Consider the following 443,927-nt stretch of genomic DNA (forward strand, 5'->3'; position numbering starts at 1 on the left):
GGGTTGCGGATGATCGCGCGCGCGATCGCGATGCGCTGCCGCTGCCCGCCCGACAGCGTATCGCCGCGCTCGCCGACCGGCGTGTCGTAGCGTTGCGGCAGGCTCATGATGTAGCGATGGATCTCGGCCTTCTTCGCGGCGTCCTCGACTTCCGCGTCGGTGGCGCCTTCCTTGCCGAGCCGGATGTTCTCGCGGATCGACATGTTGAACAGCATGTTCTCCTGGAACACCACCGCCATGTTGGCCCGCAGCGACTCGCGCGTCACCCGGCGGATGTCGACGCCGTCGATGGCGACGCGGCCTTCGTCCGGCACGTAGAGCCGCAGGATCAGGTTGATCAGCGTGCTCTTGCCGGAGCCGCTGGGGCCGACGATCGCAATGCTCTTGCCGGCCTTGAGCTTGAGGCTGAGATTGTCGAGCACCGGCGTCTGCGCTCCCTCATACTGGAAGGTGACGCGGTCGAACGAGATGTCGTTGGTGATCCGCGGCAGGTCCGGCGCCCCGGGACGGTCGGCGCCGCGGGTCGGCTCGTCGAGCAGTTCCTGGATGTGCCGCGCCGCCGCCGCCGACGAGATCGAGACCGGGATGAAGTGCATGAGATGGGCGATGTTGTACGACACCTCCCAGAATGCGCTCTCGAAGGTCACGAAGGTGCCGACCGTGATCTGGCCCTTGGTGGCGAGATAGGCGCCGATCGCCAGCACCACGAGGTGCAGCAGCAGCACCGCGATGGTGACCGTGCGCTCCACCATGGTCGACAGGAACATGGCCGAGGCGGCCTTGGCGCGGACGTCGCGGTTGCGCAGCGTGAACCAGCCGAGCGCCCGGCGTTGCAGGTTGAACGCCTTCACCACCGCTTGCGCGGCGACGTTCTCCTGCACGGTGCCGAGCAGCGCGGCTTCGTTCTGCTTCTGCTCGTAATTGGCCTGCACCGCCTTGGGCGTCAGGATCCGCGGCCCGATCAGCGTGATCGGAAACACCAGCAACGCGACCGCCGCGAGCTGCCAGTTCAGGAACAGCATCAGGATGATGCCGGCGATCAGTTCGAGGCCCGGCAGCGCCGCGCTGTTGGCGAAGGTCTTGACCGAGCCCTCGAAGGCAGAAAGGTCGATCGAGAAGCGCGACAGGATCTCGCCGCGCTTGGTGCGCGCGAAATAGGCCGACGGCAGGTTCTGGACGTGCTCGAAGATCCGGGTCCGGACGTCGGCGATGATGCCGGCGGCAAGCCGCGCATCCCAGCGCTCGTACCAGACCGCGATGATCGAGGTGACGATGCCGGCCACCGCAAGCACGCCGAGAATCTTGTAGAGGGCCCCGAAATCCTCCTCGCCCAGCGCATCGTCGATCAGGAATTTCAGGCTGAGCGGCATGATGACGTTGAACAACGTCTCGACCAGCACGCCGAAGGCGACGAAAGCGAACGGCTTCCGGTAATTCGCCAGGATCGGCCTGATGAAGCCGAAGATCGTGGAGAGCGCGCCGGCGGCTTCCTTGGCGGTGTAGACGACGAGATCCTCGTCGTCATCATCGTCATCGAGCTCGAACTCGTCGTCCTCGTCATCGTCGTCGTCGTCGTCAGCCGGAGCCGCGGCCGGCTTCGCGGAGGCCGCCGCCGCGGGCGGACCGGCCACGGCTACGGGCTTCTTCTTCAGCTCGGGATCGTCAGCCGGTCGATTCGGATCGTCCGATGCAGGAGGCCTTGATGCAGGAGGTCTTGGCGCCATGAAACCAACCGATGCTCCACGGCCGGCATGACCGCAAATCGAAACCGCAGGCGGCGAGCGCCGCGGCGCGATCCTATGCGATCAGGATGAATTCGGCAAAGCGTTTGGAACGGCCGCACCGCCCCACGATCGCGAAGACGCGCTGTCGCAGCCTTACAGTTGGTTGACGCAAGGTCGATCGCTTGCGTCAGGGCCGTCGATCGTTGCCGCTAGTCGTCGAGGTCGGACTCGACCTTGTCGAAGAACGAATAGCGCAGGCTGTCGGAGTCGGCGTACCACTGCCCCGGCCCCTTGTTGGCGGCCAGCGTCAGCGTCCACAACGCGTCGGTGCAGTCGCGGCGGTGCATCGACAGGTCGAAGCCGTTGCCGAAGAACAGTTCCGACCACTCCCACCAGGTGCCGAGCTTCTTCACCCCGCGCAACAGGTCGTAGCGATCGATCACCGCCGGCGCCATGTCCGAGGTCACCGACGCAAACACGACGCCGGTCTTGACCACGCGGTTGAGCTCGCGGACGCCGCGCACCACCTGCTTCTCGCCGAGATGGCACAGCGAGGTCTCGAACACGAAGTCGAACTCGTTGTCCTTGAACGGCATGTCGGCGATCGAACCGAGCTTGTTGTACTTCCTCAGCGCCTTCGGCGTCTTGCCGTGGATGTAGCGGTTGTTCTCGATGCCCCAGGCATCGATGCCGCGCTCCCGCAGCGCGCCGATCAGCTCGCCGCTGGCCGAGCCGGCGATCAGCAGCTTGTAGCCCTTCGCCCTGCCCCACACGGTCTTGATCAGGTCGGTCAGATAGGCCGGGTCGGTGAAGTCGCGCCAGACTTCGCTGTAGGGGCCGGCGCCGCGATAGTTCTCGAAATAGCTGCGGTCGATCTTGTCGGACCGCGCGCCCTCGTCCTGCGCGCGGGCGCGGCGCAGCCGCATCATCTCGGTGACGACGATGTCGGTCGCGGCATCGGAAGAATCCAGCAGCCCGTTCAGCGTCGAATCGAACAGATAGTCGCCGACGACCACGATGCCGGGATGCTGTTTCGGCTCGGGGCGATGGTTGGTCATGACGTCGCGCACCGGCAGGCCGCCCGGCAGCGCGTTGACCGAGGACAGCCAGCGATGGATCTTGCCCTCGAGGAAGTGCTCGCGGGCGTCGCCGAGCGAGGCCGGCAGCGACTTCAACGCGGCGTCGATCAGCTCCTGGTCGGAGAGATTGGCGAAAGCCAGCGCGTCGGAGCCCGCGATCAGCCAGTTCAGCACGCCGTGCCTGCCGACGTCGTGGCGCGCGCCCTCGTTGTAGATACAGCAACCGCCGAACGCTTCCGACATGAACCAGGCGCCCGGGATCTTCTCGCCCCAGAACGGCTCATCGAACAGGATCGAGATGCGCAGATAATGCGCCGGCCGGTCGAAATAGGCGACGTGCTTGACCATCGACTTGCGCAGCTCTTCGCCGTCCCAGCGCATGGTCGCGAGCCAGGAGTGCGGCAGGCAGACCAGCACGAGGTCGAAGTCGCGCGTCTCCGGCCCCTTGCCGTTCATCATGTTGAGCTGGTAGCGGCCCTGCTCGGTCTTGCCGACCTTGAGCACGCGATGGTTGAGCTGGATGTCGGCATTGACTTCGGAGCGCAGGCAATCGATCAGCTGCTCGTTGCCGTTCTGGATCGAATACAGGCCGATATAACCGTCGACGTCCATCACGTAGTTCTTCAGCGCGTTGAGGCCGTTGGTGTTGTGGCTCTCGGTCGCGAGGTCGGAGCGCGCCATCACCTTGAAGAACCGCTTGGCGGTCGCGTCCTCGACCTCCTCGTCGAGGACCTGCTCGGCGGTCTTGTAGGCCCACGGATGCTCGTTGTCGTGGGATCCGACGCCTTCGTAATATTCGATCGGCGACACCAGCTCGGTGCAGCGCTTGCGGAACGCCTCGATCGCGGCCGCGGTCTTCGCCCCGTATTTGCGGCGCATGCCGGGAACGTCGGCCAGCAGCTCGCCGTCGAGCTGCACCTGCTCGGCGTCCATCGGGATCGTCTGCAGCCCGAAATGCTGGATCAGCTCGCGCAGTGGGTCCGGACCCGTCATCGAGTAGTCATAGATCTCGGCAACGCCGGCCTCATACATCGCAGGCGCGCTGTCGAATTTGCGCGTGACGATCTTGCCGCCGAGGCGGTTCGACGCCTCGAAGATGGTGATGCGGCAGAGGTCGCCGAGTTTGCGCTTCAAATACCAGGCGCTCATCAGCCCCCCGGGGCCGCCGCCTACAATAGCCAAGTCGAGCATATCGATTCCGTCGTCTCCGGCGCGAGCCAAACGGCCGGTCTAAGTCACCCTAGCAAAGGCACTTTTTTGCCTGAAGGAAAGATGAACAAACTGCGTCCCTGCACCGCAGCAGGGAAAGAAAGCAGCAAAAAGGCCGGCTAAGCGCCGGCCTTCTCGCCATATCCGTAGTCTTGCGGATGCCTATTCCGCGGGCGGCAGCGCCAGCGGCTCGGCTTCCGGAGCCGTCGGCACGATCGCCGCCTGCTGCTTCTCGCGCTCGTCGAGGATCAGCTTGTCGCGCTTGACCGCGACTTCGCGGATCCGCGCCATCGAGGCGCCGGTGCCGGCCGGGATCAGGCGGCCGACAATGACGTTCTCCTTGAGGCCTTCGAGCGGGTCGATCTTGCCGTTGACGGCAGCCTCGGTGAGCACGCGCGTGGTCTCCTGGAACGACGCCGCCGAGAAGAACGAGCGGGTCTGCAAGCTCGCCTTGGTGATGCCGAGCAGAACCGGCGTACCCGTGGCGGGCTTCTTGCCCTCCTCCTTGGCCTTGGTGTTGAGCGCGTCGAACTCGATCTTGTCGACCTGCTCGCCCGAGATCATGTCGGTGTCGCCCTGGTCGGTGACCTCGACCTTCTGCAGCATCTGACGGACAATCACCTCGATGTGCTTGTCGTTGATGAGCACGCCCTGCAACCGGTAGACCTCCTGGATTTCGTTGACCAGATAGGCAGCGAGCTCCTCGATGCCCTTGATCGCCAGGATGTCGTGCGGCGCCGGATTGCCTTCGACGATGAAATCGCCCTTTTCGACGATGTCGCCGTCCTGAAGGTGGATGTGCTTGCCCTTCGGGATCAGGTACTCGCGCGGCTCCTCGGTCTTGTCCATCGGCTCGATCGAGATGCGGCGCTTGTTCTTGTAGTCGCGGCCGAAGCGGATCGTTCCCGCGGTCTCCGCGATGATCGCCGCATCCTTCGGCTTGCGAGCCTCGAACAGTTCCGCCACCCGCGGCAGACCGCCGGTGATGTCACGCGTCTTGGCGCTCTCGGTCGAGATACGCGCCAGGATGTCGCCGGGCATCACCTTGCCGCCGATGTCGACCGACAGAATGGCGTCGACCGACAGCATGTAGCGGGCATCGCCGCCACGCGCGAGCTTCATCACCTTGCCGTCCTTGCCCTTGACCACGATGGCCGGGCGCAGGTCCGAACCGCCGCGCGTCGTGCGCCAGTCGATGACCACGCGCTTGGCGATACCGGTCGATTCGTCGAGCGTTTCCGAGATCGACTGGCCTTCGACCAGATCCTCGAAACCGATCGTGCCCTCGACTTCGCTCAGCACCGGGCGGGTATAGGGATCCCACTCGGCGATGCGCTGGCCACGCTTGACCATGTCGCCTTCGTCGACATGCATCTTCGAACCGTACTGGATACGGTGGGTTGCACGCTCGGTGCCGTCGGCATCGACGATCGCAACGACCATGTTGCGGACCATCGCGACCAGGCTGCCTTCGCTGTTGCGGGCGATGGCCTTGTTCTTGATCACGATCTTGCCGTCGAAGTTCGATTCGACGAACGACTGCTCGTTGAGCTGGGCGGCGCCGCCGATGTGGAACGTGCGCATCGTCAGCTGCGTGCCGGGCTCACCGATCGACTGCGCCGCGATGACGCCGACGGCCTCACCGTGGTTGACCGGGGTGCCGCGGGCCAGGTCGCGGCCGTAGCACTTGGCGCAGATGCCGTTGATCAGCTCGCAAGTCAGTGCCGAACGGATCTTCACTTCCTGGATGCCGGCCTGCTGGATCGCGTCGACGTGGCTCTCCTCCATCAACGTGTCGCGCTTGACGACGACCTCGTTGGTGGCGGGATCGCGCACGTCATCGCAGGCCACGCGGCCCAGGATGCGCGAGCCGAGCGAGGCGACCACGGTGCCGGCGTCGACGATGGCGCGCATCTTGATGCCGAGCGTGGTGCCGCAATCGGTCTGCGTGATGATGCAGTCCTGCGCGACGTCGACCAGACGGCGGGTCAGGTAGCCCGAGTTCGCGGTCTTCAACGCGGTGTCCGCGAGGCCCTTGCGGGCGCCGTGGGTCGAGTTGAAGTACTCGAGCACCGACAGACCTTCCTTGAAGTTGGAAATGATCGGCGTCTCGATGATCTCGCCCGACGGCTTGGCCATCAGGCCGCGCATGCCGGCGAGCTGGCGCATCTGGGCCGGCGAACCACGCGCACCGGAGTGCGCCATCATGTAGATCGAGTTGATGTCGGCATCCGCGCCCGCCGCCGTCTTCTTGGTGGACGAGATCTCCTTCATCATCGCCTTGGCGACCTCTTCACCGGCCTTCGACCAGGCGTCGACGACCTTGTTGTACTTCTCGCCATGGGTGATCAGGCCGTCATTGTACTGCTGCTCGAAATCCTTCGCCAGCGTACGGGTCTGGTCCACGATCTTCCACTTCGACGCCGGCACGACCATGTCGTCCTTGCCGAACGAGATGCCCGCCTTGAAGGCGTTGTAGAAGCCGAGCGCCATGATGCGGTCGCAGAAGATCACAGTCTCCTTCTGACCGCAGTGACGGTAGACCTGGTCGATCACGCCGGAGATCTCGCGCTTGGTCATCAGCTTGTTGATGATGTCGTACGAGATCTTGGTGCTCTTCGGCAGCAGATTGCCGAGCATGACGCGGCCGGCGGTGGTTTCGATCCACCGCTTCGACATCTTGCCTTCCTCGTCCATGCCTTCCCACCGGTACTTGATCTTGGTGTGGAGGTGGATGACCTTCGAATGCAGGGCGTGCTCGAGCTCGGCCATGTCGCCGAAGATCTTGCCCTCGCCGGGCAGGCCTTCGCGCATGATCGAGACGTAGTAGAGGCCGAGCACGATGTCCTGCGACGGCACGATGATCGGCTGGCCGTTCGCCGGATGCAGGATGTTGTTGGTCGACATCATCAGGACGCGCGCTTCCAGCTGCGCTTCGAGCGACAGCGGAACGTGCACGGCCATCTGGTCGCCGTCGAAGTCGGCGTTGAAGGCGGCGCAGACCAGCGGATGCAGCTGGATCGCCTTGCCTTCGATCAGCACCGGCTCGAACGCCTGGATGCCCAGGCGATGCAGCGTCGGCGCGCGGTTGAGCAGCACCGGATGCTCGCGGATCACCTCGTCGAGGATATCCCAGACCTCCGGACGCTCCTTCTCGACCAGCTTCTTGGCCTGCTTCACCGTGGTGGACAGGCCCTTGGCGTCGAGCCGCGAGTAGATGAACGGCTTGAACAGCTCGAGCGCCATCTTCTTCGGCAGGCCGCACTGATGCAGGCGCAGCTCGGGACCGACCACGATCACCGAACGGCCCGAATAGTCGACGCGCTTGCCGAGCAGGTTCTGGCGGAACCGGCCCTGCTTGCCCTTCAGCATGTCGGCGAGCGACTTCAAGGGCCTCTTGTTGGCGCCGGTGATGACGCGGCCGCGGCGGCCGTTGTCGAACAGCGCGTCGACGGCCTCCTGCAGCATGCGCTTTTCGTTGCGGATGATGATGTCGGGCGCGCGCAGCTCCATCAGCCGCTTCAGGCGGTTGTTGCGGTTGATGACGCGGCGATACAGGTCATTGAGGTCCGAGGTCGCGAACCGGCCGCCGTCGAGCGGCACCAGCGGACGCAGGTCCGGCGGAATCACCGGCACCACCGTCATGATCATCCATTCCGGCTTGTTGCCGGAGACGCGGAAGGCCTCGACGATTTTCAGACGCTTGGCGAGCTTCTTGTGCTTGATGTCGGAGTCGGTCTCCGCCATGTCGGCACGCAGCGTCGCCTCGAGCTTCTCGAGCTCGAGACCCTTCAGCAGCTCGCGGATCGCCTCGGCGCCGATCATGGCGGTGAAGCTGTCCTGGCCGTATTCGTCCTGGGCCTTCAGATACTCGTCTTCCGACAGCAGCTGACGGTCCTTCAGCGCGGTCAGACCCGGCTCGAGTACGACGTAGTATTCGAAGTACAGGATCCGCTCGAGATCCTTCAGCGTCATATCGAGCAGAAGGCCGATGCGCGACGGCAACGACTTCAGGAACCAGATGTGGGCAACGGGAGCTGCCAGCTCGATATGGCCCATGCGCTCGCGCCGGACGCGCGACAGCGTCACCTCGACCGAGCACTTCTCGCAGATGATGCCCTTGTACTTCATCCGCTTGTACTTGCCGCACAAGCACTCGTAGTCCTTGATCGGCCCGAAGATGCGCGCGCAGAACAGGCCGTCGCGCTCCGGCTTGAAGGTACGGTAGTTGATGGTCTCCGGCTTCTTGATCTCGCCGTAGGACCAGGACAGAATCTTCTCCGGAGACGCGATCGAAATCCGGATCTGGTCGAAGACCTGGGCCGGCGTCGTCGGATTGAAAAGATTCATAATCTCTTGATTCATGGTCTTCTCCTTGGAGAAACGCGAATAGCGAATGGCGAGTAGCGAATGGTTCGCCGGGCCTCGCCGTCCTCTATTTGCAGTTCACTATTCGCCACTCGCTATTCACTATTCGCTCGAAGCGGCCGTTACTCGGCCGCTTCGGAAGTGGGCGCCGGTCCCACCTTGGAATTGTGCAGGTCGACGTTGAGGCCGAGCGAGCGCATTTCCTTGACCAGCACGTTGAACGATTCCGGAATGCCGGCCTCGAAGGTGTCGTCGCCGCGAACGATTGCCTCGTACACCTTGGTACGGCCCGCGACGTCGTCCGACTTCACAGTCAGCATCTCCTGCAGCGTGTAGGCGGCGCCGTAGGCTTCCAGCGCCCAGACCTCCATTTCGCCGAAGCGCTGGCCGCCGAACTGCGCCTTGCCGCCCAGCGGCTGCTGGGTCACGAGCGAGTACGGACCGATCGAACGCGCGTGGATCTTGTCGTCCACGAGATGGTGCAGCTTGAGCATGTAGATGTAGCCCATCGTCACCTTGCGATCGAACGCATCGCCGGTGCGGCCGTCATAGACGGTCGACTGGCCGGAGGCGTCGAAGCCCGCGAGCTTCAGCATCTCCTCGATGTCGGCTTCCTTGGCGCCGTCGAACACCGGCGTTGCGATCGGCACGCCGTGGCTCAGATTGCGGCCGAGTTCGACCAGCTCGTTGTCGTTCAGCGACTTGATGGTTTCATCCTCGCCGTAGATCTTCTTCAGGGTCTCGCGCAACGGCTTGAGATCCTGCTTCTGATAGTAGGCGTCGATGGTCTGGCCGATGCGCTTGCCGAGGCCGGCGCAGGCCCAACCGAGATGGGTCTCGAGGATCTGACCGACGTTCATGCGCGACGGCACGCCGAGCGGATTGAGCACGATGTCGGCATGGGTGCCGTCCTCGAGGAACGGCATGTCCTCGATCGGCACGATCTTCGACACCACGCCCTTGTTGCCGTGACGGCCGGCCATCTTGTCGCCGGGCTGGATCTTGCGCTTCACCGCGACGAAGACCTTGACCATCTTCATCACGCCGGGCGGCAGCTCGTCGCCACGCTGCAGCTTCTCGACCTTGTCGAGGAAGCGCTGCTCGAGGCCCTTCTTCGACTCGTCGTACTGCTTCCGCATGGCCTCGATCTCGGCCATCAGCTTGTCGTTCGGCGAGGCGAATAGCCACCACTGCGACTTCGGATACTCGTCGAGCACCGCACGGGTGATCTTGGTGTCCTTCTTGAAGCCCTTCGGGCCGGCGATGCCCTGGCGGTTCTCCAGGAGCTCGGCGAGACGGTTGTAGACGTTGCGGTCCAGGATCGCCTGCTCGTCGTCGCGGTCCTTGGCCAGACGCTCGATCTCTTCCCGCTCGATCGCCAGCGCACGCTCGTCCTTGTCGACGCCGTGGCGGTTGAACACGCGGACTTCCACGATGGTGCCCTGCACGCCCGGAGGCACCCGCAGCGAGGTGTCGCGGACGTCGGAGGCCTTCTCGCCGAAGATGGCGCGCAGCAGCTTCTCTTCCGGCGTCATCGGGCTCTCGCCCTTCGGCGTGATCTTGCCGACCAGGATGTCGCCGGCGCGGACCTCCGCACCGATGTAGACGATACCGGCTTCGTCGAGGTTCTTCAGCGCTTCTTCCGAGACGTTCGGAATGTCGCGGGTGATTTCCTCGGGCCCGAGCTTGGTGTCGCGGGCCATCACCTCGAACTCCTCGATATGGATCGAGGTGAAGACGTCGTCCTTCACGATCCGCTCGGAGAGCAGGATCGAATCTTCGAAGTTGTAGCCGTTCCACGGCATGAACGCGACCAGCACGTTGCGGCCGAGCGCGAGTTCGCCGAGATCGGTCGACGGACCGTCAGCGATGATGTCGCCCTTCTTGACGATGTCGCCGACCTTCACCAGCGGACGCTGGTTGATGCAGGTCGACTGGTTGGAGCGCTGGTACTTCATCAGCCGGTAGATATCGACGCCCGACTTGGTCGGATCGAGATCCTCGGTGGCGCGGATCACGACGCGGGTGGCGTCGATCTGGTCGATCACGCCCGAGCGGCGCGCGGCAATCGCCGCGCCGGAGTCACGGGCGACCACGCCTTCCATGCCGGTGCCGACGAACGGCGCCTCGGCGCGAACCAGCGGCACCGCCTGGCGCTGCATGTTCGAGCCCATCAGCGCGCGGTTGGCGTCGTCGTTCTCGAGGAACGGGATCAGCGCCGCGGCGACCGAAACCAGCTGCTTCGGCGACACGTCCATGTAGTCGACCTTGTCCGGCGTCACCGGCAGCACTTCGCCGGCGTGACGGCAGACCACCAGATCGTCGGTGAAGCGGCCCTTGGCGTCGAGCGGCACGTTGGCCTGCGCGACGCGATAGCGGCCCTCTTCCATCGCCGACAGATAGACCACCTCGTCGGTGACCCGGCCGTCCTTGATCTTGCGATAGGGCGTCTCGACGAAGCCGTACTTGTTGACGCGCGCGAACGTCGCCAGCGAGTTGATCAGGCCGATGTTCGGACCTTCCGGCGTCTCGATCGGGCAGATACGGCCGTAATGCGTCGGATGCACGTCGCGGACTTCGAAGCCGGCTCGCTCGCGGGTCAGACCGCCCGGGCCGAGCGCCGACAGGCGCCGCTTGTGGGTGATCTCCGACAGCGGGTTGGTCTGGTCCATGAACTGCGACAGCTGCGAGGAACCGAAGAACTCGCGCACCGCGGCGGCCGCGGGCTTGGCGTTGATCAGGTCCTGCGGCATCACGGTGTCGATATCGACGCTCGACATGCGCTCCTTGATCGCGCGCTCCATGCGGAGCAGGCCGATCCGGTACTGGTTCTCCATCAGCTCGCCGACCGAGCGCACCCGGCGGTTGCCGAGGTGGTCGATGTCGTCGATCTCGCCCTTGCCGTCGCGCAGGTCGACCAGCGTCTTGATCACCGCCAGGATGTCTTCCTTGCGCAGCGTGCGATGCGTGTCGGGCGCATCGAGCTCGAGGCGCATGTTCATCTTGACGCGGCCGACCGCGGAGAGGTCGTAGCGCTCGGCATCGAAGAACAGCGACTGGAACATCGCCTGCGCCGAATCCAGCGTCGGCGGCTCGCCCGGACGCATCACGCGGTAGATGTCGAACAGCGCGTCCTCGCGCGTCATGTTCTTGTCGGCCGACAGCGTGTTGCGGATGTAGGCGCCGACATTGACGTGGTCGATGTCGAGCAGCGGCAGGTCCTTGTAGCCCTGCTCGTTGAGCACCTTCAGCGACTTCTCGGTAATCTCCTCGCCGGCTTCGGCGTAGATCTCGCCGGTCTTCGGGTTGACGAGGTCCTCGGCGAGATAGTTGCCGACGAGTTCCTCGTCCGACATCCGCAGCGCCTTGAGGCCCTTCTCCTGCAACTGGCGCGCCTGGCGCACGGTCAGCTTCTTGCCGGCCTCGAGCACCACCTTGCCGGTGTCGGCGTCGATCAGGTCGTTGACGGTCGAATAGCCGCGGAAGCGGTTGGCATCGAACGGCACGCGCCATCCGTCCTTGGTCCGCTTGTAGGTGATCTTCTTGTAGAAGGTCGACAGGATCTGTTCGCCGTCGAGACCGAGCGCATACATCAGCGAGGTCACGGGGATCTTGCGGCGGCGGTCGATGCGCGCGAACACGATGTCCTTGGCGTCGAACTCGATGTCGAGCCAGGAACCGCGATACGGAATCACGCGCGCGGCAAACAACAGCTTGCCGGACGAATGGGTCTTGCCCTTGTCGTGGTCGAAGAACACGCCGGGCGAACGGTGCATCTGCGAGACGATGACGCGTTCGGTGCCGTTGACGACGAAGGTGCCGTTCATCGTCATGAGCGGGATATCGCCCATGTAGACGTCCTGCTCCTTGATGTCCTTGACCGACTTGGCGCCGGTTTCCTCGTCGATATCGAACACGATGAGGCGCAGCGTCACCTTGAGCGGCGCAGCGAAGGTCATGCCGCGCTGGCGGCACTCGTCGACGTCATATTTCGGCTGCTCGAACTCGTAGCGCACGAATTCCAGCATCGAGGTGCCGGAGAAGTCCGAGATCGGGAACACCGAGCGGAACACCGCCTGCAGGCCCTCATCGAGGCGACCGCCGGCCGGCTCGTCGACCATCAGGAACTGGTCATAGGACGCCTTCTGAACCTCGATGAGGTTCGGCATCTCGGCGACTTCCTTGATGTGACCGAAAAACTTGCGTACGCGTTTGCGACCGGTGAATGTCTGCTGCGCCATCGTGGCCTCTCATTTTCGTCGCCTTTGTGGGGCGAACCTTCCGGGAGCGACTGCCATCGGCCCCGGGTTGAATTTCGAATCGTCCCGAAGGAACGAAGCGCAAAGTCAGGAATTAAATCCCCGGCCCCGCCCCCATTGCCTCCAAAACGCAAAACGACGCGCGGGGCGCATCACTGCACCCGCTCGTCCAAACGCTCCGCTTTACGGACTGAAAAAGCCCGAAATCTGACTGTCTCCCAACGGCTTCCGCCAGGGACCCTGCCGCCCCCGCCGCCTACCGTGTTTTTCCGCTGCCAACCCGATATGGGATGGCAATAAAGGAGATTCGAGGGTTAAGTCCACGGATCCCCACACTTTTTTGTGTCCAACACGCCACGCGACAACCTGTCGCACGGCGTTTGCATGGCCCGGGAGCGCCCAGAGGCGCTCCCGGATCGCGCATTACTTGAGCTCGACCTTGGCGCCAGCCTTCTCGAGCTGGGCCTTGATCTTGTCGGCTTCTTCCTTGTTGACGCCTTCCTTGACGGGCTTCGGAGCGCCTTCGACGAGGTCCTTGGCTTCCTTCAGGCCCAGGCCGGTGATGGCGCGGACTTCCTTGATGACTTCGATCTTCTTGTCGCCGGCCGAGGCCAGGACGACGGTGAAGTCGGTCTTCTCTTCAGCCGGAGCAGCGGCAGCGCCGCCAGCAGCCGGGCCGGCAACCGCGACGGCGGCAGCGGCGGACACGCCCCACTTTTCTTCGAGGAGCTTGGCGAGTTCGGCCGCTTCGAGCACGGTGAGGCTCGAGAGGTCGTCGACGATTTTCTGCAGATCAGCCATTGTTCAGTTCCTTAAACGTTTGGTTCGAACCAGGTTTGAGATTAGCGAAGGGGTCAGGCCGCTTCGCCCTTTGAGGCATGAGCCTGAATGACGCGTGCGAGCTTGGCCGCGGGCGCGTTGGAGAGCTGAGCAAGCTTGGTCGCCGGCGCCACGATGAGGCCAACGATCTTGCCGCGCAGTTCGTCGAGCGACGGCAGTGAGGCAAGCGCCTTCACGCTGTCGACATTCAGGACGGTTTTACCCATCGAGCCGCCGAGGATGACGAACTTCTCGTTCGCCTTGGCGAATTCGATGGCAACCTTTGGCGCCGCAACCGGATCGTTCGAGGTAGCGATCACGGTCGGCCCCTTCAGCAGGGAGCCGATGGCAGCGACGTCAGTGCCTTCAAGAGCAATTTTGGCGAGACGGTTCTTCGAGACCTTCACCGACGCACCCGCCTGCTTCATCTGCATGCGCAGCTTCTGCATCTGGGCCACGGTGAGGCCGGAATAATGAGCAACGATCGCAACCGACGTGGTCTTGAAGACCTCGTTAAGTTGTTCGACCGACTCTTTTTTTGCCGCTCGTTCCACAGCAAGCTCTTTCCGGTTGGCGGCCTTTCCGCAAAGGTCGGGACCGCCGGGTTGCACCCATCGTCCCGCCCTAAACCTGATCCGTTAGGGTACAAGACCCTTCGGACATGCCGGGCAAGACGACATCTAGAAGCCTGCCCTCCCAGAGCCTTGCGGCCATGGGCTGTCGAGGTTCGAACCAAACCAGCTTCCCAGCCGCGACGGGTCGCGACGTGGAGCGCAAAATCCGGTCTTCACCCGTCTATGCAGGCCATGCGATTAAGCCGTTGAAAACACGAAGTTCTCGCGGGCGCCTGCAGTCTTGGACAGGATCGAGGCGCTTCAGCATGCTGAAGGCCCCTGCTCCCATTCCGTTCAGAGGCGACGGGTCTCCTTCCTTTCGAGCATGCGGAAAGGAATGATCTCCTATCATCTCAGGTTTTCGGAATGCGAGCACGGACATGCCAGCAAGTGCCAGCACGCCCGGAAGGCGCTATGTAGCCGGTCCTGCCCGGCTTGCCAAGAGCAAATATTGGACCAAATTCATAGGGCGCCCGGGAACCGGTTCCGAGGCCCCAACCGCCAGCGCTCAGGTGCCGCCCACCTTATACGGCAGCGGCTTGCCGGCAAAGAACGCGTCGAGATTGGCGAGCACGCAGTCCTGCATCGCGACGTGCGATTCCAGGGTGTGGCCGCCGAGATGCGGCGACAGCACGACATTCGGCAGTGCCGTCAGCGCGCCGGGCGGATGCGGCTCCCTGGCGAACACGTCGAGGCCGGCGCCGGCGATCGTCCCGTCGGTCAGTGCCGCGACCAGCGCGGTCTCGTCGATGACGGACCCGCGCGAGATGTTGACGACAAAGCCGTCGCTGCCGAGCCGGCGCAGGATATCTGCGTTGACCGCATGCTCGGTCTCGGCGCCGGCGCGCACGGCGACCATCAATACGCTGCACCAATCGGCGAGCGCCTCCAGCGTCGGCAAGTAGTGATAGGGCACGTCGTGCTTCGAGCGGCTGAAATAGCCGACCTCGGTCTCGAACGCCGCGACGCGGGCGGCGATCTTACGGCCGATCTCCCCCATGCCGTAGACGCCGACGTTGCGGCCGCGCATGCCGGCCTGCGGCCGCATCATCGGCGAGGGCTTTGCCCCGGCCCAATCGCCGCTGCGGACATAATTGTCAGCCACCAAGAGCCGCCGCACCGACGCCAGCATCAAGGTGACCGCCGTGTCGGCGACGGAGGCCGCATTGGCACCCGGACTGTGGCCGACCACGATGCCACGGCGGGCGGCGGCGGCGAGGTCGACGCCATCATAGCCGGTGCCGTAGCAGACGATCGCGCCGAGCTTCGGCAGCATATCCATGGCCTCGCCTCGGAGGGACGTGCCACCCGCGGTGATCATGGCCCTGACGTCGGCGAGCTCGGCCGCCGGGAAAGCTTCGTCCAGCCGCTTGCCGGCTGCGTTCAACAGCTCATAGCGCTCGCCGAAGCGGATCAGTTGGGCCTTGGGAAAGCGCGAATAGACCAGGACCTTATCGGGCATTGTTCTTATTCCCTGCGAGAGGCTTCAGACATTGTCTTGACGCGCATCTTCACGTGAACCGGCAGCTGCTTCGCGCTTTGGCAAAAAACAAAGGGCGGAACCGGTTGCCCGATCCCGCCCCTCTTTATCTCGTCACGCTCGAAGGCCTCAGCCGAGGATGGTGCCTGGCTCGACCTTCACGCCCGGGCCCATGGTGGAGGACACCGCAACGCGCTGGATGTAGGTGCCCTTGGAACCCGCCGGCTTCGCCTTGGAGACCGCGTCGGCCAGCGCCTTGACGTTCTCGACCAGCTTGTCCTCGGAGAACGAGGCCTTGCCGATGCCGGCCTGCACGATGCCGGCCTTCTCGACGCGGAACTCGACCGAGCCGCCCTTGGCGCCCTTCACGGCGTTGGCGACGTCCATGGTCACGGTGCCGATCTTCGGGTTCGGCATCATGCCGCGCGGGCCGAGCACCTTACCGAGGCGGCCGACCAGCGGCATCATGTCGGGGGTGGCGATACAACGATCGAAATCGATCGCACCGCCCTGCACCTTCTCGACCAGGTCTTCGGCACCGACGACATCGGCTCCCGCGGCCTTGGCTTCCTCAGCCTTGGCGCCGCGCGCGAACACGCCGACGCGCAGCGTGCGGCCGGTGCCGTTCGGCAGGTTGACGACGCCGCGGACCATCTGGTCGGCGTGGCGCGGGTCGACGCCGAGATTGATCGCGATCTCGATCGTCTCGTCGAACTTCGACTTGGCACGCTCCTTGACCATCTTGATGGCATCCGCGAGCGGATAGAGCTTCTCGCGATCGACGCCCTCGCGGGCCTTCTTCAAACGCTTTCCGATTGCCATGGCCCGTTACCCCGCAACTTCCAGACCCATCGAGCGGGCAGAGCCCTCGACCATCTTCATGGCCGATTCGATGGTGTCGCAATTCAAGTCCTTCATCTTCTTCTCGGCGATCTCGCGCACCTGCGCCTTGGTCACCTGGCCGGCCTTGTCGCGGCCCGGCGCCTTCGATCCGGACTGGATCTTGGCAGCCTGCTTGAGGAAGTAGGACATCGGAGGGGTCTTCATCTCGAAGGTGAAGGACCGGTCCGCATAGATGGTGATGATCACCGGGATCGGGGTGTTCTTCTCTTCCTTCTGGGTCTGCGCGTTGAACGCCTTGCAGAACTCCATGATGTTCAGACCGCGCTGACCAAGCGCGGGACCGATCGGGGGCGAAGGATTCGCCGCACCGGCCGGGACCTGAAGCTTCAGGTATCCGGTCACTTTCTTTGCCATTTATCACTCCTGTTGTGCCGGACGGGGCCGGCGGTTTCAGGTTCCGTGGTTCGGTTGAAGGGGCCGGCGACCGCCTCCTCCCTCCCACGGCCTCTCACTTGACGCGGGGCATATACCCCACGCCGTCCGGTCAGACCACCTTTTCGACCTGACCGAATTCCAGTTCCACCGGGGTCGCGCGGCCGAAGATCGACACCGCGACCTTCACGCGCGAGCGCGCCTCGTCGATTTCTTCCACCACGCCCGAGAACGAGGCGAACGGGCCGTCGGCCACGCGCACATTCTCGCCGATTTCGAACGACACCGACGCCTTCGGACGCTCCACGCCCTCCTGCACCTGGTGCAGGATCCGCATCGCCTCGGATTCCGAGATCGGCATCGGCTTGTTTTCCGCGCCGAGGAAGCCGGTCACCTTCGGGGTGTTCTTGATCAGATGGAACGCCTCGTCGGTCAGCTTCATCTTCACCAGCACATAGCCCGGGAAGAACTTGCGCTCGGCGTCGATCTTGCGGCCGCGGCGCACCTCGGTGACCTTCTCGGTCGGCACCAGCACCTGCTCGAACAGCTCTTCCAGCCCGCGCTGCTTGGCCTGCTCGCGGATCGATTCCGCGACCTTCTTCTCGAAGTTCGAATAGGCGTGAACGATGTACCAGCGCTTGTCCATCAATTGAGTTCCCATGCTCATCAGTGGATGCCCAGTATCAGGGTGATGAGATAGCGGATGATCTGATCCGCGGCGAAGAAGAAGATCGAGGCCAGCGCCACCATCACGAACACCATGATGGTGGTGATGGTCGTCTCGCGGCGCGTCGGCCAGGTGACCTTGGCGGTCTCCGAGCGCACTTCCTGCAGGAATTTGAACGGGCTGAAAGCCATCGTGAGATCCGCGTCCGTCTCCGGACGATTGCAACGTTTCAAGGAATCCGAACAGCCGACCTTGCGGACCCAGCCCTCGTTTGAAGGTTGAGCCGATAAACGAGCTCGAATGTTCGGGGAATTAGGCCGCGCCGGATATCCGCCATCAAAGCGGGCCGGCTGCGAGTGCCGGGTATCTACTGCGGGATCGGCCAAACGTCAAGGTCGCCGGGGTCGCGCCCGGCCCGGCCGGCTTCCGCTCGGACGGAACGGGCCACCTGAAATCAAGGACTTAGCCAGGGGCGCGCGCGAAGCCCGCCCGGCCTAGGCCAAGACGGGCTTTGGCGGCAGCAGCAGCGAGACCCGCAATCCGCTCGGCTCTCCCGGATTCAGTTCGATGCGGCCCCCGTGGCGCTTGGCGATATCCTGTGCAATCGACAGCCCGAGCCCGAAGCCGCTGCTGTCCTGCCGTGCGCTGTCGGCCTTGAAGAAGGGCTCGAACACCTTGTCGCGCAGCGCCGGCGGAATGCCGGGTCCGTCGTCAACCACCTCGATCTCGATGTGGTCGGATGCCGTGGGCCGCAGCGCCACCATGACCGTGCTGCCGTGCTTGACCGCGTTCTCCACGATATTGGTGACGGCGCGCGACAGCGCGCGGGGCCGGCAGGCATAAGGCAAGCGCGCCGGCCCCGCATAAGATACCGCGTGGCCGGTATCGGCGAACTCCGAACAGATGGTCTGCAGGAAACTCGGCAGGTCGATGCACGAGACCGCCTCCGAGCGCGCATCCTCGCGGAGATACTCCAGCGTCTCATTGATCATGCGCGTCATCTTGGCGACATCGCCCAGCATCGCCGGGCGCAGGGCATCGTCGCCGACGCGCTCGGCGCGCAGCCTGAGTCGGGTCAACGGCGTCCGCAGGTCGTGACTGATTGCGGCCAGCATCCGGGTGCGGTCGTCGAGCAGCGCGCGGATCCGGGTGCGCATCTCGTTCAGGGCGTCGGCGACCAGGGCGATCTCGAGCGGACCACGCCGCCGCAGCACCTCGGGAGCCCGCGGCGAGCGGCCGAACGAGGTCGCGGCGCGCGCGACGTCCGCCAGCGGCGCGATCACCCAGCGCACCGCATAGATCGACAGCAGCAGCATGGAGATCAACACGATGATCGCCCCCGCGGCGACCGGGCGGACCAGAGTGGACCAGAGGCCGCCCTTGACCGCGACGTCGGCCATCAACGCGTTGCCGTCGTCGAGCCTCACGATCACCTGCGACGACGAGCCTACCGGATGGCGCAGGTCTTCCAGCAACTCAATTCCGGGTTCGGCCGCCAGTTGCCGAAACGCTCTCATGGAAAACGGCCGCGTCTCTGCGGCGGTTCGAGGCACGAGTTCGCTCAAGGCGACGCGCCGGACGTCGAGACCGCCGCGCCTGGCTGCGGCGAGCAGGTCATCCGCATCGGCCGGCGTCTTCGAGGACCGCACAAGCTGCGTGAGCTCCGCGACCCGGCCCGCAAGAAACTTCTGCGTGTCGGTGATCGAGGGAGAATCGAACAGAAAAATGACGGTCACCGCAGCGAGCGTGATGCCGACCAGTTCGGAGAGCGCGACGAGGCTCATGAGTTGCGCAGCGACGCTGCGCGGCATAAGCCGCTGCGCCCATCCCATCATATCTGCTCGACCGCCGGCGTGAACTGGTAGCCGCCGAGCCGCACCGTCTTGATCATCGAGCGGTCCTTCGGATCCGGTTCGATCTTCTGCCTGATGCGGCTGATATGAACGTCGATGCTGCGCTCGACCGATGCGATCAGGCCGCCGAAGGCCTGCTCGATCAGTTGCTCGCGTGACAGCACCCGTCCCGGGTTGCGGCAGAACGTCAGCAACAGGTCGAATTCGGCGCCGGTCAGCGTGATCCGGACGCCGGCGGGGTCATGCAGTTCGCGCGTGGTGGGATTGATGCGCCATCCGGCGAAGGTCATGGGACGCGGCCGGGAGCGCGACGCCGAGCCGCTCTCGACACGGCGTAGCAACGCACGGATGCGGGCCACCACCTCGCGCGAGTTGAAGGGCTTGGTGACATAGTCGTCGGCACCGAGCTCGAGGCCGAGGATGCGGTCGATGTCCTCGCTCCGCGCCGTCACCATGATGATCGGTATAGAGGACGAGGTGCGCAGGCGCCGGCAGATGCTCAATCCATCCTCACCCGGCAACATCACGTCGAGCAGGATGAGGTCAAAGCTCTGGCGCTTGAGCAGCCCGTCCATCTCCGCGCCGGAACCAACCAGCACCGGCTCGAAGCCGTTGTCCTCGAGCACCTCGGCCAGCATGCGCGCGATATCGCCGTCGTCCTCGACGCAGAGGATGCGTGCATTGGCGACGGGGAAGGTCACGAGATCGTCTTCCAGGATTTGCATCACGGGATTTTAGAGGCGTCTGCCGCGGCTGCGCAGCGCGCAAATATTGCGTTTTGTTAAGCGTGCGCGGCCAAATGTGGCCCAAATAGGTCGCGGGGTTTCGCGGCCTACATCTGACTTAATATCTCTTAATCCCGACCTCGGCGGCCCTGCTCTATCGTGCCTGCGATCGTTCGTGGGGTGAGCGATCGTTCGAGGGGTGATATGAAAGTGGAGTTTCCGCCGGGCGCTGCGGCTGGTGCGCAGAGCACGGGCCCGGCGCGACGCGATGGCCAGCCCGATCCATCGGTCTCACTTGCCGGTGCGGCGCTTGCGATGATCCTGTTGTCGGGCTGCGCCAGCGCACCGATGACACGGGGCGGATCATTGGCATCCTACGACAATCTTGCGCAGTCCGATGGTTTGCTGGCGAAATCGCTGGTTCGCGTCAACAAGGACGACGTGCTTGCCGCGAAGACCGTGCGGATCGTCCCGACGACGTTCGCGCAGTCAGCTTCGCCGACACTTTCGCCAGAGCAGCGGCACCTGGTCGCCAACGCGATCGACCGGACGCTCTGCGTCGGCCTCAGCGATCGGCTTCAGGTCGTTGGCCCCGATCAGCCCGCCGATCTGACCGCGCACGCGCTGGTCACGCAGGCGGCGCCCACGGACGAGGTCGCGGCGGGCGCCTCCAAGGTGGTGAGCTTCCTGCCGACCGCACTCGGCGCGGGCGTGCCGATACCGGTGCCGCGCTTGCCGGTCGGACTTGGCAGCCTGACGGTCGAGGCCGAAGTGCGCGACCGGGCCAGCCGCCAGCAGGCGGCGATGATCTGGGCCCGCGGCGCCAATTCATTCACCAACTCGCCGATGGTCTCCAGCGCCGGCGACGCCTACGATCTCGCCTCCTCATTCAGCGACGACTTCAGCAAACTCGTCGTCACCGGCGCGACGCCATTCGGCAAGGCGCCGGAGCTGCCGTCGTTCGACAAGCTCGGCGCCTCGCTCGGCGGCAAGCCGAAATACGCGGCCTGCGAGGCGTTCGGCCGCAATCCCGGCCTGGTCGGCATGGCAGCCGGGAAACTTGGCTTGCCGCCGGAATGGTCGGACAAGGCGCCCACGACGGCCGGCCAATAGCAAGGCGTTATCCCGCGAAGCTCTTCTGCACCGCCTGATCCAGCGTGGCACCGCCGACATAGCGCTGCCGCAGCTCGCGCTTCAGCAGCTTGCCGCTCGGATTCTTCGGCAGGCTCTCCACGAAGATGATCCGCTTCGGCACCTTGAAGTGGGCCATCGACGCCGCGCAGTGCGTGATGACGGCCTCGGCATCGAGGTTGTGGCCGGCCTTCACCACGACGATCGCGGTCACCGCCTCGATCCAGCGCGGATCGGGCAGCCCGACCACCGCGACTTCCGACACTCCAGGCAGCCGATAGATCGCCTCCTCGACCTCGCGGCTTGCGACATTCTCGCCGCCGCTCTTGATCATGTCCTTCACGCGATCGACGACCGTGATGTAGCCGCCGGCATCGACGGTTGCGAGATCGCCGGAATGAAACCAGCCGCCGGCGAACGCCGCCGCCGTCTTGGCCGGATCGTTGTAGTAGCCGGACAACAGATGCGGCGAACGGTGCACGATCTCGCCGACCTCCCCGACCGCAACGTCGGTCATGTCTGGCCTGACCACCCGCGTCTCGACATTGATCGCAGGCTTGCCGGCGGAGCCGGCCTTCGGCAGCTGGTCATCGGGCGACAGCACGGTCGCGAGCGGCGCGATCTCGGTCTGGCCGTAGAAATTCCAGAACTTCACCTCGGGCAGCCGGCGCTGCAATTCGAGCAGCACCTCGACAGGCATGATCGAGGCGCCGTAATAGCCCTTGCGCAGCGTCGACAGATCGGTGCGGTCGAAAGCGGGCGAGCGCAGCATCGCGATCCAGATCGTCGGCGGCGCGAAGAACGAGTTGATCTTGTGCGCCGCGATCAGCGCCAGGACATTGTCCGGCACCGGCTTGCCGGTAATGAGACTGGTGGCGCCGAGATAGATCGCGGGCCCCAGGAACACGTCGAGCTGCGCGCAATGATAGAGCGGCAGTGCGTGCAGCACGATGTCGTCGGTCGCCATGCCGCCGTCGATGATGCAACTGACATACTGCCACATCACGGCTTCATGGGTGAGGATCGCGCCCTTCGGCAGCGACTCGGTGCCGCTGGTGTAGATGATCTGCGCGGGATCGCGGCTGTCGACCGAGGCATCCGGCGCCGAGGCGTCGTCGTGCAAGAGGCTGTCGAAGGTCGTGATGCCTTCGGGTGCTGTGGCCGGATCCTCGCCCGGCAACCAGATCAGGGTCTCGACCGCCGAGCCCTTGGCGGCCGCAGCGTGCGCCGTCTCGACGAAATCGGGTCCGACCGCGAGCAGCTTGGCACCGGAATTGGCGAGGATGAAATTGATCTCGTCGGGATTGAGCATGAAGTTGATCGGAACCAGGATGGCGCCGATCCGCGCCACGGCGAAGCGCAGCGCGGCGAAGCCGTGCGAATTGCGCGACAGCACCGCGATGCGATCGCCCTTCGCGACGCCGAGCGCGAGCAAGCCGCGTCCCAGCCGGTTGCAGATCGCATCCATCTCCGCAAAGGTCCAGCTCACCTCGCCGCAGATCAGCGCGGTCTTGTCGGGATAGCGCTTGGCCGACCGGCGCAGCAGATCGCCGATACTGTGCTCGCGGGCGCGCTGGATGGTTGCTGCGATGTTGTCGCTCATTTGTCCCTCCCGAATGTGCTTTTTGTCGTTGTCTCGTTGTCGCCGCGCCGCCGCTACTGCCGCGCCGCGTAGGCGTGTTCCATGTAGGTGTGCTCGACCGAGCGATCGAGCGAGGCGATCTTCTCGAAGCCGCGCCGCCAGTCCTGCAAGTGCCGCCGCGTCCACAGCACGCCGGCCTCCCTGTCGCGCCGCCTGATCGCCTCGAGGATGTGCCGATGCGCCTCGACAAGGCGGGCGCCGCCCTCAGGCACGCCACCGACGATCATCTCGGTGGTCGGGAAGAACAGCTGCGCGGCCGGCTCGCGGGCGAGCTGCAACACGCGATTCTGCGAAGCCTTGGCCATCAGCACATGGAATTCCGCATCGAGCTCGGCGAGACCGGCGGGATTGCCGACCACATCCGCGCTGCGCGCGAGATTGCCGGCGAGCTCGGCGATGTTCTCGTCGGTCGCGCGCTCCACCGCGCCCTCGACGCTTGCGACCTCCAGCGTCATCGAGGTCTCGAACAACTCGCGGAACGTGACCTCGTGCAGGATCAGCGCGCGCGACAATCGCGTGGCGAGCTTGTTGTAGCGCGGCAGGCAGGCCTGCAATCGGCGGCTGGAATCGCGGCGGATCAGCCCGCCCTCCTCGAGCACGCGAATGCCTTCGCGCACCGTCGAGCGGTTGACGCCGAATTGTTCGACCAGCTGCTGCTCGGTGCCGATCGGCTCGCCCGGCTTGATCCGGCCGTTGATGATCTCGCGTTCGATCGCGTCGGCGACCTTTTGATAGGCCGGCGCGACATCGATCCGGCGGAACAGCGGCGTGGCGGCCACTTTGGGCTCCCGATTGTCGTTTGTCGGACAAAGTGTAGGCGGAGGCTGTTCGAGCGTCAAATGGGTCATTTTCGGCCGGACTGTCGCACCACGCTGGTCAGAATTGACACCGGAACCGGGCAAACCTAGCTTTGTCGGACAAACAGATAAGAACATCCGGGGAGGGCCATCGTCATGAGATCCATCGCAACGAGTCTGTCCGCGGCCGGGCTGCTTGCCGCCATGCTGGCGGGGCCCGCGCTCGCGCAGCAACCGTCGCTCAAGATCGGCGTGCTGACCGATTTCCAGTCGGTCTATTCCGACATCGGCGGCGCCGGGAACGTCGAGGCCACCAAGATGGCGATCGAGGAGTTCGGCGGCTCGATGTTCGGCAAGCCGATCGAGCTCGTCACCGCCGATCCCCTCAACAAGGCCGACGTCGCCGCCACCATCACCCGCAAATGGTATGAGGCCGAGGGCGTCGACATGATCATCGACATGCCGACCTCGGCGACCGCGCTCGCCGGCATGGAGATGTCGAAGCAGTTCGAGAAGATCATGATCGTGACGGATGCGGCGAGCTCCGACATCACGGGCAAATCGTGCTCGCCCTACACGCTGCACTGGACTTACGACACCTACGCCAACGCCCACACCGTCGGCAGCGCGATCGTGAAGAACGGCGGCGACACCTGGTTCTTCATCACCGCCGACTATCTGTTCGGCCACTCGATCGAGCGCGACACCGGCGACGTGGTCCGTGCCGCCGGCGGCAAGGTGGTCGGCAGCGCGCGGCATCCGCTCAACACGCCGGATTTTTCGTCTTTCCTGCTGCAGGCACAGGCGTCGAAGGCCAAGATCATCGGCCTCGCCAATGGCGGCGGCGATACCATCAACGCGATCAAGCAGGCCGCCGAATTCGGCGTCGTCGCCGGCGGGCAGAATCTCGCCGGCGTCGTGATGTTCATCTCCGACATCCACAGCCTCGGGCTGAAGCTCGCGCAGGGCCTGATCATCACCGAGGCCTACTACTGGGACCTCAACGACCGCACCCGCGCCTTCGGCAAGCGCTTCTTCGAGCGCATGAAGCGGATGCCGACCATGAACCAGGCCGCGACCTACAGCGCCACCCTGCACTACCTCAATGCGGTGAAGGCCGCCGGCACCAGGGAGACCAAGCCGGTCTTGGCCAAGATGCGCGCGACCCCGGTGCGCGACGCCTTCACCGACAACGGCGTGGTGCGCGAGGATGGCCGCATGGTGCACTCGATGTTCCTGTTCGAGGTCAAGAAGCCCGAGGAATCGAAGGCGCCGTGGGATTACTACAAGGTGCTCGCCGAGGTGCCCGGCGACCAGGCGTTCCGGCCGCTCAAGGACGGCGGCTGCCCGCTGATCAAATAGCTGATAACGATCATGGCCGGGGTCCAAGACCTCGGCCAAGACATTCAAATTATTAGCTAAAAGCTGGCAGGAGTGGCAGGGCTCGAACCTGCGACCCCCGGTTTTGGAGACCGGTGCTCTACCAATTGAGCTACACTCCTGCAGGGAACCGGCGTCGCCGCCGGTTCGCGCCGTTTCAAGCACAGGGCATGGCCGGTTTGCAAGGGCGAAGCGGTGAAGCTTCTGTTCATTGCAAAACTTCTGCGCCAAAGTTCGGCGATCACCCCGCGTCGGCGCCACGCCGCAAGAATCAAGAACCAGGGAGAGACCATGAACGTCCAGACCGCCACCAAGCACGCCGCCAGCCCAACCACCCCGTCCCTTCCCCTCGCCAAGCCCGACTCGATCGGGCTGTCGAGCACGCGGCTGCAGGCGATGTCCGACACCTTCAAGCGCGAGGTCGACAAGGGAACCGCGCCCGGCTTCACCGTGCTGGTGGCCCGCCGCGGCCAGATCGGCTGGTTCGAGGCCATCGGCCGGCAAAGCCCGACCGCCGCGGCACCGATGACCCATGACTCGATCTTCCGCATCTTCTCGATGACCAAGCCGATCGTCTCGGTCGGCATCATGCAGCTCTTGGAGGACGGCCACTTCCTGCTCGACGATCCCGTCGCAAAGTTCATTCCGGAGTTCGCCGAGACCAAGGTCGGCGTCGAGCATAACGGCAAGCTCGAGCTCGTTCCCGTGCAGCGGCAGATGACGATCCAGGACCTGCTGCGCCACACCTCGGGTTTGACCTATGACCACACCGGCAGCGGCCCGGTGCAGGAGCTCTACAAGCAGTCGCGGCTGCGCAGCCGCAAGATCACCAATGCCGAGCACGCCACCATGCTCGCCGCCATGCCGCTGGTCTGCCAGCCTGGCGCCGAGTGGAACTACAGCCGCTCCACCGACATCCTCGGCCGCATCATCGAGGTCGTCAGCGGGAAGACGCTCGGCGCGTTCCTGACTGAGCGCATCCTCGCGCCGCTGCAAATGAACGAGACCGCCTTCCACACCGCCGAAGCCAATGCCGGCCGGCTCGCCGAGGCGTTTGCCAACGATCCCTGGACCAACGAGAAGGTGCAGCTGTTCAACATGCTGGAGAAGCCGGCGATGGAATCCGGCGGCGGCGGGCTGGTGTCGACCACGATGGACTATGCCCGCTTCGCGCAGATGCTGCTCAACGGCGGCACACTCGACGGCACCAGGATCATCGGCCGCAAGACGCTTGCCTTCATGGCCTCCGATCACCTTGGCGCCGGCGTCAAGGTCCAGGGCACCTTGGTGTCGCCCGGCCACAGCTTCGGTCTCGGATTCGCAGTGCGCACCCAGCAGGGCATCGCGCCGTTCTCCGGCTCGGTCGGCCAATATTTCTGGAGCGGCATGGCCGGCACGTTCTTCTGGATCGATCCGAGCGAAGACCTGATCGCGGTCTTCATGATGCAAGGCCCCGGCCAGCGCGAATACACCCGCTCGCTGGTGCGGAACGGGGTGTACGCCGCGGTGGAGTGAGGCGGATACGCCTCGCTCCACGTCCAACATTGTCATGCCCCGCGGATGCGGGGCATCCAGTACGCCGCGGCAGTCGTGATGAACCGAGAGGCCTCGGCGTACTGGATCACCCGCTTTCGCGGGTGATGACGAGTTGAAGGTATGGCGCGCTTTGCGCACCAACACGCGTCAGCTGATCGTCGCGCCACCGTCGATCACGACGGTCTGGCCGGTCATGAAGTCGCCGGCGCGCGAGCCCATGAGCACCGCGGCGCCGGCGATCTCGTCCGGCACGCCGATCCGCAGCAGCGGCGAGCGTGCGGTCGAGGCCTTCAGATTGTCGGGATTGTCCCACAGCGCCTTGGCGAAATCGGTCTTGATCAGGCCGGGCGCGATGCAGTTCACGCGGATGTTGTGCTTGCCGTATTCGCACGCGAGGTTGCGCGCGAGCTGCATGTCGGCGGCCTTGGAGATCGCGTAGGCGCCGAGGATGGTCGAGCCCTTCAATCCACCGATCGAGGAGACAATGATGATGGAGCCGTCCTTGCGCTCGATCATCTGCGGCACCACCATCGAAATCAGCCAGTTGTTGGCGACGATGTTGTTGTCGAGGATTTTCCGGAACTGATCGTCGGAAATGCCGGCGAGCGGGCCATAGTAGGGATTGGATGCCGCGTTGCAGACCAGCACGTCGATCTTGCCGAAGGCGCGGTTGCTCTCATCGACCAGGTTCTGCAGATTTTCCTTCGACGAGATGTTGGCCGCGATCGCAACCGCGGTGCCCTTGCCGTAAGTGTCGTTGATCTCGCTCGCGACCTGCTCGCAGACGTCGGCCTTGCGCGAGGAGATCACCACCTTGGCGCCGTGCTCGGCCATCCGCTCGGCGATCGCACGTCCGATGCCGCGCGTCGAGCCGGTGATGACGGCGACTTTTCCCTTCATGTCGAACAAGGTCATGGTTTTCTCCCTGATGTAAGGTGTTTGAATTCTATTTTGAGCTTAAGCAGCGTTGTCGTGTTGCGATAGCGTCATCACGCGAGCTTGCCCGCCGGCCGCACCTCGGGCCCGGACGGCTGATGCATCGCGGCGTGGCGGGGATCGGCGATCCAGGGCTGCTGGTTGACCATCGGCAGCCGCCAGGTCGACACGTTGGGCGCCGCGATGTGATCGAGCCGCGTCACCGAGACATTGTCGATGTCGAACGACAGGCCACGGTCCGGCTGGCCGCCCAGCGCAAGACCGACCGCGGCCCGGATCACGCCGCCATGGCCGACCGCGATGATGTCCTTGCCGGCCTCCGCAGCGGTGATCCGCACGATGGTGCGGCAGACGCGGGTGTAGAGATCCATGAAACTCTCGCCGCCGGGGGCCGGCTCGTTGACGTCGGCGAACCAGAGATTGCCCGGCGGACGACTGGCGAGGAAGGCGGCGCGGTTCATGCCCTGCCAGCGTCCGAGATGCAGCTCGGCGAAGTCGCGCTCCTGCGTCATGCTGCCGGGCTTCGGATAACCGGCGGCCCAGATCGCATCAGCGGTCTTGTGCGTGCGCTTCAGATTGCTCGAATACCACACGGCATTGCGCGGCAGCATCTTTGCGACCGCCTCGAACACTTCGACGTCACCGGTGTCGCAGTCGATATCCTCCTGCCCGTAGATGTTGCCGCCGTCGCTGCGCACCGGCGCGTGACGAACCCACCACCACCGCGTCACCGTCACGTCAGGCTTCTCTGGATTGGACATCGGATGAGCCCTTCAATAGTGTCCCGTCACGCTGTACGTCACGCCGCACCTCGTCTCAAGTGCATCGGACGTTTGAAATTTTGTTTGAATTCCGTCGCGCGGCAGACGCACGGAGGATCACGTGAACAGGGAGAAACCTATGGGCCGCCTCGAAGGCAAATCCGTCATCATCACCGGCGCCGGCAGCGGCATCGGCCGCGCGGCGTCGCTGCTGTTCACCAGGGAAGGTGCCAAGCTGATCGCGGTCGATCGCAGCGACGGCGTCAACGAAACCGCAAAACTGGTGCGCGACGCCGGCGGCACCATTGAGGCCGTCACCGCCGATGCCGGATCGGAGAGCGACGTGAAGGCCTTCATCGAGAAGGCGGTCTCGACATACGGCAAGCTCGATGCGATCTGGGCCAATGCCGGCGTGAGCGGCGGCCTCGTGCCGCTCGCCGACCAGACGCCGGAACATTGGCAGGAAGTGCTGCGCGTCAATCTGATCGGCCCGTTCCTCGCGATCAAGCATTCGATCCCGCACATGACCAGGCAGGGCCATGGCTCGATCGTCTGCACGGCCTCGGTCGCGGGCCTGAAGTCCGGCGCCAGCGGACATCCCTATGGCGCGAGCAAGGCCGGCGTCATCAGCCTGGTGCAGACCACCGCCTACTCGCTCTCCGGCACCGGCGTGCGCATCAATGCGATCTGCCCCGGCCTGATCGAAACCGGCATGACCAAGCCGGTGTTCGACCGCGCCAAGGAGCGCGGCACCCAGGACAAGATCGGCCAGCTCAATCCGCTGAAGCGCCCCGGCCAGCCGCACGAGCTCGCCGCGATGGGATTGTTCCTGGCAAGCGACGAAGCATCCTACGTCAACGGCCAAGCGATTCCGGTCGACGGCGGCCTCACCGCCTCGATGCCGTATACGGGCAAGCCGATCTAGCAGGGGTGCTCTCCGTTCGCGGTGCCGATTCCGGATCACGCGACAGCGGCGCCTACCACCGTCGTCCCGGCCGAGTGCGCAATTGCGCACGGGGGCCGGGACCCATAACCACCGCATTCCGTTGTGAACGAGATTTGTGGCCCCGGCGTCGCCCAACAATGCGCATTTGGGGTAACGGGTCCCGGTCTTCGCCGGGACGACGATGAAGATCAGTCTCGATTCAATTGCCACGCTTTCGGTGTCATCACCCGGCTTGACCGGGTGATCCAGTATTCCAGAGACGGCGGTGCTTGAGCCGAGAAGCCGCGGCGTACTGGATCGCCCGGTCGAGCCGGGCGATGACAGTAGTGGTGGGGATATAGCTTCGCGTTCTCGCGACATGAATTGCCCGAGCTTTGCATTTCGTTCCGCCCTCTTCTCGAAGAGGGCGCAGGGAAAGCCGGGTGCCGATCGCACCCATGGGCCCCGAGCAATGGGGTAGAAAGCACGGGGGTAGGACCACAGGTGTAACCGGAGCAATCCGGCTTTCCCTGCGCGATGGCTTACGGCTTATACGTGCTCTCCCCGGCGAGACTTGGCTTTGTTGTCACCGTCTTCACAACGCGCATTTGCGCAATCGGAAGAGACACCTACCGCTAGGGCGTCAGGCCTGCACGATTTCGCCGTCCGCCTTGCGTGCTCTCGTCAGGCCACGCGCAGCGTCCACCGCATCTCGACCCGCGTTCGTGACGACCGCGAAGCGCCCCTCGTGTCGGGTGAGACGGGTACACCATACACCGAGTTGTCATTACGATAAACCGAATTATTTTTGCTGGGCAGGATTGACAGGTTTTGCTGAGTTGCCCGTCGTGTCGAATGAGCAACACCGGTCCGGCTTCGCAGGTCTGTCGCTATCGCCGCGCAACGCCCCCGGTCCCGGCCCGGATATTGCTTGGACCCGGCAGGCAAACCAGCTGTTATACTTCGCTGGCAAGATCGCCGTCGCAATTCCCAACACACTCCCGGCAAACGAACAGGCAATGCAAAATCCACGTTCCGACCGTATCCGCAAGCTATTGGCCGACCTCGTCGCCTTCGACACCATCAGTGACCGCAGCAACCTGCCTCTGATCGACTACATCGAGCGCTATCTCGCCGCGCTTGGCGTCGGCAGCCAGCGCATTGTCGACGACACCGGACAGAAGTCCTCGCTGTGGGTGACGATCGGCCCCGATGACAAGGCCGGGCTTGCTCTATCGGGGCATACCGACGTCGTGCCGGTCGCGGGACAGGACTGGAGCCACGACCCGTTCGAACTGGTCGAGCGCGACGGCCGGCTGTACGGCCGCGGCACCACCGACATGAAGGGCTTTGTCGCGGTGTGTCTCGCGATGGTGCCGGAAATGCTCGCGACCGACCTGAAGACGCCGATCAATCTTGCGATCTCCTATGACGAGGAGATCGGCTGCGTCGGCGTGCGGCCGATGCTGCGCGAGGTCGCGCGCAAGCCGATCCGGCCGCTCGGCTGCTTCGTCGGCGAGCCGACCCAGATGCAGGTGATCATCGGGCACAAGGGCAAGCACGGCGTGCGCGCCACCTTCCGCGGGCTCGCGCGACACTCCTCGATCGCGCCCGACGGCGTCAACGCCATCGAGTACGCGGCCGACCTGATCGCCGAGATCCGCCGCCGCGCCGGGCAGCTTGCCGCGAAGCGCGAGCGCGACAGTCTCTACGACGTGCCGCACTCCACGCTGCTGACCAGCGTCGTGCATGGTGGCGCCGCGCTGAACATCGTGCCCGATCACTGCACGGTGGATTTCGAATGCCGCGGCATCGGGATCACCGAGTCGCGCGAGGTCACCGATGCGATCGTCGCCTGGGCGAAGGCCGAGATCGAACCGAAGATGCGCGCGCGGCATCCGGATTGCGGCATCGACTTCGAGGAGATCCTCGATTACCCCGCGCTCGACACCGCGGCCGACGCGCCGATCGTCACTCTCGCCAAGCAGTTTGCCGGCCGCAACGACCACGCCAAGGTCGCCTTCGGCACCGAGGCCAGCCTGTTCGTGAGCATGGCCGACGTGCCGTCGGTGGTGGTCGGCCCCGGCTCGATCGCGCAGGCGCATACGCCGGATGAGTTCGTCGAGATGTCGCAGCTCGAGGCCTGCGGAGATTTCGTCGCCAGGCTGATTGCGCATTGCGCGAAGTGAGGCTGGACGTGTAGGGCGGATTAGTCTTACTGCGTCATAATTCTGCCTCCGCCGTCATTGCGAGGAGCGAAAGCGACGAAGCAATCCATCCAACCGCGTTTGCGGACCGATGGATTGCTTCGCTTCGCTCGCAATGAGGGCTAGATTCGTTCACGGCCTCTCAGAATCGGCCGAAAGCAGCGCATGTGACGCAGTATTCGCCCTACAAATTCCCTACAACCCATCCGGCGGCAGGCCCGGTCCCGTTGCGGCGGGGCGGAGCTTGTCGCGCTTGCGCTCGCGGTAGAAGGCATAGAGGCCGGAGGCCACGATGATCGCGGCGCCGGCTAGCATCGCACCGTCGGGCTTATGGCCGAAGGCGAGATAGCCGGTCAGCATCGCCCATGGCAGCGCGGTGTAACGGAACGGCGCCACCGCCGAGATGTCGCCCGTGCGCAGCGACACGATGATGCACTGATAACCGATCAGGATCAGGACCGCGGCGAGTGTGAGCAGGCCGAGCGCCTGGCCGGACGGCGCCTTCCAGCCGCCGAGCGGCACCAGTACGGCGGCGCCGGCCGTCGTCACCGTCACTGTCGTAAGCAGCGTGATGAACACGGTCGGCAATTGCTTCGGGATGCGGCGGGTGGCGAGATCGCGCACCGCGCAGAAGCCGACCGAGGCCAGCGCCAGCAGCGACGCCTGGCTGAAGCCTTCCGCGCCGGGACGGACGATCACCAGCACGCCGATGAAGCCGGCCGCGATCGCAAGCCAACGCCGCCAGCCGACCGGCTCGCCGAACACCAGCGCCGCGCCGAGCGTGATCACGAGCGGCAGCGCCTGGAAGATCGCCGATGCGTTGGCGAGCGGGATCTGCGCGATCGCCGAGAGATAGGTCAGCGTGCCGCCGATCTCGCCGAGCACGCGCAGGCCGACCGGCCAGATCAGCAGCGCGCTGAAGCTACGCAGCGCATCGCGGTACCAGGCGAGCGCCGCCACCAGCACCATCGCGACCAGGCCGCGGACCAGCAGGATCTCCCCGATATTGAGCTCCGCCGCCACCGCCTTGGTGATGGTGTCGTTGACCGTGAAGCTGGCCATGGCCGCAGCCATGAACAGGCTGCCGCGTAGATTCGAAGAGAGGGGCAAAACGAAAATGTCCGATCAGGACCAGGCGGGAAATATCGATCGGACTGAATTGCCAAAGCGGCGCAGCGAACTCAAGTCACAGATGACTACAGTGTGGAAACATGCCGCAGCCCGCAACAGCGGCGCGCCCCCTGTGGATCGCGCCGCTTTGTCGGATCAGACCGCGCCGGCCTTCTGCGCGTATTCCCATGACGCCTTCGACAGCGGCACGGTGCGCGCGGCCGATTCGAGGGCCTTGGCATTCGCGGCGGTGCCGTCGCGGACGCGGCCCGCGATGCCCTGCGTGATGCCGGCGAGGCGGAACAGATTATAGGAGAAGTACCAGTTGAGATCCGGCACGGCCATGCCGGTGACGTTGCAGTAGATCTGCGCGGCCTCGTCCTGGCTCGGGATGTTCAACGCCTTGAGATCGGCATTGGCGAGGCCCGGCATGGTCCACTGCATCAACAGATAGGTGAAGTCGGCCATGGGATCGCCGAGCGTCGACAATTCCCAGTCCAGCACCGCCTGCACCCGCGGCTCGGTGGCATGGAAGATCATGTTGTCGAGGCGATAATCGCCGTGCACGACCGAGACCCGCTTCTGCTCGGGCACCGTCTTCGGCAGCCACTCGGCGAGCTTCTCGAATTCCGGAATGTGCTGCGTCTCGGACGCGCGGTACTGCTTGGTCCAGCGGTCGACCTGGCGCGCAAAATAATTACCGGGCTTGCCGAAATCGCCGAGGCCGATCTTCTCGGGATCGAGGATGTGCAGCCTGGCCAGCGTCTCGATCTTGCTGGTGAAGATTTGCCGGCGCGCGTCCGGCTGCTGGCTCGGCAGCGTCGGATCCCAGAACACCCGCCCCTCCTCCATCGACATGATGTAGAAGGCCGAACCGATCACCGCATCGTCGGTGCACAGCGCGTAGGCTTTGGCGACCGGGAAATTCTGCTTGCCGAGCGCCGCGATGACGCGGAACTCGCGATCCACCGCATGAGCCGACGGCAACAGTTTACCGAACGGCCGGCGGCGCATCACATAGTTGCGGCCGGCGGTTTCGAGCTTGTAGGTCGGGTTGGACTGGCCACCCTTGAACTGCAGGACCTTGAGCGGACCCTGATAGCCCTCGACGTGCTGCTTCATCCAGGCATCGAGGTTCGCCTCGTTGACGCGATGGCGCTCCTCGACTTCCCGTGTTCCGGAAAATTCCTCGTCTTTCCTGACGCCGTCCGCCACGATGACGCTCCCTCAACTCAGTTTTTATGGAGCGCCCTGCGGCGCTCCCTCGTTTTATGGAGCGCCGTGCGGCGCTCCCGCGATCAGGCTGGCACGCCAGCCTGATTGCTTTTCATTCTGAGCACGATGTGCGCGCGAACGCCATGCGTTCCGCATCATGCTCAATGTGACGTGTTTGCATACTTCCGAACTTCGAGCCTGGCAATGGCGCGATTATGCACCTCGTCCGGACCGTCGGCGAGACGGAGCGTGCGGATGTGGGCATAGGCGCGCGCGAGCCCGGCGTCGTCGGAGACGCCGCCGCCGCCGAACGCCTGGATCGCCTGGTCGATGATCTTCAGCGCCATGTTGGGCGCTGCGACCTTGATCATCGCGATCTCGGCCTGCGCGGTCTTGTTGCCGACCTTGTCCATCATGTCGGCGGCCTTGAGGCAGAGCAGACGGTTCATCTCGATGTCGGTGCGGGCCTCGCCGATGCGCTGCTCCCAGACCGAATGCTCGATGATCTTCTTGCCGAACGCGGTGCGCGAGGCGAGCCGCTTCACCATTTTCTCCAGCGCCTCCTCGGCCTGGCCGATGGTGCGCATGCAGTGATGGATGCGGCCCGGGCCGAGACGGCCCTGCGCGATCTCGAAGCCGCGGCCCTCGCCGAGCAGGATGTTCTCCTTCGGCACGCGGACGTTCTCCAGCAGCACCTGGGCATGGCCGTGCGGCGCGTCGTCGAAGCCGAACACCGGCAGCATCTTCTCGACCTTGATGCCGGGGGTATCGAGCGGCACCAGGATCTGCGACTGCTGCTGATGCTTGGCGGCGTTGAAGTCGGTCTTGCCCATCAGGATCGCGATCTTGCAACGGGGATCGCCGACGCCCGACGACCACCATTTGCGGCCGTTGATGACGTAGTGATCGCCGTCCTTCTCGATCCGGGTCTCGATGTTGGTGGCGTCGGAGGACGCCACCGCCGGCTCGGTCATCAGGAAGGCGGAGCGGATCTCGCCGTCCATCAGCGGGCGCAGCCATTTGCGCTTCTGCTCCTTGGTGCCGTAGCGGATGAACACTTCCATGTTGCCGGTATCGGGTGCCGAGCAGTTGAACACTTCCGAGGCCCAGGAGATGTGGCCCATCTCTTCCGACAGCAGCGCGTATTCGAGATTGGTCAGTCCCGCGCCGTGGAATTCGTCATCCTCATGCGAGGACGGCGGCATGAACATGTTCCAGAGCCCTTCGGCCTTGGCCTTCTTCTTCAGATCCTCGAGGACCGGGATCACCTTCCAGCGCGGGCCCTCGGCGTCCTGCTTCTCATAGATCGGCACCGCCGGGCGGACGTGCGTTTTCATGAAAGCCTGAACGCGCTCCAGCCATTCCTTCTGCTTGGGCGACATCGTGAAATCCATGGGACGCTCCTCGTTTCCTAGACTTGGGCCGTTTGGGTCTTGGCCTTTTGAACAACATTGTCCGCCCCGCCCCCGCGGCTCGCAAGGGCGTTCGCGGACGGATGGCGCTGGTGTGCCGGAATGACGCCCGCGATCAGCGGATTGACATTTCCGGCTCTTCAAACGATAGTTTCATACAAATGTTTGAAATGCAACTCCCTGTCGTCTTCGTCGTTCCGGCGCATCGCGCCGCGGAATAACGGAAAGGCTCTCAGCCATGGCCAGCGATCACACCCGATCCGCCATTCTCGCCGCCGCCGAACGGCTCTATGCCGATCGCGGCTTCGGCGACGTCACGCTGCGCGACATCGTCGCGGAGGCGAACGTCAACCTCGCGGCGGTGAATTATCATTTCGGCTCCAAGGACGAATTGATCGCGGAGCTGTTCGTCACCCGCAGCATCCAGACCAACCGCGAACGCCTCAATGAATTGAAGGCGGCGGAAGAAGCGGGTGGCGGCCGCGCCGCGATCGAGGACATCATGCGCGCGCTGGTCGGCCCCACTCTGCGCGGCTGCCTCGGGCCGGACCGCGAGGGCTCGACCGCAGCACGCTTCATGATCCGCGCCTCGATCGAATCGGTGCCGCCGATCCGCCGCATCAAGAACCGCGAGGTCGATCATTTGCGCAAATTCGCCGCCGCGATGCGCCGCGCGATGCCGGGCCGTGACGATACCGAATTGTATTGGGGCCTGCACTTCGCGCTCGCGATGGCGCACCACACCATCCGCGAGAAGGAACGCCTGCTGCGGCTGTCGGAAGGCAAATGCGATCTCGACGACGTCCGCGCCATCGTCGATCGGGTGGTCACGGTATCGGTGATGGCGCTGACGATGGGCGACGCGCCGAGCAAGCCGGCCGCGCGGCCGGTGCTGGTGCACGGCCGGCTGACGCGGCAGGATCTGTAAGGCTTCGCGCTATACCATCGCGATGCAGTCGATCTCGATGTCGAACGGCCCGGTCCATTCCGGGATGCAGACGAAGATCCGCGCCGGCAGCTCGTCGGCGAAATATCTGCGGTAGATCGCGTTGAAGGTCGCGAAGTGTTTTGCCGAGGTGCAGAAGATATTGCACTTCATCACATTGTCGAACGTGGCGCCGGCCGCCGCAAGGCACTGTTTGAGCTGCTCCATGACGAGCTCGCTCTGCCGCTCGATCGATGCGCCGGCCGCGATCTCGCCGGTTGCCGGATCGAACGGTGGCAGGCCGGAGACGAACACCATGTTGCCGGCGCGGGTGACCGCGGACGCCGGCGCCTTCCAGCGCTCCAGCCAGCTCGAGATCGGTTCGACGCGGATCACTTCCCGTTTCATGATTGGCACCTGCGATGAGGGATCGATGGCGCCAATCTAGCAGGCTGGTGTCAATGATGCTTCGATACAGGTCGAAGTGTGCTGAACCCGATTGCTCTATCACCGTCATCCTGAGGAGGCCGCGCAGCGGCCGTCTCGAAGGATCGACGGCCACCAGCCGGGCCGCGCATCCTTCGAGACGCGCTACGCGCTCCTCAGGATGACAGTCTGAGAAATTGTAGTGAGCGGCCCCCCACGTCATCGTGCTGGCGAAAGCCAGGACGACACTGAATACATTCACACTCTCTCAGGATGACGGGAAAACTGCAGCGCGCGCGGTTTCGAATCCTACTCCTACAAAATCCCCTGCGCCTTCAGGCCTTCGACCTTGGCCTCGTCATAGCCGATGGTCGCCAGCACGTCCTTGGTGTCGGCGCCGAGCAGCGGCGGGGCGCGGTAGTCGGTGATCGGGGTGCCCGAGAAGGTCAGCGCGTTGCGGATCAGCGACAGGTTCGGCTCGAACGGATGGTCGACCTTCACCCGCATGCCGCGCGACTGCACGTGTGGATCGCTGAACACCTGCTCGAAGTTGTTGATCGGGCCGGACGGCACGCCGGCCTCCTCGAGCTTCTCCAGCCAATAGGCCACCGGCTGCTTCAGGAACAGGCCGGCGAAGATCGCCATGATCTCCTTGCCGTGCACGACGCGGTCGTTGTTCTTGACGAAGCGCTTGTCGTTGGCGAGCTCGGGTTCGCCGAGCACCGCGCAGGTGCGCTGGAACTGGCCGTCATTGCCGACCACCAGCATCAGCTCGCCGTCGGTGCAGCGGAACACGCCGGCCGGCATGCCGCCATTGCCCCAGGTGCCGCGGCGCGGCGGCATGTTGCCGTTGACGAGGTAGATCTGGAGCCAGTGCGACAACGAGGCGATCACGGTGTCGAACAGGCAGACGTCGACATGCTGCCCTTCGCCGTTGTTGGCGTCGCGATGGTAGAGCGCCGACAGAATCCCGATCGAGGTGTTCATGCCGGTCATGTAGTCGACGATCGAGGGGCCGACCTTCATCGGGCCCGCGCCGGGCTCGCCGTCGATATGGCCGGTCACGCTCATCAGCCCGCCCATCGCCTGCAGGATCGCGTCATAGCCGGCACGCGTGGCGTACGGCCCGGTCTGGCCGAAGCCGGTGACCGAGCAATAGATGATGCCGGGGTTGATCTGCTTGATGGTGTCGTAGTCGAGGCCGTAGCGCTTGAGGTCGCCGACCTTGTAGTTCTCCATCATCACGTCGACCGACTTGGCGAGCTCGCGGATGATCGCCTGCCCTTCGGGCTTGGCGATGTTGACGGTGACGGACTTCTTGTTGCGGTTGGCGCAGAGGTAGAACGAGTTGTTGTTGTTCGCCTTGCCCTCGGGGTCTTTGAGATAGGGCGGGCCAAAGGCGCGAGCGTCGTCGCCGCCGCCGGGCCGCTCGATCTTGATCACCTCGGCGCCGAGATCCGCCAGCATCTGGGCCGACAGCGGGCCCGCGAGCACCCGCGTCAGGTCGAGAACTTTGATGCCCGAGAGTGGCAGAGCCGACATGAAGCATTCCTCCGATTTCTTGCTCAATCTTGATTGTCCGGCGCCGGACCGGGCCCTGCCCGTGTTCGCGGCCGCCAGCGCTTGCCGATACACCATTTTGCTGTCGCGAGCACTGCATTGTCGGCATGAAGCCATCCCCGGGCGGCCTATGTGCGGCGCACCGGCCGGAACCGGCCCTGCCCCGTCCTGCCGCCACGCGAAATTGTGAAGATCGCCGACACCGATTTGTCTCAGCGCCGGCGCTATCCTGCCGCGACGAGGAGGAGGACGCGATGCGGACGATCATGACGGTTGGACTGCTGACATTGGTTGCGGCCGCGATGCCGCCCGCCGAGGCGCGCGGCGGCCACGGCCATGGCGGCGGCCACAGCCACGGCATGCATGCCGGCGGCGGCAGTCGCGGCGGCGGATTTGCCGACGACAAGCGCCATGGCAACGATGCCTATACCAAGGCAGCCTCCGACGAGGAGGACCGCCTGCTCAACAGCAAGCTGAAGAGCATCTGCCGCGGCTGTTAGCGCATGATCCGGAAAAGTGCGAAGCGGTTTTCCGAAGAGATCATGCTCTCGTGCTTCGTACCGGCAGCGGAAATCAGGACGCGATCGCCTGCCGCGGTTGCGCGGTGGCCCCGATCAGCTTGCCGATCTCGGGCTTGCAGCCACCGCAATTGGTGCCGGCCTTCAGGCAGCGGCCGATCGCCTCGACGCTGGCGGCGCCCTTCTTGATCTCGGCTGTGATCTGGTGCCGCCCGACGCTGAAGCAGGAGCAGACGATCGGGCCGACATCCTCGCCCGCGCCGAACGGCCGTCCCGCCAGCAGCGACATCCGCGCATTGGCCGAGAGCTGCTGTTCGGCAAACAGCCCGGTCAGCCAGGCCCGCGACGGCAGCGCGTGATCGGGCGCGATGAAGACGCAGCCCTCGAGCCGGCCGTCGCGCACTGCCGCGTAACGGAAGCGTCCCGCCGCGGGATCGCGATAGGCGATCCATTCGATCTCGACGCCGTCGAGGCCGAGCTGCGCCCTTGCCCAGTCGCGCCAGCTCTCCGGGCGGGCATCTAGCGCGAGCTCCAGCCGCGTGCCATCGCCGGCCTTGCCGTAGACCCAGTAGCCTGACGCCGGACGCTTGATCGCACCGCGGCTCAGGATGAAGGCGTGCCATTGCGGCGCGTAGGGATCGGCCTTGACCGGCGTGTGCTTGGACTCCGGCTGGCCGGACAAGGGATCGACCGCCGGATTGACCAGCGCATTGACGCGGCCCTCGCCGGCAAACTCCTCGTTCCAGTGCATCGGCACGAACACGCAGCCGCGGCGCTGGTCGGCGCTGACCACGACGCGCGCGATCATCTCGCCCCAGCTGCTGGTCAGCCGCACCAGCCCTTCGTTCTGCAGGCCGGCCTGGCGTGCATCATCGGGATGGAATTCGGCATAGGGCTCGAAGATATGCGACAGCAGCCGTCCGGTTTTCCCGGTCCGGGTCATGGTGTGCCACTGGTCTCTGATACGACCGGTGTTGAGCACCAGCGGAAAGTCGCGGCTGGTGGCGTTGCGCGCCGCGCGCGGCGCGACCGGCACGAACCGCGCCTTGCGGTCGGGCGTGAAGAATTGCTGGCTCTCGAACATCCGCGGCGTGCCGGAAGGATGCTCCGACGTCACCGGCCACTGCACCGGCGCCAGCACGTCATAGCCGTCGTCGTCGAGCCCAGCCAGCGCCGAGATGTCGAAATCGCGCTTGCCGTTGTTCTCGAAGCCCGAGAGTTCGGCGTGCTCGCGGAACACCTCGGCGGCCGACGCGTAGCCGAAGCCGGAATATCCCATGCGTTGCGCAACGTCGCAGATGATGCGCCAGTCGGCGCGCGCCTCGCCCGGCGCCGCCAGGAACGGCCGCTGCCGCGAGATCCGCCGCTCGGAATTGGTGACGGTGCCGTCCTTCTCGCCCCACGCCAGCGCCGGCAACAGCACGTCGGCAAGCCGCGTGGTGTCGGTATCGCGCATGCAATCCGTCACCACGACGAGCTCGCAGGCCTCGAGCGCGGCCCGCGCGCGGTCGGCATCGGGCAGGCTCACCACCGGATTGGTCGAGATGATCCACACCGCCTTGATGCGGCCGTCGGCGATCGCGTCGAACATGTCGACCGCCTTCAGCCCGCCCTTCTCGGCGATCACGGGCGCGCGCCAGAACCGTTGCACCAGCTCGCGATGCGAGGGATTCTCGAGCTCCATATGCGCGGCGAGCTGGTTGGCGAGCCCGCCGACCTCGCGGCCGCCCATCGCATTGGGCTGCCCGGTCAGTGAGAACGGCCCCATGCCGGGACGGCCGATGCGCCCCGTCAGGAGATGGCAGTTGATGATGGCGTTGACCTTGTCGACACCGCTCGATGACTGGTTGATGCCTTGCGAATACAGCGTGACGACGCGCTCGGTCTTGGTGAACCAGTCGAAGAACAATCCGACTGCGCCTTCGGTCAGGCCGCAGGTCGCAGCGGTCTGCGCCAGGCTCTGCCCGCCGACCTGCTTGAGCGCATCGACGATCCCGGTCGTGCAATTGCCGACAAAGGCGCGATCGACCGCATTGCTGCCGGCCAGAAAGGCGAACAGCCCGTTGAACAGCACGGAATCGCTGCCCGAGCGCAGCGGCAGGTGCAGATCGGCGCCCTCGCAGGTCGCGGTGCGGCGCGGATCGATCACCACGATCTTGCACGCCGGGTTCTTCTCCTTGGCCGCCAGCATGCGCTGGTGCAGGATCGGATGGCACCAGGCGGCGTTGGAGCCGACCAGCACCAGAAGCTCGGCCTGTTCGAGATCCTCGTAGCAGCCCGGCACGGTATCGCTGCCGAACGCGCGCTTGTGACCGGCGACGCTGGAGGCCATGCACAGCCGCGAATTGGTGTCGATATTGGCGGTGCCGACAAAACCCTTGGCGAGCTTGTTGATGACGTAATAGTCCTCGGTCAGGAGCTGGCCGGAGACATAGAACGCGACCGCGTCGGGCCCGTGCTCGCGGATGATCCGGCTAAAGCCGCCGGCGACGCGATCGAGCGCGTCGTCCCACGCCGCCGGCGCGCCATCCACCATTGGTTCGAGCAAGCGCCCGTCGAGATCGATGGTCTCGGCGAGCGCCGAGCCCTTGCTGCAGAGCCGGCCGAAATTGGCCGGATGCTCCTTGTCGCCTTCGACCCGGACGTTGCCCGCCGCGTCCTTTGACGCGATGACGCCACAGCCGACACCGCAATAGGGACACGTGGTCTTGACCGGCATTGCCGCTTCGTTCCCTGACCGCTCAGCTCACCGCAGCCGCCTGCCGCACCGCCAGCCAGACCACGCCGTTCTCGACCTTGGCCGGATGGGTATGCGTGCAGCCCTCGTCGGGCGCGACCGCCTGGCCAGTGGCCAGCTCGATGACGAAATTATGCAGCGGACAGGTCACGCGCTTGTTGTGCACGATGCCCTGCGACAGCGGCCCGCCCTTGTGCGGGCAGCGGTCGTCGAGCGCGAACACCTCGTCGCTCTCGGTGCGGAACACCGCGATGTTGCCGCCAGGGGTGCGCACCACGCGCGAGCCGAGCCGCGGAATGTCGTCGAGCGCGCCGATTTCGATCCAGCTGGTCATGCGAGCTCCAATTCGGCGAGAGGCGCGAACTCGTTGCGGTCGACGCCGTGGCTGGCGCGCTCGGCCCACGGATCGGTCTGCGCGAACTGCTGCGAATAAGCGAAACGGGCGAACAGCGCCTTGCGGTTCGCGACGTCGTCGACCACCCGCTTCCGGATCTGCTCGAGACCGACGCGGTCGCACCATTTGTACATGCGCTCGAGATACCAACCCTCCTCGCGATAAAGCTGGGTCAGCGCCACGATCACCTCGAGCGTCTCGTCCTCGGTCTCGACCTTGGTCAGGTACTCGGTGCCCTTGATGTGCAGGCCGGCGGCGCCGGCGAAATGGATCTCGTAGCCGGAATCGACGCAGACCACGCCGACGTCCTTGCAGGTCGCTTCCGCACAGTTGCGCGGGCAGCCGGAGACGCCGAGCTTGACCTTGGCCGGGGTCCAGGAGCCCCACATGAATTTCTCGAGTTTGACGCCGAGACCGGTGGAATCCTGGGTGCCGAAGCGGCACCATTCGGAGCCGACGCAGGTCTTCACCGTGCGCAGGCCCTTGGCGTAGGCGTGGCCCGACACCATGCCGGCGTCGTTGAGATCGGCCCACACCGCCGGCAGGTCCTCCTTCTTGACGCCGAGCAAATCGATGCGCTGGCCGCCGGTGACCTTCACGGTCGGGATGTTGAACTTCTCGGCGACATCGGCGATGGCGCGCAGCTCGCTCGGCGTGGTGACGCCGCCCCACATCCGCGGCACCACCGAATAGGTGCCGTCCTTCTGGATGTTGGCGTGGACGCGCTCGTTGATGAAGCGCGACTGCTGGTCGTCGCGATATTCGCCGGGCCAGGTCGCGAGCAGATAGTAGTTCAGCGCCGGACGGCAGGAATGGCAGCCGTTCAGGGTCTTCCACTCCATGAAGCGCATCACGGCCGGAATAGTCTTAAGCTGCTGCTCGACGATGACGCGGCGGACGTCGTCATGGCTGTGATCGGTGCATTTGCACAGCGGCTTGACCTTCGGCGCCGCCGAATAGTCGCCGCCGAGCGTGAACGCCAGCACCTGCTCGACCAGGCCGGTGCAGGAACCGCAGGATGACGACGCCTTGGTATGGGCGCGGACGTCGTCGAGCGTGAACAGCTTCTTCTCCGAGATCGCCTTGACGATCGCGCCCTTGCAGACGCCGTTGCAGCCGCCAGATCTCGGTCTCGTCGCTCATCGCGGCGACCGAGTTCTGGCCGCTGACGCCGCCGTCGCCGAGATTGGCGGCGCCGAACACCAGGCGCTCGCGCATATGCGAGACGTCGGTGCCGTCGCGCAGATGCTGGAAGTACCAGGGACCGTCGATGGTGTCGCCGTAGAGCACCGCGCCGACGATCTTCTTGTCCTTCAGGATGATGCGCTTGTAGACGCCGCGGTTGGCGTCCTGCAGCACGATCTCCTCCTTGTCCGGCCCCGGCGCGAAGTCGCCGGCCGAGAACAGGTCGATGCCGGTGACCTTCAGCTTGGTCGAGGTGACCGAGCCGTCATAGGTGGCAAAGCCCTTCATCGCGAGATGGTTGGCGCAGACCTTGGCCTGCTCGAACAGCGGCGCCACCAGGCCGTAGACCTGGCGGCGATGCTGCACGCATTCGCCGACCGCGTAGATGCGGCCGTCATAGGTCTGCATGGTGTCGGAGACGACGATGCCGCGCTCGCAGTAGAGCCCGGCCTTCTTGGCGAGCTCGAAATTCGGGCGGATGCCGACCGCCATCACCACGAGATCGGCCGCTAGCTCGGTGCCGTCGCCGAAGCGCACGCCGGTGACGCGCTCCTCGCCCAGGATCGCCTGGGTCTGCGCCGGCATCTTGAACACCATGCCGCGCTCTTCCAGCGACTTGCGCAGGAGGCCGCCGGCGACCGGATCGAGCTGGCGCTCCATCAGGGTGTCGAGCAGATGCACGACCGTGACGTTCATGCCGCGCTTCATCAGCCCATTGGCGGCTTCGAGGCCGAGCAGGCCGCCGCCGATCACGACCGCGTTGCGATAGTCGGTCGAGGCCTTGATCATGCGATCGACATCATAGATGTCGCGGAAGCCGATCACGCCCGGCAGGTCCTTGCCGGGCAGCGGCAGCATGATCGGATTCGAGCCGGTCGCGATCAGCAGCCGGTCATAGGGCACGCGATCGCCGGCGTCGGTGACGACTTCGCAGGTCCGGCGATCGATCATCGAGATCGTCTCGCCCTTGCGCAGCGTGATGTTGTTGTCCTCGTACCAGTCGACGGTATTGAGCATGATGTCGTCGACGGTCTTCTCGCCGGCGAGCACCGGCGACAGCAGGATGCGGTTGTAGTTGCCGTAGGGCTCGGAGCCGAACACGGTGATGTCGTAGAGATCGGGCGCGCGTTCGAGCAGCGCCTCCACCGTGCGGATGCCGGCCATCCCGTTGCCGATCACCACGAGCTTCTGCTTGGTCACTTTGTCGAGCATGGTCTGCCTTTCAATTCCGACGACGGTGCTCAGCGACGCGGCGCGCGTCGTCGATCGACACCGATCAGGTTTGGAGTTGTTAGGAAGCCCAGCCGCGGGCGCAGACCGTCCTCAATGACGATCGATGTTCCGTTATTGACTGATATTCAAAACGCGTGCCAGTTCGCGGCGGACGAATCTCGCCGCAAAATCAATGGGTTTCTGGCGACCTCGAATCTGGCCGGCCGCGCGGCGCGACCGCAGCTGGCCGATTTTTTAGCCACGCCGATGATCTCTTGTGCAGCACAGCATCTGCGGCCGTGGTGACGATCGCGAACCCGCGATCGATGTGCCATCGCGCGCTCATGGCGCATCGCACAAGAAAGCATCAAGGTGCGCGTTTGCGCGGCGGCCCTTGCTGCGAGCCACGCCAATCGCGCGCACCGAACGCGCTCCGCGATCTCTTTGCAACGTCTTGCGACTGCAAGGCAAAGCGACGCGATCGATTCGATGGCACGGTAATTGCTGACCTCTGTTGTTGACGGAGTGCGTCTCAACGACGAGCGCACTCGTGCATTCACCCACATTCGATTTTATCTGCGCCCGGGATGGCCGCTGTTCAGCGGCTGCCTCTGCCGCATCACCGCGAGACGTGTGCGATGAAGCTAGCCGAGTTCAAGAAGGCAGGTCACTGGCCGACCCTGCTCGCTGCGTTCCTGTATTTCGACATCAGTTTCATGGCGTGGGTCGCGCTCGGGCCGCTGATCGTCTACATCGCACGCGACATGAATCTGGCGGTGAACGAGAAGTTCACCTTGGTCGCGATTCCCGTGCTCGCCGGCGCGCTGTTGCGGGTGCCGATGGGCATTCTCGCCGACATCATCGGCGCCAAGCGCACCGGCATCATCGCCCAGCTCATCGTGATCGCAGCGACCGCGTCGGTCTGGCATTTCGGATTGACCAGCAAGCTCGCGATCGAGCTGTTCGGGCTTGCGCTCGGCGTCGGCGGCGCCTCGTTTGCGGTCGCCCTGCCCCAGGCGAGCCGCTGGTATCCGCCGCAATATCAGGGCGTGGTGATGGGGATCGCCGGTGCCGGCAACATGGGCGTCGTGCTCGACACGCTGCTGGCCCCGAGCATCGCCGAACATTGGGGCTGGCAGGCCGTGTTCGGCTGCCTGTTGATTCCGATGCTGATGGTGCTTGCCTATTATGCGGTCGCGGCCAAGGACGCGCCGGGCGAGCGCAAGCCGATCTCGCTGAAGGCCTATGGTGCGCTGCTGAAGGATTCCGACAGCCGCTGGTTCATGTTCTTCTACTTCATCACCTTCGGCGGCTTCGTCGGCCTCGCCAACGCGTTGCCGCTGTATTTCACCGTGCAGTATCACGTCTCGGGCGTGGCGGCCGGCATGCTGGTCGCGCTGATCGTCGCGTTCGGTTCGGGCTTTCGCCCGGTCGGCGGCATGATCGCGGACCGCATCGGCGGCATTCGTTCACTGTCGATCCTGTTCGGCGTCGTGGTCGCCGCCTATCTGGTGATCGCCTTCATGCCGGAGGGCCCGACCGCGCCGACGCAGGCCGGCTGGGCGCTGACCGAGCTGCCGCGGATCGCCTGGGTCTCGGTGCTGTTGTTCTCGATCGGCGTGCTGGCGCTCGGCATGGGCAATGGCGCGGTGTTCCAGCTGATCCCGTTGCGCTTCCGCCACGAGATCGGCCTGATGACCGGGCTGGTCGGCTGCGCCGGCGGCGTCGGCGGCTTCTTCCTGGCGCAGACGCTCGGTTACGCCAAGGGCATGACCGGCGGGTTCGGCGCCGGCTTCCTGTTCTTCGGCGCCCTGGCGTTGCTTGGCTTCATCGGACTTGCCATGGTCAAGGTCCGCTGGCGCACCACCTGGGGCGCGGTGTCGGGAGCGCGCGTCTGATCGCTCGCTCTGGAGAGGACGGGCCCGGACGTGGCATTGCAGCGCGACCTGCAAAGGGATCTCGGCGTTCGCTTCGGCTTTGCCAGCGAGACCGGCAGGCGCGCCGCCAATGAGGATTACGTCGCGGCCTGCCTCGGCCAGCCGGGCACACTGCATCGCGACGTGGTCGCCGCGGTCGCCGACGGCGTCGGCGGCCACAAGGGCGGACGCGAGGCTGCGGAGGTCGCGGTCCGCAGCTTCATCGACGCCTATTATTCGCTGCCGGAGACGCTCGGCGTCCGCCGCCGTGCCGCGCGGGCGCTGGAAGCCGCCAACAGCTGGATCTACGGCCAGGGCCGCGTCGATGCCGCGCGCAGCGGCATGGCCTGCGCGTTCTCCTCGATCATCCTGTCGCGGCGGCAATGCCATGTGATCCATATCGGCGACACCCGCGCCTATCGTCTGAGCGAGGGGCGGCTAGAACGCCTGACCCAGGATCACATCGCCGGCCGCGGCGACCTCGCCCACATGCTGAGCCGCGCCATCGGCTTCGAGGAATTCGCCCGCTTCGACACCACCTCGGTCGGACTTCGGCAACATGACCGTCTCCTGATCTGCAGCGACGGCGTTCATGGCGCGATCGGCGATCCCCGCCTCCAGCAGCTGCTCGAGGAGCGCACGCCGCCGGACGAATCGGCGCGCAGTATCGTCGATGCCGCGCTCGCGGCCGGCAGCAGCGACAACACGACGGCGCTGGTGCTCGACGTCGTCGACCTGCCGCCGGCGGATCGCGACGACCTCACCCACGCGATCGCGACGCTGCCGATCCTCGACCTGCCGGAGAGCGGCGAGGTGATCGACGATTTTGCGCTCGGCGACGTGCTGTCCGACGGGCGCTACAGCCGCCTATTCAAGGCCGTCGACACGCGCGCCGGCCGCGAGGTGGTGCTGAAATTTCCGCATCCGCGGGTCGCAAGCGAAGGCTCCTATCGCCTCGCCTTCGTGCGCGAGGCCTGGGTTGCCGCGCGCGTGCGCAGCCTGTGGATCGGCGAGATCATCGAGGTGCCGGCGGAGCGCCAGACCAGGCTCTATTCGGCGATGCCGCTCTATGAGGGCGAGACGCTGGAGCAGCGGCTCAGCCGCGCGCCGCGGCTGTCGCTGACCGAGGGTATCGCGATCGCAACCAAGCTGGTGCGCGCGGTGACGGCGCTGCACCGCGCCGGCATCATCCATCGCGACATCAAGCCGGACAATGTGATCCTGCTGAAAGACGGCGGGTTGCGCCTGGTCGACCTCGGCGTCGCGCGCGTGCCGCTCTTGGAGGATTTTCCCACCGAGGACATTCCGGGCACCGCAAGCTACATGGCGCCCGAGCTGTTCGGCGGCAAGGCCGGCGACGAGGCGTCGGATCTGTTCGCGCTCGGCGTCACGGTGTATCGCATGTTCACCGCGAACTATCCGTTCGGCGAGATCGAGCCGTTCTCGCGGCCGCGGTTCGGCAAGCCGGCACCGCTGTCACGCTACCGGCCGGACCTGCCGGCCTGGCTCGATGCCGTGATCGGCAAGGCGCTCAGCGTCGAGCCCGCGCAACGCTTCGGCGACGCCATCGAGTTCGCGCATGAGCTGGAAACCGGCGCGACCTGGGCCGGCCCCGCCGTCGCCACCCGCAAATCGCTGCACGACCGCGATCCCGTGACGTTCTGGAAGGTGCTGTGCGCGATCCTGGCGCTGATCGTCGTGGTGCTGCTGGCGCGGCATTAGGCTTCCGTCGTCATTACGATGAGCGATAGCGACGAAGCAATCCATCCAACCGCGTCTGCGGGCAGATGGATTGCTTCGCTTCGCTCGCAATGACGGCTGGATTGGTTCACAGTCCCTCAGGATCAGCGGAAACGCGCTTGTGACGCAGCAAGAATACCTAAGACCCCGCGCGGCGGATCGTGATCCGGGTCTCGTCGGTCATGTCCTTGAGCTCCTTGTTGGGCTCGCGATAGAGATGCCGCTCGATCTCGACGGTCCGGCCGTCGGTGGTCTTGCTGCATGTCTCGTCGACGAAGACTCCGCCGACCTCCTGCTTGTCGGCGCCCGGCTTCGCCTCGACGCAGCTCCAGCCGTCCTCGCCGTAGCGCGACTTGGCTTGCAGGCCGAGCAGGAACGCCTTCTTGCGCAGATAGAGCCGCGCCTTCGGATCGGTCTCGATGGTCAGCGCGGCGATCTTGGCATCCTTGTCGATCATCACCGTCAGGATCGCGGGATGGCCGGCGACCATGGTGCCTTCGCGCGCGGTCTCGCGATCATACTCGAAGCGAATGCCGCGCAGCTGGTCCGGCCCTTCCGGGCAGTTCGACCATTGCGCCCATTCCGCCAGTCGGTGGGTGGTCTTCTCGCCGGCGCAGGTCAGGTTGATGTAGCCCGCGTCGGGCACGCTTGATATCGCCATGCCGACATTGATGTCGCGCAGGTCTCCCGCGGTCGCCATCGCCGGCACCGCAGCCGTGACGGACGCAGCAAAAACCAAACCACGAATTGCCGATCTCTGCTTGCTCATGGCTTTGCCTTCTCGCTTGGGTCGGACGGCGCGGCGGCATGGCCGGCCTCCTTGTAGATGTTGCAGACGCGCGAGCCGTCGCCGAAGAAGGTGATGCATTCGTCGTAGTTCGGCTCGCCCTTGCCCTTGACGTGGGCGAGCACGTAGTCGGCGACCGCCTCGATCTCGTTCGGCCGCAGGAACACGTTCGCCTCCGGCGGCATGCGGTCGGCGACGTCCTGTCGGCTCATCTCGTAGCATTTCGTGGTGTCGTAGGAGCCGCGCACGAAGAACGGCATGCCGGTGCCCGGCCGCCCGCATGTCACGGTCTCGATGATCTGCTCGCGCGTCAGCTCGGTCTTACGCAGCGACAGCGCGTCGCCGCCATAGCCGCCGCCGCCATTGCCGTGCCATTTGTGGCAGCCCATGCAATTGCCGCGCTTGAACACCGCCTTGCCCGCATCGGTCGGATCGCTCGCCGACTGGGCCTGCGCCGTCGCCACGAATCCCATTACCAGCGCGCAGCCGAGCCACGCGCCAACCAGCCAGTTTTGCTTCATGTGTCTTGTTTCTTCTCTCGGCCAAATCGAACGCGGGAGACTCCGTTTCGGAGCCTCCCGCGCTTGCGACGTCAAAGGGCGAACACGTAGAGCATCGAGCCCGGCTGCATCCGCTTCAGCTCGGGCGTGGCATCGATGAACCACTTGTCCCAGGCTCCGCCGAGGCCGACCAGGATCGCGACATACTGCTTGCCGTCCACCGAGAACGTGATCGGGGGCGCGTTGACGCCACCGCCGGTGTTGAACTGCCAGAGCTGCTGCAGCGACTTCGCGTCGTAGGCGATCACCTCGCCGGACGGCTGTCCGGAGAACACCAGGTCAGGCGTCGCCAGGATGCCGCCGAGGTTCGGGAATTGCGTCTCCGCCTTCCCTGCCACCTTGCCGGTGGTGACGTCGATCGCGGTCACGCTGCCGGTGATCTTGACGTTCTGGCTCGGCCCGCCGCCGGTGAAGAACTCGCGCGCCTTCACCTTGTCCGGCGTCATCTCCTCGACCTTGATGTGATTGCAGCTCTCGATCACCGGAATGTACCAGAGCTTCAGGTTCGGATTATACGCGGTCGGCGGCCAGTTCTTGCCGCCCATGTTGCCGGGGCAGATATCCGTTTCCTTGTTGGTGCGGCTCGGCGTGACCGACGCATTGTACTTCTGCACGCCCTGCTTCGGATCGTACTCCACCGGCTTGCCGGACTCGGGATCGAGCCCCTTGGTCCAGGTCACCTTCTTGACGAAGGGCAGACCCCAGACGAACTTGCCGCTGTTGCGATCGACCGCATAGGCAAAGCCGTTGCGGTCGGCCTCGAGCGCGAGCTTCAGCGTCGTGTTGTTCGGACCGGGAACGTCGACCAGCACGTTCTCCGCCACGCTGTCATAGTCGTAGGGATCGTTCGGCGTGTGCTGGTAGTGCCACTTGATCTTGCCGGTGTCGGCGTCGAGACCAAGCGACGAGTCGGTATAGAGGTTATCGCCGGGCCGGTATTCATTATCCCAGTCCGGTCCGGGATTGCCGACGCCCCAGACGATGGTGTTGGTCGAGGGGTCGTAGCTGCCGGTGACCCAGGTCGAGCCGCCGCCGCTCGCTTTGGCGTTCTTGTCGTCCTTCCAGGTCTCCGCCCCCGCCTCGTCCTTGCCCGGGATGGTGTGGGTGCGCCAGACTTCCTTCTGGCTGTTCAGGTCGGTGGCGGCGATCCAGCCGCGAATGCCGTATTCCGCACCGGCCACGCCCGAAATCGCCTTGTCCTTGACGATCAGCGGAGCGCCGGTGATCACCTCGCCCTTGTCGGGATCGGCGACCTGACGCTGCCAGGCGACCTGCCCGGTCTCCTTGTTGGTCGCGATCAGGCGGCCGTCGAGCGTGTGCGAGATGACGAGGTTATTCCACAACGCGACGCCGCGGTTGTCGACGCCGCAGCAGGCCACCGCGCCGGCCCAGTCGTGGTCGGTCTTGGGATCCATCTTCCAGACCAGCACGCCTTTGCCGCCATGCGCATCGATCTTGTAGACCGAGCCCCAGCCGTCGGTGACGTACATGAACCCGTTCTCGACGATCGGCGTTCCCTCCAGGCCGCCATGCGACCAGATTCCACCGCCCTCGACGCCGCCAAGCGCCATGGTCCAGGCGACCTTCAGGTTCTTGACGTTGTCCTTGTTGATGTCGGTCAGCGACGAGAAGCGGGTCGCCGAATAGTTCTTGTGATGGTGCAGCCAGTTGCCTGCTTCCTTGTCAGCATTGAGCAGGCGATCCTGGTTGACGTCGTCGGCGAGCGCGAAAGAGCCCGCCAAGGTCGCTGCGGATGCTACGGCCGCCGCGAGCATATGAGATTTTACCCAATTCAACCTTGTCATGGATGTATTTCCTCCGGATCCAGCATTCTTCATTGATCGATAGCCCGTCACATACGGGCGATCGCGCGAGAAGCCTTGAGTCCCGGCGATTGGCTGTGCCACCCGCCGCATTCCCAGTCACTTGTCTTGAGTTACTTGTCTTGAGTTACTTGTCTTGGGTCACTTCTGGACCGTTACCTCCGTCTCGATGGTTCCTGCTTTCTGAAAAACGATCGCGCATTTGAACGTCTCGCCGGGAGCGAGCACCTGACGCAACTGCAGCAGCATGACGTGATAGCCGTCGCGCTTCAACTCGAGCGTAGCCTTTGCAGGCACCGGAATGTTCGGAATCGAACGCATGGCTGGTGTGCCTTCGCCGCGATCGACGGTGTGACGTTCGGAAAAATTCGCCACCGGACAACGGACACGGAGCAGCGCGTCGGCGCTGTCTGCCTCATTCTTGATCGTCATCGTCAAGGGAAGGTCCCCGCCCGCTTTGTCGACCGCCGGTACGCGCGCATCCACAATTGCCAAGGATTCGTTCGCGACGGCGTTAGGCATCACTCCGAACGTGCCGATCAGGCAGAATAATGGCAACGCGATCCATGAGCTGCACTTAACCGACCGGCACGCAACGACGCCATGCAACTCCCGCTCGAACGACATCAAGTTTTCTCCCATCGTGATTTTTGCGGCATTGTTTCATGCTTCGCCGCGCGCTGCCAGCGATTGAACATCGGGAACTCGGCTTCCTGCGATTCGTGCTACATTTTTGCGCATGAGCGTTCTCGATACGCTAACGCAGGCAGAGCGCGATGCAGCACATACTGCACCGCGTGAGGTGATCGCACGCATGTGCGCAACCAGCTCTGGTGGTTTGACGTCTTCGCATAGGATCACTGCGGCACCGGGTGCAGCCGCGCCAGCTGGTCGAGCGACAATCCGGCCTCGCGATCGCTCAAGGGAAACCGGACAATGATGTCCTGACGCGCCACCTGCCCCCACAGCGCGTCCGACGACCATTTCTGCGGCTCAGGCCCGCGCGGGCCGTCGATCCAGATGAAATACCATTCCGCCATCGTGGCGCGCTCCCTTGCGGAAGATTGACCCTCCGCCGGCCAATCCGCAACGCCCGATTTCACAGCGTGGGAGCCAGCCGCGGTTCAGGATCTGTCGTAAGGCGTCCCGTCCTTGTGCAGGAAGCGGCCGTCGGAGCTCGGGCTCATCATGTCAATATCGGAGCAGGTGATGACATCGGCGCGCGAACGCGAGCCGACTTCGAGATAGGTCGCCGTCATCTGCGACCTGTTGATCATGTGATGCCCGTTGCCGGAGTTTTTCGGAAATGCCGCGCAATCGCCGGCGCGCAGCACCGTCTCGCCGCCGTCCTCCACCAGCACCAGCTCGCCCGCGAGCACATAGACGAACTCGTCCTCGTCCGAATGCCAGTGGCGCTGGCTCGACCAGTTGCCCGGCGGCAGCCGCATCAGATTGATGCCGAAATCGGCGAGCCCGCCGGCATCGCCGAGCCGTTGCCGCACCCGCTCCGCAGACAACGCGGCGAACTCGGCCGGATAGCCGGTCCCCTTGCGTTCCGGCACGTTTGTCAGGTCGATCTTCGGCATGGCAGATCCTTCGCCATCAGGATATCGTCGTAGTAGCGGCCGTCGATCTTCAACGCGCGCTGCTCCAGCCCGTACGCGACGAAACCCATGCTCTCGTAGAGCCGAACCGCCGGCTCGTTGCCCTTCACGACGACGAGCTGCACCAGCTCGACCGTTTCAGCTGCAAGTTCGAGCGCGGCTTCGACCAGAAGCCGGCCGACACCGCCGCGCCGCGCCGCCGGCCGCACATACATGCTGACCAGCGCGCCCTTGTGCCGTTGCTTCGGCCCTTCCGCCGCCACGAAGCCGACGATCCCTGCGATTTCGTCGCCCCGGAACGCGCCGAGGATCACCGCGCCGCGCGTCAGCCGCTCCGCGAACCATTCGACGGGGTGCACGCTCTCCGTCTCATAGGCGCTGCCGAACGCCTCCGGACTCATGCGCAGCGCTTCGAGGCGGATGTCGCGATAGAGCGCCGCATCCGCGGGCAACAGGCGCCGGAGCTCGATGGATTGCATGTTCATTCCGTACCGCTACGCTCAGGCGTTATCGGCCGCAGGCCCATCGACGGGCCTGAGGCGATCATCGATATAGCGTCGCAGCGCCGCTGCGGCGTTCAGCATGTGCGCACGCATCCTGCGTGATGCGGTCTCGCCATCGCCTTCCGCGATCGCCTGCATGATGGCGTCGTGCTCATCCCGCGACTTGCGGATACGGTCGCCCTGCCGCAATTGCGTGCGGCGGAAGGCGCTGAGCCGCGCACGCACGTCCTGCGCCTGCTCCGCCATGAACGAGTTATGCGTCGCGCTGTAGATGCATTCATGGAATTGCCGGTTGAACGCATCATAGGCATCGACGTCATTCGCCTCGACCATCGCCCGCGAGGATTCGTGGAGCTCGATCAGATGGCTGCGCTCGAGCGGGGTCATGCGATAGGTCGCAAGCCTGACGCACATCGCCTCCACCTCGGCGCTGGTCTCGAACATGTCCATGATGCGCTCGGGCGTCATCCGCGCCACGACCAGGCCGCGGCGGCCGCGCACCTCGACCAGGCCGCTGACCACGAGCTGGCGAAGCGCCTCCCGCACCGGCGTGCGCGAGGCACCAAAGCGATCGGCGAGCTGCTGCTCCTCCAGGGCCGAACCGGCAACCAGCGCGCCCGACGCGATCTCGTCGGTCAACGCGTTCCGGATCCGATCGGAGAGCAATCCCCCATCGTCTTCCGGATCGGTCGCGACCTTGAGCAAACCTGCCATCTAGCCTCCTGTGATCGCACGCACCGCGAAGTAAAGGACAGACGGCGCGACCAGGCATCCCAATCCCGTATGGAATGTCGCCGTCAACGCCCCGTATGGCACCAGCCGCCGGTCGGTCGCGGCGAGCCCTCCGGAAACCCCGCTGACCGTCCCCATCAATCCGCCGAACACCATGGCGCTGCGCGGATTGTCGAGGCCGATCATCCTGGCCACGAACGGCGTGCCGATCATCACGATCACCGCCTTGAACACACCGGTCGCAATCGAAAGGGCGATAACCGGCGAGGATGCACCAATGGCCGCCCCGGTGACCGGTCCCACAATGTAGGTGACCGCGCCGGCACCGATCGTCGTCAATGATTCGGCATCAGTGTAGCCAAACGCCGCGGCGACGAGAACGCCGAGAATGAACGGGACCACGGTTCCCAGGCCGAGCGCGACCGCACCGATCACCCCGGCCTTGCGCGCATGCACGACGTCGACCTCGAAGGCGGTGGCGACGATGGCAAAGTCGCGCAGCATCGCGCCGCCCATCAGGCCGATCCCGGCCAGCGCCGGCAGGTCGGCGACGCCCTTCTCGCCGCCGGTGAAGAGGCCACCGAGAAAGGCCAGCGCGAGACCCAGCATGATCGCGATCGCCGAGCCGTGAATGCGCCCGAAGGTGAAATATTTCGAGATCGCTCCGGAGATCCACATCAGGACCCCGACCGCGGCGAACGCAGTGATCAGCGAATTCGCGACGAGCACGTGAGACAGCATGCTCATGCGATCCTCCCGGACTTGAACTGCGGCACCGGCGCGGGAAGCGTCTCGGCCTCGCGCGCCTCGATCTCGTCCATCGTCTCGACCGGGCCGCTGAGCCGGCCGATCAGGGCGACCATCGCGAAGCACACGGCGACGGCACCGGCGCCGGCGATGATGACGATCGGTCCGCCTTTCGCCGCGGCGACGACGTTCTGTTGCGCCGCCATGGCGACCACGATCGGAATGTAGAAGCTGCCCCAGAACTCGACGCCGGTCTTGAGCCCGTAGCTGAGCAGCTTGCGGCGCACCAGCCAGAGCCGGGCCGCAATCAGAAAAATCATCGCAATGCCGACGCCGCCGACATTGGCCTTCACGCCGAGGGCGACGCCGAGCAGGTCGCCCAGGAAGCCTCCCAGCAGGGTGCAGATCGCGAGCAGCGCGACACCGGAAATGGTCACGGGCGCCTCCCCGCGGTGAGCAGGGCGCCGGCAGCAGGACTTGGACGCTTCGTATGCATTCGCATCGTGAATTTCCTCCTGTGTATGCGGATATCCGTCGTTTATTGATTATCGTATACATTAGTTGACAGAACGACGCAATACGCATACATTGATCGGCATCGAAGCCCATCTCGCATGCCGAGGAGCCCGAAATGAGCGATTGGGGTATGCAAAAGGCCGCGCTGCGCGAGCGCCTCGCCGCCGGTCGGCGGCACGCCGACGGAAAGATCGTCCCGATCCCGCGGCTGCCTGCGTTCCTGAACGCAGTGATCCGGTCAGGTGATCGGGTGTGCCTCGAGGGTGACAACCAGAAGCAGGCCGACATCCTCGCCTCGGCGCTCGCAGACCTCGACCCTGCCGAGATCAGCGATCTCCACATGGTGCAGTCGGGCGTGGTGCTGCCGTCCCACCTCGACATCTTCGAGAAGGGCCTCGCGCGGCGGCTCGACTTCTCCTATTCGGGCCCGCAATCGGCGCGCATCGCGCGGATGCTGTTCGGCGGCAAGATCGAGCTCGGCGCCGTCCATACCTATCTCGAGCTGTTCGCGCGCTACTTCATCGATCTGACGCCGAACGTCGCGCTGATCGCAGCCGTCAGCGCCGACAAGGACGGCAACCTCTATACGGGGCCGAACACCGAAGACACGCCGACGGTGGTCGAGGCGACCAGCTACAAGAACGGCCTCGTCGTGGCCCAGGTCACCGAGATCGTCGACAAGGTGCCGCGCGTCGACATCCCCGGCGACCTCGTGCATTTCGTGGTCGAAGCCGGCCGGCCGTTCTATGTCGAGCCCCTGTTCACGCGCGATCCCGCGGCGATCACCGAGACCCAGATCCTGACCGCGATGCTCGCCATCAAGGGCATCTACGCGCCCTATGGCGTGCGCCGGCTCAATCACGGCATCGGCTTCAACACCGCCGCGATCGAATTGCTGCTGCCGACCTATGGCGAGAAGCTCGGCCTCAAGGGCAAGGTCTGCACCCACTTCGCGCTCAATCCGCATCCCACCATGATTCCGGCGATCGAAGCCGGATGGATCGAGCAAATCCATTGCTTCGGATCGGAGGTCGGCATGGAGGATTATGTCGCGGCGCGCCCCGACGTGTTCTTCACCGGACCGGACGGCTCGCTGCGCTCCAATCGCGCGTTCTGCCAGACCGCAGGCCTCTATGCCTGCGACATGTTCATCGGATCGACGCTGCAGATCGACCTCGAAGGCCACAGCTCGACGGTGACGACCAGCCGCATCGCGGGCTTCGGCGGCGCGCCGAACATGGGCTCCGACCCGCGCGGCCGCCGCCACCCGAGCGAACCCTGGCTCAAGGCCGGCGGCGAGGCCGCGCCGGATTCCGACGCCGCGCTGCGCCGCGGCCGCAAGCTGGTGGTGCAGATCGGCGAGACCTTCGGCGAGCGCAACGCGCCGCTGTTCGTCGAGCGGCTCGACGCGTTGGAACTGGCAAGCGCGCTCAAGCTCGATCTCGCGCCCGTCATGGTCTACGCCGACGACGTCACACACATCGTCACCGAGGAAGGCATCGCCAACCTCCTGATGTGCCGCGACAAGGACGAGCGCGAGCAGGCGATCCGCGGTGTTGCCGGCTACACCGACATCGGCCGCGCCCGCGATTCCAGGCTGGTCGAGAAGCTGCGCGCGCGCGGCGTGATCCGGCGCCCGGAAGATCTCGGCATCGATCCGCTCGACGCCGATCGCCGCCTGCTCGCCGCCCGCTCAATCAAGGATCTCATGCTGGCGTCCGGCGGACTCTATCGTCCGCCCAGCCGCTTCCGCAATTGGTGAGGAGTTTTGCATGGAAACGCTCAGCTTCCGACTATCCGCTCCGACGCGTGCCGGCGGCACCCGCAGACAGGCGATCGTCGGCGTCGTCGCCTCCGGCAATCTCGAGGTGCTGCTGGAACGCAGCACCCCGGCCGACGTCTGCATGATCGACATCGCGACCGCAGCTCACGGCTTCGGCGCGGTCTGGGACGCCGTGGTTCGCGATTTCGTCGCCCGCCGCCCTGCCGGCGGCTTGCGCATCTCCATCAATGACGGCGGCGCCCGGCCCGACACGGTCGCGCTGCGCCTCGCCCAGGGCGTCCGCAAGATCGAGGAGCCGGAACGATGACCGCGGCCACCGCCAACACGGATTCGCTGAGCTGGTACGAGGCGAGCGCCCGGCAGCGCGTTGATGCGCTGCTCGATCCCGGCAGCTTTGTCGAATTCATTGGCCCCGAGCAGCGCGAGATGAGCCCGCATCTGTCGATCTTCGACCTGCCTGAGCAGTTCGACGACGGCATCGTGGTCGGGCGCGGCCGCCTCGACGGCTCGCCGGTGCTGGTCGCGGCACAGGAAGGACGCTTCATGGGCGGCGCCTTCGGCGAGGTCCACGGCGCCAAGCTCACCGGGCTGCTGCGCGCCGCGCGCGCGCTTCAGCAGGACGTGCTGATCCTGTTCGACACCGGAGGCGTGCGGCTTCAGGAAGCCAATGCCGGCGAGCTCGCCATCGCGGAGATCATGCGCGCGATCATCGAGGCACGGCGCGCCGGCGTCAACGTGATCGGTGTGATCGGCGGACGCGCCGGATGCTATGGCGGCGGCAGCCTGATCGCCGGCACCTGCTCGCGCCTGATCGTCTCCGAACAGGGCCGGATCAGCGTCAGCGGTCCCGAGGTGATCGAGACCAACAAGGGCATCGAGGAGTTCGACTCGCGCGACCGCGCGCTGGTCTGGCGCACCATGGGCGGCAAGCACCGCTACCTGATCGGCGGCGCCGACATATTCGTCGACGACGAGGCATTGGCGTTTCGCCGGGCTGTGATCGACGCGCTCGAGGTCACACGCGGTTGCGGTGTGGCTGTTCTCGACGCCGAGCAGACACGCCTGGAACGGCGACTGCAACGCTTCGGCGCGGCCAAGGACGCGGTCGAGATCTGGCAGGTGCTCGGCATCGACCAGCCGGCCGAAATCCCCGCGCTTTCGACCGACGCATTTCTTCGCGCGGCGACCAACAGGGAGAACGCCGATGACGCTCGATGACATCCTGGCCGGCCTGTTCCCGAACGGCAGCAACATCGACATCAGCAGCGCGATGATTGCGGGATCGGCGATCCTTCCCGGTGCAGGCCCGGTCCACGTGCTCGGCATGACCCAGGGACAGCCGCTCGGCGTCGACGAGGCGATTGTGCTGGCAAGGCGTGTGCTCGAGATCGTCAAATCAGGCGATCGCGCGCCGATCCTGCTCCTGGTGGATTCGTCGAGCCAACGCATGAGCCGGCGCGACGAACTGCTCGGCCTCAGCGAATATTTGGCGCATCTCGCCAAGGCCTTGATGCTGGCGGAAGCGGAAGGACACCGCACCGTCGCCCTGCTCTACGGCGGCAGCGCAGCCGGCGCGTTCATCGCCACCGCCCTCGCAGCCGGCACGCTGGTCGCGCTGCCCGGCGCGCATCCCGCGGTGATGGATCTGCCGTCGATGGCGCGGGTCACCAAGCTTCCGATCGACGTGCTCAAGGCCAAGGCGGAAGCGACCCCGGTGTTCGCTCCGGGTCTCGAGAACATGGTGCAAACCGGCGGCATTCAGACAGTTCTGGACGAACGCGCGCCATTGGCGCCGCAGCTCGCCGCGATCCTCGAGCGTCCGCAAGGACCGGACCCGCGCGGCCGGCTCGGTGCCGAGCGCGGCGGACGGCGAAAGGCTGCAGAGATCGCCGACCGCGTCGTGACGCTCGCAGCGTCCGCGCCGCAGGAGACGCAACATGGCTGACGCCTTGGATCGCCACACCATGGTGAAGGTCTCGGCCGCGGGATGGAGCGCAGCGATGCGCTGCTATCCCCAACTCGCCGTTGAACCGATCATCGCAGAATGGGCGCGCGCGGATCGTCCGCTCATCGTCCGGCGGCCGGCTTGCAGCGATGGAGCGGGCATGATTCCGCTCGGCCTGCCGCTGCCGCCGAGCCACGGCAAACGACGCCTTGCGCTGGCGCTCGCGCCCGGCGACATCGTCGCGTCCGCCCCGCCGCCCCTGCTCGCCGATGCCGCCGCCACAGCGCCGACGCAGTGGCGCGAGACGATCGGACACCTCGTCCGGCTTGTGCCGGAGACCCGCACCTTCGGCAGCCTGGCGTGGCAGCATCTCACCGGGCTGCCCTATCTGTCGGACAATTCAGACCTCGATCTGCTCTGGCCGCTGGCGTCAGCGCGGCAGGCGCAGAGCCTGCCGTCCGACATCGCTGCGATTGCGGCGCAGGCGCCGATGCGGCTCGACGGAGAGATCGTCGGTCGGGCCGGCGGCGTGCAGTGGCGCGAACTGACCGGCAGCGACGAGGACGAAGTTATTGTGAAGGGACCTGTCGGCGTCACCGGCGTGACGCGCGCAGCGTTTCTGTCGGGGCGGACGTCGTGAACGCCGCGCTGAAATGGCAATCACGGCCGCGACGCGAGGCCGATGCGGAGCAGATCGGTCGGCTTGCCGCGCTGTGCTTGAAGCTCGAGGTCGCGACCTATCCGAAGCCGGGGCTGGTCAGCCATGTCGACAACGGCGCGCACGGGGATATGGACGCCGCGCTGCTGTGCCTGAGCGCCGACACGCTGGCGCCCTTCTTCCGCGATCTGGCGGCCGCCGGCGCCGAGGGTGCCGGCATGAACCGGTTGCGCGCCATCGGAGTTGCCGCGGAACGCGCCATGATGGCTGTGACCTCCGGCGTCAACACGCACCGCGGCGCGATCTTCGGGCTGGGCCTGCTGTGCGCCGCGGCCGGATATCGCGGCGCGCTCGGCATTACCAAGTCGCTGGGCGAACTGGTGTCGCAACGTTGGGGCGATGCCATCCTCTCCGGCCCGGTCTCGCTGCGCAGCCATGGCGCGGTGGCCGCACGCCGCCACGGCGCCGGCGGCGCCAAGGCGGAAGCGGCCGGTGGCTTCCGCTCCGTCTATGACATCGCCCTTCCTGCGCTGCATGCGGCGCGGAGGCTGGCACCGCATGATGAGGAAGCGGTGCGAGTTCAGACCTGCATGACGCTGATCGCCGCTGTCACCGATACCAACCTCCTGCATCGGGGCGGCGCGGAGGGATTGCACTTCGCGCAGGCCAGCGCATCGGCATTTCTTGCCAGCGGAGGCGTCGGATCCTGTGGCTGGCGCGCGCGCGCCACCAACATTCATCGCGCATTCGTGGCGCGTAATCTGAGCCCCGGCGGCTCGGCCGACCTGTTGGCCATGGCGCTGTTCATCGACCGGCTGGAACGCTGATGCTTGCATTGATCTGCGGCGGACAAGGCACCCTCTCCGACACGATCTTCGATCTGGTCGCCGGTGAGCCTGCCGCGGAGCCGGTGTTTGCCGCCGCAACGGCCTGTCTCGGCGAGGACCCGCGGACGCTGGTCAGGGCAGCAAGCGCCGACCAGCTGTCCGCCAATCGCGTCAGCCAGATCCTGACCGTCACATCGGCGCTCGCGATCCATGCCTGCCTCGCCGACCTGCTCGCGCGGGAGACCGCCGTCACCGGCTACAGCGTCGGCGAGATGGCAGCCTGGAGCATTGCCGGAATCTGGACCGCCGACGAGGCCTTGCGGCTGACCGAGATTCGCGCCCGGCTGATGGACAGTGCGGCAGGACCGGACGGCCGCCTCGGCTATGTCCGCGGGCTCGACCGGGCCACCCTCGACCGGCTGCTCGAAAAACACCGCTGCGAGATCGCGATCAAAAATCCGGACCTCCTGTTCGTGGTCGGCGGCGCCGAGCCGGATGTGATCGCGCTCTGCGAAGAGGCCGCAACAGCGGGCGCGCGCAGCGGGCTTCTCGCCGTGAAAATCGCTTCGCACACGTCACGCCTTGAGCAGGCCTGCGGCCCGCTGCGCCAGGCGCTCGACGCCAGCAAGCGCTTTCCCATCTCGGGCCAGCGCATCCTGCTCGCGGGTGGCGATGGTGAGCGCATCTTCACGCCAAGCCGTGCGACAGCGAAGCTCGCACGCCAGGTCGCGCAACCGATCGACTGGGCAACGACGCTGACGGCGCTCTCCGAACTGGGGATCACGCGGGTGCTGGACCTCGGTCCGGGGCATGCGCTCGCCGAGATGGCGCAGGCCTTCCTGCCCTCGATCCGCTGCTACGCGGCCGACGGGTTTCACGGCATCGACGGCTTGCGAAGCTGGACGGCTCTCGACTAGCCGGCGACGCCGCGATCGAGATCAGTGGTTCTCCGAAGCCCTGAGCCCAGCGCGCATCCTGCGCCGATTTTATCCGTGTCCTTACGGTATGGCGCCATACCAGATCACGAGCGCGAAGATCACCAACAAGGCGACGGTGATGATCGCTTCGCTCGTGGGCATGTGCCTTATGGCCGCCTCCGCACGCGGGAGCAGGATGCTGTGATGGGGCGGTGGTTCTCATCAGCACAACGGCGCTCGTTTGAAATATTTGCGGGCGGCGTTGGCTCTAGCCCCAGGAAGGAAATGCAAAATCCCGGTAGCCTTAGCTTGCACAAGACGTGCGGCTGGAACATGCCCCAAAAGGGCTATCACCTTGAAACAATCGGGGGCTTTACATTCCGGAAGATCGGGAGTTCGGCCGCCCCTTCGCTCGCGATGTCGGCCGGCGTCGCGAGATCGCCAAGCGCCATGCCGTAGGCAACGCGGCCCCTAGCGCCACGAGCCGTCCGGCCCAAGCGGCAACGTCGGAGGGTCGCGCTTGTCCTCGTCAGGCTTCACCTTGAAGCCCTGCCGAAACGCGAACCAGATGAAGCCGACCAACCCGACCACGCAGATCGGCGCGAGAAACCAGTCAGGCATGTCGCAATCCTCCAGGAGCCTACCGACGTAAGTCTCGGCGATCCCGCGCTTAGTTCAAAATGCGGGATGCCCCGTCCGAATGAACCGTAGCGCCATTGTCCGGACGAATCCGAGGCGTTGCCGCAAGCGATGTCCGGCCAAGGTCGAACTGAGCCTAAGATGCCGCGAAAAACGCCATCCTAACTAACCTTATGAGTTCAATATCCAGATAAGCCTGTGTCGAAAACACGTCTTTCCCGAGCAAGACTGAATCGCTTGCGGAAGAAGTCTTCGATTGCCTGATTCCGGGTTGGCGGCCGGCCAGCGCAGAACTGGCGGGTGGACCGACTATAGCCAACTGGTCGGTTTTGGATGAAGCCATTGGCCTGGAAGCTGACGCGCCTCGCATCCGGCCCACTTGCCACAACCCGGGACAGCCACCCTCGTCGCGCGAAGAGCGAGAGCTTCCCAAGCAACGGATACCGCACCGGACAAGGCCTAGGAACGTCCCTAGCCGGCGGAGATTACCTCCCGCAATTGCTACCCGAGCCAGGAGGTTTTCCGTGAGGGATTTTGGCAGTGTGCAGGAAAATCTGGGAGACCGCGGCTTTTTCATCGCCCCGCTCGACGATCTCGTGACCTGGGCTCGATCCGGCTCCCTGATGTGGATGACGTTTGGGCTCGCTTGTTGTGCCATCGAGCAAATGCAGGTCTCGATGCCAAGATATGACATTGAACGTTTCGGAGCCGCACCTCGCGCGTCTCCACGACAGTCGGATGTGATGATCGTGTCGGGAACGCTCTGCAACAAGATGGCGCCGGCCCTGCGCAAAGTCTACGATCAGATGCCGGAGCCGCGCTACGTCATCTCGATGGGGTCCTGCGCCAATGGCGGCGGATACTATCACTTTTCCTACTCTGTCGTTCGCGGCTGCGATCGAATCGTACCGGTAGACATCTACGTCCCGGGGTGTCCGCCGACCGCCGAAGCTTTGCTCTACGGCATCCTCCTCTTGCAAAAGAAGATCAGACGAACGGGCTCGATCGAACGTTAGAGCAGTTGTCCAGGGCGACCGCCACGTTCCGGTACAGACGAAACGGCGATCGTCGATCGTCATAGCGATCGCTTGTCGGCTCCGCAGCACGGCATAGCCCTTTTACTTAGGTTAACGCGTGGCGACACAGTGCGCGCTAAAACGTCTACGATCGAAAATGGCGAGATGGACGATGATGGTGAAACGGCGACGCCGATTCAAACAGCCAACGTCGCTGGCTCATCGACTGGCGCAGGAAATGGGACGCCTGCGCGAATTGGCGCGCGGGTTGCCGCCCGGAACGGAGCAAAGCATGCTCCTGCGCAAGGCCCACCAGGCCGAAACGGCGTTGCGCATCGACACATGGCTGGCTTCCCCGGGCACCTCACATCCAGTCGGCAAAATGTCCTTGATGGGCCGCACTCAACCGAAGCGCCGCTGATGCCCCCGCATTGTGGCTCGGCTAGAGACCCGTCGAGCGCAGCGCCGTCTTGACGTCGACCGTGGGAGGCCGGTCGCGCCGATTCACATAAGTGAATGCGGAGCCACGAGGCCGAGCACATCGTGGGTTGCTTGCTCGGTTTCGACCCTTCTGCAGGCGGACGGCCCTGGCACTGGCCCCCACGGCCCCCAATGGTGCCGGGGCCGTTTCCATTTGGCCGCGCAGCAACATGCCGCTTCATCCAACCTGGCCAGACATCGCCATCCGCCTCGCTGTGACAGTTCTGGCTGGCGCGATCATCGGCTTTGACCGCGGTGCCCGTGGACATGCCGCTGGCTTGAGAACCACAATCCTGGTCGGGCTTGCCGCCTCACTGTCGATGATTCAGGCAAACCTCCTGCTCAGTGTCGACGGAAAAGGCTCAACCTCGTTTGTCGAGATGGATCTCATGCGCCTTCCGCTCGGCATCCTGACCGGCGTCGGATTCATCGGCGGCGGCACGATTCTCAAGAAAGGCGACCTTGTCACCGGCGTGACAACGGCAGCAACGCTCTGGCTGATCACCGTCATCGGCCTCTGTCTCGGCGGTGGGCAGCTTGTCCTCGGTTGCGTCGGGACAATCATCGGCGTTGCCACCCTTTCGATCCTCAAATGGGTCGATGTCAGAATTCCCCGGCTCCACCGTGCGAGCCTGACGATCAGCAACGCCGACGTGACCGCGATCGACACGATGCCGAAACTGATCGAGCCGCTGCATTATGCCGCGCGATTCCAGGAACAGCGACGCAACGGAGTGACTGACGCCGACTACACCTTTGAAGTGTCCTGGCGCCGTCCGGAGGACTCCCGGCCGCCACTCGACCTGCTGCGCGTGCTCGAGCAGCATTACGTCATCAAATCTTTCGAACTGACCACCCAGAACGGCAGGTAACTCCAGCCACGTGCGGCGCCGCGACGCACCTGCCGGGCTTGGCGCACTCGCTCGACCGAAGAACAACGCGAGGAACGCGGCTCGAAAAACGTCGTTAGGCGAGTGATGTAACCAGCCATTGGAGAGGCACATCATGAAGGTTTCCGATACGATGACGCCAGACGTTCAGCTGTGCACGCCCAACAGCACGCTTCGCGAGGCAGCGACCGCAATGGGAGCACTCTCCGTCGGGCTACTGCCCGTTGCCGACAATGACCGACTGGTCGGGATGATTTCGGACCGCGACATCGCGGTGCGCGGTGTCGCGGCGGGCTGCGGTCCAGACGCGCGGGTCGGCGACATCATGAGCGCCGAGGTGAAGTACTGCTTCGAGGACAATGACCTGGAGGAGGTCGCGCAAAACATGGGAGCGATCCAGGTGCGCCGCCTGCCTGTGCTCAGTCGCGACAAGCGGCTCGTCGGCATCATCACGCTCGGCGATATCGCACAAGTCCACGACAACGACGGCACCGGCATGGCTTTAAGCCAAATCTCACGGCCGACCGGTCAGCACACGCAGATCTGAACGCGTGCCTGATCGCGCGAACCGCATATCCCCGCTCCTTGCGGAGCGGGGATATCGGCCTGCCAGGGGAAATTCATCCGCTCTTCCCGGCGCTGTCGATGCTCTCGCGATGGATTTCGTGCGCTGCGCCATCGGTCACCGACACGGAATAGCCGCCACCCAGGCATTCCTGTCGTTCCGCGGCGAGATCGATGGCGAGACGTCTTGCGATCGCGATGGCCTGATCCCGATCGGCGACCGGCCGGCCCATTGAATCGATCACGCGCTCACCGTTCACGAGGTGGAAGTAATATCCGGGCATCCAGTATTCTCCGCGGATCAGTGCGTATTTGATTCCTGCCATTTCTCCAGATCAGGCTTATGCTCGCCGGAGCGCTGTTCTTTCTCCGGATGACCCTTCCATGGCGTGTTGGTCTGTGCGTGCGAGCCCCAATCGCTGGAACGACCGGAATCCCGCGTTATCGGTATTCCCCTCATCGGCACCTCCTGACGAGCAAAAACGTCAACGTCTTTCCTGCCACGATGTGTTCAAGGCCCCCCTGCGACCGCGCCCGCGATCACCATCGCGAGCGCGTCCAGATCGATCTCACCGTTCACCGACAATTCCGGAGAGCTCTGCACGCGAAGACGATCCGGCTGGTTCGCGGCCTGCCGTTTCAGTTCGGCGACGATGGAGTCCTTCAGCTTCTCTTCGAGCATCGATGAATGCCTCCCTATGACTGGGCTTCGCCCCGACCATGGACCTGCGCGGGCGGTGCCGTGGCTTCGATCGCGGTGAAGGGCTCGATAATGCGGTAGCTATGCTTCGAGCTTGCAGGGACGAGCCAGGAATCCCCCTTCTGCAAGCGGACGGTCTGCCCCTCGAGCATGAGTTCAGCCACACCGGCCATGACATATCCGACCGTCTCGTAATCCCGTTGCTCGACGGCACTCTGTTGAGGCTGCTCATTGTCCCAAAGCCGCATCGCGACACGCTTGCCGGACGCGAGATAAGTCTGTCCCATCGCGCCTTTCGGAGCGGTGGCTTGGGAGACTTTCTTGATCGTGCTGTCGTTCATGCCGTTCTCCAAATCGATGGTCCGCGGCGACCGGCCCGGTCCGGCGACGGCCGTGTGCACCGTCAGAGTCGGCCGGAGGCCGACACGCGCCATACGGTGTTGCCGACGTCGTCCGCGATCAGCAATGCACCGGACTTGTCGATCGCCAGTCCGACGGGGCGACCGCGGGATTTCTCGTTCTCGTTCAGGAAACCGGTCACGACATCCTGCGCTGGCCCGTTCGGGTGGCCGTCAGCGAACGGCACGAAAACGACCTTGTAGCCGTTGAGCTGCGGCCGGTTCCAGCTGCCGTGCTCGCCGACAAAGGCGCCACCGCGATAGGACGCCGGCAGTCCATCGCCGGTGTAGAATGCGAGCCCCAACGGCGCCACGTGCGAGCTCAGCGCGTAATCCGGAACGACGGCCTTGGCGACCAGGTCGGGCCGTTGCGGCTGCACCCGCGGATCGACATTCTGGCCGAAATAGCTGTAGGGCCAGCCATAGAAAGCTCCATCCTTCACGGACGTCAGGTAATCGGGCACGAGGTTCGGGCCGAGCTCGTCCCGTTCGTTGACGACGGCCCACAGCGCATGGCTTTGCGGCTCGAAGGTCAGGCCGTTCGGGTTGCGCAGGCCGCTCGCGAAAATTCGCCAGCGCCCCGTGGCCCGATCGACTTCGAGAATCGCTGCCCGGTTCTTCTCCGCCTCGATTCCGTTCTCTGTGATGTTGCTGTTGGAGCCGATACCGACATAGAGCAGCGAGCCGTCGGGGCTCGCAACCAGACTTTTGGTCCAGTGATGATCGATCGGCCCGCCGGGCAGCGCCGTCAGCGTCTGCCCCGGCGCCGTGATCTTGGTGTCGCCCTCGTGATACGGATATCGAACGATCGCATCGGTGTTCGCCACGTAGAGGTCGTTGCCGACCAATGCGATGCCGAACGGCGAGTTGAGGTGATCCAGGAACACGCCCTGCACCTCCGGCTTGCCGTCACGGTTGGTGTCACGCAGCAGCGTGATCCGGTTGCTGGCGCCGGTATCACCGCCGGAGGTCGCCCACGACTCCACCCACTTCATGATGAAGTCCTTCGGACGCTTGATCGGCTCGGTCCCCGGTGCCTTGGATTCAACAACCAGAATATCGCCGTTGGGGAGAACGTAGAGCGACCGCGGATGCTGCAAACCCGTGGCAAGCGCGTTGATCTGAAGGGTATCCGGCACTTTCGGCTTTTCACCCTGCTGCCATCCGACCACGGACGCGATATGCATCGGCGGCAGCAGATATTGCTGCTGCGCCGGCAGATCGGGACGGGCACCGACCTGGGTTTTCGGATCGGGCGCCGTCTCCTTGCTACAACCCGCGACGCAGAGCGCCATGCCGAGCGTGACCGCAAGCCCGATATGGCTGCCGTTGATTGGTACGATCCGCATCAGTCGATAACTCCAATCCTGTAGCGATGGACCATCGCCCCGCCGAGCCAGCCCGTGAACAGCATGACGAGGACAGTCAGCGCAGACAGCACAAGCCCGGCCGGAACGACCGACGTCCAGGCATCGCGGCTGTGAACCAACGCGTTGAACAGCGCGAGCAGCATCACCACGACGTTGCCGGCCATGTGATACCAGGAATACGCCAGGCGGCGGATCCGGCGATCGCCCAGGAAGTCGATCAGGCCGGCGATCGCCGCAAGGCCGCCGATGATCAGCCCGACGAACAGCAGCCAGGCCGAAAAGTCGGCCCACATCATCTCGGCCGTGCTCCAATAGGCGATATCGGTGACCAGCGCGCCGGTGAAGCACACGATCGGAAACGGCACCAGCATCGGATGGATCGGATGCATCGCGATCCGGGCTGTCGACACTGGATTGGCTGCACGCATCGTGGTCCCGGCGACCTCTTGCGTCTGTACTTCCTGCTGCATTGCGCGTCTCCGAAAAATCGTCAACGACGCCTGCGAAATCGAGTTCCTAGGGCCGCGAAGCGGCTCAGACGCGCGATTGCGGAACCAAAGTGCGCCACAAGTCTAACGGGCCGGAAGCAGATCGGAACGCGGCGGTATGGAGCTCGGAAACGGCTTGGCCACCATGATGGTCGCACGCTCGTTGGTTTCCAATGCGATCTTCTGGGCAAGCATCACATCGCCCGCCACCAGCGAACCGATGGGCCGAAAACACCATCCCACGGCGACACTGCCTGTGTTGTCTATTTCGTAGACATTGGTCGAGGTCCCATAGCAGATGCGGTACCGCTTGCCGGAGTCGGAGCCGATCACGTCGAAGCGCTTGTATCGTTCGAACTGCGACCGTTGCTCGGACGTGAGCCATCGCGAGAGCAGCGCAATCCCGCGGGCCTCCTTCCTCTCATACGCCTGCCACCGATCTCGTACCGCTCGCAACGTCGCCCATAGCGTTCCGACGTTGCGCCGGAGTGCCGCAAGAACCGCCGCATTGCGCGAACGGACCGTCATGCGATCAGCCGCCCACAAGCCTTGGGTAGAACAAGGTTTCCTTTGCGGCCGGATCCAGCGATCGCACGAGCACGGTCTCCCCGTCCGCTCGCCTTGCCGCCGCCGTGTAGCCTTCCGATATCAGCTCACCGAAGCGCGTCTCGGCCCGGGTCAACTGCTCGCGATCGGCGGGATCAAATTCGTAGCGGGTGTCGCCTGTCTGATCCATGATGAAAAGCTCTGCCATCCGGGTCTCCCTGATTGCCGTCGTGACAATTTTGACGGGATGCCGAAGTTCCTAGTCCAGCGCATCGGCTCGTCGACACAGGTGCACGGCGGCGCGCTTACATGTCAGGTCGCCGTAACGCTGCCGTTTCAGGCTGCAATTCAACAGCAGGAAAAACGACCCCAGCTCAGGGGTGGGAGCTGGGGTCCTTTGCGGCGTTCTGAGTTGAGCCGACGCCGGTTAAGGCGACCGTCAACGAATGTCAGGCTGCACCTTCGCGCCGGTTCCGGCATTAGCCTTTGTAAATGCGCGACGCAAAATCAGCCGTCTTTCCGTGCGCGCTTGCTCGTTGGCGCCATATGCCGGAGCGGCATGAAGCGCATCCCTGGCCACGATCCTCAGCTCTTCGATCGACGGACTGCCTCGACGCACCGCCTCCAGCAGGCTCGAGGCAACGCATGTCCTTGTTGCGCTATCGAATTGAGACAATGCTGCGCAGGTTTCATCGAGCACCGCGCGAAGCACAGCGGCCGTCCGTTCGTCGATCATTCCCGCCTCTCCTGCCGCTCATGCCAGGTTACACGCTAGCCGCAAAGGGCGGTCCTCGACTTCACGTATGTTAAGGCTGTCGTCAAATTTGGGCTCGGCGACGCCGCTCGACCGATGGCACGTTCGTCCAGCCGCGATGAGGGTCCGGGATCGGCGTATGCCGGCCAGGCAAGAAGAGCTGCAGTTACACGACGGTTACGCAAGCAGGAGGCCGATCGGCTGCCTGCGCGATACGCTTAGTCGCGACGCTTGGTATGCAGGTAATCGGACGTGAAGAGAGCCATATCCTGCAAGGCCTTCAGGTCGTTTATCGTAAGTGTCCGGTCCCGCAACACGATCAGCCCCGAACTACGCAGCTCTTGCAGGGTTCGATTGACATGAACCACGGACAGGCCGGTCGCGTCGGCCAAGTCCATTTGCGTCACCGGGAATGCATAGGAATTGTCATCGACCATTCCGACCGGCAGCAGTCGTTCGTGGAGCTCGCACAGGACATGCGCAACCCGTTCCAGCGCAACACGCCGCCCGACATTGACCGTCCATTCGCGTTGGACCGCGCTGTTGACCATGGTTTCGCACCACATGGCCTCGGCGAGCGAACGGTTGCCCGCCAACAACCGCTCGAACGCATCGCGCTTGATCTCGGCATAGCTGACCGGCGTTAGTGTACCGATGGAATGATCCATCACCGACAAAAGGTAGACGCAGGCATCGCAGGTATCGCCCGGCAGGATGAAGCTCACGATCTGGCGGCGGCCGTCCGCGAGCGCCTTGTAGCGGCAGAGCCAGCCCGACAGGATGATCCTGACACCGTCGACGGCATCGCCCTCGCTGATCAGGTCCTCGCCGGCTCCGGCTCGCCGCAGCCCATCCCGGATCGCCTGCTGCAGCAATGCGATTCCCTGCTCCGACATTTGCCGCAAGGCGCTGAGCCGCCGGATCACCGGCTGCGCGAGATTCCCTTCGATGACCGGGGGATGCATCTAGCTCCCCATGTTCGGGGTATGGACGACCCGCGCGCTCATCGGAATGGCGATCGTGGCGTGAAGTCCCGACGAATTGAACGCCAGCGTGGTCTTGCCCTTGAACTCGAACGCCAGCGTGCGCTCCAGCAATTCCGATCCGAATCCCTTGCGACGAGGCGACGAGACCGCGGGCCCCCCTCGCTCGCGCCAATCGAACATGAGCTGTTGCGGATCCGAATCGCCGTCGAAGCGCCATGAAACATCGATGCGGCCCGTCGCCTGGCTCAATGCCCCGTACTTCAATGCATTGGTTGCAAGCTCATGGATCGCCAGCGCAAAGGTCTCGGCCGCCTTGGGTTGCAATCGCACCGGCGGCCCGGACACCTGGAGCTGTTCGCCTTCATGGGCATTGTAGGCGAGCAGTTCCTCGACCACGAGATATTCGAGATCGACGCCACCTTCCGGATCACGAGTCACCAGGGACTGGGTCCGCGCGAAAGCGTTGAGGCGGCCGTCGAGGTGCGATGAATATTCTTCGACGCTCGAGCTGGTCTCGGCCGATCGACGCGCGATCGAACGCACCACGCCGAGCGTGTTGCGGACCCTGTGCTGGAGCTCGGCGAGCAGCAGCCGTTGCCGCTCTTCCGCCCGGGTGATCGCAGTGACGTCGATGAAGGTGATCACGACACCGGCGATGAAGTTATCGATGCTTCGGTACGGCAGGATACGCACGATATAGCGTGTCCCGCTGTCGGGCGCCGTCAGCTCGCGCTCGGCGCTGGCAAGCGTCCGCAGCACGCGCCGCACGTCCTCATAAAGCTCCTCGATCGGAATACGCGCCTTGATATGCGCGATCGGGCGGCCGACGTCGGTTTCGACCAGATGCAGCAACTGGGTGATTGCAGGCGTGAAATTCATCACCTTCAGATCGTTGTCCAGGAAGACGGTTGCGATCTGCGTGCTCTCGAGGAAGTTCTTCAGGTCGCTGGTGGCGCGGGTCAGTTCCTGCACGCGATGCGCCAGTTCGCCGTTGACCGTGGTCAGCTCCTCATTGACCGACTGCAATTCCTCGCGCGAGGTCTCCAGCTCCTCGTTGGCGGATTGCAGCTCTTCATTGAGCGACTGGTATTCCTCGTTGGAGGACTTCAGTTCCTCGTTGGTGCTTTCGAGCTCCTCGATCGTGGCCTGTAGCCGCTCGCGGATGGCACGCAGTTCGCTCTCGAGCCGCTCGACATGCTCGGTCCTGATTTGGACGTTCGGATTATTTTCGGCATGCTCCACGGCCCGGATCGGACCATCCTTGAACAGGACGACGAAATTGCGCTGGCTGGCGGGGCCGTCCTGGATCGGTTCGATCGTGATATCGACCAACACGCGATGCCCGTTGACACCGAGCTGCACATGCTCGGCATGCGCGGTTTCATTGGTTTCGGCTGCACGTCCCAGCGCCGTGCGCAGTTCAAGCCTGAGATCACGATGCACAAGTTGAAGCAAATCAAGCGTCGCGGTACCTGCGGTCGGCTCGATATAGCGGCCGGTCCGTCCGGAAAAGTGCAGGATGTGGAAGCTGTCGTCGGTAATCACATAGGCCGGCGCATAGCGCTCGGCGATGCGTTGGGCGCGGCGCTCAAGGCCGACATCCGGACCCAGGGCGCGTACAGGCGGGATGTCGACGGTGGCCCGCCCGGCGGCCGTCGTGATGGGAAATTCCGGCGGAAGCCGGGTCCCGGTCTCGAGTTTCCTGAAAATGCGCGCGCGACGGTCGACCGGTGCAAACAACTTCGGATGCCGGGTGACATTCTCGGAATTGCCCAAGAACAGGAACCGGTCCGGCAGCAGGGCAAAGTGGAACAGCGGGATCACGCGGTTCTGAAGTTCTGCGTTAAGGTAGATGAGAAGGTTGCGGCACGAAATCAGGTCGAGCTTGGAGAACGGCGCGTCCTTGATCACGTTGTGCTGCGAGAAGATGCACATCTCGCGCAACTCCTTCACGACGCAATAGGTATCGCCCTCCCGCACAAACCAGCGCGCCAGCCGCTCCGGAGACATGTCGTTTTCGATACTGGTGCGATAGCGCCCGACGCGCGCCGCGGCGAGCGCACGTCCGTCGATATCGGTCGCGAAGATCTGGACCTGGGGCACGGAGTCCAGACCGGCCATGTGCTCGCGCAGCAGGATGCCGATCGAATAGGCCTCCTCACCGGTGGCACAACCCAATACCCAGAGGCGCACCTGCTGGCCTGCTCCCTTTCCTTCGAAAATTTTCGGGATGACCTGCGTTTCCAAGACATCGAATTCCTTCTTGTCGCGGAAGAATTCGGTCACGCCGATCAGAAGGTCGTTGAAGAGATGCTGCGCCTCGTCCTTGTCGTTCCGCAGGAAATCGACATAGGTTGAGATTTCGTCGATCTGCACTACCTGCATGCGGCGCTGGACGCGCCGCAGGAAGGTGTTCTGCTTATAGCCGTGGAAGTCGTTGCCGGTCTTGTTGCGGAGAATATCTGCGATCCGCGCGAGCGAGTTTGCCGCGGCCGCGAGGACTTCGTCGAAGCCCTGTTTCTCGTCAAGTCGGCGCAGATGGCGGGCGTAGACCTCGATGTGTTCCGGAATCTCGTCGGCGGGCAACACGAAATCGGCGATTGCCGCGGCCGAGTTGCCTTCCTCGTGCTGGTCGGACGGGGCGTTGGCGATGCGTTCAGCGATCGCCAGGCCGCCGTGGTCTTTCAACGTTGCCACGCCCAGGGTGCCGTCGCCGCCCGTGCCGGCCAGCACAACGCCGATCGATTGCTCGGCGCGCTCTTCCGCCAGCGATACCAGAAAGCTGTCGATGGTCGCCCGCTCGCCGTGGGCCTGCGCCGCCGGCCTCACGACGAAGCGATCGCCGTGAAGTGTCGTGATCATGTCGGCCGGGCAAAGGTGGATCACGCCGCCTTGGGCGACCGTCCCATCCTTGATTTCGGACAGCTCTGCACTTTCCCGCTGCAAAACGGCACGCAACCGTGCGTCTTCCACGGCATCCCTGTACTGCATCACAAGCACGATGGCCTGGTCAGGATTGAGCCTCAGCTTGGAGAAAAACCGCTCGATGCTGTTGAGGGCGGCAGCCGAGGCGCCCACCCCCACGATCAGCGGCGCCTTGGACCGGCGCTCTCCGTCTTCGGTCTGCGTTTGCCCGACATCATCCATGATAGCAGCGGCTTCCGTTCTTCCGTGGGGCCTCGCCCCGCACCTACCTTTGATAGCAGAATTTGGCCCTATCCCAATGAGAATAAGCAGGAATCCATCGCTGGATCCTGGAGCTCCCGCCGGTCGCCGAATGTGGTCCGCGCCGGAAAACGCCGGCTCGACCGACCGGGTGTCGAACAGGCGTCCGAATCCGGAGCACGGCGGCCATTTGCTTCCTCCACCCGGTGCTAAGGCGACGTAACCTTCTCCTCGAGATATGCGACCCGCTGCACGATCAGGGTGCGGTGCCGCTCCCACTCGACCAGGGTTTGCTTGAGCAAAGACACCAGACGCTCGGCCTGCTCGGTGTTATGGCCGGCCATCCGCAGCCAATCCAGAAGATCCTGCTGATTTCGGACACGTGTCCAGCCGTCCTCAATGTCGAGGTCCGCCTTCACCAGGAGCGCTTGCTCGAGCCGCAACATTTCGACCCAGTTCGCGTGATCGGCGATCGCCATCACCGTTCCTTCCGCGTCGGCGGCTTGGGATCGAGCGATTGTAGCACGACCCGGCGGATCATATCGGCATATTCGCGGTATTCGGCGGCGCGGGCGTCATACATTTCGGCCACTGCCAGGCGTCCGCTTTGGCGGCCATCGTCCGCCATCCGCTGTACGAGTTCGGCGCGCTCCCCAATGATCCGCAGCGCGACTCGAAGGGCCTCATCGACCCGGCTTTCCTGCTCCTTGGCGAGCGCATCGGCGGTATAGGCATGGCCGACCTGGCAGCGAAAGCGCAGCGGATGGCCCGCCTTGAGTTCCGAAAGAACACCCCCGCAACCCGGACAGGTCAGCGGCGCGGGATCGGCGACGTTGGCCAGGGTATCGCTGCCGACGCGTTCCCCGGCAGCAATCTGAACCTCCAGCGCGATCTCCGGCGGGATCGGGAGGGATGCGCCCGCCTGCTCCCGAACCAGATCGGAAAGCACATCGCCAAGCCGCGCCCCCGGGACGCAGAGATCAACCGTGGTCGCTTCCAGAGCCCGCAACGGCATTTCGTCGGAAATCGCGTCCTTCGGGTCCTGAACCAGGGCAAGCCCGCCGCAACGCTTGATCACGGACAGTCCGGACGCCCCGTCGGACAGCAGCCCGCTCAGCACCACGCCGATCACGCGCGCTCCATAATGCAACGCCGCAGAGCGAAACAAAGGATCGATCGCGGGCCGTACCAGATTCTCGCGGGGCCCACGCCCAAGCACAATGTGGCCGTCGTGGATCAAGAGATGATGGTCTGGCGCGGCCAGATAGACATGGCCATTTTCGATCACCATGCCGCTTTCCGCCTGCCGGACCGGCAGCTTGCCGGCCGCGCTCGCAACCGTGGAAAGAATGCCGATACCATGCGCAGGTATGTGCAATACGATGAAGATCGCGGCCGGCAAATCAGCCGGCAGCCGGCTGAGAATGTCTCGCAACGGCGCCGTCGCCCCGGCCGAACCACCGATGACGATGATGTCGTGATTGTGCATGGAACCTGACCTTGTCGATCTCATTTGCAACAAGGTGGGCTTTCGCCCTATGTTCCAATTTTGCGGTCATTCCCGACGGATAGTTGGTTGATATGTCGGAATCTGTAGCTCAGTTGCGCGATTTGCCGTTGCTGGCCGGGCGCCGCATCCTCGTCGTCGAGGACGAATATTTCCTCGCCGACGATATCGACCGCGCGTTCCAAGCGCTCGGGGCCGTCGTCGCAGGTCCCGTCGGAGCGATCGATGACGCCAGCCGCCTCCTGCATGTCGGCGGCGTGATCGACGGTGCCGTCCTTGATGTGAACATTCGCGGTGAAATGATCTATCCGGTCGCGCGCGAATTGCTGGCACGATCCGTGCCGTTCGTATTCACATCCGGCTACGACAGGATTGTCGTTGGCAGCGAATTTGCGCACGTGCCGCTATTCGAAAAGCCAATCGATGTCCGCGCCATGGCTGATGGACTGGCCCGTGCGATCCTGCGACGGTGAGTTTGCCCGCGATCGCGCATCCGGACGATGGCGGAGCCAGGACCGGTGACAGTGCGACGCCGCTGCGACGCCGCGCCGGAAAGCGAGAACCGGACCGACCGGACGCCGGTCTATTCTTGCTGCCGGATTCCGGGTTTACGGCTGCTCCTCCTCGGACGGGTCCCTCGCGCCGTCCCGGGGAACAGGACGGCGCTGATCACCGAGAAATGTTCCCGGCTGAGACGTCCTGAGCAGCCTCAGCGACCGCGCTATGATCGCTCTGGTTTGATCGATGATCGCAGCGTCATGCGCGACCATCCTGTCGGACAGGTGGATGAGACGGGTTTGAAAGAGCAGTGTCATCGGCGCCCGCGGGAGGCTGTTATCACGCATCCAATAAAACGGCGGAACCTGCGCCGCGGTTTCTCCGCTTCGCGAAGAAACCCGCAGGCTGTTTGCAAAGGCGACGTTCTACGCGTCCGTTGCCGGCAACCCTACTCGCGTGTCCCGTTCATCTGCGTGCGGAGTGTCTCTATGGCTTCCGCACAATTGTGCGGCTTTGTGACCAGGGGGACATCCGCATACTTCTCCGGCAGTGTGCGCCGATCATACCCGGTGTAGAGCGCGACTGGCTTTCCCATATCGAGGAGTTCGTCGATCAACCTGTAGGTCGACATACCATTGACGTTGATGTCAATCAGTGCCCCCGAAGCCGACGCCGTATGTTGTCGCGCTTCCTCAACCGAGTTGAAGGGGCCCACGACCAGGAAGCCCGCCTTGCGCGCGAGCGACGCACAGTCTTCAGCAATAAAATACTCGTCTTCCACGATCAGAATCGAACGCATGGCACTCGTCCTCGCCGAATGATGTTCGCGGATGATCCGAGTTAACTCCTCATCGGCGCCGGGGTTGCGCGCGCTCTAGGGAACCCTGCTGCTCTGCGGAATATGGCTATTGCCCTTGTAGCCATCACTTTTGATGCTTTGGACATATTCCAGGTGCGGCAGGCACCGGTCCACACCGGATTCAACAGGACCATTTTTAATACGCAAACGTTGACTGTCATTGTTGCACTCAGACGAGGTCCGCATGGCGGGTTACCGGCTCATAGCCCCGACCGCCCCCGACTCCGGTGATTACCGATGCCAAGAAGACGATCATGGAAAGGTAAGGCCCAAGTAGCGAGACAGTCGCAGAATGCGAAGAATGCCTATCAACGCTATCTCGATCTGGCCCGCACCACGGCATTGAGGGGCGACCTTGTGGCGGCTGAAAACTATCTTCAGCACGCCGAGCATTATCTTCGATCGATGCGGGAGCGGCAGTCCGCCGACAGCCCGCACAAGCAATAGGTCGAAGCACGTTGAACGCCCACGCCGCGCTTGGCGGCGCGTAGTGGTGAGCAAGTGATCTCCCGACCTCCGAACTGTCCACGAAGAGCTTGCCTTCTTGGGCGGCCTCTTTTCTTTCCAAGGCAGCTTGAGGCCTCGCTCACATGAGCTTCTTCAGTTGCTTGGCCGCGGCAACCGCCTCGGCTAGGGCGTCGCCGGCGTCAACCTCCTCGCGGCCCGTGAGATAGCCGACGGCGAACGCCTTGCGCGAAGCGGCATTGGCTCGCGCGAAATCATGCGCCCAGGACATATGCACGCGGATGTCATTGAGACTGCCCAGCGCCCCCTGCAACGCCTTGAGGCCGCGATCGATCTTGTGTCGTGCTTTGCGCCGGCGGTCGCCTGGATGGAGGCTTGCAAAGAATTCGTGCCCATAGCGCAGCTTTTTCACCGCGATCCTGAGCTTGTGGCGTTGCATCGCATCCAGCCGCCGGAGCCGTCGCGCCCGCTTGACGACCTTGCGCGTTCTCCTCTCGAGCTCTTGCTCCGCAAACGGTCGGACCGGCCGCTCTCGCAGCATGCGCCCAAGATCATCCTTGTCGTTGCGCCATTCGCCATCGATGAACCATAGCGCACAGTCAAGCAACAGGCGGCGAAACCGATCGCCCTCAACTGCGGCTCGCGCCTGGACGAAACCTGCACTGCGTGCCTTTTCGAGATCGTGTGCCAAGACCTCGAATTCGCCACTGTTCGGGTGGCGTTCGAGATATGGAGCAACCGTCTTGCTGACAAACACGTCCGTGTCGCGGCCCGGTCCGAGTTGCGCGGCCAGCCATTTCAGCTCCTTCTTGATGCCTCTGGTTTCGGCGCCTTGCAGCACGTCCTTGAACAACGAGAGCGCCGCACGCAAGCGGCGCACGCCGACGCGCATCCGGTGGATCCCTTCGCCGTCGCCTTGGCGCACCGCGAGCTCGTTGCCCGCGACCTCGCGAAGACAGGAAAAACCGATGACGGAGAAGGCATCGGCCACCGTCGCCTGCGGAGCAAGCGCGATCGCTTCGTCAAATACCGGAGCATTGACCGTCTCTTCCATCAGCGCGTAGCCCCGCTCGGCCTTGGCACGAGCACCGAAGGTAATAGAAGCCTCTCGTGCAAGCCTTCTCGCCAGCCGCGCGATATCGCGTCGTTCGCCCTGCTTCAGCTCGATCTCGATCTCGGCGATCTCGATACTGTCGTTCACGGTCGCGACGCGTCCCTCGTCGAGCGCGAGTTCGATATCGCTGTGGCCGACCTTCAACGCCATCGCTGTTCGTTCAACGGAGGTCTCGAAGATGGGCTGCAGATGGTGGGCGATCGCACTGGTGAAAATGGGTGCCAGGGCGGTGTCGCGTATCAGTTCAAGCCTTGGCTGGTCGCGATCGATCTCCGCCTCCCACTCCGATCGTGCCATCGGCTCGATCGCGTTCGCTTTGACGGTTTGCAGCCGTCGTTCGCCGATACGGCGAACACGCAAACTGGCGTCGTGCCGACGCAACGCAAGATCGGGCGTATCGAAATAGGTTGAGACGAGTTGTCGCCGCTCGACATTATCGCCCGCCATCTTCTTGAGCCACGGCAGCGCCCGCAGCCTTCGCAGACCCGTCTTCGATGTGGCAAGCTTGAGTTCAACTTCGGTAGCCACGAGTCACCACCAGTCCGAGCAAACGATCCGGACGGCGAATGCCGCCGGTCAGTGCCTCCATCGCGCCGTCCTGCCCTCGGCCGTGTCGACGTCAGCCGAACGGCCTCTCGCGCCATCGTCACGAACCGCCCGGCGGGCGCGAGACTCACTTCTGCGCCAGTCGATCAGGCTACCCGCGATGACGACGTCGATCTGCCTGTCCGTCAGTCCATGACGAACGGCGATCCGACCGTCGATCTCGAGATCGTCGCCGGCCCGAAGCCGGCGCTGCGGCCCATCCACGCCCGTCAATTCGCGATCTCGGCCCGGCTATCGCCAATGTGCCCTGTGGCCTGGACGGCACGCCGTTGGCCGCAATCATCTCACCATCATTCGGCAAGTATCTCGGTGACCTCGTACAGATGAGGATCGATGTCGTCGGCAAGTCGTTCGAACCGGCCCCACGCCTTGCGGAATTCCGGCGATTGGTGCGCGGCCCGCAGCAGGTCGCGGCTTTGCCACTGGACGTAATTCACGATCCGGCGTCCGTCGAGGCTGCGATGCAGGCTGATCGAGATGAAACCTGGCTGACGCTGCATGAAGCGAGCGCGCTCCGTCATCAGTGATAATGCTTCCGCCTGCTTTTCCGGTTCAGATTCGATGATCGTGATTTGCGTGACCGGCTGCTGGTCGAACGCGATCTGCGGCATGGCGATCTCCTTTCGCGCTTATCGATCAATCTCCCCAAAACGATGTCCAGCGAGCCGATGATCGCCGCGACGTCGGCCAGCAAATGGCCGCGGCAGAGCAAGTCCGTTGCCTGCAACTATGCGACGCGCAAGGCTAACAGCGCCTCCCACCCGTTCGAGGCCTGTTGCAAAGCTATCCAGCACGCGCCCATCGGCGTCGAAGCAAGAACAGCAAGATATCGAACGTGGTCCGAACCGCGATCGTTCCTAAGGCTATCCGGCCTCACCAGGCCGCTCGCGAGAGGTTGCACAGTCATCCCATCCCACGGCCAGCCCATGAACATGCGCATTTGCATTCCACGGGGATGAGGACGAAACGCTCAATGCGCATCTGGCCAACAGGACAGCGCATGCCTCGGTTTGGATTTGATCAAGGTGCCCCCCGGGGCTCCTATCAACGTCGCCTCGCGCTGCTTGCGACCATTGGGCGACCTGATCGAGAAAGCTCAAGCCTGAGTCGTTGTACGAGTTCGCAATCGGTCGTTGTACGCGCGTTGTATGATATTCTTCAAAACGACGACCTTTCGCGCGGGCAAGTTCGCGAAACGGCTTTTAAAATAGATACTTAATGGAATGGAGCGGGTGAAGGGAATCGAACCCTCGTATTCAGCTTGGAAGGCTGCTGCTCTACCATTGAGCTACACCCGCATCTCGCGTTCCCCTAACACGGCCGGGCGGCGGCCTCAACTGCCTCGACCTGGGTCCCTGCGCGCCGGTCAACGAGAATATTTCGGCGCAATCCTGCCGGTTCCTGGCGCAGATGGAGCGGACGCAGGCCTTAACAGCGGCGGATTCGCTGCCTATATTGATCGTCCCATTAACAAAGAAAGGAGGTGATCCAGTGTCTTGTCTCAAGCGCTGTCACCTCGCTGGGATCGCCCGCTAGGCGCTGAGTAATCAGCCTGGCATCGGGGCGCTCTCAGCCCTGGACCAGCGAGACATCAATATCGGGGGCGCGGCGGAAGCGATTCCGCCGCGCCTTTTTGCCGGTCGGTTCCGCGCGACCATAGCGGGATGAGATTTGATTGAATCGTCATTGCGCTTTAGCTCCCTCGTTTGGGCATGATCTCCGCGCAAACGCCTTTGGCGTTTGTCGCGAGGGAAAACCGCTTCGCACTTTTCCGGATCATGCCTTAGGCGCCCGCGGGATAGCTTGTCGCAGCACAAAACCATCCGATCGGCGACATATGAATGTCGGCGTGGGTGGCTTTGAGACGTCCTTCGGGCTGCCGCACCACAAATCAGGAGCTCACGCGATGCTTTATGCCATCCTGGCCTACCACGTCGAAGCCGAAGTCCAGGCGTGGAACGCCGAACAGGACGCAGCCGTAATGAGCGGCCTGCGCGAGGTCCACCAACGGCTGAAAGGCCGGCTCGGCCCGGCGGCCCGGCTCGGCGAGACCCGCAAGGCCAGCACGCTGCGCGGGCCCGGCCATGGCGTGGTGATCGACGGACCGTTCGCGGAAACCAAGGAGCAATTGCTCGGCTTCTATGTGATCGACTGCGCCGCCGAGGCGGAGGCGATCGCGGCGGCGCGCGACCTGCGCAGCGTCAACCCGTCGGCGGTCTACGAAATCCGCGCGCTGAAGCTCTTTATCCCGGGCGCGGCGTTTCCCGAGACCGCAGGCCCGAGCGACGCGTAGAGCATGATCCGGAACAGTGCGAAGCGGTTTTCCCTCGCGACAAACGCCAACGGCGTTTGCGCGAAGATCATGCTTAAACAAAGTTGTTTCAGCGGCTGGAGCGTTTCGGCAGCTTCGGCAATTTGCTCGGGTCGAACTTCGGCAGCGGCAAATCCGGCGGCGGCTCCGGCGGCACGTCCTGGCTCGGCATCAGCGTCACCTCGAAAGCGAGATCGGGCACGGCATCGGCCCTGCCGGTGCAGGTCGCGATCGCGCCGCTGAAGACACCCTCGAGCCGCACCACGAGATCGTCGGTGCCGAACACGGTCGCGTGCCCTTCGGAATGCCGCCTTGTGGTGAGAACCGCGGAGAAGCGTTCGCCGTCGACCTCATAGGTGCCGCTGTAAAGCATGATGGCATCGCTGCCCCACAGCCTGCCGTCGGCCACGTGGACGATGCCGGTGCCGTCAGCGAGCGACGTGCGAAACCACGCCGCATAGGTGCCGTTCTTGAGCATGGAGCCTGTCTCCACCTGCTCCGTTTCACCGCACGCGATTCTCGGCACCGTTGCGTTAACAGGGGGTGAAGGAACCTGGAATGAACGCGTTTGCTGCGCTCATTGGCCGTCGATCTGCCGTCCCATGATGGCGATCGCCTTCTGATAGACCCCTGCCGCGTTCCATGCCTCGATCGCCGCGAAATTGGGTTCCCCGGGCTGATAGCCGGCGCCGGCGCGCCAGCCGTTGGCGCGCAGGAAGTTCGCCGTCGAGGCCAGCGCATTGGCGGCGACGTCGAGATTGCCGACCCCATAGGCCAGCACGTTCTTCGGCATGAACTGGGTCTGGCCGATCTCGCCATGCATCGAGCCGCGGGTGCTGCCGGACAGGCTGCCGCGGTCGATCAGCTTCAGCGCGGCATAGAGCTGCTCGGTGAAGAACTCCGGACGGCGGCAGTCATAGGCCAGGGTTGCGATCGACGACAGCATGTTCTGGTTGCCGCGCTGGCTGCCGAAGCCGCTCTCCATGCCCCAGATCGCGATCAGCGGTCCCGGCGGCACGCCGTAGCGCTGCTGGATCGAGGCGAACATCGCCGCCTGCGACTGCTTCAGCGAACGACCGCGCGCCACGATGGTCGCAGATCCGCGCTTGGCCATGAACTGCTCGAGCGAGAGGCCGAAGCTGCGCTGGCCGCGATCCGCGGCGATCGTCGCGCTGGCGTAATGCGCCTGCATCAGCGCGTCGATCGCGGTGGCGCCGACGCCCTTGGCTCTTGCCTCGCCGGCGAATTGCTCCTTCCAGGCTTCGAACCCGCCGGGCCCGTTGCCGCACTGCGCCGCGTTCGCCTCCGTGCCCAGCGTTGCAACCATCACGACGGTGGCGAGCGCCGACGCCGCAATCTGCCAGCCCCTGATCATCCGAAACCTCCTCCGAAAAAATGTGCCGCCGTCCCCGCGGTCGCGGCGCCGACGATGGCCGGATCGACATGACCCGGCGATGAACGATCCGCCTCAGATTCGACCGCGAACCGTCACGATATGTCGGCCGCGGCGGATTGGCCATCCCGGCCAGACCACGCGAACCCGGGCATTTCGGCCTGCACCTGGAAGGCGACCGGCGCGGCCTGGCCGAGCCGCGCGCAACTGCCCTTGGCAACACGGCGCTTGACATTAACGTTAATGACAAGGTGCTAGGCCGGGCTTCGACAGGAGATTGCGATGAGGATTCAGGAAGCGGCCCGTCATCTTGGCGTGAGTGCCCGGGCGCTTCGGCATTATGAAGCGGCGGGGCTCATCGTGCCGCGCCGGACTTCGAACGGCTATCGCAGCTATTCGGCGTCGGAGATCGAACGCGCCGGCTGGGTGCGAGACCTGATCGCCTCGGGCTTCTCGACTCGGGAGCTTCGCAATCTTCTGGCCGCACTTGATGGCGGCGGACGTGCGCGCGTCAGCTGCTCGGCGGTGATGCAGGACAAGCTCGACCAGATCGATCGTGCGATCGCGACGCTGCGCACGCGGCGCCGCGCCTTGTCGCGACGATTGACCGGATCGTGACCGCCGCAACACATGAAGACGCGAGGGGTCGGTAATGAAGGTACTCAACATCCTGGCGAGGCGCTACCTGCCGTTGGAGGAGCTGGATCAGGCCGTTACGTTCCACGAGACCTTGATCGGCCAGACGGCGCGGCTTCGCTTCGACTATCCGGAGTATAACCTGAGGCTCGCGCAGGTCGCCTCGATCCTGTTCATTGCCGGAACCGAACAGAGCCTGAAGCCGTTCACGGCGACGCACCTGACATTCATGGTCGACGACATCGACGCCTTCGCCGCACATCTGCCCGGCGTCGGCGCAAAGATCCTGGACGGGCCCAAGCCGGTACCGACCGGCCGTAACATGCTGGTGGTGCATCCGGACCAGACGCGCGTCGAGTATGTCGAGCATCGCGACAAGCATCCGGCCGATGTGCTGCCGTGAGCCAGCAGCACAGAGGCGGTTATCGAGATGCCCGACCGCCCTGCCCGCTCGCAAGACGCCGCTAAGGCACGTCGCCTCGCCTGATCGGACCAACGGTCTGCGGGCGGTTGAGGAAGAACTCGCGGTTGCCGAGTGCGGCCTCGGCATATTGGTCGATCGCCACGATGATCGCCTGCACGTGGTGAAAGCACCAGCCTTCCCGCGTCGCCATGTGCCGGACCTCGGCCAGCGCCTTGATCCAGGGCGCGTGATCATCGCTGTCGTGGAAATACCGAAGCGGCTCTCTCATCTTTCCTCCGGCAGATCACGTCATCGAGCTCGGCGCGCTTGCGCGACAGCAACAGCTGCGCGGATGCGCTGTCGCGCCCGGCCCGCCTGAGCTGAATCACCGATGAGTCGAGTGCGCGCAGCTCGGCGCGCAGCTGTTGCATCCTGACCGCGTCGTCACGCACGCGCTTCGCCGGCGACCAGCTCTCGCTTCGCCGCGCGAACGAAGATCGGTGCCGCGGCGCGCCGGCGCGCGGCAACGCTTGCATGCACGACGATCGGCTCGCGGTCGCCGAGCCTGCCCCGCTCCTCGACCAGACGGCTCATCACCAGGCGCATCTTCAGCAGGTCGCCGGCGACGAAAGCGCAGTCCTCATCCCGGTCGATCTGCTGGCGCATGATGGCTTCGGCCTCGAGCATGCTGACGCGCAGCGCCCTGATCTGCCTGCGAATTTCGCTGATACGGTTGTCCATGACGACCTCCTATTCACGGTGGAGGGCAATTAGAACAAAACAAGAACATGGAGTCAAGCGGTCAAGTCAAGCGGAGACGTCACCGATCATCGTCATCCGAACGCGAGCAGACCAGTTCCTGCCGCAGGAACCGGTGTGCTGACCAATTCAGCGAGACGCTTCGGACATCGTGCCGGATCATTGTGAGCGCCCCACTGCGAGCAACACCGCGAAGCTGAGCAGGCATCGCGACAGAGCGTCACAGCTGACGGCCTCATTCGTTGGCAACGCGGACAAACAGCCGACACATGGCTGTGGAACGATATGTCAGCGAACTTGTCTAGTCTGGTAGACAAGTTAGAATGGATTCGATTCTGTTTCTATCATTGCGCAGTCCATGACCAAGTCCTCCAAGCTGGTTGCCGCGAAGCGCGGCAAAGTTCTTCTGGTTCGACGCCGATCTGACGGGCTGTGGATGTTCCCCGGCGGCCGCAGGCGCGCGCGCGAGACCGGCAAGGACTGTCTGAAGCGCGAGATCAAGGAAGAGCTGCCGAAGCTCAAACTCGGCCGGCTCAGCCTTTGGAAGGAAGTCACGGCCAAGAACAAGCGCTCCGGCCGCAGGATGAGCGATGCGATCTTCATCGCCAAGAACGCCAAGGGACGGCTGGCGATCGGCGACAAGAAGGAGATCGACCGCGCCGCCTGGCACAAGCCGCGGGGACTTCGCATGACGGCGACCTCGCGCTACATCCGCGATCGGCTGTTTCCACGATAGCAGCACCGGCCGCGATAGCGGCAACTCGCGGCCGAACAGATCATGATGCTTAACATGACGCTCGGGGAAGTGCGGCGACATCAGGCGACCTGATGTACCGCTGCGCGGATCTCAACGCCCGCATGCGATATAGCGCGACTACGATCGTCGGGCACGTCTCGCAGACCGCTGTTCCACCAACGGAACACCGTACTGATCCGGATTTCTGCAGAGACAGGACGGCCGTAATACAAACCCTGCCGGCATTGCCATTCTTTGCAGAGCATTTTTTCACGGCTGAGTTTTACAGATCCATTGCTACCGGCAGAAAAGGGCCGCCCAGGCGACGGCCCTTTTCGATTCAACACTCGCGTTATTCTGGCGGCATCAATGCCGGCGACAACACCCATTCCCTCATCGAGGATACTCGCCCTACTCAACAATAAGGCCGCCAACCAGCGGCCTTATTGTTGATTGGCCCCAGCACCGTTTGGGGGCCTGGGAGGCGGGGTGCTGGGGCCTTCTACCGGCCCGGGTGGCGCGGTCGGGCCAGTTGGGACGTCCATCAAATCAAAAGGGCAACGGCAACCATTGCGATCGGCCAAAGTCCCAATACGACGATGCCCGCTCGGAAAATAATTTCGGACATGACATGCGCCCTTCAATTAGGACGCGTAGGCTATGCCTCCGCGGGAACCACGGAAAGTGCAGTTTGTGCCACTTTTTCCCTGTCCTGCAGTCCTGCGGCTTCATGCCTCAACGCGGGATCACGCCGTCAAGACACGCGCCAGGGCGGAATCGTTCAGATATCAAAAGTCACGCACCAGCTTGCTGAAGGTCGCCGAACAGCACGACCGCTCGGCACGACTTGCTGATTTCTTGAGCTTCGCACACCACCGACGCGTGCTAGGAAGGGCGCGATCAGTCCATACCGGACCACGTCGTCAGCCAGAATATTGTTGGAATGAGCTTTCCCTCCAACCGCCACAGGCGGCTATTCAAAATTGTCTCCGCGCGCTGGCAGCGCCGCGCCATCTTCCTGCTGGGCGGCATCGCGGTCGGTGCGGCGGCGGTCGCGCTCGCGCAGCTCGCCGACCTCGCGCAGGCCGCCTTCTCCGCGCTGGTCTCGCATCTCCGTTATGCCGCGCTGGTGCTGACGCCCGCAGGCTTCGCCCTCTCGGTCTTCCTGACCAACCGCTTCTTTCAGAACGCGCAAGGCAGCGGCATCCCGCAGGCGATCGCCGCGCGCAACCTGACCGACCAGACCGCGCGCGAAAACCTGGTTTCGCTGCGCATTGCGATCGGCAAGATCCTGCTGACCCTGCTCGGCCTGCTCTGCGGCGCCTCGGTCGGACGCGAGGGACCGACGGTGCAGATCGGCGCGTCGATCATGTTCGCGCTCGGCCGCTTCTCGCCCCGCCGCCAGCCCGGCCTGATCCTGGCCGGCGCGGCCGCCGGTGTCGCGGCAGCCTTCAACACGCCGCTCGCCGGCATCGTGTTCGGCATCGAGGAGATGAGCCGCGCCTTCGAGACGCGAACCTCCAGCCTGATCATCGGCGCGGTGATCGCGGCTGGCCTGACCTCGCTCGCGCTGATGGGCAACTACACGTATTTCGGCACCAGCGCGACCATGTTGCGCAACGGCATCGACTGGCTCGCGGTGCCGCTCTGCGGCGTGGCCGGAGGTCTGGCCGGCGGCCTGTTCAGCCGCATCCTGATCGCAATGGCGCGCGGATTCGCCAATCCGGTCGGGCGCGCGATCAAGCGCTACCCGGTCGGCTTTGCCGCGATCTGCGGATTGGCCGCGGCGATTTGCGGGATCGCGTCGGACGGTGCGATCTACGGCACCGGATATCAGCAGGTCAAAGCCGCACTCGAGGCCGGCTCGCAACTGCCGGCGTGCTTCAGCGTGTGGAAATTCCTCGCGACGATCTTTGCCTCGATCAGCGGCATGCCGGGCGGCATCTTCGCGCCCTCGCTCGCGGTCGGCGCCGGAATAGGCTCCAACATCGCGTCGCTGTTTCACGGTGCGCCGCTGCCGGCCATCATGCTGCTCGGCATGGTCTCGTATTTCGCCGGCGTGGTTCAGGCCCCGATTACGGCCTTCGTGATCGTCACCGAGATGACCGACAATCACGCGATGGTCGTCCCTTTGATGGCCGCGGCCCTGATCGCCCATGCGAGTTCGAAGCTGATCTGCAAGGAAGGCGTCTATCACGCCCTCGCCAGGGGGTTCATTGCGCGGGCCACGCCGGCGCAAAACACGACGCCGGCCTGATGTCTCCGTCTCAGCCGTTATAGGCAAACAGCTCGATCGGCTCGCTGAAGCCACGCACCGCATGCTCGCCGACGTGTTCGAGCGCGAAATCATGCTCGACAAGATCGGCGAAGGCGCGCGACAGCAGCACGTTCCTTTTCAACTGCTTGGTCAGGGCTTCCAGACGCGACGCCATGTTGACCGCAGGACCGATGACGGTGAAGTCGAGCCGGCTGCGCGATCCGATATTGCCGTACATGACGTCGCCGACATGGACGCCGATGCCGTAGTTCATCGGCGCCCGGCCCATCATGCTGTTCTTTTCGCTGAGCTCCGCCATCGCCACCCGTGCCTCCGACACCGCGCGCAGCAGGTTGGCGCAGGCGTTGGGGTCGCTGAGCGGGAAGATCGCGAGCAGCCCGTCGCCGATGAATTTCAGGATCTCGCCGCCATGCCGGGCGATCGGCTCCGACATCGCGTCGAAATAGTCGTTCAAGAGATCGATCACGTCGTCGCGCGGCCAGCTATCCGAGATCCGGGTGAAATCCCTGAGGTCGCAGATCATGATCGCGGCGCGCACCGTGGTGCCGCTGCCGCGCCGCGTCGCGCCGGCCAGGATCATCTCGCCGGCATGGGTGCCGACATAGGTCTCGAGCAGCGTCCGCGCCAGGCGGTTCTTCATCCGGATCTCGCTGACCAGCGCCAGCACCGGCAGCACCTGCTTCAGGCGGGCGACGTGGGCATCATCGAAGCCGCCGGGACGGTCCGTCGCAAACGTCACGACATGGCGCTTGCCGAGCGTATGCAGCAGCGGCCACGCCACATAGTCGGTCAGGCCCTGCGCCCGCATCTCGTCGTAGAGCGCGTGCTGCCGGCCGGGCGCCTCGAGCCGCTCGCGGACTTCCGCGGCGCCCTCCTGGATTTCGTAGACGGAGCTGCCGATATATTCCGAGCGCTCCCTGACCTCGTAGTCGACCCGCGAGATCTCGGCCTCGCGCTTGCCGTCGGTCCAGATGATCCGGGCGCCGAGCCATTGCGGATGCTGGATCAGGAGATTCATCGTCGCCCGCTTGATCGGAACGCCCGTGTTCTGCAACCGGATGCACAGCTCGGCGAAGATGTTGTCGATGAAGCGCTGGTCGCGGGTCTCGTTGGTCAGCCAGGCCACAACGTCGCCGTCGGACTGCGGCGTGACGGAATCGATGTTGGGCGCGTTCATGGCTGGCTCCGGAGCGGCGGGTTGGCAGGCCGATATGTCGTGCTTCCCCGCGGCAACGTCAACGCTGCCAGCGGCATCGTGATCGTGCGAAATCGGCACAGCCGTGCGCCGCGTGACGCGCTGATGACGGGAGCGCTGGGCCGGCGAGCCTGCCCTACCCGACCAACCGGTCGACCTCGGCTTTGCCGGCCTTCATGACCAGCGGGATGTGCTCGCCCTGGCCGAGCAGGCACGACACATCGCGCAGCGGATTGCCCTCCACCACCAGCAGATCGGCGAACGCCTCCGGCGCGATCCGGCCGAGCTTGCCTTCCATGCCGAGCACCTCGGCGCCGATCATGGTCGCGCTGGCGATCACCGCCTGCGGGCCGAGCAGTTCGGCGCGGATCCGGAACTCGTCGCTCTGCAAACGCTGCGACGGTCCGAGCAGATCAGAGCCGTAACCCATCTTGACGCCGGCCTCGCGGTAGATCGCGAGCGAGCGCAGGCCGGCATCGCGCACCTCGGCGATCTTGGCGACGCTCGCCGCCGGCAGGCCGTACTTCGCGCCCTCATTGGCCAACGCCTCGTAGGTGACAAGCGTCGGCACCGCATAGGCGCCCTGCTCGGCCATCAGCCGCGCGGTCGGCAGGTCGACCAGATTGCCGTGCTCGATGGTGCGCACGCCGCAGCGGATGGCGCGCTCGATCGCCTCCGCGGTGTAGGCGTGCGCCAGCACATAGGTGTGCCGCGCCTTCGCCTCCGCAACGATGGCGCGGATCTCGTCCTCCGAATAACCATAGGCACCGATCGGATCGGTCGGCGAGGCGACGCCGCCGGAGGCCATGATCTTGATCTGGTCGGCGCCCATCTGCAGCTCCTCGCGCACCGCCTTGCGCACCGCATCGACGCCGTCGACGACGCGCGCGATGGCTCCGACCCGCACGCAGCAGGAGCAGGTCGGATCGGCCAGATAATCCGAGCGAGCGCGCCCGTCGCCATGCCCACCGGTCTGGCTCAACGCGCGGCCGGAGACGAACAGCCGCGGACCATCGGTCAGACCGGTGTCGATCGCCTGCTTCAGCGCATAGCCGGCACCGCCGGCATCGCGGACGGTGGTGAAGCCGCGCTTCAGCATGCCCCGCAGCAGCATGGTCGAGCGCAGCGTCACCAGCACGTTGGCCATCCGCGCCTGCTGCGACAGATCGAGCTCGACCGCAACCGCATGCACATGCAGATCGATCAGGCCGGGCATCAGGGTCTTGCCCCTGAGGTCGATGACGCGATCGGCCGACGCCTCGATCGGACGGTCGGAGACCTCCTTGATCAGACGATCCTCGACCAGCACGTGATGTCCTTCGAGCAGGTCGGAGCGCAGCGGATCGAGCAGCGCGGCATTCTTGAAGAGGATATTTGTCATGAAGGTCTCCTGTCAGCGCGCTGCCAGCGTGATCACGCAGCTTCGCTTGCGATGTCTTCCAGCGAACGGTTGCGGGTCGGCACGCCCATCAGCACGACGGTCAGCGCGCCGATCAACAGCACGCTCGTGGTGACGCCGAACACACCGGCAAAGCCGAAATTCGGATAGAGGTAGCCGACCAGGATCGGTGCTGCGATCGCGCCGATGCGGCCGATCGCGGATGCGAGCCCTGCCCCCGTGGTCCGGATCGATGTGGGGAACACCTCCGCGGTGTAGGCATAGACGCCGGCATAGGTGCCGTTCATGAAGAACGACAGCAGCAGCCCGGCCGTCATGATCTCCGCATCGCTCTTGGCAAAGGCGAGCCCGAGCGCGCTGATGCCGCCGAGCAGCATATAGGTCGCGATCGTCGCCTGCCGCCCGATCCGCTCGTTGAAGAAGGCGGCGGTGAAATAGCCCGGCACCTGCGCGCAATACATCGCCAGCGAATAGCCAAAGCTCTTGGTGATGCTCATGCCGTTCTGGACCAGCAGGCCGGGAATCCAGACGAAGAAAGAATAGTAGCTGAAGGTGATCGACAGCCACATGATCCAGGTCATGGTGGTGATGCGCGCTTGGCGGCCGGCCAACAGCGCGGCGAAATTGCTCAAGAGCGTTCCCGACGAGACGGCAGGTGCAGCCGGCTCGGCGACCGGCAGCGCCAGCACGCGGCCTTCGCGTACGAAGCCGGCCTCGATCCTGTCGAGCACCGCTTCGGCTTGCTTGGCCCTGCCCCGGCTTTCCAGCCAGCGCGGCGATTCCGGCAGCGATCTCCGCCACCACAGCAGCATCACGACCGGCACCGCGGTGATGACGAGCACGATGCGCCAGCCGTTCTCATAGGCCGGTACGATGAAATAGCCGAGCAAGGCAGCGGCGACGAAGCCGAACGAGAAGAAGCCCGCCAGCGCGCCGGTGAAGGCGCCGCGGTAGCGCCGCGCCACGAACTCGGCGAGGTACGGCGCGATGATCGCACTCTCGGCGCCAGTGCCCATGCCGGCGACGACGCGCGCCGCAAAGAACGCCGGCCAGCTGTCCACCGCCGCGCTGACCAGCGAGGCCGCGCTGTAGAGCGCGAGCGCCGACATCATCACCGCGCGGCGGCCGATCAGGTCGCCGAGCGTTCCCGCCAGCAGCGCGCCGAACAGGTAGCCGACGAAGGTGCTGCTGCCGAGCACGCCGGTCTCGACATTGGTCAGCCCCCAGGCCGTGCGCAGCACCGGCAGGATGAACGCCAGCACCGCGGCATCCATCGCGTCGAACAGATAGCCGAGGCCACCCATCAGCAGCAGGTGCACATGGAAACGCGCGAACGGCAGGCGCTCGATGCGCGCCGAGATCATCGACATGAAAAGCCCCCTCCGCCTCCGCGGTCGGCACGCGCCACGGGGTCGGCGAGCGGAATGATAGACAAATCAATATTATGGGAATAATTTATAATCGTTATCTAGTACATCACCACTGTGAATATTTGCCGTGTCCTTCCGCACCCTCGACCTCAACCTGCTGAAAGTCTTCGAGGCGCTGATGACCGAGGGCAGCGTGACGCGCGCCGCGAGCGCGCTGACGATGACCCAGCCCGCGGTCAGCAACGCGCTGGCGAGGCTGCGCGACGCGCTCGGCGATCCCCTGTTCGTGCGCACGGCGAGCGGCATCCGCCCGACGCAGCGCGCGGTGGCGCTGTGGCAGCCGATCGGCGATGCGCTGGAGCACGTCCGCCACGCGCTCGACGAGGACGCCTTCGATCCGCGGCGCACCGAGGCCGAATTCAGCCTGTCGATGTCGGATTATGTGTCCTCGCTGGTGATGCCGCGGCTGCTCAATCGGTTCGGTGAATTGGCGCCTTCCGCGCGCATCCACACGCTGCCCAACACCATCCTCGAGATCGGCGACCGGCTCGAGGACAACCGGGTCGATTGCGTGCTGAGCGTCTATGTCAACGAGGCGCAGCAGCCGCCGGCCGCGATCCGCTCACGCTCGCTGTGGACCGTGGAGTATGCCTGCATGATGCGGCGGGACCATCCGCTCGCGAACAGGAAGCGGCTCAATGCCCGCAGCTTCCTCAACGCCAAGCATGTCGATGTCAGCCTCGCTGGCAAGACGCTGCCGACCTACGATCAGTTCCTCGCCTCGCGCGGGCTGTCGCGCAACCTGGTCACGACAGTCAATCACTACAATGCCGCCTACGAGATCGTGCGGCAGTCCGACCTGATCGCCGTGCTGCCGCGCGATCTCAGCGCACAGTCCCGCCACGCGCCGTATCTGCACGCGATGCCGGTGCCGCTGCCGGCACCGCCGCGCATCGTCAGCCTGTTCTGGCACCAGCGCAACGACACGGTTCCCGCGCAGCGCTGGCTGCGCGAGACGCTGGTGGAGTTGTTCGCGCGGATGGAGTGAGGCTGGAGTGAGCGGCGAACCAGCCGGGCTCGCGGCCATCCTTCATCCCCGTAACGACACGGGGATGCCGATTAACGCTCTTGCGGCCCGAATTCTTCTTGGGCCCGCTTTCCGATTGACGGTATCCGGGGCCCGGGTGGTAGGCTGCCGCCATTTCAGGTGGCCATTTGAATGCACGAGTTATTGAAACAATATCAGCTTCTGTTGCTGGTACTTTTGATCTTCCTGCCGCTTGAGCGACTGTTCAGTGCGCGGCCTCAGAAGATCTTCAGGCGCGGTCTGCTGACCGATATGGGCTTCCTGTTTCTCAACGGGTGGCTGGTGCTGGTCGGCGTGATCGTCGTCGTCGCCGTGGCCACGCTGGTGAATCAATTGATTGTGCCTTCGGCGGTGAAGCAGGCGGTTGCCGACCTTCCCTATCTGGTTCAAGTGCTTCTTGCGCTCCTGATCGGGGATCTCGGCGTCTACTGGACACACCGCATCCTGCATGCCGTGCCCGCGATGTGGCAGATTCATTCCGTGCATCACGCTGTCGAAGAACTGGACTGGCTCGCTGCGGTTCACCAGCACCCGCTCGATGTGATCTTCATGAAGGCCGGTTCGCTTTTTCCGCTGTTCGCGCTCGGTTTCTCCGTGGAAGCGATCGGGAGTTACGTTCTCATCTATTCCTGGCAGGCGTGGCTCGCGCACGCCAATGTGCGCCTGAGCTACGGACCTCTGCGCCACGTGCTGGTGTCGCCGGAATTCCACCACTGGCACCACAGCAGCGAACAGCAAGCCAGAGACAAGAATTTCGCCGGACTGTTCTCGTTCTACGATGTGTTGTTTGGAAGCATCCATCTCCCGAAAGGCCAGAAGCCGCAGACGTTCGGCGTCGATCATCCGATGCCTTCGGGTTATCTGGCTCTTCTGGCTTACCCGTTCATGGCATGGGCCGGAAAGCAAAAGCGCGACGATCCGGCGGGCACCTAGGCAAGGAATGGGATCGGTTCACGCGCGCCGCTTCACGGCGTGATCCTGCCGTCGAGCACGGCAAGCCGGAATGGCCGTATCTCGACGGTGTGCCAGACGTTCTCCGTGACATAGGGCTCGCGGGCCAGCCACGCGTCGAGATCCGCACGAGACGGAAACTCCGCAAGAATAACCGACCCGATCATGTCGCCGGCGGCGTCGAGGATGGCACCGGCCGCGCGCAGCTCGCCGCACTCGACCATCGGCTTGATGCCCGCAAGGTGCGCCGGGCGCACCGCGAGGCGGCGGGCCTTGGCGTCCTTGTCGGTCCCGTCATGGGCCAGCACGAGAAATTGCACGATGAATCTCCTTTCCTCAGAGCCGTTCAGCCTTTGCCCGGCAAGGTCATTCACCGGTTGCCCGGCCAGGATCGCCGGCGCGATGGACGAGCTCATAATGCCGCGCAAAGGAATCGTAGTCAGACAAAAGCTCGTGCGCGCGCGGCTCGATCTTGGCGACATCGATATTGCTTCCGGCGAACTGCTTGATGTCGTCAGCTGATGCCCAGTAGGTCACGGCCAGAAACTCGACCTTGTCGCCGACCGTCCGGTTCAATAGCTCGGCGCCGCGATATCCGCGTATCTGCTGCAGCTGTGGGAACACCGTTTCGGCGACGTGCCTCAGATAGTCAGGCGCATCTCGCGCATCGGCGCGGCCACACCACAATCGTGCGATCATTGCTAGCTCTCTCCTTCGAACCGCGCCCTGATCTCCGGCCTTACGTGCGAGACTAGGGTGCCGCCGCGCCGCGCGTATTGGCAAAAATTGCATTGAGCTGGATCGACAAGATAGTTGACTCCGGCAAGTATTTGCCGGAGCGTCGAGACAGCGCCCGATCCCGGGCTCAAAGCGAGCATCGGCCATGGCCCGCCCCGATCCCCACAATACCGCGCGCTACTGGAACGACCCGGCGATGCCCGGCCTGTCGCTGATGTGCGCCGATTTCACGACCCAGGAATTCGCACCTCACGTTCACGACGGCTTCGTGGTGGCCGCAACCGAATCCGGCGGCGCCGAGATCAAGAGCCGCGGCGTGGTCGGCCGCGCCCAGACCTCCAAATTGCTGGTCTTCAATCCCGGCGAACCTCATTCGGGCTGGATGGGCCGCAGCAGCGAATGGCGCTATCGCGCATTTTACGTGCCGAAGCGCGCGATCGACGATCTCACCCGCGGGCTCGGCACTGACCGGCCCGGCTATTTCTGCCGCAACGAGTTCGGCGACGCGGACCTGATCGGCCGCTTGCTGCGATTGCACGGCGAACTCGAACGCGGCACCGACCGCCTCCGCATGCGCGAGCTGTTCCTGGAGGGGTTCGCGACGCTGTTCGAGCGCCACGCCGACGGCAATCCGCCGCCGCCTGCAGCGCCGAAGGATCGAAGCCTGCTCGCATCGGTCGATGCGATTATGCAGGATCGCTATGGCGAGCACCTGACGCTCGACGATCTGGCGGACCAGGTCGGGCTGACGCCGTTTCAGCTGATCGGCCTGTTCAAGCGGACGGTATCATTGACGCCGCACGCCTATCTGACCCAGATCCGCCTGGCGCGCGCCTGCGATCACCTCGCGAGGGGCGATGCCATCGCCCATACCGCGATCGTGTGCGGCTTCTACGACCAGGCGGCCTTCACCCATCATTTCAAGCGCTGCTACGGCATCACGCCCCGGCAATACGCCCGCGCCGCGGGCCGACATGACGAACCCGCAATTTTTGCCAATACAACGGCGCGGCTGCATCCGAGATAGGCGTGATCGAATTCGAACAAGCTCAAGGTGCACATCGCATGTCGCGGTTCTTCTACCATGAACATCCGGACACGCTGACGCTCGAGACCTGCGTCATCAGGGCCGAGCCGGGCCGCGTCATGCTGGCGGAGTTGCCGTTTTTCACCGGCGGCGGCGGCCAATTGCCGGACAAGGGCTCCATCCGCTGGAACGGTGGAGAGGCCGCCGTCACCGGCTTCGAACCCTCCTCTGGTGGAGGAATCTGGATCCTGCTGGCCAATCCGGTTGAGCCCTCGGGCAGCGTCGAAGCCGTGGTCGATCCCGAGTTCCGCCAGATGATGCGCGAGCTCCACACCGGCACGCACCTGCTCAACGCCATCGTCTACCAGCAGTTCAACGGTGCATTGGTCACCGGCGTGCAGATGAATCCGGACGGCACGGCCCGCATGGATTTCGACCTGCCGGACGCCGACAATGAGCGCCTGCGCGCGCTCGACGGCCCGATCAACGATGCGATCCGCCAGGACCTGGCGGTCGGCGACAGCTACATGCCGATCGACGATGCCATCGATCAGCATGGGCTGATCAGGACCCGCAGCGTTGCGCCGCCGCCGACGCTGGACGGCAAGATCCGCATCGTCGAGATCGCCGGCCTCGACCGGCAGGCCTGCGGCGGCACCCATCTGCCCTCCACCGGAGGATCGCGCCTCGTCCGGGTGCTGAAGATCGACAACAAGGGCCGCCACAATCGTCGCGTCAAGATCGGGCTGGCCGGGCTGGCGCCCGGCACCTGATTGCGACCTGCGCGCCTCCGCGCTCGGCGCAGGCGGGCTACATCACCGGCCAGAATATCCTGATCGAAGGTGCCTACCCGGCGCGTTCTGATCAGAGAAATCTTGCTGGCTTGCCTAGCCGTAGCTCGCGAAGCGAGACAGAGTGGCAATGACGGGTACAGCCCGCCTTCGCCCTCCGGGCTTCGGCGCGGCAGCCTTCGCTCACTTCGCTACGATGGAATTTTGCTGGCTTGCCTAGCCGTAGCTCGCGAAGCGAGCGAAGGCTGGTGGGGGAGGCAGGACTCGAACCTGCGAAGCCATGAGGCGGCTGATTTACAGTCAGCTCCCTTTGCCACTCGGGACACTCCCCCGTCCAACAGCATCAGACCGGCCGCGCGAGTGGCGGCGGACCGGGTCATCGAAATGACGCTGATAACCGCGTCAGCCCCGAAGCGGGTACGCGGTCGGGCGCGTTTATGGGCGAAGGCGGTCCCCAAAGTCAACCAAGCGGGCGCGCAATTTGCCGGTTAAATTGCCATTCCGCGATATCAATGACACAAGCCTCACATGAGCGAGCGCGACCGCAAACCCAATTTCCGAGGCAAGGGCGGTAAGCCCTTCCAAAAAGGGCCGAAATTCGGCCGCCCGCCCGGCCGCCGGGAGCGCGAATCCGGTTCCGACGGACCAGTGATTCTATATGGCTGGCACACGGTGGCGGCGGCCCTTGCCAACCCGGACCGCCAGATCCGCAAGCTTTACCTCACCGAGAACGCCGCCAAGCGCCTCGCCGACGAAAACATCGCCACCCGCGTCACCCCGGAGCTGGTCCGGCCCGGCGATATCGACCGCCGCCTCACTCCCGATGCCGTGCATCAGGGCCTGCTGGCGGAGGCCGATCCCCTGCCCTCGCCCGGCATCGACACGCTGGCGCTGGAGGGCATCGTGCTGGTGCTCGACCAGATCACCGACCCGCACAATGTCGGCGCCATCCTGCGCTCGGCCGCGGCCTTCGCGGTGAAGGCGATCGTCACCACTGCGCGCCACAGCCCGGAAGCGACCGGCGTGCTGGCGAAGTCCGCCTCCGGCGCGCTCGAGCTGGTGCCTGTTGTCACGGTGCAGAACCTGGCGCGCGCGCTGACCGAACTGAACGAGCGCGGCTTCCAGACCGTCGGCCTCGACAGCGAGGGCACCGAGGATCTCGGCAAGGTTCCGCTGCAAGCGCCGCTCGCGCTGGTGCTCGGCGCCGAGGGCAAGGGCCTGCGCCAATTGACCCGCGACACCTGCCGCGTCGTCGCCCGCCTCGACATGCCCGGCGAGATCAAGAGCCTGAACGTGTCGAACGCCTGCGTGCTCGCGCTCTATATCGGCGCGAGCCGGCTCGGGCTGATGTGAACGAAAGCGCCCGCTCGCGTATGCGAACGGGCGTTGATCTCTCGAACCGTAGATCGGATCAGTAGTAGCGGCGCAGCACCGGATGGCCGTAGCGATGCGGCGCGTAGCCGTAGCGATAGCCGTAGTGATGGCGGTAGCCGTAATGACGGTAGCCATAGTGGCGATAGCCGTAATACGGGCGGCCGTAGCCTTCGCGGTAATACGGACGCGGGGCCCAATTGCCCGGGCCGGTAAAGGTCGGACCCTGGTTGACGTAATAGTACTGCTGCGGCGCGCTGGGATAGGCCGCATCCGGGTCGGGCAGACGCTCGACCGCGCCGTAACCGGCATAGTAGCCGCTATAGCCACCGCAGCCGCCGCAGCCGTAATTCACGACGGGCGCGGAATAGCCGCACGGGTTGAAGCCGCACGCCATTGCGGGCGCGGTCACCATGACGGCCACGGCCGCAATCAGTCCCTTGATCATTTGACGCATTACTCTCTCCTGTAAATCTTGCCTGTAGGTCTCTCTGTTCGTCGCGTAGCTCTTGGTGGCTATGAAGGGCCCTCTGCCTGAGGGCTCGACTTAGGGGCCTCTCGGTCGCGGTGACCGCATCGGCGGCCCCGGCAACGGCCGCGGCCCATTGAACTCGGGCGCGTAGATCACCGGCGGCGGATCGACCGGCACGTTGGACTGCGCCGGCAGCGGCGCGGAGTGCGCCGACCATGATTCGTGATAGCTCTCGGCCGGCTTGGGCAGCTTGCGGTTGGCCGGCGGCTCGATCTCGAGCCGACCGTAGCCCGGCATGCGGCCGAGGCTCGGATAATAATGGCCGACATTCGGCTCGGGATCGATCGGGCGGCCGCCATAGACGGTCGGCACCATCGAGTCGTTGCGGGCGAGCCCCATCGCACTTTCGACCACCGCATAGGAGGCGTCGACGCCGTTGATGATGATGGGTAGGCCGGGCCGCGAGGGCACGACGATGTCGAAGCCGCCGCCGGCCAGCGCCGTCGAGGTCATCGCAGCCAATATCGCCAGCGCAAGACTTGCGCGCATGTTCACCCAGCCGTCCCGAATTGTTCCATCCGCAGCCTAATCCAATGGCTTGGCGGAAGGGTTAAGGGCGCGGGCCAAACTGGCGGTAAGCCTAACGCGTAAGCATCGGCATCCGGTCAATGCAGCCGGGCGGGATCAGAAATCGTTAACGGCCGCCCGACAAGCACCCGTGCGTCAGGCGAAGGCGTTCTCGATGATCGAATGAATGCCGATCGCGATCGTGACCGCGCCGACCGCCACCTGCAGGCCGCGATTGGCCCAGGTCAGCCAGCGCGCCGAGGCCGCCAGAGGCACCGCGATCACGCTGGACAGCACGCCCATGCCGATCATCGAGCCGATACCGAATAGCGCGACATAGCCGAGGCCAACAGCAGGATTCGGGGCTTGCGACACCGTCAGCACCAGCAAGGCCGCCGAGCCCGCCATGCCGTGCATCAGGCCGACCAGCAGCGTGCGCCAGCGGAAGCCGTGCGCATGGCTGTGCGCGGCGCGGACGTGCGGCAGGGTCTCGCCGGCATGGCTGTGGGCGTGGAAATGCGTGGCGCCGTCGCCATGCGAATGGGTGTGGAAGTGCACGCGGTCGCGCCACAGCCGCCACCAGACATGGGCGCCGAGGCCGACCAGCATGATGCCGACCGCGGTCTCGATCGGCGCCGCGACCGTCTCCGGGATCGCGCGCCCGAGCAGGATCGCCGCACCGGCAAAGATGAACAGCGTGAGCGTGTGGCCGAGACCCCAGGTCAGGCCGTGCTTGACGATGTCACCGACATGGGTGCGGCGCGCGGCGATGCTGGACACGGCTGCGATGTGATCCGGCTCCAGCGCATGCTGCATGCCGAGCAGAAAACCAAGACTCAAGATTCCGAACATCAACCCTCCGCGCCGGCGCGTGACGACAGATCAAACACCAGATCGCTGATCTTGTCAGGCCAGCGCATCCTCAGACAAGCACCTCGTCAAACAGGCCCTGCATCGCCGCCCAGGAGCGGCGATCGGCCCGCGCATCGTAGAGCGCCGACTTCATGATCGAGCCGTCCGCGGTCGGATTGGTGAAGCCATGCAGCGTGTTGCCGTAGCTGATCACCTGCCAGTCGGCAACCTTGCCGGCGCGCATCTCGGTCTCGAACGCGGTGACCTGATCGGGCGGCGCCAACGGATCGTCGGCGCCGGTCAATACCAGCACGCTCGCTTTCACCCGACCTTCCGCCGCAGGCTGCGTGGTCGAGAGCACGCCGTGGAAGCTGACGACGGCCTTGAGCTCGGCGCCATCGCGCGCGAGCTCGAGCGCAACGGTGCCGCCGAAGCAGAAGCCGATCGCCGCACATCTGGTGGCATCGACCTCGGGCAGTGTGGTAAGTGTCGCAAGCGCGGCGCGCGCCCGGGCGCGGAGTTTCGCCGGATCGGTGCGCAACTCGCCGATCAGCGCCATCGCCTGCGGCAGATCGGCAGCCTGTCGCCGATCGCCGAACATGTCGGCCGCGAACGCGACATAGCCGTGCGCGGCGAGCCTGCGCGCCCGCTCCATCGCGAAATCGCCGAGCCCGAGTCCCTCGTGGAACACCAGCACGCCCGGACGCTTTGCGCCGCGGTCGTTGAATGCGAGATAGCCGCGCAGATTGGCGTCGCCGCCGGCGTAGTCGATGTCACCTGTGTGCATGCAATTCTCGTCAAAAGCAGCATGATCCGGAAAAATGGGCACCGGTTTTCCGATACGGATCATGCTTAAACAAAATCGACCGTGATCCGGAACGCATCATTCGCGCGCGACCGGAACTTCACACTGGTTTGAACGCGGGGCAAGGCTGCGCCGGAACAGGCGCGGCACAGCGAGATTAGCTCACCACGACGACGAGAGGAGATCTTGCATGACACAACTGAAAATTCTTGGTGCGGCAGCCCTGCTCGCGACAGCCATGGCCGGCCCCGCGATGGCGCAACAGACCATCGGTACCGCCGTGCGCTGCTCCAATGCCACGCCGGACGCCCGATGCCAGACAATGGCGCCGGGCACCACCGCGACCGCGTATCATCACCGCGCCTACCGGCGCGATCGCGACTGGCAGAACCCGAGCTGGCAAGACAGCTACAATCGTTATGATCCCGGCCCGGCCGACGTCGCCGCCGGCGTGGTCGGCGGCGCGGTCGGCACCGCGGCTGCGATCGCCACCGCCCCGTTCGGCGGCCCCGCCTATTATCGCGGCGCCCCGATGGGCGGCGAGGAATACGCGCGGCAGAACGGCCTTGCCTGCACCCCCGGCACCTGGTTCCGCGGCAGCGACGGCCTCCGGCACCCCTGCCAATAGCTCAGGCGAACGTGCAGCGATGCAGGGGCGGCCTTCGGGCCGCCTTTTTGCCGCCGGGCCGGAGGCGAAATGCTCTGGCCGAGCCGAGCGGAGTCGCCACGCCTGAGCCAGCATCGAAAGCTGGTGCCGGCTGAGGGGATTGAACCCCCGACCTTCAGTTTACAAAACTGCTGCTCTACCGCTGAGCTAAGCCGGCGAAATGGCGTGATTTGCGCGCTCGCATAGCAGACTTGGTGCGGCAGAGCCAGAACCAAGGCCAAGCCTCGCCCCAAGCTTTGAGGCTTGCACTCACCGCAAAGGTTCCGCAAGATTGGGGAACCGGGAGCCACAAACAGATTCGGGCGAACACCTGATGACGGAACAGCAGCTGCGGGCACGGACGTCTTTGCTGAAGGCAATGCTGTTGGTCTGCGCCCTGCTGATGGGTTACTCGGATCTCATCACCACCAATGAGATATTGCAGCGCGGAATGGGTGAGCTCAACCCGTTCATGCGGTTCACCCAGGAGTGGCTGGGCGAATGGTGGCTGATCGCCAAGCTGGGCTTGACCTATCTCGTCATGTGGATGCTTTGGCGCGGCAAGAGCGAACGCCAGATGGCCTATGTGGTCGCCTTCATCGCGACGCCGGTCTACAACAATCTGATCATCCTCGCGGGCACCCATTGAGCTGCCGCTAGCGCTGACCAGCGCGCTTCGCGTCACATCCCGTTGATGTTTCGAAACAATGTTCGGCAGGCGTGGCCGAGGATGGCGTTGGACAAGGCGCCGCAAATCGCCCTAAGCTTGCTTGATCCCGGCAACGAGGCCGCCAAGGCACGGTTCTGACGACGATGGACTGGTCCTACTATCTCGTGGGTGGTGCTGTTGTCCTGCTGCTGCTCGCCTATCGGCTGCACGGCGGGCTGTTCAGGAAGGACACGCTGCAGGACGAGCGGCTGAATCGACAGATCGATGAACGCATCGCGCGCATGGACTTCAAGCGCGAGAAGAAGCACGAGCCGTCCCAGCCATGAGACCGGCCAGCCGCGCCGCGGATTGTCAGTCAGCCGAGATCGACCGCCGGCCGCGGCAGCCGCGCCAGCTCGCAGGCGAATACGGCAGCTCCGAATCAGCCGAAGTGTGCTTTGACGCCGGCGCGACCTCCGGCACCAGATTCTTCGATGCCGCTGCCGACGCAGTCCGCTGCTGCAAATCCCCTGATGATCCCGTGAACGCCGACCGTCCTGCGGTCGATGTTGCCTTCAAACCGAAGTGCCTGGGCATCGAGTCCTCCATCCAGCTTCTTGTGGCTCACGCCGTGCGTCGTCCCCAGGTCCAATCCGAACACGTCGTTGCGATTCAATCAAAGCGCTTCGCTTGATTGCCCACAAGTACAGAGAGAGCCGTATTATTCCGGTCTTCAGCAGACGCTTCACGTCACCGATCGCGCGCGCCCGCACGTGAATTGTCCCGTTGCGCAACCGCTGTTCCAGGGTCGCGCCCGCCGCCCTCCCTTGGCAGGAATCGTGGGATCCTTCCCGTAGCATCACCCATGCCGTGCCTTGTTTCTGTTCTTGCAGCCCGAAACGCGGTATGCAGAATGTCGGATGGGACATCAGCCAATGACCTATTTGATCCTTGCCCGGGACGGCACCAGCCAGATCGTGCTGAAGCGCGACAGCGAAGACGCGGCCGAGAAGAAGGCGCGCGAGCTGAAGGAGATGGGATGGTTCGAGGTCGAGGTCCGCGAGGACCGGGCGGGCGCGGTCGGCGCCACGCCGACCGATCGGTCCCAGACCTTGCAATGAACCGCTTCCTCTGGTGAACCTTTTGCCGGACGGCCCTTACACATGTGTGAGGAGCCGACGATGTCCGACACAGCACATTACCGCTTCCAGTCCGATCAGGCGCGGCGGCTGGCCCGCCAGGTCACCGACGCCGCGGTGCGCGAGAAGCTTTTGGAAATGGCCGAGGAGTATGGCCGCTACGCCGACCTGATCGAGGCGCGCAGCACTGAACGCGCGCCCGCCGAGGCGGGCGACCGCTCACTAGGCCGCTCGCCGCTCCTGACCCACTACTTTAGCGCGGGACCAAATCTGCGCGAAAATGCCTGAGGATTTGTTCGGAACATTATGCCCTCTCACGCGATTTTCTGCGCATGAGTGTACGCGAGACCAACCGCAATCTGCTGCTTCTGGGCAGTTTCACGCTGCTCAGCATGGCCGCGGCCGGCATCGTCGCCCTGCTCGATCCAGCGCCCGCGCCGGCAAACGCGGCACCACGGCCGGCGGCGAATCAGGCGTCGGCTAGCGGGCAGACCCCAGTGCGGATCGTCGGTACCCCGTTCGTCCCGAACACCGATCCCCGCCAGCGCTGACTGCCCGACGCACCGCGCGATTGTCACAAATATGTCACCGCACCTGTGAAACAGGCGTCTTCGTCAACCATCACGATGGCGAGTGCTTGATTCCGCGCGGTTGCTTTGCTGGAATCCGCGCGCTCAAGGTGCGCCATGAAGTGGATGAAGGAACGCGATCTCCTGATCGCGCAGACAATGGCTTTCGTACAGTCGGTGAAGGGCAAGCTGCCCGACGCCGGGCTGCCGACGCCTGCCCCACGGACGGCCACGCCAGTGGCGCCTGCCCCGCCGCCCGCCGCCGCGCCGGCCACGGCCGAGGCCAAGCCCAGCCTGGATCACAAGCCGGCCGTGGACGAGACGACCCTTCTGGAGATGAAGGCCGCCCTGGAGATCAAGCCGGCGGCCGAGACCCGGATGGTGACGCCGTCCCCGCTTCCGGTGCCGACCGTGCTCGAGGGGCTGCCCGCCGCGCCGCCGCCTTTGGCGGTGACGGTCGTCGAGGTCCCGCCGCCCCCGGCGCAGCCGCCGCAATTCGCAAGACTCGACATCAGCGGCGACTTCGGATCCGAGGTGCGGGAGCGGGTTGCGAATTTCCGCGCCCAGCAGCAGCGTTTCCTCAGGGAGCGCGAGGAATATTGCACCACGACCATGGCCAAGGTCCGCGCTGCGATCCGCGACAACAGCGAGCTGCCGCGCTCCGGCAAGTAACCGGCATTCCTTCGTCCCTACCGTCTGCCGACCTCAGCCCTTCGCGCCCGATTTCACCGGCTCGGTCAGGAAGCGCCCGCTTGGTCGCGTCAGCGCCGGCTCCTCCAGGGCGTCGCCGGCAGGCTGCCTGCCTTCCGTCATCGATCGCAAGCTGGCGATCGCCTGGGTCATGCGTTCGGCGAATTTGGCCGCGGCGCCGTCGAGGAACGCCTTGTCCTTCGGCTTCGGCCTGGCGATCCGTAGCTCGAAACGCGACGTCCCGTCCGGGCGTTCCAGAACGGCCCGGGTCATGATGATGCGCGGCGCGCCGGGCACCGGCAGCGTGATCCCGACCGTGAAATAATCGACCGGACGCCAGTCGAGCGTTTCCTCGACATTGGTATGGTTGCCGTGGGCGCAATGATTTTTGGTGCCGACCCCGCGCCGCCCCTTGCCCGACTCCTCGACGATGTCGTCGGCGTCCCACCATTTCTGCCATTGCCCGGGCACGGTGATGAACTCCCACACCGTCTGCCGGGGCGCGGCGATGTCGAATTCGAGGATCGCGTAGGCATCGTCGCGCGTCACCTCCATCCGGACCTGCGCGTCGTCCTGCTGCCACGCCGCTTCGAGGTCGCGCGCCCACAGCGTCACGTCGCCGATGATGTCGATGGTCTCCTGATGCGGGATCAGCCCCTGCGCCGCCGGATCGACGCCCATGGCGCGGATCGCCGCATCGCTGTAGAGCACGTAGGCGCGGCCGCCGAGCTTCTCGCCGACGCTGTTCTTGAGCAGCCGGTGGACCAGGATGACGTCGCGGCCGGCAAGCTCCTCCCGGCCGCCCATCTTCTGCTTCACCATCTCGCCGTGATGGATCACGAATTTGAAATCGAGATCGCCCATCGCAACGCAGGCCTTGCACTCGCAGGTCGAGGCCTGGCGGACGTCGCGCAGGCGCCGGCGGAATTTGAAATAGGCGCCCTCGATCGCGTCCTGCAGCAGCGAGCCGTCGATGGTCCCGGTCGCGTAGACGAATGCGGCGTCGCCCTCGAACTTGGCGAGACGAAATGGCGGGCGCAGCCCCTTCACCACCACATCCATGAAATCGGCGATGATATCCTGCGCGTGGTCGAGCTCGACCGCTGCGAGGAAGTTGGTATAGCCGGAGATGTCGGCAATCGCGAAATATGCCGCTTCAGCTTTCGGAAGCATCGAGACCTCCAGCGCAATCGTTTCGTGACGATACGCAGTCTGTCATACCGAAGCGCCTGAGGTCGAGGGCGGTTTAGCGCCCGCCGATCTTCTCCAGCACCGGCAACAGGTATTTCAAGAACTCGCCGGGGTTTTCGCTCATCGGGAAATGGCCGAGGCCTTTCATGATCGTGGCCTCAGCTCCGGCGATGCTGTTCGCCACCGCCAGCGTCTCCTCCGGCGTGCAGGAATAATCGTATTCGCCCGACAGCAGGAACAGCGGGCAGCGTTTCGTGTCGATCTCGGCTATGCGGGCGCGGATGTCGCCGTCGATCTTGTAGAAATAGAGATCGCCCTTGAACACGCCGGGGCCGCCTTGCATGTAGTGCCACAGCGTCTCCCACCGCTCGCTGTCGGGCGCGTCGGGCCCGACCAGCCCAGAGACGATGGCAGCAGCCACCTCGCCGCCATGGACGTCCGGCCGGTGCAGGAAATTCAGATCGTAATAGGGATCGACATGCGCGCCGGCCTGCAGGCCGATGATGGCGCGGAAGCGCTCGGGATGCTCGAGCGCGAGATGCAGCGCGATCCGGCCGCCGATCGAGCAGCCGATCGCGATCGGCCTGTCGAGATCGAGCGCGTCGATCACGGCTAGGATCATCGCGGTGTATTGCGCCGAGGTCAGTTGGTACTCCTCGTCGTGCCAGCCTTGCGGCGGCGACGACTTGCCGTGCCAGGGCATGTCGAAGGCGATGACGCGATGATTGCGCGTCACGCGTGGGTCGTTCATCAGGCCGCGATATTGCCGCCCGTCGGCGCCCGCGGTGTGCAGGCAGAGCAGCGGCGTGCCTTCGCCCGCCTCCTCGACATAGACGCGGTGCAGACGGCCGGACAGCTCGAGCTGCATGTAGCGGCCGACGATCGGCTCGAATTTGGCGCTCATGCCGCCGCTCCCTCGCCGCGCAGCTTGCCGAGCGCCTCCTTGAAGTATCGCAGGTTCGCCATGAAGATCTGCAACTCGCCCTCGGCCCTCAGCACGCGGCGCTTGATCAGCGCCATCAGGTCGTTGGAGCCCGGCGGCGGCCGCTGTTCACAGAACTTGCCCCACTCCTCCTCCGAGGTGCGCAGCGCGAAGGACGACGACGGCATCACGAACGGCCCCTTGGTCACCGCGACGATCCGGCCCTCATGGATCGCGATCAGCCAGGCGGTCTTGCCGATCTCGAGCAGGAATGTCGTCGTGAGGAAGCGGCCCCGCCGCACCAGGCCGGCGTCGCCATTGACCCGTTGCTTCAGCGTTTCGATCATATCAGCTCCCTCCGACGGCCGCCGAGCGGGTCGTTCTCCGGCAATGATGGAAGGAATGCGGGAGCCGTCAATCGGCGCCGGCGTCGCGCGGCCACGGCATTTTCGCGCGGACCGCTACATACGGATTTTGGCTGGAGCCGGGAAAGCGAGAGTCAAAGCCACGACCAGACCAGCGCCACGTTCGCGGCGCAGGCTGCGAGCAGCACAACCGCAAGCGCGAGTTGCACGCGTTCGTAGGGGGGCTGGTGGATCGCTCTCATGGAAGGAAACATCCGGCGATTCTACCCGGAGAGTCCCGGGGATTCTTTTTTCCGGGGTTTACCGCTCATTAAGGACTCAGGGCCCTTCGCGAAAGGGCCGAAATGACTCATATTTTCAGATGCTTGCCTGGAATCATCATTCACGGTTCCGTGATCGCAACGGCGAGCTCTGAGGAAACCCGGGGCCACCGGTGGCGTTGTCGTGGGTTGTTTGGGGAAACGACGAATGCCGTATGCGCTGTTCTATCAAGACGCCAAGCTGAGCAAGGCGTATCCGACCGAGGCCGACGTCTGGAAGCTTGCCAGGAAATCCGGGCTGGTGGTGGATACGGTCTCGGAAGAGGAAAAGTCCTCGCCCCGCCCGGTGCTGGATAATGACTACGAGATCCGGGCCTGCCAGCTCGAGCCGAACGAGGATCCGGTCAAGAACAAGGCCGATGCCGATCGCGAGGCGCGCCTGGAGCCGCGGTTGAACTGACGATGCTGCTCCGGCCGGTCCCGCATGGCGGGCCGGATGCCGAAAATGCGGTCCGCTTGCCTACGGCGTCGCCGTCGCCAGCGAAGCCTGCTCGGCGGCGAGCGACACGCAAATCTTCCGCCGATGCAGACCCCGGATCGCGCCCGTCACCTTGAGCACCTTGCCCGCCGTGCAGGACGCATCCTGCACCAGCACGACCTCATAGGGCGCGAGCGACAAAGGTTCGGATTTAAGGACAGTCTGGGCAACGCACGGTACAGCGACCGCAGAGAGGATCAGCCCTAACGCAAAACTACGCATGTTTGTTTGTCCACCAGCCCCGGCGTTCCCATAATAACGCATCACGATGAAAGTTCCGTGCAATGCAGGAATTATTTTTTGCATTGCACGATCAGGCGTGAATAGCGGCTGAACAAGCAAGCGTCAGGCCAAAAAAAATGCCAGGCCAACGAAAAAGGCCGGCCCGAAGGCCGGCCTTTCGATCTCGATGAGATACGATCAGTAGCGGGAACCCACCGGGCCGCCCCAGCCGAAGCGGTAGTTGACCCCGAGCTTGACGGTATGTTCGTCGTTCCGGAAGCTCGCGCCGACGATGTCGGCCGGACCGCTGGTGAAGGTGGTTTTGCCGAAATTGTAGTACTGGTACTCGGCCTTCGCCGACCAGTTCGGGGCGAACATGTATTCCAGGCCGGCACCGACCGTGTAGCCATCCTTGTGGCCGCCGTCGGTCGTGAAGGCCGTCGGCACGCCGCCGACCGAGGCCGTGATGTTGTTGTTGTCGCGCCAGGCGTAGCCGCCCTTAGCGTAGAGCAGCGCCGGACCCCAGGTATAGCCGAGCCGGCCGGTCACCGAACCGAGCTGGTCGGTGTTGCCGGTCACCACGGTTCCGGCGGGGAATGTCAGGCCGTTGTTCGAGGAGCTCGGCAGCCAGGAGTACTGCGCCTCGATGCCCATCACCCAGTTGGGGGCGAACTGATAGTCGAAGCCGCCCTGCACGCCACCCATGAAGCGCGCGTCGCTGCCCATCAGATTGTTGCCGTCGGTGAACGCGCCGCCGACATGGCCGCCGATGTAGAAGCCGGTCCAGTTGTAGACGAGCGCCGGTGCGGTATACGGCGGCGGTGCCTTGGTATAGGTGGGGGCCGGCATGTCAGCCGCAAACGCCGGGCCCGCAAGGGCGGCCAGCGCGACTGTGCCGAGCAAAAACTTCTTCATCTCTGATCCCCGTTACGAACGCTGCGCTGTTAAGCCAAACAACGTGACGCCAATTAGGTTGCTTTGGGGCAATGCCGGACCTGTGATGTTTCCAAGCTGTGACGGGGTCGCAACAACGCCCGTTTGTTCCCTGGCACAGAAGGTTTTTTCACCGGTTAAGCAGCCGCATTTCGGCTGCATGTAAGTCGCAAACGGCTAAGTTGAAGTTCAACGCTCCGCGAAAAGTGATCGGAGTTCGCTAACGTTTCGATCAGGCCGCCGGTCAGGGTTGCGACCAGCCACCGCGGTTTTAGCGCGCCATCTTCTCCAGTTCCGGAAATGCCGCGTAGGACGCGCCGGCGCACTGTTCGGCGGCATTGTCGAGGATGCGGTCGAGCCGGCCGTCGACGAACATGACGCCGTGCTCCCGGGCCGGCCGGTAATTGCCGTCGGCGTCCTTCGCGCTGTAGCGCAGGCACACCACGTAGCGCAGCCGGCCGCCGACCGTGCGCTGCGCCGGATCGGCAATCGCGGCCTCGCGGACTCCGACCGGGTTGTTCAGGTAGGTCCGCATGAAGGCGAGGATCTGCTCGCGGTAACGGTCCGGGAACGGCTGGTTGGCGACGCCGCGGTCATCGGTGAAGGTGGTCGGCCCGCCGCCATCGTCGCTGGTGAGGCAGCCGGCCAGCGGGATCGAGAGCAGCAGGATTGCCGCCAGTCGTGATGCAGTCCGCAAAGTCAGCTGTTTCATGTTGCCCCGGCCGCGTCTCATAGACCGGCGGGTGACGAAAGGGAATTCGCAACTCGGTTATTCCTGAACAGAAACGACCGGCGTCCGGGTCTCAGCCAATACCGAAACGCACTCCGGCCCGCCGCCATTGGGGAAGCAATGGACAAGCGGGCCGGTTCTGCATCCAAAGGAAGCAGCGGGGCAATGTGGATCGAACTACGTCCCTCGGATCAGGTTCAGTCGCGCTGATCAGCCGCGCTTGGCCGGCACGACGTGCTTGGTGGCGACCTTGGCCGGAATGTGCTTGGAGGCGTGCTTGGTCGCGTGCTTCGGCGACTTCACCTTCAGCATGCCCATGTGCTTGTGGTGGCGGTGATGGCGATAGTGCTTGTGGTGCATCCGGGCGTTGGCGTTGCGCACCTTCGAGGGCAGCTGCTCGCTCTTGACGACGGGGGCAGCCTTGGTCGCCGGGGCGGTCGTGGTCGCCGGCGCGGGGGTTGCGGTCTTGCCGGTCTCGGCGGCCAGCGCGGGCGCTGCGATCACGGACATGGCGAGCAGCGCGGCGGAAATCGTCTTCAACATGGTGGTCCTCCTCTGCGGGATCGAGAGGTCTCCGGCCGGATGGTCGGCCTCACCGATCAATGCATGCGAACTTAGGGGTCACGCACTGAACCCGTTCTGAAGGGCATGGACGGAATTCATTCATGTGAATGACATCTTGGTCATGTTGCCGCTGCGGCCGGCCGCTCGCCGACATCACGCAATCGTGGATTCGGCCGGGAATGTTCTGCACCCCTGGGTGTTCAAGTCATCAGGCTTCGGTGTAGGATTGCCGAGCACGATCAGGAACGATCAGGAGCAACCAGGAATGAGCAAGACGCCGCAGTTTCGTTGGAAAATTTTGGGCCTCGCAGTGCTCTCGATGACCCTCGCCGCCGCGCCGGTCGTCTCGGCCTATGCCGCGGGCAGCGACAATCCCTCGCCGCCGGCTTCCGACAGCGGCAGCAAGGGCAAGAAGGCGAAGAAGGACAAGAGCTCCGCGATCGACGATCAGAAGTTCCTGGCCGGCTATCGCGCAGCCTATACCACGATCTACGACAAGCACGATTACACCGCCGCGATCGAGCAGCTGAAGGCGCTCGGCCAGGACGACCGTGCCGACGTCGCCAACCTGATCGGCTACTCCTATCGCAAGCTCGGCGACTACAAGGTCTCGCAGATCTGGTACGAGCGCGCGCTGAAGGCCGACCCGGCCCATGTTCGCACCTGGCAGTATTACGGCCTCTGGCAGGTCGAACAGGGCAACCGCGACCAGGCGCAGTATCACCTGAACCGCATCGCCCAGCTCGCCGGCACCAACAGCGACGAATACCGCTCGCTCGCCGCAGCGCTGGAGAAGCCCCCGGGCACCGGCCTGGTTTACTGAACGGTCGACCGTCTCCCCAATCGAGCCGGCGTGGTCACAACGACCACGCCGGTTTTTTTGCAGCCGTTGCAGCGTAGGTGGAGCGACTTGTCCGCCGTAGCTCGAAGAGCGAAGGCGGAAGCGATACCCATCATGCCTCCGCGCTGATCGAAGGTGATGGGTTTCGCTGCGCTCTAGCCATCTTGGGAGCTAGTGGCCGCTCGCGCAGCATAGGCATCGAGCACATCGTCGGCGCTGTAAGACGGACGCGCCGCGAAATCGTCGCGCAGGCCGAGCCGCGCCGATGTCCTGAGCCGCGCGGCAGTCGCTTCGGTCATGATCGGTAGCAGGCCGATTTCCCGCAGCCCCTCCGCGACGCCGTCCATCTCCACGGCACGGCGCTCGGCGTGCAGCACATCGGTGCGCACGCACATGTCGACGAATTTGCTGTAGCGCGTCGCGTCCATCGGTTCGCAAATGCCGCGCAGCGCTTCGCTGCGAACCCCCGCGAGCGAGGCTGCGGTCAGCGCTTCCACGATCAGCGCCTCCATGCCCTTCGTCACGACGCTGCGCAGCATCTTCACCGCTGCCGCGGTGCCGGCCTCCGGGCCGGCAAGCTCGATCGTAAAGCCCAGCGGCGCGAACGCCTCGGCAAAGCGCGCGGCGCCGTTGCCCGAGCAGTACAGCGGCACTGCCGCGCCATAGATGCTGACCGCGCCCATCAGATTGGCATCGACATAGGCGCCACCATTCGCCGCCACGGCCTCGCCGACTGATCGCTTGATCCGCGGCGTGGACGCGTTGACGTCGACCACCAGCATGTCAGGCCGAACCAGGCTGGCGATGGCTTGGCCCACTGGCGCGGCCGTCGCGACCACGACCGCCGAGAACACGATGTCGGCGCGCGCCATCAGCGCTGGCAGGCTGTCGACCAGTTCGACCCCGCAGGCGGACGCCATGCCCCGGAACGCATCCGAATACGGCGGACGATTGGTGTTGCCCTCGCAAAACACCAACGGCGCCGCACCGTCCTTGCTTGCGAGGTGGGCGGCGAAGCACTGCGCTGCCTCGCCGAAGCCGACAAAGCCGATGCGCATGCGGGTCATCACAACCTCTTGCGTCATGCAACTCTCACGAAGCAAGAACCGTGCCCGGATGCGACGGTTTCTCACGATCCGGCGGCGATCCCGACCTCGCGCCGGCGGCCGAGAATGGCGACCATGACCAGCGCGCCGACCGAACAGGCGAAGGCGAGCTCCAGCACGGCGTTGCTGCCGAACCGGGTCAGCAGATAGGCGAGCGCCGGCGGCGAGGCCGCCGAGATCAGGTTGAGCGGCAACGCGATATGCGAGGTCGTCTTGGCGAACGCACTCTTGTCGTAGAACACCAGCGGGATCGTCGCCCGCGCCACTGCGCACCGATCGCACTCTTCGCGTTCCGCCCGGCCACTCGTTCAGCATGATGTAGGCGGCCGTGCTCAGCGCCGCGCTTCCGGCCATCCCAAGTATCGTCCAGGCGATGAAGTAACCCGCCGCGTCATGCGCGCAGGCGAGAGCGATGAACCCGAGCGCGGCGACCGCGCTGCCGGTCATCATCACCCGCCGCGCGCCGACCCGCCGGAACGGTTCCACCAGCAGCGGGCCGCACAGGCCCATGGTTACGTAGAGCGTCGAGGTGCCGCCGAACACCAGCGGCAGCGAAAGGTGGAGATCGGCCGCAATCCGGTGGCCGGCAATCGCCGGCAGGCCAAGCGTGCCCCAGCCGACGATCTGCGCAACCGCTAGGACGACCAGCACGCGGCCGATCTGCCGATCCATCCCAAGGAGCTGTCCAAGAACCTGTCCAAGAACCTGCGCCCGGCTCGCCCCGGCCATGACCAGCCCATCGCATTCAATCAGAACGCTGGGCTAACCGACCTGGCGTGACAGGATCAAGACAGTGGCGCGTCGCACCGCTTCGGGAGGTGTTTAATCAAGAAGAGTTCCAAAGAATACGAACGATTGCAGATAGTTACGGGTAGTGCTCGAGGCGCCGGTCCGGCTTCTGCGGAAGGCTCGTGCCGACCGTGCCGCCATCGGCGGTGTCCGCCGGCCTTGCCGGGCGCGCGGCCCGCTCGATCGGCGGCGCGCCCTCGCCCGTCTTCCCTGTGTCGTTCAGCGCCTGGCCGGTGGTGGTCAATTTGGTGGCCTGCCCGGTCCCGGCCGAAGGGCCGGAGCTCTGCGCCAACACGGTTCCCGACAGCACCAGAGCCGCCATCAGTATCGCCGCGTTGACTGTCATGGGGAGCCTTCTGCACATCGACAATGCACAGCAACGCGCCACGACCGATCGCGTTCCAACGCCGGCGCATCGCCGGCGCGGCAGAGTTAATATCAATCACCGGCGGCGGATCGCCCCGGCGGGGACGGCTCAACCGGAGTCCACGAAGCCAACATGCAACTGCTCTCCACCCTGACCTGCCCGGCCTGCGGCTTCGCCAAGGCCGAGACCATGCCGACCGACGCCTGCCAGTTCTTCTACGACTGCGCGGACTGCGGCATTCGCCTCAAGCCCAAGGCCGGCGATTGCTGCGTGTTCTGCTCCTACGGCTCGGTGCCGTGCCCTCCGGTCCAGGCGAACGGACAATGCTGCGGCGATGCCGCGTGTGGCGGCCGATGATCGGCTTGCGAACAGTGCGACCGGCATCGCGCGCCGAACGCCGCGACCCCGGTCATCGCCTCACTTCGTCTTCTGGATCGCCGTGACGGTGTAGCCGCCGTCGCCTTCCTGGGCTTCGAACTTGACCTTGTCGCCGACCTTCACCTGCTTGAGCAGCGCGGGATCCTTGACCCGGTAGACCATGGTCATCGGCTCATCCATGCCGAGGCTCCTGGCCGGGCCGTGCTTGAGCGTGATCTTGCCCGCGCCCTCGTCGATCTTCTTGACCTCGCCGTTCATCGCTGCGGCCTGCGCGAACGTCGCGCCCAGCGTCAGCGCCAGCGCGGCGGCGCCAGCGCCTGCAATCCGGATCATCCTGTTCATCATTGTCGTCCTTCTCGTTGCTGGTTTCATTTCACGATGACGCGGCCGGTCATCCCGTACTCGCGGTGATCGGGGATCAGGCAGGCATATTCGAACGTCCCGGCCTTGGTGAACTTCCAGACGATCTCCGCGCTCTTCTTCGGCGCCACGCGAACGCCGTTCGGATCGTCGTGCTCCATGTGCGGATGCTTCTTCATCACCTCCGCATGCTTCAAATTCTCCGCGGTGGTCGCCAGCAGGAATTCGTGATCCTCGGTGCCGGCATTCCTGATCACGAATCGGATCTGCTCGCCGCGCTTGACCTCGACGCGGAACGGCGTGAACTCCATCTCCTTCATCTCGATCTCGACCGTGCGCGACGGCTTGCCGGGATCGCCGGGCTCGCCCGCCGAATAGGATTGGTGATCGTGCTTTTCGTGGCCGCGCGACGGCACGGCGGTGAGCGACAGCGCAGCGAGCGCGATGCCGATCGTGGTGATGTTCTTCACTGGAGTCTCCATTTTTGATTTGCTGCGTGTTGTTCGTGGGCGATGGGCGTGATCCGCTACATCTTCATTCCCCTCATCGATGGCTTGGCGTTTCGCTCGGGCGCGGCCGGTGGCTGCCGCGCGGGCTCGGCGGCCGGCGCGTTGACCTCGTAGGCAACGGTGCCCGGCGGATAATTGTAGGGACCGGGATCGCTGTAATCGTCGCGGCCGAGCCCCTCGCGGATCTTCATCACCGTGAACATGCCGCCCATCTCGATCGACCCGAACGGCCCGATGCCGGTCATCATCGGCAGCGTGTTGTCGGGCGCGGGCATCTCCATGTTGCCCATCGCCATCCCGGTCGATCCCATCACCATGGCGTCAGGCGCGAGCTTGCCGACCACCTTCGCGAGATCCTGCCGCGACACGCCGATGAAATTCCTGACGTCGTGACCCATCGCGTTCATGGTGTGGTGCGACTTGTGGCAGTGGAACGCCCAGTCGCCCGGATTGTCGGCGAGCATGTCGAAGGCCCTGACCGCACCGACCGGCACGTCGGTCGTGGTCTCCGGATATTGCGCACTCTCCGGCACCCAGCCGCCGTCGGTGCAGGTCACCCTGAAATTGTGCCCGTGCACATGGATCGGATGGTTGGTCATGGTCAGGTTGCCGATCCGCACCCGGATCCTGTCGCCGAGCCGGATCGGCATCGGATCGATGCCGGGATAGACCCGGCTGTTCCAGGTCCACATGTTGAAGTCGGTCATCTCGTTGACCTTCGGCAGGTACGTGCCAGGGTCGATCAGGTAGCTGCTCATGATGAAGACGAAGTCGCGGTCGACCGGGCGGAATGCCGGGTCGCGCGGGTGCACGATGAACATCCCCATCATGCCCATCGCCATCTGCACCATCTCGTCGGAATGGGGATGGTACATGAAGGTCCCGCTGTGCTTGAGCTCGAACTCGTAGACGAAGGTCTTGCCCGGCTTGATGTGCGGCTGGTTGAGACCGCCGACACCGTCCATGCCTGCCGGCACGATCATGCCGTGCCAGTGCACCGTGGTGTGCTCCGGCAATTTGTTGGTGACGAAGATGCGCACCTTGTCGCCCTCGACCGCCTCGATGGTCGGGCCCGGCGCCTGGCCGTTATAGCCCCAGAGATTGGCCTTCATGCCGTCGGCGAATTCGCGCACCACGGGCTCGGCGACGAGATGGAATTCCTTCCAGTCGCCGTTCATCCGCCACGGCAGCGTCCAGCCGTTGAGCGTGACCACGGGCCGGTAGTCGGGCCCGCTGGTCGGATGCAGCGGCGGCTGCGTCACCGCCTTGTCCATGGTTGGTGCTTCCGGGATGGCAGCGGCCTGCACCCGGCCGGTGACTGCGCTCGCCGTCACCAGCGCCGCGCTGCCGAGAAATCCACGCCGTGAGAACATCGTGTTGTCTCCATTCAATGATCGCTGGCGGCGGGTGCGGCCGAAGCGACGGACGATGGTGCCGATGCTGCGCCGGCCGAACCGCCGCCGTTGATCGCGGTTTGCAGATCGGATTGCGCCAGCCAGAAGTCACGCCTGGCGTCGATCGCCGCGCGCAGCGAGGCGAGCCGCTGCCGCGCTTCGGTCAGCAGCGCGAACACGTCGACCTGCATGCTGGAGAAGCGCAGCTGCATCTCCTCGGTGATGATCTGCCGCAGCGGCAGCACCTCGCGCTGGTAGTGGCGCGCGATGTCGTAGGTCGAGCGGTAGACGCGGTAGGCGTCGCGCGCCTCGGAGCGGACGTTGATCGCCTTCTCGGTCAGGCGGTTCATCGCCTGCCGGTAGGTCTCGGCCGCCTGCCGGACCCGCACCTCGCCGCCATCGAAAATCGGGATCTGGAACTGGACGTCGAAGCCGCGTTCCCTGAACGGTGGGCCTTCGGGATCCTGCGTCCGCCTGTCGATGCCGGCGACGTCGAGCAGCGTGACGAAGCGGGTCGCCTCGGTGAGATCGAGCGCCTTGGCGAGGGCTATGATTTCCATCCGCGCGATCTGCAGATCGACGCGGTGACCGACCGCGGCGACCTCGATCGACGGCTGTTGCAGTGGCCGCTTCGGCAGCAACGGCAGCCGGTCCGCAATCCGGAAGCCGAGATCGCCGTCCCACAATCCGAGCAGGCGCGCCAGCCGCTCGCGCGCGCTCGCCGCGTTCTGCCGCGCGCTGGCGAGGTCAGCCGTGATCTCGGCGTAGAACACCTGCTCGCGGGCCTGGTCGAGCTTGTTCATGCCGCCGGTCTCGCCGAGCTTTTTTGCAAGTTGCGCAGTCGACTCCGCGGTCGCCTTCGCATCCGTCAGCAGCGCGACCGTCTCGTTGGCGGCGACCGCGGCAACGTGGCTGCGCCGGACCTCGGCGGCGAGCCGCAGGGTGGCGAGCGCGGCCTTGAGCTGCGCCTGCCGGAAACGCTCGCGTGCGATCTCGGAGCGGACCGGCAGCGTCGCCAGCGCCAGGATGTCGCCGACCACCTGCCGCTCGACCTCGCTGGCGCCGTTGCCGGTGATGCGCTGTAACGAGAAGGTCGGGTTCGGCGGCAGGCTGTCGGCGACCAGGTCGGTCTCCGCCAGCGCCAGCTCGTTATAGGCCGCCTGCAAACCCTTGTTGTTCAACAGCGCGACCTGCACGGCGGCATCCGCCGTCAAATTGCGCGCCAGCAGCCGCTTCACTAGGGCATCGGTGGTCGCGGCCTCGTCCGCGGAACGCACGAAGGCGACGTCCTTGCCGATCGCCCTCTCCGTCACTTCGGAGACCACGCCCATGCCGGTGTCGGGCGAGAACGACGCGCAGCCCGCGAGCGCGGATGTCAGCAGCAGGATCGGCGCAATGGCCAGATGTCGCATGGCGCCCTCCTACCGGTCCGATTTGGCCGGCGGCGTCACGCCGTCATTGCGCTCGCGCCAGGGTAGCGGCGTCGCCGGACGCAGGCTTTCGTAAGGCGCAATCGTCGAGCGGTAGCCGACACCGGCCGTGCGCGCCGACGGATTTGCCGGATCGCCCGCGACGGCGACCGGCCGTCCATCGGCGATGCAGCCGGCGAGCGGCGCGGCCGCGAGCATGACGGCGGCGATCCGCGGCACGAATGTGGGTAGCGCGCGCCGGCCACGCTGCGTGGCTACGGCGGCGAGCCTCGCCCCGAGATGCGAAAACATGGGTCTGTCCCGATCATCAGTGAATCACAGGCATGCGCACGCGAGCCCGCGGCGCAGCCACGATGTCAGCTCAGGATCAGGCGATGGGGGGACGATAGAGTAGCGCCGGCGCCTCGCTGCGCAGGCTCTGAATGGCCTCGGCGAGACGGGTCGCGATCGGGTGCAAGGGACCGGCGACCAGGGGAAGATCGGCCGGCAGCGCCGATACGCACATCAAGGCGCAGCACGGGCCCGGCATGTTCTTGCCGTCGTGGCTGTGCGTTGCGGGTTGAGCACCATCGTCCGCGTGATGCATGTGCATGCCGCCATGATCGTGGGCGGCATGATCATGCGCGACATGCTCGGCATGTGCCATCGGCATCGCGGCATCATGCATGTGCACCGCGACGGCCGGCTGGACCTCGTCGGTCAGGCATGGAAACGGCGCCCCGAATGCCAGCGCAAATGGCGGCGCGATCACGCAGAACAGATAGGCCAGGATGATGGAACATCCCGCCCGCACCCGCCCTCGCCTGTTCAACCGCACCAACACCCGCCCGATCGCTCCGATTCATCCGCGCCGCAAGCTACCGCAAATCAATACATACCCCCTAAGGGTATCGTTCATCCAGCCCAAATCGCAAGCAGGCTTCGTGTTCCGATCACAACCGTGCTTGCTGTCGCACGGCGGCCACAGCGGCCTCTGGTTCGGGAACCTTGGCCCGGATCTCGATCCCCTTCACCACGGCGAAGATCGCGGGAATCACGATCAGCGTCAGCAGGGTCGACGAGATCATGCCGCCGATGACAGGCACCGCGATGCGCTGCATGATCTCGGAACCGGTGCCGGTGCTCCACATGATCGGCAACAGCCCGGCCATGATGGCGACCACCGTCATCATCTTCGGCCGCACCCGCTCGACCGCGCCTTCGATGATCGCGCGATTGAGATCGTCGCGATCGACTGGCCGTCCCTCGGCGGCGCGACGCGCCGTGATCTCGGCCAGCGCGTGGTTGAGGTAGATCAGCATCACGACGCCGGTCTCGGCGGCGACGCCGGCGAGCGCGATGAAGCCGACCGCGACGGCGACCGACAGGTTGAAGCCGAGCACCCACATCAGCCAGAACCCGCCGACCAGCGCGAACGGCAGCGACAGCATCACGATCATGGTCTCCGCCACCGAGCGGAAGTTGAGATAGAGCAACAGGAAGATGATCAGAAGCGTCACCGGCACCACGATCCTGAGCCGCGCCGTGGCGCGTTCGAGATATTCGTATTGCCCGCTCCAGACCAGATAGGTGCCGGGCGGAAACTGCACGCCGGCCTGCACCGCGCGCTGCGCATCCGCGACATAGCCGCCGAGATCGCGATCGCGGATGTCGACATAGATGTAGGTCGCGAGTTGCCCGTTCTCGGTCCGGATCAGGGTCGGCCCGCGCGCCGGTTTGATATCGGCGACCTCGCCGAGCGGCACCGCGCCGCCGGCCGGCATCGGCACCAGGATGTCGCTGGCGATCGCGGTGGGATTGTCGCGCAGGTCGCGCGGATAGCGCATGTTGACGGTGAAGCGCTGGCGTCCCTCGACCGTCGTGGTCACGCTCTGGCCGCCGAGCGCGGTCGCAATGGTGTCCTGCACGTCCTGCACCGCGATGCCGTAGCGCGCCAGCGCCTCGCGGTTCGGCGTGATCTCGAGATAGTAGCCGCCGAGGCTGCGCTCGGCATAGGCCGACGAGGTGCCGGGCACGCCCTTCACGACCTGCTCGACCTGGCGGGCGAGCTTGTCGATCACAGTGAGATCGGGACCGATCACCTTGACGCCGACGGGGGTGCGGATGCCAGTCGACAGCATGTCGATGCGCGCCTTGATCGGCATGGTCCAGGCATTGGAGACGCCGGGGAATTGCAGCGCCTTGTCCATCGCGGCGATCAGGCCGTCGAGCGTGAGGCCCTTGCGCCATTGCTCCTTCGGCTTGAGGTTGACGACGGTCTCGAACATCTCCGACGGCGCCGGATCGGTCGCAGTCGCCGCGCGGCCGGCCTTGCCGTAGACCGAGCCGACCTCCGGAAAGCTCCGGATGATCCGATCCTGCATCTGCAACAACTCCGCCGCCTTGGTCACCGAAATGCCCGGCAGCGTGGTCGGCATATAGAGCAGCGTGCCCTCCTTGAGGTCGGGCATGAACTCGGTGCCGAGTTGCCGCGCCGGCCAGATCGAGACGGCGACGGCGCCGAGCGCGAGCAGGATTACCAGCGTCTTGGCACGCAGCACGCCGTTGATGACGGGACGGTAGATCCAGATCAGGAAGCGGTTGATCGGATTGCTGTGCTCGGGGATGATCCTGCCGCGGACGAAGATCACCATCAGTGCCGGCACCAGCGTCACCGAAAGCAGTGCCGCCGCCGCCATCGCGAACGTCTTGGTGAAGGCGAGCGGCGCGAACAGCCGCCCCTCCTGCGATTCCAGCGTGAAGATCGGCATGAACGACACGGTGATGATCAGCAGGCTGAAGAACAGCGCCGGCCCGACTTCCGCCGCGGCCTCGATCAGGATCGCGACCCGCGACCGGCCGGGCTCGGCCCGCTCCAGATGCTTGTGCGCGTTCTCGATCATCACGATCGCCGCGTCGATCATGGCGCCGATCGCGATCGCGATGCCGCCGAGGCTCATGATGTTGGAGCCGATGCCGAAGAACTTCATCGCGCCGAACGCCATCAGCACGCCGACCGGCAGCATCAGGATCGCGACCAGCGCGCTGCGGACATGCAGCAGGAATACGATGCAGACCAGCGCGACCACGACGCTCTCCTCGAGCAGTGTGCGCTTCAGCGTCTCGATCGCCGCATAGATCAAATTGGAGCGGTCATAGACCGGCACGATCTCGACCGATGTCGGCAGGCTGGTTGCGATCTCCTTGAAGCGCTTCTTGACGTTCTCGATCACGTCGAGCGCGTTGACGCCGAAGCGTTGCAGCACGATGCCGCTGGCGACCTCGCCCTCGCCGTTGAGCTCGGCGATGCCGCGCCGCTCGTCGGGGCCGAGCTCGACGCGCGCGACGTCGCGCAGCAGCACCGGCGTGCCGTTGTCGGCCTTCAGCACGATATTGCCGAGGTCGTTGATGTCCTTGAGATAGCCCTTGCCGCGAATGACATATTCGAACTCGGAGAGCTCGATGGTGCGGCCGCCGACATCGGCATTGCTGGCGCGGATCGCATCGCGCATCCGCTGCATGGTGATGCCGCGGTCGCGCATCCGCTGCGGATCGAGGATCACGTTGTACTGCTTGACAAAGCCGCCGACGCTCGCGACCTCGGCGACGCCTTCCGCCCTGGCCAGCGCGAATTTCAAATTCCAGTCCTGGATGGTGCGCGTATCGGCCAGATTGAGCTGCTTCGACATGACAGCATATTGGTAGACCCAGCCGACCCCGGTCGCATCGGGGCCGATGGTCGGCGACACGCCGGCCGGCAGCCGCGCCGCGGCACCATTGAGGAATTCGAGCACGCGCGAGCGCGCCCAGTACATATCGGTGCCGTCCTCGAAGATGACATAGACGAAGGAGACGCCGAAGAACGAGAAGCCGCGCACGACCTTCGACTTCGGCACCGTCAGCATCGCGGTGGTCAGGGGATAGGTGACCTGGTCCTCGATCACCTGCGGCGCCTGGCCGGGATATTCGGTGTAGACGATGACCTGGGTGTCGGAGAGATCGGGGATCGCATCGAGCGGCAGATGCACCAGCGCATAGAGGCCGGCGGCCGCCGCAAAGCCAGCGCCGAACAGCACCAGCAGCAGATTGCGCGCCGACCAGGCGATAACGCGGGCGATCATGGCTTGCCTCCAGCCGTCATCCCGCCCTCGCTTGCCGCCTGCTTCGTGCCGGCTTCGGCAAAGCCCTTGATCGCCGCCTTCAAATTGCTTTCGGCATCGATCAGGAACGTGGCTGATGTCACCACCGCGTCGCCTTCCGCGAGGCCGTCGCGGATTTCGACATGGCCATCGCCGCGCCGCCCGAGCTTCACCTCGCGCGGCTCGAAGCGGCCGTTGCCGCGGTCGAGCAGCACAGTCTGCCGGCTCCCGGTGTCGAGGATGGAGTTGTCGGCCACGGTGAGCACCGGCGCCGCACTGCCGGTGTCGATCTCGGCGTCGACATACATGTCCGGAAGCAGCGCGAGATCGGCATTCTGCAACTCGATCCGCACCCGCGCGGTGCGCGTCTCCTTGTTGACCAGCGGATAGATCACGCTGATCCGGCCGGTGTAGCTGCGGCCCGGAGAGCTCCGCGCGCGGACTGTGACCTGCTGCCCGACCACGATGCTGCCGAGGTCGCGCTCGGCGACATCGACAAGCGCCCACACCACCGACACGTCGGCGATCCGGAACAGCACGTCGCCGGGCTGCGCCCGCATGCCCTCGACCGCCGCACGCTGCAACACGACGCCGTCGCGCGGCGACAGCCACTGGATCGCTAGCGGAACGGTGCGGTTCTTCTCCATCTCGGCGATGACGGGTTCGGGGACGTCGAGGTTGGTCAGCCGCTGCTTGGAGCCGCGCCCATAGGGCTCGACGCCGGCGGTCATCTTCGACCCGATGGTCGCGACATATTCGGCCGCGGCGGACGAGATCGCCGGGCTGTAGATCTCCATCATTGGCTGGCCCTTTGCCACCCGGCTGCCGGTGGTGACGTCGGCAACCTTCTGCACATAACTCTCGGCGCGCATCGCGATCACGGAGACGCGGCGTTCGTCGAGCTGGATCGTGCCGGGCGCGCGGACCAGCGTGCGGATGCGGCGCAGCTGCGCGGCTTCCGACGTGACGCCGGTGCGCTGGATCTTGCCCGGCGACAGCGTGATCGAGCCATCGTCGCTGTCCTCGCCGTCGTAGACGGGGATGTAATCCATCCCCATGGAATCCTTCTTCGGCACCGGCGAGGTATCGGGGAGGCCCATCGGGTTGCGATAATATTTGACCTTACGCTCGCTCCTCGCAGCCGTGGCCTTCGTCTCCGCCGGCTGCATGGGCTCACCGGCTTCCTTGGCGGCATCCGAGAAAACCGGCAGATAGTCGCGCCCGTCAAGCGTCTGCTTCGGTGTCGCCGAATAAAGCGGCTTGTCGTCGGGATCCCGGTAATAGCTCGGCGCGGCGCTCTCCGCCGCATGCGCGGCGGAGACGATGGCAGCGGTCGCCGGCCGTGGCGGCAGGCCGTGGCCGACCCATGCGGCGCCTGCCGCTGCAACGATCGCAGCGGCAGCGCCGGCCCAGATGAGGCGGCTCATTTCTCGGCCGTGACGACGAGCTTGTTCTCGACCGAGCCGGTCTCGCCCTGCACCTTGGCGCCGAGCGACAACTGCCAGCGGCCGGCCATGCCGAATGTCGCCTTGAAGCGGTAGGTACCAGGCTCAGAGCCCGGCATCGGCGTCACCTTGGTGGCCATCTCCTGCATGCCGTCCGGCGCCATGTCGAGCCGCGTCGAGAAGATGACCGCGTCGGGCACGGCCTTCCCGGTGGTCTTGTCGACCAGCCGCACCGTCACGATGCGATCGGCGCCGGCCTTGACCGTCGGCTGCACGAGCTGGAATTCGTAGTTCTTGATCTCGGCGTGGACGGGTGCGCCCGCCAGGGCAACGCCGATCAGCGCGGCCGCAGCGGCGCGCGCGAGCTGGAAAGACTTCATTGGTGGTGATCCTCGATAGGTCTGATGAACCGCGTCAGCGGCATGCAAAGGCACGCGCGCCGTCAGGCGCACGCGCCAGCGATCAGGCGCTTGCGCGCCTGTCAGACCAGGGTTCGAGGTGGATGATCGGGAGGCTTGGCGCCGAGATCGTCGAGCAAACGATCGTCACGCGCGGCGAACCGGCTCAGCTGCGGATCACGCTTGACCAGCGACGCCGTGCCGGCTGGCACAGGCAGCGGAACGCTCAGCATGCAGAGCGCAAGGAACGGGCAACCTTCACAGCCCTTGCTTTTGGTCTGGTCCGGACAGCACGGCATGTCGTCGGCCATTGCCGGCCCGGACATGTCATGATCTGACATGGCATGATCGGCCGGCATCGCGGCGGCCGAGGCATCCGGCATCATCCGGGCAAACGCTGGCGCCACGGGCGCGAGCAAAAGCCCGGCCGCAACCAGCAACAGAATCCCGAGATTGGCGAGCCGCCTCAGATGCATGCCCGCTTGTCGCACGGATCAGCGGAACCTGCAAATCCGTGCGACTTCACGATCGCGCCACTGCTGCGCCTCAGGCCTGCTTCAACACCGCCGGATCGACCGGCATCTTGCGCAGCCGCTTGCCGGTGGCTGCGAAGATCGCGTTGCTGATGGCGGGCACGATGCCCGATGTCCCGGTCTCGCCCATGCCGCCTGGCGGCTCGGTGCTCGGCACGATATGGACCTCGATGGCCGGGGCCTGATCGATGCGCAGCATCTGGTAGCTGTCGAAATTGCTCTGCTCGACGCGACCGTCCTTCAGCGTGATCTCGCCATAGAGCGCCGCGGTGACGCCGAAATTGATGCCGCTCTGCAGCTGCGCCTGCACCGTGTCGGGATTGACCACGGTGCCGCAGTCCATCGCGCAGACGACGCGGTGGACGCGGACCGAGCCGTCCTTGGCCACCTCGACCTCGGCAACCTGCGCGAGGTAGCTGCCGAACACGAATTGCAGCGACACCCCGCGTCCCCGGCCGGCCGGCAGCGCGCCGCCCCAGCCGGCCTTGGCCGCCGCCAGTTCGAGTGCTGCCCTGGCGCGCGGCGACTTGCCGAGCAACGCCTTGCGGTAGTCGACCGGATCCTGCTTGGCCGCCGCCGCCATTTCGTCGATCACGCTCTCGGTGACGAACACGTTGTGCGACGGCCCGACGCTGCGCCAGAACGCAGTCGGAATGCCGGGTGGTTCGACCCGGACATATTCGACGTGGAAGTGCGGGATGTCGTAGACGAGATCGATCGCGCCTTCCGTCGTGTCGGGATCGAGACCGTTGCGGAACGCCGGCGGCGCCCAGCGCGCCAGCACGGACGAGCCGGCAAAGCGATTGTTCCACGCCACCGGCTTGCCGGATGCATCGAGCCCGACCGAAATCCGGTCACACCAGTACGGCCGGTACATGTCGTGCTGAATGTCCTCCTCGCGGGTCCACACCAGCTTGACCGGCGCATCGACCTGCTTGGCGACCTGCACGGCGCGAATGACGCCATCGACCTCGAGCCTGCGGCCAAAGCCGCCGCCCAGCAAATGATTGTGCACCACCACCTTCTCCGGCGGCAGGTCCAGCATCTTCGCGGCCACCGCCTGCACCCGCGAAAGCGCCTGGTTGCCGACCCAGATCTCGCACCCATCGGCACGAACATGCACGGTGCAGTTCATCGGCTCCATCGTGGCATGGGCGAGGAACGGCAGCTGATAGGTGGCCTCGACCTTGGTCGCGGCAGCTGCCATCGCCTTGTCGGCATCGCCGATATTTTGCGCGACCGCGCCCGGCTTCGTGGTGGCGGCTTCGAGCTCGCGCGCGATATCCGCCGTGGCGAGCCTGGCGTGGGGTCCCTCGTCCCACTCGACCGTGAGCGCCGCTAGACCTTTCTTCGCCGCGCCCATGTGATCGGCCACCACGGCGACTGCGTCATCGAGCTTCACGATCTGGCGCACGCCGTTGACGGCTTTTGCCGCCGCGTCGTCCACGCGCTTCACCCGTCCGCCGAACACCGGCGACTGTGCCAGCGTCGCGATCTTCACGCCGGGTGGACGCGCGTCGATGCCGTAGACCGCCGTGCCGTTGATCTTCGAGGGCGTATCGAGCCGCTTGGCCGGCGTGCCGATCAGCCTGAACTCGGCCGGGCGCTTCAGCGTCACGTTCTCCGGCACCGGCATCTGCGCCGCATCGGCCGCGAGCTCGCCATAACTCAACTTGCGTCCCGAGGCCGCGTGATGCACCTCGCCGTTCTCGGCGCGGCAGGAGGCGGGCTCGACGTTCCAGCGCTTCGCCGCGGCTGCGACCAGCATCGCCTTCGCGGTGGCGCCGGCTTTCCGCATCGGCTGCCAGGCGCCGCGCATCGCGTTGGAGTTGCCGGTAGCCTGCACGCCGAGCAACGGGTTGGCGTAGAGCTTGTCGCTCGGCGGCGCGTGCTCGAGCTGCACCTGCGTCAGTCCGATCTCGAGCTCCTCGGCGATTAGCATCGGGATCGAGGTGTAGGTGCCCTGCCCCATCTCGACATAGGGCATGGTCAGCACGACCTTGCCGTCGCCGCCGATCCGAATGAAGGCGTTCGGCGCGAAGCCGTCGGCGGCCGTGGCTTCGCTCTCGCGGCCCGCGAACGGCAGGCTCACGCTGAGCAGCAGGCCGCCGCCGGCGATCGCGCCGGCGCGGAGGAAGTTGCGCCGCGACAGGTCGGCGGCGCGCTCTGACAAATTGTCGATCAGCGTCATGGCTCAACCTCCCGACTGCGCGGCTTGCTTGATCGCTTCGCGAATGCGCACATAGGTGCCGCAGCGGCAGATGTTGCCCGACATCGCGTCGTCGATATCCGCATCGGTCGGCTTCGGCTTGCCGGCCAGCAAGGCAGCCGCCGACATGATCTGCCCGGACTGGCAGTAGCCGCATTGCGGCACCTCATGCGCGAGCCATGCGTCCTGGATCTTCCTGCCGGCCGGCGTGCCGCCGACCGCCTCGATGGTCGTGATCTTGGAGTCGCCGATGCTGTCGATCGTCGTGATGCAGGAGCGCACCGCGGCGTCATCGAGATGCACCGTGCAGGCACCGCACAGCGCCATGCCGCAGCCGAACTTGGTGCCGGTCATGCCGAGCACGTCGCGCAGCACCCACAGCAGCGGCGTGTCGCCGTCGGCATCGACCTGATGACTGGTCCCGTTGATCGTGATCTGGAAAGGCATCCTGACACTCCTGTCCTGGTTCGAGCCCTCGCGCGGGATCGCGTCCCTTCGGGGCGAATTCGGCGGTATTTCGAAGCAGTCGAATGCATTATCGCGCCGATTGCTCACTCATGGTAATAAATAAAGATCTTACGCCTCATAAGCGGCGCTTTGGTCCACAGTGAAATAACCATTAGTTTATAATCATGGATCGACTGACCAGCATGTCCGTGTTCACCCGCGTCGCGGATCTCGGCTCCTTCACCGCGGCTGCCAAGGAATTGCGGATGTCGCCGACCATGATCGGCAAGCATATCCGTTTTCTCGAGGACCGGCTCGGTTCGCAATTGATCAACCGGTCCACGCGACGACAGGGCCTCACCGAGCTCGGCCGCAGCTATCTCGATCATTGCAAGCAGCTGCTGGAGCAGGCCGAGGCCGGCGATGCGCTGGTCGAGGAGGCTCTGAGCGCGCCGCGCGGCAAGCTGCGCGTGGCGACCTCGGTCGCCTTCGGATCGTACAGTCTGGCGCCCGCGCTGGTCCGCTTCATGAAGCGATATCCGGAAGTGTCGGTCGACCTCATCCTCAGCGACAGGATGGTCGACCTGCTCGAGGAAGGGCTCGATGCCGCGATCCGCGTCGGCACGCTGACCGACTCCAGCATGATGTCGCGCTCGCTGTCGCCCTACACGGCCGTGGTGTGCGCCGCGCCCGGCTATCTCGCCGAACGCGGCACGCCGATCCATCCGGCTGACCTCGCCCACCATGAATGCCTGCGTTACCCCGGGTGGTCCGACGGGCAGCGATGGAGCTTCCTCGGGCCGCAAGGCGAAGTGCATGTCGATGTCACGAGCCGCCTGTTCATCAACAGCGCGTTCGGCATCCGCTACGCGGCGCTCGCCGGCGCCGGCATCGTGCTGATGCGCGACGAGCTGCTGGCCGACGACATCGCCGCGGGCCGGCTCCAGGTGCTGCTGCCGAACTACACGACACAGGCCCGCGCGCGCCAGATCCTGTGGCCGAAGCACCGCAAGATGACGCCAAAGCTGCGGGCACTGATCGACTTCATCGTGGAGACCTATGGCTAATCATGTCGCGAGAACGCGAAGCTGCGTCCTCGTCTTCAGCTGTCATCGCCCGGCTCGCCGCCTCCGCTGAAGCTTCGGCGAGCCCAAGACCGCAAGCCCGTCGAAGCCTTGGCGAAGACGGGACCGGGCGATCCAGTACGCCGCGGCCCCTCGGCTCAAGCACGACCTTTCGCGGGTGATGACACCGGCGGTGGTGGCCATGCAATCGAGAACCATCCTCGCTAACTCGCCAGACCCCTCTCACCGCATCAGCGCCTCGACCTCCTTGCGGAAGGCCTGGCGGGAGCCGTCGCGGGAGTAGAACATGTGGCCTCCGGGATAGACCACGAGCCGGGTGCGGCTCGGACCCGCGAAGGCGGGCAATTGATCGAGGATGATCTTCGAGGCGAAGTATGGCGTTGCGAGATCGAACAGGCCGTGGCCGATCAAGAGTTTCAGCTTCGGATCGAGCGCCAGCATCTGGCGCAGCTGCGTCACCGACTCCGCCGGATTGATGCCATGGCCGAACTCCCATGCCTTGTTCACGCTTTCGCTGAGCAGCTGATAGGAGCCGTCCGGCCGCCAGTTCAGTTTGCGCGTGGTGAGGTCGACCGCGGCGCTGGTCAGCGGCGCCATCAGGGGATCGCCGGAGGGGTCGTTGAAATGGAAGTAGCTCGAATCCGGATAGGGATCGAATCCCTCGACCGATGCGTCGTAGCGACCGGTCACCTTGCCGTTCTTGCGATCGAACTCGCGGCGGAATTCGCCGATGTCGAACCGGCCGGCGAGCCGGCGGCTCACCGCCTGATCGATCCCGGTCAAGCTTGCGACCTTGTCGGCGAGCCGCGTGGTGGCCTCGGTGTCGGCCTGCCCCTTGATGAGATCGAGCAGGAAATCGCCTTGCGCATAGCGTTCGACGTCGGCGAGATCCTCGCGCGTCACCGGTCCATTGGCCTGGCGTGCGACCGCCGTCATGGTCGGCAGGCTCGCGACATATTGCAGGATGCTCGATCCGGTGTATTCGCGGAAATCCAGCACCGGCGAGATCAACACCAGGCCGCGCGGGCCGACGCCCTGCTGCATTTGCAGATTGCGCACCACCTTGGGCCCGCGAATGCCGCCATAGCTCTCGCCGGTGACATATTTCGGCGAGGTCAGCCGGTCGTATTTCTCCAGCCAGCGGCGGATCACCAGCGCGACCGAATTGGCATCGCCATCGACGCTGAAGAAACGCTTGCGCGCCTCCTCGGACGTGGTGACGAAGCGGCTGTAGCCGGTGCCGACCGGATCGATGAAGACGAGATCGGTGAAATCGAGCCAGGTGTCGGCATTGGGTTGCAGATCGGGCGAGGCCGAGGACACCGCGCCATCGCCATCGAACGACAGCCGCCACGGTCCGACATTGCCGAATTGCAGCCAGGCCGACGCGGAGCCCGGACCGCCGTTGAACAGGAACGTCACCGGGCGGTTCGCCTTGTCGGCGCCGTCGAGCTGGTAGGAGGTGTAGGCGATGTCGGCGAGCGGTTCGCCCTTGTCGTCGAACACGCGGATCGAGCCCGCGGTCGCGCTGAAGGTCAGCGTACGACCAGGCAGCGCCACCGATTGCTTCGTGGTGGAATCCGGCGGCAGGCGGTGTTGCTCGGCGGTCGATGCGTTGGCCGGCGCGTTGGCGCCAGCCCCCGTCTCGCCGCGCCCGGCCCGCCCCTTCTGGCCGCCTGGGTTCTGGCTGCTCGGGTTCTGACCGCTTGGCATCTGCACACTCGGCGACGGCGATGGCTGCGGGGCCTCGTCCTCGGCCCTCACTGCGGTTGCGAGGCAGGCCACCAACAACGCCGCGGCGAGCCGTGTCGCAAAACTGTTAGCCATGCTGTTCACTCCCTGGGCCGGCGTTTACGCATTCCACCCTTAAACTGCGGTAGCTTGGCGACACCGGTATGGCATGTGGTTCGTTCCCGGACCATCTCGACAAGGTCGCCGAGGATGTATAGACGAGCGCGGCGTATTCCGGGCCAAACGAGTTCGTGAGCGATGGCTAGCCCCAAGCGGTATGACAAGATCGCCTTTGTCGCCAGTGCGAGCGCGGAAGCGCAGACCGCGCTGGTTGAGCTGACCGCGATATACGGCAACCATCTCCCGGCCGATGCCGATGTCGTGGTTGCGCTCGGCGGCGACGGCTTGATGCTGCAGACGCTGCACGCCAACATGCGCAGCAACAAGCCGATCTACGGCATGCATCGCGGCACCGTCGGCTTCCTGATGAACGAATATTCGACGCATGATCTGCGCACCCGGCTTGCCGCCGCGCGGGAGTCACTGATCAATCCGCTCCTGATGCGCGCCACCGACATCCACGGCGCCGTGCATCTGCATCACGCCATCAACGAGGTGGCGCTGTTCCGCCAGACCTACCAGGTCGCCAAGCTGCGCATCCTGATCGACGAGCACGAGCGGATGCCCGAGCTGATGGCCGACGGCATCCTGGTGGCGACGCCGGCCGGATCGACCGCCTACAATCTCTCGGCCCAGGGCCCGATCCTGCCGATCAATGCGGCGCTCCTGGCGATGACCCCGATCAGCGCGTTCCGGCCGCGGCGTTGGCGCGGCGCGCTGCTGCCGAATTCCGCCTTCGTGGTGATCGAGGTGATCGAGGGCGAGAAGCGCCCGGTCGCCGCGGTCGCCGACCATGACGAGGTGCGCGACGTCCGCCGGGTCGAGATCCTCTCCGACAAGACGATCGCGATGCGGATGCTGTTCGATCCCGGCCACTCGCTGGAAGAGCGCATCCTGCGCGAGCAGTTCGGCTACTGACGGCGCCGCGCGCCGCGCCTGCTCCCTTGCGGCAACCAATCATTAACCCCGGGCGGGATATGGTTAACGTCGGGGAATACCGCGTTTGGCCCGGTATGCCCCTTCGGGACCGGACCATGTATCGCATTGATTTCAACAAGCTGCGGTTCTTGATTTGCGACGACAATCCGCACATGCGCCGCATCCTGCGGACGCTCTTGCATTCGTTCGGCGCACGCGAAGTCTATGAGGCCGAGGACGGCGCCACCGCGCTCGAGATGTACACGCACTATGTGCCCGACATCGTCATCACCGACTGGTCGATGCCGATCTTCGACGGGCTCGAGCTCGCGCAGATGATCCGGCAGCCGGAATCCAAGGGCAATCCCTACGCGCCGATCATCATGCTGACCGGCCATTCCGAGAAGCGCCGCGTCACCGTGGCGCGCGATGCCGGCGTCACCGAATTCCTGGCCAAGCCGATCTCGGCCAAGGGCCTCTACCAGCGCATCATGAACGTGGTCGCCAATCCGCGCCCGTTCATCAAGACCAAGACCTATTTCGGCCCCGACCGCCGCCGCAACACCACCAACACTTACATTGGCCCCGAGCGCCGCGGCAGCGGCGAGGTCGAGGTGCTGCAACAGCCGTCGCTGCTCGAAAAGGCGCGCTCGTCTATTTAGGATATCGCCATGGCGAAAGACAAACCTGGGACGATCGAGGTCAAGAGCTTCGGCACGCACCACGTGATCACGCAGCCGAACCCGCTGCGCAAGATGCTGCTGCGCGTCCCCGAAAGCGATCTCGACGATCCCGTGGGCCGCGCCGAAAAGGCGCTCGCCGGGCTGTCGGGCGAGTTCAAGGAATGGATGACGATCGAGGCCGACCGCCTCTCCGCCGCCCATGCCACCGTGTTGCGCGAGGGCTTCAACGACAAGACCCGCGAGGAACTGTTCCGCGCCGCGCACGACATCAAGGGCGATGCCGCGACGTTCGGCTATCCCTCCGCTGCGGCGGCGGCCGAGAGCCTGTGCCGCATCATCGAGCACGCGCCGGATCTTTCCGCGGTGCCGTCTCAATTGATTGCCCATCACATCAACGCCGTGCAGGCGATCGTGCGCAACCGCACCAAGCTCGACACTGCTGTTGTCGCCGGCGTGCTGAGCAAGCAGCTCCGCGGCATCGCCGATGAATTCCTGACCCACGCCAACCGCGACCGGCCCGAGCATCTCGAGGCCATCCTCGCGCCGAGCATCGTGCCCGGCGAATAGCGCTGCTGCCGGCTGCCCGCGTTGCGGCAGCCTCTCAAACATCTATCATTTGCTGGAAACGCGGCCCTCTCAGGCCGCGATGAGATCGTCGTCGTAGGGCAGCACTGCGATCGCGTCTTCGGCGGCGAGCTCCTCGCAGAACATCCGCGCGTCCTCGCGGGCCGATTCCGTCGCGAAGCGGCGCAGCAGGATCAACAGCGGCTCGGCCGCCGAATGATCGGTCTCGCAATGGGTCAGCACGCGCTCGACCATGCGGCGATGCAGCCGCGCCGCGCCGTCGCCGCTGTCGACATAGCCGACCTCGTGGCTGGCCTCGAGTGCGACGCGGAACGCCGCGTAAGTGGATTCCGGCAGGCCGGCGCGGCGCAGCAGCGCCTGCAAGCCGTTGCCGCCGCGGTCGTTCAGCAGCGCGGAGACGCGGCCATAGGGCAGCCCGGACAGTTCGGCGAGCGCAGCTCCGAACAGATCGAGATTGCCGGAGAGCAGCGCGCGGAGGATCAGCCCGGCGGTGAGTTGACCGGTGGCGCGCAGATGCGTGATCAGATTCTGCATGTCGTCGCCGAAGGCGCGCGCGGCGATGTTCACCGTCGAGCGCTCCTTGGCCTCGCCGGCAATGCGGTCGGCGCGATCGGCGCCGAGCCAGTTTCGCGCCACGACGAATTGCGCCAGCGTATCGGAGAGCTTTGCGACCAGCGCCAGCCGCGTCGCGGACGGCAGGTCTTCCAGCGCCAGCATCGATTCCCTGATGGCCGCGAGATGGCCGTGGCGCTCGACGATGCGGTCCCAGGAGAACGGCGCCAGGCCCGCATGGGGATTCTCGATCAGCTCGAGCGCGGCCGCGGCCGAACCGACCTCGGCGATCGCCGCTGCAACCGAGGCCGGCAGATTGATCCGGCGCGCGATCGCGCATTGCATCTCGTCGGAGCCAGTCGCGACGATGTCGACCAGGTCGGCATCGATCAGGAGCGGCGAATGCTCCAGCACCGGCAGCGCGATCGCCGGCTGATCGGCCGACAGCGCCTGCACGATCGCGGCCGGCGCCTCCGTGCTGTGGGCGAACACCTCGGCCATCGCCTGGCGCACCAGCGGCGACGGGTCGTCGAGCAGCATCAGCAGCGCGCCTTCGGCCGCGATGCGGTCGTCCTCGGTGAGATCTGAAATGAGCCAGGCCCGGGCCAACGCCCGCGTCGCCTCTGCCCGCTCGCCTGCCGGAGCGGTCCTAATCCAACTAATGAACTGCCGAACGATCATGGTCCTGCCGGCTTACGCAACGAAACGGCATCGACATACGACGCCACTACAAGGAAAAATAAACCATGACGCTTAACAAAGGGTTCACCATAAACGTTTGGGATTATTGACGTTTCGTTAAGACGGCTCGCCCCTGCCTTCAATCAGCTCGGGCCAGGCGCCAAGCGCGGGACGCTTGCGCGATTTCGGAATAATGGAAGTTTGGTGCTGATTTGCCCGCCATGTCAAGTCGTCATTCGGCGGCCCTCGGCCTCCGCCGGCTCCTTTGCATGGGGTTGTTCCTCGGTATTTTGGAATCGGTTGATAGCGGGGCTGATCCGATCGGCTAGCTGTTGCTGTAGCTGCCGCTGGGATCGCTGAACAGATCGAGCCGCCCGGGCGCGCGGACCTTTGGCGTGGCCGACGCCGTCAGCGAGCCGGAATTGCCCCACAGTTCCTGCACCGCGGGCGAGATCGGCTCCGAGCGGTCGCCGACCTGGTAGAGCGAGCGGAAGGCCGGCGCCGACTGCGTCGATGCGGAAGTCGCGCCCGCACCGGTCGGCGTGACCGTTCGGGCACTCGGGAAGCTCGAGAGGAACGACGCGGTGTCGGTGGCCGGCGCCTGTGTCGGCGCCGCGCTTGCGATCGCGTAAGGGCTCATGGTGTCGCCGCCGCCCGCCGCGGCGTAGGCGGTGCGGGTGTCGGTCGAATTCGCCGCCGCGGCGTAGCGCGTCGTCAGCACCGAATAGACCTGGCTGACGCTGCGCGCGCTGCCCGACTTGTCGTAGAAGATCGACTGGTTCGCCGCCGCGGCCTTCGGGAACATCGTCGCCGCATTGGCGCTCGGGCTGTCCTCGGCGCTTGTGATCAGCTTGCCGGCACCGCCGACACCCATGAAATGCGCCATGTACAGCTCGGCATCGGTCGGACGACGGCCGAGCGTGCCCGTGAGCTTGAAGCTGTTGGATTGCGTCAGCACCGCCGCCATCGACGACGCCGCATCGGGATCATCGCGCAGCTTCATCACCGCGCTCCGTGCGGAGGGATCGCTGACCGAATAACTGCCGTCGGCATTCCTGGTGATGGCATCGGCATATTGGCCGTAACCGAGCTGGCTCCCGGCTTCCTTGACGGTGCCGAGCCAGGTCTGGTCGATGAACTGATAAAGCCCATGCGCCGACGAGGTGGTGGCGCCGGCCCGCGGATTGAAATTGGATTCCATCTTCGCGGTGGTGAGCAGGTATTCGAAGCTCGTGCCGGTGGTCGCGGCCGCCTGCTTGATCGAGCTCGCGACCTTCAGGCGCGACGGATCGACACCTGCCGAAGCCGTCGCAATGGAGAGGTCGACCGCCATCTGTCCGGGTGCCTTGCCGGGTGCCGGCAATCGGCACCCACATCCCGTTAACCTGCCGCAATTATGGTTAACGCGGCGTTAAGAACGGACAGGTCGGCGGCCGCCGCTATGTCCGATAGACCTGCGCGGGATCGAACAGCCGCTCGGCATCGACAAAGGACAGGCTGATCTCGCCGCCCTCGCCCTTCACCGCGCGATAGAAGCAGGAGCGTCGTCCGGTGTGGCAGGCGGCGCCGATCTGCTCGACCTTGATCCACACCGCGTCCTGATCGCAATCCATCCGGATCTCGACCACGCGCTGGGTCTGGCCCGAGCTTTCGCCCTTGCGCCACAGCGCATTGCGCGAACGGCTGAAGTACCAGCCTTCGCCGGTCGCGATGGTCTTGCGCAGGGCTTCGTCGTTCATGTGCGCGACCATCAGCACGTCGCCGGTCGCGGCATCGGTCGCGACGCAGGTCACGAGGCCTGCCGCGTCGAATTTGGGCTGGAACGCCAGCCCCTCTTCGCGGTCGTGATCGTGAGTCGATGCGGACACGGAGAACCTCGCTCAGGACAGTGCGAGGTTACCGGTTCGGTCCTCGCACCAGGGACAGGAAACGCTGCTGCTCCGCCGGATTGTCGCGGAACATGCCGGTGAAGCGGCTGGTGAAGGTCGACGCGCCATGCTTGGCGACGCCGCGCACCGACATGCAGGTATGCTCCGCCTCGATCAGCACCGCAACGCCGCGCGGCTTCAGCACCTCGTCGATCGCCGCGGCAATCTGCGCGGTGAGATGCTCCTGGGTCTGCAGACGACGCGCGAAGATGTCGGTCAGCCGCGCCAGCTTGGACAAGCCCACGACGCGCTCCACCGGCGTATAGGCGATATGCGCCTTGCCATAGAACGGCATCATGTGATGTTCGCATTGCGAGGTGAACTCGATGTCGCGCACCAGCACGAAATCGTCGTAGCCGGCGGTCTCGCCGAAGGTGCGGTTGAGCACCTCGGCCGGGCACTGATGGTAGCCCTGATAGAGCTCGTCATAGGCCTCGACGACGCGGCGGGGCGTGTCGAGCAGGCCCTCGCGGCCGGTGTTCTCGCCGATATAGGCGAGCAGCGTCTTGACGGCGTCCTCGGCTTCGGCCCGCGACGGGCGCGGCTGGTCGGCACGGACGGCGGCCGCCATGAATTCTGATGGGTCGAGCTCGCTCGACTTCACGTCCGCTGGCTTGTTGGGGCGAATCGGTTTGATCAAGGCGTCCATGTCTTCTCCGTTCGACCGGCCCTGGCATCTGCCGCAGGTCCGGATGTGTCACCGGGCAGACGGGGCGGATCATTGAACCCGCCGGGCGCCTGAGTCCCATTCTTGTCGTACCATCGTGGCGTATGTGGGCCGCGGTGGCCGCATGGCCGGGCTATGTTTCCGGCGCTGCCGTCCATATATAGGACGGTGAAACCCAGCCGCCAAGAGCGCCCGGCTCGCCCGGAACCAGGCTTCTGTCCACATGCTGAACGACATTTACAACAAGCGGATCATCGAGTTGGCCGGCAATATTCCACGCCTCGGACGGCTCGCCGACCCCGACGCCAGCGCCACCGCGCACTCGAAATTGTGCGGTTCGACCGTCAAGGTCGACCTCAAGATGGACGGTCCCGTGGTGACCGACTTCGCCCATGACGTGAAGGCCTGCGCGCTCGGCCAGGCCTCCTCCTCGATCATGGCGAGCCACGTGGTGGGCTCCACCGCCGACGAGTTGCGCGACTTGCGCGAGACCGTTCGCAAGATGCTGAAGGAAAATGGCCAGCCCCCGCAGGGCGGCAAATGGGCCGACATCGCGCTGCTCGAGCCGGTACGCGACTACAAGGCTCGTCATGCCTCGACGCTGTTGACCTTCGATGCCGTGGTCGACGCGATCGGCCAGATCGAGGCCAAGGCAAAGCAGCCGGCGTAAGTTACTGCGCCGGCTGAACCGGTGCCGGCGCTGCGGTGCCGCCGGTCCGCGCGACGGCCTCCGCGGTCTTGGTCGCCTTTGCGGTCTGCGGCAAGGCCTCACCCTCCATCGCGCTGCTCACGAAGCGATCGTTGTTCTTCGGCTTCGCTTCGGCAACGGGGGTTGCATTGTCCTGCCGCGGCAGCACGTCGGCAACCGCATCCGTGGTGACGAGATTGGTCAGCCGCAATTCGGCCGCCGACAATTCGTGCAGGTCTTCCCATGGCGGTACGCTGAGCGCGAGCGACAGCAGCTCGCCGGCTCCGCCCATGTCGAAGGTGTATTTGGCAAGGCGCCCGATATCGCGCTCGACGATCATCAGGTCCTGTGCGGTGTAGCTTGCGGCCTTGGCGTCGTCGGCGCGGTCGCCCATCCAGATCTGATGCACGCGGACATGGGCGGCCGGTGGCACGTAGCGGGTCTTGCCGGACAACAGCAGGAACACGCACATCGACTCGCAATAGGCATCCGGCAGCACGCTGGCGCGGTCGCCCTGCGCGGCCTGATTGACGACGCTGGTGCCGACGGTGGTCAGCGCACCGAGACCGCGGAAGCGGCGGCCGAGCGCGATCGCGTCGTTGACCGAGCCGCCGCTGGAGTCGAGCACGATGGTGGCGCCGTTGAGCTGGCGGCTGCGCGCGAACTCGTCGAAGTCCTTGGGGCTGTCGGCGGTGATGATACCGACCGCCGATACCCAGCCCCGGCAATTCGGCTGGCACGCGACCCAGCTGAACTTCATCGGCAGCTTGCGCTCTTCGAGGGTGGAGCTCGCCCGTGCGGAACTTCCCGCCGTCGTGACGGTGCCTGACACTGCGAAGCAAAGAGCTACGGCGCCGGTGAGCGCCCAACTGCGCAACGAGAGCGACTTAACGAGCCTCAATTTGGTTCCTTCCCCCAAGCCCTGGTGATGCGAGCGGTGGCAATGGCCCCATGGCACTGCGCCACGATTCCGTCATCGGCGCGTTATGGGAACGGTAGCGCTGCTGACCTGGACCGTCCATAGGCCCCTTGCTGCAGCGCCATTTGCGCTGTGCAATAATCACGAACTGTGGCGTAAATATCTGCAATTGAACAGTTCCTTCGCTTGGAACCCCCGCAAGATTACGTACATACTTGCGTATGCCGTCGACAGATCATTCAACTTCCCACCATCCGCGATGCATGGACTGTGCCACTAGCGCGCGCCGCTTGCCGCGCAATTTCGGCCGCGCCCTGATCTGGATTTACCGGCACACGCTGTCGCCGCTGGTCGGCTACAACTGCCGGCATCTGCCGACCTGCTCGGTCTATGCCGACGAGGCGATCGAGCGCTTCGGATTGTGGGGCGGCGGATGGATGACGCTGGCGCGGCTGCTGCGCTGCCAGCCCTGGGGCACGTCGGGGATCGATAACGTACCGACGGCCAAGCCACCGGGCGCGTACTGGTATCTGCCCTGGCGCTACGGCCGCTGGCGTGGCGTCAACGACGCCTGATCGATTGCTGCGGCGCTTCCAAGCGCAGCGCGCATTGCTGGTCCGGCGGAACTGTGGCGATACCTTGCACATTGTTGCTCTGCCCTCGTGGCCCCCTCGGGGTCCCCTTTGGGGAGGAAACAACAATGCGCTGGAAAATCAGCCACAATGGTCATGATCCTCGGCAGATCGATTTGCTGGCGGTGCTAGCCCTGCTCGTCGTGATCGTCGGTGCCTACGGCTACTTCACCCACAATTCGAGCAAGCCGAGCACGACTGCATTCATCGTGCCGAGCCAGAGCGTGAAGTGGTGAGGCACATGCTCACTCGGCCGCGGCAGTGCGCACCGCGCGCGGCCGTGTGATGACCACCACCACCAGGGCCGCCGCAACGAAGGCCGTGGCCACGTAGCCCGCCCCATACAGCCATTCGCGCGCGAACAGCAATCCGCCGATCGCAGATCCGATAGCCTGGCCGATATACAGCACCGAGGTATTGAGCGAGACCGATGCCGAGGCGAGCGACGGAGCGGCACCGACCAAGCGCACCTGCTGCATCGAATTGGTCGACGCGAACCCGAGCCCCCACACCGCAACCGAGGCCGCCATCAGTGCATAGGCGCCGGCGCTCAGCGCCCAGCCGGCGACGCCGGCGAGCAGCATCGCGGTGAACAGCACCGACGTCTTCCATGCGCCCCAGGAATCCACGATGCGGGTTGCGATCGCGATGCCGACGAAGCCGAAGATGCCGTAGAGCGCGAACACGATGCTGATGGCGTCCGCATTGGCGCCGGTCAGCTTGGCGAGCAGCGGCCCCATGAAGGTGAACACCACGAACTGGCCGGACATCTGCAACGTCGTCACCGACAGCAGCAGGATGACGGTCGGATTGCGGCCGAGCTCGGCCCAGGTCCGCAAGTCGACCGGCGCGCCATGCAACTTGCCGGGCAGCCGCCACCACAGCAGCAGCGAGCTCACGAGCCCGGTCAATGCGATCGCGCCATAGGTCGTGCGAAAGCCGTAACGGCTGGCGATGAAGGTGATCAACGGCAGCCCGATCGCAGCCGCAAGCGACCAGCCGAGGAAGATGTAGGCGATCGTGCTGCCGCGCTTCTCCACCGGCACGATCAGCGCCGCAGTGCCGGCCGCCTGCGGCGTGTAGAGCACGCCGACCGCGAGCATGACCAGGCGAATGATCAGGAGACTATTGTAATCAGGCGCGAAGGCCGATGCCGCATTGGTCAGCGTCAGCACCAAGAGTGTCGCCGTCAGCAACGCGCGCCGTTCGAGCCGGCTGGTCAGCCACGCGGTCACCGGCGAGCCCACGCACAGCACGATGGCGCCGAAGGTGATCAGAAGACCCGCGGTGTGGATCGTGACGCCGAGCCCGTCCGACAACTCCGCCAGCATGCCTGCCGGCGCCAGCACCGAGCAGCCGGTGACGATGTTGCCGAGCATCAATGCGGTGGGAGCGAAGCGTTTCACGCCGCGGTGTTAGCAGACTCCGAGATCAATGCAACTGCATCTAAATGCATGGCACGTGATCACTTGGCGCCTCTTGATCACTTGGCGCCTCTTGCGCCTATGGCGACGGCGACGCGACCGGCGCCGCATTGACGCTCGGCGACGCGACAACCGGCGGAAACGGGCCGGTAGGCTTCGGGCCGACCGCCGCCGGACACGACGCCAGCAGTTGCGTCCATCCTTGCTCCAGCCCGGTGGTGTCGATATCGAATTTCGCGAAGCTCGGCTTCGGGTCGGACTTGGTATCGGACTTAGCGTCCGACTTGCCGTCCGACTTGGCATCCGACACCAGCGTACTTTCGCCGACCTGCAGATGCGGGGCCGCCAGCATCGCCTTGACGGCGTCCGAGGATACCGGATCGCTCCACACCTCATATTTGCCAAACCGCGCCGGCACTCTGCCGAATGCCACGGTCTTGGCGGCGCCGGCCATCATCACCACCGTGCTCTTGCCCGCAGTGCCCTCGTCGAACTCGCGCACGAACATCAACCGCCCGCGATCCCCGTTCTCGCAGAACAGCCGCCACTCCATCATGCGGAATGCGCTGCCGTCGCCCTTCTTCTCCTGCGCGATCTTGCGGACATAGGGCCGCGCTTCCTTCTCCACCGCCCAGAGCGTTTCCGGCAGCGGCCGCGTATCGATGCCAAATCGATAGAGCTCCGGCCGCGTCAGCACGTGCAGGTTCTCGAACTTCACGCTCCGGATCAGTTCGCTGAGCTCATGACTGATTCCCATCGCGGCCAGGAACTGGTCGCGATCGCGATCGGCGCTCACCATCTCGCGGCGCCTGAAGTCCGCCACGACTTGCGCAGGCGGATGCCCGTGGACCACGAACATCAGCTTGGAATTGTGGACCCCGACCACCGAATCGGGCGCCACCTCGCGGTTGGTCGCACCCAGGAACAGATAGGCGCAGGCTGACACGCACATCGCGTTGCGCGTGGTGAGTTCGGCCTCGACCTCGCCCTTCGCAGCCTTGATCTTCAGGCAGGCGGCATCGACCTGCGTGCCCTTGGAACAGGCCGGCACGGTAGTCCGGCCGATCCGGGCGATCGCCTTGTGTGCGCGCAGAAACCGCGCGATCCCATAGGACTGCTCGACGTTTCCGCCCGGCGAATGCAGATAGATCGGAAGCTGCCTGTCCTTGATCGGAAAAAGGAAGCTGCGAATCCGCTGCGCGGCTTCCCGATCGATCTCGCCTTCGATCGCGATCCAGCGATCGCAACCGGCGCCGCAAGCATTCGGCGGTCCCTTGGCGAGATAGACGGTCAGCTTCTTCGCAAATCCGGCCTTCTCGACCGGGGTGTCTTCCGCCCGCAAGGTGCCCGGGATCAGAAGCAACGCCACGAAAAACAGGAGACGGGAAAACATGAACCTTGCGGATCGCGCGATGGCGGAAAATGGACGCCGGACGTTAGACGATGATCGGCAGCGTCGCAACGCTCGCCGGCCCCGGATGCAGGCGAGCCGCCTCGATTCCGCGCGGCCGGCGGCCCATTTTCTTGATATTGCCGGATTGCAGGCGTCAAATCCCCTGCTATACCGCTGCTTTCCGCTTACCTGCGCTCGTTCGCAGGAGTGAGCTACAGGAGACATCATGGCCGATACGCCACCCAAATCCGAATCCGGATTCCAATACAGCCTCTCTAACCTCAAGCCCGCAGAACCTGTGAACAAGATCGCCCTCACCTTCCCTGATGGAGCGAGGCGCGATTTCCCGAAAGGGACCACCGGCCTCGACATCGCCAAGGGCATTTCGCCCTCGCTCGCCAAGCGCACCGTCGCGATGGCGCTCGACGGCACGCTCGCCGACCTCAACGACCCGATCGAAGCCGACGCCAAAATCGAACTGATCGGCCGCGAAGACCCGCGCGCGTTGGAACTGATCCGGCACGATGCCGCGCATGTGCTGGCGGAGGCCGTGCAGTCGCTGTGGCCGGGCACCCAGGTCACGATCGGTCCGGTGATCGAGAACGGCTTCTACTACGACTTCTTCCGCAACGAGCCGTTCACTCCGGAAGATTTCGCCGCGATCGAGAAGCGGATGCGCGAGATCATCGCGCGCGACAAGCCCTTTACGAAAGAGGTTTGGGATCGCGAAAAAACAAAACAGGTGTTCCGCGACAAGGGCGAGGCCTTCAAGGTCGAGCTGGTCGACGCGATTCCCGGCAACGAGCCGATCAAGATCTACTTCCAGGGCGACTGGTTCGATCTCTGCCGCGGGCCGCACATGACCTCGACCGGCAAGGTCGGCAACGCCTTCAAGCTGATGAAGGTGGCCGGCGCCTACTGGCGCGGCGATTCCAACAATCCGATGCTGACCCGCATCTACGGCACGGCGTTCGCCAAGCAGGAAGACCTCGACGCCTATCTCAGGCAGATCGAGGAGGCCGAGAAGCGCGACCACCGCAAGCTCGGCCGCGAGCTCGACCTGTTCCACTTCCAGGAGGAAGGCCCCGGCGTGGTGTTCTGGCATCCGAAGGGCTGGACCATCTTCCAGCAGCTGATCGCCTATATGCGGCGCCGGCTGCTCGGCGACTACAACGAGGTCAACGCCCCGCAGATCCTCGACAAGGTGCTGTGGGAGACCTCGGGCCACTGGGACTGGTACCGCGAGAACATGTTCGCGGCGCAATCCGCCGGCGACGAGGCCGAGGACAAGCGCTGGTTTGCGCTGAAACCGATGAACTGCCCGGGCCATGTCCAGATCTTCAAGCACGGGCTGAAAAGCTACCGCGATCTGCCGCTGCGGCTCGCCGAGTTCGGCGTCGTGCATCGCTACGAGCCGTCGGGTGCGATGCACGGCCTGATGCGGGTGCGCGGCTTCACCCAGGACGACGCCCATGTGTTCTGCACCGAACAGCAGCTCGCCGAGGAGTGTCTCAAGATCAACGATCTGATCCTGTCGACCTACGCCGATTTCGGCTTCGATGGCGAGCTCACGGTCAAGCTCTCGACGCGTCCGGAGAAGCGGGTCGGCACCGACGAGATGTGGGATCACGCCGAGCGCGTGATGGCCACCGTGCTGTCGGAGATCAAGGCCAAGGGCAGCAACCGGATCCGGACCGAGATCAATCCCGGCGAAGGCGCGTTCTACGGGCCGAAGTTCGAATATGTGCTGCGCGACGCGATCGGCCGCGACTGGCAGTGCGGCACCACCCAGGTCGACTTCAACCTGCCGGAGCGGTTCGGCGCGTTCTACATCGATCACGACGGCTCGAAGAAGGCACCGGTCATGGTGCATCGCGCGATTTGCGGCTCGATGGAGCGCTTCATCGGCATCCTGATCGAGCACTATGCCGGCAACTTCCCGCTCTGGCTGGCGCCGACGCAGGTCGTGGTCACGACCATCACCTCCGAAGGCGACGAATACGCCAAAGTGGTGGCGGCGGCGGCGCGCCGCGCCGGCCTGCGGGTCGAGATCGACCTGCGCAACGAGAAGATCAACTACAAGGTCCGCGAGCATTCGCTGGCCAAGATCCCGGCCCTGCTCGTCGTCGGCAAGAAGGAAGCCGAGACCCATTCGGTCTCGGTCCGCCGCCTCGGCAGCGAGCGCCAGACCGTGATGCCGACCAGTGAGGCGATCGCCGCGCTGGTGGATGAAGCGACGCCGCCGGACGTGAAGCAGGCCCGATCCGCCGCCTGATCTTCATAATCGGTCTAAACTGGCTTTCGCAGGCTTGTTCGTGCCCCCATCTTGGGGGCACGACTCCCCTTGAAGGACATTTCCGTGCCCGATGCCATTGAACTCCTGAAGACACGCCGCTCGATGAAACCGCGCGAGATGACCGGCCCGGGCCCGTCCGCGGCCGAGCTCGAGACCATCCTGACGATCGGCGCGCGCGTGCCCGATCACGGCAAGCTCGCGCCCTGGCGCTTCATCGTGTTCGAGGGCGATGCCCGCGCACGCGCCGGCGACGTGATCGCAAGAGTCTTCGCCCGCAAGAACCCGGGCGCGCCGGCCTCCGATATCGAGGTCGAGAAAAAGCGCCTGACCGACGCGCCGCTGGTGATCGGCGTGGTCTCCTTCACCAAGCCGCACCCCAAGGTGCCGCCGTGGGAGCAGGAATTGTCGGCCGGTGCGAGCGCGATGAACATCGTCACCGCAGCCACCGCGCTCGGCTACGGCGCCTGCTGGCTGACCGGCTGGTTCGCCTTCGACCGCGACGTGCTCGACGGTCTCGGTCTCAAGCCGGACGAGAAGCTTGCCGGGCTGATCCACATCGGCCGGCCGACCAAGCCGAGCGAGGACCGCCCGCGCCCGGCGCTGTCGGATATCGTGACGCGGTTTTAGACTGGGCGCGACCTTGTAGCGGGACCCTCGTTCCCGGGTGTCGCCGCTCACCCGGGCTACGAAGCCGTCATCGCGCAGCTATGCCGCCTTCGACGCGCGCTCCGCAAATCGGGTCAACAAGGCCGCGATCTCGTGTCCGGGCCTCGCGGCGCTGAACAGAAATCCCTGCACCTCGTTGCAGCCTTCGGCGCGCAGCCAGTCGAGCTGATCCGTCGTCTCGACGCCTTCCGCGGTCGTGGTGATCTTGAGGCTGCGGCCGAGGCCGGAGATCGCGCGCACGATCGCGACGCAGTCGGAGCGCTGCGCCAGGTCCTTGACGAAGGAGCGGTCGATCTTGATCTTGTCGAACGGGAAGCTGCGCAGATAGCTCAGCGAGGAATAGCCGGTGCCGAAATCGTCCATCGAGATGCTGACGCCGAGCTCGCGCAGCTGATGCAGGATCGCGAGGTTGGCTTCGGTCTCGGCGAGAAACACCGATTCGGTGATCTCGAGCTCGAGCCGGCGCGCCGGCAGGCCGGAATGCGCCAGTGCCGAGATCACGGCCTGGACCAGATTGCGGCTGCGGAACTGGACCGGCGACAGGTTGACTGCGACCTTGACGTCGGCCGGCCACTTCATCGCCTCGGCGCAGGCCTCGCGCAGCACCCACTCGCCGAGGGTTACGATCAGGCCGATGTCTTCGGCAACCGGGATGAACTCCGCGGGCGAGACCATGCCCTTCTGCGGATGCCGCCAGCGCAGCAATGACTCGAAGCCCGAGATGCGGTCGGCCGCGATGTCCACCAGCGGCTGGTAGTGCAGCTCGAATTCGCCGTTGTTGAACGCCGCGCGCAGGTCGCGCTCCATGTCGCGGCGCTTCTGCGCTTGCTGATCCATCTCCGGTTCGAAGAAGTGGTGCACGCCGCCGCCCTCGGCCTTGGCGCGGTACAGTGCCATATCGGCATTGCGCATCAGTTCTTCCGAGCTCGTGCCGTCGCCCGGCGACAGTGCGATCCCGATGCTGGCGCCGACCACGACTTCGAGCCCGTCGATGCTGTAGGGTGCGCTCAGGGCATCGATCAGCCGTTCGGCGAAGGTGCTGGCCTCGTTCGGCGAAACGTCGGCGGCCAGCACGATCGCGAACTCGTCGCCGCCGAGCCGCGCCGCCACATTGTCGTCGCGAACCGCCTCACGCAGCCGCTCCGCCACCAGCTTGAGCAGCCGGTCGCCCATCGGATGCCCGAAGGAGTCGTTGACGTTCTTGAACAGGTCGAGGTCGATGCACATCACAGCGACGCGCTTGTTGCCGGAGCGGCCGCGCTCCAGCGCCTCGCCGAGGCGCTGCTGGTAGAAGTCGCGGTTCGGCAAATTGGTGAGGCCGTCATGGTGCGCCATATGCGCGATCCGCGCTTCGGCGGCGCGGCGCTCGGTGATGTCGACCACCGCGACCAGATAGCCGTCGCGCCCCTCGAACGCCACCTTGCGTCCGAAGGTCAGCACATGGATCTCGGTACCGTCGGCCCTGATGTGCCGCCAATCGCGGCTCGATTGATAGACGTCGCCGATTTCGCGCAGTGCGGCGCTGTGCACGCTCCACTCGTCCACCGGCCAGATCTCGCGCAGCGTCATGCCGAGAAATCTCTCCCGGCTGTAGCCATAGTGCTGGACGGCCGCGTCGTTGACGCTGAGGAATTCCATCGTGCCGGCGTCGAACACCCACATCGGCATCGGGTTGTTCTCGAACAGCAGGCGGAACGACACCTCGCGCTGCTTCAGCGCGGTGACGTCGGAGACCGTGAGCGACAGCATGTCGCCGAACGCCGTGACGCCGAGCCGCAGGCAGCGATCGCCGCTGTCGATCTCGAACTGCCCGCCGGGCCCGCTGCCGACAAATCCGCGCAGACGGTCCATCACCACAGGCGCCGCCAGCGGATTGCCGCCGGCGCTGAGCCTGCGCCACAGCAATTCGGTCGCCGGCTGCATCAGCAGCCTTGCGGCGCCCTGGTTGAGATGCACGACCTGAAAGTCGGCCGGCTCGCCCTGCGCGTCGCGGATCGCGGCGAGCGACAGCACGCCTTCGTCGGTGGCCGAGAAGATCGTATCGAGAAGATTGTACTGCGCATTGCGCTCGTTGACATAGACGCCGACCAGGATACCGCCCCAGCGCGACCGCGTCGGCAGCGCCAGCACGTCGAAGGTCCGCACCAGGCCATCGCGCACGCAATGCGCCGACGCGAGATAGGGCCGGCAGTTCGCGCGCGCGTTTGCGGCGGCTTCGCTCAGCGCGGTGGCGCAGTCCGGCGGCAGCGCGCTGAGCGGAATGTCCCAGCGTTCGTCGTTCAGCCAGGTCTGGACGTAGCGGCCGGTATGGGACGCGCACAGCACACCATCGACGTCGCGCAACAACACGATGTGATCCGCGAGCCGGCCGAGGCTGCCGAGCATCACGTCCTCATAGTGCGGCAGCTTCTCGCCGGGACGAACCGCGGCCTGCCACTTGCGTTGCAGCACCGGAACGTCGGCGAACATCTCTGAATTGAACTTGGCCGATGTCTTTGATTTGTTGTTGGCCATGACCATGGCGCGCCCCACGCAAACGTAGTCCCCGTGGCATCCAAGTCATGCCGCCGCTTAATGCCATGTAAAAAATAGTGAGGCCGCGCGTCATCGCGAGCGATTATGACGGCTCAACTTTGCGCGATGGTTAGTTGGCGTTAGAGACTATGACGGTTGCATGAAATGCAACCCGGCCGGACCTCAGCGCGCCACGACCTCGACTTCGCCGTCGACGCCGTTGACGACGTTGAACGGACGCTCGAACACCTTGCCCTCGTTCTTGGCGATCGCACGATACTCGCCTTCGGACAGCACGACGCGCGGGAACGCGCCGATCGATTCCTTGATTACGTCGCCGCCCGGCGTGATCACCGACCACGCGGTGTTGGCGAGCGCCTCGCCGCCCTTCTCGCTGACCAGCTTGAGCGTGATGACCGCGGCGCGATGGGTGACGGTGACGTCGGTCAGCTTGCCCGCCGCGACGCGGATGTCGGAGCGCACCACCGAGTTGGCATCGCCATAGTTGGAGACGATGTAGTAGGTGCCCTCCGGCAGCAGCGCGACGTCGCCGGCGGACACGTTGGGCACCAATGGGCCGCGGTCCGAGCCGTCGAACTGGCTGCCCTTGTAGATCGCGAACGAAATCTGGTTGGCCGGGATCTTGCTCGAGCCGACCCGGCCTTCGATCCGCAGGCCTCCGGCCGGCAGCACAAAGGACTCGCGATCGGTCTCCGACTTCAGGCTGACGGCGCGCACCGCGCTGACGAGGCCGAGCGCGACATGGACCACGTAGTTGCCGGGCGGCAGCACGAGGTTGGGCGTCGCCCCGCGCTCCTCGCGGATCAGCTTGTAGGTGCCGTTGTCGTCAGGCTTGTCGGCGAACACCCGCCAGACCAACCCGGCATTGATGACCGGCAGGTCCTTGCCGTACCGCGCCGTCAGCGCCAGCACCGCCTGGCCTGCGGTCGGGGATCCGGCCGGCGGGGTCACCGGCGGCACGGTCGCAATCGAGGGCTGGACGATGGTCGGCTGGCTCAGCGGACCGGGCAGAACCGGCCCCGAACCGGCCCCGGACGGCGGCGCCAGGTTGAGCGCCGGGCCGGTCGGTACCTCCGGCACCGAAGCCGGCGGGATCGGGGGCGGCCGGTCGCTGAAGAACTGCGCCGATACGGAAGCAGGGATCATGGCGAGCAAAAATGCCGCAAGCGCCAATAGCGGACGAAGCCGCATGCCCCGCCCGCATCCGCCGATGCCGTTGCCCCTCGAAGTCATCACCATGCTTTTCAACGAAAACGCGGCAAATTCAAGCCTTCGTCCGGGGAGCGTCCAAGGGTTTGTCACGGTCCTGCCGGCGCACGCCCTGGTTTGGAACCGCCCGATCAAGCCAATGTTAGCCTTGGGCCAGCCTTGGCGTCGCGGTCCAGTCACATTCCCTGCCTACCGCGGACCACCGGGGCATGAATCATGCCTCTGGGGAATAACCATGAAGATGGACGACGCTGGCGCAGCCAAGCCGCGCCGCCTAGTCTCGCGCTGGCAGGAGATTTGTCGTGTTGGATAGCTGGATGGGCCGAGGCCACAAGAGCTCCGACGGCCCCGACAAGGTCGGACTGGGATCGGTTCGCCGACCGGTGATCGGGCTCGCGCTCGGCGGCGGCGCCGCGCGCGGCTTTGCCCATATCGGTATCATCAAGACCCTGCTCGCCCATGGCATCGTCCCCAATGTGGTCGTCGGCACCTCGATCGGCTCGGTGGTCGGCGGCGCCTATGCGGCCGGCCATATCGAAACGCTGGAGAAATGGGCCCGCGGCCTGCAGCCGCGCAGCGTGCTCGGCTATCTCGACATCCGCCTCAACGGCTCCGGCCTGATCGGCGGCGCCAAGCTGGCCGCCGAGATCGAGGCGGCGCTGGGAAAATCCATGATCGAGGATCTCCCGGTCAAGTTCGCGAGCGTCGCGACCGAGGTGCGCACGGGCCACGAGATCTGGTTGACCCAAGGTCCCCTGGTCGATGCCATGCGCGCCTCCTACGCCCTGCCCGGCATCTTCGCGCCGGTGCTGATCGGCGATCGCTGGCTGGTCGACGGCGCGCTGGTCAACCCGGTGCCGGTCTCGGCCGCACGCGCGCTCGGCGCAGAGATCGTCATTGCGGCGAACCTCTCCAGCGACGTGTTCGCGCATTCGACCACGATCTACAATCACGGCGCGGTGCCGACGCCGGAGGTCACGGTCGCGGTGACCGCCGAGGCAGAGCTGGAGGCGGAGCCGCCGAAGCGCCGCTTTGGCCGGTTCTTCTCGGCCGAACGCACCGTGAAGCGGGAGTTTTTCGGCAGCGCCACCCGGCCCGGCATCTCCAGCGTCATGGTCGACGCCTTCAACATCATGCAGGACCGCATCACCCGCGCGCGCCTCGCCGGCGATCCGCCTGACATGCTGATTTCGCCGCGGGTCGGGCAGATCGGCTGGTTCGACTTCCACCGCGCCGACGACCTGATCGCACACGGCATCCGCGCCGCCGAACGCGCCATCGGCGCGATCGAGGAAGCGATCGACATCCTGGCCCCGCCGTCGAGCGGCGCGGGCAGCACCGGGAAATAGTTCAGGCGGTCTTGATGTAGTCGCGCAGCGCTTCCTGCTCGCGCTCATATTCCTGCACGCGGCTCTTGACGATGTCGCCGATCGAGATCAGCCCGACCACCTTGCCGTCCTCGACCACCGGGAGATGGCGGAACTTGCCTGTCGTCATCATCTCCATGATGCCGCTGACCGTATCGGACTGGCGGCAGCTCACGACCTTCCTGGTCATGACCGCGCTCACCGGCTCGTCCAGCGCGCCCGCGCCCCGCTCCGCGAGCACGCGGACGATGTCGCGCTCGGACAGGATGCCTTCCATCCGGCCCTGCTCCATCACCAGCACCGCGCCGATCTTGCGCTCGCCGAGCAGCTTGACCGCGGCCGACAGCTTCGCGTCGGGCGCGACGCTCATGACCTGATGGCCCTTTGCATCGAGAATGGAACGTACCGTCATTGTCGCCTCCCTGAATCCGCTCGCGCCCCGCTTCGACGGGATCGCGCCTGTTCGCCAGAGTCTTCAATCAACAGTTCCGCGCCGATTTCGGTTCCGGGGGCGCGGCAGTAGCTGGGCTCGATGTGCAAGCCCGCTTTGTTTCTGCGTCGCAAAGATGATGGAGGAATTCGATCCGAGCCGCAAGCGGCGATCAGACGCGGCCGGACTGATCCACCGACGACGCATCTGCAGCATCGTCTCGCGCGCGCGGGATCGGATCGAACAGCGAGAACAGCAACAGCCCGGCGAGGAAGCCGCCGATATGGGCCTGCCAGGCGACGACCGTGTCCTCACCTCCGAGCGACAGCGACGTGGCGCCGAACAGGATGTTGACGCCGAACCAGATCGCCAGGAAGGCGAGCACCCGACCGTTGCGCAGCGCCCGCCACAGCGACAGCGCAGGCACCCTGGCCGCCGCCTCGGCATCGCCGCGGTTGAACGACAGGAAGCTGCCCTTGACGAAGGCGAAGCGCATCGCCGCCGCCATCGTCCCAGACACCGACGCCGATGCGCCGATCATCGGCGCGATCGCGTGCTCATGGGTCAACAGATGCGCGAGCGCGCCGGCCGCCGCCGTCACCGCCATGAAGACGAAGAAGCGCACCGCGCCGAAGCGCCGCGCCAGCGCGCTGCCGAACGGCAGCAGCCACAGCACATTGAAGCCGATATGGGTGAGGTTGGCATGCAGCAGCGAATAGGTGACGAAGCTCCAGACCTTGGCTCCGTCCCCGCCCGGGAAGGTGATGTCGAGCAGCGTCGAATCGTAGCGCTTCGGGATGAAGCCGAACACGTCGATGGTCCAGTTCTCCAGCTCCGGCGGCAGCAGCACCCGCAGATGGATCACCGCGATCAGCAGGATGTAGGCGGTGAGCGCCGGCGGCAGGGTCAGGATCGGCTCACGCGGCGCCTCTGGCGGCGGCGCGAGCGGGGATTCGGGATGGGAGTCCAAGGGGTCGGCGACCTCGAATGCGGCTGTGAAACCAGAGATAGGCGGCTTTCACACCCCTGTGCAAGTGCACAATCCCGAAATCGGACACCGGCTGTCGCCGCGATACTGGAATAGAAACAAAAGAAAAGGGAGGGTGCTGAGAACACCCTCCCTGCTCGGCTGGCCTTGTCGTGCCCCGGAGGGATCGGGAGACCATCCCCACCCCTCCCCGCACGGTGACCAAACTGTTTGACGCCGCCTGTGTACCAACCACGCCGGCGCTTGGGGCAGCCAGCGAACGGGAACGCGCGGACCCTACGCGCAGGTTCCGCCTACGCCAAGGACATAGTTAAATTTACGTTAACAACACAAAGCTGCCGATAAGCCGCCCAAACCGCGGCCACGGCATGGACGCTGCACAGCCTTCCCTGCACAACAGAGAAGGGAAGGCGCCTGAGCAAAACCGGGACAGATGTGTCCCGCCGAGACAGGTGCCGGGCAAGGTTCATTAGATGAAGCACAGCTCCAGCCGCGAATACTTCGCTTATTGGAATGCGAAGCGCGGTACCGCACGCGCACCTGACCGGAGTGAGTTCGAGCCGTCCGCGGTGCGCGAGCTGCTGTCCGACATCTTCGTGCTGTCCTATGACGGCGAGACCCGCTTCCCGTTCCGCGTTGCCGGCACCCGCACCTCCGCCCTGCTCGGCTGCGACCTCAAGAACCAGAGCTTTTCGGCGCTGTTCGGCGGCGAGAGCCGCGGCGAGATCGAGGACATCATCACCTGCGTCGTCGAAGAGACCCTGCCGGCCATCGCCGGCATCACCGCCACGACCGAGGCCGGCGCCAAGGCGCATCTTGAATTGCTGCTGCTGCCGTTCACTGCCCGCGTCCATATGCCGGCAAGCCTGACCGGCCCTGCTCGCCCCGTTCGAGGAGGACGTCACGAGGCTGCACGATTTGGTACTGACCTCGTGGCGCTACCTGCATCCCCAGGAGCGGTTTGTGCCGCGGACCCTGCGCAAGCTCGCGATCGCGCGCGGCCTGATGGTCTACGAAGGGCTGCGCTGACCGCCACCACCCGCCCGCCGGCGGAATGGCGTGGACCGGTCGCTTGCGCCGCGCGCTGTGGAACTCTATTAGCTGTTGGGCCGCCACAGCGGGAGTGACCCGCTCATTGCAGCTGCGGCGGGGCTCGGCATGTTTCGGAATTCGATCAGGCAGAAGATCGTCGGCATCGCCGCGGGACTGATCGTCCTCGCGGTGATCACCTCGCTGCTGTCCATGGTGATGGCGGGCCAGGTCGGCCATCTCCTCGACGAGCTCACCAACCGCTACATCCCCGCCTACGGCCACCTCGCCCGCGTCAACATCCGCTCGCTGGAGCGGTCGCTGGCGATGCGCCGGATGATGATGGCGAAGATGCAGGCGCCGGGCGAGGACGGCGGCTACGCGGCGGCGCGCAGGACGTTCGACGAGATCGAGCCGACCATCAAGCGCGAGGCCGACGCCGCGCGCGTGCTGATCGATGCGATCATCGCCGATCCCTCGACGCCATCAGACAATGCTGCGCTCGGACGTCTCGATGACCGCATCGACAATGCCGTCAACGACCTGCTGATGCGCCTCAACGCAGAGAACAAGACGCTGCTCGAGCAACTCGATGCCCAGGAGTTCGCGGCCGCGAAAGCGACCACGCTCCGCGCCGACGCGCTGCGCGACGATTTCAACAACCGGATCGAGAGCATCCGCAGCGACATGCTGGCGCAGGTCGCATCTGCCGCTGCCAAGGTGATGAGCGCCCAGCAGCGGGCGATCATCATCTCCGGCGTCGTCACCGCGATTGCCGCGATCCTCGGCTTCGTGTTCGCGATGCTGGTCGGCAGCGGCATCACCCGTCCGGTGATGCGCCTGCTCGAGAGCACCCGCGAGGTCGAGGCCGGGCGCCTCGATGGCGCCATCGCCATCACGACCCAGGACGAGATCGGCCAGCTCTCGGCCGCTTTCAACCGCATGATCGAGACGCTGCGCCACAACCAGCGCATCCGCGAGACCTTCGGCCGCTACATCAATCCGCGGATCGCCGAGGGCCTGCTCGAGCAGCCGGCGATCGCCGCCACCGAAGGCCAGCGCCGCGTCATGACGGTGATGTTCTGCGACATGAAGGGCTTCACCCACCTGAGCGAAGGCGTGACCCCGAGCGGCCTCGTCAAGATCATGAACCTCTATCTGTCGACCATGTCGGCGCCGGTCCATGCGCATCGCGGCATCATCGACAAATATATCGGCGATGCCATCATGGCCTATTGGGGTGCCCCCTTCGTCGAGGAGGCCGAGCAGACCCATCTGGCGGCGCTTGCCGCCATCGACATGGTCGGCCAGGTCAACAAGCTGCGCAAGGATCTGCCCGAATTGCTCGGCGTGCGCGCGATCCCCGCCGACTGCGACATCCGGATCGGGATCGCGACCGGCGAGGCGCTGGTTGGCAGCATCGGTTCCGAATTCATGATGAGTTACACCGTGCTGGGCGACACCGTGAACCTCGCCTCGCGGCTGGAAGGCGCCAACAAGTTCTACGGCAGCCGCAGCCTGATCTCGGACGCCACCGCCGCGGCCTGCACCGCGACCATCGAGCTGCGCGAGATCGACCGCCTCGTCGTGGTCGGCCAGACCCAGCCGGTCGCCGTGTTCGAGATCATCGGCAAGAAGGACGAGCTGACGCCGGCGCAGGCCGAGTTGCGGCAGCACTACGCGGACGGTCTCGCCGCCTATCGCGCGCAGCGCTGGGACGACGCCGACCAAGCCTTCTCCGCCGCGCTGGCCGCCGTGCCGGGCGACGGACCGTCGCTGGCGATGCAGGCACGCGTCCGGGATTTCCGCCTCAATCCGCCGCCGGCCGATTGGGACGGCGCTTGGCATCTGGAACGCAAATAGCGGCAACCAAAGCCGGATATCGCCGCGCAATTCACGCAACCGTGCAATCTTAGAAATATTTTTCCGGCTTCCGCTACCGGAAAGCGAACGGTATCATCTCCGGACTTTCCACGGCGTCACGTGCAAATGAGCTATTTCCGGCGTGTCCTGAATTCCAGCGTGAACAAGGTTCTTGAAGTGCCGGCAGGTCTCGGTTGCCGCATCGTCGCGTTACCACAGGTCGCTTCCCGCCTCGACGCCAGCTACGAAAAGACAAAGCAGCAATACGCGCGACATGTCCCTGCGATCGGCGGGAACGACCAGGCAATTGTCGAGGGACTGAGGACCAGCGGCGTTTTCGTCACGTCACTGGAGCAATTGAACCTTCCGGGTACGGAGCATTTCCTGCAACAGGCCGACGCGCTTGAGCACATTTGCCCCTCCGGCGATCCTTTCAGGCCGGAGCAGACGCCATTATGGCTCATCGCCAAATCTACCACTGGGGACTCCATGGTCGGCTGCTCGACATTGCCGAGAACTATCTCGGCGTGCCGGTCGGTTACGACGGCATCAACATCTTTTTCACGCTTGCCGACGGACGCGAGAACGGCGTCCGTCTCTGGCATCGCGACGGCGAAGATCGTCGAATGCTCAAGATTGCCGTCTACATTCACGACGTGGACGAAGGCAACGGCCCCTTCCAGGTCTTGCGGCGCCGGATTCCCGCGTACGACCATTTGCCCAGCGGGAGGTTTCCGGAGTTGACCCAGCACCAGTTGGAAGAAGCCCTGCCCGATTTCGACATGGCTCGTGACGTTGTCACGTGCACCGGAAAACGCGGCACTGTCATATTCTCCGACACCGCGTCATTCTACCACCGCGGGATGCCGGCGATCAGGCGCGACCGCTACGCGATCTTCTTGAACTATATCGGGCGCGTGCCGCTGCGACCATTTCGTTGCGAGCGGAGCATGATCTCCCGCGCGCAAATCCATCAACTCGCGAAAGAGCTCCCCGCGCGCCAGCGGGACTGCGTGCTGTGGAGAAACGCCTTGCCGCTTGTCGCCCGCATCCTTCCGCCGGCGCCGACCTATAGCGACCTGTGACCGCGCTGCTGGACGCCGCCGCGCGTTCGATCGACCCGTTGACAATCCGGGCTGCGGCCGGTCATCCGCAGGCTCGCGCCAATTGCGCCTCGATTGCCGCCTTGTCGATCACCGACCATACTTCCACGATCTTGCCATCGCGGAATTGGTAGAACACGTTCTCGGCAAAGGCGACGCGTCTGCCGTTGACGTTGAGACCGAGGAACGTCGCCTTCGGCGAACAGTCGAACGCCAGCCTGCTCGCGACATGGGACACATCAGCGATCAGCAGCGCGACGTTGAAGCGCAGGTCCGGGATGTCGGAAAAATCCTGCTCCAGCATCGCGCGATAGCCGGACAAGCCGATCCGCCGGCCGTTGTGGCACACGTCGTCGCCGACGAACTGACCGAGCCGCGGCCAATCCTGCCGATTGAGACAGGCAATGTAGCTTCGGTAGATCTCGGCGAGGTCCTTCTTCATCATCGATCGTCCTTGTCGCGCGGCGTGTCCAGATAGCCGTTGAGGTCGGGTACATTCTAACACCGATGTTAGTTTCGAATCCGCTGTTCGATGCTCGGCCGGCATGCAAGCGCGAGGTCCGGAAGCGACAGGGCGATTGCCGCACCGGCAACAATTTTTCAGAACGCGCGGAATGTCTCTCGCGATCGGGAGTTAGTGCTTCAGACCAGCGACTATTCACGTCGAATCGGGAGGTGCGCATGATCAAGTCGCCGATGAAGCTGGCAACGCTTGCGTCAATTCTGACGGCACCGATCGTCCTGTTCCCACCGCACACCACCCTCGCCGCCGGCGGCGGTGGTGGTGGCGGCGGCGGCGCAGGCGGCGGAGAGCTCTACGGGTCGAGCTACAGCACTCCCGCGCCGGCCTATCCCCAGGAGAAGGGCAGAAAGACCACGCACCGGGTCAAGAAGCCCGCCAAGCAATCGAGCTTCGACGACCCGGCGTTCCGCGAGGGCTATCGCGCGGCCTATGCGACGATCTACGAACGCAACGACTACGCCGCCGCGATCGATCAGTTGCACGCGCTCGGCAACGACGATCATCCGAACGTCGCCAATCTGATCGGCTATTCCTATCGGAAGCTCGGCGACTACAAGCAGTCGCAAGTCTGGTACGAGCGCGCGCTGAAGGCCGACCCGAACCACGTGCTGACCTGGAACTACTACGGCCTCTGGCAGATCGAACAGGGCAACCGCGATGCTGCGCAGTATCACCTGGGCCGGATCGCCGAGATCTGCGGCACAGACTGCGAGGAGTATCGAACGCTGGCGGCGGCGCTCGAGAAGCCGCCGGGCACGACTCTCGTCTATTGAGCGCGTCGGGTTGCCCGCATGAGCGGAGCGACGTGCGGGAGGAACGACCCCGGACGTCGCTGTCGCTCATCCGGGGGCTGCCCTTGAGCCGCGCTGGTCGCACGTCCGCTTTTGCGGGGGGTCTTTGCCGCTTCGACCGGCATGAGCGCGGCGGCCGCGCCCTGAGCGACGAGGCGCCGAAAAACCAATTCGATATCCTGCGCCTCCCATTGTCATCTGTTTGTCATGAATTGTGCCGACACGTCAGCGCCGGACCAGTTCGGGGACACGCATGGACTATTTCAAACGCTTCAACTTCCTGTTTGCAGCGCCGGTTTTCGAGGCCGACGACCTCGAAGGCATCCGATTCAACCAGATCATCACCGAGATCGAGCGCTCCGGCTTCGAGGTGGTGCGCGCCCGCAAGCTGGAAGATGCCGAAATCGCGGTGCAGACCGATGCCGCGATCGGCTGCATGGTGGTCGACTGGGGCAAGAAGGGTCTTGAGGGCAAGACCGCGGCCCTGATCAACCTGATGCGCCGGCGCGGCCTCGACTTCCCGATCATCCTGCTGATCCGCCGCAAGCGGTTCGAGGACCTGCCGGTCGAGGTGCTGGATTTCATCGACGGCTACGTGTTCCTGTCCGAGGAGACCCCGCCCTTCATCGCCAAGAACCTGATCTCCAGGCTCAAGCAGTATGCTGAGAACCTGAAGACGCCGTTCTTCGGCGCGCTGGTCGACTACGCCGAGGAAGGCAACCAGCTCTGGACCTGTCCGGGCCACAATGGCGGCGTGTTCTACAGCCGCAGCCCGATCGGCCGGGTGTTCGTCGAGCATCTCGGCGAAGCCGTGTTCCGCGACGACCTCGATAACTCCGTGCTCGATCTCGGCGACCTGCTCACCCATGAGGGGCCGGCACTGAAGGCGCAGAAGGAAGCGGCGCGGATCTTCGGCGCCGAGAAGACCTATTTCGTGCTCAACGGCACCTCGACCTCCAACAAGGTCGCGCTGGGATCGCTGGTCACCGACGGCGACATCGTGCTGTTCGACCGCAACAACCACAAGGCCGCCCATCACGGCGCGCTTTTGATCGGCGGCGGCGTCCCGGTCTATGTGCCGACCGTGCGCAACGCCTGGGGCCTGATCGGCCCGATGCGCTGGGACCTGCTCGATGAGGGCACGCTGCGCGACCACATCCGCAAGCACCCGCTGGTCAAGGACGAGAATGCCTGGAAGAAGGAGCGCCCGTTCCGCGTCGCGGTGGTCGAGCAGTGCACCTATGACGGCACCATCCACTCGGCCGAGATGATCCTGAAGCGGATCGGCCATCTCTGCGACTACATCCTGTTCGACGAGGCCTGGGCCGGCTTCATGAAATTCCACCCGATCTATGCCGGCCGCTTCGCGATGGGGCTCGCCAATCTCGGCCCCGAGGCGCCCGGCATCATCGCCACCCAGTCGACCCACAAGCAGCTCGCGAGCTTCTCGCAGGCCTCGCAGATCCACATCCGCGACCGCCACATCAAGGGCCAGAAGCGTCGGGTCGAGCACCGCCGCTTCAACGAAAGCTTCATGCAGCACGCCTCGACCTCGCCGTTCTATCCGATCTTCGCCTCGCTCGACGTCGGCGCGCAGATGATGAAGGGGCGCTCCGGCGAGGTGCTGTGGGACGACACGATCCGGCTCGGCATCGAGCTGCGCAAGAAGATCCGCGCGGTGAAGCGCGAGTTCGAGGAGAAGGAGACGCGCGCGGAACGGCGCTGGTTCTTCGAGCCGTTCGTGCCGGACCGGGTGAAGATTCCCGATGTCGCCCGCGAAGGCGGCGTCCACAACGTCGCCTGGGAGACGATCTCGACCGATCAGCTCGCGACCAATCCGTCCTACTGGCAGCTCAGTCCGGGCGAAACCTGGCACGGCTTCCCCGAGCTGACGGATGGTTTCGCGATGACCGACCCGAACAAGCTCACTCTGCTGACGCCGGGCTTCGACCACGCCACCGGCGCCTATGCCGATCACGGCATCCCCGCGCCGGTGGTGGCGCAATATCTGCGCGAGAACCAGATCGTTGCCGAGAAGCACGACCTCAACTCCCTGCTGTTCCTTTTGACGCCCGGTGTCGAGGCCAGCAAGGCTGGCACGCTGGTGTCCGGCCTCGTGGCCTTCAAGAAGCTGCACGACGACAATGCGCTGGTCGAGGACGTCATCCCGGAATTCTTCCGCCGCCGTCCGCAACGTTACACCGGGGTGCGGCTGCGCGATCTCTGCGGCGACATGCATCGCTTCTTCCGCGACGGCGGCGTCAGCATGCTGCAGGCCAAGCAATTCCTGCCCGAACATCTGCCCGAGATCGCGATGTCGCCGCGCCAGGCGGCGCAATACCTGATCCGAAACGACGTCGACTATCTGCCGATCGACCAGATCTTCGGCCGCATCGCCGCGACGCCGTTCGTGGTCTATCCGCCAGGGGATCGCCACCATCGTGCCCGGCGAGCGGCTGTCGGAACGCAGCAAGCCGATGATCGATTACCTCAGGATGTTCGAGTCGAGCTTCAACGCCTTCCCCGGCTTCGAGGTCGAGGTGCAGGGCATCTACAAGGAGATCGATGAATCCGGCCGCGTCCGCTTCTACACCTATGTAGTGTCCGAATAGACGAACGGACGCAACGCAATGGAGAATGATCACAAGATCACCGTCCGCGCCTCGCGCGACAGCGACGTCGATGCCATGCTGTCGATTTACCGCCACCATATCCGCCACGGCATCGAGGAGAGCGTGGACGACAGCGGCACGCCGGAGCCCGACGATCTGCGCGACCGCCGCAAGAACCTGCGCAGCACCCGCCTGCCCCACCTCGTCGCGGTTTGCGACGGCGAAGTGGTCGGCTACGCCTATGTGGTCCAGTTCCGCAAGCGCCCGGCCTATCGCTACACGGTGAAGCATTCGATCTATATTCACCACCGCTTCACCGGCCAGGGCGTCGGCGGCAAGCTGTTGCAGGAATTGGTCGACACCTGCGCCGCCGCCGGCTTCCGCCAGATGATCGGCTATATCGACAGCGACAATGCGGCCTCGCTCGCGTTGCATGACCGCTTCGGCTTCGCCCGCGTCGGTCATTTGCCGGGTGTCGCCTATCGCTACGGCCGCTGGTCCGACACCGTGATGGTGCAACGCTCGCTCGCCGCCGGCTCGACCGCCCCGCCACCGCCCGCACCGCTGTCGCGGCGGTGATGGGGGGCGTAGGCGCTTTTTCAATCGTCGTCCCGGCGAAAAGCCAGGACCCATACGCCGCAGCGGTTGTTGTGAACGGGACTCGTCGTTCCAGGATCGTTTTTACAATGACCATGTGGGGTAATGGGTCCCCTTGCATTCGCCAGGACGACGATGAGGATGGTTCTCGATTCAAGATATCAAACAACGCGCTGTCATCACCCGCGAAAGCGGGTGATCCAGTATTCCAGAGGCAGCAGTGCTTGAGCCGAGAAGTCGCGGCGTACTGGATCGCCCGGTCAAGCCGGGCGATGACGGTTGAGGATGGGATTAGCTGCGCTCTACCGTGAGCGAGCCCGCACTCTACTCCAGCGTGAAGCCGACCCGCAGCGTCACCTGGTAGTGCGCGACCTTGCCGCCCTCGATGTGGCCGCGGGTCTGCACCACCTCGAACCATTTCATCTCGCGGATCGTCTTCGAGGCGCGGCTCACCGCGTTCTCGATCGCCGCCTCGATACTCTTGTCCGATGATCCGACCAGTTCGAGGATCTTGTAGACGTGGTCCTTGTCGTGCGTCGCGGGCATGTCGACCTCCTCTGTGGATGCGCGATCCGGACGATCTGCAGGTCAATCCGGACAGTCTTCGCCTGATGCAGACCGGCAGTCGCCGAACGAATGCTGCGCGGCAACACACCGATTGATTTGAATCAACGTGTCGCGGCGCGTTTGGTGCCAGCATGCATTTCGTGCCATCGAGGCAGCTGTCTTTTTCCGCGCCTTGACCTATGGTAGCATGGTTTGGCCAAGCATTCGGGAGCGATACGATGTCTACAGCGTCCAGCTCGCCCGCCACACCTCCTCATAGCCTCGGATCCGGGCTTGCCCACCTTCGCGCCAAGTGGGGCTGGATCGTTGCCCTCGGCGTGATCTACCTGATCGCGGGCGTTCTCGCCTTCGGCAGCGTCTTCTTCGCCACCGTCGTCAGCGTGCTGTTCGTCGGCGCCATGATGATCGTCGCGGGCGCCGCCGAGATCGTGAATGCGTTCCAGTTCAAGACGTGGGGCAAGTTCCTGTTCTGGCTGCTGCTCGGCGCGCTCTATGTCGTCGCGGGCTTCATCACGTTCGAGAACCCGCTGCTCGCCGCGGCGACGCTGACGCTGTTCCTCGGCATCGCCCTCGTCGTCTCCGGCATCGTCCGCATCTTCCTCGCCTTCGGCATGAACTCGGAAGCGCCGTGGGGCATGGTCGCAATATCAGGCCTGATCACGCTGGTGCTCGGCGCCATGATCCTGGCGCGCTGGCCGGTGTCGAGCCTCTACGTGCTCGGCATCTTCCTCAGCGTCGACCTGATCTGCGCCGGTGTGAGCTGGATCAGCATGGGCATGGCGCTGAAGCGCAGGGCGTGAAGGTGCCCTCGTCGGCTCAGGCACGATCATAGGGCGGATAAGTCACTGCGTCACAGGCACTTTTTCGCTGATCATCCTGCCGTCATCGCGAGCGAAGCAAAGCAATCCTTCTGCCCGCGAACGCGGTAGACAAAAATCGGAAGCGCGTGCCGGTACCGGCAGCTTACCGCCTGATCTCCTCGACCACACGCACCAGCGGGCGGTCGGAAATCTCGATCGGGCCGGAGAACGGCGTGCTCATTTCCAGGATCAGATAGATCGCGGCCGAGACCAGCGCCGCCGCGGCGACATAGGTCGAGATCACGACCGCGTTGCGCGGCGCGCGAAAGCCGAGGGTGGCAAACATCAGCGTCAGCCAGCCGACCAGGATGCAGATCAGCGGCGACGGGAACGAACCGTCGGACTGCTCGACGAAGGTCCAGCGCTGCTGCACCGCCTGGCGATAGACCGACCGCGCGTCGTTCCACAGCGCGACCTTCTGCTCGTCGTCGAACCGCAGCTCGCGGAGGCTGGTGCCGACCTCGTCGAGCAGATGTTCGGAGACCTCGTTCGCCCGCGAGATCGGCACATCCTTGAGCACCTGCTCGACATAGGCGAGCAGCCGCCTGCGCGGCTCGTCGGCGCTGGGGCCGAGCGGCCGCAGGCTGCGGTCGAGCAGGATCAGATCGGTGGCGAACACATGCAGATTGCGGTCGACCGCCACATAGGTGTTGGCCGCGTTGTTCATCATCAGGCCGAGCAGCAGCGACGGCATGGTGAAGAACAGCGTCGCGACCAGCCGCACCGAGGTGTTGGTCTCGTCGCTGCGGTGATGGTCGGCGAACCGGACATGGATCGCCATGGTCCCAAGCGCGGCGCCGCTCAGCAGGATGAAGATCAGGACGGCGACGACGAATGCGACCACGGTTTGCGGAGACCTGCGAGAGAATCAGGTGCGCAGGATAGCAAGGGACGCGGTGCATGTCCGGTTGACTGGCCCTGCCAAGGCGCTATCCAGTCCGGAGCGTTTTTGGCGCGCCGGGTGCGCCGAGGCGGAGCGCAGCGGCGCCCGAGGGAGAGAGACACGTGCATTTTGTCGACGACAGCGAGGTCAACCGCGTCCTGAGCTTTCCGATCCTGATCGCGGCGATCGAGGCCGCGCACCGGCGGCCCAAGATCGCGGTGCGCGACGGCTATCTCGGCGACGACAAGGGCCAGCAGCTGGTGACGCGCAGCGCCGTCGATGCCGGACGCTTCATGATGACCAAGCTCTACACCAGCTTCCCGGGCAACCTCGCCGACGGCAAGCTGCCGGCCGTGCAGGCGGTCTGCGTGCTGTTCGACGGCAACAATGGCCAGCCGCTCGCGGTGATGGATGCCGCCGAGATCACCCATTGGAAGACCGCCGCGGACTCCGCGCTCGGCGCCAAGCATTTGGCACGGCCGGATGCCGAGACGCTGCTGGTGGTCGGCGCCGGCGAGATGGCGCGCTGGCTGGTGCGTGGCCACCGCACGGTGCGGCCGCAGTTGAAGCGGGTGCGGGTCTGGAACCGGACGGTGGAGCGCGCGCAAGAACTCGCCACGCTGCTTGAGGGCGACGGCATCGCCGCCGAAGCCGTCACCGATCTCGATGCGGCAACGCCCGAGGCCGACATCATCACCACTTGCACCCGCTCGCGCGAGCCGCTGGTCAAGGGCGCCAATTTGCGGCCCGGGACCCATCTCGACCTGGTCGGCGGCTTCACCCCCGAGACCCGCGAGTCCGACGACGAGGCGGCCCGGCGTTCGCGTATCTTCGTCGACCGCCGCGAATCCGCCTTCGACGGCGTCGGCGACATCCTGCAACCGATCGCAAGCGGCGCTATCAAGGAGAGCGACGTACTCGGCGATCACTACGATCTCGCGAGCGGCAAGGTCGCCGGCCGAACGTCATCCGATGACATTACCTTCTTCAAGAATGCCGGCGGCGGGCATCTGGATCTGATGACCTGCGAGACGGTGTTTGCTCAATTGGGGAAAGAGCTACGGTAACGGCGGAAGCCAGCGCTGCCGCCGAACCTCATCGATCGTGCGCGCGCAGAAAACTGACGAGCTGCGCGGACAGAAACACCGGATTTTCGTCCGGCAGCCAATGCCCGGTCTCCGGCGCGGTCCCGCCTGAGACATCGCTTGCGAGGCGCTGCGCCATCGTCAGCTCGACCGTGCCGTTGCTCTTGTCGCCTGCCAGTGCCAGCACCGGCATCGGCAGCTTGGTCTTCTCGAACTCCGCGAACCGCTGCTCGTCTTGCGGAAATGCGCGGTACAGCTCGAAGCCGGCGCGTAGTCCGCCAGCCGCAGCATAGGCGTCGGCGTAAACGCGAATGTCATCGTCGGCGATCGGACGATATTCGCGGTCGTGAATGAAATTGCGGATGAAAGCGAATTCGTGGCCGGCAATCAGCAATTCAGGGATATCGGGTCGTTGAAAGAAGCCGAAATGCCAGATGTCCGGATCGGGCTTGTGCTTGGCGTCGTTCCATGCGGGCGTCGCCGGGATCGGCACGTCGAGCATGGTGAGCGTTTTCACCTCACCGGGCCATTGCGCCGCATAGGCGTAGGCAACCATGACGCCGATATCGCGACCGACCAGATTGACCTTCGTCGCCCCGATCGACTGAACGACCGCGCGGATGTCTGCCGCCATATCGGCCTTGTCGTAGCCAGAGGCCGTCTTGTCGGACTGACCGGCACCGCGATAATCGACAGCAACGACGCGATAACCGGCGGCGGCGAGGTCGGGCATGACATTTCGCCACGTGTACCACGTCTGCGGCCAACCGTGGAGCAGCACAACCAATGGCCCGTCCACGGGACCGCCAACGACATAATGCAACCGCGCCCCGTTGGCCTGCGCGTAATGATGAGAGAACTGCGCGTCGAAGCCCGCTGGAAGGCCAGCAGGTGGAGCGGAAGGAGCAGCATGCGCGGAAGACATGAGCGCTGCGATGATGACAGCAGCTAACAGCTTTTGCTTGATCGCCATATTGATCGGCCAGGTTCGCAGTGTCACGCTCGCACCACCGGAGCCGACTCCGGCAACGATGAAGGCGCTGTTCGTTCCGAGAACAATCGGCGGAAGTCGGCGTTCCTATTCGCGTCCAGCCAGATGCTGTGTACGCAAAGCAAAGGAACGAAACAGGACGAAGAAACCGGAACCGGGCGGCCGTCAACCAAATCGCCACGATGACGCGTCCCGCTGCGGTTCGGACGCAGGCAGACCGGCATCAAGACGTTTTGCCGCGAGTGGGCCAGAGGACGGCGGGTTACGACTTCGCCTAGCCGCCTATGCTCCCTACTCTGCCGCCTGCTGCGTCGGCGCGTCCAGCACCGCCGACACCTTCGGCGGCGACATCGGCAGGCTGTAGAAGCGCTTGCCGAGCGCGTTGTGGACGGCGTTGGCGACCGCGGCCATGACCGGCACCAGCGGCACCTCGCCGACGCCCTTGACGCCCTGCGGATGCTTCGGGTTCGGCACCTCGACCAAGACGCAGTCGAGCATCGGCAGGTCGGAGCAAACAGGCATGCGATAATCGAGGAAGCCGGGATTATCGACCTTGCCATCCTTGTTGTAGATGTACTGCTCGTTCAGCGCCCAGCCGATACCCTGCGCAACGCCGCCTTGGAGCTGGCCCTCGACATAGCTCGGATGCACGGCGCGGCCGACATCCTGCACGGCGGTGTAGCGGATCACGCGCACGATCCCGAGCTCGACATCGACCTCGACGTCGCAGATATGCGTACCGAAGCCGCCTTCCGCGCCTTGGGTGTTGAGCTGCACGCTGGCGCCGATCGGGCCGCCTTGCGACGGCGCCTTCTCGGCGAGATCGGCGAGCGTCAACGGCTCGAACTGGCCGGCGTTCGGGCTGACCGGATGCGCGGCGCCGTTCTCCCACTTCACGGCTTCCGGGTCGATCTCCCAGATCTTGGCGGCGCGCTCGCGCAAGGTCGCGATCACCTTGTCGGCCGCCTGCGTCACTACCATCGAGGAGGCGAACAGCACGCGGCTGCCGCCGGTCAGGTTGGAGAAGCCGACCGTTTGCGTATCGCCGATGATCACGGAGACGCGCTTGTAGTCGATGCCGAGCAATTCGGCGCAGATGTTGGCGATGCCGGCGCGCGAGCCGCCGATGTCGGGATGCCCCGTCGTGACGACGACATTGCCGTCCTCGGTGATGTTGACTTGGGCTGAGGATTCACCGCCGGCATTGAACCAGAACCCGCTAGCGACGCCCCGGCCTTGTAATTTTCCCTGTAGCTTGCCGAGCGGCGCCGCATAATGCGGATGGTTCTGCGCGGCTTGCAGCGTCTCGATATAGCCGATGCGCGGGAACACCGGGCCGTGCGCCGCCTTGGTGCCTTCCTTGGCCGCGTTCTTCAAACGCAGCGCCAGCGGATCCATCTTGAGCGCTTCCGCGAGTTCGTCGAGCACGCATTCCACCGCATAGGCGCCGATCGGCGCGCCGGGCGCGCGATAGGCCGCGACCTTGGAGCGGTTGGAGCAGACGTCAAAACCTTCCGACAGCACATGCGGAATGTCGTAAGGAGCGAAGCTGCACCCGACCGCGCCGCGGATCGGCGAGCCCGGAAAGGCGCCGGCCTGCAGATAGAAGCTGCCGTGGGCGGCGACGATGGTGCCGTCCTTCCTGGCGCCGATCTTCACCGTGCTCTTGGAGCCCGAGGTCGGCCCGGTGGCGCGCATCACCTCCTCGCGGGTCATCACCATCTTGACCGGGCGGCCGGATTTCTTGGCCAGCAAGGTCGCGAGCGGCTCGAGATAGACGATGGTCTTGCCGCCAAAGCCGCCGCCGATCTCGGCGGGAATGGCACGAATGTCGCTCTGCGGGATGCCGGTCAGCATCGAGGTCATCGCGCGCACCATGAACTGGCCCTGGCTCGACGACCAGATCGTGGTCTTGCCGTCGGCCGCAACCGAGATCAGGCAGGCATGCGGCTCGATATAGCCCTGGTGCACCGGGCGCGTCGTGAAGCAGCGCTCGATCACGATCTCGGCGTCCTTGAATCCCTGCGCGATGTCGCCCTTCTTGGATTCGATGCGGCCCATGATGTTCGAGGGCCTGCCGTCGAATCTGTTGAACTCGTGCAGGATCGGCGCATCAGCCTTCAGCGCGTCGTCGATCTCGATCGCCCAGGGCAGCACCTCGTAGTCGACCTCGATCAGCTTGCAGGCTTCGGCGGCGATCGCCTCCGTGGTCGCGGCGACGGCGGCAACGGGATGGCCGGGGAATAGCGCCTTGTCGCGAGCCATCACGTTGCGGCACATCCAGCGCATGTCCTGAATGCCGAGCATCACGGCGCCCTTCTCGATCGGGAAATCGACGATGTCACGCGCGGTGACCACCGCCTTGACGCCGGGCAGCGCCTCGGCCCTGGCCGTGCTGATCGACTTGATGCGGGCATGCGGATGCGGGCTGCGCAGCACCTTGCCCCAGATCATGCCGGGCATGGTGGTGTCGGCGGCAAACGCCGCGCGGCCGGTGACCTTGTCGACGCCATCAGGCCGGATGGTGCGCTGGCCGATCCATTTGTTGTTGACGACGTTCATCGTGCAGCCTCCTGGATTCCTTGCTCCCGCATTTCAGCCGCGGTCTCCATCACCGCGCGGACGATCTTGTCGTAACCGGTGCACCGGCAGAGATTGCCGGCGAGCCAGAAGCGGACTTCCTCTTCGGTCGGACTGGAATTTTTGGCGAGCAGCGCCTCGGAGGCGACCAGCATGCCCGAGGTGCAGATGCCGCATTGAAGCGCGGCGTGCTCGAGAAATTTCTGCTGCAAGGGATGCAGCTTCTCGCCCTTGGCCATGCCCTCGATCGTCCGGATCTCATGGCCCTCGGCTTCGGCCGCGAGCATCAGGCAGGAGCAGACCAGGCGGCCGTCGAGGGTGATCGAGCAGGCGCCGCAATCGCCGGACGAACAGCCTTCCTTGGAGCCGGTGAGCCCCAATTGCCCGCGCAGCGCGTCGAGCATGGTCTCATACGGCTCGCACAGGAATTCGACCGGCTCACCGTTGACGGAGGTGGTGACGTGCAGTTTCGGCATAGTGCTAGTGTCCTCCCGCGCGTTGGGCGGCGATCGCGGCGGTGCGCTTGAGCAGCACGCCGGCGGTTTTTGTCCGGTAGGCGATGGTGCCGCGCTTGTCGTCGATCGGACGGCAGGCGGCGCGACATGCAGAGCTGGCTGCTTCGAGTGCGGCATCGTCGAGCTTCGAGCCGACGAGCGCTTGCGCGGCCGACGCGACCAAAAGCGCGGTCGGCGCCACCGCGCCGAGACCGACGCGGGCCGCGGTGCAGACACCATCCTTCAGGGTCAGGCTGACGCCGATACCGACCACGGCGATGTCCATCTCGGTGCGTGGGATCATCCGCAGATAAGCGTCGCCCGAGCCTTTGGGCCGCGGTGGCAAGGTGAAGCTGACGAGGATCTCGCCGTGCTTCAGATTGGTCCGTCCCGGTCCGGCCGGCACGTCCTCGACCTTCATCTCACGGCGGCCGTTCGGCCCCTGCACGGTGACGACCGCACCAGCTGCGATCATCGCCGGCACGCTGTCGCCGGCGGGCGAGCCGTTGCAGAGATTGCCGCCGGCGGAGGCCCGGCCCTGCACCTGCTTGGAGCCGATCAGGTTCACGGCCTCGAGCACGCCGGGCCACACCTTGCCGAAGCGCGCGTGCTCGGCGAGCGCCATGCCGGAAACGGCGGCGCCGACGCGAAAACCGCCATCGGCGGTCTCGGTGATCTCGGTCATCTCGCCGATCTTCTTGATGTCGACGATCAATCCCGGCCGCACCAGGCCGGAGCGCATTTGCACCAACAAATCGGTGCCCCCTGCCATAATGCGGGCGGCACTTCCGGCGGCAGCAAATGCGCCAATCGCTTCATCAAGCGTGCGCGGTGCTACGTATCGGATATCGGTCATGGCTGTTCTTCCGGTCTCCCTCGACTGCTTGTTCCCCTGAATTTCCGGGATGTGGCCTTATTGCTGGCCGGCAGGATAGTGAGCCTACACGGCGGATCGGGGTCCGAACAGCCTGCGAGGTGTGGCAGGAAGCGCAGGCTCCTATGCAGGATGCGCGCTTGCGCGGCGTCGAAGCGGCGCGCCGCGGCCGCGCACTGTGCAATCACGCGATAGTGTTGCGCGCGGCACAAATCCCTCAACGGCCCACGCCATAATGCGGCATGCAGTGTCGTTCATCCGTCCGCGGCCACTGCCGGCCGTGGATCATCGCCCTCGCCGCCATGCTGATGGTTTGGGCGGCAGCGGAACGTTCCGGCGCCGCAGCGGCGAGCAATGACGTCTGCGTCACCTGCATCCGCATCCGGGTCGGCACCCCCACCATCGTCCGCGGCCCCGCGGCCGATATCGCCGACAACCGGTTCAACGAGATCGCGCTGCCGAACGGCCGCTTTCGCGGCTTCGACGCCCATGGCGAGACCCGCGCGATCGATGGCGCCCGGCCGTCGGCCATGGCAGGCCCCGCCCGCGTGGTGTTGCGGCCGGGGCCACCCGGCAGTGTCGATTCCTGCGGGCAATGGCTGAACCATGCGGAGCGCCGCGGCACGAGCGTGCTCGGCTTCATCCATGACGAAACTGCGTGCAATTATCCGGCGGGCCAGACCCACAAGTCGATGGCGCTGGCGACCTCGGCCGACGACGGGCTGACCTGGAAGAGCCTCGGCCAGATCATCACCGGCACCGACCGTCCGACACCGGGCAAGAACACCGGCGAAGGCGACTGCACCGCGGTCGATGCGCATGACGGCTTCTTCTACGCCTACTGCTTCCGGCCGCGCGATGCCGGGCTGATCGTCGCGCGGGCGCCGGTGACGGATCCCGCGCCGGGCAAATGGAGCAAATTTTTCGATGGCCGCTGGGACCAGCCCGGGCTCGGCGGCGAGGCTACGCGGCTGATGGCAGGCTCAGGCGTCAGCGTCGCGCGTTGGACGACGAGCGACGAGCTCATATTGACCGGCTGGGTGCCGGGCGGCCTCGGCCTGTTCCTGACCCGTGATCACGTGACGCTCAAGGCGATGCCGGAGCCGCTGCTGGCCCTTGATCCCGGCGTCTGGCAGCGCCCGGCGCCGTCGGAACTCGTCACCTACCCCGTGCTGCTCGACGCCACCAATGGCGGCAACCAGCTCTCCAACACATGGATGCTGGTGCACGCCTGGTCGCCGCCGGGCGGCGGGCATGCGGACCACTATCTGGTGTTCAGGCCGATCGAAGTGACACGCAGCGACACGCCGTCCGGCGCGCAGGTCGGCGTGCAGCTCGCGCGCTGGTACAATTCAGGGCTGCACGACCGCTGGTCCACCACGGGACCCGTTCCCGGCAACGGTAGCGCGTACCGGCTCGAAGCGCGATCCGGCTACCTGATGACGACAGCCCATGCCGACGCGCCGACGACGGAGTTGGAAGATTGCGTCAGTGAGCGCCCTGGCCATCCCGATCATCTGCTGGCGGAGAAGGGCTTTTGCGAATCCCGCGCCTATCACCGGCTGCGCACCGCCGGCTGGGTCTATGCGCAAGCGCGCCCCGAAACGCTTCCGCTATACCAATGCTACAGCGCGCGGGAACAATCGCACTTCGCCTCGAACGCGGCGGATTGCGAGAAGCTCGGCGAGAACGAACGCCTGCTCGGCTACGCCCTCAAGCAGTGAACGCTTACGCAGCGCAATGCCGCAGCCGCCTCGCTCGCGATGGCCCGGCTCTTGCTTGCTTTAGCCAGCGGATTGGTCAAGCATGCCGGTCGCTGTGGCATGCGTGCCGGCGCAAGGACAAATCGGGAGACGGCGAATGGTCGATGTTTCGCGCAGAACGCTCCTCAAGCTCGCGGCCAGCGTGCCGCCTGTGATCGCAGCCCCGGCGATGCTTTCGTCGCGCGCCCTCGCCGCGGCCAAGGGCAAGACTATCACCGCCGTGATGCATTCGGACCTGCGCATCATCGATCCCGGTTTCACCACCGCCTACATCACCCGCGACCATGGCTACATGGTCTACGACACGCTGCTCGGCATCGATTCAGCCTTCAAGGTCCGACCGCAGATGGCGGACTGGACCGTCTCGGACGACAAGCTCAGCTACACCTTCACGCTGCGCAACGGCCTGAAATGGCACGACGGCGCGCCGGTCACCTCCGAGGACTGCGTTGCTTCGCTGAAGCGCTGGGGCACGGTCGACGGCGGGGCGCAGAAGCTGGCTGAATTCACCGCATCGCTCGAGACCAGCGGGGCGAAGACGATCGTGCTCAAGCTCAGGGAGCCCTACGGCCTGGTGCTGGAGACGCTGGCAAAGCCGTCCTCCTATGTCGCCTTCATGATGCCGAAACGGTTGGCGGAGACGCCGCCCGGCAAGCAGATCGCCGAGCAGATCGGCTCCGGCCCGTTCAAATTCGTGACGGCCGAATTCCAGCCCGGCGTCAAGGCAGTGTATGAGCGCAACGCCGACTATCTGCCGCGCAAGGAGAAGCCGGATTGGCTGTCGGGCGGCAAGATCGCGAAAGTCGACCGCGTCGAATGGGTGACGATGCCCGACGCGCAGACCGCGATCAACGCGCTGCAATCCGGCGACGTCGATTTCCTGGAACAGCCGTCGGTCGACCTGCTGCCGATCCTCGAGGCCAACTCCGATCTGTCCGTCGGCGTACTGAACAAGTTCGGCTTCCAGATCGAGGGCCGGATGAATTTCCTGCATCCGCCGTTCGACAACCCCAAGATCCGCCGTGCCGCGTTCCTGGCGCTGAACCAGAAGGACGTGCTCGACGCCACCATCGGCAACCCGAAATTCTACGAGATCTGCGGCGCCTATTTCGCCTGCAACACACCGCTCGCCAGCGACGCCGGTGCGGAGACGCTGATCAAGGGCAACGGCATGGCGGAAGCGAAGAAGGCGCTGGCGGCCTCGGGCTATGACGGCACGCCGGTCGTTATCATGATCCCCGGCGACAACCAGACGCTGAAGGGGCCGCCGACCGTGACGGCACAGAAGCTGCGCGAGGCCGGCTTCAACGTCGACGCGCAGGTGATGGACTGGCAGACCCTGGTGAGCCGCCGCGCCAGCCAGAAGCCGCCCAAGGACGGCGGCTGGAACATGTTCTTCACCTTCACCGGCGCCACCGAGGTGATGAATCCGGTCGGCAACAATTTGATCGCCGCCAACGGCAAGCGCGCCTGGTTCGGCTGGCCCGAGGACGCCAGGCTCGAGCAGCTGCGCGACGCCTACGCCCGCGCGACGTCGCCCGAAGAGCAGAAGAAGCTCGCGGTCGAGATCCAGAAACAAGCCTATGAACAGGTGATCTATATCCCGCTCGGCCAGTTCCGCGCCGCGAGCGCCTGGCGCAAATCGCTCACCGGCGTGCTGGAAGGCCCGGTGCCGCCGGTGTTCTGGAACATCGACAAGACCGAATAGCCGCAGCCGCGCACAGCCAAAATCAAAAATGTCGAAAACAACCCCATGCAAAGGAGCCGGCGGCTGCCGAAGTTCGACAAAGCAGCGCGACAAGGCAGCTTGACACGTCGGGCAACTCAGGGGTACATTTCCAATATTCCGAAATCGCGCCTCCTCAATGAGACAATATCTTTTCAAGAAATAGTTGCGCGCGATCGGAGCGGGACTGCCGATTGCCGAAAAACTCGCCGGTCGGACAGTCCTCCACCACCTCGCCTCTATCCATGAACACCACGCGGCCGGCGACGCGGCGCGCAAATCCCATCTCGTGGGTCACCACCATCATGGTCATGCCGTCGGCAGCAAGCGCCGTCATGACGTCGAGGACCTCATTGATCATTTCCGGATCCAGCGCGGACGTCGGCTCGTCGAACAGCATGATCTCGGGATCGAGCGCCAACGCACGCGCAATCGCTACCCGCTGCTGCTGGCCTCCCGACAGGCTCGCCGGATACACCGCTTCCTTGTCCTTCAGGCCGACCCGATCGAGCAGCCGCCGGGCCCGCTGTCTCGCTTCATCGGCCTCGCGCCTGAGGACAACGCGCTGCGCGAGACAGATGTTATCGATGACGCTGAGGTGCGGATAGAGCTCGAAATTCTGGAATACCATGCCGACCCGCCGCCGCAACTGCGTGGCAGATCGTGCCGTGCTGCCGACATCGATTCCGTCCACGACAATCCGGCCGTCCTGATAGGGCTCGAGTGCGTTGACGCACTTGATCAGCGTCGACTTGCCGGATCCGGAAGGCCCGCAGACCACGACGACCTCTCCACGCGAGACCGTCATCGTGACATCGCGAAGCACGTGATGTGCGCCGTAATATTTGTTGACGCCGTTGAATTCGATCATCGGGCGAATGTCCTCTTCAGCTTTTCCACGCCGGCAGTCGCCGCAAGGCAGATCAGGTAATAGACGAGACACGCGAACGTATAGGCTTCGATCAGCCGTCCATCCCGGTTGGCAATAATCGATGTCGCGGTCAGGAAGTCGTGCAGCGAGACGACGAAGACCAGCGACGTGTCCTGAAACAGGATGATCGCCTGGGTGAGGAAGATCGGGATCATGGCGGTAAACGCCTGCGGAAAGATCACATAACGCAGTGCTTGCGCCCGGCTCATGCCGCTGGCGAGTGCCGCGTTCAGTTGTCCTGGACGCACGCTCTTCAGGCCGGCCCGGAGGATTTCGCTGTAATAGGCGCCTTCGAACAGCGCGAAGGCGACGATCGCCGAGGTCCAGGCGCCGACCGGTCTGCCCAGGATCAAAGGCACCATGAAATAGAACCAGAAGATCACGAGGATGAGCGGAATCGCGCGAAATACGAAGACGTAGACATCCACCGCACGATTGCCGATGGCGCCAGCGAACAGCCGGGCCAGCGCCAGCGCGGTGCCGACGGCAAGGCCGCCGATAACGCCGATCAGCGTCAGGGCCAGGCTGAGCAACAGGCCGTCAAGGAGAAAGCTGGCGTTTCGCACGATGAACGAATAGTCGGGCATCGGAGTTACACCGCTACGGGCAGAGCCAGGGTTCGCTGCAGGCAAACCATGACCAGATTGAGAACGAGCGCGACCAGGACGTAGAAGGCTGTCGCGGCGGCGAATGCTTCAAATCCGTGAAAGGTGAAGTTCTCGATCTGCCGGCTTTGCGCCGTCAGCTCGAGCACGCCGATGGTCAAGGCCAGCGACGAGTTCTTGACGATGGACAAGAACTCCGAGGTGAGCGGCGGCAGGATAATCCGCAGGGCCTGAGGCATGACGACGTAGCGCAAGGCCTGTGTCCGGTTCATGCCGGTTGCATCGGCTGCCATCCTCTGCCCGCGGGGAACGGCCTGCAGTCCGGCGCGAAACAGCTCGGCCAGACGGCCCGACGTATAGAACGCCAGCGCCAGTGCGGCGGTCCAGAACTCGGGGTTCGGCAGATCCCGCTTGAACCAAAGGCCGAGCCTGGCAGGCAGCAATTCCGGCACCACAAAGAACCACACGAACATCTGCAAGAGGAGCGGAATGTTACGGAACACCGAGACATAGAAGCCGGAAAAGAGCCGCACCCAGCGCAATGATGACGTGCGGGCAACGCCAAGGGCTGTTCCGAGCAGCAACGCGATGAGCCAGCCCGTGATGGACAGCGCGACGGTCCAGCCCAGCCCGGTCAGCAGCCAGCCGGCATAAGGCTCATTGAAGAGAAGACCCCAATTCCACCGGTAGTTCATGACGCAGCGTCTCGTTGGTCGATCATCGAAAGAGAAATCAGGGCCGCTGGCTTGTCATTCCGCGATGGCTTCGATCTTGAACAGGCTGTCCACCTCACCCTCGATCGGCACGCCATAGGGCGTGATCCATTGGTCATAGAGTTTTTGAAGGTCGCCGCTGGCAAGCAGGCGGGCAATGGTTCCGTTGATGATGGTCAAGAGGCCGGAATTGTTCTTGCTGACCATGAAAGCGACCTGCTCGAACGACAGCGGCTTGCCGACCACAGCGAAGTCATCCTTGTTCTGCGCCGTGCGGAGCGCACCGCCGAGCAAGACGGCATCGTTGACGAAGGCGTCGGCCCGCTGCGAGTTAACCGCGAGCAGTCCTTCCGCGTTGTCCCGGACCTGGAGCACCCGGACATTGACTTTGTTCCGGTCCAGCGCGACCCGCACATAGCGCTCGGCCGTGGTGCCTGCGGCAAGCGCGACAATCTTGCCATTCAGGTCAGCAAGATCCTGGATGTGCGATGTCTTTTTCACCAGGAGCCGGCCCTCGGCGAGCGCGACGGCATAGCTGAAGTCGACCTGTTCCTGACGGGCCAATGAATTGACGGTGGTTCCGCATTCGATATCCACCGTTCCGTTGGCGATCAGCGGAATCCGCGTTTGCGGCGTCACCGGCACATACTTGATCTGGATGTCGGGGATGTTGAGCTTGCGACCGATCTCCTGGACGATCCTCTTGCAGACATCGATCGAATAGCCGCTCGCCTGCTTGTTCTCGTCGAGATAGGCGAATGGCTGCGCGCTTTCACGAAAACCGATCGTGACCGCCTTGTTCTGTTGAATGCGCCGCAAGGCGGTATCGGCTTCCTGCGCCTTTGCCAGCACCGGCAGAAGAGCCGCGACGATAGCGGTCAGCAGAGCAATCTTTCCAGCGAACATCTCATGCTCCTCGTTGCGTTGGTGTCAGGTGTGGACGATACGGCAGAGCGACTGGATATCCGGGACAATGAAATCCGGGCGCGGGACCGACGCGTCGAGGGCGATCCGGCGCCGGTTGATCCAGGCAATGGTCAATCCGAGCGGTTTGCCGCCGACGAGGTCGGTGAATTGCGATTGGCCGGAGTGAAGGATCTCGTCCTTCGCGACGCCTGAATTCTCGATCAGGTAGCGAAACAGCGTGCCGTCAGGCTTGTAGCCCTGCGCCCGTTGTGCGGTGCATACGAGATCGAAGCTTCGCTTCAGGGGCGTCAGCGCCAGAAGATCATCGTCGATGTTGGAGACAACTGCCAATCTGTAGTGACGCGACAGCAGGTCCAGCGTGCGGACGACATCGTCGTAAAGGAAGAAGCGCGGAAAGGCCTCGAAGTAGCGATCGATCAGGCGACAGTCGCCCACCACCTTGAAATGCGCGAACGTCTCGGCAAGCGAGAGTTCGCAAATCTCGCGATACGAGCGATAGGAGTCCCAATAGTGCGCGATGTTCCGATGCTCCCAATGTTCCCAGAACGCCTTGACGTCGACATGAGACGCACCGGCGTCAGACAGGATGCGCTCGAAGGCACCGTAGGAGCTGTCGCGAACGCTGATCAGCGTGCCGAACACATCGAACGACATCAGCTTTGGCTTGAGGCGTTCCGGAGGGATTTCGCTATTCATTGATCGAATTCCAGATGAATGCTGTGGTTCTGAATGCGTGTGCGCTGCCCGAGGTAGCCTGGCTTCACCGCACCGCGATCGCTTCAAGTTCGATCAGGTAACCATGATGGAGCTCAGGAACCGGGACCACGGCGCGCGCCGGGCGGTGGGTCCCGAAGACCTCGGCATAAATCGCGTTGAACGCCGCCCAGTGTTCGACGCCGACGAGATAGGCCGTCACTTTTGCGATGCGATCGCGGCCGAGGCCTGCGCTCTCGGCGATTGCGATGACGTTGGCGAGTGCCTGGCGGGCCTGGACCTCGAAAGACTGGTCCGCGAGCGACGCCCCATCTGCTCGGGCGGCGAGTTGACCCGACACGTACACGACGCCCGCAGCCTCCGTCGCCTGCGCGTAATGGCCAAAGGCCTGCGGAGCTGCGTCGGTTGCAATGGCTTTGATTGGGATCGACATCGGGTCACCATCCATGGATGCGCGGCCAGATGGCGGACACGGCCCGATCCTGGTCGACGACGTAGTAGCGGTCATGTTGGGCGCCGGTGGCACAGGCATGGTTGGGAAAGATCCGAACCATCGCGCCAATTGGAAGCTGCGGCGCGGCGCGGTGAGACCCGGGACGCGCAGCCAGAATGCCATGTTCCTGATTGGCGTCGATCATGATCAGATCCGGGATCGGATCGCCCGCGAGATCGCAGACCATGCCGTAACCTTGGTCGACCGGGAGGCGCGCTGTGCCGCGATCACGCGACATCGCCATCCAGCCGGCATCGACGATGATCCAGCCTTTGTCGTGCTGATGGCCGATCACTGTCGCGAGCACCGAGAGGGCGATGTCACCGATATCGCACACGCCGATCCCCGCCATGACCAGGTCGAAGAACATGAACACTCCGGCGCGGACCTCGGTGATGCCGGTCAGGTCGCGGGCAAAATGAGCGGTCGGCGTGGAGCCTGCGCTGACCTCCGGACACGGCAGTCCCGCTGTTCGAAGCGCAGCGGCAGCCGCGACGATGCCAGACCGTTCCTGCTCGGCCATCGCCGCGAACGATGCCGGGTCATGCAAGCCGTAGGAACTGCCGGCATGAGTCATCACACCACGGAGCATCGCGCCGCCTGCGTGAAGGGCGCGACCGACGGCGACGAGCGCATCGTCGGACGGCTTGATTCCGGAACGATGCTCGTCGGTATCGACCTCGATCAGGACGGGAAGCGGATCGCGCCGCTCGGCGCTCTTCGCCGCCACCAGTTGCGCGGTCTCCAGATTGTCGAGAACGATCGCCAGGTTGGCGCCACGCCGCCGCAGATCGAAGACATGATCGAGCTTGTTCGGGGCGATGCCGACCGCATAGAGCAGATCGCTCACGCCGTGGCCGAAGAAGTATTCGGCCTCCTTCAGCGTCGAGACCGTGATCGGGCCTTGCACGCCATCCATCACCAACCGCGCGACGTCGATGCTCTTGGCGGTCTTGAGATGCGGACGCAGTCTGACACCGAGCGGCTGGAGATGCCGCCTCAATCGGGCGACGTTCGTCATCAGCCGGGATCTTTCGAGCACCAGACACGGCGTCTCCAGCACGGCGAGCGGTTGACCAATCTCCTGGCGGGAATAGGCGACGGCAGGCGACATGGCCGACTAATCCACGCGACAGGTAATGGAGGTCGCCGCAGCTGTTTGAGCATTGGCGGCACCCGGTACGGCGATGGCCAAGCGCCATTGCATATTATATATAATCATCACGGACACAGCCTTACCCTTTCAATTGCAAAGCGGCTTAACCGATTATATATTATATGTCAAATGCGATTCGAGGAGATGCATGTGCGGAGCGCGGCGAGACCCAAACCGATCGGCAGTACGGAGATGATCGCCGACGCGCTTCGCGACGCGATCTGCAGTGGCGAGATTCCCCCCGGCGCACCGCTGAAGCAGGATGAGATCGCGGCAGAGTTCGGCGTCAGCCATACCCCGGTGCGCGAGGCGCTCAAGGCTCTGGTCTCGGAGGGATTAGCCGTCCTGCATCACAACCGCGGCTGCTTCGTCTCGGACCTGTCGAGTGTGGTCGCACGCGAATTGATGGAATTCCGCGCCGTCCTCGAACCCAAATTGGCCGGCTGGGCGATCGATCATCTGACCGACGCCGATATCGAACACTGCCGCCAGATCATGGCGAAGATCGACAAGGCCAGCAATCCGCTGCAGCGACTGCGGCTTGCAACCGAATTTCACACCGTCATCTATGCGCGCGCCAACCGGCCATTCTTTCTTGAGCAGGTCAGTCGCGCCCGCAACAATCTCAACCGGTATTGGCGGCTCGCATGGGGTGACCAGACGTTCCCGGTCAGCACCCAGAATGAACATCAAGAAATATTGGCCCTCTGTGTCTCCAGGGATCGGGCCGGCCTGACGGCACTTATCGAGCGACACATCATGACTTCGGGCGAAGTCGTCCTGCACTATTTGCGGAGAATGGAAGCAGATCAGGGAGCGTAGCGCGCGCTCGCACTCGGCGTCCGCAATCGGGCCGTTAGCCGACATTCATTGAGACGGCATCGCCGCCGCCTTTCTGAGCAACAAGAAGCGCGACGTCCCGGATGAAGAACCCACGCCGCGCAGGAACGTGGCTCGCTGATCAGCCGGGAGTATGCCTACGCCACGTCGGGCAAAACGCCCGACGACATTGCGAGACCGTGAGCGGCGTGAATGCTATGGATTCTGCTCGCTGAACCGGCGGTCGCGAGAACCGGCATGGAAGCACGCAGATTCGATCACAAGGGAATGCCTGCGGCAGCAGGCAACCAACGGCCGGCGCGGCGCCTGGTCGACGGTCGGACCCCGCCTGCCACAACCCGGTGCCCTTGATGACTCGTCCCCATGACCGCCGACCTTGGAGCCGCGCGATGCGCAAGGGCTGGTGCAAACCGACAATCGGCGTAGCGATCATCAGCCTCGGTCTGTTCGCCGCGACCGAGCTGTTCGCCGAAGGCCGCAAATACGATCCCGGCGCCAGCGACACCGAGATCAGGATCGGTCAGACCATGCCCTATAGCGGGTCGGCGTCGTCAGTCTCGGTCATCGGAAAGCTCCAGGCCGCCTATTTCCGGATGATCAACGACCACGGTGGCATCAACGGGCGCAAGATCAAGCTGATCTCCTATGACGATGCCGGCACCCCACCGAAGGCCGTCGAACAGACCCGCAAGCTTGTCGAAGGCGACGAGGTGCTGTTCACCTTCCAGACGCCCGGCACCGCCTCCAACGTCGCCGTTCAGAAATATCTCAACGACCGTCGCATCCCGCAGCTGTTCGTGGGCGGTCGCTCGACGCGTTTCGAAGACGCCGCCGACTTTCCATGGACCATGGGATTCGCGCCAAACCTGCGGACCGAAATTCGCGTCTACGCGCGGTTCATCCTCGACAATTATCCGGACGCCAGAATCGGCCTGCTCTACCAGAATGACGAAAGCGGCAAGGACTATCTCGCCGGCTTGAAGGACGGACTCGGCGCAAAGGCCGCGCTGATGGTTGCGTCCGAAGCGCCTTACGAAATGACGGACCCGACCATCGACTCGCAGGTGGTGCGGCTCAAGGCAGCCGGCGTCAACGTGCTGATCGACATGGCGGCACCGAAGTTCGCCGCCCAGGCGATCCGCAAGGCGGCGGAGCTCGGCTGGAAGCCGATACATATGCTGGGCGTCGGCTCGTCCTCGATCGACGCGGTGCTGGCGCCCGCGGGACTTGAGAACGCCAAGGGGTTGATCTCGGCGAGCTCGTTCAAGGAGGCCGCCGACCCGAGCTGGTCCGACGACGCAGGTATGAAGAAATGGAACGCCTTCATGGCGTCGTACTATCCGGAGGGCGACCGAAAGAGCATCTTCACAACCTACGGCTATAGCGCCGCCGAGTTGCTGGTGCGCGTGCTGCAACAATGTGGCGACGACGTCTCACGCGACAACGTCATGCGCCAGGCCGCCAGCCTGCACAACGTCACGCTCGACCTGCTGCTGCCCGGTCTTGCCATCAACACCAGCCGCGCCGACTATCGTGTGATCAAGGAGTTCCGCATGATGCGCTTCAGCGGCGAACGATGGGAGCCGTTCGGGCCAATCGTCGCCGATTAGAGCAGCATGGGCTTCGATTGAAGCAGAGCCAACGCACCGGCTCGCCGCTCCGCGCCTCGTTTCGCGCGACGGCGCTGTTGCAATTGCCCATCATTCGCACGCGAATGATTTACGCGATAATTGGGACTCGAGGTCTGCCTCTGAGGGAAGTGGCAGTTACCAGGATCGGTCGTCATCGATGGCTTTTGAGCCTACTAAGGCACCACGCATCAGGCCTTTTTCCGAGCAAGCCGGTCGAAAAGTGCTAGACTTTGGCTATGACCTGCGGCGGCTGCCATGATGGGCCCCGCACAGATGGCGTGATTTCATTACCATTCTCGGCGGCGCGAGTGCACGCTGACAGTCGCTATCACGCCGCAGCAAGCCAAGGCGAACCTATCGCACTAATAGGCCATCCACACATTCGCCTGTGCGCCGCAGTCCGGAAGTCGATACAGAGGCAACGCTATTCTGGAACAGGAGAGAGCCATGTCGGCCAAGCTATTCGGCAGAGGCCTGCACGCTTTGGCACTATTCGGTTTGGCAGCTAATCTAGGAGGGATTTCGATATCCGTAGCCGCCGCCGAAGCTCAGACGAAACCGATACAAGAACCCATTACGGGTAACGAAGATCTTGGAGACCTGAGCCAGCCCGAACAGGCATTGGCTCAGTTCTACCGCGGCTTCAATACTCGTGATCTGAAGATGATTGACGATAACTTTGCTCATTCCGATGAGGTTGCGATCGACAATCCTCTCGGAGGCATTCGGCGGGGAGCAGATCAGCCGCACGTGATGTATGAAGGAGTCTTCAGGAGTCCGGCGGACGTTCACGTTGTATTTTGGGACTACACCATACACCGCGCGGGCGATGTATTCTGGGCTGTCGGGCGTGAGCGCGGTACCTATCGTGACGGTGATGTCGAAAAAAATCTAAATATTCGCACGAGTCGCATCTTTCAACTGATCGATGGGCGCTGGCGACAGATGCATCATCACGGATCAATCGAAGATCCCAAACTTCTCGGCGACTATCAAAACGCAGTTCGATCTGCAGCGGCGAAAGCCCGCTGACGCGTCTTGAAATCGTTCGCGCCAATCGGGCCAGAAATCGCTCAATGATCGCTTCTGGCCCGTGGAAGCGTTCATTCGGACCAATTTCGACCTCGCCTTTTGAGGGCAAAGCGGACCGCGCGCGCTATGAGCACGCGCCCTACCCCGGGTGCCACCAGCGGCCGTCGATCACGACGCCTTCGGATGCGACCTTACGGCCGCCGGTCAGGTGTTCGCCGACCACGTCCATAATCGAACTCGCCTTCCCTGATTGAGATCTGCATTGCTCAACGCTTCGGGTTACGCCCGCGGATATGGTCAAAGCCTTGCTTGATCGCGGCGAAGCGCATGTCGACCACCGGCTCGAATTCGAGGTCGGTGAAGATGTAGGGCCAGTCGTTTTCGATGCCTTCGCGGACGAGTTCACCGACATACATGGGATCGATGCCCTCTGAGATGCGTTGCCGGAGCAGATTGATCTGCTCGGCAATTGGGCCCGACGTCGGCAAGGGACGGACCGCCCCCTCGAAGCGCTTGGGGAGGTTGCGCCCTGAGTTCACGATTTGCGTGCGGATGAACCCGGGACACAGCACCGATACGCCGATCCCGCGGGGCGCGAGTTCGGGTCGCAGTCCCTCGGACAGCGCGACGACGCCATACTTCGAAACGTTGTAGGCCGTGCTTCCCCCTGAAATCAGGCCAGCGAGCGAGGCCGTATTGACGATCTGTCCACCCTCGCCGTGCCGTTCGATCAACGGCCCGAAAATCTCGATCCCCCAAATGGTCGCCATCAGGTTGACGCCCAGAGTCCAATTCCAGGACGCGTCGGTCCAGGTGCCATAAGGCCCACCGCCGCCGACGCCCGCGTTGTTGACGAGGATATGCACCTTGCCGTAGCGGGCCGTCGTGGCTTCGGCAGCCGCCACGAGTTCGGCCTTGAGTGAGACGTCCGCTTTCACGCCGTCGACATCGGCATTGGTGCGCCTCAGTTGCTCGAGCGCCGCGGACAACGCCGCGTCCTCAATATCGCAAAGCATGACTTTCGCCCCCGCCTGGGCGAGAGCGGTCGCGATCCCCAATCCAATGCCCGACGCTGCACCGGTCACGAACGCGGTCTTTCCAGCCAATTCCTTCACGCGCATTCTCCCCGTGCAAGCGGACACCGTCGGCGCAAGGCGCCTCGTCACCGAACTCCATATGACCGCACTTTCAAGCGATTGGGAAGCGTGCGGGACGTCCGCTCTTGGCCCTGAACCAACATTGATCAAGACTAGCTTCGACGTCACCTTTTGAGGGCAAGGCCGATGCTTTGAGCGCGCACCCTACCTCGGATGCCACCAGCGGCCGCCGATCACGACGCCTTCGGAAGCGATCTTGCGGTCGCCCGTGAGATGTTCGCCGACCACGTCGACATAGTCGAACTGGCCTTCCCTGATCGAGAGCAGCGTGGCGTCGCCGACGCTGCCCGGCTTGAGGCTGCCGAGCTCCGGCCGCCGCAGCGCCGTCGCGGCATTGACGGTGGATGCCGCGATCACGTCGGGTAGCGACATCCCCATGCAGAGGAATTTCGACATCGTCGTCACCTGGTCGAAGGCCGGGCCGTTGATGCAGAGCTGGTGGATGTCGGAGGAGATGGTGTCCGGATAAAAGCCGTTGGCGAGCATCGCGCGCGCGGTCTTGAACGCGAACGAGCCCTTGCCGTGGCCGATGTCGAACAGCACGCCGCGCTCGCGCGCCTCCAGCACGCTCCTTTTCACCGTGCCCTGCGCGGTCGCCGGCGTGTTGGGGAACGGGCGGAAGGCATGGGTCAGCACGTCGCCCTGGCGCAGCCGCGCCAGCACCTCCTCATAGCTCGGCGGCGGATGGTCGATATGCGCCATCAGGGGCATGCCGACCTGCTCCGCGACCTCGAGCGCGATCTCGAGCGGCACCAGCCCGGACGTGCCGGACGCGTGCAGCCCGACCCGGACCTTGATGCCGACGATCAGGTCGCGGTTCTCGTCGGCGACGCGCGCGGCGTCGACCGGGTTCATCAGCCGCAGCTCTTCGCTCTCCCCGACCATCACGCGGTCCGAGAAGCCGAAGATGCCGGCATGCGAAACGTGCAGATAGGCCAGGATGCGGACCTGGCTCGGCTCGATCACATGCTTGCGGAAGCCGGCGAAATTGCCGGGACCGGCGCTGCCGGTGTCGACCGAGGTGGTGACGCCGGAATTGCGGCAGAATTCCTCGGCGTCGATGCCGAGCGAGGTGCCGCCCCAATAGACATGGGTGTGCAGGTCGATGATCCCCGGCGAGACGATCAGCCCCGAGACGTCGCGGACCTCGGTCGCGGGATCGGCCTTCAGCTCGCGGCCGACCGCGGCGACCTTGCCGCCGGCGAAGGCGACGTCGGTCACCGCATCGAGCTTTTGCGACGGGTCGATCACCCGTCCGCCGCGCAGAATCAAATCGAAAGGCATCGTGTTCTCCGGATTTCCGTCCGGCACGATGGTCGACTTCGCCGCCGTCTGCAAGCCGTTCAGCCGACGCGGGCCTGTTGCGAAACCGCCGCCGCTGTCAGGTGCTCCGTGCTCGCGTCTGCGGTCAACTCCGTCCCCGTGGCCGACGCGACGATGGCCGCAATGGCCGGGTGATGCGCGGCCTCCGAAGCAGCAATGGTCTGCTGCGCCCAGCGGTAGGAGGATTCGAAGATCTCCTGGTGGCGATCGAAATCGGTGACGTCGATGCCGTCGGGCGTCGGCGGGCGCATCACCATGTCGAGCGGCGTGGTCGGTAACGTATCGTAGCGCTGATGCGCGACGAGGCTGCGCCACAGCACGTTGACGGCACTTGGAGCTGCCGGAAGCGATTTCCGCCGGAATGGCGTCAGCAGCGAGGCGAGCAGCTCAAGCCGCCCCGGCAGCGCGGCATAGTCGACCTCGAACATCTCGGTCGCCGGCTCGCCGAAATGCACCACCAGGTTTGGGCCGCTCTTCAGCTGGTGCATCTGCGCCAGCGGAACGTTGTCGACGAGGCAGCCGTCCACCAGCATCGAACCGTCCCTGGTGTAGAACGGCGGCAGCAGGCCGGGGATCGCGCTCGACGCCCGCACCGCCTGCCAGAGCAGTCCGGTGCGGATCAATTCGAGACTGTGGGTCGACAGATTGGTCGCCACCGCCGCGAATGGCCGCCAGCAATCCTCGATCCGGCAATGCTGGCCATACTGCTCGGCCAGCGCCGCATCGAACGCCTTGTGGTCCAGCAGCGCGTAGCGCGGCCAGGTCGGACGACGGAAGCTGCGGCTGGAGACGAAGATCTCGTGCGTGCCGCGCTCGAGATGCTCGGCGTCGTAATTCTTGGCAAAACCCGCCGCCATCGCCGAGCCGACGCTGGTCCCGACAAAGATATCGAACATCGCGCCGCGCTCGCGAAACGCCTTGTAGATCCCGACATGCGCGGTGCCGAGGCTGCCGCCACCGCCGGCGACGAACCCGACGGCGCGGCCGCACAGGAAGCGCACCAGGCTGTCGATGTCGATCTGGTCCTCGAGCGCGACATGGTGGTGCATGTAGCAAGGCAGCCTTGCCAGCCAAGCCGCGGTGCCGCCGACCTCGTGATGCCTGACATCATGAACACGAACCAGGCGGCGCGCCGACGCCGGATGCACGGCGCAGGCGACGCTTTCGATCTCGGTCAGGTCGGGCGCAGGCGCGTGGCCGCGGCAGGCCAACACGACGAGGTCGGCCTGGCGAATGGTCTTTCTTGCCCATTCCGATGCATCGGCGCCGCCGAAATAAGCCACCAGTGGCGCGTCATACTCGATCCGGTTGAGCCAGTCGGCCACCTCGGAGGCGTCCAGCGCGCGGCCGGGAAACATCGCCTGGACGCGCGCGAGATCGACGATCTCGGCCCCCGCCGCGGCAAGGCTCAGGCGCAGGCGCTGCTCGAAACCGGCAGGCACCGGCTCGCGTCCACCCGCAATCAGCGCGACGGTGCGCGCCTTCGGCGACGCCCGCGCGGGCAACAGGCGCGCGGTCTGGACGGCAAACCGCTGGGCCAGCGCGGCAAGCAACGCCTCGACGATCCCGGGCGTCTCCTGGACAAGCCGCGCATAGGCCGCACGCGTCAACACCAGCACGCTGCTGTCGCGGATCGCGATCACATTGGCGGTGCGCGGGATGTTGGCGAAGAAGCCGATCTCGCCGACCAGCTCGCCGGCGCGAAGCTCGGCAATCGGCTCAGAATGATCGGTCCGGTACACCGCGAGCGCGCCGTGCAGCACCAGGAACAATGCGTCGGACGCGCCGCCCTGCTCGACCAGCAGCTCGCCGCGCACGAGGTCGCGCCGGGTCATGGCGCCAAAGGCGACGCGCCGCTGCTCCGCGCTGAGCGTTCGGAACAGCGCGAAATCCTCGGACAGGTTTCCCCACGCAAACGTTGCGCTCGGCGGCACGCGGTTCGATTGCATAATCAGATGTTAGCGCCGGGCCATCGTCCCGGCGAGTGATATCAGAGCAGGATCGGCAGCACCCGGCCGCTATTCCCTTGGGAGCACTGCAACAGGAAATGCGGCACTCCCACGTGCTGGCCTCACTCGACCAGCTCCGGCCATGGCACGATGGTCGACTTCACCGTCTTCATCGCCATCGCGTCGGCGACCGCCTGCGCGACGCCGTCCTCGGTGAACGGATAGATCGTCTGCATGTCCAGCCAGGGATATTTGTTGCGCGTGCGGTAGAGCATGTCGACGCCGAGCGGCAGATCGTTGCCGGTAAAGCCCCAGGAGCCGAGCACGTTGAGGTCCTTGGTGCAGATGCGGTGCCACGACGTATTGATCGAGCCGGCATCGGTGAACTGGCCCATCTCGACATAGGTGCCGCCGTCGCGCAGCATCTCGATGCCTTCGGGGCCGGCAGTCGGATGGCCCGAGCAATCCATCACGAGATCGGCGCCGAAGCCGCCGACGAGGTCGCGCACCGTCTTGATGCGCTGCTCCGCTGTGTCGAGCAGCTCGATATCGACCGTCGCCTCGGCGCCGAATTTTCGGGCGAGCACCAGGCGCGGCGTCTCCGGCGCGCCAACGCAGATCACGCGCCCTGCCCCCATCTCCTGGGCCGCGGCGACCGCGAGGATGCCGATCGGCCCCGAGCCCTGGATCACCACCGTGTCGCCCCAGGAAAAACCGCCGGCGCGGGTGGCGCGGTTGAAGGCGCGGATGCAGGAGGTCAGGGGCTCGGAGAGCGCGCCCAGCCGCAGCGACATGTCGTCGGGAAGTTTATAGATCTTGGTGCCCGGCAGCATGTCGAGATCGACATAGACATATTCGGCCCAGCCGCCCCACATGTGCGGCGGTTTGTCGAAGCCGAGGTAGCGGCCGTAATACACCGGCGTCAGGCACTTGTTGGCGCTCGCGGGATAGTGGATGCAGTAATAGCAGCGGCCGCACGGCATCAATGGCGGGATCATCACTTTGGATCCGACCTTGAGCGGCTTGCTCATGAAGTCCTCGGAAAATTCCGGGCCGCATTCGACGATCACGCCGCCGAGCTCATGGCCGAGCGTGAACGGCCAGGGCAGCGGCTTCGGCCAATGTCCCTTCAAAATGTGCAGATCGGTTCCGCAGACGCCGCAGGCGCCGACCTTGATCAAGGCCGCCTTTTTGCCGATATGCGGCCATGGCACGGTCCGGATTACAGGCTTGGCTCCAGGTCCTTCATGCGTGCAGACGCGGATCTGCTCCATCGGTTCGTCCTCCCTGTCCTTGTCGTTGGGCCGGGCTCGGCCGCACCGACCTTAGGTCAGGACGATCAGGATGTCATATCGGGATGTCATGAAGGCCTGTCATGAAGGCGTGCGCGATGCGTCAGATCCTGACGGGAGTATTTTTCCGCGCGGAAGCATCGCAAGGAAGCATCGATTGTGAACGCAGCCCGAGGCGGATAGGCTTGTAGCATTGCGGGGACCGACATCATGAATCCTGGTATCGAAGGCATCGTTGGCATGTACGTCAAGCTGGGAGAGCTCGACACGCTGCAACGCATGAAAGAGCATCGGCAGAGCCTGCTCGACCAATGCGTCGATACGGCGCATTTCAGCTTCGACGTGACGCGATCGATCTACCGCAGCGACCTCGAGGTGATCGAAGCCGGCATCGAGAGCCTGTATGGCGAGATCAGCGGCCATGTCGACGTCTTCAATGAAAAGAGGATCGCCGGCTGGGCGCTGTACAACCAGCATCCCGACAAGCGGGTCCCGATCGACATCTACGTCAACGGCGAGCTCGTCGCCGAAGTCGTCGCCGATCGGTTCCGCAATGATCTTCTCAAGCTCAACAAGGGCGATGGGCACCATGGCTTCATGTTCGAGCCGCCGAGCGGGTCCTACCAGCCGCCCCTGCAGCTCGAGATCCGTGCGGCGAAACGGAAGGTCCTGAAAGCGGTGACCGTCGAGCCGGCGGTGGACGCCGAAGCCAAATAACGCCGCCGCGCGCTTTCCTCACCATGTCGCTTTTGGCTGCGACATGGCGGACGTGCGCGGCGGATTGACAGCAACGGCGGCTCCATTCCAACCTGCGGTGCAACGTCAGGCAATGGAATGAAACTGCAACCCGGGTCGGAACGAATCTTCGCGGACGACGGCACCGACCCGGTGGACGGGCGCGTCCAATGGGCGCCGGCGAAGTCGCTGTGGCTCGGCAGCATGACCACGGTCGCGATCATCTTCGGTCCACCGCTGTTCTCGTGGAGCGCATTCGCACTGTTCATCGTGACCAGCGCGATCACGCTGTGCTTCGGGCATTCGGTCGGCATGCACCGGCGCCTGATTCATGCGAGCTTCGACTGTCCGCTGTGGCTCGAGCGGCTCTGCGTCTATCTCGGCACGCTGGTCGGGATGGCCGGCCCCTACGGCATGGTGCGGCTGCACGATCACCGCGACTGGGCTCAGCGCCAGGCGGCATGCCACGCCTATTCCCGCCACGCTGCCGGCTTCTGGCGCGATGCCTGGTGGCAAATGCACTGCACGCTCGCGCTGAAACACCCGCCGGCCTTCCGGCTCGAACCGCGGCTCGCCGACGACCGCTTCTATGCGTTCGTCGAGCGAACCTGGATGTGGCAGCAATTGCCCTGGGCGATGTTGTTTTTTGCGATCGGCTCGTGGAGCTGGCTGGTGTGGGGGATCTGCGTGCGGGTCGCGGTCTGCGTCACCGGTCACTGGCTGATCGGTCACTATTCGCATCGCAGGGGCGGACAGACCTGGATCATCGACGGCGTCGCAGCCCAGGGCTACAATATCGGTATCGCCGGGCTGATCAGCATGGGCGAGAGCTGGCACAACAATCACCATGCCTATCCGGGCTCGGCGAAGCTCGGGCTGCTGCCGGGCCAGATCGATCTCGGCTGGTGGCTGATCAAGGCGTTCGAGGCCGCGGGCCTCGCGCGCAACATCAAGACCCCGGACAACCTTGCGCCGCGCCCGGGTTCACGCCGCATCGACGGCGATCCGGATGCGGTCGCTGCGACATAGCAGCTGCGCATTGTTTCCGTCATCCGCACGCCAGATCGCCATTGCAGACCAGGCGCCTCGTCGCTATAGCAGCAGCGTCGGAAAAGGCAGACTTGGTTTGGTAAGCCCAAGTCCTTTCGCACCGAAATCGTGTCGAAAGCGAAAGCTCTGGTCTCCTGCGCAATGCGAGAGGTCCCCACGACGAACACCGGGCGCTGTCCAGGCGCCCATTGTTCGTCCGTGTGGTTCTCAACCCGACGAACCGCTCCGGCCGAACAACGACGCAGGAGCAGTTCATGCACAATCACCACCCCCTCCCCGATCATGTCGTGATCGCCGGTGCCGGCCCCGTCGGCCTGCTGCTTGCCTGCGAGTTGCGGCTCGCGGGGCTGTCGGTAAAGGTGCTGGAGCAGGCAGCCGACCCGCGCTCGCCGCTGAAGCGGCTGCCGTTCGGCATGCGTGGCCTTTCGGCACCCACCATCGAAGCGCTCGATCGTCGCGGGATGCTGGAGGGCATCGCGCCGCAGCGGCGTGCGAACGGCACACCCGGCGCCGCGCATTGGGAGCAACAGCCGCGCCGCCCGGCGGGCCATTTTGCCGGCATCCAGTTTTACCACGATGACATCGACAGCTCGAAATGGCCGTTTCGTCTGCCTGGTCCGGCCGGTACCAGCATGGCGATCGACATCGAGTCGCTCGAATCCACACTGGCCGCGCGCGCGATCGCGATGGGAGTTGAGATCAGACGCGGCCTCGGCGTCGAGACGTTTGAACAATCTGATGATGGCGTGATCGTTCACGCCGGTGGCGAGACGTTCCACGGACGCTGGCTGGTCGGTTGCGACGGCGGCCGCAGCACGGTGCGCAAGACTGCCGGCCTCGAGTTCGCCGGCACCGATCCCGAGTTCACCGGCTATTCGGTCGAGGTCGAGATATCAGATCCGGACAAGCTTCGCGTCGGCCGCCATTACACGCCATCGGGCATGTACACGTATGCGCAGCCCGGCACGATCGCGATGGTCGATTTCGACGGTGGCGTCTTCCACCGCACCCAGCCGATCACGCGGGAGCATGTGCAGACGGTGCTGCGCCGCGTCTCCGGCACCGACGTGACCTTGACGGCGCTGCAGCTCGCCACCACCTGGACGGATCGCGCCTGCCAGGCGACGGCCTACCGCAGAGGGCGCGTGCTGCTCGCCGGCGACGCCGCGCACATTCATTCGCCCCTCGGCGGTCAGGGGCTCAACCTCGGGCTCGGCGACGCGATGAACCTCGGCTGGAAGCTCGCCGCCACGATCCGTGGCGACGCGCCGGCGGATTTGCTCGACAGCTATTGGCGTGAGCGGCATCCGGTCGGCGCGCAAATTCTCGACTGGTCGCGCGCCCAGGTCGCGCTGATGCGGCCGAGCCGCAGTTCGCGCGCGCTCGAAGCCATCATGCGCGATCTGATCGCGACACCGGACGGCGCCACATATTTTGCCGAGCGCGTGTGGGGCGTTTCGCTGCGCTACGATCTCGGCGGCCGTCATCCGTTGACAGGCCGCAGCGCACCCGACTTCGAGCTCGCCGGCGGGACGAGGCTCGGCGAGTTGCTTCGAGATGGACGCGGCCTGCTGCTGGACTTCGACCCGCGTGCTCCCCTGCAAGCGCTCGCCGATCGCTGGCGTGGGCGGATCAGCTATGTCGCGAGCGATGCCAGGGATCGGCTGGGCTTGCGCGCGGTGCTGGTGCGCCCCGACGGCTTTGTGGCTTGGGCCACAGACATCGAGCCGGATCTGGAGGAGACTGCGCAAGCCGCTGCGCGATGGTTCGGAGAACCCGACGCTGCATGCGAATGTGCCTAACGCCCCTGGATGCGGTGCCTGTGAACTTCGCTTGCTTCACTTGCACCGTGTACGGGTTCCCCGCCTCAACCGTAACGCCCTGTTAACCCTATCACCCTTACGGTCGTCGGGGCTCCGAATGGACGGTGGCCAGGTTTGGTGTGATGTCGTTTGCACAGAAGAAAACTACCGTCGTCCCCGTAGCCGAGGAGCGGCGGCGCTTTCAACGCGTCAAGGTGCACCTGCTCGGCCGCTACATGCTGCCCGACCGGCGCGAGTTTCCCTGCCAGATTATCAACATGTCCCCGGGCGGCCTCGCGCTGCTGGCCCCCGGCATCGGCAATGTCGGCGACCGCGTGATCGCGTATCTCGATCATATCGGCCGCGTCGAGGGCCGCATCACCCGCATCATCGACAACGGCTTTGCGATGACGATCGGCGCCACTGCGCGCAAGCGTGACAAGCTCGCCGCCCAGCTGACCTGGCTCGCCAACCGCGACATCCTCAATTTGCCCGAGGATCGCCGCCACGACCGTATCGTGCCGCGCAACCCGATCGCCCTGCTCACCCAGGAAGACGGCACGCGGATGACCTGCCGCATCATCGACCTTTCGTTGTCCGGTGCTGCGATCGCCGCCGAGAACCGCCCGCCGCTGAAATCCCTGGTCATGCTCGGCCGGGTGCAGGCGCGCGTGGTGCGAAATCTCGAGGAAGGCTTCGCGCTCGAGTTTGTCCACGAGCAGTCCGCGGAAACCCTCGAAGAGAGCGTTACCGCGAGGTAAAGCGAAAAACCGCTCAAGACCCCTGCTTTCAGCCCGCGAAGGCGGCCTCCGGTACACCGGTGGCCGCCTTCGATGCGTTTGGCCCGGTGAGATCGGCGGTTAACGGCCGGCATGTTTGACGCAACGGACCGCGCCGGCGCAGGGCTTGCCGGGTTAATACGTAAAACTTGAATCAATTGCAGTTGTTTCAAATTTTACGCGAATTCGATTCAAGTACAGTTCGAATTCGCCGCAGCTTTTACCAGTATTCGCGTCAAATCTACTTTGCACACTTAGCGGCGGCGAAAAAACTTTGTGCGAAACGTGGACCCAACAAGAAGAACGGGGGCCACGATGTTTGGGTTCAGGGGACAGGGGAAAGGTTTGGCGGTTGCCGCCATCCTGTTTGCGACGTGCGTGTCGGCCAAGGCCGGCGACGTGGTCTACGCCAGCCTCGGTGACGTTGCGCGTTCGCCGATCGGCTGGGTCGAATTCTGCGCCGACAATCCCGCCGAATGCCGCGGCGGCAAGACGCAACCGCGCGACATCGTGATGTCGCAGACCGCTTGGCGCGACCTCGTGCGGGTCAACAAGTGGGTCAACGAATCAATCAAGCCGATGACCGACATGGATCATTGGGGCGTGATCGAGAAATGGTCGTTGCCGACAGACGGTTACGGCGACTGCGAGGACTACGTGCTCCTGAAGCGCAAGATGCTGATGGACGCCGGCTGGCCCCGCGAGGCGCTGTTGATCACGGTGGTCCGCGACAAGAAGGGCGAAGGCCACGCAGTGCTGACGGTGAAGACCGACAAGGGCGAGTTCGTGCTCGATAACCAGAACGAAAGCATCGTCGCCTGGACCGAGACCGGCTACCGCTTCGTCAAGCGGCAATCGCAGAGCGATCCAAATGTATGGGTCTCGCTCGGCGACAACCGCCCCGCAGTTTCAACCGCAAGCTCGCGCTGAGCAGAACAGGGAATTTCGAGTTCGCGACCCGGTCACATCCCCACCCCTCCCCGTCCCAGACCGGTTCGCGCGCGGCCAGGCTTCCCCCAAAGCCTGGCCGCAACTTTTTGCGGGGCACGACAACGCATTTGCGCAGCGCTAATCCGGCGCGCCACGCAGGCGAACGCCGTTCCCTATGCGAATTGCGAAACGAGCCAGGTGACATAGCCGAAGTTCAGCGGTGGAAAGAACATCGCAGCGCTCTTCAAGACCACTCCGGTGCATGCAACGACTCCACCGCAATCGGTCCAGCCCGTCGACAGGGAGTGTCCGACGGCGAACAGTCCCAGCGCAAACGAAATGCTCTTTCGCCCATCTGTCGCCGTCATTGTCTGATCGATGGCGTCGAGCATCGGACCGAAACCGGCCGCGACAGGCCACCAGATCGGCCAGATGATCGTGCATATGATTTGCTTGATGCCCATCGGGTGCTCGCGGTCGCGGTAGAACACGCCAATCGTGAAAAGGCAGCCCAGCACGTACGCGATGAAAAATGGCAACAGAATTTTGCCCGCCACTGTCGAATCCCCCAGTTTAATTATCGCGAACCTATCAAGGTGCGCTTCAAAAGCTTTTTGAAAAAAATAGCAAAACGGCCCGCATCCTAACCGCAGGTCGGACGGGACTGCAAACCCAATTGCAGCACGCACACGCCATTAGAACCTTCGAATGACGCTGGCGTGAAGGAAGCTATCCCAATACTGACAGCAGATCTGCCTTGATCTCACGTTGATGATGCGAAATCGCGAGCTCAGCTTCAAAAGCGCGATCGAGAAATGCCGCCGTCTCCTCGGTGATGCCAACGATCTTGTTGGTGGCCTGTCGATAGAGCTCGTTCCAATCCTTGAAGGGCTTCAACTCGTCGCGTCCCAATGGACGCGTCGCCAACGCGACGCGCCTCAGCGCGATGCTGACGCGCGGCGTTTGCCTTTCGATATCGGGCTTGCGCGCCACCGGTGCGGCCGACGTCATGACCCCGCGCGCGATCAGGTCCTTGCCGCTCTCATTCTCGCTCGCGAACCGGAACACGATGTCGCCGGCGGCGATGAGCTTGCCGTACATGGTCTTCTGCGCGTTGAAGGCGAATGCTCTCGCCCGCGGATCAGAAATCTCGGCCTTGATCGCAAACGCCATTGCCCGCCTATCCGTCCAATCGCCCGCTCGCGCCATCTCGCTTGACATCCTAGCATTCGAGCGTTTGAATTGAATTCAATTCAGAATTGGATGAACCATGACCGTTGCCACCGCTGGAACGCGGGACCGGCTGCTCGCCGCGGCCCAGGACGAACTGATCAAGGGGCTCGGGCATCTCGAGATGCAGGCCGTCGCCAGGCGAGCGCGGGCCTCGGTCGGGCTCGCCTATCACCACTTCGGATCGAAAGCCGGCCTGATCGCCGCGGTCGTCGAGACGTTCTACGACCAGCTCGATCAGGCAGCGTTCGGCGGCGCCAGGCTGCCGACGGCGGACTGGGGGGCCAGAGAGAAAGCCCGGATCGGCGCCTATGTCGCGTTTCACTACGAGCATCCATTCGCTCCGCTCGTGATCGGACCGCTGAGCCGAGCACCCGAGGTGCTGGATGTCGAGACCGCTTTCACCGCCCGACAACTCGCAGCCGGGGCGCGGATGCTCGAGGCGGCACAGCGCGACGGGATCGTCGCCACCGACATCGACCCGCATCTCACCATCGCGTTGATGATCGGTGGCATCCGACAGGCATTGATCGGCGCGCTGACCGACGAGCGTCGCCCCGATCCGGCCGTCCTCACCGACGACATCTGGACCTTCATGGCCGCGGCGCTGCGCCTGCCTGCGGAGGCTCCGCCGGCGAACTCAAAGGCCATGCGGCGCAGCCGTCCCTAACGTTCAGCTACAACTCCAAGGTCGGTGGCCATCTTGTTCAATCCGCACGATTTTCACACGCCGCAATCGTCCTACGGCAAGCCGGATCTTCTGCGCTCGAGCGAGGGCGGCTATTTCGGTCCCGGCAATGCGCAATTGCCGGCGCCACCGATGCTGATGATGGATCGCATCACCGAGATCAGCAGCGACGGCGGCGCCTTCGGCAAGGGCCATGTCGCCGGCGAGCTCGACATTGCACCCGAGCACTGGTTCTTCGCCTGTCACTTTGCCGGCGATCCCGTGATGCCGGGCTGTCTCGGGCTCGATGCCATGTGGCAGATCATCGGCTTCTGGCTGGGCTGGTCGGGCTCGCCGGGCAAAGGCCGGGCGCTTGGGGTCGGCGAGGTCAAGTTCAGAGGGCACATCACGCCTGATGTCAGGCTGGTGCGCTATGAGGTCGACGTGCGCCAGGTCCGGCGCGGACGTCTGGTGCTGGGCATCGCCGATGGCCATGTGCTTGCCGACGGCGCCTGCGTCTATCTGGCGAAGGACATGAGGGTCGGCCTGATCGCGCCGACGCCCTGACCGCGCGCATATCGGACAGTCCCGTTTTGGGGCAGCAGCCGCGGAATCTGCGGCTATTTTTGCACTTCCCGCGCCACCTGCTTGAATCCCCGGGGGTTTTGCCCACGTCGCGGTTGTGCTATTCGGAACCTTTCAATTGAACATCCGGTTCTGGTCGCATGGTCGAACTTGCCCCCCGGAATGCGCAAGCCAGCAGCCTGACCGGCGTGCAGCCGATCGCGATCGGCGCCGTGGCGCTGGTGCTCGTGCTGTTCGGGATCGGCTCGATCGCGCTGTGGCGCAGCTTCAGCGGCAACGTGCCCGAGACCGACCGGATGGTCGCCGCCCGTCAATTGCAGGCGCGCACCGCGCAAGTCTCCGAGGCCCTGGTGGAAAAGACCAAGGGAATGGAGGTGACCCAGCAGGAATCGATCGATCAATTGCAGGAAGTGCAGGACCAGCTGCTGACCATGCGCAAGCAGTTCGCCCTGCAACAGGCCGACGCCAAGAGGCTCGCCGACCAGGTCGCCGCATTGACCGAACAGGTCGAGGGTCTGCGCCAGTCGCTGGCAAGCGCACAGGCCAACGAGCCGGCCGCCGAACCCGAGCCGCGCAAGCGCTCGAAGGCCACAAGGAGCGCCAACCGGAAACGCCACCGGTCGCGCGGCTGACAATCTTGCGTGCCGCCGGCGCAGCGATCGGTCGGCCATCAAATTGCGCCAATTCCCGAACAAGATCAGCAGCTAAGGTGGAACTTTCGGAACTCCAGGCCAGCCGCGGCGGCCTCGCATGAGTGCCCGTTAGCGTGAATTAATCCGGACTCTGTGAACTGGTTCACATATCGGGCTTCGAATCCGAGTCATCCTTCAACGACCGGATGGCGTGAGCCGATTTCAATATCCGGGGCTGGCAAGGTCGTTGACGGTATACTACGTCGACGGCCTTGTTTTTTGGGCTTCTTTTTTGGGCCTCGGCTCACGGGATCGGATTGCGCGGATGCCGTCAGCGGCGCGGCACGTCTCACGGTCCCCACCAAATCCGAATCTCAGCCGGCGTGACCGGCCTATTTGCTGCGATCGCGCAGCACGCGATTGCCCCGCAGCCGCAGCCGCGCAAGCTTCGGCTCGAGCTCGTGGAGCATATAGATCAACGCAACGGCAAGACTCGAAACAACCACCATGAACAGCAATGTCAGATCAGGAATGGTCAGCATCTCTGAGGCCCTCTAAGGGCCCGGCTCCAAACGCAGCCGGGCCATTTGTTGTCGCGACGGGTTCACGCACCAACTGCTGCAAAGCATACTGCTGCAAGGCATAAGCAAGCTGCATACCAGTGCGCGACCGCCGACGCGGTCGCGGGGCATCGAAACACCGGCCGCGCCGATCATTGCAAGACCATCAGCATGGCGATCGAATGGAACGGCCATGCGTCAGCGGATGGCTCAGTTGCAAACCTGCACGTGCCGGACGCGCCAGCCATACGGCGTCATCACGCTGCGGCGCACGATGTAGCAGCCTCCGTCACCATAGCCATAGCCGTCGTCATAGCCATAGCCGGCATAGTACGGATTGCCGTAGTAGCCGTCATAGTAGTCGTAAGCGCCATAGCCGAGCCCGAAGCCGATCGCAGCCGCGGCGAGCGGATAGCCGTAGCCCCAGCCGCGCCGATAGTAGCCACCGTGCCAGCCGCCGCCACCATGCCAGCCGCGGCCAGCCCAGCCGCCGCCGATCGCAGCCGAACGGAAGCCGCCGCCTGCGCCCATGGCGCGGAATGCACCACCATGGAAGCCGCCGAAACCGCCGCCGCCGCGGAAGCCACCGCCTCCGTGGAATCCGCCACCGCCGAAGCCGCCGCGTGCCGACGCGGCGTCGACCGTGAACAGGGCAGCCGATGCCGTCGCCAGCAAGGCAATCATCGTCTTACGCAACATCACCCGTTACTCCTCTTTCCAAGGCTTGTCGTTGTAAGCCTCATCCGCCGCGTCCCGCGCATGCTAACCCAATGTAGGACCGAGGCTTCGGCCGCGCGGCAATGTCGCGCTCACTTCTGCGCGACCCGTGTTCATCAAGGTCCCGGCCTCAAAGGTTAACAGCCGCGGCAGATGCCTTTGGTCCGACGATCGACTTCCTTGTTCTCGTCAGCGATCGCTTTGTCGACGCTCTCTGTCGTCGTTGCTGAGCCGGTGGTCATGCCTTTGCCAGTGTTGGGGCCGCCGGAGGATTGCGCGGTGCCGGCAGTGTTGGTCCCGGCTGGCGGTGACGTGGTCTGCGGTGATATCGGGCTGGCCGATGACGGGCCGCCGGTCCCGGCGCCGCTCTCGGTCCCCTGGGCGACGGCAACCGCGGGCGCCAACACAATCGCAATTGTCGCGAGTGCTGTGGTGATGGATAATTTGTGCATGGCAATGCTCCCTTTCCGATACCAACGAGACCGCAAAACGCCGGTTCCCCGGGGCGCTGGAGCAATACAGTTTGGGAGCAATGCAAATTGCGCAAGCTGATCGAGTTCGACGACGACACGTTCGACAAGCTGAAGCAGCTCGGCCGCGACCGCATGGCGACCTTGCAGGAGCTCGCCGACGAGGCTTTCGCCGACCTCCTCAAGAAGCACGGTATCCCGATCGACCTGAGAGATGCGCTGCGCAAGAGCGCAAGACTTCAGGAGGCAGCGAGGCCGCAGGAAGCAGCGAAGCCACGCGCAGCACCGAAAGGCGCACGCAAGCAGGGCCGCAAGCGCTGAAAGATCAGCCGATCTTCTTCAGTCCGGCTTTGTACTGCGGACCCCTGATCGCGTAGGATTTCGCCGGCCGCGACAGCGCCTCGGCCTGCGCGGCGTCGAGTGTCCGCACCGCGCGCGCCGGCGCGCCGATGATCAGGGAGTTTTCCGGAAACTCCTTGCCCTCGGTGATGACCGAGCCGGCGCCGACCACGCTGCCGCGCCGGATGCGCGCGCCGTTCATCACGATCGATCCCATGCCGATCAACACGCCGTCTTCCAGCGTGCAGCCGTGCACGATCGCATTGTGGCCGATCGTGACGTTGTTGCCGATGGTCAGCGGAAAGCCGGGATCGACGTGCAGGGTCGAATTGTCCTGAACGTTGGAGCCCTCGCCGATCTCGATCCACTCATTGTCGCCGCGCACGACCGCGCCGAACCAGACGCTCGCTCTCGGCCGGAGGCGGACCTTGCCGATCACAACGGCATTGTCGGCGATGAAGGTGCTGCCGTCAGCGGGAAGATCGGGCCCCTGCCCGTCGAGTTCGTAGATCGCCATGGATGTCTCCCTGGAGCGTTTTCGAGCGAAGTGGACGCCGGTTCGCGTGAAGAAAACGCGTCAAAACGAAAATCCGGAGCTGCGTGTGCTGATTCAACCAGAACCGAAGCTCTCGTCCGGACGACCTTGGCACAGCGACGGATGTTGATTCAAGCAAGTGCAGCCACGATCCGGGCGCGGATCGTGACCGGTCAGCCGAACACGCCCGCAGCGCGCAGCGTCATCATGAAGAAGGTGCCGGACATCAGGCTCCAGAAGCCGGAGATGACGGTTGCCATCATCACGAACTCGAAGCGGCGGCGTTCGATCCGCGCGCCGCGCAGCGTGTTGCGCATGATGATGAACGGTGCGGCGAACACCAGGAACGGGACCGCGGCAAAGGTCTTCGGCGCCACGCCCTCCTGCAGCAGGCCGAAGCCTGCCGGGCGCTCCGCCATCGCCTGATAGCCGCTGGCCAGTGCGCCGGCGAGCGCGAAGCCGATGAACAGAGAGAACAGCGAATTCAGGGTATCGGGCGACATCGGAACTTCCGCTACGCTACGGGCCACTCACGCTTGCTTCGCAGAATTGACCGCCGGCCGCCACATCATCCTTAAGGAAAGGTTAATCGGGCGCGTCTGAGGCGGTGTTTGCGCATGGCCATTCACTGAGGGATTCCATTGGAATCGTACGGAAATTCCTCGCCACGTGGCATATTCGGCAGATGATTCGGCCACCCTCGATCTGGTCTTTGCCTCGTTCATGACGCTTCTCTCGACGGCCCAGCATCTCGCCCGCGATACCCGCCGCAACCCGCGCGCGCATCTCGTTCCGATCATCGCCTCGGCCGTCATCGCGGCCAGCGCGATTGCGCTTGTCGCCTATCTGTTGTGGCCGACCTACACCACCGTGCCGGCGAGCGATCCGTCGCGGCTGCCGGTGAGCGTCGGCGGCACGCTGTTCAACGTGCCGACCATGGCGGTGCGCATGAAGATCCAGCGCCATTCCGGGCCGCAGGAGCGCGTCGATCTGAGCTTCCTCTACCCGTCACTGGAGGTGCCCAGCGCGCCGAAGCACTACAGTGCCGATACCGTTGAGGACAAGGTGCAGCCGATCGACCGGATCTTCGTGTCGATCTCGGCGCATCACGATTCACTCGCGCCCGACATGCGCGTGCGCACGATCTATCCGCGCTATCTCGACGAGCGCGCGACGACCGACGACGGCCTGACCGCGCGTGCGTTCCGCGACGGCACGCCCTATGGCGGCGAAGACCTGTTCAGCGCGGCCGAGCCGCAGCTGATCGCACGCTGCACGCGCGATACGTCGACGCCCGGCATGTGCCTGAGTGAACGGCGCATCGAGGGCGCCGATCTGATCTTCCGCTTTCCGCGCAGCTGGCTCGCACAATGGCGCGACATCGCCACCGCGATGGATCGCCTTTCCGCGCAAATGCACAGCGCGAAGGGGTAACTCCGTCATTGCGGGGGAGCGACCTGTCCATCGAAGGATCGTCGGTCCCTGCAATGACGATCTGATGCTGCCCAGCCCTTACTCGGCCAGATCTTCTTCCAGGATGGCCATCTGGAACTGGAACGAGCGATCATCGTCCTCGTCGTCGACGAACAGCACCCCGATGAACTCCTCGCCGATATAGACTTCGGCCGAGTCGTCCTTCTTGGGCCGCGGCACCACGCGGATCTTGGGATTGCTGAACACGCGCTTCAGATACGCGTCGAGCTTCCTGACTTCCTGAACGTCCACGGCCGTCTCCAATCGGGTCGATGATTTTCGGGGGAGTTTTAGGACGAGACGCCGAAGATCGCCAGAGCCTTTTCAGGCTTGGCGACGTGATGTTGCGCACACGCAAAAATGCGCGGCCGATCAGAAAGCGAACGAAATCAAAGCCCGATCGCGTTGAGCATCTGATCCATGGTGCGCGACGGCTCGGCACAGCCGGCTTCGCCGACGATTTTCGCCGGCACGCCCGCGACCGTGACGTTGTGCGGAACAGGCTTGACCACGACGGAGCCCGCCGCGATGCGCGCGCAATGACCGATCTCGATATTGCCGAGGATCTTGGCGCCGGCGCCGATCAGCACGCCGTGGCGGATCTTCGGATGGCGATCCTCGTTCTCCTTGCCGGTGCCGCCGAGCGTGACGCCATGCAGGATCGAGACGTCGTCGTCGATGACGGCGGTCTCGCCGCAGACGAAACCGGTGGCGTGATCGAGAAAGATGCCGCGGCCGATCCGGGCCGCCGGATTGATGTCGGTCTGGAACACCGCCGACGAGCGGCTCTGCAGGTAGAACGCAAAATCCTTGCGGCCGTTCTGATAGAGCCAGTGCGCGAGACGATGTGTCTGCAACGCGTGGAAGCCCTTGAAGTAGAGCAATGGATCGATGAAGCGCGAGGTCGCCGGATCGCGGTCATAGACCGCGACGAGGTCGGCGCGGAAGGCGTTGCCGATGTCGGGCTCGTCACGCAAAGCCTCGCCATAGGTCTGGCGGATCAGGTCGCCCGACAGCGCGGCGTGATCGAGCCGTTCGGCGATGCGATGGACCACCGAATCTTCCAGGCGCTCATGATGCAGCACGGTCGCATAGATGAAGGATGCGAGCTCCGGCTCGCGCCGCAGGATGTCTTCCGCCTCGCCGCGGATCCGATCCCAGATCGGATCGAGCGCCGCCAGCTTGCCCCCCTGCGGATTGACCTGATGAACTGCCATGGCTGCTCTCGCAATTCGGTTGTTCTGATGTGCGTTATAGCACGATGGACCCAGCGCGTCCCGGGAAGGCTCGGTACGGTAAACCCCAGCCGAACGTCCCCGGACCGGCGTCTAGGGGAGTTGGTCGGGATTTTGCCGAAATCAAGCCGTGCTTCTGCAACTATTGGCGGATTTCGTCGCCAGTGTGGTTTTGGGCATGGTCAGCCCCAATAAAGGGGGAAACATCATCAATACCCGAAGTTTGGGCGCCCGCCTGACCGATGCACGGTCGGTCTGGATCGCCACCATTGCCATCCCCCTCCTCCTGCTCGCCCCTGCCTTCTGGAACGGCTATCCGCTGCTCCAATGGGATACCGGCGGCTATCTGGCCCGCTGGTATGAGGGCTATCTGGTGCCGAGCCGGTCCACCGTGTTCGGCATCTACCTCCATCTCGGCGAGACATCGGGCTTCTGGCTCAACCTCGGTGTCCAGACGCTGGCGACGCTGTGGATCCTGCAGCTGACGCTGCGCGTGCTCGACCTCGCCCGGCCGGTCCGGCTGATCGCGATCAGCCTTGCGCTGATCGCCACCACCGCGCTGCCCTGGCTTGCCAGCATGCTGCTGACCGACATCTTCGCCGGCCTGTCGGTGCTCGCGCTCTTCATCCTCGTGCTCTGCGGCGACAGGATCTCGACGCCGGAGAAAGCGGTGCTGTTCGGCTTCACCGCATTCTCGGCCGCAACCCACAGCGCGACGCTCGCGGTGCTGCTCGGCCTGTGCTGCGTCGGCTGGATGCTGCGTCCGTGGCTCGGCCGGCGCATCCCGGTCGCAAGCCTCGTGCAAGGCAGCCTAACCATCGTTGCGGGCGCGGCGATGCTGCTGGCGGCTAATTTTGCGCTGTCCGGACAGCTCGCCTGGACGCCCGGCGGCATCGGCGTCGCCTTCGGCCGCATGCTGCAGGATGGCATCGTCACGCAATATCTGCGCGACCATTGCGCGAAGGAGAAGTTGAAGCTCTGTCCCTATCGCAACGAGTTGCCGCCGACCGCCGACGACTTCCTGTGGGGCCACAGCATGTTCAACACGCTCGGCCGCTTCCAGGGACTGAACGACGAGATGGGATACATCGTGCAGCGTTCGCTGGCGGAATATCCGGCATGGCAGGCCACGGCGGCGCTGAAGGCAACCGCCGACCAGCTGATGCATGTCGCGACCGGCGAAGGCACCAACGGCTGGATCCCGCATACCTATGGGATCATCGAGCGCTACATTCCCGCGCAGGTCGCGCCGATGCGCGCGGCGCGACAACAAAAATGGCATCTCGACTTCACCGCGATCAACCGCATCCACGTGCCGGTCGCGCTGGCCTCGATGCTGCTGGTCGTGCTGCTGTTCGGCCGCGGGCTCTGGCAGCGGCGGTTCGACGACATCACCGCACTGGCGGGCACCGTCACGCTCGCTTTGCTCGGCAATGCCGTCGTCTGCGGCGTGATCTCGGGTCCGCACGACCGCTACGGCGCGCGCCTGGTCTGGGTTGCGACCTTTGTGGTGCTGATCGCAGCCGCGCGTGCCTTGGCCAGGGATGACGAGAACGACGACGAACTACTTCCGCCGCGACAGGAAGTCGATGACCCCGGTCTTGTAGACCTTGTCGCCGACCGCGCGCATATGATCGCGGTTCGGAATGTCGAGCACCTCCGACCCCGGAATGACCCGGCCGAGCGCTGACGCCGAACCCGCGATCTCATCCTTGCTGCCGACCGCGATCAGCACCGGCACGCCGATCCCAGCGGCCTCCTCGCGCGTCATCAGCCGGCGCGAGCCGCGCAGGCAGGCCGCAAGCGCGCGGCGATCGGAACGGGTCTGATCGGCAAAGGCGCGAAAGGTGCGGCCGACCGGATCGGTGACATCATCGAGCGACGGCGCCTCCAGCGCCAGCGCGACGTTCTCGCCCGGACCGCCGCCCTCGATCAGCCCGATGCCGATGCCACCGAGGATCGCCGAGCGCACCCGATCGGAATGTTCGCGCGCCAGGATCGCGGTCATCCGCGAGCCCAGCGAATAGCCCATGATGTCGGCGCGCGCGATTCCGAGATGATCCATCAGCGCGATCACGTCGCTTGCCATGATCGCGATCTCGTACTGCGCGGCGTCGTAGAGCTTGGCGGATTCGCCGTGGCCGCGATTGTCGAGCGCGATGACGCGACGGCCGGCCTTGACGAGATCCGACACCCAGGTCGGATAGATCCAGTTGACGTTCTTGCTCGAGGCAAAGCCGTGCACGAGCACGATCGGTTCGCCTGCGCCTTCGTCGATATAGGCAATTTCAACATCGCCGTGGTGGAAACTCGGCATCATGCATTCCGTCGTTGCTTGGGATTGTTTCTTGGGATTGTTTCTTGAGATTTTCGATTGGCGATCGACAGGCGACCGGCAACCCTACCCTTGGGCGGGCATACTCGCCAGCGTTGCCTGCGCAGCCATCTGCCGCTTCAGGCGCAACGCCTTGCTTCGTCTGAGCGACCACGCGGTGGTCCGCTCGGTGGTGGCCTTGATCGACGACAGCAAGCCGAACAGCGCAAGCAGCGCGCCGAACAGCCACATGGAGAGGTCGAATGCACCGGCCGCGAGCAGCAGCGCGCCGCGGCCGAGCAGCTTGATGATGGCGCGGGTCTGCCCACCCTTCACCTCGGCGATGCGGGCCGCGCGCGCGATCTCCTGTGGGTTCTCCGCGACCTTGAGCGTGTCCCGCGCCGCGCGAACCCCGGCCGCCTCACCAATGCGTCCAACATCCTTGGCGGTGCGCACCAGCGCGCCGGCCTTCTCGGCGCGGAATGCCGCGCGGATCGCGGTTGCAGTTTCCATCGGCCGCAGCACCGAGCCGGAGGCGACCGCCTCGCGCAGCGCCGGCTGGTCGACGACGTCGCGGGTCGAGCGACCGGCCCATGCGATCATGCCCTCGCTCAGCCGTCCGGCCTTACGCGTGTCCTTGACCAGCGTCAGCCCGGCGCGCAGCGGCGCAGCGCCGCCGACCGAGACATACGTCGCCGCGGTCACGGCGAGCCCGGCGGCCGCAAGGCCGAGCACCAGCTGGTCGGTGTCCTCGCCCATCACGAGGTGCTTGCCCTCGCGCACCACATCCCTGACGTCGCCGAACACGAACAGGTCGCCCGCGACGGTGCCGGACAGGCTTGCGACGTCGTCGGCATTGCCGGTCACGAGGCCGGTGGCGAATCCCTTGGCGAAATGCGTGGTGGATGATTGCTCGGCGCGCGCATCATCGACACGCTTGGTGAGTTCGTCACTGAGCGCGATGTTCTTGTCGCCCGCGAGCGCGACGAAGCTCACCGCAAGGTCAGCGTCGCCTGCGGCGAGTGCCGCCTCGATATTGTCCGAGATCAACGCCGGGTTGTTGCGCAGAACGGAATTGAGCCTGATGTCGGCAAGCGCCGCGGGATCGTCCCGCACAGCGAGCACGGTGCCGGCGTCACGGGCATGCGGCCAAATGGCTGCGCCGACGGCGGCGCTTGCCGCCAGGCCGACCACCGCGAAACTGAGGCGCACCCCGTTCATCCCGCTGAAAACCTCTAGTTTTATTCGCCTTGTTCAAGCCGCTTTGGACATAGTGTGCCGTTTTTGAGACACAACGGCTCCGACCAAAGAAGGGCTTCTCTGGGACGACAAGATTGTGTCGAATTTGCATGAGCAAATGAGCCATCGGGGCTCTAGGAATCAACCGTTCCCGCCAGTATGGTGCGCGGCATTTCGCGATGCCGCATGCTGTTTGCGTCTGCCCGTCGTTGCCATCAAGGTGAGAATATGTCCGACCACGTCGTCCCGCACTTCCATAACGATGCCGGTGTCTCGGTGATCGAGATCGGATCGCAGGAGTTCATGTGCGTGGGCGCCAATCCTCCGTTCGACCATCCGCACGTGTTCCTCGACCTCGGCAACGACAACGAGATCATCTGCCCGTACTGCTCGACGCTCTATCGCTTCGCGCCCGACCTCGCTGCCGGCGAAGCACGCCCGCCGGAATGCGTGCTGAAAGACAAAGTCGCCTGACCGGTCCGTGGCGCTGACGCGAACCGTCATCGTTGCCGGTGCCGGGATCGGAGGACTGACGGCGTCGCTGACCTTGGCGGCACAAGGCTTTCGCGTCGTGGTGCTGGAGAAGGCCGAGCGGCTCGAGGAAGCCGGCGCCGGCATCCAGCTCTCTCCCAATGCCAGCCGCATCCTGGTCGAGCTCGGGCTCAAGGAACCGTTGGCGCGGCGCGCGGTCACGCCTGAATCCGTCACCATCCTGAGCGCGCGGGCCGGCGGCGAGATCGCCCGGATGCCGCTCGGCCAGGCGGCCGAGTTCCGCGCCGGCGCGCCCTATTGGGTGATCCACCGCGCCGATTTGCAGGCCGCGTTGCAGGCCGCCGTCAACGACCATCCCGATATCGAGCTGCGGCTCGGCTGCCAGTTCGAGGACGTGACCAAGCACGCCAAGGGCCTGACGGTCATGCAGCGCCGCGGCAATTCACGGCAGGAGGAATTGGCCGTCGCGCTGATCGGCGCCGACGGCATCTGGTCGTCGGTGCGCGGACATTTGTTTCCGGATGTACAACCGCAATTCTCCGGCCTGATCGCCTGGCGCGGCACGCTGGACGCAACCGCCCTGCCACGTGAATACACCGCGCCGCGCGTGCAGCTGTGGATGGGGCCGGACGCCCATCTCGTCGCCTATCCGATCTCGGCCGGACGCCAGATCAATGTGGTCGCGATCGTGTCCGGCACCTGGAACCGGCCGGGCTGGAGTGCGCCCGGCGACATCAACGAGATCAAGCGCGCGTTCGCCACTGCGCGCTGGCCCGCCACGGCGCGGATGCTGATCGGCGCAGTCGACGGCTGGCGCAAATGGGCGCTGTTCACCCTGCCCCATATCGGCCGCTGGAGCGAAGGCGCGGTGACGCTGCTCGGCGACGCCGCGCATGCCATGTTGCCGTTTGCCGCGCAAGGCGCCGGCATGGCGATCGAGGATGCCGCCGTGCTCGCCAAGGCGCTGAGCGACAGCACCGGTGAGAACACCGGAAATATTTCCGCCGCGCTGAAGCGCTACGCGCAGATGCGGCGCGCGCGCGTGGCGAGGGTGCAGCGCATGGCTCGGCAGCAGGGCCGCATCTATCATTTGAGCGGAGCCGCGGCGATCGCGCGCGATCTCGCGATCCGCGCCATCGGACCGGAGCGCATGCTGGCGCGGCAGGACTGGATCTACGACTGGCGCGCCTGAGCGATCGTGCCCTGCGCGCCGACGCGCCCGAAGCGCCGATCTCAGTGAACGAGACTGCGCGGTGCGCGCGGGCCCTTCGGCGCCGGCGTGGGGGCTGCGGGCGCGGCCGGCGGGGTGTCCGGCGGGGCTTCGTGGCACTTGCCCTTGCGCCAGGCCTCTTCCGCAAGCTTCTGCTGGGAGTGGATCGAGATCAGCTCGTTGCGATAGACCATCTCCGAGACCACGGTACCGCCGACGCCGGTCTCCGCCTTGGCCATCAGCCTTTCCTGCTCCGTCGCACGGGACTTGAGGCCCGTGCGCTCGGCCTCGAGCTGCTTGCAGTCATACAGTTCGTATTTGGCGGGATCGGCAAACGCCGACGGCACATTGTCGCCGATCTGCGCGCAGCCGGAAACCGCCGCGGCCGAGACGAGCAGCGTAACGATGGCTGCCGAGCGCAACGGATTTGGGCGGCTTGGGAAACGAACGGACATTCGGCTTTCTTAGTCGGACAGTGTTGAGATTGCCTAAAGCAGCCACCGGTGTCCGGATTGAGGCTCAATCGCGGCGGCGCGCTGCTTATCCCAATGCGGCGCGGCCGACGCAAATGGAATCGCAGGCCGCAAGCTTAAGCCTTTGAAAGCTCACCTGTTAGCACCGGATAATGACAATTCCACTCCGCGCCCAAACGCGCTAGAAATCCGCGCGCCTGGCGCAACGCGGACGTGGCGGAACTGGTAGACGCAAGGGACTTAAAATCCCTCGATGGCAACGTCGTGTGGGTTCGAGTCCCACCGCCCGCACCAGCCTTCGCTCGCTTCGCGAGCTACGGCTTGGCAAGCCCGGCAACTTCTTCGTCAGCGATGGCTGCCCGCCGGCATCAATCAAACCCCAGTCCGATCCGCCGCTCCTTCTTCCACATCACCCGGCAGCTGTGGCGCTCGGCGTCGATGGCGAGGACGAAGCGATCGGGAAACCACAGCGGCGAGTTGACCTCGATGCAAGCGCCTTGAGGCGAGAGATTGCGGACCGTGCAGGGGATCGCCTCGCTGCCGAATTCGATCGCCCCCGACTTGAGGACGCGCCGACGCGAGCCGGCACGCCGCTCGTCGGTTGGCATTGGCTGGTGCGCGTTGGCTGGTGCGAGCCTGGTGGGGTCGTCGGCCATGAACCGGTCGGGGGTACGTACACAGACTGTCACGTTACGGCGCAATACTGACGAGAACCTTAAGGCGCGTCCAGCAGAGCTGGCATGCCAATGCTGTGGCCAAACCGCCTGCGCAGGCACATGCGGTATTGCGATGCTCGCATCACCTCATCGTGTTGTCCGATTGTGGCGGGGTTCACACGCCGCGATCGCCACGGGGTGTAGCCTTCGCGCATTGGAAATTCCGGCCGCGCATGTCGTGGCCGCGGCATTTCGACATCAATTTTGCCCGGAGATCGGCGATGGCGATTGCAAAGGCGCGCGATCATGGCGCCTCCAATCTCGAACACGGTGACGACGCGGCCCATTGCAGCAACGGGCTCAATGTACAGCAATTCCGTGACGCAACGCCCGACGAGCGCGCGATCTACCGGCGATGGATTCGCGGCGTGATCATGGTGTACGGATTGCTGGCACTTGCCGCGGGGGCCGCAGTCTGGATCAACGGCGCCGGCACCGGGCAGACGCAGCTCACCAGCTTGTCCAGTCCGAGCGGCGTGAGATCAGGCCACGCCAATTAGCTGTCGCAAAGAAAAATGGCCGGGACGAGCCCCGGCCATTTGTTTTGCGTCGAGCCGAGGCTTACTCGGACTTGTCGATGTTCCAGAAGATCGGCGTTGCCGGGCCGTCGAGCACGCCGGTCAGCGACTTCCGCCAGGCGCTCGGTCCCTGATACTGGCCGAGCGGAATGTAGATGACCTGCTCGTAGGCTTCCTTCTGAATATCGGCCGCGATCTTCTTCTGCTCGTCGAGCGAAGACGCGCGAACGAAGGCATCCTTCAGCTTCTCGATCTTGGCGTCCTCGGCCCAGCCGAACCAGCCGCCATTCTTGCCCTGCCCGCCAATCGAGAGATTGGCGATCGGGTTGGAGACGTCGGCGCTGACCCAGTTGGTGAAGAACATGTTCCAGCCGCCCTCCTTCGGCGGCTTCTGGCTGGCGCGGCGGGTCACGACAGTCTGCCAGTCGGTCGCTTGCAGGTCGACTTTGAAGCCGGCGTCGCGCAGCTGCTGGGCGACGACAATCGGCTGCGCCTTGAGCGTGGTGACGTCGCCGGGCGCCATGATGACGACGGGCGTGCCGTCATAGCCCGACTCGGCGAGCGCCTTCTTGGCCGCCGCCATGTCGCCGCCCTTCAACAACGTCTCGCCGCCGACATCGGTCGCGAACGGAGTATCACAGATGAAGAACGCGACGCAGGTCTTGTAATATTTGGGATTGCCGATCAGCGCGTCGAGCACCTGCTTCTGGTTGATCGCCAACAGTGCCGCCTGGCGAACCTTGATGTTGTCGAAGGGCGGGTAGAGGAAGTTCATGCGGCCCAGCGTCTGGAAACCGGCCTTGTTCAGCGTATCGATCTTGATGTCCTTGTCGGCTTCCAGGACCGATAGCGTGTCAAGCGACGGGTTCTCCAGGAAATCAATATCGCCGGACTGCAGCGCATTCATCGCGGTCTGGGCGTCGGCCATCGTGACCCACTCGACGCGGTCGACCTTCACCACCTTGCCGCCCGCGGTCCAGCTTGCCGGCTCCTTACGCGGCACGTAATCCTTGTTCTTGACGTAGACCGCCTTCACGCCCGGCTGGAATTCAGCCTGCACGAACTTGAAAGGGCCCGAACCGATCTGCTCCGGAATCGGCTTGTCCGGCGGCGTTTCGGCCAGCCGCTTCGGCATCATGAACGCGACGCGCGACGACGGCTTGCCGATCGACTCCAGCACGAGGCCGTAGGGTTCCTTCAGCTTCAGCGTGATCGTCTTTGCGTCGGTGGCTTCGATGCTCGCCGTGAAGTCCATCAGCTTCTGGCCCATGCCGTCGACCTTGGCCCAGCGCTTCAGCGAAGCGACGCAGTCTTCGGCCGTCACCGGCGCTCCATCGTGCCACTTCAGGCCGTCGCGCAGCGTGAACGTGTAGGTGAGCTTGTCGTCGGAGACCTTCCAGTCCGCCATCTGCGGCTGGATCTTGAAGTTGGCATCCGTCGCCAGCAGCGTGTCGTAGATCATGTAGCCGTGGTCGCGCGTGATATAGGCTGTGGTTAGAATCGGATCGATGACGCGCAGGTCCGAATGCATCACCGCGGTGATGGTCTTGTCCGCGGCCATCGCCTGCGGCGCAAACGACAATTCCTGCGGTGCGAATGACAGCGCAAGCGCCGACAACGCAGCCGCGAGCGTGCGGCGTTTCCAACGCGAGATAGGGAACATGCAAATCTCTCCTGACGTGTAACTGGTCAAAGCCGGCTTATTCGTTATGCATGCGGTCCGTTATTTAGGCGAACTAACATGCTGTATGGCTTGTGAAATCGAGACTTGCACCAAGCGCCAAGCGCGTCAATCGGTTTCGATCCGGATCGGACGTACACAAACGAATGAGGCCGCGGGCCGGATTTTGGCTTTACAAAATCGTCGGCGGAGATTTTCGTGAGCGCCGCGCGATGCCGGCGCCGTCAGAACAACAAGAGAGAACAACGATGAACCCCGCCAATCTCCCCTTTGACTCCGAAGCGATGCTGCAGGGCCTGCGCAGCTGGGTGGAATGCGAGAGCCCGACCTGGGACGCGGCTGCGGTCGAGCGCATGCTCGATCTCGCCGCGCGCGAGATGGCGGTCATGGGTGCGACGATCGAACGCATCGCCGGACGCCAGGGCTTTGCCGGCTGCGTCCGCGCCCGCTTTCCGCATCCGAAGCAGGGTCAGCCCGGCATCCTGATATCAGGCCATCTCGACACCGTGCACCCGGTCGGCACCATTGAGAAGCTCAAATGGCGCCGCGAAGGCAACAAATGCTTCGGGCCCGGCATCTTCGACATGAAGGGCGGCAACTATCTGTCGATCGAGGCCATCAGGCAATTGGCCCGCGCGTCCTTCACGACGCCGTTGCCGATCACCGTGCTGTTCACACCCGATGAAGAGGTCGGCACACCGTCGACGCGCGACATCATCGAGGCGGAAGCCGCGCGCAACAAATATGTGCTGGTGCCGGAGCCCGGCCGGCCGAACAACGGTGTCGTCACCGGCCGCTACGCGATCGCGCGCTTCAATCTGGAAGCCACCGGCAAGCCGAGCCATGCCGGCGCGACGCTGTCCTCCGGCCGCTCCGCGATCCGCGAAATGGCCCGTCAAATCATCGCCATCGACGGCATGACCACCGAGGACTGCACCTTCTCGGTCGGCATCGTGCATGGCGGCCAGTGGGTCAATTGCGTCGCCACGACCTGCACCGGCGAAGCGCTCAGCATGGCCAAGCGGCAGGCCGATCTCGATCGCGGCGTCGAACGCATGCTGGCGCTGTCCGGCACCGCCAACGACGTAACCTTCAAGGTGACGCGCGGCGTCACGCGCCCGGTGTGGGAGCCGGATGCCGGCACCATGGCTCTATACGAAAAGGCAAAGGGCCTTGCGGCCGGGATGGGCCTCGATCTTCCGCACGGCAGCGCCGGCGGTGGATCGGACGGCAACTTCACCGGTGCGATGGGCATCCCCACGCTCGATGGTCTCGGCGTTCGCGGCGCCGATGCACATACGCTCAACGAGCATATCGAGGTCGACAGCCTGGCCGAGCGCGGCCGCCTGATGGCGGCGCTGCTGGCGACGCTGGACTGATTGCACTGCACAACACGTTGGCACTGCCGGATCGAAATTTAGCCTTGTCCAATTTTAAGGCTTCGCCTACGGTCCGGCCGTCCAACGCGACGATGCGGGAGAGATCGAGGCGACAACATTCGTGTTGTCAGCTTCGGCGCCGATGGAGCAACCGCCCCGGAAACTCTCAGGCAAAAGGACTGTATCGTCAGGACGATCTGGAGAGAGACGGACATGGCCGCAGATCAAGGGCCGTGACGTCCACCGAAGGGGATAGTTCGCGTCCGGGCCCCGGCCCGGTGCGGATCAAGCTCTCAGGTACCGTGACAGATGGGGCGTCGAAACACCCGGTTTCACCGGTGGTTCGGCGACTCTAACAACACGGGAGCCTGAAGACCATCATGCCTCACATTGCGATCATTGGCGCCGGCATCACCGGCGTGACGACGGCCTATGCCCTGCTCGAACGCGGCTACAAGGTGACTGTGCTCGACAGGCACCGCTACGCCGCGATGGAAACCTCGTTCGCCAACGGCGGACAGCTATCCGCCAGCAACGCCGAAGTCTGGAACAGCGCGGCGACCATTCTCAAGGGGCTGCGCTGGATGCTGAGAAGCGACGCGCCGCTGCTGATGAACCCGAAGCCGAGCTGGCACAAATATTCCTGGATCGGCGAGTTCGTCGGTGGCATCGCGCGCTATCGCAGCAACACCATCGAGACCACGCGACTCGCCATCGAAGCGCGCAAGCATCTGTTCTCGATCGCCGAGCGCGAGAACATCGCCTTCGATCTCGAACGCCGCGGCATCCTGCACGTCTATCACGACAAGGCCGGCTTCGAGGCGGGCCTCAAGGTCAACACCTTGCTGCAGCAAGGCGGGCTCGACCGCCGGCCGGTGACGGCGGACGAGATACGCAGCATCGAGCCCGCGCTGCAGACGGCCTGCTATGGCGGCTTCTTCACGCCGTCGGACGCCACAGGCGATATCCACAAATTCACGCGCGGCCTTGCTGACGCCTGCGCTCGCCGCGGCGCGAGCTTCATCCATGAAGCCGACGTCGACACGATCGCGCGCGGCGACAACGGCTTCCGCATCGGCTGGAACGAAACCGCGTCGCACGATGGCGAGCACCCGACGCGACACGCGTTGCAGGCGGACGGCATCGTCATCTGCGCCGGCGTGGCGAGCCGCCGCTTCGCGGGCCTGCTCAACGACCGCGTCAACGTCTATCCGGTCAAGGGCTATTCGATCACGGTGCAGCTCGATGCGCCGCAAAGCCGGGACGCCGCGCCGACCGTCAGTCTGCTCGACGAAGCCGCCAAGATCGTCACCAGCCGGCTCGGCGTCGACCGCTTCCGCGTCGCCGGCACCGCCGAGTTCAACGGCTTCAACCGCGATATCAGGGCCGACCGCATCCAGCCGCTGGTGGATTGGGTGCGCCATCATTTCCCCGGGGTCGATACGTCGAAAGTCGTACCGTGGGCGGCCCTGCGCCCGATGATGCCGAACATGATGCCGGTGGTGCGCGCGGGACGGATTCCGGGCGTGTTCTACAACACCGGCCACGGTCATCTCGGCTGGACCCTGTCGGCCGCGACGGCGCAGATGGTCGCAGGCGCGATCGACGATTGGCGCGACCTCGATACCCCGCCGATGGCGCCGGCGTTCGGTGCCGGGCTTGACGGCGTGGCTTCCAGCGCGCGCAAGGCTGAAATCAATCCACCGTCCAGTGGACTGCTTCGAACGTCATCGGAGGACTAATCGCACCGACAGGACTGATTAGCTGCATCGCAAAAACCGCAGCGCCGATGGCACGGGACTTGCTCAACTTCTACCCCGTGTTGGCTACCATCTGTGCTACGGTCCGGTGTGCAACAGTCCCGCTGGGGACTTCATCGACCACAACCCAACGGATCCAATTTGCTCGGATATCTGCTTCGCCGCATCCTCGCCGCCATTCCCGTGATGGGCGTGGTGGCCCTGTTCGTGTTCCTGTTGCTGCGGTTGACGCCGGGTGACCCCGCCGCCATCCTCGCCGGCGACAATGCGACACCGGAACAGCTCGAACGCATCCGCACTTCGCTCGGCCTCAATGAGCCGATCTACATCCAGTTCTACACCTGGGTCGCGAAGCTCCTGCATGGCGATCTCGGCGTCTCGCTGATCTCGAACAAGCCGATCCTGGAGATGATTGCTCCGCGGCTCGAGCCGTCGATCTCTGTCGCGCTCGCCACCATCGTCCTCTCGATCCTGGTGGCGGTGCCGCTCGGCGTGATCGCGGCGTGGAAGCACGGCACCTGGATCGACCGCTGCGTGATGGGGCTGTCGGTGCTCGGTTTCTCGGTGCCGGTGTTCGTGATCGGCTATGTGCTGATCCAGGTGTTCGCGATCGATCTGCGCTGGGTCCCGGTGCAAGGCTTCAAGAGCATCTCGGCCGGCTTCGGTCCGTTCTTCGAGCGCATCATCCTGCCGACCTGCACCCTCTCCTTCATCTATGTCGCGCTGATCGCGCGCATGACGCGGGCCTCGATGCTCGATGTGCTCGGCGAAGATTACGTGCGCACCGCGCGCGCCAAGGGTATCGGCGAGACCGGCGTGCTGCTGCGCCATGCGCTGCGCAACGCCGCGGTCCCGGTCATCACCGTGATCGGCTCCGGCTTCGCGCTCTTGATCTCCGGCGTCGTCGTCACCGAGAGCGTGTTCAACCTGCCCGGCATCGGCCGTCTCACCGTCGACGCGGTGCTGGCGCGCGACTATCCGGTGATCCAGGCGATGATCCTGTTGACGTCGGGCATCTATGTCGCAGTCAATCTCTTGATCGACGTCGCCTACACCCTGCTCGATCCTCGTATCCGGTACTGAGCAATGGCGATCGAAACCCTTCCCGAAGCCTCGATTCCCGTCACCCGGCCGTTCCGCGTCAAGTTCGGCTTCCTGACCTCGACGCCGATCATCGCGGTTGCGACGATCTGCCTTGCCCTCATCATCCTGATGGCGATCTTCGCGCCGCTCCTTGCGCCGCATGATCCGCTGCTGCTGACGCCGGCGCAGCGGCTGAAGCCGTCGAGCGCGCAATATCTGCTCGGCACCGATGCCTATGGACGCGACCTGCTGTCGCGCATCATCTACGGCGCACGGATCTCGCTGGTGATCGGGCTCGGCGCCGCGGTCTGCTCGATCGTCGTCGGGCTCCTGATCGGCCTGGTCGCCGGCTTCTTCCGCTGGGTCGATGCGGTGATGATGCGCGTGATGGACGGCCTGATGGCGATCCCCGCCATCCTGCTTGCGATCGCCGTGGTGTCGCTGTCCGGCGCCAGCATCTGGACCGTGATGGTCGCGATCACCATCCCCGAGATCCCGCGGGTGGCGCGGCTGGTGCGCTCGGTGGTGCTGACCGCACGCGAGGAGCCCTATGTCGAGGCCGCGATCTCGCTCGGCTCCAGCCTGCCCAAGATCATGTGGCGGCATCTGATGCCGAACACGATCGCGCCGCTGATCGTGCAAGGCACCTATGTCTGCGCATCCGCGATCCTGACCGAGGCGATCCTGTCGTTCCTCGGCGCCGGCATCTCGCCGGAAACCCCGACCTGGGGCAACATCATGGCCGAGGGCCGCGCCTTCTTCCAGGTCAAGCCGTCGCTGATCTTCTGGCCGGGGCTGCTGCTCTCGATCGCCATTCTCAGCATCAACCTGATCGGCGATGCCGCCCGCGACGCGCTCGATCCCCGCATGAAGCAGCGTGAGGGCAAGTGACGGCTTCAGCGCTTCTGAAGCCGTCATTCCGGGGCGATGCGAAGCGTCGAACCTCAGATGCGCAGTGCGCATCGGGGAATCTCGAGATTCCGGGTCTGGTGCTGGCGCACCATCCCGGAATGACATTGGATAGTTCCCGCTGCTTCGCTCCTCGCAGCCGCGCCAAGAGAGCCTGACATGACCAACGTCGTCCTCGACATCAACAACCTCGTCGTCGGCCTCGGCCGCAAGGCGGATGCGCACCGCATCATCGACGACCTCTCGCTAAGGGTGCACGAGGGCGAGACGCTGTGCCTGGTCGGCGAAAGCGGCTCGGGCAAGTCGGTGACCTCCCTGACCACGATGGGCCTGTTGCAGAAGGGCACGCTGGTGCCGTCGGGCGGCAGCGTCAAACTGGTCGGCGAGGAGCTGCTGACCGCCACCGACCGGCGGCTGCGCCAGTTGCGCGCCACGCGGATGGCGATGATCTTCCAGGAGCCGATGACCGCGCTCAATCCTGTCGTGCCGGTCGGACGCCAGATCGACGAGGTGCTGCGCGCTCATACCGATCTCGACGCCCGCGCGCGGCGCCAGAAGATTTTGGCAATGATGGAGCATGTGCGGCTGCCGGACGTGCAGCGCATCTTCTCCTCCTACCCTCACCGCCTCTCCGGCGGTCAGCGCCAGCGCATCATGATCGCGATGGCGCTGGTTCTGGAACCGAAGCTCCTGATCGCCGACGAGCCGACCACGGCACTCGACGTTACTACCCAGAAGCAGATCCTCACGCTGATCCGCGACCTGCAACGCGATCACGGCACCGCTGTTCTGTTCATCACCCACGACATGGGCGTGGTGGCGGAGATCGCCGACCGCGTCGCGGTGATGCGCCACGGAAGGCTGGTCGAGACCGGCCCGCTGCAGGAGGTGCTGCGCACGCCGAAGATGGAGTACACCCGCAACCTCCTGTCCTCGGTGCCGAGCCTCGTGCCGCGTGCGCCACGCCCCGACACGAAAGAGCCGGTGGTGCTGGAAGCCAACGAGCTCAGCAAGGTCTACCGGGAGCGCTCGCTGTACGGCAAGGCCCGCGAGGTCGCCGCCGCCAGCAACGTCACGCTGACGCTGCGCAAGGGCCGCACGCTCGGCATCGTCGGCGAAAGCGGCTCCGGAAAATCCACGGTGGCGCGCTGCATCGTCCGCCTGATCGACCCGACCTCGGGCGGCGTGCGGCTTGCCGGCCGCGAGATCTCCGAGCTGTCGCGGCGGCTGTTGCAGCCGCATCGCCAGAAGATCCAGATCATCTTCCAGGACCCCTACCGCTCGCTCAATCCGCGCGTCACCGTCGGCGAGAGCATCGCGGAGGGCCCGATCAATTACGGCATGCCGCGCAAGGATGCGCTGGCACGGGCCCGCGAGCTGCTCGAGCTGGTCCATTTGCCGCCCGACGCGATCTCGCGCTACCCGCACCAGTTCTCCGGCGGCCAGCGCCAGCGCATCGCGATCGCACGTGCGCTGGCGCTCGATCCCGACGTGCTGGTGGCGGACGAAGCGGTGTCCGCACTCGACGTCTCCGTGCAGGCGCAGGTTCTGGAGCTGCTCGACGAAATCCAGCGGCGGCTGGGCATCGCGCTGCTGTTCATCACGCATGATTTGCGCGTCGCCGCCCAGATCTGCGACGACGTCGCCGTGATGCAGCGTGGCCGCGTCGTGGAACAGGGACCGGCCGCGGAGGTGCTGACCAATCCGCAGCAGGCCTATACCCGCGCGCTGCTCGATGCGGCGCCGGGCCGCGGCTGGGATTTTGCGAACTTCCGTCCCGTTTCGGAAGCCATTGTGGCAACGGCCTAGGTCTGTAATTGTCCCGTAGCCCGGATGGAGCCAACGGGTCGCGCGAACGCGCGCCCGATGACAGGCTCCGCGAAATCCGGGGCGATCGATCCGGCGCGCAGGTCCCCCGATTGCGCTTCGCTTCATCCGGGCTACCACGGCGCTCCGCTCGCAATGACGGACTGCGCTGAGGGCATGCAAATCCGGCAGTGCTCCGCGGCTTGCGCTTGGCGCGACGACACGCTTAACGTCGCGCGCGAGAGCATGACCTGGAAGGTGGGCACTGGTTTTCCCGAAAGATCGCGCTCCAACCAACGAGACCGGATCGTGGTGCGAACCATTCCAGTCGCACCTTGATCGAAGAAACGTATCGAGACCAACTTGATGACCCGCATTGCCGTTGGCGGCTTCCTGCACGAGACCAACACCTTCGCACCGACGAAGGCAACCTATGACGACTTCGTGCATGGCGGCGGCTGGCCGTCGATGACGCGCGGCGCCGAGGTGCTCAAGGTGATGCGCAACATCAATGCCGGCCTCGCCGGCTTTGTCGAGGCGGCGGAAGCCAATGGCTGGGAGCTGGTGCCGACGATTGCGACCGGCGCGACCCCGTCGGCACATGTGACGAAGGATGCCTTCGAGCGGATCGTCAAGGACATGGTCGACGGCATCGTCGCTGCCGGGCCGATCGATGGCGTCTATCTCGACCTGCACGGCGCCATGGTGACCGAGCACTATGACGACGGCGAAGGCGAAATCCTCGCCCGCGTGCGCAAGGCGATCGGCAAGGACGTTCCGCTGGTTGCGAGCCTCGATCTGCATGCGAACGTCTCGCCCGAGATGATCGAACGTGCCGATGCACTGATCGCCTACCGCACCTATCCGCATGTCGACATGGCCGACACCGGCCGCGCCTGCGCCAGGCATTTGGCCCTGTTGCTCAAATCCGGGCAACGTCTCGCCAAGGCGTTCCGGCAGCTGCCGTTCCTGATCGCGATCAGCTGGCAATGCACCAACGACCAGCCGGCCAAGAGCATCTACCAGAAGCTTGCGGCGCTCGAGAGCGACGCGGTTCCGACGCTGTCGTTTGCGTTCGGCTTCCCGGCCGCCGATATCAGGGACTGCGGCCCGAGCGTATTCGCCTATGGCCGGACCCAGGCCGATGCCGACGCCGCCGCCGACAGCATCGCCGCACTGGTCGAAAGCCACGAGAACGATTTCGACGGCCCGATCCATACGCCCGACGAGGGCGTGCGGCTGGCGATGAAGCTCGCGGCATCGGCGTCGAAGCCGATCGTGATCGCCGATACCCAGGACAATCCCGGCGCCGGCGGCAATTCCGACACCACGGGCATGCTGCGTGCGCTGGTGCGCAACGGAGCAAGTGCCGCCACCGGCGTGATCTGTGACCCGCAATCGGCGCGCGCGGCGCACGCGGCCGGCGTCGGTGCGACGGTCACGCTCGATCTCGGCGGCAAGTCCGGTATTCCCGGCGATGCGCCTTACCGCGAGACCTTCCTCGTCGAGAAGCTTTCCGACGGCCGGTTCGTCGCGCCGGGGCCATTCTACGGCGGCCGCGACATGGATATGGGACCTTCGGCCTGCCTGCGGATCGGTGACGTGCGCGTGGTGGTCGGCTCCTACAAGGCGCAGCTTGCGGACCAGGCGATGTACCGCTATGTCGGCATCGAGCCGACCGCGCAGAAGATCCTGGTCAACAAGAGCTCGGTGCATTTCCGCGCCGATTTCGAGCCGATCGCCGAAAAGCTGCTGATCTGCGCCGCGCCCGGGCCGATGCCCGCCGATCCCGTCACGCTGCCGTGGAAACATTTGCGGCCCGGCATTCGTATCAAGCCTAACGGCCCGACTTTCACACCCGCCTCCCCATCACGCACAAACGGATAGAGATCATGCCGACCATTGAGCGCATCGACAGTTTTGCCGACGAACTCACCGCCATCAGACGGGATCTGCATGCGCATCCCGAGATCGGCTTCGAGGAGGTGCGGACGTCGGGCATCGTCGCCGACAAGCTGACGAGCTGGGGCATCGAGGTGCATCGCGGCCTCGGCGGCACCGGCGTGGTCGGCGTGCTCAAGGGCAAGGGCAACAGCACCAAGAAGATCGGCCTGCGCGCCGACATGGACGCGCTGCCGATGGAGGAGAACACCAATCTCAAGTGGCGCTCGACCATTCCCGGCCGCTTCCATGGCTGCGGCCATGACGGCCACACCACGATGCTGCTCGGCTCGGCGCGTTATCTCGCCGAGACCCGCAATTTCGACGGCACCGTGCACTTCATCTTCCAGCCGGCCGAGGAAGGCCTCGGCGGCGCGCGCGCCATGATCAAGGACGGCCTGTTCAAGCAGTTCCCCTGCGACGAGGTCTACGGCCTGCACAACGCGCCCGACCTCAACCATGGCGAGATCGCGATCCTGCCGGGCCCGGCGATGGCCGCAGCCGACTTCTTCGACATTAGGATCCAGGGCTATGGCGCCCATGGCGCGATGCCGGAGCGCTCCAAGGACGCGGTGGTGATCGCCATGACGCTCGGACAGGCGTTGCAGTCGATCGTCAGCCGCAACGTCGATCCGCTGCAGGCTGCGGTGCTGTCGATCACCCAGATCCATTCCGGTTCGGCCTACAACGTCATTCCCGGCGACGCCTGGATGTGCGGCACGGTGCGCTGCTTCTCCGAGGAGATCCGCGCGCTGATCCGCAAGCGCATGCGCGAGATCGCTGCCGGCTTTGCCGCCGCGTATGGCGCCGAGATCTCGGTCGAGATCCGCGACGGCTTCAGCGTGCTGGTCAATCAGGAAGAGCAGTCCCGCGTGGTCGAGGACGTCGCGCGAACTGTGGTTGATCCGGCCAAGGTGATCACCCGCTCGACGCCCAAGATGGGCAGCGAGGATTTCGCAGACATGATGCAGGCTGTTCCCGGTGCGTATTTCTGGGTCGGCCACGATGGTTCAGTGCCCGTGCACAATCCCGGTTACGTTCTCGACGACAAGATCCTGCCGATCGGCGCCAGCATGTTCGCGCGCATCATCGAGAAACGCATGCCGGTAGGTGCGCATGCATAAGCCGAAAGCGGACGCCATCACATCGCTGCACGATCTCTCCGCCGTCGACCTGCTCGCCGGCTATCGTGCCAAGCAGTTCTCGCCCTCCGAGGTGCTGGAGGAAATCATCTCCCAGGTCGCGACCTGGGAGCCGCACATCAAGGCGCTCTACCTGTACGACCCGGATGGAGCGCGCAAAGTCGCCAAGGCGTCGACCGAGCGCTGGCAGCAGGCCGAGCCGGCCGGCACGCTCGACGGCGTGCCCGTCACCATCAAGGACAACGTCGCGACCAAGGGCCAGCCGGTGCCGCTGGGTGCTGCGAGCGTCAAGCTCACGCCTGCGGAAAAGGATGCGCCACCCGCCGCGCGGTTGCGCGAAGCCGGCAGCGTGATCTTCTCCAAGACCACGATGCCGGATTACGGCATGCTGTCGTCCGGGCTGTCGTCGTTCCATCCCCTCACGCGCAATCCCTGGGATGTCAGCAAGAACCCCGGCGGTTCGAGCGCCGGCGCGGGCGCGGCCGGCGCTGCCGGCTACGGGCCGCTGCATCTCGGCACCGACATCGGCGGCTCGGTGCGGCTGCCGGCCTGCTGGTGCGGCCTCGTCGCGCTGAAGCCGAGCCTCGGCCGCGTGCCGATCGACCCGCCCTATGTCGGCCGCGTCGCCGGGCCGATGACCCGCACCGTCGACGACGCCGCGCTGATGATGAGCGTGCTGTCGCGCCCCGATCGCCGCGACGGCATGAGCCTGCCGGCGCTGGAAGTGAACTGGAAGGCGCTGGAGAAGTCGCCGCGCAAGCTGCGTATCGGGCTGATGCTCGATGCCGGATCCGGTCAGAAGGTCGAGAAGGAAGTCCGCGAAGTCGTGGTCAAGGCAGCGAAGGCGTTCGAATCCGCCGGCGCCGTGATCACCGAGATCGACGGCGTCCTGACGCCCGAGATGCTCGAAGGCCTCGATAATTTCTGGCGGGCGCGGACCTGGGACGAGCTGTCGAAATTGTCCGAGGCCGAGCGCGGCAAGACCCTGCCCTACATCCTCAACTGGGCCGACGCCGGCGCCAAACTCTCCGGCGTCGATGTGGTGCGCGGCTTCAACCAGACGATGGCGATCCGCGCGGCCGCCGCAAAACTGTTCTGTGAGGTCGACTACGTGATCTCACCGGTGTCGCCGGTGGTGAACTTCCCGGCGGAGTTCGCAGCGCCACTCAACGACCCCGCGAAGCCGTTCGAGCACATCTGCTTTACCGTGCCGTGGAATATGTCGGAAAATCCGGCGCTGTCGATCAACGCCGGCTACGACAAGAAGAGCTTTCCGATCGGCGTCCAGATCATCGGCCGCCGCTTCGACGACATCGGCGTGCTCGGCATGGGCAAGGCGTTCGAAGGCCTGCGCGGCCCGCAGAAGCCGTGGCCCGCGCCACCGAAGAAGTAGCGCCTCAACGCAAGTGCGGATGCGCGGAGCCAGCCTCGCGCATCCGACTTCTTCACAAGGGATGATTGCCGGGTTAACTGAATGGAGACGCGCGCCAGCGCCGTTCATTCAAGAAAACCGAGAGGAAATCATCCCCATGGCGTATGAGACGATCAAGTACGAGATCGCCGAGCAGATCCTGACCATCACGCTGAACCGGCCCGACAAGCTCAACGCCTTCAACGCCACGATGCAGCAGGAGCTGATCGACGCGTTCGACAAGGCCGACAGGGATGACGACGTCAGAGCGATCATCGTGACCGGCGAAGGCCGCGGCTTCTGCGCCGGCGCGGATCTCTCCTCCGGCGCCAACACGTTCGACCGCGATGCGCGACGCGGTCCGGTCAAGCGCAACGCCGACGGCAGCGTCGACTACAGCGATCCGCAGGTCCGTGACGGCGGCGGCCAGGTGACGCTGCGCATCTTCAAATGCCTGAAGCCTGTCATCGCCGCGGTGAACGGCCCGGCGGTCGGCATCGGTGTCACCATGCAGCTCGCGATGGATATCCGCATTGCCTCCGAAGCCGCGCGCTTCGGCTTCGTGTTCTCCCAGCGCGGCATCGTGCCGGAGGCCGCTTCGAGCTGGTTCCTGCCGCGCATCGTCGGCATCTCGCAGGCGTTGGAGTGGTGCTATTCGGGCCGCGTGTTCCCGGCGCAGGAAGCGCTCGCCGGCCGGCTGGTCAGCAAGGTGGTGCCGCCGGACGAGCTGCTGCCGACCGCGCGCGCGCTCGCCAAGGAGTTCGCGGCCAAGACCGCGCCGGTTTCGGTGGCGCTGATCCGCCAGATGATGTGGCGCATGATGGGCGCCGACGATCCGATGGAAGCGCACAAGGTCGACAGCCGCGGCATCTATGCCCGCGGCCGCTCCGAGGACGTCAAGGAAGGCGTGGTGTCGTTCCTGGAAAAGCGCCCGGCGCAGTTCAAGAACAAGGTCTCGTCCGACATGCCGGACTATTTCCCATGGTGGCAGGAGCGCGACTATAAGTGAGCGAACGGCGTCACGCGGCGTCACCATCTGACGGCGTCGTCCTGCTGCACGGCATCAGCAGGACGGCGCGTTCGTTTCGCAGGATGGAGCTGGCACTCAACGACGCCGGCTTCGCCACCCTCAATCTCGACTATGACAGCCGGCGCAAGCCGCTCGATGCGCTGGCCGAGGACATCCACCCGCCGCTCGATCGCTTCGCGCGGAACCTCGATGGCGCCGTGCATGTCGTCTGCCATTCGATGGGTGGCCTTCTGGCCCGCGTCTATCTGGCACGGCATCGCCCCACGCGGCTCGGCCGCGTCGTGATGCTGGGCACACCGAACGGCGGCAGCGAGATCGCAGACCGCCTGAAGAACCTCGCCCCCTATCGCGCCTTCTTCGGCCCGGCCGGCCAGCAGCTCGTCACCCGCCGCGATGCCGCGACCAGCGCACTGCTGCCGCCGATCGATTATGAGGCCGGCATCATCGCCGGCAACCGCTCGGTCTATCCGATCACGTCGATCGGCCTGCCGCGGCCGCATGACGGAAGGGTGTCGGTCACCAACACCAGGCTCGACGGCATGGCCGATCACATCGTGATCCGCACCTCGCACCCCTGGCTGGTGCGCAACCACGAGGCGATCGCGCAGACGATTGCCTTCTTGCGAGACGGGACGTTCGCAAGGATGCGCTGATCAGGCGGCCCTGATGCTGCCGATGAAGCTCTCGACGTGGCCCCGCATCCGCGCCGACTGGCGCGACAGGTCCTGGGAAGCCTCAAGCACCTGGCCCGCAGCCGCTCCCGATTCTTCCGCCGCGCCTGTGACTGCGCCGATATTGGCCGAGATGTCGCCGGTGCCCTTGGCCGCATGCTGAACATTGCGCGCGATCTCCTGGGTCGCCGCGCCCTGCTCTTCGACGGCGCTGGCGATCGACGAGGCGATCTCGTTGATCTCGTCGATCGTGACCGTCATGCTCCGGATCGCGGTCACGACGTCGCCTGACGTCGCCTGGATCGCGCCGATCTGCGCCCGGATATCGTCGGTCGCCTTCGCGGTCTGTTCTGCTAGCGTCTTGACTTCAGCGGCGACAACGGCAAAGCCGCGGCCGGCGTCACCGGCGCGGGCCGCCTCGATGGTGGCATTGAGCGCCAGCAGATTGGTCTGGCTCGCGATCTCGCTGATCAGCTTGACGACGTCGCCGATTTTCTCCGCCGCGGCGGACAGCCCCTGCACCGTCTCATTGGTGCGCCGCCCGTCGGCTGCGGCACGCTGCGCGATCTGCGCCGACTGCGTCACCTGCCGCCCGATCTCGCCGACCGAGCCCGACAACTGCTCGGTTGCAGCAGCGACCGTCTGCATGTTGCTGGACGCTGCCTGCGTCGCGCCGGCAACATTGGCGGCCTGCTCGCTGGTCTCGCCGGCGCTGCGGCTCATCAGCGCAGCCGTCGCCTCGAGCTGGGCCGACGCCGATATCACCGCGTCGATGACCGTACCGATGTCATCGTGGAACCGGTTGGTGAGGTCGTCGACGCGCGCAACGCGGGCCGCGCGCTGGTTGGCGGCCTCACTATCCTTCGCGGCGAGCTCGGCGGAGCGGATCATGCTTTCCTTGAAGAACCGTACCGCGCGCGCCATCACGCCGATCTCGTCGCCGCGATCGGTGGCGTCGACCTCGAGATCGAGATGTCCTTCCGCCAGCCCGGTCATGTTGCCGGCCAGCGTGTTGATCGGCACAGTGATGCTGCGTGCCATCGCCAGCACGGCGAGCGATCCGGCAAGCAGCGCCAGCAGCATCATTCCGGCGACAACGCCGAGGCTCATGGTCGCCTCTGTCTTCTTGTCGGCCATCAGGCGCGACAATTCGACGGCAAGGCCGTCCTCGACCGTCTTGAGCATATCGATCCGGACGGTGGCGGCGTCGAACCAGGATTTGCTGTCGAGCGACTTTAAGTCGCCCGCGAGCCCGCCTTGCTCCACCGTCTTGCGCATGGCATTGAATGTATCGATGGCGCCGCCCGACAGCGTTCGGGTGAACAGCTCTCGCGCCTCCCGCGACGCGACGGCGCGGAACGCACTGAAGAAACTCTCCTGGGCCGCCGCAAGTCCAACCGCGCGGACGTAGAGCTGCGGCTCGAAGTGGCCGGCAGCGATGCCGCCGGCGACGGCAGCACGCTCCTGCCCGGCGCGCTCCTTGCCTTCGATCAGATTGGCATAGGCGGCGATAGATTTCGAAATCTCGCCGTCGCCGCTGAGCTTCGCAATGCCGGTGATCACCGTGATCAGCCGGCCGATCGTATCGGTCAAGTAACCGACCGCCGCCGGTGGCGTGATCGCGAGCCCATCGATGTCGGTGCGGCGTTGGCCGAGCTGACCGATGGCATCTTGCGCCGCCTGCGCGGCCGCGGCCAGATCCCCGGTTCCCGACTGTTTGAGATCCACGAGCGCTGACTCGGCGGTCGTCCGCTCCGCATCGGTGCGCTTGCGCTGCTCACCAAGCTCGCCGCGCATCTGCGCGCCTTTGCTGCCGAGATAGGCCGACGACAGGCCGCGCTCGCGCTGCAGCTCGTGCACCAACCGGCTGAGCCTGCCGACGCCCTCGGCGATCGGCTGCATCCGGGCGATGTCTGAACGAACCGACCATTTCGCCGAGATGTCGTAGATTGCCAGCGCCGCAAACGCGATCAGCGGCAGCAAGGCGGAGAACGCAATGCGATAGAGTATCCTGGTGTTCTTCAACATGATTCAACCCCCGGTTGGATCATGCCTACAACCGATTGGTAAAAAAGCCCTGCGGCGGCGCCGCCGAAGTTTTTGGCAGGCGCTGCGCAGAACGCGTGCAAAAGACGTAGTTCTACCGAGTGATCAGCGCCACCCGCCCGATCGCCTTGCGTTCAATCAACAGCCGCATCGCTTTCGCGTAGTCCTCCAGCGGCAGCCGGTGTGAGATATTTGGCCGCACCCGGCCGGCCTCGGCCCATTCGCTCAGCGCCTTGAACCTGACCTCGCCGAGCGCCGGATCCTTGCGCACCGCCTCGCCGGCGCGAACGCCGAGCACGCTCGCGCTCTTGATCATCAACAGATTGGTGCGGGCGAGACCGATGCCGCCGGTGAAGCCGACGACGAGAATCCGCGCGCCCCAGTTGATGCAGCGCATCGAGTTCTCGAACACCTCGCCGCCGACCGGATCGAACACGACATCGGCGCCGCGGCCGTCGGTGAGGCGCTTGACCGCATCACGGAACGGCTCGCGCGCATAGAGCACGAGATGATCCGCGCCACGTTGTTTCGCGATCGCAAGCTTCTCCTCGCTGGAGGCCGCCGCGATCACGGTGGGCGCCGAGCAGCTTGCCGATCTCGACCGCGGCAAGTCCGACGCCGCCGCCGGCGCCATGCACCAGCAGCACCTCGCCCGGCTTGATCTGCCCGCGATCGATCAGCGCATGATATGCGGTGCCGTGCGCGGCAAGAAAGGTCGCGCCTTCCGCATAGTCGAAGGTCGACGGCACCGGCACGAGTTGCGACGGCACCGCGACAGTCTCGTCGCAATAGGCGCCGAACCGCATCTTGACGATCACCCTGTCGCCGACGGAGACACCGGATGCCCCATTGACCTCGACGACATCGCCGGCGGCTTCCGAGCCCGGCGTGAAGGGCAGCGGCGGCTTGAGCTGGTACTCGCCGGCTGCCATCAGAATGTCGGGAAAATTGATCCCGGCGGCACGGATCGCAACGCGGACCTGTCCCGGCTGCAACGGCACCGATGCAGAGGTCTCGATCTGAAGGCGCTCAGGCGAGCCGAGTTCACGGCAAACAACGGCTTTCGGCATCAGGCGGCTCGCGCCTTGAGACGAGCCAGCGCCTCGCGGATCAGCGGCAGGCGGTCGTTGCCGAAATACATGTCGGTCTTGTCGAGATAGATCGTCGGCGAGCCGAAGCCGCCGCGCGCCATCACCTCCTCGGTATTGGCCTTGAGCTGATCCTTGATCGCCTGGTCGCCGATGCCGGCGAAGAACTGCGCCGGGTCGATCCCGAGCCTGGTGCAGATCTCGCTCAGCACCGCATCCTGCGAGATGTCCTTGTCATCGCCCCAATAGGCCTCGAACACCGCGCGCGCGAACGGCACCATCTTCGCGTTGCCGAGAAGGATGCAGCCGCGCATCGCCTTGACGCTGTTCACCGGAAACACCGTCGGCGGCATCTTGATCGCAAGACCGGCCGAGCGCGCCCAGTCGGCGAGATCCTTCTTCATGTAGCGCGCCTTCAGCGGCACCGGCTTTTCGCGCTGGGCGTAAACCGACGGATTGACGGTGTTGAAGATGCCGCCGACCAGGATCGGTCGCCAGGTGATATCAGCATCGAACTCCTTCGCGAGCGGCTGGATGTTGTGCCAGGCGAGATAGGTCCACGGGCTGGAACAGTCGAAGAAGAATTCGATCATGGCGTTTCCTTTTGATTTCATTCTCAATCTCGTCATTCCGGGGCGCGACGAAGTCGCGAGCCCGGAATCCACTTATCCAAGGAATGTGTAGCCAAATGGATTCCGGGCTCGCGCCAAAGGCGCGCCCCGGAATGACACTCAACTATTTTTTCTCGACAAGCTCCTTGGCACGCTGGCCGAACATGTTCTTGCGGGATTCCTCGTCGAACGGCTCCTTGACGAATTTTCCGATCGCAAGCCCTGCCTGCACCTGCGGCCTGGCGCGCACAACCGCGTACCACCGCTTGATGTTCGGGTAGTCGTCGAGGGTAAAACCCTGCGCCTTGTGGGTCATGGTCCAGGGGAAGCAGGCGATATCGGCGATCGAATAACCGTCGCCGGCGATATAGGCGCCGGTCTTGCCGAGCTGACGGTCGAGCACGCCATAGAGCCGCGCCGTCTCGTCGCGGTAGCGCTCGATCGCATAGGGAATCTTCTCGGCCGCATAGAGCGCGAAATGGCCGTGCTGGCCGAGCATCGGCCCGAGACCGCCCATCTGCCACATCACCCATTGGATGACGTTCGACCGCGCACGCAGCTCCCTGGACAGGAAGCGGCCGGTCTTGTCGGCGAGATAGATCAGGATCGCGCCGGTCTCGAACACCGAGAACGGCCCGCCGCCGTCGGCCGGCTGATGGTCGACGATCGCGGGGATGCGGTTGTTCGGACTGATCGCCAGGAATTCGGGCCGAAACTGCTCCCCGGCGCGGATGTTCACCGGGATCACCTGATAGGGCAGCCCCAGTTCCTCCAGCATGATCGAGATCTTCCAGCCATTCGGCGTCGGCGCGTAGTGCAGGTCGATCATCGGCGTCCCTATTCCCATCACAAAGACTTTTGTTGTTCTGTACCTCCACTCTAGGACATGGCACACAGGCGCTCAATCAGAACCCGTCGGGAGGCACCCATGCTGTTTCCAACCACGATCGCAGGCTCGCTGCCGAAGCCGGAATGGCTCGCCGAGCCGAACATGCTGTGGGCACCGTGGAAGTCGGAGGGCGCCGAGCTCGCCCGCGCCAAGCGCGACGCCACGGTGCTTGCGGTCAAGCTGCAGGAGGATGCCGGCGTCGACATCGTCACCGAGGGCGAGCAGGCGCGCCAGCACTTCGTGCACGGCTTTCTGGAGCGGATCGAGGGCATCGATTTTGCCCACAAGGTCGAGATGGGCATCCGCAAGGACCGCTATAAGGCAATGGTCCCGCAGGTGGTCGCGCCGTTGCAGCTCAAGGGCCGCGTCCATGAGGGCGAGGCGCGCGCGGCGCGCGCCCACACCAGGAACAGGCTGAAATTCACCCTGCCCGGCCCGATGACGATCATCGATACCATCGCCGACAAATATTACGGCGACCGCGTCAAGATGGCGTTCGCCTTTGCCGAGTTGTTGAATCAAGAGGCAAAAGCGTTGGAGGCCGACGGCGTCGACATGATCCAGTTCGACGAGCCTGCGTTCAACGTCTACATGGACGAGGTGCGCGACTGGGGCATCAAGGCGCTGGAGCGCGCCGCCGAGGGGCTCACTTGCGCGACCGCCGTGCACATCTGCTACGGCTACGGCATCAAGGCCAACACCGACTGGAAGCAGACGCTCGGCGGCGAGTGGCGGCAGTACGAGGAGACCTTTCCGGTCATCGACAAGAGCACGATCCAGCAGGTCGCGATCGAATGCCGCAATTCGAAGGTGCCGATCGAGCTGCTCGCCGCCCTCCCCGGCAAGATCGTGCAGGCCGGCGTGATCGACGTCGCCAGCGACGAGGTCGAAACCGCAGAAGACGTCGTCAAGGTGATCGAGGCAGTCGCCAAGCACGTGCCGAAGCAGAACATCATCGCCACCACTAATTGCGGCATGGCGCCGATGCGGCGGGATATCGCCGAAGCCAAGCTGGTCGCGCTGGGTGCCGGCGCGAATCTGGCGCGGCAGCGGCTGGCGTAAGCACAGCGACGGCGGCTCAGCCAAGCGCAGCCGCCGCGCTCGGATGCAGCACCGGCCGATAGCCGGACTGAAATGCACGGACGGTCGACGGCGGCGTCAGCAGCATCGCCGCGCCTGCGACCTCTGCACGCTCGTAACCGGCAAAGGACCAGCGCAACGTGGTGCCGGCCGTAACTAGAAAGCTCTCGCCATCGGCCTGCACCATCGTGCCATCGGGAAGTTCGGCGAGCGGCAACGGCAACGGATGCAGCCGCTTCCTGCCGCGGTCGAGCCGCTCGGCGTGCAGCACCGCATCCATCGCCTTGGCGCTGAGATCGCTCGTGGAGTTGCCGTGCTCCCATGCGGCGCGAAACCGGTTGGCGTCGTCGCGGCGGCAGTAGAAGCAGGGCCGGTGTCCGGCCGCGAACGCGGTCGCTTCATCGAGAAAGAACAGCTCGGTCCAGCTCTGCCGGCGCATCACCTCACGCCGCCGTCCCCTGAACTCGCAGACGCAAGTGAGCCACGCCGGCGACGACCAGCGCTTGTTCAACAGCGTCCGTGTCGCCGGATCGTGGATGATGCCGCGGTTGCCGGTGAAGGTGCCGCGATGGTGCGTGGCGACGATGTCGCCTGACGGAGTGACGCGGTTCTGCAGGGGCATGGCGCGAGTCCGATGTCCATCACGTCATTCCGGGATGGTCCGAAGGACCAGACCCGGAATCTCGAGATTCCGGGTTCGCGTCTTCGACGCGCCCCGGAATGACGGCAAGCTCACGCCGCCCCATCCCTGATCGGCGGCTGGAACGACAGCGCGGTATCCCAGGGGAAGAAGATCCAGGTGTCCTGCGACACCTCGGTGATGTAGGTGTCGACCAGCGGCCGGCCCTTGGGCTTGGCGTAGACGGTTGCGAAATGGGCGTCGGGCAGCATCTCGCGCACCAGCTTGCCCGGTCTTGCCGGTATCGACGAGGTCGTCGACGATCAACAGCCCCTTGCCGGTGCCGCCGCCGAGCTTGGCGGTCTGCTCCGAAATGCCCTTGAGCACTTTCAGGTCGCCCTGCTTGTCATGATCGTAGCTGGCAACGCAGACCGTATCGATCACCCGCAGGCCGAGTTCGCGCGCCACGATCGCAGCCGGCACCAGGCCGCCGCGGGTGATCGCGACCACCGCATGGAACGGGCCCACTTCATTCAGCCGCCAGGTCAGCGCCCGGCAGTCCCGATGGAATTGATCCCACGAGACCGGGAACGGCCTGCCGGCCCGTTCCTGCGCACTCGGTTCAGAATTTCGCTCGACCATATCGCTTCAACCCGCCGGCTTCTTCTGCGCGGCTTGCACCTGCTTCAGCATCTCCTTCACCGCGGCCATCGCCGCTGCCAGCTTCTCCGGATCGCGCGAGCGGACCACGAGATTGGTGTTCGGCTTCTGGTTCTCGTCCTGGAACGGATAGCTGCCGATGATGGTGTCCGGATTCGCCTCCGCGATCGCCCGCAGCGGGCCGCCGATATCGCCCTCGCGCGCGTCGGCGCGGACCGAGTCCGACAGCATCCGCACCCCGGATTTCAGGGTCGGCGCCACGATGTCCATCATCGCCTGCATGATAGTCGGGATGCCGGCCATCACGATGACATTGCCGAGCTTGAAGCCCGGCGCCAGGATGGTCGCGCTCTGGATCAGCTCGGCACCGTCGGGCACCCGGGCCATCCGCAGCCGCGCCTCGTTGAGGTCCTGCTCGCTCCAGCGCTCCCTGAACCGCGCCACCACCTCGGGGTGATGGTGGATATCGACGCCGAACGCCTTCGCCACGCTGTCGGCGGTGATGTCGTCATGGGTCGGCCCGATGCCGCCCGTCGTGAATACGTAGGTGTACCTATGCCGCAGCGCGTCAAGGGCGGCGACGATGTCGGCCTCCTCGTCGGCGACGACGCGGACCTCCTTGAGGTCGATGCCGATATTGGTCAGGTATTCGGCGATGAAGCCGATATTCTTGTCCTTGGTCCGGCCGGACAGGATCTCGTCTCCGATCACCAATATCCCCGCCGTGACGATCTCGCTCATGGTCTCATTCCCTAACTTGATCCCCTGACATTGCCGATCCAATGCCTTGATGTCACGGGGTTTTGCCGCCGAATTAAGCAGACCTCAGCCGGTTTTTCGGGCAGGCCTTCCGCCTCACCCTTAGCAAATGCCACAGGCCAATGCATATCGCGCTGGCCCGCCCCTTGCTACCATCCCATCAAGTCATGCACTGTGTCACATGGCTTGGGAGGGCAGTCGGGATATATGGCAGTCGCGTTCGATGAGATGAACGGCCTCGGCGAGGACCTTCGCCCGGCCTACCAGGAGCTCTCCCGCTGGCTCAAAGAGACGCCGCCGGATGCGCTCGAATATCGACGCCAGGAAGCGGAGCTGTTGTTCCGCCGGATCGGCATCACCTTCGCGGTCTATGGCGATTCCGAAGCCCAGGAGCGGCTGATCCCGTTCGACGTCATTCCGCGCATCATGTCCGCAACCGAGTGGACGTTGCTGGAGAAGGGCCTGAAGCAGCGCGTGCTCGCGCTCAACATGTTCCTCAAGGACGTCTATCACGGCCGCGACATCCTGCGCGCCAACGTCATCCCCGAAGACCTGATCTTCCAGAATCCGGTATTCCGTCCGGAGATGAACGGCCAGGACGTGCCGCACGACATCTATGTCCACATCGCCGGCATCGACATCATCCGCACCGATCCGGACAATTTCATCGTGCTGGAGGACAATGCGCGAACGCCGTCCGGCGTGTCCTACATGCTGGAAAACCGCGAGATCATGATGCGGCTGTTTCCCGACCTGTTCGCGCGGCACCGCGTGGCACCGGTCGAGCGCTATCCGGACGAATTGTTATCGGCGCTGCGCTCGGTGGCGCCGCACAGCGCCTCCGCCGAACCGACGGTGGCGCTGATGACGCCCGGCGTCTACAACTCCGCCTATTACGAGCACTCGTTCCTGGCCGACAAGCTCGGCATCGAGCTGGTCGAGGGGCGCGACCTTATCGTCAAGAACGACGAGGTGTTCATGCGCACCACGGAGGGGCTGAAGCGGGTCGACGTGATCTACCGCCGCGTCGACGACGATTTCCTCGATCCCCTCACCTTCCGTCCGGATTCCGCACTCGGCGTGCCCGGGCTGATGTCGGCCTACGCCGCCGGCAACATCACGCTCGCCAATGCGGTCGGCACCGGCATCGCCGACGACAAGGCGATCTATTCCTACATGCCCGACATCGTGAAGTTCTACCTCAGCGAGGAGCCGATCCTGAAGAACGTGCAGACCTGGCGCTGCCGCGAAGCCCAGGATCTGTCCTACGTGCTCGACAACCTCGCCGACCTCGTGGTCAAGGAGGTGCACGGCTCGGGCGGCTACGGCATGCTGATCGGGCCGGCCGCCACCAAGGCAACCATCGAGGCGTTCCGCGACAAGCTGAAGCGCGAGCCGGAGGGCTTCATCGCCCAGCCGACGCTGGCGCTGTCGACCTGCCCGACCTGCACCGACAAGGGTCTCGCGCCGCGCCATGTCGATCTCCGTCCGTTCGTGCTGACCGGCTCCAGCCACACCACCATCGTGCCCGGCGGGCTGACGCGGGTGGCGCTGAAGGAAGGCTCGCTGGTGGTCAATTCGAGCCAGGGCGGCGGCACCAAGGACACCTGGATACTGAGTGAGTAGTTGAAAGCATGCTGTCGCGCACCGCTGAAAACCTGTTCTGGCTGGCCCGTTACGTCGAACGCGCCGAATATCTCGCGCGCACGATCGACGCCACGCTGCGCGTCACCGCGCTGCCGGCGGCCTATGTCGGCAAAACCAATGAGTGGGATTCCGCGCTGCTCACCGCCGGAGTCGGCGCAGCGTTCTACGATCACTACCAGGAAGCCAACCAGCAGAACGTCGTCGAATATCTCTCCTTCTCCTCGGAGAACCCCTCCTCGATCAAGAACTGCATCGAGGCGGCACGGCTGAATTCGCGCTCGGTCCGCACCGCGCTGACCTCGGAAATGTGGGACACCATCAACTCGGCGTGGATCGAGTTGCAGGCCGTCTGGAGCAAGGGCGGCACCGGCAGCCGCGAGGAGCTGGCGAAATTCTTGCGCTTCGTGCAGGAGACCTCGCTGCGCTTCGACGGCTCGGCCTACCGCACCATGCTGCGCAACGACGCCTACTGGTTCTCGCGGCTCGGCGTGCATCTCGAGCGCGCCGACAACACTGCCCGCATTCTCGACGTGAAGTATCATGTGCTGTTGCCGGAGGAGGAGCATGTCGGTGGCCCGCTGGATTACTACCAGTGGACCTCGATCCTGCGCTCGGTGTCGGCCACCACGGCCTATCACTGGGTCTACCGGGAAACCCTGAAACCCTGGCTGATCGCCGACCTGTTGATCCTCAACGACACACTGCCGCGCTCGCTTGCGAGCTGCTACAGCAACCTGGTGCGCAATCTGGACCAGATCGGCGTCGCCTATGGCCGCCAGGGCGCTTCCCAGCGTCACGCCCGCGGCATCAGGAACCGGCTCGAGCACAGCCACATGGACGACATCTTCCAGCACGGCGTGCACGAGTTCATCCAGGAATTCATCGCGGATAACTCCAGGCTGGGTGAGATCATCACCAAGCAGTATCTGATCTAGAGTAAAAGTCGTGAAATCGGCACCGTCCGCGGGCACTGTCTTCACCTCTCTCGAAGAGAGAGGTCGGATCGCGTTTTGCGATCCAGGTGAGGGAGTTCGGTCTATCGAGGGAGCTTAGCCCCTCACCCGAATTGCTTCGCAATTCGACCTCTCCCGATGGGAGAGGTAAAATACCGTTGCTGCCAGCTCCGATCTGACCTACTGGAAACGCGACATGCGCCTGCGGATTGCCCATACCACCACCTATCGCTACGAGCCGGCGGCCTCGGGCGTGATCCAGATTCTGCGGATGACGCCGGGTAGCCATGACGGCCAGTATGTCGCCGACTGGCAGATCGACGTCTCCACCGATTCCCGGCTCGACACCCATGAGGACGCCTTCGGCAACGTCACCCATGTGCTGACGCACGGTTCGATCACCGACCTCACGATCCATTGCGAAGGCCTGGTCGAGACCCAGGACACCGGCGGCGTGCTGAAGGGTAGCGACGAGCGGTTTCCGCCGAGCCTGTTCCTGCGCCCCACGCCGCTGACCGACCTCAACCCGGCGATGACGGCGTTCGTGCGCGAGCTGCGCACGGAGGCCGACAGCGACGTGCTCGGCTTCCTGCATGCGCTGATGGTGCAGATCTACGAGCATATGACCTTCGACGAGGACCCGACCAACAGCGCCACCTCGGCCTCCGAGGCGTTCGCGCTGAAGCGCGGTGTCTGCCAGGACTACGCCCACATCCTGATCGCCTGCGCGCGTGCCGGCGGCGTTCCGGCGCGCTTCGTCTCCGGTCACTTCCTGCGCTCCGACGGCATGGTGAACCAGCAGGCCGGCCACGCCTGGGCGGAGGCCTTCGTGCCAGACTTGGGCTGGGTCGGCTTCGATGCCGCCAACGGCATCTGCACCACCGACGCCCATGCCCGCGTCGCGATCGGCCTCGACTATCTCGGCGCCGCCCCGGTCCGCGGCACCCGCTACGGCGGCGGCAACGAGACGCTGACGGTCGCGGTCAAAGTCGACCAGGCCGGACGTCCCGGACAGTGGCAGAGCCAATCGCAATCCTAAGTTGCCCGGCGACCATCCCTCGGTTAAAGACAGAGGTGGATTTCCTGGAAAGCCGACGCCAATTCGATCGTCGGCACAAGGAGACGTGGCATGTTGCGAGACGCCAACTTCTCACACATGGTCGGCACCGGACATCGCGTCTTCCTGATCATGCCGTTTGCTCTCACGCCGACCTACAAGATTCTGGCGGACACCATTCGTGACGTTCTCGATCGCTATGGCATCGCAACGGTCCGCGCCGACGATCGACAGAGCGCGGCGACCCTGTGGGAAAGCCTGCAGAAAGACATGGATTCCTGTTCCCACGCCATCGCAATTGTCGATGACCGGACCAAGTCCGGCATCAACAAGAATGTGCTCATCGAGACAGGTTACATGCTCGCACGCAAGGCCGGTGTCCTGCTGCTGAAAGATCGCACTCTTGCAAGCCTGCCTACCGATCTGCTTGGCCACCTGTATCGAACGTTCGATCCGAAGAACGTAAAGAAGACCACCACGAAGGCCGTTGTCGAATGGCTGCGCGACCAGGGGCTCGCGAAACGCCCTTCCGAGAAGCTCGTTGTCTTCGTCAGCCACGGCGGCACGTGCCGGTGCGCCATGAGCAAGGCCATCCTGCTCAACGCCTTCAAGGGGCGTACGCTGCCGTTCGACCTCAGCGTCATGTCCCTGGCCGCGATCTTTGGCGAAAGACAAGGCGCATCAAAGAGTGCGCGTTCGATCGTAAGCAAGGCGTTCGGGGAAGACATTCTCGAGAACCATCGCGTGAGAAAACGCTACCCCGCCCTGGCGGACGAAGCCGATCTCATCCTGTGCGCCAGCGCAGACTACAAACAGTATTTTCCAGAATCCAAGACGCACACGATCGGAGAGTATTTCGGCAAGCCCGGAAACATCCAGAATCCATGGCCAGACCAGGACGATGAAATCTCGTCACGTAAATACAAGGACTGCTTCGAGCAGCTTAGGGCGCTCATAGAGCCAAACAGCGAACGAATCTTGCGCGACCTGCAAGGGATGGCGCTCTCCAGCCATGTGCCGCTGAAGCGAGCCAAGAAGCGCGCGCTCGCGTGATCCCTCCTTGTTCCGCCTGCACCTTGCAATCGCGGGCTGGCCCTGCGGTGCACCCGATATGACCATGATGCGAGCATGCTATGATCGCGGCTCCGCACCCGACCAGCGAGATAAGCGATGGCAACCGTGAAACTCCTTTCAGACAATGAACTCTCGGCGGACGCCCGCGCCGTGTTTGACGACATCCGCACGACGCGGAAGTCGGACTTCATCAACAATTTCTGGCGTGCGCTCGCGCATGACCCGAAGACCTTGCGGCGGACCTGGGAGAGCATCAAACAAGTCATGGCACCGGGCGCGCTCGATCCGAAGGTCAAGGAGATGCTCTATGTCGCCGTCTCGATCGCCCATGGCTGCAGCTACTGCATTCACTCGCACACCGCGGCCGCCCGCGCCAAAGGCATGACCGAGGCCGAGTATCACGAAATGCTCGCGATCGTCGGCATGGCTGCCGAGACCAACCGGCTGGTCACCGGGCTCGGCGTCCCAGTGGACGAGGCGTTCCTGGTCGATGCACGGGGACCAACGCTGGACTCCTGACCGCCTTGCTCCGGAACGCGCAGCGTTCCCGGGGAATTGGGGTTGGATGCATCCGCGAAATTGGCTACACGTTTCCCCGCCGAGACATGCGGATCGTTGGGGACCGGAAATGACCTATTGCTGCGGAATTCTGGTGCGCGACGGCCTCGTCATGATCGCCGATACCCGCACCAATGCCGGCCTCGACAACGTCTCGACTTTCCGCAAGCTGCACATCTTCGAAAAGCCCGGCGAGCGCATCATGGCGATCGCCAGCGCCGGCAATCTCGCGATCAGCCAGTCTGTCCTGTCGACCCTGACCGAGGGCATGGAAAATCCGGACACCGGCGAGCTCGAGACGCTGATGAATGCGCCGACCATGTTCCAGGCGGCGCAGCGGATCGGCCGCGCGATCCGCTCGGTGCATGCCACCGAGGGCGACGCGCTGCGCTCCGAGGACATCTCCTTCGACGTCTCGTTCCTGTTCGGCGGCCAGATCCAGGGCTCGCGGATGCGCCTGTTCATGGTCTACACCGCCGGCAACTTCATCGAATGCACCACCGACACGCCCTACTTGCAGATCGGCGAGCACAAATACGGCAAGCCGGTGCTCGACCGCGCCATGCATTACGACGTCGAACTCTACGAGGCGCTCAAGACCGGACTGATCTCGATGGATTCGACGATGCGATCCAATCTCGGCGTCGGCCTGCCGATCGACGTGCTGGTGGTGCGCGCCGACGCCTGCGTGGCCGATCTCAACCACCGCATCGAGGCCGGCGAGCCCTATTTCCACGATCTGCGCTCGCGCTGGTCGGCGGCGCTGCGCGCCGCGCACCAGAACATTCCACGCCCGCCCTACAAGAACGAAACCGAAGCAAAAACCAAGTAAGAGGAAACTCGGAGATGACTGAGGCAACCAGCAAGATCGCACTCGTGACCGGTGCCGGCACCGGCGTTGGACGCGCCGCGTCGCTCGCTCTGATGGACAAGGGCTACACCGTGGTGCTGGTCGGGCGCCGCCTGGAGATGCTGGAGGAGACCGCCAAGCTCGGCCCCGCCGGCAAGAGCCTGTGCGTCACCGCCGACATGGCCGACCCGGCCGCGATCGCCGCCCTGTTCGACAAGGTGAAGGCGACCTACGGCCGGCTCGACGTGCTGTTCAACAATGCCGGCATGGGCGCGCCGCCGGTGCATTTCGAGGACCTGCCGCTCGAGCAGTGGCAGGCCGTGGTCAACACCAACCTCACCGCGCCGTTCCTGTGCACCCAGCACGCCTTCCGCATCATGAAGGACCAGACCCCGCGCGGCGGCCGCATCATCAACAACGGCTCGATCTCGGCGCATGCACCGCGGCCGTTCTCGGCGGCCTACACCTCGACCAAGCACGCCATCACCGGCCTGACCAAGGCCTCAAACCTCGACGGCCGGATGTATGACATCGCGGTCGGCCAAGTCGATATCGGCAACGCCGCGACCCCGATGACCGACCGCATGGTCAACGGCCCCGGCGTGCTGCAGCCGGACGGCACCACCAAGCACGAGCCGCGCATGGACGCCAAGGCGGTCGGCGACGCCGTCGCGTACATGGCCGGCCTGCCGCTCGACGCCAACGTGCTGTTCATGACCGTCATGGCCACCAAGATGCCGTTCGTCGGCCGGGGCTGATCTTCCCCTGCTCCCCGCTTGCGCCAGGGCTACGCGACGGCATGGCTGGGCTCGTCCCGGCGATGCCGTCGCAGGGGCGCGGCCAAAACATGGAAAACAACCCCATGCAAAGGAGCCGGCGGCTGCCAGCGCCCGATAGGGCACCTTGACACGTCGGGCAACTCAGCTGTATTTTCCATTATTCCGAAATTTTGTGCGCGCCGGGGGAAGGTCGGCGAGGGCAAGTCTCCATGAGGACGGTGAGAGACGAACTCGCGGAGGGTCCCCTCACCCGCCGCTTCGCGTCGACCTCTCCCCGCAAGCGGGGCGAGGTGCAATCCAGAACTCTAGCCACAATCACCGTCATTGCGAGCGAAGCGAAGCAATCCATGCATCCCCGCGGGGAAAAATGGATTGCTTCGTCGCTTCGCTCCTCGCAATGACGGGTGGCAAGAGCGGCGCCCCTACTCCAGCTTCTCGACATGCCGCAGCGTCGGGAACAGCTTCATCCAGAGCAGCGCGACCGCGACCGTGGCGACGCCGCCGAGTACGGCTGACGGCACGGCGCCGAGCAACGCCGCGGTGACGCCGCTCTCGAACTGGCCGAGCTGGTTCGAGGCATTGATGAACAGGAAATTGACCGCGCCGACACGGCCGCGCATCTCGTCGGGCGTGGCGAGCTGCACCAGCGAGAAGCGGATCACGACGCTGATCGTGTCGGCGGCACCGAGCACCGCGAGCGCCAGTGCCGACAGCCACATCCAGTGCGACAGCGCGAACACCACGGTGGCGACGCCGAACACGATCACCGCCTGGAACATGCGCAATCCCACGCGGCTGTTGATGGTGTGCCGCGCCAACACCATCGTCATGAGCAGTGCGCCGACCGCGGGCGCGGCGCGCAGGATGCCGAGGCCGAGCGGGCCGGTCTGCAGGATGTCGCGCGCATAGATCGGCAGCAGCGCGGTGACGCCGCCGAACAGCACCGCGAACAGATCGAGCGAGATGGTACCGAGGATCGCGGGATTGCGGCGCACGAAGGTGACGCCGGCAAACAGATCGTCCGACGAGCCGCCGTTCTTCACCGGCGCCTGCTGCAAGCGGCCGATGCCGCCGGTGAGCAGCGCGCCGAACAGCCAGAACACCATCATGATCCCGTAAGGCGCGCTCGGCATCAGCGCATAGGCAAAGCCGCCGAGCGCGGGACCGGTGATGGTCGCGACCTGGGCCGCGCCGCTCGAGATCGCGGTCGCCCGCTGCAACGATCCCTGCGGCGCGATCAACGGCAGCAGCGCGGCGGTCGCCGGGCTCTCGAACGCGCCGGCGATGCCGAGCACGAAGGTCGCGACGAAGATCTGGATCTCGGAGATGGTGCCGGCAAACGTGCTTCCGGCGAGAAACAATGCGGTCAGCGCTTCCGCGACCTGGCAGGCCTGCACCACGCGCTTGCGCTCGAAGCGATCGGCGGCGTGACCGGCGACGAACACCAGCAGCGCGGTCGGCAGGAACTGCACCAGGCCGACCATGCCGAGGTCGAACGCGCTGCCGGTCAGATCATAGATCTGCCAGCCGATCGCCACCGCGCCGATCTGGCTGGAGAAGCGCGACAGGCTGCGCGACGACAGGAAGAACAGGAAGGGTCTGTGGCCGAGCAGATCGCGGGCGCGGGCCGGCGTGGCGGAGGACATGGATGATGGCGTGGCCGAGCGCCTGCAACTTGTCAATGGTGGGACGGAGAACGCGCAACAGCATTGCGCTGCGCGAAGCCCCTGCCCATAATTGCGCGCGGGTTCTTGGGGGCGTGATGCTGCAGTTGCAATCGGCGTTCGGCGTGGTGGCGTTGCTCGTGATCGCCTGGGCGCTGAGCGAGAATCGGAGCCTCGTATCGCTGCGGCAGGCGGCGATCGGCCTCGTCGTCACCATCGTCACCGCACTGGTGCTGATCAAGGTGCCGCTGGTGACGCAGGCGTTCGGCGCGATCAACGATGCGGTCGGGACCATTGCCGCCGCGACGCGCGCCGGCACGGCCTTCGTGTTCGGCTATGTCGGCGGCGGCCCGGCGCCGTTCGATCCCAAGGCACCGGGATCGGACTTCATCCTCGCCTTCCAGGCGTTGCCGATCGTGCTGGTCATGAGCGTGCTGACGACGCTGCTGTTCTATTGGCGGGTGCTGCCGCCTGTGGTGCGCGGCATGGCCTGGATCCTGGAGCGCACGCTCGGCGTCGGCGGCGCGGTCGGGCTCTCGACCGCGGCCAACATCTTCCTCGGCATGGTGGAAGCCCCGCTGTTCATCCGGCCCTATCTGGCGCAGCTCACCCGCAGCGAATTGTTTCTGGTGATGACCGGCGGCATGGCCGGGATCGCCGGCACCGTGCTGGTGCTCTACGCGACGCTGCTGGCGCCGCTGATCCCCGATGCCGCCGCGCATTTCGTCATCGCCTCGGTGCTGGGCGCGCCGGCCGCGATTTTAGTGAGCCTGATCATGGTGCCGGAGACGACGGACAAGCGCACCGGCGGATCGCTCGACAATCCCGATATCCAGGTGTCGTCGACGATGGACGCCATCGTGAAGGGCACGGCCGCCGGGCTAGAGCTCCTGATGAACATCATCGCGATGCTGCTGGTGCTGGTCGCGCTGGTCTATCTCGCCAACAAGATCATCGGCCTGCTGCCGGAGATCGGCGGCGCGAAAATCTCGCTGCAACGCCTGCTCGGCTACGTGATGGCGCCGGTGTGCTGGCTGATGGGCCTGCCGTGGCCGCAGGCGATCACCGCGGGAAGCCTGATGGGCACCAAGACCGTGTTGAACGAGCTGATCGCCTATGTCGATCTGTCGAAGCTCGGTCCCGACGCGCTCGATCCGCGCTCGCGGCTGATCATGCTCTATGCGATGTGCGGCTTCGCCAACTTCGCGAGCCTCGGCATCATGATCGGCGGCCTCGGCATCATGGCGCCCGGGCGGCGCGACGAGATCAATGCGCTCGGGCTGAAGTCGATCGTGTCGGGCACGCTGACGACCTGCCTGATGGGCGCGATCGTGGGGGCGATGACGTCACCGACTTAGCGGCTGGCGTGATCCGCCCCACCCGCCTCCTTGATGAAGGCGAGCAGCAGTGCGCCGAGCCGATCCGGCTGCTCCTGCTGGATCCAGTGACCGGCGCCGTCGATCAGTTCGATGTCACGCATCCGCGTCGTCGCCTTCGTCCTCATCAGATCGAGCGTGCCCGGCGCCGCGTAGGTGCCCCAATCGCTCGTCCCGCCGATGAACAGCGACGGGACATCGATCGTCCTGCCCGAGAACAGGCGCAACTCAGCGTTCAGGTCAGGATCGGAGAAGACACGATAAGCCATGAGGGCACCTTGAAACCCGGTGCGGCCATACTCCTCGGTGTAGACGCCAAGCTCCGGCTCGGTGAGCCATTTGCAGGCCGAGGCTTCGGCGGCAGAAGGCTGGAATGGAGCGACGGTCTGGGACATCGTCTTGCCGAGATCCATCACGTAATAGGTCGGCATCTGTGCAAGTTCAGGGGCGGTTGGCGCCTGCAACGGATGCGGCTTGTTTCCGGGCCAGTCAGCGCTCTTGACGTGGAAGAATGCGCGAAGAAACGCGTGTAGACCTTGAGGGGGATGCCACAGGTCATCGTTCGCCGCCCGTGAGCTCAGGTATTGCTGATAATGCTGTCTCGGCGGATCGAGCGCCGCCAGCGCGTCCGCGAGCTTTTGATTTTCAGTGTTCGGCTGAGCCGGCGATGGCGCGCTGTCCGCAATGTTGAACGGAAACGAAGGCGGTCCGGGGAACGGGGCGCTCATCAGCACCACCGAGGGAAAGACGTCAGGTCGGGCGAGCGCGCAATAGGCAGCCACGGGCGAGCCGAAGTCGTGTCCGACCAGCATTGCCGTGCGCCGATACCCCAGCGCCGAAACCAAGCCGAGGGCGTCGCGCGTCATGTTCAAGAGGCTGAACGGCTGCAGCGGGGCGTCATAGTCGTTCACCCAACCGGTGGTACGGCCAAAACCGCGCTGATCGGGCGCCACGACATGGTAGCCGGCGTCAGCCAGGATTGGGATCAGGTGCCGCCAGCCGAAAGCCAAGTCCGGAAAGCCGTGCAGCAGCAGAGCCAGCGGCCGGCCGGGGCTTTCGCAACCGGCTTCGAGAAGATGGACATCGAGGCCGTTGACCCCGTGGATCATGCGCGAGCGGACACCCTTGGGAAGCGTTCCCTCGCCGTAGGTTGGTTGGGTCAAGTCAGCTCCTCCTGTGGGGTTTGCGCGGGCCGCTCGAAGCGAGGCCGCGACCAGGCCGGCCGCCCCCATCGCCAGGACGGCTCGTCGGGACGCTCTCTGGCTTCGGATTCGGTCGAGGGGCATCACTGGACCTCTTCTATGGTGATCGCCATAGTATGGCGATCACCATAGCGACGTCAAGCGAAACGGTTTATCTTGACGGCATGCCACGTAAGACTGACGCCCGCGCGCGCGCGATTGCCACGGCCGAACGGCTGTTTCGCATCCAGGGCTACACCGCGACTGGATTGACCCAGATCATTGCAGAGAGCGGTGCGCCCAAGGGATCGTTCTACTTTCACTTTCCGCGCGGCAAGGCGCAGCTCGCGGAAGAAGCGATCGATCATTACGTCGCAAGCAGAATGGCTGTGTTGCGGGACATCTCGGCGAACACGGCGGGCGATGCCCTGAAGTTTGTTCTTGAGATTTTCCGCACATTCGCCGCCGAAATGGTCGCCTCTGATTTCCAGTATGGATGTCTGATGCAAAATCTGGCGAATGAGCTGCCCGCGCTCGATGCCGAGCTGACAAAACGGGTGGCGCGCGGATTTGTCGATTCGACCGAGATCATCGCGGAGCATTTCAGGGGGTGCGGTTTCACTCCCGCGCGCGCATCCTCAACCGCAGCCGCCTTGGTCGCCGCCCTCGAAGGCGCGCGAACCATCGCGCGCCTGGAACGCACGCCGGCGATCTTCGAGGCGCTGGCGGAGGTGAGTGTCCAGAGGCTGTGAGTTCCCCGTCATTCCCCGGTGCGCAATTGCGCACCTGAGGGCTCGCGAAGCGAGAACCCGGAATCCATCGGGCCGCAAACCAAGTGGAAGAATGGATTCTGGGCTCGCGCTGCGCGCGCCCTCAGGTGCGCAATTGCGCACCGGGGAATGACGATCAGGCCTTCAACTCCACCGTCTTGAACTCGGCCGGCAGGATCACCTCCAGCAGTTCGACGTCATCGGAATAATCCAGGATCATGTGCTTGATACGCGGCGGCTGGGTCCAGGCGCTGCCTTCTTTCATCAGCGTCTCGCCCTCGCCGTCCATGTAGGTCTTCACCCAGCCCTTGAGCACATAGACCATCTGGAAGTCGACATCGTGGAAGTGCAGCTTCGACACTTCATCCGGATTGCACGGTCCCTGCAACCGGATCACATGCGCCTGCGCGAGGCCATGCGAGGCTGCCGATATGCCGAGGTCGCGATACTTGGCGTAGGCGCGCAGTCCGTCGGCCTTGAAATCCTCTTCGCGGTGATGGCTGATCGAGACGCGCTGCTTCGGCCGCGCCTTGCTCGGTGATTTCGGCGCGCTCTTCTTCGCCGCCGAGACGCGGCCCTTGGACTTGATGGTCTTGCGCGCGGATGATTTTTTGGCGCCGGCGCCGAGCCCGGTCCATTTCTTCTTCACCGCGGTCTTGGCTGCGGATCTCGATGCCGTCTTCTTGGCCATTGTTCGCCTCCCGTCGTGCTTGATGGCAGGAAGCTAACACAAGTCTCGCAACGTAGGGCGGGCAAAGGCGCGTGAACGCCGTGCCCGCCATTCCAGGCGTGCTCGCGATGGTGGGCACGCTGTCGCTTTCCCCACCCTAATCCTCAGCTACTGATCTTCAATGCAGCCGAAAGACGCCGTCGACTGCGCGCAGCTCGGCCGGCTTGACCAGCTTGGAATGCGCCACCGTCACCGAGAACAGCGGGCCCTCGAGCTTCTGCTGCCAGAAGGCGAGGAAATCCTGCAGCGCCGGAAATTTCGGAAACAGGTCGTAGTTCTGCCAGACATAGGTCTGCAGCAATGAGGGGTGATCCGGCATCCGATAGAGGATTTGCGCCGTCGTCAGCCCGTACCCCAGCAACTGCTTCCGGAAATCGTCGGAAACACCCCCACCAACTCGCGAGACCATGCCAACCTCCTGTGACGGAGCGCATTCACATGGTGGCCGACCTCCCCGCCGGACCACCGGCCATGGATGCGCTCACATGAGAGAAATGTGACGCACGCGACTAACTCATCTCAAGCCCAAATGTTTAATAGGTTGTTGAAATTTCGTGCGTTGGCAGCAGCTTACCGCATCTGCTAATAGCCCCGCCGGTCTCTCGGCGCGGCATTAAGCATGCCGAAATGATCTCGGCATCCTGCTGGCAGCCGACACTTACGAGTGCCAATTTTTCTGCTAGAGGCTCTTGCCCGCCGTCAAGGCTTGGCCTATGTCCTGCGCAGCCAGTCTGGCACTCGCTGGGCTGGACTGCTAACACTCCAAAAATCTACAGCATCTGCAAATGTTTAGGAGGACTGCATGAAATTCCGTCCGCTTCACGACCGCGTCGTGGTCAAGCGTATCGACGCCGAAGAGAAGACCGCTGGCGGCATCATCATTCCGGACAGTGCCAAGGAAAAGCCCTCGCAGGGCGAAGTCGTCGCAGTTGGCCCCGGCGGCCGCGATGAGACTGGCAAGCTGACCCCCATCGACGTCAAGGTCGGCGATCGCGTCCTGTTCGGCAAGTGGTCGGGCACCGAGGTCAAGATCGACGGCGAAGACCTGCTGATCATGAAGGAAAGCGACATCATGGGCGTGCTCGACGTCCCCGCTTCCAAGAAGAAGGCGGCCTAAGCGCCCCCTCCCTCCCAGGTTAAATCTCGCAAGGAAAAACTCAGATGGCAGCTAAAGAAGTCAAATTCTCCGTCGAGGCGCGCGACAAGATGCTGCGCGGCGTCGACGTTCTCGCCAACGCGGTGAAGGTCACGCTCGGTCCGAAGGGCCGCAACGTGGTGCTCGAGAAGTCGTTCGGCGCTCCCCGCATCACCAAGGACGGCGTCACCGTCGCCAAGGAGATCGAGCTCGAGGACAAGTTCGAGAACATGGGCGCCCAGATGGTGCGCGAAGTCGCCTCCAAGTCCGCTGACGCGGCCGGCGACGGCACCACCACAGCGACCGTGCTCGCCCAGGCGATCGTTAAGGAAGGCGCCAAGTCGGTCGCCGCCGGCATGAACCCGATGGATCTGAAGCGCGGTATCGACCTCGCGGTCGAGGCCGTCGTGGCCGACCTCCAGAAGAACTCGAAGAAGGTCACCTCGAACGAGGAGATCGCCCAGGTCGGCACCATTTCGGCCAACGGCGATGCCGAGATCGGCAAGTTCCTCGCCGACGCCATGAAGAAGGTCGGCAACGAGGGCGTGATCACGGTCGAGGAAGCCAAGTCGCTCGAGACCGAGCTCGACGTCGTCGAGGGCATGCAGTTCGACCGCGGCTACATCTCGCCCTACTTCGTCACCAACGCCGACAAGATGCGCGTCGAGATGGACGACGCCTACATCCTCATCAACGAGAAGAAGCTCTCCTCACTGAACGAGCTGCTGCCGCTGCTCGAGGCCGTGGTGCAGACCGGCAAGCCGCTGGTCATCGTCGCTGAAGACGTCGAAGGCGAAGCCCTCGCCACCCTCGTCGTCAACCGCCTGCGTGGCGGCCTGAAGGTCGCGGCCGTCAAGGCTCCGGGCTTCGGCGATCGCCGCAAGGCCATGCTGCAGGACATCGCGATCCTGACCGGCGGCCAGGCCATCTCGGAAGACCTCGGCATCAAGCTCGAGAACGTCACGCTGCAGATGCTCGGCCGCGCCAAGAAAGTGATGATCGACAAGGAAAACACCACGATCGTCAACGGCGCCGGCAAGAAGGCCGACATCGACGCCCGCGTTGCCCAGATCAAGGCGCAGATCGAGGAGACCACCTCGGACTACGACCGCGAGAAGCTGCAGGAGCGTCTCGCCAAGCTCGCAGGCGGCGTCGCGGTGATCCGCGTCGGCGGCGCGACCGAAGTCGAGGTGAAGGAGCGCAAGGATCGCGTTGATGACGCGATGCATGCGACCCGTGCGGCTGTCGAGGAAGGCATCGTCCCGGGCGGCGGCGTCGCCCTGCTCCGTGCCTCCGAGCAGCTCAAGGGCCTGCGCACCAAGAACGACGACCAGAAGACCGGCGTCGAGATCGTGCGCAAGGCGCTGTCGGCTCCGGCTCGCCAGATCGCGATCAACGCCGGTGAGGACGGCTCCGTCATCGTCGGCAAGATCCTGGAGAACAAGACCTACAATCACGGCTTCGACTCCCAGACCGGCGACTACGCCGACCTGGTCAAGAAGGGCATCATCGACCCGACCAAGGTCGTCCGTACCGCGATCCAGAACGCGGCCTCGGTTGCTGCGCTCCTGATCACCACGGAAGCCATGGTTGCCGAGCTGCCGAAGAAGAACGCCGGCGGCCCCGCGATGCCTCCGGGCGGCGGCATGGGCGGCATGGACTTCTAAGGTCCGGCCACTCAAGGCAATCCACGAAATGCAAAACCCCGGCAGCGATGCCGGGGTTTTTGTTTTTGAGGGGAGTAACAGTCCCTGTTGCCTTACCCCCGGAGCCGGGCAAAACTCCCTCGTCATTCCGGGGCGGCGCGCAGCGCCGAGCCCGGAATCCATTCCCCCGCTTGCTCATGGCCTATTACGTCTATCTCCTCGCTAGCGATAAATACGGTACGCTCTATCTCGGCGTGACGAACGACGTCGTTCGTCGCATCCATGAGCATAAGAGCAAGGCAGTTGCCGGCTTCACGAAACGATACGCCGTCGACAAGCTCGTCTGGTTCGAGGTCTACGATGATGCACTGACGGCGATCGCGCGTGAAAAGGAATTGAAGAAGTGGCGACGAGATTGGAAGATCAGATTGATTGAAGAAAAAAATCCCCAGTGGATCGATTTGTACCCCGAAATCGCCGCCGGACACATTGGATGAATGGATTCCGGGCTCGCGACTTCGTCGCGCCCCGGAATGACGAAATCGAAGGGCCGCCCGTGGGCGGCCCCTTCTTGTTACGCGCTCTCGGGCGCCTTGAGGCGGACCAGCTTGGTCAGCAGCGCATCGAGGCCCTGGCCGTCGCCGGCATGCAGGTCGATGCGGCCGACCTTCTCGACCAGACGCTCGAGCGACTCCAGCTCCTTGAGCCGCAGCAGCAGAGGGTTCTCCTCCATCAGCTTGGCAGTGTTCAGGAGCGAACGCGTCGCCGCGGTCTCCTCCTGCCGGCGGATCAGGTTGGCCTTCGCGACCCGCTCCGCTTCCACCACCTTGTTGACCAGCTCGCGGATCTCGCCGGGCAGGATCACGTCCTTGACGCCGAGCTCGGTGACCTCGACGCCGGACTCCGCGACACGCCCGCGGACGTAGTCCCGAAGCTCCTCGTCGAGCGCGGTTTTCGCAGACAGCACCTCGTCGAGCGTACGGCCGGCCACCGCCTCGCGGATCGCGAACTGCACCAAACGATACAGCCACGCATCCACGTCGGGCACCGTTGCCACGACCCGCTCGGGATCGACGATCCGGCGGAACGCGGTCAGCGTCACGCGCAGCGCGATGCGATCCTTGGTCAGCATCTCCTGCGCCGTGATCTCGATCGCCTGGGGACGCAGGTCGAGGCGCTTGACCTCGATCTTGCGGCCCGCGATCCAGAACGCGTGCCGGCCGGGCGCGAGCCGCTCGACGAGCTTGCCCTCGACGGTAAGCAGACCGGCCTCGTGGTTCTCGACCAGCGCCTCGGTGATGACGCCGGCCCGGTTGGGCTGGATCATCGCAAGATGGCGCGCCGTGACCCTGATGTCATCCGTCACGTCGATGCGCTCGACCTCGACCGACGTCGCGACCTTCCAGTACACGCGCGTCTGCCAGGGCGTCATCAGCTGAACGGGTCGGCCGTCGAGGCTGACGATCGCGATCTCGTTCGCGCGGGTCTCGATCGCCTCGAACAGCTCGTCGGCCAGATCGGGCCGCGCGGCCTTGATCACCGCATAGCGATCCTCAGGGAATTCGCTCCGCACGACGCCGAACAGCTCGGCCTTGAGCCCATGCAAGGGATCGAACAGGCGGTGACGTCCGGGACCGAGCACCTGCGTCAGCCGGCCGTCACGCGTCAGCAACGCGCGCTCGCCATCCTTCACCGTCAACTTGGTCGTCAAGATATGCCAAGTCATTGGCACGCCTCCAGTGTTGCGCTCAGGCCCATGGGCCGGAGAGCGGGTTTCGGTTTTGCAAAGGACGTGAGGACGCGAACGCGGCTTCCTGTCAGCCAAGCGGGCCGTGGCTTGAGCTTGCGCAATGACGGGCGCACGCGCGCGTTCGCGCGACAAAGGTCGCGCGGCCGAGCGGAGCCACCCGGCATCGGCGCAAGCGGTATCCACCGCGGCGCAAAGCCGGTCTCACAGTGTCGATGTTCGGACGAAGAGCCTTGCGGCAAGACGGCCGGACTGCGACTGAAGCGCGCGTCCGGTCCCCTTCAGAGGTATCAGCTTTTCAGGCTGAACGGAGCGCTTGGAGCGGGAATTGAACCCGCGACATGATGATTCGTAGTCACCTGCTCTACCTAACTGAGCTATCCTTTGAGAGAAGATCGGATTCGAACCGGTACCTTCGGGGTTTCAGCCCCGACGCTCGCCTATGAGCTTCATTCTCGTGATCTTCATTTCGGCGGAACACGACACCGCAGAGCGGCACGCGCCAGTCGGGATCTCAGCGAGCCCGAACCCATGGCCGAAGCGAAGGAGCGGGCTAATAAACGAAGCACGTCCGGGTTGCAAGAGGGCCGCGTGTGATTTTTTCGTGGCGTTGTGCGAAGTGGCGCCCCCTGTGACCTCGTCATTCCGGGGCTCGCGAAGCGAGAGCCCGGAATCCATCAGGCCGCATCGCTTGCGGAGAAATGGATTCCGGGCTCGCGCTTCGCGCGCCCCGGAATGACGGGTGGAGAGACTGCCGCCACCTCACCCGCTGCGCGCGACGTCCTGGAAGCAACCGCGTAGCCAGTCGATGGTGACGCGGGTCGCCGCGTCGCGCTTGAGATGGTTTTGCACCAGCAGCCAGACGTCGCGCCGCTTCGGGAGCAGCGTCGCGCGCAGCCGGCGGTCGGTCAGCAGGTCGACACAACTATGCTCCGGCAGCACGCCGACCGCGTGATGCGACTGGATCAGTTTGTGGATGATGCGGACATTGTCGGTGACGCAGCGCGCCCGCAGCCGCTTGGCGCGCAGGAACTGCATCTCCGGTATAGCGCCGAGCTCGTCCGGATAGGCGCATGTCACCGCCTCGCCCGCCGGCGCCGCGACCGGCTGGAAGAAATACAGCCTGACCTCCGCAAGCTTCGAGATCGCAAAGTCGCCCTTGTCGGGCTTGCGCAGGCGGATCGCGAGATCGGCTTCCCAGCGCGAGAATTTGACATTGTCGCTCGAGGTCAGGAATTGCAGCGTGAGGCCGGGATTGGCGCGCAACAACGCGCTCGCGCGCGGCGCCAGCACCTCCTCCGCGATCGCGTTGGTAGAGGCGATGCGCAGGCGGCCGACCGGACCCGGCAGGCTTTCGCCGATCCGGCCGATCTCCTCGGCATGCGCGGCCATCGCTTGGATATGCGCGAGCACGACGTCGCATTGCCGGGTCGGCCTGCGGACGCCGTCGGCCGCCTCGAACAGCCGCAGCCCGAGCGCGCGCTCGATCCGCGCCAGCCGGCGGCCGACTGTGGTCTCGTCGATCCGCAGCCGCGCGCTGGCGCCGGCATAGGTGCCCTCGTCCCTGACGGCCGCGATGATGCGAAGGTCGTCCCAGTTCATGGCGTCAGGCTACATCGCACCGGGCCTGCCTGCAATAACGCAGCCACCGGCTGCAATATCCCTGCATAACGGCAGGCCGCTGCACGGCTATATTTCGCAACACGTATCCGCTGGAGACCTCAGGACCATGACCGCAGCCCAAACGCTGATGCAGCTTGCCGGCATCGACCTCACCCCACCCCGCCTCGGCGACAGCTGCCTGGTGCTCATCGACATCCAGAACGAATATCTCGCCGGTCCCCTGGCCTTGCCGGACGCCAATCCGGCGATCGCGCGCGCCGCCGCGTTGCTCAACCGCGCGCGGGAAAGCGGCGCCAAGATCATCCACATCGCCCACAAGGGAGCGCCGGGAGGCCTGTTCGACCGCAGCGCGGAGCGTGGCGCGATCGTCGCACCATTGGCGCCGCGGCCGGGCGAGATCGTGATCGAGAAGCAATTGCCGAACGCATTCGCCGGCACCGACCTCAACGCGCAGCTTGTTGCGACCGGCCGCAAGGAGCTCGTGCTCGCCGGCTTCATGACCCATATGTGCGTCAGCTCGACCGCCCGCGCCGCGCTCGATCTCGGCTTCCGCACCACCATCGACGCCGACAGCTGCGCCACCCGCGACCTGCCCGACGGCAAAGGCGGCACGATCGCCGCAAAACTCGTCCACGACGTCGCGCTGGCCGAGCTGTCCGACCGCTTCGCGATCATCGCCCGCGGCAACGCCCTCGGCTGAGAGACATCGCCATGCTCGAGCTCTATTTCTCGCCGATGGCCTGCTCGCTGGCCAGCCGGATCGCGCTGATGGAAGCCGGAATCGAGGCGCGCTACCACATGGTCCAGCTCTGGACCAAGAAGGTGCTGGAGGACGACGGCGACTTCCGCGTGGTCGCACCGAAGGGCGCAGTCCCGGTGCTGGTGCTCGAGAACGGCGAACGCCTGACCGAGAGCGCGGCTGTCCTGCAATACATCGCGGACCTGAAGCCCGAACGCGGCCTGGCACCGCAACCGGGCGATCCGGATCGCTATCGGTTGCAGGAATGGCTGAGCTTCATCGGCACCGAGATCCACAAAGGCTTTCTGTTTCCGACCTTCTGGTACAAGGACGACGCATCGCTTGCCAAACCGCGCGCCAGGATCGGCCAGACCTTATCGGTACCGTCGGAGCATCTCGCCCACCGCGAATTTCTGGTCGGTGACCGCTTCACGGTCGCGGACGCGCACCTCGCCTGGGCCCTGCTGCTGCTCCGCGCCGCCGGTGTCGACGTCGCGCAATGGCCGTCACTGGCTGCCTATCTCTCGCGCATCCAGGCGCGGCCGCAGGTCAAGGCCGCGGTCGGCATCGAGACACAATTGTGGAAGAGCGTTGCGGCGTGACGCCGCGCGTCCGCGCTTTAGCTTATGTTTGAGCATGATCTTATCGGAAAACCGCTTCGCACTTTTCCGGATCATGCTCTACTGAAACGCAACCTCGGCGAAGCTGCGCAGCTTGCGCGAATGCAGGCGTTCGGATTCCTGCTGCTTCAATCGCTCCAGCGCCTTCAGCCCGATCTGGAGATGCTGACCGACGCGCTGGCGATAGAATTCGCTCGCCATCCCCGCGAGCTTGATCTCGCCGTGCAGCGGCTTGTCGGAGACACAGAGCAGCGTGCCGTAGGGCACGCGGAAGCGGTAGCCATTGGCGGCGATCGTCGCCGATTCCATGTCGAGCGCGATCGAGCGCGATTGCGACATACGCCGGATCACCTGCCGCCCGCTGATCTCCCAGTTGCGGTTGTCGACGCTGGCGACCGTGCCGGTGCGCATCAGCCGCTTGAGCTCGAAGCCGGTGAGCCCGGTCACCTCGCCGACCGCCTCCTCGAGCGCGACCTGCATCTCCGCGAGCGCGGGGATCGGCACCCATAGCGGCAGCTCGTGATCGAGCACGTGATCCTCGCGAACATAGCCGTGGGCCAGCACGTAGTCGCCGAGCCGCTGCGTGTTGCGTAAGCCCGCACAATGCCCGATCATCAGCCAGGCATGCGGCCGCAGCACCGCGACGTGATCGGTGATGTTGCGCGCATTGGACGGACCGATCCCGATATTGATCAGGGTGATGCCGCGATAACCGGGCTCGACGAGATGAAACGCCGGCATCTGTGGTACCCGGTCGGATGCGGTCCCGATGGTGCCGCCGCCGAGCCGCGCGCTGCGCGTGATCACGTTACCCGGCGCGACGAACGCCTCGATGTCCTGCTCCCCCGAGGCAAGACGTTGCAGGCTCGATTGCGCGAAGGCATCGACATAGAACTGGTAGTTGGTGAAGATCACGAAATTCTGGAAATGCTCGGGATCGGTGCCGGTGTAGTGATAGAGCCGGCGCAAGGAGTAATCGACCCGCGCCGCGCGGAACAGCGCCAAGGGCTCCGGTGTTCCGGGCGTCAGCTCGAACGTCCCGTCGGCGATCGCATCATCCATCGCGGCGAGATCCGGCGTATCGAAGATGTCGCGCAGCGACCGGGTGAACGCCGAGCTGTCGGCGATGGTCAGCGCCGCCTCGATATTGATGTCGCGCCGGTAAGCAAAGTGGATCGGTATCGGCTCGCCGGACTCGCCGATCTCGACCGCCACGCCATGGTTCTTGATCAGCAGTCCGATCTGCTCGGTGAGGTAGGTCCGGAAAATATCCGGCCGGGTGATGCTGGTCTCATGGATGCCGGGCCCGGCGACGAAGCCGTAGGCAAGCCGGGAATCAAGCCGTGCATGCGACGAGGTTGTGATGCGGACGAACGGATAATGCGCGCGCACCCGTGTCGTGATCACGGCGCCATTGACATAGGCCTCGAAGCGGCTGCGCAGGAAACCGGTGTTGCGCTCGTAGATCTCTTCGAGACAGGCAACGGCGGCCGCAGCATCGGTGAATGCCTCGGTCGTGATCGGCGGTGGCGTTTCGATGGCGGACGTCGGAGACATGTTCGCTTTGCACCAGATCCGTTGTCGAGTCGGGACTCCCCTGGATCAGTGCAGTATAGCGACAACGGCCTCCAGTTCCAGATCGGCGCTGGCCGCGGCGGCGAGAGGCCCGCGCATCGGCCGCCCTGCCTTACTGAATCCGCGCCAGCACCGCGAGACGGCGGATGCCCTTGTTACGATAGGCGTCGAGGAATGCGTAGTAATCCTTGAACGAGACGCAACCGTTGGAGTCGCCGTTCGGGCCGAGCATGAAGGTGTGCGCGAGCAGGCCGACACGGTTGAAGATCTTGCCCTCGCCGCCGATCGGATTGAGGCGCAGCGCCGGCACGCCGTGGAACAGCGCCTCGCGCGGCTTCAGCTCGTAAATGTGCGGCGGCGTCACGCCGACCATCTTCAGGTGCGAGGACCTGGGATCGTCGAGCCGGGCGCCGAGACCTGAATGTGCCTCGAGGCGCGTGCCGTCGGGCAGGTACACGGTCTTGGCCGAGATGTCGTAGACCGCGGTCTGGCGGTCATAGGGCGGCGAGCCGCCGAGCATCGGGTTCTGGTCCAGCGTCGAGGGGATGCTGCCGGTGACGTTGGCGTCGGCGGACGCGAAGGAGAGCAGTCCGCCGCTCGACTCACGCTTGCCCCACAGCTTCTCGACCATGGTCTGCCGCTCGCTCGAGGCGATCGACATCACCGCGGCCTTGGCACGCGCCGCCATGTCGCGAACGCCGCCGGATTTCGCGGCCTGCTTGGCCTCGGCCGGCTTCGCATCGGCGCTCTTTTCGGCCCCCTTGGGCTGAACGTTGGCGGTGGGATCGTTGAGTGCCACCTGCAAATTGGCGGCGGCTTGCTTCTTGGCGGACTCGACCGACTTCGGCGCCGGCAGCGGCTTCGATGTCTCGGCGAGTTCCGCCGTGGCCACCGCCCTCGCCGCTGCAACGACCTTGGGCGCGGCGGCCTGCTTGATCGGGTCGATCTGCGGTGCGGCATCGGCCACGACGCTGGACGCGACGCCCTCGGGCGAGGCGGCTGCAAACCGATCGTTAAACATAAGCGAAGGTGCCGCGGCGTCCGACTTCGCAACCTCGGTCTTTGCCGGAGCCACCGGTGCCGGCGTCACCGACGCGAACACCTCGTTGAAGGCAGGTGCCGGGCGGGTCGCGACCGCAACGGGCCCGCTTCACCACCGGCGCATCGAACGACGCATTGCCGACCGACGGATAGACGCTCGCCGCGAAGATGTTGGCGTAGACGGTCCAGGCGCAGCCAAGCACCAGCGCCGCGACGGCCGCGCTGCCAAAGAAGTGCTGCGGAAGGATTTTTCGGGAGGATTTCTTGCGGCTCGGCGCCCCAAGAACATACGCACTCGTACCCATACGCCCGGCGCTCAAAACAGGTCCACCTTTGTCCCCACACTGGATCTGCCGAACGACGTTTCGGCACACCGTCGCGCAGGGGGCACAGACGGCCATTAAGGCGACTTTTAGTTAAATGCGACTTAACCGGATGCGATCCCCTGCAACGCGGGAAGTGCCTGTGGCGTAGGGCTTTTTTAAGATGACATTGGACCGCCAAAACGGCTTTTTTGTCCCACGATGGGACATTCAGGCACACCGCTCCGCCGTCGCATGCCGAGATAAATCCGAGGGAGAATTTCCTTGCCGATCGCCCCGTAATCGCGCGGGGGTTTTGCAAGAAACGCCTCCTGATTGTCGCCACTCGAACGCTTCGATGCGCAACGCGCTGCGCGCGCGACTACTGCAGTTCCGGCGGCGGCGAACGGTCAAACACCTCGCCCTTGGCACCTTCAAGCAGATCAAGCACGTAGGTCTCGACAACCAACGGCCCGCGCATCCGCTTGGCCTCGCCCACCGTCGCGACATGGGCGAAATTGTCGCGCACCGAGGCCGGCATCGCCTGATCGACCTCATGCACATACAATAGCTTGCCCGACAGCTGCGCCGGGCTCGGCTCCGGCATGTTGACCCAGCGAATGCGCTGACCCTGCTGGGCGACGCAGCTGCCCTTGGGGAGATAGAACGCCAGCCAGCCGGTGGTGCCGTAGTCCGGCGCCAGCACGCACGTGGCGCCGGTCCGTACGCGCGCCGCCTCGATTTCGCTCGCGAGTTGTTGCCAGCCGACACCGACGCTGCGCACGGTGGCATCGCGGCGGTAACCCGAGAGCAAACCGGTGTTGGCCTGCACGATCAGCAGCGCGAACAGCACGACGCCCGTCGGCGCGGCCCAGCGCCGGCAGAAATCGATCGTGCGTTGCTCGCGCGGCGCCCATTGCACCTGGATCGCGGCGACCGCGGCCGCCAACGCAAAGGCTGGATAGACCGGCGCAAACCAATTCGCCTCGACCCGCGCATGCAGGGCATGCCAGGTGAAGTAGGCCACGATGGTCCAGAACATCGTGTTGACCAGCACGCGCGCAGGCATCGCGCCGGCGCGGCGCCGTGAGAGCGCATAAAGCCCCATCACGCCGAGGATGAAGACCAAAGGCGTCGCGAACGCAAACTGCGTCGGGATCAGCTCGGCGATGTAGGTCGGCCGGAAATCCTCGATCCTGGCGCGGCCCATCTGCTTGATGAACGACACCCACTGATGATCGGCATTCCAGAGGATGACCGGCGCGAACAGGCCGGCCGCGACCAGGCCACCGAGATAGAGCCATGGCGAGAGAAACCAGCGCCGCAGCTTCGGCACCATGGCAAGCCAGATCAGGATCGCCGGGCCGAAGAACAATGCGGTGTATTTCGACAGCAGCGCCGCGCCGGCGCTGGCGCCGACCGCAAGCCACCAGGCGCCACGGCCGCTCTCCAGCACCCTGGCGAGCGCATACAGCAGGAAGCTCGCCGCAACCAGCAGCGGCGCATCCGGCGTCACGATCAGCGTGCCGACCGCGGCCATCAGCGTGGCATTGAGCAGGATCGTCGCACTCGCGGCGACGCGCTGGCCGCCGAACAGAATCTCGGCAGCCCGGTAGATCGCCCAGCTCATCGGCAGCGCGAGCAGGATCGACACCAGCCTGACGCCGAACGGCGTGTCGCCCGCGATCATGGTGCCAAGCCGGATCACCACCGCGACCATCGGCGGATGGTCGTAATAGCCGCCGGCCAGCGACTTCGACCACATCCAGTAATAGGCTTCGTCGAAGGTCAGCGGCGTCCATGCGGCGGCGGCCAGCCGCAACACGACCAGCGCACACACCGCAAGCGCGGTGTTCCCCGCCAGCCGCGCCTCGCTCGCGTTCATGCCACCGTCATCGCTTGCGCCAGACGAACAGCCCGGACATCGCGTAGTTCCAGACCACGCCCATCAGCGCGCCGGCTGCGCCCGCAAGCCACCAGATCGGCTCCTGGTCGTAGACCGAGAACGCGACGCCGACATTGGCAAGCAGGCCGACGCTGCACACCAGATAGAACAGCAAGAGGCCGCGCAGGATGCCGAAACCCTTCAGCCGCTGGTCGCGGTAGGTCAGGAAATTGTTGAGGATGAAGTTGCTGGTCATGGCGACGATCGCGCCGGCGGCCTGGGCCTCCGGAAACGGCGCCTTGAACAATTCCAGCGCGATGAACAGCACCGTCAGATGCACCAGCAGGCCGAGCCCGCCGACTGCCGCGAACAGGATGAAGCGCAGCGAGATCAGGTCGTTGGTCAGCTTGGCCAGCACCAGGCCGAGGAAGTCGAGCGCGACCATCGAGTCGAGCTTGCTCTCGCCATGCTGGCGGGCACCGAACGTGTAGGGAATTTCGACCGCGCGCAGCTTGCCCTGCGCGGTCGCCACCACGTCGAGCAGGATCTTGAAGCCCTGGGTCGAGAGCTGCGGCGCGAGTTGCTCGAAGCGGTCGCGGCGGATCATGAAGAAGCCGCTCATCGGATCGGCGATCTCGACCTGCAGCGCGCGGCGCGCGATCTCGGTCGCGAACGCGCTGGCGCCGGCGCGCTGCTTGTTGAAGCCGTCGGCCTTGTAGCCCTCGATGTAGCGGCTGCCGACCACGAGCTCGGCCTCGCCGCTCTGCAGCAACGCCACCATCTTCGGCAGCTGGGTCTCGTCGTGTTGCAGGTCGGCGTCCATGACCGCCGCATAGGGCGCGCTCGAGGCCAGGATGCCCTCGATGCAGGCGCCCGACAGGCCGCGCCGGCCGACCCGGCGGATGCAGCGGACGCGGGAATCCTTGCGCGCCAGCGCCCGCACCACGTCCCAGGTTCCGTCTGGCGAATTGTCGTCGACGAAGATGACCTCCCAGGGCACGTCCTTCAGGATCGCATCAAGCCGGCGGTACAACACCGTGACATTGTCGCGTTCGTTGAAGGTCGGGACGACCACCGAAAGCTGCGGCAGACTTGCTGCCTGCGAGGAGGTTTCGGGGCCCGGCTTGATGGCTTGATTCATGAGCGCCAGCGTATAGCCGCAGCCTCTCCTGCTGCCAAGGCAGAGCGGCCAAACGCGGTCCTGGAAGGCGGGAAAACGGGGCAAAATACCCCCGAAAATGCCAACGACCACGAACAAGGGGCGCGCGTACATCCGGCGCAGCCGACATTGTCGTGGTCGTCCCAGCGCCGGAGCCCTCAAAGCTGCAACGTCGCCGTTATGAGCCAGATAGGAAGCCCCCATGCGGTTTGCAAGGGGGCGGGTGGCGTTAGTTGTTCGGGACTTCCCGGATCACCGGGCCGCGTGGCGCCGGGGCCGCCGGCGCGGCCTCGGCGGCGGGAGCCACCTGCGGCTGCGCCGCGGCGGGTGGGGTCGGGTTGCGGAGCTGGCTCGGCGACGGCCCATAGATGAACGCCGCCGCCAGCGCGATCGCCGCGACCACTGCACCCAGGAAGCCTGCCGTCGATTGTGAGCGCATGCCGATCATCCCCTCGCCTTGCGCGGATTGATATCAAAAATCGGCCGGCCGCAACAGGATTCGGGAACCTATTTCGCCGCAGCCTTGCGCCGGGTGAAGGCGGTCACGATGTCCTTCTGCGCCAGCTCGATTGCGCGGTTGGCGGTGGTCAGGTTGGCGTCGGCATCCTGTTTCGGAAATTGCAGCGACAGGAAATCGATCAGCGACACCCGGAAATTCTGCCGCTCCGAGGGACAGACATTGGCGATCAGCGAAGTGAACTCCTGATCGGACATCGCCTTGTTGCTGTCGCGGGGATATTCGCGGGCGAGGCAATTCCAGTAGGCGTCGCGGCCGGTGATCGCGAGCTTGTGCGCGTCGTCGACCTCATCGGCCATTGCAGCCGACGATATGGCAGCCGAGGACGTCATCAAGAGGGCGGCCGCAACCAGCATGCGCATTGTTGTTCTCCCGTTTTTCGGCATCCTAGCCAACACCGGCGATCACGATAAGCACCGCCGCGCACATCTGGCAAACTGGCCAATCACGATTATTTTGACTACTCTCTGTCTCTCCCCCCTCACGATGAGTGCAGTCGTGGCCAAAGCTCCCACCAAGTCGACCAAGACAGACGCCAAGACTACAGAAACCAAGACTACAGAAACCAAGACGACAGACACCAAGACGACCAAGACGGATGCAGGCAACATCTATATCGGCATCGGCGGCTGGACCTTCGAGCCGTGGCGCGGGGTGTTCTATCCGGAGAAGCTCGCGCAGGCGAAAGAGCTGTCCTACGCCGCGTCGAAGCTGACCTCGATCGAGATCAACGGCACCTATTACGGCTCGCAGAAGCCGGAGAGCTTTCGCAAATGGGCCAGCGAAGTGCCCGACGGCTTCATCTTCTCGCTGAAGGGGCCACGCTTCGCCACCAACCGCCGCGTGCTCGCCGAGGCCGGCGATTCGGTGAAGCGGTTCTATGACTCGGGCGTGCTGGAATTGAGGGACCGGCTCGGCCCGGTGCTCTGGCAGTTCGCGCCGACCAAGAAGTTCGATGGCGCCGATTTCGGCAAGTTCCTCGAGCTCTTGCCGCGCAAGCTCGACGGCCGCGCGCTGCGCCATGTGGTCGAGGTGCGCCACGACAGCTTCAAGGTGCCCGAATTCATCGCCCTCATTCGCGAGCACGAGGTGCCGGTGGTGTTTGCCGAGCACGGCAAATATCCGGCGATTGCTGACGTCGCGAGTGACTTTGTTTATGCCCGGCTACAGAAGGGTAACGACGAATTGAAGACCTGCTATCCGCCGAAGCAGCTCGACGCCTGGGCCAAGCGGTTCCAGGACTGGGCCGGCGGCGGCGAGCCGGTCGATTTGCCGAAGGTCGACAAATCGACACCGAAAAAGACGCCGCGCGACGTGTTCGCCTACGTGATCCACGAGGGCAAGGTGCGCGCGCCCGCCGGCGCGATGGAACTGATCGAACGGGTGAAGTGAAGGCTTGGCGATGGCGAAGGCGAAGAAGCTGTTCACCATCGGCTACGAGCAGACGCCGTCCAAGGCGGTGCTCGACGAACTCCAGCAGGCCGGCGTCAAGCTCTTGGTCGACGTCCGCGCCGTCGCCTCCTCGCGCCGTCCAGGCTTCTCCAAGACCCAGCTCGCCGCAGGCCTCGACGAGCGCGGCATCGGCTACGTCCATCTGCGCGGCCTCGGCACGCCGAAGAGCGGCCGAGAGGCGGCGCGCAGCGGACACTATGCGCTGCTGCATAAGATCTATTCGGCGCACCTCAAGACAGTGCAGGCCAAGGAAGAGCTGGACGAGCTATCGGCGCTGGTGAAGAAATCCGGCCCCGTCTGCATCCTCTGCTACGAGCGCGACCACGAACATTGCCACCGCCGCTGGATCGCCGAGATCATCGAGGAGCGCGACGGCGTCAAGATCGAGAACCTCGCCGCGCCGCAGATGGTCTAGCCTCTCTCGCCCGCGACGTTTATCGTCCCCTCCATCATCTTCACACAGCCGCCGCCGACATGCACCGAGGCGATCGCGCCGCCTTGCTTGCGTACCCGCGTCAACAACAGGCTCGGCCGGCCCATGTCGACGCCCTGCCCGATCCGCAGCCGCAACTCGCCGTCGCGCGTGGAATCGATGTCGGCGAGCAGCGCCGCGCAAGCTGCGGTCGCGCTGCCGGTGGCGGGGTCTTCGGATAGGCCGCTGGCGCCCGGGTGGAACATGCGTGCCTGCAAGTCGAGCGGCTGCTCACTCGCCGGAATGTCACGGGTGTAGAAATAGACGACGTCGCGGCCGATCTCGGCCAGCACCCTGGCGAACGCCGCGGCATCGGGCCCGCGCGCGCTTGACCGCCTCGCGCGAGGCGATCTCCACCACCAGGAACGGCAGGCCGACCGAGACCACCTGCGGCACATGCCGATCGGTTGTCACGTCATCCGCCGACAGCGACAGGCACGCGGCGGCTGCGGCGGCGCTCACTTCGGTGGTTCGCTGCAGCGGCTGCGGCGCCGTCAACTCGGCACCGACAACCCTGCCGCCATCCGACAGGATTTTGACCGGCACGAGGCCCGCCTTCTCCTCGAACCTCAGCTGCGCCGGCAGCTTCGCCGCCTGGCTCGCCAGCACGAAGGCGGTGCCGACGTTGGGATGGCCGGCAAACGGAATTTCCGAGCGTACTGTGAAGATGCGCACCTGAGCGTCGTTGGCCTGGTCCTGCGGCGGCAGCACGAAGGTCGTCTCGGAATAGTTGAATTCGGTCGCGATCGCCTGCATCTGCGCGGTCGAGAGGCCTTCGGCGTCGAGCACCACGGCGAGCGGATTGCCGCCGAAGGCGCGGTCGGTGAAAACGTCGACAGTGATATAGCGCCGCTGCATCTTGCGTGTCCTTGTGCTCCGGTCATCTGCGACCGATGGCGTCATCGTAGCACGGCTGCTACGACGCCCATCAGAGCACTCGGTACAATCGCTCGCGAGCTAGAAGCGAAACAGTGTCCGCGGCGACGCAAGCACGCCGGCGCGCTCATCCGCATCGGTGACGAGCTCGTCGAGGAATTTGCGGTTCTTCGCGTAGCTCTGCGTCGTCTCGAATTGGGTGTGCGGCCAATCGCTGCCCCACAATAGCCCTTCGACACCATAGGCTTTGCGCAGCAGCGGATAGGCCTGCTTCGCGAACGCCTCGCCGGCCGCGCCGTTGCGGTACGGCGCCGAGATCTTGACCCAGATATTGCGCGTCGCGCCGAGCTTGAGCACCGACTGGAATCCGGGATCGTCGATGCCGAGCTTCGGATCGGGCAAGCCGAAGTGATCGAACACGACCTTGACACCCTGATCGAGCAGCTTTGGTGCAAGCGCCGCAAGATCACTGGCGTTGCGCTGGATCTCGACCTGCCAGTCGAGCGTCCTGATCTCGCCCAGCAGCGCCGTCCATTCCGGCGATGTCAGATCGGGCAGCGTCTGGCCGACCAGATTGAGACGGATGCCGGCGACGCCGGCACGGTCGAGCTCACGAAGCTCTTCCGCCGGAACCGTGGGATCGACCACGGCAATGCCGCGCAGCCGGCCATTGGTCGCCTTGAGACACTCGACCAGATAGGAATTGTCGGCACCGAGAAAGCTCGGCTGCACCAGGACGCCATTGGTGATGCCGTTCTGGTCGAGCTGCTGCAGATAGAGCGCGAGCGGCGCGTCGTAGTCGGGCGCATAGCGTCGGCCCGGCGCGAGCTTCAGCCCGCGATGGAAAACGTGGGCGTGGGTATCGATCGCCAATTTCGGCATCTCAGCCTTCACCCTGCTCGCCAATCCGCCCGCCGACAGCGCGGCAACCACTCCCGCGGCAAACCGGCGCCGCGTCAACCCGTGTTGGTCCGATGTCATGATCATTCCTCATCATCACGCGCGTGTGGCAGCGGCCTGCTCGAAGACCTTGCCGCGGGTTTCCGGCAGCATCAGCACGGCGATCAGCACCAGCGAATAGGCGAACGCCGCGTCGATGCCGATCGCGGCACCAAGACCGATATGGTCGCTGAGATAGCCGACCAGGAACGGAAACGCCGCGGAGACGATGCGGCCGAAATTGTAGCAGAAGCCGACGCCGGTGCCGCGCACGCCGGCGGGATAGAGTTCGCTGAACAGCGCCGCCATGCTGGCGGGAATGCCGGCCGAGAAGAAGCCGAGCGGGAAGCCGAGCACCAGCATCTGCGAGTTGGAGAGCGGCGCGAAGATGTAGACCAGCACCGTCACGACGCAGGCGGCTGCGAACAGCGTCACATTGGCGCGCCGTCCGATCCGGTCGCTGATGATCCCCGAGACCACGCAGCCGCAGAAGAACGCGACGATGATGACGGCAAGATAGGCGCTGGAGCCGAGCACCGAGAGATGCCGCACTTCGCGCAAATACGTCGGCAGGAATGTCGTCAGCGCCGCATAGCCGCCATGGGCGCCGATGCCGAACAGGCCGCCGATCAGGGTCGAGCGCAGCACGTCGCGGTGAAAGATACCGGCGAGCGTCGCGAAGAATGGCGGCTCGGCCTCGCGCGGCGCGGTGCGCGGCGGCTCCTTCAATCCGCGGCGGATGTAGAGAATGAGCAGCGCCGGGATCAGGCCGACCGCGAACAGGACGCGCCAGGCGATGTCGGCCGGCGCAGTGGTGAAGACCAGGGCCGAGAGCAGCACCGCCGCGCCCCAGCCGACCGCCCAGGCGCTCTGCACGGCGCCAAGCGCCTTGCCGCGATGCTCGGCGCGGATGATCTCGGCCATCAGCACCGCGCCGCAGGCCCATTCGGCGCCGAAGCCGACGCCTTGAATGGCCTTCAGCACCACGAGCTGGATGTAGTTCATCGCGAAGGCGGAGGCGAAGGTCGCGAGCGCGAAGGTCGCGACCGTGATCTGCAGCGCCTTCACCCGCCCGAAGCGATCACCGAGCGCGCCGCCGAGCCAGCCGCCGAACGCGCCGAAGAACAGCGTGACCGAGCCGAGCAGACCGGCGTCGGCCTTGCTGATGGCGAATGCGGTGATCAGCGCTGGAATGGCGAGGCTGAACATCTGGACGTCGAGCGCGTCGAGGCCCCAGCCGCCAAAGCTTGCCCAGAAAGTACGCCGCTCGAGCGGCGAGCATTCGCTGTACCAGTTTGCCATCATTCCTCCCTGAAATGTCTTGTGTTGTTTTAATTGATCGCCGCCGTCATCTGATCTCGGCGTGGTAGCGGAAGCGATCCGCCGGCCCGCGTGAGCGGCGCCATTCGATCGGCCGCCGCTCCAGGTCGAACGCAAGACGCTCGATCACGATCAGCGGCGCATTGGCCTCGAGCCGCAGCAGGCGCGATTGCATCTCGGTCGCGGCCTCGACCGTGAGGATTTCATCGGCCGAGACCACGACCTGGCCGCAGCGATCCTCGTAGAGCGGATAGAGCAAGTCGCCGAACTCGGCGGTCGCGAGCGCCAGGATCGCCTCGAAGCGCGATCGTTGCAGCCAGATTTCTTCCGCGAGCAGCGGCACGTCGTCGATCAGCCGCAGGCGCGACAGGCTGATGACGGGTTCGCCGACGGCAATGCGCAGCGCCGATGCGACAGCCGAGGTCGCCGGCACCGCCTTGCGGCGCAGGATGCGGCTCTGCGGCACGCGGCGCTCGCCGCTCTCGGACTGGAAGCGGAAGAAGCGGAACAGCGAGGAGTTGAAGCGCGCACGGCGCACGAAGGTGCCGCGGCCCTGCTGGCGCTCCAGCACACCGTCGCTGACGAGCTGATCGATCGCCTTGCGCACGGTGCCGATGGCGACGCCGTAATGCGCGCCGAGCTCGGCTTCGGAGGGGATCAGGTCTCCGGGCCGCCATTCATTGCGATTGATGCGTGCCGCGAGATCGTCGCGGAGACGCTGGTAGCGCGGCAGGCGGTCGTCGAGGGCTGAATTCATCTAGTCATCTATATGACTCTATAATGGTCCGTCAATCGCTACTTTATTACCTCAAGTGAAAGGACGTTTTACCCCAATTGCCAGACCGGCACCGGGTGCTCGTAACCCCGCACCGGGATCTCGCCGCGCGAGATGGCGTCGGTGCAGTCGTCGCCGAGTGCCTCGCGCACCGCGGACGAGATCAGGAATTGCGAGCCGAGCTCCTTGTTGAGCGCCTCGAGCCGCGCGGCGAAGTTCACGGTGTCGCCGATCACCGTATATTCCTTGCGCCGCGGCGAGCCGATATTGCCGGCGACGACCTCGCCGATATGGATGCCGATGCCGATGCGCAGCGGCCAGCTCGACGCCGCGTTGGTGCGCTCATTGGCGGCCAGCATCTCGCGCGCGGCGGCGACCGCCTGATGCGCGGCGTCACCGGTCTCGAACGGGCGCGCCGAACAACGCGAGAAAGCCATCGCCGAGAAACTTGTTCACGATGCCGCCATGGCGATCGAGGATATCGACCAGCACGGCAAAGGCACCGTCGAGCCGATCCACCACCTCCTGCGGCGAGCGGGTGCGCGCGCCCGCGGTGAAGCTGCGGAAATCGACGAACATCACGGCAACGCGGCGGATGTCGCTCGCGGTCGAAGCGCCCTCCGTCATCAGCCGCTCGACCACCTGCGGCGAGACGTGCTGACCGAACAGGTTGGTGATGCGGTCGCGCGCCGTGCCGGCGGCAATGCTGGCCTCGAACTGGCGGCGCAGCTGCATGCCGACCGCGCCGGCGAGGAGACCGCAGATCAGGATGATCGTGCTGCGCGCGGCGTGATAGTAGATGCTGGTCTCGGCCTCGCCGCCGCCGGCCGGGTGGAAGAACACCGCCATGTAGAACAGCTCGGTCGCCGCGACGAAGCCGGTGAAGGTCGAGAGCCAGAAGTCGAGCCGCAGCGTCGACAGGATGATGAAGACGAAATAGACCAGCGGCGCCACGAAGCCGAGCGCCTCCTGCGGGCCCATGCTGTTCATGTGCAGAGCCAGCACGACGGTCGGCAGCGACGTCTCCACCAGCACACCGATGTAGCGCCGGATCACCGGCAGATCGCGTCCCTTGCGCATATGCCATCTGATCGCGCCATGCACCCAGAGCTCGAATACAATCAGCGGCACGATGACGTAGAAGACGTAGACCGGGCTGAGGTTGCCGTGCCAGACGCGGCTGACCGCCTCGGGCGCGAAGAAATACACCAGCAGACTGATCGCCCCGAGCGCGGCAGCGGTGCCGATCAGCACCTTGATGCGAAGCAGCTCGGTGGTCATCACCTCGCGCATCAGGGCGTGACGGAAATCGGCGGATACGGTCGTGTCGCCCGCTGCGCTTTCTTTGTCTGGAAATTCCTTCAATATCCAACCCCTGTCATTCCGGGGCGATGCGAAGCATCGAACGCGGAATCTCGAGATTCCGGGTTCGCCTCTTCGAGGCGCCCCGGAATGACGATGAACAAACAGCAGCCATCATAGCCTCAATCGAGCGTGCGGCGGAAGCGCGTCACGGCAATCGTCATGGCGAACAGCATCAGCGCGACCAGCGCGATGGTGTCGTATTGCAAATTCTGCATCGCCGCGCCCTTCAGCATGATGGCGCGGACGATGCGCACGAAATGGGTCAGCGGCAGCCCCTCGCCGATATATTGCGCCCAGACCGGCATGCCGGCGAACGGAAACATGAATCCGGACAACAGGATGCTCGGCAGGAAGAACATCATCGAGAGCTGCATCGCCTGCAGCTGGTTCTGCACGATGGTCGAGAAGGTGTAGCCGATCGACAGATTGGTGGTGATGAACAGCGTGGTCAGCAGCGCCAGCAGCGTGAGGCTGCCGAGCACCGGCACGCCGAACAGCAGGATTCCGATCGCGATGATCAGCGTGGCCTGGAGGAAACCGACCAGCACATAGGGGATGATCTTGCCGAACATCACCTCGACCGGCTTGATCGGCATCGACAGCAGGCTCTCCATGGTGCCGCGCTCGATCTCGCGCGTCACCGATAGCGCGGTGAAGATCAGCATGGTCATGGTCAGGATGGTCCCGACCAGGCCGGGCACGATGTTGAGGCGCGAATCCGCCGCCGGGTTGTAACGGGCATGGGCACGGATCTCGAACGGCATGTCGGGGGGATCGCCGATGTGAAGGTCATGCGCCAGCGCGGTCTGCACCAGCGGCCCGAGCGTGCCGAGCGCCGTGCCCGACGCCACCGGATCGGTCGCATCGGGCCGCGACCAGCAGCGCGGGCCGGTCGCCGCGCCGCACCGCGCGCTCGAAGCCGCGCGGGATCTCGACGCCGAACAGAACCTTGCCGGATTGCAGGAGCTCGTCGAACGCCTCGACGGTGTGGACCTCGCGGACGAAATGGAAATAGGCAGTATTCTCCATCGCCTTCAGGATCGAACGCCCGAGATCGGTGTCCTCCTGGGTCAGCACCGCGGTCGGCAGATTGCGCGGCGTGGTGTTGATGGCGTAACCGAACAGCGTGAGCTGCATCACCGGCAGCATGATGATCATGGCGAACGAGACGCGGTCGCGGCGGAGCTGAATGAACTCCTTCACCAGCATCGCATAGCTGCGCCGCCAGAAGCCGAATGCCGGCTCCCTTTCTTCGCGGTTGTGGATCGTGTCCGTTGCGCTCATCGGAAACTATCCCTGAAAGTTATCTTTGGAGCGCCCCATCAAGTCGATGAAGACATCTTCGAGCGACGGTTCGCTCGGTTGCCAGTGCCATTTCGAATTATCGCGATACGGCGCGATCGCAGCCTCCAGCGCCGCTCTGTCGCGCCCGGACACGTGCAGGCTGGTGCCGAACGGCGCCACCATGTCGACGCCGGGCTTGCCGGTAAGCTCGGCCATCAGGCCGTTGAAATCCTCGCCCGTCACCGTCCAGGTCGACAGCGCGGAGGCTGCGATCACCTCGTCCACCGTACCGTGGGCCAGCAGATGGCCATAGGCGATATAGGCGATCTCGTGACAGCGCTCGGCCTCGTCCATGTAATGGGTCGAGACCAGCACGGTGAGGCCTTCGGCGGCGAGCGCGTGGATCTCGTTCCAGAAGTCGCGCCGCGCCTTGGGATCGACGCCGGCGGTCGGCTCGTCGAGCAGCAGCAGTTGCGGATTGGGCAGCGTGCAGGCGCCGAGCGCGAGCCGCTGCTTCCAGCCGCCGGAGAGATTGGCGGCGAGTTGCTCCTCGCGGCCCTTCAGCCCGATCCGCGCGATCATGTCGGCCGCCGCGCCGCGCGCATCCGGCATGCCGTAGAGCCGCGCGACGAACTCCAGATTCTCGCGCACCGAGAGATCCTGGTAGAGGCTGAAGCGCTGCGTCATGTAGCCGACCTTGCGCTTGATCTTGTCGGCATCGCGCCGGATGTCATAGCCGAGGCAGGTGCCCTCGCCGCTGTCCGGCGTCAGCAGTCCGCACAGGATGCGGATGGTCGTGGTCTTGCCGCTACCGTTGGGGCCGAGGAAGCCATAGATCGAGCCGCGTTTGACCTGCATCGACAGGTCGTGAACCACCTCGCGTCCGCCAAACGATTTGGTCAGGCCCTTCACATCGATCGCGATCGACGGTGCGTCGGGCTGCGTGCTGGTGGGGCCGCCGTTCATCTGCGCTCCGCCACCGGCGTCTTGGGATTGAGGTAGATGCTGATCGGCTGGCCGACCCGCAAGACATCGGGCCGGCTCGGCCGCGCCTGGATCAGGTAGACCAGCTTGTTGCGTTCATCCAGGCTGTAGATGACCGGCGGCGTGTACTCCGCCGTCGTCGCGATGAAGTAGATCTTCGCGGTGAGATCGGCGGCGCAATTGTCGCAGGTCACCCTCACCTCGTCGCCCAGCGCAAGCTTCGGTAATTCCGTCTCCGGCACGAAAAAGCGCAGCTTCATGTTGCCGGGCGGCATGATCGACAGCACCGGCCGCTGTGCCTGCACCATCTCGCCCTCGCGGAAATAGATCTGCTGGATCGAGCCTGCGATCGGCGCAAAGCCCTTGCGGCGATCGAGCCGGGTCTGCGAGGTGTTGACGCGCGCCTCCGCGACGCGCAGCGCCGAGACCGCGGAATCGAGGTTGGCCTGGGTGCCGGCGCCGGTGCCGCGCAGCGAGGCCGCACGGTCGTAGCTCTGCTGGGCGTTGGCCAAGGTCGCGTTGTTCTGGTTGAGATCGGCGCGCTGCAGATCGTCATCGACCGAATAGAGCAGATCGCCGGGCTTGACCTCGTCGCCCTCGCGCACGTTGAGCTTGGTGACGCGGCCGGATTCGTCCGGGCTGACGAAGATCATGTCGGCCTCGACCCAACCCTGGAAGCCGGGATCGCGCTTCTCCTTGCAGCCGGCGAGCGCCGTCGCCAGCGCGACGACGGCCACGAGCTTCATCATGCGCGACGCGGTCATGTCTTCCTCCGTTCGCCGAAGATCAGATCGAGATGCACCTTGAACATCGCGAGTCCGTCGAGCGGCGCGTGCCGGGCAAACAGGCTCTGCCAGATCACCGCGACGATCGCGGGCGCGACGACCAGCTGCGGGAAATCGCCGAGCTCGCGGTGCTTGATCTCGCCGCGCGTGATCGCGAGCTGGACCAGCGCCTTCATGCCGGCCAGGCCTTTCGACACCACCTCGCGGAAATAGAAATCGGCGATCGCCGGAAAGCGCGGCCCTTCCGAGACGATGAGACGAATGATGTCGCCGCGCCGGGTCGCCACGACCTCGCGCATGAAGGTCTCGGCAAAGCCCTCCACCGCGTCGCGCACCGGACCGGTGATGGTCGGCGGCGCCGTCATGCGGCTGATCAGCGGCACCAGTGCGGTGCGGATCAGCTCCTCGAACATCGACTCCTTGTCCTTGAAATAGAGGTAGAGCGTGCCCTTCGCGACGCCGGCCCGCTTGGCGACGTCGTCGAGCCGGGTCGCGGCAAAGCCGCGCGCGATGAACTCATCCATCGCCGCCTCGATGATCGCAGCGCGCCGCTCCGCCGATTTCCCGGCGCGGTTCGCCGGCGGCTTCGGCTCGGCCAGCTCTGCCGAGGTCACCTTCGGAATCCTCGCCGCGGCGGCGCGGATCGTGGTCCGGCGCTTGGCGGGCTGGGTGCGGGTCGTTTTTGCGCTGCGCTTTGTCATGACCACAATATGACTGACTGGTCAGTCATTGTCAATTCGATGAAGGGAAACGCGTGGTGGCTGCGGACGTTCCTGTTGTGGGGGCGGTTCCGGGATGCGGGCATGCGACGGCGCATTCGCAAGCTAAAGGCCAGGGTTGGCTGGTTATTTGGCCCGTCTGTCGGTCAGAGGGCGCAGCAAAAGCCGGGCTGATCGCACCCTGGGTTCGACGGCCCCTCTTCGTCATTCCGGGGCGCGCGTAGCGCGAGCCCGGAATCCATCGCGCCGCATAATTCCTGGATCAATGGATTCGGAACTCTCGCTTCGCGAGCCCCGGAATGACGGCGGAGAGCGTTGGCCCGCTACGTATGAAACTTCAGCCCATCGAGCACCTTGTCGACCACCTTGCGCTCAGCGCGAAAGGCGAGGCCGACCAGATTGAGCTCGGCGCGCGCAACCGCCCTCACCGCCTCGCGATTGGCGGCGTCGTGCGTGGTCTTGAACATGTCCTCGGTGTACAGCGCAGGCTTCACCTCACGCGCCAGCGCTCGCTCCAGTGCCCGCGACAGCTGCGCACGGTCAGCGCCGTAGATCAGGATCGGCTGGCCGATCAGGGAGAGATATCTCGTCCCCGAGCCGTCCTGGTAATTCTCGCCGATACATTCGGGAAAGGACGCCGCGATGCCACCGGCCAGAAACGACGCCACGTTGAGCTTCTGCCAGACTTCCAGGTCGGTGCGGATCACGACCGCGATCTTGGTGTCGAACTGCATGCGATAAATCTATTCGCAGGGTGGCGACACACCACCTCTGACGGTGCATCCCTCATCTGCCTGCAAGGCGCCGACGTTAGTTTCCTGCAGCCACCGAAAGCGATGGTCAGTTCCCGCATCGCGTAGTAGGCTACGGGCTTTCGATTATCACAGCATATTTGAGGCATTGCATCATGATCAGCAAAGCCGATGTTGTTGTTATTGGTTCGGGCGGATTGGGCGCGGCCACAGCCTATTACTTGAGCAAGCGTGGAGGTCTCGGCGTCGCCCTTGTCGACAAGCATGAGATCGGATCGCAGACCTCGCCCCGCGCCGCAGGCATGGTGAGCTGCGCGCGCAAGAGCGACCTGATGATTGGTCTCATCAAGGACGCTTGCCGCAAGATCGAAGCGTTCACGGAGGAGACCGGCCAGCCGCTCGACTGGGTGCATTCGGGCAGCCTGAAGATTGCCCGGCGGCCGCAGGACGCCGAAATAATCAAGGACGACTTCGAGCGCGGCCGTCGGGCGGGCCTCGATGTCGAGCTGATCTCTCCGGAGCAGGCGAACCGTCTCAATCCATTTTTGCAGCCGACCGGCGTCGTCGCGGCGATGCGGATCGGTGACGACCGGTATTTCGACCCGGCCCAGGTTGCGATCGGTTTCGCCAGGGCCGCGGCGATCCACGGTGCAACCTTGCTGCCGAACACCGACGTACGGGCCGTCAACATCGTCGGCGGCAACGCGATCGGCGTGACCACGGCGAACGGCGTCATTGAAAGCCCGATCGTTGTCGATGCGGCCGGTGCGTGGACGCGGCAGGTCGCGGAAGCAAGCGGAATTCGCGTGCCGCTGGTGCCGACCCGGCAGCAATTGATCGTGACCGAACCTCTCGATGGCGCGCGCGCCGACTTGCCGATGGTCCGCATCATGGATGCCGCAGTGTATGCGCGCCCGTGTCAGGGCGGCTTCCTTTGGGGAGTCTATGAGGAAACACCGCGCTTCTTCGATATGGAGAAGCTTGGGACCGGCTTCGATGTCAAGGACATGCCGCTCGACATCGGCGTGCTTCATGCGGCCGCCGACGATGTGAAGGATCAGTTGCCGTTCCTGCAAACTGCCAAGGTGCGGGAATTTCGCGGCGGCATTCCGACGATGACCGCCGACGGCCATCATATTCTTGGCCCAGCCGCCGGCGTGAAGGGCTTCTATTTTGCAAGCGGGTGCAACGTCGCCGGTCTGTCGATCTCGCCGGCCGTCGGTGAGGCGCTTGCGGCCTGGATCGTGGACGGCAAGCCGCCTGTCGATCTATCACCGATGTCGGTCACTCGGTTCAAAGACCAATCGTGGTCCGAAGACCAATTGCAGCGCGACGCCGCGTGGCAATATCGACACTTCTACGGTGCGGTCTGAGGGCGGCTCGGGGTCGTCCCGCTACCCCTTCGCGTCGCAGGCCCAGGCGCGGATCACGCATTCCTTGCCGCCATAGTCGTAGCACTTCTTGGTCGCGGCATTGAGCGAGCTCGAGATCCGTGGCGCCACCGCATAGCCATGGGCACCGCAGGGATTTTTCATGTCGATCGCGAGCGCGGCACAGGCGCGCTTCATGGTGACGGCGGTGCAATCGCCCTTGCACTGCTTCAGCGCAGCGGCACGCGCCGCGCCCTCGGCCTGATAATCATAGGCCTGGCCATAGGCCCCGCATTTGCCGACTGCGAACGCGCCGGCCGCGTGTGCCTTGGGGACGAAGGTTTCCACGGAGAAACGCGTGGCGCCGAGCAGCAACGTCAGAACAAGAATCGTCAGCGCGCGGCGCTGCGCGGCGGCGGTCGAAATGATCACTGGAAATCCCCCAAGTCCGCCGCGGACTGTACGCAGGGGTCGTTTCCAGATGGTGAATGACGGGTTGACGGCGGATAGAGCTACCCCCGCCGCGCGGCTTCCAGCGCCTGCGGCGTATCGATGTCGAGGAAGGCGCTGTCGCCTTCGACCGGGACCTCGGCGACCACCTCGGCATGCTTGGCGATCAGATGGCGGGCGCCGATGTCGCCGTCGAGCGTCATCAGCTCCTTGAAGAAGCGCCGCGACCACAGCACCGGATTGCCGCGGCGGCCCTCGCTGACCGGCACCGCGATCAGGTGGCCGCGGTCGGGCGCAAAGGTCTCGATCATGCGATCGATCAGCTTGGCATCGATCAGCGGCATGTCGCCGAGGCAGACGATCGCGCCGTCGGCGCTGTCGGAGACCGCCGCGATGCCAGCTTTCACCGAGCTGGCAATGCCGCCGGCGAAATCGGGATTGCGGACGAATTTAACCTTGAGGCCATCAAGCGCCTGCTCGACCAGATCGGCCTGATGCCCGGTGACGACGATCACCTCGGAGGCCTTCGAGGCCAGCGCCTGCTCGGCGACGACGCGCGCGAGCTTCTTGCCGTCGAGCTCGGCGAGCAGTTTGTTCGGACCGCCCATCCGGGTCGAGCGGCCGGCGGCGAGCACGATCGCGGCGACGTTGCGGTTGCCTTCGGTGTCCGGCACGGTGCGCGGCTGCGGCCGCGTCACGATTTCCATCAACAGGCCGCCGACGCCCATGGCGGTGAGATCCGACCGCGTCACCTTGATGCCGGCGAGCAGCCGCATCAGCACCCAGTCAAAGCCGTTCTCGACCGGCGAACGCGCGCAGCCCGGCGCGCCCAACACCGGCACGCCGCCGGCGCTGCCGATCAACAGCAGATTGCCGGGATCGACCGGCATGCCGAAATGCTCGACGGCGCCGCCGATCTCGGCGATCGCGGCGGGGATCACATCGCGGCGGTCGGCGATCGCAGATGCGCCGAACACGATGACGAGCTCGGCGCCGAGGCCGAGCAATTCCTTGATCGCGCCGGCCAGCACCGTTTCGTCATGCGGCACGCGGCGTTCGGCGATGATGGTGGCACCGGCCGGCGCCAGACGCTCGGCGGTGACGCGCAGCGTCTTGTCGATCACCTTGGGCGCAAGGCCCGGCAGCAAGGTCGAGACCACGCCGACCTTCTTGATCACATAAGGCGCGATCCGCAGCGCGTCCTTGCCCGCAACCGCGACGGCGGCGTCGCGCAACCGCCCCTCGACGCCGAACGGAATCAGCTTGACGGTCGCGATCATCTCGCCTTCGACCACCGGCTTGTAGGCCGCGAGGGTGGCGAAGGTGATGGCCTCGTCGACGCCGTTGATGCGATCGACCGCGGCGCGGTCGACCACCAGCACGCCGGGGCGTGCCGCGAACAGATTGGCGCGGCCGGTAAAGGCGCGCTCGACATTGACGCCCTCGCCCGCCACCGCCTGCGCGATGCTGGCCGCGGCTTCGTCCTCGGAGACGTCACCCTCCTCCAGGCGCACCACGACGACGTCCTTGACGCCGGCCCTGGTCAGCGCCTCGACTTCCTCAGGGCCGATCGTGGTGCCTTTCTTGAGCACCAGCGCGCCCTGGCGGAGCGTATGCACGGTGACGCCGCCAATCGCGTCGGCCGGACTGGCGGGACCGAACTTCATGCCGCTTCCTCTTTTTCTTTGGGAGGCAGACGCAGCTGTGCGGTGATCTCGGCCATGATCGCGACCGCGATCTCCGACGGCGACACCGCGCCGATGTCGAGCCCGATCGGCGCGTGGATGCGCGCGATGTCGCTGTCCTTGGCGCCCTGCGCACGCAGCCGCTCGGCGCGCTTGGCATGGGTCTTCCGCGATCCCAGCGCGCCGATATAGAAGCAGTCGCGGTCGAAGGCGTGCAGCAGCGCCGGATCGTCGATCTTGGGATCGTGCGTTACCGCGACGAAGGCGGTGTAGTGATCGACATTGAGCGGCGGCAGCGCGACGTCGGGCCATTCGGCGACCAGCGGCACGTCGGGGAAACGCTCGGGGCTCGCGAACGCCGTGCGCGGATCGACCACCGTGACGTCATAGTCGAGCGCGCGCGCCAGCGGCGCCAGCGCCTGGCTGATATGGACCGCGCCGACGATCACGAGCTTTGCGGTCGGTGCGTAGACGTTGAGGAACAGCTTCTTGCCCGCAACCTCGACATTGCCGCTCTTGCCCATCCGAAGCTGCTTTGCAAGTTCAGCGCGCAGCGGATCGGCGGCGATGTCGGCGGCCTTGACCAGTCGCTGATCGCCATTGGCGGTGTCGGTGACGATGATGACCGGACGGCGCGCGGCGCGCTCGGCGTTCAGCTCTTTGAGGATCTCGAGTTTCACGGCTAGCCGACCTTCTCGACGAAGACGCGGATGGTGCCGCCGCAGGACAGGCCGACATTCCAGGCCGTCTCGTCGGCAACGCCGAATTCGAGCATCTTGGGCTGGCCGCTCGCGATCACGTCGAGTGCTTCGGTCACGACCGCGCCCTCGACGCAGCCGCCGGAGACGCTCCCCAAGAACGTGCCGTCGTCATTGATGACGAGGCTCGAGCCGGCCGGGCGCGGCGCCGAGCCCCAGGTCTCGACCACGGTGGCGAGCGCCACGCCATGGCCCTGTTTCTGCCAGGTCTCGGCGGCCTGCAGGATGTCTTCGTCGCGGTTCAGCATGGAAACCTCCCTCAGGCCACGGAACGGATCAGACTGCGGTGGTGCGCCGGCGGCGGGGATGACAGCGCCCCGATCAAGCCCTTGATGGACGTCAAGTTATGCACCGGGCGAAATTCGTCAACGTGGGGCAGCATCATTTTGATGCCCTGCGCCTTGGCCTCGAAGCCGGAGTAGCGCAGCAGCGGGTTGAGCCAGATCAGGCGGCGGCAGGAGCGGTGCAAACGGTCCATCTCGAAGGCCAGTTTGGCATCCGCCTCCCGTTCTAGTCCATCGGATATAAGGAGGACGATGGCGCCCTGCCCGAGCACCCGGCGGGCCCAGAGCTGGTTGAAGCTGTGCAGCGAGGTGGCGATCCGGGTCCCGCCGGCCCAGTCCTCGACCGAGGACGAGCAGCTCGCCAGTGCCTCGTCCGGGTCACGCGCCCGTAACGCGCGCGTCACATTGGTCAGGCGGGTGCCGAACAGGAACACCGAGACCCGCTTGCGGTAGTCGGTGATGGCATGCAGGAAGTGCAGGAACAGGCGGGTGTATTCGCTCATCGAGCCGGAGATATCGAGCAGCGCCACGATCGGCGCCGGCTTCTCGATCCGGCCGAGCTTCCTGATATCGATGATCTCGCCGCCGGTGCGCAGCGAGTTGCGCACGGTGCGGCGCATGTCGAGCCGCAGACCGCGCGCGTCCGGCTGATAGCGGCGGGTGACGAGCTCGGCCTGCGGCAGCCGCATCTTCGCGATCTCGCGCGTCACCTCGGCGATCTCCGCCGCGGTCATCTGCGCAAAATCCTTCTTCTGCAGGATCTCCTTGTCGGAGACCGAGAGCTTTAATTCCTGCTCCTGGGCCTGCGGCCGCTCCTCGGTCTTGGCCGGCTGCGCCATCGCCTCCTGGACCCGGCGCGAGGCCGGCGGCGGCTTCTTCCTGGCGTGGTCAGGCAGCGGCACCGAATCCAGCATGCTCTTCCACTCCTCGGCGGCGCGGAAGAACAGCATGAAGGCCTGGCGGAAGATCAGCGCATGCTCGTGGCGCTTGACGAAGATCGCCTCCAGCGTGGCGTAGAAGTCGGAGCGGTTGCCGACCTCGATCAGCTGCAGCGCGTCGAGCGCATCGATCACCGAGCCCGGCCCCACGGGCAGCCCGGCCGCCCGCAGCGCGCGGGCAAAGCCGATCACGTTGTCGGCCATGTGGCCGGTCGCAGGCGCGAGGTGGTTGATCGCCATCGAACTATCCACTCCCGTCATTCCGGGACGCGCGGAGCGCGGGCCCGGAATCCATTCTTCTACGTCAACGCGGCCCGATGGATTCCGGGCTCGCGCCAAGTGGCGCGCCCCGGAATGACGAGCCTTTTTTCCGGCGCGACCTACGTCTCGCTCGTCGCGTCCTTCAATGTCTTCTGCAACGCATCGCCCTGCATGCGCGCGATGTCGTCCTGGTACTTCAAGAGCGCGCCCAGCGTGTCGCCGACCACCTGCGGCGTCAGCGAGCGGGCGTCGAGCTCGGACAGCGCGGTGGCCCAGTCGATGGTCTCGGCGACGCCGGGCGACTTGTAGAAATCCTGGTTGCGGAGCGCCTGCACGAAGCGCACGACCTGCTGCGACAGTTTTGCGGAGATGTTCGGCACCCGCGACTTGACGATCGCGAGCTCGCGGTCAGCGGTGGGATAATCCACCCAGTGATAGAGGCAGCGCCGCTTCAGCGCGTCGTGGATCTCGCGGGTGCGGTTCGAGGTGATGATCACGATCGGCGGCGCCGGCGCCTTCACCGTGCCGAGCTCGGGGATCGTGACCTGGAAGTCGCTGAGGATTTCCAACAGATACGCCTCGAACGCCTCGTCGGCGCGGTCGAGCTCGTCGATCAAAAGCACCGGCGGCCCCGCGACGTCGGGCTCCAGCGCCTGCAATAGCGGCCGCTTGATCAGGAAGCGCTCGGCAAAGATGTCGCTGGCGAGCTGGTCGCGATCGGTATCGCCGGAGGCTTCCGCCAGCCGGATCGCGATCATCTGCGCTGCGCTGCTCCACTCATAGACCGCGGAGGCGACGTCGAGGCCTTCATAGCATTGCAGGCGGATCAGCTTGCGCCCGAGCGCGGCGGACAGCACCTTCGCGATCTCGGTCTTGCCGACGCCGGCCTCGCCTTCGAGGAACAGCGGCCGGCCCATCCGCAGCGCGAGATAGGTCACGGTCGCGAGCGACCGCTCGGCAAGGTAGCCGCGCGACGTCAACAGGCCCTCGAGCGCATCGACGGAAGTGGGTAACGCCGATGCACTCATGGAACAGCCAGTCTTCGAACAGGGGTTAGCAACATCGCGCCTTGGGCTAGGTCTTGGATCTGGTCCTAGAGGTCCAGATCGTATCTAGTCCCTTGGATCTAGTCGTTCGATTTAGTCCTTGGCGTTGGCGGCTTCCACCGCCCTGCGCGTCAAAACGCCGATCAGATGCGCGCGGTATTCCGCACTGCCGTGCAGGTCACTGTTCAGCCCTTCGGGGCCAACCGCGATGCCGTCGAGCACCTTGTGGGAGAAGCGCTTCTTCAAGGCCTCCTCGAACGCGGTGGCGCGGAACACGCCGTCGGAGCCCGCACCGGTGACCGCGACGCGCACGTCGGACGGACGCCGGGCCACGAACACACCGACCAACGCGTAACGCGAGGCCTGGTTGCGGAACTTCACATAGGCCGCCTTCTTCGGCAGCGGGAACATCACCTTGGTGATGATCTCGTCGGCCTCCAGCGCGGTCGAGAACAGGCCCTGGAAAAACTCCTCAGCCTTGAGGCGGCGCTTGTTGGTGACGATGGTCGCGCCCAGCGCCAGCACCGCGGCCGGATAGTCGGCGGTCGGATCGTTGTTGGCGAGCGAGCCGCCGATGGTGCCGCGATGGCGCACGGCGGGATCGCCGATCAGGCCCGCGAGCTCGGCCAGCGCCGGGATCGCCTCGCCAACAACAGCGGAGTTCGCGACCTCGGCGTGCTTGGCGGTGGCGCCGATCACCAGCGAGCGGCCCTTCATCTCGATCGTATCGAGACCTTCGATGTGGGAGAGGTCGACCAGATGCGGCGGGCTCGCGAGCCGCTGCTTCATCACCGGCACCAGCGTGTGACCGCCGGCAATCAGCTTGGCGTCCTCGTTCTTCACCAGCAGATTGGCGGCCTGCCGCACGGTGCCGGGACGATGATATTTGAATTCGTACATTGGAATGTCCTGATCGCTTGCCGCGACGAATTGCTGATTAGGCGAGATCCGATTTCGCCATCGCCTTGGCGCCGGCGGCGATCGAAGCGACGATGTTCTGGTAGCCGGTGCAGCGGCACAGATTGCCTTCCAGCTCCTCGCGGATCACCTCGTCGGAGAGCTCGTGGCCCTTGCGATGCACCAGGTCGACGGCGGTCATGATCATGCCCGGCGTGCAGAAGCCGCATTGCAGGCCGTGATGCTCGCGGAAGGCCTCCTGCATCGGATGCAGCGGCGCGCCGTCGGCCGCCAGCCCCTCGATGGTCTTGACCTCATGACCGTCGGCCATCACCGCAAGCGTCGTGCAGGACTTCACCGCCTTGCCGTCCAGATGCACGACGCAGGCGCCGCACTGCGAGGTGTCGCAGCCGACATGGGTACCGGTCAGGCGCAGGTTTTCGCGCAGAAACTGGACCAGAAGGGTACGGGGGTCGACATTGGCGTTAACGGGATTGCCGTTCACGATCATTGAAATCTTGGCCATCAGCACTCTCTTATCTGCCCCACCGCATATCGGCGAAGCAGGCGGTTTAAAATCATTCCAGACGGCATAATATGGGCGGGCCCCGCGATGGGCAACCTTTCGAGCCACCCATCCAGGACATAGCGGGAAGACTTGGCGCCGAAAGACTCGGCCAGACCTCGATCATCCAGCCTGAAGACAAGACTAACCCTGCACCGCTTTGGCGAAATTTGCAAAAAATTCGTCGGCCAGCTTCTTGGCCGCGCCGTTGATCAGGCGCTGGCCGAGCTGGGCGAGCTTGCCGCCGATCTGCGCTTCCACGTTGTAGCTCAAAAGCGTGCCGCCATCCTTGTCGGCGAGGCCCACGGTGGCGCCGCCCTTGGCGAAGCCGGCGACCCCGCCCTCGCCTTCGCCCGAGATCTTGTAGCCGTTGGGCGGATCGAGATCGCTCAATGTGACCTTGCCCTTGAAGCGAGCGGAGACCGGCCCGACCTTCATCTTGGCGGTGGCACGGAAGCCGCCCTCGTCGGTCTTCTCCAGCTCTTCGCAGCCGGGAATGCAGGCCTTCAACACGTCGGGATCGTTGAGCTTGTCCCACACAGCCTGGCGCGGCGCTGCAAGCTGGACTTCGCCGGTCATTGTCATGGCCATGGGGGGACCTCCTCGATCGCTAGAACCTTTTCCCCAAGTAAAGCAGCCGGGCCGCAAAGGAAAGGGCACCTTCGGAGGATGAGCGATGCATATTCGCAACCGCAGCAAGCCAATCCCGCCGTTCACGAATTCGCGCGATCCGCGCTGTCGAAAATGCAGGCAGCGACGGGCATTGGCAGCGGCGCCCGGGAGTGGTTAGGTCGCGCGCCATGAGTACAGCCCTTTCTCCCCTGCTTGCGCCGATGCTGTCGAGCGCCGCGATGCGCGCGGTGTGCGACGATTTAGCCACCCTGCAGAACATGCTGGATTTCGAGGCCGCGCTGGCCCGCGCTGAGGCGGCCTGCGGCGTGATTCCCGCGGCCAGCGCGGGACCGATCGCCGCGGCCTGCAAGGCCGAATCATTCGACCTCGCCGCGCTGGCTGATGCCGCGACGCGATCCGGCAATCTGGCGATCCCGCTGGTGAAGGCGCTGACCGCCGATGTCGCCAGGGCGGATGCCGAGGCCGCGCGTTACGTGCATTGGGGTGCGACCAGCCAGGACGTCATTGATACCGCGACCATGCTGTCGCTGCGCGCCGGCATCGATGCGCTGCTCGCCGACCTTGACCGCGCCATTGCGGGTTTTGCCGACCTTGCCCGCGCCCATCGCAACACCGCGATGGTGGCGCGGACCTGGTTGCAGCATGCGCTGCCGATGCCGTTGGGGCTGAAGCTCGCCGAATATGCCGCAGCTTTGGACCGCTCCCGCAAGCGCTTGCTGCGCCTGCGCCGCGAGACGCTGGCCCTGCAATTCGGCGGCGCCGCCGGCACGCTCGCCGCGCTGGGCGACAAGGGTCTCGCGGTTGCGGCAGCATTGGCGAAAGAGCTCGACTTGCCCCTGCCCGACGCGCCCTGGCACACCCACCGCGACCGCATCGCCGAGGCCGCCTCCGTGTTCGCGATCCTCGTCGGCAGCTGCGGCAAGATCGCGCGCGACGTCTCGCTGCTGATGCAGACCGATGTCGGCGAGGCCTTCGAGCCGGCGGGCGCCGGCCGCGGCGGCTCCTCCACCATGCCGCACAAGCGCAACCCGGTCGCCGCCGCGAGCGCGCTGGGCGCTGCGACCATGGCGCCGAACCTCGCCGCGACGATCTTCGCCGCGCAGGTGCAGGACCATGAGCGCAGCGCCGGACCGTGGCACGCGGAATGGCCGACCTTGCCGGGCTTGATGCTGGTGACCTCCGGCGCGCTTGCCGCGATCGTCGACCTCGCCGAAGGGCTCGAGGTCGACGCGGCGCGAATGCGAGTCAATCTCGATGCGACCCATGGGCTGATCATGGCGGAAGCCGTCACCTTTGCGCTCGCCGACAAGATCGGCAAGAGCGACGCTCACCATCTGGTCGAGGCCGCGAGCAAGAAAGCGGTGGCCGACAAGAAGCATTTGCGCGAGGTGCTGGCTGCGGATGCGAAGGTCACCGCGCATCTCGACGCCAAGCGAATAGCGGAAGTGTTCGAACCGATGGCCTATCAGGGTGCCTCGCAGGCGCTGATCGATCGCCTGCTGGCTTCACTTGACGATAAATAGCGACGATGTCGCTGCCGGAGTTGCCCCGGCACGCGCATGACGAGAGGGACAACGCAATGCCGATGATCAACGCCGACGGATGCCTGCTCAACGTCCAGGTGGACGGCCGCGACGGCGGACCGACCTTGATGCTGTCGAACTCGCTCGGCTGCACCTTGCAGATGTGGGAGCCGCAGATGCCGGCGCTGACGCAGATGTTCCGCGTCATCCGCTACGATCGCCGCGGTCACGGGAAGTCCGGCGTGCCGGCCGGGCCCTACTCCATGGAGCGGTTCGGCCGCGACGTGCTCGCGATCCTCGACGACCTCAACATCGAGAAGGTGCATTGGTGCGGCCTGTCGATGGGCGGCATGGTCGGGCAATGGTTGGGGGCCAACGCGCCCGAACGATTTGGCAAGATCATCCTTTCCAACACCGCCTGCTATTACCCCGATCCGACCAACTGGCTGAACCGCATCAAGGCGGTGAAGCAAGGCGGCATCGCCGCGGTCGCCGACACCGTGATCGCGGGCTGGCTGACCGCCGACTTCCGCGAGCGCGAGCCTGAAACCACGGCGCGCATGAAGGCGATGCTGATCGCCTCCCCCGTCGAGGGCTATCTCGCCTGCTGCGAGGCGCTGTCGACGCTCGACCAGCGCGCACTGCTGCCCAGGATCAAGAGCCCGACGCTGGTGATCGCAGGCAAGCAGGACATGGCAACCCCGGTGTCGGCGGGTGAAATGATCCGCAGCGGCATTCCCGGCGCTAGCATGACGCTGCTCGACGCCGCGCATATTTCCAATGTCGAGCAGTCGCACGCCTTCACCGAAGCCCTGGTCGGCTTCCTGACGCAACGGTAATGGCAACACCTGCGTAGCCCGGATGCAGCGAAGCGAAATCCGGGACAGATCGTTTCCGGCGAACGCTGAAACCCCGGATTGCGCTGCGCTCCATCCGGGCTACGGTTTCGAGAGGAGACATCAATGGACGACAATCAGCGCCGCGACGACGGCATGACACAGCGCCGCAAGGTGCTGGGCAATGAATGGGTCGACAAGTCGATCACAAACCGCAACGCGTTCAATACCGACTTCCAGGACCTGATCACCCGCTATGCGTGGGGCGACATCTGGACCCGGCCGCATTTCGATCACCGCACCCGCCGCGTGCTTGTGATCGGCACCATGGTCGCGCTCGGCCAGTGGGACGAGTTCCGCCTGCATGTGCGCGCCGCCCTCAGCGAAGGCGACTTCACGCCCGACGACATCAAGGAGATCCTGCTGCAACAGGCGATCTATTGCGGCGTGCCCGCCGCCAATCACGCCGTCAAGGAAGCCGGCGCGATCATTGCCGAACTAGGGCTGCTGAAGGGATAACTCGCCTGCCGGCGCGATTGCCTCGGCGGCAGGAGCTTCCGCCGCGCGTTTCGGCGAGGTCTCGAACAGCATCACGATCGCGGTGCCGAGCAGCATCAGAAGCTCTGAGGCATGCATGCGCAGCGCTTCGATCTCGCCGACCTTGGAGGCCATCATCATGCTGGCGAAGCTCAGCACGCTGCCGAGGCAGAGCGCGACCGCGAGCGCCTCGTCGCTGCCGCTGCTCTTCTGGCGCAGCGGCGAGAACGCCGCCATCGCGAGGAAAACCGCGAAGAACGCCACCACCGTGATCCGCGCCAGCGCCAAGAGCCATGCGAGCCGCACCGTCGCCATCTTGCCGAGGTGCAGATAGTCGCTGGCATAGAGCGCGATCGACACGCTCGGCCGCTCATAGAGGCCGTGGATCGGCGACACCATGATGCTGAAGGCGATGATGGTCCAGACCGGAATGAAATAGGCCGCGAGCAGCGCGCCGTTGAAGGAGCTGATCCGCCAGGTGTTCGACATTGCCGCTTCCCGTTTTTCTCCGGCACCTTTCAGGTCGGCGACGGTTCAGCCTGCGAGGTAACGCCGATCAATTGCCGGCGGCAATTTAAACCCTTTGTTTACCTTAATCGGGCTGGGGATTGTGTCCGCGGAGCGGCCGGTGCCGTGCCAAAACGGCGCAAAAAGAAAGGTCCCGCCTTGCGGCGAGACCCTTCTGGAACTGTTCTTGCTAACGTCTCTCTTGCTAGCGTCTCACGCTCAACGCCTCCGGGTTAGCGCTCCGGATCGGGGGTCTGACCCTGCCGGCCCGGATCCTGCTGCTGCTGGCCGGGCTTCTGCCCGCCACCCTGCTGCTGCTGGCCTGGCTTCTGACCAGGCTGCTGGCCTTGCTGGCCCGGCTTCTGGTTCTGATTGCTCATGCGAATAACTCCCTTTGCTTTCATCAAGCCGGGGACAACGCGCAGCTCAGGAGCGCGGTTGCCCGGGGAACCCCGGTTCCGGCGTGATCATTGCAAGGCGACGACCTGTCGACCCTGTGACATCGGAACCGCACCGGCCAAACTAGTTATGTACAAGCCCGTTTCTGCTGCGGCCACGCTGTTGCCGCCGCCGGGGTTCCGCTGTTAGAAAATGACACGACGCGACGGATCAGGCTGCCGGGGGCCCTCGCCGCGTCACTCGGACGTCGCGTTTTCGAGCGAAGTGGGGACAAACGGCAGCGCATGGATTATTTCGCCCAGCAACTGATCAACGGCCTCGTGCTCGGCTCGATCTATGGCCTGATCGCCATCGGCTACACGATGGTCTACGGCATCGTCGGCATGATCAATTTCGCCCATGGCGACATCTTCATGATCGGCGGCTTCATCGCGCTGATATCGTTCCTGGTGCTGGTGTCGCTCGGCCTCACCGCAATCCCCGTGATCCTCTTGATCGTACTGCTGGTCTCGATGGCGATTACCGCGCTCTATGGCTGGACCATCGAGCGCATCGCCTACCGGCCGTTGCGCCATTCGTTCCGCCTGGCGCCGATGCTGTCGGCGATCGGCATGTCGTTCGTGCTCACCAACTTCTCGCAGGTGTCGCAGGGCGCGCGGGTCAAGCCGGTGCCGCCGATCATCACCGGCGGCTACACGCTGCATGAGGGCTCGCAAGGCTTTGCCGTGCAGCTCTCCAACATCCAGATCATGGTCGTGCTCGCCACCATCGTGGTGCTGGCGCTGTTCACCTGGCTGGTCTCCCGCACAAGGCTCGGCCGCGACATGCGCGCCTGCGAGCAGGACCAGACCATGGCTGCGCTGCTCGGGGTGGACGTCGACCGCACCATCTCGATGACCTTCGTCATCGGTGCCGCGCTCGCCGCCGTCGCCGGCATGATGTACCTGCTGTATTACGGCCTGGTCGATTTCTTCATGGGCTTCGTTGCCGGCATCAAGGCGTTCACCGCCGCCGTGCTCGGCGGCATCGGCTCGCTGCCGGGCGCGATGCTCGGCGGGCTCGCGATCGGCCTGATCGAGACGTTCTGGTCGGCCTATTTCTCGGTCGAGTACAAGGACGTCGCCGCGTTCTCGATCCTGATCGTGGTGCTGATCTTCATGCCGACCGGCCTGCTTGGCCGTCCCGAAGTCGAAAAAGTCTGACAGGCACTTCGTGAGCGCGACCTCAGCCCGCCCCTCGCACGCCGCGCAGCCCTCGGGCAGCGCCTTCATTCTCAAGAAAGCCCTGATCAGCGCTCTCGTCGCGCTGGTGCTGTTCTCGCTGATGATCGGCATCCGGACCGAGGCCGGACCGCAAGGCGGCCTGATCTACTGGACCCGGTTCGGCGATCTCGCCGCCCTCGTCGGCACCGTGTTCGGCGGCAGCATCATCGTCGAGCTGCTGCGGCAGTGGTGGGGGCCGGTCGACAAGGACAGCATCGTGCCCAAGCCGGTGCAATCGGCGATGGCGTTCGCCGGTCGCTGGCTGGCGCCGGCGCTCCTGGTGTTCACCTTCCTCGTGCCGGTCATCTTCTACAACCAGCGCTACATTCTCGATTTGTCGATCCTGGTCCTGACCTATGTGATGCTGGGCTGGGGGTTGAACGTCGTGGTCGGCCTCGCCGGCCTGCTCGACCTCGGCTATGTCGCGTTCTACGCGGTCGGCGCCTATTCCTACGCGCTGCTGGCGACCAATTTCGGATTGTCGTTCTGGGTCTGCCTGCCGCTGGCCGGCATCCTGGCGGCGTTCTGGGGCGTGCTGCTCGGCTTCCCGGTGCTGCGGCTGCGCGGCGATTATCTGGCGATCGTGACGCTCGCCTTCGGCGAGATCATCCGCCTGGTCATCATCAACTGGCAGAGCCTGACCGGCGGCCCCAATGGCGTCTCGGGGATTCCGCGCCCAACCCTGTTCGGCATTCCCCTCACGCCGGGCGATGACGGGCTCGCCGCCAGGCTCGGCATCGAATTCTCACCGACCCATCGCCTGGTGTTCCTGTTCTATCTGATCCTGGCGATGGCGCTGCTCACCAACTGGGTCACGATCCGGCTGCGGCGGCTGCCGATCGGCCGCGCCTGGGAGGCGCTGCGCGAGGACGAGGTCGCCTGCCGCGCGCTCGGCATCAACACCACGACCACCAAGCTGACGGCGTTCGCGACCGGTGCGATGTTCGGCGGCTTCGCCGGCGCCTTCTTCGCCACACGGCAGGGCTTCATCAGCCCGGAATCCTTCACCTTCCAGGAATCGGCGCTGGTGCTCGCGATCGTCGTGCTCGGCGGCATGGGCTCGCAACTCGGCGTCGCGCTGGCCGCACTGACCATGATCGGCGGCTTCGAGCTGTTCCGCGGCCTCGATCAGTACCGCATGCTGGTGTTCGGCATCGCCATGGTGCTGCTGATGATCTGGCGGCCGCGCGGGCTGATCGGCCACCGCGCGCCCACCGTGTATCTGGAACGCAACCAGGCGATCTCGTCCGACCTCGTCAAGGAGGGCCATGGATGAGCGGCGACCCCATCCTCAGCGTCGACCGCCTGATGATGCGCTTCGGCGGCATCGTCGCGGTCAACGAGCTCTCCTTCACCGCCGAGCGGCGCAAGATCACCGCGCTGATCGGGCCGAACGGCGCCGGCAAGACCACCGTCTTCAACTGCATCACCGGCTTCTACCGGCCGAGCGGCGGCGCGATCCACCTGGCCCACGATGACGGCCGCAGCATCCAGCTCGAGCGGCTGAACGATTTCCGCATCTCCAAGCAGGCCAAGGTGGCGCGCACCTTCCAGAACATCCGGCTGTTTCCCGGCATGACCGCGCTGGAGAACCTGATGGTCGCCCAGCACAACGCGCTGATGCGCGCTTCGGGGCTCACCGTGCTGGGGCTGCTCGGCCTGCCGTCGTGGCGCGAGGCCGAAAGGCGCGCGATCGATCTGGCGCGGTCCTGGCTCGACCGCGTCGGCCTGCTCGACCGCGCCGACGATGCCGCGGGCAATCTGCCCTATGGCGACCAGCGCAGGCTCGAGATCGCACGCGCGATGTGCACCGAGCCCGCCCTGCTCTGTCTCGACGAGCCGGCGGCTGGGCTGAACGCGCGCGAGAGCGGCGGGCTCAACGAGCTCCTGCTGTCGATCCGCAACGAACAGGGCACCTCGATCCTCCTGATCGAGCACGACATGTCGGTCGTGATGGAAATCTCCGATCACGTCGTGGTCATGGACTACGGCGTCAAGATCGCCGAAGGCACGCCGCAGACGGTGCGCGACGATCCCAAGGTGATCGCCGCCTATCTCGGCGCCGACGAGGAAGAGGCCATCGCCGTGATGGAGAGCGGCACGTGAGCGCGGCACAGGCAACCCCACCCCTGCTCGCGGTGCGCGGCGTGCGTGCGGCGTATGGCAAGATCGAGGCACTGAAGGGCGTCGATATCGAGATCAATCGAGGGGAGATCGTCGCCCTGATCGGCGCCAACGGCGCCGGCAAGTCGACGCTGATGATGACGATCTTCGGCCGGCCGCGCGCCCGCGCCGGCAGCATCGAATATGATGGCCACGACATCACCGGCGTGCCGACCCACGAGATCGCGCGGCTGCGCATCGCGCAATCGCCCGAGGGAAGGCGGATCTTTCCGCGCATGAGCGTCGCGGAGAACCTGCAGATGGGCGCCGATGCGACCGAATGCACGGAAGCCGAGCGCGAAGCCGGGCTGGAGCGCGTGTTCGCGCTGTTTCCGCGGCTGAAGGAACGCATCGCGCAGCGCGGCGGTACGCTGTCCGGCGGCGAGCAGCAGATGCTGGCAATCGGCCGCGCGCTGATGAGCCGACCGCGCCTCTTGATGCTGGACGAACCGTCGCTCGGCCTGGCGCCGCTGATCGCGCGGCAGATCTTCGACGCCATCCGCACGCTGAACCGGCAGGACGGCCTCACCGTCCTGATCGTCGAGCAGAACGCCAACCACGCGCTGAAGCTCGCCCATCGCGGCTACGTGATGGTCAACGGCCTGATCACGCTGACCGGAACCGGCAGCGAATTGCTGCAGCGCCCGGAAATCCGCGCCGCCTATCTGGAAGGCGGCCGCCACGGGTAGTCGTCACGGCTGGCTGCACGTTCCGTGCCGCCGCCGTTAGCAGGATGTAGCATCGATTTGCCTGAAAATTGCCGGTGACTTCGCTGCGAAATCAGCCGAGAATGCCGACGGTTTTGGAGCCCGGCGTGCCGGGTCCTTCCGCAAGAGGCAACGACCACGAGGGACGTCTCATGAAATCACTGAAGCTGATCGGCCTGGCATTGGGCGCTTCGTTCGCATTGTCGGCGAGCGCGTTCGCGCAAGATATCACAATCGCAGTCGCGGGTCCGATGACGGGCTCCGAATCCGCTTTTGGCCGGCAGATGAAGAACGGTGCCGAGCAGGCCGTCGCCGACATCAACGCCGCCGGCGGCGTGCTCGGCAAGAAGCTCGCGCTGGAAGCCGATGACGACGCCTGCGATCCGAAGCAGGCGCGCTCGATCGCGGAAAAAATCGGCTCGTCGAAGATCCCGTTCGTCGCCGGCCATTTCTGCTCGTCGTCGTCGATCCCCGCCTCCGAGGCCTATGCCGACGCCAACGTGCTGCAGATCACCCCGGCCTCGACCAACCCGCTGTTCACCGAGCGCAAGCTCTGGAACGTGGCGCGCGTCTGCGGCCGTGACGACCAGCAGGGCCTGGTCGCCGCCGACTACATCATGAAGAACTACAAGGGCAAGAACGTCGCGATCCTGAACGACAAGACCACCTACGGCAAAGGCCTCGCCGACGAGACCAAGAAGGCACTGAACAAGGCCGGCTTCCAGGAGAAGATGTTCGAGTCCTACAATAAGGGCGACAAGGACTTCAATTCGATCGTCTCGCGCCTGAAGCGCGACAACATCGATCTGGTCTATGTCGGCGGCTACCATCAGGAAGCCGGCCTGATCCTGCGTCAGATGCGCGACCAGGGCCTGCAGACCGTGCTGATGGCAGGCGACGCCATGAACGACAAGGAGTTCGCCTCGATCACCGGCCCGGCCGCCGAAGGCACGCTGTTCACCTTCGGCCCCGATCCGCGCAACAAGCCGACCGCGAAGGCTATCGTCGAGAAGTTCAAGAGCAAGAACATCGACCCCGAAGGCTACACGCTCTACACCTACGCTGCGATGCAGGTGTGGACCCAGGCCGTCGCCAAGGCCGGCACCACCGACGCCAAGAAGGTGATGGACACCATCAAGGCCGGCGAGTGGGACACCGTGCTCGGCAAGATGGCCTTCGACGCCAAGGGCGACATCAAGGCGATCGACTATGTCGTCTACAAGTGGGACGCCAAGGGCAACTACACCGAGATCAACCCGAAGGGCTCCTAATAAGCCCTTCCGTCATTGCGAGGAGCGACAGCGACGAAGCAATCCATCTTTCCGCACGGCCACTATGGATTGCTTCGCGGAGCCTGTCATCCGGCGGCGCTTCGCGCCGACCGGGTGGCTCGCAATGACGCTACAGGATAAGACGCCCCGGTCCGCCGGGGCGTTTTGCTCTGGTACCGCGGCTGCTATACCGGATCGGTCGGACAGCAGGCGCATGGACGGAATCGTGAAAAACCTTCTCACCGATATTGCCGGCGTCAGCGTCGGCCACGCCGACGACGCGGTGATCGCCTCCGGCGTCACCGCCATCCTGTTCGAGCGGCCGGCGGTGGCCTCGATCGATGTCCGCGGCGGAGGGCCTGGCACCCGCGAGGACGCGCTGCTGTCGCCGCACAATGTCGTCGAGGCGGTCGACGCCATCACGCTGTCCGGCGGCTCCGCGCTCGGGCTCGACGCTGCCGGCGGCGTGCAGGCATGGCTCGCCGAGCGCGGCCGCGGCTTTCGCATTCGCGATGCGGTGATCCCGATCGTGCCCGGCGCGATCTGCTTCGACCTGCTCAACGGCGGCAACAAGGCGTGGGGCCGCTTCCCGCCCTATCGCGACCTCGGCTACGCGGCGGCAAATGCGGCGGCCAATGACTTCGCGCTCGGCAGCGTCGGCGCCGGCATGGGCGCCACCACGGCCAATCTGAAGGGCGGCCTCGGCTCGGCGTCTGATGTGACCGACGACGGCATCAAGGTCGCGGCGCTCGCGGTGGTCAACGCGGTCGGCAGCGTCACAGTCGGCGGCGGTCCGTGGTTCTGGGCCGCACCGTTCGAGGTCGGTAGCGAGTTCGGCGGGCGCGGCCTGCCGCCGGCGTTCACGCCGGACATGCTGAAGCCGCGGCTGAAAGGCGGCGCGGATGCCAGCGCTGCCGAGAACACCACGCTGGTCGTGGTCGTGACCGACGCGCAACTGACAAAGCCGCAGGCGCGGCGGCTTGCGATGATCGCGCAGACCGGCATGGCGCGCGCGATCTATCCGGTGCACGCCCCGCTCGATGGCGATGTGGTGTTTGCCGCCGCGACCGGCGTCAGGCCGATCGATCCGCTGTTCGGGCTCACCAAGCTCGGGGCGATCGCGGCCAACACGGTGGCGCGCGCGATCGCCCGCGGCGTCCATTCAGCCACCGCGCTGCCCTTCCCCGGCGCGCTGCCGAGCTGGCGGGATCGGTTCGGTTAGGCGAAGAGCTTGTACGATCGTCATTGCGAGCGAAGCGAAGCAATCCATCGCGCCGCTTGCCGAGACATGGATTGCTTCGTCGCTACGCTCCTCGCAATGACGAGTAGTAGCCGATACGTTCTAAGCGCTTACGGAAACCGACGACGAAGCCTGCGCGGAGATCGCCTGTGACTGGCGCTGGATCAGCTGCTCGATGAAATTGTAGGACGATGTCGCGTTGCTGCCGGCCGAGGACGAAGACGAAGACGTGCCACTGGTGCTGGACGCCGAGGCCGGCGTCGTCATCGACACCTTGGAGCCGTCGGCATAGGTCGTGGTGGTGGTGGTCGAACCGTCGCTGTTGGTCACCGAGGTCGAGGTGGCGCCGTCCAGCGCCTGCATCAGGGGATCGGAGCCCGATCCGCCCGCACCGCTGCTGGAGCCGGATCCGTCGGTCGAGCCGCTCGCCATGTGATGATGATGGCCGCCGCCGTGGCCTTTCAACGCCTGCGACATCTCGTCGAGGCTGACGGTGCCGTCGCCATTGGTATCGAGCTTGGCGAACACGTCGTCGGCCTGCGCGGTGTTGGTGCCGCCGGCGCCGAGCGCGTTCTCGAATTCGGTCTTGGTGATCTGGCCGTTGCCGTCGGCGTCGATCTGCGAGAACAGGTCCTGCAGCGCGGCCGACCGGCTGGTCGGAGCGGTGCTGGTTGAAGCCGTGCCGGTCGAAGCCGACTGGCTCTGCGCATCGAGCAGCGCGCTCATCGTCAGCGGCGAAATCTGCGGTGTGCTCGAGCTCGATCCGGCGCTGCTGCTGCCGGTCGAGGTCGATGTCGTGGTCGAAAGATCGAACAGGCCGCTCGACTGGCTAGTCTGGCTGGAGCTGCCGGTCTGGACCGTCGACTTCGACGACATCAGCGAGCTCAGCAGATCAATGGCCGACGACGCAGCGCCAATTGCAAATAACATGGCAATACTCCAACAGGGCCGCGCCTGGCGGCTCAAACGCTTGTCGGTGGCGCAGCAAGCCGCGTGCCATGGCAAAAACCCAATAAAACCAGGGCTTGGCGCATCGGGAGCGGTTCCGCGTACCCGGCAAGAGCTGCCGCCGGCGGCAGAATTTTCCGGCCCCGCCGTCCGCTCCGCTCGCATTGCCCGCCACGGCGGCGCATGTTAGGCGGGATCACCCGTCGCCCCCTGCTCGTCTTCCGGAACTGCTGACATGACTCAGTCATTCACCCCGCGTCCCCTCGTTATCGCTCCGTCCATCCTGGCGTCGGATTTCTCAAAGCTCGGCGAGGAGGTCCGCGCCGTCGACCAGGCCGGCGCCGACTGGATCCATCTCGACGTGATGGACGGACATTTTGTCCCCAACATCTCTTATGGCCCCGACGTCATCAAGGCGATGCGGCCGCACACCAAGAAGATCTTCGATGCCCATCTGATGATCTCGCCCTGCGATCCCTATCTGGAGGCGTTCGCCAAGGCGGGCTGCGACCACATCACCGTGCATGCCGAAGCCGGCCCGCATTTGCATCGCTCGCTGCAGGCGATCCGCGCGCTCGGCAAGAAGGCCGGCGTCTCGCTCAATCCGGCAACGCCGGCGAGCGCGATCGAATATGTGCTCGACCTGATCGACCTCGTGCTGGTCATGTCGGTCAATCCCGGCTTCGGCGGCCAGGCCTTCATCCGCTCGGCGATCGGCAAGGTCTCCGACGTCAGGGCGATGGTCGCGGGCCGTCCGATCGATATCGAGGTCGATGGCGGAGTTGCGCCCGACGTTGCCGGCCAGCTCGCCGCCGCCGGCGCCAATGCCTTTGTCGCCGGATCTGCCGTGTTCAAGGGCGGCACGGTCGAGGCCTACAAGACCAACATCGCGGCGATCCGCCATGCCGCGGCCGAGGCACGCGGCGAAGCGATCTAATGATCCGGCGCAGCTAAAAAACTGCGGGCGGCGCGGCCGCGGCATTCGCTGCCGGGTCCGCCGCCTCATCACCTGCATCCGTCGCCGGCGTCAGCCGCGACGGCCGCACCACGGTCACCGTGCACGGCGCTTCGGCGGCGACCTTGGCGGACACGCTGCCGAGCAGCGCGCGCCGCAGCGAATCCTGCCGCGCGCCGATGATGATGTGATCGACCAGGTTGACCGCGGCGAATTCCAGGATGGCGGCCGCGGGATCGATCGCCTCCAGCACATGCACGGTCAACCGGCCCTCCTCGAGCCTGAACGGCCGCGCCCAGTGCTGGAGCGCCACCAGGCGGTCGACATGCTTGTTCTGGCCCTGCTCGTCATGGCTGCGGTCGATCGCCAGCCGATTGAGCTTCAGCACGTTGATGCAGGCGAGCCGCGCCGACGGCGAGGTCGACAGCACCTGCTCGGCGGTGGTGCGGATGGTCTCGTTCAGCGCCTCGGCGTCATCGCCGATATCCAGCGCGACCGCGACGATCGGGCTCGAGGCGAGCTGCACCGCGACGTTGGACTTCGGCTGCGGCGGCGCCGCGCCGAGATTGAAGCGGCGGCGCCAAACGGTCATGAGCGGATCGCGCTTGATCCGCTGCGCCCGCGCCGTCAGCTTGACCTGCTCGGGATGGCCGAGATCGAAGGCGAGCTGCGCCGCGGTCGGATAGCGCGCGGCCGGATCGATTTCGAGACACCGCAGCACGATCTCCTGCAGCCACGGCGGATAGTCCGGCCTGAGCCCGCGCGGCGGAGTGGGATCGCGCCACAGCCGGCGGCGCATGCCGCGCAGGGTCTCGCTCTCGCCGAACGGGCGGACGCCGGTGGTGAAGAAATACAGCAGCACGCCGAGCGAAAACAGATCGCTGCGGGGATCGTCGCGCACGCCGAGCAGACGTTCCGGCGCCATGTAGGGCGCGGTGCCGTAAGGCAGGCGAAACTCCTCCTGCAACAAATCGGGCAGATGCTGGTGGTGCGACAGACCGTAATCGATCAGCACCGCCTCGCCGCGCTCGCGGAACATGACGCTGCTCGGCTTGATGTCGTGATGGATCACGTTCTGCCGGTGCAGGCTGGCGAGCGCGGTCGCCACCTTGCCGCCGATCGCCCTGACCTCCTCATACGGCAGCGGCAGGTCGTCGAGCCGCTTGTAGAGCGTTTGTCCGGGGATGCGCTCCATCACCACATAGGCCTGGCGCTCGAAGTCGCCGGTGCCGAAGCAGGCCGGCACGTGCGGACCCGACAGCCGCGGCAGGATCATCTGCTCCATCTCGAAGCTGACGATGGCGGCCGGGTCCTCACCCTCCGAGGTCAGCGGCACCTTCATCAAAAGCGGCACATTGATGCCGGGATGGGTGACGGTCCACAAAGTCGCCATGCCGCCGCGGTGCACCCGCTCGCCGATGGTGAAGCCATCGAGCACGGCGCCCGGTTGCATCGTCAGCGCCGCCACCGGCGTCACCTGCCGAGCGGCAGGCGGTCGGCCAGCCAGGGCGGCAGGCCGCCGGCCTTGATCCGCGCCGCGGCGGTCGCGACGTCGTAGGGCACCCGATGATAGGTGATCTCGCGGTTCGCGGTGTCGAACATCGCAAACGACGCCGCCGGATCGCCGTCGCGCGGCTGGCCGACCGAGCCGAGCACCGCAAGCCAGCGCCGCCCCGGCAGCAATTGCACCGCTATGCCCGAGGTCGGAACGAAGCTCGTCATCTTCGCGGTCGAGGACATCGAATAGAGGCCGGGGCGATGGATGTGGCCGCAGAAGGTGATCTGCTGCTCGGTCGCCATCATGCTGCGCGCGGCGTCCGCAGTGTCGCGGACATAGCGCCATTTGGTCGGATCGGAGGCCTCCGAATGCACGTAGAGCCGGTTGTCCTCCTGCCGCGATATCGGAAGCTCGGCCAGGAACTGCTTCTGCTCGCCGCTGAGCCGGCCGCGGGTCCAGTCGATGGCGGCCTGGGCATCGGCGTTCATGCCGTCGCTGGGAACGCCGATCGCATTGTCATGATTGCCGCGCACCGCGATCGCGCCGTTGGCGACCAGGTCCATCACGGTTTCGACGGCCCATTCGGGATCGGCGCCGTAGCCGACGATGTCTCCGAGGCAGATCAGCCGCTCGGCGCCGCGCGCCCGCGCAGCGTCGAGGCAGGCCGCAAAGGCCTGCCGGTTGGCATGAATATCGGCAAACAGTGCAAGCCGCATCGTGGTCCGCGTGACTAATCCCTGCCGATATCAAGCACACGCCGCCCCCGGCTCGCAATCGGGCCGAAGGCATCGGCGAAAAGCCAGTCGGCGCGAGCGCGCGGAATCTTTCCGTCGCGACTCGGGGCTCACCCGTCTCCCCAACCCTCCCTCGCAAGGGGGCCGCAAGGGAGAGGGGTGCCGTTTGCTCTGCTGTGAGAGAATGCTAGTGCTTGCACACCTGCACGCCCCGCAGCAGCAGGGCGATCAAGGCGTCGATCCGCGACGGGCATTCCGGCTTGGCCCATTCCTCGGCATGTGCCGGATGATGGTAGCGAACGGTGGCGTCGAACACGGCGCGCGCCGTCGCCTTGACGTTGTCGATCTCGAACACGCCCTGCGCGACGCCGTCGGACAGGATTTTCGCGATCAGATCGACCTGCTTGTCCTTGTAGGCTTCCACCACTTCGCGCGCACCCTGTGCCAGCGCCAGGTAGGTCGCGAACATCTCGGGATCGTCGCAGACCTTCTTCTGCTTGATGGTGAAGGCGGTGCGCAGCCATTGCTCCAACCGCTCCGGCGCCGGGCCGTCGCCGGCCGCGATCTTGCACAGCGGCTCATTGGCACGGTCGAGCCAACGTTTGGCGACTGCGTCGCGCAGCGAGGCCTTGCTGGGGAAATGGCGGTAGACGCTGCCGTGGCTGACATCCAGCGCACGGGCCACGTCGACAACGGTGGCCTTGGTCAACCCGTAGCGTCTCAAGACATCCTCAGTTGCCTCGAGGATCCGCTCGGGTGTCAAAACCACCGCCTCGTTCATGCGCTTACCGTCTGGTTATCGCTGTCCTGCCCGCGGGTGAACTTGGCAGCCTGGGCAGCCAAATGGCGGGCGACGCGAAGGTTGAGCCACTGTTGAATCTGGGCGGTCAATTGAAAGATTTCTATCGTCATGGAGGTAGTCCTTCGAGGTAATCAAATTGAAGTCCGGTTGTCCCGGCCAAAACGCCGGAACAGCCGCTGGGCGCCCTCCTCCCTTTGGGCTGGAGACTATATACACCATCTCGCTGACAGATTTCAATATCTGTCAGACAAACTTTGCGAGATGACAGCTATGCAGCCCGGCCCACCGGGCCCTACGGCCGCCCGGCCTATGGCGCGCTACACCGTTCTGTGAGCAGCCGGGCGATCCGCCGGACCGTGCCTATGTCTCCTTCGGCCACCCGGGAGAGGCGTGCATGGATCGGCCAGAGACCTTCAAGGAAATCGCCAAGATCACCGCCGGCGCGGTGCTGTCGCTGGTCATTGTCGGCTGGCTGATGGTCCTCGCGATCGCCTTCATGACGGTGCTCTGAGGCCGCGTGACGGTCCCGGAACAGGGCCGCCGGAATCGAAAGGGGCCGCCTCACGCAGCGGCCCCTTTGCCGGGAAAAATGGCTTCGGGATAAAATCTAGCCCCGGTTAGCCCCAAGATACACCGTTCAGGCGATTGAGGAATTCCGGGTGACTACTGTCCATCCCGCTGACTGATTATTGGCGATCCCTATTTTTGTGCCATCCTGCCAGCGGTGCGGCTCCTATCGCTGCTCGTCCTTGGGCGGCATCCGGGGCGGCGGCAGCGGCGTGAAGACCGATCCCTGTGCACCGGCCGGCGGGGCGACGAACGTCCCCGTGGTGGAATCGCCGCCGGTGGTCTCCACGATCGTCTTCGGGGTGATGTACTCCCGGACGAAGTCCGTGAGGGTCCCGTCGCCGCCGCCGAAATCCGCCGCCCGCCCGCCCTGCGGATGGCCGGCCTTGATCTCGTTGTCGGCGGTGTGGGTCTGCTCCGCCAGCGCGTCGCTGTAGGGAATGCGGAAGGCGCGCGGGACGGCGCTCGGCCGGTTGTCTTCGTCGAGCTCCTCAACCCAGAGATAGATCGAGCCCGGATCTCCCTCCAGCGTGTGCGGCTCCACGATCCGCGCCGACAGCAGCTTGAAGTTGGCCGGCAGCTTTTCCGCGGAGGCCCAGCCGAGCAGGCCGCGCATCCCGCCGAAGCTGACGAAATAGAACGCGCTGGTCACGACGATCACGACGGCCTTCAGCGACCAGTGCAGCCGCGCATAGACCAGCACGATCAGGAGCAACGCACCGATCACCGCGTAAGCCACCGCGATGGTGAGGATCACTGACTGCAAGCTAATCATTGCGGAGCACCCTGACGCCGGATTTCGGAACGCCGGTGTTCGGATCGAGGTCGGCGCCGTTGCGCCAGCTGCTGCGGAAGGTCTCGAGCAGCGATTTCGGCCTCCGGTCGACGTTGATCACCTTGCCCTCGGCGTCGAGACGAAACCTGACCGCAGTCTTCTCGTCGCCGGTGTGATCGACCGTCAGCTTGTCGTCGAAGATCACCTGCGCGGTCGGATTGAGCTTCTGCACCTTGATGTTGGCCTGCACCGGCTCGCCGGTGGTGGCCTGGAAATGCGAGACGTTGACGGTGTATTCGCCGGCGACGATGCCGCGCAAGGTGACGATCTCCTCGCGGATCGGGGAAGCGATCTTCTTGCCGTTGACCACGATGAAGTCGTTGGCGCCGCCGCGATCGTCGCGGTCGAGCGTCAGAAAGCCGGCTTCGCGATGCCGGTACCAGGCGATGTTGCCGGCCGGATCCTGCACGAACAGGTCGAGATCGTCGGGATGGTTGTCGGGCCAGTCCATCGTGATGATGAACTCCGCCTTGGATTCGATCTTGCCTTCCTTGGAGTCCGGCGACACCGCAAGCAGCGCCAGGAAGAACAGGAAGGCGATCACCTGCAGCGCCTTGAACAGCATAACACCAAGGGGATCGAAAGATTCCTCACGCGGATAGAGCCCGAACTCGTCCATCATGGCGTGGTACCAAGGCGGCGTTCGAGAGCCGGCGTGACATGCGTCTCGGTCAGCACGACGGCATCGGAAAACACCCGCTGGGTCGCGGAATCCAGCATGTAGTACTGGATCCGCACCAGGATCGATCCGATCAGCCCGGCCAGCGTGGTGTACATCGCGACCGCCATGCCGTCGCTCATCAGGCCCATCGACGATTTCATCGCGACCTTGTCGGCGGCATCGAGCGAAGCGATCGGCGCCAGCATGATGATGAAGCCGATGATGGTGCCGAGCAGGCCGAGCTTCATCAGCGTGTCGGAGACGAAGGCGCCAAAACCGTTGGACCCGCGCAGGCGATCGGCCAGCGTGCGCAGCAGCAGGGTCTGGTCGATTCGGCCTTTGGCCTGCGCGTCAGCCTTCTGCACCAGGCTCTTGATGTGATCGGTGACGAGCCCGCGCGGCAGGCCGCGCGCATCCGATGCCAACGCCTTGGCGCCGTCAGGCGCAGCGAGGATCGCGCGGCAGGACCGCGCCACCTCACCTTCCCGCGCGATCGCCCGCGTCCGCCAGAAGCAATGGATGCAGGTGACGATGTAGAGCACCGCGATGACGCTGGAAATGTAGGTGCGGTCGGAACTGACCATGAGACGAATCAGCCCGTAGCGCCACAGCAGGAAGGCAGCAAACATCGAAAGGCCGGTGAAGATCATCCAGAGCAGCAGGACGCTGCGCTCCGCCGTATCCGTGCCGGCCGATGCGGCCGCAGCTTCGACCTTGGCGTCCATGCTGCGTGAGCTCCCTGTGCCGACTGTTCCATGAGGCTCCGCGCGGGCCTCATCCGCCGTTAGAGCAGAGCCGGCCGGCGCCGTCCAAAGACATCTGCCCAGATTTGGTCGGGCAAATTTCCCGACCTGCATAGCTTGGCATGCTTGCGATTGGCGGGGAATACCGCTGCTGTTAGCATCACGCTCTCGTTTGCTGGCCGTGGAGTGATCGCATGCGCCTCGTGCTTGAACTGGTCGCCCGCCTGCTCGTCATCGTCGCACTGTGCCTTGGCGCAGCGACCGTCTGGGCCACGATCGACGCCTATCGCAGCGTCGATCGCGCCACCGAGGCGTCCGCCGAGCGGGTCTCACAATCCCTCGAGGCGCTCTACTGGCGCGAATTGCTGCTGCGCAGCAACCGGATGCGCGAGCAATTGCTGCCGGCGCCGGACTGGCGCACCATCGAAACCATGGGCCTGATCGCGCCCGGGATCTGCGTGCAGTTCGAACCGGCCGGTGCATTCGAGAAGCCGCTGTGCGGCCAGAGCAAGGGGATCGGCAAGGCGCCGCCGCGCTGGTTCGCCGACATCGTCCAGATGGTGCTCGGCGATCACGCCACCGTCGAGCGACCGATCAGCGCCCGCGCCGCGACCGCAGGAACCGTCCGCGCCATCGCCGATCCGGCCGCTGCGATCGCGCTCGCCTGGCAGCACATCCTGGACAACATCCATGTCGCGCTGCTGATGGCGCTCGCCATCGCGCTGCTCGCCTCGCTGGCGATCGCGCACACGCTGGCACCTGCACACTCGATCGTATCCGCGCTGCGGCGCATGGCCGACGGCGAGTACCGGACCCCGCTGCCGCGCGTCCGCTCGATGGAGCTGGCGATGATCGGACGCGCCGTCGGCGATCTCGGCGACCGCCTCGCGCAGGCCGAGGAGGAGCGCACGGTGCTGACCCGGCGGTTGCTCGAAATTCGCAGCGACGAACGCCGCGCGCTGGCGCGCGAGCTGCACGACGAGTTCGGTCAGAACCTCACTGCGATCCTCGCCTTCGCCAACACGATCGAGGCGAGCTCCGGCGACAAATACGCCGCCGGCACCGAGATTGCGCAGGACGCGCGGATGATCTCGCAGGCAACGCGCCGCATCATGGCCTGCCTGCGCGACACGCTGAACCGCTTGCGTCACCCGCCGGCCGAGGAGCTCGGGCTGGAGGCCAGCCTGGTCGATCTGGTCGACAGCTGGCGATCGCGCACGGCGCAGCCGATGATCCAGCTCGATCTGCAAGGCGATCTTGCCGACATCAGCGGCACGGTCGCCGCCACAGCCTATCGCGTCGCGCAGGAGTGCCTGACCAACGCGCTGCGCCACAGCTCAGCGCGCGAGATCGTGCTGCGGATCGAGCGGCGGACCGGAACCGAGAATGCACTGCTGGTGCGGGTCGAGGACGACGGCGGCGGCGATGCCGCCAAGGTGGCGCAATCGGCGGGCTTCGGCCTCACCGGCGTCAGCGAGCGCGTCGCCGCGCTCGGCGGCTCATTGTCGATCGCGCGCGCCAGCCGCGGCGTCAGCGTCGCCGCCACGATCCCGCTCGCGGCCTGAGACGACGACCGTGACGGCTCGAAGCATCTCGATCCTGCTGGTGGACGATCATCCCGTCGTCCGCCAGGGCTATCGCCGCGTGCTCGAACATCAGGACGATTTCCGCGTCGTCGCCGAGGCCGACAACGCCGCCAATGCCTATCGCGCCTTCAAATCGCACCAGCCTGACGTGGTCGTGATGGACATCTCGATGCCGGGCGCGAGCGGGCTGGAGGCGATCCGCAACATCCGCGCGCGCGACGCCGATGCCCGCATCCTCGTCTTCAGCATGCACAGCGAGGCGGCCCAGGTGAAGGCGGCGTTCGGCGCCGGAGCCAGCGGCTTCGTCACCAAGGGCAGCGAGCCGGCCGAATTGATCGCAGCGATCCGCTCGGTGGCGCGCGCGGCGAGCACGCGATGAGCGACGACGTCGCGCGGGTGCTCGCGCTCGAGAGCCTGGTGCCGACCGAATCGGCGCTCGACCAGCTCGGCGAGCGCGAGATCGAGATCCTGCGGCAGTTCGCGGCCGGCCACACCAAGGAGCAGATCGCCGCCAATCTCAACCTCAGCACCAAGACCGTGCAGAACTACCATTATCTGATCAAGGCCAAGACCGGGATGCGGACCGACGCCCAACTGGTCCGCCTCGCGGTCGAATGCGGGCTGGCGAATTTGTAGGCCGGTCCTGTAGCCCGGATGGAGCGCAGCGTAATCCGGGGACCTTGCATGAGGAACGATCCCGGATTGCGCTGCGCTCCATCCGGGCTACGGACCTCCGATGGCGACCTCGCCATTGCCCCGCGACAAGTTGGCGGGTTACGCTACGCTGACCCGCCCTGCGCAATCACAAGAAACGGACGCTCCCCATGCCCATCGTCAATCGCGTTGCCGCCCTCTCGGATGAAATGGCCGCCTGGCGCCATGACTTCCACGAGAATCCCGAACTGCTCTATGAGGTGCACCGCACCGCCGGCATCGTCGCCGACAGGCTGCGCGAGTTCGGCTGCGACGAGGTGGTGACCGAAATTGGGCGCACCGGCGTGGTCGGCGTGATCCGGGGGCGCAAGTCGACGTCAGGCAAGACCATCGGGCTGCGCGCCGACATGGACGCGCTGCCGATCGTTGAAGCCTCGGGTGTCGCCTACGCCTCGAAGGTCCCCGGCAAGATGCACGCCTGCGGCCATGACGGCCACACCGCGATGCTGCTGGGTGCCGCGAAATATCTCACCGAGACCCGCAATTTCGACGGCACCGCGGTCGTGATCTTCCAGCCCGCCGAGGAAGGCGGCGCCGGCGGCAAGGCAATGGTCGACGACGGGCTGATGACGCGCTGGGGCATTCAGGAAGTGTACGGCCTGCACAACATGCCCGGCCTGCCCGAGGGCTATTTCGCGACCACGCCGGGCCCGATGCTGGCCTCGTCGGACACGCTGAAGATCACCGTGCACGGCAAGGGCGGCCACGCCGGCGCTGCGCCGCACGAGGCGATCGACAGCGTGCTGATCGGCGCCCAGATCATCAATGCGCTGCAATCGATCGTGTCGCGCAATCTCGATCCGCTGAAGTCGGCGGTGATCTCGATCACCATGTTCGAGGCCGGCAGCGCGTTCAACGTGATCCCGGAGACCGTGACGCTGGGCGGCACCGTGCGCACGCTGGATCCCGGTGTGCGCGATATGGTCGAGCGCCGGATCGGCGAGGTCGCCTCCAGCATCGCCAAGGCCTATGGCGGATCGGCCGAGACAGACTACGGGCGGATGTATCCGGTGACGCTGAACCATGCCCGCGAGGCCGGCATCGCAGCCGAGATCGCCCGCGATGTGGTCGGCGCCGACCGCGTCAACGACAATCTGGTGCCTGTCATGGGTGCCGAGGATTTTGCGTTCATGCTGGAGGCGCGCCCCGGCGCATTCGTGTTCCTCGGCATGGGCGACGGCCCGATGTGCCACCACCCCGCCTACAAGTTCAACGACAACATCCTCGGCCATGGCGCGTCCTACTGGGTGCGGCTGGTCGAGAAGCAGATGCCGGCGGGCTAAGCCGCGCGATCGGCGGGGTTCGCCCCCACCATCCGCCCCGCGACGCGGTCGCGCCTCACGAAGTGATGGTAGGCGACCGCGGCGAGGTGCAGCACGATCAGCGCCAGCAAGACATAGGCGAAGTAGATGTGACGCCCCTCATAGGCATCCGCCGCCGCCTTGTCGGGCGAGGTGATCTGGGGCACGTGGAACAGGCCGAAGAAGCTCGAATAGTCCTGGGCGCGGGAGCCGGAATGGGCCCAGCCCAGCATCGCTACCAGGATGGCGACGGCATAAAGCGCGCCGTGGCTGACGCGGGCGGCGATCCGCTGCCAGGAGGGCATCTCGGCCGGCAGCGCCGGCGTCGGATTGACGCCGCGCCAGATGAGCCGCAGCACCGTCAGCAGCAGCACCAGATAGCCGATATCGGCGTGGACCGACCGGTAGAAGAACTTGTCCGCCCGCGCCGGGATGTGGTTCATCCACCAGCCATAGCCCAGCATGCCGATGATGGCGATGCCCAGCACCCAGTGGAAGGCGCGGGCGAGCGAGCCCCAACTCGCGGCGGTATTGCGGATCATGGTGGATTGGCCCTGTTTGGATTTCGCATGTCGCAGCAACAGTTTGCCGTGATACTTGCAGGTATTGACCAAGGCCATATGAAATTCCCGGCCTCACCGCCTTTTGTCGGCCGCAAACCCCGGGCAGGCAAAAACAACTGAATGGTAACCCTGCTTCGGATAGACTTTCCGCGTGTCCACTCCCCCGACCATCCTCGTGTTCGATTCCGGCCTCGGCGGCCTCACCGTGCTGCGCGAGGTCGTCCGCGCCCGGCCTGACGCGCATTATGTCTATGTCGCCGACGATGCCTTCTTCCCCTATGGCCACCACGGCGAGGACGAGATCATCGCCCGCGTGGTGCCGCTGGTCGGCGAGCTGATCGCAGCCCACGCGCCCGACCTCGTCGTGATCGCCTGCAACACGGCATCCACCCTGGTGATGTCGCATTTGCGCGACGCTTACCGTCTGCCCTTCGTCGGCACCGTGCCGGCGATCAAGCCGGCCTGCGCCTCCTCGAAGACACGGCGCGTCTCGGTGCTCGGCACCAGGGGCACCGTGAAGCGGGAATATACCCGCAAGCTGATCTCGGATTTCGCTCAGGGCTGCGAGGTGACGCTGGTCGGCTCCGGCGAGCTCGCCTCGCTGGCGGAAGCAGCCCTCAGCGGCACAAGCGTGCGCGACGAGGATATCGCGGCCGAGCTCGCACCCTGCTTCGTCGGCGACGGCCCGAATGATCCCGCGCGCACCGACACCGTCGTGCTGGCCTGCACGCATTATCCGCTGCTGCTGGAACGGCTGTCGCGGCTCGCGCCGTGGCCGGTCGACTGGATCGATCCGGCGCCGGCGATCGCCCGCCGCGTCGCCGATCTGCTCGGGCCGGCCGGCACGGAGAGCGATGAAGCCGGCGCCGAGATGATCTTCACCTCGAAACGTCCGCACGCCCTGACCGCGGCGCTGACGCCGTTCTTCGGGGGCCGCGTCCCAGCCTGATGCTTTTCGCGCTCACAACGCGCTGCTAGCCTCTGCTCTCCTTCGAAGGAGACCGCACGTGACCACAGCCCCGCTGACGCCGCTCAATCGATTGCGAAAACAGTGGCGCGACAAGCGCCCGACCTTCGGCGCGATCGCGACGATTCCGAGCATCCAGACCGTGCAGATCATGGCGCAGTCGCTGGACTGGATTATCGTCGATCTCGAGCACGGCCCGATCGACCTCGGCACCGCGCATGCGATGATCGTCGCCACGTCGGGCACGCCCTGCGTGCCGATGGTGCGGATATCAGCCAATGAGCCGCACCTCGCCAAGGCGCCGATGGATCTCGGCGCGCTCGGCATCAACTTCCCGATGATCCTCGACCGCGGTGATGCCGAGAAGGCGGTGCGCAGCGTGCGCTACCCGCCGAACGGCGACCGGCTCTGGGGCCCGTTCCATGCGCCGTTCCGCTGGGGTGTCTCGATGAACGACTATATGGCGACCGCCGACGACGACATGATCTGCATGATCACGATCGAGCATGTCGACGCCGTGAACCGGATCGACGAGATCATGGCAACGCCCGGCATCGACCTCGCGGTGATCGGCCCCGGCGATCTCGCCACCTCGATCAACAAGCGCGGCCTGCCCGACGATCCCGAGGTGGTCGCCTTGATGCAGCGCGCCGAGCAAGGCATCATGAAGAGCGGCGTGCCGATCGGCGGCGTCGCGCGCACCGCAGACCAGGCCAATGCGATGATAGATCGCGGCTACCTCGCGCTCGCGCTCGGCTTCGACTGGTCGCTGTTCCAGCGCGGCATCACAGCCGCCTTCGCGGGGATCAGGCGGTAGACGTCGTCAACCGTCCGGCCGCCATCAGGCGACCTAGACCGTTGCGAGATAGAGACTCGGGTCGAAATATTGCGTGGCCGGCGTTGCGGCCGCGATCGGCGCCTCGGTCGCAAAGAAGTCGCTGACCTGTTGCAGCCATTTGGTGACGCTGCCGTCGGCGTAGAGCCGTTTCCACTCCCGCGACGAGAACATCTTCTGCGCGGCCAGCGCCTGTTCGATATCGACGACCGTCGCCTGCGGATAATGCTTCCTCTGCAACGCTTCGGCCACCGCCTTGCCGTTGCGGAGCATGTGGTCGTTGGCATCGGCCCAGCCGCGAATGATCCGCCCGAACACGTCACGGTTGGCGGCAAAATAATCCTGCCGGGCGACCCAACCGCCGACAACGGCCGATTGCGGATAATAGGCGGATGCGTCCACCAGCTTGATGGCGCCGGGTGCCTTGTCGCGCACCGCGATATTGAACGGAACCCAGAGCGCGACGGCAGGAACGTCACCCGCGATGAACGCGTTCACCGCCGCGGACATGTTGCTGTTCGCGATCTCGACATCGGCCGGGGCCAGGCCGTTGGCGCGCAACGCGTGGTCAAGGAAGATGTGAGCCGTGCTCATCCTGGTGGTCGCAATGCGCTTGCCGCGAAGATCGGCAAAAGTCCGCACACCCTTGTCGGGCCGCACCCAGAGCTGCGCGGTCGCGATCTCGATATCGTTGACAAGGAACGCGGTGTAACCGCCGCGCGGCAGCAGGCTCGAGATGACCGCACCGGCCGACAGCACATCCAGCTTCCCGGCGGCCATCGCCTCCACCACCTCGAGACCGGTATTGAACTCGACCAGATCGAAGTCGATCCCTTCCCGCTCGAACGAGCCGCGGTCGAGGCCGGTTAGGATCTGGCCGTCGACGGCGACGACATGGAGATAGCCGAGCCGCAGCCGCACTCGTTCCCGGGCGATCGCGGGTGACGCGAGCGCAGCAGCGCCCAGCGCCGTCCCGATGAGCAGGCGTCGCCGGCTGGTCTTGCGGGACAACAAACCGACCTCGACCTGCATCTCAATGCACCGACAAATCGTGCAGCGGTTGCTGGACGGCACTGCGCAGCCGTCCGGCATGGTATTGCGCGACGCCGTCCCAGGGATATTCGGCGAGGAAGTCGGCGATACGCAGCAGCGCCGTGGCGGGCTCGGCGCAGCGGATCGAATTGTAGGCGGCTTCCCAGCGGGCGCAGAACGACAGCTCCGAATCGCCGCGCTCGCCGCAAAGCTCGTAGACCGTGATCGCCTCGGCAAAGCCTTTCGGCCGGATCTGGTCGACGCTGCGGAACGCGAATCTGTGTTCGGCGCGCGCCCGCACGGCGGCGCTGACCAGCACCTGCGTGCCGTAGTTCTTGTTGAGGCCCTCGAGGCGCGAGGCCAGATTGATGGTGGCACCGAGGGCGGTGTAGTTCATGCGATCGGCGGAGCCGACATTGCCGACCACGGCATCGCCAAGATGCAGGCCGAACCGTGTGGCATAGGCCGGCCAGCCCTCGCTCCGGAAGGCCCGGTTCAGCTCGGCGTTGCGATGCAGGCAATCCAGCACGGCTTCGCAGGCATGAATGACGTGATCGGGATCCGTATCCGGTGCATTCCACAGCGCCATCACGGCGTCGCCGATGAACTTGTCGATCGTGCCATGGTGCTTCATGATCGCCTCCGACATCGCGGCGAAATAGCGCGAGGTGAAGATCATGACCTGCGACGGATCGGCCTTCTCCGTCTTCGCGGTGAAGTCGGCGACGTCGGTGAACAGCACCGTAACCTCACGCCTGACGCCGCCGAGTTGCAGCGAGGCGCCGGACTCCATCAGCTGACGTACGATCGGCTGCGGAATGAAGCTGGAGAAGTTGCGCACCACGGTGCGCATCGTGAACACCGAACGGCCCAGCTCGTCGATCTCGTCGATCGCCGATTGCATCCTTGGCCGGTCGGCGAGCTGAAAGTGCTGGATCTCGTCGGTCTGGCGCGCCAGCTCGCGCAGCGACCGGGCGAGCAGCGAGCCGAGCCAGAACGCAAAGGGCAGCATCGCGACCACGAAAGCGAGAGCGATGGCAAACAGCGCGCGCCGCTCCGAGATGATCTTGGCAAAGAATTCATCGAGCGGGGCGATCACCGCGAGACGGATATTGGCCGGGCCTGCGGTCTCGATCCGGTGAAAGGCTGCCACCAGCGTCCGCCCATCGCCATCGGTGAAGAACTGCTGGGCGCCCCCACCGCTCCGCCAGGACTGGATCGCGGCAGACAGGCCGGGAAGCTTGATGGCGTCGATCCCAGGCAATGCATCGCCGTGCTCCGCCATCAGGTCGCGCATCTCGGGATGGCCGACGATGCGGTCGGCGTCGTTGAATAGGAAGGCCAGCCCGGATTTGCCGAGCTTCTGCCGGCTCAGCATCTCCTCGAGTCGGTTAAGCAGCAGATCGGCGGCCACCACCCCGCGGCGCCCCTCCTTCAGCGGCGTGCGCAGCGTGTAGCCGGGTTCGCCGGTCGCGTAGAAGACATAGGGCCCGGTGAGCAGCGTCTTGCGGTCCCTGAAGGCCTCGACATACCAGGGACGCTGCCGCGGGTCGTAGCTTTCCGGCCCCGCCACCTCCGCGACCTGGATCAGGTTTTCCGACAGGAACAACGTGGCCGGCGCGGCCGCAGCTGCCCCGGTGCGGGCGATCATGACGACGCGGTAGACCGCGTCGGCATCGACATTCAGGCTGCTGCGGAATTGCGGCTTGGCGCGATCGATGACGTCCATCTCCAGGAACGAGCCGTCTTCGTAGCCGACATAGAGATTGAAGATCTGCGGATTGTTGCGCAGCATCGAGGCCAGCAGGCCGTAGAGCCTGGTGTTGTCGGCGATGTCGGCCTCCTGGATGGCCGGAAGCCCGGCCAGGATCTCGAGGCTGTCGCGCACATTCTTGAACTGCGCGTCGATGCGGTCGGCGCCGAGTTGGGCCACCTTGTCGATGAAGGTGCTCGCGGCCATCTGCGTGATCGACGAGACCCGCTGGAAGCTGAGATAGACCAGCGTCAGTCCGACCACCAGCACCGCGGCGATGAACACCGTGATGATCGAGGCGCGGAAGCCGATACGGACCGGCCTCCGGCTGGTCGCAGGCGCGTCACTCATCGGGCTTGTCGTTCGCCTCCTCCTAATACTTCCGCACGATCGGCTTCGTCGGCGTGGTTGTGGGCGCGGCCGGCGAGAGCTGGAACGTCACCCAGGTGGACCACCCCTCCGCACGATTCTCGGCGGCGAAATCCTTGTAGCCTCTCAGGTTGAGATAACCCTGATAGCCGTCGGCGACCGGAAACATGAACCCGACCTGCGGGCCGATGCCGGCGACACGTCCCTTGAAATCGCCAAGCTTGGCGCCGGCGCCGCTGTCGCCGGTGATCTGCTGAAAGTAGTAGCCGGCAACGCCGACATGCACATTCTTTTCGACGAACTTCGACATTCCCCAATCGACATGGAAGTCGATGCCGTTCTGGTACTGAAGATCCTTGTTCATGCCATTGTAGGTGACGCCCGCCAGCACCGAGAACTCCTGGCCGGATGCCGGATTGAGGTAGGTATAGGCGCCGCCGACGTCGATCGCGGTGAATCCGAAGCTGAGATTGGCAAGGCGGCTGCTGTCGTAGGTCCCGCTCGGGATGTTGCCGAAGACGTAGACCATCTCGTTGTTGACGCCCTGATTCCATTTCAGGGTGCCTTGGTAGAAGACGTCCGACACCGTCGTGCGGTTGTCGGTTGCTGTGCCCGAGAGCGTGTTGCCGCGCGGACCGGTCAGCGTCGCGTCAACGCCGACGCCGATATTTCCCGGCGCGGCGAGGAAGGTGATGGCCGCTTGTCCGCCAAGCACCGACTGCGCCCAGGTATAGGTGAATCCCTCCACCAGTGCGTCCGCATGGGCGTTGAGGCCGGCCACGACCGATCCGGGCACGCGGTTGCCGATGACGAAATTCTTGCCCGCGTTGGCGCTTTGATCGAGGTGAATGTAGATCGTCTCATACGCCCAGCCGGGCATCGCCGGCGCCGCCGTCAGGCTCGCGAACGAGCCGGGCAGCCAGAAGCTCAGTCCACCGGCGTCGGCCAACGCCGTGCGCGGCGCTGCCGATACTGCGAGCACGCCAATCATGCCGAGTACGGCGCGCTTGTGATTCCTGTCCAACCTCATCCTGACCTCCCCACTTCGTTTCAAGGCAACATAGCGGATTCGCAGGCGCTTCAGTTCGCCGCCTGCGCCTCCGGGAATTTCCAGTTCCAGTTCAGTTGCGGGATCACTTCGTGCTCCCGACCGTCGCGCCCTTCACCTCGGTGAAGTCGCCGGGCTTCCAGCTCTTGTCGAAAGCGGCCTCCTCCGGTCCGTAGATGCGGATGTAGGCGAACCAGCCCTTACCGGGTTGTGTCTTGATCCAATGTGCTTCGTGCCCAGCTGGTGTATCCGGGCCGAAATAGAGTTGCGCCGGCGCGCTTCCCTTGATGTCCTTCAACTCGAACATCGAGCGGAGCGCGCCGCGATCCTGGTCGGTCTGCACCTGCGAGCGGGTCGCGGTGTCATAGACCGTGACCGACCAGAACAATTTGCCGGGGACCGGTTGCGGCAATGACAGCGTGTAGTTCTTGGCGCCGTCGAGGTAAGAGCCGGTGTCGTCACGCACGCTCATCCAGTAGAGCGAACCGGCGCCGGCGGTGCGGCGGAACATCGCCGGCGAGGTGACGATCGCCTGCGCGAACCAGCGGTCGCGCGCCTCGAGGTCCATGCCGGCCGGCGTCTCGAACTGGGCGCTGCCCGGCGTCAGGCCGACCCACTCCCATTTGCGATCGGGCCAGTTGATGCGATCAGGCCGGGCGCTGTCGAAGGCCGACACCAGCATCTGATCGCGCCCCGCCTTCGCAGTGCGTGTGAGGATGTCCGTCATCCGCGCATCCGGCGCGAACGGCTTGCCTTTCTCGATCCCGAGTTCGGACAGCAGGCCGTACATCGGCAGGAAGGACGGAACGACCGGCTCCTCGTCGACGATCCGCTTGAGCACCTGCCAGAACTGGAGGTTGTCCTCCCAACGCAGCGAGGAACTGTCCAGCTTCTCCTTGCTCGTATCGACGATCGCTAGATTGGCGTTGCTGCCGAGCGGATGGACCTTCAAGGCGCGCAAAGCGTCCATCGCCTTGTTGATGTCGCCGCCGACCGGCAGCGCCCGCACCGCGAGCAGGTTCTTATAGGTTTTCGAGCGGCCGACGTAGTAGCCCTCCGGGACCTTGCCCTTGTAGTCGGGAGGGAGCACGAGGTGCTTGCCCCCCTTGCCGGCATCGGGACCAGGCAGGCCGAGGTCCTGCACCCAGCCCTGGTTATGGTCATTGACTAGACCGATGTAAGCGCCGGGCGGCAGCTCGATGACGTAAGGCCCCTTGGACAGGTCGAGCGTGGCGGAACCATAGGGCGTATCGGAGTTCAGCGTGAAGCCAACCTGGCGAGGCCCGGTGGCGGCAATCCCCATCTTCTCGTCGTCCTTGATGCCGACCTCGCGGTTGCCGTTAAAGATGCCTTCCACCGAAACGGTCGGATACCAGAACCGATAGGCCGTGATCGCGCGCTGGAAGTCGGCCTCATCGCGTGCGCGCTTGGTTGTATCCGCGGTCGGATAGCCGCGCTCGAACGCGTAAGGCGGAGATTGCGTCTGCGCCGACGCCGGGATTGCGCAGACGAGCGCGACAGCGGTCGATAGCAAGAGAAGGGCCTTCATCACACAACTCCCTGTTGCATTTAATAACTGCTTCCCTGCGCTTCACTTCGTCGAGCCGCCGACCGTCATGGCGATCCGCTCGACATCCGGCAGCTTCCAGCTGTGGTCGAACAGCGGCTTCTCCGGCCCGTAGAGGCGGAACAGCAATTCGAACTTGCGGTTCGGATCGGTCGGCACCCAGTTGGCGTCCTTGCCCTCGGGCGCCTTCGGCCCGAAATAGATGTCGACCGAGCCGTCCGCGTTTGTCTGAATGCCGTCGCTGATAGAGGCGCGGCTGGCACGCGGCATGTGGCGAACCAATGCGTGAGTCTCGCGGTCGTAGACCGTCGCCGACCAATACTGCTTGACCGGCGCGTTGGCCGGCACCGTGAGACGATAGGTGCCGCCGCCGTCGAAGGTCTCGCCATCCCTGTCCTTGCTGCTCATCAGGTAGAACTGGGCGGTTCCGATCCGCTTGATGCCGGTAAAGCCGAGCGTGTAGGTCACGCCACGCGCGTCGACCGGATAGGTGTCCGCGTCGGCGTAGCCGCCCTGGGCTGCCTTCACCATCTCGGGCATCGCTGCGGGAAACCAGCGGATGCCAGGATTGATGACGGGAAAGCCGTCGTCATAGCGCTGTGACAGAACCGCGTGCGCCTCGCGCGCGGCTGCGTCGAGGATCGCCGTCCGCTTTTGATCCGGATTGAACGGCTTGCCCTTCTCGATGCCGATCGTCTTGAGCTGATCGATCATCGCCCGGTCGCGATCGAGCCACGGTTCGTTCTGCACCACGCGGTCGAGATTGCGATAGAAGCGCGCATCATACGGGATCGTCGCGTCGAACAGGACATCATAGGCATCGGTGAAATTGGTCGGCGGCGGATTGGCCGCCTGGGCCAGCGGATAGATTTTGACCTGCTTGCCGTAAGTGACCGACTTGGCGATGTCGGCCTCCTTATGGCTGGCGAGGCTGGAGCGCAGCAGTGCAAAGCCGCTGTACGTGTCGGATTGCAGAGCGAAGGCGCCGGCCGGCACCTCGCCCTTGTAGCCCGGCGGCAGGATCACATATTTGCCGCCCTGCCCTTTGTCGGCGCCATCAGGGCCGGCGTCCTCCAGCGGCATCTGCCATGAGGTGACGATATTGCCGGCGATCGATCCACCCTGCGCCGGCGGAATCTCGATCACGACAGGACCATCCTTCACACTCCAGAACGACATGAAATAAATCGAGTCCGGATTGGGCGTCAGCGTCTGGTTCTTCCAGTTCACCGGCTTGGACCAATAGACGATCTCGTTCACCTTCGCCTTGGTGCTCGTCAGCATCGCCTGCAGCATCAGGTCGGTGTTGACCGCAGGCATCGCCCAGATCATGGCTTCGACGGCGCGGCGGTGGATGTTGCGCCCGGCAAGCTCGTCCGGCGCAACGGTTTGCGCGCGCGCACCGATCGTCGCGAACATCAGTGCAATGACGCCGATCGTTGCCGCCTTTCTCATCCCAACCTCCATCTCAATTGACCAGTTGCGGCTCAGGAAATTTCCACGATCCGCTCAATACCTCCGCACGCGGCCGGTAGAGCCGTACGATGTAGTTCCAGCCGTTCGTAATCGGCAGGCAGTTCGGTATCTTGCCGTCACAGCCGCCGAACTGCACCGCGACCGAGCCGTCGGCTTGCCGCTTGGCCGTGATGTTGTTCAGCGTGTAGGCGTTCTGAGGATTTTTCTCGAAATAGCCTTCGGCATTGTAGACGCTGATCGACCAGAAGCCGTCGACGGGCACGTTGTTCTTGACGTTGAGCCTGTAGACGGTCTTGCCGTCGTTCTTCGTCGGCGTATTGCCGAGATAGGTCGCGTCCTTGTCCGGATTGCCGCCCCAGCCCGCGGCCGTTCCGATCAAACGATTAATCGGATCGACCTGCCCTTTGGCGCCGAACGCCCCCTTGAACTCCTTCATCGTCGAGGCCATCAGCAGGAGCCCATCATGCACCTTCTTCTGGCTCGCCTCATCCCAGTCTGGCACCTCGAACTTGCCTGCGCCGGCCTGCCGGACGCGAATCTGGTCCTGCAGCGCATGGACCTGCTTGATGTCATCGGGGTCGTTCGGGTCGATCAGCGTGCGCACCATCAGCGCCAGATAGCGCGTGCCGATGCCCTTGCGCGTGAAGGTGTGGCTGCCTGGCCCGTAGAAAACGTTGGGCGTATAGTGATCCTCATCGATCACCTGCAACGACATGAAGCGCTTGCCGGAATCGGGCATGGTGACCGTGACCGCGCCGGCATCGAGGTCGAACACAGCTTGCGAGTAAACCGTGTCGCGGTTCATCCGAATGACGCTTTGCTGGTCGATCGAAGCCGGCTCCCGCGCGTGAATGAACTTTCCGAGCGCGCCGTCCTTGACGAACTTGCCGAGATACATGTCGGTCTCTGCACGCACGAAATTGTGCGGCGTCACCGGGACCGGCTGCTGTGCCAGTACCGGCAGGATCGTGAACATCGAAACCGAAATCGCAGTGATGTATTGCTTCATATTGCCCTCAAAACGGATTGACATAGTTGACGATCGCGAGCTGGCGCAGGATCACGCGGCGCACGACATGGGTCGGCTTCAGATGGTCGGTATAGATCGCGGCCGTACCGGTCGAGCCGGCCGGCAGGCGGCTGGCGAAGGCGGCATCGTCGAGCCTGACGCGCACGACGAAGGGCACCGCCTCGATCGCCTTCGGGGCGACGGCGGTGCCGGAGGTCGTGACCTGGCCGGTCGCCACCGCCTGCAATACGCTCTCGACCCTGCCTGAATAAATCTGCCCGGGCGCGAACTTGAAGGTCGCCTCGACCTCCTGCCCCGGCGCGACATAGCGCGCATCGATCTGGTTGATCTCGACGCCGATGATGGTGTTCGAGGTATCGATGAACGCCATCACCGGCGACAGCGGCAGGTTCGCCACCCGCGCGCCCTTGCGCAGCGCGACGTTGGTGACGTAGCCGTCGGCCGGCGCGCGCACCGTCGTCTTGTCGCTGTTCCACTGCGCGGCCTCGAGCTGGCCGCTGAGCTGGTCGACCTCGGATTGCCGCTGCTCGACGTCGAAGCCGCGCCCCGCATCGCGCTCGTAGAGCGTCGTCATCTGCGCAAGCCGCGTCTTCGACAGCTTGAGCTGTGCCGTGATCGCCTTGACCTGCGCGTCGTATGGCGTCGGATCGATCTTGAAGAGGATATCACCGGCCTTGAGCGGCGCATTGGCGACAACCGGCACCTCGGTCACCTCGCCCGCCACATCGGGCACGATCGACACTGCGTTGCGCACCACCAGCGCGGAGCCCTGCGGCGCGCCCCACCCCATCGGCACCAGCAGGCCGAACAGCAAGAGCACCAGCACGATGAAGGGAGACGCCTTCCAGAACAGGTTGAAGCGCACGACCTTGAAGTGCACCAGCAGGAACAGCAGCACCAGATAGGTGTTGAAGATCGCGACACCCATTACGCATCTCCTGCCCGGCGCGGCGCCGGCACATCGACATAGGCCCAGATGAAGGCGACCGGCCACAGCGCAAAGCCGCAGATCAAGGTGATCCATCCCGCCACCATCACCGCCTGCGCATAGGGATGGTTGCGCGTCTTCGCGATATGCCCGGGCAGCCAGCCCGCGATGCAGAACACGCCGATCGCGCTGGCGACCAGAATGACGAGCACGATCCAGGCGAAGATGTCGTAGCCGCTCATGGTTTCGCCTCCTTCGCGGCATCGGCGCTGGTCAAGGGCGGAAAGACCTCCTTCCAGTCCTGCTTCATGTCGACCACCGTCCAGCCGCCGGCAGCGGCTGCATCCAACGCCTTGTCGAGCTTGCCGATCTTCGATTGCCGATCGTAGGCGTACTCGCGAACCTCATCGGTGTGGTGCACGATGCCGGCGAAGCGCGCGCCCGCACCCGCTGTGGTCCATTGCAGCATCTGCAGATCACCATCGGAGTTGCCGAAAGCGAAGATCGGACGGCGACCGATGAAGCGGTTGATTCCGACCGGCTTGCCCGGTCCGTCATCGATGAATTCGACCTTGGCCTCCTTCATCAGGTCAGGCTTGCCGTCGGCGCCGATCTGGAATTTCACCACGCCGGACGATCCGACCACCTGCTCCGGCGGAATGCCATAGACCCGCTCCATCCACGGCCTCATGAATTCGACGCCCCCACCCGAGACGACGAAGGTCTTGAAGCCGTTGGCCCTGAGATAGGCCAACAGCTCCAGCATCGGCTGGTAGACCAGGCTGTCATACGGACGGTTGAAGCGCGGATGCTTTGCGGTCGCGAGCCAGTCCCGCACGGAGGCCGCGAACGCCTCGGTGGTCATGCCGGCATGCGTCGCCGCGATAATCTGAAGCAGCCCCTTCTCGCCGGTCGCAGCAAGCGCCTTGCTATCGCCCTCCAAAAGCGCCCTGAACGGTCGCCGGGTCTTCCAATCCGGGTGCTCCGGCGCCATCGCCCTAACCCGATCGAGCGCAAAGGCGAGCTGGAAATAGAAGGGCTGCTCGGTCCACAGCGTGCCGTCATTGTCGAAGGTGGCGATCCGCTCGGCCGGCGGCACGAAGTCCCGCCCGCCCGGCGTCGTGACACGCGCGACGAAATCGACGATCGCCGTCTTCGCCGCGCCGTCGTTCCAGGACGGCAGCGGGTCAGCCTGGCTCAACGCGCGCGAGGGTGCGAGCAGGCTGAACGGCAGGGCGATCAACGCGATCAGAAGCGTTCGCTTCGAGACAGCAAGGCCTGCATCGTGGCTCATCGCGCAGGCCTCCTCTGCTGGTTGAGCGACACCACGCGATCATCAACGGGGTTGAGCCGTCCGGTTGCCCGATGCCTTGCAGCGCGCACCGCTTCGCGCCGGATGCGGCGCCGGGCGCCACCGACACGGCGCAGCAACCGGCCCGGTGACCAGCCCGCCGCGCCGGGCGATGGCGAGAACAGCGCGCGCTCGACCACGCCAATCTCCTCATTGAGCGCAGCATCATGCGCGGCAGCCTTGAAGGCCTCGACCGTGTGCTGCGGCGCGACCGGTTCGAATCGCTGCAGCCAGTCGAGCAGCGCGAAGTAGACGGCCCCGGCGTCGCCCTTGCGCGCGGCGCGCCGCAGCGCCCTGAACGCGAAAGTCTCCGATCGCAGATAAGCCGCGCGATGCCGGCGATGACGGGCCACGATCGCCTGCACTATCAGCGGCATCAGCCAGCCGAGCCCCGCGAGCGACAGCAGTACCACCGCGGTCGCCTGCCAGTGATCGACGATGACACCGAGCAAGGCACCCCACGAGCCGCCCACGCGGGACGGATCGACCGACGATGCATCACCCGCCGCCGGATTCACCGCGACATGCAGCGTCACCGCATCGACATGCGCGATATCGATCCTTTGGGCGTCGATGTTCCACCAGCGCAGGCCGACCGGCGGCAGCGCATAGTCGCCGGCCTTCTCGAGCATGTAGACGCCGCTGTCGACGCGCGCTGATGTCAGCACCTCAGGACGCCCTTCGGTCTTGTCCTGAAGGGATGGCTGCGCGGGATAGAGCTTGAGCCCGTCAAGCGCAGCAAAGGTCACCGGTGGCAGCAGCATCGCCGGCACGCCCTCGGCCTTGATGGTCACTGTCCGTGTAACGGCATCCCCGGTCTTGAGCTGATCCGACGAACGATTGATGGTTTGCGCCATCGACAGGTTGCGCGCGGCCAGGAACGGTTGCAGGTCGGATGCCGCATCCGGAATGAACGCTTCGAATGCGATCCGCGGCAGCGCGAGCGTGGCCTCGCGTGTCGCCGGCGGCTCGGCTGCGTATTTGATGGTGATCGTTTGACCAGAGATCGCGTAGCTGCCCGGCTCCTGCGGGTGAAGCGCAAATTCGAACCGGACGCCGGCATAGGTCAGGCCATCGCGCTCCTCGCTCTCGTTGGCGCTGCGCAACTGCCGGGTCACGGCGTTGCGGACCTGGAAGTCCGGCAGTTCGGGCGGCGCCGTCATGTAGTTCGGCGCCAGCACCTCGATCCGCAGCGTGGCCGCCTGTCCCACCACGACGCGCGGCGGATCGAGCGTCACCCGCACGATCGGCTCCGGTGCGCTTTGCTGGGCGAGCGCCGCGCAGGGCGCGAGCAGGCCGAGCATCAAGGCCGCCGTGGCGAGCGGATACCTCATGGCTTTGCTCCCGCCGGCTGCGCCGTATCCTGGATCGCAAATTTCAGCTTGAGGAAATCGGCCGGCGTGGTCTGGACCTGACGCATCCAGGCTTCGGCAGCGCCCGGCGTGGTCAGGTCCGCAGGTGTCACCAGGATCTTCTTGCCGCCCTTCTGGGTCGGGTCGACGCGCATCTCGTCGGCCTTCTCGTCCGGCGGCGCGCTGTCGTCCTGCTCCTGCTTCTTTCGCTTCTCCTCTTGCGCCTTGAGCGCCGCCATCGCGATGGCACGGTTGGTCGTCGCGGCGACGTGGCCGGGCGCGGCCTTCAGGACCTCGTCATAAGCGGCGATCGCTTTCTCATAGGCGTGGTTCTGCGCCTGGGCGTTGCCCAGCGCGAAATGTCCTTCGAGCGTATCGACGCGCGCGAATTCCTCGGCGGCAGCAATGAAGTCGAAGGCACGATAGGCCGCGATGCCCCGCCACATCGGATCTGTGAAGCGTTTGGCCGCGGTCGCATAGTCGCCGCGGTCGAAGGCGATCCGGCCCTGCTGGTCCGGCGTCAGCCAGAGATCGGCAAAGCGGCGGGGCTCTTCCGCCTTGGCGGACGACAGGTGCGACAGCACGATGAAGGCGACAACCCAGGCCACCGTCGTGCCGCGCCGGAACCAGAGCAGGCTGAGCAGGGCAATCGGCAGCAGCAGCCAAAACCCCTCGTCCCGCCATTGCGTGCCAAACTTGACGCTTTCCGCTGCCTGATACGAGGTTTCGATCCGGCGCTCGAGCGCCGCAATATCGGCATCGTCGATGCTGACCTGGACGACGTCCGGACGGAATCCGAGCCCCGCGCCCTTGTGCTCCGGTGTAACGCTCAGCTTGACCAGGCCGTTCCGGCCGGCGGCCTGACGAACCGCGCCCGCCTCGTTGGCGGGATCGTCGGAGACAAGCAGGATCGTCCCGGGCACCGCGTCGGTCGCGAGTGCCTCCGCGGCGAGCGCCACGGCCGCGGCCGCGTTGTTCCCGGCCGACGGCATCAGGCCGGGCGCGAGCGCGGCAAGGAACGGTTCGATGACAGCACGATCGTCGGTCAGCGGCATCACCAGATGCGCGGTGCCTGCGTAAGCAATCAGTCCGGTTCGCGCGCCGGCACGCGCCGCGAGCAGATCCCTGATCTTCTGCTTGGCGCGATCGAGCCGCGTCGGGGCGACGTCGCTTTGGCCCATCGAATTGTCGAGCGACAGCGCGATCATCAGCGGCGCCTTGTCCTCGACGAAAGGCGGCAACTCGCGCCGCCAGGTCGGCCCCGACAGCGCGACGATGCCGAGCGACAGCCCGGCCGCGACCAGATAGAGCGGGCTGACGCCGCGTCCCGCTCCCGGCTGCACGATGAGATGATTGAGCAGATGCGGCGCGATCACCCCGCCCCACTGCGACTGCGGGCTCTGCCGCCAGCGCAGCCAGGCGAACACGGCAGCAACCGGGATAAGGGCGAGCAGCCAGACTGGCCGCAGCAGATGGAACGAGGTGGCGGCCGCGTCATGCATGACCGAGCGCTCCTCTCCGTCCCAGCAGGCCGCTTTGCAGCGACAGGCCGAGCCACAGCAGCAGCGACAGCATCACCGCGGCGCCGAGCGGCCACTGGAACAGCGGCAGCTTCGGCCGCCATGACAGCGTATCGAGCTTGGCCGGCGCGAGACGGTCGATGTCTGCGTAGACCGCCTGCAACTGCGCACCGTCCTCGGCGCGAAAGAAATGGCCGCCAGTCGTCTCGGCTACCGACCGCAGCGCGCCGAGATCGACGCGGTTCTCGCCGGACGCTGCGGGATCGCCGACGCCGATCGTATCGATCACGAGGCCGTTCTGACGGGCGATGTCGGCGGCGTGCTCCGGCGGGACGCGGCTCGCGGTATCGTTGCCGTCGGTGAGCAGGACCAGAATCTTCTCCTGCGCCTTGCTTGCCTGGAAGGTCTTGATCGCAAGCCCGATGGTATCGCCGATCGCGGTCTGCTGGCCGGCCATGCCGACCTCAGTCTGCGCCAGCAATGTAGTTGCGGTCTGTAGATCCTGCGTAAACGGCACCTGGACATAGGCCTTGGTGCCGAACAGCACCAGCGCAACGCGGTCGCCGTGACGCCGTGCGATGAAATCCGTGATCACGCGCTTGACGCCGTCGAGCCGCGTCAACATGGCGCCATCGCCGGAGCGGAAATCGCGCTGGTCCATCGATCCCGAGATGTCGACCGCAAGCATCAGATCCCGCGCGGAGACCTCACGCGTGACGGGATCGCCGACCCACTGCGGCCGCGCCAGCGCCGCGACGACCAGCACCCAGATCACGGCGGCTGTCACCATTTGGATTCGCCGTCGCTGCAGCACGACCGCCCCGCGCTGCGGCGTCTGTCCGGTTGCTGCCGCGAGGCGGTCGAAGAACGGAACCATCACCGAGGCCTGTCGCGCGCGATATGGCGGCAGCAGCCACCACACCAGGATCGGCAGCGGCAGGATCGCGAACATCCAGGGCCAGGCGAGCTCAAGCATGATGCCCCCTGATCCAGCGTCGCACGAGGTCCTGCAGCGACTTGAGATCGCCGGCATCAGCCGTCGTCCGCCCATAGGGCGCAGCCGCGAGCAGCCGGCCCGCGCCTTGCGAGAATTCGTCGCCGCCATAGCTGCGGTCGAGGAACGCAAGCCAGCGCGCGCCGGCCAGCGGCGCGATGGTTTCGCGCGGAAAGGCATCGAGCGCGGTCCGCCGCACCAGCAGGGCAAGGCTCGCGGCCATTCCGTCGTGTACCGCGCCGGGCAGTTGCAGCAGCCGGTCAAGCTCCGCGAGCGCCACACGCCGATAGCGGTTGGCGCGGAACCGATGCAGCAGGCGCCACGCCGCGACCGCAATGCCGGCGACGATCAGCACGATCATGATCCGCGACGCCCAGGTTGCGGGAAAGAGGCTCACCGGCTGCGGCAGCGGGAAATCGACCAGGCCGGCCACGGGATCGGCGACGATGGGTTGGGCGTCAGCCAAGGGCCGCCTCCGCCTTGCTGTGACCACCGCCGCGTCCATGCCGGGCCGGCACCCCGCCGAGCAGGCGCCGGAGTTGCGGCGCGGTTTCCTCTGCTGTGCTCAGCGGCAGCACCGGAATGCCAAGCTCGCGCGTCCACGCGAAGACGTCGCGCAGCCGCTCCTGCGATGCCTGCGCGATATTCCTGCGAACGCTCTCGCGCCCGACTTCGAGCTGAATCTGCAACTCGCCATCGGTGACGGTCATCCGGCTCGAGGCCGGCAGATCGCTCTGCAGGGGATCGTGGACCAGCACAGCGACCACGTCATTGTGTCGACTCATCGCCCCGATCATCCGGCGCGTCGCGGGATCGGCACCATCGAAATCGCTGATGACGATCACGGTGGCATCATGCATCGCGCGCCGCACCGCGCGTTCGAGCGCCTGGTTGAGCATGCCCGGCGCCGTGACGATGCCGCGGCCGACGCCGAGCGCCTGGTTCTGCGCCACGATGGCGGACAATGTCCGCAGCACCGTCGCGCGACTGCGCCGTGCCGCCAGCTCGACGACATCGCCGTCGTTGAACACGATCGCACCGATCCGGTCGCCGACCCCGAGCACACGCCAGGCACCGATCGCGGCGGCCTCGGCCGCAGTCACCGACTTCATGGCACGCCGGCTGCCGAAGAACATCGACAGGCGCTGATCGACCACGAGCAGCGCCTGGCGATCGCGCTCCTCGTTGAAGACGCGTAGATGCGGCTTCTGCAACCGCGCGGTTACCTTCCAGTCGATTTCTCTGACATCATCGCCGGGGCGGTAGTCCCTGATCTCCTCGAAGTTCAGCCCGCGGCCGCGCATGCGCGAGGCGAAGCGGCCCGACAGCAGACTATGCACCGGTTGGCGCGGCAGGAACGAGACCTTACGGCCGCGATATTCAAGCGCGATCAGATCGTCGAGATTGACGTAGACACCGGGCGTTCTGGCGGATGTCTCGGTCATCACAGCCTCACGCAGCAGCGACAAGTTCGGTGATCTTGTCGATCACCTGGTCGGGGGTGATGCCCTGCGATACCGCCTCGTAGCTCAGGATCAGCCGGTGCCGCAGGCAGTCGTGCACGACGGATCGCACGTGATCGGGCGTGACGAAGTCCTGCCCGTCGAGCCATGCCCGCGCCCGCGCGCAGCGATCGATGGCCAGGCTGCCGCGCGGACTGGCGCCGATCTGGAGCCACTTGCCCAGGGCTTCGCCGTAGCGGCCCGGAAACCGCGTCGCATAGATCAGGTCGACGATGTATTTCTCTGCAAGGTCGGAGACGAAGATGCCGTCGATCTCCCCGCGCGCATCGAGGATCGCCTGTTGCGGCACCGGCGGCGGCTCGGCGGCGCCGGCTGCCGGCTTCTGCGCATTCTCGGCGCGATTGAGCTTGATAATTTCCGCTTCCGTGGCCTCGTCGGGATAGCTGATCACGACATGCATCAGGAAGCGGTCGAGCTGCGCTTCGGGCAGCGGATAGGTGCCCTCCTGCTCGATCGGATTCTCGGTCGCGAGCACCATGAACAGATCAGGCATCTTGTAGGTCTTGCCGGCGACCGTGACCTGGCGCTCCTCCATCGCCTCCAGCAGCGCCGACTGCACCTTGGCCGGCGCGCGGTTGATCTCGTCCGCCAGCACGAGGTTGGCGAAGATCGGGCCCTTCTGAAACTGGAACTGGCCGCCCTTCTCGGTCTGCAGGTAGATCTCCGCGCCCGTCACGTCCGACGGCAACAGGTCCGGCGTGAACTGCACGCGTGACAGCTCCGCCGCGAGATTCTTCGCCAGCGTCTTCACCGCCCGCGTCTTGGCAAGCCCCGGCAGACTTTCGATCAGGATGTTGCCGTTGGCGAGCAACCCGATCAGCATGCTCTCGACCAGATGCTCCTGCCCGAGCACCGATCTGCCGATGCGCGCCTTGAGATCAAGCACGGCATTGCGGGCCGACGAAGCTGTTGTGTTCTCGTTCATCGGCGAAGACCGCAACGCAGTGGGGCCGGAGCTGACCATCAAAATCCTGCTTGTGTCCGCGCGGGAGGCATCGCTTGTGCCGGCGCCTCCCGGTCTCGTCGTGTCAGGCCGCTCGCAAGCGCGGGCGGCCGGCCGCGTTACTTGGCGCCCGCCTTGGCCGCGTTCGCCTTGATCTTCGCCTCGACGTCGCGCGAGATCTGGTCGATCGAGAAGCTCGCCTGCTCCTGGCTCGGCGGATATTCTACGAAGGTTTCGAGAAAGCCTGCCGCTTTTCCGCTTAGATAGGAAATCAGGTAGGCATTCTTCACGACCCAGTCGTCGTACTGATCGGAGACGATGTCCGCCCGCTCGTAGGGGTCCATTCGCAGGTTGAAGAGCTTCGGGACACGCAGAGGGACAAACGGCTCCTGCCAGACGGCAAAGCCGCCCGGGTGCTTCATCTCGACAAAGACTGCTTTCCAGTTCTCGAAGCGATACGCCACGAGAACGCCGTCATCATTGAAGTAGGCGAATTCAGTGCGTCCGCTCTTCGGCTGCTGCCCTGTGAGGAACGGGAGTTGGTTATATCCATCGAGGTGAACCTTGTAGGACTTTCCACTGACGCTGGTCCCCTTAAGCAGGCGTTCCTTGATGTCGGTATCTCCGGCGGCAGCCAAGAGTGTCGGGAACCAATCCAGTCCCGAGAACACTTCATTGGTGATCTCTCCGGCCTTGACCTTGCCCGGCCAGCGGATCATCGCCGGCACCCGAAAGGCACCTTCCCAGTTCGAGTCCTTCTCGTTTCGAAACGGCGACGTCGCCGCATCAGGCCAGGAGAACCGATTTGGACCGTTATCAGTGGTGTAGATCACAATCGTATTCTCGGCAATTCCGAGATCGTCGAGCGCCTTCAGTATTTTGCCGACGTCGTTGTCGTGCTCGATCATGGCATCGGCATAATCATTTCCGGGCAGCCCGCTCTGCCCTCGATACGACGGTCGCACGTGCGTGACGAAATGCATGTGCGTGGTGTTCATCCAGCAAAAGAACGGCCGGTTGGCGCGCGCCTGTCTTTGGATGAAATCAATACACGCATCTGTGGTTTCGTCGTCCACCGTTTCCATGCGCTTGGCGGTCAACGGCCCCGTATCTTCGATTTTGCCGTCGGCCGACGCTTTCAATACGCCTCGCGGCGCATTGGCCTTGACCCAGGCCGCATCGTTCTTTGGATAGTAGGGCCGCTCAGGCTCTTCCTCGGCATTCAAATGGTACAGATTGCCGAAGAACTCGTCGAAGCCGTGCTTTGTCGGAAGGTATTCGTCGCGATCACCCAAATGATTTTTGCCGTACTGACCGGTTGCATAACCGAGCGGCTTTAGCGCCTGAGCGATCGTAATGTCTCGATCCTGGAGGCCAACGGTTGCACCTGGCACTCCGACCTTAGAGAGGCCTGTACGCTTGCAGCACTGCCCAGTGATGAAGGTGGACCGCCCGGCCGTGCAACTGTTCTCCGCATAATAGTCGGTGAACATCATGCCTTCCTTGGCGATACGATCGATGTTCGGTGTCTTGTAGCCGACCACGCCGAACGAATAGCAGCTCAGATTGGTCTGGCCGATGTCGTCGCCGAAGATCACAAGGATGTTCGGCTTCTTGTCCGACGATGTCGCCGCCGGGCTTGCCGCAGGTGCCGGTGCCGCCTTCTGCGCCTGCGCCAGGGCTTCCGAGGTCAACGCCGCCGCTGCGACGATCGATGTGGTTCCGAGCAGCACATTCCTACGGTTGATCACCTGCTCCGTTTCGACGGTCTTGTTGTTGTCGCTAGTCATTCAACACTCCCTCTACTTTCAGACGACGTTTGCGGTGCTCGAGAAGGGACCGCCGGCCGCACCACGCAGCGAAAGCCGACATGGCTGGTCGAGGTGTCGACCGGCTCGGCATGGCGGGCGGCCGGGCGGTAGCGGCGGCAATAGTTCGGCGCGCAGAGATGCGAGCCGCCCTTCAGGACCTTGCGGGGAATCCTGATCGCGGGCTGGGCGGGGTCGTAGCTCGCCTCCTCGCGGCCGCCGCGCGGGTTCTGCGGGATGCAGCACGGCTTCGCGGCGTCGGCTTCGTGCCGGGCGGACCACCAGTCGCTGGTCCACTCCCAGACATTGCCGATCATGTCGTGGACGCCATAACCGTTCGGCGGGAATGCCGTCACCGGCGAGGTTCGGTCAAAACCGTCCTCGCAGAGATTCTGCAGCGGGAAATTGCCCTGCCAGATGTTGGCCATGTGGTTGCCGCCGGGCGTCAAGGCATTGCCCCAGGCAAATTCCTCGGCTTCGAGCCCGCCGCGCGCCGCGAACTCCCACTCCGCTTCGGTCGCAAGCTCCTTGCCGGCCCATTTGGCGTAGGCGAGCGCATCGGCATAGGCGACGTGGACCACCGGATGACTGCCGAGCGCATTGATGTTGCTGCGCGGGCCATAGGGACGACGCCAGTTCGCGCCCCGCATGAAGGTCCACCATTGGCTCCAGTCGCGCAGCGTGGTGACCCGGCGCGGCGGAGAGAACACCAGCGAGCCGGCGTACAGCATGTGCGGCAGCGCGCCCGGATACTGCCCCGGATCCGGCGGCCGCTCGGCGACCGTGACGTGACCGGTGTCGCGCACGAATTCACGGAATTGGGCGTTGGTCACCGGCGTGCGGTCGATCCAGAATCCATCAACCGATGCCCGGTGCGAGGGCGCTTCCTCGGGATAATGATGGTCGGAGCCCATGCGGAACGTGCCGCCGGGAATCCAGACCATGTCGTCGGTCTGGACGCAGTCGTCTGGCTCTATCTTGACGGAACCGATGTCTGCCCCATGCATGGCGAAGCACCTGCGCGCGTTACCGTGGGCAGTAGTCCCAGAAACCCTGTGTTCTTGATGGGTCTGTGTAGTACCAGCACATGCCGGGTGCCGGCGGCGCGCCGGCCCAGGCGGCGGCGCTTGCTGCCGTCACGAAGCCGAGCGCTGCGCCGGCCGCAATGGCACCGCCAACCGGCCAGCCGTACCAACCCGGCCGTGCCCAACCGCCCGGTCGCGGTCCCGGGAGCGGACGCGGCCCCGGGCCAACCCAACGCGTGCCGGCGCCATGCCAGCCGGGCCGAACTCCTGGACGCACAACCGTCCGGCTGCGATAGGCAACCGCGCCACCACGCGGACCGACGGCAACGCCGCCTCGGCGCACGACCGCGCGTATCTGGACGACGTCGCTACTCGCATCCTGCTGCCTGACGATGGGGAGTGAAGCGGAAGCGCCGATGTTGAGTGCCGATGCCGGACCGGCGTGCGCGAGAAGTATGGCCGCTCCGACGGCTGCCAAACCGATTATCCTGGTGAAGATTGCAGTCGTCGGTTCTTGATGACCGAATGTCGTCGTCGAATGCATGTCGCGCCCTTCCACTTTTTCGATGCTGCTCGTTTCGGCAGCGTTTGATTACGTCAGGCCTTCTTCCCTTTCTGCTCCGTTCCTCATCGCCATGCGCGTCCATACGCACAGCCGCTCGCGCTGCGCGTGATCCGTCCCCTCGAACGTCACGAGCTATTTCGCTTTGCGTTCAAAGATTAGCGCAACACGCTCGGCGTGTAATGTGCAATTTGTGCCAGTCTCAACCCCGGAGCGAGCAGCCTTAACGAAGGATGTCGCAATTCCGGTCAATCCGACGCCGTCGCCATGATCGTATTCGCGGAAAACAAGGAAAATTGCGCTCGTTTGCAGATCCGCTCCGCGAGCCAGCCTCGCCGATCAAAATCAATCGAGGCACAATGTCGCAGGACACGGCCGATCGATCGCGCGAATTGAACGCGCGGCACGAACCGGAATGCATCGAGCTTTGGATGCAGCGAAAGACGAAGCGACGTCGCGCGCTCCCGAGCAAGCATGCGATCATCGAGCGCAGCACCTCGCGCTCGCTCGCGGCTTCGACTGGTCGTTGTTTCAGCGCGGCATAGCCGCGTTCGTCGGGATCAGGCGCCAGGTGTCGATCGCGGTCGGCGCCCTCCGCCGTTCGAGCGCGAACAAGTTCCGGTCAGGTTCATGGACGCTCTGCATCGCGCCCGCGACAGACCAAACGGCCCGCGCTGCAATTGCCTCAACAGCTTGTAAGCTCCGTGTAAGCGCTGCCGCGCATAATTCCACGATGCCTGCGCGATTTGATGAACGGACTAATCCCAATGTCGGAAGCCCACATCACACATCATGTGCTTTTCGCCGCGATTCCGCGCTGCTAGACTTCCGCCGGTTGGGGAGGAAATGCATGTTCAGGAAATTGCTGCTTGGTCTCACCGTGATTGCCTTTGCCGGTGCCGGCGCTGCTGTGGCGCAACAAAGCGGCATCAAGCGAACCCCGCTGCAGAAGGTCGATTTTCCGGCGGGCTACAACACGGTCACGGCGATTGCCGAGGTTCCGACCGGGGGTGCGTCGGGGCGCCACAGCCATCCCGGCGTCGAAACCGGCTATGTGCTCGAAGGCGAGCTCGAGCTTCTGATCGACGGCAAGCCGCCTTTGAAGCTAAAGGCTGGCGATTCCTACCAAATCCCGGAAGGTGCGGTGCACGACGCCAAGACGTCCGGCGACAAGTCGCTCAAGGTCCTTGGGGTCTACGTGGTCAAGGCCGGAGAGCCCCTGGCAAAACCAGCGCCTTGAGCCGAACCAAATGGACCTCCGATCAGTTTGGTTCATGTTAGTTTCAGGTGCGGCGAGCAACAATTTCAGTTCGCCGGGCCTTTGATTTTTTGCCTGTTTGCAGGGATATGAACCGAACGGATGCGCGGTAAATTTCGTCAGATCTCATTGCCGCGCCGCCTCGTCGCCGACCTCATGCACGCGTCGGCCGGCGTGCCGTTCGTCTCCCTCACCCGCACACTGAACGTCCGTGCCGTCGTCGAGGCGCGCGCACGCATGGCGCAGGCACCCGGCTGGGCCGCCATCTTCGTCAAGGCCTTCGCGCTGGTTGCCAAGACCGAGCCGATGCTCCGCACGCTGCATGTCAAATGGCCGTGGCCTTGCCTGTACGAGCTGCCGTGCAGCGTCGGCATGGTGGCGATTGCGCGGGTTGAGAAGGGTGAGGAATGCGTGCTGTTCGAGCGCGTGCGCGGCGCCGACGCGATGGCGCTCACCGATGTCGACGCGCTGATCCGGCGCGCCAAGACCGCACCGCTGCACGAAATCCCCTCGTTCCGCAAGACGCTCTGTGTGACGCGCCTGCCGCTTCCGCTGCGCCGCCTGGCCTGGGCGATCGGAATGAATTTCGGCCGGCAGCGCGCCAATTTCTGCGGCAGCTTTGGCGTGACCTCGGTCGCAGCCTATGGTCCCGGCGAACTGCACGCGCTGAGCCCGGGCCCCTTCCTGCTGAGCTATGGCGTGATCAAGCCGGATCACACGGTCGACGTGGTGCTGCGCTGGGACCATCTGGTCTGTGATGCCGCCCTGATCGCCCAGACCATGACCCGGCTCGAGCAGGTGCTGGGCGGCGAAATCGCCGCGGAATTGGCCGCGATCGGGTCGCAGGCCGATGCCAGGCCGGTCCGGACGGCCGGAAACCGCCTGTAAGGCGGCAAAACAGGCCGATTTTGGCGCGATTCGACCCAAAATGCCCCGCGTTTTGTTTGACAGGACCGGACTTTCTCCTTAAGACCACCCTTGCTCGCGGGCCGGTTTCGGCCCGCGAAGCGTTTCGCGACCCGTGGTTCTCCCCGAGCTTTCGAGGCGGACCTGTCGGTACGGGCCTTTGGGCCGGTACACAGGAGGGCGCGTCTCCTCAAACCCTGGACTGACAAAACGCCGGACGCTGGATGGCGACGGCTATACCAAGAGGACGCGATGACAAAGCGCAGTGAGGCGAAGTACAAGATCGATCGCCGCATGGGCCAGAATATCTGGGGCCGCCCGAAGAGCCCCGTGAACCGCCGCGAATACGGCCCCGGCCAGCACGGCCAGCGCCGCAAGGGCAAGCTCTCCGACTTCGGCGTGCAGCTCCGCGCCAAGCAGAAGCTCAAGGGCTACTACGCCAACATTTCCGAGCGCCAGTTCCACGGCATCTATGTCGAGGCGAGCCGCCTGAAGGGCGACACCGGCGAGAATCTGATCGGCCTGTTGGAGCGTCGTCTCGACACCGTGGTCTATCGCGCTAAGTTCGTCTCCACGATGTTCGCCGCGCGCCAGTTCATCAACCACGGCCACATCAAGGTGAACGGCCGCAAGGTCAACATCGGCAGCTACAAGCTGAAGATCGGCGACACCATCGAGGTCAAGGAATCCTCCAAGCAGCTCACCCCGGTGCTGGAAGCCAGCCAGCTGCCCGAGCGTGACGTGCCCGACTTCATCGAGGTCGATCACTCCAAGATGACCGCGAAGTTCACGCGCACCCCCGGCCTCTCGGACGTGCCGTTCCCGGTGCAGATGGAGCCGCATCTGATCGTCGAATTCTATTCGCGCTGATCACTTCACGCATGCGAGTTCGGAAAGGCCCCGGTTTTGCCGGGGCCTTTTTGTTTGGCTAAGGGATGATGATATACTCGGTGGGCGGCGCAGTGCCCGCCACGAGGGAATCCTGTCGATGACCCGGTTGCTCGAACAAGCCTTTGATACCGTTTCAAGCCTGCCGGATACGGAGCAGGACGAGCTTGCGCAAATCATGCTGCAACTCGCCGGCGTCGACCAGCCGCCGCTCCAGCTGACGGCTGAAGAAGAGACCGATCTGGCCGAGGCCGATGCCGAAATTGCCCGGGGCGAACTGGCGACGGCCGAGGAAGTCCGTGCCATGTGGACCAAGCACGGGCTGTGAACGTTCGCTATACGAGACGCGCGCTGGCGCAGATCGACCGCGCTCTTTCATACGTTGGGGAACAATCGCCTCAGGGCGAAGTGAACGTCCGCGATCGCGTCCTCGCTCTCGTCGGCCTGCTGCAGGAGCGGCCTTATGCGGGACGCGCGACAAGTCGCTCCGGCGTCCGTCGACTTGCAGCGACACCGTACCCTTACCTAATCGATTACCGCGTGACGCCAAACGAAATTATCATTTTGCGGTTTCGCCACGCCGCCCGAAAACCTATAGCCTAGCGTGAACCGCGCCGCACCCGCAGCGGCGGCGTCGCGGTGCGATGAGGTAAGCCATGCACTACACCCCCGCCCGGCCCGATCCGAAAGCGGCCACCGTCCGCATCAACCTGCTGTCGGACACCCAGACCAAACCGACGCCGGCAATGCGCGAGGCGATGGCCAAAGCGGAGGTCGGCGACGAGCAGGTCGGCGACGATCCGACCACCAACGAGCTCAACGCCCGCGTCGCCGATCTGCTCGGCAAGGAGGCCGCCGTCTTCATGCCGTCGGGCACGATGTGCAACGTCGCCGCGACGCTGGCCACTTGCCGCCCCGGCGACGAGATCCTGGCGCACGCGACTGCGCATATCATCGCGCGCGAGGGCGGCGCGCATGCCGCGCTCGGCGGCTTCCAGATCACGCAGCTACACGGCGATGACGGCCAGTTCACGCCGGAGACGTTCCGCGCCGCGCTGCATCCGCGCACTCGCTATCAGCCGCCGCAGGTGCTCGTCAGCGTCGAGCAGACCGCCAATATCGGCGGCGGCACGATCTGGAAGAAGGCCGCGCTCGACGAGATCGCGGGCATCGCCAAGGCCCATGGGCTGGTGACCCACATGGACGGCGCGCGGCTGCTCAACGCCACGGTTGCCTCTGGCATCTCGCCGCGCGACATGACGGCGGGCTGGGATTCGACCTGGATCGATTTCTCCAAGGGCCTCGGCGCGCCGATCGGCGGCGTCATCGCCGGCACCAAAGCGTTCATCGACGACGTCTGGCGCTGGAAACAGCGGCTCGGCGGCTCGATGCGGCAGTCCGGCGTCTGCGCCGCTGCCTGCATCTACGCGCTCGATCATCATGTCGAGCGCCTCGCCGACGATCACGCCAATGCCCGGGCGCTGGCCCGCGGACTGTCGCAGATCAACGGCATCGCGGTGCAGGCACCGGAGACCAACCTCGTGTTCTTCAAGCCGGACGGCGCTGGCGTGTCGGGCGACAAGATGGTCGCCGAGCTGCGCAAGCGCGGCGTGACGCTGGCGATGATGGACGGCCGGATCAGGGCCTGCACGCATCTCGACGTCACCGCGGCGATGATCGAGGAAGCGATCGGTCACGTCAGGGATATCGTGCGCGCGGCGTAGTATCAGCTCGTCATTGCGAGCGAAGCGAAGCAATCCACCTGTCCGTGCACGCGGAGCGATGGATTGCTTCGTCGCTATCGCTCCTCGCAATGACGAGAGGATGGTCCTATCCGAATTACCGCCCCATCGCCTGGTAGATCAGCGTCTTCAGCTCCTGCTGGATCCGGCCGCGCTGTGATGGCGTCTGCACCATGAAGATGCCGAACAGATCGTCGGCGGGGTCGATGAAGAAGAAGGTGCCGCCGACACCGTCCCAGCGGTACTCGCCCAAGGGCCAGTCCGTATTCGCCGGCACCGAGGTGCGGACCGCGAAGCCGAGGCCGAAGCCGGAGTTCGGACCGGGATAGTAGTTCTTGTCGCGCACGATGCCGGTTTCCGGGCCGATATGGTCCCGCGCCATCAGCGCGATGGTCTCCGGCTTCAGGTAGCGCCGCCCGTCATAGAGGCCGCCGCTCAACAGCATCTGCGAGAAGCGCGCGTAGTCTCCGATGGTGCCGACCATGCCGCCGCCGCCGGATTCCCGCCGCAGCGGCCGGCGCGGGTCGCTGACGTCAGCGACCGGACTGATGATGCGATCCGTCGGCATCGGCTCGGCGATCAGCGGCCATTTCGCGGGGTCGGCGACATAGAACGCGGTCTCGGTCATGCCGAGCGGGCCGAGCAGCCGCTCCTTCTCGACCTGAAACAGGGACTTTCCCGTTATCACCTCGATGATGCGGCCGAGCACATCGGTGGAATGGCCGTAGTCCCATTGCGTGCCGGGTTGCTCGGCAAGCGGCAGCGCGGTGAGCCGCGCCACGAACTCGGCGTTGTCGGGATCGCTATTGAACAGGCCGGCATCGGCGTAGGTCTTGTTCACGACGCCGCCGCCATAATAGCCGTAGGGCAGGCCCGCGGTGTGACGCATCAGATCCTCGATGGTGACGGGCCGCTTGAGCGGCTCCAGCGCCATCATCGGCTTGCCCTCGTCGCCGCGCTTCTCCACGCCGACCTTCATGTCGGCGAAGGCCGGGATGTATTTCGACACGGGATCGCTGAGGGCGAGCTTGCCTTCCTCCACCAGCATCATCGCGATCACAGTCGTGATCGGCTTCGACATCGAGTAGAGGCGGAAGATGGTGTCCGCGCTCATCGACAATTCCGTTGCGACGTCGCGAACCCCGAAATTCTGGTAGTAGACCGGCTCGCCGTGCTGCTGCAGCAGCAGGATCGCGCCGGGAATCTTTCCGGTCGCGATCTCGTTCCTGACATAGTCGGAGACCTTGGCGAGGCCTTCCGCCGAGAAGCTGTGCGCGGCCGGACCCGCGGAGCCGGCCTCCGCAACCGTTGCGCACGCGAGCACGAGCGCCGCGACGATCGCGCAGCACCCGCGCATATCAGTTCTCCATGGCTTCATAAACGAGCTGCTTCAACGTTCGCTGGATGCGCTGGCGCTCGCTCGGCGTCTGCTCCAAGAGGACGAAGAAGAAGTCCTGCTTGCGGTCGATGACATAGTAGCAGCCGCTGGCGCCGTCCCATTTCAGCTCGCCGAGGTCGCCGGGCGGCGGCGGCTTCGCATTGCCCGGATCGGTGCGCACCGCAATCCCGAGCCCGAAGCCGAAGCCGTCGCCGGGGAAGTAGAAATAGTCGCGCTCGACGCCGGAGCCCGGGCCGACACGGTCGGTGGTCAGCTCCTTGAACGTCTCGGGCTTCATGATGGTCTTGCCGTCGAGCGTGCCGCCGTTGAGCAGCATCTGGGCGAAGCGCGAATAGTCCGCCATGGTCGAGACCATGCCGCCGCTGGCGGACTCCCATTTCTTGACCTTGGTCGGATCGTTGACCCGGCCGACCCGGAAATCGCTGTCGTTCGGCATCGGCTCGGCCATCAGCTTCTGCTTCTCGGGATCGGTGACGAAGAAGCCGGTGTCCTTCATGCCGAGCGGGGGCCGAGCAGCCTTTCCTGCTCGATCGTCGAGAGCTTCTCGCCGGTGGTAATCTCCATCACGCGCGCCAGGATGTCGGTGGAATGGCCGTATTGCCAGAGCGCACCGGGCTGGTTGTGCAGCGGCAGCTTGGCGATCCGCTCGGCGAATTCAGCGAGATCGAAATCGCCGCCATAGATATCGGCTGCCTTGTAGGCCTTGCGGACCAGGCTGTCGCCATAGAAGCCGTAGGTGATGCCGGACGTATGCGTCATCAGATCGAGGATCGTGATCGGCCGCTTCAACGGCACCAGCTCGAGCGTCTTGGTGCCGTCCTCGGCCTTCTTCTCGACCCCGACCTTCATGTCGGCAAAGGAGGGAATGTATTTCGAGACGGGATCGTCGAGCTTGTATTTGCCCTCCTCCAGCAGCTGCATCGAGGCGACGGCGGTGATCGACTTGGACATCGAAGCCAGGCGGAAGATGGTCTTGTCCGTGATCGGCACCTTGCTGTCCACATCCTGCACGCCGAAGGCCTCGTGATAGACCGGCTTGCCGTGCTGCTGGATCAGGACGATGGCGCCGGGAATCTTTCCGGTCGCGACCTCGTTCTTGAAGAACTCGCTGATCTTGGCGAGCTTGTCGGGGTTGAAATGCGCGCCCGCCGGGATCTCATAGCTGCCTTCGGCCCGCGCCACCGGCGCCGCGAGCGCCGCCGCGGCGACGGCGGCCGCGCACATCAAACGAAATGAATGCATTCGAACTATCCCTCTCCGGAAATCACGGAGAAGTGTAGCGGCGGTATCATCAGGCACAAGGGCTGCCAAAGCCGTCCAGGACCTCCTGATGGAGCTCGCCGCTCGGGGCCGAGAAGCAGCAGAAGATCACCTGCGTAACGCCGGGTGCGGCCGCCAGGGCATCGACCACTGACTTGACCGCAATGCCGGCGGCGCGGTCCGGCGGGAAGTGATAGACGCCGGTCGAGATGGCGGGAAATGCAATGGAAGCGAGCTGGTTGGCATGGCACAGCTCGATGCCGCGGCGATAGCACGATGCGAGCAGCGCATCCTCGTTCTGGGTGCCGCCGTGCCAGATGGGGCCGACCGCATGGATCACATGTCCGGCCGGGAGCCGGTAACCCCTGGTGATTTTGGCATCACCCGTCTTGCAGCCGTGCAACGTGCGGCACTCGGCAAGCAACTCGGGGCCCGCGGCACGATGGATCGCGCCGTCGACGCCGCCGCCGCCGAGCAGCGATGAATTGGCCGCGTTGACGATGGCGTCAACGCGGAGCGTCGTGATGTCGGTAACGATGACGTCGAGCCGCGCCTTGCCGATCCGGCGCGCGGTCAAGGTCAGGCAGCCACGTCGACCGGGATGCCCTTGTCGGCAAACAGCTGCTGCAATTCACCGGCCTGGAACATCTCGCGGATGATATCGCAACCGCCGACGAACTCGCCCTTCACATAGAGCTGCGGAATCGTCGGCCAGTTCGAATAGACCTTGATGCCGTTGCGCAGCTCGGCGGATTCGAGAACGTTGAGGCCTTTGTAGCCGACACCGATGTGGTCGAGGATCTGCACGACCTGACCGGAAAACCCGCACTGCGGGAATTGCGGCGTGCCCTTCATAAACAGCACGACGTCGTTCGACTTCACTTCGTTGTCGATGAATTGCTCGATGCTCATTTTCGCTTCCTTGCGTGGGCGGCGCTCTCAGGCCTTGACGGGCCGGCCCGCCCTTCTAACCCGTGACTGGCTATATATGTAGCTCAAACCATTGTGCATCCAAAGCAAAATGGCGGAAATCTGGCATGCGGCGGCGGCCGGACCGGGCCCCAAAAGGCGCCGGGATTATCTGACGGGCCCAATATCATCACGGGGGAGGCTTTTTTCCCGTAACGGAGCCCCTATCTAGGACGAACTGTCCGCCAGGAACCAGATTGCCGAAGCAACGTTCTCCCCTCGAATCGGAGACCCTCGTGACGAAACCAGCCTCTGCCGCGACCGCCCTTTCTGCGGCCTTCCCCGTCACTTTCCTCCGAATCCGGGCCGCTCGCGGAGCGGCTGATCGACGCCTATCGCGCGGTCCGCGATGAGACCGAGCGCCGCGTCGCGCCACTGTCGGCGGAAGACCAGCTGATCCAGTCGATGCCGGATGCGAGCCCCGCCAAGTGGCACCGCGCCCATACGACCTGGTTCTTCGAGCAGTTTCTGCTCGGCGAGCACGTCAAAGGCTACACGCCATTCCACCCGGACTACGCCTATCTGTTCAATTCCTATTACGTCAGCGCCGGCCCCCGACATGCCCGCCACCAGCGCGGCCATCTGACGCGCCCGACATCAGACGAAGTCACCGCCTACCGCCGCCATGTCGACGCGGAGGTGGTGAAATTCTTCCAGACCGCCACGTTGGAAAAGCTCGAAGCGCTGGTGCCGCTGGTCGAGGTCGGCCTCAATCACGAGCAGCAGCATCAGGAGTTGATCTACACCGACATCCTGCACGCGTTCGCGCAGAACCCGATCCCGCCGGCCTACGATCCGGCCTGGCGCTTCCCGGCGTCGCACCGCGGCACGGACGAATGGGTGACGCTCAATGAAGGCATCCACACCGTCGGCCATGCCGACGACAGCTTCCATTTCGACAATGAGAAGCCCGCGCATCGCGCGCTGGTCGGCCCGGTCAAGCTTGCGAAAAACCTCGTCAGCAATGCAGACTGGCTCGCCTTCATGAAGGACGGCGGCTACTCCACCGCCACGCTGTGGCTGATGGATGGCTTCGCTACCGTCAGCAACGAGGGCTGGCAGGCGCCCGGCCATTGGCGCGAGATCGACGGCGAATGGAAGATCATGACGCTGGGCGGCCTGCAAGCAATCGATCCGCAGGCCCCGGTCTGCCACGTCAGCTACTACGAGGCCGACGCCTTCGCCCGCTGGGCCGGCAAGCATCTGCCGACCGAGATGGAATGGGAGGTCGCAGCGCGCGCCGGACTGCTCAACGATGCCTACGGCATCGTCTGGCAGTGGACCCGCAGCTCTTACTCGCCCTACCCGGGCTACCGCGCGATCGAAGGCGCGCTCGGTGAATACAACGGCAAGTTCATGGTCAACCAGCTGGTGCTGCGCGGCTCGTCGCTGGCGACGCCGACAGGTCATAGCCGCGTCACCTATCGCAACTTCTTCTATCCGCACCATCGCTGGCAATTCACGGGGTTACGCCTCGCCGACTACGCCTGATCTAGTCCTGTCGACATCAAGTGCGCGCCGGTCAGCGCGTTCAGGAGAGTATCATGAATGTGCATGCCGCCGCTTCGGCCAAAGCGTATCCGTTCGACGAAGCGACCTCGGCGTTTGCCGACGATGTGATCGGCGACCTCGCCCGTCACCCGAAACGGCTGTCGCCGAAATATTTCTATGACGCCACCGGCTCGGAGCTGTTCGAGCAGATCACCGTGCTGCCGGAATACTACCCGACCCGCACCGAGCTCGGCATCCTGCGCGACCGCGGCGACGAGATCGCCGCGATCATCCCGGACGGCGCGGCACTGGTCGAGTTCGGCGCCGGCGCCACCACCAAGGTGCGCCTGCTGCTCGAGCATTGCGAATTCGCAGCCTATGTGCCGGTCGACATATCCGGAGATTTCCTGAAGGCCCAGGCCGACGGCCTGCGCAGGGATTTCCCCGGTCTCGGCATCTATCCGGTCGCGGCCGATTTCACCGCGCCGTTCGCGCTGCCAGATGCCGTCGCCGCGATGCCGAAGGTCGGCTTCTTCCCAGGCTCGACACTCGGCAATTTCGAGCCGAGCGAGGCCCTGGCCTTCCTGCGCAGCGCGCGCCAGATCCTCGGCCACGGCGCGCAGATGATCATCGGCGTCGACCTCGAGAAGGACGAGCGCGTGCTGTACGACGCCTATAACGACGCGGCCGGCGTCACCGCGCGCTTCAATCTCAATGTGCTGGTGCGGATCAACCGCGAGCTCGGCGGCAATTTCGACCTCTCGGGCTTCACCCATCGTTCGATCTACAACCGCGACCGCCACCGCATCGAGATGCATTTGATCAGCCGCAAGGCACAGACCGTGCGGATCCTCGGCAACACCTTCGCGTTCCGTCCAGGCGAGAGCATCCACACCGAGAACAGCTACAAATATTCGCTCGAGCGCTTCACCGCGCTGGCCCGCAGCGCGGGCTGGACGGTGCGCAACAGCTGGACCGACGCCGACACGATGTTCTCGGTGCACGCGCTGGTCGCGGACTGACGTCTAACCCGGACGGGACACAATAATGGGCCGGCGCGCGCTGCAGATTGCGACGGCGGCGCTCGCCCTCGTCCCGATCCTGACCGGCATCATCACCATGCTCGGCGTCAGCGATCCACTCTATGCCTCCTCGGGCGTGCCGGCGCTGCCGGTGCTCGACAGCAATCTGCGCTTCTTCGGCGGGGTCTGGCTCGGTCTCGGCCTTGCTTTGCTCTGGCTGGTGCCGCGCATCGAAAGCGAGAGCGTGCTGTTTCGCATGGTGTGGGGCGGCATCTTCCTCGGCGGCATCGGCCGGCTGCTGTCGATAGCGATGGTCGGCATCCCGCCGCTGCCATTCGTGGGCTTCACCGTGCTCGAAGTGATCGGCGCGCCGCTGTTTGTCTATTGGCAGCACCGCGTGGCCACGGCCGGACACGGGTAGCGGCCACCGCTATTCCTCTCCCCCGGTCGACCGCAGCGAGATCGATTCCCATGCCGCGACCACGATCATGATCGCGGTGGTGACGATCGAGAGCGTCAACGGCGACAGGTCATGCGCAAAGTAGGCTGTTATCGCCAGCGCGACGATGCCGACGCCATGCGAGAGCTGCAGGAAATTGCGGATGACATATTTGAACAGGATGGTCCCGACCAGGAACAGCGCGGGGCCGCCAACCGAGCTCACGATCGTCTTGAGGTCGGTATGGCCGCCAGGGTGCTTCAGCACCAGCTCGTCGGCGACCGCGGTCAGGATGATGCCGCCGACGATCGGCATGTGCAGATAGGTGTAGGCGATCCGCGCCACACGGCCGGATTCCTCGGACTTGGAGATCATCTCCGAGCCGGCCTCGGCACCCTTGTGGAAATAGATCCACCACATCGCGATACTGCCGACCAGCGCCGAGAGGAAGGCTGCGACATTCTCCGGCGTCCAGGTCAGCTCGGCGAAGGTCGCGCCGTCGACCACGATCGCCTCGCCGAGCGCGATGATGATGAAGCCGGCGCAGCGCTCGGCCATATGGCCGCCCTCGACCGACCATGCCTCCATCGAGGAGAAGCCGAGCCTGGGAGTCCAGAACCGCAGCGCGGGCGCGACATATTCGATGGCCAGCGCCGCGATCCACAGCCACATCCGCGTCTCGTGCTCGGCGAAGCCGCCGAGAACCCACAGCACCGCCGAGCCGGACAGCCAGGTCAGGATGCGGATCGCATTGTGGCGCACCGCCGTGCGGCGCCGCGGCGTCGCCAGCAGCCAGAACGCGGTGCGGCCGACCTGCATCGCGGCATAGGTCCCGGCAAACCACAGCCCGCGCCCCTCGAAGGCAGTCGGGATCGAGGTCGACAGCAATAGCCCGCCCAGCATCAGCACGAACAGCAGCAAGCGGACCGGCGTCAGCTCGGGATCGAGCCAGTTGGTGACCCAGGTGGTGTAAACCCACACCCACCACACCGCGAGGAACAGCAGCGTGACCTGCACCGCGCCCAGCGCGGTGAAGTGATGCAGCAGCGTGTGCGACAGCTGCGTGACGGCAAAGACGAAGACGAGGTCGAAGAACAGCTCGGCATTGGTGACGCGGCTGTGCTGGTTCGGCACGATGACGCGAAACATCGCGCCGCGCGGATTGTCTGCCATCGCTCGAGGGCCCCCGCCCGCCGGCCTTGAGGGCCTAGCCGCCCGGCACCCCGGTCTGCAGCGCCAGCGCATGCAGCACGCCGCCCATCTGGCCCTTCAGCGACTGGTAGACGATCTGATGCTGCTGGACGCGGGACTTGCCGCGGAATGACTCGGATATGACAGTGGCCGCGTAGTGGTCGCCGTCGCCGGCCAGATCACGGATCGTCACCTCGGCATCGGGAATCGCTGCCTTGATCATCGATTCGATATCACGGGCGTCCATCGGCATCCCAGTCCACCTCCATCAGGGTCGTTCGAATCATCGCTGGCCCGGCAGCCATGCAGGCAAAAACCTAGCGCCTGAGGTCTTCTAGGTCATCCTGTCGCACACTATATCCCCATTCCCAGCGATTTAAACCTGCATCAATCGGTCACAAGCCATCACGCCGAAATGACCAGAAGAGGCGCAGAATCATGAAGCTCCCCGGCCCCGACCATCCGATCACGATCACACCCAATGCCAGGCGCGTCCGCGTCACCGCCGACGGCGTCGTGATCGCCGAGACCAGCCATGCGCTGACCCTGAAGGAAGCGAGCTATCCGGCCGTGCAATATATCCCCCGGCAGGACGCCAATATGGCGCTTTTGACCCGCACCGAGCGGACCACGCATTGCCCATACAAGGGGGATGCGAACTATTTCAGCATCAAGGCCAACGGCAAGACGCTGGACAATGCGATCTGGACCTATGAGGAGCCCTTTCCGGCGATGACCGCGATCGCCGGCCACCTCGCCTTCTATCCGGACAAGGTGAAGATCGAGGAAGTGGCGTAAATCAACATCGTCATTCCGGGACGATGCGCAAGCATCGGACCCGGAATCTCGAGATTCCACAATGCGCAATCGCGCATTGGGGGTCGCTCCGCGCCCCGGAATGACAGCGCTTGTTGCAGCAGCATCGCCGCTACGCCCTGAAGATCGTGAGCCCGAGGATCAGCAGCACCAGGAAGATCACGACGAACACGTAGAACAGGAAGCGCGCGATGTCGGCTGAGGCGGCTGAGATGCCGGTGAAGCCGAGCAAGCCCGCGATGATCGAGACGACCAGGAAGATCAACGCCCATTTCAGCAGTGTCATTGCTTGCTCCAACAACCGCGCGCGCGGTTTGCGCGTCCGCCCGATAACGCCGGCTTCCGAGCCCGGTTCCAAAACGAAACAAACGCATTGAGATGACCGACTTCGACACCACGGAAACGGGCCGATTGGGCCTTGCTGAATCGAGTTCCCGATTGCAACATCAGGCTGCAGACCCGGCTGGGGGCACCATGAAATCGATTGCTCACGCGGCTCCGGCCGTCGACGTCCAGGCAGCACCGAAGCTCCACAAGCGCAATGTCGCCCTCGACCGTGCACGAACCTTCCTGACGCTGGTCGTGCTGCTGCACCACGCCGTGATTCCCTACACCTATTTCGGGCACACCGACCCGACGTCGTGGATCGGCTTCGACTGCGTGGTGCTCGCCACCGACAGCTTCTTCATGGCGATGTTCTTCTTCCTGTCGGGGCTGTTCGTCTGGCCCGGGCTCGGCCACAAGCCGTGGCTGATCTTCCTGCGCGACCGCCTGCTGCGGCTCGGCCTGCCCTTCGTGGTCTGCGCCGTCACCGTGATTCCGATCGCCTATTACGCGATCGCGCTGCGCGCGACACCGGATCTGACCTTTTCCGAATTCTGGTGGAAGACCGTAACCGCCGGGCCGTGGCCGAGCGGCCCGATCTGGTTCGTCTATGTCCTGATGACCTTCGACCTGACCGCGAGCCTGCTGTACCGGGTGTCGTCGCGTCTGCTCGATCCGATCAACCGTCTGTCCATCAAGGGATTTGAACGTCCCTCGAAGTTCTGGCTGTTCCTGGTCGTGGTCAGCGCCGCCGCCTACCTGCCGATGCTGGTCAGCTATGGCCAGAACTATTGGTTCGAGTTCGGACCGTTTTCGGTGCAGGCGAGCCGCGTGCTGCTGTATGCCTGCTATTTCTTCGTTGGCGCGGGCGTCGGGGCGGCGAACTTCGAGAGCGGCGTGCTCAGCGCGCACGGACGGCTGACCGAGCGGCGCTGGTTCTGGACCGGCATCACGCTGATCCCCTACGCGATGATGTGGGTGATGATCTACATCAAGCGGGGGATCATCGGTAATCCCGATCCGCTGCCCGCCTGGTATCTCGCGATCTACGGCAGCTTCTACGTGCTGTTCAGCGCCTCGATCCTGTTCGCGATCCTGGCCTACTTCCTGCAATCGAAAGCGCCGGGGCCGACGCTGCTCGATCGCATGCAGGGCGACGCCTACGGCATGTTCCTGGTGCACTATCCGATCGTGCTGTGGCTGCAATACTGGCTGTTCGACATGGAGCTGCCGGCGATCGCAAAGGCTGCGATCGCGTTCTTTGCCACCGTGGCCCTGAGCTGGGCCCTCACCACCGTGCTGCGCAAGCTGCCGGGCGCCAAATACGTGCTGTAGTTTCCCTTCGCGGCGACGCTCTCACGTGCTGCCGCGCCGGGCTGATCAACGACAGGACCTCAAGCGGCGAGACTGACGGCAGGATCGCGGCCGACAAGTTGCGCACAACCTGCCATTGGTCACATGCCGCCGGGTGATTCTCGGGTATGCTGGGCGGACTGCATGACCTCAAGGAGCGTCCTCAGATGAACGACCCTCAAGTTGGATGGATCGCCGCCATCATCGTCGGCGGCTTGGCCGGCTGGCTCGCCGAGATGTTCATGAAGTCCGGAACCGGCATCTTCATGAACATCATCCTCGGCATCGTCGGCGCGGCGCTGGCGAACTGGCTGTTGGGTCTGCTCGGCGTGTCGCTCGGCGGCGGCTGGCTCAGCTATCTCATCGCCGGCTTCATCGGCGCCTGCATCATCATCTTTGCCTGGCGCGCGGTTCGCAGCGCGACCTGACGCGATCCGCAGGCATCGCGGTTGAACAAAAGATAATAGCGCGATGATGGAATCATCGCGCTATTGAGGTCGTTGCGTTGTGACGCTGATCCTGCCGGATCAGGCAGCGGTGCCGCCCATGTAGTTCGGCAGCCAATGCTCGAAGGCGCGCGACAGGCTTTCGACCGCAACCGGCGCCTCGCCCGCGACCGCAATCGCATCGCCGCCGGTGGTGCCGATCCGCGCGCAGGGCACGCCGGCGCCCTTCATCTTCGCCAGCACGAGGCCTGCGTCGGCAGCCGGCACGGTGACGATGTAGCGCGCCTGATCCTCGCCATACCAATAGGCATGCGGCACGATCGAGGACGGCGCCGCCAGGAGCTGCGCGCCGATACCGCTTGCGATCGCCATCTCAGCCAGCGCGATCAGGAGCCCGCCGTCGGACACGTCATGCACCGCGGTCGCGGTGCCGGCGCGGATCATGCCGCGCACCACGTCGCCATTGCGCTTCTCGGTGGCGAGATCGACCGGCGGCGGAGCGCCCTCCTCGCGGCCGCAGACATCGCGCAGGTAAACCGACTGGCCGAGCCAGCCCTGGGTGTCTCCGACCAGGAGGATCGCCTCGCCCGCCGCCTTGAACGCCAGTGTCGCCGACTTGGTGAAGTCGTCGAGCACGCCGACGCCGCCGATCGAGGGTGTCGGCAGGATGCCGCGGCCGTTGGTCTCGTTGTAGAGCGAGACGTTGCCGGATACGACCGGGAAGTCCAGCGCGATACAGGCTTCCGCAATTCCTTTCAGGCAGCCGACGAACTGGCCCATGATCTCGGGCCGCTCCGGATTGCCGAAATTGAGATTGTCGGTGATCGCGAGCGGCCGGCCGCCGACCGCGGTGATGTTGCGCCAGGCTTCGGCCACTGCCTGCTTGCCGCCCTCGAACGGATCGGCCTCGCAATAGCGCGGCGTGACGTCGACGGTGAGCGCAAGCCCCTTCGGCCCGTCCTCGACGCGAACCACTGCGGCATCGCCGCCGGGGCGCTGCATGGTGTTGCCGAGGATGACGTGGTCGTACTGCTCCCAGACCCAGCGCTTCGAGCACAGTTCGGACGTGCCGATCAGCTTGGTCAACGCGTCGGCGATGTCGAGCGGCGGCTTGACGTCCTGGCCACGGATCACCGGCAGCGCGCTCGATGCGACATGCGGACGGTCATAGATCGGGGCCTCGTCGCCGAGCTCCTTGATCGGCAGATCGGCCATCACGTCGCCGCCATGCTTGACGACGAAGCGCTTGGTCGGCGTGGTGTAGCCGACGATCGCGAAATCGAGCCCCCATTTGCGGAAGATCGCCTCGGCCTCCTGCTCCTTCTCGGGCTTGAGCACCATGAGCATGCGCTCCTGGCTCTCCGAGAGCATCATCTCGTAGGCGCTCATGCCGGTCTCGCGGGTCGGCACCGCGTCGAGATGGAGGTCGACGCCGAGATCGCCCTTGGCGCCCATCTCGACCGCCGAGCAGGTCAGGCCGGCTGCGCCCATGTCCTGGATCGCGACGACGCAATCGGCCGCCATGATCTCGAGGCAGGCTTCGAGCAGCAGCTTCTCGGCGAAGGGGTCGCCGACCTGCACGGTCGGCCGCTTCTCCTCGGAGGCATCGTCGAACTCGGCCGAGGCCATCGAGGCGCCATGGATGCCGTCGCGGCCGGTCTTGGAGCCGAGATAGACGATCGGCATGTTCACGCCGGAGGCCGCCGCGTAGAAGATCTTGTCAGCTCTGGCGAGGCCCACCGCCATCGCGTTGACCAGGATGTTGCCGTCATAGCGGGTGTGGAAGCGGACCTGGCCGCCGACCGTCGGCACCCCGAACGAATTGCCGTAGCCGCCGACGCCGGCGACCACGCCGGACACCAGATGCCGGGTCTTCGGGTGCTCGGGCGCCCCGAAGCTCAGCGCGTTCAGGCAGGCGATCGGGCGCGCGCCCATGGTGAAGACGTCGCGCAGGATGCCGCCGACGCCGGTGGTCGCCCCCTGATAGGGCTCGATATAGCTCGGATGGTTGTGGCTCTCCATCTTGAAGACCACCGCCTGGCCGTCGCCGATATCGATCACGCCGGCATTCTCGCCGGGGCCCTGGATCACCCAGGGGGCCTTGGTCGGCAGGCCGCGCAGATGGATCCGGGACGACTTGTACGAGCAATGCTCGTTCCACATCGCCGAGAAGATGCCGAGCTCGGTGAAGGTCGGAACCCGCCCGATCAGCTTCAGGATGCGCTCGTACTCGTCCGGCTTCAGCCCGTGGGCGGCGACGAGTTCGGGGGTGATCTTCGGTTCGTTCTTGGGCTCGTTCTTGGGCGCGGTCATGGGACCCTTAATAGGTAGATCGAACGGGGGCGAAAAGGCCTTTTACGGGGCATTTCCGGCCTGTCCAGAGCTTTGCGGCGGCTGGACGCGGCCCGGGATTTGCTACCCGGATTTGCACAATGGGGATGGATCGGATTTAAGGACCCGAACCCGCTAATTGAAGGCCAGATTTCGTGAACGAGCTCGTCAAGACCGCGCCAGAGACCGCATTCAACCGCCGCCCCGACCTGCACGTCGAAACCGAGGGCGAATTCGCCGGCTGGCGAACCTGGACCCGGGACAATTTCGAGAGCCATTCCGGCCCGTTTTACCATCGCATGGACGAGGACGGCCGCATCAGGTGCGCCTTTCGGGTCGCCCGGAAGCACCTCAACGGCGCCGGCAATGTCCACGGCGGCTGCTTCATGACCTTTGCCGACTACTGCCTATTCGCGCTTGCAGCCTCCGAGTTGCAGGGGCAAGGCGTCACGGTCGGTTTCTCATGCGAGTTCCTCGACGCAGCACGCGAGGGCGAGCTGATCGAATGCGACGGCGAGATCACGCGCGCGGGCGGATCGCTCATTTTCCTGCGCGGCACACTGCGCGCGGCTACGCGCGCAGTGTTCACCTTCTCCGGCACCATCAAGCGGGTGAAGCATAAAACGACCGCGCAGCCGAGCGCGTGACGCCGCATTACGTCGACGGCGAGGTGCTGAGCGAGTTGCTGCGCCGGCGAGGTCCCGCGCAGGTAGCGCGCGCAAATTCCGCGTGATGGGCGCCGGGCCGGCATCCATCACGTTTTCCGTCTGAACCGCCCCTAGCCGTTGGCCCCACGGCCAAGCTACATTCGCTCCATCGCGCGCCGATGCGCGGAGGGAGCCATCAAGGTGCCGCAGAGCACAACCAGAGCAAGATCCGGAAAAGTGCGAGGCGGCTTTCGCTCGCGACAGACGCGGAACGCGTTTGCGCCGAGATCATGCTGAACCGGACGGGCAAGACAGCCGGCGTGACGGCTCCCGCGATCACGCCTCCTCCGTCCACCTCAGCGCCGGGCGCGCGCGGCTGGCGCGACTATGCGCTGCTGCTGGCGCTGGCCTGCTGCTGGAGCTCGACTTATCCGCTGACCAAGATCGGGCTCGGCTCGATCCCGCCGGTCACCTTCATCTCGGCGCGTTCGCTGGTCGCGGCCGCCTTCCTGCTCATCGTGCTGCGGCTGCGTGGCATCCGCATCCCGACCGACATCAAGGCCTGGAAGCTGTTCGCCTTCCAGCAGACCATCAACTCCACGATCCCGTTTCTGGTGATCACCTGGGCGCAGCTTTACGTACCGGCGTCCAACACCGTGGTGCTGGCCTCGACCACGCCGATCTTCGCCTTCCTCATCACCTGGACAATCACGCGGCACGAGCCGGCCTCGCTGCTCAAGCTGGTCGGCGCGATCCTCGGCCTCGCCGGCACGGTCGCGATCATCGGCCTCGACGCGCTCTCGGGCTTCGGCAGGGAAATTGTCGCCGAGATCGCGATCCTGCTCGCCACCGTCTCGTTCGCCTGCGCCACGATCTTCGGGCTCCGGCTGTCGGACTACGACCCGATGGTAGTCGCAGCCGGTTCGCTGCTGTTCGGCGGCACCGTGCTGCTGCCGGTCGCGCTGATCGTCGACCATCCCTGGACGCTGCACCCGACCCCGCAGGCGCTGGTCGCCACCGTCGTGATGGGCATCTTGTCCAGCGCATTCGGCCTGATGCTGTTCTACATGTGCCTGACGCGGCTCGGCACGCTCACGACCAATGCGCAGGGTTACTTGCGGATTCCGATCGGCGTCGCGCTGTCGGTGATCCTGCTCGGCGAATCCGTGCCGTCGAACCTGGTGCTCGGCCTCGTGCTGGTCATGGCCGGCGTCGCCGCGATGACGGTGCCGGGCGAAGCGATCAAGCGCTGGCTGGGAAAACTGTAGAATCAGGCAACTTGCCTATCAACGTCATTGCGAGGAGCGACAGCGACGAAATAATCCATATCTCCACTTGCGGCACGATGGATTGCTTCGCTGCGCTCGCAATGACGAGCCACATACATCTACCGCAGATCAGGCCGACAATTGCTTCTCGGCGATCGAGAGCCACTCGGCCTGCGCGTCGCGCAGGTATTTCGGCGCACGCCGCATCTGGATCAGCAGCTCGTTGAATACGATGCGCGCCTCGGCGGTGCGGCCGATCAGTTGCAGCAACAGGCCATAGCGCACCCGCGCCTCGGCGCCGGGAAAATACTGCGACACCGCCTGATATTCTTCCAGCGCCTCGGCGAGCCGGCCGAGCTCGGCGAGCGAACGGGCATAAAGCAGATGCCCCTCGGCGGATTCGAAATCCGGCCAACGCGCGCGCAGGGCATCGAGCGTCGCCAGCGCCTCGCCCGGCTGCTTGCGGGCGAACTGGGCCTGCGCTTTTGCGAGCGCGTAAGCCGGATCGTCGCCTTGCGGCAGCCCCAGCACGTGGTCGTAATGGCCCTCGGCCTCCTCGAAGCGCCCGATGGAGTGGCATTCGGCGGCGAGCGCCGCGCGGTTGGCGATCGTATCCGACGTCGCGAGCCGGTCGGACAATTCGCGATAGCGCTTCTCCGGATCGAGCCGGTTGGCGACCCGCTTGCGTGCCTGCGCGGCACCCGGCCCGCCCCACCATTCCGGAACGAGCTCGACGACGATGTAGGCGAGTGCGCCGATCAGCGGCACCATCAGGATGATGTAGGCCCAGGGCTGCAGGCGCCCGGTGCGCGAGGCGTGATAGATCAGCGAGATGTCGAGCAGCAGTATGACCAATGCAACAGGCATTCGAATATCCCAGCGAGCCGGACAGACCATCCAAGTCGCCACCGTCATAACGCCCCCGTCACGCCGCGACAATCCCCGGTTGTCACTCCGGCGGCGCTAGCGTGAAAAGATCGTGAAGCGGCAGACTATCCCTGCATTGGTCGCCGCCGGAATGGATCAGGTTCATGCTCCTTGCGCCATCGCGCGAGCATGCGGGCGACGATACCGGATGCCGGCCTATTGCATGCTGACCAGCGTGAGGTCGACGAACCACGACTGGGGCGACACAAAGCCCTTCACCTTCGGACTCATCGCGCGAGGGTTCAAATCGTGGACGATATAGAGCCAGGGCGGGTCGTCGACGAGGCGCTCATGCGCCTTGCGATAGGCCGCCGAGATCACTTTCGGGTCGGTCGCTTCCGAAATCGTCCTGAGTGCGGCTTCGAACTCGTCGTCCTTCCATTGCTCGAAATTGAATCCGTTCGGAGAAAAATTGGCAGCCAGGAAATAGCGCGCCATCACGCCGGCGTCCGACGAAGGCGAGCTGATATTGAGCGCCATCGCGCCCCGCAAATTTGGGCTGTCGGGCGTGGCCCGGGCCGCGGTCAAGAGCACCTGCCATTCGATCACGTCGAATTCCACATTGACCCCGCAGGCTTCCTTCAGGTTCTGCTGGAGGAATTCGTTCATCGGCAGCGGCAGCATCTGCCCCGAGCCTGAGTTCGAGATCAGCACCTTGAACCCCAAGGGCTTTGCCGGCGTGTAACCGGCCTCGGCAAGCAGCGCCTTGCCTTTGGTCGGATCGAATTTGTAGCGGTTGGCCGGCGCGCCGAAATCGGGATCGCTGACCTTGAGCCAGCCGACCGACGGCTCTGCGGTCCCGTTGAGCAGGGACACCAGCCCGTCCCGATCGATGCAGTAGTTCAGGGCTTGGCGAACCCTGACATCCTTGAACGGGCTGTTGGCGGCGCCGATGTTGTAGAACCACGGCCAGACATGCGGATAGGAACCGGTGGTAATGGTGAAGCCGGCGGATTTCAGCGAGTCGATGCCATCGGCCGGCGGCACTTCGATCCAGTCGACCTGGCCGGCGCGCAAGGCGGCCAACCGCGAATTGGCCTCGGGGATCGGCAGCAACACGACGTTGTCGACCTTCGCGATCTTGCTCGTGTCCCAATATTTGTCCCAGCGCGCCAGGTCTGCCTCTTGCCGCGGCACAATCCTGGTGATGCGGAACGGCCCGGTGCCGGCAGCCGGCAACGTCGCGACCTTGGCCCAGTCGCGGCCGGCCTTTTCGAATGACGCGGGCGAGGTGAACAGAAGATAGACCGCCATATAGGGAAAATAGGATGCCGGCTTCGTCGTCGTGATCGCCACCGTTGCGTCGTCGATCTTCCGGTAACTGCCCATCACCGGGACCCGCGCCCGCGACATCGCCGAGCTCGGCGGTTCAAATTGCGGGCTCTCGCTGTTGAAGTAGCGATCGAGATTCCAGATCACGGCATCGGCATTGAAGTCGGTACCATCGTGGAATTTGACACCCCGGCGCAGATGGAAAATCCAGGTCTTGCTGTCGGCGGGGTCCTGTTCCCATTTCTCCGCGAGTCCGGGACGCAAAGTGGCCAAGCGGTCGGTCCCGGTCAGATTCCACAGCACCAGACCCTCAAAGATCGGATAGCCGAGAAAGCGCATACCTTCGAAGCCGTTATTCGGCAGCCCGGTTGCCGTCGGGATATCGGACGCCGTCATGGCGATGCGCAGCGTGGTCTCGGCCGCAGCTGAACGCCACGTCAGCAGCGCGCACAGGAGCGCTATCGTGCAGTAAGCCTTGCGAATGAGCATGATGCAGCTCCCGTCCGACGATCAGGAGACCACCAGCAAGTTTCAGGCCAACCTGGCGACGCAAGCCTGCCGCCTCGGCGACCGCCTCGAGGCAGAGCCAACGCAGCGAGGACGACTTGCTACTTCTTGTCGTCTGCCAGCAGCGCGCGGTATTTCGCGACGTCGCGGGTCACCAGTTGCTGCAGCACCTCGGGTGCAAGCTCATCGGCATCGGGCGCAACCGTCGACAGGTCGACGAAGCGTTTCTTCACCGCTTCGCTCGCGACTGCGCTGCGCGCGGCAGCATTCAACTTGGCGATAATTTCCGGAGGCGTGCCCTTCGGTGCGAACAGGCCGTTCCAGCCCTGCGCCTCGAACTCCGGCAATCCGGCTTCGGCCGAGGTCGGCAGTTCCGGCAGCGAGGCGAGCCGCACGGTCGAGCCGACCACCACCGCCTTCACGAGCTTGTCGTCGATCGCCTGCGACACCGAGGCCGCGGCATCGCAGACGCCGTCGATCTGGCTGCCGATCGCGTCCGTCAGCGCGAGCGCCGCGCCACGATAGCCGACCAGCTGCACGTCGATCCCGGCGGCATGCACGAAGCTCTTGCAGATCAGGTAGTTCGAGGAGCCGACGCCGGCATGGCCGAGATTGACCTTGCCCGGATTCTTCCTGGCGTAGTCGATGAAGTCCTTGAGGTCCTTGGCCGGAAAATCCTTGCGCAGCGCGACGATGCCGAAGGTTTTCGCGACCATGGCGATCGGCGCGAAGGAGTCAGGCGTGAACGCCAGTTTTGGATAGATCGTGTAGGTCGCGGCATTGGTGCCGGCATTGCCGATCGCGATCGTGTAACCGTCCGGCTCGGCGCGGGCCGCGCGGGTCAGCGCCGTCGAGCCGCCAGCGCCGCCGACATTCTCGATGATGATGGTCTGGCCGAGCGCCGCGCTCATCTGGTCGGCGACCGCGCGGGCGATCACGTCGGAGGTGCCGCCGGCCGTGAACGGCACGATCATCGTGATCGGGCGTTTCGGGAAGTCCGGCTTCGAGGAATCTTGAGCGTGAACTGCCGTCGCGAAAACGAGTACCGCGGCCGCGGCAAGGCACCACCGCCCCGGCATTTCCGTTACGCCGCCTTTTCGAACTGCTGGACCAGGCCTGCGAACAGGCCGCGGCCGTCGGTGCAGCCCATGATCTCTTCGACGTGGTTTTCCGGATGCGGCATCATGCCGAGCACATTGCCGCGCTCGTTGACGATCCCGGCGATCGAATGCGCGGCGCCGTTGAAGTTCGAGGCCGCGTCGACCACGCCGTCGGCAGAGCAGTAGCGGTACAGCACCCGGCCGTCGCCTTCGAGCCGCTTCAGCGTCTCCTCGTCGGCTTCGTAGTTGCCCTCGCCATGCGCCACCGGCACGCGGATCACCTGGCCGGCATTGTAGCCGCGGGTGAACGGCGTGTCGGAACGCTCGACCTTCATATGCACGTCGCGGCAGACGAATTTCAGCCCGGCGTTGCGCATCAGCACGCCCGGCAGCAGGCCGGATTCGCAGAGGATCTGGAAGCCATTGCAGACGCCGAGCACGAGGCCACCCTTGGCTGCGAAGTCGCGCACCGCGTCCATCACGGGCGCCCGCGCCGCGATCGCGCCGCAGCGCAGGTAGTCGCCATAGGAGAAGCCGCCGGGCACCACCACGAGGTCGGTGCCTTTCGGCAGCGCGGTCTCGGCGTGCCAGACCATCGCAGTCTCGTTGCCGGATGCGAGTTTCAGCGCGCGCGCCATGTCGCGCTCGCGGTTGATGCCGGGAAAGACGAGGACGGCTGATTTCATTTCGTCACCTGGTTTTGGGTGCCAGCGCGAGCTTAACTGCGGCGGCAAATCTTGCGTAATTGTCGTTGCTGGCCTTCTCGTCGTGCGCCGAACTGATCAGGCTGGCGGAGCCCTGGCCGCCAAACAGCAGGCCGTTGACCTGATACTCGCTTGCGCCGCTGGGCGTCACGGTGAGGCGCCGTGCCTTGTACATGCGCGGCACCGCGGAGCCCTTGTCGCCGTCAACACCGAGCAGCGTGATCCGCTGTCCGGGCGTCCGCTGTTCCAGCGCCTTGATGATCTGGTTCTGCCCGTCACGGAATTGATCGAGCGTCATCTGATTTCCGCCGGTGTACACCCGGTAGCTGACCTTGGAACCCGCTCCGCATTGCGCTTGCTCGCAGCGGAACAGATGCGTGTCGGCGCGACGCTCGTAACGCCAGCCGCTGACTGCAAACGGCGGCCGCTGCGTGGTCGCCGACGGCGCCGGCGCCTGAGCCGAAGCACCGGCGATCCCGGCAGCCGTCAGCAAACCGCCCAACAACAATCGGGCTATCGTCCGGTCACTGGCCAAGAGAACTGCCAAGAGAGACGGGAGCGGCTGACATCATCTGGCTCGCCCCGTTAGCTCAGGACCTCGACCCGGTAATTCTCGATCACGGTATTCGCCAACAGCTTGTCGGCGGCGGCTTTCAGCGCTGCCTCCGCCTTGGCCTTGTCGGTCGCGGCGAGCTCGATGTCGAACACCTTGCCCTGGCGAACGCTGGCGACGCCGTCGACGCCGAGCGATTTCAGCGCGCCCTCGATCGCCTTGCCCTGCGGATCGAGGATGCCCGACTTCAATGTCACAGTCACACGTGCCTTCACGATTGCCTCTTAACTCTTCACCAGCACGGGACCGCTGCCGGCCGGCCGTTCATTTTCGATCAGGATGCCGAGCCGCTTGGCCACTTCGGTATAGGCCTCGAGCAGGCCGCCGAGATCCCGGCGGAAGCGGTCCTTGTCGAGCTTCTCGTTCGACTTGATGTCCCACAGCCGGCAGGAGTCCGGCGAGATCTCGTCGGCGACGATGATCCGCATCATCTCGTTCTCGAACAGCCGGCCGCACTCCATCTTGAAGTCGACGAGGCGGATGCCGATGCCGAGGAAGAGGCCGGTGAGGAAGTCGTTGACGCGGATGGCGAGCGCCATGATGTCGTCGATCTCCTGCGGCGTCGCCCAGCCGAACGCGGTGATGTGCTCTTCCGACACCATCGGGTCGTTGAGCTGGTCGTTCTTGTAATAGAACTCGATGATCGAGCGCGGCAGCTGGGTGCCCTCCTCGATCCCGAGCCGCTGCGACAGCGAGCCGGCGGCGACGTTCCGCACCACCACCTCGAGCGGCACGATCTCGACCTCGCGAATCAGCTGCTCGCGCATGTTGAGACGGCGGATGAAGTGGGTCGGCACCCCGATGTCGTTGAGGTGCTGAAACAGGTACTCCGAAATCCGGTTGTTGAGGACGCCCTTGCCCTCGATCACCTGGTGTTTCTTGGCATTGAACGCGGTCGCGTCGTCCTTGAAGTGCTGGATCAGGGTTCCCGGCTCGGGGCCTTCGTAAAGCACCTTGGCCTTGCCTTCATAAATACGGCGTCGACGGCTCATTGGGATGTACCGTGTTTTGTTGAAATCCATGGATTTGGGTGCTCCGGATGACTTGGGTTACGACCCACGACGGAGCTGCCGCGGAGGCCTGGAACCCGAACAATCCACTGGAAACAGAACAAGAACCATGCCTGCTGGCAACCTATCCGATTGGGCCATCCAGCACAATCGATTGTGCCCGCCTCGGGGCACTTATACCGCCCTATCAAAAAGGGCCGATTCCGCCTGTTCTGCCTGCGGCTTAACGGCTCGTTGTCTTGCCGATTCGTCCCCCCTATCTAGGCAGGCATCGGGGCTGCCGCAACGCGCGGATCACCCGCCATTCAGCAGGGGATTGGAACTTCGGCCATGAACGAATTCAACAAGCGCGAGGAAGGTTTCGAGAAGAAGTTCGCCCTCGACGAGGAGCTGAAGTTCAAGGCTGAGGCACGCCGGAACAAGCTGCTTGGCCTGTGGGCCGCCGAAAAGCTCGGCATCTCAGGCGGTGCCGCCAACGCTTATGCCAAGGAGGTGGTCGCCGCCGACTTCGAGGAAGCCGGCGACAACGACGTGCTGCACAAGGTGCTGAAGGACCTCGCCGCCAAGGGCCAGGCCGCGACCGAGCGCGACATCCGCGCCAAGATGGACGAGCTGCTGGCCGTGGCGGTGGCCCAGGTCAAGGCGGGAAGCTGAACCCGGCGAATGGGGTGTGGCGAATGGCGAATTGGGCATCCGTTCGCTATTCGCGATTGGCCATTCGCCTTCTTGAAAACTCCTTACGAATGATGTCGAGCAGACGGCGTGACGCGGCGCTGAGGAAGCCGCCATGCCGCGTCACCGCGACCACCTCGTGACTGGCGGTGAGATTGCCGACGCGGATCGTCGCCAGCGTCGCCGCGCGCAATTCCTCCGCTGCATTGCTCTGCGACAATAGCGCGATCCCGAGCCCGGCCTCCACCAGCCGCTTCTGCGCCGTCAGGCTGTCGACCGGCGTCCAGGCGATCTCGCCGAGCCCGTGCGTCAGGAACAACGCGAACACGTGCGAGGCGGTGATCTCGCGGCGTCCCGGCACTTCGGGAAAAGCGATCCAGCGCTCATCCCTGAGATCGGCGAGCTTGCCGACCTTGCGTCCGGCCAGCGGATGGTCCGGCGCGCAGACCACCCCGAGCGGCTCGGCAAGCAGCGCCTCGCAATCGAGCTCGCCTGAACGGTCGCGGTCGTAGCGCAGCCCGATCGTGGCCTCGCCGCGCCGGATCAAATCGCTGACCTCGGCGCTGGTCGCGGTACGCAAGGTCAGCGCGACGTCCGGATGCTGGCGGGCAAAGCGCTTCAGCACCTTCGACAGCCGTTCACCGGCGAGCGTACCGGTCACCGCCAGCGCCACCGGGCCGGAATTGTCGCGCAGGAGCGCCCGCACCGCATTCTCGGCGTCCTGCGCCGCCGCCACCGCGCGTTCGGCATAGGGCACCATCACCCGACCGGCATCGCTCAGCCGCGTCTTGCCTGCGATCCGCTCGAACAAGGGCACGCCGAGCTCCTGCTCGAGCAGCGCGATGCGCCGGGAAATCGCCGGCTGCGAGCGATGCAGCGCTTTCGCGGCATTGGAGATCCCGCCGCGCCGGTGCACCACCAGGAACGTGTTGAGCGCGTCGCTGTCCATCTCCGGCCTCATGCAAAAAGCTGATGACAGTGAGAGAAATAACAAATTTGTCTGATGGCCGAAACCGCCCTATCGCCGGGTCTCAGTCGCTTTTTCAACCATCAGGAGTTCACATGCGCACCCAGGCAGACAAGGCAGCACGGTTTCGCGAGTTGCATCAGCGGCCCGGCGCCTTCATCATTCCGAATCCGTGGGATGCCGGAACGGCGAAGCTGCTGGCGGCGATGGGGTTCGAGGCGCTCGCGACCACCAGCCTCGGGCTCGCCAACACGCTCGGGCAATCCGGCGTCAGCCTCGATGCCATCATCGACAATTGCAGGGTAATCGCAGAGGCCACCGACCTGCCGGTCAACGCCGATCTGGAGAATTGCGGCGCCGACGATCCCAAGACCGCGGCAAAGGCGATCGCGCGCGCGGCCGAAGCCGGCGTGGTCGGCGGCTCGATCGAGGACTCGACCGGCAACCGCGAGCATCCGATTTACGAGTTCTCGCTCGCGGTCGAGCGGGTGCAGGCCGCCGTCGAGGCGGCGCGGGCCCTGCCGTTTCCGTTCACGCTGACGGCGCGGGCGGAGAACTTCCTCTGGGGGCGCAAGGACCTCGACGACACCATCAAGCGGCTGCAGGCGTTCGAGGCCGCCGGCGCCGATGTGCTGTATTCGCCGGGCCTCTACGACCTCGGCACCATCAAGACCGTGGTCTCGTCGGTCAAGAAGCCGTTCAACCTCGTGATGGGCTTTGCCGACCCGACCTTGACGCTCGAGCAGCTGTCCGCCGCCGGCGTCAGGCGCATCAGCGTCGGCGGCGCGATGCAGCGCCACGCGCTCGCCGCCTTCCTGCGCTGCGCCCGCGAGATGAAGGATCAGGGTGCGTTCAGCTTCGTCCGCGACATGGCGCCGGTGAAGGAGATGAGGGATATGTTCGCGGCCGGTCAGGCATGACCTGACCGCCACGACGGGGAGCGCCGGCGACAAGCCCTGAGCATGCCGGCACCGCCACGGATCGCCCGAGGCGGCGCTTTCGAGAATCTGGTATGGTGGGAGCAGCACCGCAAGTCCGGCCAAGGCGCCATCAGACCTGACGATTCATGACAGCTTGCGGCTTGCGGCCAGCCTCCGGCAATGCCAAGAGAGCGGGATCATGTCCCAAGATCACATTTCCAACGTCCTCGCCGAACGTTACGCCTCACCCGCCATGCGCGCCATCTGGAGTGGCGAAGGCAAGGTGCGGCTCGAACGCGACTACTGGATCGCCGTGCTGAAGGGCCAGCGCGATCTCGGCATTCCGGTTCCGGATGGCGTGATCGAAAGCTACGAGCGCGTCAAGGACCAGATCAATCTCAAGTCCATCATGCAGCGCGAGCGGATCACCCGCCACGACGTCAAGGCGCGCATCGAGGAGTTCTGCGAGCTGGCCGGTCACGAGCACCTGCACAAGGGCATGACCAGCCGCGACCTCACCGAGAACGTCGAGCAGCTCCAGGTCTACCGCGCCCTGCAGCTGGTCGAGACCAAGAGCATTGCCGCGCTCATTCGCTTCGCCCGGCGTGCGAAGCAATTGCGCGACATCCCGTTCACCGCACGCACCCACAACGTCGCCGCACAGGTCACGACGCTCGGCAAGCGCATCGCCATGTCCGGCGAGGAGATGCTGCTGGCGCATCAGAGCCTGGTCAACGTGCTGCAGACCTACCCCGCGCGCGGCCTGAAGGGCGCGGTGGGCACCCGTCTCGACCAGATCACGTTGTTCAACGGCGATGCCGGCAAGGCGCGCGCGCTGGAACAGCGCATCCTCGTTCACCTCGGACTGCCCAAAGCGCTCGATGCCGTCGGCCAGGTCTATCCGCGCAGCCTCGATTTCCGCGCGGTCAGCGTGCTCACCGAGCTCGCCAGCGGTCCCGGCAACTTCGCCAAGACCATCCGCCTGATGGCCGGCCACGAACTTGCCAGCGAAGGCTTTGCCAAGGGCCAGGTCGGCTCCTCGGCCATGCCGCACAAGATGAACAGCCGCTCCTGCGAGCGCATCAACGGCCTGCATGTGATCCTGAAGGGCTATCTCGCGATGGCCGCAGGCCTCGCCGGCGATCAGTGGAACGAAGGCGACGTCTCCTGCTCGGTGGTCCGCCGCGTCATGCTGCCCGATGCCTTCCTTGCCATGGACGGGCTGCTCGAGACGTTGCTGACCGTGCTCGACCAGATGGAGGTATTCGAGGCTGTCGTCGAAACCGAGCTGAAGCGCTATCTGCCGTTCCTGCTGACCACCACTGTGATGATGGAAGCGGTGAAGAAGGGCGCCGGCCGCGAGGGTGCCCACGAGGCGATCAAGGAACATGCCGTCGCGGCCATCGGCGACCTGCGCACCGGCAAGATCGTGCAGAACGATCTGCTGCAGCGGCTCGCCGCCGATCCGCGTCTCGGCTTGAGCGAAGCCGAGCTCAAGGCCGTGCTTGACCAGGGCCGCGCCAATTCCGGCGACGCCGCCGCCCAGGTCGATCACTTCGCCGAGCAGGTCGACGCGCTGGCCAAGGCCAAGCCGGACGCCGCGAGCTACACGCCGGGCACAATTTTGTAGAAGAGCGAATAGTGGGTAGCGAATAGCGAGTGGAAGAAATTCCATTCGCTATTCGCCATTCGCCCGCTTACTCTTCCTTGAAGCCGTATTCCGGCACATTGCCGCTGGCGCCGTAATATTTGTACGGCAGGAACTTGCCGCTCATGGTGATCTTGACGCGGTCGCCCTTGGGGTTGGCGACGCGTTCCATCGCCATGTCGAAGTCGATCGCCGACATGATGCCGTCGCCGAACTCCTCCTCGATCAGCGCCTTCCAGGCCGGGCCGTTGACCATCACCATCTCGTAGAAGCGGTAGATCAGGGGATCGGTCGGCGGCATCGGCGTGCCGGTGCCGCGCATCGGCACCTCGTTGAGCATCGCGGTTTCTGCCTTCGACAGCCCGAACAGCTCGCCGGCATTGGCCGCCTGCGGTTTTGTCAGCTTCATCTGGCCAAGGATCGCGCCGACGATCAGGACTTCGGAATAGCCGCCGATCTTTTCGCAGATGTGCTTCCAGCTCCAGCCCTTCTCGCGCTTGATGTCGAGCAGCTTCTCGGTGAGGTCTTCGCGTTTCATGGGGTTTCCTCCTTTGGGCTTCAGCGCGCAGCGCTCTGCGCGGGATTGGGTTCGACGACACGCGGCGGCGAGACGATCACCGGCTCGCCGACGCCAGGCCGCACCACAGGCACGTGGCGCGGATCGTGTCCGGTCGCCTCGGTCGCAAAGCTCTTGCTGCGGCTGACCAGGAAATCGACGATATGGTTGCGCAGCGCATAATAGTAGGGATGGCGGTGCAGATCGATGCGGCCGCGATCCTTCGGCAGCGGATTCTCGACGATCTCGGCCAGCACGGCGCCGGGGCCGTTGGTCATCAGGAAGATCTTGTCGGCGAGGAAGATCGCCTCGTCGACGTCATGGGTGATCATGAACGTGGTCTGTCCGGTCTCGAGACAGATGCGCCGTACCTCGTCCTGGAGCGTGCCGCGGGTCAGCGCGTCGAGCGCCGAAAACGGCTCGTCCATCAGCATGATCTTCGGCGTGATCGACAGCGCCCGCGCGATGCCGACGCGCTGCTTCATGCCGCCAGACAATTCCGACGGATGCTTGTGCTCGGAGCCGCTGAGCCCGACCAGATCGATGAACCTCTCGGCGTGAGCCTTCACGCGTGCGCGGTCCCATTTGCGCCATTTCGAGCTGACGGCGTAGGCAACGTTGCCGAGCACCGTGCGCCACGGCAGCAGCGCGTGGCTCTGGAAGATCACGGCGCGGTCGAGGCTGGTGCCCTCGATGCCCTGCCCGTCGACGATCACGGTGCCCTCGCTCGGCTCGTCGAGCCCGGCGAGGATGTTCAGCACGGTGGTCTTGCCGCAGCCGGAATGGCCGATCACGCAGCCGAACTCGCCGCGCGCCATCGACAGCCAGAAATTCTCGAACACCGTGGTCGTGCCACCGTCCGCGCCGGGATAACGCCGCGCAATGCCCTCGATGGAGATGAACTTGTCGGTCATCGCTACTCCGGAAACGTCACCATGCGCGTGAAGCGCGCCAGCACCTGGTCGAGCAGCATGCCGACAAGGCCGATCAGGAGGATCGCGATGATCACATTGGTGATCGACAGATTGTTCCACTCGTTCCAGACGAAATAGCCGATGCCGGTGCCGCCGACGAGCATCTCGGCGGCCACGATCACGAGCCAGGCGATCCCGATCGAGATCCGCATGCCGGTCAGGATGGTCGGCGCCGCCGCCGGCAGGATCACGGTGAAGGCGCGCCTGACGGTGCCGACCTCAAGCGTGCGCGCGACGTTGATCCATTCCTTGCGTACGCTTGCAACGCCGAACGCGGTGTTGAGCAGCATCGGCCACACCGAGCAGATGAAGATGACGAAGATCGCCGAGATCGAGGAATCCTTGATGGTGTAGAGCGCCAGCGGCATCCAGGCCAGTGGCGAGATCGGCTTCAGCACCTGGATGAAGGGATCGAGCGCCTTGCTGATCAAAGGCGACATCCCGATCATGAAGCCGAGCGGAATCGCAACGATCACCGCGATCAGATAGCCGAGCCCGACCCGGCCGATCGAATAGGCGAGCTGGATGCCGAGCCCCTTGTCGTTCGGCCCGTTATCGTAGAACGGTCGCTTCAGGTGCTCCCACAATTTCGCGCCGACATCTGATGGTCCCGGCATCGCCGACTTGCCCTGGGTCGCCGTCAGCCCCATCAGCTTGGCGTATTCGGGGCTCATGTTCGCAGCCGCACCCGTGCTGCGGGTCGCGAGGTGCCAGGCACCGAGGAAGGCGGCGAGCAGTGCGAACGAGACGATGGCGGCGCGGAGACGGAGGGAAAGCGTCACGTGGCGAGCTCCCTCCGCCCGTCTTCCCTGCGAAAGCAGGGACCCATACGCCGCGGCCCCTCGATGGAGCACGCCGGGAGACACCGTGCACAATCGCTAGCGGTCGTGGTTATGGGTCCCTGCTTTCGCAGGGACGACGGTGTGGATAGACTTCCTCTCCTCACGACGACTTCCTGATCTTGAAGCTCGCCAGATAATCGTCGGGTTTGGCCGGATCGAAACTCTTGCCCATCACCGAGAACGATTTGTAGGCGGTCGGCGGCGGCGAAAGGCCCATCTCGGCCATCACCTTCTTGGTGTCGGTGGCGAGATACACCTGCTCGGCAACCGCTTTGTAGTCGACGTCGCCCTTGATCTGGCCCCAGCGCTTCATCTGGGTCAGCATCCACACCGCAAAGGATTGCCAGGGGAACGGATCGAAATCGACGCGCTTCGGATCGGTCTTCACGCCGCCGAGCCCGTCGGCATAGGTGCCGGTCAACACCTGCTCCAGCACCGTCACCGGCGCGTTGATATAGTTGGCCGGCGCGATCGCTTCCGCGATCTGCTTGCGATTCTCGGCCTTCGCCGCATAACCGGTGGCATCGACGATCGCGCGGGTCAGCGCGGCGAAGGAATTCGGCGCCGTGGTGATGAACTCGCGGCTCGCCGCAAAGCTGCAGCAGGGATGACCGTCCCAGATCTCCTTGGAGAGGATGTGCAGGAAGCCGACACCGTCATAGATCGCGCGCTGGCAGATATTGTCGGGCGCGAGGAAGCCGTCGATATTGTCGGCGCGCAGATTGGCGACCATTTCCGGCGGCGGCACCGAGCGGAGCTGCACGTCGGTATCCGGATCGAGCCCGTGCTCGGCGAGATAATAGCGCAGCAAATAATTGTGCATGGAATAGTCGAACGGAATGGCGAACTTCATGCCCTTCCAGTCCTTCGGATCGCGCCGATCCCTGTGCTTCATCGCCAGCGTGATGCCCTGCCCGTTGATGTTCTCGATCGCGGGCACCGTGAACGGGATCGCATTGGCGCCGAGCCCCAGCGAGATCGCGATCGGCATCGGCGCCAGCATATGGGCGGCGTCGTATTCCTTGTTGATGGTCTTGTCGCGAATGACAGCCCAGCCGGCGGTCTTTACCACCTCAACGTTGAGGCCCTGCTTGGCATAGAAGCCGAGCGGCGCCGCCATGATGATCGGAGTCGCGCAGGTGATCGGGATGAAGCCGATCTTGAGGTCCTTTTTCTCCGGCGTGCCGGCATCGGCGAACGCCTCCGTCGCGGTCTTGATCGGAAAGACCTGCGACAGCGCGGCGAGCGCGGTCGCGGCCCCGACCGATTTCAGGAACGCGCGGCGCGCGACATCTTGCGGAAACACCGCCCGCATCACCGCCGAGGCAACGATGCCTTCGTAGCGCTTCTCGTCGCTCACGACAGGCTCGCAGCGCAGCGTGCCCGCGGCATGCTCGTGCTCGGCCGCCGAGCGGTGCCGGCCGCAGGCGCAGCCGGATCGTGAAAGATCACGATCGGCGTCGAAGGGATCGTCTGACGTGGACATGCTGCGCCCCATTGTCGCACCGAAACGCGGAGAGCTCCGCGATCCGGTTCATCGATCGGCGTCCGGCCGCGTTTTGCGCCGCCGGACGCCGCCAAACATGCAGGTTCTATGCCGCCTTGCCGGTCACGACGGCAGATGTCGGCAGGCCTTCATCGATCGGCAGCGACGGGTCGCGCGACCACTCGTTCCAGGAGCCGAAATACATCCGCACGTCCTTCACGCCGGCGTTCTTCAGCGCCAGGAAAGTGTTCGAGGCGCGCGCCCCCTTGAAGCAATAGAGATAGACCGGCGTGGTCTGCGAGATGCCGACGGTGGCGCATTCGGCAAGGATCTCGTCCTTCGACTTGAAGCGCGGGCCTTCGCCGGTCGGCTTCATCATGCGGTACCATTCGAGCCACACCGCGCCGGGAATGCGGCCCTTGCGCGGGCAGAAATCCTTGCCGTAGGGGGAGGAGCTTTCGCCGATCCACTCGTCGACGTCGCGCACGTCGAGGATCGCAACGCCGGGCTTGCCAACCGCGGCCAGCATCGTTTTGGCGTCGATCATGATCTCGCCGGCCTCCGGCACGATCGCAAAGCCGGCCTTCACCGGCACGGCAACGTCGGTGGTGACCGGCAGGTCCGCCGCCTTCCAGGCATCGAAGCCGCCATGCAGCACCTTGACCTTGGGATAGCCGAGCATGGTCAGCAGATAATAGCCGCGGCAGGACTGGCCGAAGCCGGAATTCATCGACTGCTCGTAGATCACGGCGGTCTCCTTGCCGGAGAGACCGGCCGCACCGAAGGCGTCGGCGAACTTGGTCTTCAACTCGTGGATGCCCTCCGGGGTCGAGGTCGCAAGGAACGTGAAGATATCGTGCACATTGACGGCGCCGGGCAGATGGCCCGCAGCATAGGCATCCGGATTCCGCGTGTCGATGATGACACACGGTTCTTTCTTGACGAGCTCGGCAAGTTCGCCGGCGGTGATCAGAACGTCCGTCATGGCTCTCTCCTGTTGCGTGGTTGCTAGTCTTGGTGGTCCCGAACTTGTTTGGGCATGATCTCCGCGCAAACGCGTTCCGCGTTTGTCGCGAGGGAAAACCGGTCTCCACTTTTCCGGATCATGCTTCACCCATCCGCGAGCATCTTGCGCAGCTGCTTGGTGGCGGGCGTGACGATGGCGACGAAATAGGCCTCGCGCAGCCGGCGCTGGGCGCGGTGGCTCATCAGATAGCCGCGCGCGCCGCAATGGAGCATCGCGGCATGCGCGACCGCGACGCTGGCGTCGCCAATGCGCAGCCGCAGCGCGACGACGCGGCGCCAGTAGCTGTCATCGGCATTGTAGGGATCGCGCGCCAGCGTCATCGCCTCCTTCTCGAACTCGGCATAGAGCTCGCGGAATTGCAGCGGCTGCTGCGGCAGATAGCGGTTGACGTGACCCAGCGGCGCGTGGACCTCGTCCATGATGTTGATGCAATCCTTCATCAGGCCGAGGCCCATGCCGACCTGCAGCAGGATGAAGCCGGCGCGGATCTTCCTGACGAACGGTGCGGCCGGCTCGGCCAGGATCAATTCGTCCGGCACGAAGGCATCGCGGAACTGGACGCTGTAGGTGCCGGTGCCGTCCATCGCCAGGAACGGCTTGCACGGCGTCAGCGTGATCGCGGGATCGGCGCAGTCGGCGAGGAACATGACCGTCCGCCCCTGCTCGCTCGTGCCGTCGTCATCCTCGCGCTCGAAGATCGTGCCGAAGTAATGGTCTGGCCCGAGATTCGACACCCAGGGCAACGCGCCGCGCACGATGTAGCCGCCGTCGACCTTGCGGCCTTTCAGCTTCAGCCGCTCGATGCCGAAGAAGCTCTTCATCGGGTTGGACAGCCCCGTGCCGCCGAGCCGGCGCCCGCTGGAAAAGCAATCGCCGAACCGGGCGGCGAGCTTCATGTTGGTGGAGTTCGCCGCGTACCAGACCAGCGTATTCTGGCACCACGCCATGAAGGCGGTGGCGCCGCAGACCTCGCCGATCGCGGCCATCGACTGGATGGCGCAGCGCAAATCGGCGGGGCCCTCCTGCGGCACGTGGCTGTTCCACGCGCCGACCTCGCCGAGCCGGCGCAGGAATTCGGCCGGATAGACCGTGCCGGCGTCGATCGCCGATGCGAGCGGCGCCAGCTCCTGGCGGGCGAGGCGCGCGACCTCGTCCGCTATCGTCGGTGCGGGATCTTGAGCTGCGACCCGCGATAAAGCCAGTGAACCCATGGATAGTCTCCGCACCTTGAATTGCCGGTCCGAGCTTTACGCGCTGACCTCGAGATTGACGGGGCGGGTGAAGGTGTTGGCGACCGGCGACCACTTCTTCACATGCGCCACCAGCGCATCGATCTCGCTCCTCGGGACGCCCTCGCATTCCATATCGACCTTGACGCGCACATCGGTGAAGCCGACCGGCTTCTCGCTGACGTCGCCGGTGCCCCACACCGCGGTGATGTTGAGGTCGCCCTCGAGCTCGAGCTCGAGCTTGTTGACGATCCAGCCGCGATGCACGGCGTTGGCGTGCAGGCCGACCGCAAGGCAGGAGCCGAGCGCCGCGAGCGAGGCTTCGGAGGGATTGGGCGCGGTGTCGTCGCCGAGCAGGCCCGGCGGCTCGTCGACGATGTAGGGCGCAAGGTTGCGGATGTAGTTGGCGTGACGGAACTTGCCCTCGGCCACCGTCTTGCACTTCAAGGTCTTGATCACCTTCGGATTGGCCTTGCCGTTGGCAATGAGCTGCTCGAGCCCGCCTTTGTCGATCGGCGCGAGGCAGCCGGTCAGAGCGGTTTTTTGAGCGACAGCGGTCATCAGTTTTCTCCCTGGGAGCGATGGAAATGGTCAGGATACCGAACGGTCTGTTTCCTGCATAAGCCGTGCCAGTCCCGCGCCAAATCAAAAGGTGAAATCGCAGAGGCGCTTAAGCGGGCCTGCCTGCGGATTGACCAGCGCCGCCCTGCTCAATCGCCAAGCAAATGCTGCGTGGGCTGCGATTACTTTGAGCGCAAGGCAGCGCACATGACCGCCCCGTGAAGATGCGGCTTGATGATTTAGCCGCGCTCCGATTTACTGCCGCGCATGGTCAAATCGCTCACCAAGAAAAAAACCGCAGCGTTCGCCGCCGGCGACGATGAATCCGCACGCGGGCGCCTGCTCAGTGCGGCGACGCATTTGTTCTGCAAGAACGGCATCAACGCCACGGGCATCGATGCGATCATCGATGAGGCTGGAACCGCGAAGACCACGCTCTACAAATTGTTCGGCTCGAAGACCAATCTGGTGCACGCCGTGCTGGAGAGCGAAGGCCGCCAGTGGCGCGAATGGTTCATCGGCGCGATCGAGGCCGGCGGCGGCGATCCGCAGACCAAGCTGGCGCGGATCTTCCCTGCCCTGAAGACATGGTTCGCCGAGGAACGTTTCTACGGCTGTCCCTTCATCAATGCGGTCGCCGAGCACGACAAAGACGCCAAGCAGTTCCGCAACATCGCGCTGAAGCACAAGAAGGTGGTGCTGGCGCATATCGAGAAGCTGGCCGGCGAGATGGGCGCGGCGGAGCCCGCCGTGCTGGCGCATCAACTCGCGCTTCTGATCGACGGCGCCATCGTCGCCGCCATGGTGTCGTGTGATCCCACCGTCGCCGACACCGCCGGCCTTGCCGCCGGCAATCTGTTCGCGCCGGCCAAGGTGAAGAAGGCCAAGCGCGCGACCGAGCTCGAGGCGGTCTAGTCCGACTTGCCGACGATTTGTCACATCATTGCGAGCGCAGCGAAGCAATGACGGCAGAAACGCCGCTCTACAGATCGAAATTCGTCGGCAGCATCACGACGTCACGGATGGTCATGCCGCGCGGCCGGGTCAGCATGAACATCACAACCTCGGCGACGTCGCTCGCCCCGAGCAAGCTGCCCGCCGCCTTGGCCTCCGCGAGCTTCTCCGCCGGCCAGTCGGCGAGCAGCGCGCTGATCACGGGCCCCGGCGAGATCGAGCCGACGCGGATGCCGTGCTTGAACACCTGGCGCCGCACCGTCTGGACGAAGCAGTTGATCGCCCATTTCGACGACGCATAGACCGGCTCCCACGGCGTCGGGAAATGCGCGGCGAGCGAGCTCGTCACGATGATGTCGCCCGTACCGCGTGCGATCATGTGCGGCAGCACGTCGTGCACGTTCTTCATCACGACATTGACGTTGAGGTTCAGCATCCGGTCGATCGCATTGGTATCGGCATCGACGAGGTCGCCGCCGACATAGATGCCGGCATTGGCGTGCAGGATGTCGAGCTGGCCGGCCTTTTCGAGCACCTGCGGCAGCAGGCTCGCGCAGGCCTTTGGATCCAGCAGGTCGAGCACCAGCGTGACCACCGCGTCGCCATGCTTGCCGGCGAGGGCTTGCAGCGCGGCCGCGTCGCGGTCGACCATCACCACGCGAGCGCCGGCCGCCAGCATCGCCTCGCTGCTCGCAAGTCCAATACCCGATGCCGCGCCGGTCACGGCCGCGACCTTGCCTTCCAATTGCTTCGCCATCGTCTCCACCCTGTCGGTTCGTGTGGCGCGTATGGCAACACATCACGGCCGCGATGTCAGCTCACCAAGCGCTGGAGCCTGTCATCGGGCGTGCCGAAGGCGAGACCCGTGGCGAATGATGACACCGAACAAGACGCTTCACCGCCCCTGCCGCAGCGCCGCCTCCAGCCGCGCCAGCTCGGCGTCGAGGTCGCGCTCGATGTCGGCCACCTGCATATCGACCACCCGGTAGTCGCGCGCCTCGAGCCAGGCTCTGCGCTTGGCGCGATCGGTGCCGATGGCCTCGCTTTCGTTCGGATTGACCAGTTCGATCGCGGTCCGGTGCACGAAGGAGACGAAGTCGGGGATGTGGCGGCCAACCGGGGTCTGGCGCTTGAACTGGCCGGCGAAGCGGCGGTCGCGGGTCAGCGCCTGCCACAGGATCCGCTCGGCATCGGTCGGGTTGCGGCGGAGCAGCCGGGCGAGGCCGCGCACCGTGCTGGAATTGTCGGCGGTCGCGCCGCCGCCGCCCTGTTCGGCGAGCAGCGCGCGGAGCCGTGTCGCCTGGGCGCCGTCGAGCACGCCGCCCTTGGCGGGGCCCTTGCGGCCCTCGGCGATCGCCATCACCACGCCGTGCAGCGTGTGCATGTCCTGCTTGGTCGGATCCATCCGGGTGAAGATGTTGCGCAAGTTGACCAGCATGGTGTCGCGCTTCTCGGCCGGACGCAGGAACTCGACCTTGTCGAGCTCGGCGACAAGGTTGTCGAAGAACGCCTGCATCTGGTGCTGGGAAGCCGGCTCAGACCGCTCCGGCATCGCAAACGGCAGCGCCCCGGCGGTCGAGAGCTTGAACCATTCATAGCCCATCAACAGCACCGCCTGCGCCAGGTTGAGCGAGGCGAAGCCCGGATTGACCGGATAGGTGATGATGCGGTTGGCGAGCGCGACCTCCTCATTGGTCAGGCCGGAGCGCTCCCGCCCGAACAGGATGCCGGCGCCGCCACCGGATGCGACATGGCGGGCGATCTCGGTCGCCGCGCTTTCCGGCCCGACCACGGGCTTGGCTTGGTCGTGGGCGCGCGCGGTGGTGGCGAACACCAGCGTGAGGTCGGCGATCGCCTGCTCGACGGTGTCGAACAATTCGACGGAGCCGATGATGTGGTCGGCACCGGCGGCCGCGCGCTGTGCGGCGATGTTCGGCCAGCCGTCGCGCGGGTTGACGATGCGCATCCGGCTCAGCGCGAAGTTGCCCATCGCGCGCGCGGCCATGCCGATGTTCTCGCCAAGCTGCGGCTCGACCAGGATGACGACGGGACCGGCAAGGTCGTGCCCTGCCTTGGTCTTGTCGGTGCCGGACATCTCACTTCACTTTCTGATTCAAGATCTGAAGATTTTGAATCAGCTTCCGAGGCGGCTGATTCAAAACCTTATCCAGGGGCCCGCAACCAGCTTTGCACCGGTTTTGCGCGGAACCAATTTCTCCAAGCAGATAACAGGGTTAGCGGCGATTGCGAATCCTCAATCGGAATCCCGATCGCAGAACATGAGGGCCGCGGCTTGCGCGCGCTTCGCCTTCGGATAGGCTATCAACCACAACCAAAGCGAAGCTGTAAAGGCACGCTTGAGACGCCGGTTGAACGGCGAGGCAGTTGGATTGAAGCACTTTGGGGGGACGACGATGCGGGGCAGATGGACGCTGGCGATTGTGGGCCTGATCTTGATCGTGGCGGGGGGCCTGCTCGCGCACTTTACTCAGACGGCAGGCGGCATCCGGATCGAGGATGTCAGGTTCAAGGGCGCCAAGGGCAACACCATGAGCGCCCTGCTCTACGTCCCGGCCAATGCGACGGCGCAGATCCCGGCGCCCGGCGTCCTCGCCGTCCACGGCTACATCAATTCGCGCGAGACCCAGGACGGCTTCGCCATCGAGTTCGCCCGCCGCGGCTACGTCGTGCTGGCGCTCGACCAGACCGGCCATGGCTACAGCGACCCGCCCTCCTTCGCCAACGGCTTTGGCGGACCTGACGGCCTCGCCTATCTCCGCAGCCTTCCATTCGTCGACAAGGAGAACATCGGTCTCGAAGGCCATTCGATGGGCGGCTGGACCGTGCTCGCCGCCGCCGCAGCGATGCCCAATGACTACAAGTCGATGGTGCTGGAAGGCTCCTCCACCGGCAAGCCGTTCGCCGCCGAGGGCACGACGTCGTGGCCGCGCAACACCGCACTGGTGTTCGCGCAGTATGAGGAATTCTCCACCCTGATGTGGGGCGTCGACCTCGCCCGCGACGTCACCACCAGCCCGAAGCTCTGGGCGCTGTTCGGCACCCAGGGCGCGGTCGAGCCGGGCAAGGTCTATGGCGATCCGGCCAATGGCACCGCACGGGCGCTGTACACGCCGGCGATGACCCATCCGGCCGAGCACATCTCGCATGAGGCGATCGGCTACAGCCTCGACTGGTTCGCCAAGACCCTGAAGGGCGGCACACCGCGTCCGGTCGACGACCAGATCTGGTTCCGCAAGGAGATCGGCACGCTGATCGCCCTTATCGGTTTCATCGCGCTCGTGATCGGAACGTTCGACGGGCTGCTTGAAGCACTGGCGTTCTCCCGCCTGCGTCTGCCCGCGGTCGCCGACGGCACCATGCCGCCGCATCAGGCGGCGAGCGGCCGGCGCTGGACCGCGGCGTTCATCCTGTCGGCCTTCATCCCGGCGCTGACCTACTACCCGGCCTTTGCACTGGGCGGCACCTTCGTCACCCCGAGCGCATTCCTGCCGCAGGGCATCACCAACCAGATCCTGGTCTGGGCTATTATCAACCTCCTGATCACACTGGCCCTGATGCGGTTCGCGCCGAAGCGCGCCAGCCGGGCGGGGCCTCGTCGGTCAATCCATCGTGATCGCGCTGGCGTCGGTTGCGGTGGGTTACGCCGCGCTCTGGCTCGCCGACCTCGCCTTCAAGATCGACTTCCGGTTCTGGATCGTCGCACTCAAGTTGATGAGCGCGAAGCAATTCCTCATCTTCCTGATCTATCTGATTCCGTTCACGGCGTTTTTCGTCGTGGCGCTGCACGTGCTGCACCGGAATTTCTCGACCATGGATACGCCGCGCGGCGCGCTGTACCTGACCAACATCCTGGCCCTGACGCTCGGTTTCATCGTGTTGCTGGCGCTGCAATACGGCACGCTGTGGCTGAGCGGAAAGCTGTTCAACCCGATCCCGGACCCCGGTTTCGTGCCGCTCTCGACCATCGTCGCGATCCAGTTCGTGCCGCTGCTCGCGATCGTCGCCGTGATCGCGACCTTCACCTGGCGGCGGACCGGATCGAGCCTGCCGGGGGCCCTGATCGCGGGCCTGTTCGTGACCTGGTACATCGTCGCAGGGACGGCCACGCAGGCGGCATTTTAGGCTAAAAGATGGGCTTAAAGTGCATAACCGGTCCGCTTCCGCCCGCCCCCGGGCGGTGCTATAGCGCAGGCGTATTCCACCATCCCGCCGTCAAAAGCGCGCTGTTCCCAAGAGGGCCTCTCCGTCATGGCAAAAATCAAGGTATCCAATCCCGTCGTCGAGCTCGATGGCGACGAGATGACCCGGATCATCTGGCAGTACATCAAGGACAAGCTGATCAACCCGTTCCTGGATGTCGAACTGCTGTATTTCGATCTGGGCATGGAATACCGCGATGAGACCAACGACCAGGTGACCATCGACGCGGCGGAGGCCATCAAGAAGGTCGGCGTCGGCGTCAAATGCGCCACCATCACCCCCGACGAGGCCCGGGTGAAGGAGTTCGGCCTGAAGCAGATGTGGAAGTCGCCGAACGGCACCATCCGCAACATCCTCGGCGGCGTGATCTTCCGCGAGCCGATCATCTGCAAGAACGTGCCGCGCCTGGTGCCCGGCTGGACCAAGCCGATCATCATCGGCCGCCACGCCTATGGCGACCAGTACCGCGCCACCGACATCAAATTCCCGGGCAAGGGCACGCTGTCGCTGAAATTCGTCGGCGAGGACGGCACCGTGATCGAGCGCGAAGTGTTCAAGGCGCCCGGCGCCGGCGTCGCGATGGAGATGTACAATCTCGACGACTCGATCATCGATTTCGCCCGCGCCTCGCTGAACTACGGCCTGCTGCGCAACTACCCGGTCTACCTCTCGACCAAGAACACGATTCTGAAGGTCTATGACGGCCGCTTCAAGGACATCTTCCAGGACATCTACGACCGCGAGTTCAAGAAGGAATTCGAGGCCAAGGGCCTGACCTACGAGCACCGCCTGATCGACGACATGGTGGCCTCGGCGCTGAAATGGTCCGGCGGCTATGTCTGGGCCTGTAAGAACTATGACGGCGACGTGCAGTCCGACACCGTGGCCCAGGGCTACGGCTCGCTCGGCCTGATGACCTCGGTGCTGCTCACCCCGGACGGCAAGACGGTGGAAGCCGAAGCCGCCCACGGCACCGTGACCCGCCACTACCGCGAGCACCAGAAGGGCAAGGAGACCTCGACCAACTCGATCGCGTCGATCTTCGCCTGGACCCGTGGCCTTGCCCATCGCGCCAAGCTCGACAACAATCCGGAACTGGCGAAGTTCGCCACCACCCTGGAGAAGGTCTGCGTCGCGACCGTCGAGGAGGGCTACATGACCAAGGACCTCGCGCTCCTGGTCGGCGCCGATCAGCGCTGGCTCTCGACCACTGGATTCCTCGACAAGGTGTCCGACAACCTCGTGAAGGCCATGGCGGGCTAAGCCCGCCGTCCCCGGACGACAGCAGCGAGCGCAGATCATGGCCCTTGTCAGAGCCGCGGCGCTCGCATCTATCCTGCTATCAGGATCGGCGGCCCTCGCCGCCGATCCGCTGCCCGACGCCGTCGCGGCGCCCGGCGAATCTCCGGTCCTCACCGTCCATGCCGAGGGCGCGCAGCTCTATGAGTGCAAGCCGGTCACCGACGGCAAGCTCGCCTGGTCGTTCCGCGAGCCGGTCGCGACCCTGATCGCCGATGGCCGCACGGTCGGCCGGCATTATGCGGGCCCGAACTGGGAGCATGTCGACGGCAGCGCAGTGACCGCCCGCACCGCCGGCAGCGCACCTGGCGCAACGGCTGCGGATATCCCCTGGCTGAAGCTCGAGGTGATCGCCCATCGCGGCAATGGCCTGTTCTCCAGCGTCGCCACCGTGCAGCGGATCAACACCTCGGGCGGCGAACTCAGCGGCGCCTGCGACAAGGCCGGCGCGCTGAAGAGCGCGGCGTATTCTGCCGACTACGTGTTCCTGCGCCGCGACTAATCCCGGATCCCGCCGTCGGTCTCGCGCGGCGCTTGCGCGATCTCCGCGGCCGCCAAGTCGCCACCAGCCGCGAGCGGATCGGCAAGCCGCGCTTCCGCGGTCTCGCGGACATGGGCGGCGAGTGCCGGCATGCGCTCGATCAGGGCGTGGAAGTCCTGCGCATCGAGCAACAGGAGCTTGGTCTTGCGCGTCGCCGTCACCGTGCCGGAGCGATTGGTCCTGCGCAACAGCGCGATCTCGCCGAAGAACGTGCCGTCGGCAAGGCGCACCCGCTGACTCGGCAGGTCGATCTCGACCTCGCCCGCGGTGATGAAATACATCGAAGACGCCGCATCGCCGCGCCGCACCAGCACCTCTCCGGCCTCGATGGTCTGCGACCGCAACAGCCGCATGATGTCGGCGATATCGGCGGCATTGAGATGCGAGAACAGCGGCACCCGCGCCAGCATGCCCCAGGTCACGACGAAGTCGCGGCGCCGGACCTCGTCGGCGAACGCGGTCGAGATGATCGCGACCGGCAGCGCGATCATCGCAAAGCCGACCACGATCGCAACCACGGTGACGATCCGCCCGAGCGGCGTCACCGGAACGACGTCGCCGTAACCGACGGTGCCGAGCGTCACGATCGCCCACCACATCGCCTGCGGCATGGTGCCGAACTTGTCCGGCTGCACCTTGTGCTCGATGGCATAGAGCAGCGAGGCGAACAGCAGCACCGCCCCGGTCAGGATCACGACGCAGCCGAACAGCGTGCGCCGCTCGGCATGCAGCGCCGCCAGCAACGAGCGCATCGCGGTCGAATAGCGCACCAGCTTGAGGAACGGCAGCATGCCGAACAGCACCAGCGCGGTCCTGTCGCCGATCGCAAGCGCAATGGCCGACGGCAGGAAGGCGAACAGGTCGATCACGCCGAGCGCCGAGAAGGCGTATTCGCGCCGCGCCTGCAGCGGCGTCACGTCCCGCAGGGAATGGCCGACCACGCTCCAGAGCCGCGCGGCATATTCCAGCGCGAAGGCGGCCACCGCCGCGATCTCGATCGTCGTCAGCAGCCAGCCCAACTGCGCGTCGATCTCGGGCACCGAGGCCAGAATCGCGGCCAGCACATCGACCGCGATGATGGCGACGATGATCCCGGCAAACCGCGAGCCGCCCGAATGCGGCAGGTCATCGCGCTCCAGCAACTCGTAAAGACGGTCGCGCAGCCCGGGATCGCTGATCGTGGGCTTGAGCGGAGCCGTCGCCACGATCAGCCTCTCCGTCAGGCGCTAGCCGATGCCTGTTGAGTCATGGCCTGCTCGATCGCCGACAGCGCGGCATCGGCCTTGGCGCCGTCGGGGCCGCCGGCCTGCGCCATGTCGGGCCGGCCGCCGCCGCCCTTGCCGCCGAGCACCTCGGAGCCCTTGCGCACCAGTTCGACTGCGTTGAAGCGCGAGGTCAGGTCGGCGGTGACGCCGACCACGATGCCGGCCTTGCCGTCCTCGGTGACGCCGACGATCGCGACCACGCCTGAGCCGATCTGCTTTTTGCCGTCGTCGACCAGGCTCTTCAGATCCTTGGTCTCGACGCCCTCGACCGCACGCGCCAGCAGCTTGACGTTGCCGACCTCGCGGACACCGGACGCCGCGCCGTTCGACGCACCGCTACCGCCGCCCATCGCGAGCTTCTTCCTGGCATCCGACAGGTCGCGCTCGAGCTTCTTGCGCTCTTCCATCAGGGCTGTGATGCGCGCCGGGACGTCCTCGATCGAGGTGCGCAGCTCGGCCGCCGCGCTCTTCGCCAGCGCCATGGTGTCGTTGGCGTGCTTGCGCGCGTGACGTCCGGTCAGCGCCTCGATGCGGCGCACGCCGGAGGCGACCGCGCTCTCGCTGGTCACCGAGATCAGGCCGATGTCGCCGGTGCGGCGGACATGGGTGCCGCCGCAGAGCTCGACCGACCAGCCGAGCGCGTTCTGACCGTGCTCGCGGGCGCTCTTGCCCATCGAGACGACGCGGACTTCATCGCCGTATTTCTCGCCAAACAGCGCGCGCGCACCGGCCTCGCGGGCGTCGTCGACGGCCATCACGCGGGTCGTCACCTCGTCATTCTCGAGCACGACATCGTTGGCGATGTCCTCGACGCGGGCGAGCTCTTCCGGCGTGATCGGCTTCGGATGCACGAAATCGAAGCGCAGGCGATCGGGCGCGACCAGCGAGCCGCGCTGGGCGATGTGATCGCCGAGCACCTGGCGCAGCGCCTCATGCAACAGATGGGTCGCCGAGTGGTTGGCGCGGATCGCCGAGCGGCGCGCGTGGTCGACCTCGAGCTGCAGCGCGGTGCCGGCCTTCAGCGTGCCCTGCTCCACCGTGCCGACATGCACGAACAGATCGCCGGCCTTCTTCTGCATGTCGGTGACGCGGAACTTGACGCCCTCGCCGGTGAGCACGCCGATGTCGCCGACCTGACCGCCGGACTCCGCATAGAACGGGGTCTGGTTCAGCACGATCGCGCCGCTCTCGCCGGCCTTGAGGCCATCGACCTCGGCGCCGTCCTTGACCAGCGCCGTCACCACGCCTTCCGCGCTCTCGGTCTCATAGCCGAGGAATTCGGTCGCGCCGAGCTTCTCGCGCAGCGGGAACCAAATGGTCTCGGTCGCCGCCTCGCCGGAGCCGGCCCAGGAGGCGCGCGCCTTCTCGCGCTGGCGCTCCATCGCGTCGGTGAACGCCGCCTGGTCGACGCTGATGCCGCGCGACTTCAGCGCGTCCTGCGTCAGGTCGAGCGGGAAACCATAGGTATCGTACAGCGTGAACGCGGTGTCGCCGTCGAACATGTCGCCCTTCTTGAGGCCGGCGCTCTTCTCGTCGAGGATCGACAGTCCGCGCACCAGCGTCTTGCGAAATCGGGTCTCTTCGAGCTGCAGCGTCTCCTCGATCAGCTTTTCCGCGCGCACCAGGTCCGGATAGGCCTGGCCCATCTCGCGGACCAGCGCCCAGACCAGGCGATGCATCAGCGGCTCGCTGGCGCCCAGGAGCTGCGCGTGGCGCATCGCGCGGCGCATGATCCGGCGCAGCACGTAGCCGCGGCCCTCGTTCGACGGCAGCACGCCATCGGCGATCAGGAACGCCGACGAGCGCAGATGGTCGGCGATGACGCGATACGATGCGACGTTCTGCGCGTTCGGCCCATGGCCGAGCGCCGACGAGGCTGCGTCGATCAGATGGCGGAACAGATCGGTCTCGAACACGCTCTCGACGCCCTGCAGGATGCAGGCCATGCGCTCGAGGCCCATGCCGGTGTCGATCGAGGGACGCGGCAGCGCCACGCGCTCCTCCTTCGTCACCTGCTCGTACTGCATGAACACCAGATTCCAGAACTCGAGGAAGCGATCGCCGTCCTCCTCGGGGCTACCCGGAGGTCCGCCCCAGATGTGCTCGCCGCGATCGATGAAGATCTCGGAGCACGGACCGCAGGGACCGGTATCGCCCATCGCCCAGAAATTGTCCGAGGTCGGGATGCGGATGATGCGGTCGTCCGAGAAGCCCGCGATCTTCTTCCAGTAGCCGGCCGCCTCGTCGTCGGTGTGATAGACCGTGACGAGCAGCTTGTCCTTCTTCAGCCCGAAATCCCTGGTGATCAGATTCCAGGCGAGCTCGATCGCGCGCTCCTTGAAGTAGTCGCCGAACGAGAAGTTGCCGAGCATCTCGAAGAAGGTGAGATGGCGCGCGGTGTAGCCGACATTGTCGAGGTCGTTATGCTTGCCGCCGGCGCGCACGCATTTCTGCGACGTCGTGGCGCGCTGATAGCTGCGCTTCTCGACGCCGGTGAAGACGTTCTTGAACTGCACCATGCCGGCATTGGTGAACATCAGGGTCGGGTCGTTGCGCGGCACCAGCGGCGACGAGGCCACGATCTCGTGGCCGTTCTCCTTGAAGAAGTTCAGAAATGTCGACCTGATGTCGTTGACGCTGCTCATGTTCATCCAATCGGAAAAAGGGGCCGGCCAGCCGCAAAAAGGCGTCATTTTCCGGCCGAACGCTTTTAGACATTGCCAGCTGCGGTGTCCAGAAACTGTGCAGCCGGATCATGGGCTTGCCGCAACAGCACAAAGCCCGTTGATAGTCGTCCGGGTGCGTTGACAGCCTTGGCGGGGCCGTGTTTTGGTCCTACCTGTAAGTAGTCACGTCGGGAGAGACCGGCCCTGTCCTGGGCCGGCGCCGAAGGAGCAACCGCCCCGGAAACTCTCAGGCAAAAGGACCGCGTGACGTCTGACATCTGGAAAGAGGCGCTGGGGTTCTCCCCGATTGCGTCCGCCGACGGGATAATACTCTCAGGCACAGCGACAGATGGGGCTTTCTGCAGGTTTCTCAAGGGGAAATAGGTCCCCGGCGGGAACCGCGAGGGCCCTGTGATGCTTGTGCGCGAAACTTCCCCGCTGAAACAGACCCCGCTGCACGCGCTGCATCTGGCGCGCGGCGCCAAGATGGTGCCGTTCGCCGGCTATGACATGCCGGTGCAATACACGGCCGGTGTGCTCAGGGAGCACCTGCACACCCGCAAGGATGCCGGCCTGTTCGACGTGTCCCACATGGGACAGCTCGTGCTGAAGGCCAAATCCGGCAAGGTCGCAGACGCGGCGCTCGCGCTGGAGAAGCTGGTGCCGCAGGACATCGTCGGCATCGCGCCGGGACGGCAGCGCTACGCGCAATTCACCAACAAGGACGGCGGCCTGCTCGACGATTTGATGGTGGCGAATTTCGGCGATCATCTATTCCTGGTGGTCAACGCCGCCTGCAAGGACGCGGACGAGGCGCATCTGCGCGCGAATCTTTCCGACAGCTGCGAGATCGTGTCGCTGGCCGACCGCGCGCTGATCGCGCTGCAGGGGCCGAAAGCGGAAGCGGCACTGGCAAAGCTTTGTCCAGATGTCAGTTCGATGAAATTCATGGACGCCGGCCCGCGCCGCGTCGCCGAGATCGACTGCTTCGTCTCGCGCTCCGGTTACACCGGCGAGGACGGCTTTGAGATTTCAGTACCCGCGGACAAGGCGGAAGCCCTGGTCACCGCGCTGCTCGACAATCCCGACGTGCTGCCGATCGGGCTTGGCGCGCGCGACAGCCTGCGGCTCGAAGCCGGGCTCTGCCTCTACGGACATGACATTGACACCACCACCACGCCGGTCGAAGGCGCGCTGGAATGGTCGGTGCAGAAGGTCCGCCGCAGCGGCGGCGCCCGCGCCGGCGGCTTTCCCGGCGCCGACAAGATCCTCGCGCAATTCGCTGATGGCGCCACTCGCCGCCGCGTCGGCCTGCGGCCCGATGGCCGTGCGCCGGTGCGCGAAGGCGCAGCGCTGTTCGCCGACGCCACCTCGCCCGAGCCGATCGGCAAGGTGACCTCGGGCGGCTTCGGCCCGAGCCTCAATGCACCGGTCGCGATGGGCTATCTGCCGACCGCCCTTTCCGCGCTCGGCACCACCGTTTTCGCCGAAGTGCGTGGCCAGCGGCTGCCGCTGAAAGTCGCCGCCACGCCCTTCGTCCCCAATACCTACAAACGCTGAAGGATCGATCCCCATGACGACGCTGTACACGTCCGACCACGAATGGCTCCGCATCGAGGGCGATGTCGCCACGATCGGGATTACCGATTATGCGCAATCGCAGCTCGGCGACGTGGTGTTCGTCGAACTGCCCAAGATCGGCCGCAGCCTGAAAAAGGCCGAGGCCGCCGCCGTCGTCGAATCCGTCAAGGCCGCCTCCGACGTCTATGCGCCGATCACCGGCGAAGTGGTCGAGGTCAACGAGGCGCTCACGGCCGATCCCGCGCTGGTCAATTCGGATGCCGGCGGCAAGGCCTGGTTCTTCAAGCTGAAGATATCAGACAAGGGCGAACTCGGCGGCCTGATGGATGAAGCCGCCTACGCCGCGCACACCGCCTGAGAGAATGAAGCAGATTGCGACCACACACTCCCTGTCATCGCCCGACTTGATCGGGCGACCCAGTACGCCGCGCCTCCTCAGCTTGAACGCTGATGCCTCGGCGTACTGGATACCCCGCTTTCGCGGGGTATGACGGCTGACAACGAGGACCCCGTCATGAACGCGCCCTTCAAGCCGATCAACGAAGCCGCCACCGATTTCGTCCGCCGCCACATCGGACCGTCACCGCGCGACGTCAACGCGATGCTGGAGACGGTCGGCGCCGCGAGCCTGCAGGCGCTGATGAATGAGACGCTGCCGGCGTCGATCCGGCAGAAGGCGCCGCTCGACCTCGGCCGGGCGCTGAGCGAAACCGAGGCGCTCGCGCATATGAGCGAGCTCGCCGCGCAGAACCAGGTGTTCACGTCACTGATCGGCCAGGGCTATTCCGGCACCATCCTGCCCGCGGTGATCCAGCGCAATGTCCTGGAGAACCCGGCCTGGTACACCGCCTATACACCGTACCAGCCGGAGATCAGCCAGGGCCGGCTGGAAGCGCTGTTCAACTTCCAGACCATGATCTGCGACCTCACCGGGCTCGACGTCGCCAACGCCTCGCTGCTCGACGAGGCGACCGCCGCCGCCGAAGCGATGGCGCTCGCCGAGCGCCACTCGCAGGTGAAAGCAAAGGTATTCTTCGTCGACAAGGAGGTGCATCCGCAGACGCTTGCCGTGATGCGCACGCGCGCGGCCCCCTTGGGCTGGGCGCTGGTCGTCGGCGATCCCCTCACCGAGCTCGACAAGGCCGACGTGCTCGGCGCGCTATTGCAATATCCGGGAACGTCGGGCGCGGTACGCGACCTCCGGCCTGCGATCGCATCGCTGCGTGCCAAGGGCGCGCTGGCGGTCGTGGCCGCCGACCTGCTGTCGCTGACGCTGCTGACCTCGCCCGGCGAGCTCGGCGCCGACATCGCGGTCGGCTCGGCGCAGCGGTTCGGCGTGCCGATGGGCTATGGCGGACCGCACGCCGCCTACATGGCGGTGCGCGACACGCTGAAGCGCTCGCTGCCCGGCCGCATCGTCGGGCTGTCAGTGGATTCGCGCGGGCTACCCGCCTATCGCCTGGCGCTGCAAACCCGCGAGCAGCATATCCGCCGCGAGAAGGCGACCTCCAACATCTGCACCGCGCAGGTGCTGCTCGCCGTGATCGCCTCAATGTATGCGGTCTATCACGGCCCCGAGGGCCTGACCCATATCGCACGCGGCGTGCATCGCCGCGCCACCGTGCTGGCCGCAGGCCTGCGCAAGCTCGGCTTTACGCCGACCAGCGAGGCGTTCTTCGACACCGTAACGGTCGAGGCCGGCGCCAGGCAGATCGAGATCGTCACCCGCGCGCAGGCGGAGCGGATCAATCTGCGCATCGGTACGACCACGCTCGGCATCGCGCTCGACGAGACCACGACGCCGGAGACCGTCGAGGCGGTGTGGCGCGTGTTCGGCGGCAAGCTCAGCTTTGCCGAGATCGAAGCGGCGGCGCACGAGGCGCTGCCGAAGGAGCTGCGGCGCACCAGCGCCTTCCTCACCCACCCGGTGTTCAACACGCATCGCTCGGAGACCGAACTGCTGCGCTACATGCGCAAGCTCAGCGATCGCGACCTCGCGCTCGACCGCGCGATGATCCCGCTCGGCTCCTGCACGATGAAGCTCAACGCCACCACCGAGATGATCCCGCTGACCTGGCCGGCGTTCGGCAATCTGCATCCGTTCGCGCCAGCGGATCAGGCCAAGGGCTATCACGCGCTGTTCAAGCGGCTGGAGCAGTGGCTGTGCGACATCACCGGCTATGACGCGGTGTCGTTGCAGCCGAACTCCGGGGCGCAGGGCGAATATGCCGGGTTGCTGGCGATCCGGGGCTATCACCTCGCGCGCGGCGAGCCGCACCGCAAGGTGTGCTTGATCCCCTCCTCCGCGCACGGCACCAATCCGGCCTCGGCCGCGATGGTCGGCATGGATGTCGTGGTGGTGGCGTGCGACGCGCGCGGCGACGTCGACGTCAATGACCTCCGCGCCAAGGCGGAGAAGCATTCGGCCAATCTCGCCGCCGTGATGATCACCTATCCGTCGACCCACGGCGTGTTCGAGGAGCATATCCGCGAGATCTGCGACATCGTGCATGCGCATGGCGGTCAGGTTTATCTCGACGGCGCCAACATGAATGCGCAGGTCGGGCTGTCGCGGCCCGGCGATTACGGCGCCGATGTCAGTCATCTCAACCTGCACAAGACCTTCTGCATCCCGCATGGCGGCGGCGGCCCCGGCATGGGCCCGATCGGCGTCAAGGCGCATCTCGCGCCCTATCTACCGGGTCATCCCGCAACCGACGGCGCGAATGCGCACGCCATCGGCCCGGTGTCAGCCGCGCCGTTCGGCTCGGCGTCGATCCTGACCATCTCCTACATCTACATCCTGATGATGGGCGGCGAAGGCCTCACCCGCGCCACCGAGGTCGCGATCCTCAACGCCAATTACATCGCCGCACGGCTGCAGCCGCACTTTCCGGTGCTGTATCGCAACGAGCGCGGCCGTGTCGCGCATGAGTGCATCGTCGACCCGCGCGGGCTGAAGACGAGCAGCGGCGTCACCGTCGACGACATCGCCAAGCGGCTGATCGACTACGGCTTCCACGCGCCGACCATGAGCTTCCCGGTGGCGGGCACGCTGATGATCGAGCCGACCGAATCAGAATCCAAGTTCGAGATCGACCGCTTCTGCGATGCCATGATCGCGATCCGCAACGAAATTGCGGAGGTCGAGAAGGGCCGCTGGACCATCGACGCCTCGCCGCTGCGCCACGCCCCGCACACCGTGCACGACATCGCCGACGATGTGTGGGAGCGGGCCTACACCCGCGCCGAGGGCTGCTTCCCCGCGGGCGTGTCGCGGTCCGACAAATACTGGAGCCCGGTCGGGCGCGTCGACAATGTCTACGGCGATCGCAATCTGGTGTGCTCGTGCCCGCCGGTCGAGGATTACGCGCAGGCGGCGGAATAGCGCGGGCAACGATCAAGGATGGGCAGAGCCAACGGGCGCGGCTCCGTTGGCTCTGCCCATCCTGCAGCCCGGTTTTCATAAGGCGCGCTTGTCCGTGGGCGAACGACGGCGAGCAACGCCGCGGCAGGAGGAAGCATGCGCGAGGACTTCTGGTTTCAGTTCCCGTTTCGCGTCCGCTATTCCGAGGTCGACGCGCAGGCCGTGGTGTTCAACGCCCACTACCTCACCTATTTCGATACCGCGATCACCGAGTACTTCCGCGCGCTCGGCTACGACTATCTCGGCGAGGTGGCGCGGACTGGCATCGACTTCCACACCGTGAAATCGGTCGTCGAGTACAAGGCGCCGATCCGCTTCGACGAGGACATCGAAGTCTGCGTCCGCGTCGCGCGGATCGGCCGCTCCTCGATCAACCTTGCGCTCGCGATCTTCGCCAAGGGCTCCGAGGATTTGCGCGCCACCGGCGAGATCATCTGGGTCGCGACCGATCAGAAGACCCATCAGTCGGTCGCCGTGACGGACGACTTGCGGGCGCTGATCGCGAGCCGGGAAAAGGCGCTGGCACAGGGATAAGCACGGGCAGATACCGGATCAGCAGATCAAGATCCGACGCCCGCTCCGCTCCCGTTCAACACCAAAACCAAACAGGCGCCGAAGACGTCGGCAACTCAACGTCCTCAGCGCCCGCTTGCAGCGAAATCTTGGAGCTTTAAAGCTTACTCCTCCGTCGGCTCCTCGCCGTCGGCGTCGCGCTCGGGCGTGCCGGCGAGGATCTGCTCGGAGATCAGGCCGGAATTCTGCCGGATCGCGGCTTCGATCTTGGTGGTGATATCGGGGTTGGCGCGCAGGAACGCCTTCGAATTCTCGCGTCCCTGGCCGAGCCGCTGGCTGTCATAGGAGAACCAGGCACCCGATTTCTCGACGAGGCCGGCCTTGACGCCGAGGTCGAGGATCTCGCCCATCTTGGAGACGCCCTCGCCGTACATGATGTCGAACTCGACCTGCTTGAAGGGCGGCGCCAGCTTGTTCTTCACCACCTTGACGCGGGTGGTGTTGCCGACCACCTCGTCACGCTCCTTGATCGCGCCGATGCGGCGGATGTCGAGGCGGACCGAGGCATAGAACTTCAGCGCGTTGCCGCCGGTGGTGGTTTCGGGCGAACCGTACATCACGCCGATCTTCATACGGATCTGGTTGATGAAGATCACCATCGTATTCGACTTGTTGATCGAGGCGGTGAGCTTGCGCAGCGCCTGGCTCATCAGGCGGGCCTGCAGGCCGGGCAGCGCGTCGCCCATCTCACCCTCGAGCTCGGCCTTCGGCACCAGCGCCGCGACTGAATCGACCACCAGCACGTCGACCGCACCGGAGCGCACCAGCGTGTCGCAGATTTCCAGCGCCTGCTCGCCGGTGTCCGGCTGCGAGATCAGGAGCTCGTCGATGTTGACGCCGAGCTTGCGCGCATAGACCGGATCGAGCGCATGTTCGGCGTCGATGAAGGCGCAGATGCCGCCCTTCTTCTGGCCTTCCGCCACCGTGTGCAGCGCCAGCGTGGTTTTCCCTGAGGATTCCGGCCCGTAGATCTCGACGATGCGCCCCTTCGGCAGGCCGCCGACGCCGAGCGCGATATCGAGCCCGAGCGACCCCGAGGACACCGTCTCGACATCCATCGAGCGGTCGTTCTTGCCGAGCTTCATCACCGAGCCCTTGCCGAACTGACGCTCGATCTGGGAGAGCGCGGCTGAGAGGGCCTTGGACTTGTCCATGGAGGATCCTTCGACGATACGCAGTGCAGTGGCGGACATTTGGGATGTGCTCCTTATGGCGGGGATTCGCTAGCGGGACAAACGGGCGATGAGGTCGAAAGGAATGCCTTGTTGATAGGAAACCTCGTACCACGTTTGTTCTATGTTCGCAATATGTTCTTTCGGACGGGTAAGCGCCGGATGCCGTCAGGGCACTGTCTCCGGGGTTGATTTCCGAAGTGTCCTGGCGCGGATTAAGCGAACGGAAACCGAGGCTTGGTTGATGTTCTCGGTAGGACTACTGAGGCGATAGAGTAAATGTTCTGGCCCCATCATTTTCCATGGGACGCCATCTGTTCTGGCCGTGAAAGCGATCGCGAGATCGCGCCTCCGCACGCGGCGGCCCCCTCTCACAGACATTGTCCGGCCTCTTTCGGGCCAGCGCTTTTCGTGGCCATCGCCCCCGTGTCACAACCTGCGCACCGGCCGTAGCTAGTCGTCGAACTCCTGCCCGCCGCGATCCGTAGTTCTCCGGGCAAGAACAAAGTTCCGGATGGCATGCCACCCAAGCACGTCCGAAAAATAGTTGCACTATCAAGATGTTACACACGCGCCGACCATGGTCTGGCACAATCTGCATACTACCTTGGTACCCCTCCTGACGCCCAAAAAAACTACGTAGCCTTCGCGGAAGACTCAGCTTGCGCCAGTGTTCGTAACGTTGGCCTGCCCGGCAATGCAGCCGGGGCGCTGCGCAGCGGCGACACCGTCCAGCCGACGGATCGGTCCGCCCGCAGGGTCTGCGACGCCGCCCGGACGGGCATTTTATCTCATATTAACGTTTGACGATTGTTAGAGATTAATACAACCTATGGTTTTAGGTATCGATGATTGCCTTTGATTCGCGGGATTGTTCCAGATGATCCACAGGGGCATCGAATTCACCATCACCCAGCTGATAGCCGGGGTCTGGACATGGCGCTTCCAGATCGGGGATCGGGTCTTCACAGGCAAGACCGAGGCGAAACTCGACTTGCTGGCGGTCCGCCGCGTCCAGCTGCGGATCGACCGCGAGCTGAACAACCTCGGGCGCGAACAGAGCCGCGGCCGCAGCGACGGGGAGTGAGGCGCAATCTGCCGGGCGAGCTGACGCCGTGCCGGTCCGCTTCGCCCAGGCACTGTCAGTCCGCGCTGGCCAGCCGCCGCATCGTGAACTCGATGTCGCCGCCGGGCAGCTCGCGCCAGCTCTCGACGGCGCTCATATAGGCCGCCTTCGGATAGCGCTTGAGGAAGGCACGCGCCCGCAGGCGGGCCTGATCGCGTGGCAGGCTGAAGGTCTCGCGCAGAAAGCCGTCATCCGGCTTGCGCCGTGCGGCCATCCGGCTGGCGAGATCGCGCGGACGAAACACCATTGCCGCAACTCCGGACCAACTGACGACGCTCCCAATATAGGCGCGGTGCCGGGAGAATCCGAGTCCGTGCCAGACCGTCGAGGCCGGCCCGAACGGCGCTTACTGGCTGCGCTGCGTGGTCGGGCCTGGCTGCGCCGAGCTTCCGGTCTTGGTCTTCGGCTTGGCGGGAGGATGGGCCGCCGCCTTCGGCGCGTCGCTGCGCACCACGCCCCACGGATCGGACGATCCCTTGGCGTCGGGAATCTTGCTGAGCGAGTCCTTGTAAGCCCTCTGATTGACCGCGTCCTGGTCCTTCTCTTCCTGGGTCTTGGTCTTGACCTCAGGCATCAGGTTGATGTTCGGCATCTGCGCATAGGCCGGCGCCGACAGCAGCACCGCAACCGCGACTGCGCACAAAACTCTCATGAGAACGCTCCTTGCATTTTCGTCCGCGGTATATCACCGCCGGAAAGCCGTCGCCAAGCACATGTCTGGCCAAGCATGTCCGGCCAAGCTGGCTGTCGCTGCCCTAGAGGTTGTCCGACTTGCAGGATTTCGGCGACTGCATCCAGTCGTCCCAGACCGGACCGCAGCGCGTGCAGCCACTGAGCGCCAATCCGACCGCAATCACGCCGCCGAGCAACACCAACCTGCGGACCATGTACGCCCCCACACCACTAACGAAGGGCGATTGGGCGCCGAAACTGGGGCATTTTCATGCCGGGCACGGCGTTTGCAACGCAGCGCACGCGCGCCGGAGCGCCGCCGCCGCGCAACGGTTTGACCGGGCGGCCGCGCAAATTACACTCCGCAACAAAGCAGAAAAGGAATCGACGACATGACTTTGGCGATGAGCTGGGACGAATGGACGCGGCATGACGGAATGGCGCTCGCCGAGCGCGTCCGGCGTGGCGAGCTGACGCCGCGGGAGCTGGCATCGCAAGCCGCCGCCGCGGTCGCCAAGGTCGATCCCGCGCTCTCCGGCGTGGTCGAGCTGTTCGACGACGTGATCGCCGATCCCGCGCGCGACGGCGCCGATCTCAACGGGCCGTTCGCCGGCCTGCCCTTCCTGATGAAGGATCTCGGCCCGACCATGCAGGGACGGCTGCAGGAGATGGGCTCGCTGATGATGCGCGGCAATCGCGCCGCGGCCGACACCTTCCTGACCACGAAGCTGCGCAAGGCCGGCCTCAATCTGATCGGGCGGACCACGACGCCGGAGTTCGGGGTTTGCAGCTCGGCCGAGAACCCCGCGATCTATGTCACGCGCAATCCCTGGAACACCGACTACACCACCTGCGGCTCGTCGGCTGGCAGCGCGGCGATGGTCGCCGCCGGGGCGGTGCCGATCGCACATGCGACCGACGGCGGCGGCTCGATCCGGATTCCGGCCGGCGTCAACGGCAATATCGGACTGAAAGTGTCGCGCGGCGTGTTCTCGCTCGCGCCGCATCTGTCCGATCTCACCGGCCTCGTCTCGATCCAGGGCTGCCAGTCGCGCTCGGTGCGCGACACCGCGGCCTTCGTCGACGCCTGCCGCGGCCCCGCGCCCGGCGAGTTCATGCCGTTCTGGGCACCGCCTGAGCCATATGCCGCGATGATCAAGCGCGACCCCGGCCGGCTCAGGATCGCGCTGTCGCACACATGGGGCGACTATCGCGCGACGCCGCATATCGCAGCCGAGCTCGCGCGGGTCGGACGCTTCCTCGAAGGCCTCGGCCATCAGGTCGATTACGCCCTGCCGGCGATCGACTACACTGAAGCCTTCGCGGCGCAGACCAGCTGCTACATCAGCAATTTCGCCGTCGTGATCGGCAACATGCTCGCCGCGCGCGGATTGGCGCGGCCGCCGCCGGAGCTGATCGAACCGATCAACATCCGGATCTGGGAGCACGGCCGCGACTTCAGCTTCGCCGATCGCGCCCGCATGCAGGCGGTGTTCAACACCACCGCGCGCGGCTTCGGCACCTTCTTCGAGGATTGGGACATCATCCTGACGCCGATCACGGCACTGCCGACGCCGAAGGTCGGCACCACGGAATATCTCACCATCAGCGACAACCCGTCGGTGCTGGACTGGTTCGGCAATCTCTGGCGCAATTTCGCCTTCACGCCGCTGGCCAATCTCTGCGGCATCCCCGCGATCTCGCTGCCGCTCGCGACCAACGAGCATGGCCTGCCGCTCGGCATCCAGGCGATCGGCAAGCAGGCCGATGACGGGCTATTGTTGCAGCTCGCCGCCCAGATCGAACGCGCGATCGACGGCAAATGGAATGACGGCAAGCGGCCGGGCGTGCATGTCACGGCCAACTAGGTCATAGATAACAGCAAGACCATCAGGGCAGGAAGCGAGACATCATGCAGCAGGCCAATGAATTCGGGATCGACGACGCGAAGCGCGTGCTCGGCGACGTCTTTGCGCCATGGGTGCAGGACCTCAATCTGTCGGTCGAGCAATTCGACATCGCAGCCCCCGCCGGCGGCGATCCCGACTGGCAGCCCGGCGCCATCCTGCGCATGCCGTTTTCCGAGCGGCTGTGCCGCAATGGCGGCATCGTCTGCGGCCAGGCGCTGATGGCGTTCGCCGACACCGCGATGGTGCTGGCCAATCTCGCCGCCAACAAGGGCTATCGCCCGATGACGACGGTCGACCAGACCACGCATTTCATGCGCGCGGTGACCGCCTCCGACGTGCTGGCCGACGCCCGCGTGGTCCGGCTCGGCCGCACCATGAGCTTCGGCCGCGTCACGCTCTCCTCCGGCACCGACAACAAGCCGGTGGCGATGGTGTCGAGCGCGTTCGCGATGCTGCCGGGATAAGACGCCGAGGCGACGCCTTGGCGGAGACGAGACCGGGCGCCCCAGTACACCGCGGCCTGTCGGCTCAAGCACGACAGTCTCTGGAATACTAGATCACCCGCATGCGCGGTTGATGACACCGAGCAAGCTGAGTAAACCAATTCCGTCATCCTGAGGAGCGCGCTCTCGCGCGCGTCTCGAAGGATGAATCGGCCCGGCTGGTGGCCGTCGATCCTTCGAGGCCCATGCTCCACGAGGCGCCTGCGTAGCAGGCTTACTTGGCGAGCACGGCCTCGGCGGCATTGACGATGCTGATGGTCGGATTCTTTCCGCAATAGGTGCCGAACTTCCTGGCGTTCTCGGTGAACACGTCGGTGTCGATGATCGCCTCGTCGGAATCGCCCTTGTACCAGCCGTCCATCCACACCAGCACCATCTTGATGGTGTCGTCGCCGCCTTCGACGAACTGCTTGCAGGTCATGGTCGAGAGATCGAGCACGGTGGCGTTGGCCGGTGCGGACGACAGCGCGAGCGCGGCGGCAAGCATGATCGAGGCAGTGATCTTCATCGCAATCTCCAAGGGCAAATGATCTGAAATGAACAGGCCCGCTGGAGGCCCCAGCGCGTCCGCTCGCGACCTCGTAGGCGAAGCACCGCGGCGAACGCAAGCATGACATCGCGTGCGTGTGTCTGCACGTCGTTTCGGTGCACGCGTTGAGAATTCGTGCTTCTGATTTGTGATAGCGCCGCCGCCAAAACGTGAAGAGAACGGGGTGTGTACTCAAAAATCAGGTGTATGCGAACGGGGATAGCCAGGTCCGTGTCGCTCTCAAAAGCTGACAGCGGCGACGCTTTGGTGAATGTCCGGCTAGGGCCATAAGCGGAAGTGCGCGAATTCTCAATTGCGAGACCGCGTCAGATCAAGCGTGATGGAAACCACCACTAAGGTAAGAGTGAAGAGCCCGAAGATCGATTTGGTCACTGCACTCTTCCAGTCGGTGCGCATGCGCGCCAAGCAGAAGACTGCAATTGCCGATACCAGAACGCCTATCGCGATAGCTGGAATACCCGCATCGCTCGAAAGCCCCAAGGGAAGCTTTAGTCCGATGTAGATGACGAAAGTCGCCATGTAGATCGACCAAGCCACCCAACACACCGAAACCGCTTCATCCAACGACAATTTCCGGCCAAAAGTCCATGAGGGGCGTATCACCATAATCAGGGAAGCAGCCACGACAGCAACAGAGCCCAACACAAGCAGATTACTCACAACGCGATCTCCGGTTGTTGCGAGCACTTTATGCTTGAAGGTCTTAGCTGTCCGCAATCTCGTATTGGCCCACACGTCCGCTATGGGTCAAAAAGCAGCGGTCGAGGATCGTTAATGAGAAGTCCGGACTGCACCCAACACCGGACCAGTCGGAGGCGGCGAAGTTGGTCCACAAGGCGACATCCCGATAATCGTCCCTCCTGCACGTCCTGTGAGGCCGCGAACGAACCCCGCCGTCATTTCGAGCGAAGCGAAGCAATCCATCTGTCCGCAAATGCGGTTGGATGGATTGCGTCGTCGCTATCGCTCCTCGCAATGACGACGGAGATTGACTCGTGACGCGAAGACTAGCGGAGCCAGGCGACACCCGCACTATTTCGGAATATTAGAAAAATTACCCCTGAGTTGCCCGACGTGTCAAGTTGCTTGTCGCACGCCGGCAGCCGCCGGCTCCTTTGCATGGGGTTGTTTTCGCTGTTTTGGCGGCGTGCGCCTGCGGCGGGAGGTACCTAGGCGGATCGCGAGCGGCGCGCGCGCCGTCGGCGCCACAGCAGCGTGACGAGCACCGACAGCGCGATCAGCACAAGGACCGCCTCGATCATCTTGAGCATGAACCGCCCGCCGGGGCGATCGATGAGACGCGTCCACAGCGAGGCCCCCTCGCCCGGCCGCGGCAGGCGAAACGCCACCACGCTGTCGCCGATCGACGTGCCGGCCTCGGAATGGCCGCCGGCGCCGATCACGACATACTGCTCGCCCTTCCAGAGATAGGTCATCGGATTGGCGACGCCCGGCACCGGAAGCCGGCCGAGCCACAATTGCCGGCCCGACTTGACATCGAACGCGCGCAAGTATGCATCCATCGCCCCGGTGAACAGCACGCCGCCCGCGGTGATCGCGACGCCATTGACCAGCGGCGTGCCGGTGTCGAGCGCGATGCCGAGCGGCGCGACATCCTCGCTGGTGCCGACCGAGGAATGCCAGAGAATCTTGCCGGCCTTCAGATCGACCGCCACGGTCTCGCCCCATGGCGGCTTGTTGCAGGGCGTCCCGACCGGCGTCATCGCCAGCGCCCGCGACATCGCGAACGGCGCGCCCTCCTGCTGGCCGAATTCATGGCCGGGCGGCGGATTGAAGCCCTTGGCCTGGTCGCGCGGAATCAGCGTGACGACATGCGCGGCATGGCTGACATTGGCGAACAGGATCTGGTTGACCGGATCGAACGCCGCGCTGCCCCAGTTCACGCCGCCGCCGGTCATCGGATAGACGATCGTGCCTTGCGTCGACGGGGGCGTGTAAAGCCCCTCGTTGCGGGATTGCGCGAGCAGCTTGTCGCACGCCGGGCTGCCGACGCCCGGCAGCAGGCCTGCGACGTCGTCGGCCGTCATCCGCTGCGTCAGCAACGGCGGCACATGGGTCGGGAACGGCTGCGTCGGCGACAGTTGCTCGCCCTCGGCGCCGTTCTGCGGCACCGGGCGCTCCTCGACCGGCCACACCGGCTTGCCGCTGTCGCGGTCGAGCACGAACACAAAGCCCTGCTTGGTCGGCTGGATCACGACGTCGCGCGGGCCGTTGCCGGTGTCGATCCGCGCCAGCGTCGGCTGCGCCGGCAGGTCGTAATCCCAGACGTCATGATGCACGGTCTGGAATGCCCAGACCAGCTCACCGGTCTCGATCCGCAGCGCGACGACGGAATTGGCGTGCTCGTCATTGCCGGGACGCTTGCCGCCCCAGAAGTCTGGACTGGGCGATGTCGTCGGCAGGAACACCAGGCCGCGCTCCTCGTCCACCGACATCGGCGCCCAGACATTGCTGTGACCGGCCTCGATCCCGTTATGCACCAGTGGATCGAAGGTCCAGCGCGGCTGACCGGTCCGCGCATCGAACGCGCGCACCGCGCCGAGCGGCGCATCGACCCGCCGGTTGTCGCCGATCGCCGATCCGACCACGACCACCCCGTGCCCGGTCACCGGCGCCGAGGTGATCTGAAATTCGCCCGGCCATTCCAGCTTCATCCCGGCGTCGATCTTGATCTCGCCGCCATTGCCGAAATCGGCGCAAGGCTTGCCGGTCTTGGCATCGAGCGCGATCAGGCGCGTGTCATTGGTGCCGGTGAAGATGCGCGACTTGCAGGCCGCGCCTTCAGCCGCACGATCGTCGGTCCAGTGCGCGACGCCGCGGCAGACGAAGCGGTTGGCCGGTCGCTGACCCATGCTGATCTTCGGATCGAACCGCCATTTTGGCGCGCCGGTGCCGGGATCGAGCGCGATCACCTCGTTGAACGGCGTGCAGAAGATCAGGCTGTCCTCGACGAACAGCGGCGTCGCCTCGAACTTGGTGCGCTTCATCACCGCGGGCGGGCGCGCGTCGAGATCGCCGGTGCGGAAGTCCCAGCCGCGCACCAGCGTGCCGACATTGTCTGTCGTGATCTGCGTCAGCGGCGAGAAGCGCGTGCCGCCGCGATCGCCGCCCCAATACTCCCAGGCGAGCGCCGGCTGCATGCACAGCAGCGCGGCGAGCAGGCCAAACAGGGATCGCATTGCGTCCTCCCGCGAGATGCGAACGGCGCATCTCATGCGGGGAAAGCGTTTACGCTATCGGCGCGTCAGTATCCACCCCTGCGATAGCCGCCGCCATAATTGCCGCGATAGCCACCGCCGCCGATGCCGATCCCGATTCCGATCGGCGGTCCGACGGGCTCATAGACCACCGCCGGCGGCGGACGGCGTACCACCACGACGTCGTCCTCGACGACGACGCGCGGCGGCCGCTTGCCGGCGCGCCGCGGCGGATCGGGCTCGGCACGCTTCTCGACACGCTGCTCGACACGATTCTTGGCCGGCGCGACGGCGGCCTTCTGCTGCGGCGGCGGCGCGGCATTGCAGGGACAGGTCGGCGCCGCCAGCGCGACATTGGTCGCGGGCAAGCTAATCGCCGCGGCCGGCGTCAGGTCGGGACGGTAGCGCAGCCGCTCGATCATCTTGCGCGCGGTCGCCGTCAGGTCGCTGTCAGGATACTGCACGAGGAAGCTGCGATAGGCCGCCGCCGTATTGGCGATGATGGCGTTGTTCCACGCCACCATGCGGCGATGCCGGTCGAGCCAGTCGCGCGCCTGCAGGCCGCGCGGCGTGACGGCGAAGATCGCGGCGAAGGCCTCATAGGATTCGTCGGTGCCGTCGATCACCATCAACTCGTTCGCAGTCTCGATCGGCTTGCCCTGCAACTCGCGCTTCCATTCGTCGACGGTGCGGTTGGCCGCCGCCGGCGTCGGCGTGGCCGCGGGCACTGGCGCTGGCGCATCCGCCGTCGCCGCGATGAAGCGGAAGTCGTCGGTGAGCGACGAGGAGTCCCACGGCGTCTGGCGGCCGTCGGTCGCCTTGTTCACCGCGAGCCGAACCCGCTTGAAGATGTCCTCGATCGCAATCCCCGGCTGCTTCGCGGTCGCCAGCAACGCGGTTGTATACGGACTGTTGGCGCCGCTGCCGTCCTCGGCTTCCGCCCCCGGCGAGGTCGAGAACGACACGAAGGTGCCGGGCGCGCCGATCCTGGCATCGACGATGGCAAGGCCATGCCCCGCGGTCTTGCTGAGCTCCGGGAACGGATTGTTGCGGCAGGCATCGAGCAGCACGATGCGCATCCGGCTCGGCACCGAGGTCAGCGTGTTGAGGATGTCGTTGAGGCGAACCGCCTGGATCGGGATGTCGGCCTCGCGCTTCGGATCGACGTCGACCGGCACCAGATAGTTCTCGCCATCGATTTGCAGGCCGTGCCCGGCGTAGAACACCAGCGCCACGGTATCGGCGCCCTTCGCCGCCACCTCGCCGGCAAAGTCGCTGATCCGGGTGCGCATCTCGTCCTGCGACAGATCCGATGCCGTCGTCACCGCAAACCCGGCATCGGTGAGCATCTGCGACATGGCCTTGGCGTCGTTGGCCGGATTGGGCAGCGCGGGCACCGACTTGTAGGCCGACTGCCCGATCACCAGCGCCAGCCGGCTTTCCGCCGATGCCGGCGCCGCGCTGAACAGGATCGCGGCGGGAACGAGCAGGCTGAGGAGCGAACGGCGCAACATGGCGGCCTCCGACATGACATCGGAGATGGGTCTGACGCCATCGGGTGAAGGTTCATGCCGCGCGGCAATCTGCGGCTACGGATGATGGACCTGTAAGAAACTGCGGCGTCCGGCTCTATTTCGGCTTCTTGGCCGGGTCGGTGGCCGGTTTGGTGACGCCCCAGGGATCGTATTTCTCCTTGGGTTCGGGGATACGATCGAGCGCGGCCTTGTAGGCCTTCTCGTCGACCTTGGGCTTCTGCTCCGTCTTCGCATCGCCCCCGCCGCCGCCTCGTCGGCCCTGGGCCAGGGTCGGCGTCGCGATCAGCGCCAGGATGACGGCAGCAACCGTGAAGCTTTTCATGTCCATCTCTCTCCCCCGCAGCCGCGGAAACATCCGGCAATACCTCTACCCCGACGATAACGTGTCGCTCGACATTTGTTGATCGACAAAGCGTCGCGTAACGCGAATACAGCGCCACCAGGGGGGCGCAATCTTGGCAGCGGTACATTAAATTCGCGGGATGGGACAGGGACCAGTAAAACTGGCGGCGCTGCTGGCCGGCGCCGCCATCATATTGAGCGGCTGCGGGCTGGCGGACAGCCACGCGGTGTGGCCGGAGGCATTGCGGGTCAAGGCCACCGAACCGGCGCCGCTCGAGACGCCTCCGGATGTCAAACGACTGGTTGCCGGCAAACTGGACTCGGTGTTCACCGCCGGCTCGCAGCCGACCCATGTGCGCGTCTCCACGCCGCTGCACGATCCGCGCGGCACCGGCTGGACCGCCTGCGTGCGTGCCGAGCTGACGTCGGTCATCGGCAAGCCGCTCGGGACGCAAACCTATCGCGTCTTCATCAATGAAGGCGCGATCTTCGATCGCCGCCAGGTCGAGGCCGACGACAATTGCGTGACCGAGACTTACGAGCCGGTCGAGAGCACCGTCGCGGCGGACACGCCACGCAGCACCAAGCCTTAGCCCGAGATGTCGGCATGCGCCGGCCAAGCCTGATGGCGCATGTCATGCAGGCCCGTCCGATCGTTGCGGGAAACCCGTTCAGACGTTGCTGACGCCGCCGTCGACGACCATGTCGGAGCCCGTCATGAACGAGCTTTCGTCCGACGCGAGGAAGACGGCCGCCGCCGCCAATTCCTCGGGACGCCCGATCCGCAGCATCGGCGTGTAGTTGGCGTACATCTTGCGGATCGCGGCGGCTTGCTCGGGCGTCGACGCCTGGGAATCCATGATCGGCGTGTCGACGGGCCCCGGGCTGAGCAGGTTGGCGCGGATGCCGCTGTCCTTGAACTCGGCCGCCCAGGTCCGGACATACGAACGCACCGCCGCCTTGGTGGCGGCATAGGTCGAGTGGTTCGCGAGGCCCATATAGTGCATGGCCGAGGACACCAGGATGATCGATCCGCCGCCAGCCATCATCGGCAGCATCTTCTGCACCAGGAACAGCGGCCCCTTGGCCATCAGGTTGAACGTGCGGTCGTAGTGCTCCTCCGTGATCTCACGCAGCGGCACCTGTTCGGTGAAGCCGGCGTTGGACACGACCACGTCCACCCTGCCCTTCGCCCGGCGAACCGTCCCGGCGACACGGTCGAGATCGTCGAGCCTGGACGCATCCGCCTGGATCGCGGTGACACCGCCGCCGATCAGCTTTGCCGCCTTGTCGAGTTCGTCCTTGCGCCTGCCGAAGATGAATATATCCGCGCCTTCCTTTGCGAAGCGCTGCGCGATGGCGAGCCCGATGCCGCTGTTGCCGCCGCTGATCACCGCGACCTTGCCGTCCAATCTCGACATGTCAGTTTCCTTTGCTTTGCGCACCCGGATCGTCCGGAGACCTTGCAGCTAGGCACGCCCGCATCGGCCGCTCAGTGCGCATGTGCGCACACCGGTGGTGCAAGAATGATCCGGACGACAGGCGTTCCGGGCGGTGCGCTGTTCGTGCAGCCGATGGTTGGTCGGTCACCGCGAAAGCGCGGGCGTGCCGTCCGCCATATGCTGAACGCTGCGTTAACGTGACCGCTCAAATTGCCCGGTGGCCTCAACGGCATTTTCCATCTCTTTGCCCTAGCGTTGCCCCCTGACGAACGCAGGCTGAGCTGCCGTGCGGACGCGCCGGGGAAACAGGGACGTGGCCGATATAGCTGACCGGGCAATGATCCGCCGTGCATCGCGCAAGGATGCCACGGGCGACCGCGCGTTGCCGCCGCTGTCAGGCGCGCCGGTCGGCGCATGGCGTGCGCTTGCCGAGCGCGCGATCGAGCCCAATGGCTATTACCAGGCGGATTGGGAATTGGCGGTCGATGCCTCGGCGCGCGGCCGCACCGGCGCATCGCTGCTCAGCGCCACCGGCGATGCCGGACAGTTGATCGGGCTGTTGCCGGTGATCCCGATGCGGCGGATCTACCACCTTCCACTGCCCGCGCTGGTCGGCGCCGAACCCTACGGCACGCTGTGCACGCCGCTGCTCGACCGCGACGCCGCCGAACAGGCGGCCGGCAAGATGTTGCAGCAGGCCCGCGATGCGGGCGCGCACGCGCTGATCCTGCGCACCATGTCGCTCGAAGGCCCGGCGATGGCGGCGATCCGCACGGTGCTCGCACAAGACGGGTTGGAGCCGCGCCTGCTGAGCGCCTGGCAGCGCGCACAGCTCGATGCGACGCGCGACGCCGACGAATTGCTGCGCGACGCGCTCGGGCCCAAGAAGCTGAAGGAGCTGCGCCGCCAGCGCCATCGCCTGGGCGACCACGGCGCGGTGCGCTTCGATGTCGCCCGCACGCCGCGCGCAATCGCCGCGGCGCTCGAGATCTTCCTTGCCCTCGAAGCCGGCGGCTGGAAGGGCCGGCGCGGCACGGCGCTCAGCCAGCATGCCGGCGATGCGACCTTCATCCGCCGCGCGACATTGGCGATGGCCGAGTGCGGACGCTGCGAGATCGTCACACTGCATGCCGGCGGCACGGCGGTCGCAGCCGGCATCGTGGTCCGCCACCAGGATCGCGCCTTCTTCTTCAAGATCGGCATCGACGAGCGCTTCGCGAAGCATTCGCCCGGCACGCAGCTGACGCTGGAGCTGACACGCCATCTCTGCGCCGACCCCACGATCAATTCAGCCGATTCCACCGCGGCGCCCGGCCACCCCATGATCGACCCGCTCTGGCGCGGCCGGTTTGCGATCGGCGACGTGCTGCTGCCGCTGCGGCGCCGCGATCCGCTGGTCACCGCCATCCATGCCGCGCTGGCCCTGAACAGGTTCGGCTATGAAGCCGCGCGCAGCGCCGTCCGCTTGATCCGCAGCCGGCGCGCTGCCTGATCAGCGCGGCCAGCGATTTACCTTTTCGTAGCCATACAGCTACATCAAAAAGCAACTGGATGTCGCCGTCAGGTTGGTGTCAGCCGGCCTCACTAGCGTTGCGGTGCGCTGTTTCTCAGGCAGTGCATGCCCTTGCCTGGAAAGCCTCATCCGATGGAAACATCGGGTGAGGCTTTCTGCCGGGGGTCTCGACGTCGCCGCAGCCTGCAACAGTGCGACCGTCGTCGCCTTACTGCAATGGCGAGTGCGGCGCCGGCAGCATGATGGTCGAGTGCATCTCTTCCAGCAGCTGCGTACCCTTGCTCAGGAATTCCAGCCAGGCCGGATCCTTCATCGCTCCACCGCGCGCCGCGGCGCGGGCGTTGAGATCGGGATAGGCCCAGATGTGGCAGACCTCGTTGGGCTGTCCGGCATCGGTTTGCCAGAGGCCGACGATCCTGGAGTATTTCTCGCGCTCCGGCATCACGCCGGTGAACAGGTCGAGCCATTGCTTGACGCCGCCGAGCGGCTTCGCGCGATAGTTGCGGAATTCGTAGATGTTGCCCTTGGTGGTCGGCGCCACCGGCGGAATGATCGCATTCAGCAGCCGGACTTCCTGGCGGACCAAGAGCGGACGGATCGCCGGAATGTACTCGCCGGTCCAGCGCGGATTTTTGGAAAGCTCTGCGCGCAACCGGGTCCGCTCGTTGAGGTCGGCGTAGCTCCACATGTGCATGACCTGATTGAGCGGCCCGATCTCGGTGATCCAGTAGCCTTCCAGCTTGCCGAAATTGTCGCCGCGGATATCGCGCGAGATCGTGCTCGCGGCCTTCACCATCTCGCCGACGGTGCCCGGACGTACCGTGTAGGTGCGCAGCTCATAGATCATGGTGGTCTTTCCTGATTTGTTTCCGATGGGTGAGTGGGCAAACGAAAAAGCCCGGCGCGAGCCGGGCTTTGAAAATGATCGCGGACTACTCCGCCGCCTGTGCGTTGATCTCGGCCGAGACCTGGCGGATGGCGCGGGCGAGCTGCTCGGCCGGCTGGGCGCCGGACACCGCGTATTTCTGCGCGAACACGAAGGTCGGCACGCCGGAGATGCCCTTCTCGGCGGCCTCCTGGGCCTGCGCCGAGACCAGGGCGACATCCTCGTCGGTGGCCAGGCGCTTGCGCACGTCGTCGGCGTCGAGCCCGACATCGGCGGCTGCCTGCACCAGCACGTTGGTGTCGGTGAGATCGCCGCCGTCGCGGAAGTACAGCTCCATCAGCCGTTGCTTCATCTCGGCTGCCTTGCCCTTGGCCTCGGCCCAGTGGATCAGGCGATGGCAGTCGATCGTGTTGGGCTGGCGCTTGACGAGTTCGGGATGGTAGGTCAGCCCCTCCTCGCTGGCGGCGGCGACCACGCGGCCGGCGATGCCCTTATAGGCCTCGACCGAGCCGAATTTCGCGGTGAGGTATTCGTCGCGGCTGATGCCCTCGCGCGGCACCCAATTGTTGAGGAAGAACGGCCGCCAGTGCACCTCGACCGGCACATCGGGCACCAGCTTCAGCGCGTCCTCGATGCGGTGCTTGCCGATGTAGCACCAGGGGCAGACGACGTCGGAGACGATGTCGAGGCGAAGCGGCTTCAGATCGCTCATGGCAGGGTTCCCGGCAAAATTGGAACCCCAAAGGTAGGCCGAAAGCGCCCCGAGACAAGCCGCTATTTCATACTGGCTGCCATCTGCCGCATCCGCTCGGCGGTCGGCTCATCGGCCGGAAAGAAGGTCTCCAGTGCCAGTTCCTGCAGCGTGATGTCGACCGGCGTGCCGAACACCATGGTGGTCGAGATGAAGCTGAGGATCTCGCCATTGAGGCGGAGCTTGAACGGAAGCGCGACGTTGTTGTCGGTCGTGATCGGGGCCGAGCGCGCCGGGATCGGATAGGACTTCAGGTCCTGATAGAGCTTCAGCAGCTCCGGATCGGCGGTGGCCTCGCATTGCCGATGCAGCCGCTCCAGAAGGTGCGCGGCCCATTCCGCGAGATTCACGGTGCGCGGCGCGAGGCCCTCCGGATGAAAGGCAAGCCTGAGGATATTGAAGGGCTGGCCGAGCAGCCGCTGCGGCACGCCCTCCAGCAACGGCGCCACCATGCGGTTGGCGGAGACCAGATTCCAGTGCCGGTCATAGGCCAGCGCCGGATTCGGCTCGTGCGCCTTCAGCACCAGGTTGATCGCCTCGCGCGCCGATTTCAGCGCGGGATCCTCCAGCGAGCGTTGCGGGAATGCGGGCGCGAAACCCGCGGCCACCAGCAGCACGTTGCGTTCGCGTAGGGGCACGTCGAGGCGCTCCGCCAGTTTGAGGACCATGTCGCGCGACGGCGCCGAGCGGCCGGTCTCGACGAAGCTCAAATGTCGCGCCGAGATCTCGGCATCGACGGCGAGGTCGAGCTGGCTGAGATGGCGGCGCTGCCGCCATTCGCGCAGGTGCTCGCCGATCAGGACGGGTTTTGCGGGCTCGGCCCGCGCCATGGATGCATGTGCGTTCATGGTGCAAAACCTACCATGCGGAATTCGCCCGTTCCATTACGCCTGAGGTAATCGAATTGGCGCGCAGGCCGGCTCATCTTCCACGGCACAGGAGATGACCATGCTGATGCTGTCCCTTGTCCGCGCCTTCGCCGTCCTGATCCCGTGGCTGGTCCATCTGGCCACATGGCTCCTCGCGCGCTCGCTCAACATGCCCCAGCCGATCGTGCACGCGACCGGCCTGTTCGTGTTCGCGCAGGTCTATGCGGCCGAGATGAGGGTCGGCAAGGCACTGTGCCCGCTCCGCCTGTGGCGTCAGCTGCAGGCCCTGTTCCGCTGACCAATCCATCCAACCCAAGGAGACCACTGCCATGATCCATTCGTCCCCGCTGCTGCGCCGCGCCTTGCTCGCCGATGCCGTGTTCAGCGGCGTGTCCGCCATCGCGATGCTGCTCGATGCCGGCGCGCTGGCCTCGCTGCTCGGCCTGCCGGAGGCGCTGCTGCGCGAGACCGGGCTGTTCCTGATCGCCTACACCGCGCTGGTCGGCTGGCTCGGATCGCGAACCTCGCTGCCGAAAGGGCCCGTGATCCTCGTGGTCGCCGGCAACGCGGCCTGGACGCTGGCCAGCATCGCGCTGCTGCTGTCGGGCGCGGTGTCGCCGAATTTGCTCGGCACCATCGTGATCCTCGCCCAGGCGATCGCCACCGGCGTGTTCGCCGAACTGCAATATGTCGGGTTGCGGAGGAGCGAAGGCGTGCTGACGGCGTAACCGCGACGTCATTGCGAGCGAAGCGAAGTAATCCATCGAGCCGCATGTGCGGAAGGATGGATTGCTTCGTCGCTTCGCGCCTCGCAATGACGGGTCGGAGTTCGACCTTACTGCACAGCTCCCGCTTCGCTTCGCCTGTAACGCTCCCCCACCCCCAGCATCACGCCCTGTCCGCTGGCAACGCCCATCTCCAGGCTCGAGGCAATGCGCCGCGCGCGATCGATGAAATGAACCGCCGCGATCGGCGGGCACAGCTCATGCGCGGTCGCCTCGAACAGTTCCAGCCAGCGGTCGAAATGCGCGGCATCGATCGGCAGCGGCATGTGCTTGACCATCGGCGTACCGTGATAGCGCCCGGTCATCAGCGCGACCGAGGACCAGAACGCGCACATCTGGGCCAGATGCGGCTCCCAATCTGAGATCCTGGCCTCGAACACCGGCCCGATCATCGGGTCCTGGCGGACCTTGGCGTAGAAGCCGTGCACCAGTTGCTCGATCATGGCCTCGGTGATCCCGGTCCGCGCGACAATCTCGGCGGTGATCTGCTCGCGGCGCTCTGCTCCTGTCATCGCTCACATCCTAAATAGGTATTTCAAATGCCTATTTAGACTGCTATAGCTGATCCGCCAAGGGCTGATTGCGAAGGGCTTCCATGCGCCTGACTTCGTTCACGGATTTTGCGCTCCGCGCCCTGATGAGGCTGGCCGGCGAGCCGGATCGCTCATTTGCCACCAGCGAGATCGCGGCCGAGTTCGGCATTTCCCGCAATCACCTCGCCAAGGTGGTGCGCGACCTCGCCGACGGCGGTTTCATCGCGACCCAGCGCGGCGCCGGCGGCGGATTTTCGCTGGCGCGACCGGCGGAGACCATCACCCTCGGGCAAGTGGTGCGCGCGCTGGAAGGCGGCAGCCCGCTGGTCGAATGTTTCAGGGATGATGGCGGCGATTGCGTGCTGCTGCCGCGCTGCCGGCTGAAGGCGAGGCTCGCGGCCGCCCGTGAGGCCTTCATGCGCGAGTTGGACGGGACTACGCTCGCCGAATGCGCCTATGTGCCACGTCCCACGCGCCATCCAGCGCGCGCATCATGACCGTCGTCGACCGGATCGCTCGTAACTCAGGCCTGCAGCACGCGCGCGGTAGCGCGCTTTGACGGCGCCACCCGCTTGCCGGCCGCGGCCGTCAGGCTGTGGCCGTTGAGGTGCTTGCCGTTCAACGCCTTGCCGTTCAGGGTCTTGCCGTTGCCGCCCCTGCCGTTGGCTTTCGCAGTCTTCGTCGCCTTGGCCTTCCGCTGCTTGGCGCGCTTCTCTGCGAGCTTCTGGGCCTCGCGCCTGGCTTTCCGCTCGGCCTTTTCCTTCAGCCGCGCGCGCTCCGCCCTCGCCTCGGCGCGCTGCTTCTTGCGCTTCTTCTCACAGGAATCGCACTTGCAGCCGATCGGCTTCAGATAGGCTTTGAAATAGTCGGTTCCGTAATCGTAGTTGATCTCGTCGCCCGGCTCGATGTCCTTGATGGCGCGGATGAACACCTTGCGCTTGCGTGGGCGAACGTCGGATTCTGCGTTCGGCCGGCAGGCATGATTGATGTAGCGGGCGATGTTCTCGCGGATCGAGCCGTCGATGGTCCAGCGGTTGGTGAGCTCGAACAGATATTTGTTCTCGATCGCGTCCTCATCCTTCTTCTTCGAGTCGAGCAACGGCCCGAAATAGCGGATGATCTTGGTGCCTTTCTTGATCGGCTTGGTGGCGAAAAGGCCGAGGCCGGTACGGGAGCGGCCGACGCGATAGGGCTTGTGCGATAATGATGCGGGCATGACGATCGAGGCTACGGCACGCTGGAGTGCACGCGACAGAAGTTGCGAAGCCGCCCTTCTAGGACGATTCCGCGCGCCTGTCAGGTGTTTCCCGCGTGTCTGTTGAACCTTCCCCAGATTGCATATGTCAGACACAAAGTAACGCCCGGATCGCAGGTTTCCCCCGATGAAATACCTTGCTTTTGCAACAGTCGCGATGGCGCTTGCCGGTGCAAATCCTGGTCAGGCCGGCGCCGAGACGATCAGCAGCAGCTACACCTCGACCGCGCCGAAAGCCTGCCGCGTGATCGGCAGGCCCAATCAAGAGGACGGCGGCACCACGCGGATTTGCCCGGGAAAATCCGGCCTTGTGGTGCTGATCAGCGAGGGTGACCTGCGCGAAGTGGTCTCGGTCGGCCGAAATAAGGCGGCCGCGGCCAGGGAACCGGCGGCGCAGGCGTGGTTCGGCCCGTTCAGCTCGAGCGGCGATACCGTCGAATGGCGTGCCGCCGACCGCAAGCCGTTTGCGATCATCCAGCGCTGGCAGATCGCCGACAACAGCGAGCAGGACAAGCGCGGCGGCCCGGTGTCGCGCGCGATGCTCGCGGTGACGCGGCTGCCGCCGGGCGAGGTCTGCCATGTCGCCTATGTCGATGTCGCTGCCAATTCCAACGCCAACGGGCTGGCGCGTCAGGCCGCCGACGATTTCGCCCGCGATTTCAAATGCGGTGCGGATCAGGTCAAGACGGTCGGCCAGAGCGGGCGCACCACGTCGCTGACGAAACGCTAAAGCGCGATGAGATTACGCTGAATCGTCATCGCGCCTTCTCTTTGTTTGAGCATGATCTTTTCGGAAAACCGCTTCGCACTTTTCCGGATCATGCTAGGGCCGCGCCGAGCGGCCCGCGGACAATCGCAGCATCGCGGTCAAGAGCGCTTCCACGGATGTGCCCTCGGGCGCCCGGTCCAGAATGGTCTTGAGGCGCCCATCGAGCAGCAGCATGGTGAAGCCATGCACCAGCGACCAGGCCGATGCGATCGCGGCCGCCTGATCCAGCGTAAGCTGCTCCTTGGAGATCTGCTCATGCCGGCTGGCGCCGACGCCGCGGGTCAGCCCTGCGAACGAGGCCTCCGACGCCTCGTGCAGCGACGGCCGCGAATGATCGAGCCGCTCGCTGCGGAACATCAGCCCATACATGCCGGGATGCGCCTGCGCATAGGCGACGTAAGCCTTGGCGCTCGCCACGCCCTTTTCGGGCGGTGTCGCCGCCGAAGCGTCGGCCGCCGCCATCGCCTGGCCGAATTGCCGAAAGCCGATCGCTGCGAGTTCGCTGAGCAAACCGGTGAGATCGCCGAAATGATGCGTGGGCGCGGCGTGCGACACGCCGGCCTCGCGTGCCACCGCCCGCAGGGTCAGCCCCGCCAGTCCGTCACGCTCGAGCACGCGCTCGGCGGCTCTCAATAGCGCCTCGTGCAGGTCGCCATGATGATACGGTGTGTCGGTGGCCCGGCGCCGCGGCGGACGATCGGAGACCCCACGCGCAACCCGGCGGGCCGAAGCCCGCGCCGGCCGCGTCGCCTTGTTTTCCTTGGATAATCTTGCCATGCGGCCGTTATAGGTCGCAATTTTTACACTGTAAAGATTTTGCTTGACGACCGACGGTGCCGTCCCTACTGGTATCTTTACGATGTAAAGATCACAATGCAGGGAGATCGGAATGCTCGACCAGGTCACATCCACCGCGGCGCGGACCAATCTGGCGCCGATCCCGTTCGAAGCCGATGCGCCATTCCCAAAGATTTCGGGCGAATTGCCGCGCGAACTGAACGGCACGCTCTATCGTAACGGCCCCAATCCGCAATTCGATGTGCCGGGCGCGCACTGGTTCGTCGGCGACGGCATGCTGCACGCCTTCCATCTCGAGAACGGCCGCGCCAGCTACCGCAACCGCTGGGTCCGCACCGCGAAATGGCAGGCCGAGCACGACGCCGGCCGCGCGCTGTTTGGCGGCTTCGGCCGCAAGCTGCCGGACGCTCCCGCCGACATCACGACCGATGGCTGCGTCGCCAACACCAACATCATCTACCACGGCGGCAAGCTGCTCGCGCTGGTCGAGAGCCATTTGCCGACCGAGATCGACTCCGGCACGCTCACTCGCCTCGGTTATTGCGACTACCAGGGCGCGATCTCTGGCCCCTTCACCGCGCATCCCAAGATCCACCCGGTCACCGGCGAGATGGTGTTCTTCGGCTACAACGCCGCGGGTCCGCTGACCCCCGCGCTGTCATTCGGTGCGGTGAACTCGTCCGGCGTGGTGAGCCGGTTCGAGCGCTTCGAGGCGCCCTATGCCAGCATGGTGCACGACTTCATCGTCACCGAGAACCACGTGCTGTTTCCGATCCTGCCGATATCAGGCAGCATGCAGCGCGCGATGAAGGGACAGGCGCCCTATGCCTGGGAGCCGGACAAAGGCGCCTATGTCGGCGTGATGAAGCGGAGCGGTTCGTCAAAGGACATCATCTGGTTCCGTGCCGAGACCTGCTACGTCTTCCACGTCATGAACGCGTGGGAAGACGGCAACCGCATCATCGCCGATGTGATGCAGTTCGAGGAAGCGCCGCTGTTCAACCATCCCGACGGCTCGCCGACCGACCCGAAGAAGAACCGCGCGCGCTATTGCCGCTGGACTTTCGACCTCTCAGGGAATACCGACCGCTTCACGCAAACCTATCTCGACGACCTCACCGGCGAATTCCCCCGCATCGACGATCGTCGCGCCGGATTTGCCAGCCATCACGGCTGGTACGCCTGCGCCAACCCTGACCTACCGATGTTCGGTGCGCTGTCCGGCATCGTGCATGTCGACGGCCGTGGCAAGCGGGTCGGCCATTATCTCCTGCCCGCCGGCGATACCATCTCCGAGCCGGTGTTCGTCGAACGCAGCGCCGACGCGGCTGAAGGCGACGGCTGGCTGCTCGCGGTGGTCTGGCGCGCCCGCGAAAACCGCAGCGACCTCGCCGTGTTCAACGCGCAGGATGTCGAGGCAGGCCCGGCCGCGCTGGTCCATCTCGGCCACCGGGTGCCGGATGGATTCCACGGCAATTGGGTCGGAGCGCGGTAGCTGCCGATCGTCTCAGACGTAAGAGCATCAGTCTCTCCAATCGTCATGCCCGGCCCCGTGCCGGGCATCCACGTCTTTCTCGCCGCTTGCAGCAAGGCGTGGATGGCCGGGACAAGCCCGGCCATGACGACGCGGAGAAATCGATAGCCACTCATCGCACCCGCAGAGCATTGACGTTTCATGATTTTTGCAGACCGCATCACGATTTTGACACTGTAAAGATTTCGCTTGACCTCGCCTTGTCCACCTCTAGGCTATCTTTACGATGTAAAGATCAGCCGGTGAGACTCCCGATGACGATCTTCCTGATCCTCGCTCCCTACGGCGCCTTTGCCACGCTGATGCTGGTGACCTCGGCCACGGTGAGCCTGCTCTGCGCCGCCCTGATCTGCCTTGCCGTCATCGCATTCGATATCGCGCGCGGCCGCAGCATCAAGATCCTCGGTGTCGGCTCGGTCATCGTGTTCACCGCAGTCGGCTGCTACCTCACCTTTGTCGACGCGACGCCGAGCAGCATCGCGGTGAAGATCGCGGTCGATGTCGGCATGCTCGTGGTGTCGCTCGGCTCGATCCTGATCGGCCATCCCTTCACGCGGCAATATGCGCTCGAGCAGGTCCATGCCGAGATCGCGAAGCAGCCTGGCTTCCTCCATGCCAACTATCTGATCACCGGCGCCTGGACCGCCGCGACGCTGTCGATGTTGATCGGCAACATCGCGGTGCTCTACGTACCCGCCCTGCCGCTGTGGACCGGCCTGCTGATCGCCTTTGCGGCGCGCAACGCCGCGGTCGGCTTCACCCGCTGGTATCCGCAATATCGCATGGCCAAGGACGGCGCGCCGCCGGCCGGCGCGTTGCCGTCGCACTGACCGCTAAGGTCACGACACCAAAGCAATCACCGCCCCGAGGAAACGGAAACCACCACGATGAAGAGCGTATTTGCCAGGCTCGCGAGCGACTTCCTCTCCACCATCGTCTTCCTGGTGGTCTATCTCGCCACCGACAATGTGCTGATCGCCACCGGCGTCGCGATCGCGGGTGCGATCACGCAAGTGCTGTATGCACGCGTCAGGGGACAGGCGCTCGGCTACATGACCTGGGCAAGCCTTGGCCTGGTGATCGTGCTGGGCGGCGCGACGCTCGTCACCAACGATCCGCGCTTCGTGCTGGCCAAGCCCGCGATCGGCCACATCGCGATCGGCGCGATCATGCTGAAGCGCGGCTGGGTGCTGCGCTATCTGCCGCCGATCGTGACCGAGACCATTCCGGAATACGCCACCCTCGCCGGCTATGCCTGGGCCGGGTTGATGTTCATCCTCGCCGCCGGCACCATCGCGACCGCGGCGACCGGCGACATGAAGCTGTGGGCGTTCTACGTGTCGGTGGTGCTGCTTGGTGCGAAGATCGCGGCCTTCGCGATCCAGTACGTCGCGTTCCGCGTCCTGGTCGGCAGCCGGCTGCGCGCCACCGCCCGCGCCTGATCGTCGCTAGCCGCGAACTAGGCGCGCGCGGCAAGATGGGCTATACCGCCGCGCACGCTTTTCACCTCGAGGGGAGACATCGATGGCGGTGGACGGAAACTGGAATCTGACGATGACGACGCCGATGGGCGAGCGCAAGGCGACGCTGTCGCTGGCAAGCTCCGGCGGCACGCTCACCGGCACGCAGGGCGCCGAGGGCAACTCCACCGAAATCTTCGACGGCACCGTGAACGGCGACGACGTCGCCTGGAAGGTCTCCATCACCAACCCGATGCCGCTGACGCTCGAATTCACCGGCAAGGTCGCCGGCGACGGCATCTCCGGCGAGATGGGCATCGGCCCGATGGGCAGCTTCCCCTTCACCGGCACGCGGGCGTAGACACCGCCTCTAGAACCAGATCTGCATCGGCAGATCATGCGCATCCAGCGGCTGCTGTCCCTCGGGAACGCAGCCGTTCGGTTGATGGGCCGCGAGCGCCACCGCGCAGGCATCCAGCACATCGTCGCGCTTCGCACCGCTGCCGATCCGCGCGACGGTGAGCCAGCGATCGATCTCGCGAAAGCCCGCTCGCTTCAGCAGCCTGCAACGCAGCGCATCGCCCTCCTCCGACTTCTTGCGCGGCAGCGGCACCCCCGCGTTCAGCAGCAGGAACACCAGTTCGGGATGCACCTCGCGGATGTCGCGCGAGGGGTCCGCGCGGACGAACGCATCGACCTCCATGATCTTCTTGCCGATGTGCCAGAGCTGGCGCGAGACGCAGGTCTGGCCGCGGCGTTGCGCTTCACGATTCGCTGCGTCGGGATCGTCGAACTCCTGCCACAGCCAGCGCCGGGCACCGGTGAAGACGCGCGAGGTATGCGGCCGCAGGCGCTCGCGCGCGAGACGGTCGCAGCCGCGTTCGCCGTCGTCGGTCATGCCGATCGGGATATCGATCCCGGCACGGTCGAACGGACGCGACAACGCGTCCGCAATGTCGCCATGAAAGGAAATCGTACGCCGGTCGCCGTCGATGCTGACGGCGACCCAGCCTTTGGAGAATCCGTCGAGGCCTAAAACCCTCAACCCAGGTTCAATTCCTTGAAGAAGTCGTTGCCCTTGTCATCGATGATGATGAAGGCCGGGAAATCGACCACTTCGATGCGCCAGATCGCTTCCATGCCAAGCTCGGGATACTCGACCACCTCGACCTTCTTGATGCAGTGCTCGGCGAGGTTCGCCGCCGCACCGCCGATCGAGCCGAGATAGAAGCCGCCGTGCTTCTTGCAGGCCTCGCGCACCGCGACCGCGCGGTTGCCCTTGGCGACCATCACCATCGAGCCGCCCGCGGCCTGGAACTGATCGACGAAGGAGTCCATGCGGCCCGCGGTGGTCGGGCCGAACGCGCCGGAAGCGTAGCCGTCAGGCGTCTTGGCGGGGCCGGCGTAGTAGACCGGATGGTTCTTGAAATAATCCGGCAGCGGCTCGCCCTTCTCCAGCCGCTCGCGCAGCTTGGCGTGGGCGGAGTCGCGCGCCACGATCATGGTGCCGGTCATCGAGACGCGGGTCTTGATCGGATATTGCGACAACGTCGCCAGAATTTCTTTCATCGGCTTGTTGAGGTCGATCTTGACCACCTCGCCGCCGAGCGACTGCTCGACCGCGGGCAGATACTGCGCCGGGTTGTGCTCGAGCTCCTCGAGATAGACACCGTCCCTGGTGATCTTGCCGAGCACCTGGCGGTCCGCCGAACAGGACACGCCAAGCCCGATCGGCAGCGAGGCGCCGTGGCGCGGCATCCGGATCACGCGCACGTCGTGACAGAAATACTTGCCGCCGAACTGCGCGCCCACCCCCAGGCTTTGCGTCATCTTGAGGATTTCCTGCTCCATCTCGAGATCGCGGAACGCATTGCCGTCGGGCGAGCCGTGGGTCGGCAACGCATCGAGATAACGCGCCGACGCGAGCTTCACGGTCTTCATGCAGAGCTCGGCCGAGGTGCCGCCGATCACGATCGCAAGGTGATACGGCGGGCACGCCGCGGTGCCGAGCGTCAGCACCTTCTCCTTCAGGAACGCCAGCAGCCGGTCCTTGGTCAGCACCGAGGGCGTTGCCTGGAACAGAAAACTCTTGTTGGCGCTTCCGCCGCCCTTGGCCATGAACATGAACTTGTAGGCGTCGTCACCCTCGGCGTAGATCTCGCACTGCGCCGGCATGTTGTTGGCGGTGTTCTTCTCCTCATACATCGACAAGGGAGCCACCTGCGAGTAGCGCAGATTGCGGCGCAGATAGGCGTCGCGTGCGCCTTCGGACAACGCGGCCTCGTCCTCGCCGTCGGTGATGACGTTGCAGCCCTTCTTGCCCATGATGATCGCGGTGCCGGTGTCCTGGCACATCGGCAGCACGCCGCCGGCGGCGATGTTGGCGTTCTTGAGGAAATCGAAGGCGACGAACTTGTCGTTGTCGCTGGCTTCCTTGTCCTCGAGGATCGAGCGCAGCTGCTTCAGATGGCCCGGCCGCAGATAGTGGTTGATGTCGCCGAACGCCGCCTCGGAGAGCGCCCGCAGCGCCTCGCGCGACACCACCAGCATGTCCTTGCCCAAGACCTTCTCGACCCGGACGCCCTCGCTCGTCACCTTCTTGTAGGGCGTGGTGTCGGCACCCAGCGGGAACAAGGGCGTGTGCTTGTAGGGCGGAACGGGCTTCTGCTGGTCGGGGAAGGCGGAGGGGGCGTTCATGAGCTGCTCTTTGGGCTTGCAGGCCGGGTTCGAAAGGCCGGTCCGGCCGCGGGGCCGCCGGCAATGTAGAGCCGTTCTAAGCCTTTTTTCGGGCAAAGGAAAGGGAAGCCGGCTGCCTTCCAGCCATGCGCGGGACCGCAATCCATATGCTAGGTTTCATGCCACCGTGATCTCGGGTTGCCACAACGCGCAGCACACCGCCAATCGGCCGGGGAAGCCACCAGGAGACCTTCATGAAGACAGCGCTTGTGATCCGGTTTGCGGCGCTGGCCCTGCTGGTCGCCCTCCCGGGCGGCGCCGATGCCGCGCGTCTCGGCAGGTCCTGCGGCGGCCTTGCCGGCCTGCAATGCAGCAGTCGCGGCCAGTTCTGCCAGTTCAAGCCGGGGCAATGCGGCCGTGCCGACCAGTCCGGCAGCTGCGCGTTCCGGCCGACGATCTGCAACAAGATCTTCAAGCCGGTGTGCGGCTGCGACGGCAAGACCTATGGCAATGATTGCGAGCGCCGCGCCGCCGGCGCCTCCAAGGCGCAGGACGGCAAGTGCCCGTCCTGACCGGCGATGTTGACGCGCCGCGCGGGAGCCTGCATGTAACTTCGCGTATTTTCATACCGCGGGGGTATTTCGTGACAGCACCGTTGCGCCGACGCGCTTTCAGCATCCGCTCCACCCTGCCGGCCGCGCTGATCGCGCTGGCGACCGGCTTTGCCGCCGCACCCGCGCATGCCGATCCCTGCGTGGATATCGCCAAGCAGCTCGCCGGCCAGATCGACGGCCTGAAGGTCAATTTCAGCGCCGCCAACATCACCTACCTCACACACCCGGCGGCGAAGGAATTGTCGCTCGGCTGCCGCGGCAAGGACTATGCGATCGAGCTCTATGCCAAGACCGATCGCAAGATGAAGCCGGAGTTCTTCAATCTGGTCGGCTCGGCCACCGCGCTGATCTTCACCGTGCCGAAGGACGACGCCACCACCGGCACCTCGCGCTGCCTGAAACGGATGGGCATCCTGCGCGGCAACACCATCACCATGCGCTATCGCCGCCTCAATCTCGAATGCACGCGCAACAGGACCGATGCCTCGATCACGCGGTCCGCCGCGGCAACAACGAGTAATGCGTCAGGCTTCCGCGGTGACCCGGCCGATCGCGTCGACGATCTTGCCCCAGCCCGGGCTCATCATGTCGAAGGCGAAGCGGTTGCCGGGGAACACGAAGCCGTCATGCACCATGCGGACCTGCGTGCCGCCGTCGACCGGCGTCAGCGTCCAGGTGACCACCGAGTCGAGCTTCGAGCCGTATTGCGGATTGGTATCGGCGCCGCCCTTCCAGGAATAGCGCAGCAGGCGCGGCGGATCGCAATCCAGCACCTCGCAATGCACGACGCCGTCCCAGTCGCCGATCGGCTTGGTGCGGAAGTTGAAGCGGTGTCCGACGCGCGGCTGAAAATCGTTCGGCATCAGCCATTTCATCAGCAATTCGCTCGTGGTCAGCGTCCGCCAGATCCTGTCGGCGGCATAGGGCAGCACCTTCTCGACCGTGATCGCGTGCGTCTCGCTCATCACTCACTCTCCTTCAACAATTTCTCCAGATTGGCGAAGCGCTCGGCCCAGAACGTCTCGTAGTGGCCGAGCCAGTCGATCAGCGGACTGAGCCCCTTCGGCGCGACGCGGTAGTGGATGTGCCGGCCCTCGCGCCGCTCGGCGACCAGCCCGGCGTCACGCAACGCGCGCAGATGTTGCGACACCGCCGGCTGCGACACCTTGGAGCCCTGCACCAGCCCGGTCGCGGCGATCTCGCCTTCGCGGATGATCCGCTCGAACACCGCGCGCCGCGTCGGGTCCGCGAGGGTCTTGAGCACATTGGTCAGCTGCATGGCTGCGGTCATGCAGATATATAAGCAATTACTTATACGATTGTCAATTGAGGTGCGATGCGACCGCGCCCCAGGAACCCCTCACCCGCTCCGAAAGTTGATGATCGGGGCCGCATGCCTGCCGGGAAAAGGGTGCGATAATCGCGGCCGGACTCACGGAGCCGCCCATGATCGCAAAGCTCCTCGTGCAAAACACCTTCTTCGTCATCGCCATGGCCGCGCTGCTGTTTGCCTTCGCCGGTACGCTGCACTGGCCCGGCGCGTGGGCCTATCTGATCGCCTCGGCGCTGATCGGCCCGGCCTGCGGGCTGTGGCTCGCCAAGGTCGATCCCGGCCTGCTGGCCGAGCGCATGCGGCTCACCGCACGTGAGGGCCAGCCCACCGAAGACAAGCGCTTTATGCTGGCCTTCCTGGTCATTGCGGTGCTGTGGTTCATCGCGATGGGGCTCGACCGCCGTTTTGGCGGCGCCAATGCCGGCGTGGCGCTGATCGTGCTCGGCCTCGCGCTGTACCTGCTCTCGACCGTGCTGATCCTGTGGGTGTTCCGCACCAACTCGTTCGCGGCACCGGTCGTGAAGGTGCAGAGCGAGCGCGACCATCACGTGATCTCGACCGGGCCCTACGCGCTGGTCCGCCATCCCATGTATACGAGCGTGATGCTGTTCTTCATCGGCGTGCCGCTGACGCTCGGCTCCTGGTGGGGCCTGGCCTTTGTGCCGGTGTTCTTCGCGATGTTCGCGTTCCGCACCCGGATCGAGGAGCGCACGCTGGTGGCGGGATTGTCAGGCTATGCCGATTATACGGCACGGGTGCGCTACCGCCTCGTGCCCGGGCTGTGGTGAGGAGCGATCATGGCAGAGAGCAAGATCTACACCGGCGGCTGCCATTGCGGCCAGGTCCGCTTCGAATGCACCACCGACATGGCCATGGTCACCGCCTGCAACTGCTCGATCTGCACCAAGAAAGGCCTGCATTTCGTATTCATACCGCCGTCGAGCTTCCGGCTCCGCGCCGGCGCCGAGAACCTGAAGGAATATCTCTTCAACCGCCACGCCATCCGCCACCAGCTCTGCGTCGATTGCGGCGTCGACGTGTTCGCGCGCGGCAACAAGCCCGACGGCAGCGACATCGTGGCGCTGAATGTCAGCTGCATCGACGGCATCGATCTGTCGAAGATCAAGATGACGGCGGTGGACGGGAAAAGTCGGTAGTTCCTTCGTCATTCCGGGATGCGCCGCAGGCGCAGGCCCGGAATCCATACTCACGATCGTGGTTATGGATTCCGGGCTCGCGCTCCGCGCGCCCCGGAATGACGGTGTACCTACAAATCCAGCGCCTTGTAGCGCCGGAAGATCCCCTCCTCGTTGAACGGGATCCGCCGCGCGCTCGCCAGATAGGCCTTGATGTTCGGCCGCTCGGCGACGCGATCGCGGAGCGCGATCAGGCGCGGAACCTTCTTCTCATATGCCGCCGTGCGCTTTGGAAACGCGTAGCGCAGGCCTTCCACGATCTGGAACAGCGACAGGTCGACATAGGTCAGCCTGCGGCCGGTGACGAACGCGCCGCCATTCGCCGCGACCAGATCCTCGAAATAGCCGAGATATTTCGGCACCCGCGATTTCCAGAACTCTTCCGTGCGCTTCTTCGCCGGCGCCTTCTGGTCCTCGTAATACAGCGATGGGCCGAGCGGATGATGGGTGTCGTGGATCTCCAGCACGAAATCCGCGATCGTCAGCTGCAGCTGATGCACCCAGAGCTTTCCGCCTTCAGCTTTCGGCGCCAGGCCATGGCGCGCGCCGAGATAGAGCAGGATGTTGGCGGTTTGCCCGATCACGAGCTGGCCTGCCTTGAGGAACGGCGGCGCGAACGGCGGCGTGCCCTTGTGCGCGTCCATCATCTTCATCATGGCGCCGGTGCCGCCCTTGGCCCGCGCGACATCGGTATAATCCGCGCCCGCATCCTCGAGCGCGAGACGGACATATTCGCCGCGCCCCTGGATCATCGGCCAGTAGTAAAGCTGATAGTGCATGGACTTATCTCCAAAAACTTCACCGCATCGGTTCGCGCAAGGTCGATCGTAGCCGCGCCGTCGTCAGATCGTCTACCTCGCGCAGTCCGCCTGTGCGAACCGCGCGGCGACTGCTAAGGTTCCAACGTGGAATCTTCGACGAAGGATCATCTGATGGCGGACAACAAGAAGAAGCGGGGCGCACAGGATCGCGCTCTGATCGCGTTGAGCGAGTCCTACGAAGTTGCGTACTGGTCCAAGAAGTTCAAGGTCACGCCGGCCAAGCTCAAGGCCGCGGTCAAGAAGGTCGGGCATTCAGCCAGGAAGGTGGAAGCCCACTTCCAGGAGCAGCGCCACAAGGCCGCCGACCGCGCGCTGATCGCGCTCAGCCAGCCCTACGAGGTCCGCTACTGGTCGAAGAAGTTCAAGGTAACCCCTGCCCGGCTGAAGGCGGCGGTCGACGAGGTCGGACATTCCTCGAAGAAGGTCGGGGCCTACTTCGCGGCGAAGAAAGCAGCGAAGAAAAAGAAGGCCGCCAAGAAGGCCGTCAAGAAGACGACCAAGCGCAAGAAGGCCTGAGCGCCTTCCGTCATTGCGAGCCAACGGGCCGCGCGAACCCGCGCCCGATGACAGGCCCCGCGAAGCAATCCATTGTGCGGCATATGTGGACAGATGGATTGCTTCGTCGCTATCGCTCCTCGCAATGACGGGCATACACGCGCAGACGTTCTGACTGCCCCCGTACTGCCGCCTCAATGCGCCGCGAAGTAAGACAGCGGGCCATCGCCGCCGATGCCACGACACGCGAATGAAGCGCGCAAAACAAAAGCGCCGCGGACCAAGCCGCGGCGCCTTGTCCGTCATCTCGGACCAGCGATCAGTTGGTCTGCTGGATCGCCGAGAGCTCCCAATTGCCGCCGCGCTGGCGCACGAAGGTCCAGACCTCGGTGACCTCCTCGGGCTGCCCGCCGCTGATCTGGCGGCCGGTGCCGCGCTCGAGCATGGTGTCGACCAGCGAATAGCGCATCGCAACCGTCGCATATTCGCTGTCGCCTTCGCGCCAGGCTTCCGCCAGATCGCCCTGCAGGAGCTTCACATTGGACGTCTTGTTGGTGACGTTGCGCGCCTTGTTGTCCTCGAGATCCCTGGAGAAGTACGACACCATCTCCGGCGTCGCGAGCGTGTGCAGCTTCGCAATGTCCTCGTTGCGACCACGCAGCCTGGATCTCGCCGAGCAGCCGCTCGAAGGTCTCGTAGTCGGCGGACGCGATCTCGACCGGCGCGTTCGATCCGCCGCCGAGGCCGAAGCCGAAGCCCGAGCGGGCGTTGGCCTGCGGGCCGGGGCCGACGTCGGGTCCGCCCGCGTAGGCAGCGGCCGGCTGGTTGCGGCGCTGCCACCACGACATCGCAAGCCGGACCACGAGCACGATCAGGCCGATCTGCAGCAGGAGGCCGAGCATCGACGACAGGCCGCCGAGACCCGAGAACAGGCCGCCGCCGAACAGCATGCCGAACAGGGCCGGCACCAAGGAAGCCCGCGGCGAGGCCGCCGAGCAGGCCACGGCCCATTCCGCCGCGGCCGAACAGGCCGCCGGAATTCGCCGCCGCCGGCGAGTTCATGCCCGGGCTACCGGGCTGGCTGAAGGTGCGGTTCAGCGGCGCAACCGAGCCCGGCGCGGTGTTGGTCGAGGGCGGCGCGGAGAACGTCCGCGAGCCGCGCGAGCCGCCACCGCCAACGCGGGCGTCGGCCGCCGAAACGGTCATCATCACGGGCAGCGCCAGCGCCATCGCGACGGCGACCGCCCGAACAATTCCACGCGTGCGTTGCGAGAAATTCATGTTGGTTTCCTCAAAGGATCCCCGGCATGGGGAAACGCCCCTAAGATGGGCAGGGCCTGATAAAAGTGAAGCGGGAAACGGGAATCGCGGCTGCGGCCCTCGGTCGCGGCGATGTGACACTATGGTCCTTGTGGATGCGACGGCGCGTCCTAGCGCGAGACGAGGTTTCGGTTCAACCGTAGCCGCGCCGGAATTTCGCCTCGCACCTGCGAGAAGCCAAAGCGCATGCGCCTCGACGTATAGCTAGGGCGCGTCCTCATAAATTGGCCATGGCGGATTTACCTCGAAAACCTGACATCGCCGCATGACGATGGCTTGTCGGTTTTGGGCCAACTGCGGACAATGTTGCCAACCAAGCGCGTCTAAGTCGCTGTGGTTACTTTCCGACGCAGTCAAGAACCAAAAACAGGGGAAGCTGAGAAGCCGCTGCTCCCATGAGGCACATCCGAATTAGAATGTACTCAACGGGTACCAAGGCTAGTTGGTCCTTTTCAGCCGCTCTGCGCAAGCACCAATCCCATCGAACCACAATGAAACAGTGGAACGCTAATATTGGAGCTGTCCACACCGCCAGCGCCTCCCATAAGGAGGTTGAAGAATGGCGCAAGTGCCAGCCGGGGCATGCCTTTGGAGGATTAATCAGCAGCAGTGCCGCGGCCGTCATAGCGGAGAGCAGCAGGGCGATCAAAGTGGAAGTGCGAGCTGTTTTCATCCTGACTAATGATAGGTTGCGCAGCATCGGTCGATCAACCGAAAAGATCGGCGTACCAAACGATGAATAAAGCGGTTGCGACTTCCGCAAAGGGTCAAAAGCCGCCGATCACGACCGAGCTGGGCAACTTCCGCTCTACGACTGGAAGCCGACGTTTATGAGCACACGCCCTAGTTCGCGGTCATGGTTTCCTTCACCGCGGCGACCAGCTGCGTCAGCGTGAACGGTTTCGGCAGGAACGCAAATTGCTGGTTTTCCGGCAGGCTCTTCTCGAAGGCGTCCTCGGCGTAGCCGGAGACGAAGATGATCTTCAGCTCCGGATTGCGACCGCGCATTTCCTTGAGTAGCGTCGGGCCGTCCATCTCCGGCATCACGACGTCGGAGACGACGAGATCGACGGCGCCGTTCTTCTCCTCGAACGCTTCCAGCGCCTCGACGCCGTTGGCCGCCTCGATCACGCTGTAGCCGCGCGAGCGCAGGCCGCGCGCATTGAGCGAGCGCAGGCCGTCCTCGTCCTCGACCAGCAGGATGGTGCCCTGCCCGGTGAGATCGGGCTTCGGCTTGGCCGCCTCGGCAGCGGCGACGGCTTCCTTCGCCGCGCTGTTGCCGGCCTGCACCTCCGGTGCGGCCTCCTGCACAATCTCCCGTTCCTGGCGATGCCGCGGCAGGTAGATGCGGAACGTGGTGCCGCCGCCCGGCACGGAATCGACATAGACGAAACCGCCGGTCTGCTTGACGATGCCGTACACGGTGGACAGGCCGAGGCCTGTGCCCTTGCCGACCTCCTTGGTCGAGAAGAACGGCTCGAAGATCTTGTCGATGATCTCGTGCGGAATGCCGGTGCCGGTGTCAGCAATCTCGATCTTCACATAGTCGGCCGCCGGCATGCCCTTGTTGGCGAGCTGGGCGGCCTCCTCGGTCGGCACATTGGCGGTGCGGATGGTGAGCTTGCCGCCGTCGGGCATCGCGTCGCGCGCGTTGACCGCGAGATTGACCACGACCTGCTCGAACTGCGAGACGTCGACCTTCACCGGCCACAGGTCGCGGCCATGCACCAAGTCGAGCTTGACCTTCTCGCCGATCAGCCGGCGCAGCAGCATCGTGAGGTCGCTCAATGCATCGCCGAGATCCAGCACCTGCGGCCGCAGCGTCTGGCGGCGCGAGAACGCCAGCAGCTGCCGCACCAGCGTCGCGGCGCGGGTGGCGTTCTGCTTGATCTGCATGATGTCCTGGAACGACGGGTCGGTCGGCTTGTGCGCGTTCAGCAGGAAGTCGTTGGCCATCATGATGGCGGAGAGCACGTTGTTGAAGTCGTGCGCGATGCCGCCGGCGAGCTGGCCGACCATCTCCATCTTCTGCGACTGGTTGATCTGGTTTTCCAGCGCGCGCCGCTCGGTGATCTCGAGCATGTAGACGATCGCGGTCTCGGCGTCGCGCTCGTCCTTCTCGATGGTCGTGACGAAGAACTGGGCGAAGCGCTCCTTGGGGCCGTCGAGCATCACCTCGACCGGCGCGATATCGCCCTGCCCATCGGCGGCCTGGTTGATCGCGGCGATCAGGAGGCCGCGGTCGCGCGGATTGACCGCGCGGAAGATCGACTTGGCGGCGCCGCCGTCGCCGTTCAGGCCCTGCGCCAGCTTGGCGTAGCGCGCATTGGCGCCGACCACGTTGCCGCCGCGATCGACGGTCGCGATCGCCATCGGCGTATGGTCGAAGAAGCGCATGAAGCGCACCTCGGCGGCGCGCTCCGGATCGGAACGCTCGTCGCGGGCGCGGCTGATCACCAGCGTGCGCGAGGCGCCCGCCGCGCCGTCGGCGCCGAAGGCGAGCTTGTGATAGAGCCGCACCGGCACGGTCTTGCCGCCGCGCATCCGCAGGTCGATGTCGAACACCTCGGTCTTGACCTCGCCCGGCACCGCCGCGATCGAGGTCAGCAGCGCCGCGCCGTCGCCCGAGACGATGTCGGTCAGCTTCAGGCCGCCCGAACCGATCTCGGCCAGGTCGTAGTCCAGCCAGTTGGCGAGCGTGGCGTTGACATAGGCGATCTCGCCGGCCGGATTGACCGAGAAGAAGCCGCATGGCGCGTGGTCGAGATATTCGATCGCGTGCCGCAGCTCCTGGAACACGTCTTCCTGGCGCTCGCGGTCGCGCGTGATGTCGGCGATCGACCACACCGCATATTTCGCGTCGCGCTTGCCCTCGCCGAGCGGCCGGACCCTGAGCCGCAGCCAGCGGCCCTGTGCACCACCTTGTGCGGCCTCATGGCCGGCGATGCGGACCTCCTCCTGCTGCCGCTTGCCCTCGCGTGCCGCCTTCAGGAGGCGGAACACCGCCTCGGAGACATCGGGGTTGCCGATGAAGACGCGTTCGACCGGACGGACGTCCTGCGGCCCGGCCGCGCCGGTCAGCGCGAGATAGGCGGCGTTGGAGTAGACCACGTGGCCGCGGGAGTCGGTGACGACCAGCCCTTCCTGGGCCTGGTCGGCGATCCGGGCCATCACCGGATCGTCGGCGGTGCGGTCGGAAAAGCGGATGATGCCGGCAGCGAGCGCGAACAGGTTGAACAGGCCGACGGTCGCAAGCAGCGCCAGCACGGCGAGGATATAGGGCTGCGCCTGGGTGCGGCCGATGGTCATCAGCCAGACCGCCACGGCGACGATGCCGATGGCGATCAGGACCACCAGCAGGATGCTGCCGCTGCGCCGCGCCGGCCCGTGGGCCACGAACGGCTCGGCCGCGGGAGGATCGTTGCTATCGGCGGTCATCTGGAGAGACATGGCTCGTCTGCATCACGAAGGCGACCGGCCGGCCACCTCGCACCTGAGTGCCTGAATCGGACCCGAAAACGCAAGTCCATCAGGCGGCAATTTCGCAAGTTACGCGCATTTCAAGCGGTTTTCCGCCCTTTTACTTACGCTGGCCGGACAGGCCGCGCCTCAGCCGCATCACGTAGCCGATGATTTCGGCAACCGCATGATAGTGCTCGACCGGGATTTCCTTGTCGATGTCGACGGTCGCATAGAGCGCCCGGGCCAACGGCACGTTCTCCACGATCGGAATGTCGTGCCCCTTGGCGATCTCCCTGATCTTGAACGCGAGGACGTCGACGCCCTTGGCGACGCAGATCGGCGCCGACATGCTGCGGTCGTAGGCCAGCGCCACCGAATAGTGGGTCGGGTTGGTGATGATCACCGAGGCCTTCGGAACCTGGGCCATCATGCGCTTCCTGGCGCGCTGGACCCGCAACTGCTTGATCCTGCCCTTGACGTGCGGGTCGCCTTCCGACTGCTTGAACTCCTCCTTCATCTCCTGCAGCGACATCTTGTGACGCTCGTACCAGGTCCGGTACTGGAAGAAGTAGTCGGCAATCGCAACCGCGGCGAGGATCGCGACCACCGCCGCCATCAGGTGCACGGTCATGCCGGTGATGGCGGGCAGCAGCTCGGCCGGGTCGACCCGCAGGAACGATTCCATCCGCATCCGATCGGGCCACAGCACCATGACCATCACGGCGCCGAGCGCGATCAGCTTGAACAGGCCCTTCAGGAAGTTCGCCACCGCCTGCTTGCCGAACAGCCGCTTGAAGCCGGCCGCCGGCGAGATCTTGGAGAATTTCGGCTTCAGTTGCTCGCCCGACCACACCAGCTGATGCTGGATCATGTTGCCGGCGACCGCGGCCAGCGCCAGCATCAGGAACGGCACGCCGATCGCGGCGACCACGGCGTAGCCAAGCGTCTGGGTCAGCTGCAGCAGGCCCGCACCGTCGGTGCGGATCATCCATGAATTGGCGATCAGGTTGCGCAGCGGCATCAAGATGCCGCCGCCGATCGAGCCGGCGAAGGTCGACAGCACCAGCGTGGCGCCGGCGATCATGAACCAGGTGTTGACCTCCTGGCTCTTGACGACGTCGCCTTTCTCGAGGGCTTCGTCGAGGCGTTTTTGCGTCGGGTCTTCTGTTTTGTCTTCGGTATCGTCGGCCATTTCTGCTCCTGATTAGTTCATCGGAGCGAGCTGGCGCATGACGCCGTTGAAGTAGTCGAAATAGGTGCTCATCATCGCCGCGAGCACGGCGGCGAAGATCAGGAAGCCGACCATGATCGAGAGCGGCACGCCGACGAAATAGACCTGCATCTGCGGCATCAGCCGCGCCAGCACGCCGAGCCCGATGTTGAAGACGAGGCCGAACACCAGGAACGGCGCCGACAGCTGCAGGCCGATCTTGAAGGCGGCGGAGAACGCCGAGGTCGCGAGCGCGGCGACGTCGCCGGTCGGCATGATCTCGCCGGGCGAGAAGATCCGGTAGCTCTCGCTCAGCGCCGCGATCACGAGATAGTGGCTGTCGGTGGCGAACAGCAGCGTCAGGCCGAGGATGGTGAGAAAGTTGCCGACGATCTGGCCCTGCTGGCCCTGGGTCGGATCAACGGCGGTGACGAAGCCGAGGCCGAGCTGCTGGGCGATCACCGAGCCCGCGACGTTGAGCGCCGACAGCGTCACCCGCGCGGTGGCGCCGAGCACGATGCCGATGATGAGCTCATGCACCATCAGGACGCCGAGCGCGGAGATCGACGTCAGGTCGACATGGTAGGCGTTGCGATGCAGCGGCAGGATGATCAGCGTCAGCAGCAGCGCGATCGACAGCTTGACCCGCGCCGGGATGTTGCTCTCGCCGAAACCGGGCAGCAGCATCACCATCGCGCCCACGCGCGCGAAGACCAGCACGAAGATTGCGGCCAGCGCCGGCAGCAGGGAGACATCGATGCGCATGACCGCGGCATTAGTGCATCAACCGCCGATGATTCGCGATGAAATCCGCATCATGTGGCTACTAAGCGAGTCCGCCATGAACGGCAGCGCCAGCAGCAATGTGACGAAGATCGCGAGGATCTTCGGCACGAAGACCAGCGTCTGCTCCTGGATCTGGGTCAGCGCCTGGAACAGCGACACCACGACGCCGACCACCAGGCCGACCACCATCAGGGGCGACGACACCACCACGATGGTCCAGATCGCATCGCGCGCCACGTCGAGAGTTTCAGGGCCGGTCATTACTGTTCTCGCTTGCTGGTTGTTCAGTCATTCCGGGGCGCGAAGCGAACCCGGAATCTCGAGATTCCGGGTCTGGTCCTTCGGACCATCCCGGAATGACACCGTCGTCAAATCGGCATCTTCATGATGTCTTCGTAGGCCTGGATCACGCGATCGCGGACCGAGACCAGCGTCGACACCGCAACGTCGGTGTCGGCGACCGCGGTCACCACGTCCATCACATTGGCCTTGCCCGAGGCCATCGCCATGGTCTGCGCGTCGGATTTCTTGCCCGCTTCCAGCACGCTGCCGACGGAGTCCTTCAGCAGCGCGCTGAACGACGGGCCGGCGACGGCCTGCCCGCCCAGCCCGGCCTTCTCGGCGCCGCCGCGCTCCATCATCCTGGCGAGGCTGGCATAGGCATTGGCGGCGACTGTCGGTGTAGCCATGAGTTACGTTCCCTGTTCTTGTTGCGTCAGGACTTGAGGATGTCGAGCGTGCGCTGGATCATCCGCCGCGTCGCGCTGATGATGTTGAGGTTCGCCTCGTAGGAGCGCTGGGCGTCGCGCATGTCGGTCATTTCGACCATCGCATTGACGTTCGGATATTTGACGTTGCCGGAGGCGTCCGCTGCCGGATTGCCCGGCTCGTGCTTGACGCGGAATGACGACTGGTCGGGGCGAATCCGGCCGAGCGTCACGACCTGGGCGTCGAGCGTGCGATCGAGCGCCGAGGAGAAGGTCGGCACCTTGCGGCGATAGGGATCGCCGCCCGCGGTCTGCGCGGTCGAATCGGCATTGGCGATGTTTTCCGAGATCACCCGCATCCGCCCCGCCTGCGCCCGCAGGCCCGAGGTCGCGATGCTCATCGAGCGGGCGAAATCGCTTGTTCCGTCTGCCATGGGATCCTCCCGCCGCCGTTAAATGGCCTAGCCCTTGCCGATCGCGGTCTTCAGCAGATGCAGGCTCTTGCTGTAGAGCGAGGTGGCGGCGGCGAAGTCCATCTGGTTGGCCGACACTTTCAGCATCTGCTCCTCGAGATTGACCGCGTTGCCGGCCGGGCGGGTCTGGAACCCGCTCTTGCCGCGATCATTGTCGAAAGTGTCCGGCGCGCCGGACGCCGCCATATGGGTGGCGCTGGTCTGCATCATCGGCAGCGTCCCCATGCCGGCGCCGACGGTCGCGCCGCCCTTGTCGAACGTCGGCTCGACCAGGTCGCGCGGCCGGAAGTTCGGCGTGTCGGAATTGGAAATGTTCTCGGCCAGCACCCGCTGGCGCTCCTGATGCCACTGCATCTTGGTGCGCAACGCCGACAGGATCGGGAGATCGTTCATGGCCATCGCGGCGACTCCGTTAACCTCTTGGACGCCCATGGGCCTTCCGAGGTAGGCAGAATTTGCCCGGTGTATGGTTAACGGGTGGTTAAAATATCCGATGGAGCCGTGGAGAACGCCGCAACGGCGGCCGGCGAGCGCATTTTCGCCACGAATGCTGCGTTAACCAGCACCAACCAAGACAGCGTGGGGCGCTGAGAAGTCGTTTTGGGACAAGCGATTCTTGGTTTATTAATAGAACAATGGGCTGCAAGCCGCTGGGAATTAAGAAATAAGGCGAATCTCGGGCGCGATTCGCTGGCGCAAACCACATCTATCAATCCGCGCTCGTTGATGGCGGAAGCTGAGGAAGGCCACGATGGCCGGGGACTCCAATATGCAGGTCATTACATTCGTCTTGGCATTCGTTGTCGTGCTGGCGCTGATCGGCGTGACCGCATGGCTCGTTCGCCGCTTCGCCGGAAACCGCCTCGGCGCCAATGCCAACCGTGGGCGAATGCCGCGCCTGGCGGTGATCGACGCCGCCGCCGTCGACGGCCGCCGCCGCCTGGTGCTGGTCCGCCGCGACAATATCGAGCATCTGCTGATGATCGGCGGCCCGACCGACATCGTCGTCGAGCCGAACATCGTGCGGGCCATGCCCGGCCGCGATCAGATGTCGAGCCGCCCCGCAGTTGCGCCCGAGGCTGCGCTGCCGCGCGCAGCACCGCTGCCGGATGCGGCCTGGAACGAGAGCGAAGCCGCCCGCTCCGACGCGTTCGAGCTTCCCGAGCCTGAGCCGGCGCCGCGTCCGGCGCGCCCCTCCTTTGCCGACGAACTGCGCCGGCCCCCGCCGCCGCTGGCCGAGCGTCGCAGCGATCCGCTTGCCGGCTTCACGCCCGAACGCGGCGAGCCGCGGCCCGATCCGATGCCGCCGCGCCTGCCGCCGCGCTCCGAGCCTGCCATCCCGCGTCCGCCGCGCGCCGCCGAGCCGCCGAAGGCACCGCCGCCGCTGCGCGCGCCCGAGCGTGCCGTGACGCCGCCGCCTCCCCCGGCTGCGCCGCCGGTTGCAACCCAGTCACCTGCACCTCCGCCGCCGGCATCGAATGCCGATGCCAATCTCGCCGAGATGGCGCAGCGACTCGAGGCGGCGCTACGCCGCCCGACCGGCGCCGGCGAAACCGTCGCGCCGCCGGTTGCGCCCGAGGCGCCGCCGGCCCGTGCCCCGCGCAGCGAGCCGCCCGCCCCGCCATCAGGCGGACAGAAGAGCGGCTTCGAGAATCTCGAGGACGAGATGGCCTCGCTGCTCGGCCGACCGAAGAATCCTTCGTGAGATCGGGGACAGTCCCGCGTAGAGTTTTTTTCATCGCTGTCCTGATCGCCGCCGGATCCTTCGCTGGTCCGGCGATGGCGCAGGACATCAGCATCAACCTCGGCGGCGGCAATGGCGGCGTGACCGAGCGCGCGATCCAGCTGATCGCGCTGCTCACGGTGCTGTCGATCGCGCCGTCGATCCTGGTCATGATGACGTCGTTCACGCGCATCGTGGTGGTGCTGTCGCTGCTGCGCACCGCGCTCGGCACCGCCACCGCGCCGCCGAACTCGGTGATGATCGCGCTGGCGATGTTCCTCACCGCCTTCGTGATGGGGCCGGTGCTGCAGAAATCCTATGACGACGGCATCAAGCCGCTGGTCGCCAATCAGATCGGCGTCGAGGAGGCGCTGCAGCGCGCTTCGGTGCCGCTGCGCGGCTTCATGCAGAAGAACGTGCGCGAGAAGGACCTGAAGCTGTTCATGGATCTCTCCGGCGAGCCGCCGCCGGCGACGCCCGAGGAGATGTCGCTGCGCATCCTGGTGCCGGCCTTCATGATCTCCGAGCTGAAGCGCGCCTTCGAGATCGGCTTCCTGTTGTTCCTGCCGTTCCTGATCATCGACCTCGTGGTCGCCTCGGTCCTCATGTCGATGGGCATGATGATGCTGCCGCCGGTGGTGGTCTCGTTGCCGTTCAAGCTGATCTTCTTCGTGCTGGTCGACGGCTGGGCGCTGGTCGCCGGCAGCCTGGTGCAGAGTTACGGGGGGTAGCGCCCTGCGAAACATTCATGGCCCGTCGGCTGGATCGGCCGTGCCGTTGCACTATCATGCGCGGCATCGCATCCTGGGAGCCGTGCCGTGCAGCAGCCATTCGACCGCGCCGCAGAAGATCTCGGCAACGCCATCCATCTCGAGCATGTCAACGTGCAGGTGCCCGACCAGCGCCTCGCCACGCTGTTCTATGTCGCCGGCATCGGGCTGACCCGCGATCCCTATCTGATGGTCTCCGACAGCAACATGTGGGTCAATGCCGGCCGCAGCCAGTTTCATCTGCCGAGCGGCAAGCCGCAGGTGCTACGCGGCCACACCGGCATCGTGATCGCCGGACGGCAGGCTTTGCTCCAGCGGCTTGCCGCCGTCGCGCCCAAGCTCGAAGGCACCGCGTTCAGTTATCGCGAGCACAACGATCACGTCGAGGCCATTTGCCCCTGGGGCAATCGTCTGCGCTGCTACGAACCCGACGCGAAGCGGTTCGGCCGCATCGCGCTCGGCATGCCCTATGTCGAATTCGAGGTGCCGCGCGGCACCGCCGAGGCGATCAGCCGGTTCTATCCCGAAGTCATGGGCATTCCCGCGAGCGTCGACGGCGGTATCGCGCGGGCAAAAGTCGGCAAGGACCAGTATCTGCAATTCCGCGAGAGCGACGAAGCACAGGGCGAGTTCGACGGCCATCACGTCCAGATCTACATCGCGGATTTCTCGGGCCCCTACAAGCGGCTGCGCGAGCGCAATCTGGTCTCGCGCGAGGACAACCAATATCAGTATCGCTTCTGCGACATCGTCGATCCCGCCAATGGCCGGCATCTGTTCACGGTCGAGCACGAGGTGCGCAGCGCGACGCATCCGATGTATCTGCGGCCGCTGGTCAACCGCAATCCGGCGCAGACCAACCGCACCTTCGCCAACGGCTACGACCAGGCGCCATGGGCGATGGGGCCTGACCAGTATGATGGGTGAGCCGAGCGCTCCCCACCGCGACATCATCAGCAATCCCAGCCACGAGACCACATGCTTCCCTCCCAGCGCCATCTGTTCGAGATTCCTCGCGAGGTCTGCTACCTGAACTCGGCATCCTACAGCCCGCTGCCGCTGAAGACGCTCGACGCCGGCCGCGCCGCGGTCGGACGCAAGGGCCAGCCCTGGACGATCGATGCCGGTTTCGCCGGCCGCCAGCATGAACGCGCCCGCGCCGCGGCGGCACGCCTGATCAACGCCGATGCGAACGACATCGCACTGATCCCGGCGATCAGCTACGGCATAGCGACCGTGGCGAAGGCGCTGATCGTTCCGCGCGGCACGCGCGTCGTGGTGCTGGAGAACGATCACTCCTCGCCGGTGCTGGAATGGCATGCCCGCGCCGAGGCGCAGGGTTTTGTCGTCGACACCGTGCGCCAGCCCGCCGACGGCGACTGGACGTCGGCGGTGCTGGCAACGATCGAGCGACCAGGCGCCCCGCCGGTCGGCCTTGCCTCGATCTCGTCGGTGCACTGGTCGGACGGCGGCTTGATCGACGTCGACAGGATCCAGGCGGCGCTGCAGCGGCACGGCGCAATGTTCGTCATCGATGCGACCCAGAGCGTCGGCGTCGTGGCGATGGATCTGACACGACTTGATCCGGATGCGGTGATCTTCCCGACCTACAAATGGCTGATCGGCCCCTACGGCCGCGCCTTTCTCTATGTTGCCAAACGTCATCAGAACGGTGTGCCGCTGGAGCAGACCTCCGCCGGCCGCCGTGACGTCAATTCCGAGAACCCGGTCTATTTCGGCGATCTCGGCTATGTCGACAACGCCCGCCGCTACGACATGGGCGAGCGCGATCATTTCATCACCCTCGAAATGGCCTCGATCGGCATGGAGATGATGGCGGAATGGGGTGCCGCGGCCGTCAGCGCGCGGCTCGCGATGCTGAACCAGCGGATCGCCGATGGCGTCCGTGATCTCAACCTCAACATGCTGGCGCCGAGCCTGCGCGCGCCGCATATCCTGAGCCTCGGCATGGCCGGCGGCATTCCGAAGGAGCTGATCGCGCGGCTCGCCGCCGAGAACATCCACGTCGCGCTGCGGCTGGGGCGGATGCGGATCTCGCCGCACGTGTTCAACGACGAGGCCGATGTCGACCGCCTCGTCGCTGTGTTGACGAAGTCGCTGCGCGGTTAGCGCGACTTACGGCCCAGCGCGACGGCGCTGACCAGTTCGAGCGCCAGTGCCGTGGCCACGCCCGCCGCGCCGATCACGAACAGCAGCGCGTAGTCGCCGCCGCTGCGCGCGAACAGCCAGGACAGGCCATAGGCGCCAGCCGCCTGGAACAGCGCGAAGGTGGTGGTGGCCTGCGCCCAGGCCGAACGCTGGCTCGCCGCCGAATGCGGGATCAGCTCGTGGATGCGGCCGATCACCAGCGGCACGATGCCGGGCGTGAAGCCGCCGACGATCAGGCTCGACACGATCAGCGCGACAGGCGCGCTCGTCACGGCAGGGATCGCGACCGCCACGGCCTCGATCAGGAACGCCGCGCGCAGCGCCGCAGCGAAGCCGGCGCGATCGGCAAGATGTCCAGTCAGGAGCGGGCCGACGACCGCGCCGATGCCGTACACCACCCAGTAATACGATCCCGCCGCGATCCCCTGCCCGAGACCGCGGGCGACGAAATCGACCAGGAACACCATGTGCGGCACCAGCGCCAGCGCGTTGAGGCCGTATTCCACGCACAGCGCGATCACCAGCGGCGAGCGCGTGCCATGCGACGCGACGTGCGGCTTGGCTGCACCATGCGCGGCAGGCACGTCCGCCGGCCACGCCTTCCAGCTGATCGCGGTCAGCAGCGCCGACAATACGCCAAGACCATACCAGGCTTGCTTGACGCCCTGCTGCAGCAACAGCGGCACCAACGTGCCTGACGCCGCCACGCCGAGGCCGACGCCGGCGAAGATCACGCCGCCGATCAGGCCACGCTTGCTGGGGGCGGTATGCGGCAGGATCGCGGTCGCCGCCAGCACCATGATCACGCCGCCGCTGATGCCGGCGAGGAAGCGGAGGCCGAAGAACCAGATGAAGGAGATCGGCACCGCGCAGGCGAAGCAGGTGATCGCGGCCAGCCCCATCATGCCGCGCAGCGCCCATACCGAGCCGATCCGCGCGCCGAGGTCGCGGGCGATCAGCGCGCCGGCGAGATAGCCGGCAAGGTTGGCGGCGCCGAGATAGACCGCTTCCGCCGGCGTGAACCACTTTGCAGCGATCAGTGCCGGGATCAGCGGCGTATAGGCAAAACGCGCGAGCCCAAGCCCGACCAGCGAGGCGCACAGCCCCGCGACGGCGAACAGCCACAGCGGCCCGCCTGTATCTCGCTGCGGTCCGGCGTGATGGCGCCTGTCACGATCGACATTGGTTGACATGGACATCGCAGTAGGCCCTCCGGCCATTCGTGAAAAATGATTAGTTGCGATCGCAGCAATCGGTTGCAGCGATCACCGCATCTCTCCCGATCGGGGAGAGATGCTCGTTTCGCTTGGGCCAAGGCCGTCGCGCTCGTCAGTGACCGGCGCTCTGGCCGCCGTCGACATGCAGGATTTCGCCGGTGACGAAGCCCGCGGCTTCCAGAAACAGAACCGCGTCGACGACGTCCTTCATCTCGCCCATGCGGCCGACCGGATGCAGCTTGGCCAGGAAATCGTGAGTCTCCGGTGCGTGCATCGGCGTCTTGATCACGCCGGGCGCCACCGCATTCACGCGGATGCCCCTGGCGGCATATTCGATCGCGAGCGACTTTGTCGCGGCATTCAGGCCGCCCTTGGTCAGCGAGGCCAGCACCGAGGGAACATTGCTGTTGGCATGATCGACCAGGCTGGTCGTGATCTGCACGATGTGCCCGGAGCCCTGCTTCACCATCTCCTTCGCGACGCGGCGGGTGATGTAGAAGAAACCGTTAAGATTGGTGGCCAGGATCGAGGCGTAATCCTGATCGGCATAGTCGGTGAACGGCTTGGCGATAAAGATGCCGGCATTGTTGACCAGCGTGTCGATGCGGCCGAAGCGCCCAAGCGCCTGCTTGACGATACGGTCGGCCACTTCGGGATCGCCGATGTCGCCTGCCACCGCCAGAACGTCCGGGTCCGACGACGGCTTGATGCTGCGGGAGTTGGCGACGACGCGATAGTTGCGGTCGCGGTAGCCCTTCACGATCGCCTCCCCGAGGCCCTGCGACGCGCCGGTGACGATTGCGATCTTTTGCTCTGCACCCATGGTCTCTCTCCATCTGCTGCTGAAGCGACCCAGCGCCGCCTCGATGGAGAGCAAACTAGATACAACTGATTTTCGTGCGAATGCCCGCTATTCGGCAGACACTCTTCCGCGGCGCGAACGACTGGCCCGGCTGGCCTCGCGGGACAGCCGCTCGAAATAGCGCTTCAGCCGCGGCGTGCGAAATCGACGAAGGCACGCACCTTCGGCACGTCGAAGCGACCCTGCGGCGCCAAGAGATGCACCGGCAGCGGCGGAGGCTCGTCACCAGCAAGCAGGATCTGCAGCCGCCCGTCACGGATTTCCTCGGCGAGGTGGTACGAGAACAGCCGCGTGATGCCATGCCCTTCGCTGGCCGAAGCGACCGCGGCCCGCACCGTGTTGACAACCAGCCGCGGCGCGAACTGCACCGCGCGCGCGACCTTCGACTTCGCGGCCGGAGGAAAGCTCCAGGATTCGAGCCCGAAATGCGTCATCGCGATGATCTGGTGTTTCGCGAGATCACCAGGCTCGCCGATCACCGGGTGCTGCGCGAGATAGCCGGGCGAGGCCGCGACCACGCGGCGAACCTCCCCAACCTTGATCGCGATGAAACTGGAATCGGCGAGATGGGCGATGCGCAGCGCAACGTCGATGCCCTCGTCGATCAGGTTGACGGTGCGATCGAGCATTACAAGCCGCACCGCCACGGCGGGATAGTCCGTCATGAACGCATCGAGCACCGGCCGTAGCACGTCCTCGCCGACGACGACCGGCGCCGTGATGGTCAGCGTGCCGCGCGGCGCAGCCCGCTCGCCGCCGGCCGAGATGTCGGCCTCCTCGAGCTCGCTGAGAATACGGCGGCACGCCACGGCATAGCGCTGCCCGGAATCGCTCAGCTTCAGCGACCGCGTGGTGCGATGGAGCAGCTCGGCGCCGACATGATGCTCGAGGAAGGCGATCGCCCGGCTGACCGCCGCCGGCGAGCGCCGCAGCTTCCGTCCCGCACCGGCAAGGCTGCCCTCGTCGACCGCCGCGACGAAGACCCTCATGGCGTCGATGCGGTCCATCGCCCCTCCCCCTGCTTCGCGGCAGCCGCTAACCTTTCACGTCATACTGCTTGCTGAGGTGGTCGCCGATCTGCACCAGCATCGCCACGCATTCGGGATAGCCGGGCCTTGCCACCGTGGCCTCGCTGGCGCTGGCGCGGAATTCCCAGCTGTCGCCGTCGCGCAGCACGGAGATGTCGATGCCATCGGGACAATCGGCGTGGACCTTCAGCTCATCCCGCGCCATCGCGATCAGTTCGGCTTCGGTCTTGATCGGCTTGCTCATGTGACGACGTCCTCCCGGCTGGCGACATCAGCCATGGTTGCCGATTTGGCGGCGGAATGTCGAGAGGACGAGCGCGATCACGGCCTCTTGCAATTGACAAATCACACCGCTCCGGCGAACATTCCACCGGGTCGATACTACCCGCCGCTTGCACCCCGCCCGGGAACGGTGAATGTATCAAGCCAGTTTCAGGCTTCCTTTGCCCGCACGAACGGGTCAGCAACGCAAGCCCCTGACGCTTTTCCGTTCGTCGATGCAAAGGTTGACCCCATGCGCGACTTCCGTGATGCCAAGGCCATGGCGCAGACGCTGCGCGAAGCGCTGGCCGCCAAATCGATCCCCCTCACCCACAGTGACAGCCTGGAGCTGATCGCCAGATTGTTCGGTCAACGCGACTGGAACACGCTGGCAGCGCGGATTCAGGCCGCGCCGCCAAGCATGTCGGCCCAGGCTGCAGACCCCGCTGGAGAATCGCCTCCGATCTCGGCCAGACAGGAGATCGCCGTCGACCCAGCAACATTCGACAACTATTCCGGATTCTACCAGCTCAACGACCGCGCCGTATTCACGGTGACGCCCGATGGACATCATCTGGTGATGCAACTCACCGGACAGCGCTCGGTGCGGTTCTTTGCGGAGAGCGCAACCGAATTCTTCGCCAAGATTGTCGATGCGCAGGTCAGCTTCGTTGTCGGACCGGACGGACGCGCCAGTTCGCTGGTTCTGCATCAGAACGGCAACGATATTGCCATGGCGCGTATCGACGCCGCGACGGCAACGAAGATGGCCGATCAGACGGCGGAGCGCGTCAAGAACCAGTCGGCTAGTCCTGGAACCGAGGCTGCGCTTCATCGCCTGATCGATGGAATCGCATCGGGGAATCCCGATTACACCGAGATGAGCCCGGCGCTGGCGGCGGCCACCCGCAAGCAGATGCAGTGGCTTCAGCCCCTCGCGGACCTCGGCAATATCCAGTCGATCCGCTTTCTCGGTGTCGGCGAGCAAGGCGAAGATGTCTACAGCGTGAAGCACGCCAACGGCGCCGCACACTGGCGTATCGCGCTCGACGCGAAGGGGATCATCTCAACCGCGTGGGTGACGCCCGGACCGTAAGCTGCCACGCCGTCACTGCGCTGCGCTGGCGCGGCGCTCGCTTTTGATCGCCGGCAGCGCGCTCACCGGCGCGGCCTGCGGCTTGTCGGGCACCGATCCGGTCGTGACCGGATCGGGCAGCGGCGCGCGGGCGGTGGCGTCGGGGAAGCGGGTCTTCATCTCGCGGATGAAGCCGTCGAGCGTGTCGACGCTGGCGGCCATCCGCGCGATCTGGGCGAATTCGGCGCTCGAGGTCGCGACCGGCTTGCTGGCCGCATCGAACGCCAGCCTGTCGGCATCGCCGGACATCAGCGGCGCGTATTTCTCGCGGAACCGGGACAGCCCGATGGCATCCTCGGCGAGCGCGTAGCCCACCACGGCGCGGATGACGTCGGCCTTCTCGCTCGCATTGAGCGGGGTGAAGTCGCGCCAGCGGTCGCCGTAATAGAGCTCGATCTGCTCGGAGGCCTCGCGCCAATGCCGCGACGCCCAGTAGATGTCCGACCGCAGCCGGATCGCCTCGCGGCCGGTGATGTTGGAGATGATGTCGAGCGCGAGGTCATGGCGGCCGACGTCGCTCTGCGCGCGCGCCTCGAGCAGCAGCCGCTGCTGGCGCAACTCGCCGGAGAGGTCCGCGATCCGGGTCGATCGCAGCGCGCCGATGGCGCGGTCGGGCTTGCGGTTCATCAGATAGACCATCGCAAGCCGCGCGGCGACCTGGGCGCGCGCCGCACCTTCGAGCCGCTTGTCGACCTGGTATTGCAGCAGGTCGGCGGCCTGGTCGAGCAGATCGACGCCGACGAGACGGTCGGCGAGCCGGCGGATCATCTCGTCGCCGCGGCGGCCGATCGGCGTCAGCTCGCGATATTCGTAGAAGGTGCCGAGCGCATCGATCGGCGCCATCTCGTCGCCCTTCGGACCGAGATAGAGCTGCACGAACAGCGCCGAGGCGGCATCCTGCGCCTGGCGCGATTCTGGCGCGTTCGGTTGCAGCCGGGTCGCCGCACGCGTCACCGCGAAGGCGTCGGCATAGCGCGCGCTCTCGACATAGATCTTCGACAGCTCATAGAGCGTCTTCAGCTCAATATTGTCGCCGCGCCACATCATCGACAGCAGCTCGAGCTCTTTCAGCACATCGTCGCGGCCGATCTCGCCGCGCTTCTGCTTGAGCAGCGTCTCGAGCAGCTTGCCCTCGGCGGCGGCCTGGCGGTCGGCCGAATTGGCGGCGAAGCGGTAGGCGTCGAGCGCGTCTTTCTCCTGGCCGAGCGCCTCGGCGAGCCGGCCGCGCAGCACGGCCGCCGCAGGCTTCAGCGCATCGGGGACGCCGACCACATCGAGATCGCTCTTGCGACGCGCGGCGCCGGCATAGTCCTTGACCTCGAGCGAGGCCTTCATCGAGTCCATGGTGACGATGCGCTGCAAGTCGGGCGGCAACGTCGCGACCGCGAATTCGGCGTTCTTGAATTTCTCGCGCGCCTCGGGCCATTTGCCCTCGCGGGCGAAGGCGAGCCCTTTCCACAATTGGGAATCATAACCGTTGCCGATCACGGGATTGGCGAGATCCTTCATCCCGCGCTCCGGGTGCCCGATCAGGATGCTGGCGACCGCGTGCACCATCACCACGGACGCCGTCTCGCTGCCGCGCTTGCTCTCGGACAGGATCAGATTGGCGACGCCGTGGGCTTCCTGGTACATGCCGCGCGCCATGTAGAATTCGGCGAGATCGAGCCGCGCCTGCGGCAGCTGCTCGGCATTGGCGGTCGACATCGCGCCAATCAGGCCGTCGAGCTGCTTGAGGAAATTCTCCGACTGGTTCCTGCGCCACTCGTCCGGATCGAACAGCGGCTTCACCGCCGCGGTGGCGCGCTCGGCGGCGACGTCGGCCGACGACAGCGTCAGGCCGCCGGGCCGGCCCAGCATCACCTTGTCGGCGCCGACCTCGGCCTTGACGTCATCCGCAGTCGGATGAACCACGACGCCGTGGATCGATTCCAAGAGCGACAGCTCGACGAAGTCCTGCCGCTTGATGATGCCGCGGGTCGGCGGCGGCGCGGTCACGACCCAGAGCGTATCGCCGGCATCGGGATCGACCAGTTTGTGCAGCAGGCCGGGATTGGCGAGCGGCACGCCGACATTGGCGAGCGAGGGCTCCGAGATGTTGCGCACCACCGTGAGCGGCAGCGGCGGCTTCTGCACCCGGTCGGCAAAGGTCAGCGTCCAGCTCACGCCGCGCGAGCGGTCGTCGCTTTCCAGCGACGGCATCTGCGGCCGGTTGAGGCGGAAGCGCACCGCCTGCCCCTTGTCCAGCGCAATCCGGCTGACATCGGAGATCAGCGCGCCGCCCTTGGCGCGGATCGGATCGACATCGATCGCATCAGCCGTGTCGAACACCATCCACACCGTGTCGGCGCGGCGGAACAACGCCGCCGGCGTAGCACCCGGGAATGAGAAGGTCACCCGCAGCCCGTCGCTGTCGCGCTGGGCGTCGACCGCAGGAGCGGCGCTGGCGCGAGCTGCGGCAGGCGACGGCACGGCATCAGGCTTCGGCGCCTCCATCACCGGCGCGGCTGCGACAGTGGTCGCCGGCTTCGGCGCTTCGCTCGCGATGGGCTTGGTCTGCTGCTCCGCAGCGCCGGCGCTGCCCTCGCGCGATGCGGCCGGCGCGGCAGCAGTCTCGACGTCGGCCGCCGGGGCCGCTGCGATCTTCGGCAGCTCGGCATTGGGCAGCTCGGATCGCGGCGCGTCGGTTTTGGCAGGCGCCGCGACGGGTTGCTCGGGTGTGGCCTGCTCTGATTTGACCGGCTCGGATTGCGCCGGCTCGGATTGCGCCGGTTCGGATTTGGCCGGCTCCGCTTTAGGCTGTTCAGGCTTGATCTCGATCCTGGCCTGCTGCGCGATGCTTTCCGATGTGACCGGCGCGATCCCGGCGGTGCCCTTCTTGCCGCGCGGCGTGGGCAGCAGCGAGCTCAGCGAAGGCTTGACCGCCTGCTGTTGCTCGTTCTGCTGGAAGGCGACATCGACGATGTAGTTCTTCTCGTCGCGGAACGAATGCACGTCGACATCGCCGATCAGCGTGACATCGACCGCCGAGGTGTCGGTATCGGCGCGCGCGCTGATCGAAGCGACGTTCGGCGGCGCGGCGACCTTGGCGTCTGCAAGATCGAAGGTCAGGACGGAGTTGAAGGACAGCGTCAGCTTCTGCTCGTTCAGCACCGAGGAGACGCTGACCCCGTCGGGAACCTCGAACACGAAACGGACGAAGGTCGGCTGCACCAGCGCGCGGACCCGGATCGGGGGTTTCTTCTTGGCGGCGTCGGCCGCGCGCTGGATGCGCAGCAACCGCTCCGCAGCACGGGCGCGCTCCGCAAGCTCCCGGATCACCTCCTGCGGCAGCGACGGCGGCGGGCCGGTCCAGCTGTCGGGCAGGAAGTCGACGAAGATGCGTTCGCCGGCGGTCATGGTGTTGACGGTGACGCGGCGCGCCAGCGACAGACGGATCGCCGAACCATCCGGATCGCGACGGGCAGCGCCGACGTAATCGGGCACCGCATCGGACACTTGCTCGACGGGGATATCGACCGGCCGCTTGAAGCGGATCACGATGATCGAGCCGGCGGTCGTGACCTCCGATTCGACATCCTCCTTCAGCTTCAGCACCAGCCTTGCATAGCCGTTGGCGGCAGAGAATGTCGCCTCACCCGGCACCGGGTCTTCGGCCCGCGCCGCGGTCGAATATGTCAGGGTGGTGAGAGCAAGGCCGGTGGCGAGCAGGCACAGCCGCGCAGTCCGCGCCCAGACGCGGCCTAGCGACCATGTTCCAGCGGCAGCCGTTCGCGCCATCTCGAAACGTCTTCTCGGACTCAAGCCATATCAGCGCGAAGCGCCCTCGCCCACGCCTCCCGATCTTGGATCGGGCGGCGTTAAGGAGCTGTTAACGACAACGGATTGCGAACACGCCGGTTACGTGATCTTTTGCGGGTCCGTCATTCCGAGGCGCGCCTCTTGGCGCGAGCCCGGAATCCATTGGCCCACAGGCTCCCTGGATGGATGGATTCCGGGTTCTCGCTCCGCGAGCCCCGGAATGACGATCGTGACGGGCCAACGCCCCCTCAATTGGTCTTCGGCGCGAGCATCTTGCCTTCGATCTTGGGGAGATCGTCCGTCGAGGCCGACTTGTCGCCGCCGGCGCGGCGGGCGAGTTCGACGGTGAGACGTTCGGCCGCCTCGGGCTGCATCAGGCCGAGGATGTCGGACATCTTGCGCGGCTGGATCTGCGAGGCGATCTGGTAGAGCACGCCCATCTCGAGCCGGTCGAACACCTTGGCGGCATCCTTCGGCTTCATGTTCTCGTACATGGTGACGATGCCCTTGAAGCGCGCCGCCTCGGCTTCCGCCTTGGCCGCCGCATCGGCATTGGCCTTGGCATCGTTGGCCTTGGCTTCCTCGACCTTGGCCTCGATGCGCTTCTCGGCCGCCTTCAACAGGCCTTCGCGGATATCGACCTCGCGCGCGCGCTGCTCGAGCTCCTGACGGCGCGCCTGCAGCCGTTCCAGGATCGCGCGCTCGGACGCCGAGACCTGCGGCGGCGCGTCCAGATTGACCGGCACACCGTCGGGCTTGGCCGGCTCCGCCGCCGGGGCGGCGGGCTTCGGCGCCTCGTCCTTCTTGGCATCCTTGTGCTCGACCGATCCCGTGATGTCGCCGGGATCGGCCTTCGACCTGCTGTCAACCACCGCCTTGCTGGCGCCGGGGAAGTTGAAGTTCTGCTGCGCCCAGGAGGGGCCGGCTGGCGCGTCCTCGGCGAAGACGTAACCGCCATCGAGCACGAGGCCCGCAACCTTCAGCACCATCAGGCCGAAGATCGCCACCAGCACCACGGGCATCACTCTGATGTCACGAAGCAACTTCATGCAGCGAGGCCGCCGGCCCTCCTGCGCTCGGTGAAGGCTTCAGCCGCCGCGGCCACCGCGCGCGCGGCCGAAACCCTGGGCGCCGGCGCCGCCGGCGCGGCCGGTGCAGCGGCGGCCGCTGCCGGCGCGCGCGCGGCGGGCTCGGCCGGCCGCGCGGCGAGCGCGATCTTGGAGAGCCGGCGCACCACGCCATCGCCTTCCGCGAGCTGGTTCTTCAGCTGCGCCGACATCTGCGTCGCTGCGTCGAGCTGGTTGCCGAGGTTCTCGTTGACGTCGCGCACCGCGTGCTTCAGGCCGCCGATCGCCCGCTCGGCGATCTCGGTCGCGGTGATCAGTTCGGCGATCGTCGCCTTCAGCGAATGCTCGTCCGCCTTCAGCCGCTGCAGCCGCTTGTTGAGCAGCCAGCAATAGCCGATGGTGAGCATCAGCAGCACGGCTACCAGACTCTCGATTGCCAGTCCAAGCACATGACTCATGGTGCCTCCATCATCTTGGTCCGCTCGTCCGCCTTCTCGAACATCGCGAAGGTGGTTTGGGGTTTACGCAAATTCTTGGTGACGCGGATCGCGACCCGGTCGCCGACGCGGCCCATGCGGCCTTCCGTTAGCGTGACGTTGCCGCAGCGGACCGAGACCAGTGCGTCGGAGCGGATGTCCAGCGGCAGCGTGTCGCCGACCTTGAGCTTCATCAGTTCCTTCAACGGGATGTCGGCCTCGTACAGCACCGCGTCGACTGAGATCTCGGCCTGCGCCACCTCGGTGGCGAAATGGCCTTCCCAGATCGGATCGCGGCCGAATTTTTCACCCATGAACATCTGCAACAGCACGTTGCGGATCGGTTCGATGGTGGCGTAGGGCAGCAGCAATTCGACGTTGCCGCCGCGGTCTTCCATGTCGATGCGCAGCCGCACCAGGATCGCGGCATTGGCCGGGCGAGAGATCGCGGCAAACCGCGGATTGGTCTCGAGCCGGTCGATGGTGAAGGTCACCGGCGACAGCGGCCGGAACGCCTGCTCGGCATCCGACAGCACCACCTCGACCAGCCGCTTGACCAGATTGGTCTCGATCGTGGTGTAGGGCCGGCCCTCGATCTTGAGCTGGGTCTGGCCGCGGCGGCCGCCGAGCAGCACGTCGATCATCGAATAGATCAGGTTGGAATCGACCATGGCGAGGCCGAAGTTCTCCCACTCCTCCGCCTTGAACACGGAAAGCACCGCCGGCAGCGGGATCGAGTTCATGTAGTCGCCGAACCGCACCGAGGTGATGCGATCGAGCGAGACCTCGACGTTGTCGGAGGTGAAGTTGCGCAACGATGTCGTCATCAACCGCACCAGGCGGTCGAACACGATCTCGAGCATCGGCAGACGCTCGTAGGACACCATCGCGGAATCGATGATGGCGCGGATGCCGGAATGATCGTCGAGGCTGACATCGCCGACCGTGAAGCCGAGGAGATTGTCGATCTCCTCCTGCGACAGCACCCGCTCGCCATTGGTATTCTTGCCGCCGAAATCACGGCTGCCGTCCTCGACCATGGCGGCCCATTGCAGCGCCATGTTCTCGGTGAGCTCGTTCTTGGCGGCTTCCGCCGCGGCCGCCGCGGGATCCTCGGAATCGAGCGAGGCTTCCCATTGCGCCGCAATGGCGTCCTGGTCCATCTGGTCGTTGCCGGCCATGGCTTTACATCCACCCCGTCACTGGATCACGACTTCCTTGAACAGCACCGCGTTGACCTGGTTGGGCGCCAGCGCGAGGTTGACGCGCTTGGTCAGCTCCTCCTTGAGGCGGAACAAGCCGGCCGAGCCGTTGAGATCGCTCGGGCGCAGCTCGCGCATATAGGTCTGGAACAGGTCGGTGACGCGCGGCAGCGCCGGCTTGATCGCCTCGACCTGCTTCTCTTCCTTGATCTCGAGCACGAGCTTCAGCTTGAGATATTGCACGCGCTCGCCGGGCGCGCCGACCAGATTGACCAGCATGTCGGGCACGTCGACGAAGCTTGGCGGCTTCGGCGGCGGCGCTTCGGCGTGCTGCTCCTCGCCGTGGCCGCGCATGAAGAAGAACCAACCGCCGGCGCCCGCGCCGAGCACGACGAGGAGGCCTGCGACAGCAATGATCAGCTTGAGCTTGCCCTTCTTCGGAGCGGCCGCGCCCTCGCCGCTGTCCGTCTTTTCCTCGTCCGCCATCGTCCGCCCGCTTCATCCCAGAGGATGCGAACGCGATTTGCCCCAGCTTTGGCTTGAAGACGCGATACAAAGGCCGCCGGCGCGCACGCGCCCCACTGCCGGCAACGCTACGGTAATAATGGTTAACGGAAGCTTAGGATTTACCATCCACTAGGAAAAAACTGCCGGGCAAACATGGTCAACAAGACCTTTCTGCCGCCCTGCGCCGGCCCCGGACAAACACCTAAGCCATTCAAACATCTGACTATTCCAAGTTGGCACGGCTTTCGCTGAGAGGCTGGCGTGGCCCGAGGGTTTGGGAGAACCCAATGGTTACCGACGGTCCGGCGTGAAGGTTTGGGAGAACCTGCATCCGGATCACCTCACAGGGGAGAACCACCGATGCAGAATACGCTTCTGGTCGGACTATCGAAGCAGATGGTGCTGGAACGGCAGATGGATGTCGTGTCCAACAACATCGCGAACATGAACACCAACGGCTACAAGGCCGATCAGTCGCTGTTTGCGGAATATCTGTCCTCGAACGCGCATGAGGACAATTTCGCGGGCACCGACCGCCGCGTCTCCTTCGTGCAGGACCGCGCCACCTTCCACGACTTCTCGCAGGGCCCGACCGAAGAGACCAAGAACCCGCTCGACGTCGCGATCGACGGCAACGCCTTCCTGGTGGTGCAGACGCCGGGCGGCGAGCGCTACACTCGCGAAGGCAATCTGCAGATCAACAATCGCGGCCAGCTGGTCACCGCGTCCGGCTATCAGGTGCTCGGCACCTCCGGCCCGATCACCTTCCAGCAGACCGATCACGACGTCAACATCGCCCCCGACGGCAACATCAGCGTGCTCGAGGGCACGTCCCGCCTCGATTCGATCCGCGGCAAGCTGCGCCTGGTCTCGTTCGCGCAGGCCCAGCGCCTGCTCAAGGAAGGCTCCAATCTGTACGCGCCGGGCGAAGGCGCGCAGCCGCTGCCGGACACCAAGTCCCAGATCCGCCAGGGCTTCATCGAGAAGTCGAACGTCAATTCCGTCGTCGAGATGAGCCGCATGATCGAGATCACGCGGACCTACACCCAAATCGCCTCGCTGTTGCAGCAGCAGAGCGACCTGCACAAATCGGCGATCGAGAAGCTCGCCGACGTGCCGAACTGATCCGGGGGACTGACCGATGCGCGCACTTTATACGGCTGCGACCGGAATGGCGGCACAGGAACTCTCGGTTCAGGTGATCTCCAACAACATCGCGAACCTGCGCACCACCGGCTACAAGAAGCAGCGCGCCGCGTTCCAGGACCTGATCTACGATCACGTGCGCCGGGTCGGCGCGCAGGCCTCCGACCAGAACACCATCATGCCGATGGGCATCGACCTCGGCGGCGGCGTCAAGACCGTCGGCACGCCACGCATGATGACCCAGGGCACGCTGTCGCCGACCGGCAACGATCTCGACATCGCGATCCGCGGCGAAGGCTTCTTCAAGATCCTGATGCCGGACGGCACCTTCACCTACACCCGCGACGGCTCGTTCCAGATGGACAACCAGGGCCGCATCGTCAACGCGCAGGGCAATCTGCTGCAGCCGACGATCACGATCCCGCAGAACGCCTCCGGCCTCACCATCAATGCGCAGGGCCAGGTCTCGGTGACGCTGCCGGGCCAGACCGCATCGACCACGATCGGCACGATCGGCCTGACCCGTTTCATCAACAAGGCAGGCCTGATGCCGATCGGCGACAATTTGTTCCAGGAAACGCCGGCCTCCGGCCAGCCGCAGGACGGCACCGCCAACACCGACGGCTATGGCGACCTGCAGCAGAGCAACCTCGAACAGGCCAATGTCGAGGTGGTTTCGGAAATCTCCGACCTGATCGCAGCGCAGCGCGCCTACGAGATGAACTCGAAGGTGGTCTCGGCCGCCGACCAGATGATGCAGTCGACCTCCAACCTGTTCCGCTGAGGATGATCGCGATGATCGCCCGCTCCCTCCTGATCGCAGCCGCGCTCCTCGCGGTCACCGTGGCACCATCAGCCGCGCAAAGCCGCAGCGAGACCATCGCGGTGCCGACGCTGCGCGCCAGCATCACGGTCGCGGACGACATCGTGCGGGTCGGCGACCTCATCGACAATGCCGGCAGCGCCGGCAGCATCGCGGTCTACCGCGCGCCCGACCTCGGCACCACGGGCACGCTGCCGGTCGCGCAGGTGCTCAACGTGCTGCGCACCCACCAGGTGATCGGCGTCGACACCCGCGAGCTGAAGGAGATCACCGTCACGCGGCTCGCGCGCACCATCGACAACAAGGAGATCGAGCAGCAGGTGTCGCGCGCGCTGGAGGGCCGCCACGGCCTCGGCAGGGCCGGCGACATCGCGTTGACCTTCGATCGCGACCCCGGCGACCTCAGGCTCGAGGCCACCAATACCGGCACCATGCAGCCGGTTGCCGTGCGCTACGACGCGCGCTCGACGCGCTTCGACGTGACCTTCGAGATCGGCAACGACGCCGGCACGGCGCCCTACAAGATGCGCCTCACCGGCACCGCGATCGAGACCATCGAGGCCGCCGTGCTGACCCGCAATGTCGAGCGCGGCGACGTGCTGAAGGCCTCCGACGTGATGGTCGAGCGCCGTCCGAAGGCCGACATCGGCAACGACGCGGCGGCGCGTGACGGCACCATCGGCATGCAGATGCGCCGCCAGCTCCGCGCCGGCCAGGCGTTGCGCACAGCCGACATGGCGAAACCCGATCTCGTCACCCGCGACCAGAACGTCACGCTGATCTATCGCGCCGCCGGCATCTATCTCACGATCCGCGGCAAGGCGATGGATGGCGGCGCCGAGGGCGACGTCGTCAGCGTGATGAATTTGCAGTCCAAGCGTGCCGTCTCCGGCGTCGTCACCGGCCGCGGCGAGGTCTCGATCTCGGTCGCGACCCCGCGCGCCGCGCCTGACGCCGACGCCACCTCGTCCACTTCCGCTCCCGTCAAGCTGAGTTCAGTCGCACCAAACGCCGAGTAAAGTTCATGTCCCAGTACCGTATCAACCGCCTCGTCCTGACCGGTGCGCTCTTCGCACTCGGAACGATCGCCAGCGGTTGCTCGTCGATCGACCGCCTGTCCCAGATCGGTGAAAAGCCGAAGCTGACGGAAATCGAGAACCCGACCACGCAGCCCGGCTACAAGCCGGTGCAGATGCCGATGCCGAAGCCCGAGGTCGCCTCCTACAGCCCGAACTCGCTGTGGCGCAGCGGCTCGCGCGCCTTCTTCAAGGACCAGCGCGCCGCGCGCGTCGGCGACATCCTGACCATCACGGTGAACATCACCGACAAGGCCGCGATCGCCAACGAAACCCAGCGCAGCCGCACCAACACGGAAGACTCCGGGGTCACCAATTTCCTGGGCTCGCAGACCATCACGCAGGCGAACAAGATCCTGCCGGGCCGCATCCTGACCGCCGACTCCACCGCCTCCAGCGACGGCAAGGGCTCGGTGAACCGCCAGGAAGCGTTGCAGACCAACGTCGCCGCCGTCGTCACCCAGTTGCTGCCGAACGGCAATCTGGTGGTCGAGGGCAAGCAGGAGATTCGCGTCAACTATGAAATCCGCGAGCTGATCGTGGCAGGCATCGTGCGTCCGGAGGACATCCAGAGCGACAACACCATCGACTCCTCGAAGATCGCCCAGGCCCGCATCGCCTATGGCGGCCGCGGCCAGATCACCGACGTCCAGCAGCCGCGCTACGGTCAACAGGTCCTCGACGTGCTGCTGCCGTTCTAATGGCATGATCCCGACCCGAAGGGCCGCGTTAGCGCAAAGTGGAAACCGGTTTTCGGAAGCGGATCATGCCTAGTTAAGACTTTCCGAGCTCCCACATCTCGTCGCGAACCTAGGCGCGGCGCGGTGTACCGACACGGCCCTCGTCAGCTCCCCTGGCGGGGGCCGTGGCTTGTTGTGACCGGTGCCGTGCACGCGAACGATCGCCACTCACCAGTCCGATACCTCTGCGCGCAAGTCGCGCGATCGCCTTCTCGGTTCGTTAACCCTTGCAACAACCCGCAGTAGAAGTCTCATCGCTTGCAACGTAGCTAGGCGACAACGCAGGGTTTTCTATTTGTATGACAGTCATGCAAAGAGACGGACAATATGCGGCGTGGTTCCGGACGCCGAACGGCGAAGGCACCGGAATAGTCCGGCTGGCGAACGGCAAGATCAGCGGCGGCGACGCCATGTTCACCTATGGCGGCAGCTATCAGCTCGATGAGGACCGCTTCACGGCGGTGCTGACGACGCACCGATATGCCGACGGCCCGTTCACCACCGTGTTCGGATGCGATGAGGTCGAGGCGCGGCTGACCGGCACCTTCAACGGCAACCGGGCGGTGTGCTCCGGCACGGCCAAAGAGGCCCCCGGCGTGCTGTTCGAAGCGACCTTGTTTCTGCAACAGCACGAGCCGGAGCCCGCTCCCGGGCCGAGGACCACGACGACGCGCGCGGATGTGGCGCGGTTGCCCAAGCTCACCGACCGCCGCACGCCGATCGTGACCCGGCGTTTCGGCTGATGTAGCCGCAATCCCGATGGCATCTCCGTCCGGTCGGGCGTACGATCCGCGCTCGAGCATGATCCGGAAAAGTGGAAACCGGTTTTGCCTCGCGACAAACGCCAACGGCGTTTGCGCGGAGATCATGCTCAAACAAAGAGATGAGATCATGATGCGATTCCGTGGAAACGCATCATGATCCAGCGCGAAGCGCAGCACGATCGATGCAGCCGGAAGGAGGAACGCATGTATGCCGCCATCCGTCACGCCAAGGCGAAGGCCGGGAGCGCCGAAGAACTCGCGCGCCGGATCAAGGAAGGCGCAATTCCGATCATCAGCGACGTCGAAGGCTTCATGGCCTATTACGTCGTCTATGCCGGCGACGATACCGTCACCGCGATCAGCGTCTTCAACAACCATGCCGGCGCCGAGGAAGCCAACCGCCGCGCACTGGCCTGGATCGACGACAATCTCGGCCCGTTGCTGGTCGGGCAAGCCACCGCGGTTGCGGGTCCGGTGATCGTGCATACCAAGGCATGATAGGCCTACGTGCATGCGATGACCTTATAGCCGCGATGACCTCGTAGCCCGCATGGGCGAAGCGACATGCGGGACCTGACGCATACCGGCGCGGCTCACGCTTTTTTCTTGGCGGCCGCACGGATTCCGGCGGCCGGCTTCTTCGCCGATGTCTTCGCCGGCTTCTTCGCAGATTTGCTGGACTTGGCCTGGTTGAGCGCGATCGCGGCGCGAATGAGCGCTTTCAGCGCGGGGGCGTTGATTGTGTCGCCCTCGAACAGATCGATCGCGCGCCGCACATTGCCCTCGAAGCCGGCGTTGAACAGCTTGTCCGGATCCGGCAGCTGCGCGCCATACATGAAGGTCAGCTTCACCTTGCCCTTGTGGGCGTTGCCGACCGCGATGATGCCGTCGCGCGACCACACCGGGCTGCCCATCCACTTCCATTCTTCGATGATTTCAGGATCGGCGGCGAGGATGCTCTTGCGCAGGCCGGCCAGCGTCTTGCCGCGCCAGTCGGTGAGATCCTCGATCATCCGGTCGATCCGTTCCGATGCCGTCATGTCTGCCTCGCCTCCCCCGCCTGCCCTATGCGATCATACTCGGGATGCGCGCCGCGGTGCCAGATAGGGCAACGCGAACAGATACAGGCCACTGAGCAGCATAGGGATCAGCGGGAACAGGGCCAGCAGGCCGATCCAGGTCGCCTGCTGCTGCAGCACCATGGCGCCGATGTTGATGATGACGGCCACCGTGAAGGCGATCGAGAGCCAGCGGTGAAATTGCCTGATCCAGTTGTTCCAGTTCATGGGGTCTCCTGTGGTGGGTTTTGAGTAAAGCGTCATTGCGAGGAGCGAAGCGACGAAGCAATCCATCTATCCGCATATGCGGCACGATGGATTGCTTCGCGGAGCCTGTCATCGGGCGGCGCTGCGCGCCGACCCGTTGGCTCGCAATGACGAGAGAGAGAGCGCGTGTGTCAGCCCTCGCGCGCCATCAGCTGATCGAGCTTCTCGAGGAACTGCTTCCAACCGGCATGGGCGCCGCCATAGGCCTGCTTCTGATGCGGCTGGAAGCCGGACTGCTCGACGCGCAGATGGGTGCCCTTCGCCGTCGGCGTCAGCGTGAACACCACCACGCTCTCGAGATTGTAGGCGGCATCCTCATGCGCGAAATTCCAGGTGTAGGACAGCGTCCGGTGCGGCTCGACCGCGAGCACCTTGCAGTCCAGCACCCCGCCCCACTCGCCGCGCAGATTGAAGCTGTGCCCGACCTCAGGCTTGAAGTCGTTCTTCATCAGCCACTCCTCCATCAGATGCGGTTGCGTCAGCGCGCGCCAGAGCTTTTCCGGCGGATGGGGAAATTCGCGCTCGACGACTGCGGCGCGCGTCTCACGGCTGGTGTTGGTCATTGGTCCATCCTTTTGAGGAGATCTTCGAGGTGGTCGAACCGGTTCTGCCAGAAGCCCGCCATCTGGCTGGTCCAGTCGATCAGCGGCGCCAGCGCGCCGAGTTGCGCGCTGTAGTGCGTCTGACGTCCTTCATGGCGGTCGCGCACCAGCCCCGCCTGCTTCAGCACGCCGAGATGTTTCGACACCGCCGGCTGCGAGATCCTGGCCCGCGCCGTCAGCGCGCCGACGGTCTGCTCGCCCTCGCGGCACAGGCGCTCGAAGATTGCCCGGCGGGTCGGGTCGGCGAGCGTTCGAAACAGCACGTCATGAGCATCCGGCATTGATCGATAACCCATTGGTTATGGATTTACGTATAACCAGCCGGCTATGAATGAGTCAATGGAGAACTTTCACGGCCGCACCATTTTGTCAAAGATCGGCCAATTCTGCGGCCCCGTCCTGGAACATGACGGCCGCGACATTCCATAACCCACAGGTTATTCACCGCGACCATTTTGCCCGACGGGCAACTCAGCAAAATCTGTCAATCCGTTCGCACAAAAATATTTCGCTTTATCCGAAGCACAACTCGGTGTATGAATTCCCCGTCTCACCCGATCGAGGGGCGCTTCGCGGTCGTCACGAACGCGGGTCGAGATGCGGTGGACGTTGCGCGTGGCCTGACGAGAGCACGCAAGGCGGACGGCGAAGTCGTGCAGGCCTGACGCCCTAGTGGTAGGTGTCTTTTCCGATTGCGCAATGCGCGTTGCGAAGACGGTGACAACAAAGCCCAGTCTCGCCGGGGAGAGCACGTATAAGCCGTAACCCATCGCGCAGGGAAAGCCGGATTGCTCCGGTTACACCTGTGGTCCTACCCCCGAGCTTTCTACCTTTTTGCTCGGGGCCCATGGGTGCGATCGGCACCCGGCTTTCCCTGCGCCCTCTTCAAGGAGAGGGCGAAACGACAAGCAAAGCTCGGGCAGATCATGTCGCGAGAACGCGAGGCTGTATCCTCATCTACAACTGTCATCGCCCGGCTCGCCGCCTCCGCTGAAGCTTCGGCGAGCCCAAGACCGCAAGCCCCGTCGAAGCCTTGGCGAAGACGGGACCGGGCGATCCAGTACGCCGCGGCTTCTCGGCTCAAGCACAGTCGCCTCTGGAATACTGGATCACCCGCTTTCGCGGGTGATGACGCCGCGTTGTTGGGCATCTTGAAGCGAGAAACACCCTCCCCGTCGTCCCGGCGAAGGCCAGGACCCATTACCCCAATTCTCAATCGTTGCGCGACGCCGGGGCCACCAGGACGACGATGGTGTGTGTGCGGCGGGTCGTTGCGGCGGCGCCGCCCATGACCTACACATATCGGGCGGACGCGGTCCTTGTTCACGGAGAACCTTGATGTGCCAGCTCTGCGACGTCATTCCTCCCAGCCAGACCTCGCGGCGGCGCTTCCTCGCCGCGGCGGCCTGCACCGCGGCCAGTCTTGCCTTTGCGCCGCCTGCGACAGCCAAGGAGACAACGCCGCCGCCGAAGCCGCAGAACGTGGTGTCGCCCGATGCGGCGCTCGACCGGCTGCTGAAGGGCAATCTGCGCTACGTCGAAGGCGTGTCGCGGCGGCATGATTTCAAGCACGAGCGCGAAGCGCTGGCCGGCGGACAGAATCCATTCGCGGGCATCCTGAGTTGCGCGGACTCCCGCATCGCACCGGAATATGCATTCGACACCGGGCGCGGCGACCTGTTCGTCTGCCGCGTCGCCGGCAATTTCGCCAGCGACGAGACGATCGCGAGCCTGGAATATGCGCAGTCCGTGCTCGGCGTGCCGCTGTTCATTGTGCTCGGCCATGACAACTGCGGCGCGGTCGATGCCGCGATCAAGTCGCTGAAGGACGACACCACCCTGCCCGGACATCTGCCCTCGCTGGTCGCCGCGATCGCGCCGGCCGTGAAGGCGACCGAGGGCGGCCCGGGCGACCGGCTCACCAACGCCATCCGGCAGAACGTGATCGACAATGTCGCGAAGCTCAGATCGGCGACGCCGATCCTCAGCGCCGCGGTCGACCAGGGCAAGCTCAGGATCGTCGGCGCGGTCTACCGGCTGATCGACGGCAAGGTCGAACTCGTCTCGGACGCCAAGCGGCCGGCGATTTGAACCTCGGCGCAGCCCGCGGCCACTGAAGCCAGGAACGACATCGCGTGAGCGACATGGAGAAGCGGATGTGGCGCCGGTGCGCCGGGATCGCGGGAGTGCTGCTGCTGGCGGCGTCATTGACGGCGCATGCCGGCGCCGAGCCGTGCAACACCGCGGCGAAGCGGATCGAGATGACGGCGTCGCTGCGCCGCGCCGCGGAGGACCGGCCGGTCAACATCACCTTCGCGACCAGGGCGCGCGGCGTGAAACTGCCCGCCGCCGTGGTCGAGAGATACCCCGAGGAGATCACCATCATCCTGCAGCACGAGTTCGATCGCCTCGTGGTGACCGAGGACGGCTTCGAGGTCGGCGTCTGGTTCAAGCGCAAATATGCCAGGGTGACCGTGCCGTTCGACGCGGTCAGCGCGTTGTGGGACGGCACCGTTCGGATGTGCGCGGCTGGGCCTTAAGGAGTCGTGACTGCTCGACATGTAAATATGGGAAGTCAGGTGAACGTCGCTCCGCACATTCCGTGTCGTCCCTGCGAAAGCAGGGACGACATCCTCCTGTGGATATCACGTGAACGTCGCTTCCACCCTGCCGAGGCCGTCGAGCTCCATCACGACCGCATCGCCCGCCTTCAGCCAGATCGTCTTGACCAGGCTGCCGGTCATCACGATCTGGCCGGCATGCAGGCCGCGGCCCTCGGTGGCGAGATGATTGGCGAGCCAGGCGAGCGCGTTGTGGGGATGGCCGAGCACGTCGGCGCCGGTGCCGCGCCCTTCCTCCTTGCCGTTGACGATCGCGCGCCCGCTGACCGCGCGCAGATCGGGCACAGTGATGCGCGGCACGGCTTCGCCGAGCACGCAGCCGGCAGCGAAGAAGTCGTCGGCGATCAATGTCGGCGCGCCCAGCGTCTCCCATTTGACGTAGCGGTCGTCGACGATCTCGATCGCGGGATGATAGGCCTCGATCGCCTCCGCCACCCATTCGGCGGTGAACGGCGCTTCGCTCGGCGCCAGGTTGCGCGCCAGCCGCACCGCGATCTCGCACTCGACGCCGACATGGACGAAGTCGGCTGCCGGCAGCCGCACGCCGCTGTCATGCACCACTTTCTCGAATATGCCGCCGCCGCAGGGATGCGGAATGTTGATGTACTCCTGCATCACCGCGCTGGTGCAGCCGATCTTGTAGCCGACAAGGCTGCCGACCTGCGGCTGCAACAGATCGTGCAGCGCGTACTGCACCTGATAGCCTTCGGCCTCGTCGAGCGGCACGACGTCTTTCGGAAGCGCCTTGAGCGGCGTACGGTTGCGGCGCGCGTTGGCGATCGCCTTTGCGGCCGCGAGGACCCGATCCATCTGCGCAGCCTCCCTGATGTTCTCGGCGGCGCGTTGGCGCCAGCGTCTGCTCACGGCAATTCAGCACTCGCCGACGCGTCTGGCAAGCACGCTGGGCGGGAGCCGCCGTCAGGCCTTGACCAGACCCAGCCTGATCAGGCTCTCGGCGGTGGCGACCAGCATCTCCTCATTGCCGCGCGGCCGCCAGCCGAGCAGACTTTGCGCCTTGGCGCTGGTCGAGCGGCGCACTTTGCCGAGCAATGGCAGCGCCGCGCGGGCCAACGGATTGCGCCGCGCGGCCAGCCGCATCATCCAGTCCGGCGCCTGGAACCGCGGCACCCGCCGCGCCTTGCTGCCGAGCTTTCTGCGCAGCAGCCGGGCGACCTGCAACACCGACATGGTCTCGCCGGCGACCGCGAGGAACCGTTCGCCCTTGGCCTTGGGCGATGTCATGGCGCGCAGATGCAGGTCGGCGACATCGCGCACGTCGACCAGGCCGAAATGGATCCGCGGCACCGCCGGCATCGCGCCGTCGAGCAGCGCCTTGATGATGCCGATCGACTCCGAGAAATCGGCACCGAGCGCGGGGCCGAACACCGCGGTCGGATTGACCACCGCAAGCTCGAGGCCACCTCCTTCGCGGGCGATGAAATCCCAAGCGGCGCGCTCGGCCAGCGTCTTGGATTTCGGATAGGCCTGCACGTCGGGGCCAGCCAGATTGGACCACACGGTCTCATCGAACGGTTTGGCTTGCGGCGGATGGCCATAGCCGATCGCCGCGAACGACGATGTGACGACGACGCGTTTGACGCCGGCATCGCGCGCCGCGCGCAGCACCCGCAGCGTGCCTTCCCGTGCCGGCACGATCAGCTCGTTCTCGTCCTCCGGCACGTGAGCGCCAAGCGGCGATGCGACATGCAGCACGTAATCGCATCCTGCGGCCGCCTCGCGCCAGCCGTCATCGCGCAGCAGGTCGGCGGTGAGGAAGCCGACCCGGTCGGCCGTCAGCGCGCCGCCTTCGCGCAGCATCGCGATCACGTCCTTGCTGCGATCCGGATTGCGCACCGTGGTTCGCACCGCATGCCCGTCGGCGAGCAGTTGCAGGATGGTATGCACGCCGATGAAACCCGAACCGCCCGTGACCAAAACCGTGCTCATGTCCTCGCCCTCCTGATGGTTCGGCGGGACCGGACATTGCGCCGCCCACCCTGCACAGCCCGCATCTGGTCACTATCTGACGTTGGACAAGTAGAATGAAATTCGAGACCGGTATGGAAAACAATACCAGCGAACTGTGTGACGGCAGTGAATGCGAGAGCTGCCCGACCGACCCGAGCCTTTTGATCGAGTTCAAGCACGCGATCCGCGCGCTCGGGGGCAAATGGAAGCTCGAGATCCTGTTCACGCTGATGCATGGTGGCGTACGGTTCGGCGCGCTGCGCCGCGCGCTGGTGCCGATCACCCAGCACATGCTGACCGCGCAGCTGCGCGAGCTCGAGCGCGACGGCCTGGTGGCGCGCAAGGTGCTCACCGAGAAGCCGCTGCAGGTCGCATACGAGCTGACGGATTCGGCCTGGAGCCTGACGCCGGCGTTCCGCGAATTGCTGGTGTGGTCGAAGACCTACGGCCCGCGCCGTCAGACGGAGGCAAGCGAGACGACACTCGGGGCCGGATTGGCCTGAATGTCGTCTCGCCTTCGGAACGGTACGCGGTCAACCCATGTCGAGCGCCTGACGGATCGCGATCTCGACCGGCGAGTAGGCACCATCGTCACGCGTGAGCCGATACGGCTCACCGGGGCTGAGCGCGGGCTGCGCCATGAAGCGCGGCCGCTTGCCCCGATGGATTTGCGCGGCGTGCACCAGGAACGGATGGCACAAATAGACGGTGCCGGCCTCCCCCGTCGCCAGTGCGAGCTCGCAATCGGCGCCCATCTGCGCGAGGTCCATGCGCGCGCGTCCCGCCTCGCCCGCCGGTGCGAGGTAGCGCGCCATCGGAACATGCGAGCCGACCCTGATCCGGGTCGGCGCATCGTCCTCGCCGACATCGGAGAACAGGAACAGCATCAGCAGCGCGCGGCCGTGCGAGTTGACGTTGACCCGCCAAGCGGAGAAATCGCTCCGCTCGTCCGGATCGCAATCGTCGCCGGGGAAGCTGACGTCGACATGCCAGCCGGCATCGCCCGGATCATCCGGATGCGGGAAACGCACCGGGAAGGTCCCGATGTTGTGCCGCGGAGACCAGCGGCCGGGACCGACGATCTGGTCGAAGGCGCGATACAGCACCGGCGTGTTGATCGCCTCGCGGAACGGCGTGCCGCCATATCCCGGCAAGCGGATCACCGGCTGGGTCCAGCTCGAAGCATCGTGCTCGCTGCACGGCAGGTCGCGCCACATGATGGCACGGCCGGCATCGGCGAGTTCGCGGGGAAAGGCGTTGTCGATCCTGACAAAGCCCTGTTCGATGAATTGCTCGATTTGCGCGCCGCTCAGCGCGCGCGCGTCGTCTCGATCGGTCATGATGGTCTCTCAAGCTGTCGCCAGCCATCGATGGTCCGCGCTGCGCGGAACCTGGCCGGTTCATTCGGTTCACTGGAATCCCGCGAGCCCAAGCTCAGGGGGACGATCAGCGCTTCGCGGTGGAAGCGTGTTTCCTTGCGGAAACCAGATCAGCCCAGGAAGAACACCGAGGCGATGTCGAGAATGCGTGTCATCATGGCGGCGCGAACCTACAACCGGTGCGCGCCGGGATCAATCGGTGGTGGTCACCCGCCACTATTCGTCGCGATAGACCTTCTCGCGCTTCTCGTGGCGTTCCTGCGCCTCGACCGACAGCGTCGCGATCGGACGGGCTTCGAGCCGCTTCAGCGAGATCGGGTCGCCGGTCTCTTCGCAATAGCCGTAGGTGTTGTCTTCGATGCGCTGGAGCGCCGCGTCGATCTTGGAGATCAGCTTGCGCTGACGATCGCGGGCACGGAGTTCGATCGCGCGGTCGGTTTCCGAGGAAGCTCGGTCCGCGAGGTCGGGGTGGTTGACGTTCTCTTCCTGCAACGTCTGCAGCGTGATCTTCGATTCGCGGAGGATCTCGTCCTTCCAGGCCAGCAGCTTGGCGCGGAAATATTCGCGCTGCCGCTCATTCATGAAAGGCTCTTTTTCAGTCGGCCGGTAGTTCTTCAGCTTTTCCAAAGGCAGCCATGTCCCTGTCTGGCGGAGGGAACAAAACCCCTCTGCGCGGCGCCTTATATAGCCACGCCATGTGACAGACAATATCTGCCACCGCGAAAGCCGGGGTGCCCCCAAGGCCTTGCACAGGCAAACTTATCCGCCCTGCCCGGGGGCCGCCCCTCCCCCTTAATAGCCGACCGTAAAGCGCTGCCGGATATGGGCCGGGCGCTCGATTTCGTCGGCGAGTGCGACTGCGAAATCCTCGAACGAGATCGAGCTTTTCCCGTCGGCCGCGGTCAGGAGCCGGTCGGTGCCGAGGCGGAACTTGCCGGTCCGCTCGCCCGGCACGAACAGCGCCGAGGGCGACAAAAAGGTCCAGTTCAAGTCCTTTTCCTGGCGCAGCAGATCGAGGAATTCGGCCCCTTTGGTCGCTTCGGCCTTGTACTGGGCCGGGAAGTTCGGGGTGGTCACCAGGCGGACGCCGGGCGCCACCTCGAGGCTGCCGGCGCCGCCGACCACGAGATAGCGGCCGACCCCGGACGCCTTGGCTGCCCCGATCAGCTTGAGCGGGTCAGAGACCGAGAAATGGACGGAACTGATCGCGGCATCATGGCCGGCCCACAGCGCCGCCAATCCGGCCTGGTCGTTCACGTCGCCCTTCTTGGCCGTGACGTTCGGCAGCGCCGCGATCTTCTCCGGGTTGCGGGCGATGGCGGTGACGGCATGGCCGCGGCGGGCCAGTTCCGCCGTGAGGCGCGAGCCGGCCTGGCCGGACGCACCGGCGATGGCGATCTTCATTCTTGTCTCCGATTGATAGTTTCCAATGGTGACTAGATAGCGAAATGGATGTAGGTGTGAAGAAGGCACTCTTGTCTCACCTGATTACGCCGGAGTAACCCCGATGAAAGCCGCCAGCCTGAAGCCGGACGCCTATGCCGCCAATTGCCCGACGCGCCAGATCCTCGACCGGGTCGGCGACAAATGGGCGGTGCTGATCCTGCTGCTGTTGCGCAGCGAGCCGATGCGCTTCAACCAGTTGCGCCGCGCCATCGAGGGCATCTCGCAGAAGATGCTGTCGCAGGTGTTGAAGAGCCTGGAGCGCGACGGGCTGCTGCGCCGCCGCGCGATCGCAACCGTTCCGGTCACCGTGGAGTATTCGATCACGCCGCTCGGGCTGACGCTCGCCGAAGCAGTCGATCCGCTGCGCGACTGGGCCGAGCAGAATCTGAAGGAGGTGTTGGCCGCGCAGCGCCGCTACGACACGCAGCGCAAGGCACTGGCGGCGTGAGGCGCTAAGGGCTCGAGAGAAGTTGGGTGATCGAAAGGAGCCTAGTATTGCCCGGCCTTGGCGAGTTCGACTTCGACGCGCAATTCGATCTCGCTCAGCACGGCATCGAGGCCGGGATCGCCGGAGGATTCCTTCAGGCTCGCGGCGGCGTCGCGCAGCCGGTTCACGGTGGAGGAATCGAAATTGCCGGACAGCAATCCGAGCTTGAGCGCGTCGAGCACGTCGAGCGCGCCCTTGCCGCGGGCGACCGAGCGCTTGCGGCGTTCGGTCGGGTCCTCGACGCCCTGCAGCGCGAGCAACGCATCGAGGCTGGCGGCGGCCTTCGGCGCGGTGGTGGAGCGGACCTCCTCCTGCGCGGTGGTCGCATCCGGCAGCGCGAAGCCGCTTCCCGAGGTGCGCCGCGTCGAGCTGGTCGACGTGCCAAGCGTGGTGCCGTTCGGTCCGTAGATGCGCATCTTAAGTGATCCCGCAGGCCTGAATGGGCCGAGCATCGCCGTTTTATGGTTAACGACACGTAAACGACCCGGCAATTTCTGCAGCCCACACGGCAGTTTCGCGCTGCCTGGCCAACCCAAGCCGAACGGCGACCCGACAATTTCGATAAATATATCAATACATTGCCCCGACGAAACGAGGTGGCACGCAGCTCGCATGGTTAATGGCGGATCGCCGTCATGGGAGTGTCGCGCGGTCCGCGCGTTGAAGTTCGAGGGGAGCATCGGGATGCCCGGCATCCGCATCGCAAATCTGGTCGGAGTGGCCTGCGCCGCGTTGCTGGCGCTGGCGGCTTCCGTCATGCCGGCGGCCGCGACGTCGCGGATCAAGGATCTCGCCAATATCGAGGGCGTGCGTCAGAACCAGTTGATCGGCTACGGCCTCGTGGTCGGCCTCAACGGCACCGGCGATACGCTCAACAACATCCCCTTCACCAAGCAATCGCTGCAAGCGATGCTCGAGCGCATGGGCGTCAACATTCGCGGCGCCACCATCCGCACCGGCAACGTCGCCGCCGTGATGGTCACCGGCAACCTGCCGGCGTTCGGAACCCAGGGCACGCGGATGGACGTCACCGTCTCCGCGCTCGGTGACGCCAAGAACCTGCAGGGCGGCACCCTGCTCGTCACCCCCCTGCTCGGCGCCGACGGCAATGTCTACGCAGTGGCACAGGGATCGGTCGCGGTCGCAGGCTTCGCAGCCGAAGGCGCCGCCGCCAGCGTGGTGCGCGGCGTACCGACGGTCGGCCGGATCGCCAACGGCGCCATCATCGAGCGCGAGATCGAATTCGCGCTCAATCGCCTGCCGAATGTGCGGCTCGCGCTGCGCAACGCCGACTTCACCACCGCGAAGCGGATTGCGGCCGCGGTCAACGACTATCTCGGGGTCAAGACCGCCGAGCCGATCGATCCTTCCACCGTCCAGCTTTCGATCCCACCGGAGTTCAAGGGCAACGTCGTTGCCTTCCTGACCGAGATCGAGCAGTTGCAGGTCGACCCCGATCTCGTCGCGAAGATCGTGATCGACGAGCGCTCCGGCATCATCGTGATGGGCCGCGACGTGCGCGTCGCGACGGTCGCGGTGGCCCAGGGCAACCTCACCGTCACGATCTCGGAAGCCCCGCAGGTCAGCCAGCCCAATCCGCTGTCGCGCGGCCGAACGGTCGTGACACCGCGCACCAGCGTCGGCGTCAGCGAGGACGGCAAGAAATTTGCGCTCGTCAGAAACGGCGTGTCGCTGCAGCAGCTCGTCGACGGCCTCAACGGCCTCGGCATCGGACCGCGCGACCTGATCAGCATCCTGCAGGCGATCAAGGCCGCCGGCGCCATCGAAGCCGACATCGAGGTGATGTGATGGCGAGCCTGATCAACAGCACCACCGGCAGCATGCCGAACAAGGCCTTGATGCCGATGTTCAACGGCCGCCCCGATCCGGTGCTGCAGGACGCGATCAAGAAGGTGACGCCGCAGCAGCTCGCCAAGGCGAAGACGACCGCCACCGATTTCGAATCGATGTTCCTGAACTCGATGTTCTCGCAGATGACCACCGGCCTGAAGGGCGAAGGCCCCTACGGCGACACGGTCGGCACCGGCCCGTGGCGCTCGATGCTGACCGACGAATATTCGAAGAACTTCGCCAAGGCCGGCGGCGTCGGCATTTCCAACGAAGTGTTCCGCTCGCTGATCCTGCAGCAGGCGGGCAAGAGCTAATTCGGTTTCAAGGAGCAGCGCGATGAACCAGCGTCCACAGCACCGGCCAGCGTCCGCCCCCGCCGCGCGGGGCGCGACGTCGACGCCGCCCGACGTCGCCCGGCTCGCCAACGAGCTGACCGACGTGATGAGCGGGCTGCTCGCCGTCGTCGAGCAGGAAACCGAATTCGTCCGCGCCGGCAAGATCCGCGAGGGCATGCGGCTCGAGGCGCAGAAGTCGGAACTGTCGCGGCGCTACATGCTGGCGGTCGAGCACCTGAAATCGATGCAGAAGATGCTGGCGCAGAGCGATCCCGAACTGCTGGCGACGCTGCGGCGGCATCACGAGACGTTCCGCGCCATGCTGCAGGTCAATCTGACCGTGCTTGCGACCGCGCATGCGGTCTCCGAAGGCATCGTGCGCGGCGTCAATGCCGAGGTGCAGCGGCGCAACATCCCGAACACCTACACCGCGAACGGCCAGCGCGCAGCGCCGGGCCCGCGCAACATGACGCCGATCGCGGTCAGCCGCACGCTCTGACGCGCATACGCCGACAATTTAGCTCAATTCGG

442 protein-coding genes, 6 tRNA genes, 17 pseudogenes and 3 riboswitches (1 of these 468 running past the window's edge) are annotated in these 443,927 nt (G+C 65.0%); of the genes and pseudogenes, 188 read left to right on the plus strand and 277 right to left on the minus strand.

Going from position 1 to position 443,927, the window contains the following annotated elements; genetic code table 11:
* From ACVMB0_RS30080 to ACVMB0_RS30140, 13 genes are all read right to left on the minus strand, one after another.
* Nucleotides 1-1,724, minus strand: partial view of an ABC transporter ATP-binding protein gene (locus tag ACVMB0_RS30080; protein WP_461348543.1) — the 5' portion only. Its footprint begins 325 nt before the window's first position; the window shows 1,724 of its 2,049 coding nt (coding positions 1-1,724); it begins with the start codon at nt 1,722-1,724; its stop codon lies off the left edge, out of view.
* Between the two features lie 209 nt (nt 1,725-1,933).
* A complete protein-coding gene (locus ACVMB0_RS30085) occupies nt 1,934-3,994 on the minus strand; it encodes an FAD-dependent oxidoreductase (RefSeq protein ID WP_461348544.1) in 2,061 nt (686 codons plus the stop codon).
* Between the two features lie 180 nt (nt 3,995-4,174).
* Complete coding sequence (rpoC, locus tag ACVMB0_RS30090) at nt 4,175-8,377, minus strand: DNA-directed RNA polymerase subunit beta' (protein ID WP_456754191.1); 4,203 nt, start codon at nt 8,375-8,377, stop codon at nt 4,175-4,177.
* A gap of 125 nt (nt 8,378-8,502) precedes the next feature.
* Nucleotides 8,503-12,621 (minus strand): DNA-directed RNA polymerase subunit beta, encoded by a 4,119-nt coding sequence (gene rpoB / locus ACVMB0_RS30095; RefSeq protein WP_456754190.1) that lies wholly within the window; start codon nt 12,619-12,621, stop codon nt 8,503-8,505.
* A 441-nt stretch (nt 12,622-13,062) separates the two neighbouring features.
* Nucleotides 13,063-13,440, minus strand: a complete 378-nt coding sequence (rplL, locus tag ACVMB0_RS30100; protein ID WP_456754189.1) for a 50S ribosomal protein L7/L12 — start codon at nt 13,438-13,440, stop codon at nt 13,063-13,065.
* 53 nt (nt 13,441-13,493) lie between these two features.
* Entirely contained in the window at nt 13,494-14,012 is a 519-nt protein-coding gene (gene rplJ / locus ACVMB0_RS30105) for a 50S ribosomal protein L10 (protein ID WP_146991572.1), read from the minus strand.
* A gap of 568 nt (nt 14,013-14,580) precedes the next feature.
* Entirely contained in the window at nt 14,581-15,534 is a 954-nt protein-coding gene (locus ACVMB0_RS30110) for a 2-hydroxyacid dehydrogenase (RefSeq protein ID WP_461348545.1), read from the minus strand.
* Nucleotides 15,535-15,681: 147 nt separating this feature from the next.
* On the minus strand, nt 15,682-16,374 hold the full coding sequence (gene rplA / locus ACVMB0_RS30115) for a 50S ribosomal protein L1 (protein WP_456754187.1): 693 nt from the start codon (nt 16,372-16,374) through the stop codon (nt 15,682-15,684).
* Nucleotides 16,375-16,380: 6 nt separating this feature from the next.
* Nucleotides 16,381-16,809: a 50S ribosomal protein L11 gene (rplK, locus tag ACVMB0_RS30120; protein WP_016840552.1), complete on the minus strand. Its 429-nt coding sequence runs from the start codon at nt 16,807-16,809 to the stop codon at nt 16,381-16,383.
* A gap of 130 nt (nt 16,810-16,939) precedes the next feature.
* Nucleotides 16,940-17,473, minus strand: coding sequence for a transcription termination/antitermination protein NusG (nusG, locus tag ACVMB0_RS30125; RefSeq protein ID WP_044538613.1), 534 nt, complete (start codon nt 17,471-17,473; stop codon nt 16,940-16,942).
* Between the two features lie 20 nt (nt 17,474-17,493).
* Nucleotides 17,494-17,685, minus strand: a complete 192-nt coding sequence (gene secE / locus ACVMB0_RS30130) for a preprotein translocase subunit SecE (RefSeq protein WP_016840554.1) — start codon at nt 17,683-17,685, stop codon at nt 17,494-17,496.
* Between the two features lie 303 nt (nt 17,686-17,988).
* On the minus strand, nt 17,989-19,305 hold the full coding sequence (locus tag ACVMB0_RS30135; protein WP_461348546.1) for an ATP-binding protein: 1,317 nt from the start codon (nt 19,303-19,305) through the stop codon (nt 17,989-17,991).
* 20 nt (nt 19,306-19,325) lie between these two features.
* The gene (locus ACVMB0_RS30140; RefSeq protein WP_461348547.1) at nt 19,326-20,072 is read right to left on the minus strand and encodes a response regulator; all 747 of its coding nucleotides are present in this window, start codon (nt 20,070-20,072) and stop codon (nt 19,326-19,328) included.
* Between the two features lie 204 nt (nt 20,073-20,276).
* On the opposite strand from ACVMB0_RS30140, the gene ACVMB0_RS30145 reads away from it, so the two are divergent.
* Nucleotides 20,277-21,185: a DUF3313 domain-containing protein gene (locus ACVMB0_RS30145; RefSeq protein WP_461348548.1), complete on the plus strand. Its 909-nt coding sequence runs from the start codon at nt 20,277-20,279 to the stop codon at nt 21,183-21,185.
* A gap of 7 nt (nt 21,186-21,192) precedes the next feature.
* On the opposite strand, the gene ACVMB0_RS30150 is transcribed toward ACVMB0_RS30145, so the two are convergent.
* Nucleotides 21,193-22,806, minus strand: coding sequence for an acyl-CoA synthetase (locus ACVMB0_RS30150; protein WP_461348549.1), 1,614 nt, complete (start codon nt 22,804-22,806; stop codon nt 21,193-21,195).
* Nucleotides 22,807-22,859: 53 nt separating this feature from the next.
* Entirely contained in the window at nt 22,860-23,624 is a 765-nt protein-coding gene (locus tag ACVMB0_RS30155; protein WP_461348550.1) for a FadR/GntR family transcriptional regulator, read from the minus strand.
* 174 nt (nt 23,625-23,798) lie between these two features.
* Here ACVMB0_RS30155 and ACVMB0_RS30160 point away from each other — a divergent pair, with 174 nt between their 5' ends.
* Nucleotides 23,799-25,004, plus strand: a complete 1,206-nt coding sequence (locus ACVMB0_RS30160) for an ABC transporter substrate-binding protein (RefSeq protein WP_461348551.1) — start codon at nt 23,799-23,801, stop codon at nt 25,002-25,004.
* Nucleotides 25,005-25,068: 64 nt separating this feature from the next.
* Here ACVMB0_RS30160 and ACVMB0_RS30165 read toward each other — a convergent pair.
* A tRNA-Trp gene (locus tag ACVMB0_RS30165) sits at nt 25,069-25,144 on the minus strand.
* Between the two features lie 169 nt (nt 25,145-25,313).
* Here ACVMB0_RS30165 and ACVMB0_RS30170 point away from each other — a divergent pair.
* The gene (locus tag ACVMB0_RS30170; protein WP_456754180.1) at nt 25,314-26,537 is read left to right on the plus strand and encodes a serine hydrolase domain-containing protein; all 1,224 of its coding nucleotides are present in this window, start codon (nt 25,314-25,316) and stop codon (nt 26,535-26,537) included.
* Nucleotides 26,538-26,705: 168 nt separating this feature from the next.
* On the opposite strand, the gene ACVMB0_RS30175 is transcribed toward ACVMB0_RS30170, so the two are convergent.
* The gene (locus ACVMB0_RS30175; RefSeq protein ID WP_456754179.1) at nt 26,706-27,473 is read right to left on the minus strand and encodes an SDR family NAD(P)-dependent oxidoreductase; all 768 of its coding nucleotides are present in this window, start codon (nt 27,471-27,473) and stop codon (nt 26,706-26,708) included.
* A 74-nt stretch (nt 27,474-27,547) separates the two neighbouring features.
* Entirely contained in the window at nt 27,548-28,255 is a 708-nt protein-coding gene (locus ACVMB0_RS30180; protein WP_456754178.1) for a histidine phosphatase family protein, read from the minus strand.
* Between the two features lie 139 nt (nt 28,256-28,394).
* Here ACVMB0_RS30180 and ACVMB0_RS30185 point away from each other — a divergent pair, with 139 nt between their 5' ends.
* Nucleotides 28,395-29,180 carry an SDR family NAD(P)-dependent oxidoreductase gene (locus ACVMB0_RS30185; RefSeq protein ID WP_456754177.1) on the plus strand — a complete coding sequence of 262 codons (786 nt, stop codon included), beginning with the start codon at nt 28,395-28,397 and terminating at the stop codon, nt 29,178-29,180.
* A 1,019-nt stretch (nt 29,181-30,199) separates the two neighbouring features.
* On the plus strand, nt 30,200-31,369 hold the full coding sequence (gene argE / locus ACVMB0_RS30190; RefSeq protein WP_456754176.1) for an acetylornithine deacetylase: 1,170 nt from the start codon (nt 30,200-30,202) through the stop codon (nt 31,367-31,369).
* Between the two features lie 213 nt (nt 31,370-31,582).
* On the opposite strand, the gene ACVMB0_RS30195 is transcribed toward argE, so the two are convergent.
* The 3 genes from ACVMB0_RS30195 to ACVMB0_RS30205 form a co-directional block, all read right to left on the minus strand.
* A complete protein-coding gene (locus ACVMB0_RS30195; RefSeq protein ID WP_456754175.1) occupies nt 31,583-32,497 on the minus strand; it encodes a DMT family transporter in 915 nt (304 codons plus the stop codon).
* A gap of 156 nt (nt 32,498-32,653) precedes the next feature.
* Nucleotides 32,654-33,712 (minus strand): phosphotransferase family protein, encoded by a 1,059-nt coding sequence (locus ACVMB0_RS30200; protein WP_461348552.1) that lies wholly within the window; start codon nt 33,710-33,712, stop codon nt 32,654-32,656.
* A 161-nt stretch (nt 33,713-33,873) separates the two neighbouring features.
* Complete coding sequence (locus ACVMB0_RS30205; RefSeq protein ID WP_456754173.1) at nt 33,874-35,106, minus strand: acyl-CoA dehydrogenase family protein; 1,233 nt, start codon at nt 35,104-35,106, stop codon at nt 33,874-33,876.
* 256 nt (nt 35,107-35,362) lie between these two features.
* On the opposite strand from ACVMB0_RS30205, the gene ACVMB0_RS30210 reads away from it, so the two are divergent.
* Nucleotides 35,363-36,052 carry a TetR/AcrR family transcriptional regulator gene (locus ACVMB0_RS30210; protein ID WP_456797928.1) on the plus strand — a complete coding sequence of 230 codons (690 nt, stop codon included), beginning with the start codon at nt 35,363-35,365 and terminating at the stop codon, nt 36,050-36,052.
* A 9-nt stretch (nt 36,053-36,061) separates the two neighbouring features.
* Here ACVMB0_RS30210 and ACVMB0_RS30215 read toward each other — a convergent pair whose 3' ends face one another.
* Together ACVMB0_RS30215 and ACVMB0_RS30220 are read right to left on the minus strand one after the other, a co-directional pair.
* The gene (locus ACVMB0_RS30215) at nt 36,062-36,457 is read right to left on the minus strand and encodes a Rid family hydrolase (RefSeq protein WP_461348553.1); all 396 of its coding nucleotides are present in this window, start codon (nt 36,455-36,457) and stop codon (nt 36,062-36,064) included.
* 333 nt (nt 36,458-36,790) lie between these two features.
* Nucleotides 36,791-38,017: a CaiB/BaiF CoA transferase family protein gene (locus tag ACVMB0_RS30220; protein ID WP_456754171.1), complete on the minus strand. Its 1,227-nt coding sequence runs from the start codon at nt 38,015-38,017 to the stop codon at nt 36,791-36,793.
* Nucleotides 38,018-38,289: 272 nt separating this feature from the next.
* Between ACVMB0_RS30220 and ACVMB0_RS30225 the strand changes: the two genes are divergently transcribed.
* Nucleotides 38,290-38,535: a hypothetical protein gene (locus ACVMB0_RS30225; protein WP_456754170.1), complete on the plus strand. Its 246-nt coding sequence runs from the start codon at nt 38,290-38,292 to the stop codon at nt 38,533-38,535.
* Nucleotides 38,536-38,608: 73 nt separating this feature from the next.
* On the opposite strand, the gene ACVMB0_RS30230 is transcribed toward ACVMB0_RS30225, so the two are convergent.
* The 3 genes and pseudogenes from ACVMB0_RS30230 to nirB form a co-directional block, all read right to left on the minus strand.
* Entirely contained in the window at nt 38,609-41,272 is a 2,664-nt protein-coding gene (locus tag ACVMB0_RS30230; protein ID WP_461348554.1) for a nitrate reductase, read from the minus strand.
* A gap of 22 nt (nt 41,273-41,294) precedes the next feature.
* Nucleotides 41,295-41,624, minus strand: a complete 330-nt coding sequence (nirD, locus tag ACVMB0_RS30235; protein WP_456754168.1) for a nitrite reductase small subunit NirD — start codon at nt 41,622-41,624, stop codon at nt 41,295-41,297.
* A pseudogene (gene nirB / locus ACVMB0_RS30240) lies at nt 41,621-44,081 on the minus strand (nitrite reductase large subunit NirB). Before nirB ends, nirD begins: the two are co-directional and overlap by 4 nt.
* Before the next feature lie 114 nt (nt 44,082-44,195).
* On the opposite strand from nirB, the gene ACVMB0_RS30245 reads away from it, so the two are divergent.
* From ACVMB0_RS30245 to ACVMB0_RS30255, 3 genes are all read left to right on the plus strand, one after another.
* Nucleotides 44,196-44,387 carry a hypothetical protein gene (locus ACVMB0_RS30245; protein WP_461348555.1) on the plus strand — a complete coding sequence of 64 codons (192 nt, stop codon included), beginning with the start codon at nt 44,196-44,198 and terminating at the stop codon, nt 44,385-44,387.
* 332 nt (nt 44,388-44,719) lie between these two features.
* Complete coding sequence (locus tag ACVMB0_RS30250) at nt 44,720-45,979, plus strand: MFS transporter (RefSeq protein WP_461348556.1); 1,260 nt, start codon at nt 44,720-44,722, stop codon at nt 45,977-45,979.
* Between the two features lie 30 nt (nt 45,980-46,009).
* Entirely contained in the window at nt 46,010-47,719 is a 1,710-nt protein-coding gene (locus ACVMB0_RS30255; protein ID WP_461348557.1) for a protein kinase domain-containing protein, read from the plus strand.
* Nucleotides 47,720-47,876: 157 nt separating this feature from the next.
* Here ACVMB0_RS30255 and ACVMB0_RS30260 read toward each other — a convergent pair whose 3' ends face one another.
* From ACVMB0_RS30260 to madL, 10 genes are all read right to left on the minus strand, one after another.
* Nucleotides 47,877-48,506 carry a hypothetical protein gene (locus ACVMB0_RS30260; protein WP_461348558.1) on the minus strand — a complete coding sequence of 210 codons (630 nt, stop codon included), beginning with the start codon at nt 48,504-48,506 and terminating at the stop codon, nt 47,877-47,879.
* Nucleotides 48,503-49,045, minus strand: coding sequence for a c-type cytochrome (locus ACVMB0_RS30265; protein ID WP_456754162.1), 543 nt, complete (start codon nt 49,043-49,045; stop codon nt 48,503-48,505). Before ACVMB0_RS30265 ends, ACVMB0_RS30260 begins: the two co-directional genes overlap by 4 nt.
* A 71-nt stretch (nt 49,046-49,116) precedes the next feature.
* Entirely contained in the window at nt 49,117-50,889 is a 1,773-nt protein-coding gene (locus tag ACVMB0_RS30270; RefSeq protein WP_456754161.1) for a PQQ-dependent dehydrogenase, methanol/ethanol family, read from the minus strand.
* Nucleotides 50,890-51,048: 159 nt separating this feature from the next.
* Nucleotides 51,049-51,534 (minus strand): copper chaperone PCu(A)C, encoded by a 486-nt coding sequence (locus ACVMB0_RS30275; RefSeq protein ID WP_456754160.1) that lies wholly within the window; start codon nt 51,532-51,534, stop codon nt 51,049-51,051.
* Nucleotides 51,535-51,764: 230 nt separating this feature from the next.
* Nucleotides 51,765-51,947 (minus strand): hypothetical protein, encoded by a 183-nt coding sequence (locus tag ACVMB0_RS30280; protein WP_212014982.1) that lies wholly within the window; start codon nt 51,945-51,947, stop codon nt 51,765-51,767.
* A gap of 84 nt (nt 51,948-52,031) precedes the next feature.
* Nucleotides 52,032-52,493, minus strand: a complete 462-nt coding sequence (locus ACVMB0_RS30285; RefSeq protein ID WP_461348559.1) for a cupin domain-containing protein — start codon at nt 52,491-52,493, stop codon at nt 52,032-52,034.
* Nucleotides 52,475-52,990: a GNAT family N-acetyltransferase gene (locus ACVMB0_RS30290; RefSeq protein ID WP_461348560.1), complete on the minus strand. Its 516-nt coding sequence runs from the start codon at nt 52,988-52,990 to the stop codon at nt 52,475-52,477. The genes ACVMB0_RS30285 and ACVMB0_RS30290 overlap by 19 nt, the downstream gene beginning before the upstream one ends.
* Before the next feature lie 21 nt (nt 52,991-53,011).
* The gene (locus tag ACVMB0_RS30295; RefSeq protein ID WP_456754157.1) at nt 53,012-53,728 is read right to left on the minus strand and encodes a GntR family transcriptional regulator; all 717 of its coding nucleotides are present in this window, start codon (nt 53,726-53,728) and stop codon (nt 53,012-53,014) included.
* The gene (gene madM / locus ACVMB0_RS30300) at nt 53,729-54,493 is read right to left on the minus strand and encodes a malonate transporter subunit MadM (protein ID WP_461348561.1); all 765 of its coding nucleotides are present in this window, start codon (nt 54,491-54,493) and stop codon (nt 53,729-53,731) included.
* A complete protein-coding gene (gene madL, locus ACVMB0_RS30305) occupies nt 54,490-54,930 on the minus strand; it encodes a malonate transporter subunit MadL (protein WP_461348562.1) in 441 nt (146 codons plus the stop codon). The genes madM and madL overlap by 4 nt, the downstream gene beginning before the upstream one ends.
* A 194-nt stretch (nt 54,931-55,124) precedes the next feature.
* Here madL and mdcA point away from each other — a divergent pair, with 194 nt between their 5' ends.
* The 7 genes from mdcA to ACVMB0_RS30340 are packed head-to-tail and all read left to right on the plus strand — an operon-like array spanning nt 55,125 to nt 61,139.
* Complete coding sequence (gene mdcA / locus ACVMB0_RS30310) at nt 55,125-56,771, plus strand: malonate decarboxylase subunit alpha (RefSeq protein WP_461348563.1); 1,647 nt, start codon at nt 55,125-55,127, stop codon at nt 56,769-56,771.
* Between the two features lie 10 nt (nt 56,772-56,781).
* Nucleotides 56,782-57,099: a malonate decarboxylase acyl carrier protein gene (gene mdcC / locus ACVMB0_RS30315; protein ID WP_461348564.1), complete on the plus strand. Its 318-nt coding sequence runs from the start codon at nt 56,782-56,784 to the stop codon at nt 57,097-57,099.
* Nucleotides 57,096-58,010 carry a biotin-independent malonate decarboxylase subunit beta gene (locus ACVMB0_RS30320; RefSeq protein WP_461348565.1) on the plus strand — a complete coding sequence of 305 codons (915 nt, stop codon included), beginning with the start codon at nt 57,096-57,098 and terminating at the stop codon, nt 58,008-58,010. The genes mdcC and ACVMB0_RS30320 overlap by 4 nt, the downstream gene beginning before the upstream one ends.
* The gene (gene mdcE / locus ACVMB0_RS30325; RefSeq protein WP_461348566.1) at nt 57,997-58,737 is read left to right on the plus strand and encodes a biotin-independent malonate decarboxylase subunit gamma; all 741 of its coding nucleotides are present in this window, start codon (nt 57,997-57,999) and stop codon (nt 58,735-58,737) included. Before ACVMB0_RS30320 ends, mdcE begins: the two co-directional genes overlap by 14 nt.
* On the plus strand, nt 58,730-59,377 hold the full coding sequence (gene mdcG / locus ACVMB0_RS30330) for a malonate decarboxylase holo-[acyl-carrier-protein] synthase (RefSeq protein ID WP_461348567.1): 648 nt from the start codon (nt 58,730-58,732) through the stop codon (nt 59,375-59,377). Before mdcE ends, mdcG begins: the two co-directional genes overlap by 8 nt.
* Complete coding sequence (gene mdcB / locus ACVMB0_RS30335) at nt 59,374-60,222, plus strand: triphosphoribosyl-dephospho-CoA synthase MdcB (protein WP_461348568.1); 849 nt, start codon at nt 59,374-59,376, stop codon at nt 60,220-60,222. Before mdcG ends, mdcB begins: the two co-directional genes overlap by 4 nt.
* Nucleotides 60,222-61,139, plus strand: coding sequence for an acyltransferase domain-containing protein (locus tag ACVMB0_RS30340; protein WP_461348569.1), 918 nt, complete (start codon nt 60,222-60,224; stop codon nt 61,137-61,139). Before mdcB ends, ACVMB0_RS30340 begins: the two co-directional genes overlap by 1 nt.
* Nucleotides 61,140-61,610: 471 nt before the next feature.
* Here ACVMB0_RS30340 and ACVMB0_RS30345 read toward each other — a convergent pair whose 3' ends face one another.
* A complete protein-coding gene (locus ACVMB0_RS30345) occupies nt 61,611-61,760 on the minus strand; it encodes a hypothetical protein (RefSeq protein WP_456754148.1) in 150 nt (49 codons plus the stop codon).
* A gap of 572 nt (nt 61,761-62,332) precedes the next feature.
* Here ACVMB0_RS30345 and ACVMB0_RS30350 point away from each other — a divergent pair.
* The 4 genes and pseudogenes from ACVMB0_RS30350 to ACVMB0_RS30365 form a co-directional block, all read left to right on the plus strand.
* Nucleotides 62,333-62,794, plus strand: a pseudogene (locus ACVMB0_RS30350) (NuoB/complex I 20 kDa subunit family protein); the annotation flags it as partial.
* A 172-nt stretch (nt 62,795-62,966) separates the two neighbouring features.
* Nucleotides 62,967-63,215, plus strand: coding sequence for a hypothetical protein (locus ACVMB0_RS30355; RefSeq protein ID WP_456754147.1), 249 nt, complete (start codon nt 62,967-62,969; stop codon nt 63,213-63,215).
* Between the two features lie 229 nt (nt 63,216-63,444).
* The gene (locus ACVMB0_RS30360) at nt 63,445-64,146 is read left to right on the plus strand and encodes an MgtC/SapB family protein (protein WP_461348570.1); all 702 of its coding nucleotides are present in this window, start codon (nt 63,445-63,447) and stop codon (nt 64,144-64,146) included.
* A 133-nt stretch (nt 64,147-64,279) separates the two neighbouring features.
* Nucleotides 64,280-64,711: a CBS domain-containing protein gene (locus ACVMB0_RS30365; RefSeq protein WP_461348571.1), complete on the plus strand. Its 432-nt coding sequence runs from the start codon at nt 64,280-64,282 to the stop codon at nt 64,709-64,711.
* Nucleotides 64,712-64,784: 73 nt separating this feature from the next.
* Here ACVMB0_RS30365 and ACVMB0_RS30370 read toward each other — a convergent pair whose 3' ends face one another.
* The 12 genes from ACVMB0_RS30370 to ACVMB0_RS30425 form a co-directional block, all read right to left on the minus strand.
* The gene (locus ACVMB0_RS30370) at nt 64,785-65,054 is read right to left on the minus strand and encodes a DUF6894 family protein (RefSeq protein ID WP_461348572.1); all 270 of its coding nucleotides are present in this window, start codon (nt 65,052-65,054) and stop codon (nt 64,785-64,787) included.
* A 185-nt stretch (nt 65,055-65,239) separates the two neighbouring features.
* Complete coding sequence (locus tag ACVMB0_RS30375) at nt 65,240-65,410, minus strand: hypothetical protein (RefSeq protein WP_461348573.1); 171 nt, start codon at nt 65,408-65,410, stop codon at nt 65,240-65,242.
* Nucleotides 65,411-65,424: 14 nt separating this feature from the next.
* Complete coding sequence (locus ACVMB0_RS30380; protein WP_461348574.1) at nt 65,425-65,769, minus strand: cupin domain-containing protein; 345 nt, start codon at nt 65,767-65,769, stop codon at nt 65,425-65,427.
* 62 nt (nt 65,770-65,831) lie between these two features.
* Nucleotides 65,832-67,121, minus strand: a complete 1,290-nt coding sequence (locus ACVMB0_RS30385) for a PQQ-dependent sugar dehydrogenase (RefSeq protein ID WP_461349735.1) — start codon at nt 67,119-67,121, stop codon at nt 65,832-65,834.
* Nucleotides 67,122-67,174: 53 nt separating this feature from the next.
* Nucleotides 67,175-67,624, minus strand: a complete 450-nt coding sequence (locus ACVMB0_RS30390; protein WP_461349736.1) for a DUF2231 domain-containing protein — start codon at nt 67,622-67,624, stop codon at nt 67,175-67,177.
* 144 nt (nt 67,625-67,768) lie between these two features.
* On the minus strand, nt 67,769-68,212 hold the full coding sequence (locus ACVMB0_RS30395) for a hypothetical protein (RefSeq protein ID WP_461348575.1): 444 nt from the start codon (nt 68,210-68,212) through the stop codon (nt 67,769-67,771).
* Between the two features lie 4 nt (nt 68,213-68,216).
* On the minus strand, nt 68,217-68,438 hold the full coding sequence (locus tag ACVMB0_RS30400; RefSeq protein WP_456754143.1) for a hypothetical protein: 222 nt from the start codon (nt 68,436-68,438) through the stop codon (nt 68,217-68,219).
* Between the two features lie 231 nt (nt 68,439-68,669).
* A complete protein-coding gene (locus ACVMB0_RS30405) occupies nt 68,670-68,966 on the minus strand; it encodes a hypothetical protein (RefSeq protein WP_461348576.1) in 297 nt (98 codons plus the stop codon).
* 236 nt (nt 68,967-69,202) lie between these two features.
* Nucleotides 69,203-69,949: a Crp/Fnr family transcriptional regulator gene (locus tag ACVMB0_RS30410; RefSeq protein WP_461348577.1), complete on the minus strand. Its 747-nt coding sequence runs from the start codon at nt 69,947-69,949 to the stop codon at nt 69,203-69,205.
* Nucleotides 69,950-73,117, minus strand: a complete 3,168-nt coding sequence (locus ACVMB0_RS30415) for a CheR family methyltransferase (protein WP_461348578.1) — start codon at nt 73,115-73,117, stop codon at nt 69,950-69,952.
* 227 nt (nt 73,118-73,344) lie between these two features.
* Nucleotides 73,345-73,614: a hypothetical protein gene (locus ACVMB0_RS30420; protein ID WP_461348579.1), complete on the minus strand. Its 270-nt coding sequence runs from the start codon at nt 73,612-73,614 to the stop codon at nt 73,345-73,347.
* The gene (locus ACVMB0_RS30425; protein ID WP_461348580.1) at nt 73,614-74,624 is read right to left on the minus strand and encodes a chemotaxis protein CheB; all 1,011 of its coding nucleotides are present in this window, start codon (nt 74,622-74,624) and stop codon (nt 73,614-73,616) included. The genes ACVMB0_RS30420 and ACVMB0_RS30425 overlap by 1 nt, the downstream gene beginning before the upstream one ends.
* A gap of 92 nt (nt 74,625-74,716) precedes the next feature.
* Here ACVMB0_RS30425 and ACVMB0_RS30430 point away from each other — a divergent pair, with 92 nt between their 5' ends.
* Entirely contained in the window at nt 74,717-75,115 is a 399-nt protein-coding gene (locus tag ACVMB0_RS30430; RefSeq protein WP_461349737.1) for a response regulator, read from the plus strand.
* A 473-nt stretch (nt 75,116-75,588) separates the two neighbouring features.
* Here ACVMB0_RS30430 and ACVMB0_RS30435 read toward each other — a convergent pair whose 3' ends face one another.
* Nucleotides 75,589-75,939, minus strand: a complete 351-nt coding sequence (locus ACVMB0_RS30435; RefSeq protein ID WP_461348581.1) for a response regulator — start codon at nt 75,937-75,939, stop codon at nt 75,589-75,591.
* A 297-nt stretch (nt 75,940-76,236) separates the two neighbouring features.
* On the opposite strand from ACVMB0_RS30435, the gene ACVMB0_RS30440 reads away from it, so the two are divergent.
* Nucleotides 76,237-76,446: a DUF4167 domain-containing protein gene (locus tag ACVMB0_RS30440; RefSeq protein WP_456754136.1), complete on the plus strand. Its 210-nt coding sequence runs from the start codon at nt 76,237-76,239 to the stop codon at nt 76,444-76,446.
* Nucleotides 76,447-76,585: 139 nt separating this feature from the next.
* Here ACVMB0_RS30440 and ACVMB0_RS30445 read toward each other — a convergent pair whose 3' ends face one another.
* The 4 genes and pseudogenes from ACVMB0_RS30445 to ACVMB0_RS30460 all read right to left on the minus strand — a co-directional run bounded on the left by ACVMB0_RS30445 (nt 76,586) and on the right by ACVMB0_RS30460 (nt 79,482).
* Entirely contained in the window at nt 76,586-78,106 is a 1,521-nt protein-coding gene (locus tag ACVMB0_RS30445) for a CYTH and CHAD domain-containing protein (RefSeq protein WP_461348582.1), read from the minus strand.
* A 368-nt stretch (nt 78,107-78,474) separates the two neighbouring features.
* A complete protein-coding gene (locus ACVMB0_RS30450; protein WP_456754134.1) occupies nt 78,475-78,795 on the minus strand; it encodes an antibiotic biosynthesis monooxygenase family protein in 321 nt (106 codons plus the stop codon).
* 26 nt (nt 78,796-78,821) lie between these two features.
* Nucleotides 78,822-78,911 (minus strand): annotated as a pseudogene (locus ACVMB0_RS30455) (NADH-quinone oxidoreductase subunit D-related protein); the annotation flags it as partial.
* A 497-nt stretch (nt 78,912-79,408) separates the two neighbouring features.
* Nucleotides 79,409-79,482 (minus strand) — tRNA-Gly (locus ACVMB0_RS30460).
* A 608-nt stretch (nt 79,483-80,090) separates the two neighbouring features.
* Here ACVMB0_RS30460 and ACVMB0_RS30465 point away from each other — a divergent pair.
* Nucleotides 80,091-80,477 (plus strand): YciI family protein, encoded by a 387-nt coding sequence (locus ACVMB0_RS30465; RefSeq protein WP_461348583.1) that lies wholly within the window; start codon nt 80,091-80,093, stop codon nt 80,475-80,477.
* Between the two features lie 88 nt (nt 80,478-80,565).
* On the opposite strand, the gene ACVMB0_RS30470 is transcribed toward ACVMB0_RS30465, so the two are convergent.
* Together ACVMB0_RS30470 and ACVMB0_RS30475 are read right to left on the minus strand one after the other, a co-directional pair.
* Nucleotides 80,566-80,973 carry a hypothetical protein gene (locus tag ACVMB0_RS30470; RefSeq protein WP_456754132.1) on the minus strand — a complete coding sequence of 136 codons (408 nt, stop codon included), beginning with the start codon at nt 80,971-80,973 and terminating at the stop codon, nt 80,566-80,568.
* Nucleotides 80,974-81,072: 99 nt separating this feature from the next.
* Complete coding sequence (locus ACVMB0_RS30475) at nt 81,073-81,822, minus strand: lytic murein transglycosylase (RefSeq protein ID WP_430649905.1); 750 nt, start codon at nt 81,820-81,822, stop codon at nt 81,073-81,075.
* 348 nt (nt 81,823-82,170) lie between these two features.
* On the opposite strand from ACVMB0_RS30475, the gene ACVMB0_RS30480 reads away from it, so the two are divergent.
* Together ACVMB0_RS30480 and ACVMB0_RS30485 are read left to right on the plus strand one after the other, a co-directional pair.
* Nucleotides 82,171-82,506, plus strand: a complete 336-nt coding sequence (locus tag ACVMB0_RS30480; RefSeq protein WP_456754131.1) for a MerR family transcriptional regulator — start codon at nt 82,171-82,173, stop codon at nt 82,504-82,506.
* Between the two features lie 34 nt (nt 82,507-82,540).
* A complete protein-coding gene (locus ACVMB0_RS30485; protein WP_461348584.1) occupies nt 82,541-82,927 on the plus strand; it encodes a VOC family protein in 387 nt (128 codons plus the stop codon).
* A gap of 61 nt (nt 82,928-82,988) precedes the next feature.
* On the opposite strand, the gene ACVMB0_RS30490 is transcribed toward ACVMB0_RS30485, so the two are convergent.
* Nucleotides 82,989-83,216: a hypothetical protein gene (locus tag ACVMB0_RS30490; RefSeq protein WP_456754129.1), complete on the minus strand. Its 228-nt coding sequence runs from the start codon at nt 83,214-83,216 to the stop codon at nt 82,989-82,991.
* A 155-nt stretch (nt 83,217-83,371) separates the two neighbouring features.
* Nucleotides 83,372-83,668, minus strand: a complete 297-nt coding sequence (locus ACVMB0_RS30495) for a hypothetical protein (protein ID WP_456754128.1) — start codon at nt 83,666-83,668, stop codon at nt 83,372-83,374.
* A gap of 376 nt (nt 83,669-84,044) precedes the next feature.
* Between ACVMB0_RS30495 and ACVMB0_RS30500 the strand changes: the two genes are divergently transcribed.
* Together ACVMB0_RS30500 and ACVMB0_RS30505 are read left to right on the plus strand one after the other, a co-directional pair.
* Nucleotides 84,045-84,422: an NUDIX hydrolase gene (locus ACVMB0_RS30500; RefSeq protein WP_461348585.1), complete on the plus strand. Its 378-nt coding sequence runs from the start codon at nt 84,045-84,047 to the stop codon at nt 84,420-84,422.
* A 943-nt stretch (nt 84,423-85,365) separates the two neighbouring features.
* Nucleotides 85,366-86,679 carry a chloride channel protein gene (locus ACVMB0_RS30505; RefSeq protein WP_461348586.1) on the plus strand — a complete coding sequence of 438 codons (1,314 nt, stop codon included), beginning with the start codon at nt 85,366-85,368 and terminating at the stop codon, nt 86,677-86,679.
* A 10-nt stretch (nt 86,680-86,689) separates the two neighbouring features.
* Here ACVMB0_RS30505 and ACVMB0_RS30510 read toward each other — a convergent pair whose 3' ends face one another.
* From ACVMB0_RS30510 to ACVMB0_RS30520, 3 genes are all read right to left on the minus strand, one after another.
* Nucleotides 86,690-87,877, minus strand: coding sequence for an adenylate/guanylate cyclase domain-containing protein (locus tag ACVMB0_RS30510; protein ID WP_461348587.1), 1,188 nt, complete (start codon nt 87,875-87,877; stop codon nt 86,690-86,692).
* Nucleotides 87,878-88,031: 154 nt separating this feature from the next.
* Complete coding sequence (locus tag ACVMB0_RS30515) at nt 88,032-89,276, minus strand: metal-dependent hydrolase family protein (protein ID WP_461348588.1); 1,245 nt, start codon at nt 89,274-89,276, stop codon at nt 88,032-88,034.
* Nucleotides 89,277-89,308: 32 nt separating this feature from the next.
* Complete coding sequence (locus ACVMB0_RS30520; RefSeq protein ID WP_461348589.1) at nt 89,309-90,664, minus strand: MFS transporter; 1,356 nt, start codon at nt 90,662-90,664, stop codon at nt 89,309-89,311.
* Between the two features lie 118 nt (nt 90,665-90,782).
* Between ACVMB0_RS30520 and ACVMB0_RS30525 the strand changes: the two genes are divergently transcribed.
* A complete protein-coding gene (locus ACVMB0_RS30525; protein WP_461349738.1) occupies nt 90,783-91,712 on the plus strand; it encodes a LysR family transcriptional regulator in 930 nt (309 codons plus the stop codon).
* Nucleotides 91,713-91,883: 171 nt separating this feature from the next.
* Nucleotides 91,884-92,684, plus strand: coding sequence for a sterol desaturase family protein (locus ACVMB0_RS30530; protein WP_461348590.1), 801 nt, complete (start codon nt 91,884-91,886; stop codon nt 92,682-92,684).
* 32 nt (nt 92,685-92,716) lie between these two features.
* On the opposite strand, the gene ACVMB0_RS30535 is transcribed toward ACVMB0_RS30530, so the two are convergent.
* Nucleotides 92,717-93,118, minus strand: a complete 402-nt coding sequence (locus tag ACVMB0_RS30535) for a YciI family protein (RefSeq protein ID WP_461348591.1) — start codon at nt 93,116-93,118, stop codon at nt 92,717-92,719.
* On the minus strand, nt 93,069-93,401 hold the full coding sequence (locus tag ACVMB0_RS30540) for an antibiotic biosynthesis monooxygenase family protein (protein WP_461348592.1): 333 nt from the start codon (nt 93,399-93,401) through the stop codon (nt 93,069-93,071). The genes ACVMB0_RS30535 and ACVMB0_RS30540 overlap by 50 nt, the downstream gene beginning before the upstream one ends.
* A 184-nt stretch (nt 93,402-93,585) precedes the next feature.
* Here ACVMB0_RS30540 and ACVMB0_RS30545 point away from each other — a divergent pair, with 184 nt between their 5' ends.
* Together ACVMB0_RS30545 and ACVMB0_RS30550 are read left to right on the plus strand one after the other, a co-directional pair.
* Nucleotides 93,586-94,467 carry a helix-turn-helix transcriptional regulator gene (locus ACVMB0_RS30545; RefSeq protein ID WP_461348593.1) on the plus strand — a complete coding sequence of 294 codons (882 nt, stop codon included), beginning with the start codon at nt 93,586-93,588 and terminating at the stop codon, nt 94,465-94,467.
* A gap of 38 nt (nt 94,468-94,505) precedes the next feature.
* A complete protein-coding gene (locus tag ACVMB0_RS30550; RefSeq protein ID WP_461348594.1) occupies nt 94,506-95,240 on the plus strand; it encodes an alanyl-tRNA editing protein in 735 nt (244 codons plus the stop codon).
* 264 nt (nt 95,241-95,504) lie between these two features.
* Here the strand turns inward: ACVMB0_RS30550 and ACVMB0_RS30555 are convergent.
* Nucleotides 95,505-95,590: transfer RNA gene (locus ACVMB0_RS30555), tRNA-Tyr, on the minus strand.
* Nucleotides 95,591-95,786: 196 nt separating this feature from the next.
* On the opposite strand from ACVMB0_RS30555, the gene ACVMB0_RS30560 reads away from it, so the two are divergent.
* Entirely contained in the window at nt 95,787-96,611 is an 825-nt protein-coding gene (locus ACVMB0_RS30560; protein WP_456754117.1) for a TrmH family RNA methyltransferase, read from the plus strand.
* A 58-nt stretch (nt 96,612-96,669) separates the two neighbouring features.
* On the opposite strand, the gene ACVMB0_RS30565 is transcribed toward ACVMB0_RS30560, so the two are convergent.
* The 4 genes from ACVMB0_RS30565 to ACVMB0_RS30580 all read right to left on the minus strand — a co-directional run bounded on the left by ACVMB0_RS30565 (nt 96,670) and on the right by ACVMB0_RS30580 (nt 99,307).
* Nucleotides 96,670-97,086, minus strand: coding sequence for a hypothetical protein (locus ACVMB0_RS30565; protein WP_461348595.1), 417 nt, complete (start codon nt 97,084-97,086; stop codon nt 96,670-96,672).
* 90 nt (nt 97,087-97,176) lie between these two features.
* Nucleotides 97,177-97,650, minus strand: a complete 474-nt coding sequence (locus ACVMB0_RS30570; protein ID WP_461349739.1) for a hypothetical protein — start codon at nt 97,648-97,650, stop codon at nt 97,177-97,179.
* Between the two features lie 174 nt (nt 97,651-97,824).
* A complete protein-coding gene (locus ACVMB0_RS30575; RefSeq protein ID WP_461348596.1) occupies nt 97,825-98,520 on the minus strand; it encodes a HoxN/HupN/NixA family nickel/cobalt transporter in 696 nt (231 codons plus the stop codon).
* 70 nt (nt 98,521-98,590) lie between these two features.
* Nucleotides 98,591-99,307 (minus strand): dienelactone hydrolase family protein, encoded by a 717-nt coding sequence (locus tag ACVMB0_RS30580; RefSeq protein ID WP_461348597.1) that lies wholly within the window; start codon nt 99,305-99,307, stop codon nt 98,591-98,593.
* A gap of 208 nt (nt 99,308-99,515) precedes the next feature.
* Here ACVMB0_RS30580 and ACVMB0_RS30585 point away from each other — a divergent pair, with 208 nt between their 5' ends.
* Complete coding sequence (locus ACVMB0_RS30585; RefSeq protein WP_461348598.1) at nt 99,516-99,953, plus strand: hypothetical protein; 438 nt, start codon at nt 99,516-99,518, stop codon at nt 99,951-99,953.
* A gap of 121 nt (nt 99,954-100,074) precedes the next feature.
* Here ACVMB0_RS30585 and ACVMB0_RS30590 read toward each other — a convergent pair.
* Nucleotides 100,075-100,149: transfer RNA gene (locus ACVMB0_RS30590), tRNA-Thr, on the minus strand.
* A gap of 156 nt (nt 100,150-100,305) precedes the next feature.
* Between ACVMB0_RS30590 and ACVMB0_RS30595 the strand changes: the two genes are divergently transcribed.
* Together ACVMB0_RS30595 and ACVMB0_RS30600 are read left to right on the plus strand one after the other, a co-directional pair.
* On the plus strand, nt 100,306-100,620 hold the full coding sequence (locus ACVMB0_RS30595; protein ID WP_461348599.1) for a DUF5658 family protein: 315 nt from the start codon (nt 100,306-100,308) through the stop codon (nt 100,618-100,620).
* 164 nt (nt 100,621-100,784) lie between these two features.
* Nucleotides 100,785-100,967 (plus strand): hypothetical protein, encoded by a 183-nt coding sequence (locus ACVMB0_RS30600; RefSeq protein WP_456754111.1) that lies wholly within the window; start codon nt 100,785-100,787, stop codon nt 100,965-100,967.
* 95 nt (nt 100,968-101,062) lie between these two features.
* Here the strand turns inward: ACVMB0_RS30600 and ACVMB0_RS30605 are convergent, their stop codons facing one another.
* Nucleotides 101,063-101,296, minus strand: a complete 234-nt coding sequence (locus tag ACVMB0_RS30605) for a hypothetical protein (RefSeq protein WP_461348600.1) — start codon at nt 101,294-101,296, stop codon at nt 101,063-101,065.
* Between the two features lie 259 nt (nt 101,297-101,555).
* On the opposite strand from ACVMB0_RS30605, the gene ACVMB0_RS30610 reads away from it, so the two are divergent.
* The 4 genes from ACVMB0_RS30610 to ACVMB0_RS30625 all read left to right on the plus strand — a co-directional run bounded on the left by ACVMB0_RS30610 (nt 101,556) and on the right by ACVMB0_RS30625 (nt 103,000).
* Nucleotides 101,556-101,741, plus strand: coding sequence for a hypothetical protein (locus ACVMB0_RS30610; RefSeq protein WP_456754109.1), 186 nt, complete (start codon nt 101,556-101,558; stop codon nt 101,739-101,741).
* A gap of 60 nt (nt 101,742-101,801) precedes the next feature.
* Nucleotides 101,802-102,047, plus strand: a complete 246-nt coding sequence (locus ACVMB0_RS30615; protein WP_461348601.1) for a hypothetical protein — start codon at nt 101,802-101,804, stop codon at nt 102,045-102,047.
* A gap of 44 nt (nt 102,048-102,091) precedes the next feature.
* Nucleotides 102,092-102,310, plus strand: coding sequence for a hypothetical protein (locus tag ACVMB0_RS30620; RefSeq protein ID WP_461348602.1), 219 nt, complete (start codon nt 102,092-102,094; stop codon nt 102,308-102,310).
* A 135-nt stretch (nt 102,311-102,445) separates the two neighbouring features.
* On the plus strand, nt 102,446-103,000 hold the full coding sequence (locus tag ACVMB0_RS30625) for a hypothetical protein (RefSeq protein WP_461348603.1): 555 nt from the start codon (nt 102,446-102,448) through the stop codon (nt 102,998-103,000).
* A 33-nt stretch (nt 103,001-103,033) separates the two neighbouring features.
* On the opposite strand, the gene ACVMB0_RS30630 is transcribed toward ACVMB0_RS30625, so the two are convergent.
* From ACVMB0_RS30630 to ACVMB0_RS30640, 3 genes are all read right to left on the minus strand, one after another.
* A complete protein-coding gene (locus ACVMB0_RS30630) occupies nt 103,034-104,191 on the minus strand; it encodes a DUF2652 domain-containing protein (RefSeq protein ID WP_461348604.1) in 1,158 nt (385 codons plus the stop codon).
* A gap of 73 nt (nt 104,192-104,264) precedes the next feature.
* Complete coding sequence (locus tag ACVMB0_RS30635) at nt 104,265-105,113, minus strand: alpha/beta fold hydrolase (RefSeq protein ID WP_456754104.1); 849 nt, start codon at nt 105,111-105,113, stop codon at nt 104,265-104,267.
* Nucleotides 105,110-105,478, minus strand: a complete 369-nt coding sequence (locus tag ACVMB0_RS30640; protein WP_456754103.1) for a hypothetical protein — start codon at nt 105,476-105,478, stop codon at nt 105,110-105,112. The genes ACVMB0_RS30635 and ACVMB0_RS30640 overlap by 4 nt, the downstream gene beginning before the upstream one ends.
* Nucleotides 105,479-105,964: 486 nt before the next feature.
* On the opposite strand from ACVMB0_RS30640, the gene ACVMB0_RS30645 reads away from it, so the two are divergent.
* Nucleotides 105,965-106,216, plus strand: a complete 252-nt coding sequence (locus tag ACVMB0_RS30645) for a hypothetical protein (protein ID WP_456754102.1) — start codon at nt 105,965-105,967, stop codon at nt 106,214-106,216.
* Between the two features lie 60 nt (nt 106,217-106,276).
* Here ACVMB0_RS30645 and ACVMB0_RS30650 read toward each other — a convergent pair whose 3' ends face one another.
* The 4 genes from ACVMB0_RS30650 to ACVMB0_RS30665 all read right to left on the minus strand — a co-directional run bounded on the left by ACVMB0_RS30650 (nt 106,277) and on the right by ACVMB0_RS30665 (nt 108,722).
* A complete protein-coding gene (locus tag ACVMB0_RS30650; protein ID WP_050625828.1) occupies nt 106,277-106,516 on the minus strand; it encodes a DUF6719 family protein in 240 nt (79 codons plus the stop codon).
* A gap of 198 nt (nt 106,517-106,714) precedes the next feature.
* Nucleotides 106,715-107,431, minus strand: a complete 717-nt coding sequence (locus ACVMB0_RS30655) for an outer membrane protein (protein ID WP_461348605.1) — start codon at nt 107,429-107,431, stop codon at nt 106,715-106,717.
* A 289-nt stretch (nt 107,432-107,720) separates the two neighbouring features.
* Entirely contained in the window at nt 107,721-108,161 is a 441-nt protein-coding gene (locus tag ACVMB0_RS30660; protein ID WP_456754099.1) for a hypothetical protein, read from the minus strand.
* A 228-nt stretch (nt 108,162-108,389) separates the two neighbouring features.
* A complete protein-coding gene (locus ACVMB0_RS30665) occupies nt 108,390-108,722 on the minus strand; it encodes a His-rich protein BRANT (protein WP_456797919.1) in 333 nt (110 codons plus the stop codon).
* A gap of 286 nt (nt 108,723-109,008) precedes the next feature.
* On the opposite strand from ACVMB0_RS30665, the gene ACVMB0_RS30670 reads away from it, so the two are divergent.
* Nucleotides 109,009-109,566 carry a tetratricopeptide repeat protein gene (locus ACVMB0_RS30670; RefSeq protein WP_456754097.1) on the plus strand — a complete coding sequence of 186 codons (558 nt, stop codon included), beginning with the start codon at nt 109,009-109,011 and terminating at the stop codon, nt 109,564-109,566.
* Nucleotides 109,567-109,739: 173 nt separating this feature from the next.
* Here ACVMB0_RS30670 and ACVMB0_RS30675 read toward each other — a convergent pair whose 3' ends face one another.
* The gene (locus ACVMB0_RS30675; RefSeq protein ID WP_456754096.1) at nt 109,740-110,669 is read right to left on the minus strand and encodes an NAD(P)-dependent oxidoreductase; all 930 of its coding nucleotides are present in this window, start codon (nt 110,667-110,669) and stop codon (nt 109,740-109,742) included.
* 44 nt (nt 110,670-110,713) lie between these two features.
* Nucleotides 110,714-110,956, minus strand: coding sequence for a hypothetical protein (locus ACVMB0_RS30680; protein WP_456754095.1), 243 nt, complete (start codon nt 110,954-110,956; stop codon nt 110,714-110,716).
* A gap of 127 nt (nt 110,957-111,083) precedes the next feature.
* On the opposite strand from ACVMB0_RS30680, the gene ACVMB0_RS30685 reads away from it, so the two are divergent.
* Nucleotides 111,084-111,329 (plus strand): hypothetical protein, encoded by a 246-nt coding sequence (locus ACVMB0_RS30685; RefSeq protein ID WP_456754094.1) that lies wholly within the window; start codon nt 111,084-111,086, stop codon nt 111,327-111,329.
* 226 nt (nt 111,330-111,555) lie between these two features.
* Here ACVMB0_RS30685 and ACVMB0_RS30690 read toward each other — a convergent pair whose 3' ends face one another.
* Nucleotides 111,556-111,825, minus strand: a complete 270-nt coding sequence (locus tag ACVMB0_RS30690) for a hypothetical protein (RefSeq protein WP_456754093.1) — start codon at nt 111,823-111,825, stop codon at nt 111,556-111,558.
* Between the two features lie 153 nt (nt 111,826-111,978).
* Here ACVMB0_RS30690 and ACVMB0_RS30695 point away from each other — a divergent pair, with 153 nt between their 5' ends.
* Nucleotides 111,979-112,203, plus strand: a complete 225-nt coding sequence (locus ACVMB0_RS30695; protein ID WP_456754092.1) for a GDCCVxC domain-containing (seleno)protein — start codon at nt 111,979-111,981, stop codon at nt 112,201-112,203.
* A gap of 60 nt (nt 112,204-112,263) precedes the next feature.
* Here ACVMB0_RS30695 and ACVMB0_RS30700 read toward each other — a convergent pair whose 3' ends face one another.
* The 12 genes from ACVMB0_RS30700 to ACVMB0_RS30755 all read right to left on the minus strand — a co-directional run bounded on the left by ACVMB0_RS30700 (nt 112,264) and on the right by ACVMB0_RS30755 (nt 125,067).
* Nucleotides 112,264-112,566, minus strand: a complete 303-nt coding sequence (locus ACVMB0_RS30700) for a copper-binding protein (protein WP_461348606.1) — start codon at nt 112,564-112,566, stop codon at nt 112,264-112,266.
* A 26-nt stretch (nt 112,567-112,592) separates the two neighbouring features.
* Nucleotides 112,593-113,066 (minus strand): cupredoxin domain-containing protein, encoded by a 474-nt coding sequence (locus ACVMB0_RS30705; protein WP_456754090.1) that lies wholly within the window; start codon nt 113,064-113,066, stop codon nt 112,593-112,595.
* A gap of 44 nt (nt 113,067-113,110) precedes the next feature.
* The gene (locus ACVMB0_RS30710) at nt 113,111-114,466 is read right to left on the minus strand and encodes a multicopper oxidase family protein (RefSeq protein ID WP_461348607.1); all 1,356 of its coding nucleotides are present in this window, start codon (nt 114,464-114,466) and stop codon (nt 113,111-113,113) included.
* 14 nt (nt 114,467-114,480) lie between these two features.
* A complete protein-coding gene (locus ACVMB0_RS30715; RefSeq protein WP_456797918.1) occupies nt 114,481-115,899 on the minus strand; it encodes a TolC family protein in 1,419 nt (472 codons plus the stop codon).
* 9 nt (nt 115,900-115,908) lie between these two features.
* On the minus strand, nt 115,909-116,208 hold the full coding sequence (locus ACVMB0_RS30720; RefSeq protein WP_456754087.1) for a hypothetical protein: 300 nt from the start codon (nt 116,206-116,208) through the stop codon (nt 115,909-115,911).
* A 76-nt stretch (nt 116,209-116,284) separates the two neighbouring features.
* Nucleotides 116,285-116,710: a hypothetical protein gene (locus tag ACVMB0_RS30725; RefSeq protein WP_456797917.1), complete on the minus strand. Its 426-nt coding sequence runs from the start codon at nt 116,708-116,710 to the stop codon at nt 116,285-116,287.
* Nucleotides 116,711-116,849: 139 nt separating this feature from the next.
* Nucleotides 116,850-120,017 (minus strand): efflux RND transporter permease subunit, encoded by a 3,168-nt coding sequence (locus tag ACVMB0_RS30730; RefSeq protein WP_461348608.1) that lies wholly within the window; start codon nt 120,015-120,017, stop codon nt 116,850-116,852.
* Nucleotides 120,014-121,462 carry an efflux RND transporter periplasmic adaptor subunit gene (locus tag ACVMB0_RS30735; RefSeq protein WP_461348609.1) on the minus strand — a complete coding sequence of 483 codons (1,449 nt, stop codon included), beginning with the start codon at nt 121,460-121,462 and terminating at the stop codon, nt 120,014-120,016. Before ACVMB0_RS30735 ends, ACVMB0_RS30730 begins: the two co-directional genes overlap by 4 nt.
* Nucleotides 121,459-121,860: a FixH family protein gene (locus tag ACVMB0_RS30740; protein WP_461348610.1), complete on the minus strand. Its 402-nt coding sequence runs from the start codon at nt 121,858-121,860 to the stop codon at nt 121,459-121,461. Before ACVMB0_RS30740 ends, ACVMB0_RS30735 begins: the two co-directional genes overlap by 4 nt.
* 101 nt (nt 121,861-121,961) lie before the next feature.
* Nucleotides 121,962-122,354 (minus strand): hypothetical protein, encoded by a 393-nt coding sequence (locus ACVMB0_RS30745; RefSeq protein ID WP_461348611.1) that lies wholly within the window; start codon nt 122,352-122,354, stop codon nt 121,962-121,964.
* 70 nt (nt 122,355-122,424) lie between these two features.
* Nucleotides 122,425-124,602 (minus strand): xanthine dehydrogenase family protein molybdopterin-binding subunit, encoded by a 2,178-nt coding sequence (locus tag ACVMB0_RS30750; RefSeq protein WP_461348612.1) that lies wholly within the window; start codon nt 124,600-124,602, stop codon nt 122,425-122,427.
* Nucleotides 124,603-124,605: 3 nt separating this feature from the next.
* A complete protein-coding gene (locus tag ACVMB0_RS30755) occupies nt 124,606-125,067 on the minus strand; it encodes a (2Fe-2S)-binding protein (RefSeq protein ID WP_456754080.1) in 462 nt (153 codons plus the stop codon).
* Nucleotides 125,068-125,270: 203 nt separating this feature from the next.
* Here ACVMB0_RS30755 and ACVMB0_RS30760 point away from each other — a divergent pair, with 203 nt between their 5' ends.
* Nucleotides 125,271-126,134 (plus strand): LysR substrate-binding domain-containing protein, encoded by an 864-nt coding sequence (locus tag ACVMB0_RS30760; RefSeq protein WP_461348613.1) that lies wholly within the window; start codon nt 125,271-125,273, stop codon nt 126,132-126,134.
* A 240-nt stretch (nt 126,135-126,374) separates the two neighbouring features.
* On the opposite strand, the gene ACVMB0_RS30765 is transcribed toward ACVMB0_RS30760, so the two are convergent.
* Nucleotides 126,375-127,979: a S10 family peptidase gene (locus tag ACVMB0_RS30765; RefSeq protein ID WP_461348614.1), complete on the minus strand. Its 1,605-nt coding sequence runs from the start codon at nt 127,977-127,979 to the stop codon at nt 126,375-126,377.
* 162 nt (nt 127,980-128,141) lie between these two features.
* On the opposite strand from ACVMB0_RS30765, the gene ACVMB0_RS30770 reads away from it, so the two are divergent.
* The 3 genes from ACVMB0_RS30770 (at nt 128,142) to ACVMB0_RS30780 (ending at nt 130,171) form a co-directional block, all read left to right on the plus strand.
* Nucleotides 128,142-128,921, plus strand: coding sequence for an NAD kinase (locus ACVMB0_RS30770; RefSeq protein WP_461348615.1), 780 nt, complete (start codon nt 128,142-128,144; stop codon nt 128,919-128,921).
* Between the two features lie 116 nt (nt 128,922-129,037).
* Nucleotides 129,038-129,583 (plus strand): response regulator, encoded by a 546-nt coding sequence (locus ACVMB0_RS30775; protein ID WP_279709728.1) that lies wholly within the window; start codon nt 129,038-129,040, stop codon nt 129,581-129,583.
* 9 nt (nt 129,584-129,592) lie between these two features.
* The gene (locus ACVMB0_RS30780; RefSeq protein WP_456754076.1) at nt 129,593-130,171 is read left to right on the plus strand and encodes an Hpt domain-containing protein; all 579 of its coding nucleotides are present in this window, start codon (nt 129,593-129,595) and stop codon (nt 130,169-130,171) included.
* Nucleotides 130,172-130,240: 69 nt separating this feature from the next.
* On the opposite strand, the gene ACVMB0_RS30785 is transcribed toward ACVMB0_RS30780, so the two are convergent.
* The 4 genes from ACVMB0_RS30785 to folE all read right to left on the minus strand — a co-directional run bounded on the left by ACVMB0_RS30785 (nt 130,241) and on the right by folE (nt 133,999).
* A complete protein-coding gene (locus tag ACVMB0_RS30785) occupies nt 130,241-131,422 on the minus strand; it encodes a DUF2336 domain-containing protein (RefSeq protein WP_461348616.1) in 1,182 nt (393 codons plus the stop codon).
* A 325-nt stretch (nt 131,423-131,747) separates the two neighbouring features.
* Nucleotides 131,748-132,755 carry a transglycosylase SLT domain-containing protein gene (locus ACVMB0_RS30790; protein ID WP_461349740.1) on the minus strand — a complete coding sequence of 336 codons (1,008 nt, stop codon included), beginning with the start codon at nt 132,753-132,755 and terminating at the stop codon, nt 131,748-131,750.
* Between the two features lie 106 nt (nt 132,756-132,861).
* Complete coding sequence (hisI, locus tag ACVMB0_RS30795) at nt 132,862-133,290, minus strand: phosphoribosyl-AMP cyclohydrolase (RefSeq protein WP_461348617.1); 429 nt, start codon at nt 133,288-133,290, stop codon at nt 132,862-132,864.
* Between the two features lie 28 nt (nt 133,291-133,318).
* On the minus strand, nt 133,319-133,999 hold the full coding sequence (gene folE / locus ACVMB0_RS30800) for a GTP cyclohydrolase I FolE (protein WP_461348618.1): 681 nt from the start codon (nt 133,997-133,999) through the stop codon (nt 133,319-133,321).
* Nucleotides 134,000-134,240: 241 nt separating this feature from the next.
* On the opposite strand from folE, the gene ACVMB0_RS30805 reads away from it, so the two are divergent.
* Nucleotides 134,241-134,687 carry an iron-sulfur cluster assembly scaffold protein gene (locus ACVMB0_RS30805; protein ID WP_212015155.1) on the plus strand — a complete coding sequence of 149 codons (447 nt, stop codon included), beginning with the start codon at nt 134,241-134,243 and terminating at the stop codon, nt 134,685-134,687.
* A gap of 1 nt (nt 134,688) precedes the next feature.
* Here the strand turns inward: ACVMB0_RS30805 and ACVMB0_RS30810 are convergent, their stop codons facing one another.
* Nucleotides 134,689-135,606, minus strand: coding sequence for a COG3904 family protein (locus ACVMB0_RS30810; protein ID WP_461348619.1), 918 nt, complete (start codon nt 135,604-135,606; stop codon nt 134,689-134,691).
* A gap of 281 nt (nt 135,607-135,887) precedes the next feature.
* Between ACVMB0_RS30810 and yidD the strand changes: the two genes are divergently transcribed.
* Together yidD and ACVMB0_RS30820 are read left to right on the plus strand one after the other, a co-directional pair.
* Nucleotides 135,888-136,199, plus strand: a complete 312-nt coding sequence (yidD, locus tag ACVMB0_RS30815) for a membrane protein insertion efficiency factor YidD (protein WP_461348620.1) — start codon at nt 135,888-135,890, stop codon at nt 136,197-136,199.
* 125 nt (nt 136,200-136,324) lie between these two features.
* On the plus strand, nt 136,325-136,492 hold the full coding sequence (locus ACVMB0_RS30820) for a hypothetical protein (RefSeq protein ID WP_212015161.1): 168 nt from the start codon (nt 136,325-136,327) through the stop codon (nt 136,490-136,492).
* Nucleotides 136,493-136,501: 9 nt separating this feature from the next.
* Here the strand turns inward: ACVMB0_RS30820 and ACVMB0_RS30825 are convergent, their stop codons facing one another.
* Entirely contained in the window at nt 136,502-137,635 is a 1,134-nt protein-coding gene (locus ACVMB0_RS30825; protein ID WP_461349741.1) for an MFS transporter, read from the minus strand.
* 124 nt (nt 137,636-137,759) lie between these two features.
* Nucleotides 137,760-139,073: a COG3904 family protein gene (locus ACVMB0_RS30830; RefSeq protein ID WP_461348621.1), complete on the minus strand. Its 1,314-nt coding sequence runs from the start codon at nt 139,071-139,073 to the stop codon at nt 137,760-137,762.
* A gap of 226 nt (nt 139,074-139,299) precedes the next feature.
* On the opposite strand from ACVMB0_RS30830, the gene thrS reads away from it, so the two are divergent.
* Both thrS and ACVMB0_RS30840 read left to right on the plus strand, forming a co-directional pair.
* The gene (thrS, locus tag ACVMB0_RS30835; protein WP_461348622.1) at nt 139,300-141,348 is read left to right on the plus strand and encodes a threonine--tRNA ligase; all 2,049 of its coding nucleotides are present in this window, start codon (nt 139,300-139,302) and stop codon (nt 141,346-141,348) included.
* Nucleotides 141,349-141,432: 84 nt separating this feature from the next.
* Nucleotides 141,433-141,996: a nitroreductase family protein gene (locus ACVMB0_RS30840; RefSeq protein WP_456754067.1), complete on the plus strand. Its 564-nt coding sequence runs from the start codon at nt 141,433-141,435 to the stop codon at nt 141,994-141,996.
* Nucleotides 141,997-142,074: 78 nt separating this feature from the next.
* On the opposite strand, the gene ACVMB0_RS30845 is transcribed toward ACVMB0_RS30840, so the two are convergent.
* Together ACVMB0_RS30845 and ACVMB0_RS30850 are read right to left on the minus strand one after the other, a co-directional pair.
* Entirely contained in the window at nt 142,075-144,555 is a 2,481-nt protein-coding gene (locus ACVMB0_RS30845; RefSeq protein ID WP_461348623.1) for a putative bifunctional diguanylate cyclase/phosphodiesterase, read from the minus strand.
* A gap of 177 nt (nt 144,556-144,732) precedes the next feature.
* Nucleotides 144,733-145,803 carry a hypothetical protein gene (locus tag ACVMB0_RS30850; protein WP_456797915.1) on the minus strand — a complete coding sequence of 357 codons (1,071 nt, stop codon included), beginning with the start codon at nt 145,801-145,803 and terminating at the stop codon, nt 144,733-144,735.
* Between the two features lie 278 nt (nt 145,804-146,081).
* Between ACVMB0_RS30850 and ACVMB0_RS30855 the strand changes: the two genes are divergently transcribed.
* The gene (locus ACVMB0_RS30855) at nt 146,082-147,128 is read left to right on the plus strand and encodes a patatin-like phospholipase family protein (RefSeq protein ID WP_456754064.1); all 1,047 of its coding nucleotides are present in this window, start codon (nt 146,082-146,084) and stop codon (nt 147,126-147,128) included.
* A gap of 1 nt (nt 147,129) precedes the next feature.
* Here the strand turns inward: ACVMB0_RS30855 and ACVMB0_RS30860 are convergent, their stop codons facing one another.
* A complete protein-coding gene (locus ACVMB0_RS30860) occupies nt 147,130-147,558 on the minus strand; it encodes a CBS domain-containing protein (protein ID WP_456754063.1) in 429 nt (142 codons plus the stop codon).
* A gap of 190 nt (nt 147,559-147,748) precedes the next feature.
* Entirely contained in the window at nt 147,749-148,546 is a 798-nt protein-coding gene (locus ACVMB0_RS30865) for a rhomboid family intramembrane serine protease (RefSeq protein WP_461348624.1), read from the minus strand.
* 491 nt (nt 148,547-149,037) lie between these two features.
* Between ACVMB0_RS30865 and ACVMB0_RS30870 the strand changes: the two are divergent.
* The 3 genes and pseudogenes from ACVMB0_RS30870 to ACVMB0_RS30880 all read left to right on the plus strand — a co-directional run bounded on the left by ACVMB0_RS30870 (nt 149,038) and on the right by ACVMB0_RS30880 (nt 152,541).
* Nucleotides 149,038-149,593, plus strand: a pseudogene (locus tag ACVMB0_RS30870) (PAS domain-containing protein).
* Between the two features lie 129 nt (nt 149,594-149,722).
* Nucleotides 149,723-151,456, plus strand: coding sequence for an adenylate/guanylate cyclase domain-containing protein (locus ACVMB0_RS30875; protein ID WP_461348625.1), 1,734 nt, complete (start codon nt 149,723-149,725; stop codon nt 151,454-151,456).
* A gap of 455 nt (nt 151,457-151,911) precedes the next feature.
* Nucleotides 151,912-152,541 carry a phytanoyl-CoA dioxygenase family protein gene (locus ACVMB0_RS30880; protein ID WP_461348626.1) on the plus strand — a complete coding sequence of 210 codons (630 nt, stop codon included), beginning with the start codon at nt 151,912-151,914 and terminating at the stop codon, nt 152,539-152,541.
* Between the two features lie 61 nt (nt 152,542-152,602).
* Here ACVMB0_RS30880 and ACVMB0_RS30885 read toward each other — a convergent pair whose 3' ends face one another.
* The gene (locus ACVMB0_RS30885) at nt 152,603-153,004 is read right to left on the minus strand and encodes an ester cyclase (RefSeq protein ID WP_461348627.1); all 402 of its coding nucleotides are present in this window, start codon (nt 153,002-153,004) and stop codon (nt 152,603-152,605) included.
* A 236-nt stretch (nt 153,005-153,240) separates the two neighbouring features.
* Here ACVMB0_RS30885 and ACVMB0_RS30890 point away from each other — a divergent pair, with 236 nt between their 5' ends.
* The 3 genes and pseudogenes from ACVMB0_RS30890 to ACVMB0_RS30900 all read left to right on the plus strand — a co-directional run bounded on the left by ACVMB0_RS30890 (nt 153,241) and on the right by ACVMB0_RS30900 (nt 157,064).
* Nucleotides 153,241-153,855 (plus strand): tetratricopeptide repeat protein, encoded by a 615-nt coding sequence (locus ACVMB0_RS30890; RefSeq protein ID WP_461348628.1) that lies wholly within the window; start codon nt 153,241-153,243, stop codon nt 153,853-153,855.
* Between the two features lie 271 nt (nt 153,856-154,126).
* Nucleotides 154,127-156,485: pseudogene (locus ACVMB0_RS30895) on the plus strand (Orn/Lys/Arg family decarboxylase).
* An 18-nt stretch (nt 156,486-156,503) separates the two neighbouring features.
* Complete coding sequence (locus ACVMB0_RS30900; RefSeq protein WP_461348629.1) at nt 156,504-157,064, plus strand: GNAT family N-acetyltransferase; 561 nt, start codon at nt 156,504-156,506, stop codon at nt 157,062-157,064.
* 342 nt (nt 157,065-157,406) lie between these two features.
* Here ACVMB0_RS30900 and ACVMB0_RS30905 read toward each other — a convergent pair whose 3' ends face one another.
* Nucleotides 157,407-157,628, minus strand: coding sequence for a dodecin (locus ACVMB0_RS30905; protein WP_461348630.1), 222 nt, complete (start codon nt 157,626-157,628; stop codon nt 157,407-157,409).
* Between the two features lie 239 nt (nt 157,629-157,867).
* Here ACVMB0_RS30905 and ACVMB0_RS30910 point away from each other — a divergent pair, with 239 nt between their 5' ends.
* Nucleotides 157,868-158,449 carry an HdeD family acid-resistance protein gene (locus ACVMB0_RS30910; RefSeq protein WP_461348631.1) on the plus strand — a complete coding sequence of 194 codons (582 nt, stop codon included), beginning with the start codon at nt 157,868-157,870 and terminating at the stop codon, nt 158,447-158,449.
* Nucleotides 158,450-158,612: 163 nt separating this feature from the next.
* On the opposite strand, the gene ACVMB0_RS30915 is transcribed toward ACVMB0_RS30910, so the two are convergent.
* A complete protein-coding gene (locus ACVMB0_RS30915; RefSeq protein WP_461348632.1) occupies nt 158,613-159,353 on the minus strand; it encodes a bestrophin-like domain in 741 nt (246 codons plus the stop codon).
* A gap of 161 nt (nt 159,354-159,514) precedes the next feature.
* Between ACVMB0_RS30915 and ACVMB0_RS30920 the strand changes: the two genes are divergently transcribed.
* Nucleotides 159,515-160,459 carry an ornithine cyclodeaminase family protein gene (locus ACVMB0_RS30920; RefSeq protein WP_461348633.1) on the plus strand — a complete coding sequence of 315 codons (945 nt, stop codon included), beginning with the start codon at nt 159,515-159,517 and terminating at the stop codon, nt 160,457-160,459.
* Between the two features lie 28 nt (nt 160,460-160,487).
* Here ACVMB0_RS30920 and ACVMB0_RS30925 read toward each other — a convergent pair whose 3' ends face one another.
* The 4 genes from ACVMB0_RS30925 to ACVMB0_RS30940 form a co-directional block, all read right to left on the minus strand.
* Complete coding sequence (locus ACVMB0_RS30925) at nt 160,488-161,477, minus strand: alpha/beta fold hydrolase (RefSeq protein WP_461348634.1); 990 nt, start codon at nt 161,475-161,477, stop codon at nt 160,488-160,490.
* Nucleotides 161,478-161,759: 282 nt separating this feature from the next.
* Nucleotides 161,760-164,030: a xanthine dehydrogenase family protein molybdopterin-binding subunit gene (locus tag ACVMB0_RS30930; RefSeq protein ID WP_461348635.1), complete on the minus strand. Its 2,271-nt coding sequence runs from the start codon at nt 164,028-164,030 to the stop codon at nt 161,760-161,762.
* Nucleotides 164,027-164,524, minus strand: a complete 498-nt coding sequence (locus ACVMB0_RS30935; RefSeq protein WP_461348636.1) for a (2Fe-2S)-binding protein — start codon at nt 164,522-164,524, stop codon at nt 164,027-164,029. The genes ACVMB0_RS30930 and ACVMB0_RS30935 overlap by 4 nt, the downstream gene beginning before the upstream one ends.
* Before the next feature lie 4 nt (nt 164,525-164,528).
* On the minus strand, nt 164,529-165,389 hold the full coding sequence (locus ACVMB0_RS30940; protein ID WP_461349742.1) for an FAD binding domain-containing protein: 861 nt from the start codon (nt 165,387-165,389) through the stop codon (nt 164,529-164,531).
* Nucleotides 165,390-165,658: 269 nt separating this feature from the next.
* On the opposite strand from ACVMB0_RS30940, the gene ACVMB0_RS30945 reads away from it, so the two are divergent.
* Entirely contained in the window at nt 165,659-167,140 is a 1,482-nt protein-coding gene (locus ACVMB0_RS30945) for a hypothetical protein (protein ID WP_461348637.1), read from the plus strand.
* A gap of 136 nt (nt 167,141-167,276) precedes the next feature.
* A complete protein-coding gene (locus ACVMB0_RS30950) occupies nt 167,277-168,887 on the plus strand; it encodes an ABC transporter substrate-binding protein (protein WP_461348638.1) in 1,611 nt (536 codons plus the stop codon).
* A gap of 154 nt (nt 168,888-169,041) precedes the next feature.
* On the opposite strand, the gene ACVMB0_RS30955 is transcribed toward ACVMB0_RS30950, so the two are convergent.
* From ACVMB0_RS30955 to ACVMB0_RS30985, 7 genes are all read right to left on the minus strand, one after another.
* Nucleotides 169,042-169,776: an amino acid ABC transporter ATP-binding protein gene (locus ACVMB0_RS30955; protein WP_461348639.1), complete on the minus strand. Its 735-nt coding sequence runs from the start codon at nt 169,774-169,776 to the stop codon at nt 169,042-169,044.
* Nucleotides 169,773-170,423, minus strand: a complete 651-nt coding sequence (locus tag ACVMB0_RS30960) for an amino acid ABC transporter permease (protein WP_461348640.1) — start codon at nt 170,421-170,423, stop codon at nt 169,773-169,775. The genes ACVMB0_RS30955 and ACVMB0_RS30960 overlap by 4 nt, the downstream gene beginning before the upstream one ends.
* A gap of 5 nt (nt 170,424-170,428) precedes the next feature.
* Nucleotides 170,429-171,136: an amino acid ABC transporter permease gene (locus ACVMB0_RS30965; protein WP_461348641.1), complete on the minus strand. Its 708-nt coding sequence runs from the start codon at nt 171,134-171,136 to the stop codon at nt 170,429-170,431.
* Nucleotides 171,137-171,190: 54 nt separating this feature from the next.
* On the minus strand, nt 171,191-172,060 hold the full coding sequence (locus tag ACVMB0_RS30970) for an amino acid ABC transporter substrate-binding protein (protein WP_461348642.1): 870 nt from the start codon (nt 172,058-172,060) through the stop codon (nt 171,191-171,193).
* A 24-nt stretch (nt 172,061-172,084) separates the two neighbouring features.
* Complete coding sequence (locus ACVMB0_RS30975) at nt 172,085-172,777, minus strand: HAD family hydrolase (protein ID WP_461348643.1); 693 nt, start codon at nt 172,775-172,777, stop codon at nt 172,085-172,087.
* A gap of 64 nt (nt 172,778-172,841) precedes the next feature.
* The gene (locus ACVMB0_RS30980) at nt 172,842-173,228 is read right to left on the minus strand and encodes a RidA family protein (RefSeq protein WP_461348644.1); all 387 of its coding nucleotides are present in this window, start codon (nt 173,226-173,228) and stop codon (nt 172,842-172,844) included.
* A gap of 4 nt (nt 173,229-173,232) precedes the next feature.
* Complete coding sequence (locus ACVMB0_RS30985; protein WP_461348645.1) at nt 173,233-174,402, minus strand: DSD1 family PLP-dependent enzyme; 1,170 nt, start codon at nt 174,400-174,402, stop codon at nt 173,233-173,235.
* Nucleotides 174,403-174,636: 234 nt separating this feature from the next.
* Here ACVMB0_RS30985 and ACVMB0_RS30990 point away from each other — a divergent pair, with 234 nt between their 5' ends.
* The 3 genes from ACVMB0_RS30990 to ACVMB0_RS31000 all read left to right on the plus strand — a co-directional run bounded on the left by ACVMB0_RS30990 (nt 174,637) and on the right by ACVMB0_RS31000 (nt 177,947).
* The gene (locus ACVMB0_RS30990) at nt 174,637-175,266 is read left to right on the plus strand and encodes a GntR family transcriptional regulator (RefSeq protein WP_461348646.1); all 630 of its coding nucleotides are present in this window, start codon (nt 174,637-174,639) and stop codon (nt 175,264-175,266) included.
* 407 nt (nt 175,267-175,673) lie between these two features.
* Nucleotides 175,674-176,894 (plus strand): ABC transporter substrate-binding protein, encoded by a 1,221-nt coding sequence (locus ACVMB0_RS30995; RefSeq protein ID WP_461348647.1) that lies wholly within the window; start codon nt 175,674-175,676, stop codon nt 176,892-176,894.
* A gap of 468 nt (nt 176,895-177,362) precedes the next feature.
* Nucleotides 177,363-177,947 carry a YybH family protein gene (locus tag ACVMB0_RS31000; protein ID WP_456754046.1) on the plus strand — a complete coding sequence of 195 codons (585 nt, stop codon included), beginning with the start codon at nt 177,363-177,365 and terminating at the stop codon, nt 177,945-177,947.
* 266 nt (nt 177,948-178,213) lie between these two features.
* Here ACVMB0_RS31000 and ACVMB0_RS31005 read toward each other — a convergent pair whose 3' ends face one another.
* The 4 genes from ACVMB0_RS31005 to ACVMB0_RS31020 form a co-directional block, all read right to left on the minus strand.
* Nucleotides 178,214-179,062 carry an SDR family NAD(P)-dependent oxidoreductase gene (locus ACVMB0_RS31005; RefSeq protein ID WP_461348648.1) on the minus strand — a complete coding sequence of 283 codons (849 nt, stop codon included), beginning with the start codon at nt 179,060-179,062 and terminating at the stop codon, nt 178,214-178,216.
* Nucleotides 179,063-179,248: 186 nt separating this feature from the next.
* Complete coding sequence (locus tag ACVMB0_RS31010) at nt 179,249-180,388, minus strand: amidohydrolase/deacetylase family metallohydrolase (RefSeq protein ID WP_461348649.1); 1,140 nt, start codon at nt 180,386-180,388, stop codon at nt 179,249-179,251.
* A gap of 59 nt (nt 180,389-180,447) precedes the next feature.
* On the minus strand, nt 180,448-182,376 hold the full coding sequence (locus ACVMB0_RS31015) for a cyclic nucleotide-binding and patatin-like phospholipase domain-containing protein (protein WP_461348650.1): 1,929 nt from the start codon (nt 182,374-182,376) through the stop codon (nt 180,448-180,450).
* 122 nt (nt 182,377-182,498) lie between these two features.
* Complete coding sequence (locus ACVMB0_RS31020) at nt 182,499-183,650, minus strand: zinc-binding dehydrogenase (protein ID WP_461348651.1); 1,152 nt, start codon at nt 183,648-183,650, stop codon at nt 182,499-182,501.
* 228 nt (nt 183,651-183,878) lie between these two features.
* Between ACVMB0_RS31020 and ACVMB0_RS31025 the strand changes: the two genes are divergently transcribed.
* From ACVMB0_RS31025 to ACVMB0_RS31045, 5 genes are all read left to right on the plus strand, one after another.
* Nucleotides 183,879-184,385 (plus strand): hypothetical protein, encoded by a 507-nt coding sequence (locus tag ACVMB0_RS31025; RefSeq protein ID WP_461348652.1) that lies wholly within the window; start codon nt 183,879-183,881, stop codon nt 184,383-184,385.
* Between the two features lie 117 nt (nt 184,386-184,502).
* Complete coding sequence (locus ACVMB0_RS31030) at nt 184,503-185,432, plus strand: acyl-CoA desaturase (RefSeq protein ID WP_461348653.1); 930 nt, start codon at nt 184,503-184,505, stop codon at nt 185,430-185,432.
* A 275-nt stretch (nt 185,433-185,707) separates the two neighbouring features.
* Nucleotides 185,708-187,255 carry an FAD-dependent monooxygenase gene (locus tag ACVMB0_RS31035; RefSeq protein ID WP_461348654.1) on the plus strand — a complete coding sequence of 516 codons (1,548 nt, stop codon included), beginning with the start codon at nt 185,708-185,710 and terminating at the stop codon, nt 187,253-187,255.
* 143 nt (nt 187,256-187,398) lie between these two features.
* The gene (locus tag ACVMB0_RS31040) at nt 187,399-188,016 is read left to right on the plus strand and encodes a PilZ domain-containing protein (protein WP_028336124.1); all 618 of its coding nucleotides are present in this window, start codon (nt 187,399-187,401) and stop codon (nt 188,014-188,016) included.
* 333 nt (nt 188,017-188,349) lie between these two features.
* A complete protein-coding gene (locus ACVMB0_RS31045; protein WP_461348655.1) occupies nt 188,350-188,964 on the plus strand; it encodes a transglutaminase-like cysteine peptidase in 615 nt (204 codons plus the stop codon).
* Between the two features lie 173 nt (nt 188,965-189,137).
* On the opposite strand, the gene ACVMB0_RS31050 is transcribed toward ACVMB0_RS31045, so the two are convergent.
* Together ACVMB0_RS31050 and ACVMB0_RS31055 are read right to left on the minus strand one after the other, a co-directional pair.
* Nucleotides 189,138-189,521 (minus strand): hypothetical protein, encoded by a 384-nt coding sequence (locus ACVMB0_RS31050; RefSeq protein WP_456754037.1) that lies wholly within the window; start codon nt 189,519-189,521, stop codon nt 189,138-189,140.
* A gap of 172 nt (nt 189,522-189,693) precedes the next feature.
* Entirely contained in the window at nt 189,694-190,173 is a 480-nt protein-coding gene (locus ACVMB0_RS31055; RefSeq protein ID WP_461348656.1) for a hypothetical protein, read from the minus strand.
* Between the two features lie 61 nt (nt 190,174-190,234).
* Here ACVMB0_RS31055 and ACVMB0_RS31060 point away from each other — a divergent pair, with 61 nt between their 5' ends.
* From ACVMB0_RS31060 to ACVMB0_RS31070, 3 genes are all read left to right on the plus strand, one after another.
* A complete protein-coding gene (locus ACVMB0_RS31060; RefSeq protein WP_461348657.1) occupies nt 190,235-190,864 on the plus strand; it encodes a TetR/AcrR family transcriptional regulator in 630 nt (209 codons plus the stop codon).
* Nucleotides 190,865-190,888: 24 nt separating this feature from the next.
* Nucleotides 190,889-191,428, plus strand: a complete 540-nt coding sequence (fabA, locus tag ACVMB0_RS31065) for a bifunctional 3-hydroxydecanoyl-ACP dehydratase/trans-2-decenoyl-ACP isomerase (protein ID WP_456797905.1) — start codon at nt 190,889-190,891, stop codon at nt 191,426-191,428.
* Nucleotides 191,429-191,586: 158 nt separating this feature from the next.
* Complete coding sequence (locus tag ACVMB0_RS31070; protein WP_456754033.1) at nt 191,587-192,078, plus strand: hypothetical protein; 492 nt, start codon at nt 191,587-191,589, stop codon at nt 192,076-192,078.
* A gap of 392 nt (nt 192,079-192,470) precedes the next feature.
* Here the strand turns inward: ACVMB0_RS31070 and ACVMB0_RS31075 are convergent, their stop codons facing one another.
* The 3 genes from ACVMB0_RS31075 to ACVMB0_RS31085 all read right to left on the minus strand — a co-directional run bounded on the left by ACVMB0_RS31075 (nt 192,471) and on the right by ACVMB0_RS31085 (nt 193,807).
* Nucleotides 192,471-192,620 (minus strand): hypothetical protein, encoded by a 150-nt coding sequence (locus tag ACVMB0_RS31075; RefSeq protein ID WP_456797904.1) that lies wholly within the window; start codon nt 192,618-192,620, stop codon nt 192,471-192,473.
* Nucleotides 192,621-192,848: 228 nt separating this feature from the next.
* Nucleotides 192,849-193,337, minus strand: a complete 489-nt coding sequence (locus ACVMB0_RS31080) for a hypothetical protein (RefSeq protein ID WP_456754031.1) — start codon at nt 193,335-193,337, stop codon at nt 192,849-192,851.
* A gap of 155 nt (nt 193,338-193,492) precedes the next feature.
* A complete protein-coding gene (locus ACVMB0_RS31085; RefSeq protein ID WP_461348658.1) occupies nt 193,493-193,807 on the minus strand; it encodes a hypothetical protein in 315 nt (104 codons plus the stop codon).
* Between the two features lie 87 nt (nt 193,808-193,894).
* On the opposite strand from ACVMB0_RS31085, the gene ACVMB0_RS31090 reads away from it, so the two are divergent.
* Entirely contained in the window at nt 193,895-194,146 is a 252-nt protein-coding gene (locus ACVMB0_RS31090) for a hypothetical protein (protein ID WP_461348659.1), read from the plus strand.
* A 4-nt stretch (nt 194,147-194,150) separates the two neighbouring features.
* Here ACVMB0_RS31090 and ACVMB0_RS31095 read toward each other — a convergent pair whose 3' ends face one another.
* Entirely contained in the window at nt 194,151-194,681 is a 531-nt protein-coding gene (locus ACVMB0_RS31095) for a gamma carbonic anhydrase family protein (protein WP_456754028.1), read from the minus strand.
* A 191-nt stretch (nt 194,682-194,872) separates the two neighbouring features.
* Nucleotides 194,873-195,202 (minus strand): DUF6949 family protein, encoded by a 330-nt coding sequence (locus tag ACVMB0_RS31100; RefSeq protein ID WP_456754027.1) that lies wholly within the window; start codon nt 195,200-195,202, stop codon nt 194,873-194,875.
* 220 nt (nt 195,203-195,422) lie between these two features.
* Here ACVMB0_RS31100 and ACVMB0_RS31105 point away from each other — a divergent pair, with 220 nt between their 5' ends.
* Nucleotides 195,423-196,133 carry a hypothetical protein gene (locus tag ACVMB0_RS31105; RefSeq protein ID WP_461349743.1) on the plus strand — a complete coding sequence of 237 codons (711 nt, stop codon included), beginning with the start codon at nt 195,423-195,425 and terminating at the stop codon, nt 196,131-196,133.
* Nucleotides 196,134-196,211: 78 nt separating this feature from the next.
* Here the strand turns inward: ACVMB0_RS31105 and ACVMB0_RS31110 are convergent, their stop codons facing one another.
* Together ACVMB0_RS31110 and cysE are read right to left on the minus strand one after the other, a co-directional pair.
* A complete protein-coding gene (locus tag ACVMB0_RS31110) occupies nt 196,212-196,424 on the minus strand; it encodes a DUF3126 family protein (RefSeq protein ID WP_021077729.1) in 213 nt (70 codons plus the stop codon).
* A gap of 137 nt (nt 196,425-196,561) precedes the next feature.
* A complete protein-coding gene (cysE, locus tag ACVMB0_RS31115; protein WP_456754026.1) occupies nt 196,562-197,389 on the minus strand; it encodes a serine O-acetyltransferase in 828 nt (275 codons plus the stop codon).
* Between the two features lie 196 nt (nt 197,390-197,585).
* On the opposite strand from cysE, the pseudogene ACVMB0_RS31120 reads away from it, so the two are divergent.
* A pseudogene (locus ACVMB0_RS31120) lies at nt 197,586-198,956 on the plus strand (hypothetical protein); the annotation flags it as partial.
* A gap of 15 nt (nt 198,957-198,971) precedes the next feature.
* On the opposite strand, the gene ACVMB0_RS31125 reads toward ACVMB0_RS31120, so the two are convergent.
* Together ACVMB0_RS31125 and ACVMB0_RS31130 are read right to left on the minus strand one after the other, a co-directional pair.
* A complete protein-coding gene (locus tag ACVMB0_RS31125) occupies nt 198,972-199,724 on the minus strand; it encodes an alpha/beta fold hydrolase (protein ID WP_456797899.1) in 753 nt (250 codons plus the stop codon).
* 84 nt (nt 199,725-199,808) lie between these two features.
* Nucleotides 199,809-200,942 carry a hypothetical protein gene (locus ACVMB0_RS31130; RefSeq protein ID WP_461348660.1) on the minus strand — a complete coding sequence of 378 codons (1,134 nt, stop codon included), beginning with the start codon at nt 200,940-200,942 and terminating at the stop codon, nt 199,809-199,811.
* A 246-nt stretch (nt 200,943-201,188) separates the two neighbouring features.
* On the opposite strand from ACVMB0_RS31130, the gene ACVMB0_RS31135 reads away from it, so the two are divergent.
* Nucleotides 201,189-201,434 carry a zinc-finger domain-containing protein gene (locus ACVMB0_RS31135; RefSeq protein ID WP_021077734.1) on the plus strand — a complete coding sequence of 82 codons (246 nt, stop codon included), beginning with the start codon at nt 201,189-201,191 and terminating at the stop codon, nt 201,432-201,434.
* Between the two features lie 7 nt (nt 201,435-201,441).
* Entirely contained in the window at nt 201,442-202,644 is a 1,203-nt protein-coding gene (locus ACVMB0_RS31140; protein ID WP_461348661.1) for an FAD-dependent monooxygenase, read from the plus strand.
* A gap of 41 nt (nt 202,645-202,685) precedes the next feature.
* Here ACVMB0_RS31140 and ACVMB0_RS31145 read toward each other — a convergent pair whose 3' ends face one another.
* The gene (locus ACVMB0_RS31145; protein ID WP_461348662.1) at nt 202,686-203,117 is read right to left on the minus strand and encodes a twin-arginine translocation pathway signal; all 432 of its coding nucleotides are present in this window, start codon (nt 203,115-203,117) and stop codon (nt 202,686-202,688) included.
* Nucleotides 203,118-203,342: 225 nt separating this feature from the next.
* Between ACVMB0_RS31145 and ACVMB0_RS31150 the strand changes: the two genes are divergently transcribed.
* Nucleotides 203,343-203,429, plus strand: a tRNA-Leu gene (locus ACVMB0_RS31150).
* A gap of 74 nt (nt 203,430-203,503) precedes the next feature.
* On the opposite strand, the gene ACVMB0_RS31155 is transcribed toward ACVMB0_RS31150, so the two are convergent.
* Nucleotides 203,504-203,791: a PilZ domain-containing protein gene (locus tag ACVMB0_RS31155; protein WP_461348663.1), complete on the minus strand. Its 288-nt coding sequence runs from the start codon at nt 203,789-203,791 to the stop codon at nt 203,504-203,506.
* A gap of 281 nt (nt 203,792-204,072) precedes the next feature.
* On the opposite strand from ACVMB0_RS31155, the gene ACVMB0_RS31160 reads away from it, so the two are divergent.
* Entirely contained in the window at nt 204,073-204,351 is a 279-nt protein-coding gene (locus ACVMB0_RS31160) for a hypothetical protein (RefSeq protein WP_456754021.1), read from the plus strand.
* A gap of 61 nt (nt 204,352-204,412) precedes the next feature.
* Here ACVMB0_RS31160 and ACVMB0_RS31165 read toward each other — a convergent pair whose 3' ends face one another.
* Nucleotides 204,413-206,032 carry an ABC transporter substrate-binding protein gene (locus ACVMB0_RS31165; RefSeq protein ID WP_461348664.1) on the minus strand — a complete coding sequence of 540 codons (1,620 nt, stop codon included), beginning with the start codon at nt 206,030-206,032 and terminating at the stop codon, nt 204,413-204,415.
* Between the two features lie 266 nt (nt 206,033-206,298).
* Here ACVMB0_RS31165 and ACVMB0_RS31170 point away from each other — a divergent pair, with 266 nt between their 5' ends.
* The 10 genes from ACVMB0_RS31170 to ACVMB0_RS31215 all read left to right on the plus strand — a co-directional run bounded on the left by ACVMB0_RS31170 (nt 206,299) and on the right by ACVMB0_RS31215 (nt 219,164).
* Nucleotides 206,299-207,429: a M20/M25/M40 family metallo-hydrolase gene (locus ACVMB0_RS31170; RefSeq protein ID WP_456754019.1), complete on the plus strand. Its 1,131-nt coding sequence runs from the start codon at nt 206,299-206,301 to the stop codon at nt 207,427-207,429.
* An 85-nt stretch (nt 207,430-207,514) separates the two neighbouring features.
* Nucleotides 207,515-207,621: riboswitch (glycine riboswitch) on the plus strand.
* Nucleotides 207,622-207,624: 3 nt separating this feature from the next.
* A riboswitch (glycine riboswitch) is annotated at nt 207,625-207,740 on the plus strand.
* Nucleotides 207,741-207,809: 69 nt separating this feature from the next.
* Entirely contained in the window at nt 207,810-209,171 is a 1,362-nt protein-coding gene (locus tag ACVMB0_RS31175) for a D-amino acid dehydrogenase (protein WP_461348665.1), read from the plus strand.
* 159 nt (nt 209,172-209,330) lie between these two features.
* Complete coding sequence (locus ACVMB0_RS31180) at nt 209,331-210,272, plus strand: ABC transporter permease (protein ID WP_461348666.1); 942 nt, start codon at nt 209,331-209,333, stop codon at nt 210,270-210,272.
* Nucleotides 210,273-210,275: 3 nt separating this feature from the next.
* The gene (locus ACVMB0_RS31185) at nt 210,276-211,163 is read left to right on the plus strand and encodes an ABC transporter permease (protein ID WP_461348667.1); all 888 of its coding nucleotides are present in this window, start codon (nt 210,276-210,278) and stop codon (nt 211,161-211,163) included.
* Between the two features lie 177 nt (nt 211,164-211,340).
* Nucleotides 211,341-212,990 (plus strand): ABC transporter ATP-binding protein, encoded by a 1,650-nt coding sequence (locus ACVMB0_RS31190; protein WP_461348668.1) that lies wholly within the window; start codon nt 211,341-211,343, stop codon nt 212,988-212,990.
* Nucleotides 212,991-213,353: 363 nt separating this feature from the next.
* Complete coding sequence (locus ACVMB0_RS31195) at nt 213,354-214,874, plus strand: M81 family metallopeptidase (RefSeq protein ID WP_461348669.1); 1,521 nt, start codon at nt 213,354-213,356, stop codon at nt 214,872-214,874.
* Between the two features lie 5 nt (nt 214,875-214,879).
* Nucleotides 214,880-216,052 (plus strand): M20 aminoacylase family protein, encoded by a 1,173-nt coding sequence (locus ACVMB0_RS31200; protein ID WP_461348670.1) that lies wholly within the window; start codon nt 214,880-214,882, stop codon nt 216,050-216,052.
* Nucleotides 216,045-217,463 carry an amidase gene (locus ACVMB0_RS31205; protein ID WP_461348671.1) on the plus strand — a complete coding sequence of 473 codons (1,419 nt, stop codon included), beginning with the start codon at nt 216,045-216,047 and terminating at the stop codon, nt 217,461-217,463. Before ACVMB0_RS31200 ends, ACVMB0_RS31205 begins: the two co-directional genes overlap by 8 nt.
* A gap of 136 nt (nt 217,464-217,599) precedes the next feature.
* The gene (locus tag ACVMB0_RS31210; RefSeq protein ID WP_461348672.1) at nt 217,600-218,490 is read left to right on the plus strand and encodes a crotonase/enoyl-CoA hydratase family protein; all 891 of its coding nucleotides are present in this window, start codon (nt 217,600-217,602) and stop codon (nt 218,488-218,490) included.
* Nucleotides 218,487-219,164: an alpha/beta hydrolase gene (locus ACVMB0_RS31215; protein WP_461348673.1), complete on the plus strand. Its 678-nt coding sequence runs from the start codon at nt 218,487-218,489 to the stop codon at nt 219,162-219,164. Before ACVMB0_RS31210 ends, ACVMB0_RS31215 begins: the two co-directional genes overlap by 4 nt.
* On the opposite strand, the gene ACVMB0_RS31220 is transcribed toward ACVMB0_RS31215, so the two are convergent.
* The 4 genes and pseudogenes from ACVMB0_RS31220 to ACVMB0_RS31235 form a co-directional block, all read right to left on the minus strand.
* Nucleotides 219,165-221,210 (minus strand): methyl-accepting chemotaxis protein, encoded by a 2,046-nt coding sequence (locus ACVMB0_RS31220; RefSeq protein ID WP_461348674.1) that lies wholly within the window; start codon nt 221,208-221,210, stop codon nt 219,165-219,167.
* A 112-nt stretch (nt 221,211-221,322) separates the two neighbouring features.
* Nucleotides 221,323-222,298: pseudogene (locus ACVMB0_RS31225) on the minus strand (NADPH:quinone oxidoreductase family protein).
* Complete coding sequence (locus ACVMB0_RS31230) at nt 222,298-222,909, minus strand: DsbA family protein (protein ID WP_461349744.1); 612 nt, start codon at nt 222,907-222,909, stop codon at nt 222,298-222,300. The pseudogene ACVMB0_RS31225 and the gene ACVMB0_RS31230 overlap by 1 nt, the downstream one beginning before the upstream one ends.
* A gap of 142 nt (nt 222,910-223,051) precedes the next feature.
* Nucleotides 223,052-223,756 (minus strand): glutathione binding-like protein, encoded by a 705-nt coding sequence (locus ACVMB0_RS31235; RefSeq protein ID WP_461348675.1) that lies wholly within the window; start codon nt 223,754-223,756, stop codon nt 223,052-223,054.
* Between the two features lie 99 nt (nt 223,757-223,855).
* Between ACVMB0_RS31235 and ACVMB0_RS31240 the strand changes: the two genes are divergently transcribed.
* Nucleotides 223,856-224,878 (plus strand): methionine synthase, encoded by a 1,023-nt coding sequence (locus ACVMB0_RS31240; protein WP_461348676.1) that lies wholly within the window; start codon nt 223,856-223,858, stop codon nt 224,876-224,878.
* Between the two features lie 16 nt (nt 224,879-224,894).
* Here the strand turns inward: ACVMB0_RS31240 and ACVMB0_RS31245 are convergent, their stop codons facing one another.
* From ACVMB0_RS31245 to ACVMB0_RS31255, 3 genes and pseudogenes are all read right to left on the minus strand, one after another.
* Complete coding sequence (locus tag ACVMB0_RS31245; RefSeq protein ID WP_461348677.1) at nt 224,895-225,518, minus strand: hypothetical protein; 624 nt, start codon at nt 225,516-225,518, stop codon at nt 224,895-224,897.
* 110 nt (nt 225,519-225,628) lie between these two features.
* A pseudogene (gpt, locus tag ACVMB0_RS31250) lies at nt 225,629-226,157 on the minus strand (xanthine phosphoribosyltransferase).
* 6 nt (nt 226,158-226,163) lie between these two features.
* Nucleotides 226,164-226,916: a competence/damage-inducible protein A gene (locus ACVMB0_RS31255; RefSeq protein ID WP_456754004.1), complete on the minus strand. Its 753-nt coding sequence runs from the start codon at nt 226,914-226,916 to the stop codon at nt 226,164-226,166.
* A 225-nt stretch (nt 226,917-227,141) separates the two neighbouring features.
* On the opposite strand from ACVMB0_RS31255, the gene ACVMB0_RS31260 reads away from it, so the two are divergent.
* The 7 genes from ACVMB0_RS31260 (at nt 227,142) to ACVMB0_RS31290 (ending at nt 233,831) form a co-directional block, all read left to right on the plus strand.
* Complete coding sequence (locus ACVMB0_RS31260; protein ID WP_456754003.1) at nt 227,142-228,560, plus strand: circularly permuted type 2 ATP-grasp protein; 1,419 nt, start codon at nt 227,142-227,144, stop codon at nt 228,558-228,560.
* Between the two features lie 8 nt (nt 228,561-228,568).
* The gene (locus tag ACVMB0_RS31265; protein WP_456754002.1) at nt 228,569-229,516 is read left to right on the plus strand and encodes an alpha-E domain-containing protein; all 948 of its coding nucleotides are present in this window, start codon (nt 228,569-228,571) and stop codon (nt 229,514-229,516) included.
* Nucleotides 229,517-229,730: 214 nt separating this feature from the next.
* Nucleotides 229,731-230,573: a transglutaminase family protein gene (locus tag ACVMB0_RS31270; RefSeq protein ID WP_456754001.1), complete on the plus strand. Its 843-nt coding sequence runs from the start codon at nt 229,731-229,733 to the stop codon at nt 230,571-230,573.
* Between the two features lie 90 nt (nt 230,574-230,663).
* Entirely contained in the window at nt 230,664-231,644 is a 981-nt protein-coding gene (locus tag ACVMB0_RS31275; protein ID WP_461348678.1) for a TIR domain-containing protein, read from the plus strand.
* A 117-nt stretch (nt 231,645-231,761) separates the two neighbouring features.
* The gene (locus tag ACVMB0_RS31280) at nt 231,762-232,184 is read left to right on the plus strand and encodes a carboxymuconolactone decarboxylase family protein (protein ID WP_456753999.1); all 423 of its coding nucleotides are present in this window, start codon (nt 231,762-231,764) and stop codon (nt 232,182-232,184) included.
* 109 nt (nt 232,185-232,293) lie between these two features.
* Nucleotides 232,294-233,055 (plus strand): peptidase, encoded by a 762-nt coding sequence (locus ACVMB0_RS31285; RefSeq protein WP_456753998.1) that lies wholly within the window; start codon nt 232,294-232,296, stop codon nt 233,053-233,055.
* 14 nt (nt 233,056-233,069) lie between these two features.
* Nucleotides 233,070-233,831 carry an SDR family oxidoreductase gene (locus tag ACVMB0_RS31290; RefSeq protein WP_456753997.1) on the plus strand — a complete coding sequence of 254 codons (762 nt, stop codon included), beginning with the start codon at nt 233,070-233,072 and terminating at the stop codon, nt 233,829-233,831.
* 443 nt (nt 233,832-234,274) lie between these two features.
* On the opposite strand, the gene ACVMB0_RS31295 is transcribed toward ACVMB0_RS31290, so the two are convergent.
* Entirely contained in the window at nt 234,275-235,498 is a 1,224-nt protein-coding gene (locus tag ACVMB0_RS31295; protein ID WP_456753996.1) for an MFS transporter, read from the minus strand.
* A 116-nt stretch (nt 235,499-235,614) separates the two neighbouring features.
* On the opposite strand from ACVMB0_RS31295, the gene ACVMB0_RS31300 reads away from it, so the two are divergent.
* On the plus strand, nt 235,615-236,874 hold the full coding sequence (locus tag ACVMB0_RS31300) for a NupC/NupG family nucleoside CNT transporter (RefSeq protein ID WP_456753995.1): 1,260 nt from the start codon (nt 235,615-235,617) through the stop codon (nt 236,872-236,874).
* Here ACVMB0_RS31300 and ACVMB0_RS31305 read toward each other — a convergent pair.
* Nucleotides 236,871-238,055, minus strand: coding sequence for an alpha/beta hydrolase (locus tag ACVMB0_RS31305; protein WP_456753994.1), 1,185 nt, complete (start codon nt 238,053-238,055; stop codon nt 236,871-236,873). The genes ACVMB0_RS31300 and ACVMB0_RS31305 overlap by 4 nt on opposite strands.
* A 203-nt stretch (nt 238,056-238,258) precedes the next feature.
* Here ACVMB0_RS31305 and ACVMB0_RS31310 point away from each other — a divergent pair, with 203 nt between their 5' ends.
* Nucleotides 238,259-238,825: a TetR/AcrR family transcriptional regulator gene (locus tag ACVMB0_RS31310; protein ID WP_456756505.1), complete on the plus strand. Its 567-nt coding sequence runs from the start codon at nt 238,259-238,261 to the stop codon at nt 238,823-238,825.
* 154 nt (nt 238,826-238,979) lie between these two features.
* Here ACVMB0_RS31310 and ACVMB0_RS31315 read toward each other — a convergent pair whose 3' ends face one another.
* The gene (locus ACVMB0_RS31315; protein ID WP_456753993.1) at nt 238,980-239,534 is read right to left on the minus strand and encodes a cupin domain-containing protein; all 555 of its coding nucleotides are present in this window, start codon (nt 239,532-239,534) and stop codon (nt 238,980-238,982) included.
* 157 nt (nt 239,535-239,691) lie between these two features.
* Entirely contained in the window at nt 239,692-239,982 is a 291-nt protein-coding gene (locus ACVMB0_RS31320; protein WP_456753992.1) for an usg protein, read from the minus strand.
* 393 nt (nt 239,983-240,375) lie between these two features.
* On the opposite strand from ACVMB0_RS31320, the gene groES reads away from it, so the two are divergent.
* The 3 genes from groES (at nt 240,376) to ACVMB0_RS31335 (ending at nt 242,851) form a co-directional block, all read left to right on the plus strand.
* Nucleotides 240,376-240,690 (plus strand): co-chaperone GroES, encoded by a 315-nt coding sequence (gene groES / locus ACVMB0_RS31325; protein WP_050422292.1) that lies wholly within the window; start codon nt 240,376-240,378, stop codon nt 240,688-240,690.
* Nucleotides 240,691-240,734: 44 nt separating this feature from the next.
* Nucleotides 240,735-242,375, plus strand: a complete 1,641-nt coding sequence (groL, locus tag ACVMB0_RS31330) for a chaperonin GroEL (protein WP_353701484.1) — start codon at nt 240,735-240,737, stop codon at nt 242,373-242,375.
* Between the two features lie 176 nt (nt 242,376-242,551).
* Nucleotides 242,552-242,851 (plus strand): GIY-YIG nuclease family protein, encoded by a 300-nt coding sequence (locus tag ACVMB0_RS31335; RefSeq protein ID WP_456753991.1) that lies wholly within the window; start codon nt 242,552-242,554, stop codon nt 242,849-242,851.
* 77 nt (nt 242,852-242,928) lie between these two features.
* Here ACVMB0_RS31335 and ACVMB0_RS31340 read toward each other — a convergent pair whose 3' ends face one another.
* From ACVMB0_RS31340 to ACVMB0_RS31350, 3 genes are all read right to left on the minus strand, one after another.
* Nucleotides 242,929-244,080, minus strand: coding sequence for a slipin family protein (locus tag ACVMB0_RS31340; protein ID WP_456753990.1), 1,152 nt, complete (start codon nt 244,078-244,080; stop codon nt 242,929-242,931).
* Between the two features lie 337 nt (nt 244,081-244,417).
* Nucleotides 244,418-244,484 (minus strand) — tRNA-Arg (locus ACVMB0_RS31345).
* A 379-nt stretch (nt 244,485-244,863) separates the two neighbouring features.
* Nucleotides 244,864-245,703, minus strand: a complete 840-nt coding sequence (locus ACVMB0_RS31350) for a LysR family transcriptional regulator (protein ID WP_456753989.1) — start codon at nt 245,701-245,703, stop codon at nt 244,864-244,866.
* Between the two features lie 127 nt (nt 245,704-245,830).
* Between ACVMB0_RS31350 and ACVMB0_RS31355 the strand changes: the two genes are divergently transcribed.
* Together ACVMB0_RS31355 and ACVMB0_RS31360 are read left to right on the plus strand one after the other, a co-directional pair.
* Nucleotides 245,831-246,424, plus strand: a complete 594-nt coding sequence (locus ACVMB0_RS31355; protein WP_461348679.1) for a cysteine hydrolase family protein — start codon at nt 245,831-245,833, stop codon at nt 246,422-246,424.
* Between the two features lie 11 nt (nt 246,425-246,435).
* Nucleotides 246,436-247,065: a glutathione binding-like protein gene (locus ACVMB0_RS31360; protein ID WP_461348680.1), complete on the plus strand. Its 630-nt coding sequence runs from the start codon at nt 246,436-246,438 to the stop codon at nt 247,063-247,065.
* Nucleotides 247,066-247,143: 78 nt separating this feature from the next.
* On the opposite strand, the gene ACVMB0_RS31365 is transcribed toward ACVMB0_RS31360, so the two are convergent.
* From ACVMB0_RS31365 to ACVMB0_RS31390, 6 genes and pseudogenes are all read right to left on the minus strand, one after another.
* Nucleotides 247,144-248,640 (minus strand): AMP nucleosidase, encoded by a 1,497-nt coding sequence (locus ACVMB0_RS31365; protein ID WP_461348681.1) that lies wholly within the window; start codon nt 248,638-248,640, stop codon nt 247,144-247,146.
* A 130-nt stretch (nt 248,641-248,770) separates the two neighbouring features.
* Nucleotides 248,771-250,004: pseudogene (locus ACVMB0_RS31370) on the minus strand (DUF2778 domain-containing protein).
* Between the two features lie 379 nt (nt 250,005-250,383).
* The gene (locus ACVMB0_RS31375; protein ID WP_461348682.1) at nt 250,384-251,886 is read right to left on the minus strand and encodes a glycosyltransferase family 39 protein; all 1,503 of its coding nucleotides are present in this window, start codon (nt 251,884-251,886) and stop codon (nt 250,384-250,386) included.
* Nucleotides 251,887-251,893: 7 nt separating this feature from the next.
* Nucleotides 251,894-253,027 carry a glycosyltransferase gene (locus tag ACVMB0_RS31380; protein ID WP_456797888.1) on the minus strand — a complete coding sequence of 378 codons (1,134 nt, stop codon included), beginning with the start codon at nt 253,025-253,027 and terminating at the stop codon, nt 251,894-251,896.
* Nucleotides 253,028-253,274: 247 nt separating this feature from the next.
* The gene (locus tag ACVMB0_RS31385) at nt 253,275-253,484 is read right to left on the minus strand and encodes a hypothetical protein (RefSeq protein ID WP_456753982.1); all 210 of its coding nucleotides are present in this window, start codon (nt 253,482-253,484) and stop codon (nt 253,275-253,277) included.
* A 68-nt stretch (nt 253,485-253,552) separates the two neighbouring features.
* Complete coding sequence (locus ACVMB0_RS31390) at nt 253,553-253,924, minus strand: hypothetical protein (protein ID WP_461348683.1); 372 nt, start codon at nt 253,922-253,924, stop codon at nt 253,553-253,555.
* 124 nt (nt 253,925-254,048) lie between these two features.
* On the opposite strand from ACVMB0_RS31390, the gene ACVMB0_RS31395 reads away from it, so the two are divergent.
* Both ACVMB0_RS31395 and ACVMB0_RS31400 read left to right on the plus strand, forming a co-directional pair.
* Nucleotides 254,049-254,954 (plus strand): DUF72 domain-containing protein, encoded by a 906-nt coding sequence (locus ACVMB0_RS31395; protein ID WP_461348684.1) that lies wholly within the window; start codon nt 254,049-254,051, stop codon nt 254,952-254,954.
* Between the two features lie 10 nt (nt 254,955-254,964).
* The gene (locus ACVMB0_RS31400) at nt 254,965-255,429 is read left to right on the plus strand and encodes a DUF488 domain-containing protein (protein ID WP_456753979.1); all 465 of its coding nucleotides are present in this window, start codon (nt 254,965-254,967) and stop codon (nt 255,427-255,429) included.
* Here the strand turns inward: ACVMB0_RS31400 and ACVMB0_RS31405 are convergent.
* The 10 genes and pseudogenes from ACVMB0_RS31405 to ACVMB0_RS31450 all read right to left on the minus strand — a co-directional run bounded on the left by ACVMB0_RS31405 (nt 255,426) and on the right by ACVMB0_RS31450 (nt 265,267).
* Nucleotides 255,426-256,344, minus strand: a pseudogene (locus tag ACVMB0_RS31405) (PhzF family phenazine biosynthesis protein). The gene ACVMB0_RS31400 and the pseudogene ACVMB0_RS31405 overlap by 4 nt on opposite strands.
* A gap of 99 nt (nt 256,345-256,443) precedes the next feature.
* Entirely contained in the window at nt 256,444-257,343 is a 900-nt protein-coding gene (locus ACVMB0_RS31410) for an amidohydrolase family protein (RefSeq protein WP_461348685.1), read from the minus strand.
* A 15-nt stretch (nt 257,344-257,358) separates the two neighbouring features.
* On the minus strand, nt 257,359-258,603 hold the full coding sequence (locus tag ACVMB0_RS31415; protein ID WP_461348686.1) for an MFS transporter: 1,245 nt from the start codon (nt 258,601-258,603) through the stop codon (nt 257,359-257,361).
* Between the two features lie 46 nt (nt 258,604-258,649).
* The gene (locus tag ACVMB0_RS31420) at nt 258,650-259,378 is read right to left on the minus strand and encodes a GntR family transcriptional regulator (protein ID WP_461348687.1); all 729 of its coding nucleotides are present in this window, start codon (nt 259,376-259,378) and stop codon (nt 258,650-258,652) included.
* 68 nt (nt 259,379-259,446) lie between these two features.
* Nucleotides 259,447-260,689 (minus strand): annotated as a pseudogene (locus ACVMB0_RS31425) (adenylate/guanylate cyclase domain-containing protein).
* Between the two features lie 191 nt (nt 260,690-260,880).
* Nucleotides 260,881-262,045: pseudogene (locus ACVMB0_RS31430) on the minus strand (ABC transporter permease).
* Nucleotides 262,046-262,051: 6 nt separating this feature from the next.
* Entirely contained in the window at nt 262,052-263,011 is a 960-nt protein-coding gene (locus ACVMB0_RS31435; protein ID WP_456753973.1) for an ABC transporter ATP-binding protein, read from the minus strand.
* Nucleotides 263,008-263,793: an HlyD family secretion protein gene (locus tag ACVMB0_RS31440; RefSeq protein ID WP_461348688.1), complete on the minus strand. Its 786-nt coding sequence runs from the start codon at nt 263,791-263,793 to the stop codon at nt 263,008-263,010. Before ACVMB0_RS31440 ends, ACVMB0_RS31435 begins: the two co-directional genes overlap by 4 nt.
* Nucleotides 263,790-264,515, minus strand: coding sequence for a TetR/AcrR family transcriptional regulator (locus tag ACVMB0_RS31445; RefSeq protein WP_461348689.1), 726 nt, complete (start codon nt 264,513-264,515; stop codon nt 263,790-263,792). The genes ACVMB0_RS31440 and ACVMB0_RS31445 overlap by 4 nt, the downstream gene beginning before the upstream one ends.
* Nucleotides 264,516-264,856: 341 nt before the next feature.
* A complete protein-coding gene (locus ACVMB0_RS31450) occupies nt 264,857-265,267 on the minus strand; it encodes a DUF2000 family protein (RefSeq protein ID WP_456753970.1) in 411 nt (136 codons plus the stop codon).
* Nucleotides 265,268-265,440: 173 nt separating this feature from the next.
* On the opposite strand from ACVMB0_RS31450, the gene ACVMB0_RS31455 reads away from it, so the two are divergent.
* Entirely contained in the window at nt 265,441-266,658 is a 1,218-nt protein-coding gene (locus ACVMB0_RS31455; protein WP_456753969.1) for an NAD(P)/FAD-dependent oxidoreductase, read from the plus strand.
* A 21-nt stretch (nt 266,659-266,679) separates the two neighbouring features.
* Here the strand turns inward: ACVMB0_RS31455 and ACVMB0_RS31460 are convergent, their stop codons facing one another.
* The 9 genes from ACVMB0_RS31460 to ACVMB0_RS31500 all read right to left on the minus strand — a co-directional run bounded on the left by ACVMB0_RS31460 (nt 266,680) and on the right by ACVMB0_RS31500 (nt 274,130).
* The gene (locus tag ACVMB0_RS31460) at nt 266,680-267,030 is read right to left on the minus strand and encodes a DUF4189 domain-containing protein (RefSeq protein ID WP_456756503.1); all 351 of its coding nucleotides are present in this window, start codon (nt 267,028-267,030) and stop codon (nt 266,680-266,682) included.
* A 137-nt stretch (nt 267,031-267,167) separates the two neighbouring features.
* Nucleotides 267,168-268,772 (minus strand): NTP transferase domain-containing protein, encoded by a 1,605-nt coding sequence (locus tag ACVMB0_RS31465; RefSeq protein WP_456753968.1) that lies wholly within the window; start codon nt 268,770-268,772, stop codon nt 267,168-267,170.
* Entirely contained in the window at nt 268,769-269,470 is a 702-nt protein-coding gene (locus ACVMB0_RS31470; RefSeq protein ID WP_461348690.1) for an XdhC family protein, read from the minus strand. Before ACVMB0_RS31470 ends, ACVMB0_RS31465 begins: the two co-directional genes overlap by 4 nt.
* A 2-nt stretch (nt 269,471-269,472) precedes the next feature.
* Entirely contained in the window at nt 269,473-269,796 is a 324-nt protein-coding gene (locus ACVMB0_RS31475; protein ID WP_021077800.1) for an XdhC family protein, read from the minus strand.
* A gap of 11 nt (nt 269,797-269,807) precedes the next feature.
* Complete coding sequence (locus tag ACVMB0_RS31480; RefSeq protein WP_461348691.1) at nt 269,808-271,010, minus strand: vWA domain-containing protein; 1,203 nt, start codon at nt 271,008-271,010, stop codon at nt 269,808-269,810.
* Nucleotides 271,011-271,150: 140 nt separating this feature from the next.
* A complete protein-coding gene (locus tag ACVMB0_RS31485) occupies nt 271,151-272,059 on the minus strand; it encodes an AAA family ATPase (protein ID WP_461348692.1) in 909 nt (302 codons plus the stop codon).
* 111 nt (nt 272,060-272,170) lie between these two features.
* A complete protein-coding gene (locus ACVMB0_RS31490; RefSeq protein WP_456753964.1) occupies nt 272,171-272,977 on the minus strand; it encodes an FAD binding domain-containing protein in 807 nt (268 codons plus the stop codon).
* 37 nt (nt 272,978-273,014) lie between these two features.
* On the minus strand, nt 273,015-273,500 hold the full coding sequence (locus ACVMB0_RS31495) for a (2Fe-2S)-binding protein (RefSeq protein WP_016840414.1): 486 nt from the start codon (nt 273,498-273,500) through the stop codon (nt 273,015-273,017).
* A 183-nt stretch (nt 273,501-273,683) separates the two neighbouring features.
* Entirely contained in the window at nt 273,684-274,130 is a 447-nt protein-coding gene (locus ACVMB0_RS31500) for an SRPBCC family protein (RefSeq protein ID WP_106327163.1), read from the minus strand.
* Nucleotides 274,131-274,339: 209 nt separating this feature from the next.
* On the opposite strand from ACVMB0_RS31500, the gene ACVMB0_RS31505 reads away from it, so the two are divergent.
* From ACVMB0_RS31505 to ACVMB0_RS31515, 3 genes are all read left to right on the plus strand, one after another.
* Nucleotides 274,340-275,695 carry a 3-carboxy-cis,cis-muconate cycloisomerase gene (locus tag ACVMB0_RS31505; RefSeq protein WP_456753963.1) on the plus strand — a complete coding sequence of 452 codons (1,356 nt, stop codon included), beginning with the start codon at nt 274,340-274,342 and terminating at the stop codon, nt 275,693-275,695.
* Nucleotides 275,696-275,751: 56 nt separating this feature from the next.
* Complete coding sequence (gene pcaD / locus ACVMB0_RS31510) at nt 275,752-276,534, plus strand: 3-oxoadipate enol-lactonase (RefSeq protein WP_461348693.1); 783 nt, start codon at nt 275,752-275,754, stop codon at nt 276,532-276,534.
* Between the two features lie 123 nt (nt 276,535-276,657).
* A complete protein-coding gene (locus ACVMB0_RS31515) occupies nt 276,658-277,050 on the plus strand; it encodes a carboxymuconolactone decarboxylase family protein (protein ID WP_461348694.1) in 393 nt (130 codons plus the stop codon).
* On the opposite strand, the gene ACVMB0_RS31520 is transcribed toward ACVMB0_RS31515, so the two are convergent.
* Together ACVMB0_RS31520 and ACVMB0_RS31525 are read right to left on the minus strand one after the other, a co-directional pair.
* Nucleotides 277,030-277,557 carry a hypothetical protein gene (locus tag ACVMB0_RS31520; RefSeq protein WP_461348695.1) on the minus strand — a complete coding sequence of 176 codons (528 nt, stop codon included), beginning with the start codon at nt 277,555-277,557 and terminating at the stop codon, nt 277,030-277,032. The genes ACVMB0_RS31515 and ACVMB0_RS31520 overlap by 21 nt on opposite strands.
* 251 nt (nt 277,558-277,808) lie before the next feature.
* Nucleotides 277,809-277,955 (minus strand): hypothetical protein, encoded by a 147-nt coding sequence (locus tag ACVMB0_RS31525; RefSeq protein ID WP_461348696.1) that lies wholly within the window; start codon nt 277,953-277,955, stop codon nt 277,809-277,811.
* A gap of 303 nt (nt 277,956-278,258) precedes the next feature.
* On the opposite strand from ACVMB0_RS31525, the gene ACVMB0_RS31530 reads away from it, so the two are divergent.
* The 6 genes from ACVMB0_RS31530 (at nt 278,259) to ACVMB0_RS31555 (ending at nt 284,599) form a co-directional block, all read left to right on the plus strand.
* The gene (locus ACVMB0_RS31530) at nt 278,259-279,176 is read left to right on the plus strand and encodes an ABC transporter permease subunit (RefSeq protein WP_456797882.1); all 918 of its coding nucleotides are present in this window, start codon (nt 278,259-278,261) and stop codon (nt 279,174-279,176) included.
* A gap of 10 nt (nt 279,177-279,186) precedes the next feature.
* On the plus strand, nt 279,187-280,512 hold the full coding sequence (gene livM / locus ACVMB0_RS31535) for a high-affinity branched-chain amino acid ABC transporter permease LivM (RefSeq protein ID WP_456753958.1): 1,326 nt from the start codon (nt 279,187-279,189) through the stop codon (nt 280,510-280,512).
* Entirely contained in the window at nt 280,509-281,342 is an 834-nt protein-coding gene (locus tag ACVMB0_RS31540) for an ABC transporter ATP-binding protein (protein WP_461348697.1), read from the plus strand. Before livM ends, ACVMB0_RS31540 begins: the two co-directional genes overlap by 4 nt.
* Complete coding sequence (locus ACVMB0_RS31545) at nt 281,339-282,088, plus strand: ABC transporter ATP-binding protein (RefSeq protein ID WP_461348698.1); 750 nt, start codon at nt 281,339-281,341, stop codon at nt 282,086-282,088. The genes ACVMB0_RS31540 and ACVMB0_RS31545 overlap by 4 nt, the downstream gene beginning before the upstream one ends.
* Before the next feature lie 170 nt (nt 282,089-282,258).
* Nucleotides 282,259-283,377: a branched-chain amino acid ABC transporter substrate-binding protein gene (locus ACVMB0_RS31550; protein ID WP_163163300.1), complete on the plus strand. Its 1,119-nt coding sequence runs from the start codon at nt 282,259-282,261 to the stop codon at nt 283,375-283,377.
* A gap of 226 nt (nt 283,378-283,603) precedes the next feature.
* Nucleotides 283,604-284,599 carry a P1 family peptidase gene (locus ACVMB0_RS31555; protein ID WP_461348699.1) on the plus strand — a complete coding sequence of 332 codons (996 nt, stop codon included), beginning with the start codon at nt 283,604-283,606 and terminating at the stop codon, nt 284,597-284,599.
* A 120-nt stretch (nt 284,600-284,719) separates the two neighbouring features.
* Here the strand turns inward: ACVMB0_RS31555 and ACVMB0_RS31560 are convergent, their stop codons facing one another.
* Entirely contained in the window at nt 284,720-285,547 is an 828-nt protein-coding gene (locus ACVMB0_RS31560; protein ID WP_461348700.1) for an EF-hand domain-containing protein, read from the minus strand.
* Nucleotides 285,548-285,800: 253 nt separating this feature from the next.
* On the opposite strand from ACVMB0_RS31560, the gene rpe reads away from it, so the two are divergent.
* On the plus strand, nt 285,801-286,502 hold the full coding sequence (gene rpe, locus ACVMB0_RS31565) for a ribulose-phosphate 3-epimerase (protein ID WP_456753953.1): 702 nt from the start codon (nt 285,801-285,803) through the stop codon (nt 286,500-286,502).
* Nucleotides 286,503-286,515: 13 nt separating this feature from the next.
* On the opposite strand, the gene ACVMB0_RS31570 is transcribed toward rpe, so the two are convergent.
* The 7 genes from ACVMB0_RS31570 to ACVMB0_RS31600 all read right to left on the minus strand — a co-directional run bounded on the left by ACVMB0_RS31570 (nt 286,516) and on the right by ACVMB0_RS31600 (nt 292,342).
* Nucleotides 286,516-287,973, minus strand: a complete 1,458-nt coding sequence (locus ACVMB0_RS31570) for a serine/threonine protein kinase (RefSeq protein ID WP_461349745.1) — start codon at nt 287,971-287,973, stop codon at nt 286,516-286,518.
* A 20-nt stretch (nt 287,974-287,993) separates the two neighbouring features.
* Nucleotides 287,994-288,734, minus strand: coding sequence for a metallophosphoesterase family protein (locus ACVMB0_RS31575; protein ID WP_456753952.1), 741 nt, complete (start codon nt 288,732-288,734; stop codon nt 287,994-287,996).
* A 205-nt stretch (nt 288,735-288,939) separates the two neighbouring features.
* Complete coding sequence (locus tag ACVMB0_RS31580) at nt 288,940-289,533, minus strand: TetR family transcriptional regulator (protein WP_456753951.1); 594 nt, start codon at nt 289,531-289,533, stop codon at nt 288,940-288,942.
* A complete protein-coding gene (locus ACVMB0_RS31585; protein ID WP_456753950.1) occupies nt 289,530-289,664 on the minus strand; it encodes a hypothetical protein in 135 nt (44 codons plus the stop codon). The genes ACVMB0_RS31580 and ACVMB0_RS31585 overlap by 4 nt, the downstream gene beginning before the upstream one ends.
* Nucleotides 289,665-290,287: 623 nt before the next feature.
* A complete protein-coding gene (locus ACVMB0_RS31590) occupies nt 290,288-290,896 on the minus strand; it encodes a hypothetical protein (RefSeq protein ID WP_461348701.1) in 609 nt (202 codons plus the stop codon).
* Nucleotides 290,889-291,578: a hypothetical protein gene (locus ACVMB0_RS31595; protein ID WP_456753948.1), complete on the minus strand. Its 690-nt coding sequence runs from the start codon at nt 291,576-291,578 to the stop codon at nt 290,889-290,891. The genes ACVMB0_RS31590 and ACVMB0_RS31595 overlap by 8 nt, the downstream gene beginning before the upstream one ends.
* A complete protein-coding gene (locus ACVMB0_RS31600) occupies nt 291,575-292,342 on the minus strand; it encodes a MotA/TolQ/ExbB proton channel family protein (RefSeq protein WP_461348702.1) in 768 nt (255 codons plus the stop codon). Before ACVMB0_RS31600 ends, ACVMB0_RS31595 begins: the two co-directional genes overlap by 4 nt.
* A 212-nt stretch (nt 292,343-292,554) precedes the next feature.
* Here ACVMB0_RS31600 and ACVMB0_RS31605 point away from each other — a divergent pair, with 212 nt between their 5' ends.
* The 3 genes and pseudogenes from ACVMB0_RS31605 (at nt 292,555) to ACVMB0_RS31615 (ending at nt 295,943) form a co-directional block, all read left to right on the plus strand.
* On the plus strand, nt 292,555-293,925 hold the full coding sequence (locus ACVMB0_RS31605; protein ID WP_461348703.1) for a histidine kinase: 1,371 nt from the start codon (nt 292,555-292,557) through the stop codon (nt 293,923-293,925).
* Nucleotides 293,926-293,935: 10 nt separating this feature from the next.
* A pseudogene (locus ACVMB0_RS31610) lies at nt 293,936-294,582 on the plus strand (response regulator).
* A gap of 188 nt (nt 294,583-294,770) precedes the next feature.
* Nucleotides 294,771-295,943: a M20 aminoacylase family protein gene (locus tag ACVMB0_RS31615; RefSeq protein WP_461348704.1), complete on the plus strand. Its 1,173-nt coding sequence runs from the start codon at nt 294,771-294,773 to the stop codon at nt 295,941-295,943.
* Here the strand turns inward: ACVMB0_RS31615 and ACVMB0_RS31620 are convergent.
* The gene (locus ACVMB0_RS31620; RefSeq protein WP_461349746.1) at nt 295,940-296,503 is read right to left on the minus strand and encodes a cytochrome b; all 564 of its coding nucleotides are present in this window, start codon (nt 296,501-296,503) and stop codon (nt 295,940-295,942) included. The genes ACVMB0_RS31615 and ACVMB0_RS31620 overlap by 4 nt on opposite strands.
* A 172-nt stretch (nt 296,504-296,675) precedes the next feature.
* On the opposite strand from ACVMB0_RS31620, the gene murI reads away from it, so the two are divergent.
* Together murI and ACVMB0_RS31630 are read left to right on the plus strand one after the other, a co-directional pair.
* Complete coding sequence (gene murI, locus ACVMB0_RS31625) at nt 296,676-297,473, plus strand: glutamate racemase (protein WP_456753942.1); 798 nt, start codon at nt 296,676-296,678, stop codon at nt 297,471-297,473.
* 58 nt (nt 297,474-297,531) lie between these two features.
* The gene (locus tag ACVMB0_RS31630; protein ID WP_461348705.1) at nt 297,532-298,308 is read left to right on the plus strand and encodes an HpcH/HpaI aldolase family protein; all 777 of its coding nucleotides are present in this window, start codon (nt 297,532-297,534) and stop codon (nt 298,306-298,308) included.
* A 33-nt stretch (nt 298,309-298,341) separates the two neighbouring features.
* Here ACVMB0_RS31630 and ACVMB0_RS31635 read toward each other — a convergent pair whose 3' ends face one another.
* The 17 genes from ACVMB0_RS31635 to ACVMB0_RS31715 all read right to left on the minus strand — a co-directional run bounded on the left by ACVMB0_RS31635 (nt 298,342) and on the right by ACVMB0_RS31715 (nt 318,027).
* On the minus strand, nt 298,342-299,358 hold the full coding sequence (locus ACVMB0_RS31635; RefSeq protein WP_461348706.1) for an ABC transporter substrate-binding protein: 1,017 nt from the start codon (nt 299,356-299,358) through the stop codon (nt 298,342-298,344).
* A 1-nt stretch (nt 299,359) separates the two neighbouring features.
* Nucleotides 299,360-301,462 (minus strand): cache domain-containing protein, encoded by a 2,103-nt coding sequence (locus ACVMB0_RS31640; protein WP_461348707.1) that lies wholly within the window; start codon nt 301,460-301,462, stop codon nt 299,360-299,362.
* Nucleotides 301,463-301,484: 22 nt separating this feature from the next.
* The gene (locus ACVMB0_RS31645; protein WP_461348708.1) at nt 301,485-302,510 is read right to left on the minus strand and encodes a SphA family protein; all 1,026 of its coding nucleotides are present in this window, start codon (nt 302,508-302,510) and stop codon (nt 301,485-301,487) included.
* 103 nt (nt 302,511-302,613) lie between these two features.
* A complete protein-coding gene (locus ACVMB0_RS31650; RefSeq protein WP_461348709.1) occupies nt 302,614-304,077 on the minus strand; it encodes a DUF1254 domain-containing protein in 1,464 nt (487 codons plus the stop codon).
* A gap of 42 nt (nt 304,078-304,119) precedes the next feature.
* A complete protein-coding gene (locus ACVMB0_RS31655) occupies nt 304,120-305,550 on the minus strand; it encodes a DUF1254 domain-containing protein (RefSeq protein ID WP_461348710.1) in 1,431 nt (476 codons plus the stop codon).
* 13 nt (nt 305,551-305,563) lie between these two features.
* The gene (locus tag ACVMB0_RS31660; protein WP_461348711.1) at nt 305,564-306,580 is read right to left on the minus strand and encodes a DUF1254 domain-containing protein; all 1,017 of its coding nucleotides are present in this window, start codon (nt 306,578-306,580) and stop codon (nt 305,564-305,566) included.
* A 7-nt stretch (nt 306,581-306,587) separates the two neighbouring features.
* Nucleotides 306,588-307,529: an HlyD family secretion protein gene (locus tag ACVMB0_RS31665; RefSeq protein WP_461348712.1), complete on the minus strand. Its 942-nt coding sequence runs from the start codon at nt 307,527-307,529 to the stop codon at nt 306,588-306,590.
* Nucleotides 307,529-307,771 (minus strand): DUF3302 domain-containing protein, encoded by a 243-nt coding sequence (locus ACVMB0_RS31670; RefSeq protein WP_461348713.1) that lies wholly within the window; start codon nt 307,769-307,771, stop codon nt 307,529-307,531. Before ACVMB0_RS31670 ends, ACVMB0_RS31665 begins: the two co-directional genes overlap by 1 nt.
* The gene (locus ACVMB0_RS31675; RefSeq protein WP_461348714.1) at nt 307,768-308,823 is read right to left on the minus strand and encodes an HAD family hydrolase; all 1,056 of its coding nucleotides are present in this window, start codon (nt 308,821-308,823) and stop codon (nt 307,768-307,770) included. The genes ACVMB0_RS31670 and ACVMB0_RS31675 overlap by 4 nt, the downstream gene beginning before the upstream one ends.
* Complete coding sequence (locus ACVMB0_RS31680; protein WP_461348715.1) at nt 308,820-310,214, minus strand: BatD family protein; 1,395 nt, start codon at nt 310,212-310,214, stop codon at nt 308,820-308,822. Before ACVMB0_RS31680 ends, ACVMB0_RS31675 begins: the two co-directional genes overlap by 4 nt.
* Complete coding sequence (locus ACVMB0_RS31685) at nt 310,211-311,734, minus strand: vWA domain-containing protein (protein WP_461348716.1); 1,524 nt, start codon at nt 311,732-311,734, stop codon at nt 310,211-310,213. The genes ACVMB0_RS31680 and ACVMB0_RS31685 overlap by 4 nt, the downstream gene beginning before the upstream one ends.
* Nucleotides 311,727-312,728: a VWA domain-containing protein gene (locus ACVMB0_RS31690; protein ID WP_461348717.1), complete on the minus strand. Its 1,002-nt coding sequence runs from the start codon at nt 312,726-312,728 to the stop codon at nt 311,727-311,729. The genes ACVMB0_RS31685 and ACVMB0_RS31690 overlap by 8 nt, the downstream gene beginning before the upstream one ends.
* A complete protein-coding gene (locus ACVMB0_RS31695; protein ID WP_461348718.1) occupies nt 312,721-313,212 on the minus strand; it encodes a DUF4381 domain-containing protein in 492 nt (163 codons plus the stop codon). The genes ACVMB0_RS31690 and ACVMB0_RS31695 overlap by 8 nt, the downstream gene beginning before the upstream one ends.
* On the minus strand, nt 313,205-314,191 hold the full coding sequence (locus ACVMB0_RS31700; RefSeq protein ID WP_461348719.1) for a DUF58 domain-containing protein: 987 nt from the start codon (nt 314,189-314,191) through the stop codon (nt 313,205-313,207). The genes ACVMB0_RS31695 and ACVMB0_RS31700 overlap by 8 nt, the downstream gene beginning before the upstream one ends.
* A gap of 7 nt (nt 314,192-314,198) precedes the next feature.
* Complete coding sequence (locus ACVMB0_RS31705; RefSeq protein ID WP_461348720.1) at nt 314,199-315,194, minus strand: AAA family ATPase; 996 nt, start codon at nt 315,192-315,194, stop codon at nt 314,199-314,201.
* A gap of 137 nt (nt 315,195-315,331) precedes the next feature.
* Nucleotides 315,332-317,002, minus strand: a complete 1,671-nt coding sequence (locus ACVMB0_RS31710; RefSeq protein WP_461348721.1) for an arylsulfatase — start codon at nt 317,000-317,002, stop codon at nt 315,332-315,334.
* Nucleotides 316,999-318,027: a formylglycine-generating enzyme family protein gene (locus ACVMB0_RS31715; protein WP_461348722.1), complete on the minus strand. Its 1,029-nt coding sequence runs from the start codon at nt 318,025-318,027 to the stop codon at nt 316,999-317,001. Before ACVMB0_RS31715 ends, ACVMB0_RS31710 begins: the two co-directional genes overlap by 4 nt.
* A gap of 1,430 nt (nt 318,028-319,457) precedes the next feature.
* On the opposite strand from ACVMB0_RS31715, the gene ACVMB0_RS31720 reads away from it, so the two are divergent.
* The 6 genes from ACVMB0_RS31720 (at nt 319,458) to ACVMB0_RS31745 (ending at nt 323,383) form a co-directional block, all read left to right on the plus strand.
* Nucleotides 319,458-319,847 carry a cupin domain-containing protein gene (locus ACVMB0_RS31720; RefSeq protein WP_456753940.1) on the plus strand — a complete coding sequence of 130 codons (390 nt, stop codon included), beginning with the start codon at nt 319,458-319,460 and terminating at the stop codon, nt 319,845-319,847.
* Nucleotides 319,848-319,967: 120 nt separating this feature from the next.
* Nucleotides 319,968-320,753, plus strand: coding sequence for an acyltransferase (locus tag ACVMB0_RS31725; protein WP_461348723.1), 786 nt, complete (start codon nt 319,968-319,970; stop codon nt 320,751-320,753).
* 270 nt (nt 320,754-321,023) lie between these two features.
* Complete coding sequence (gene rpsD / locus ACVMB0_RS31730) at nt 321,024-321,641, plus strand: 30S ribosomal protein S4 (RefSeq protein ID WP_456753938.1); 618 nt, start codon at nt 321,024-321,026, stop codon at nt 321,639-321,641.
* A gap of 118 nt (nt 321,642-321,759) precedes the next feature.
* Nucleotides 321,760-321,987 (plus strand): hypothetical protein, encoded by a 228-nt coding sequence (locus tag ACVMB0_RS31735; protein ID WP_461348724.1) that lies wholly within the window; start codon nt 321,760-321,762, stop codon nt 321,985-321,987.
* Nucleotides 321,984-322,262, plus strand: a complete 279-nt coding sequence (locus ACVMB0_RS31740; protein WP_461348725.1) for a type II toxin-antitoxin system RelE/ParE family toxin — start codon at nt 321,984-321,986, stop codon at nt 322,260-322,262. Before ACVMB0_RS31735 ends, ACVMB0_RS31740 begins: the two co-directional genes overlap by 4 nt.
* Before the next feature lie 53 nt (nt 322,263-322,315).
* Nucleotides 322,316-323,383 (plus strand): threonine aldolase family protein, encoded by a 1,068-nt coding sequence (locus ACVMB0_RS31745; RefSeq protein ID WP_461348726.1) that lies wholly within the window; start codon nt 322,316-322,318, stop codon nt 323,381-323,383.
* Nucleotides 323,384-323,498: 115 nt separating this feature from the next.
* Here ACVMB0_RS31745 and ACVMB0_RS31750 read toward each other — a convergent pair whose 3' ends face one another.
* The 4 genes and pseudogenes from ACVMB0_RS31750 to grxD form a co-directional block, all read right to left on the minus strand.
* Nucleotides 323,499-324,758: a serine hydrolase domain-containing protein gene (locus tag ACVMB0_RS31750; RefSeq protein ID WP_461348727.1), complete on the minus strand. Its 1,260-nt coding sequence runs from the start codon at nt 324,756-324,758 to the stop codon at nt 323,499-323,501.
* 1 nt (nt 324,759) lies between these two features.
* Nucleotides 324,760-326,024, minus strand: a pseudogene (locus ACVMB0_RS31755) (serine hydrolase domain-containing protein).
* 67 nt (nt 326,025-326,091) lie between these two features.
* Nucleotides 326,092-326,643: an O-acetyl-ADP-ribose deacetylase gene (locus ACVMB0_RS31760; RefSeq protein WP_461349747.1), complete on the minus strand. Its 552-nt coding sequence runs from the start codon at nt 326,641-326,643 to the stop codon at nt 326,092-326,094.
* On the minus strand, nt 326,640-326,972 hold the full coding sequence (gene grxD, locus ACVMB0_RS31765) for a Grx4 family monothiol glutaredoxin (protein ID WP_016843475.1): 333 nt from the start codon (nt 326,970-326,972) through the stop codon (nt 326,640-326,642). Before grxD ends, ACVMB0_RS31760 begins: the two co-directional genes overlap by 4 nt.
* A gap of 309 nt (nt 326,973-327,281) precedes the next feature.
* Between grxD and egtB the strand changes: the two genes are divergently transcribed.
* The 3 genes from egtB to ACVMB0_RS31780 are packed head-to-tail and all read left to right on the plus strand — an operon-like array spanning nt 327,282 to nt 329,963.
* Nucleotides 327,282-328,520 carry an ergothioneine biosynthesis protein EgtB gene (gene egtB / locus ACVMB0_RS31770; RefSeq protein ID WP_461349748.1) on the plus strand — a complete coding sequence of 413 codons (1,239 nt, stop codon included), beginning with the start codon at nt 327,282-327,284 and terminating at the stop codon, nt 328,518-328,520.
* Nucleotides 328,521-328,573: 53 nt separating this feature from the next.
* Nucleotides 328,574-329,542, plus strand: a complete 969-nt coding sequence (gene egtD / locus ACVMB0_RS31775) for an L-histidine N(alpha)-methyltransferase (RefSeq protein WP_456753931.1) — start codon at nt 328,574-328,576, stop codon at nt 329,540-329,542.
* Between the two features lie 25 nt (nt 329,543-329,567).
* Nucleotides 329,568-329,963, plus strand: coding sequence for a DUF4345 domain-containing protein (locus ACVMB0_RS31780; protein ID WP_456753930.1), 396 nt, complete (start codon nt 329,568-329,570; stop codon nt 329,961-329,963).
* A 9-nt stretch (nt 329,964-329,972) separates the two neighbouring features.
* Here the strand turns inward: ACVMB0_RS31780 and ACVMB0_RS31785 are convergent, their stop codons facing one another.
* The gene (locus ACVMB0_RS31785; protein ID WP_456753929.1) at nt 329,973-331,154 is read right to left on the minus strand and encodes a low temperature requirement protein A; all 1,182 of its coding nucleotides are present in this window, start codon (nt 331,152-331,154) and stop codon (nt 329,973-329,975) included.
* 34 nt (nt 331,155-331,188) lie between these two features.
* A complete protein-coding gene (locus ACVMB0_RS31790) occupies nt 331,189-331,425 on the minus strand; it encodes a BolA family protein (protein WP_212015434.1) in 237 nt (78 codons plus the stop codon).
* A 185-nt stretch (nt 331,426-331,610) separates the two neighbouring features.
* Between ACVMB0_RS31790 and ACVMB0_RS31795 the strand changes: the two genes are divergently transcribed.
* Nucleotides 331,611-331,970, plus strand: a complete 360-nt coding sequence (locus ACVMB0_RS31795) for a DUF427 domain-containing protein (RefSeq protein ID WP_461348728.1) — start codon at nt 331,611-331,613, stop codon at nt 331,968-331,970.
* Between the two features lie 130 nt (nt 331,971-332,100).
* Here ACVMB0_RS31795 and ACVMB0_RS31800 read toward each other — a convergent pair whose 3' ends face one another.
* A complete protein-coding gene (locus tag ACVMB0_RS31800; protein WP_029083837.1) occupies nt 332,101-332,274 on the minus strand; it encodes a DUF1328 domain-containing protein in 174 nt (57 codons plus the stop codon).
* A 188-nt stretch (nt 332,275-332,462) separates the two neighbouring features.
* Here ACVMB0_RS31800 and ACVMB0_RS31805 point away from each other — a divergent pair, with 188 nt between their 5' ends.
* Entirely contained in the window at nt 332,463-333,647 is a 1,185-nt protein-coding gene (locus tag ACVMB0_RS31805; RefSeq protein WP_461348729.1) for an acyltransferase family protein, read from the plus strand.
* Between the two features lie 185 nt (nt 333,648-333,832).
* Nucleotides 333,833-334,093: a GlsB/YeaQ/YmgE family stress response membrane protein gene (locus ACVMB0_RS31810; protein ID WP_456753926.1), complete on the plus strand. Its 261-nt coding sequence runs from the start codon at nt 333,833-333,835 to the stop codon at nt 334,091-334,093.
* A gap of 99 nt (nt 334,094-334,192) precedes the next feature.
* Here ACVMB0_RS31810 and purL read toward each other — a convergent pair whose 3' ends face one another.
* Complete coding sequence (gene purL / locus ACVMB0_RS31815; RefSeq protein ID WP_461348730.1) at nt 334,193-336,424, minus strand: phosphoribosylformylglycinamidine synthase subunit PurL; 2,232 nt, start codon at nt 336,422-336,424, stop codon at nt 334,193-334,195.
* Between the two features lie 173 nt (nt 336,425-336,597).
* On the opposite strand from purL, the gene ACVMB0_RS31820 reads away from it, so the two are divergent.
* Both ACVMB0_RS31820 and ACVMB0_RS31825 read left to right on the plus strand, forming a co-directional pair.
* Nucleotides 336,598-337,089, plus strand: a complete 492-nt coding sequence (locus tag ACVMB0_RS31820) for a PaaI family thioesterase (RefSeq protein ID WP_461348731.1) — start codon at nt 336,598-336,600, stop codon at nt 337,087-337,089.
* A 290-nt stretch (nt 337,090-337,379) separates the two neighbouring features.
* Nucleotides 337,380-338,357, plus strand: coding sequence for a DMT family transporter (locus ACVMB0_RS31825; protein WP_461348732.1), 978 nt, complete (start codon nt 337,380-337,382; stop codon nt 338,355-338,357).
* A 129-nt stretch (nt 338,358-338,486) separates the two neighbouring features.
* Here ACVMB0_RS31825 and ACVMB0_RS31830 read toward each other — a convergent pair whose 3' ends face one another.
* The 7 genes from ACVMB0_RS31830 to purC form a co-directional block, all read right to left on the minus strand.
* Complete coding sequence (locus ACVMB0_RS31830; protein WP_461348733.1) at nt 338,487-339,224, minus strand: tetratricopeptide repeat protein; 738 nt, start codon at nt 339,222-339,224, stop codon at nt 338,487-338,489.
* A gap of 216 nt (nt 339,225-339,440) precedes the next feature.
* Nucleotides 339,441-341,045: an ABC transporter substrate-binding protein gene (locus tag ACVMB0_RS31835; RefSeq protein WP_461348734.1), complete on the minus strand. Its 1,605-nt coding sequence runs from the start codon at nt 341,043-341,045 to the stop codon at nt 339,441-339,443.
* Nucleotides 341,046-341,164: 119 nt separating this feature from the next.
* On the minus strand, nt 341,165-342,142 hold the full coding sequence (locus ACVMB0_RS31840) for a tripartite tricarboxylate transporter substrate-binding protein (RefSeq protein ID WP_461348735.1): 978 nt from the start codon (nt 342,140-342,142) through the stop codon (nt 341,165-341,167).
* Nucleotides 342,143-342,147: 5 nt separating this feature from the next.
* Complete coding sequence (gene purQ, locus ACVMB0_RS31845) at nt 342,148-342,849, minus strand: phosphoribosylformylglycinamidine synthase subunit PurQ (RefSeq protein WP_461348736.1); 702 nt, start codon at nt 342,847-342,849, stop codon at nt 342,148-342,150.
* Nucleotides 342,850-342,853: 4 nt separating this feature from the next.
* Nucleotides 342,854-343,372, minus strand: coding sequence for a hypothetical protein (locus ACVMB0_RS31850; protein ID WP_456797880.1), 519 nt, complete (start codon nt 343,370-343,372; stop codon nt 342,854-342,856).
* A gap of 80 nt (nt 343,373-343,452) precedes the next feature.
* Nucleotides 343,453-343,695, minus strand: coding sequence for a phosphoribosylformylglycinamidine synthase subunit PurS (gene purS / locus ACVMB0_RS31855; RefSeq protein ID WP_029083848.1), 243 nt, complete (start codon nt 343,693-343,695; stop codon nt 343,453-343,455).
* Between the two features lie 9 nt (nt 343,696-343,704).
* Complete coding sequence (gene purC / locus ACVMB0_RS31860; protein ID WP_016843454.1) at nt 343,705-344,472, minus strand: phosphoribosylaminoimidazolesuccinocarboxamide synthase; 768 nt, start codon at nt 344,470-344,472, stop codon at nt 343,705-343,707.
* A 348-nt stretch (nt 344,473-344,820) separates the two neighbouring features.
* Between purC and ACVMB0_RS31865 the strand changes: the two genes are divergently transcribed.
* Nucleotides 344,821-345,144 carry a DUF1476 domain-containing protein gene (locus tag ACVMB0_RS31865; protein WP_461348737.1) on the plus strand — a complete coding sequence of 108 codons (324 nt, stop codon included), beginning with the start codon at nt 344,821-344,823 and terminating at the stop codon, nt 345,142-345,144.
* Nucleotides 345,145-345,190: 46 nt separating this feature from the next.
* Here the strand turns inward: ACVMB0_RS31865 and ACVMB0_RS31870 are convergent, their stop codons facing one another.
* Nucleotides 345,191-346,111, minus strand: a complete 921-nt coding sequence (locus tag ACVMB0_RS31870) for a LysR family transcriptional regulator (RefSeq protein ID WP_461348738.1) — start codon at nt 346,109-346,111, stop codon at nt 345,191-345,193.
* A 113-nt stretch (nt 346,112-346,224) separates the two neighbouring features.
* Between ACVMB0_RS31870 and ACVMB0_RS31875 the strand changes: the two genes are divergently transcribed.
* The gene (locus ACVMB0_RS31875; protein ID WP_461348739.1) at nt 346,225-347,049 is read left to right on the plus strand and encodes an isocitrate lyase/PEP mutase family protein; all 825 of its coding nucleotides are present in this window, start codon (nt 346,225-346,227) and stop codon (nt 347,047-347,049) included.
* A gap of 199 nt (nt 347,050-347,248) precedes the next feature.
* Nucleotides 347,249-348,679 (plus strand): adenylosuccinate lyase, encoded by a 1,431-nt coding sequence (gene purB, locus ACVMB0_RS31880; RefSeq protein WP_461348740.1) that lies wholly within the window; start codon nt 347,249-347,251, stop codon nt 348,677-348,679.
* A 67-nt stretch (nt 348,680-348,746) separates the two neighbouring features.
* Here the strand turns inward: purB and cynS are convergent, their stop codons facing one another.
* The 7 genes from cynS to ACVMB0_RS31915 all read right to left on the minus strand — a co-directional run bounded on the left by cynS (nt 348,747) and on the right by ACVMB0_RS31915 (nt 355,372).
* The gene (gene cynS / locus ACVMB0_RS31885) at nt 348,747-349,235 is read right to left on the minus strand and encodes a cyanase (protein ID WP_106951845.1); all 489 of its coding nucleotides are present in this window, start codon (nt 349,233-349,235) and stop codon (nt 348,747-348,749) included.
* A gap of 20 nt (nt 349,236-349,255) precedes the next feature.
* On the minus strand, nt 349,256-350,167 hold the full coding sequence (locus ACVMB0_RS31890) for an ABC transporter ATP-binding protein (RefSeq protein ID WP_461348741.1): 912 nt from the start codon (nt 350,165-350,167) through the stop codon (nt 349,256-349,258).
* 2 nt (nt 350,168-350,169) lie between these two features.
* The gene (ntrB, locus tag ACVMB0_RS31895; RefSeq protein ID WP_461348742.1) at nt 350,170-351,009 is read right to left on the minus strand and encodes a nitrate ABC transporter permease; all 840 of its coding nucleotides are present in this window, start codon (nt 351,007-351,009) and stop codon (nt 350,170-350,172) included.
* A gap of 160 nt (nt 351,010-351,169) precedes the next feature.
* Nucleotides 351,170-352,555, minus strand: a complete 1,386-nt coding sequence (locus ACVMB0_RS31900; protein WP_461348743.1) for a CmpA/NrtA family ABC transporter substrate-binding protein — start codon at nt 352,553-352,555, stop codon at nt 351,170-351,172.
* Between the two features lie 106 nt (nt 352,556-352,661).
* Complete coding sequence (locus ACVMB0_RS31905) at nt 352,662-353,540, minus strand: sulfurtransferase (protein ID WP_456753910.1); 879 nt, start codon at nt 353,538-353,540, stop codon at nt 352,662-352,664.
* A gap of 125 nt (nt 353,541-353,665) precedes the next feature.
* On the minus strand, nt 353,666-354,793 hold the full coding sequence (locus tag ACVMB0_RS31910) for an acyl-CoA dehydrogenase family protein (protein WP_456753909.1): 1,128 nt from the start codon (nt 354,791-354,793) through the stop codon (nt 353,666-353,668).
* 36 nt (nt 354,794-354,829) lie between these two features.
* A complete protein-coding gene (locus ACVMB0_RS31915) occupies nt 354,830-355,372 on the minus strand; it encodes an OsmC family protein (RefSeq protein ID WP_456753908.1) in 543 nt (180 codons plus the stop codon).
* Nucleotides 355,373-355,639: 267 nt separating this feature from the next.
* Between ACVMB0_RS31915 and ACVMB0_RS31920 the strand changes: the two genes are divergently transcribed.
* A complete protein-coding gene (locus tag ACVMB0_RS31920; protein WP_456753907.1) occupies nt 355,640-356,287 on the plus strand; it encodes a TetR/AcrR family transcriptional regulator in 648 nt (215 codons plus the stop codon).
* A 67-nt stretch (nt 356,288-356,354) separates the two neighbouring features.
* Here the strand turns inward: ACVMB0_RS31920 and ACVMB0_RS31925 are convergent, their stop codons facing one another.
* The gene (locus ACVMB0_RS31925) at nt 356,355-357,083 is read right to left on the minus strand and encodes an SDR family oxidoreductase (protein WP_461348744.1); all 729 of its coding nucleotides are present in this window, start codon (nt 357,081-357,083) and stop codon (nt 356,355-356,357) included.
* A gap of 138 nt (nt 357,084-357,221) precedes the next feature.
* Nucleotides 357,222-358,421 (minus strand): TrmJ/YjtD family RNA methyltransferase, encoded by a 1,200-nt coding sequence (locus tag ACVMB0_RS31930; protein ID WP_456753905.1) that lies wholly within the window; start codon nt 358,419-358,421, stop codon nt 357,222-357,224.
* Nucleotides 358,422-358,695: 274 nt separating this feature from the next.
* Here ACVMB0_RS31930 and ACVMB0_RS31935 point away from each other — a divergent pair, with 274 nt between their 5' ends.
* The 3 genes from ACVMB0_RS31935 to ACVMB0_RS31945 all read left to right on the plus strand — a co-directional run bounded on the left by ACVMB0_RS31935 (nt 358,696) and on the right by ACVMB0_RS31945 (nt 362,348).
* On the plus strand, nt 358,696-360,474 hold the full coding sequence (locus ACVMB0_RS31935; protein WP_461348745.1) for an alpha/beta hydrolase family protein: 1,779 nt from the start codon (nt 358,696-358,698) through the stop codon (nt 360,472-360,474).
* A gap of 121 nt (nt 360,475-360,595) precedes the next feature.
* Entirely contained in the window at nt 360,596-361,810 is a 1,215-nt protein-coding gene (locus tag ACVMB0_RS31940) for an NADP-dependent isocitrate dehydrogenase (RefSeq protein ID WP_456753903.1), read from the plus strand.
* A 37-nt stretch (nt 361,811-361,847) separates the two neighbouring features.
* Nucleotides 361,848-362,348 (plus strand): DUF3455 domain-containing protein, encoded by a 501-nt coding sequence (locus ACVMB0_RS31945; protein ID WP_461348746.1) that lies wholly within the window; start codon nt 361,848-361,850, stop codon nt 362,346-362,348.
* Here ACVMB0_RS31945 and ACVMB0_RS31950 read toward each other — a convergent pair.
* Nucleotides 362,345-363,595, minus strand: coding sequence for a cyclic nucleotide-gated ion channel (locus ACVMB0_RS31950; RefSeq protein ID WP_461349749.1), 1,251 nt, complete (start codon nt 363,593-363,595; stop codon nt 362,345-362,347). The genes ACVMB0_RS31945 and ACVMB0_RS31950 overlap by 4 nt on opposite strands.
* Before the next feature lie 11 nt (nt 363,596-363,606).
* Nucleotides 363,607-366,297, minus strand: a complete 2,691-nt coding sequence (gene alaS, locus ACVMB0_RS31955) for an alanine--tRNA ligase (RefSeq protein WP_461348747.1) — start codon at nt 366,295-366,297, stop codon at nt 363,607-363,609.
* Between the two features lie 200 nt (nt 366,298-366,497).
* Nucleotides 366,498-366,590, plus strand: a riboswitch (glycine riboswitch).
* A gap of 142 nt (nt 366,591-366,732) precedes the next feature.
* On the opposite strand from alaS, the gene gcvT reads away from it, so the two are divergent.
* The 4 genes from gcvT (at nt 366,733) to ACVMB0_RS31975 (ending at nt 371,860) form a co-directional block, all read left to right on the plus strand.
* Nucleotides 366,733-367,878 (plus strand): glycine cleavage system aminomethyltransferase GcvT, encoded by a 1,146-nt coding sequence (gene gcvT, locus ACVMB0_RS31960; protein WP_461348748.1) that lies wholly within the window; start codon nt 366,733-366,735, stop codon nt 367,876-367,878.
* A 13-nt stretch (nt 367,879-367,891) separates the two neighbouring features.
* Nucleotides 367,892-368,257 (plus strand): glycine cleavage system protein GcvH, encoded by a 366-nt coding sequence (gene gcvH, locus ACVMB0_RS31965; RefSeq protein ID WP_456753899.1) that lies wholly within the window; start codon nt 367,892-367,894, stop codon nt 368,255-368,257.
* A gap of 156 nt (nt 368,258-368,413) precedes the next feature.
* Complete coding sequence (gcvP, locus tag ACVMB0_RS31970; RefSeq protein WP_461348749.1) at nt 368,414-371,287, plus strand: aminomethyl-transferring glycine dehydrogenase; 2,874 nt, start codon at nt 368,414-368,416, stop codon at nt 371,285-371,287.
* Nucleotides 371,288-371,422: 135 nt separating this feature from the next.
* The gene (locus tag ACVMB0_RS31975) at nt 371,423-371,860 is read left to right on the plus strand and encodes an acyl-CoA thioesterase (protein ID WP_461348750.1); all 438 of its coding nucleotides are present in this window, start codon (nt 371,423-371,425) and stop codon (nt 371,858-371,860) included.
* Between the two features lie 143 nt (nt 371,861-372,003).
* Here ACVMB0_RS31975 and recA read toward each other — a convergent pair whose 3' ends face one another.
* Nucleotides 372,004-373,092 carry a recombinase RecA gene (recA, locus tag ACVMB0_RS31980; RefSeq protein WP_050629140.1) on the minus strand — a complete coding sequence of 363 codons (1,089 nt, stop codon included), beginning with the start codon at nt 373,090-373,092 and terminating at the stop codon, nt 372,004-372,006.
* An 859-nt stretch (nt 373,093-373,951) separates the two neighbouring features.
* On the opposite strand from recA, the gene ACVMB0_RS31985 reads away from it, so the two are divergent.
* Nucleotides 373,952-374,158 (plus strand): hypothetical protein, encoded by a 207-nt coding sequence (locus ACVMB0_RS31985; RefSeq protein ID WP_461348751.1) that lies wholly within the window; start codon nt 373,952-373,954, stop codon nt 374,156-374,158.
* 55 nt (nt 374,159-374,213) lie between these two features.
* On the opposite strand, the gene ACVMB0_RS31990 is transcribed toward ACVMB0_RS31985, so the two are convergent.
* Nucleotides 374,214-374,444, minus strand: coding sequence for a hypothetical protein (locus ACVMB0_RS31990; protein ID WP_456753895.1), 231 nt, complete (start codon nt 374,442-374,444; stop codon nt 374,214-374,216).
* Between the two features lie 99 nt (nt 374,445-374,543).
* Nucleotides 374,544-374,849: a hypothetical protein gene (locus tag ACVMB0_RS31995; protein ID WP_456753894.1), complete on the minus strand. Its 306-nt coding sequence runs from the start codon at nt 374,847-374,849 to the stop codon at nt 374,544-374,546.
* A 119-nt stretch (nt 374,850-374,968) separates the two neighbouring features.
* Here ACVMB0_RS31995 and ACVMB0_RS32000 point away from each other — a divergent pair, with 119 nt between their 5' ends.
* Genes ACVMB0_RS32000 through ACVMB0_RS32010 form a run of 3 tightly spaced genes read left to right on the plus strand, consistent with a single transcriptional unit; the run spans nt 374,969 to nt 377,243 of the window.
* Nucleotides 374,969-375,265, plus strand: coding sequence for a hypothetical protein (locus ACVMB0_RS32000; protein ID WP_461348752.1), 297 nt, complete (start codon nt 374,969-374,971; stop codon nt 375,263-375,265).
* A complete protein-coding gene (locus ACVMB0_RS32005; RefSeq protein WP_461348753.1) occupies nt 375,262-376,737 on the plus strand; it encodes an amidase in 1,476 nt (491 codons plus the stop codon). The genes ACVMB0_RS32000 and ACVMB0_RS32005 overlap by 4 nt, the downstream gene beginning before the upstream one ends.
* A 44-nt stretch (nt 376,738-376,781) precedes the next feature.
* Entirely contained in the window at nt 376,782-377,243 is a 462-nt protein-coding gene (locus ACVMB0_RS32010; RefSeq protein ID WP_456753892.1) for a PaaI family thioesterase, read from the plus strand.
* Nucleotides 377,244-377,496: 253 nt separating this feature from the next.
* Here ACVMB0_RS32010 and ACVMB0_RS32015 read toward each other — a convergent pair whose 3' ends face one another.
* The 5 genes from ACVMB0_RS32015 to ACVMB0_RS32035 form a co-directional block, all read right to left on the minus strand.
* On the minus strand, nt 377,497-377,790 hold the full coding sequence (locus tag ACVMB0_RS32015) for an HdeA/HdeB family chaperone (protein WP_461348754.1): 294 nt from the start codon (nt 377,788-377,790) through the stop codon (nt 377,497-377,499).
* 330 nt (nt 377,791-378,120) lie between these two features.
* Nucleotides 378,121-378,492: a hypothetical protein gene (locus ACVMB0_RS32020; RefSeq protein WP_461348755.1), complete on the minus strand. Its 372-nt coding sequence runs from the start codon at nt 378,490-378,492 to the stop codon at nt 378,121-378,123.
* A 509-nt stretch (nt 378,493-379,001) separates the two neighbouring features.
* Entirely contained in the window at nt 379,002-381,032 is a 2,031-nt protein-coding gene (locus tag ACVMB0_RS32025; RefSeq protein ID WP_461348756.1) for a pyrroloquinoline quinone-dependent dehydrogenase, read from the minus strand.
* A 65-nt stretch (nt 381,033-381,097) separates the two neighbouring features.
* Complete coding sequence (locus tag ACVMB0_RS32030; protein ID WP_461348757.1) at nt 381,098-382,564, minus strand: caspase family protein; 1,467 nt, start codon at nt 382,562-382,564, stop codon at nt 381,098-381,100.
* A gap of 115 nt (nt 382,565-382,679) precedes the next feature.
* On the minus strand, nt 382,680-382,907 hold the full coding sequence (locus ACVMB0_RS32035) for a hypothetical protein (protein WP_456753885.1): 228 nt from the start codon (nt 382,905-382,907) through the stop codon (nt 382,680-382,682).
* Between the two features lie 160 nt (nt 382,908-383,067).
* Between ACVMB0_RS32035 and ACVMB0_RS32040 the strand changes: the two genes are divergently transcribed.
* The gene (locus ACVMB0_RS32040) at nt 383,068-383,520 is read left to right on the plus strand and encodes a hypothetical protein (protein WP_456753884.1); all 453 of its coding nucleotides are present in this window, start codon (nt 383,068-383,070) and stop codon (nt 383,518-383,520) included.
* A 78-nt stretch (nt 383,521-383,598) separates the two neighbouring features.
* Here the strand turns inward: ACVMB0_RS32040 and ACVMB0_RS32045 are convergent, their stop codons facing one another.
* The gene (locus tag ACVMB0_RS32045; RefSeq protein ID WP_461348758.1) at nt 383,599-384,348 is read right to left on the minus strand and encodes an SDR family NAD(P)-dependent oxidoreductase; all 750 of its coding nucleotides are present in this window, start codon (nt 384,346-384,348) and stop codon (nt 383,599-383,601) included.
* A gap of 334 nt (nt 384,349-384,682) precedes the next feature.
* Between ACVMB0_RS32045 and ACVMB0_RS32050 the strand changes: the two genes are divergently transcribed.
* Entirely contained in the window at nt 384,683-385,861 is a 1,179-nt protein-coding gene (locus tag ACVMB0_RS32050; protein WP_461348759.1) for a GNAT family N-acetyltransferase, read from the plus strand.
* Nucleotides 385,862-386,090: 229 nt separating this feature from the next.
* Here the strand turns inward: ACVMB0_RS32050 and ACVMB0_RS32055 are convergent, their stop codons facing one another.
* From ACVMB0_RS32055 to ACVMB0_RS32065, 3 genes are all read right to left on the minus strand, one after another.
* Complete coding sequence (locus ACVMB0_RS32055) at nt 386,091-386,729, minus strand: NIPSNAP family protein (RefSeq protein ID WP_461348760.1); 639 nt, start codon at nt 386,727-386,729, stop codon at nt 386,091-386,093.
* A gap of 85 nt (nt 386,730-386,814) precedes the next feature.
* Entirely contained in the window at nt 386,815-387,480 is a 666-nt protein-coding gene (locus ACVMB0_RS32060; RefSeq protein WP_146988046.1) for a DsbA family oxidoreductase, read from the minus strand.
* A 62-nt stretch (nt 387,481-387,542) separates the two neighbouring features.
* Nucleotides 387,543-388,367, minus strand: a complete 825-nt coding sequence (locus ACVMB0_RS32065; RefSeq protein WP_456753879.1) for a helix-turn-helix domain-containing protein — start codon at nt 388,365-388,367, stop codon at nt 387,543-387,545.
* Between the two features lie 94 nt (nt 388,368-388,461).
* On the opposite strand from ACVMB0_RS32065, the gene ACVMB0_RS32070 reads away from it, so the two are divergent.
* Together ACVMB0_RS32070 and ACVMB0_RS32075 are read left to right on the plus strand one after the other, a co-directional pair.
* Nucleotides 388,462-388,686, plus strand: coding sequence for a hypothetical protein (locus ACVMB0_RS32070; protein ID WP_461348761.1), 225 nt, complete (start codon nt 388,462-388,464; stop codon nt 388,684-388,686).
* A 31-nt stretch (nt 388,687-388,717) separates the two neighbouring features.
* Entirely contained in the window at nt 388,718-389,116 is a 399-nt protein-coding gene (locus ACVMB0_RS32075; RefSeq protein ID WP_461348762.1) for a hypothetical protein, read from the plus strand.
* A gap of 107 nt (nt 389,117-389,223) precedes the next feature.
* On the opposite strand, the gene ACVMB0_RS32080 is transcribed toward ACVMB0_RS32075, so the two are convergent.
* Nucleotides 389,224-389,685 (minus strand): group III truncated hemoglobin, encoded by a 462-nt coding sequence (locus ACVMB0_RS32080; RefSeq protein WP_461348763.1) that lies wholly within the window; start codon nt 389,683-389,685, stop codon nt 389,224-389,226.
* An 83-nt stretch (nt 389,686-389,768) separates the two neighbouring features.
* Here ACVMB0_RS32080 and ACVMB0_RS32085 point away from each other — a divergent pair, with 83 nt between their 5' ends.
* Nucleotides 389,769-390,203, plus strand: a complete 435-nt coding sequence (locus ACVMB0_RS32085) for an RrF2 family transcriptional regulator (protein WP_461348764.1) — start codon at nt 389,769-389,771, stop codon at nt 390,201-390,203.
* A gap of 26 nt (nt 390,204-390,229) precedes the next feature.
* Here the strand turns inward: ACVMB0_RS32085 and ACVMB0_RS32090 are convergent, their stop codons facing one another.
* A complete protein-coding gene (locus ACVMB0_RS32090; protein ID WP_461348765.1) occupies nt 390,230-390,922 on the minus strand; it encodes an SET domain-containing protein in 693 nt (230 codons plus the stop codon).
* Nucleotides 390,923-391,088: 166 nt separating this feature from the next.
* Here ACVMB0_RS32090 and ACVMB0_RS32095 point away from each other — a divergent pair, with 166 nt between their 5' ends.
* On the plus strand, nt 391,089-391,691 hold the full coding sequence (locus tag ACVMB0_RS32095) for a hypothetical protein (protein WP_461348766.1): 603 nt from the start codon (nt 391,089-391,091) through the stop codon (nt 391,689-391,691).
* Between the two features lie 93 nt (nt 391,692-391,784).
* Here the strand turns inward: ACVMB0_RS32095 and ACVMB0_RS32100 are convergent, their stop codons facing one another.
* Nucleotides 391,785-392,507, minus strand: a complete 723-nt coding sequence (locus ACVMB0_RS32100) for a TetR/AcrR family transcriptional regulator (RefSeq protein ID WP_461348767.1) — start codon at nt 392,505-392,507, stop codon at nt 391,785-391,787.
* 112 nt (nt 392,508-392,619) lie between these two features.
* On the opposite strand from ACVMB0_RS32100, the gene ACVMB0_RS32105 reads away from it, so the two are divergent.
* The 4 genes from ACVMB0_RS32105 (at nt 392,620) to ACVMB0_RS32120 (ending at nt 395,883) form a co-directional block, all read left to right on the plus strand.
* A complete protein-coding gene (locus ACVMB0_RS32105; protein WP_461348768.1) occupies nt 392,620-394,023 on the plus strand; it encodes a carotenoid oxygenase family protein in 1,404 nt (467 codons plus the stop codon).
* Between the two features lie 293 nt (nt 394,024-394,316).
* Nucleotides 394,317-394,892 (plus strand): hypothetical protein, encoded by a 576-nt coding sequence (locus ACVMB0_RS32110; RefSeq protein ID WP_461348769.1) that lies wholly within the window; start codon nt 394,317-394,319, stop codon nt 394,890-394,892.
* A 57-nt stretch (nt 394,893-394,949) separates the two neighbouring features.
* Nucleotides 394,950-395,504, plus strand: a complete 555-nt coding sequence (locus tag ACVMB0_RS32115) for an inner membrane-spanning protein YciB (RefSeq protein ID WP_461348770.1) — start codon at nt 394,950-394,952, stop codon at nt 395,502-395,504.
* A gap of 82 nt (nt 395,505-395,586) precedes the next feature.
* Nucleotides 395,587-395,883: a hypothetical protein gene (locus ACVMB0_RS32120; protein ID WP_021077922.1), complete on the plus strand. Its 297-nt coding sequence runs from the start codon at nt 395,587-395,589 to the stop codon at nt 395,881-395,883.
* Between the two features lie 9 nt (nt 395,884-395,892).
* Here the strand turns inward: ACVMB0_RS32120 and ACVMB0_RS32125 are convergent, their stop codons facing one another.
* Together ACVMB0_RS32125 and ACVMB0_RS32130 are read right to left on the minus strand one after the other, a co-directional pair.
* Nucleotides 395,893-396,567, minus strand: coding sequence for a DUF429 domain-containing protein (locus ACVMB0_RS32125; RefSeq protein ID WP_461348771.1), 675 nt, complete (start codon nt 396,565-396,567; stop codon nt 395,893-395,895).
* Nucleotides 396,564-398,219, minus strand: a complete 1,656-nt coding sequence (locus ACVMB0_RS32130; RefSeq protein ID WP_461348772.1) for a fumarate hydratase — start codon at nt 398,217-398,219, stop codon at nt 396,564-396,566. The genes ACVMB0_RS32125 and ACVMB0_RS32130 overlap by 4 nt, the downstream gene beginning before the upstream one ends.
* 233 nt (nt 398,220-398,452) lie before the next feature.
* Here ACVMB0_RS32130 and ACVMB0_RS32135 point away from each other — a divergent pair, with 233 nt between their 5' ends.
* Nucleotides 398,453-398,770, plus strand: a complete 318-nt coding sequence (locus ACVMB0_RS32135) for a Kazal-type serine protease inhibitor family protein (RefSeq protein WP_461348773.1) — start codon at nt 398,453-398,455, stop codon at nt 398,768-398,770.
* 104 nt (nt 398,771-398,874) lie between these two features.
* Nucleotides 398,875-399,332: pseudogene (locus ACVMB0_RS32140) on the plus strand (hypothetical protein).
* 4 nt (nt 399,333-399,336) lie between these two features.
* Here the strand turns inward: ACVMB0_RS32140 and ACVMB0_RS32145 are convergent.
* Nucleotides 399,337-399,777 carry an SRPBCC family protein gene (locus ACVMB0_RS32145; protein ID WP_461348774.1) on the minus strand — a complete coding sequence of 147 codons (441 nt, stop codon included), beginning with the start codon at nt 399,775-399,777 and terminating at the stop codon, nt 399,337-399,339.
* Nucleotides 399,777-400,103, minus strand: coding sequence for an ArsR/SmtB family transcription factor (locus ACVMB0_RS32150; RefSeq protein WP_461348775.1), 327 nt, complete (start codon nt 400,101-400,103; stop codon nt 399,777-399,779). The genes ACVMB0_RS32145 and ACVMB0_RS32150 overlap by 1 nt, the downstream gene beginning before the upstream one ends.
* A 155-nt stretch (nt 400,104-400,258) precedes the next feature.
* Here ACVMB0_RS32150 and ACVMB0_RS32155 point away from each other — a divergent pair, with 155 nt between their 5' ends.
* Together ACVMB0_RS32155 and ACVMB0_RS32160 are read left to right on the plus strand one after the other, a co-directional pair.
* Nucleotides 400,259-400,933, plus strand: a complete 675-nt coding sequence (locus ACVMB0_RS32155) for a methyltransferase family protein (protein WP_461348776.1) — start codon at nt 400,259-400,261, stop codon at nt 400,931-400,933.
* A 9-nt stretch (nt 400,934-400,942) separates the two neighbouring features.
* Nucleotides 400,943-401,302: a GFA family protein gene (locus tag ACVMB0_RS32160; protein ID WP_461348777.1), complete on the plus strand. Its 360-nt coding sequence runs from the start codon at nt 400,943-400,945 to the stop codon at nt 401,300-401,302.
* Between the two features lie 110 nt (nt 401,303-401,412).
* On the opposite strand, the gene ACVMB0_RS32165 is transcribed toward ACVMB0_RS32160, so the two are convergent.
* Entirely contained in the window at nt 401,413-402,120 is a 708-nt protein-coding gene (locus ACVMB0_RS32165) for a glutathione S-transferase (protein ID WP_461348778.1), read from the minus strand.
* 153 nt (nt 402,121-402,273) lie between these two features.
* Here ACVMB0_RS32165 and ACVMB0_RS32170 point away from each other — a divergent pair, with 153 nt between their 5' ends.
* Nucleotides 402,274-402,678, plus strand: coding sequence for a DUF3606 domain-containing protein (locus ACVMB0_RS32170; protein ID WP_461348779.1), 405 nt, complete (start codon nt 402,274-402,276; stop codon nt 402,676-402,678).
* A 298-nt stretch (nt 402,679-402,976) separates the two neighbouring features.
* On the opposite strand, the pseudogene ACVMB0_RS32175 reads toward ACVMB0_RS32170, so the two are convergent.
* Nucleotides 402,977-403,938 (minus strand): annotated as a pseudogene (locus tag ACVMB0_RS32175) (Tim44 domain-containing protein).
* 530 nt (nt 403,939-404,468) lie between these two features.
* Between ACVMB0_RS32175 and ACVMB0_RS32180 the strand changes: the two are divergent.
* Entirely contained in the window at nt 404,469-404,720 is a 252-nt protein-coding gene (locus tag ACVMB0_RS32180; RefSeq protein ID WP_456753859.1) for a hypothetical protein, read from the plus strand.
* A 100-nt stretch (nt 404,721-404,820) separates the two neighbouring features.
* Here the strand turns inward: ACVMB0_RS32180 and cckA are convergent, their stop codons facing one another.
* The 7 genes from cckA to flgB form a co-directional block, all read right to left on the minus strand.
* Nucleotides 404,821-407,415 carry a cell cycle histidine kinase CckA gene (gene cckA / locus ACVMB0_RS32185; protein ID WP_461349750.1) on the minus strand — a complete coding sequence of 865 codons (2,595 nt, stop codon included), beginning with the start codon at nt 407,413-407,415 and terminating at the stop codon, nt 404,821-404,823.
* 142 nt (nt 407,416-407,557) lie between these two features.
* Nucleotides 407,558-408,631: a flagellar biosynthesis protein FlhB gene (gene flhB, locus ACVMB0_RS32190; protein WP_461348780.1), complete on the minus strand. Its 1,074-nt coding sequence runs from the start codon at nt 408,629-408,631 to the stop codon at nt 407,558-407,560.
* Between the two features lie 12 nt (nt 408,632-408,643).
* On the minus strand, nt 408,644-409,414 hold the full coding sequence (gene fliR, locus ACVMB0_RS32195; protein WP_456753857.1) for a flagellar biosynthetic protein FliR: 771 nt from the start codon (nt 409,412-409,414) through the stop codon (nt 408,644-408,646).
* Nucleotides 409,415-409,432: 18 nt separating this feature from the next.
* Nucleotides 409,433-409,696 (minus strand): flagellar biosynthesis protein FliQ, encoded by a 264-nt coding sequence (fliQ, locus tag ACVMB0_RS32200; protein ID WP_456753856.1) that lies wholly within the window; start codon nt 409,694-409,696, stop codon nt 409,433-409,435.
* 107 nt (nt 409,697-409,803) lie between these two features.
* A complete protein-coding gene (gene fliE, locus ACVMB0_RS32205; protein WP_050631837.1) occupies nt 409,804-410,124 on the minus strand; it encodes a flagellar hook-basal body complex protein FliE in 321 nt (106 codons plus the stop codon).
* 26 nt (nt 410,125-410,150) lie between these two features.
* A complete protein-coding gene (gene flgC / locus ACVMB0_RS32210; RefSeq protein WP_456753855.1) occupies nt 410,151-410,576 on the minus strand; it encodes a flagellar basal body rod protein FlgC in 426 nt (141 codons plus the stop codon).
* Between the two features lie 27 nt (nt 410,577-410,603).
* On the minus strand, nt 410,604-411,014 hold the full coding sequence (flgB, locus tag ACVMB0_RS32215) for a flagellar basal body rod protein FlgB (RefSeq protein ID WP_456797871.1): 411 nt from the start codon (nt 411,012-411,014) through the stop codon (nt 410,604-410,606).
* A gap of 370 nt (nt 411,015-411,384) precedes the next feature.
* On the opposite strand from flgB, the gene ACVMB0_RS32220 reads away from it, so the two are divergent.
* From ACVMB0_RS32220 to ACVMB0_RS32235, 4 genes are all read left to right on the plus strand, one after another.
* Nucleotides 411,385-412,320 (plus strand): flagellar biosynthetic protein FliO, encoded by a 936-nt coding sequence (locus ACVMB0_RS32220; RefSeq protein WP_461348781.1) that lies wholly within the window; start codon nt 411,385-411,387, stop codon nt 412,318-412,320.
* Complete coding sequence (gene fliP, locus ACVMB0_RS32225; RefSeq protein WP_461348782.1) at nt 412,317-413,069, plus strand: flagellar type III secretion system pore protein FliP; 753 nt, start codon at nt 412,317-412,319, stop codon at nt 413,067-413,069. The genes ACVMB0_RS32220 and fliP overlap by 4 nt, the downstream gene beginning before the upstream one ends.
* 87 nt (nt 413,070-413,156) lie before the next feature.
* Nucleotides 413,157-414,035 (plus strand): hypothetical protein, encoded by an 879-nt coding sequence (locus tag ACVMB0_RS32230; protein WP_461348783.1) that lies wholly within the window; start codon nt 413,157-413,159, stop codon nt 414,033-414,035.
* Nucleotides 414,036-414,086: 51 nt separating this feature from the next.
* Complete coding sequence (locus tag ACVMB0_RS32235) at nt 414,087-415,238, plus strand: aminotransferase class V-fold PLP-dependent enzyme (RefSeq protein ID WP_461348784.1); 1,152 nt, start codon at nt 414,087-414,089, stop codon at nt 415,236-415,238.
* Here the strand turns inward: ACVMB0_RS32235 and ACVMB0_RS32240 are convergent.
* From ACVMB0_RS32240 to ACVMB0_RS32255, 4 genes and pseudogenes are all read right to left on the minus strand, one after another.
* Nucleotides 415,235-416,476: a YbfB/YjiJ family MFS transporter gene (locus ACVMB0_RS32240; protein WP_461348785.1), complete on the minus strand. Its 1,242-nt coding sequence runs from the start codon at nt 416,474-416,476 to the stop codon at nt 415,235-415,237. The genes ACVMB0_RS32235 and ACVMB0_RS32240 overlap by 4 nt on opposite strands.
* Before the next feature lie 130 nt (nt 416,477-416,606).
* On the minus strand, nt 416,607-417,317 hold the full coding sequence (locus ACVMB0_RS32245) for an SDR family NAD(P)-dependent oxidoreductase (RefSeq protein ID WP_461348786.1): 711 nt from the start codon (nt 417,315-417,317) through the stop codon (nt 416,607-416,609).
* A gap of 87 nt (nt 417,318-417,404) precedes the next feature.
* Nucleotides 417,405-418,363: pseudogene (locus ACVMB0_RS32250) on the minus strand (LysR family transcriptional regulator).
* A gap of 28 nt (nt 418,364-418,391) precedes the next feature.
* Nucleotides 418,392-418,628: a hypothetical protein gene (locus ACVMB0_RS32255; protein WP_456753846.1), complete on the minus strand. Its 237-nt coding sequence runs from the start codon at nt 418,626-418,628 to the stop codon at nt 418,392-418,394.
* A gap of 33 nt (nt 418,629-418,661) precedes the next feature.
* On the opposite strand from ACVMB0_RS32255, the gene ACVMB0_RS32260 reads away from it, so the two are divergent.
* Nucleotides 418,662-419,741, plus strand: coding sequence for a glyoxalase superfamily protein (locus tag ACVMB0_RS32260; protein WP_461348787.1), 1,080 nt, complete (start codon nt 418,662-418,664; stop codon nt 419,739-419,741).
* 12 nt (nt 419,742-419,753) lie between these two features.
* On the opposite strand, the gene ACVMB0_RS32265 is transcribed toward ACVMB0_RS32260, so the two are convergent.
* From ACVMB0_RS32265 to fliL, 5 genes are all read right to left on the minus strand, one after another.
* Nucleotides 419,754-423,560: a tetratricopeptide repeat protein gene (locus tag ACVMB0_RS32265; RefSeq protein WP_461348788.1), complete on the minus strand. Its 3,807-nt coding sequence runs from the start codon at nt 423,558-423,560 to the stop codon at nt 419,754-419,756.
* A 269-nt stretch (nt 423,561-423,829) separates the two neighbouring features.
* Nucleotides 423,830-424,630 (minus strand): MotE family protein, encoded by an 801-nt coding sequence (locus ACVMB0_RS32270; protein WP_461348789.1) that lies wholly within the window; start codon nt 424,628-424,630, stop codon nt 423,830-423,832.
* Nucleotides 424,627-425,106 (minus strand): DUF6468 domain-containing protein, encoded by a 480-nt coding sequence (locus ACVMB0_RS32275; protein WP_461348790.1) that lies wholly within the window; start codon nt 425,104-425,106, stop codon nt 424,627-424,629. Before ACVMB0_RS32275 ends, ACVMB0_RS32270 begins: the two co-directional genes overlap by 4 nt.
* On the minus strand, nt 425,103-426,305 hold the full coding sequence (gene fliM / locus ACVMB0_RS32280; RefSeq protein ID WP_456753841.1) for a flagellar motor switch protein FliM: 1,203 nt from the start codon (nt 426,303-426,305) through the stop codon (nt 425,103-425,105). Before fliM ends, ACVMB0_RS32275 begins: the two co-directional genes overlap by 4 nt.
* Nucleotides 426,306-426,323: 18 nt before the next feature.
* Complete coding sequence (gene fliL, locus ACVMB0_RS32285; protein ID WP_461348791.1) at nt 426,324-426,812, minus strand: flagellar basal body-associated protein FliL; 489 nt, start codon at nt 426,810-426,812, stop codon at nt 426,324-426,326.
* Nucleotides 426,813-427,193: 381 nt separating this feature from the next.
* On the opposite strand from fliL, the gene flgF reads away from it, so the two are divergent.
* From flgF to ACVMB0_RS32315, 6 genes are all read left to right on the plus strand, one after another.
* Entirely contained in the window at nt 427,194-427,958 is a 765-nt protein-coding gene (flgF, locus tag ACVMB0_RS32290; RefSeq protein WP_461348792.1) for a flagellar basal-body rod protein FlgF, read from the plus strand.
* Between the two features lie 16 nt (nt 427,959-427,974).
* Nucleotides 427,975-428,763 carry a flagellar basal-body rod protein FlgG gene (gene flgG, locus ACVMB0_RS32295; protein WP_456753838.1) on the plus strand — a complete coding sequence of 263 codons (789 nt, stop codon included), beginning with the start codon at nt 427,975-427,977 and terminating at the stop codon, nt 428,761-428,763.
* A 2-nt stretch (nt 428,764-428,765) separates the two neighbouring features.
* Nucleotides 428,766-429,821, plus strand: coding sequence for a flagellar basal body P-ring formation chaperone FlgA (gene flgA / locus ACVMB0_RS32300; protein ID WP_456753837.1), 1,056 nt, complete (start codon nt 428,766-428,768; stop codon nt 429,819-429,821).
* 5 nt (nt 429,822-429,826) lie between these two features.
* Nucleotides 429,827-430,579 carry a flagellar basal body L-ring protein FlgH gene (gene flgH, locus ACVMB0_RS32305; protein WP_456753836.1) on the plus strand — a complete coding sequence of 251 codons (753 nt, stop codon included), beginning with the start codon at nt 429,827-429,829 and terminating at the stop codon, nt 430,577-430,579.
* A 347-nt stretch (nt 430,580-430,926) separates the two neighbouring features.
* The gene (locus tag ACVMB0_RS32310; RefSeq protein ID WP_461348793.1) at nt 430,927-431,361 is read left to right on the plus strand and encodes a hypothetical protein; all 435 of its coding nucleotides are present in this window, start codon (nt 430,927-430,929) and stop codon (nt 431,359-431,361) included.
* 225 nt (nt 431,362-431,586) lie between these two features.
* The gene (locus ACVMB0_RS32315) at nt 431,587-431,880 is read left to right on the plus strand and encodes an antibiotic biosynthesis monooxygenase (RefSeq protein ID WP_461348794.1); all 294 of its coding nucleotides are present in this window, start codon (nt 431,587-431,589) and stop codon (nt 431,878-431,880) included.
* Nucleotides 431,881-431,975: 95 nt separating this feature from the next.
* Here ACVMB0_RS32315 and ACVMB0_RS32320 read toward each other — a convergent pair whose 3' ends face one another.
* The 4 genes from ACVMB0_RS32320 to ACVMB0_RS32335 all read right to left on the minus strand — a co-directional run bounded on the left by ACVMB0_RS32320 (nt 431,976) and on the right by ACVMB0_RS32335 (nt 433,590).
* Nucleotides 431,976-432,422, minus strand: coding sequence for a DUF1801 domain-containing protein (locus ACVMB0_RS32320; protein WP_456753834.1), 447 nt, complete (start codon nt 432,420-432,422; stop codon nt 431,976-431,978).
* A gap of 33 nt (nt 432,423-432,455) precedes the next feature.
* Complete coding sequence (locus ACVMB0_RS32325; protein ID WP_461348795.1) at nt 432,456-432,668, minus strand: hypothetical protein; 213 nt, start codon at nt 432,666-432,668, stop codon at nt 432,456-432,458.
* 170 nt (nt 432,669-432,838) lie between these two features.
* Entirely contained in the window at nt 432,839-433,270 is a 432-nt protein-coding gene (locus ACVMB0_RS32330) for an SRPBCC family protein (RefSeq protein ID WP_461348796.1), read from the minus strand.
* Nucleotides 433,267-433,590, minus strand: a complete 324-nt coding sequence (locus ACVMB0_RS32335; RefSeq protein WP_163154645.1) for an ArsR/SmtB family transcription factor — start codon at nt 433,588-433,590, stop codon at nt 433,267-433,269. The genes ACVMB0_RS32330 and ACVMB0_RS32335 overlap by 4 nt, the downstream gene beginning before the upstream one ends.
* Nucleotides 433,591-434,647: 1,057 nt before the next feature.
* Between ACVMB0_RS32335 and ACVMB0_RS32340 the strand changes: the two genes are divergently transcribed.
* Together ACVMB0_RS32340 and ACVMB0_RS32345 are read left to right on the plus strand one after the other, a co-directional pair.
* Nucleotides 434,648-435,400, plus strand: a complete 753-nt coding sequence (locus ACVMB0_RS32340; protein WP_461348797.1) for a carbonic anhydrase — start codon at nt 434,648-434,650, stop codon at nt 435,398-435,400.
* 53 nt (nt 435,401-435,453) lie between these two features.
* Nucleotides 435,454-435,849, plus strand: coding sequence for a ClpXP protease specificity-enhancing factor SspB (locus ACVMB0_RS32345; RefSeq protein ID WP_461349751.1), 396 nt, complete (start codon nt 435,454-435,456; stop codon nt 435,847-435,849).
* Between the two features lie 105 nt (nt 435,850-435,954).
* Here ACVMB0_RS32345 and ACVMB0_RS32350 read toward each other — a convergent pair whose 3' ends face one another.
* Together ACVMB0_RS32350 and ACVMB0_RS32355 are read right to left on the minus strand one after the other, a co-directional pair.
* A complete protein-coding gene (locus ACVMB0_RS32350) occupies nt 435,955-436,740 on the minus strand; it encodes a 2-keto-4-pentenoate hydratase (protein ID WP_461348798.1) in 786 nt (261 codons plus the stop codon).
* A gap of 108 nt (nt 436,741-436,848) precedes the next feature.
* Entirely contained in the window at nt 436,849-437,877 is a 1,029-nt protein-coding gene (locus ACVMB0_RS32355) for an SDR family oxidoreductase (RefSeq protein WP_461348799.1), read from the minus strand.
* Between the two features lie 95 nt (nt 437,878-437,972).
* Here ACVMB0_RS32355 and ACVMB0_RS32360 point away from each other — a divergent pair, with 95 nt between their 5' ends.
* Nucleotides 437,973-438,401 carry a winged helix-turn-helix transcriptional regulator gene (locus ACVMB0_RS32360; protein ID WP_461348800.1) on the plus strand — a complete coding sequence of 143 codons (429 nt, stop codon included), beginning with the start codon at nt 437,973-437,975 and terminating at the stop codon, nt 438,399-438,401.
* 30 nt (nt 438,402-438,431) lie between these two features.
* Here ACVMB0_RS32360 and ACVMB0_RS32365 read toward each other — a convergent pair whose 3' ends face one another.
* From ACVMB0_RS32365 to ACVMB0_RS32375, 3 genes are all read right to left on the minus strand, one after another.
* Nucleotides 438,432-439,238, minus strand: coding sequence for a phytanoyl-CoA dioxygenase family protein (locus ACVMB0_RS32365; RefSeq protein ID WP_461348801.1), 807 nt, complete (start codon nt 439,236-439,238; stop codon nt 438,432-438,434).
* A 255-nt stretch (nt 439,239-439,493) separates the two neighbouring features.
* Nucleotides 439,494-439,859: an RNA polymerase-binding protein DksA gene (dksA, locus tag ACVMB0_RS32370; protein ID WP_456753826.1), complete on the minus strand. Its 366-nt coding sequence runs from the start codon at nt 439,857-439,859 to the stop codon at nt 439,494-439,496.
* Nucleotides 439,860-440,069: 210 nt separating this feature from the next.
* The gene (locus ACVMB0_RS32375; RefSeq protein WP_461348802.1) at nt 440,070-440,681 is read right to left on the minus strand and encodes an NAD(P)-dependent oxidoreductase; all 612 of its coding nucleotides are present in this window, start codon (nt 440,679-440,681) and stop codon (nt 440,070-440,072) included.
* Between the two features lie 103 nt (nt 440,682-440,784).
* Here ACVMB0_RS32375 and ACVMB0_RS32380 point away from each other — a divergent pair, with 103 nt between their 5' ends.
* Entirely contained in the window at nt 440,785-441,171 is a 387-nt protein-coding gene (locus ACVMB0_RS32380; RefSeq protein WP_456753824.1) for a winged helix-turn-helix transcriptional regulator, read from the plus strand.
* A 41-nt stretch (nt 441,172-441,212) separates the two neighbouring features.
* On the opposite strand, the gene ACVMB0_RS32385 is transcribed toward ACVMB0_RS32380, so the two are convergent.
* The gene (locus tag ACVMB0_RS32385) at nt 441,213-441,626 is read right to left on the minus strand and encodes a flagellar assembly protein FliX (protein ID WP_456753823.1); all 414 of its coding nucleotides are present in this window, start codon (nt 441,624-441,626) and stop codon (nt 441,213-441,215) included.
* A 268-nt stretch (nt 441,627-441,894) separates the two neighbouring features.
* Here ACVMB0_RS32385 and ACVMB0_RS32390 point away from each other — a divergent pair, with 268 nt between their 5' ends.
* The 3 genes from ACVMB0_RS32390 to ACVMB0_RS32400 are packed head-to-tail and all read left to right on the plus strand — an operon-like array spanning nt 441,895 to nt 443,895.
* Entirely contained in the window at nt 441,895-443,019 is a 1,125-nt protein-coding gene (locus ACVMB0_RS32390) for a flagellar basal body P-ring protein FlgI (protein ID WP_456753822.1), read from the plus strand.
* Nucleotides 443,019-443,375 (plus strand): flagellar assembly peptidoglycan hydrolase FlgJ, encoded by a 357-nt coding sequence (flgJ, locus tag ACVMB0_RS32395; RefSeq protein ID WP_461348803.1) that lies wholly within the window; start codon nt 443,019-443,021, stop codon nt 443,373-443,375. The genes ACVMB0_RS32390 and flgJ overlap by 1 nt, the downstream gene beginning before the upstream one ends.
* A 22-nt stretch (nt 443,376-443,397) precedes the next feature.
* A complete protein-coding gene (locus tag ACVMB0_RS32400) occupies nt 443,398-443,895 on the plus strand; it encodes a hypothetical protein (RefSeq protein WP_461348804.1) in 498 nt (165 codons plus the stop codon).
* Nucleotides 443,896-443,927: the final 32 nt, after the last annotated feature.

The organism is Bradyrhizobium sp. USDA 4451, assembly GCF_054822585.1.

Excerpts from the sequence above, each read along its gene's own strand:
- ACVMB0_RS32090 (WP_461348765.1), bottom strand. The coding sequence starts at position 390,922 with ATGCCCGCATCATTATCGCACAAGCCCTATCGCGTCGGCCGCTCCCGT.
- ACVMB0_RS31045 (WP_461348655.1), top strand. The coding sequence starts at position 188,350 with ATGTTTGGGTTCAGGGGACAGGGGAAAGGTTTGGCGGTTGCCGCCATC.
- ACVMB0_RS31720 (WP_456753940.1), top strand. The coding sequence starts at position 319,458 with ATGTTCAGGAAATTGCTGCTTGGTCTCACCGTGATTGCCTTTGCCGGT.
- ACVMB0_RS31750 (WP_461348727.1), bottom strand. The coding sequence starts at position 324,758 with ATGCGCGGGTGCTGCGCGATCGTCGCGGCGCTCGTGCTCGCGTGCGCA.
- ACVMB0_RS30140 (WP_461348547.1), bottom strand. The coding sequence starts at position 20,072 with ATGCAAATCCTGGAAGACGATCTCGTGACCTTCCCCGTCGCCAATGCA.
- ACVMB0_RS30220 (WP_456754171.1), bottom strand. The coding sequence starts at position 38,017 with ATGTCGGCTCTGCCACTCTCGGGCATCAAAGTTCTCGACCTGACGCGG.
- secE (WP_016840554.1), bottom strand. The coding sequence starts at position 17,685 with ATGGCTTTCAGCCCGTTCAAATTCCTGCAGGAAGTGCGCTCGGAGACC.
- ACVMB0_RS31010 (WP_461348649.1), bottom strand. The coding sequence starts at position 180,388 with ATGCCTTTCGATTTGATTCTGCGCGGCGGACGGGTGATCGACCCGTCG.
- ACVMB0_RS31490 (WP_456753964.1), bottom strand. The coding sequence starts at position 272,977 with ATGTACGAATTCAAATATCATCGTCCCGGCACCGTGCGGCAGGCCGCC.
- ACVMB0_RS31040 (WP_028336124.1), top strand. The coding sequence starts at position 187,399 with ATGTCGTTTGCACAGAAGAAAACTACCGTCGTCCCCGTAGCCGAGGAG.
- ACVMB0_RS31995 (WP_456753894.1), bottom strand. The coding sequence starts at position 374,849 with ATGAGAGTTTTGTGCGCAGTCGCGGTTGCGGTGCTGCTGTCGGCGCCG.
- ACVMB0_RS31580 (WP_456753951.1), bottom strand. The coding sequence starts at position 289,533 with ATGAACGAGGCGGTGGTTTTGACACCCGAGCGGATCCTCGAGGCAACT.
- ACVMB0_RS30755 (WP_456754080.1), bottom strand. The coding sequence starts at position 125,067 with ATGCCTTTCCAGATCACGATCAACGGGACCAGTCATCAGGTCGATGCC.
- ACVMB0_RS30365 (WP_461348571.1), top strand. The coding sequence starts at position 64,280 with ATGAAGGTTTCCGATACGATGACGCCAGACGTTCAGCTGTGCACGCCC.
- ACVMB0_RS32260 (WP_461348787.1), top strand. The coding sequence starts at position 418,662 with ATGGTTGCCGATTTGGCGGCGGAATGTCGAGAGGACGAGCGCGATCAC.
- ACVMB0_RS31380 (WP_456797888.1), bottom strand. The coding sequence starts at position 253,027 with ATGAATCAAGCCATCAAGCCGGGCCCCGAAACCTCCTCGCAGGCAGCA.
- ACVMB0_RS31455 (WP_456753969.1), top strand. The coding sequence starts at position 265,441 with ATGATCAGCAAAGCCGATGTTGTTGTTATTGGTTCGGGCGGATTGGGC.
- ACVMB0_RS31670 (WP_461348713.1), bottom strand. The coding sequence starts at position 307,771 with ATGAGCGGCTACGACATCTTCGCCTGGATCGTGCTCGTCATTCTGGTC.
- ACVMB0_RS30785 (WP_461348616.1), bottom strand. The coding sequence starts at position 131,422 with ATGATCGTTCGGCAGTTCATTAGTTGGATTAGGACCGCTCCGGCAGGC.
- ACVMB0_RS32080 (WP_461348763.1), bottom strand. The coding sequence starts at position 389,685 with ATGACAGGAGCAGAGCGCCGCGAGCAGATCACCGCCGAGATTGTCGCG.
- ACVMB0_RS31865 (WP_461348737.1), top strand. The coding sequence starts at position 344,821 with ATGAACGAATTCAACAAGCGCGAGGAAGGTTTCGAGAAGAAGTTCGCC.
- rpe (WP_456753953.1), top strand. The coding sequence starts at position 285,801 with ATGACTCAGTCATTCACCCCGCGTCCCCTCGTTATCGCTCCGTCCATC.
- flgG (WP_456753838.1), top strand. The coding sequence starts at position 427,975 with ATGCGCGCACTTTATACGGCTGCGACCGGAATGGCGGCACAGGAACTC.
- ACVMB0_RS30395 (WP_461348575.1), bottom strand. The coding sequence starts at position 68,212 with ATGACGGTCCGTTCGCGCAATGCGGCGGTTCTTGCGGCACTCCGGCGC.
- ACVMB0_RS31285 (WP_456753998.1), top strand. The coding sequence starts at position 232,294 with ATGACCTATTGCTGCGGAATTCTGGTGCGCGACGGCCTCGTCATGATC.
- ACVMB0_RS32040 (WP_456753884.1), top strand. The coding sequence starts at position 383,068 with ATGGGACAGGGACCAGTAAAACTGGCGGCGCTGCTGGCCGGCGCCGCC.
- ACVMB0_RS30440 (WP_456754136.1), top strand. The coding sequence starts at position 76,237 with ATGCCAAGAAGACGATCATGGAAAGGTAAGGCCCAAGTAGCGAGACAG.
- ACVMB0_RS32360 (WP_461348800.1), top strand. The coding sequence starts at position 437,973 with ATGAAATTCGAGACCGGTATGGAAAACAATACCAGCGAACTGTGTGAC.
- cynS (WP_106951845.1), bottom strand. The coding sequence starts at position 349,235 with ATGAAACGCGAAGACCTCACCGAGAAGCTGCTCGACATCAAGCGCGAG.
- ACVMB0_RS32400 (WP_461348804.1), top strand. The coding sequence starts at position 443,398 with ATGAACCAGCGTCCACAGCACCGGCCAGCGTCCGCCCCCGCCGCGCGG.
- ACVMB0_RS31185 (WP_461348667.1), top strand. The coding sequence starts at position 210,276 with ATGGCGATCGAAACCCTTCCCGAAGCCTCGATTCCCGTCACCCGGCCG.
- ACVMB0_RS31210 (WP_461348672.1), top strand. The coding sequence starts at position 217,600 with ATGGCGTATGAGACGATCAAGTACGAGATCGCCGAGCAGATCCTGACC.
- fliM (WP_456753841.1), bottom strand. The coding sequence starts at position 426,305 with ATGGCCGGCAACGACCAGATGGACCAGGACGCCATTGCGGCGCAATGG.
- ACVMB0_RS31235 (WP_461348675.1), bottom strand. The coding sequence starts at position 223,756 with ATGATCGACCTGCACTACGCGCCGACGCCGAATGGCTGGAAGATCTCG.
- ACVMB0_RS30355 (WP_456754147.1), top strand. The coding sequence starts at position 62,967 with ATGATGGTGAAACGGCGACGCCGATTCAAACAGCCAACGTCGCTGGCT.
- ACVMB0_RS31475 (WP_021077800.1), bottom strand. The coding sequence starts at position 269,796 with ATGCTGAACCGCGACGAAGACATCCTGCAGGCCGCCGAGACCTGGCAG.
- ACVMB0_RS31675 (WP_461348714.1), bottom strand. The coding sequence starts at position 308,823 with ATGAGCCACGATGCAGGCCTTGCTGTCTCGAAGCGAACGCTTCTGATC.
- ACVMB0_RS31905 (WP_456753910.1), bottom strand. The coding sequence starts at position 353,540 with ATGACGGACGTTCTGATCACCGCCGGCGAACTTGCCGAGCTCGTCAAG.
- ACVMB0_RS32390 (WP_456753822.1), top strand. The coding sequence starts at position 441,895 with ATGCCCGGCATCCGCATCGCAAATCTGGTCGGAGTGGCCTGCGCCGCG.
- ACVMB0_RS30640 (WP_456754103.1), bottom strand. The coding sequence starts at position 105,478 with ATGATCGAAACGCTGAAGCAACGGGTCAATGGCGACGCCGGCCTGGTG.
- ACVMB0_RS30945 (WP_461348637.1), top strand. The coding sequence starts at position 165,659 with ATGCAGTGTCGTTCATCCGTCCGCGGCCACTGCCGGCCGTGGATCATC.
- ACVMB0_RS30580 (WP_461348597.1), bottom strand. The coding sequence starts at position 99,307 with ATGCACACAGGTGACATCGACTACGCCGGCGGCGACGCCAATCTGCGC.
- ACVMB0_RS31320 (WP_456753992.1), bottom strand. The coding sequence starts at position 239,982 with ATGGTCTCGCGAGTTGGTGGGGGTGTTTCCGACGATTTCCGGAAGCAG.
- ACVMB0_RS31190 (WP_461348668.1), top strand. The coding sequence starts at position 211,341 with ATGACCAACGTCGTCCTCGACATCAACAACCTCGTCGTCGGCCTCGGC.
- ACVMB0_RS31705 (WP_461348720.1), bottom strand. The coding sequence starts at position 315,194 with ATGAACGAGAACACAACAGCTTCGTCGGCCCGCAATGCCGTGCTTGAT.
- ACVMB0_RS30540 (WP_461348592.1), bottom strand. The coding sequence starts at position 93,401 with ATGATCGCACGATTGTGGTGTGGCCGCGCCGATGCGCGAGATGCGCCT.
- ACVMB0_RS30905 (WP_461348630.1), bottom strand. The coding sequence starts at position 157,628 with ATGCCCGCGACGCACGACAAGGACCACGTCTACAAGATCCTCGAACTG.
- ACVMB0_RS31355 (WP_461348679.1), top strand. The coding sequence starts at position 245,831 with ATGACCGCAGCCCAAACGCTGATGCAGCTTGCCGGCATCGACCTCACC.
- recA (WP_050629140.1), bottom strand. The coding sequence starts at position 373,092 with ATGTCCGCCACTGCACTGCGTATCGTCGAAGGATCCTCCATGGACAAG.
- argE (WP_456754176.1), top strand. The coding sequence starts at position 30,200 with ATGCAAAATCCACGTTCCGACCGTATCCGCAAGCTATTGGCCGACCTC.
- ACVMB0_RS32335 (WP_163154645.1), bottom strand. The coding sequence starts at position 433,590 with ATGCCGGATGCTCATGACGTGCTGTTTCGAACGCTCGCCGACCCGACC.
- folE (WP_461348618.1), bottom strand. The coding sequence starts at position 133,999 with ATGGACGCCTTGATCAAACCGATTCGCCCCAACAAGCCAGCGGACGTG.
- purC (WP_016843454.1), bottom strand. The coding sequence starts at position 344,472 with ATGAGCCGTCGACGCCGTATTTATGAAGGCAAGGCCAAGGTGCTTTAC.
- groL (WP_353701484.1), top strand. The coding sequence starts at position 240,735 with ATGGCAGCTAAAGAAGTCAAATTCTCCGTCGAGGCGCGCGACAAGATG.
- grxD (WP_016843475.1), bottom strand. The coding sequence starts at position 326,972 with ATGAGCATCGAGCAATTCATCGACAACGAAGTGAAGTCGAACGACGTC.
- ACVMB0_RS31645 (WP_461348708.1), bottom strand. The coding sequence starts at position 302,510 with ATGAGGTTGGACAGGAATCACAAGCGCGCCGTACTCGGCATGATTGGC.
- ACVMB0_RS31200 (WP_461348670.1), top strand. The coding sequence starts at position 214,880 with ATGCCGACCATTGAGCGCATCGACAGTTTTGCCGACGAACTCACCGCC.
- ACVMB0_RS31615 (WP_461348704.1), top strand. The coding sequence starts at position 294,771 with ATGCCCATCGTCAATCGCGTTGCCGCCCTCTCGGATGAAATGGCCGCC.
- ACVMB0_RS32115 (WP_461348770.1), top strand. The coding sequence starts at position 394,950 with ATGAAGAGCGTATTTGCCAGGCTCGCGAGCGACTTCCTCTCCACCATC.
- ACVMB0_RS31940 (WP_456753903.1), top strand. The coding sequence starts at position 360,596 with ATGGCAAAAATCAAGGTATCCAATCCCGTCGTCGAGCTCGATGGCGAC.
- ACVMB0_RS31155 (WP_461348663.1), bottom strand. The coding sequence starts at position 203,791 with ATGGCCGACGACCCCACCAGGCTCGCACCAGCCAACGCGCACCAGCCA.
- ACVMB0_RS30265 (WP_456754162.1), bottom strand. The coding sequence starts at position 49,045 with ATGAAGCAAAACTGGCTGGTTGGCGCGTGGCTCGGCTGCGCGCTGGTA.
- ACVMB0_RS32255 (WP_456753846.1), bottom strand. The coding sequence starts at position 418,628 with ATGAGCAAGCCGATCAAGACCGAAGCCGAACTGATCGCGATGGCGCGG.
- ACVMB0_RS32320 (WP_456753834.1), bottom strand. The coding sequence starts at position 432,422 with ATGACGGCATCGGAACGGATCGACCGGATGATCGAGGATCTCACCGAC.
- ACVMB0_RS31275 (WP_461348678.1), top strand. The coding sequence starts at position 230,664 with ATGTTGCGAGACGCCAACTTCTCACACATGGTCGGCACCGGACATCGC.
- ACVMB0_RS31465 (WP_456753968.1), bottom strand. The coding sequence starts at position 268,772 with ATGAAGTTCGGTCCCGCCAGTCCGGCCGACGCGATTGGCGGCGTCACC.
- ACVMB0_RS30710 (WP_461348607.1), bottom strand. The coding sequence starts at position 114,466 with ATGTTCTCACGGCGTGGATTTCTCGGCAGCGCGGCGCTGGTGACGGCG.
- ACVMB0_RS32345 (WP_461349751.1), top strand. The coding sequence starts at position 435,454 with ATGGAGAAGCGGATGTGGCGCCGGTGCGCCGGGATCGCGGGAGTGCTG.
- ACVMB0_RS31270 (WP_456754001.1), top strand. The coding sequence starts at position 229,731 with ATGCGCCTGCGGATTGCCCATACCACCACCTATCGCTACGAGCCGGCG.
- ACVMB0_RS32235 (WP_461348784.1), top strand. The coding sequence starts at position 414,087 with ATGCTTCCCTCCCAGCGCCATCTGTTCGAGATTCCTCGCGAGGTCTGC.
- ACVMB0_RS31160 (WP_456754021.1), top strand. The coding sequence starts at position 204,073 with ATGGCGATTGCAAAGGCGCGCGATCATGGCGCCTCCAATCTCGAACAC.
- ACVMB0_RS31590 (WP_461348701.1), bottom strand. The coding sequence starts at position 290,896 with ATGATTAGCTTGCAGTCAGTGATCCTCACCATCGCGGTGGCTTACGCG.
- ACVMB0_RS31540 (WP_461348697.1), top strand. The coding sequence starts at position 280,509 with ATGAGCGGCGACCCCATCCTCAGCGTCGACCGCCTGATGATGCGCTTC.
- ACVMB0_RS31365 (WP_461348681.1), bottom strand. The coding sequence starts at position 248,640 with ATGTCTCCGACGTCCGCCATCGAAACGCCACCGCCGATCACGACCGAG.
- ACVMB0_RS30600 (WP_456754111.1), top strand. The coding sequence starts at position 100,785 with ATGGACTGGTCCTACTATCTCGTGGGTGGTGCTGTTGTCCTGCTGCTG.
- ACVMB0_RS30910 (WP_461348631.1), top strand. The coding sequence starts at position 157,868 with ATGTCTACAGCGTCCAGCTCGCCCGCCACACCTCCTCATAGCCTCGGA.
- ACVMB0_RS32035 (WP_456753885.1), bottom strand. The coding sequence starts at position 382,907 with ATGAAAAGCTTCACGGTTGCTGCCGTCATCCTGGCGCTGATCGCGACG.
- ACVMB0_RS31195 (WP_461348669.1), top strand. The coding sequence starts at position 213,354 with ATGACCCGCATTGCCGTTGGCGGCTTCCTGCACGAGACCAACACCTTC.
- ACVMB0_RS30630 (WP_461348604.1), bottom strand. The coding sequence starts at position 104,191 with ATGCTTCCGAAAGCTGAAGCGGCATATTTCGCGATTGCCGACATCTCC.
- ACVMB0_RS30465 (WP_461348583.1), top strand. The coding sequence starts at position 80,091 with ATGCTTTATGCCATCCTGGCCTACCACGTCGAAGCCGAAGTCCAGGCG.
- ACVMB0_RS31220 (WP_461348674.1), bottom strand. The coding sequence starts at position 221,210 with ATGTTGAAGAACACCAGGATACTCTATCGCATTGCGTTCTCCGCCTTG.
- ACVMB0_RS31135 (WP_021077734.1), top strand. The coding sequence starts at position 201,189 with ATGTCCGACCACGTCGTCCCGCACTTCCATAACGATGCCGGTGTCTCG.
- ACVMB0_RS30160 (WP_461348551.1), top strand. The coding sequence starts at position 23,799 with ATGAGATCCATCGCAACGAGTCTGTCCGCGGCCGGGCTGCTTGCCGCC.
- mdcA (WP_461348563.1), top strand. The coding sequence starts at position 55,125 with ATGAGCGATTGGGGTATGCAAAAGGCCGCGCTGCGCGAGCGCCTCGCC.
- ACVMB0_RS31260 (WP_456754003.1), top strand. The coding sequence starts at position 227,142 with ATGGCAGTCGCGTTCGATGAGATGAACGGCCTCGGCGAGGACCTTCGC.
- ACVMB0_RS31240 (WP_461348676.1), top strand. The coding sequence starts at position 223,856 with ATGCTGTTTCCAACCACGATCGCAGGCTCGCTGCCGAAGCCGGAATGG.
- ACVMB0_RS31515 (WP_461348694.1), top strand. The coding sequence starts at position 276,658 with ATGGACGACAATCAGCGCCGCGACGACGGCATGACACAGCGCCGCAAG.
- ACVMB0_RS32355 (WP_461348799.1), bottom strand. The coding sequence starts at position 437,877 with ATGAGCACGGTTTTGGTCACGGGCGGTTCGGGTTTCATCGGCGTGCAT.
- ACVMB0_RS30670 (WP_456754097.1), top strand. The coding sequence starts at position 109,009 with ATGAGCAAGACGCCGCAGTTTCGTTGGAAAATTTTGGGCCTCGCAGTG.
- ACVMB0_RS31095 (WP_456754028.1), bottom strand. The coding sequence starts at position 194,681 with ATGGCGATCTACGAACTCGACGGGCAGGGGCCCGATCTTCCCGCTGAC.
- ACVMB0_RS30660 (WP_456754099.1), bottom strand. The coding sequence starts at position 108,161 with ATGAAACAGCTGACTTTGCGGACTGCATCACGACTGGCGGCAATCCTG.
- ACVMB0_RS31920 (WP_456753907.1), top strand. The coding sequence starts at position 355,640 with ATGGTCAAATCGCTCACCAAGAAAAAAACCGCAGCGTTCGCCGCCGGC.
- pcaD (WP_461348693.1), top strand. The coding sequence starts at position 275,752 with ATGCCGATGATCAACGCCGACGGATGCCTGCTCAACGTCCAGGTGGAC.
- ACVMB0_RS30505 (WP_461348586.1), top strand. The coding sequence starts at position 85,366 with ATGAGCTTTCCCTCCAACCGCCACAGGCGGCTATTCAAAATTGTCTCC.
- ACVMB0_RS32130 (WP_461348772.1), bottom strand. The coding sequence starts at position 398,219 with ATGAACGCCCCCTCCGCCTTCCCCGACCAGCAGAAGCCCGTTCCGCCC.
- ACVMB0_RS30770 (WP_461348615.1), top strand. The coding sequence starts at position 128,142 with ATGGCTAGCCCCAAGCGGTATGACAAGATCGCCTTTGTCGCCAGTGCG.
- ACVMB0_RS31415 (WP_461348686.1), bottom strand. The coding sequence starts at position 258,603 with ATGGCAAACTGGTACAGCGAATGCTCGCCGCTCGAGCGGCGTACTTTC.
- ACVMB0_RS31385 (WP_456753982.1), bottom strand. The coding sequence starts at position 253,484 with ATGCGCTCACAATCGACGGCAGGCTTCCTGGGTGCAGTGGTCGCGGCG.
- ACVMB0_RS31480 (WP_461348691.1), bottom strand. The coding sequence starts at position 271,010 with ATGGCGATCAACCACCTCGCGCCTGCGACCGGCCACATGGCCGACAAC.
- ACVMB0_RS30960 (WP_461348640.1), bottom strand. The coding sequence starts at position 170,423 with ATGCCCGACTATTCGTTCATCGTGCGAAACGCCAGCTTTCTCCTTGAC.
- ACVMB0_RS31000 (WP_456754046.1), top strand. The coding sequence starts at position 177,363 with ATGTCGGCCAAGCTATTCGGCAGAGGCCTGCACGCTTTGGCACTATTC.
- ACVMB0_RS30750 (WP_461348612.1), bottom strand. The coding sequence starts at position 124,602 with ATGACGCTGATCGACAATTTGTCAGAGCGCGCCGCCGACCTGTCGCGG.
- ACVMB0_RS30830 (WP_461348621.1), bottom strand. The coding sequence starts at position 139,073 with ATGTTTTCCCGTCTCCTGTTTTTCGTGGCGTTGCTTCTGATCCCGGGC.
- ACVMB0_RS31315 (WP_456753993.1), bottom strand. The coding sequence starts at position 239,534 with ATGGCCAAGAAGACGGCATCGAGATCCGCAGCCAAGACCGCGGTGAAG.
- ACVMB0_RS30740 (WP_461348610.1), bottom strand. The coding sequence starts at position 121,860 with ATGAAGTCTTTCCAGCTCGCGCGCGCCGCTGCGGCCGCGCTGATCGGC.
- ACVMB0_RS30415 (WP_461348578.1), bottom strand. The coding sequence starts at position 73,117 with ATGGATGATGTCGGGCAAACGCAGACCGAAGACGGAGAGCGCCGGTCC.
- ACVMB0_RS31550 (WP_163163300.1), top strand. The coding sequence starts at position 282,259 with ATGAAATCACTGAAGCTGATCGGCCTGGCATTGGGCGCTTCGTTCGCA.
- ACVMB0_RS31100 (WP_456754027.1), bottom strand. The coding sequence starts at position 195,202 with ATGTCGCCCGATACCCTGAATTCGCTGTTCTCTCTGTTCATCGGCTTC.
- groES (WP_050422292.1), top strand. The coding sequence starts at position 240,376 with ATGAAATTCCGTCCGCTTCACGACCGCGTCGTGGTCAAGCGTATCGAC.
- mdcE (WP_461348566.1), top strand. The coding sequence starts at position 57,997 with ATGACGCTCGATGACATCCTGGCCGGCCTGTTCCCGAACGGCAGCAAC.
- ACVMB0_RS31445 (WP_461348689.1), bottom strand. The coding sequence starts at position 264,515 with ATGACAAAGCGCAGCGCAAAAACGACCCGCACCCAGCCCGCCAAGCGC.
- ACVMB0_RS32085 (WP_461348764.1), top strand. The coding sequence starts at position 389,769 with ATGCGCCTGACTTCGTTCACGGATTTTGCGCTCCGCGCCCTGATGAGG.
- ACVMB0_RS30550 (WP_461348594.1), top strand. The coding sequence starts at position 94,506 with ATGTCGCGGTTCTTCTACCATGAACATCCGGACACGCTGACGCTCGAG.
- gcvP (WP_461348749.1), top strand. The coding sequence starts at position 368,414 with ATGAACGCGCCCTTCAAGCCGATCAACGAAGCCGCCACCGATTTCGTC.
- ACVMB0_RS30345 (WP_456754148.1), bottom strand. The coding sequence starts at position 61,760 with ATGCCTGACTGGTTTCTCGCGCCGATCTGCGTGGTCGGGTTGGTCGGC.
- ACVMB0_RS31130 (WP_461348660.1), bottom strand. The coding sequence starts at position 200,942 with ATGAACGGGGTGCGCCTCAGTTTCGCGGTGGTCGGCCTGGCGGCAAGC.
- ACVMB0_RS31075 (WP_456797904.1), bottom strand. The coding sequence starts at position 192,620 with ATGCTGACCATTCCTGATCTGACATTGCTGTTCATGGTGGTTGTTTCG.
- ACVMB0_RS31875 (WP_461348739.1), top strand. The coding sequence starts at position 346,225 with ATGCGCACCCAGGCAGACAAGGCAGCACGGTTTCGCGAGTTGCATCAG.
- ACVMB0_RS32315 (WP_461348794.1), top strand. The coding sequence starts at position 431,587 with ATGTATGCCGCCATCCGTCACGCCAAGGCGAAGGCCGGGAGCGCCGAA.
- ACVMB0_RS30875 (WP_461348625.1), top strand. The coding sequence starts at position 149,723 with ATGTTTCGGAATTCGATCAGGCAGAAGATCGTCGGCATCGCCGCGGGA.
- rplK (WP_016840552.1), bottom strand. The coding sequence starts at position 16,809 with ATGGCAAAGAAAGTGACCGGATACCTGAAGCTTCAGGTCCCGGCCGGT.
- ACVMB0_RS31835 (WP_461348734.1), bottom strand. The coding sequence starts at position 341,045 with ATGCTCATTCGCAAGGCTTACTGCACGATAGCGCTCCTGTGCGCGCTG.
- flgA (WP_456753837.1), top strand. The coding sequence starts at position 428,766 with ATGATCGCGATGATCGCCCGCTCCCTCCTGATCGCAGCCGCGCTCCTC.
- ACVMB0_RS30535 (WP_461348591.1), bottom strand. The coding sequence starts at position 93,118 with ATGAGCTCGTCCATCGCGCCGGCGATCCTGGCCGGGCAACCGGTGAAT.
- flgH (WP_456753836.1), top strand. The coding sequence starts at position 429,827 with ATGTCCCAGTACCGTATCAACCGCCTCGTCCTGACCGGTGCGCTCTTC.
- ACVMB0_RS31165 (WP_461348664.1), bottom strand. The coding sequence starts at position 206,032 with ATGTTCCCTATCTCGCGTTGGAAACGCCGCACGCTCGCGGCTGCGTTG.
- ACVMB0_RS30965 (WP_461348641.1), bottom strand. The coding sequence starts at position 171,136 with ATGAACTACCGGTGGAATTGGGGTCTTCTCTTCAATGAGCCTTATGCC.
- ACVMB0_RS30470 (WP_456754132.1), bottom strand. The coding sequence starts at position 80,973 with ATGCTCAAGAACGGCACCTATGCGGCGTGGTTTCGCACGTCGCTCGCT.
- ACVMB0_RS30760 (WP_461348613.1), top strand. The coding sequence starts at position 125,271 with ATGTCCGTGTTCACCCGCGTCGCGGATCTCGGCTCCTTCACCGCGGCT.
- flgF (WP_461348792.1), top strand. The coding sequence starts at position 427,194 with ATGCAGAATACGCTTCTGGTCGGACTATCGAAGCAGATGGTGCTGGAA.
- ACVMB0_RS31520 (WP_461348695.1), bottom strand. The coding sequence starts at position 277,557 with ATGTCGAACACCTGGCGGATCAGCTCCTTCAACGGCGCGCTGCTCGCG.
- ACVMB0_RS31035 (WP_461348654.1), top strand. The coding sequence starts at position 185,708 with ATGCACAATCACCACCCCCTCCCCGATCATGTCGTGATCGCCGGTGCC.
- ACVMB0_RS30285 (WP_461348559.1), bottom strand. The coding sequence starts at position 52,493 with ATGCCGAAGATCGACCTGACAAACGTGCCGGAACGCAAGGGGACCGGC.
- ACVMB0_RS30700 (WP_461348606.1), bottom strand. The coding sequence starts at position 112,566 with ATGAACAGGATGATCCGGATTGCAGGCGCTGGCGCCGCCGCGCTGGCG.
- ACVMB0_RS31255 (WP_456754004.1), bottom strand. The coding sequence starts at position 226,916 with ATGAGCGAGATCGTCACGGCGGGGATATTGGTGATCGGAGACGAGATC.
- ACVMB0_RS30950 (WP_461348638.1), top strand. The coding sequence starts at position 167,277 with ATGGTCGATGTTTCGCGCAGAACGCTCCTCAAGCTCGCGGCCAGCGTG.
- ACVMB0_RS30425 (WP_461348580.1), bottom strand. The coding sequence starts at position 74,624 with ATGCACAATCACGACATCATCGTCATCGGTGGTTCGGCCGGGGCGACG.
- ACVMB0_RS30150 (WP_461348549.1), bottom strand. The coding sequence starts at position 22,806 with ATGAGCGACAACATCGCAGCAACCATCCAGCGCGCCCGCGAGCACAGT.
- ACVMB0_RS30675 (WP_456754096.1), bottom strand. The coding sequence starts at position 110,669 with ATGACGCAAGAGGTTGTGATGACCCGCATGCGCATCGGCTTTGTCGGC.
- ACVMB0_RS30825 (WP_461349741.1), bottom strand. The coding sequence starts at position 137,635 with ATGCTCGGCAACATCGTCACCGGCTGCTCGGTGCTGGCGCCGGCAGGC.
- ACVMB0_RS30245 (WP_461348555.1), top strand. The coding sequence starts at position 44,196 with ATGACGATCGATGTTCCGTTATTGACTGATATTCAAAACGCGTGCCAG.
- ACVMB0_RS31925 (WP_461348744.1), bottom strand. The coding sequence starts at position 357,083 with ATGGCGAAGCAATTGGAAGGCAAGGTCGCGGCCGTGACCGGCGCGGCA.
- ACVMB0_RS30850 (WP_456797915.1), bottom strand. The coding sequence starts at position 145,803 with ATGACTTCGAGGGGCAACGGCATCGGCGGATGCGGGCGGGGCATGCGG.
- ACVMB0_RS30565 (WP_461348595.1), bottom strand. The coding sequence starts at position 97,086 with ATGCGTCAAATGATCAAGGGACTGATTGCGGCCGTGGCCGTCATGGTG.
- ACVMB0_RS32380 (WP_456753824.1), top strand. The coding sequence starts at position 440,785 with ATGAAAGCCGCCAGCCTGAAGCCGGACGCCTATGCCGCCAATTGCCCG.
- ACVMB0_RS32375 (WP_461348802.1), bottom strand. The coding sequence starts at position 440,681 with ATGAAGATCGCCATCGCCGGTGCGTCCGGCCAGGCCGGCTCGCGCCTC.
- ACVMB0_RS30485 (WP_461348584.1), top strand. The coding sequence starts at position 82,541 with ATGAAGGTACTCAACATCCTGGCGAGGCGCTACCTGCCGTTGGAGGAG.
- ACVMB0_RS31595 (WP_456753948.1), bottom strand. The coding sequence starts at position 291,578 with ATGATGGACGAGTTCGGGCTCTATCCGCGTGAGGAATCTTTCGATCCC.
- ACVMB0_RS31335 (WP_456753991.1), top strand. The coding sequence starts at position 242,552 with ATGGCCTATTACGTCTATCTCCTCGCTAGCGATAAATACGGTACGCTC.
- ACVMB0_RS30820 (WP_212015161.1), top strand. The coding sequence starts at position 136,325 with ATGCGCTGGAAAATCAGCCACAATGGTCATGATCCTCGGCAGATCGAT.
- ACVMB0_RS30665 (WP_456797919.1), bottom strand. The coding sequence starts at position 108,722 with ATGTTGAAGACGATTTCCGCCGCGCTGCTCGCCATGTCCGTGATCGCA.
- ACVMB0_RS30695 (WP_456754092.1), top strand. The coding sequence starts at position 111,979 with ATGCAACTGCTCTCCACCCTGACCTGCCCGGCCTGCGGCTTCGCCAAG.
- madM (WP_461348561.1), bottom strand. The coding sequence starts at position 54,493 with ATGAGCATGCTGTCTCACGTGCTCGTCGCGAATTCGCTGATCACTGCG.
- ACVMB0_RS30275 (WP_456754160.1), bottom strand. The coding sequence starts at position 51,534 with ATGTCGTTCGAGCGGGAGTTGCATGGCGTCGTTGCGTGCCGGTCGGTT.
- rpoB (WP_456754190.1), bottom strand. The coding sequence starts at position 12,621 with ATGGCGCAGCAGACATTCACCGGTCGCAAACGCGTACGCAAGTTTTTC.
- ACVMB0_RS30510 (WP_461348587.1), bottom strand. The coding sequence starts at position 87,877 with ATGAACGCGCCCAACATCGATTCCGTCACGCCGCAGTCCGACGGCGAC.
- ACVMB0_RS30805 (WP_212015155.1), top strand. The coding sequence starts at position 134,241 with ATGCTGAACGACATTTACAACAAGCGGATCATCGAGTTGGCCGGCAAT.
- ACVMB0_RS30420 (WP_461348579.1), bottom strand. The coding sequence starts at position 73,614 with ATGGCGATCGCCGATCACGCGAACTGGGTCGAAATGTTGCGGCTCGAG.
- ACVMB0_RS32060 (WP_146988046.1), bottom strand. The coding sequence starts at position 387,480 with ATGAGCGATCTGAAGCCGCTTCGCCTCGACATCGTCTCCGACGTCGTC.
- ACVMB0_RS30405 (WP_461348576.1), bottom strand. The coding sequence starts at position 68,966 with ATGATCGACGAACGGACGGCCGCTGTGCTTCGCGCGGTGCTCGATGAA.
- ACVMB0_RS31390 (WP_461348683.1), bottom strand. The coding sequence starts at position 253,924 with ATGCGCATGCTGGTTGCGGCCGCCCTCTTGATGACGTCCTCGGCTGCC.
- ACVMB0_RS32070 (WP_461348761.1), top strand. The coding sequence starts at position 388,462 with ATGACCATGCTGATGCTGTCCCTTGTCCGCGCCTTCGCCGTCCTGATC.
- ACVMB0_RS30885 (WP_461348627.1), bottom strand. The coding sequence starts at position 153,004 with ATGATGAAGAAGGACCTCGCCGAGATCTACCGAAGCTACATTGCCTGT.
- ACVMB0_RS32110 (WP_461348769.1), top strand. The coding sequence starts at position 394,317 with ATGACGATCTTCCTGATCCTCGCTCCCTACGGCGCCTTTGCCACGCTG.
- ACVMB0_RS31620 (WP_461349746.1), bottom strand. The coding sequence starts at position 296,503 with ATGATCCGCAATACCGCCGCGAGTTGGGGCTCGCTCGCCCGCGCCTTC.
- ACVMB0_RS31070 (WP_456754033.1), top strand. The coding sequence starts at position 191,587 with ATGGTCGAACTTGCCCCCCGGAATGCGCAAGCCAGCAGCCTGACCGGC.
- ACVMB0_RS31700 (WP_461348719.1), bottom strand. The coding sequence starts at position 314,191 with ATGACCGAGACATCCGCCAGAACGCCCGGTGTCTACGTCAATCTCGAC.
- ACVMB0_RS32155 (WP_461348776.1), top strand. The coding sequence starts at position 400,259 with ATGATCGCAAAGCTCCTCGTGCAAAACACCTTCTTCGTCATCGCCATG.
- ACVMB0_RS31435 (WP_456753973.1), bottom strand. The coding sequence starts at position 263,011 with ATGAACGGCGGCCCCACCAGCACGCAGCCCGACGCACCGTCGATCGCG.
- ACVMB0_RS30975 (WP_461348643.1), bottom strand. The coding sequence starts at position 172,777 with ATGAATAGCGAAATCCCTCCGGAACGCCTCAAGCCAAAGCTGATGTCG.
- ACVMB0_RS31715 (WP_461348722.1), bottom strand. The coding sequence starts at position 318,027 with ATGCATGGGGCAGACATCGGTTCCGTCAAGATAGAGCCAGACGACTGC.
- ACVMB0_RS31825 (WP_461348732.1), top strand. The coding sequence starts at position 337,380 with ATGCTGAACCGGACGGGCAAGACAGCCGGCGTGACGGCTCCCGCGATC.
- ACVMB0_RS30515 (WP_461348588.1), bottom strand. The coding sequence starts at position 89,276 with ATGACAAATATCCTCTTCAAGAATGCCGCGCTGCTCGATCCGCTGCGC.
- ACVMB0_RS30645 (WP_456754102.1), top strand. The coding sequence starts at position 105,965 with ATGCCGTATGCGCTGTTCTATCAAGACGCCAAGCTGAGCAAGGCGTAT.
- ACVMB0_RS30900 (WP_461348629.1), top strand. The coding sequence starts at position 156,504 with ATGGAGAATGATCACAAGATCACCGTCCGCGCCTCGCGCGACAGCGAC.
- ACVMB0_RS32275 (WP_461348790.1), bottom strand. The coding sequence starts at position 425,106 with ATGAGTCATGTGCTTGGACTGGCAATCGAGAGTCTGGTAGCCGTGCTG.
- yidD (WP_461348620.1), top strand. The coding sequence starts at position 135,888 with ATGGACTGTGCCACTAGCGCGCGCCGCTTGCCGCGCAATTTCGGCCGC.
- ACVMB0_RS31030 (WP_461348653.1), top strand. The coding sequence starts at position 184,503 with ATGAAACTGCAACCCGGGTCGGAACGAATCTTCGCGGACGACGGCACC.
- ACVMB0_RS31485 (WP_461348692.1), bottom strand. The coding sequence starts at position 272,059 with ATGAGTGCATCGGCGTTACCCACTTCCGTCGATGCGCTCGAGGGCCTG.
- ACVMB0_RS31290 (WP_456753997.1), top strand. The coding sequence starts at position 233,070 with ATGACTGAGGCAACCAGCAAGATCGCACTCGTGACCGGTGCCGGCACC.
- fliQ (WP_456753856.1), bottom strand. The coding sequence starts at position 409,696 with ATGACCGGCCCTGAAACTCTCGACGTGGCGCGCGATGCGATCTGGACC.
- flgC (WP_456753855.1), bottom strand. The coding sequence starts at position 410,576 with ATGGCAGACGGAACAAGCGATTTCGCCCGCTCGATGAGCATCGCGACC.
- ACVMB0_RS31975 (WP_461348750.1), top strand. The coding sequence starts at position 371,423 with ATGCGCGAGGACTTCTGGTTTCAGTTCCCGTTTCGCGTCCGCTATTCC.
- ACVMB0_RS31800 (WP_029083837.1), bottom strand. The coding sequence starts at position 332,274 with ATGACACTGCTGAAATGGGCGTTGATCTTCCTGGTCGTCTCGATCATC.
- ACVMB0_RS30860 (WP_456754063.1), bottom strand. The coding sequence starts at position 147,558 with ATGACGGTACGTTCCATTCTCGATGCAAAGGGCCATCAGGTCATGAGC.
- ACVMB0_RS30170 (WP_456754180.1), top strand. The coding sequence starts at position 25,314 with ATGAACGTCCAGACCGCCACCAAGCACGCCGCCAGCCCAACCACCCCG.
- ACVMB0_RS31025 (WP_461348652.1), top strand. The coding sequence starts at position 183,879 with ATGAATCCTGGTATCGAAGGCATCGTTGGCATGTACGTCAAGCTGGGA.
- ACVMB0_RS31525 (WP_461348696.1), bottom strand. The coding sequence starts at position 277,955 with ATGAGCAATCAGAACCAGAAGCCGGGCCAGCAAGGCCAGCAGCCTGGT.
- ACVMB0_RS30955 (WP_461348639.1), bottom strand. The coding sequence starts at position 169,776 with ATGATCGAATTCAACGGCGTCAACAAATATTACGGCGCACATCACGTG.
- ACVMB0_RS31420 (WP_461348687.1), bottom strand. The coding sequence starts at position 259,378 with ATGAATTCAGCCCTCGACGACCGCCTGCCGCGCTACCAGCGTCTCCGC.
- nirD (WP_456754168.1), bottom strand. The coding sequence starts at position 41,624 with ATGACCAGCTGGATCGAAATCGGCGCGCTCGACGACATTCCGCGGCTC.
- ACVMB0_RS30260 (WP_461348558.1), bottom strand. The coding sequence starts at position 48,506 with ATGAGCAAGCAGAGATCGGCAATTCGTGGTTTGGTTTTTGCTGCGTCC.
- ACVMB0_RS30985 (WP_461348645.1), bottom strand. The coding sequence starts at position 174,402 with ATGTCGCCTGCCGTCGCCTATTCCCGCCAGGAGATTGGTCAACCGCTC.
- ACVMB0_RS32025 (WP_461348756.1), bottom strand. The coding sequence starts at position 381,032 with ATGCGATCCCTGTTTGGCCTGCTCGCCGCGCTGCTGTGCATGCAGCCG.
- ACVMB0_RS30230 (WP_461348554.1), bottom strand. The coding sequence starts at position 41,272 with ATGCCGGTCAAGACCACGTGTCCCTATTGCGGTGTCGGCTGTGGCGTC.
- ACVMB0_RS31605 (WP_461348703.1), top strand. The coding sequence starts at position 292,555 with ATGCGCCTCGTGCTTGAACTGGTCGCCCGCCTGCTCGTCATCGTCGCA.
- ACVMB0_RS31265 (WP_456754002.1), top strand. The coding sequence starts at position 228,569 with ATGCTGTCGCGCACCGCTGAAAACCTGTTCTGGCTGGCCCGTTACGTC.
- ACVMB0_RS31710 (WP_461348721.1), bottom strand. The coding sequence starts at position 317,002 with ATGACTAGCGACAACAACAAGACCGTCGAAACGGAGCAGGTGATCAAC.
- ACVMB0_RS31650 (WP_461348709.1), bottom strand. The coding sequence starts at position 304,077 with ATGAAGGCCCTTCTCTTGCTATCGACCGCTGTCGCGCTCGTCTGCGCA.
- ACVMB0_RS30145 (WP_461348548.1), top strand. The coding sequence starts at position 20,277 with ATGAAAGTGGAGTTTCCGCCGGGCGCTGCGGCTGGTGCGCAGAGCACG.
- rpoC (WP_456754191.1), bottom strand. The coding sequence starts at position 8,377 with ATGAATCAAGAGATTATGAATCTTTTCAATCCGACGACGCCGGCCCAG.
- ACVMB0_RS31020 (WP_461348651.1), bottom strand. The coding sequence starts at position 183,650 with ATGGAGCAGATCCGCGTCTGCACGCATGAAGGACCTGGAGCCAAGCCT.
- gcvH (WP_456753899.1), top strand. The coding sequence starts at position 367,892 with ATGACGACGCTGTACACGTCCGACCACGAATGGCTCCGCATCGAGGGC.
- ACVMB0_RS31735 (WP_461348724.1), top strand. The coding sequence starts at position 321,760 with ATGACCCGGTTGCTCGAACAAGCCTTTGATACCGTTTCAAGCCTGCCG.
- ACVMB0_RS30730 (WP_461348608.1), bottom strand. The coding sequence starts at position 120,017 with ATGATCGCCCGCGTTATCGCCTGGTCGGCGCGCAATCTGCTGCTGGTG.
- ACVMB0_RS30450 (WP_456754134.1), bottom strand. The coding sequence starts at position 78,795 with ATGCCGCAGATCGCGTTCGACCAGCAGCCGGTCACGCAAATCACGATC.
- ACVMB0_RS31505 (WP_456753963.1), top strand. The coding sequence starts at position 274,340 with ATGAGTACAGCCCTTTCTCCCCTGCTTGCGCCGATGCTGTCGAGCGCC.
- ACVMB0_RS32100 (WP_461348767.1), bottom strand. The coding sequence starts at position 392,507 with ATGGCAAGATTATCCAAGGAAAACAAGGCGACGCGGCCGGCGCGGGCT.
- ACVMB0_RS30620 (WP_461348602.1), top strand. The coding sequence starts at position 102,092 with ATGAGTGTACGCGAGACCAACCGCAATCTGCTGCTTCTGGGCAGTTTC.
- ACVMB0_RS30530 (WP_461348590.1), top strand. The coding sequence starts at position 91,884 with ATGCACGAGTTATTGAAACAATATCAGCTTCTGTTGCTGGTACTTTTG.
- ACVMB0_RS30595 (WP_461348599.1), top strand. The coding sequence starts at position 100,306 with ATGACGGAACAGCAGCTGCGGGCACGGACGTCTTTGCTGAAGGCAATG.
- ACVMB0_RS30185 (WP_456754177.1), top strand. The coding sequence starts at position 28,395 with ATGGGCCGCCTCGAAGGCAAATCCGTCATCATCACCGGCGCCGGCAGC.
- ACVMB0_RS32310 (WP_461348793.1), top strand. The coding sequence starts at position 430,927 with ATGCAAAGAGACGGACAATATGCGGCGTGGTTCCGGACGCCGAACGGC.
- ACVMB0_RS31500 (WP_106327163.1), bottom strand. The coding sequence starts at position 274,130 with ATGGCCATGACAATGACCGGCGAAGTCCAGCTTGCAGCGCCGCGCCAG.
- ACVMB0_RS32340 (WP_461348797.1), top strand. The coding sequence starts at position 434,648 with ATGTGCCAGCTCTGCGACGTCATTCCTCCCAGCCAGACCTCGCGGCGG.
- ACVMB0_RS30635 (WP_456754104.1), bottom strand. The coding sequence starts at position 105,113 with ATGAGCGCCAAATTCGAGCCGATCGTCGGCCGCTACATGCAGCTCGAG.
- ACVMB0_RS31175 (WP_461348665.1), top strand. The coding sequence starts at position 207,810 with ATGCCTCACATTGCGATCATTGGCGCCGGCATCACCGGCGTGACGACG.
- ACVMB0_RS32220 (WP_461348781.1), top strand. The coding sequence starts at position 411,385 with ATGCAGGTCATTACATTCGTCTTGGCATTCGTTGTCGTGCTGGCGCTG.
- ACVMB0_RS30250 (WP_461348556.1), top strand. The coding sequence starts at position 44,720 with ATGAAGCTAGCCGAGTTCAAGAAGGCAGGTCACTGGCCGACCCTGCTC.
- ACVMB0_RS31300 (WP_456753995.1), top strand. The coding sequence starts at position 235,615 with ATGCTGCAGTTGCAATCGGCGTTCGGCGTGGTGGCGTTGCTCGTGATC.
- ACVMB0_RS30780 (WP_456754076.1), top strand. The coding sequence starts at position 129,593 with ATGGCGAAAGACAAACCTGGGACGATCGAGGTCAAGAGCTTCGGCACG.
- ACVMB0_RS30205 (WP_456754173.1), bottom strand. The coding sequence starts at position 35,106 with ATGGATTTCACGATGTCGCCCAAGCAGAAGGAATGGCTGGAGCGCGTT.
- ACVMB0_RS30340 (WP_461348569.1), top strand. The coding sequence starts at position 60,222 with ATGCTTGCATTGATCTGCGGCGGACAAGGCACCCTCTCCGACACGATC.
- ACVMB0_RS30685 (WP_456754094.1), top strand. The coding sequence starts at position 111,084 with ATGCGCGCAGGCGAGAGCGATGAACCCGAGCGCGGCGACCGCGCTGCC.
- ACVMB0_RS30180 (WP_456754178.1), bottom strand. The coding sequence starts at position 28,255 with ATGTCCAATCCAGAGAAGCCTGACGTGACGGTGACGCGGTGGTGGTGG.
- ACVMB0_RS30935 (WP_461348636.1), bottom strand. The coding sequence starts at position 164,524 with ATGCCGAAACTGCACGTCACCACCTCCGTCAACGGTGAGCCGGTCGAA.
- ACVMB0_RS31145 (WP_461348662.1), bottom strand. The coding sequence starts at position 203,117 with ATGTCCGTTCGTTTCCCAAGCCGCCCAAATCCGTTGCGCTCGGCAGCC.
- ACVMB0_RS31665 (WP_461348712.1), bottom strand. The coding sequence starts at position 307,529 with ATGGGTGTCGCGATCTTCAACACCTATCTGGTGCTGCTGTTCCTGCTG.
- ACVMB0_RS31990 (WP_456753895.1), bottom strand. The coding sequence starts at position 374,444 with ATGGTGTTTCGTCCGCGCGATCTCGCCAGCCGGATGGCCGCACGGCGC.
- ACVMB0_RS30735 (WP_461348609.1), bottom strand. The coding sequence starts at position 121,462 with ATGAGCCGCCTCATCTGGGCCGGCGCTGCCGCTGCGATCGTTGCAGCG.
- ACVMB0_RS30400 (WP_456754143.1), bottom strand. The coding sequence starts at position 68,438 with ATGGCAGAGCTTTTCATCATGGATCAGACAGGCGACACCCGCTACGAA.
- ACVMB0_RS30745 (WP_461348611.1), bottom strand. The coding sequence starts at position 122,354 with ATGCATCTGAGGCGGCTCGCCAATCTCGGGATTCTGTTGCTGGTTGCG.
- ACVMB0_RS30370 (WP_461348572.1), bottom strand. The coding sequence starts at position 65,054 with ATGGCAGGAATCAAATACGCACTGATCCGCGGAGAATACTGGATGCCC.
- ACVMB0_RS31945 (WP_461348746.1), top strand. The coding sequence starts at position 361,848 with ATGGCCCTTGTCAGAGCCGCGGCGCTCGCATCTATCCTGCTATCAGGA.
- ACVMB0_RS32150 (WP_461348775.1), bottom strand. The coding sequence starts at position 400,103 with ATGACCGCAGCCATGCAGCTGACCAATGTGCTCAAGACCCTCGCGGAC.
- ACVMB0_RS30390 (WP_461349736.1), bottom strand. The coding sequence starts at position 67,624 with ATGCGTGCAGCCAATCCAGTGTCGACAGCCCGGATCGCGATGCATCCG.
- ACVMB0_RS31890 (WP_461348741.1), bottom strand. The coding sequence starts at position 350,167 with ATGACCGACAAGTTCATCTCCATCGAGGGCATTGCGCGGCGTTATCCC.
- ACVMB0_RS32365 (WP_461348801.1), bottom strand. The coding sequence starts at position 439,238 with ATGACCGATCGAGACGACGCGCGCGCGCTGAGCGGCGCGCAAATCGAG.
- ACVMB0_RS32350 (WP_461348798.1), bottom strand. The coding sequence starts at position 436,740 with ATGGATCGGGTCCTCGCGGCCGCAAAGGCGATCGCCAACGCGCGCCGC.
- ACVMB0_RS30500 (WP_461348585.1), top strand. The coding sequence starts at position 84,045 with ATGACCAAGTCCTCCAAGCTGGTTGCCGCGAAGCGCGGCAAAGTTCTT.
- ACVMB0_RS31785 (WP_456753929.1), bottom strand. The coding sequence starts at position 331,154 with ATGGCAGACAATCCGCGCGGCGCGATGTTTCGCGTCATCGTGCCGAAC.
- ACVMB0_RS31495 (WP_016840414.1), bottom strand. The coding sequence starts at position 273,500 with ATGGCCAAGATTTCAATGATCGTGAACGGCAATCCCGTTAACGCCAAT.
- ACVMB0_RS32045 (WP_461348758.1), bottom strand. The coding sequence starts at position 384,348 with ATGTCGAGATTGGACGGCAAGGTCGCGGTGATCAGCGGCGGCAACAGC.
- ACVMB0_RS30280 (WP_212014982.1), bottom strand. The coding sequence starts at position 51,947 with ATGGCGGAATGGTATTTCATCTGGATCGACGGCCCGCGCGGGCCTGAG.
- ACVMB0_RS30215 (WP_461348553.1), bottom strand. The coding sequence starts at position 36,457 with ATGAAACGGGAAGTGATCCGCGTCGAACCGATCTCGAGCTGGCTGGAG.
- ACVMB0_RS30225 (WP_456754170.1), top strand. The coding sequence starts at position 38,290 with ATGCGGACGATCATGACGGTTGGACTGCTGACATTGGTTGCGGCCGCG.
- ACVMB0_RS30430 (WP_461349737.1), top strand. The coding sequence starts at position 74,717 with ATGTCGGAATCTGTAGCTCAGTTGCGCGATTTGCCGTTGCTGGCCGGG.
- ACVMB0_RS30135 (WP_461348546.1), bottom strand. The coding sequence starts at position 19,305 with ATGCCGCGCAGCGTCGCTGCGCAACTCATGAGCCTCGTCGCGCTCTCC.
- ACVMB0_RS32005 (WP_461348753.1), top strand. The coding sequence starts at position 375,262 with ATGACTTTGGCGATGAGCTGGGACGAATGGACGCGGCATGACGGAATG.
- fliR (WP_456753857.1), bottom strand. The coding sequence starts at position 409,414 with ATGCGCATCGATGTCTCCCTGCTGCCGGCGCTGGCCGCAATCTTCGTG.
- ACVMB0_RS30775 (WP_279709728.1), top strand. The coding sequence starts at position 129,038 with ATGTATCGCATTGATTTCAACAAGCTGCGGTTCTTGATTTGCGACGAC.
- ACVMB0_RS31170 (WP_456754019.1), top strand. The coding sequence starts at position 206,299 with ATGAACCCCGCCAATCTCCCCTTTGACTCCGAAGCGATGCTGCAGGGC.
- purB (WP_461348740.1), top strand. The coding sequence starts at position 347,249 with ATGTCCCAAGATCACATTTCCAACGTCCTCGCCGAACGTTACGCCTCA.
- ACVMB0_RS30320 (WP_461348565.1), top strand. The coding sequence starts at position 57,096 with ATGACCGCGGCCACCGCCAACACGGATTCGCTGAGCTGGTACGAGGCG.
- ACVMB0_RS31350 (WP_456753989.1), bottom strand. The coding sequence starts at position 245,703 with ATGAACTGGGACGACCTTCGCATCATCGCGGCCGTCAGGGACGAGGGC.
- ACVMB0_RS31805 (WP_461348729.1), top strand. The coding sequence starts at position 332,463 with ATGAAATCGATTGCTCACGCGGCTCCGGCCGTCGACGTCCAGGCAGCA.
- ACVMB0_RS31400 (WP_456753979.1), top strand. The coding sequence starts at position 254,965 with ATGGCGAAGGCGAAGAAGCTGTTCACCATCGGCTACGAGCAGACGCCG.
- ACVMB0_RS30845 (WP_461348623.1), bottom strand. The coding sequence starts at position 144,555 with ATGGTCATGGCCAACAACAAATCAAAGACATCGGCCAAGTTCAATTCA.
- ACVMB0_RS30615 (WP_461348601.1), top strand. The coding sequence starts at position 101,802 with ATGTCCGACACAGCACATTACCGCTTCCAGTCCGATCAGGCGCGGCGG.
- ACVMB0_RS31450 (WP_456753970.1), bottom strand. The coding sequence starts at position 265,267 with ATGCAGTTCGACACCAAGATCGCGGTCGTGATCCGCACCGACCTGGAA.
- ACVMB0_RS31910 (WP_456753909.1), bottom strand. The coding sequence starts at position 354,793 with ATGGGTTCACTGGCTTTATCGCGGGTCGCAGCTCAAGATCCCGCACCG.
- ACVMB0_RS31080 (WP_456754031.1), bottom strand. The coding sequence starts at position 193,337 with ATGTTGCGTAAGACGATGATTGCCTTGCTGGCGACGGCATCGGCTGCC.
- ACVMB0_RS32105 (WP_461348768.1), top strand. The coding sequence starts at position 392,620 with ATGCTCGACCAGGTCACATCCACCGCGGCGCGGACCAATCTGGCGCCG.
- ACVMB0_RS31585 (WP_456753950.1), bottom strand. The coding sequence starts at position 289,664 with ATGACGATAGAAATCTTTCAATTGACCGCCCAGATTCAACAGTGGCTC.
- ACVMB0_RS30990 (WP_461348646.1), top strand. The coding sequence starts at position 174,637 with ATGATCGCCGACGCGCTTCGCGACGCGATCTGCAGTGGCGAGATTCCC.
- ACVMB0_RS31015 (WP_461348650.1), bottom strand. The coding sequence starts at position 182,376 with ATGCAATCGAACCGCGTGCCGCCGAGCGCAACGTTTGCGTGGGGAAAC.
- ACVMB0_RS32270 (WP_461348789.1), bottom strand. The coding sequence starts at position 424,630 with ATGAAGTTGCTTCGTGACATCAGAGTGATGCCCGTGGTGCTGGTGGCG.
- ACVMB0_RS30270 (WP_456754161.1), bottom strand. The coding sequence starts at position 50,889 with ATGACAAGGTTGAATTGGGTAAAATCTCATATGCTCGCGGCGGCCGTA.
- ACVMB0_RS30655 (WP_461348605.1), bottom strand. The coding sequence starts at position 107,431 with ATGAAGAAGTTTTTGCTCGGCACAGTCGCGCTGGCCGCCCTTGCGGGC.
- ACVMB0_RS31560 (WP_461348700.1), bottom strand. The coding sequence starts at position 285,547 with ATGTTATTTGCAATTGGCGCTGCGTCGTCGGCCATTGATCTGCTGAGC.
- ACVMB0_RS31810 (WP_456753926.1), top strand. The coding sequence starts at position 333,833 with ATGAACGACCCTCAAGTTGGATGGATCGCCGCCATCATCGTCGGCGGC.
- ACVMB0_RS31915 (WP_456753908.1), bottom strand. The coding sequence starts at position 355,372 with ATGACCGCTGTCGCTCAAAAAACCGCTCTGACCGGCTGCCTCGCGCCG.
- fliE (WP_050631837.1), bottom strand. The coding sequence starts at position 410,124 with ATGGCTACACCGACAGTCGCCGCCAATGCCTATGCCAGCCTCGCCAGG.
- rplL (WP_456754189.1), bottom strand. The coding sequence starts at position 13,440 with ATGGCTGATCTGCAGAAAATCGTCGACGACCTCTCGAGCCTCACCGTG.
- flgB (WP_456797871.1), bottom strand. The coding sequence starts at position 411,014 with ATGGCCATGAACGATCTCCCGATCCTGTCGGCGTTGCGCACCAAGATG.
- ACVMB0_RS31440 (WP_461348688.1), bottom strand. The coding sequence starts at position 263,793 with ATGACCGCGTCGCGCATGATGAAGCTCGTGGCCGTCGTCGCGCTGGCG.
- flgJ (WP_461348803.1), top strand. The coding sequence starts at position 443,019 with ATGGCGAGCCTGATCAACAGCACCACCGGCAGCATGCCGAACAAGGCC.
- ACVMB0_RS31410 (WP_461348685.1), bottom strand. The coding sequence starts at position 257,343 with ATGACATCGGACCAACACGGGTTGACGCGGCGCCGGTTTGCCGCGGGA.
- ACVMB0_RS31575 (WP_456753952.1), bottom strand. The coding sequence starts at position 288,734 with ATGCGGCTTGCACTGTTTGCCGATATTCATGCCAACCGGCAGGCCTTT.
- ACVMB0_RS31360 (WP_461348680.1), top strand. The coding sequence starts at position 246,436 with ATGCTCGAGCTCTATTTCTCGCCGATGGCCTGCTCGCTGGCCAGCCGG.
- ACVMB0_RS32325 (WP_461348795.1), bottom strand. The coding sequence starts at position 432,668 with ATGAACTGGAACAACTGGATCAGGCAATTTCACCGCTGGCTCTCGATC.
- ACVMB0_RS30690 (WP_456754093.1), bottom strand. The coding sequence starts at position 111,825 with ATGACAGTCAACGCGGCGATACTGATGGCGGCTCTGGTGCTGTCGGGA.
- ACVMB0_RS30765 (WP_461348614.1), bottom strand. The coding sequence starts at position 127,979 with ATGGCTAACAGTTTTGCGACACGGCTCGCCGCGGCGTTGTTGGTGGCC.
- purQ (WP_461348736.1), bottom strand. The coding sequence starts at position 342,849 with ATGAAATCAGCCGTCCTCGTCTTTCCCGGCATCAACCGCGAGCGCGAC.
- ACVMB0_RS30360 (WP_461348570.1), top strand. The coding sequence starts at position 63,445 with ATGCCGCTTCATCCAACCTGGCCAGACATCGCCATCCGCCTCGCTGTG.
- ACVMB0_RS31830 (WP_461348733.1), bottom strand. The coding sequence starts at position 339,224 with ATGCCTGTTGCATTGGTCATACTGCTGCTCGACATCTCGCTGATCTAT.
- ACVMB0_RS31375 (WP_461348682.1), bottom strand. The coding sequence starts at position 251,886 with ATGAACGCGAGCGAGGCGCGGCTGGCGGGGAACACCGCGCTTGCGGTG.
- ACVMB0_RS30930 (WP_461348635.1), bottom strand. The coding sequence starts at position 164,030 with ATGAACGTCGTCAACAACAAATGGATCGGCCAGCGCACCATCCGGCCT.
- ACVMB0_RS30880 (WP_461348626.1), top strand. The coding sequence starts at position 151,912 with ATGGCTCATCGCCAAATCTACCACTGGGGACTCCATGGTCGGCTGCTC.
- ACVMB0_RS30380 (WP_461348574.1), bottom strand. The coding sequence starts at position 65,769 with ATGAACGACAGCACGATCAAGAAAGTCTCCCAAGCCACCGCTCCGAAA.
- nusG (WP_044538613.1), bottom strand. The coding sequence starts at position 17,473 with ATGGACAAGCGCTGGTACATCGTTCACGCCTATTCGAACTTCGAGAAG.
- ACVMB0_RS30295 (WP_456754157.1), bottom strand. The coding sequence starts at position 53,728 with ATGGCAGGTTTGCTCAAGGTCGCGACCGATCCGGAAGACGATGGGGGA.
- ACVMB0_RS31680 (WP_461348715.1), bottom strand. The coding sequence starts at position 310,214 with ATGAGGTATCCGCTCGCCACGGCGGCCTTGATGCTCGGCCTGCTCGCG.
- purL (WP_461348730.1), bottom strand. The coding sequence starts at position 336,424 with ATGACCGCGCCCAAGAACGAGCCCAAGAACGAACCGAAGATCACCCCC.
- ACVMB0_RS31055 (WP_461348656.1), bottom strand. The coding sequence starts at position 190,173 with ATGGCGCGAGCGGGCGATTGGACGGATAGGCGGGCAATGGCGTTTGCG.
- ACVMB0_RS32095 (WP_461348766.1), top strand. The coding sequence starts at position 391,089 with ATGAAATACCTTGCTTTTGCAACAGTCGCGATGGCGCTTGCCGGTGCA.
- ACVMB0_RS30545 (WP_461348593.1), top strand. The coding sequence starts at position 93,586 with ATGGCCCGCCCCGATCCCCACAATACCGCGCGCTACTGGAACGACCCG.
- ACVMB0_RS31985 (WP_461348751.1), top strand. The coding sequence starts at position 373,952 with ATGATCCACAGGGGCATCGAATTCACCATCACCCAGCTGATAGCCGGG.
- ACVMB0_RS30585 (WP_461348598.1), top strand. The coding sequence starts at position 99,516 with ATGACACAACTGAAAATTCTTGGTGCGGCAGCCCTGCTCGCGACAGCC.
- ACVMB0_RS32015 (WP_461348754.1), bottom strand. The coding sequence starts at position 377,790 with ATGAAGATCACTGCCTCGATCATGCTTGCCGCCGCGCTCGCGCTGTCG.
- ACVMB0_RS30790 (WP_461349740.1), bottom strand. The coding sequence starts at position 132,755 with ATGGCGGTCGACCTCTCCATTGCGACGGCTTCGGCAGGTGTCGATCCG.
- ACVMB0_RS31795 (WP_461348728.1), top strand. The coding sequence starts at position 331,611 with ATGAAGCTCCCCGGCCCCGACCATCCGATCACGATCACACCCAATGCC.
- ACVMB0_RS30715 (WP_456797918.1), bottom strand. The coding sequence starts at position 115,899 with ATGCGACATCTGGCCATTGCGCCGATCCTGCTGCTGACATCCGCGCTC.
- ACVMB0_RS31660 (WP_461348711.1), bottom strand. The coding sequence starts at position 306,580 with ATGAAGCAATACATCACTGCGATTTCGGTTTCGATGTTCACGATCCTG.
- ACVMB0_RS30490 (WP_456754129.1), bottom strand. The coding sequence starts at position 83,216 with ATGAGAGAGCCGCTTCGGTATTTCCACGACAGCGATGATCACGCGCCC.
- ACVMB0_RS30570 (WP_461349739.1), bottom strand. The coding sequence starts at position 97,650 with ATGCGCGCAAGTCTTGCGCTGGCGATATTGGCTGCGATGACCTCGACG.
- ACVMB0_RS31570 (WP_461349745.1), bottom strand. The coding sequence starts at position 287,973 with ATGCAACCGGGCGCCGTGCTCGATGGCTTCACCATCGGCGAGCGGGTG.
- ACVMB0_RS31790 (WP_212015434.1), bottom strand. The coding sequence starts at position 331,425 with ATGCCGATGGACGCCCGTGATATCGAATCGATGATCAAGGCAGCGATT.
- gcvT (WP_461348748.1), top strand. The coding sequence starts at position 366,733 with ATGCTTGTGCGCGAAACTTCCCCGCTGAAACAGACCCCGCTGCACGCG.
- ACVMB0_RS31230 (WP_461349744.1), bottom strand. The coding sequence starts at position 222,909 with ATGATCGAATTCTTCTTCGACTGTTCCAGCCCGTGGACCTATCTCGCC.
- ACVMB0_RS31085 (WP_461348658.1), bottom strand. The coding sequence starts at position 193,807 with ATGCACAAATTATCCATCACCACAGCACTCGCGACAATTGCGATTGTG.
- ACVMB0_RS31690 (WP_461348717.1), bottom strand. The coding sequence starts at position 312,728 with ATGCTTGAGCTCGCCTGGCCCTGGATGTTCGCGATCCTGCCGCTGCCG.
- ACVMB0_RS30650 (WP_050625828.1), bottom strand. The coding sequence starts at position 106,516 with ATGCGTAGTTTTGCGTTAGGGCTGATCCTCTCTGCGGTCGCTGTACCG.
- ACVMB0_RS32010 (WP_456753892.1), top strand. The coding sequence starts at position 376,782 with ATGCAGCAGGCCAATGAATTCGGGATCGACGACGCGAAGCGCGTGCTC.
- ACVMB0_RS32160 (WP_461348777.1), top strand. The coding sequence starts at position 400,943 with ATGGCAGAGAGCAAGATCTACACCGGCGGCTGCCATTGCGGCCAGGTC.
- ACVMB0_RS31640 (WP_461348707.1), bottom strand. The coding sequence starts at position 301,462 with ATGAGTGACGCGCCTGCGACCAGCCGGAGGCCGGTCCGTATCGGCTTC.
- ACVMB0_RS30475 (WP_430649905.1), bottom strand. The coding sequence starts at position 81,822 with ATGGTTGCAACGCTGGGCACGGAGGCGAACGCGGCGCAGTGCGGCAAC.
- ACVMB0_RS30705 (WP_456754090.1), bottom strand. The coding sequence starts at position 113,066 with ATGGAGACTCCAGTGAAGAACATCACCACGATCGGCATCGCGCTCGCT.
- ACVMB0_RS32055 (WP_461348760.1), bottom strand. The coding sequence starts at position 386,729 with ATGATCTATGAGCTGCGCACCTACACGGTACGTCCGGGCACCGTCGGC.
- ACVMB0_RS32330 (WP_461348796.1), bottom strand. The coding sequence starts at position 433,270 with ATGACCAACACCAGCCGTGAGACGCGCGCCGCAGTCGTCGAGCGCGAA.
- ACVMB0_RS32240 (WP_461348785.1), bottom strand. The coding sequence starts at position 416,476 with ATGTCCATGTCAACCAATGTCGATCGTGACAGGCGCCATCACGCCGGA.
- ACVMB0_RS32145 (WP_461348774.1), bottom strand. The coding sequence starts at position 399,777 with ATGAGCGAGACGCACGCGATCACGGTCGAGAAGGTGCTGCCCTATGCC.
- ACVMB0_RS30610 (WP_456754109.1), top strand. The coding sequence starts at position 101,556 with ATGACCTATTTGATCCTTGCCCGGGACGGCACCAGCCAGATCGTGCTG.
- cckA (WP_461349750.1), bottom strand. The coding sequence starts at position 407,415 with ATGACCGCCGATAGCAACGATCCTCCCGCGGCCGAGCCGTTCGTGGCC.
- ACVMB0_RS32065 (WP_456753879.1), bottom strand. The coding sequence starts at position 388,367 with ATGAACGCACATGCATCCATGGCGCGGGCCGAGCCCGCAAAACCCGTC.
- ACVMB0_RS31635 (WP_461348706.1), bottom strand. The coding sequence starts at position 299,358 with ATGCAGGTCGAGGTCGGTTTGTTGTCCCGCAAGACCAGCCGGCGACGC.
- mdcC (WP_461348564.1), top strand. The coding sequence starts at position 56,782 with ATGGAAACGCTCAGCTTCCGACTATCCGCTCCGACGCGTGCCGGCGGC.
- ACVMB0_RS31125 (WP_456797899.1), bottom strand. The coding sequence starts at position 199,724 with ATGCCGAGTTTCCACCACGGCGATGTTGAAATTGCCTATATCGACGAA.
- ACVMB0_RS31060 (WP_461348657.1), top strand. The coding sequence starts at position 190,235 with ATGACCGTTGCCACCGCTGGAACGCGGGACCGGCTGCTCGCCGCGGCC.
- ACVMB0_RS32265 (WP_461348788.1), bottom strand. The coding sequence starts at position 423,560 with ATGGCGCGAACGGCTGCCGCTGGAACATGGTCGCTAGGCCGCGTCTGG.
- ACVMB0_RS30290 (WP_461348560.1), bottom strand. The coding sequence starts at position 52,990 with ATGCAATCCATCGAGCTCCGGCGCCTGTTGCCCGCGGATGCGGCGCTC.
- ACVMB0_RS32180 (WP_456753859.1), top strand. The coding sequence starts at position 404,469 with ATGAAACAGTGGAACGCTAATATTGGAGCTGTCCACACCGCCAGCGCC.
- ACVMB0_RS30995 (WP_461348647.1), top strand. The coding sequence starts at position 175,674 with ATGCGCAAGGGCTGGTGCAAACCGACAATCGGCGTAGCGATCATCAGC.
- ACVMB0_RS31780 (WP_456753930.1), top strand. The coding sequence starts at position 329,568 with ATGGGCCGGCGCGCGCTGCAGATTGCGACGGCGGCGCTCGCCCTCGTC.
- ACVMB0_RS30375 (WP_461348573.1), bottom strand. The coding sequence starts at position 65,410 with ATGCTCGAAGAGAAGCTGAAGGACTCCATCGTCGCCGAACTGAAACGG.
- ACVMB0_RS32245 (WP_461348786.1), bottom strand. The coding sequence starts at position 417,317 with ATGGGTGCAGAGCAAAAGATCGCAATCGTCACCGGCGCGTCGCAGGGC.
- ACVMB0_RS32030 (WP_461348757.1), bottom strand. The coding sequence starts at position 382,564 with ATGTTGCGCCGTTCGCTCCTCAGCCTGCTCGTTCCCGCCGCGATCCTG.
- ACVMB0_RS31530 (WP_456797882.1), top strand. The coding sequence starts at position 278,259 with ATGGATTATTTCGCCCAGCAACTGATCAACGGCCTCGTGCTCGGCTCG.
- ACVMB0_RS31295 (WP_456753996.1), bottom strand. The coding sequence starts at position 235,498 with ATGTCCTCCGCCACGCCGGCCCGCGCCCGCGATCTGCTCGGCCACAGA.
- ACVMB0_RS30085 (WP_461348544.1), bottom strand. The coding sequence starts at position 3,994 with ATGCTCGACTTGGCTATTGTAGGCGGCGGCCCCGGGGGGCTGATGAGC.
- ACVMB0_RS30410 (WP_461348577.1), bottom strand. The coding sequence starts at position 69,949 with ATGCATCCCCCGGTCATCGAAGGGAATCTCGCGCAGCCGGTGATCCGG.
- ACVMB0_RS31685 (WP_461348716.1), bottom strand. The coding sequence starts at position 311,734 with ATGCATGACGCGGCCGCCACCTCGTTCCATCTGCTGCGGCCAGTCTGG.
- ACVMB0_RS30980 (WP_461348644.1), bottom strand. The coding sequence starts at position 173,228 with ATGTCGATCCCAATCAAAGCCATTGCAACCGACGCAGCTCCGCAGGCC.
- egtD (WP_456753931.1), top strand. The coding sequence starts at position 328,574 with ATGAATGTGCATGCCGCCGCTTCGGCCAAAGCGTATCCGTTCGACGAA.
- mdcG (WP_461348567.1), top strand. The coding sequence starts at position 58,730 with ATGGCTGACGCCTTGGATCGCCACACCATGGTGAAGGTCTCGGCCGCG.
- ACVMB0_RS31245 (WP_461348677.1), bottom strand. The coding sequence starts at position 225,518 with ATGCCCCTGCAGAACCGCGTCACTCCGTCAGGCGACATCGTCGCCACG.
- ACVMB0_RS31900 (WP_461348743.1), bottom strand. The coding sequence starts at position 352,555 with ATGTCCACGTCAGACGATCCCTTCGACGCCGATCGTGATCTTTCACGA.
- ACVMB0_RS32165 (WP_461348778.1), bottom strand. The coding sequence starts at position 402,120 with ATGCACTATCAGCTTTACTACTGGCCGATGATCCAGGGGCGCGGCGAA.
- ACVMB0_RS32075 (WP_461348762.1), top strand. The coding sequence starts at position 388,718 with ATGATCCATTCGTCCCCGCTGCTGCGCCGCGCCTTGCTCGCCGATGCC.
- ACVMB0_RS30970 (WP_461348642.1), bottom strand. The coding sequence starts at position 172,060 with ATGTTCGCTGGAAAGATTGCTCTGCTGACCGCTATCGTCGCGGCTCTT.
- ACVMB0_RS30175 (WP_456754179.1), bottom strand. The coding sequence starts at position 27,473 with ATGACCTTGTTCGACATGAAGGGAAAAGTCGCCGTCATCACCGGCTCG.
- ACVMB0_RS30720 (WP_456754087.1), bottom strand. The coding sequence starts at position 116,208 with ATGTTTTCGCATCTCGGGGCGAGGCTCGCCGCCGTAGCCACGCAGCGT.
- ACVMB0_RS30435 (WP_461348581.1), bottom strand. The coding sequence starts at position 75,939 with ATGCGTTCGATTCTGATCGTGGAAGACGAGTATTTTATTGCTGAAGAC.
- ACVMB0_RS30575 (WP_461348596.1), bottom strand. The coding sequence starts at position 98,520 with ATGTTCGGAATCTTGAGTCTTGGTTTTCTGCTCGGCATGCAGCATGCG.
- ACVMB0_RS30110 (WP_461348545.1), bottom strand. The coding sequence starts at position 15,534 with ATGCCCGATAAGGTCCTGGTCTATTCGCGCTTTCCCAAGGCCCAACTG.
- ACVMB0_RS31870 (WP_461348738.1), bottom strand. The coding sequence starts at position 346,111 with ATGGACAGCGACGCGCTCAACACGTTCCTGGTGGTGCACCGGCGCGGC.
- dksA (WP_456753826.1), bottom strand. The coding sequence starts at position 439,859 with ATGAATGAGCGGCAGCGCGAATATTTCCGCGCCAAGCTGCTGGCCTGG.
- ACVMB0_RS31280 (WP_456753999.1), top strand. The coding sequence starts at position 231,762 with ATGGCAACCGTGAAACTCCTTTCAGACAATGAACTCTCGGCGGACGCC.
- alaS (WP_461348747.1), bottom strand. The coding sequence starts at position 366,297 with ATGAGCAGCGTCAACGACATCAGGTCGACATTTCTGAACTTCTTCAAG.
- cysE (WP_456754026.1), bottom strand. The coding sequence starts at position 197,389 with ATGGCAGTTCATCAGGTCAATCCGCAGGGGGGCAAGCTGGCGGCGCTC.
- thrS (WP_461348622.1), top strand. The coding sequence starts at position 139,300 with ATGGCCGATACGCCACCCAAATCCGAATCCGGATTCCAATACAGCCTC.
- ACVMB0_RS31205 (WP_461348671.1), top strand. The coding sequence starts at position 216,045 with ATGCATAAGCCGAAAGCGGACGCCATCACATCGCTGCACGATCTCTCC.
- ACVMB0_RS31725 (WP_461348723.1), top strand. The coding sequence starts at position 319,968 with ATGCGCGGTAAATTTCGTCAGATCTCATTGCCGCGCCGCCTCGTCGCC.
- ACVMB0_RS30520 (WP_461348589.1), bottom strand. The coding sequence starts at position 90,664 with ATGTCGATGATCTCGGCGCGCATCGAGCGCCTGCCGTTCGCGCGTTTC.
- fliL (WP_461348791.1), bottom strand. The coding sequence starts at position 426,812 with ATGGCGGACGAGGAAAAGACGGACAGCGGCGAGGGCGCGGCCGCTCCG.
- ACVMB0_RS32170 (WP_461348779.1), top strand. The coding sequence starts at position 402,274 with ATGGCGGACAACAAGAAGAAGCGGGGCGCACAGGATCGCGCTCTGATC.
- ACVMB0_RS31600 (WP_461348702.1), bottom strand. The coding sequence starts at position 292,342 with ATGGACGCCAAGGTCGAAGCTGCGGCCGCATCGGCCGGCACGGATACG.
- ACVMB0_RS31340 (WP_456753990.1), bottom strand. The coding sequence starts at position 244,080 with ATGACTTGGCATATCTTGACGACCAAGTTGACGGTGAAGGATGGCGAG.
- ACVMB0_RS30560 (WP_456754117.1), top strand. The coding sequence starts at position 95,787 with ATGAGCGAGCGCGACCGCAAACCCAATTTCCGAGGCAAGGGCGGTAAG.
- ACVMB0_RS32385 (WP_456753823.1), bottom strand. The coding sequence starts at position 441,626 with ATGCGCATCTACGGACCGAACGGCACCACGCTTGGCACGTCGACCAGC.
- ACVMB0_RS31655 (WP_461348710.1), bottom strand. The coding sequence starts at position 305,550 with ATGAGAAAGGCGGCAACGATCGGCGTCATTGCACTGATGTTCGCGACG.
- ACVMB0_RS31840 (WP_461348735.1), bottom strand. The coding sequence starts at position 342,142 with ATGCCGGGGCGGTGGTGCCTTGCCGCGGCCGCGGTACTCGTTTTCGCG.
- ACVMB0_RS30385 (WP_461349735.1), bottom strand. The coding sequence starts at position 67,121 with ATGGCGCTCTGCGTCGCGGGTTGTAGCAAGGAGACGGCGCCCGATCCG.
- rpsD (WP_456753938.1), top strand. The coding sequence starts at position 321,024 with ATGACAAAGCGCAGTGAGGCGAAGTACAAGATCGATCGCCGCATGGGC.
- ACVMB0_RS31395 (WP_461348684.1), top strand. The coding sequence starts at position 254,049 with ATGAGTGCAGTCGTGGCCAAAGCTCCCACCAAGTCGACCAAGACAGAC.
- ACVMB0_RS30890 (WP_461348628.1), top strand. The coding sequence starts at position 153,241 with ATGATCAAGTCGCCGATGAAGCTGGCAACGCTTGCGTCAATTCTGACG.
- ACVMB0_RS32120 (WP_021077922.1), top strand. The coding sequence starts at position 395,587 with ATGGCGGTGGACGGAAACTGGAATCTGACGATGACGACGCCGATGGGC.
- rplA (WP_456754187.1), bottom strand. The coding sequence starts at position 16,374 with ATGGCAATCGGAAAGCGTTTGAAGAAGGCCCGCGAGGGCGTCGATCGC.
- ACVMB0_RS32135 (WP_461348773.1), top strand. The coding sequence starts at position 398,453 with ATGAAGACAGCGCTTGTGATCCGGTTTGCGGCGCTGGCCCTGCTGGTC.
- ACVMB0_RS30210 (WP_456797928.1), top strand. The coding sequence starts at position 35,363 with ATGGCCAGCGATCACACCCGATCCGCCATTCTCGCCGCCGCCGAACGG.
- ACVMB0_RS31310 (WP_456756505.1), top strand. The coding sequence starts at position 238,259 with ATGCCACGTAAGACTGACGCCCGCGCGCGCGCGATTGCCACGGCCGAA.
- ACVMB0_RS31105 (WP_461349743.1), top strand. The coding sequence starts at position 195,423 with ATGACGCTTCTCTCGACGGCCCAGCATCTCGCCCGCGATACCCGCCGC.
- flhB (WP_461348780.1), bottom strand. The coding sequence starts at position 408,631 with ATGGCCGACGATACCGAAGACAAAACAGAAGACCCGACGCAAAAACGC.
- ACVMB0_RS30480 (WP_456754131.1), top strand. The coding sequence starts at position 82,171 with ATGAGGATTCAGGAAGCGGCCCGTCATCTTGGCGTGAGTGCCCGGGCG.
- ACVMB0_RS30495 (WP_456754128.1), bottom strand. The coding sequence starts at position 83,668 with ATGGACAACCGTATCAGCGAAATTCGCAGGCAGATCAGGGCGCTGCGC.
- ACVMB0_RS31930 (WP_456753905.1), bottom strand. The coding sequence starts at position 358,421 with ATGTCCGGCACCGACAAGACCAAGGCAGGGCACGACCTTGCCGGTCCC.
- ACVMB0_RS30625 (WP_461348603.1), top strand. The coding sequence starts at position 102,446 with ATGAAGTGGATGAAGGAACGCGATCTCCTGATCGCGCAGACAATGGCT.
- ACVMB0_RS31745 (WP_461348726.1), top strand. The coding sequence starts at position 322,316 with ATGCACTACACCCCCGCCCGGCCCGATCCGAAAGCGGCCACCGTCCGC.